This window comes from Agrobacterium sp. SORGH_AS_0745 (assembly GCF_030818995.1).
Taxonomy (GTDB): Bacteria; Pseudomonadota; Alphaproteobacteria; order Rhizobiales; family Rhizobiaceae; genus Agrobacterium; species Agrobacterium tumefaciens.
In genome coordinates this window covers 1,498,723-1,960,095 of record NZ_JAUTBI010000001.1, presented here as the reverse complement: position 1 = coordinate 1,960,095, position 461,373 = coordinate 1,498,723, and the positions used below count along the sequence as shown (strand labels likewise).

393 protein-coding genes, 12 pseudogenes and 1 riboswitch (2 of these 406 cut by a window edge) are annotated in these 461,373 nt (G+C 58.7%); of the genes and pseudogenes, 171 read left to right on the top strand and 234 right to left on the bottom strand.

Annotated elements, in window-relative coordinates; translation table 11 throughout:
- From QE432_RS08880 to QE432_RS08865, 4 genes are all read right to left on the bottom strand, one after another.
- Positions 1–477, bottom strand: the beginning of a protein-coding gene (locus tag QE432_RS08880) for an MraY family glycosyltransferase (RefSeq protein ID WP_025596054.1). 669 nt of this gene lie to the left of the window's left edge; 477 of the gene's 1,146 nt are visible here — the first part of the coding sequence; it begins with the start codon at positions 475–477; its stop codon lies beyond the left edge, outside the window.
- Positions 478–732: 255 nt separating this feature from the next.
- Positions 733–1,581, bottom strand: a complete 849-nt coding sequence (locus tag QE432_RS08875; RefSeq protein WP_306623953.1) for an apiosidase-like domain-containing protein — start codon at positions 1,579–1,581, stop codon at positions 733–735.
- On the bottom strand, positions 1,463–2,074 hold the full coding sequence (locus tag QE432_RS08870) for an apiosidase-like domain-containing protein (RefSeq protein ID WP_306623816.1): 612 nt from the start codon (positions 2,072–2,074) through the stop codon (positions 1,463–1,465). The genes QE432_RS08875 and QE432_RS08870 overlap by 119 nt, the downstream gene beginning before the upstream one ends.
- The gene (locus QE432_RS08865; RefSeq protein WP_025596052.1) at positions 2,061–3,260 is read right to left on the bottom strand and encodes a glycosyltransferase family 4 protein; all 1,200 of its coding nucleotides are present in this window, start codon (positions 3,258–3,260) and stop codon (positions 2,061–2,063) included. The genes QE432_RS08870 and QE432_RS08865 overlap by 14 nt, the downstream gene beginning before the upstream one ends.
- A 270-nt stretch (positions 3,261–3,530) precedes the next feature.
- On the opposite strand from QE432_RS08865, the gene QE432_RS08860 reads away from it, so the two are divergent.
- The 3 genes from QE432_RS08860 to QE432_RS08850 all read left to right on the top strand — a co-directional run bounded on the left by QE432_RS08860 (position 3,531) and on the right by QE432_RS08850 (position 7,456).
- The gene (locus QE432_RS08860) at positions 3,531–4,763 is read left to right on the top strand and encodes a polysaccharide pyruvyl transferase family protein (RefSeq protein WP_025596051.1); all 1,233 of its coding nucleotides are present in this window, start codon (positions 3,531–3,533) and stop codon (positions 4,761–4,763) included.
- Positions 4,764–4,988: 225 nt separating this feature from the next.
- A complete protein-coding gene (locus tag QE432_RS08855) occupies positions 4,989–6,500 on the top strand; it encodes an oligosaccharide flippase family protein (protein WP_025596050.1) in 1,512 nt (503 codons plus the stop codon).
- Positions 6,497–7,456, top strand: a complete 960-nt coding sequence (locus QE432_RS08850) for a glycosyltransferase family 2 protein (protein ID WP_025596049.1) — start codon at positions 6,497–6,499, stop codon at positions 7,454–7,456. The genes QE432_RS08855 and QE432_RS08850 overlap by 4 nt, the downstream gene beginning before the upstream one ends.
- A 116-nt stretch (positions 7,457–7,572) precedes the next feature.
- On the opposite strand, the gene QE432_RS08845 is transcribed toward QE432_RS08850, so the two are convergent.
- Positions 7,573–11,853, bottom strand: a complete 4,281-nt coding sequence (locus tag QE432_RS08845; RefSeq protein ID WP_306623814.1) for a CheR family methyltransferase — start codon at positions 11,851–11,853, stop codon at positions 7,573–7,575.
- A 685-nt stretch (positions 11,854–12,538) separates the two neighbouring features.
- Here QE432_RS08845 and QE432_RS08840 point away from each other — a divergent pair.
- The 4 genes from QE432_RS08840 to QE432_RS08825 all read left to right on the top strand — a co-directional run bounded on the left by QE432_RS08840 (position 12,539) and on the right by QE432_RS08825 (position 17,432).
- Complete coding sequence (locus QE432_RS08840) at positions 12,539–13,267, top strand: LuxR C-terminal-related transcriptional regulator (protein WP_025596047.1); 729 nt, start codon at positions 12,539–12,541, stop codon at positions 13,265–13,267.
- Between the two features lie 216 nt (positions 13,268–13,483).
- Positions 13,484–14,887 (top strand): glutamate-1-semialdehyde 2,1-aminomutase, encoded by a 1,404-nt coding sequence (locus tag QE432_RS08835; protein ID WP_025596046.1) that lies wholly within the window; start codon positions 13,484–13,486, stop codon positions 14,885–14,887.
- A gap of 117 nt (positions 14,888–15,004) precedes the next feature.
- A complete protein-coding gene (locus QE432_RS08830) occupies positions 15,005–16,075 on the top strand; it encodes an NAD-dependent epimerase/dehydratase family protein (RefSeq protein ID WP_306623812.1) in 1,071 nt (356 codons plus the stop codon).
- Positions 16,076–16,088: 13 nt separating this feature from the next.
- Positions 16,089–17,432, top strand: coding sequence for a DUF4910 domain-containing protein (locus tag QE432_RS08825; protein ID WP_306623810.1), 1,344 nt, complete (start codon positions 16,089–16,091; stop codon positions 17,430–17,432).
- 4 nt (positions 17,433–17,436) lie between these two features.
- Here QE432_RS08825 and rfbC read toward each other — a convergent pair whose 3' ends face one another.
- Positions 17,437–17,964, bottom strand: a complete 528-nt coding sequence (rfbC, locus tag QE432_RS08820) for a dTDP-4-dehydrorhamnose 3,5-epimerase (RefSeq protein ID WP_025596043.1) — start codon at positions 17,962–17,964, stop codon at positions 17,437–17,439.
- A 307-nt stretch (positions 17,965–18,271) separates the two neighbouring features.
- Between rfbC and QE432_RS08815 the strand changes: the two genes are divergently transcribed.
- The 7 genes from QE432_RS08815 to QE432_RS08785 all read left to right on the top strand — a co-directional run bounded on the left by QE432_RS08815 (position 18,272) and on the right by QE432_RS08785 (position 25,882).
- On the top strand, positions 18,272–19,564 hold the full coding sequence (locus tag QE432_RS08815; RefSeq protein WP_025596042.1) for a class I SAM-dependent methyltransferase: 1,293 nt from the start codon (positions 18,272–18,274) through the stop codon (positions 19,562–19,564).
- A complete protein-coding gene (locus tag QE432_RS08810; protein ID WP_019566371.1) occupies positions 19,561–20,373 on the top strand; it encodes a glucose-1-phosphate cytidylyltransferase in 813 nt (270 codons plus the stop codon). Before QE432_RS08815 ends, QE432_RS08810 begins: the two co-directional genes overlap by 4 nt.
- Positions 20,370–21,023 carry a PIG-L deacetylase family protein gene (locus QE432_RS08805; protein WP_306623808.1) on the top strand — a complete coding sequence of 218 codons (654 nt, stop codon included), beginning with the start codon at positions 20,370–20,372 and terminating at the stop codon, positions 21,021–21,023. The genes QE432_RS08810 and QE432_RS08805 overlap by 4 nt, the downstream gene beginning before the upstream one ends.
- Positions 21,024–21,112: 89 nt before the next feature.
- On the top strand, positions 21,113–21,823 hold the full coding sequence (locus QE432_RS08800; RefSeq protein WP_013761297.1) for a response regulator transcription factor: 711 nt from the start codon (positions 21,113–21,115) through the stop codon (positions 21,821–21,823).
- 56 nt (positions 21,824–21,879) lie between these two features.
- On the top strand, positions 21,880–24,042 hold the full coding sequence (locus QE432_RS08795; protein ID WP_306623806.1) for a GumC family protein: 2,163 nt from the start codon (positions 21,880–21,882) through the stop codon (positions 24,040–24,042).
- A gap of 3 nt (positions 24,043–24,045) precedes the next feature.
- A complete protein-coding gene (locus QE432_RS08790) occupies positions 24,046–25,305 on the top strand; it encodes a polysaccharide biosynthesis/export family protein (RefSeq protein ID WP_306623804.1) in 1,260 nt (419 codons plus the stop codon).
- A 280-nt stretch (positions 25,306–25,585) separates the two neighbouring features.
- A complete protein-coding gene (locus tag QE432_RS08785; protein ID WP_013761300.1) occupies positions 25,586–25,882 on the top strand; it encodes a hypothetical protein in 297 nt (98 codons plus the stop codon).
- A 505-nt stretch (positions 25,883–26,387) separates the two neighbouring features.
- Here the strand turns inward: QE432_RS08785 and QE432_RS08780 are convergent.
- The 3 genes from QE432_RS08780 to gmd all read right to left on the bottom strand — a co-directional run bounded on the left by QE432_RS08780 (position 26,388) and on the right by gmd (position 30,920).
- Positions 26,388–28,586, bottom strand: coding sequence for a glycoside hydrolase family 28 protein (locus tag QE432_RS08780; RefSeq protein WP_306623801.1), 2,199 nt, complete (start codon positions 28,584–28,586; stop codon positions 26,388–26,390).
- Positions 28,587–28,870: 284 nt separating this feature from the next.
- Positions 28,871–29,866, bottom strand: a complete 996-nt coding sequence (locus tag QE432_RS08775) for a GDP-L-fucose synthase family protein (RefSeq protein ID WP_019566378.1) — start codon at positions 29,864–29,866, stop codon at positions 28,871–28,873.
- A complete protein-coding gene (gene gmd, locus QE432_RS08770) occupies positions 29,850–30,920 on the bottom strand; it encodes a GDP-mannose 4,6-dehydratase (protein ID WP_019566379.1) in 1,071 nt (356 codons plus the stop codon). Before gmd ends, QE432_RS08775 begins: the two co-directional genes overlap by 17 nt.
- A gap of 42 nt (positions 30,921–30,962) precedes the next feature.
- On the opposite strand from gmd, the gene QE432_RS08765 reads away from it, so the two are divergent.
- Positions 30,963–32,324, top strand: a complete 1,362-nt coding sequence (locus tag QE432_RS08765) for a class I SAM-dependent methyltransferase (protein ID WP_306623799.1) — start codon at positions 30,963–30,965, stop codon at positions 32,322–32,324.
- A 97-nt stretch (positions 32,325–32,421) separates the two neighbouring features.
- Here QE432_RS08765 and QE432_RS08760 read toward each other — a convergent pair whose 3' ends face one another.
- Positions 32,422–33,315, bottom strand: a complete 894-nt coding sequence (locus QE432_RS08760) for a LysR family transcriptional regulator (protein WP_013761305.1) — start codon at positions 33,313–33,315, stop codon at positions 32,422–32,424.
- Positions 33,316–33,430: 115 nt separating this feature from the next.
- Positions 33,431–34,492 carry an alpha/beta hydrolase gene (locus tag QE432_RS08755; RefSeq protein WP_306623951.1) on the bottom strand — a complete coding sequence of 354 codons (1,062 nt, stop codon included), beginning with the start codon at positions 34,490–34,492 and terminating at the stop codon, positions 33,431–33,433.
- A 464-nt stretch (positions 34,493–34,956) separates the two neighbouring features.
- On the opposite strand from QE432_RS08755, the gene QE432_RS08750 reads away from it, so the two are divergent.
- On the top strand, positions 34,957–36,072 hold the full coding sequence (locus QE432_RS08750) for an MFS transporter (protein WP_306623796.1): 1,116 nt from the start codon (positions 34,957–34,959) through the stop codon (positions 36,070–36,072).
- A 25-nt stretch (positions 36,073–36,097) separates the two neighbouring features.
- Complete coding sequence (locus tag QE432_RS08745) at positions 36,098–36,541, top strand: cyclophilin-like fold protein (RefSeq protein WP_113556236.1); 444 nt, start codon at positions 36,098–36,100, stop codon at positions 36,539–36,541.
- 26 nt (positions 36,542–36,567) lie between these two features.
- Here QE432_RS08745 and QE432_RS08740 read toward each other — a convergent pair whose 3' ends face one another.
- Together QE432_RS08740 and QE432_RS08735 are read right to left on the bottom strand one after the other, a co-directional pair.
- On the bottom strand, positions 36,568–36,975 hold the full coding sequence (locus QE432_RS08740) for a low affinity iron permease family protein (protein ID WP_306623794.1): 408 nt from the start codon (positions 36,973–36,975) through the stop codon (positions 36,568–36,570).
- A 230-nt stretch (positions 36,976–37,205) separates the two neighbouring features.
- Positions 37,206–39,152, bottom strand: coding sequence for an ABC transporter ATP-binding protein/permease (locus QE432_RS08735; RefSeq protein WP_306623792.1), 1,947 nt, complete (start codon positions 39,150–39,152; stop codon positions 37,206–37,208).
- Positions 39,153–39,497: 345 nt separating this feature from the next.
- Here QE432_RS08735 and QE432_RS08730 point away from each other — a divergent pair, with 345 nt between their 5' ends.
- Positions 39,498–41,276: a diguanylate cyclase gene (locus QE432_RS08730; protein WP_306623790.1), complete on the top strand. Its 1,779-nt coding sequence runs from the start codon at positions 39,498–39,500 to the stop codon at positions 41,274–41,276.
- Positions 41,277–41,342: 66 nt separating this feature from the next.
- On the opposite strand, the gene QE432_RS08725 is transcribed toward QE432_RS08730, so the two are convergent.
- The 26 genes and pseudogenes from QE432_RS08725 to QE432_RS08600 form a co-directional block, all read right to left on the bottom strand.
- Positions 41,343–42,020, bottom strand: a complete 678-nt coding sequence (locus QE432_RS08725) for an ROK family protein (protein ID WP_306623788.1) — start codon at positions 42,018–42,020, stop codon at positions 41,343–41,345.
- A gap of 35 nt (positions 42,021–42,055) precedes the next feature.
- The gene (zwf, locus tag QE432_RS08720) at positions 42,056–43,441 is read right to left on the bottom strand and encodes a glucose-6-phosphate dehydrogenase (protein WP_082546231.1); all 1,386 of its coding nucleotides are present in this window, start codon (positions 43,439–43,441) and stop codon (positions 42,056–42,058) included.
- Positions 43,438–44,442, bottom strand: coding sequence for a phosphogluconate dehydrogenase (NAD(+)-dependent, decarboxylating) (gene gnd / locus QE432_RS08715; RefSeq protein WP_013761314.1), 1,005 nt, complete (start codon positions 44,440–44,442; stop codon positions 43,438–43,440). The genes zwf and gnd overlap by 4 nt, the downstream gene beginning before the upstream one ends.
- Positions 44,443–44,478: 36 nt before the next feature.
- Positions 44,479–46,884: a glucan 1,4-alpha-glucosidase gene (locus QE432_RS08710; RefSeq protein WP_162736212.1), complete on the bottom strand. Its 2,406-nt coding sequence runs from the start codon at positions 46,882–46,884 to the stop codon at positions 44,479–44,481.
- A 344-nt stretch (positions 46,885–47,228) separates the two neighbouring features.
- A complete protein-coding gene (locus tag QE432_RS08705; RefSeq protein WP_060642718.1) occupies positions 47,229–48,626 on the bottom strand; it encodes an FGGY family carbohydrate kinase in 1,398 nt (465 codons plus the stop codon).
- The gene (locus tag QE432_RS08700) at positions 48,626–49,888 is read right to left on the bottom strand and encodes an NAD(P)/FAD-dependent oxidoreductase (RefSeq protein ID WP_060642717.1); all 1,263 of its coding nucleotides are present in this window, start codon (positions 49,886–49,888) and stop codon (positions 48,626–48,628) included. The genes QE432_RS08705 and QE432_RS08700 overlap by 1 nt, the downstream gene beginning before the upstream one ends.
- On the bottom strand, positions 49,885–51,282 hold the full coding sequence (locus QE432_RS08695) for an NAD(P)/FAD-dependent oxidoreductase (RefSeq protein WP_060642799.1): 1,398 nt from the start codon (positions 51,280–51,282) through the stop codon (positions 49,885–49,887). The genes QE432_RS08700 and QE432_RS08695 overlap by 4 nt, the downstream gene beginning before the upstream one ends.
- A 105-nt stretch (positions 51,283–51,387) precedes the next feature.
- Positions 51,388–52,164 carry an ethanolamine ammonia-lyase subunit EutC gene (eutC, locus tag QE432_RS08690; protein ID WP_306623786.1) on the bottom strand — a complete coding sequence of 259 codons (777 nt, stop codon included), beginning with the start codon at positions 52,162–52,164 and terminating at the stop codon, positions 51,388–51,390.
- Positions 52,164–53,564: an ethanolamine ammonia-lyase subunit EutB gene (locus QE432_RS08685; RefSeq protein ID WP_060642715.1), complete on the bottom strand. Its 1,401-nt coding sequence runs from the start codon at positions 53,562–53,564 to the stop codon at positions 52,164–52,166. The genes eutC and QE432_RS08685 overlap by 1 nt, the downstream gene beginning before the upstream one ends.
- Before the next feature lie 12 nt (positions 53,565–53,576).
- The gene (locus tag QE432_RS08680) at positions 53,577–54,371 is read right to left on the bottom strand and encodes an ABC transporter permease (RefSeq protein WP_060642714.1); all 795 of its coding nucleotides are present in this window, start codon (positions 54,369–54,371) and stop codon (positions 53,577–53,579) included.
- Positions 54,372–54,383: 12 nt separating this feature from the next.
- A complete protein-coding gene (locus QE432_RS08675; RefSeq protein WP_003517681.1) occupies positions 54,384–55,262 on the bottom strand; it encodes an ABC transporter permease in 879 nt (292 codons plus the stop codon).
- Positions 55,259–56,332 (bottom strand): ABC transporter ATP-binding protein, encoded by a 1,074-nt coding sequence (locus QE432_RS08670; RefSeq protein WP_019566397.1) that lies wholly within the window; start codon positions 56,330–56,332, stop codon positions 55,259–55,261. The genes QE432_RS08675 and QE432_RS08670 overlap by 4 nt, the downstream gene beginning before the upstream one ends.
- 263 nt (positions 56,333–56,595) lie before the next feature.
- Entirely contained in the window at positions 56,596–57,636 is a 1,041-nt protein-coding gene (locus QE432_RS08665) for an ABC transporter substrate-binding protein (protein WP_003517684.1), read from the bottom strand.
- Positions 57,637–57,698: 62 nt separating this feature from the next.
- Positions 57,699–58,364 carry an RraA family protein gene (locus QE432_RS08660; RefSeq protein ID WP_174045667.1) on the bottom strand — a complete coding sequence of 222 codons (666 nt, stop codon included), beginning with the start codon at positions 58,362–58,364 and terminating at the stop codon, positions 57,699–57,701.
- Between the two features lie 15 nt (positions 58,365–58,379).
- Entirely contained in the window at positions 58,380–59,162 is a 783-nt protein-coding gene (locus tag QE432_RS08655; protein WP_236775200.1) for a carbon-nitrogen hydrolase family protein, read from the bottom strand.
- A 147-nt stretch (positions 59,163–59,309) separates the two neighbouring features.
- Positions 59,310–59,546, bottom strand: coding sequence for a hypothetical protein (locus QE432_RS08650; protein ID WP_306623784.1), 237 nt, complete (start codon positions 59,544–59,546; stop codon positions 59,310–59,312).
- 19 nt (positions 59,547–59,565) lie between these two features.
- Positions 59,566–60,219, bottom strand: a complete 654-nt coding sequence (locus QE432_RS08645) for a LysR family transcriptional regulator (protein ID WP_306623782.1) — start codon at positions 60,217–60,219, stop codon at positions 59,566–59,568.
- Between the two features lie 417 nt (positions 60,220–60,636).
- A complete protein-coding gene (locus tag QE432_RS08640; protein WP_236761863.1) occupies positions 60,637–60,978 on the bottom strand; it encodes a cupin domain-containing protein in 342 nt (113 codons plus the stop codon).
- 59 nt (positions 60,979–61,037) lie between these two features.
- A pseudogene (locus QE432_RS08635) lies at positions 61,038–62,364 on the bottom strand (NAD(P)/FAD-dependent oxidoreductase).
- Between the two features lie 12 nt (positions 62,365–62,376).
- A complete protein-coding gene (locus QE432_RS08630) occupies positions 62,377–63,267 on the bottom strand; it encodes an ABC transporter permease (protein WP_003517690.1) in 891 nt (296 codons plus the stop codon).
- Positions 63,268–63,309: 42 nt separating this feature from the next.
- Positions 63,310–64,260, bottom strand: a complete 951-nt coding sequence (locus tag QE432_RS08625; RefSeq protein WP_013761327.1) for an ABC transporter permease — start codon at positions 64,258–64,260, stop codon at positions 63,310–63,312.
- Between the two features lie 125 nt (positions 64,261–64,385).
- Positions 64,386–66,047: a peptide ABC transporter substrate-binding protein gene (locus QE432_RS08620; RefSeq protein WP_025596018.1), complete on the bottom strand. Its 1,662-nt coding sequence runs from the start codon at positions 66,045–66,047 to the stop codon at positions 64,386–64,388.
- Between the two features lie 140 nt (positions 66,048–66,187).
- A complete protein-coding gene (locus tag QE432_RS08615) occupies positions 66,188–67,519 on the bottom strand; it encodes an NAD(P)/FAD-dependent oxidoreductase (protein ID WP_306623780.1) in 1,332 nt (443 codons plus the stop codon).
- Position 67,520: 1 nt separating this feature from the next.
- Complete coding sequence (locus QE432_RS08610) at positions 67,521–68,231, bottom strand: SDR family NAD(P)-dependent oxidoreductase (RefSeq protein WP_025596016.1); 711 nt, start codon at positions 68,229–68,231, stop codon at positions 67,521–67,523.
- Positions 68,231–68,716, bottom strand: coding sequence for a MarR family winged helix-turn-helix transcriptional regulator (locus QE432_RS08605; RefSeq protein ID WP_026330963.1), 486 nt, complete (start codon positions 68,714–68,716; stop codon positions 68,231–68,233). Before QE432_RS08605 ends, QE432_RS08610 begins: the two co-directional genes overlap by 1 nt.
- Positions 68,717–69,010: 294 nt before the next feature.
- Complete coding sequence (locus QE432_RS08600; RefSeq protein WP_038493662.1) at positions 69,011–70,657, bottom strand: ABC transporter ATP-binding protein; 1,647 nt, start codon at positions 70,655–70,657, stop codon at positions 69,011–69,013.
- A 330-nt stretch (positions 70,658–70,987) separates the two neighbouring features.
- On the opposite strand from QE432_RS08600, the pseudogene QE432_RS08595 reads away from it, so the two are divergent.
- Positions 70,988–73,016 (top strand): annotated as a pseudogene (locus QE432_RS08595) (hypothetical protein).
- Between the two features lie 82 nt (positions 73,017–73,098).
- Here QE432_RS08595 and QE432_RS08590 read toward each other — a convergent pair.
- A complete protein-coding gene (locus tag QE432_RS08590; protein ID WP_111842008.1) occupies positions 73,099–73,557 on the bottom strand; it encodes an Lrp/AsnC family transcriptional regulator in 459 nt (152 codons plus the stop codon).
- Between the two features lie 126 nt (positions 73,558–73,683).
- On the opposite strand from QE432_RS08590, the gene QE432_RS08585 reads away from it, so the two are divergent.
- Positions 73,684–74,967: a cystathionine gamma-synthase family protein gene (locus QE432_RS08585; RefSeq protein WP_065663082.1), complete on the top strand. Its 1,284-nt coding sequence runs from the start codon at positions 73,684–73,686 to the stop codon at positions 74,965–74,967.
- A gap of 253 nt (positions 74,968–75,220) precedes the next feature.
- Positions 75,221–76,156: an MYG1 family protein gene (locus tag QE432_RS08580; protein ID WP_306623776.1), complete on the top strand. Its 936-nt coding sequence runs from the start codon at positions 75,221–75,223 to the stop codon at positions 76,154–76,156.
- A 152-nt stretch (positions 76,157–76,308) separates the two neighbouring features.
- On the opposite strand, the gene QE432_RS08575 is transcribed toward QE432_RS08580, so the two are convergent.
- A complete protein-coding gene (locus QE432_RS08575; RefSeq protein WP_306623773.1) occupies positions 76,309–77,823 on the bottom strand; it encodes an MFS transporter in 1,515 nt (504 codons plus the stop codon).
- 133 nt (positions 77,824–77,956) lie between these two features.
- Here QE432_RS08575 and QE432_RS08570 point away from each other — a divergent pair, with 133 nt between their 5' ends.
- Together QE432_RS08570 and QE432_RS08565 are read left to right on the top strand one after the other, a co-directional pair.
- Positions 77,957–78,847: a LysR family transcriptional regulator gene (locus QE432_RS08570; RefSeq protein ID WP_306623771.1), complete on the top strand. Its 891-nt coding sequence runs from the start codon at positions 77,957–77,959 to the stop codon at positions 78,845–78,847.
- A gap of 251 nt (positions 78,848–79,098) precedes the next feature.
- Positions 79,099–79,893 carry an SDR family oxidoreductase gene (locus tag QE432_RS08565; protein ID WP_112391038.1) on the top strand — a complete coding sequence of 265 codons (795 nt, stop codon included), beginning with the start codon at positions 79,099–79,101 and terminating at the stop codon, positions 79,891–79,893.
- A gap of 269 nt (positions 79,894–80,162) precedes the next feature.
- Here QE432_RS08565 and QE432_RS26630 read toward each other — a convergent pair whose 3' ends face one another.
- The gene (locus QE432_RS26630; protein ID WP_013761339.1) at positions 80,163–80,489 is read right to left on the bottom strand and encodes a GCG_CRPN prefix-to-repeats domain-containing protein; all 327 of its coding nucleotides are present in this window, start codon (positions 80,487–80,489) and stop codon (positions 80,163–80,165) included.
- Positions 80,490–80,787: 298 nt separating this feature from the next.
- Here QE432_RS26630 and QE432_RS08560 point away from each other — a divergent pair, with 298 nt between their 5' ends.
- Together QE432_RS08560 and QE432_RS08555 are read left to right on the top strand one after the other, a co-directional pair.
- Positions 80,788–81,006, top strand: coding sequence for a hypothetical protein (locus QE432_RS08560; protein ID WP_076844823.1), 219 nt, complete (start codon positions 80,788–80,790; stop codon positions 81,004–81,006).
- A 118-nt stretch (positions 81,007–81,124) separates the two neighbouring features.
- The gene (locus QE432_RS08555) at positions 81,125–82,015 is read left to right on the top strand and encodes a LysR substrate-binding domain-containing protein (protein WP_013761341.1); all 891 of its coding nucleotides are present in this window, start codon (positions 81,125–81,127) and stop codon (positions 82,013–82,015) included.
- 6 nt (positions 82,016–82,021) lie between these two features.
- Here QE432_RS08555 and QE432_RS08550 read toward each other — a convergent pair whose 3' ends face one another.
- On the bottom strand, positions 82,022–82,288 hold the full coding sequence (locus tag QE432_RS08550; protein ID WP_003517727.1) for a CBU_0592 family membrane protein: 267 nt from the start codon (positions 82,286–82,288) through the stop codon (positions 82,022–82,024).
- A 234-nt stretch (positions 82,289–82,522) separates the two neighbouring features.
- Between QE432_RS08550 and QE432_RS08545 the strand changes: the two genes are divergently transcribed.
- The 5 genes from QE432_RS08545 to QE432_RS08525 all read left to right on the top strand — a co-directional run bounded on the left by QE432_RS08545 (position 82,523) and on the right by QE432_RS08525 (position 89,572).
- Positions 82,523–84,085: an ABC transporter substrate-binding protein gene (locus tag QE432_RS08545; RefSeq protein WP_112391037.1), complete on the top strand. Its 1,563-nt coding sequence runs from the start codon at positions 82,523–82,525 to the stop codon at positions 84,083–84,085.
- Entirely contained in the window at positions 84,085–85,032 is a 948-nt protein-coding gene (locus QE432_RS08540; RefSeq protein WP_003517729.1) for an ABC transporter permease, read from the top strand. The genes QE432_RS08545 and QE432_RS08540 overlap by 1 nt, the downstream gene beginning before the upstream one ends.
- Complete coding sequence (locus QE432_RS08535; protein WP_019566413.1) at positions 85,029–85,853, top strand: ABC transporter permease; 825 nt, start codon at positions 85,029–85,031, stop codon at positions 85,851–85,853. The genes QE432_RS08540 and QE432_RS08535 overlap by 4 nt, the downstream gene beginning before the upstream one ends.
- Positions 85,850–87,463 carry an ABC transporter ATP-binding protein gene (locus QE432_RS08530; RefSeq protein WP_045022873.1) on the top strand — a complete coding sequence of 538 codons (1,614 nt, stop codon included), beginning with the start codon at positions 85,850–85,852 and terminating at the stop codon, positions 87,461–87,463. Before QE432_RS08535 ends, QE432_RS08530 begins: the two co-directional genes overlap by 4 nt.
- Before the next feature lie 105 nt (positions 87,464–87,568).
- Positions 87,569–89,572 (top strand): CocE/NonD family hydrolase, encoded by a 2,004-nt coding sequence (locus tag QE432_RS08525; RefSeq protein WP_306623768.1) that lies wholly within the window; start codon positions 87,569–87,571, stop codon positions 89,570–89,572.
- Positions 89,573–89,638: 66 nt separating this feature from the next.
- Here the strand turns inward: QE432_RS08525 and QE432_RS26625 are convergent.
- Positions 89,639–89,844: pseudogene (locus QE432_RS26625) on the bottom strand (type II toxin-antitoxin system VapC family toxin); the annotation flags it as partial.
- 224 nt (positions 89,845–90,068) lie between these two features.
- Here QE432_RS26625 and QE432_RS08520 point away from each other — a divergent pair.
- Together QE432_RS08520 and QE432_RS08515 are read left to right on the top strand one after the other, a co-directional pair.
- Complete coding sequence (locus QE432_RS08520) at positions 90,069–90,278, top strand: cold-shock protein (RefSeq protein WP_003517737.1); 210 nt, start codon at positions 90,069–90,071, stop codon at positions 90,276–90,278.
- 129 nt (positions 90,279–90,407) lie between these two features.
- Positions 90,408–90,632, top strand: coding sequence for a hypothetical protein (locus QE432_RS08515; protein ID WP_003517740.1), 225 nt, complete (start codon positions 90,408–90,410; stop codon positions 90,630–90,632).
- A 210-nt stretch (positions 90,633–90,842) separates the two neighbouring features.
- Here QE432_RS08515 and QE432_RS08510 read toward each other — a convergent pair whose 3' ends face one another.
- From QE432_RS08510 to ampC, 10 genes are all read right to left on the bottom strand, one after another.
- Positions 90,843–91,880: a sensor histidine kinase gene (locus QE432_RS08510; RefSeq protein ID WP_025596004.1), complete on the bottom strand. Its 1,038-nt coding sequence runs from the start codon at positions 91,878–91,880 to the stop codon at positions 90,843–90,845.
- A gap of 4 nt (positions 91,881–91,884) precedes the next feature.
- Positions 91,885–92,322 (bottom strand): response regulator, encoded by a 438-nt coding sequence (locus tag QE432_RS08505; RefSeq protein ID WP_003517744.1) that lies wholly within the window; start codon positions 92,320–92,322, stop codon positions 91,885–91,887.
- Positions 92,319–93,773 (bottom strand): sensor histidine kinase, encoded by a 1,455-nt coding sequence (locus QE432_RS08500; RefSeq protein ID WP_306623766.1) that lies wholly within the window; start codon positions 93,771–93,773, stop codon positions 92,319–92,321. The genes QE432_RS08505 and QE432_RS08500 overlap by 4 nt, the downstream gene beginning before the upstream one ends.
- Before the next feature lie 240 nt (positions 93,774–94,013).
- Positions 94,014–95,825 (bottom strand): ABC transporter ATP-binding protein, encoded by a 1,812-nt coding sequence (locus QE432_RS08495; RefSeq protein WP_174068766.1) that lies wholly within the window; start codon positions 95,823–95,825, stop codon positions 94,014–94,016.
- Between the two features lie 4 nt (positions 95,826–95,829).
- A complete protein-coding gene (locus QE432_RS08490; RefSeq protein WP_019566417.1) occupies positions 95,830–97,614 on the bottom strand; it encodes a gamma-glutamyltransferase family protein in 1,785 nt (594 codons plus the stop codon).
- Positions 97,615–97,636: 22 nt separating this feature from the next.
- The gene (locus tag QE432_RS08485; protein ID WP_013761355.1) at positions 97,637–98,509 is read right to left on the bottom strand and encodes an ABC transporter permease; all 873 of its coding nucleotides are present in this window, start codon (positions 98,507–98,509) and stop codon (positions 97,637–97,639) included.
- A gap of 11 nt (positions 98,510–98,520) precedes the next feature.
- The gene (locus tag QE432_RS08480; protein WP_003499573.1) at positions 98,521–99,468 is read right to left on the bottom strand and encodes an ABC transporter permease; all 948 of its coding nucleotides are present in this window, start codon (positions 99,466–99,468) and stop codon (positions 98,521–98,523) included.
- Positions 99,469–99,535: 67 nt separating this feature from the next.
- Positions 99,536–101,044: an ABC transporter substrate-binding protein gene (locus QE432_RS08475; protein WP_065705517.1), complete on the bottom strand. Its 1,509-nt coding sequence runs from the start codon at positions 101,042–101,044 to the stop codon at positions 99,536–99,538.
- Positions 101,045–101,122: 78 nt separating this feature from the next.
- Complete coding sequence (locus tag QE432_RS08470; RefSeq protein ID WP_065705354.1) at positions 101,123–101,935, bottom strand: FadR/GntR family transcriptional regulator; 813 nt, start codon at positions 101,933–101,935, stop codon at positions 101,123–101,125.
- 191 nt (positions 101,936–102,126) lie between these two features.
- Positions 102,127–103,284: a class C beta-lactamase gene (ampC, locus tag QE432_RS08465; protein WP_065705351.1), complete on the bottom strand. Its 1,158-nt coding sequence runs from the start codon at positions 103,282–103,284 to the stop codon at positions 102,127–102,129.
- A gap of 133 nt (positions 103,285–103,417) precedes the next feature.
- Between ampC and QE432_RS08460 the strand changes: the two genes are divergently transcribed.
- The gene (locus QE432_RS08460) at positions 103,418–104,308 is read left to right on the top strand and encodes a LysR substrate-binding domain-containing protein (protein WP_035199295.1); all 891 of its coding nucleotides are present in this window, start codon (positions 103,418–103,420) and stop codon (positions 104,306–104,308) included.
- Here QE432_RS08460 and chrA read toward each other — a convergent pair.
- From chrA to QE432_RS08345, 23 genes and pseudogenes are all read right to left on the bottom strand, one after another.
- Entirely contained in the window at positions 104,303–105,532 is a 1,230-nt protein-coding gene (gene chrA, locus QE432_RS08455) for a chromate efflux transporter (protein ID WP_065705349.1), read from the bottom strand. The two genes, QE432_RS08460 and chrA, sit on opposite strands and share 6 nt — an antisense overlap.
- 170 nt (positions 105,533–105,702) lie before the next feature.
- The gene (locus tag QE432_RS08450) at positions 105,703–106,929 is read right to left on the bottom strand and encodes a DUF1501 domain-containing protein (RefSeq protein WP_112673884.1); all 1,227 of its coding nucleotides are present in this window, start codon (positions 106,927–106,929) and stop codon (positions 105,703–105,705) included.
- Positions 106,930–106,931: 2 nt separating this feature from the next.
- A complete protein-coding gene (locus QE432_RS08445; RefSeq protein ID WP_065705347.1) occupies positions 106,932–108,482 on the bottom strand; it encodes a DUF1800 domain-containing protein in 1,551 nt (516 codons plus the stop codon).
- A 43-nt stretch (positions 108,483–108,525) separates the two neighbouring features.
- Entirely contained in the window at positions 108,526–108,975 is a 450-nt protein-coding gene (locus QE432_RS08440) for a periplasmic heavy metal sensor (RefSeq protein ID WP_003517770.1), read from the bottom strand.
- Positions 108,972–109,385: a hypothetical protein gene (locus tag QE432_RS08435; RefSeq protein WP_236762655.1), complete on the bottom strand. Its 414-nt coding sequence runs from the start codon at positions 109,383–109,385 to the stop codon at positions 108,972–108,974. Before QE432_RS08435 ends, QE432_RS08440 begins: the two co-directional genes overlap by 4 nt.
- Positions 109,386–109,405: 20 nt before the next feature.
- Positions 109,406–109,951 carry an RNA polymerase sigma factor gene (locus QE432_RS08430; protein WP_306623762.1) on the bottom strand — a complete coding sequence of 182 codons (546 nt, stop codon included), beginning with the start codon at positions 109,949–109,951 and terminating at the stop codon, positions 109,406–109,408.
- A 198-nt stretch (positions 109,952–110,149) separates the two neighbouring features.
- Complete coding sequence (locus QE432_RS08425) at positions 110,150–110,908, bottom strand: aspartate/glutamate racemase family protein (protein ID WP_112673882.1); 759 nt, start codon at positions 110,906–110,908, stop codon at positions 110,150–110,152.
- A 14-nt stretch (positions 110,909–110,922) separates the two neighbouring features.
- On the bottom strand, positions 110,923–111,738 hold the full coding sequence (locus QE432_RS08420; RefSeq protein WP_306623760.1) for an ABC transporter permease: 816 nt from the start codon (positions 111,736–111,738) through the stop codon (positions 110,923–110,925).
- Between the two features lie 3 nt (positions 111,739–111,741).
- Positions 111,742–112,653, bottom strand: a complete 912-nt coding sequence (locus QE432_RS08415) for an ABC transporter permease (protein WP_019566429.1) — start codon at positions 112,651–112,653, stop codon at positions 111,742–111,744.
- A gap of 75 nt (positions 112,654–112,728) precedes the next feature.
- Positions 112,729–114,018 (bottom strand): ABC transporter substrate-binding protein, encoded by a 1,290-nt coding sequence (locus QE432_RS08410; protein WP_306623756.1) that lies wholly within the window; start codon positions 114,016–114,018, stop codon positions 112,729–112,731.
- A gap of 30 nt (positions 114,019–114,048) precedes the next feature.
- A pseudogene (locus QE432_RS08405) lies at positions 114,049–115,135 on the bottom strand (ABC transporter ATP-binding protein).
- A 313-nt stretch (positions 115,136–115,448) separates the two neighbouring features.
- Positions 115,449–116,174, bottom strand: coding sequence for an amino acid ABC transporter ATP-binding protein (locus tag QE432_RS08400; protein ID WP_019566431.1), 726 nt, complete (start codon positions 116,172–116,174; stop codon positions 115,449–115,451).
- Positions 116,152–116,811 (bottom strand): amino acid ABC transporter permease, encoded by a 660-nt coding sequence (locus tag QE432_RS08395; protein ID WP_019566432.1) that lies wholly within the window; start codon positions 116,809–116,811, stop codon positions 116,152–116,154. Before QE432_RS08395 ends, QE432_RS08400 begins: the two co-directional genes overlap by 23 nt.
- Positions 116,808–117,479, bottom strand: a complete 672-nt coding sequence (locus tag QE432_RS08390; RefSeq protein ID WP_003517793.1) for an amino acid ABC transporter permease — start codon at positions 117,477–117,479, stop codon at positions 116,808–116,810. Before QE432_RS08390 ends, QE432_RS08395 begins: the two co-directional genes overlap by 4 nt.
- Before the next feature lie 72 nt (positions 117,480–117,551).
- Entirely contained in the window at positions 117,552–118,337 is a 786-nt protein-coding gene (locus tag QE432_RS08385; RefSeq protein ID WP_060642688.1) for a transporter substrate-binding domain-containing protein, read from the bottom strand.
- Positions 118,334–119,086, bottom strand: coding sequence for a GntR family transcriptional regulator (locus QE432_RS08380; RefSeq protein ID WP_003517798.1), 753 nt, complete (start codon positions 119,084–119,086; stop codon positions 118,334–118,336). Before QE432_RS08380 ends, QE432_RS08385 begins: the two co-directional genes overlap by 4 nt.
- A 166-nt stretch (positions 119,087–119,252) precedes the next feature.
- A complete protein-coding gene (locus QE432_RS08375) occupies positions 119,253–120,233 on the bottom strand; it encodes a 3'-5' exonuclease (RefSeq protein WP_112192401.1) in 981 nt (326 codons plus the stop codon).
- Positions 120,234–120,432: 199 nt separating this feature from the next.
- Positions 120,433–122,232, bottom strand: a complete 1,800-nt coding sequence (locus QE432_RS08370) for an NAD(P)/FAD-dependent oxidoreductase (RefSeq protein WP_173997389.1) — start codon at positions 122,230–122,232, stop codon at positions 120,433–120,435.
- Between the two features lie 66 nt (positions 122,233–122,298).
- Positions 122,299–123,372, bottom strand: coding sequence for a 2,3-butanediol dehydrogenase (locus QE432_RS08365; RefSeq protein WP_035199305.1), 1,074 nt, complete (start codon positions 123,370–123,372; stop codon positions 122,299–122,301).
- A gap of 176 nt (positions 123,373–123,548) precedes the next feature.
- Positions 123,549–125,423: a sigma-54-dependent Fis family transcriptional regulator gene (locus QE432_RS08360; RefSeq protein WP_173997391.1), complete on the bottom strand. Its 1,875-nt coding sequence runs from the start codon at positions 125,421–125,423 to the stop codon at positions 123,549–123,551.
- Between the two features lie 109 nt (positions 125,424–125,532).
- The gene (locus QE432_RS08355; protein ID WP_019566437.1) at positions 125,533–125,946 is read right to left on the bottom strand and encodes a hypothetical protein; all 414 of its coding nucleotides are present in this window, start codon (positions 125,944–125,946) and stop codon (positions 125,533–125,535) included.
- Positions 125,947–126,093: 147 nt separating this feature from the next.
- Positions 126,094–126,987 (bottom strand): lytic transglycosylase domain-containing protein, encoded by an 894-nt coding sequence (locus tag QE432_RS08350; RefSeq protein ID WP_003517809.1) that lies wholly within the window; start codon positions 126,985–126,987, stop codon positions 126,094–126,096.
- 196 nt (positions 126,988–127,183) lie between these two features.
- Positions 127,184–128,968 carry a methyl-accepting chemotaxis protein gene (locus tag QE432_RS08345; RefSeq protein ID WP_003517811.1) on the bottom strand — a complete coding sequence of 595 codons (1,785 nt, stop codon included), beginning with the start codon at positions 128,966–128,968 and terminating at the stop codon, positions 127,184–127,186.
- A 294-nt stretch (positions 128,969–129,262) separates the two neighbouring features.
- On the opposite strand from QE432_RS08345, the gene QE432_RS08340 reads away from it, so the two are divergent.
- The 10 genes from QE432_RS08340 to QE432_RS08295 all read left to right on the top strand — a co-directional run bounded on the left by QE432_RS08340 (position 129,263) and on the right by QE432_RS08295 (position 139,042).
- Positions 129,263–129,448, top strand: coding sequence for a hypothetical protein (locus tag QE432_RS08340; RefSeq protein ID WP_112391028.1), 186 nt, complete (start codon positions 129,263–129,265; stop codon positions 129,446–129,448).
- Entirely contained in the window at positions 129,414–129,887 is a 474-nt protein-coding gene (locus QE432_RS08335; protein ID WP_025595986.1) for a VOC family protein, read from the top strand. Before QE432_RS08340 ends, QE432_RS08335 begins: the two co-directional genes overlap by 35 nt.
- Positions 129,888–130,147: 260 nt before the next feature.
- Entirely contained in the window at positions 130,148–131,491 is a 1,344-nt protein-coding gene (locus QE432_RS08330; protein ID WP_306623751.1) for an extracellular solute-binding protein, read from the top strand.
- Between the two features lie 75 nt (positions 131,492–131,566).
- Positions 131,567–132,457, top strand: coding sequence for a carbohydrate ABC transporter permease (locus QE432_RS08325; protein ID WP_003517818.1), 891 nt, complete (start codon positions 131,567–131,569; stop codon positions 132,455–132,457).
- Positions 132,458–132,467: 10 nt separating this feature from the next.
- Positions 132,468–133,355 carry an ABC transporter permease subunit gene (locus tag QE432_RS08320; RefSeq protein ID WP_112673864.1) on the top strand — a complete coding sequence of 296 codons (888 nt, stop codon included), beginning with the start codon at positions 132,468–132,470 and terminating at the stop codon, positions 133,353–133,355.
- 41 nt (positions 133,356–133,396) lie between these two features.
- On the top strand, positions 133,397–134,518 hold the full coding sequence (locus QE432_RS08315; protein WP_025595982.1) for a sn-glycerol-3-phosphate import ATP-binding protein UgpC: 1,122 nt from the start codon (positions 133,397–133,399) through the stop codon (positions 134,516–134,518).
- A 453-nt stretch (positions 134,519–134,971) separates the two neighbouring features.
- Positions 134,972–136,300, top strand: coding sequence for an LLM class flavin-dependent oxidoreductase (locus QE432_RS08310; RefSeq protein WP_306623748.1), 1,329 nt, complete (start codon positions 134,972–134,974; stop codon positions 136,298–136,300).
- Positions 136,301–136,449: 149 nt separating this feature from the next.
- Positions 136,450–137,445, top strand: coding sequence for an aliphatic sulfonate ABC transporter substrate-binding protein (locus tag QE432_RS08305; RefSeq protein ID WP_112673862.1), 996 nt, complete (start codon positions 136,450–136,452; stop codon positions 137,443–137,445).
- On the top strand, positions 137,442–138,311 hold the full coding sequence (locus tag QE432_RS08300) for an ABC transporter permease (RefSeq protein WP_019566445.1): 870 nt from the start codon (positions 137,442–137,444) through the stop codon (positions 138,309–138,311). Before QE432_RS08305 ends, QE432_RS08300 begins: the two co-directional genes overlap by 4 nt.
- Complete coding sequence (locus QE432_RS08295) at positions 138,308–139,042, top strand: ABC transporter ATP-binding protein (RefSeq protein WP_019566446.1); 735 nt, start codon at positions 138,308–138,310, stop codon at positions 139,040–139,042. Before QE432_RS08300 ends, QE432_RS08295 begins: the two co-directional genes overlap by 4 nt.
- Positions 139,043–139,067: 25 nt before the next feature.
- Here QE432_RS08295 and QE432_RS08290 read toward each other — a convergent pair whose 3' ends face one another.
- The 7 genes from QE432_RS08290 to QE432_RS08260 all read right to left on the bottom strand — a co-directional run bounded on the left by QE432_RS08290 (position 139,068) and on the right by QE432_RS08260 (position 147,303).
- Positions 139,068–139,895, bottom strand: coding sequence for a carbohydrate ABC transporter permease (locus tag QE432_RS08290; protein ID WP_019566447.1), 828 nt, complete (start codon positions 139,893–139,895; stop codon positions 139,068–139,070).
- A complete protein-coding gene (locus QE432_RS08285; protein WP_306623746.1) occupies positions 139,892–140,776 on the bottom strand; it encodes a carbohydrate ABC transporter permease in 885 nt (294 codons plus the stop codon). Before QE432_RS08285 ends, QE432_RS08290 begins: the two co-directional genes overlap by 4 nt.
- Positions 140,777–140,843: 67 nt before the next feature.
- Positions 140,844–142,118 (bottom strand): extracellular solute-binding protein, encoded by a 1,275-nt coding sequence (locus QE432_RS08280; RefSeq protein ID WP_306623743.1) that lies wholly within the window; start codon positions 142,116–142,118, stop codon positions 140,844–140,846.
- Positions 142,119–142,196: 78 nt separating this feature from the next.
- Positions 142,197–143,270, bottom strand: a complete 1,074-nt coding sequence (locus QE432_RS08275) for an ABC transporter ATP-binding protein (RefSeq protein WP_306623741.1) — start codon at positions 143,268–143,270, stop codon at positions 142,197–142,199.
- 7 nt (positions 143,271–143,277) lie between these two features.
- The gene (gene arfA / locus QE432_RS08270) at positions 143,278–144,789 is read right to left on the bottom strand and encodes an arabinosylfuranosidase ArfA (RefSeq protein ID WP_306623738.1); all 1,512 of its coding nucleotides are present in this window, start codon (positions 144,787–144,789) and stop codon (positions 143,278–143,280) included.
- Between the two features lie 122 nt (positions 144,790–144,911).
- Positions 144,912–145,841: an ArsR/SmtB family transcription factor gene (locus QE432_RS08265; RefSeq protein ID WP_019566450.1), complete on the bottom strand. Its 930-nt coding sequence runs from the start codon at positions 145,839–145,841 to the stop codon at positions 144,912–144,914.
- 169 nt (positions 145,842–146,010) lie between these two features.
- On the bottom strand, positions 146,011–147,303 hold the full coding sequence (locus tag QE432_RS08260; RefSeq protein WP_003517844.1) for an ABC transporter substrate-binding protein: 1,293 nt from the start codon (positions 147,301–147,303) through the stop codon (positions 146,011–146,013).
- Positions 147,304–147,415: 112 nt separating this feature from the next.
- Here QE432_RS08260 and QE432_RS08255 point away from each other — a divergent pair, with 112 nt between their 5' ends.
- From QE432_RS08255 to QE432_RS08240, 4 genes are read left to right on the top strand one after another with little or no spacing between them, the layout of a single operon-like run.
- The gene (locus QE432_RS08255; protein WP_003517845.1) at positions 147,416–148,480 is read left to right on the top strand and encodes a LacI family DNA-binding transcriptional regulator; all 1,065 of its coding nucleotides are present in this window, start codon (positions 147,416–147,418) and stop codon (positions 148,478–148,480) included.
- Positions 148,473–150,350 (top strand): DUF2264 domain-containing protein, encoded by a 1,878-nt coding sequence (locus QE432_RS08250; protein ID WP_306623735.1) that lies wholly within the window; start codon positions 148,473–148,475, stop codon positions 150,348–150,350. The genes QE432_RS08255 and QE432_RS08250 overlap by 8 nt, the downstream gene beginning before the upstream one ends.
- Positions 150,347–151,363, top strand: a complete 1,017-nt coding sequence (locus QE432_RS08245) for a hydroxyacid dehydrogenase (RefSeq protein WP_306623733.1) — start codon at positions 150,347–150,349, stop codon at positions 151,361–151,363. The genes QE432_RS08250 and QE432_RS08245 overlap by 4 nt, the downstream gene beginning before the upstream one ends.
- On the top strand, positions 151,360–152,136 hold the full coding sequence (locus tag QE432_RS08240; protein WP_306623731.1) for a sugar phosphate isomerase/epimerase family protein: 777 nt from the start codon (positions 151,360–151,362) through the stop codon (positions 152,134–152,136). The genes QE432_RS08245 and QE432_RS08240 overlap by 4 nt, the downstream gene beginning before the upstream one ends.
- Positions 152,137–152,349: 213 nt before the next feature.
- Here the strand turns inward: QE432_RS08240 and QE432_RS08235 are convergent, their stop codons facing one another.
- The 4 genes from QE432_RS08235 to QE432_RS08220 form a co-directional block, all read right to left on the bottom strand.
- Complete coding sequence (locus QE432_RS08235; protein ID WP_003517850.1) at positions 152,350–153,426, bottom strand: ABC transporter ATP-binding protein; 1,077 nt, start codon at positions 153,424–153,426, stop codon at positions 152,350–152,352.
- Positions 153,427–153,514: 88 nt separating this feature from the next.
- The gene (locus tag QE432_RS08230; protein ID WP_025595962.1) at positions 153,515–154,390 is read right to left on the bottom strand and encodes a carbohydrate ABC transporter permease; all 876 of its coding nucleotides are present in this window, start codon (positions 154,388–154,390) and stop codon (positions 153,515–153,517) included.
- Entirely contained in the window at positions 154,383–155,336 is a 954-nt protein-coding gene (locus QE432_RS08225; protein WP_003517854.1) for a carbohydrate ABC transporter permease, read from the bottom strand. Before QE432_RS08225 ends, QE432_RS08230 begins: the two co-directional genes overlap by 8 nt.
- Before the next feature lie 6 nt (positions 155,337–155,342).
- Entirely contained in the window at positions 155,343–156,632 is a 1,290-nt protein-coding gene (locus tag QE432_RS08220; RefSeq protein WP_013761393.1) for an ABC transporter substrate-binding protein, read from the bottom strand.
- A 119-nt stretch (positions 156,633–156,751) separates the two neighbouring features.
- Between QE432_RS08220 and QE432_RS08215 the strand changes: the two genes are divergently transcribed.
- From QE432_RS08215 to QE432_RS08155, 13 genes are all read left to right on the top strand, one after another.
- Complete coding sequence (locus QE432_RS08215; protein WP_003517856.1) at positions 156,752–157,450, top strand: TetR/AcrR family transcriptional regulator; 699 nt, start codon at positions 156,752–156,754, stop codon at positions 157,448–157,450.
- A 245-nt stretch (positions 157,451–157,695) separates the two neighbouring features.
- The gene (locus QE432_RS08210) at positions 157,696–158,838 is read left to right on the top strand and encodes a Gfo/Idh/MocA family protein (protein WP_003517858.1); all 1,143 of its coding nucleotides are present in this window, start codon (positions 157,696–157,698) and stop codon (positions 158,836–158,838) included.
- Between the two features lie 10 nt (positions 158,839–158,848).
- Positions 158,849–160,012: a dihydrodipicolinate synthase family protein gene (locus QE432_RS08205; RefSeq protein WP_306623728.1), complete on the top strand. Its 1,164-nt coding sequence runs from the start codon at positions 158,849–158,851 to the stop codon at positions 160,010–160,012.
- A 51-nt stretch (positions 160,013–160,063) separates the two neighbouring features.
- Positions 160,064–160,885, top strand: coding sequence for a sugar phosphate isomerase/epimerase family protein (locus QE432_RS08200; protein ID WP_306623726.1), 822 nt, complete (start codon positions 160,064–160,066; stop codon positions 160,883–160,885).
- Between the two features lie 20 nt (positions 160,886–160,905).
- Positions 160,906–162,141 carry a Gfo/Idh/MocA family protein gene (locus QE432_RS08195; RefSeq protein WP_035199324.1) on the top strand — a complete coding sequence of 412 codons (1,236 nt, stop codon included), beginning with the start codon at positions 160,906–160,908 and terminating at the stop codon, positions 162,139–162,141.
- A gap of 479 nt (positions 162,142–162,620) precedes the next feature.
- A complete protein-coding gene (locus tag QE432_RS08190) occupies positions 162,621–162,830 on the top strand; it encodes a cold-shock protein (protein ID WP_003517872.1) in 210 nt (69 codons plus the stop codon).
- A 109-nt stretch (positions 162,831–162,939) separates the two neighbouring features.
- A complete protein-coding gene (locus QE432_RS08185; protein WP_003517874.1) occupies positions 162,940–163,230 on the top strand; it encodes a hypothetical protein in 291 nt (96 codons plus the stop codon).
- A gap of 27 nt (positions 163,231–163,257) precedes the next feature.
- Positions 163,258–163,494 carry a 30S ribosomal protein S21 gene (gene rpsU, locus QE432_RS08180; RefSeq protein ID WP_003517876.1) on the top strand — a complete coding sequence of 79 codons (237 nt, stop codon included), beginning with the start codon at positions 163,258–163,260 and terminating at the stop codon, positions 163,492–163,494.
- 30 nt (positions 163,495–163,524) lie between these two features.
- Positions 163,525–163,740 carry a hypothetical protein gene (locus QE432_RS08175; protein WP_003517878.1) on the top strand — a complete coding sequence of 72 codons (216 nt, stop codon included), beginning with the start codon at positions 163,525–163,527 and terminating at the stop codon, positions 163,738–163,740.
- A 147-nt stretch (positions 163,741–163,887) separates the two neighbouring features.
- Positions 163,888–164,172, top strand: coding sequence for a hypothetical protein (locus tag QE432_RS08170; RefSeq protein ID WP_025595953.1), 285 nt, complete (start codon positions 163,888–163,890; stop codon positions 164,170–164,172).
- 90 nt (positions 164,173–164,262) lie between these two features.
- The gene (locus QE432_RS08165; protein ID WP_003517881.1) at positions 164,263–164,403 is read left to right on the top strand and encodes a hypothetical protein; all 141 of its coding nucleotides are present in this window, start codon (positions 164,263–164,265) and stop codon (positions 164,401–164,403) included.
- A gap of 637 nt (positions 164,404–165,040) precedes the next feature.
- Positions 165,041–165,334 (top strand): hypothetical protein, encoded by a 294-nt coding sequence (locus QE432_RS08160; RefSeq protein WP_076846101.1) that lies wholly within the window; start codon positions 165,041–165,043, stop codon positions 165,332–165,334.
- A gap of 13 nt (positions 165,335–165,347) precedes the next feature.
- Entirely contained in the window at positions 165,348–165,659 is a 312-nt protein-coding gene (locus QE432_RS08155; RefSeq protein ID WP_003517885.1) for a hypothetical protein, read from the top strand.
- 268 nt (positions 165,660–165,927) lie between these two features.
- Here the strand turns inward: QE432_RS08155 and QE432_RS08150 are convergent, their stop codons facing one another.
- Positions 165,928–167,025: an acyltransferase family protein gene (locus QE432_RS08150; RefSeq protein WP_306623948.1), complete on the bottom strand. Its 1,098-nt coding sequence runs from the start codon at positions 167,023–167,025 to the stop codon at positions 165,928–165,930.
- Between the two features lie 309 nt (positions 167,026–167,334).
- On the opposite strand from QE432_RS08150, the gene QE432_RS08145 reads away from it, so the two are divergent.
- On the top strand, positions 167,335–167,571 hold the full coding sequence (locus QE432_RS08145; RefSeq protein ID WP_003517889.1) for an acyl carrier protein: 237 nt from the start codon (positions 167,335–167,337) through the stop codon (positions 167,569–167,571).
- 17 nt (positions 167,572–167,588) lie between these two features.
- Here the strand turns inward: QE432_RS08145 and QE432_RS08140 are convergent, their stop codons facing one another.
- The 4 genes from QE432_RS08140 to QE432_RS08125 all read right to left on the bottom strand — a co-directional run bounded on the left by QE432_RS08140 (position 167,589) and on the right by QE432_RS08125 (position 171,870).
- A complete protein-coding gene (locus QE432_RS08140) occupies positions 167,589–169,547 on the bottom strand; it encodes a MacB family efflux pump subunit (RefSeq protein ID WP_127966342.1) in 1,959 nt (652 codons plus the stop codon).
- 3 nt (positions 169,548–169,550) lie between these two features.
- A complete protein-coding gene (locus QE432_RS08135) occupies positions 169,551–170,774 on the bottom strand; it encodes an efflux RND transporter periplasmic adaptor subunit (RefSeq protein WP_127966341.1) in 1,224 nt (407 codons plus the stop codon).
- 22 nt (positions 170,775–170,796) lie between these two features.
- Positions 170,797–171,093, bottom strand: coding sequence for a hypothetical protein (locus QE432_RS08130; protein WP_127966340.1), 297 nt, complete (start codon positions 171,091–171,093; stop codon positions 170,797–170,799).
- Positions 171,094–171,219: 126 nt separating this feature from the next.
- Positions 171,220–171,870 carry a hypothetical protein gene (locus QE432_RS08125; RefSeq protein WP_035200549.1) on the bottom strand — a complete coding sequence of 217 codons (651 nt, stop codon included), beginning with the start codon at positions 171,868–171,870 and terminating at the stop codon, positions 171,220–171,222.
- 203 nt (positions 171,871–172,073) lie between these two features.
- Here QE432_RS08125 and QE432_RS08120 point away from each other — a divergent pair, with 203 nt between their 5' ends.
- Both QE432_RS08120 and QE432_RS08115 read left to right on the top strand, forming a co-directional pair.
- Complete coding sequence (locus QE432_RS08120; RefSeq protein ID WP_194842949.1) at positions 172,074–172,805, top strand: response regulator; 732 nt, start codon at positions 172,074–172,076, stop codon at positions 172,803–172,805.
- A complete protein-coding gene (locus QE432_RS08115) occupies positions 172,802–174,064 on the top strand; it encodes an ATP-binding protein (RefSeq protein WP_003517899.1) in 1,263 nt (420 codons plus the stop codon). Before QE432_RS08120 ends, QE432_RS08115 begins: the two co-directional genes overlap by 4 nt.
- A 46-nt stretch (positions 174,065–174,110) precedes the next feature.
- Here QE432_RS08115 and QE432_RS08110 read toward each other — a convergent pair whose 3' ends face one another.
- The 6 genes from QE432_RS08110 to QE432_RS08085 all read right to left on the bottom strand — a co-directional run bounded on the left by QE432_RS08110 (position 174,111) and on the right by QE432_RS08085 (position 181,058).
- Positions 174,111–175,205, bottom strand: a complete 1,095-nt coding sequence (locus QE432_RS08110; RefSeq protein WP_127966337.1) for a glycoside hydrolase family 88/105 protein — start codon at positions 175,203–175,205, stop codon at positions 174,111–174,113.
- 22 nt (positions 175,206–175,227) lie between these two features.
- On the bottom strand, positions 175,228–176,763 hold the full coding sequence (pglA, locus tag QE432_RS08105) for a polygalacturonase PglA (RefSeq protein WP_127966336.1): 1,536 nt from the start codon (positions 176,761–176,763) through the stop codon (positions 175,228–175,230).
- Between the two features lie 112 nt (positions 176,764–176,875).
- Positions 176,876–178,141, bottom strand: coding sequence for an ABC transporter substrate-binding protein (locus tag QE432_RS08100; RefSeq protein ID WP_065705301.1), 1,266 nt, complete (start codon positions 178,139–178,141; stop codon positions 176,876–176,878).
- A gap of 43 nt (positions 178,142–178,184) precedes the next feature.
- Positions 178,185–179,285 (bottom strand): ABC transporter ATP-binding protein, encoded by a 1,101-nt coding sequence (locus QE432_RS08095; protein WP_306623720.1) that lies wholly within the window; start codon positions 179,283–179,285, stop codon positions 178,185–178,187.
- A gap of 2 nt (positions 179,286–179,287) precedes the next feature.
- Positions 179,288–180,172 carry a carbohydrate ABC transporter permease gene (locus QE432_RS08090; RefSeq protein WP_019566471.1) on the bottom strand — a complete coding sequence of 295 codons (885 nt, stop codon included), beginning with the start codon at positions 180,170–180,172 and terminating at the stop codon, positions 179,288–179,290.
- A 4-nt stretch (positions 180,173–180,176) separates the two neighbouring features.
- On the bottom strand, positions 180,177–181,058 hold the full coding sequence (locus QE432_RS08085) for a carbohydrate ABC transporter permease (protein ID WP_003517909.1): 882 nt from the start codon (positions 181,056–181,058) through the stop codon (positions 180,177–180,179).
- Between the two features lie 211 nt (positions 181,059–181,269).
- Between QE432_RS08085 and QE432_RS08080 the strand changes: the two genes are divergently transcribed.
- A complete protein-coding gene (locus tag QE432_RS08080) occupies positions 181,270–182,196 on the top strand; it encodes an AraC family transcriptional regulator (protein WP_019566472.1) in 927 nt (308 codons plus the stop codon).
- Between the two features lie 29 nt (positions 182,197–182,225).
- Here the strand turns inward: QE432_RS08080 and QE432_RS08075 are convergent, their stop codons facing one another.
- The 8 genes from QE432_RS08075 to kduI all read right to left on the bottom strand — a co-directional run bounded on the left by QE432_RS08075 (position 182,226) and on the right by kduI (position 189,855).
- A complete protein-coding gene (locus tag QE432_RS08075; RefSeq protein ID WP_003517912.1) occupies positions 182,226–183,506 on the bottom strand; it encodes a TRAP transporter large permease in 1,281 nt (426 codons plus the stop codon).
- A complete protein-coding gene (locus tag QE432_RS08070; protein ID WP_306623717.1) occupies positions 183,507–184,028 on the bottom strand; it encodes a TRAP transporter small permease in 522 nt (173 codons plus the stop codon). It lies immediately after the preceding gene.
- 77 nt (positions 184,029–184,105) lie between these two features.
- Complete coding sequence (locus QE432_RS08065) at positions 184,106–185,083, bottom strand: TRAP transporter substrate-binding protein (protein ID WP_003517915.1); 978 nt, start codon at positions 185,081–185,083, stop codon at positions 184,106–184,108.
- A 146-nt stretch (positions 185,084–185,229) separates the two neighbouring features.
- Positions 185,230–186,108 (bottom strand): amidohydrolase family protein, encoded by an 879-nt coding sequence (locus QE432_RS08060; protein ID WP_013761415.1) that lies wholly within the window; start codon positions 186,106–186,108, stop codon positions 185,230–185,232.
- Positions 186,105–187,241 (bottom strand): D-galactarolactone cycloisomerase, encoded by a 1,137-nt coding sequence (locus QE432_RS08055; RefSeq protein WP_065688902.1) that lies wholly within the window; start codon positions 187,239–187,241, stop codon positions 186,105–186,107. Before QE432_RS08055 ends, QE432_RS08060 begins: the two co-directional genes overlap by 4 nt.
- 24 nt (positions 187,242–187,265) lie before the next feature.
- Positions 187,266–188,177 (bottom strand): 5-dehydro-4-deoxyglucarate dehydratase, encoded by a 912-nt coding sequence (gene kdgD, locus QE432_RS08050; RefSeq protein WP_003517921.1) that lies wholly within the window; start codon positions 188,175–188,177, stop codon positions 187,266–187,268.
- A gap of 113 nt (positions 188,178–188,290) precedes the next feature.
- Positions 188,291–189,034, bottom strand: coding sequence for a 2-dehydro-3-deoxy-D-gluconate 5-dehydrogenase KduD (kduD, locus tag QE432_RS08045; RefSeq protein WP_038493824.1), 744 nt, complete (start codon positions 189,032–189,034; stop codon positions 188,291–188,293).
- Positions 189,031–189,855 carry a 5-dehydro-4-deoxy-D-glucuronate isomerase gene (gene kduI / locus QE432_RS08040; RefSeq protein ID WP_003517924.1) on the bottom strand — a complete coding sequence of 275 codons (825 nt, stop codon included), beginning with the start codon at positions 189,853–189,855 and terminating at the stop codon, positions 189,031–189,033. Before kduI ends, kduD begins: the two co-directional genes overlap by 4 nt.
- 175 nt (positions 189,856–190,030) lie before the next feature.
- Between kduI and QE432_RS08035 the strand changes: the two genes are divergently transcribed.
- The 3 genes from QE432_RS08035 (at position 190,031) to QE432_RS08025 (ending at position 192,059) form a co-directional block, all read left to right on the top strand.
- Positions 190,031–190,828 carry an NAD-dependent epimerase/dehydratase family protein gene (locus QE432_RS08035; RefSeq protein WP_065688900.1) on the top strand — a complete coding sequence of 266 codons (798 nt, stop codon included), beginning with the start codon at positions 190,031–190,033 and terminating at the stop codon, positions 190,826–190,828.
- A gap of 134 nt (positions 190,829–190,962) precedes the next feature.
- Entirely contained in the window at positions 190,963–191,700 is a 738-nt protein-coding gene (locus QE432_RS08030; RefSeq protein ID WP_065688899.1) for a FadR/GntR family transcriptional regulator, read from the top strand.
- Between the two features lie 41 nt (positions 191,701–191,741).
- On the top strand, positions 191,742–192,059 hold the full coding sequence (locus QE432_RS08025) for a cupin domain-containing protein (protein ID WP_003517929.1): 318 nt from the start codon (positions 191,742–191,744) through the stop codon (positions 192,057–192,059).
- A gap of 12 nt (positions 192,060–192,071) precedes the next feature.
- On the opposite strand, the gene QE432_RS08020 is transcribed toward QE432_RS08025, so the two are convergent.
- From QE432_RS08020 to QE432_RS07995, 6 genes are all read right to left on the bottom strand, one after another.
- Positions 192,072–193,304, bottom strand: a complete 1,233-nt coding sequence (locus tag QE432_RS08020; RefSeq protein ID WP_065688898.1) for a M24 family metallopeptidase — start codon at positions 193,302–193,304, stop codon at positions 192,072–192,074.
- 352 nt (positions 193,305–193,656) lie between these two features.
- Positions 193,657–195,660 carry an aldo/keto reductase gene (locus QE432_RS08015; RefSeq protein WP_065688897.1) on the bottom strand — a complete coding sequence of 668 codons (2,004 nt, stop codon included), beginning with the start codon at positions 195,658–195,660 and terminating at the stop codon, positions 193,657–193,659.
- 37 nt (positions 195,661–195,697) lie between these two features.
- On the bottom strand, positions 195,698–196,783 hold the full coding sequence (locus tag QE432_RS08010) for an ABC transporter ATP-binding protein (RefSeq protein ID WP_003517934.1): 1,086 nt from the start codon (positions 196,781–196,783) through the stop codon (positions 195,698–195,700).
- Between the two features lie 13 nt (positions 196,784–196,796).
- Positions 196,797–197,633, bottom strand: a complete 837-nt coding sequence (locus QE432_RS08005; protein WP_003517937.1) for a carbohydrate ABC transporter permease — start codon at positions 197,631–197,633, stop codon at positions 196,797–196,799.
- The gene (locus tag QE432_RS08000; RefSeq protein WP_306623712.1) at positions 197,630–198,490 is read right to left on the bottom strand and encodes a carbohydrate ABC transporter permease; all 861 of its coding nucleotides are present in this window, start codon (positions 198,488–198,490) and stop codon (positions 197,630–197,632) included. The genes QE432_RS08005 and QE432_RS08000 overlap by 4 nt, the downstream gene beginning before the upstream one ends.
- Before the next feature lie 78 nt (positions 198,491–198,568).
- The gene (locus QE432_RS07995) at positions 198,569–199,840 is read right to left on the bottom strand and encodes an ABC transporter substrate-binding protein (protein ID WP_035199351.1); all 1,272 of its coding nucleotides are present in this window, start codon (positions 199,838–199,840) and stop codon (positions 198,569–198,571) included.
- A gap of 93 nt (positions 199,841–199,933) precedes the next feature.
- On the opposite strand from QE432_RS07995, the gene QE432_RS07990 reads away from it, so the two are divergent.
- Positions 199,934–200,824 (top strand): helix-turn-helix domain-containing protein, encoded by an 891-nt coding sequence (locus QE432_RS07990; RefSeq protein ID WP_013761428.1) that lies wholly within the window; start codon positions 199,934–199,936, stop codon positions 200,822–200,824.
- On the opposite strand, the gene QE432_RS07985 is transcribed toward QE432_RS07990, so the two are convergent.
- Positions 200,821–201,675, bottom strand: a complete 855-nt coding sequence (locus QE432_RS07985; protein ID WP_065688895.1) for an AraC family transcriptional regulator — start codon at positions 201,673–201,675, stop codon at positions 200,821–200,823. The genes QE432_RS07990 and QE432_RS07985 overlap by 4 nt on opposite strands.
- 123 nt (positions 201,676–201,798) lie before the next feature.
- Here QE432_RS07985 and QE432_RS07980 point away from each other — a divergent pair, with 123 nt between their 5' ends.
- Positions 201,799–202,995 carry an MFS transporter gene (locus QE432_RS07980; protein ID WP_003517947.1) on the top strand — a complete coding sequence of 399 codons (1,197 nt, stop codon included), beginning with the start codon at positions 201,799–201,801 and terminating at the stop codon, positions 202,993–202,995.
- 88 nt (positions 202,996–203,083) lie between these two features.
- On the top strand, positions 203,084–203,980 hold the full coding sequence (locus QE432_RS07975) for a LysR substrate-binding domain-containing protein (RefSeq protein WP_025595931.1): 897 nt from the start codon (positions 203,084–203,086) through the stop codon (positions 203,978–203,980).
- A gap of 24 nt (positions 203,981–204,004) precedes the next feature.
- Here the strand turns inward: QE432_RS07975 and QE432_RS07970 are convergent, their stop codons facing one another.
- The 10 genes from QE432_RS07970 to QE432_RS07925 all read right to left on the bottom strand — a co-directional run bounded on the left by QE432_RS07970 (position 204,005) and on the right by QE432_RS07925 (position 214,366).
- The gene (locus QE432_RS07970) at positions 204,005–205,285 is read right to left on the bottom strand and encodes a TRAP transporter large permease (RefSeq protein ID WP_003517952.1); all 1,281 of its coding nucleotides are present in this window, start codon (positions 205,283–205,285) and stop codon (positions 204,005–204,007) included.
- Between the two features lie 3 nt (positions 205,286–205,288).
- On the bottom strand, positions 205,289–205,840 hold the full coding sequence (locus tag QE432_RS07965; protein WP_003517954.1) for a TRAP transporter small permease: 552 nt from the start codon (positions 205,838–205,840) through the stop codon (positions 205,289–205,291).
- A 141-nt stretch (positions 205,841–205,981) separates the two neighbouring features.
- On the bottom strand, positions 205,982–206,977 hold the full coding sequence (locus QE432_RS07960; protein WP_060642674.1) for a DctP family TRAP transporter solute-binding subunit: 996 nt from the start codon (positions 206,975–206,977) through the stop codon (positions 205,982–205,984).
- 21 nt (positions 206,978–206,998) lie between these two features.
- Positions 206,999–207,901: an NAD(P)-dependent oxidoreductase gene (locus tag QE432_RS07955; protein ID WP_003517958.1), complete on the bottom strand. Its 903-nt coding sequence runs from the start codon at positions 207,899–207,901 to the stop codon at positions 206,999–207,001.
- Positions 207,902–207,913: 12 nt separating this feature from the next.
- Positions 207,914–208,216, bottom strand: coding sequence for a putative quinol monooxygenase (locus QE432_RS07950; RefSeq protein WP_003517960.1), 303 nt, complete (start codon positions 208,214–208,216; stop codon positions 207,914–207,916).
- Between the two features lie 17 nt (positions 208,217–208,233).
- Entirely contained in the window at positions 208,234–209,592 is a 1,359-nt protein-coding gene (locus QE432_RS07945) for an NAD(P)H-dependent oxidoreductase (protein ID WP_065688894.1), read from the bottom strand.
- 262 nt (positions 209,593–209,854) lie between these two features.
- The gene (locus tag QE432_RS07940; RefSeq protein ID WP_065688893.1) at positions 209,855–210,868 is read right to left on the bottom strand and encodes a LacI family DNA-binding transcriptional regulator; all 1,014 of its coding nucleotides are present in this window, start codon (positions 210,866–210,868) and stop codon (positions 209,855–209,857) included.
- A gap of 116 nt (positions 210,869–210,984) precedes the next feature.
- Positions 210,985–211,995, bottom strand: coding sequence for a D-altritol 5-dehydrogenase (locus QE432_RS07935; RefSeq protein WP_065688977.1), 1,011 nt, complete (start codon positions 211,993–211,995; stop codon positions 210,985–210,987).
- A 16-nt stretch (positions 211,996–212,011) separates the two neighbouring features.
- Entirely contained in the window at positions 212,012–212,782 is a 771-nt protein-coding gene (locus QE432_RS07930) for a galactitol 2-dehydrogenase (protein WP_065688976.1), read from the bottom strand.
- A 270-nt stretch (positions 212,783–213,052) separates the two neighbouring features.
- The gene (locus QE432_RS07925; RefSeq protein ID WP_013761438.1) at positions 213,053–214,366 is read right to left on the bottom strand and encodes an ABC transporter substrate-binding protein; all 1,314 of its coding nucleotides are present in this window, start codon (positions 214,364–214,366) and stop codon (positions 213,053–213,055) included.
- Positions 214,367–214,675: 309 nt separating this feature from the next.
- Between QE432_RS07925 and QE432_RS07920 the strand changes: the two genes are divergently transcribed.
- The 5 genes from QE432_RS07920 (at position 214,676) to QE432_RS07900 (ending at position 219,749) form a co-directional block, all read left to right on the top strand.
- Positions 214,676–215,683 (top strand): tagatose kinase, encoded by a 1,008-nt coding sequence (locus tag QE432_RS07920; RefSeq protein WP_038493854.1) that lies wholly within the window; start codon positions 214,676–214,678, stop codon positions 215,681–215,683.
- Positions 215,680–216,957, top strand: coding sequence for a D-tagatose-bisphosphate aldolase, class II, non-catalytic subunit (locus QE432_RS07915; protein ID WP_038493857.1), 1,278 nt, complete (start codon positions 215,680–215,682; stop codon positions 216,955–216,957). The genes QE432_RS07920 and QE432_RS07915 overlap by 4 nt, the downstream gene beginning before the upstream one ends.
- 71 nt (positions 216,958–217,028) lie before the next feature.
- Positions 217,029–217,901 carry a carbohydrate ABC transporter permease gene (locus QE432_RS07910; protein WP_013761441.1) on the top strand — a complete coding sequence of 291 codons (873 nt, stop codon included), beginning with the start codon at positions 217,029–217,031 and terminating at the stop codon, positions 217,899–217,901.
- 12 nt (positions 217,902–217,913) lie between these two features.
- Positions 217,914–218,738 (top strand): carbohydrate ABC transporter permease, encoded by an 825-nt coding sequence (locus QE432_RS07905; protein WP_003510506.1) that lies wholly within the window; start codon positions 217,914–217,916, stop codon positions 218,736–218,738.
- Between the two features lie 12 nt (positions 218,739–218,750).
- Complete coding sequence (locus tag QE432_RS07900) at positions 218,751–219,749, top strand: ABC transporter ATP-binding protein (protein WP_013761442.1); 999 nt, start codon at positions 218,751–218,753, stop codon at positions 219,747–219,749.
- A 10-nt stretch (positions 219,750–219,759) separates the two neighbouring features.
- Here QE432_RS07900 and QE432_RS07895 read toward each other — a convergent pair whose 3' ends face one another.
- From QE432_RS07895 to aztA, 9 genes are all read right to left on the bottom strand, one after another.
- Positions 219,760–220,836 (bottom strand): ABC transporter ATP-binding protein, encoded by a 1,077-nt coding sequence (locus QE432_RS07895; protein ID WP_025595914.1) that lies wholly within the window; start codon positions 220,834–220,836, stop codon positions 219,760–219,762.
- Positions 220,837–220,840: 4 nt separating this feature from the next.
- Positions 220,841–221,671, bottom strand: coding sequence for a carbohydrate ABC transporter permease (locus QE432_RS07890; protein ID WP_003510396.1), 831 nt, complete (start codon positions 221,669–221,671; stop codon positions 220,841–220,843).
- 3 nt (positions 221,672–221,674) lie between these two features.
- Complete coding sequence (locus QE432_RS07885; RefSeq protein WP_003510618.1) at positions 221,675–222,619, bottom strand: carbohydrate ABC transporter permease; 945 nt, start codon at positions 222,617–222,619, stop codon at positions 221,675–221,677.
- Between the two features lie 152 nt (positions 222,620–222,771).
- The gene (locus QE432_RS07880; protein ID WP_019564577.1) at positions 222,772–224,031 is read right to left on the bottom strand and encodes an ABC transporter substrate-binding protein; all 1,260 of its coding nucleotides are present in this window, start codon (positions 224,029–224,031) and stop codon (positions 222,772–222,774) included.
- Between the two features lie 37 nt (positions 224,032–224,068).
- Positions 224,069–225,241: a PLP-dependent transferase gene (locus QE432_RS07875; protein ID WP_003510623.1), complete on the bottom strand. Its 1,173-nt coding sequence runs from the start codon at positions 225,239–225,241 to the stop codon at positions 224,069–224,071.
- Entirely contained in the window at positions 225,238–225,930 is a 693-nt protein-coding gene (locus tag QE432_RS07870) for a FadR/GntR family transcriptional regulator (RefSeq protein ID WP_003510624.1), read from the bottom strand. The genes QE432_RS07875 and QE432_RS07870 overlap by 4 nt, the downstream gene beginning before the upstream one ends.
- Before the next feature lie 423 nt (positions 225,931–226,353).
- Positions 226,354–227,337 carry a zinc ABC transporter substrate-binding protein AztC gene (gene aztC, locus QE432_RS07865; protein ID WP_003510626.1) on the bottom strand — a complete coding sequence of 328 codons (984 nt, stop codon included), beginning with the start codon at positions 227,335–227,337 and terminating at the stop codon, positions 226,354–226,356.
- 30 nt (positions 227,338–227,367) lie between these two features.
- Positions 227,368–228,234: a zinc ABC transporter permease AztB gene (gene aztB / locus QE432_RS07860; RefSeq protein WP_065687712.1), complete on the bottom strand. Its 867-nt coding sequence runs from the start codon at positions 228,232–228,234 to the stop codon at positions 227,368–227,370.
- Positions 228,227–229,042 (bottom strand): zinc ABC transporter ATP-binding protein AztA, encoded by an 816-nt coding sequence (gene aztA / locus QE432_RS07855; RefSeq protein WP_065687713.1) that lies wholly within the window; start codon positions 229,040–229,042, stop codon positions 228,227–228,229. Before aztA ends, aztB begins: the two co-directional genes overlap by 8 nt.
- Before the next feature lie 359 nt (positions 229,043–229,401).
- On the opposite strand from aztA, the gene zigA reads away from it, so the two are divergent.
- Positions 229,402–230,607: a zinc metallochaperone GTPase ZigA gene (zigA, locus tag QE432_RS07850; RefSeq protein WP_019564581.1), complete on the top strand. Its 1,206-nt coding sequence runs from the start codon at positions 229,402–229,404 to the stop codon at positions 230,605–230,607.
- 83 nt (positions 230,608–230,690) lie between these two features.
- Here the strand turns inward: zigA and QE432_RS07845 are convergent, their stop codons facing one another.
- The 3 genes and pseudogenes from QE432_RS07845 to QE432_RS07835 all read right to left on the bottom strand — a co-directional run bounded on the left by QE432_RS07845 (position 230,691) and on the right by QE432_RS07835 (position 232,605).
- On the bottom strand, positions 230,691–231,128 hold the full coding sequence (locus QE432_RS07845) for a YqaA family protein (protein ID WP_065687714.1): 438 nt from the start codon (positions 231,126–231,128) through the stop codon (positions 230,691–230,693).
- 94 nt (positions 231,129–231,222) lie between these two features.
- Entirely contained in the window at positions 231,223–231,501 is a 279-nt protein-coding gene (locus tag QE432_RS07840; RefSeq protein ID WP_065687715.1) for a hypothetical protein, read from the bottom strand.
- A pseudogene (locus QE432_RS07835) lies at positions 231,498–232,605 on the bottom strand (CobW family GTP-binding protein). Before QE432_RS07835 ends, QE432_RS07840 begins: the two are co-directional and overlap by 4 nt.
- 355 nt (positions 232,606–232,960) lie before the next feature.
- Between QE432_RS07835 and ugpB the strand changes: the two are divergent.
- The 4 genes from ugpB to QE432_RS07815 all read left to right on the top strand — a co-directional run bounded on the left by ugpB (position 232,961) and on the right by QE432_RS07815 (position 237,141).
- A complete protein-coding gene (gene ugpB / locus QE432_RS07830; RefSeq protein ID WP_173865420.1) occupies positions 232,961–234,271 on the top strand; it encodes a sn-glycerol-3-phosphate ABC transporter substrate-binding protein UgpB in 1,311 nt (436 codons plus the stop codon).
- A 68-nt stretch (positions 234,272–234,339) separates the two neighbouring features.
- On the top strand, positions 234,340–235,221 hold the full coding sequence (gene ugpA, locus QE432_RS07825) for a sn-glycerol-3-phosphate ABC transporter permease UgpA (protein WP_003510646.1): 882 nt from the start codon (positions 234,340–234,342) through the stop codon (positions 235,219–235,221).
- Between the two features lie 10 nt (positions 235,222–235,231).
- Positions 235,232–236,080, top strand: coding sequence for a sn-glycerol-3-phosphate ABC transporter permease UgpE (gene ugpE / locus QE432_RS07820; RefSeq protein WP_003510648.1), 849 nt, complete (start codon positions 235,232–235,234; stop codon positions 236,078–236,080).
- Positions 236,080–237,141: a sn-glycerol-3-phosphate import ATP-binding protein UgpC gene (locus QE432_RS07815; RefSeq protein ID WP_065659475.1), complete on the top strand. Its 1,062-nt coding sequence runs from the start codon at positions 236,080–236,082 to the stop codon at positions 237,139–237,141. The genes ugpE and QE432_RS07815 overlap by 1 nt, the downstream gene beginning before the upstream one ends.
- A 48-nt stretch (positions 237,142–237,189) precedes the next feature.
- Here QE432_RS07815 and QE432_RS07810 read toward each other — a convergent pair whose 3' ends face one another.
- The 6 genes from QE432_RS07810 to odc2 all read right to left on the bottom strand — a co-directional run bounded on the left by QE432_RS07810 (position 237,190) and on the right by odc2 (position 242,657).
- Positions 237,190–237,633: a glyoxalase superfamily protein gene (locus tag QE432_RS07810; RefSeq protein WP_065687716.1), complete on the bottom strand. Its 444-nt coding sequence runs from the start codon at positions 237,631–237,633 to the stop codon at positions 237,190–237,192.
- A gap of 212 nt (positions 237,634–237,845) precedes the next feature.
- Positions 237,846–238,544, bottom strand: coding sequence for an OmpW/AlkL family protein (locus QE432_RS07805; RefSeq protein WP_019564584.1), 699 nt, complete (start codon positions 238,542–238,544; stop codon positions 237,846–237,848).
- Between the two features lie 282 nt (positions 238,545–238,826).
- Positions 238,827–240,122 carry an MFS transporter gene (locus QE432_RS07800; RefSeq protein ID WP_013761455.1) on the bottom strand — a complete coding sequence of 432 codons (1,296 nt, stop codon included), beginning with the start codon at positions 240,120–240,122 and terminating at the stop codon, positions 238,827–238,829.
- Between the two features lie 92 nt (positions 240,123–240,214).
- Positions 240,215–240,616: a MarR family winged helix-turn-helix transcriptional regulator gene (locus QE432_RS07795; RefSeq protein WP_065687717.1), complete on the bottom strand. Its 402-nt coding sequence runs from the start codon at positions 240,614–240,616 to the stop codon at positions 240,215–240,217.
- Between the two features lie 144 nt (positions 240,617–240,760).
- Complete coding sequence (locus tag QE432_RS07790; RefSeq protein ID WP_013761478.1) at positions 240,761–241,330, bottom strand: GNAT family N-acetyltransferase; 570 nt, start codon at positions 241,328–241,330, stop codon at positions 240,761–240,763.
- Between the two features lie 193 nt (positions 241,331–241,523).
- The gene (gene odc2, locus QE432_RS07785) at positions 241,524–242,657 is read right to left on the bottom strand and encodes an ornithine/lysine decarboxylase (protein WP_003510663.1); all 1,134 of its coding nucleotides are present in this window, start codon (positions 242,655–242,657) and stop codon (positions 241,524–241,526) included.
- Positions 242,658–243,194: 537 nt separating this feature from the next.
- On the opposite strand from odc2, the gene QE432_RS07780 reads away from it, so the two are divergent.
- Positions 243,195–244,088: a LysR family transcriptional regulator gene (locus QE432_RS07780; RefSeq protein WP_003510664.1), complete on the top strand. Its 894-nt coding sequence runs from the start codon at positions 243,195–243,197 to the stop codon at positions 244,086–244,088.
- A gap of 207 nt (positions 244,089–244,295) precedes the next feature.
- Here QE432_RS07780 and QE432_RS07775 read toward each other — a convergent pair whose 3' ends face one another.
- The 6 genes from QE432_RS07775 to QE432_RS07750 form a co-directional block, all read right to left on the bottom strand.
- Positions 244,296–245,249, bottom strand: a complete 954-nt coding sequence (locus QE432_RS07775; RefSeq protein ID WP_003510665.1) for a substrate-binding domain-containing protein — start codon at positions 245,247–245,249, stop codon at positions 244,296–244,298.
- Positions 245,250–245,339: 90 nt separating this feature from the next.
- Positions 245,340–246,341, bottom strand: coding sequence for an ABC transporter permease (locus QE432_RS07770; protein ID WP_025595778.1), 1,002 nt, complete (start codon positions 246,339–246,341; stop codon positions 245,340–245,342).
- Between the two features lie 51 nt (positions 246,342–246,392).
- On the bottom strand, positions 246,393–247,916 hold the full coding sequence (locus QE432_RS07765; protein WP_065687718.1) for a sugar ABC transporter ATP-binding protein: 1,524 nt from the start codon (positions 247,914–247,916) through the stop codon (positions 246,393–246,395).
- Between the two features lie 263 nt (positions 247,917–248,179).
- Positions 248,180–249,685, bottom strand: a complete 1,506-nt coding sequence (locus QE432_RS07760) for a sensor domain-containing diguanylate cyclase (RefSeq protein ID WP_003510668.1) — start codon at positions 249,683–249,685, stop codon at positions 248,180–248,182.
- A 174-nt stretch (positions 249,686–249,859) separates the two neighbouring features.
- On the bottom strand, positions 249,860–250,684 hold the full coding sequence (locus QE432_RS07755) for a bifunctional allantoicase/(S)-ureidoglycine aminohydrolase (RefSeq protein WP_035199372.1): 825 nt from the start codon (positions 250,682–250,684) through the stop codon (positions 249,860–249,862).
- 143 nt (positions 250,685–250,827) lie between these two features.
- Positions 250,828–251,874: a class I SAM-dependent methyltransferase gene (locus QE432_RS07750; protein WP_038493893.1), complete on the bottom strand. Its 1,047-nt coding sequence runs from the start codon at positions 251,872–251,874 to the stop codon at positions 250,828–250,830.
- Between the two features lie 316 nt (positions 251,875–252,190).
- Between QE432_RS07750 and QE432_RS07745 the strand changes: the two genes are divergently transcribed.
- Positions 252,191–254,185: a putative bifunctional diguanylate cyclase/phosphodiesterase gene (locus QE432_RS07745; protein ID WP_013761485.1), complete on the top strand. Its 1,995-nt coding sequence runs from the start codon at positions 252,191–252,193 to the stop codon at positions 254,183–254,185.
- 45 nt (positions 254,186–254,230) lie between these two features.
- Here the strand turns inward: QE432_RS07745 and QE432_RS07740 are convergent, their stop codons facing one another.
- Complete coding sequence (locus QE432_RS07740) at positions 254,231–255,307, bottom strand: Ldh family oxidoreductase (RefSeq protein ID WP_038493899.1); 1,077 nt, start codon at positions 255,305–255,307, stop codon at positions 254,231–254,233.
- Positions 255,308–255,398: 91 nt separating this feature from the next.
- A complete protein-coding gene (locus QE432_RS07735) occupies positions 255,399–258,107 on the bottom strand; it encodes a DNA translocase FtsK (RefSeq protein ID WP_065687719.1) in 2,709 nt (902 codons plus the stop codon).
- A 375-nt stretch (positions 258,108–258,482) separates the two neighbouring features.
- Between QE432_RS07735 and QE432_RS07730 the strand changes: the two genes are divergently transcribed.
- The 7 genes from QE432_RS07730 (at position 258,483) to QE432_RS07700 (ending at position 264,976) form a co-directional block, all read left to right on the top strand.
- Complete coding sequence (locus QE432_RS07730) at positions 258,483–260,093, top strand: ABC transporter substrate-binding protein (RefSeq protein WP_035199376.1); 1,611 nt, start codon at positions 258,483–258,485, stop codon at positions 260,091–260,093.
- Positions 260,094–260,102: 9 nt separating this feature from the next.
- Complete coding sequence (locus tag QE432_RS07725) at positions 260,103–261,092, top strand: ABC transporter permease (protein ID WP_065687720.1); 990 nt, start codon at positions 260,103–260,105, stop codon at positions 261,090–261,092.
- Positions 261,089–261,919 (top strand): ABC transporter permease, encoded by an 831-nt coding sequence (locus tag QE432_RS07720; protein WP_306623697.1) that lies wholly within the window; start codon positions 261,089–261,091, stop codon positions 261,917–261,919. The genes QE432_RS07725 and QE432_RS07720 overlap by 4 nt, the downstream gene beginning before the upstream one ends.
- Positions 261,916–262,719: an ATP-binding cassette domain-containing protein gene (locus tag QE432_RS07715; protein ID WP_065687721.1), complete on the top strand. Its 804-nt coding sequence runs from the start codon at positions 261,916–261,918 to the stop codon at positions 262,717–262,719. Before QE432_RS07720 ends, QE432_RS07715 begins: the two co-directional genes overlap by 4 nt.
- Positions 262,716–263,501 (top strand): ABC transporter ATP-binding protein, encoded by a 786-nt coding sequence (locus QE432_RS07710; protein WP_065687722.1) that lies wholly within the window; start codon positions 262,716–262,718, stop codon positions 263,499–263,501. Before QE432_RS07715 ends, QE432_RS07710 begins: the two co-directional genes overlap by 4 nt.
- Positions 263,502–263,504: 3 nt before the next feature.
- Positions 263,505–264,623: a pyridoxal-phosphate-dependent aminotransferase family protein gene (locus QE432_RS07705; protein ID WP_065687723.1), complete on the top strand. Its 1,119-nt coding sequence runs from the start codon at positions 263,505–263,507 to the stop codon at positions 264,621–264,623.
- Positions 264,624–264,781: 158 nt separating this feature from the next.
- Positions 264,782–264,976, top strand: a complete 195-nt coding sequence (locus QE432_RS07700; RefSeq protein WP_013761494.1) for a hypothetical protein — start codon at positions 264,782–264,784, stop codon at positions 264,974–264,976.
- Positions 264,977–265,244: 268 nt separating this feature from the next.
- Here the strand turns inward: QE432_RS07700 and QE432_RS07695 are convergent, their stop codons facing one another.
- Positions 265,245–267,056 carry an IlvD/Edd family dehydratase gene (locus QE432_RS07695; protein ID WP_003510695.1) on the bottom strand — a complete coding sequence of 604 codons (1,812 nt, stop codon included), beginning with the start codon at positions 267,054–267,056 and terminating at the stop codon, positions 265,245–265,247.
- A gap of 522 nt (positions 267,057–267,578) precedes the next feature.
- On the opposite strand from QE432_RS07695, the gene ytfQ reads away from it, so the two are divergent.
- The 5 genes from ytfQ (at position 267,579) to QE432_RS07670 (ending at position 272,912) form a co-directional block, all read left to right on the top strand.
- Positions 267,579–268,538: a galactofuranose ABC transporter, galactofuranose-binding protein YtfQ gene (gene ytfQ / locus QE432_RS07690; protein ID WP_003510698.1), complete on the top strand. Its 960-nt coding sequence runs from the start codon at positions 267,579–267,581 to the stop codon at positions 268,536–268,538.
- A gap of 78 nt (positions 268,539–268,616) precedes the next feature.
- Complete coding sequence (locus tag QE432_RS07685; protein ID WP_035251439.1) at positions 268,617–270,140, top strand: sugar ABC transporter ATP-binding protein; 1,524 nt, start codon at positions 268,617–268,619, stop codon at positions 270,138–270,140.
- Positions 270,140–271,183, top strand: coding sequence for an ABC transporter permease (locus QE432_RS07680; RefSeq protein ID WP_003510702.1), 1,044 nt, complete (start codon positions 270,140–270,142; stop codon positions 271,181–271,183). Before QE432_RS07685 ends, QE432_RS07680 begins: the two co-directional genes overlap by 1 nt.
- Positions 271,180–272,160, top strand: coding sequence for a galactofuranose ABC transporter, permease protein YjfF (yjfF, locus tag QE432_RS07675; RefSeq protein ID WP_081308475.1), 981 nt, complete (start codon positions 271,180–271,182; stop codon positions 272,158–272,160). Before QE432_RS07680 ends, yjfF begins: the two co-directional genes overlap by 4 nt.
- Before the next feature lie 17 nt (positions 272,161–272,177).
- The gene (locus tag QE432_RS07670; RefSeq protein ID WP_013761497.1) at positions 272,178–272,912 is read left to right on the top strand and encodes a FadR/GntR family transcriptional regulator; all 735 of its coding nucleotides are present in this window, start codon (positions 272,178–272,180) and stop codon (positions 272,910–272,912) included.
- Between the two features lie 127 nt (positions 272,913–273,039).
- On the opposite strand, the gene QE432_RS07665 is transcribed toward QE432_RS07670, so the two are convergent.
- Positions 273,040–274,257 carry an MFS transporter gene (locus QE432_RS07665; protein ID WP_003510707.1) on the bottom strand — a complete coding sequence of 406 codons (1,218 nt, stop codon included), beginning with the start codon at positions 274,255–274,257 and terminating at the stop codon, positions 273,040–273,042.
- Positions 274,258–274,439: 182 nt separating this feature from the next.
- Here QE432_RS07665 and QE432_RS07660 point away from each other — a divergent pair, with 182 nt between their 5' ends.
- Positions 274,440–275,378, top strand: coding sequence for an AraC family transcriptional regulator (locus QE432_RS07660; protein ID WP_003510708.1), 939 nt, complete (start codon positions 274,440–274,442; stop codon positions 275,376–275,378).
- Positions 275,379–275,490: 112 nt separating this feature from the next.
- Here QE432_RS07660 and QE432_RS07655 read toward each other — a convergent pair whose 3' ends face one another.
- The 4 genes from QE432_RS07655 to QE432_RS07640 all read right to left on the bottom strand — a co-directional run bounded on the left by QE432_RS07655 (position 275,491) and on the right by QE432_RS07640 (position 281,202).
- Entirely contained in the window at positions 275,491–278,766 is a 3,276-nt protein-coding gene (locus tag QE432_RS07655; protein WP_306623694.1) for an error-prone DNA polymerase, read from the bottom strand.
- Positions 278,763–280,280, bottom strand: a complete 1,518-nt coding sequence (locus QE432_RS07650) for a Y-family DNA polymerase (protein WP_065687725.1) — start codon at positions 280,278–280,280, stop codon at positions 278,763–278,765. The genes QE432_RS07655 and QE432_RS07650 overlap by 4 nt, the downstream gene beginning before the upstream one ends.
- Positions 280,195–280,959 carry an ImuA family protein gene (locus QE432_RS07645; RefSeq protein ID WP_065687726.1) on the bottom strand — a complete coding sequence of 255 codons (765 nt, stop codon included), beginning with the start codon at positions 280,957–280,959 and terminating at the stop codon, positions 280,195–280,197. Before QE432_RS07645 ends, QE432_RS07650 begins: the two co-directional genes overlap by 86 nt.
- Positions 280,960–281,028: 69 nt before the next feature.
- Positions 281,029–281,202, bottom strand: coding sequence for a hypothetical protein (locus QE432_RS07640; RefSeq protein WP_003510714.1), 174 nt, complete (start codon positions 281,200–281,202; stop codon positions 281,029–281,031).
- Between QE432_RS07640 and QE432_RS07635 the strand changes: the two genes are divergently transcribed.
- From QE432_RS07635 to QE432_RS07625, 3 genes are all read left to right on the top strand, one after another.
- Positions 281,189–281,542, top strand: a complete 354-nt coding sequence (locus QE432_RS07635) for a DUF1304 domain-containing protein (protein WP_065687727.1) — start codon at positions 281,189–281,191, stop codon at positions 281,540–281,542. The genes QE432_RS07640 and QE432_RS07635 overlap by 14 nt on opposite strands.
- A 4-nt stretch (positions 281,543–281,546) precedes the next feature.
- Complete coding sequence (locus tag QE432_RS07630) at positions 281,547–282,818, top strand: glycerate kinase type-2 family protein (RefSeq protein WP_065687728.1); 1,272 nt, start codon at positions 281,547–281,549, stop codon at positions 282,816–282,818.
- Positions 282,819–282,933: 115 nt separating this feature from the next.
- Entirely contained in the window at positions 282,934–283,182 is a 249-nt protein-coding gene (locus QE432_RS07625; protein WP_038493930.1) for a hypothetical protein, read from the top strand.
- A gap of 117 nt (positions 283,183–283,299) precedes the next feature.
- Here QE432_RS07625 and QE432_RS07620 read toward each other — a convergent pair whose 3' ends face one another.
- From QE432_RS07620 to QE432_RS07595, 6 genes are all read right to left on the bottom strand, one after another.
- Positions 283,300–284,487 (bottom strand): Gfo/Idh/MocA family protein, encoded by a 1,188-nt coding sequence (locus tag QE432_RS07620; protein ID WP_013761506.1) that lies wholly within the window; start codon positions 284,485–284,487, stop codon positions 283,300–283,302.
- A 71-nt stretch (positions 284,488–284,558) separates the two neighbouring features.
- A complete protein-coding gene (locus QE432_RS07615; protein WP_003510723.1) occupies positions 284,559–285,611 on the bottom strand; it encodes a sugar phosphate isomerase/epimerase family protein in 1,053 nt (350 codons plus the stop codon).
- A gap of 146 nt (positions 285,612–285,757) precedes the next feature.
- On the bottom strand, positions 285,758–286,831 hold the full coding sequence (locus QE432_RS07610) for an ABC transporter ATP-binding protein (RefSeq protein WP_003510725.1): 1,074 nt from the start codon (positions 286,829–286,831) through the stop codon (positions 285,758–285,760).
- A gap of 17 nt (positions 286,832–286,848) precedes the next feature.
- A complete protein-coding gene (locus QE432_RS07605) occupies positions 286,849–287,697 on the bottom strand; it encodes a carbohydrate ABC transporter permease (RefSeq protein ID WP_003510727.1) in 849 nt (282 codons plus the stop codon).
- Positions 287,690–288,628, bottom strand: a complete 939-nt coding sequence (locus QE432_RS07600; RefSeq protein ID WP_003510729.1) for a carbohydrate ABC transporter permease — start codon at positions 288,626–288,628, stop codon at positions 287,690–287,692. The genes QE432_RS07605 and QE432_RS07600 overlap by 8 nt, the downstream gene beginning before the upstream one ends.
- 69 nt (positions 288,629–288,697) lie before the next feature.
- The gene (locus QE432_RS07595; RefSeq protein WP_065687730.1) at positions 288,698–289,999 is read right to left on the bottom strand and encodes an ABC transporter substrate-binding protein; all 1,302 of its coding nucleotides are present in this window, start codon (positions 289,997–289,999) and stop codon (positions 288,698–288,700) included.
- 196 nt (positions 290,000–290,195) lie between these two features.
- Between QE432_RS07595 and QE432_RS07590 the strand changes: the two genes are divergently transcribed.
- The 3 genes from QE432_RS07590 to QE432_RS07580 are packed head-to-tail and all read left to right on the top strand — an operon-like array spanning position 290,196 to position 293,208.
- Positions 290,196–291,395, top strand: a complete 1,200-nt coding sequence (locus tag QE432_RS07590) for an ROK family transcriptional regulator (RefSeq protein WP_003510733.1) — start codon at positions 290,196–290,198, stop codon at positions 291,393–291,395.
- Positions 291,396–291,448: 53 nt separating this feature from the next.
- Positions 291,449–292,549: a Gfo/Idh/MocA family protein gene (locus tag QE432_RS07585; RefSeq protein ID WP_065687731.1), complete on the top strand. Its 1,101-nt coding sequence runs from the start codon at positions 291,449–291,451 to the stop codon at positions 292,547–292,549.
- A 17-nt stretch (positions 292,550–292,566) separates the two neighbouring features.
- Positions 292,567–293,208 (top strand): ThuA domain-containing protein, encoded by a 642-nt coding sequence (locus QE432_RS07580; protein WP_003510737.1) that lies wholly within the window; start codon positions 292,567–292,569, stop codon positions 293,206–293,208.
- Positions 293,209–293,255: 47 nt separating this feature from the next.
- On the opposite strand, the gene QE432_RS07575 is transcribed toward QE432_RS07580, so the two are convergent.
- On the bottom strand, positions 293,256–294,614 hold the full coding sequence (locus QE432_RS07575; RefSeq protein ID WP_003510741.1) for an amidase: 1,359 nt from the start codon (positions 294,612–294,614) through the stop codon (positions 293,256–293,258).
- Between the two features lie 346 nt (positions 294,615–294,960).
- On the opposite strand from QE432_RS07575, the gene QE432_RS07570 reads away from it, so the two are divergent.
- The 3 genes from QE432_RS07570 (at position 294,961) to QE432_RS07560 (ending at position 299,173) form a co-directional block, all read left to right on the top strand.
- Complete coding sequence (locus tag QE432_RS07570) at positions 294,961–297,279, top strand: EAL domain-containing protein (RefSeq protein ID WP_065687732.1); 2,319 nt, start codon at positions 294,961–294,963, stop codon at positions 297,277–297,279.
- A gap of 30 nt (positions 297,280–297,309) precedes the next feature.
- Positions 297,310–298,203 (top strand): amino acid ABC transporter substrate-binding protein, encoded by an 894-nt coding sequence (locus tag QE432_RS07565; protein ID WP_060642281.1) that lies wholly within the window; start codon positions 297,310–297,312, stop codon positions 298,201–298,203.
- Between the two features lie 67 nt (positions 298,204–298,270).
- Positions 298,271–299,173 (top strand): amino acid ABC transporter substrate-binding protein, encoded by a 903-nt coding sequence (locus QE432_RS07560; protein WP_003510747.1) that lies wholly within the window; start codon positions 298,271–298,273, stop codon positions 299,171–299,173.
- A 45-nt stretch (positions 299,174–299,218) separates the two neighbouring features.
- On the opposite strand, the gene minE is transcribed toward QE432_RS07560, so the two are convergent.
- Genes minE through minC form a run of 3 tightly spaced genes read right to left on the bottom strand, consistent with a single transcriptional unit; the run spans position 299,219 to position 301,057 of the window.
- Complete coding sequence (gene minE / locus QE432_RS07555) at positions 299,219–299,479, bottom strand: cell division topological specificity factor MinE (protein WP_003510750.1); 261 nt, start codon at positions 299,477–299,479, stop codon at positions 299,219–299,221.
- Positions 299,476–300,291 carry a septum site-determining protein MinD gene (gene minD / locus QE432_RS07550; RefSeq protein WP_003510752.1) on the bottom strand — a complete coding sequence of 272 codons (816 nt, stop codon included), beginning with the start codon at positions 300,289–300,291 and terminating at the stop codon, positions 299,476–299,478. The genes minE and minD overlap by 4 nt, the downstream gene beginning before the upstream one ends.
- Before the next feature lie 37 nt (positions 300,292–300,328).
- The gene (gene minC, locus QE432_RS07545; protein ID WP_003510754.1) at positions 300,329–301,057 is read right to left on the bottom strand and encodes a septum site-determining protein MinC; all 729 of its coding nucleotides are present in this window, start codon (positions 301,055–301,057) and stop codon (positions 300,329–300,331) included.
- 410 nt (positions 301,058–301,467) lie between these two features.
- Between minC and QE432_RS07540 the strand changes: the two are divergent.
- From QE432_RS07540 to uxuA, 7 genes and pseudogenes are all read left to right on the top strand, one after another.
- Positions 301,468–302,156: pseudogene (locus QE432_RS07540) on the top strand (HAD family hydrolase).
- A gap of 231 nt (positions 302,157–302,387) precedes the next feature.
- Positions 302,388–303,104: a FadR/GntR family transcriptional regulator gene (locus QE432_RS07535; protein WP_013761517.1), complete on the top strand. Its 717-nt coding sequence runs from the start codon at positions 302,388–302,390 to the stop codon at positions 303,102–303,104.
- 61 nt (positions 303,105–303,165) lie between these two features.
- Entirely contained in the window at positions 303,166–304,140 is a 975-nt protein-coding gene (locus QE432_RS07530) for a sialic acid TRAP transporter substrate-binding protein SiaP (protein WP_013761518.1), read from the top strand.
- A gap of 61 nt (positions 304,141–304,201) precedes the next feature.
- Positions 304,202–304,774 (top strand): TRAP transporter small permease, encoded by a 573-nt coding sequence (locus tag QE432_RS07525; protein WP_013761519.1) that lies wholly within the window; start codon positions 304,202–304,204, stop codon positions 304,772–304,774.
- Positions 304,775–304,778: 4 nt separating this feature from the next.
- Entirely contained in the window at positions 304,779–306,185 is a 1,407-nt protein-coding gene (locus QE432_RS07520) for a TRAP transporter large permease (protein WP_003510762.1), read from the top strand.
- A gap of 76 nt (positions 306,186–306,261) precedes the next feature.
- On the top strand, positions 306,262–307,308 hold the full coding sequence (locus QE432_RS07515) for an L-idonate 5-dehydrogenase (protein ID WP_065687734.1): 1,047 nt from the start codon (positions 306,262–306,264) through the stop codon (positions 307,306–307,308).
- A gap of 16 nt (positions 307,309–307,324) precedes the next feature.
- Positions 307,325–308,533, top strand: coding sequence for a mannonate dehydratase (uxuA, locus tag QE432_RS07510; RefSeq protein WP_065687735.1), 1,209 nt, complete (start codon positions 307,325–307,327; stop codon positions 308,531–308,533).
- A 28-nt stretch (positions 308,534–308,561) separates the two neighbouring features.
- Here uxuA and QE432_RS07505 read toward each other — a convergent pair whose 3' ends face one another.
- Positions 308,562–308,915 carry an antibiotic resistance protein VanZ gene (locus tag QE432_RS07505; protein WP_034501960.1) on the bottom strand — a complete coding sequence of 118 codons (354 nt, stop codon included), beginning with the start codon at positions 308,913–308,915 and terminating at the stop codon, positions 308,562–308,564.
- A gap of 245 nt (positions 308,916–309,160) precedes the next feature.
- Here QE432_RS07505 and QE432_RS07500 point away from each other — a divergent pair, with 245 nt between their 5' ends.
- Entirely contained in the window at positions 309,161–310,672 is a 1,512-nt protein-coding gene (locus tag QE432_RS07500) for an aldehyde dehydrogenase (NADP(+)) (protein WP_065687736.1), read from the top strand.
- Positions 310,673–310,730: 58 nt separating this feature from the next.
- Here QE432_RS07500 and QE432_RS07495 read toward each other — a convergent pair whose 3' ends face one another.
- The 4 genes from QE432_RS07495 to QE432_RS07480 are packed head-to-tail and all read right to left on the bottom strand — an operon-like array spanning position 310,731 to position 315,600.
- The gene (locus QE432_RS07495) at positions 310,731–311,729 is read right to left on the bottom strand and encodes a TRAP transporter substrate-binding protein (protein ID WP_003510767.1); all 999 of its coding nucleotides are present in this window, start codon (positions 311,727–311,729) and stop codon (positions 310,731–310,733) included.
- Between the two features lie 16 nt (positions 311,730–311,745).
- The gene (locus QE432_RS07490; protein WP_025595730.1) at positions 311,746–313,578 is read right to left on the bottom strand and encodes a TRAP transporter large permease; all 1,833 of its coding nucleotides are present in this window, start codon (positions 313,576–313,578) and stop codon (positions 311,746–311,748) included.
- 31 nt (positions 313,579–313,609) lie between these two features.
- A complete protein-coding gene (locus QE432_RS07485; RefSeq protein ID WP_025595728.1) occupies positions 313,610–314,737 on the bottom strand; it encodes an LLM class flavin-dependent oxidoreductase in 1,128 nt (375 codons plus the stop codon).
- Entirely contained in the window at positions 314,734–315,600 is an 867-nt protein-coding gene (locus QE432_RS07480; protein WP_065661640.1) for an ABC transporter substrate-binding protein, read from the bottom strand. Before QE432_RS07480 ends, QE432_RS07485 begins: the two co-directional genes overlap by 4 nt.
- Positions 315,601–315,812: 212 nt before the next feature.
- Here QE432_RS07480 and QE432_RS07475 point away from each other — a divergent pair, with 212 nt between their 5' ends.
- Together QE432_RS07475 and QE432_RS07470 are read left to right on the top strand one after the other, a co-directional pair.
- Positions 315,813–316,178: an ArsR/SmtB family transcription factor gene (locus tag QE432_RS07475; RefSeq protein WP_065687737.1), complete on the top strand. Its 366-nt coding sequence runs from the start codon at positions 315,813–315,815 to the stop codon at positions 316,176–316,178.
- Position 316,179: 1 nt separating this feature from the next.
- Positions 316,180–316,809, top strand: coding sequence for a glutathione S-transferase family protein (locus tag QE432_RS07470; protein WP_065687738.1), 630 nt, complete (start codon positions 316,180–316,182; stop codon positions 316,807–316,809).
- A gap of 6 nt (positions 316,810–316,815) precedes the next feature.
- On the opposite strand, the gene QE432_RS07465 is transcribed toward QE432_RS07470, so the two are convergent.
- The gene (locus tag QE432_RS07465; RefSeq protein ID WP_013761530.1) at positions 316,816–318,651 is read right to left on the bottom strand and encodes an ABC transporter ATP-binding protein; all 1,836 of its coding nucleotides are present in this window, start codon (positions 318,649–318,651) and stop codon (positions 316,816–316,818) included.
- A gap of 48 nt (positions 318,652–318,699) precedes the next feature.
- A complete protein-coding gene (locus QE432_RS07460; RefSeq protein WP_013761531.1) occupies positions 318,700–319,896 on the bottom strand; it encodes an aminotransferase class V-fold PLP-dependent enzyme in 1,197 nt (398 codons plus the stop codon).
- An 89-nt stretch (positions 319,897–319,985) separates the two neighbouring features.
- Here QE432_RS07460 and QE432_RS07455 point away from each other — a divergent pair.
- Positions 319,986–320,823, top strand: a pseudogene (locus QE432_RS07455) (IclR family transcriptional regulator).
- A gap of 6 nt (positions 320,824–320,829) precedes the next feature.
- On the opposite strand, the gene QE432_RS07450 reads toward QE432_RS07455, so the two are convergent.
- The 5 genes from QE432_RS07450 to QE432_RS07430 all read right to left on the bottom strand — a co-directional run bounded on the left by QE432_RS07450 (position 320,830) and on the right by QE432_RS07430 (position 326,211).
- On the bottom strand, positions 320,830–321,324 hold the full coding sequence (locus QE432_RS07450; protein ID WP_013761533.1) for a RidA family protein: 495 nt from the start codon (positions 321,322–321,324) through the stop codon (positions 320,830–320,832).
- Positions 321,325–321,406: 82 nt separating this feature from the next.
- Entirely contained in the window at positions 321,407–322,630 is a 1,224-nt protein-coding gene (locus QE432_RS07445; RefSeq protein WP_065659510.1) for an amidohydrolase/deacetylase family metallohydrolase, read from the bottom strand.
- 1 nt (position 322,631) lies between these two features.
- Complete coding sequence (locus tag QE432_RS07440) at positions 322,632–323,507, bottom strand: ABC transporter permease (RefSeq protein ID WP_019564634.1); 876 nt, start codon at positions 323,505–323,507, stop codon at positions 322,632–322,634.
- A complete protein-coding gene (locus tag QE432_RS07435; protein WP_065659511.1) occupies positions 323,507–324,448 on the bottom strand; it encodes an ABC transporter permease in 942 nt (313 codons plus the stop codon). The genes QE432_RS07440 and QE432_RS07435 overlap by 1 nt, the downstream gene beginning before the upstream one ends.
- A gap of 236 nt (positions 324,449–324,684) precedes the next feature.
- Positions 324,685–326,211, bottom strand: coding sequence for an ABC transporter substrate-binding protein (locus QE432_RS07430; RefSeq protein ID WP_026330678.1), 1,527 nt, complete (start codon positions 326,209–326,211; stop codon positions 324,685–324,687).
- 136 nt (positions 326,212–326,347) lie between these two features.
- Between QE432_RS07430 and QE432_RS07425 the strand changes: the two genes are divergently transcribed.
- The 7 genes from QE432_RS07425 to QE432_RS07395 all read left to right on the top strand — a co-directional run bounded on the left by QE432_RS07425 (position 326,348) and on the right by QE432_RS07395 (position 336,192).
- A complete protein-coding gene (locus QE432_RS07425; RefSeq protein ID WP_065687739.1) occupies positions 326,348–326,548 on the top strand; it encodes a hypothetical protein in 201 nt (66 codons plus the stop codon).
- Between the two features lie 178 nt (positions 326,549–326,726).
- The gene (locus tag QE432_RS07420; protein ID WP_003510798.1) at positions 326,727–327,851 is read left to right on the top strand and encodes a glycosyltransferase family 4 protein; all 1,125 of its coding nucleotides are present in this window, start codon (positions 326,727–326,729) and stop codon (positions 327,849–327,851) included.
- A 281-nt stretch (positions 327,852–328,132) separates the two neighbouring features.
- Positions 328,133–328,651, top strand: a complete 519-nt coding sequence (locus tag QE432_RS07415; protein ID WP_013761537.1) for a helix-turn-helix domain-containing protein — start codon at positions 328,133–328,135, stop codon at positions 328,649–328,651.
- Positions 328,652–328,809: 158 nt separating this feature from the next.
- On the top strand, positions 328,810–329,847 hold the full coding sequence (locus QE432_RS07410) for an acyltransferase family protein (protein WP_081308478.1): 1,038 nt from the start codon (positions 328,810–328,812) through the stop codon (positions 329,845–329,847).
- A gap of 412 nt (positions 329,848–330,259) precedes the next feature.
- Positions 330,260–331,456: a polysaccharide biosynthesis/export family protein gene (locus tag QE432_RS07405; RefSeq protein WP_013761539.1), complete on the top strand. Its 1,197-nt coding sequence runs from the start codon at positions 330,260–330,262 to the stop codon at positions 331,454–331,456.
- Positions 331,457–331,750: 294 nt separating this feature from the next.
- Positions 331,751–333,052, top strand: coding sequence for an efflux RND transporter periplasmic adaptor subunit (locus QE432_RS07400; protein WP_065687741.1), 1,302 nt, complete (start codon positions 331,751–331,753; stop codon positions 333,050–333,052).
- On the top strand, positions 333,049–336,192 hold the full coding sequence (locus QE432_RS07395; RefSeq protein ID WP_038494007.1) for an efflux RND transporter permease subunit: 3,144 nt from the start codon (positions 333,049–333,051) through the stop codon (positions 336,190–336,192). The genes QE432_RS07400 and QE432_RS07395 overlap by 4 nt, the downstream gene beginning before the upstream one ends.
- A gap of 56 nt (positions 336,193–336,248) precedes the next feature.
- Here the strand turns inward: QE432_RS07395 and QE432_RS07390 are convergent, their stop codons facing one another.
- The 5 genes from QE432_RS07390 to QE432_RS07370 form a co-directional block, all read right to left on the bottom strand.
- Positions 336,249–336,833 (bottom strand): invasion associated locus B family protein, encoded by a 585-nt coding sequence (locus QE432_RS07390; RefSeq protein ID WP_065687742.1) that lies wholly within the window; start codon positions 336,831–336,833, stop codon positions 336,249–336,251.
- On the bottom strand, positions 336,833–340,810 hold the full coding sequence (locus tag QE432_RS07385; protein WP_065687743.1) for an autotransporter domain-containing protein: 3,978 nt from the start codon (positions 340,808–340,810) through the stop codon (positions 336,833–336,835). Before QE432_RS07385 ends, QE432_RS07390 begins: the two co-directional genes overlap by 1 nt.
- 232 nt (positions 340,811–341,042) lie before the next feature.
- Entirely contained in the window at positions 341,043–341,567 is a 525-nt protein-coding gene (locus tag QE432_RS07380; protein WP_013761544.1) for a flavin reductase family protein, read from the bottom strand.
- On the bottom strand, positions 341,567–342,460 hold the full coding sequence (locus QE432_RS07375) for an aldo/keto reductase (RefSeq protein ID WP_065687744.1): 894 nt from the start codon (positions 342,458–342,460) through the stop codon (positions 341,567–341,569). The genes QE432_RS07380 and QE432_RS07375 overlap by 1 nt, the downstream gene beginning before the upstream one ends.
- Positions 342,460–343,617 (bottom strand): LLM class flavin-dependent oxidoreductase, encoded by a 1,158-nt coding sequence (locus QE432_RS07370; protein WP_003510817.1) that lies wholly within the window; start codon positions 343,615–343,617, stop codon positions 342,460–342,462. Before QE432_RS07370 ends, QE432_RS07375 begins: the two co-directional genes overlap by 1 nt.
- Before the next feature lie 100 nt (positions 343,618–343,717).
- On the opposite strand from QE432_RS07370, the gene QE432_RS07365 reads away from it, so the two are divergent.
- The 6 genes from QE432_RS07365 to QE432_RS07340 all read left to right on the top strand — a co-directional run bounded on the left by QE432_RS07365 (position 343,718) and on the right by QE432_RS07340 (position 351,076).
- Complete coding sequence (locus tag QE432_RS07365) at positions 343,718–344,422, top strand: GntR family transcriptional regulator (protein ID WP_065687745.1); 705 nt, start codon at positions 343,718–343,720, stop codon at positions 344,420–344,422.
- Positions 344,423–344,754: 332 nt separating this feature from the next.
- Complete coding sequence (locus tag QE432_RS07360; protein WP_065687746.1) at positions 344,755–345,831, top strand: ABC transporter ATP-binding protein; 1,077 nt, start codon at positions 344,755–344,757, stop codon at positions 345,829–345,831.
- A gap of 54 nt (positions 345,832–345,885) precedes the next feature.
- Positions 345,886–347,121: an ABC transporter substrate-binding protein gene (locus QE432_RS07355; RefSeq protein ID WP_065687747.1), complete on the top strand. Its 1,236-nt coding sequence runs from the start codon at positions 345,886–345,888 to the stop codon at positions 347,119–347,121.
- Between the two features lie 174 nt (positions 347,122–347,295).
- Positions 347,296–348,207, top strand: coding sequence for a carbohydrate ABC transporter permease (locus tag QE432_RS07350; RefSeq protein WP_003510821.1), 912 nt, complete (start codon positions 347,296–347,298; stop codon positions 348,205–348,207).
- A gap of 4 nt (positions 348,208–348,211) precedes the next feature.
- Entirely contained in the window at positions 348,212–349,069 is an 858-nt protein-coding gene (locus QE432_RS07345; protein WP_003500737.1) for a carbohydrate ABC transporter permease, read from the top strand.
- A 12-nt stretch (positions 349,070–349,081) separates the two neighbouring features.
- Positions 349,082–351,076, top strand: coding sequence for an alpha-glucosidase (locus QE432_RS07340; RefSeq protein ID WP_065687748.1), 1,995 nt, complete (start codon positions 349,082–349,084; stop codon positions 351,074–351,076).
- 85 nt (positions 351,077–351,161) lie between these two features.
- Here QE432_RS07340 and QE432_RS07335 read toward each other — a convergent pair whose 3' ends face one another.
- Positions 351,162–352,451 carry a TadE/TadG family type IV pilus assembly protein gene (locus QE432_RS07335; protein WP_035199432.1) on the bottom strand — a complete coding sequence of 430 codons (1,290 nt, stop codon included), beginning with the start codon at positions 352,449–352,451 and terminating at the stop codon, positions 351,162–351,164.
- A gap of 181 nt (positions 352,452–352,632) precedes the next feature.
- Positions 352,633–352,735, top strand: a riboswitch (TPP riboswitch).
- 128 nt (positions 352,736–352,863) lie between these two features.
- Between QE432_RS07335 and QE432_RS07330 the strand changes: the two genes are divergently transcribed.
- From QE432_RS07330 to thiD, 5 genes are read left to right on the top strand one after another with little or no spacing between them, the layout of a single operon-like run.
- Entirely contained in the window at positions 352,864–353,649 is a 786-nt protein-coding gene (locus QE432_RS07330; protein ID WP_035199433.1) for an ABC transporter permease, read from the top strand.
- A complete protein-coding gene (locus tag QE432_RS07325; RefSeq protein ID WP_035199435.1) occupies positions 353,646–354,590 on the top strand; it encodes an ABC transporter substrate-binding protein in 945 nt (314 codons plus the stop codon). The genes QE432_RS07330 and QE432_RS07325 overlap by 4 nt, the downstream gene beginning before the upstream one ends.
- Positions 354,591–354,592: 2 nt before the next feature.
- Entirely contained in the window at positions 354,593–355,333 is a 741-nt protein-coding gene (locus QE432_RS07320; RefSeq protein ID WP_035199436.1) for a hydroxyethylthiazole kinase, read from the top strand.
- Entirely contained in the window at positions 355,320–355,982 is a 663-nt protein-coding gene (gene thiE / locus QE432_RS07315) for a thiamine phosphate synthase (protein ID WP_035199437.1), read from the top strand. Before QE432_RS07320 ends, thiE begins: the two co-directional genes overlap by 14 nt.
- On the top strand, positions 355,979–356,776 hold the full coding sequence (gene thiD / locus QE432_RS07310; protein ID WP_003510831.1) for a bifunctional hydroxymethylpyrimidine kinase/phosphomethylpyrimidine kinase: 798 nt from the start codon (positions 355,979–355,981) through the stop codon (positions 356,774–356,776). The genes thiE and thiD overlap by 4 nt, the downstream gene beginning before the upstream one ends.
- A 227-nt stretch (positions 356,777–357,003) precedes the next feature.
- Here the strand turns inward: thiD and QE432_RS07305 are convergent, their stop codons facing one another.
- Positions 357,004–357,462 carry an Lrp/AsnC family transcriptional regulator gene (locus QE432_RS07305; protein ID WP_003500727.1) on the bottom strand — a complete coding sequence of 153 codons (459 nt, stop codon included), beginning with the start codon at positions 357,460–357,462 and terminating at the stop codon, positions 357,004–357,006.
- 127 nt (positions 357,463–357,589) lie between these two features.
- Here QE432_RS07305 and alr point away from each other — a divergent pair, with 127 nt between their 5' ends.
- Together alr and QE432_RS07295 are read left to right on the top strand one after the other, a co-directional pair.
- The gene (alr, locus tag QE432_RS07300) at positions 357,590–358,756 is read left to right on the top strand and encodes an alanine racemase (RefSeq protein WP_065687749.1); all 1,167 of its coding nucleotides are present in this window, start codon (positions 357,590–357,592) and stop codon (positions 358,754–358,756) included.
- Positions 358,757–358,763: 7 nt separating this feature from the next.
- Positions 358,764–360,020, top strand: a complete 1,257-nt coding sequence (locus QE432_RS07295) for a D-amino acid dehydrogenase (protein WP_065687750.1) — start codon at positions 358,764–358,766, stop codon at positions 360,018–360,020.
- 49 nt (positions 360,021–360,069) lie between these two features.
- On the opposite strand, the gene QE432_RS07290 is transcribed toward QE432_RS07295, so the two are convergent.
- Positions 360,070–360,780: a GntR family transcriptional regulator gene (locus QE432_RS07290; RefSeq protein ID WP_025595694.1), complete on the bottom strand. Its 711-nt coding sequence runs from the start codon at positions 360,778–360,780 to the stop codon at positions 360,070–360,072.
- A 176-nt stretch (positions 360,781–360,956) separates the two neighbouring features.
- Between QE432_RS07290 and QE432_RS07285 the strand changes: the two genes are divergently transcribed.
- On the top strand, positions 360,957–361,469 hold the full coding sequence (locus QE432_RS07285; protein WP_065687751.1) for a BA14K family protein: 513 nt from the start codon (positions 360,957–360,959) through the stop codon (positions 361,467–361,469).
- Positions 361,470–361,569: 100 nt separating this feature from the next.
- On the opposite strand, the gene QE432_RS07280 is transcribed toward QE432_RS07285, so the two are convergent.
- Positions 361,570–362,934 (bottom strand): sigma-54-dependent transcriptional regulator, encoded by a 1,365-nt coding sequence (locus QE432_RS07280; RefSeq protein ID WP_065687752.1) that lies wholly within the window; start codon positions 362,932–362,934, stop codon positions 361,570–361,572.
- A 1-nt stretch (position 362,935) separates the two neighbouring features.
- The gene (locus QE432_RS07275) at positions 362,936–364,777 is read right to left on the bottom strand and encodes a sensor histidine kinase (protein WP_035199441.1); all 1,842 of its coding nucleotides are present in this window, start codon (positions 364,775–364,777) and stop codon (positions 362,936–362,938) included.
- A 236-nt stretch (positions 364,778–365,013) separates the two neighbouring features.
- Here QE432_RS07275 and QE432_RS07270 point away from each other — a divergent pair, with 236 nt between their 5' ends.
- Both QE432_RS07270 and QE432_RS07265 read left to right on the top strand, forming a co-directional pair.
- Positions 365,014–366,360 (top strand): dicarboxylate/amino acid:cation symporter, encoded by a 1,347-nt coding sequence (locus QE432_RS07270; RefSeq protein WP_013761559.1) that lies wholly within the window; start codon positions 365,014–365,016, stop codon positions 366,358–366,360.
- A 192-nt stretch (positions 366,361–366,552) separates the two neighbouring features.
- Complete coding sequence (locus tag QE432_RS07265) at positions 366,553–366,990, top strand: EamA family transporter (protein WP_019564660.1); 438 nt, start codon at positions 366,553–366,555, stop codon at positions 366,988–366,990.
- 56 nt (positions 366,991–367,046) lie between these two features.
- On the opposite strand, the gene QE432_RS07260 is transcribed toward QE432_RS07265, so the two are convergent.
- A complete protein-coding gene (locus QE432_RS07260; RefSeq protein ID WP_003510848.1) occupies positions 367,047–368,399 on the bottom strand; it encodes an aspartate aminotransferase family protein in 1,353 nt (450 codons plus the stop codon).
- A 38-nt stretch (positions 368,400–368,437) separates the two neighbouring features.
- Positions 368,438–369,172, bottom strand: a complete 735-nt coding sequence (locus QE432_RS07255; RefSeq protein ID WP_003510849.1) for an SDR family NAD(P)-dependent oxidoreductase — start codon at positions 369,170–369,172, stop codon at positions 368,438–368,440.
- Positions 369,173–369,405: 233 nt separating this feature from the next.
- On the opposite strand from QE432_RS07255, the gene QE432_RS07250 reads away from it, so the two are divergent.
- Both QE432_RS07250 and QE432_RS07245 read left to right on the top strand, forming a co-directional pair.
- Entirely contained in the window at positions 369,406–371,052 is a 1,647-nt protein-coding gene (locus QE432_RS07250) for a GNAT family N-acetyltransferase (protein ID WP_065687754.1), read from the top strand.
- Positions 371,053–371,112: 60 nt separating this feature from the next.
- Positions 371,113–372,268, top strand: a pseudogene (locus QE432_RS07245) (amidohydrolase).
- 30 nt (positions 372,269–372,298) lie between these two features.
- Here QE432_RS07245 and QE432_RS07240 read toward each other — a convergent pair.
- From QE432_RS07240 to bcsN, 5 genes are all read right to left on the bottom strand, one after another.
- Positions 372,299–374,641, bottom strand: a complete 2,343-nt coding sequence (locus QE432_RS07240) for a cellulose synthase (RefSeq protein ID WP_065687756.1) — start codon at positions 374,639–374,641, stop codon at positions 372,299–372,301.
- Complete coding sequence (locus QE432_RS07235; RefSeq protein WP_065687757.1) at positions 374,638–375,693, bottom strand: glycosyl hydrolase family 8; 1,056 nt, start codon at positions 375,691–375,693, stop codon at positions 374,638–374,640. The genes QE432_RS07240 and QE432_RS07235 overlap by 4 nt, the downstream gene beginning before the upstream one ends.
- Positions 375,690–378,176: a cellulose biosynthesis cyclic di-GMP-binding regulatory protein BcsB gene (locus tag QE432_RS07230; RefSeq protein ID WP_065687758.1), complete on the bottom strand. Its 2,487-nt coding sequence runs from the start codon at positions 378,174–378,176 to the stop codon at positions 375,690–375,692. The genes QE432_RS07235 and QE432_RS07230 overlap by 4 nt, the downstream gene beginning before the upstream one ends.
- The gene (bcsA, locus tag QE432_RS07225) at positions 378,173–380,362 is read right to left on the bottom strand and encodes a UDP-forming cellulose synthase catalytic subunit (protein WP_035199451.1); all 2,190 of its coding nucleotides are present in this window, start codon (positions 380,360–380,362) and stop codon (positions 378,173–378,175) included. The genes QE432_RS07230 and bcsA overlap by 4 nt, the downstream gene beginning before the upstream one ends.
- Before the next feature lie 82 nt (positions 380,363–380,444).
- Positions 380,445–381,344 (bottom strand): cellulose biosynthesis protein BcsN, encoded by a 900-nt coding sequence (gene bcsN / locus QE432_RS07220; RefSeq protein WP_035199452.1) that lies wholly within the window; start codon positions 381,342–381,344, stop codon positions 380,445–380,447.
- Between the two features lie 433 nt (positions 381,345–381,777).
- Here bcsN and QE432_RS07215 point away from each other — a divergent pair.
- Positions 381,778–382,963, top strand: a pseudogene (locus QE432_RS07215) (AGE family epimerase/isomerase).
- A 48-nt stretch (positions 382,964–383,011) separates the two neighbouring features.
- Here QE432_RS07215 and QE432_RS07210 read toward each other — a convergent pair.
- Genes QE432_RS07210 through QE432_RS07190 form a run of 5 tightly spaced genes read right to left on the bottom strand, consistent with a single transcriptional unit; the run spans position 383,012 to position 388,441 of the window.
- The gene (locus QE432_RS07210) at positions 383,012–383,977 is read right to left on the bottom strand and encodes a glycoside hydrolase family 26 protein (RefSeq protein WP_003510877.1); all 966 of its coding nucleotides are present in this window, start codon (positions 383,975–383,977) and stop codon (positions 383,012–383,014) included.
- Between the two features lie 12 nt (positions 383,978–383,989).
- Positions 383,990–384,493, bottom strand: a complete 504-nt coding sequence (locus QE432_RS07205) for a DUF995 domain-containing protein (protein WP_003510879.1) — start codon at positions 384,491–384,493, stop codon at positions 383,990–383,992.
- A gap of 15 nt (positions 384,494–384,508) precedes the next feature.
- On the bottom strand, positions 384,509–386,437 hold the full coding sequence (locus tag QE432_RS07200; protein ID WP_065687760.1) for a glycosyltransferase family 2 protein: 1,929 nt from the start codon (positions 386,435–386,437) through the stop codon (positions 384,509–384,511).
- Positions 386,434–387,417 carry a UDP-glucose 4-epimerase GalE gene (gene galE / locus QE432_RS07195; protein WP_065687761.1) on the bottom strand — a complete coding sequence of 328 codons (984 nt, stop codon included), beginning with the start codon at positions 387,415–387,417 and terminating at the stop codon, positions 386,434–386,436. The genes QE432_RS07200 and galE overlap by 4 nt, the downstream gene beginning before the upstream one ends.
- Position 387,418: 1 nt before the next feature.
- Positions 387,419–388,441 (bottom strand): UDP-glucuronic acid decarboxylase family protein, encoded by a 1,023-nt coding sequence (locus QE432_RS07190; RefSeq protein ID WP_019564672.1) that lies wholly within the window; start codon positions 388,439–388,441, stop codon positions 387,419–387,421.
- 396 nt (positions 388,442–388,837) lie between these two features.
- Here QE432_RS07190 and QE432_RS07185 point away from each other — a divergent pair, with 396 nt between their 5' ends.
- Positions 388,838–389,188, top strand: a complete 351-nt coding sequence (locus tag QE432_RS07185; protein WP_013761572.1) for a hypothetical protein — start codon at positions 388,838–388,840, stop codon at positions 389,186–389,188.
- 59 nt (positions 389,189–389,247) lie between these two features.
- Here QE432_RS07185 and QE432_RS07180 read toward each other — a convergent pair whose 3' ends face one another.
- On the bottom strand, positions 389,248–390,018 hold the full coding sequence (locus tag QE432_RS07180) for a response regulator transcription factor (protein ID WP_065687762.1): 771 nt from the start codon (positions 390,016–390,018) through the stop codon (positions 389,248–389,250).
- 908 nt (positions 390,019–390,926) lie between these two features.
- Here QE432_RS07180 and QE432_RS07175 point away from each other — a divergent pair.
- The 5 genes and pseudogenes from QE432_RS07175 to QE432_RS07155 all read left to right on the top strand — a co-directional run bounded on the left by QE432_RS07175 (position 390,927) and on the right by QE432_RS07155 (position 398,367).
- Complete coding sequence (locus tag QE432_RS07175) at positions 390,927–391,889, top strand: hypothetical protein (protein ID WP_035199459.1); 963 nt, start codon at positions 390,927–390,929, stop codon at positions 391,887–391,889.
- Between the two features lie 151 nt (positions 391,890–392,040).
- Positions 392,041–394,062, top strand: a complete 2,022-nt coding sequence (locus QE432_RS07170) for a hypothetical protein (protein ID WP_065687763.1) — start codon at positions 392,041–392,043, stop codon at positions 394,060–394,062.
- A 76-nt stretch (positions 394,063–394,138) separates the two neighbouring features.
- Positions 394,139–396,361 (top strand): type I secretion system permease/ATPase, encoded by a 2,223-nt coding sequence (locus tag QE432_RS07165; RefSeq protein WP_065687764.1) that lies wholly within the window; start codon positions 394,139–394,141, stop codon positions 396,359–396,361.
- 8 nt (positions 396,362–396,369) lie between these two features.
- Positions 396,370–397,735 (top strand): annotated as a pseudogene (locus QE432_RS07160) (HlyD family type I secretion periplasmic adaptor subunit).
- A gap of 137 nt (positions 397,736–397,872) precedes the next feature.
- Positions 397,873–398,367, top strand: a complete 495-nt coding sequence (locus tag QE432_RS07155) for a hypothetical protein (protein WP_013761578.1) — start codon at positions 397,873–397,875, stop codon at positions 398,365–398,367.
- Between the two features lie 19 nt (positions 398,368–398,386).
- On the opposite strand, the gene QE432_RS07150 is transcribed toward QE432_RS07155, so the two are convergent.
- From QE432_RS07150 to QE432_RS07140, 3 genes are all read right to left on the bottom strand, one after another.
- A complete protein-coding gene (locus tag QE432_RS07150; protein ID WP_065687765.1) occupies positions 398,387–399,655 on the bottom strand; it encodes an O-antigen ligase family protein in 1,269 nt (422 codons plus the stop codon).
- A 7-nt stretch (positions 399,656–399,662) separates the two neighbouring features.
- Entirely contained in the window at positions 399,663–400,949 is a 1,287-nt protein-coding gene (locus tag QE432_RS07145; RefSeq protein WP_013761580.1) for a polysaccharide biosynthesis/export family protein, read from the bottom strand.
- A 194-nt stretch (positions 400,950–401,143) separates the two neighbouring features.
- The gene (locus QE432_RS07140; RefSeq protein ID WP_003510909.1) at positions 401,144–401,824 is read right to left on the bottom strand and encodes a sugar transferase; all 681 of its coding nucleotides are present in this window, start codon (positions 401,822–401,824) and stop codon (positions 401,144–401,146) included.
- A 385-nt stretch (positions 401,825–402,209) separates the two neighbouring features.
- Between QE432_RS07140 and QE432_RS07135 the strand changes: the two genes are divergently transcribed.
- A complete protein-coding gene (locus QE432_RS07135) occupies positions 402,210–402,419 on the top strand; it encodes a hypothetical protein (RefSeq protein ID WP_141682936.1) in 210 nt (69 codons plus the stop codon).
- Positions 402,420–402,440: 21 nt separating this feature from the next.
- On the opposite strand, the gene QE432_RS07130 is transcribed toward QE432_RS07135, so the two are convergent.
- Complete coding sequence (locus tag QE432_RS07130) at positions 402,441–402,989, bottom strand: cupin domain-containing protein (protein WP_003510910.1); 549 nt, start codon at positions 402,987–402,989, stop codon at positions 402,441–402,443.
- Between the two features lie 146 nt (positions 402,990–403,135).
- Between QE432_RS07130 and QE432_RS07125 the strand changes: the two genes are divergently transcribed.
- On the top strand, positions 403,136–404,470 hold the full coding sequence (locus QE432_RS07125; protein ID WP_003510911.1) for an aspartate aminotransferase family protein: 1,335 nt from the start codon (positions 403,136–403,138) through the stop codon (positions 404,468–404,470).
- Between the two features lie 145 nt (positions 404,471–404,615).
- Positions 404,616–406,436 (top strand): methyl-accepting chemotaxis protein, encoded by a 1,821-nt coding sequence (locus QE432_RS07120; protein WP_003510912.1) that lies wholly within the window; start codon positions 404,616–404,618, stop codon positions 406,434–406,436.
- A gap of 110 nt (positions 406,437–406,546) precedes the next feature.
- Here the strand turns inward: QE432_RS07120 and QE432_RS07115 are convergent, their stop codons facing one another.
- The 4 genes from QE432_RS07115 to QE432_RS07100 all read right to left on the bottom strand — a co-directional run bounded on the left by QE432_RS07115 (position 406,547) and on the right by QE432_RS07100 (position 409,729).
- Positions 406,547–407,332: a L,D-transpeptidase gene (locus tag QE432_RS07115; protein WP_035251547.1), complete on the bottom strand. Its 786-nt coding sequence runs from the start codon at positions 407,330–407,332 to the stop codon at positions 406,547–406,549.
- A 19-nt stretch (positions 407,333–407,351) separates the two neighbouring features.
- A complete protein-coding gene (locus QE432_RS07110; protein ID WP_003510915.1) occupies positions 407,352–408,407 on the bottom strand; it encodes a L,D-transpeptidase family protein in 1,056 nt (351 codons plus the stop codon).
- 156 nt (positions 408,408–408,563) lie between these two features.
- The gene (locus tag QE432_RS07105; RefSeq protein WP_025595662.1) at positions 408,564–409,349 is read right to left on the bottom strand and encodes an SDR family oxidoreductase; all 786 of its coding nucleotides are present in this window, start codon (positions 409,347–409,349) and stop codon (positions 408,564–408,566) included.
- Positions 409,346–409,729 (bottom strand): hypothetical protein, encoded by a 384-nt coding sequence (locus tag QE432_RS07100; RefSeq protein ID WP_025595660.1) that lies wholly within the window; start codon positions 409,727–409,729, stop codon positions 409,346–409,348. The genes QE432_RS07105 and QE432_RS07100 overlap by 4 nt, the downstream gene beginning before the upstream one ends.
- A 97-nt stretch (positions 409,730–409,826) precedes the next feature.
- On the opposite strand from QE432_RS07100, the gene QE432_RS07095 reads away from it, so the two are divergent.
- Positions 409,827–410,402, top strand: coding sequence for a DNA-3-methyladenine glycosylase (locus QE432_RS07095; protein WP_013761587.1), 576 nt, complete (start codon positions 409,827–409,829; stop codon positions 410,400–410,402).
- Between the two features lie 3 nt (positions 410,403–410,405).
- Here QE432_RS07095 and QE432_RS07090 read toward each other — a convergent pair whose 3' ends face one another.
- From QE432_RS07090 to QE432_RS07080, 3 genes are all read right to left on the bottom strand, one after another.
- A complete protein-coding gene (locus tag QE432_RS07090; protein ID WP_013761588.1) occupies positions 410,406–410,564 on the bottom strand; it encodes a hypothetical protein in 159 nt (52 codons plus the stop codon).
- Between the two features lie 231 nt (positions 410,565–410,795).
- On the bottom strand, positions 410,796–410,993 hold the full coding sequence (locus QE432_RS07085; RefSeq protein ID WP_003510923.1) for a hypothetical protein: 198 nt from the start codon (positions 410,991–410,993) through the stop codon (positions 410,796–410,798).
- A 173-nt stretch (positions 410,994–411,166) separates the two neighbouring features.
- On the bottom strand, positions 411,167–412,180 hold the full coding sequence (locus tag QE432_RS07080; protein WP_035200558.1) for a substrate-binding domain-containing protein: 1,014 nt from the start codon (positions 412,178–412,180) through the stop codon (positions 411,167–411,169).
- 268 nt (positions 412,181–412,448) lie between these two features.
- On the opposite strand from QE432_RS07080, the gene QE432_RS07075 reads away from it, so the two are divergent.
- The 6 genes from QE432_RS07075 (at position 412,449) to QE432_RS07050 (ending at position 418,520) form a co-directional block, all read left to right on the top strand.
- Entirely contained in the window at positions 412,449–413,714 is a 1,266-nt protein-coding gene (locus tag QE432_RS07075; RefSeq protein WP_306623673.1) for an ABC transporter substrate-binding protein, read from the top strand.
- 64 nt (positions 413,715–413,778) lie between these two features.
- Positions 413,779–414,753: a carbohydrate ABC transporter permease gene (locus QE432_RS07070; RefSeq protein ID WP_013761591.1), complete on the top strand. Its 975-nt coding sequence runs from the start codon at positions 413,779–413,781 to the stop codon at positions 414,751–414,753.
- Entirely contained in the window at positions 414,750–415,583 is an 834-nt protein-coding gene (locus QE432_RS07065; protein ID WP_003510927.1) for a carbohydrate ABC transporter permease, read from the top strand. The genes QE432_RS07070 and QE432_RS07065 overlap by 4 nt, the downstream gene beginning before the upstream one ends.
- A gap of 10 nt (positions 415,584–415,593) precedes the next feature.
- Positions 415,594–416,622 (top strand): ABC transporter ATP-binding protein, encoded by a 1,029-nt coding sequence (locus QE432_RS07060; protein WP_013761592.1) that lies wholly within the window; start codon positions 415,594–415,596, stop codon positions 416,620–416,622.
- A gap of 56 nt (positions 416,623–416,678) precedes the next feature.
- Positions 416,679–417,464 carry a ThuA domain-containing protein gene (locus QE432_RS07055; protein ID WP_003510932.1) on the top strand — a complete coding sequence of 262 codons (786 nt, stop codon included), beginning with the start codon at positions 416,679–416,681 and terminating at the stop codon, positions 417,462–417,464.
- Positions 417,465–417,470: 6 nt separating this feature from the next.
- Entirely contained in the window at positions 417,471–418,520 is a 1,050-nt protein-coding gene (locus QE432_RS07050; protein WP_025595652.1) for a Gfo/Idh/MocA family protein, read from the top strand.
- Positions 418,521–418,622: 102 nt separating this feature from the next.
- Here QE432_RS07050 and queE read toward each other — a convergent pair whose 3' ends face one another.
- From queE to queC, 3 genes are read right to left on the bottom strand one after another with little or no spacing between them, the layout of a single operon-like run.
- Positions 418,623–419,378: a 7-carboxy-7-deazaguanine synthase QueE gene (gene queE, locus QE432_RS07045; RefSeq protein WP_025595650.1), complete on the bottom strand. Its 756-nt coding sequence runs from the start codon at positions 419,376–419,378 to the stop codon at positions 418,623–418,625.
- Positions 419,375–419,731, bottom strand: coding sequence for a 6-carboxytetrahydropterin synthase QueD (gene queD, locus QE432_RS07040; RefSeq protein ID WP_065687767.1), 357 nt, complete (start codon positions 419,729–419,731; stop codon positions 419,375–419,377). The genes queE and queD overlap by 4 nt, the downstream gene beginning before the upstream one ends.
- Positions 419,731–420,441, bottom strand: a complete 711-nt coding sequence (gene queC / locus QE432_RS07035; protein ID WP_025595647.1) for a 7-cyano-7-deazaguanine synthase QueC — start codon at positions 420,439–420,441, stop codon at positions 419,731–419,733. Before queC ends, queD begins: the two co-directional genes overlap by 1 nt.
- Positions 420,442–420,666: 225 nt before the next feature.
- Between queC and QE432_RS07030 the strand changes: the two genes are divergently transcribed.
- Positions 420,667–420,804, top strand: a complete 138-nt coding sequence (locus QE432_RS07030; protein ID WP_174003429.1) for a hypothetical protein — start codon at positions 420,667–420,669, stop codon at positions 420,802–420,804.
- A gap of 250 nt (positions 420,805–421,054) precedes the next feature.
- Here the strand turns inward: QE432_RS07030 and QE432_RS07025 are convergent, their stop codons facing one another.
- From QE432_RS07025 to QE432_RS07000, 6 genes are all read right to left on the bottom strand, one after another.
- Positions 421,055–422,188: a Gfo/Idh/MocA family protein gene (locus QE432_RS07025; RefSeq protein WP_025595645.1), complete on the bottom strand. Its 1,134-nt coding sequence runs from the start codon at positions 422,186–422,188 to the stop codon at positions 421,055–421,057.
- Positions 422,189–422,209: 21 nt separating this feature from the next.
- Complete coding sequence (locus tag QE432_RS07020) at positions 422,210–422,974, bottom strand: sugar phosphate isomerase/epimerase family protein (protein ID WP_013761597.1); 765 nt, start codon at positions 422,972–422,974, stop codon at positions 422,210–422,212.
- A gap of 60 nt (positions 422,975–423,034) precedes the next feature.
- A complete protein-coding gene (locus QE432_RS07015; RefSeq protein ID WP_003510949.1) occupies positions 423,035–424,123 on the bottom strand; it encodes an ABC transporter ATP-binding protein in 1,089 nt (362 codons plus the stop codon).
- Positions 424,124–424,128: 5 nt separating this feature from the next.
- The gene (locus QE432_RS07010) at positions 424,129–425,070 is read right to left on the bottom strand and encodes a carbohydrate ABC transporter permease (protein ID WP_003510950.1); all 942 of its coding nucleotides are present in this window, start codon (positions 425,068–425,070) and stop codon (positions 424,129–424,131) included.
- Positions 425,063–425,965, bottom strand: coding sequence for a carbohydrate ABC transporter permease (locus QE432_RS07005; RefSeq protein WP_003510951.1), 903 nt, complete (start codon positions 425,963–425,965; stop codon positions 425,063–425,065). The genes QE432_RS07010 and QE432_RS07005 overlap by 8 nt, the downstream gene beginning before the upstream one ends.
- Positions 425,966–426,106: 141 nt before the next feature.
- Entirely contained in the window at positions 426,107–427,339 is a 1,233-nt protein-coding gene (locus QE432_RS07000; RefSeq protein WP_025595640.1) for an ABC transporter substrate-binding protein, read from the bottom strand.
- Between the two features lie 332 nt (positions 427,340–427,671).
- Between QE432_RS07000 and QE432_RS06995 the strand changes: the two genes are divergently transcribed.
- Positions 427,672–428,370 carry a CPBP family intramembrane glutamic endopeptidase gene (locus QE432_RS06995; RefSeq protein WP_236736216.1) on the top strand — a complete coding sequence of 233 codons (699 nt, stop codon included), beginning with the start codon at positions 427,672–427,674 and terminating at the stop codon, positions 428,368–428,370.
- A gap of 86 nt (positions 428,371–428,456) precedes the next feature.
- Here the strand turns inward: QE432_RS06995 and QE432_RS06990 are convergent, their stop codons facing one another.
- Both QE432_RS06990 and QE432_RS06985 read right to left on the bottom strand, forming a co-directional pair.
- On the bottom strand, positions 428,457–429,887 hold the full coding sequence (locus QE432_RS06990; protein ID WP_025595636.1) for a mannose-1-phosphate guanylyltransferase/mannose-6-phosphate isomerase: 1,431 nt from the start codon (positions 429,885–429,887) through the stop codon (positions 428,457–428,459).
- Between the two features lie 267 nt (positions 429,888–430,154).
- A complete protein-coding gene (locus tag QE432_RS06985; RefSeq protein WP_025595634.1) occupies positions 430,155–432,584 on the bottom strand; it encodes a glucose/quinate/shikimate family membrane-bound PQQ-dependent dehydrogenase in 2,430 nt (809 codons plus the stop codon).
- 327 nt (positions 432,585–432,911) lie between these two features.
- Here QE432_RS06985 and QE432_RS06980 point away from each other — a divergent pair, with 327 nt between their 5' ends.
- The 8 genes and pseudogenes from QE432_RS06980 to QE432_RS06945 all read left to right on the top strand — a co-directional run bounded on the left by QE432_RS06980 (position 432,912) and on the right by QE432_RS06945 (position 442,674).
- Positions 432,912–433,886 carry a LysR family transcriptional regulator gene (locus QE432_RS06980; protein ID WP_025595631.1) on the top strand — a complete coding sequence of 325 codons (975 nt, stop codon included), beginning with the start codon at positions 432,912–432,914 and terminating at the stop codon, positions 433,884–433,886.
- Between the two features lie 160 nt (positions 433,887–434,046).
- A pseudogene (locus QE432_RS06975) lies at positions 434,047–436,337 on the top strand (NADP-dependent malic enzyme).
- A 268-nt stretch (positions 436,338–436,605) separates the two neighbouring features.
- On the top strand, positions 436,606–437,445 hold the full coding sequence (locus QE432_RS06970; protein WP_003510963.1) for a transporter substrate-binding domain-containing protein: 840 nt from the start codon (positions 436,606–436,608) through the stop codon (positions 437,443–437,445).
- Positions 437,446–437,647: 202 nt separating this feature from the next.
- Positions 437,648–438,391, top strand: a complete 744-nt coding sequence (locus QE432_RS06965) for an amino acid ABC transporter permease (protein ID WP_013761603.1) — start codon at positions 437,648–437,650, stop codon at positions 438,389–438,391.
- Positions 438,388–439,172: pseudogene (locus tag QE432_RS06960) on the top strand (amino acid ABC transporter permease). Before QE432_RS06965 ends, QE432_RS06960 begins: the two are co-directional and overlap by 4 nt.
- 12 nt (positions 439,173–439,184) lie before the next feature.
- Positions 439,185–439,985 (top strand): amino acid ABC transporter ATP-binding protein, encoded by an 801-nt coding sequence (locus tag QE432_RS06955; protein ID WP_013761605.1) that lies wholly within the window; start codon positions 439,185–439,187, stop codon positions 439,983–439,985.
- Positions 439,986–439,989: 4 nt separating this feature from the next.
- Positions 439,990–441,336 (top strand): MmgE/PrpD family protein, encoded by a 1,347-nt coding sequence (locus QE432_RS06950; RefSeq protein WP_306623667.1) that lies wholly within the window; start codon positions 439,990–439,992, stop codon positions 441,334–441,336.
- Between the two features lie 18 nt (positions 441,337–441,354).
- Positions 441,355–442,674: an LLM class flavin-dependent oxidoreductase gene (locus QE432_RS06945; RefSeq protein ID WP_003510972.1), complete on the top strand. Its 1,320-nt coding sequence runs from the start codon at positions 441,355–441,357 to the stop codon at positions 442,672–442,674.
- Positions 442,675–442,744: 70 nt separating this feature from the next.
- Here the strand turns inward: QE432_RS06945 and QE432_RS06940 are convergent, their stop codons facing one another.
- Positions 442,745–444,481 carry a methyl-accepting chemotaxis protein gene (locus QE432_RS06940; RefSeq protein ID WP_013761607.1) on the bottom strand — a complete coding sequence of 579 codons (1,737 nt, stop codon included), beginning with the start codon at positions 444,479–444,481 and terminating at the stop codon, positions 442,745–442,747.
- A 332-nt stretch (positions 444,482–444,813) separates the two neighbouring features.
- Between QE432_RS06940 and QE432_RS06935 the strand changes: the two genes are divergently transcribed.
- Positions 444,814–446,067 carry an NAD(P)/FAD-dependent oxidoreductase gene (locus tag QE432_RS06935; protein ID WP_013761609.1) on the top strand — a complete coding sequence of 418 codons (1,254 nt, stop codon included), beginning with the start codon at positions 444,814–444,816 and terminating at the stop codon, positions 446,065–446,067.
- Between the two features lie 61 nt (positions 446,068–446,128).
- On the opposite strand, the gene QE432_RS06930 is transcribed toward QE432_RS06935, so the two are convergent.
- Positions 446,129–446,662 carry a hypothetical protein gene (locus QE432_RS06930; RefSeq protein ID WP_035199477.1) on the bottom strand — a complete coding sequence of 178 codons (534 nt, stop codon included), beginning with the start codon at positions 446,660–446,662 and terminating at the stop codon, positions 446,129–446,131.
- Positions 446,663–446,744: 82 nt separating this feature from the next.
- Entirely contained in the window at positions 446,745–446,969 is a 225-nt protein-coding gene (locus tag QE432_RS06925) for an aa3-type cytochrome c oxidase subunit IV (protein ID WP_003510978.1), read from the bottom strand.
- Between the two features lie 415 nt (positions 446,970–447,384).
- Here QE432_RS06925 and QE432_RS06920 point away from each other — a divergent pair, with 415 nt between their 5' ends.
- Positions 447,385–447,924: a TRAP transporter small permease subunit gene (locus tag QE432_RS06920; RefSeq protein WP_003510982.1), complete on the top strand. Its 540-nt coding sequence runs from the start codon at positions 447,385–447,387 to the stop codon at positions 447,922–447,924.
- Positions 447,925–447,956: 32 nt separating this feature from the next.
- A complete protein-coding gene (locus tag QE432_RS06915; protein WP_003510985.1) occupies positions 447,957–449,438 on the top strand; it encodes a TRAP transporter large permease in 1,482 nt (493 codons plus the stop codon).
- Positions 449,439–449,751: 313 nt separating this feature from the next.
- Here the strand turns inward: QE432_RS06915 and QE432_RS06910 are convergent, their stop codons facing one another.
- Complete coding sequence (locus QE432_RS06910) at positions 449,752–450,849, bottom strand: TRAP transporter substrate-binding protein (protein ID WP_003510986.1); 1,098 nt, start codon at positions 450,847–450,849, stop codon at positions 449,752–449,754.
- Positions 450,850–451,153: 304 nt separating this feature from the next.
- Here QE432_RS06910 and QE432_RS06905 point away from each other — a divergent pair, with 304 nt between their 5' ends.
- Positions 451,154–451,909, top strand: a complete 756-nt coding sequence (locus QE432_RS06905) for a gamma-glutamyl-gamma-aminobutyrate hydrolase family protein (protein ID WP_013761612.1) — start codon at positions 451,154–451,156, stop codon at positions 451,907–451,909.
- Positions 451,910–452,007: 98 nt separating this feature from the next.
- Here the strand turns inward: QE432_RS06905 and QE432_RS06900 are convergent, their stop codons facing one another.
- From QE432_RS06900 to QE432_RS06870, 7 genes are all read right to left on the bottom strand, one after another.
- A complete protein-coding gene (locus tag QE432_RS06900) occupies positions 452,008–453,039 on the bottom strand; it encodes an ABC transporter permease (RefSeq protein ID WP_025595623.1) in 1,032 nt (343 codons plus the stop codon).
- Positions 453,040–453,071: 32 nt separating this feature from the next.
- Positions 453,072–454,613 carry a sugar ABC transporter ATP-binding protein gene (locus QE432_RS06895; protein WP_025595621.1) on the bottom strand — a complete coding sequence of 514 codons (1,542 nt, stop codon included), beginning with the start codon at positions 454,611–454,613 and terminating at the stop codon, positions 453,072–453,074.
- Between the two features lie 242 nt (positions 454,614–454,855).
- Positions 454,856–455,785 carry a sugar ABC transporter substrate-binding protein gene (locus QE432_RS06890; protein WP_065687769.1) on the bottom strand — a complete coding sequence of 310 codons (930 nt, stop codon included), beginning with the start codon at positions 455,783–455,785 and terminating at the stop codon, positions 454,856–454,858.
- A 360-nt stretch (positions 455,786–456,145) separates the two neighbouring features.
- Complete coding sequence (locus QE432_RS06885) at positions 456,146–457,588, bottom strand: M20 family metallopeptidase (RefSeq protein ID WP_003510996.1); 1,443 nt, start codon at positions 457,586–457,588, stop codon at positions 456,146–456,148.
- Between the two features lie 128 nt (positions 457,589–457,716).
- Complete coding sequence (locus tag QE432_RS06880; RefSeq protein ID WP_025595617.1) at positions 457,717–459,261, bottom strand: ABC transporter substrate-binding protein; 1,545 nt, start codon at positions 459,259–459,261, stop codon at positions 457,717–457,719.
- Between the two features lie 29 nt (positions 459,262–459,290).
- Positions 459,291–460,133 carry a serine hydrolase gene (locus tag QE432_RS06875; protein WP_013761616.1) on the bottom strand — a complete coding sequence of 281 codons (843 nt, stop codon included), beginning with the start codon at positions 460,131–460,133 and terminating at the stop codon, positions 459,291–459,293.
- Between the two features lie 13 nt (positions 460,134–460,146).
- On the bottom strand, positions 460,147–461,373 hold the 3' portion of the coding sequence (locus QE432_RS06870; RefSeq protein ID WP_025595614.1) for an ABC transporter ATP-binding protein. 408 nt of this gene lie beyond the right edge of the window; the window shows 1,227 of its 1,635 coding nt (coding positions 409–1,635); its start codon lies beyond the right edge, outside the window — the gene reads right to left on this strand; its stop codon occupies positions 460,147–460,149.

The following is a 461,373-nucleotide window of genomic DNA, read 5'->3' as shown; positions in this document are numbered from 1 at the left end:
CCCGTCCACGCCATCGAGCATGTTCCAGGAATTTACGAGCCCGGTCACGAAGAGAACGCCGATGAAGAAAAACAGCGGCAGGAACAACTCCGAATGCGACGTGAACAGCACACCCACCGAAAGAGAGCCGATATCGGCGCCGCCCACCAGCGCAATCGCCATGGCCAGCTGCATGACAAGGCGTCCCGCTGCGGGCAACGGCCGGCGGTCATCAACGACGCCCATCAGCAGGATCACCGCCAGCCCAAGCCAGAAGTTGATGCCGAGCACCCCGCTCCACCCGCCAACGAAGGCGGAAACGGCAAAAGCCGCAAAGATTGAAATGCCGCCGCAGAGCGGAACCGCGCCGGTGTGGCGCTTGCGGATTGAATCGGGACGATCCACCAGCTGGAACGCTATGGTCAGGCGCCTGAGAACGACAATGAAGGATACGCACAGAACGAAAGTGGCGATGGTGTTGAAAAGTATCCCCGACATGTCTGACCCCTAGCAGTGACCCTGGCGGCGCATTTGCAGCGATACTCGCCTCCCGACGATCCTAAAAAACAGCGGCCATGAGGGGTATGCGGGCAAAAGGCATGTGAAATCCACCAAAGGGAGAGGGTGTCGGTATTCACGTCTACCCCGCTTACTCCCGAACCGGATCGACCATCGAAAGAGCTAGGGCCGGGACCTTGACGGCGGGCGGCGACGCATGAACGACGCTTGTCCCGAGTCATGTCTCAGCAGCAATCATTCCTGTGCGGAGAGAACGGCGATCCAATCCTGAAAGCTTGAAGCATTCGCCGATGCCGGTACGGTCAGGTTGCGAAGGCCGCCGCGGCCGAGATGCTCGACCGGCTCGAGGTAAAGTCCATTCGAGGGATCGTACCAGCGAAGGGTTTTTTCACCGGCCGCCAGACGGTCGAGATCGATTGTAACCGAAGGCGTGTCGAGATAGATCAACGCGAAAGCGCCATCCTTGTCACGCGCCGCGAATGCCCCCGCATCGGTTTTCAGCATGGACCCCAGATCGGGCACGAGTTTCCACCATTCCAGTTGCCTGAAAAGCGCGGCCAGATGTGTGATGCTTTGAGCGCCCCGGCTGTTCAGCGAAGCCTGCCAGCTGTCCTTCGCCTCATAAAGCCCGGCGGCGGAAAAATGCCAGACCGGATTGTTGCCGAAAAACTGACCGCTCGCGCCCGAAAGCAGCGCGCCATAGGCATTGAGACGCACCTGACGCTCCTTGACATCGTGCTCGCCCTCATAGACGCCTTCGATGAGGAAAAACGGCCGTTGCGGTCCGGATCGATATCGATCCAGCACCGTCGCTGCGACATTGCCGTAAGTATAAACCGTATCGATAGCGAGCCAGGATGCATCCCGCCAGAAATCGTTCGTCAAGGTATCGGGATTGCCATGCACGGTCTGCAATGCCCTGGGATCGGTGTCCGCGATCCCCATTGCGACCGCCGTGACCAAATTACGATTGGGCGGATCGTAATCGCCGCCCTGCACCCAGACGATGTTCGGGTATTTCGCAAAACGTTGTCCGACATAACGTCCATAGGCCCGCAGCTTCTCCGGCCCGGCCGGCCGCAACCATGTCCTGATACCATCCTTCGGGACCACCGCGTGCGCCACTATAGGCGGGGCAGAGAAGCACCAGCAGATTGCGACTGGCGGCGGCCTTGATGATTGCTTCCGCCCTGTCGAAATAGGCATCGTTCGGCCGACCAAAGGCATCGCCGGCAAAAGGTTTCTCGTCGTAGAAGTTTGCCGGCGCCTTGCGGGAGAATTGATGCTCGATCAACGATACCAGCACGGCGTTGAAGCCCTGCCGTTTTCGGGTTTCCAGATAAAATTCTGCATCTGGGAGAGAGGCATCGCCAATCAGCGACCACGCACTGTCCCCGACGATCAGGAATGGCAGACCCTTGCTGTCCTCGAGGTGGCGACTGTCCTGCGATATCCGCAGCGGAAAGGCGGTATCCTGTGCGATACAGGTCGAAAACATGCATAACAAGAGAAGGAAGATGCCGGACAGATAGCCAGGTCGCCCGCCCTTGCCGATCATCGCTTCAGAGCCGTTCACGAACGACGCGAAGCCAGTTTTTCAATGGCAATGGCAAATAGGTTCGAAAGCCCGGCCTCAGCCCGGCGGGAATGGACCAGTCCTCCATCCTCAGCACCGCTGACAGGCCCGGACGGTTGTTGAGCGTCGCGGCGATGACCTCATAATAGCGCGCGGCCATCCGTTCGATGCTGAAGCGGTTCAGCACCATATCCTTTCCTGCAATCGACATCCGCTCGAGAAGATCGCGGTCGGCATGCAGGCGTTGGATGGCGTTGGCCGCTGCGGTATAATTGCCAATCGGAAACAGGAAGCCGTTTCGGCCAGTCTCGACAATCGTGTCCGTCACGCCGCGAATATGAGACACGACAGGGACGCAACCGCCGGCCATGGCCTCGATCATCGTCATGCCAAGCCCCTCGAAGCGGGACGGCATGATGAGAACATCGTGACTGGCCATGATGACCGGTATGTCGGAAAGCTGCACGGAGCCTGTGTAACTGACGCGACCGGCGTGGCCGGCCAGTCGGCGCTTCAGTTTTTCCATGTCCGGCCCATCGCCGACGACCGTCAGGCGCACCGCCTCGGGCGAGGCGTCCAGTATTTCCCGCAGCCACATCACGCCTTTCGATGCATCTTCAATCCGCCCGACGAAAAGAACCTTGAGCTCCGGCCCCCGGTTGACGCGCCGGACCGCCTGGCTGCGAAACGCATCGCTATCCACCGCATTCGGGATTGCGTAGGTGCGATCCTTGGAAAAGCCGTTGCGCGCAACCAGATCGGACCGACACCGCTCCGATACGCCAATCGTCAAATGGGCGTAGTCCCGCACCGAGCGGGCAGCGGCATATGTTCCGGGCGAGATATTATGGACGACGAGAATACGCAGGATGTCTTCCGGCAGGTAGCGGGCAATATTGGTCTGCAACTGATCGCCGAGAACGTTGACGATCACACCGTCGAAGCCGCCGTCGGCGATGGCGGCCGCCATTTGCACTGCGCATTCGCGGTCGCTGAGATTGACCGGCATGCGCAGGATTTGACCGAATTCCTTTTCGCCCTGCAGATCGAGAGGCAGCCCGTATGTTTCCTTGCACACGCCCAGCCATCGCACGTCGATGCCATAGACGGCGAGGCCCTTGCGCAGATGTTTGAAGACGGAATAGGTGCCGCCGATGTGGGGAAGGACAAAATAGGCAAGCTTCATGAGACACTCTCGCTCTTGCACCCACAACCACACCGCAACTGATAGACGGCGGATGGTTCGAGTGGCGGCTAACGCGACATACTAAAATGCCAGGGGACGACGGGCAGTTGCATCTTAGGCTTAGCTGTATCTTCCTTTGAAAGGTTTGCCTCAGTCAGCCTAGTCGTTTGGCGTAAGTCGCACCCCTAAGGTCGGTGTGGGGTCGTGCCCGCTTAGCGGATATCAATGCCATATCGAGCGTGTCGGCGCCGTGCGGCGATTGGAAAATACATGAGGATCACTCTCCTTGGACAATTTGGCTCGGGCAATTCGGGCAATGACGGATCGCTGGAAGCCATGCTCCTTTATCTGCGCAGGATGAGGCCCGATGCCGATCTGTTGTGTATCTGCGCCAATCCGACCGTCGTAAACGCGAAATTCAATATTCGTTCGATCGGCGTTGGCGGGCCGCCCCTGACCAATGCATGGATGAGGCAACTGGACCGGCTGCTCGGCAATCTGCCCCGAAGGGTCATGTTATTTTTCAGTTCGCTGTTTTATTTCGACAAGGACGACCTGATGATCATACCGGGGACCGGCATCCTCGATGATTTTCAGGAAAAATGGTTCGGCTGGCCCTTTGTGGTGTTTTGCTGGTGCCTCGTTGCACGCCTTCGCAACACGCGGATCGCCTTCGTCAGCATCGGCGCCGGACCGATGAAAAGCCGCCTCAGCCGCTGGTTCTTGCGCTCCGCCGCACAGATGGCGTCGTATCGATCCTACCGGGACGATTTCTCGCTCAACTACATGAAAATGATCGGCGTCGACGTGTCGCGGGACCACCGTTACCCCGATATCGCCTTTGATCTTCCTGTTACGGTGCCCCACCGGGAGAGCGCCGCCGACGGCGTGATGCGAATAGGCGTCGGCGTCATGGATTATCGCGGCTGGCGTCACAACGACCCCGAGGCCTCCAGGATTTACCAGACCTATATCAGCAAGCTCTCGCAGCTGGTCAGCTGGTTGATCGGTGAAGGTCATCGCATCACCCTTTTGATGGGGGACGTCACGGATCGGGTCGCCTGCGCCAATCTCATGTATCTGCTGACGGATATGCTCTCCGAGAATGAGATGTCGCAAATCGAGATCAGCTCGGCCGCAACGCTGCGCGACATCATGCAGCAGATGGCAGCAATCGATCTTGCCGTGGTGTCGAGATATCACGGCGTGGTCTGCTCCTTAAAACTCGGAAATCCGACAATATCAATAGGTTACGCCCGCAAGTTCGATGACTTGATGAACGATTTCGATCAGGAGAAATTTGCCCGGCACATCGACACGTTCGAAGTCAACGATGTCATCGAACTGGTGAAGGAGATACTGGCTGGAGCGGACGCGGTGAGGCAGCGGATTGCCCACGCCAACGAACGCTTCAAGCGCCAGCTCTCCGAGCAGGAGGCGCTGCTTGGCCGCGAACTTCTCTCCCGTGATGTCGTCGCAACGCCACAGGGCGTTACGCCTTAGGCACAAGCAGTCCCGCAGCCTAATCCTTTCGGCTTAACACCGGGGCGCTCTAACATTCGATAGGAGTAGACCGCACGTTATCGCATGCCCTTCACGAAACATTCTACAAACGACCTACACCTACGGATCCGGCTACCATCCCAACGGTCAGATTCCCAGGGTTTACGCCCCTCCTCTAGATTTGATGCTACCGTCGATTGTCGGCGATGCTGTCGGAGCCCTTCGATGCACAAAGTCCGCCGCGCCTTTTTCATGGCCATGCTGGAACAACACCTCGGAATCGCGATCAATCTGGCTCTGATCGCGATAATGTCGCGGCTGCTTTCGCCTGCGGACGTTGGCTTTGCCGTGATCGGCTACGGGGTGACATCGGTGATCTTCGCCTTCCGCGAATTCGTCTCTTCCGATTTCCTCATTCAGCTCGATGTCGTTGAGCGCGATGACATCAACACGTCGCTCACACTGCTGCTGCTGGCCAGCGGCATTCTCGGGATCATTCTCTATCTGTGCGGACCGTATCTGGCGCTTTTCTACCACCAGCCCGGTCTCCAGCACTATCTTGTCCTCGCAATTTTCGCCGTCATCGCCGAGAGCCTGGGCATGCCGGCGTTTTCCATGCTGCGTCGCCAGCTTGCCTTCGGCACCATCGCACGCGTCCGAACCACCGGCCTCATCGTTATGGCTGGCGTGACGATCTTCGCTGCCAGCAATGGATGGGGCTTTGTCAGTTTCGCGCTCGGCCTGCTCGTCGGCAACAGCGTTGCAAGCGCCCTTGCCGCCTATGCCGATCCGGCCCAGCGTACCGCACGCCTTTCTCTAAAGTCTTGGCGCCGCATGGCCGAATTCGGCCGCTACAGGGGTGCTGCCACCATCGTCGACAAATTATACGAGTCCCTGCCGCAACTGGTGCTCGGCTTTGCCATGACGCCGACTGCGGTCGCGATCTATAATCGCGCCAATACCGTCTGCTCCATTCCCGACCGCATTTTTCTCTCGGCAATCTTTTCCTTCGCCTTCCCCGCACTCGCCGCCGAAGTTCGCGAGGGGGGAGACGTGCGCAGGTCCTACTTGCGTGCCCTCAGTTACATCACCGTGCTTTATTGGCCGTCGCTGATCATGGTCGCCATTCTCGCCGATCCCATCGTGCGACTTGCGCTCGGAGACCAGTGGCTTGCCGCCGTGCCGATCACCCGGATTCTCGCACTTGCGTCGATCTTCTGGTTTCCGATGGTGCTGACAACGCCGCTGCTGATCGCTCTCAACGCCAACCGCGAAGCGTTCCTCGGCAATTTCGTCTGCCGCAGCGTCTCGGCAATTGTGCTCTGCTCCGCGAGCTTCTTCGGCCTGACCGTCGTGGCGCTCAGCCAGTTCGTCACATTGCCCTTCCAGATGCTCATCGCCTTCTATCTGGTCAGACGCCACGCCCACTTCAAAATACCCGAACTGTTCGCCGCCATCGGGCCGAGTGCCGCCGTGACCCTTGCCGCCATCGCGGGGCCGCTCGCCATCGCCGCCTCTATGGGTTTCCATTTCGATTACTCCCTCGCCCAGGCCGGTGGTGCCGTCCTTCTGTCGGCAACAGGCTGGGCCGCCTGCCTGATTATTCTGCGCCACCCGCTGCTTGGCGAACTCAGATCGACGCTCGATGCTGTCGTGGGCGGTCTGCGCCGGATCGGCAAACCTCCGGCACCGGCGTCCATTCCCGACGCTGCCGTTTCCGCAACGGTCGAGCCATGAGCACCATCGATATCGCCATTCCCAACTACAATTACGGTCGTTTTCTCGAGGGCTGCGTGCGAAGCGTCCTTGCCCAGAATATCCCGGACATGCGTATCCTCATCATCGACAATGCCTCCACGGACGACAGCGTTGCGATCTCCCGGTCGCTCGCGGCATCCGATCCGCGCATCGAAACGAGCCTGCGCCCAAAAAACCTCGGCGGGCACGCATCGTTCAACGCAGGCATCGATTGGGCGCGAGCGGATTATTTCGCCATCATCTGCGCCGACGATGTCCTGTCTCCCGGTGCCCTGGCGCGCGCAATTAAGGCGCTCGACGATCACCCCGGCGCGCACATGGCCTTCGGCCGCACCGCCTTCTTCCGTGACGACGCCGAAATCGCATCCGGCCTTGGCGACGATGCCGATGGCATGCGCCTTCATGCCGGGGTGGACTTCATCGTCGGCATTTGCGCGACGGGACGCAGCCCGGTGCCGGGCCCCCTCGCCGTCACCAGAACGCACATCCAGCAACATGCCGGTCACTACCGGCCCGCACTGCGCCACACCGACGATGTCGAGATGTGGATGCGGCTTGCGGTTCTGGGCGACATCGTCGAACTTGACGCCGTGCAGAATTTCACCCGCATCCACGGTGCCAACCAGTCGGCCATCCTTGATAATGTGCTGGCGTGGAATACCGAAATCGAAGCAGCGCTTGAGAGCTTCTTCGGAAATGAAGGCGCTTTGCTTGCCGATGCACAAACCCTGCTGCGACGCGGTCGCGCCAGCCTGAGCGACCGCGCCTATTGGTGCGCGATTTCCAATTTTACCCGGCGTCGGCCCGGCGCGGGTGCGCTTCTCGCACAGGCTTTCCGGCTCAGACCCGCTTCCGCGTTTCTGCCGCCGCTAAGTTATCTTCTGCGCCGGCCCGATGCATTGCACCGCATTCGCGCCGCGATGGCCCGAAGATAGCGGTCCGATGGTAGGCCTATTCTTCAGCGTTCAGGACAAGCCGCAAGAGCGCCGGCAACGAAGTGGATTTCGTTCGGCGCATGATTGAGGCGCGATGATTCTCGACAGTGCGCTGACTAAGCGTTCAAATCGGCTGCAATGATCTTGTTGGCCTGCCCCTGAACAATTCTATCAAGGATCTGACGTTGCTTGCGAGTAAGCGTCGCCAGCGTGGCTCGAGCTGTTTCACGCCGCTCTTCGCGCTCGTTCGCATCACGCGATCGCTCGAGGGCCGACTGCACGCTCCGATATATTTCTTGGTAAGAAAAAGGCTTCTCGATGAAATCGGCCGCTCCATATCGCATCGAATTGATTGCCATACGGACATCGCTGCGACCCGTGATCACAATCACCGGAAACCGATGATGTCTTTCTTTCAGCAAACGTAACAACTCCATGCCGACTATGCCGGGGAGATACGCATCGACAAGCAGACAACCTGATCTGTCGGGCTTGTAGTTTGCAAGATACTCTTCTGCCGAAACATAGGTTGCGACCGCCCAGCCTTCTCCTTCGAACAGAGCGCGCAAATTGTCCCTTATGTCCTGCTGGTCGTCGATGACTTCGATGAGCCTGCCCGTCATCGGCTCCATATATTCAGGTTCGCTTATGTGACCTGCTCTCTCACCGTTTTGGCGAACGACCAGTGTCTCCACCATCTGCATGACGTCCTTGAGTTTCGCCGGCTTGTGCAGATAAGGAATTTCGTGCTGAGCAAAATCCCTCAGGGCCTTGCTTGAAATATCGCCAGTGAGAATGAGTGCCGGAACATTTTGGCGGAGTGCTTGTCGAATATCTTCAATCGCAGCTATGCCATTCCCGCCTGTAGGAAGATTGTAGTCTGCGAGAACAACGTCGGGCATGAACTTCAGCCCTCTAACAATCGCGATCGCTTCGGCAGCAGTTGAGGTCGCAGCGACCACGTATCCAGTTTGCTCCAGACCGATCTTGAGCAGATCGCGCATTCCGTTTTCGTCTTCGATGATCAAAATCGACGCGGACGACAGGGCGATCGCTTGACGCGAATTGTCATCGACTGGCGCACGCAATGGCGCAAGCGGCTCCCCTGCCGGCGCCCGATCGATCTCGATCATGAATGCGGAACCTTCATGCAATCGCGACCGCACCGCTATCTTCAGTCCCAGAAGTTCGCTCAGCCGCTTGACGATTGACAATCCCAGCCCCAAACCCCGGTCTTCCGCGCCAGCAGATGCGTCGAGTTGATGGTATTCCTGGAAGACTTCCTCGATATGGTTTTCGGGAATGCCTATACCGGTGTCCCACACCTCGAACCGAACCTTTGCATCGACCCGGCGACAGCCGACTAGAATTTTGCCGCTCGGCGTGTATTTCAGTGCATTGGATAGAAGGTTGCGAACGATCTGCTCGAACAGGCGGGGATCGGTGCGAACGGCAAGGCTGGACGGTACGACACGGAGTTGCAGCCCCGCCGCCCGAGCGGGATAATAAAATTCCTTGAAGAGCCTTCCCAGAAGATCGCCAATCGCAAAGCTCACGATCTGCGGTTCCACCATCCCCGCTTCGATCTGGTTGATGTCAAGAACAGAGTTGAGTATACCCAGCATCGAGGACAGCGTCTCCCCCATCCTCTGGACGAAAGTGCGTGCTTGCCCTTCATCCACGTTCCTTTCCAAAAGCCCGTGCAACAGCTTCAAGGTTTGCAGCGGCTGACGCAGATCGTGGCTTGCCGCAGACAGGAATTGCGACTTGGCCTCGGTCGCCCGCTCGGCGGATTTCTTGGCAGCTTCCCTGCTTTCGGCAACCTGTTTCTGGGCACTTACATCGATGAAGGTGATGACCACTCCGTCGATTGCCTCGCTCGCGCCGCGATAAGGTTTGACGCGGCGGACATACCAGCGACCATCGGGTCCTCCTATCTCTCGGTCGATTGTGTTGCCTCGGAGCAGCGTCGCCGTTGCATCGACTTGAAGCGTAATGTCGCCGTCAAAGCCGCTAAGGTCCGAGAGGGGACGGCCGACATCGGACGATATAATCTTGAATACTGACCGGGTGGCTGGTGTGAAAAACCGTATACGAAGACTGGCATCCAGAAACAGCGTCGGGACATCGGTGCTGTACAGGACATTTTGCAGATCGTTGGAAACTGCCCGCTGACGCTCCAGTGCTTCTTGCAATTGATTGTTGAGGGCTGTCAGCTCTTCATTGAGGGATTGCAGTTCCTCTTTCGAAGTAAAGAGTTCCTCATTCGTCGACTGATACTCCTCATTCAGAGACAGTGCTTCGGCGGTGATCTGCTTCTGTTCTTCGCTGGCAATTTCCAGATTGCGTATGGCGCCCTGCAATTCCGCCCGTGTCTCCTCCAGTTCGAATTCAAGCTCGGTAATGGGCGACGCATCTGTCGTCGATGATTTCTGCGATCGAACAACACCGTTGGCCTGCGCAACATCCTCCACAAAACATATGAGGAACAGCTCTTCACCCTGACTGAAGAGCGGGTCGACATGAATGTTGAACTCGATGTGTGCGCCGTTGCTGTCGAGTTTTGCATTCTTGGCTACGAACGGCTTTTGATCCCGGCTCGCATGCTGGATCGCAGACCTGATCTTATTATGGAGCGCCGTCGGTGTGATGGCGAACAGGTCATGCGATGCCGGGCCTGAAGCGATCCGCAGGAACCTTGCTGTCGGGCCGATGGAGTAGAGATACTCATACTTCCGATTGACGAGGATTGCGGCGGGCACGTAGCTACCCAGCAGAACCTGGGAAACCGCCTCGGCAAGCGCACTGTGCCTCGACGCTGAATTCGCCTTTCCTTGCGAAGAGGGAATTCTGACATTTCCGCCCGCAACCGCACCGAAATTAAGATCACCGAAAACCGGCGGCCCGATACGCCGATATACCCTTTCGGATTCCGAAATCAGCTTGAAACGGTCATCCATTCCGCCAACGGTTTCGGATTTTCCGACCAGTAAAATACCGTTCTCCCGCAGGGCGAACCTGAAAAGCGACAAGACCCTCGCTTGGGCGTCCGCCTCGAGGTAAATCAACAAGTTGCGGCATGAAATCAGATCGATCCGTGAGAATGGTGGGTCGCTGAGGACATTCTGCACGGTGAATACCACCGCCCCACGCAGTTGCGCCGTCACGGTGTATCCGTTGTCATCCCTTACGAAATATTTTTCCAGCAAGTCGGGCGGCAGCGATTTGGTTGCCTCATGTGAATAATGTCCGTCTCTGGCAATTGCGACCGCCTCGCCATCGGCGTCCGAGGCAAACATCTGAAACTGGAGACGAAGGCCCATGGACTGAATGAGGTCAAGGAAGAGAATAGCCAGAGAATATGCTTCTTCCCCCGTGCTGCATCCAGCGACCCAGACCCGCACTGTTCCGTGCGCTGCTTTTGCGTGGAGAATATCCGGAATAATGGTATCGCGTAGAAAGTCGAACACCTTCCCGTCGCGGAAGAAGCTGGTGACGTTGATCAGGAGATCTCTGACGAGATTTTGCCGCTCGTCTTCGCTGCTTTCGAGTATCTCAAGATACCGGTCTATCTTCTCAATCTCGATACCGAGAACCGCCATTCGTTTTTCGACCCGGCGCTGCATCGTTCCATGTTTATAAGCCGAAAAATCATTCGCTGTGGAAACCTTCAATATCTCGATGATCCGGTCCAGTTGGGGCATTCGGCGCTCCATCGAGTGATCCGCTCGAAGCCGCGACAGCAGCGCAATATGTTTGGCGATGGCCGCAGGCATCTCTTCGACCGGTAAAACCGTAGCGCCAATGCCCAGCGAAATAACACTTTCGGGCATGCCGCCAAATTGTGCCTCTTGAGGCTCCTGGACCAGAACAAGTCCCTTGAAATCCCTGATCTGCTGGACGCCGGATGAGCCATCTGACCCCGTGCCAGACAGGACAGCTGCTATCGCCCACGGCCCGAATTCCTTGGCCATAGAACCCAGGAGAAAATCAAACGGCAGAGGTGCCTCATGCAGTTCCCGCCGGGGCGACAGATATATCCTTCCTCCGTCAACCGACATCAGGAATTTTGGTGGAATGACATAGACGTGCTCGGGCTCTATCAAGGCAAGGTTGACAGCCTCCGTTACGACCATAGTCGTTTCGCTCGCCAGAAGTTCTGCGAGCATGCTTTCATGCGACCGGTCAAGATGCTGAACGAGAAGAAACGCACAGCCGGTTTTTTCAGGCAACGCTTTGAGCAGGGCTCTGAACGCATTCAGTCCACCCGATGAAGCACCGACGCCGACAATCGGGAACATCCTAACAGGACGTCCTTCCTGTGATCCGGACATCGAACCGGTATCTACCTCGAAAGTAGAAGGAACCTTGTTACTATCCTCGCCGCGTTCCGCCATATTCACTCTCGTTAAAATTGACGCGCATTCCAAATAGAGATCGACCCTTGCGAAGCGTCAGGCGTTGTGGGTCAACAAGTCTTGAAAGCAGCCATCAAGGCCTTGAGATCAGGGATACATAGTCACCATGCCCCGTCACATGCGGGGCGCAGCGCGTCCGATTGTCGTGAGGTGCAACTTCAAAATGCGATTAACACGTATAGATTGCTGACATCGCGAACAAACGCACGAATGGAGGATGATAAATCAATCCGGCCGCGATTATAATTCATCCATTATAGTTAGTGGTGTCGCGCAAAACATGATGATGCCCTGAAAGAATTATATTTCAACCGTTCTGGCGTGTCTGGTTGTCTACCCACATCATGCCAGATTGAACGCCACGTCGAAATCTCAATCAAAAGTGAGTAATTTCCGAACCTTTTCCAGTTGCGATACTCCATTGTAGGATGCCGGAGTCGAAATTCGGGTAGTGCCACGTCTATTGCTTTCTGGCCGATTTTTTAAATTCCGAAAAATCCAGACCGCAACAGAGTAGCTTCCGAAGTTCTGATTGATGACGGCGTTCCGGGTTGAATTACTTCAAACGTCCGTTGTGCCGAATCTTAGAAAGAAACTCTTCGGTTGCGTCTCTGCCAAGCCAGACAGATCCGCAAAGCACTCTTTAGCGCGGATAGGACATAACATGCTGACATCAGTTCCCAACAATGGACATAGCCAGTTCTCATCAAATTTCCATGTGGTTGCGCATTCGAAACCTATGGAAACTTCGGTCAGAAAGCTGGCTATCATCGACGACCGCGCGCTCGACCGTGAGTGTCTGGCTCAGAGCCTGATCGCATACGGCCTTGATATGGAAGTTGAGTTGTTTTCATCACTCGATGACTGGAGACACGCTCCAAACGGCCAGCATAGCGGCATCCTGGTCAACGTCGGTCGCAGCGATTTTGGCGATGACGTATCCCTTCATGAGTTGCGGGAATTCATTGCCGATTTCCCTTATCTGCCGGTCGTCATTCTCGCTGAGAACCGCGATCTGCGCCAAGTCATGAGGGCATTTGACGCGGGCGTTCGGGGATATATCTCTTCGTCGATAGGACTGGCGGTGTGTGTGGGTGCCATCTCACTTGCATTGGCGGGCGGCGCTTTCGTATCAGCTGAAAATCTGAGCGATCTCAGGCAGTTGCTCGTGGTTGCGGAAGACAAGGAACGACAGCGCACCGCGATGTTCACCCAACGTGAGGTCGACGTCATCAACGCTTTGACGCAAGGCAAGCCAAACAAGATCATCGCCTATGAGCTCAATCTTCGTGAAAGCACCGTAAAGGTACATATTCGCAATATCATGAAGAAAGTTGACGCCAAGAACAGAACGGAAGTGATCTTCAAAATATCCGATCTCTTCAAAAACTAAAATCGAGTGTCGTGCAGTGGACCTATTGCAGAACCATAATTGCCTGCGGGTGTCGGGCCCCGCATGATGCGGACGCATCGGAGCGATTATGACGGGAAGGCTGTACATCTCCTCTAAGCCTTTCGGCTAGCATTCCCAACATAAAGACGGGGTAACGGCCACCGAGCCGGATACGGTAGTCTCTGGTCATTGGACATATGGACCCGGGATTTCGCCATGCAAACTTTCGTCGAAAATTTCGAAAACTCGGATCGACTGCGCCAGCGCTCCCGCAACATCATACCGGGCGGTGCACATACCTATGCAAAGGGTGACGACCAGTACCCTGTCCTGTCTCCCGGCTTTATTGAAAGGGGATATGGCTGTCATGTCTGGGATGTCGATGGAAATGAATATATCGAGTACGGCATGGGCAATCGGGCTGTCGGCCTTGGCCATGCGTATGCTGACGTCGTAGAGGCCGCGCGTGCGGAACTTTACCGCGGCTGCAACTTCACGCGCCCCTCAAAGATCGAGGTGGATTGCGCCTCGACCTTCCTTGATACGATCCAGACGGCCGAAATGGTCAAATTCTGCAAGAACGGCTCCGATGCGACATCCGCCGCGATACGACTTGCACGGGCTGTTACCGGCCGTGACCTGATCGCGCGCTGCAGCGACCACCCCTTTTTCTCCACCGACGACTGGTTCATCGGAACAACGGAGATGAATGCGGGCATTCCTCAGGCGATCCAGGATCTGGTCCTTGGCTTCAGCTACAATGATCTGGCGAGTGCGCGCAGTCTGTTTGACCGCTTTCCAGGTCGTATCGCCGCCTTTATTCTGGAGCCGTCGCGCGGTGATCCGCCTCGGGACCAGTTTCTTCACAAACTGCAGGATCTTTGCCACGAAAACGGCGCGCTTTTCATTCTCGACGAAATGATCACCGGCTTCCGCTGGGATGCGGGCGGTGCGCAGAAGACATACGATATCGTCCCCGACCTGTCCTGTTTCGGCAAGGCGCTGGGCAACGGCTTTTCGATTTCCGCACTGGCCGGCAAGCGTGAATTCATGGAACGAGGCGGTATCGATCAAACCGATGCCCCGCGTGTCTTCCTGCTTTCGACGACGCATGGCGCGGAAACGCATGCGATGGCGGCGGCCATCGCGACCATGAAAGTTTACACGCAGGAACCCGTGGTCCCAAATCTGGTCCGACAGGGAAATTCGCTGCGCGCCGCCATCAGCCAGATCGCAATTGCGCACGGACTGGATTCCTACTTCGGCATTCAGGGCCACTCCGCCTGCCTCAGCTACTTCACGCTGGACCAGACCGGAAAGCCGTCTCAGGCTTTTCGCTCGCTGTTTCTGCAGGAAACCATCCGTCGCGGCCTTCTCGCACCGTCTCTCGTTGTAAGCTACACGCATGAGGACGAGGATATAGCCAAAACGCTTGACGCCATCGATGGAGCGCTCGTCGTCTACCGTAAAGCGCTGGAATACGGAGTCGACAAATTCCTGACGGGACGCCCATCCGAGGTTGTCTTCCGGCGTTTCAACGGCAACGCGCAGCATCACGCCAGCCATGGGTTGGTCATGGCCGACATGCCCGAATTATCGGAAAGCATCCGAAAGCCTTAACCGGCCGGGGCAACTAGACCGTTCGCATTATCGATACAGCCGCTTTGCGCGGTGCATCGATCTCGCCTGAAAAGATACGCTCGTTGCAATCGAAAATAGATTTTGAGGGGGAATTTCATGCACGTTCTGGTCACCGGGCATCGCGGATATATCGGCTCCGTCATGGTACCCATCCTGCGCAAGGCGGGTCACGAAGTACACGGCTATGACACTGAATTCTACCATCGCTGCGCTTATGTTCCAGGCGGACCTTTGCCGCAGGTACCCGGCGCATGCAAGGACATCCGCGATATCCAGCCTTCGGATATGGAAGGTTTCGACGCTGTCATTCATCTTGCAGCGCTGTCCAACGATCCGCTGAGCAATCTCAATCCGGAAATTACCTATGAGATCAATTACCGCGGCAGCGTTCGGGCAGCGCGAGCCGCAAAGCAGGCCGGGGTCAAGCGTTTCCTCTTCGCCTCCTCGTGCAGCAATTATGGCGCAGCTGGCGATGGACTGGTCAACGAGACAGCAGAGCTGAAACCGGTATCGGCCTATGGCACATCAAAGGTATTGGCGGAACGTGACATTGCAAGCCTCGCGAGCCCCGGCTTCACACCGGTCTATATGCGCCCGGCGACGGCCTATGGCCTTTCGCCCATGCTGCGTTTCGATATCGTCCTCAACAACCTGACCGCCTGGGCGGTGACGGAGGGACTGATCCTGCTGAAATCCGACGGATCGCCATGGCGTCCAATCGTTCACATCGAGGATATTTCGCGCGCCTTTCTGGCCGCGCTCGAAGCGCCGACCGATGTCGTGCACAATCAGGCGTTCAACGTCGGACAGGATGCACACAACTACCAGATCCGGGAGATCGCCGAAATCGTCGCCCTGACGGTGCCCGGATGCCGGCTGCAATATGCCAGCGACGCCAGCCCCGATACCCGCTCCTACCGCGTCGATTTCGGCAAGATCGCCCGTGCGCTTCCGGCCTTCAAGCCGACATGGACGGCCGCCGCAGGTGCCGAGCAACTTTACCACGCCTATAAGAGCGCCGGCCTGACTATGGCTGAATTCGAGGGACCGTACTATCAGCGGATCGGCCAGCTCCAGAAGCTGATCGGCGACAAGGATATCGACATCAACCTGCGCCGCCCCGTCGTTGCGCCGCGCCACGGCGCCGATATTGCCGCATCGGTTTGAACGGGAGGCGCGGATGGGCAAGATGGAGCTTGGTGCCAGGCTGACCGGCGTGGCGTGGCGAGAGGATGATATCGGCCAGACGATCCATGATCTGGCGACCCGCCTGTTTCCGATCTGTCGCAGCATCACCGGCAAAGGCGTGCGCGACACCATCGCTATCCTCAAGGACTACATCGATATCGAGGAACGCGCCGTGCCGAGCGGAACACGGGTTTTCGACTGGACGGTGCCGCAGGAATGGGTCGTTCGCGACGCCTATGTCAAAAACGCGGCGGGACGCAAGGTGATCGACTTCCAGATCTGCAACCTGCATCTGATGAACTACAGCATCCCTCAACGCCGCGTGATGCCGCTGGCCGAACTGCAATCGCATATCTACACCTTGCCGGCTCAGCCCGATCTCATTCCGTACAAAACCGCCTATTACACCGATGCCTGGGGCTTCTGCATGGCGCATCGCGAATTCCTCAAGCTCGATGAAGGCGATTATGAGGTCGTCATCGACACCGAAAAAACCTCAGGCAATCTGTATTACGGCGAATATTTGCATATCGGACAAAGCACCGAAGAGGTGCTTCTCTTCGCGCATATCTGTCACCCGTCGCTCGCAAACGACAATTGTTCCGGCCTGGCATTGCTGACGTGTCTTGCTGCAGGCCTGAAAAGCAGGTCCACATATTACAGCTACAGGTTCGTCTTCGCACCCGGAACGATCGGCTCCCTGTCATGGCTTGCGCAGAACGAAGATGGGATATCGAACATTGCGCATGGTCTTGTGGTTTCGTGCATTGGTGACGGGGGCGGGCCGAACTACAAGCGCAGCCGCAGAGGAGATGCACTGATCGACCGGATCGCCGCCTGCACCCGCTGCGGAGAAGATCGTAAACATCTGGCAATCGCCGACTTCATTCCCTACGGCTATGACGAGCGCCAATTCTGTTCGCCGGGCTTCAACCTGCCGGTCGGACTGCTGCAAAGAAGCGCTTTCGGAACCTTTCCCGAATATCACACCTCGGCCGACAATCTCGACTTCATCCGGTCCGAACATCTCGACTCATCCTTTTGGATGATCATGCACATGATCGATGCTCTCGAAGACAACTGGACGCCGTTAAACCTTCGGCCCAAGGGTGAGCCACAGCTCGGAAAATATGGGCTTTTTCCTGCGATAGGCGGCCATAAGACGAATGACGACCGCACCATGGCCTATCTATGGATACTCAACCTCGCCGATGGAACCAACTCGCTACTGGATATCGCCGAAAGGTCAAATATGCCGTTTGTCGAGATTGCGAGCGCTGCTGGCAGGCTGCTCGAGGCGGGCCTTGTCTCGAACCTCGGTTTCCTGACGCGCTAGACCTTCATTGCAAAGCGGGCCAACCGAGGTCCTTTTCCGATATGACCGAGGGCGGCGCAGGCCATTCTACACCTATCGCGGGCTCGTCATACCGGATCCCTGCCGCACTTGCCTCGGCATAGGGCACCGAAATCAAATAGGACACAGCAACGTCGTCGCTGAGCGACTGGAAGCCGTGTGCAAAACCCTCGGGAATGTAGAACTGCGCGCCATTGTGGGCCGACAACACCGTGCCAACCCATTGCAGATAGGTGGGCGAGCCGCGGCGCAGATCGACGGCGACATCCCAGATCGATCCTTTGACGCAGGAAACCAGCTTTGTCTCCTGATGCGGCGGTCGCTGGAAATGCAGCCCTCGTACCGTGTGTTTCAGCTTCGATAGAGAAAGGCTGTGCTGACTGAAGTCCGATACCAGCGCGTTGCTCTCAAATTCGCGTTTGCAGAACGTCCTGGCAAAAGAGCCGCGACTGTCCCGCACAGGCACCGTATTGACGACCCAGAGCCCCTCGATTTTCGTCTTCTCAAACAGCATTCGGCGCTCCTGATGCAATCCCGTATTCAAGAAGAATTCTCCGCCATTTCAGCGGCTCCGGAATACACCCATAGGCAGCACCATACCTTGAAGGCGGGCTGGCAAATAAGTCACCCTTTCGGTTGCGGAAACCAGCCGCCGGAAGCGAATTTTAGCGGATTCCAATCTAACCCTACGGCTTATGGATGACGTTTTCGAGCCGAATGCAGTATCGTCACCCACCCCGATCCATAGTATTTTTTCCAGTTAATAAAAGAATTTTCTGAAATTCACTCGAAGACAATGCGATAAAATCAGGGGGCGTCAGATGAATAATGAGGCAGTTTTTTCTGCAAGACTGAGCTCGACGCATCACGTCGGGCTTTGCCGTCTTTGCAGCTCGCCATTGGTGCATACCTTCGTCGATCTTGGAATGTCTCCACCCTGCGAAAGCTTCGTCGCAGCTGACGCAGCCAACGACGTCGAGCCGTTTTATCCACTCCACGCATTCGTTTGCGACGAATGCTTCCTCGTCCAGCTTCAGGAATATGTAGCGCCCGAGAATATTTTCACGGAGTACGCGTATTTCTCCTCGTTCTCGGACAGTTGGGTCGCTCACGCAAAGCGGTACTGCGACATGGTCATCGAGCGCTTCGCGCTTGGCGAATCCAGTTTCGTTGTCGAACTTGCCAGCAACGACGGTTACCTGCTGCAACATTTCCTGACCAGCAACATCCCGATGCTCGGAATTGAACCGGCGGTCAACGTCGCAAAGGTGGCGATCGGCAAAGGTATTCCGACACTGACTGAATTTTTCAATGAGGCTCTAGCAACCGATATGGCGGCCAGAGGCCAAAAAGCCGATCTCATCATCGGCAACAATGTCCTTGCCCAGGTGCCTGATATCAACGATTTCGTCGCCGGTATGAAAGTGCTGCTCAAGCCTGACGGCGTCATCACCCTTGAGTTCCCGCATATCGAAAAGCTAATCGCAGAAAACCAGTTCGACACCATCTATCACGAGCACTTTTCCTACTTCTCATTGCTGACCATAGAAAAAATGGCCCACCGTCATGGGCTAAAGGTTTTCGATGTCGAAGAGATTCCCACACATGGCGGTTCGCTGCGGGTCTTTTTCTCGCACGAAGACAGCAAGTTCCCGCGTGAATCCCGCGTGGATAGCCTCCTGGAACGGGAGCTGAATGCCGGTCTCGACAGAATAGAGACCTATACGGCCTTCTCCGAAGCCGTGCGCCAAACCAAGCGAAACCTCCTGTCTTTCCTCATCCGCCTTAAGGAGATGCGCAAATCGATCTGCGCCTATGGCGCACCGGGAAAGGGCAACACGCTGCTAAATTATTGCGGTATCGGCACCGATTTCATCGATTTTGCAGTCGATCGCAATCCTTACAAACATGGTCGCCTCACGCCGGGAATGCATATTCCGATCCGGCCCGTGAGCGAAATCCAGCGCATGAAGCCGGATTACGTTCTCATTCTCCCCTGGAACCTGAAGAATGAGATCGTTGCACAAATGAACGACATCAGAAACTGGGGCGGGAAATTCGTCGTTCCAATTCCCGACATTTCCATCATTGATCCGAAGGAGTTGGTACAATGAAGGTCGTCTTGTTCTGTGGCGGCAGGGGTACTCGCATCAGGGAATATTCCGAAAGCGTCCCGAAACCGCTGATCCCGCTCGGGTCTCAACCGATCATGCGGCACGTCATGCAATATTACGCCCGTTTTGGGCATGAGGACTTCATCCTCTGCCTCGGCTACAAGGCGCACGTCATAAAAGAATTCTTTCTGAACAGCCGGCCGGAAAGCTATGCCGACTGCGTCATATCGAGCCCCGGACGCGTGGAATTGCTCGAGGAGCTACCTAGGGACTGGCGCGTATCCCTGATCGATACGGGGATATGGCGCAATATAGGCGAGCGCCTCTGGGCCGTACGTCATCATCTCAAGGGCGAGAAGATGTTCCTTGCCAATTATAGCGACGGCCTGACCGACGTCGATCTCGACGACATGATTGCCCAATTCGAAAAGAGCGACAAGCTCGCCTGTTTTCTGGCTGTCAGACCGCCCCTCACTTACCACCTGGCGGAAATCGACGAGAGCGGAAGGGTCCGTGAATTTCGGTCGTCGGAAACATCCGACATGTGGATAAACGGCGGCTACTTCCTGATGCGACCAGAAATTTTCGACTACATGCGCGAGGGCGAGGAACTCGTGTTGGAACCGTTCTCGAGGTTGATTTCTGAAGATAAATTGATGGCCTACAAACATGAGGGTTTCTGGCGGTCAATGGATACGCTGCGCGACTGGCAGACGTTGGAGGCAATGGTAGAGCGTGGTGACATGCCATGGATTGGAGACGATGCGTCGATGGCACGCAAGTCGTCAAACACGAAGCTGCTGCCATGAAAAACATGTCCCTCGCTTCCGCCGGTGATCGTCTGTCGATCCTTTGTCTCGGAGCTCACTCCGACGACATTGAGATCGGCGTCGGAGGCACGGTACTCAGCCTGCTTTCAAAGGGCGTGTTGCTCGATGTCTATTGGTGCGTCCTCAGTGCCGGTAACGAGCGCGCCTTGGAGGCACGCAGTTCCGCCGAAGCTTTTCTTGCAAAAGCAGCATCCTACTCGATTGAACTGGCATCGTTTCAGGACAGCTACTTTCCCTCGCAGAGCCGCGAGATCAAGTCATGGCTGCTGACATTGCGCGACAAAGTCAGTCCCGACGTCATATTCACGCATAGCCGCGAGGACGCGCATCAGGATCACCGCGAAATCAACAGGCTCACATCTAACATCTTCAGAAATCACCTGATCATGGAATACGAAATCCCGAAATGGGACGGCGATTTCAGCAGGCGAAACGCCTACGTGCCGTTGAGCGAAGACGCGATGAACATGAAGGTCGAGCTTCTCTTGCAGCACTTTGGCACACAGAGATCCAAGGACTGGTTCGACGCCGATACCTTTCGCGGCCTGGCGCGGCTGCGGGGCATGGAATGCCGGGCGCCGACACGTTTTGCGGAAGCCTTTACCGTCAGGAAGCTGACGTTCGCCTGAAGCAGACCCAAAGCTAGTTGGCGATATTAAATCTAGACGTTTGCAGAAGTTCACAAGAAACCAAAAACAATACAGGGGGCATCTTCGTCATGATCCACAATCACATCTCCGAAAACCCGTCGGAAGGCGCATCGCACCCGCAGGCCGCATCAAGTGCGGCCGGCTATATCGGCATCATAGACCGCCGCATGCTGGAGCGGGAATGCCTTGCCCACAGTCTCAACTATCAATATGCCGACAGGCGCATTCTGACCTTCTCCGATCTTGGCGAATGGCGACAGGCACGCGCGGAAATCGGCATGCCTGCGGCAGTTCTGGTCAGTGCCTGGCCCGGTCCGTCCGCAGAGACAAACCGCGATCTCGCAGAGATTGTGGCTGCCGTGTCTCCGGCCGCCGTCGTGGTGCTCTCTGACGATCAGGATATCAATGCCATTCTGGATACGATCGCTCTTGGCGTGCGCGGGTACATATCGAGTTCCGTCAGCATCGACGTCTGCGTCCAGGCGATCAGTCTTGCAATCGCGGGCGGCCGTTTCATACCGGCCAGCAGCGTCATGAACATGAAAAGCCTGTTCGGCATGACTGCACACGCATCCGTTCCTCCGACAAAATTTACAAGCCGTCAATCGGCTATTGCGGAGGCCTTGCGGTGCGGAAAGGCGAACAAGGATATCGCTCTGGAGCTGAACCTTTGTGAAAGCACCATCAAGGTGCATATCCGCAATATCATGAAGAAGCTTGGAGCAACAAACCGCACGGAAGTTGCCTGCAAGATCGGTGACATGGCTTACGGGCGCTGAGCACGCACCATTCACCGACCTCTACCGAACGCGCCGCTTACCTAGCAGGAACCGTCATGATCCAGTCGTCCTCATCTCCGGGTGAGCAGGAAGGTATTTCCCGCTTCATAGCCATTCTGCGGGAGCGGCGCAGAGCCGTCTTCATCTGCTTTCTCGCCAGTTTCATAATCGCGGCAATCGGCTATGCGCGAAGTCCGATAAAGTACAAGGCAGAGGCAACCCTTGCACTCGATGTCCGCAAGCTTCAGGCGCTCCCGACCGAATCCGTGGTCTCGCCGCTGCCGCAGGAAAGCCCGGTGCTTCGAACGGAACTCGATATCATCGGCTCTAGGTCCATGGCCGAACGGGTTCTCGTCATCCTGCAGAAAGATCGGATGCTCGAAGGGCGGCAAACAAAGGTTGACCGCGCGAATACCGACGCGACCGTTCTCGGCAACGACGCCGAGACATCGAAAATGATCGACACCCTCATGACCAATGTTCGCGTGATGAACGATGGCCGGTCGTATACGATTTACATCTCCTATTATGCCGCCGATCCGGCACTGGCCGCGAAAGTCGCCAATGCTTTCGGAGCAGCCTATATCGACTACCAGATCGACCTCCAGACGACGGCAACCCGGCGCGTCAGCGCCTGGCTCGGGGAACGGCTCGTCAGCCTGCGGACGGAACTCGAGGAGTCCGAACGCCAGGCGTCGCAATTTCGCGAAAAATCCGGATTGATCGACACGGGCGGTCTTCCCCTGCAATCGCAGCGTCTTTCAAGCCTGAATGTCGAGCTGACAACGCTCCAGGCCAAGCTGGCGGGATCAAGGGCGCGGCTGGCGACAGCGCTCGCACTTCAGAAAAGCGGCGATGGGCTCGGGATCAACGAAGTTCTGTCCTCGCCGACGATCCAGCTTCTGAGGGCCGAGCAGGCAAGGGTCATCCGCGCCATCGCGCAGATCGATGAAAGCGGCGCCGTCATGAGCCCGGAACGGCCGCAACTATCCTCCCAGCTCAGTTCACTCAACAAGCAGATCGATGCAGAAATCTCGCAGATCATCGCTGCCTTGCGCAACGAGATCGAGGTCAACGAAAAACAGCGACAAGAGGTGGAAGCAAGCCTCAACGATGTGCAACGGGCGATTTCCACGACCGATATGGCAATGGTTCAATCCGGGCAACTTGACCGGGAAGCGGCAGCAAACCGCTCGATCTACGAGACATATCTGGCCCGCTACAAGCAGACTATCGAACAGGACGGCATCGCGACTGCGGAGGCGCGGATCATATCGAGCGCCATGCCGTCGCGCAAACCGACCAGTCCCGACGAGGGTCTGTGGGGCCTGATTGCGCTTCTGCTCGGGTGCAGCACCGGTTTGGCGGCGGCTTTTGTCCTGAATTTCACCGACCGGTCCGTTGGCTCCATCGCGTCCCTTCAGCAGAAAACCGGACTTAACGTCATCGGGCGCATCCCGCGCATTTCCTTCGGGGAGTTCCAGAACAAGCCGGGCAAATTTAGCAGCGGCGCGGCGGATTTCTACAGCGCGTTTGCCGACCTTCAGACCCACATACAATTGGCGGAGAGCAAGGCCAAGGTGATCGCCTTCACCTCTTCGGCCGATGGCGAAGGCAAGACCTTCGTGATTGCCAACCTTGCCAGATCGCTTGCGATGAGCGGCGTGAAGCTGCTGCTGATCGATGCCAATCTGCGAAATCCGGCTCTCGGGTCGGAATTCGATGTGGGATCGGCCTCGCATGTTGCCCAGGCCGTCAACCGTGAGGTATCGCTGGATGACATCATCCAGTGCGACCAAGCCTCGGGCGTCGATATCATCATCGCCGAGAAAAGCGACCTGCCGCCCAATCTTGTGCTTGGAAGCAAGCGCTTCGCCGCACTGTTTGCCGAGGCGAGACAGCGATACGAACTGGTATTGATCGACGCGCCATCCGTTGCCTATGACCTCGACTTGCTGCGGATCGCCACTCTTTCGGACGCCGTCTCCTTCGTCGTTCGGCAGGAGGTCGCCGATGGCACGGGCATGAAAAACGCCGTCCTCAAGCTCAGGGTCGCGGGCCGGCCGATCACGGGCATCATCCTCAACGGCATACGACGCCCGAGAAAGCGTCAGCCGCCGGTCTGGCCGAGGATTTTCCGCGACTGGAACACAATTTTCAAGCTGCGGAAGCGGGTGACCAATCTGCGCCCGCCGGCTGTCGTCCATACTGAGAGGTGAAAAATGCGCTTCGTTAAAAGGTCCAGAGGTCTTTCCCTGACGATCGCAGGTGCGACCTTGCTGTCTCTGGCGGTTTGCCCGCTACCAGCTGTTGCCGATGGCACCAACTACAAGGTCGTCACCGGCGACGTCCTAACGATCTCCGTCTATGGCGATGCGGGCCTGACCGGTCTTTTCCCCGTCAGTGCAGATGGCACGATCGGTTATCCGCTGCTTGGCAACGTCAACGTGGTCGATCAGACGGTGAACGAAATCGGCGCGCGGATCAGCCGTGATCTCGCAACCCATGTGGCAAACCGCTCGGTCGCCGTCGCGATCAAGGAATATGCGCCGATCTTCGTTGTCGGCGACGTCCAGAAGCCGGGGAAATATGAATTTCGTCCCGGCATGATCGTGCTTGAACTCTTCGCACTTGGCGGGGGATTGCGGGAGCCCAATACACAGAGGGATACCTCGGGCATGCAGCTGATCGCCGCCCAGCAGGAGTACGAAGACATGACGATGCAGCTCTTGTCGCAGGACATTCGGCGTGTGCGGCTGGAAGCGGAACTGAACGACACCGAATTCGAATATAAGGGCGACGACATCGGGCTTGTCCGCGATCGCGGCGCGCTGGAGAAGATCGTCGCCTCTGAAACAGGTCTGTTTCGCCTTCGCCTGTCGGCGCAGCAGGACGAAAAGACCAATCTCGAAGTCCAGCGACAGAACTTCATTCAGGAAATCGATACGCTTGAGAAAAGCAACGTCATGCGCAGCCAGCAACTCGACTTGCTCGACATGGACGTCAACGCCTCGAAGGAACTTGTCACGCGCGGTGCCGCGTCTGAATCCGCCCTTAGAGAACGCAAGCGCGAGTTGCTGTCCATGAACCAGCAGGTGCTCGAATCGACATCGTTTCTGGCGCGCGCCAAACAAAACAAGAGCGAAGTGGAGCGGCGTATTCTGGAGCTGAAGAGCAAAAGACATAATGACGCGGCGACCGAGTTGCGGGAAACCTCGCTGGACATCATGCGCCTGAAGAAAAAACTGGCCTTCAGCCTTCAGTCCATGGCCGAGATCGGCTCGACGGCGCGGCGGGTTTCCAGCCTTGAGGACATGATCGAAACCAAGTTCGCCATCGTGCGTCAGGTGGCCGGCACGTACCGCGAAATGGCTGCCGACGAGCATACGCAGGTCCGCGCGGGCGACGTCGTCCGCGTTCGCCTGTCGGTATCCGGCAAAGATCCGGTTTCGGCAGCGGTCGTCACGGGAAGCGTCAACTGAAGCATTTCCAGTAAAGTGCATAGCGGTTTCACGCCCGGAAAATGCGTTAAACACGTCCAGCGACGTGGTCTGGAGGCGAGCTGCCCTTCCTTGAGCCGCCTCCCACAGCAGCTACCGCTTTTGGAGAGCTATGGCACGAGGCCGCAATCTGCTATCCCGGATAGTCTCCTCCAACGATCTTCAGGGGAGACAATCAAAAGAGCCTGCCACGTTCCAATCGGCAGGCCCCCACGTCCTCCAGAGAACAGAAACAATCGGCACATGTGCCGGGGAGACGGAGATGGAATCGGCAATCGTTCCGGTGGGTTATCATATGGTCAGGCAGAGTGCCGTCATCATCATGAACGGCGAAAAAGGACTGCAGCCCATCCATGTGACGCAAGAAGCCCTGAACGACATTCAGTCGCCACCGCAATGCGATGCGCAACGACTGGCGCAATTCGTCGAGGTTTTTGCAACGATAGCGGCATCCAAAATCGAGAAAGGGATGTTTGCATTCGACGGCCAGATCTGGATCACGGCGACCGACGTCCGGGCCTGGCTGAAATTGGCGGCGGACAACAGGCCAGCCAACTGACTTTTTCAAAAACTCTAAGGCTTTAATCGTTTTGCCGTTAGCCAAAGCGTGAAAATCCGGTAGCCCTACCGCTTATAGTCAGATTGAACCGAAGCGATAAAAGCGTTTTCTAAAGGTTGCCCGCCGCCCCCTGATACTTTGGCGGGACCCCGGTAACTGGGGTTACCTGGCAACTGGGAGGGCTCGCTCGTTCAACCGGGCGAGCCAATTTTCGTTCTGCACAAACGGTGAGAGCGCCGGCAAAAAATTGCCACGTCAACGGGTTCGAATTGAAATGGGCAAGAGGTCATTGGAACCACAGATCGCTCGCCACTCACCGAGTAACGAACGATCCGTCGGGTCCCCTCGCCGAAATGAAAAAGAATGGGCACGGCTCTCAATGCCCCAAGGTGCCCATGCCCCCGATTTATTGAGCCATAGTCGCCACTTTCCCGCAGTTCGTCAATTCACCGCAGATACGTCATTAGAGGTACCTTGCCGGGATTTTCGGAGAATAAACTCCGGTTCAATAAGGCGTCAGCCTTGCAGCGTTGGAGGACGATTTAACGGTGACGGCCTTAGGCCCCTCGTTTCCCGTTACAAAACCGCTCCATGTAGAGCCGACATTTACCCAGCTGTTCTGCGGATGCATCGTCACGAAACCCGCACTTTGAACAGGCCCTGGCGTTCCTCGGGTAAAATGATTGTCGTAGAGCACCGTGTTGATCCGCCTTGAGCGTTCGGCCGGTCCGGCCTTGAAGCTGCCGTCGTGCGTCCACATGAGTTTGTAGGCATCTACGAAGCCGTAACGGACGTTGGCGAAGGTATTTCCATCGAAGACCGTCCCATTATAGTCGGCGCCGGGATGGTTCCAGGTTTCATATTCGACACCGATATAGGCGATATCCGTGAACCTGTTCCTGCGATAGATGTTCCCCAGACCGCCCCAGATGCCGGCAACCCCGGAATCCGCGAATGTCGTACCGACATAGAGGCCGCTGTTGCTGCGTGTCACACTGTTGTTGGAATATTGCAGGAAATACGGGCTAAGTCCCCGCGTCGAGTCCAGCGCAACCGTCATCATGCCGTGTCGCATCTGAGAGATGCGGTTGCTGTCGACCACCACGTCATAGACGTTGCCGTAGAGAAGAACGCCGGTGGAATCAGAATCATGCTCCGCATAGCTTGCCGTGCCATCGAACACATTATCGTATATCACGGCTCTCGATGCGGTCGCTGCCAGAGCAAAACGGCTCGTTCGATCCGGCACGACATTCCAGGGTTGCTCGAGCAGAACAACAGAACCGTCCGTCGACGCGATGTGACGGTGTTGCCCGGCCCCTCGCCCGCCAACGATGACGAGATCGAAGCCGCCCGGCTTGGCATCCCCCAGATCCGACAGGGACTTGAAGGTAACCGAGTTCGAGGAAGCGCGGACGAAATCGTTTTTAAGCTTGCTCCCGACGATCTCGAAGCAGATCTGTTCGCCCTTGTTGCAATCGACCTTGGTGCAATCATGGGGCGCGGCGTTTCGCGAGATGTTTTTCTCAAAATAGAGGTTTCGCATGCTCCCGAAATGCGCCTGGCCAACAAAAAAACGTCCGATGCCATGACCGTCGTCGCGGCTTTCATCCGCATTTGTCAGCTCGTTGCCCGTCATGGCGAAATCGCGCCCACCCCATAGCGCGACTACGGATTCGCCGTAACCCGTCATCCGAAACCGATTGTTGGAGAAAAACACCTGCCGGCTCGCGCCGTAAAAGGATCCGTTCTCGATCAGCTCGGACGCATGCACAAAAAGACCTACGGTGTCCTGGGCATCGAACGCCGGCACGCCCCAGGCGTCGATACGTACGGAATCCAGCCGTATGTTTTTGGCGTTGCGCAAAGCAAGAAGAGGTTTACCTGCAATGTTGCGGTTGGCATTGAGGGTCAGGTTTCCGAACCGGGTGTCGTCGCCATTAACGACAACCATGCTCTGATCAATCCCGTGGTTCAGCCTGATCTCCGTTTTGTTCACCCCTTCCCCGAACCACGCCACATTGGCGGGCGCAATCAAAGGCTTTGTCACGAGATAAATCCCGGCGGGGAAATACAAAATCGATGGCGCCGTTGCGGCCGCGGCGTCGAGCGCGCGCAAAATGGCTTCGGTGTCGTCGGTCATGCCATCGCCCGTTGCACCGAACTTCCTGGCATCGATGCGCTTTTTATCCTGCGCCGCCCATGGCGATTGCGACAGGACCTCAAGTGTCAGCGGACCGCTCCAGCCGAAGCGGCCGCCATGGGTATTGTGGACCCAAACTTCATAGTTGCCCGGTGGCAGAGCCGGCACCTCGAAATCGACCTTGAAGGGGTTGACGGAGATTGCCGGAACATACGAGCCGGCAACAGCGACCGGCTTGATATAGAGATAGGATTGGCTGGTCCCGTTGGACCGCGAAAGGTTGCGTCCATAGACCGAGACGATCGCTCCCGGCGCTGCGGCATCGGGCCCGATCCACCAGCTTTCCGTGCGATTGATTGCGAAGCTGCGCCCTTGAACAGTGCCACCCTGGGGCCTGATCAGGTAGGTGGACCATGAAGGAAGCGTGTCTGGCAGCAGCAGCGTCGCCGCCGTCGCGTCAGCCGTCAGCGACGCCAACGGCGTCACCACGCCCTCCGCGGCACCGGGGTGTTGCGAAAAGACTTCGAAACCCGTTCGTCCATCGAGATCGACACCGGTCATCGAGACAACCTCGCCAGGGCCCGTCGTTCTCGAAATTTCCGCGATTGCCGGCCCCTTGCCGCCTACCTCTGTCCAAGGTGGATTGAAGGCATCCGCATCATCCGGCAATCGTGGTTCTGGAACAGGTATCGGGAAACCGAACTGCCGTGGATCCGGTTGGCTGCCTTGCTTTTGCTCTTGCTCTAGCCCTCCCCGCACCGCAGGCTGCCCGGCAGACGAGAGACCCGAAAATGCGAGCACAAGGGCGGCAAGCAAAACCGATGATGTCAGGGCATTTGGCGATCTCATCTTGCCGCTTGTCGTAACATATCCGATTGCAGCGACTTCGGTTGTCGCCACCACTCATACAAATCCTGAATTCCGTATCTGAGTTCGACCGTCGAGTTCCAGCCAAGCGCGTTGAGCCGCGAGCAGTCTAGCAGCTTTCTGGGGGCTCCATCCGGTTTGCTGGTGTCAAAAACGATCTGCCCATCGTAGCCGACGATGCCTGCAATCAGGTGGGCGAGATTGCGGATGGATATCTCCCGCCCCGAGCCGATGTTGATCAGCGGAAAATGCGCCGATGATTTCATGAGGAAGCAACAGGCATCCGCCAGATCGTCCACATGGAGAAACTCGCGCAGAGGACTGCCCGTACCCCATAGTACAATCTTGTTCTGGCCGCTGATTTTCGCTTCATGCATTCTCCTGATCATCGCAGGAATGACGTGTGAGCTTTGCGGATCGAAATTGTCGTTCAGCCCGTAAATATTTGTCGGCATGACGGAGACGCAATTCAGGCCGTACTGACTGGAGTAGAATTGAGAAAGCTTGAGCGCCGCGATCTTCGCAATCGCGTAGGCCTCGTTGGTCGGCTCCAAAGGGCCTGTCAAAAGGGAATTTTCCGTGATCGGCTGGGCTGCGAATTTCGGATAGATGCAGCTAGATCCCATCCAGAGAAGCTTTTCAACACCGATATCGGCAGCCGATTTCATGATATTCATCGAAATTAGCGTATTGGTGTAAAGAAAGTCCGCCGGATAGGCCGCATTTGCTGCGATGCCTCCAACCTTGGCGGCAGCGACAAAAATGACCTCAGGTCTTGCCGCCGCCATCCATTGCTCCGTCTCGTACTGTCGGGTCAGATCAAGCTCGCTGCGAGAGACTTTGAGAATTTCGCAATTTTCGCGCTGGAGACGTCGCACGAGTGCCGAGCCGACCATTCCGGTATGGCCGGCAACCCAGACGCGCTTGCCATTCAAGCTGAACGGGATTTCTTGCGATTTATGCGACGAATTCATTTCTTCCCTCTTCCAACATCACGAGGCGAAGATCCGCTTCGACCATTTCCTGAACGAGGTCGCAAAAGGACGTCGAGTGGCTCCAGTTGAGTTTCCTGCGCGCCTTGCTGGGATCGCCGAGAAGAAAATCCACTTCCGCCGGACGAAAATATCTGGGATCGATTTCGATGATCGTATTGCCGGTTTTGGCGTCGTATCCCACTTCGTCACTGCCATCGCCGTTCCACTCGATGGTCTTGCCGACCACGCCGAAAGCAAGCTCAACGAATTCCCGCACCGTATGTGCCTCGCCGGTTGCGAGCACATAGTCCTCGGGTATTTCCTGCTGCACGATGCGCCACATGCCTTCAACATAATCGCGCGCATGCCCCCAGTCCCTCTTTGCGTCGAGATTACCAAGACGCAGCTTGCTCATGAGACCGCGTTCGATGGCGGCAACGCCGCGCGTGATTTTCCGCGTGACGAATGTCTCCCCGCGAATGGGGCTCTCATGGTTGAAGAGAATGCCGTTGGATGCGTGAAAGCCGTAACTTTCCCGGTAATTGACCGTCATCCAGTACGCGTAGAGTTTTGCCGCAGCATAGGGGCTTCTCGGATAGAACGGCGTACCCTCGTGCTGAGCAACGGTGCCCATCCCCCCGAACAGCTCCGATGTGGACGCCTGATAAAACCGGCAACGGTCGCCGAGGTTCAGAATGCGCATGGCTTCCAGTAGCCTCAGCGTGCCAAGCGCATCCGCATTTGCCGTATATTCCGGCGTCTCGAAGCTGACCTGGACATGGCTCTGGGCGCCGAGATTGTAGATCTCGTCGGGCTGGACCTCCTGAATGACCCGGCACAGGTTCGTGGCGTCCGTCAAGTCACCGAAGTGAAGACGAAAGCGAAGGTTTTCCTCGAAGGGATCTTGATAAAGATGATCGATCCGGCCGGTGTTGAATGAGGAGGACCGCCTTTTCAGGCCGTGCACGATATATCCCTTGGCAAGCAGCAATTCACTGAGATAAGCGCCGTCCTGCCCGGTTACGCCGATAATCAAGGCTCTCTTGTCTACCATCCACCACATCTCCCAGCGGTTCCGGCCCCGGATGGCGCCTCCTTGAAAGGTATAACGAGGCCCTGCGCATCGGCAGCATACCAAAAGGGAGAGGACGGCCGGTCAGAACTGGCTGATTCACCGTCCACCACATCGACATCTGCCTTTAAGAGGAAGCAGGGTGGGTATCCCCGCTTCCGACTTAAGCCTTTTGGTCGAGTTGCAGGTCACGCAGGCCGTGCCAGACTTCAAAAATACAACGCCGGGTCGCGCACGATCTTTACGATAACAGGGAGCGCGAGACGACATCATCTACGGTTCATGGAGGCGGATTGGATGGGTACGTTCGCGACGACTTACGAAAAAATGCAGAACTTCAACTGGCTGACGCGCTTTCTGCATGCAGGCCGCTATCGAAAGCTGCTCGAGGTCCTCGAAACAGTGCAGAAGGACGTCGGCAATCGGAAGGTCAGAATACTGGATATCGGCTGCGGCCCCGGAACCGCGGTCGGACACATTCTGGAAAAATTCGACGTTGATTACGTCGGTATCGACTACGATCCAATCTTCATCGAGGCCGCGCGCAATCGCTACAGCAACTACGAAAACTGCCGTTTCATCGTCGGCGACGCCACCGACGAGAGCCTTTACGAAACGATCGAGGCCGACATCGTCATCGCGCTGGAAACGCTTGAACATATCCACCTCAACCGCACTGTCCGTGTCATCGAGCACGTCTGCGCGATCGTTCGTCCCCGCATTTTCCTGGTTACGGTACCCGTCGAAGTCGGGCCAGCCGTATGGATCAAGAACTGGGGTTCGGCCCTCATGGGCTACAACCGCCAATCCGGCAATCTGAAAGAGACTTTTTGGGCAGGCTTATACCGGCTGGACCGGGTGCCCGCGCACCATACGTCACATCAGGGCTTCGACTGGCGGTGTCTGGCGCAGCTTATCCGCGTCAACGCGCCCCTGCGCGAAATCCGCAGCCTGCCGTTTTCTTTTGTTCCACGCTTGCTCAGTCCGAACGTCGCGCTGATCGCCGAGCCGGTAAAATCGAGGATCGATCTCGCAAACGATGACCCCGAAGCATGGAAGATCAACCATGGCCAGACAACCTGGAACCAACAGCATATTGTCGACGGTGCCGTTGCAACCGATGCTGCGCGCCACGCCAAGTCCTCGTCAACATGGTCGATGCGCCTCAAGGGATTGCTGGGAATGGGCCTCGCCGCCATGCCATTTGCCTGGCATCGCTGGTCTTACATTTCCATTTCCCCAGGCGAACTGCATTCATCCCATTTCCTGCTGACGATCGACAAACACTTGCTGCGGCCTCATCAACCGATGGACGGCGACATTATCGTCCTTGCGGGGCAAGCCATTGTTCAACGCATTTCTGAAGCCAGCTATCTGCTGATCTAGGATAAGGACTTGTCAGCCGCAGCGAGCGCAGAGAAGACGAAAGTCGGACATGGATCGTTCCGGGTTGCGGACATCCACAGGGGGCCGACAACTCCCGTCAAACCCGATATCGCAGGGCCTCCAAAACCCTGACGAACGCCGGTGATGCCTGGCGACGGCTGGGGTAATAGAGGTAATATCCGTCCCAGGGCGGGGAATATTTCTGCAGCACGCGAACCAGCCGGCCGTCTGCGACATAAGGAAGGATCATTTCCTCCGGGATGTAGGCAAGCCCGAAGCCGTCAAGCGCGGCTTCCAGCGAATTGAAACTGTTGTTGAAGGCGAGCTGGCCATCGACCTTGATCTTGATCTCGCGGCCCTTGTCCTCGAACTCCCATACATAAAGGCCGCCGGCACTCGGCAGCCGGAAGTTGATGCAATCATGGCCGACGAGGTCCTTGGGATGCCTCGGGTGTGGTCGGTTTTTGAAGTAGGCGGGCGATCCGACGACAGCGAGACAAAAGTCGGGACCGATCCTTGCGGAGATCATGTCTTTCGCGAGATGTTCACCCATACGCACCCCCGCATCATAACGCTCCGTCACGATGTCGGTCAGTCCGTTGTCGAGGATCAGCTCGACCTTGATGTCGGGATATTGAGGCAAAAATTTCCTCAGTTTGGGCCAGAGGACATAGGTGATCGCGTACTCGGCGGCGACGATACGGATCGTTCCCGCCGGCTTTTCCCTCAGTTCGTTCAACGCATCGACATGCGCTTCGATCTCGTCGAAATGTGGACCGATCCCGTTTAGCAGCCGCTCGCCCGCCTCCGTCGGCGAAACCGCTCTGGTCGTCCGCATCAGGAGACGCACGCCCAACCTGGCTTCAAGCTGGCGAAGTGTGTGGCTCAATGCTGACTGCGATACGCCCAGCTTCGCCGCCGCCCGGGTAAAGCTCTGTTCTCGGGCAACAGCAATGAAAGCTGCAAGATCGTTGACGGTATCGCGTGCCATTCATGAGCCTCCTGCATCCAGACCTGTTGATTATGGCATAATGCTCATGCCGCACTAACAGAAAAAGAGCCCGCTTTGGGCGGGCTCCTGAGCTGTTACGTCACTGCCGGACGTATCAAGCCGACAGGTGCTGCTCAAAGAAGCTGGCGAGCTTGGTGAAGGGGATCACATCCATCTTGTCGTAGAGGTCCGTGTGGCTTGCGCCGGGAATGACATGGAGTTCCTTCGGTTCGGCCGCCGCCGCATACGCGGTCTCTGCGAAATAGAGAGAATGGGCCTTCTCGCCATGAATGAATAGAACCGGGCGCGGCGAAATTTCCGCGATGTAGCTCAGGATCGGCATGTTCATGAACGAAATTGGCGTTGTTTGCGACCAGGCGTTCCGGGAGTTGACCGCCCGCTTATGATAACCGCGTGGTGTCGAGTAGTAGTCGTGATAATCGACCATGAACTGCGGCGCGTCTGGTCCGACTTCCGCGTTGTAGGCCGCCTGATAGGCAGGTGTACCCTTTTCCGCGTCGACCCACCGCTGGCGGCTCAACTGTTCCAGGGTCGCCGTGCGCTGCTCCAGCGTGACGCTGTCGTTGTAGCCCTTGGACATGACGCGGGTCATATCGTACATGGTGCTGGCAACCACGGCCTTCACACGCTTGTCCGAGGCGACGGCATTGAGAGCCATGCCACCCCAGCCGCAGACACCGATGACGCCGATCCGTTCGCGATCGACTTCGGGACGCAGGCCGATGTAGTCCACAGCCGCGCTGAAATCCTCGGTGTTGATGTCGGGAGACGCGATATTGCGCGGTTCGCCGCCGCTCTCACCTGTATAGGAAGGATCGAATGCCAGAGTGACGAAACCGCGTTCGGCCATCGTCTGTGCGTAAAGGCCGGACGATTGTTCCTTGACCGCGCCAAACGGTCCGCTCACCACGATTGCGGGGTTTCCGACGCTGTTGCGGGTTTTGGGCATGTAGAGGTCGGCCGCCAGGATGATACCATAACGGTTTTTGAACGAGACCTTCTGGTGATCGACCTTCTCGCTCTTCGGAAAAACCTTGTCCCAGTCCTGCGTCATCTTCAATGTTTGCGCCTCTGCCTTCGATACCGCCATCACTGACCCCGCGCCAATCGCGGCGATGCCGACACCCGTAATCTTGAGAAGGCCACGACGGCCCATGTCCAGGCCCGCTCCCGTAAAAGCGTTTTCGTTCTGATTGCTCACTTCACTCTCCATTGTCGTTGCCGTGACGAGCGGCCGGGAAGCTGCTTTGAGGGGTGATGCAGCAGCGTCGTTCAAAAGATAGATCGGAGATTGTCGCGAGATTAGACCGCGGCGAAGGCATGCCGTCATGAGCGATATTCATGAATGAACCGAGCCCTTGCATCGACGTGGATAATACGCAAGCAGGCCGGGCGCGGCTAAACAAGACCCTTTGATGAGCATCGTTCATGACTGCATCCCGTGACAGGCGGCTTATTGCAAGATGCTTCATGACTTATGTTCACCTCGCTGCCTCCCATCAGCAGCGGAAGACCGTTGAAGAAATAGCCAAGAAAAGCTGCCGTACCATGTCCATAGAAACTACAGTTTCCACAGGGGAAGCCAGATCCCGATCCGCAAATTGGGGCGGTGTGTTGGCGATGACGCTCTGCGTTTTCGCCCTGATCTCGTCTGAATTTATGCCTCTCAGCCTGCTGACGCCGATCGCGGATGAACTGCGCATCAGCGAAGGATCGGCCGGACATTCGATCGCGATCTCCGGCGCTTTCGCCGTCGTCACGAGCCTCTTTGTCTCGTATCTCGCGGGAGAGTGGGACCGTAAGCTGCTGCTGCTTGCTCTGACGGCACTGATGGCCCTTTCTGGCGTGACCGTGGCGATCGCACCGAACTATGAAATATTCATGGTCGGGCGCGCGCTCATCGGGATAGTGATCGGTGGGTTCTGGTCCATATCGGTAGCGACCGCCATGCGTCTTGTACCGGAGCATCTCGTTCCCCGAGCGCTTGCAATCTTTAACAGCGGTAATGCGCTGGCAACTGTCGTTGCTCCTCCGCTCGGCGCGTTTCTCGGATCGATCATCGGTTGGCGAGGTGCCTTCTTCACTGTCGTCCCCGTCGCGGCGATCGCATTCCTGTGGCAGCTGGCAAGCCTCCCTTCCATGAAACCCCTCGCCGGGAAAACGTCAAAGAATGCATTCAGGCTACTGAACCGTCCCTTGATCGCTATCGGCATGGCATCGGTCTCGGTCTTCTTCATGGGCCAGTTCACGCTGTTCACCTATGTCCGCCCGTTTCTCGAAACTGTGACACGAGTAGATATCTCGATACTCACCTTCATTCTTCTGGGCATCGGCGTTGCCGGCATCGTTGGCACCAGCCTTATCGGTTACTTTCTCGCCAACCGCCTGTATCGCGTTCTGATCGTCATCCCGGCTCTGATGGCGGTGACGGCCGTGATGCTTGTTGCCTTCGGCAACAGTCTCCCTGTCGCGGCGATAGCGCTTGCGGTCTGGGGAATGATTGCCACTGCAGCGCCAGTGGGTTGGTGGGCGTGGCTCGCCCGCTCACTGCCGCAGGATGCGGAAGCCGGAGGTGGTCTCATGGTTGCGGTCATCCAGCTTGCGATATCAGCCGGTGCGATAGTGGGCGGATTTCTTTACGACGCATCCGGCTACCGCATGACTTTCCTGGCAAGCGCAGGTTTGCTCGTGGCCGCGTCAGCGCTGGCATTCAAATCATCGAGAATATCCTCGTAAAGCAGTTCGGCATGGGAGCATTCCAATGATCGACCGGCGTCTATTTCTTGGGCTGGCTACCGCGGCCACAGCTTTACCGTCCGCATTGTTCGGTCAGGTAACAAAAACGGAGGTATCCTTGATGAGTTTCCGAATGGCCTTTGGTGGTCACAGCATGACCGCGACCTTGTTTGACAACCCGTCGGCACGCGAGCTCATGAAAATGCTGCCGCTCGATCTCACGATCGAAGACTATTCGACCAACGAGAAAATCGCATATCTTCCTCGAAAGTTGACGCAGGTGACTGACACGCCTTTCGATAACGCACGTCCCGGCGACATCGCTTATTACGCGCCATGGGGTAATCTGGTCTTCTATTACGACAGCTACCGATACTCGAAAGGGCTGATCCGCCTCGGACGTTTCGATGACGGCTTCGAGCCACTTTTCACCCGAGGCGAATTCTTTCTGCGCATAGAGCGCGCCTGACACGCGCCTGCCAACGGTAAATGCCACTAACGTCGGGAAAGCACGCGGGCCATGGCATGATGGGGTGCGGGCTTATCGCTATCCGGTCCGCTTTCCCTTTCGAGACGTGCACGAATCTTTTCGATTTCCTCTTCCGTGAGGTGCTCGATCCCAATGAAGTCACCGCGCGCCTGCTCCACCGCCCGCAGCAGCTCGTCCAGTTTTGCTTCCATCGCTGCGGAATCCCTGTTCTGTGAATTCTGCACGAGGAAAATCATCAGGAAGGTGACAATGGTCGTACCCGTATTGATGACCAGTTGCCAGACCTCCGAAAACCCAAACAGCGGTCCGCTTATCCCCCAGACGAGCACGGTTCCGAGAGCCACCATGAAAGCCGTTGGAGAGCCGGAAAATGAAGCTATAGCGCTTGCGAAGCGAGTGAAGAATTTATTCACAACACGCTGCCCCTTGTTGCCGTTTTAGGGATGCCAACCAACAAACAAAATGCACGATTGTTCCGGGGTGCCGTGACAGCAGAAGTTCCGATTTGCACTTAGATCCGCGGCAAGCCCTCATTGTGTTCGTTCTCGCCAAGGTGGTCGGTGAATTCTCCCCAACGACAATGAGGCGGCCACCAACTCTCCTACCCCGGCATTCAAGCAGGTCAGCACAAGCGTCGGTGCCATCACCTCCGCTTGACTATTCTCCGAAGCATGGAGCCTCTCGCCTTGCGAGGAATGAGGTCGATATCGCTGACAAGCTTTGCGCCCCCCTCCCGCCGTTCCAATGTGATCTTCCGGCTATGAAACGCTTCCAGTTCGGCACGATGCGCTACGCTTACGATCGTCGCATCGGGTAGCTCATCAATTACCGTCTGCATCATCTTGTCCTGACTTTTCTCGTCCAGAGCCGCCGTCGCCTCGTCCATGACGATGATGTCGGGGGCGTTCAGCAAAAGGCGTGCGAAGGTCAGCCGTTGTTTTTCGCCACCTGATAACGTCTGGTCCCACGGCGCCTCGTCTTCAATCTTGTCCTTGAGTTGACCCAGACCGACCTTGTCGAGAGCGGCCCCGATCTCTTCCGGCGTCCAGCTCTCGGCCGGTTGCGGATAGCAGACCGCCCGACGTAGCGTGCCGGCCGGAATATATGGCCGCTGCGGCAGCATGAACAATCGGCTGCCGGCGCGAAAATTGACGCTGCCTCCACCCCATGGCCAGAGACCGGAAATGGCCCGAACCAGTGTGCTTTTGCCCGAGCCCGATTCCCCCGCGACAAGCACTCTCTCACCCGCGCCGATCTCGACATCCGTCTCCTTGACGACGGCCGTTCCGTCACCGAGAGAAACGGACACATCCTTGAGGCTGAGTATTGTCTCGCCTTCCGTTTCGCCTCGCACGATCCGACCGAGCGTGTCGCTCTTTTCAGCGCGCTCCAGGCCATCGAGCGACATCATCAGGGAGGCCACACGTCGCGCGCAGGCATTCCAGTCGGCCAGACGGGGATAGTTGTCGACCAGCCATCCAAATGCGGATTGGACAATGGTGAAAGCGGAAGCAGCCTGCATTACCTCGCCAAGAGACATGCTCCCATCGAGAAACTTCGGCGCGCACAGCAGAACCGGTACGACGGGGGCAATCAACATCGATCCATTCGATACGACCGTGGTGCGCATGTATTGCTGCGCCATGAGACGCCACTGCCGCCGGACATTGCCGAAGCGCTTGTCCAGATCGCTGCGCTCCTCGTCTTCGCCGCCAAGCAGGGCGATGCTCTCACCATTCTCCCTGACGCGCGTAAGCGTGTAGCGAAACTCCGCTTCAACCTGGTTCTTGACTTCGGAAACCTTGACGAAGTTCCGGGCAATGAAGGCGATGGAACTGGATGTGATGATTGCGTAGATAACAGCCGCAATCACGAGAAAGCCGGGGATCGTGATCCAGACACCCGCGATGGAGACCGTGAGAGCGCCACCAATCGTCCACAAGACAACGATAAAGGTAGAGGCAGACACGAATGCAGCGATGACACCTGAAACAAAATCCACGGGCGCCTCGGTGGCAATACGCATATCCTCCGAGAGCCTTGCCTCGGGGTTTTGATGGTCACCATCGATCAAATTGAGCTGATAATAGCGGCCATTCGCAATCCATCTTCCAACGAGCGACTTTGTCAGCCAGGAACGCCAGCGCCGCTGAATGCGCATCCTGACATAGACCTGCGAGGTCACGATAAAGACACTTCCCAGGACGAGCAGCGGAAAGACGGATCCGAGAAAATAGACCGTCGAGGCGTCGCGTTTCTCAATGGCGTCAAAAATCCCGCGATTCCAGACGTTGATGCCATACTGGAAGCCGACATTTATGCCGATCATAGCCAGAAGCCCGAGCGAAAACAGCCAGGCCAGCCGATCGCCGCGACGGCTCCAGAAACCTCGCGCGCTGATCCAGAAACGCTTCAGCAGATATTTCCTGCGAGCCTCCTCGGCGTCCTCCGGCGTCAAACCCAAAGCAGGTTCCATCTCCTCTGGCGGGAGCGGATCATCGTTTTCATGGGCATCGTTTTCGGATGCGGTTTGGGTGCCAGTCTCGTCGGCACCAACGACCGGCTTCGGTCCTGCGTCATTATCGATCATGGGCGCTAAACGAACGATGCGTCGAAAGGTTTCACGGCTTTGTGATGCGTCGTGAAATATAATTCCGTTGCTGCGCGGGGCTTTTCAAAAGCCTCTAAATACACGGCTTTCTGGCCCGCTGCCGACATACCGGAATCGCGCTGGCGGATATTGTGACCATTGGTGGAGACGGTCCAGGTGCATCGCCATGGGGTGCCTGACTTGGCCCGCGGTGCGACAGATCATATTGACGGTTAACCGCGTGTTGACTTCCCGTTTGACGAGATGGCCTAACATAAGCAGAATCTGAAATTGGACCCCGCCGCACCCGGTTTTCATGCCGTGCGGCAAGCATACGGCGCCATCATGCGACTTAGTACCATCACGAACCTGGCTTATGCTGTCACCCTCGTGCTCACGACAGTATCGGCGACCACATTCATTCTATCGGCCAGAAGCGCTTCTCAAGAGCGGGTGGCAATCCAGAATCATCTCGAACTGACCGATCTCGCCGAAGAACTGGCGATCATTGCGGACGAGCGCACCGAGGAGGCGCGTCTTTACGTCATGCGAGGCGACGAGCAACATCTCGCAAAATTCTACGTCGACGAAGATCAGGAAAAGCACCTTGAAAACACCCTGGACAAACTCGCAGCTCTTGGTGTTTCGCCGCAAGAGGCAGGCTCATTTCAGGAAATCCGAAAGAGCGCCGACGCACTGGACAAGATGGAGCGCGATGCAATCGGTTTCTATCGATCCGGCCGCCAGAACGATGCACAGCAGGTCCTGTTCGGCGATGAGCACTATCGACTGCATACGGACCTGCTGACAACCGTCGCGACGCTGAGAGAAGCCATTGCGGCCCGATCGCAGGCGATGGTTGACCAGGCTAAAGACCGAAGCGATTTCTACGGATCAATCGCGAAGGCAATGCTTGCCCTCACCGCCCTGATGTTTGTGGCCGTACTCTATTTTGTCCTCAGCAGACGCGTTGCCTTGCCGCTTATCAAAATGAGCAACATCGTTACGCGGCTTGCCCGGCAGGATTACAGTATCGACCTGCCCGACGAAGGCCGGCGTGACGAAATCGGTGAAATGAACCAGGCTATCAGGATCTTCCGCAGCAACGGGCTGGAACGGGAACGGCTTGACGCGGAGCACCGCAGGAATCAACGCATCAAGGACCTGATCCTGCAGATGATGCATCGGATTCAGGCCTGCCAGAATCAGGAAGAATTGTCCGACGTCGTTTCGAAATTCATGCCGCAAATTTTCCCGGCCATTGCCGGCCGCCTGCTTGTTCTCAAGGAAAACAGTTCGGTTCTCCAATCGACCGGACAATGGTCCGATCCTTCGTTTTCCGCCCCGGAATTTTCGATAGACGATTGCTGGGCTCTCCGTCGCGGACGTCCCCACGCCAGCAACCCGGGCGGAGACGATGTTGTCTGCCATCACCTACATGGCAGTTTCGGAACCGGCCTGTGCATACCACTCACCGCATTGGGCGACACCGTCGGCTTATTATATCTTGAGATTCCGCAGAGTAGCGAGACGCTGGAGTTAGAGCGGCTATATCTCGAACTCCTCGCCGAAAATATAGGCCTTGCCGTTGCAAACCTCCAGCTTCGGCAGCGGCTGGTTGGCATGGCACGGCAAGACGCCCTGACCGGTCTTTTGAACCGTCGATCGCTTGATGAGACGCTGAACAGGCATATTGAAAAGCCAACCAATTCGCTTGCATGTCTGATGCTCGACATCGACCATTTCAAGCGCTTCAATGACCGGTTTGGCCATGATGCCGGAGATGCGGTGATGCAATATGTCGCCCAGGTGCTGTCGGAAGCTGTCGGCGATCTGGGTGAACTATTCCGTTTCGGCGGTGAGGAATTCACTGTGCTCATGCCGGCTGGGGGCATTGAAGATGCCATCAAGGTTGCTGAGAAACTCCGGCACGCGGTCGAGCGCGCACCTTTCACCTACCGGGGCCGTCTGCTTGACTCGATCACCATATCCATCGGTATCGCAACGTCACCGGGTGCCGGAACCGTGAGCAGCGTCCTGGAACGAGCGGACGCTGCTCTTTTGAGCGCCAAGCAGACAGGCCGGAACAAGTGGGTGTCGGCCGAGAAGCCTCCAACCGATTAGGTAGAGGCTACGCCGCACCGATTGCGTGGTTATCGAAGCAGCAGTCGACCTGGCATATTTGACCGGCTAGACGATGAGGTTCGGGTTCTTCCACAGCTGGAATCCGCCTTCGAAAGCAAGCGCATTGTCTCCGCGGCGGCATCCGGGCGGCAGGGTATCGAGTTTTTCGACATTACCGCCGCCGATGACCACCTCATCCGGTTCAAGGGCTGCAGTCAGACGCTCTACGACATCAGTGACGCGCTTTTGCCATTTGGCATTGCCCTTCTCTTCGCGATACGCCTCTCGGAGATAGTACTCGTACGTTTTGCCCTTCCGATAGGGAAGATGAGCGATCTCCATGGGCTGGGCCACGTTTTCGACAATCATCGCAGCTCCCAGGCCTGTTCCGAGACCGAGAAACAACATGCGCCCGCCCTGATAGGAGCCGATTGCCTGCATCAGCGCATCGTTAACGATACGAACCGGGCAGCGGAAAGCGCCGGCGTAATCATAACCGACCCAGCCTGTACCCAGATTGACCGGTTCGCGAAGCGGTTTGTTGTGGACGACCGGACCGGGATATCCCATGGCGATGACGTCATAGGTCATGTCTTTCGCCATGGCGGTTACGGCGATGACCATTTCTGGCCCGGTCATCGCCTTGCCGCTTTCGACCTTGCGCTCGTCGCCACCGGCACTTGAGCGGATCTTGACGTGGCTGCCGCCGATATCGATCGCTAGAACGATCCGATCCTGTGTCATTGAACTACCGTCCGTGGTATTTGCCGGCATGGGCGTCACTCCGGATCAACCCAACCGCCTGGCGGCGCGAAACTCTCCATCTCGACCGGACCCCAGCTTCCTACGGCATAGCGTGGCGGCACGGCCGGGTCGTCGAGAATGGGCTCAACGATTTTCCATGCGAGTTCTGCCGCATCCTGACGGGTGAAAAGCTGGCGTTCGCCTGCCATCGCATCGCCGATCAGCCGTTCATAAGGCGCCATGTCGCCGATGCCGTCATCGACAGCGCCCAGTTCCACCGCCTCGCCGAGCATACCGTCCCCGGCAGCCTTGCGGCGCGCGCCAATGCCGATGGCGATATCTGGCCCGAGCCGGAAGCGCACATAATTTGCGGCCGCCGTCTCAACATCGCCGAAAAGCGCTATCGGCGGCCGCTTGAAACGCACCACAACTTCGGTTGCATGGGCAGGCAGGTTCTTTCCGGCGCGGATGAAGAAAGGCACGCCGTTCCAGCGCCATGTGGCCACACGAAACCGCACGGCGGCAAAGGTCTCGCGGCTGGAGCCGGGCGCAACGCCGGGTTCATCGAGATAACCGTCGAACTGGCCACGCACCACATCCTCGCGGCTGAGTGGTGGCATGGCTTTGAGGATCTGCACTTTCTCATCGACAAGATCATCCGAAGCGCTTGTTGCCGGTGGCTCCATGGCCAGTAGCAACAGCACGTTGATGAGATGGTTCTGGATCACATCCCGGATGCATCCAACCTCGTCATAAAACTTTCCGCGTCCCTTGATGCCGAAATCCTCGGCCATGGTGATCTGCACGCTTTCAACATGATCGCGGTTCCAGACCGGTTCAAGAAAGGCATTGGCGAACCGGAAATAAAGAAGGTTCTGAATCGCCTCCTTGCCGAGAAAATGGTCGATGCGAAAAATGGCGTCCTCTTCGAAAACCGCGTGCAGCGACTGGTTCAGCGCCTCCGCCGTGGCGAGATCGCGGCCAAACGGTTTTTCCACCATCAATCGTGCCGAGGCGGCTATCCCGGCCTTATCAAGCCCGGTCACGACGGTTTCAAACAGTGACGGCGGAATGGCGAGGTAATAAAGCGGATGACCGTGGTCACCGAGTGCGGCGCGCAGCTTTTCGAATGTCGCCTCGTTACGGTAGTCGCCGGACACGTAATGCAGTTGAGAAGCGAATTTTCCGAAGACGGCTTCATCGATCTTGTCGACGTGGCTGGTAACCGCGTCGCGCGCCCTCGCGATCAGCTGATCGCGCGACCAGTCATCGAAGGCGACACCGATGACTGGCGTTTGAAGCGCGCCGCGTTTCACCATGGCGTAAAGGGAAGGAAAGATCATTTTGTAGGCAAGGTCGCCGGTGGCACCGAACACCACGAGTACGTCCGATCGCTGCTTGTCCATGGCCGGCGCCCTCATTTTGCTTTTTCCAGATGGCCACCAAAGGCATTGCGCATGGCCGAGAGTACCTTGCCGGCAAACTCCGCCTCACCGCGTGAGGAGAAGCGCTCGAATAGGGCAGAAGCCAAAACAGGCGCAGGAACACCCGTTTCGACGGCCGCCTGAAGGGTCCAGCGCCCTTCGCCTGAATCTGACACCCGCCCGCCATACTGGTCGAGATGAGGGTCCTGCTTCAGCGCCTCCGCTGTCAGATCGAGCAACCACGAGCCGATGACAGACCCATGTCGCCAGACCTCCGTCACGGCAGGAAGATCGATGTCGAACTGGTAGTATTGCGGGTGGGCGAGCGGCGCTGTTTCCGCATCGGCCTCCCGGTGCTGCGTGCCGGCATTCGCGGCTTTCAAGATGTTCAGGCCTTCCGCATAGGCGGCCATGACACCGTATTCGATGCCATTGTGAACCATCTTGACGAAATGCCCTGCGCCTGACGGTCCGCAATGCAAATATCCCATTGGCGCCGTGCCGGTGACGGGATCGGCCGCGATGCCCTGGCCCGCACCGGGAGCGAGCGAAGCAAAAATCGGATCGAGCCGCTGCACGGCACCCAACGGGCCCCCGATCATCAGAGAATAGCCGCGCTCCAGACCCCAGACGCCACCGGATGTACCGGTGTCGATGAAGTCGATGCTGCGGGGCGCAAATTCCGCCGCCAAATCGATGGCATCCCGGTAGAAGGAGTTGCCGCCATCGATAATGGCATCGCCCGCCTGCAGTCTGGCGGCAAAGTCACGAGCAATTTTCGGCGTTATTGCCGCCGGCAGCATTAGCCAGACGGCGCGTGGCGGTGACAGCTTCGCGACCAGGTCGTCCGGCGAGGTCGCGCCAACTGCGCCTTCCTTCACCAATGCTGCGACATTGTCGAGATTGACGTCGAAGACCACGCAATCATGACCCTGTTTCAGAAGACGGCGCACCATGTTTGCGCCCATTCGTCCAAGCCCAACCATTCCGATCTGCATGCTGACACTCCATTTGTCCAATGCGCGATATGTACTTCATTCGCCGAGGCGAACGGTGAAATCCTGGTTTTCCCAATTCCCTGTGTTTGGCCAAAAGAAAGTAAAAACGATTGCGTCGCCCGCCGCCATATCCTGAACGGGCAAGTCGACGAAATATGTGCCAAGGCCGGAAGCAATCGTTCTGGTGTCGCTGGTCGTCACCCAGCCATCTGCACTCCAGTGCACGACAGCATCATCCGTCAGTTCGAGCCGCAACATCTTGCCGGCCGGCATCCCGGCAATCTTGTTATTGAAACACCAGATCCGAAGGTGGGAAGGCGTCTTGTTGAGGATGTAGCGCTCCACACCCTGCGGCGGCATGTCGAAAACGGAACCATCGGCAAGCGACCGCAGAAGTTTGATATGTTCAGCATGCGCCCAGACCAGCGGCATCGCACTTCCTGAGGGCTGGCCGTAGAAAAGCTCGTATTCGGGGATGTCGGGCTGGTCCCAGAGCTGCTCGGGGAAAAGGCCGTTCCCACCCGCCGATTTCTCCAGCGTTACCAGCAGCGCTTCGGCCACCTCCCGCCTTCCCGCAGCAAGCTCGTAATGGGCGCGTTCGCCGGTCAAAAGCGGCCATGGCCGCCCCTGCCCGGTGCCGTCGAATGCTGCTCCATCGGCGTGCTCACCATATCCATCTCCCGTATATCTATACCATACAGGTCCTTGCGGCAGATCGGCACGCAGGCAATGGTCGATTGCTTTGATCGTCGCGAGAATATGCGGATCGTCAGGCGCGCGTAGGCCGAAGCGAACAAGGGCAAGCGCATCGGGGCTGATGACGTCGCTGGTCGGCAGCGTGGAACGGTCCGGCGTCTGGTTGCGGATGGGCGTATCGCCGACTGGTCGAGCTACATCGGTCGCGTCAGGCGAAGCGATGCGAACATAGTGGCCGGAAATGCCAAGCGCGGCGCAGAATGTCTCGTCACCGGCAAAGGTCCATTGTTCGATCTGCTCGTTCCAGCAATCAGCCGTTTCCCGTAGATGTACGGCTACGGCAGCATCACCGTCCATATCGATAAGGTCGGCAGCGGCAAGCAGCGCAGCGATCTCGACGGCAAGGGTGAAGGGACTGTAGCCGGCATCCTCTTCCCACCTGTCCTCCCCGGTCGTCGGGCCGTTTGCCAGAATATAGGCTGCGGCGCGGTGGATCATCGGCATAAAATCCGCCCGCGTGGCATGATCCAGGTGACCATATCGATGCAGCATATCCGCCAGCAGGATCGGAAAGGCGCATTCATCCATCTGTACGCCCGGCCAATAGGGTTTGCCATCCAGCCAGAGATTTTGCGGCCAGCGACCCGATGGCTGCTGCACCTGACGAAGATAATTGAGGATCGCCAGCGCCTCATGGTGATCGCCGGCCGCCAGAAATCCGCCGGCCGCTTCCACCAGATCGCGCGGCCAGACCAGGTGATAGCCACCGAGATCGTCATCGCTCTTCGATGCGCCCCAAGGGATCGAAAGGCTTGCAACAACAGCGCCCGGCCGGTCGGCGGCACGATGTGCGGCGAGCACTGCTGTCGACACCCGATAGGAATTGATGCCGTGATGCGTATCGCGGTCGAGCGTTTCCAGCCGGTCTTGCCAGTTGCGCCAGTTGGCAACGTAGGCCTCGTGCGCCCGTTCAAAGCCATGCTTCAGACTGTAAACGGCCGCCGCAGCCGCTGCATATTCCGTCTCGCCAAAGCCGAGCGCCAATGTTGCCGCGCCATTGACATCACTGAAGTCGATCTCACCTGCCAGCGAGACATTTCCGTCATCGGCTCGCTGGTACTCTTCAACGATGCGTCCGTGCCGATGCAACTGCTGCCAACCATCGGAAACACCCACGAAACCGGCGCTGACTGCCCGCCAAGGCAGATCGCAGACAAGCGCAAGATATCGTGAACGGCCGGTCGCGAAGAGGACCTGATGTCCCTCATAGTCGCCAATCCAAGCCGAGTTAAGATTGCCTGCATTGACGAGATGAGGTGCCAGCAGCGCAGTCACGCGATAATCCGAAATTTGTCCCTTCAGGGGAATGAACGAAAGCTGCTGAAGAACACTGGCCCGCGCGGGATCGCTGATCACCTGTTTCTCAATTCTGAACGAGCCATCCGTCGCCGTATTGGTAATGTGAAATGCCGGAATTCCACTTTCAAAAGGGCGGGTGACGGATACGCAGTCGCGTTTTTCTTCCGAAAAGTAACCCTCAGGCCCAGTGACAACAAAACCGAGATCGCGGGTGCAGGCACTGTCTATCCTCGGATAATAGACCTCGTTCAGAATGCCGTGGCTGAGCGTGAACCAAATAGGCGATGCTTCCGACAGCGCAGTGCCGACCCCGTTTTTGGCGCTCGAAGTCCAGCGCGCTTCTATGCCAGGCGCGCCCGGTGCAAAATCCAGTCCGGTGCGCATCATGAAATGTCTCGGTTACGCTGATGAGGCAGACGAAAGTGGCGCGAATTGCAGTCCTGAGCAGTCATGACGGGTATCTCGACCTTGAACCAAGGCTTTGTTCCTGGATAACAACAGGAAACGGGCTTACCGGTTCCTTGCTCATATCCACAACGGATGCAGCCTCGCCATAAAGCTAGGTATTGGCGAACTGGTACACAACTAAAGATTTGGTAATTTAAGCCGCGCCGCGCGTGGAGGTTTTGGGTTGCAGGACCAACACGCTCAGCCACCAAGCCGCCGCTAGAGCGGGCGGCCGTTGTGGATCACACAGATATTGCCGATGAACCGGCTATTCCAAGTGGACATCAACCGCCCGACCAGCCCCTCGCATTGCCTATGGCGCGTGCAAAGCGAGCGTGATCCGCTTCTTCGACCGATCCGTCGGGTTTGAATATCTCGGCATCTTTTCGCATGGCGGTTACATCGATATCGCACAGTTCCGCGAGACCAAGCGTCGTCAACTCGCGCATGGCCGGAACGCAGATGGTCCGACCACTGGCAGCGGCCAGGAAACGGGCAAAATAGCGACTGTTCGACAGGCCGCCATCTATCGAAATCGTATCGCCGATGGGAACGAAAGTCTGCGCGGCTTCGATCAACCGAACCGTCAGCAGGGCAATGCCCTCAAGCAGGGCGCGCACCATGTCACTCCGCGCCGTTGCGTGGTCCATGCCGATGAAAAGCGGTACGGCCTGTCTATCCCAATATGGCGCGGCAAGGCCCGAAAATGCGGGCACGAACACCAGTCCACGACGAACGGCCGATGAACCCTCAAAACCGTCAAGTTCGGTATTGTCAACATAAAGGCCGATCTTTCGCGCCCATTCCAGCGCGGCACCGGCGTCATAAACCCCGCCTTCTATGGCGAAAATGGCCGCGCCGCCTTGCTTTTGCCAGCCAATGGTGGGCAGAAGCTCCCCCGACAACGGGCGTTCGTGACCAGCGATGGCCAACAGAAAGGCGCCCGTGCCGAAGGTTATCTTACAATCGCCCGGTTTGCGGCAACCGTGCCCATAGAGCGCCGCCTGCTGATCGACGATGGAAACGCGAATGGGCGTTCCCTCGATGGAACCGAAGCCGCCATTAACAGGACCGATTGCGGGCAGGCAATCCAGCGGCACCCCATGAAGAGCGCAGAGTTCCGGGCTCCAGGCACCGGTTGCCAGATCAAGCAGTCCCGTCCGCGAGGCCGTTGCAAGGTCGGTGCGAAAACAGCCTGCAAGCCGATCCAAAAAGAATGCGTCGGTTGTGCCCAGGCGCAACCGCCCTTCGGCTCTCGCCCGTGCCACCGCCGGATTGTGCCTTAGCAACCACGACAGTTTGCTCGCCGAAAAATAGGGATCGAGCGGCAATCCGCAAATCTCTTTCGATCGTTCCGCAGCCGATTGGGGCAGAGCGGCCAGGGCTTCGGCGGTGCGGGCATCCTGCCAGACGATGACGGGCGACAGCGCTTCCCCACTCTCGGCATCCCACGCCAGGCAACTCTCGCCCTGGTTGGCGATCGCGATCGCATCTACCGGCCCGGCATCGGCCAGTACCGCGCGGATGTTGCGCAACAGCTCTTCCGGATCATGCTCCACATGGCCGGGGTTTGGATAGAACTGTGCATGACGCAGGCTTGAGACGAGTTGCGCCGTGCCACCGTCGCTTATCACAAGGCATCGGGTCGACGTCGTTCCCTGATCGATCGCCGCTATGCGCATCAATTCGTCTCCTGAAAGTGAAAGGCAATCTGGGTCGCCTCAACGGCGGCGCGGGGAATGGGCACAAGCACACGGCGTTCCGGCAGCCACCGGCCGGACTTGCTCCACACTTCCGTTCCATCAAGATGAAGCGAAAGCCTGCCTTGAACACGTCTGATGAAGCGCAGCTGAAAATCGAGAAAAGCCGGCCGGTCAAGTCCCCCCGATCGCACCATGGTGGGTACCGCGAGTTTGAGCGGGTCGGCGAAAGCGATACGCACTGCCTTTGCGTTGCAGAGTTCGCGGGTGAGATCGTCGGCAACGGCAGCACCCACGCGGCGGCCTTCGCGAAACGACCAGCCACCCGTTTCCACGGCCCGCAATACGTTCCCCGTGGCGAAGAACATCGGGTTGGCCATCCGGCCGTCCTGATCGATCGTAGGGCCATCGCTGCCCGCCGCCACATCAACAGGGGATGCGTTCAGAAGCGTTGCCTCCGGCGTGAACCGCCCGGTGAGGAGAACACCATCGCACTTGACGGTGAGGATACGGCCATCTGCCAGCCGGATGTCGGCCTCCTCGACACGACCGCTCCCACGAATGTCCACAAGTGTTGCGCGGCAATAAAAGGGCACTCCGACCAATCGCGGAAACCACCGGAAAAGCGACCGCGCCAGCGGTTCCGGCTCAGGCTCGATCATCGCCACCGGCCGCGCGCCATGCGTCAGGCATGTGAGAAGCGCGGAAAAGGAAACCAGTTCCGAACCAAGGATAAGCGGCCGGCGAAAGGGCATGATGCCATGAAAGGCGACATAGGATTGCAGCGTGCCAGTGGTGATCACTCCCACCGGCCGGTCGCCCGGCAGGAGCCGCGCTGAGCGTGGTTTTTCCCGCGCGCCCGTCGCCAGCACAATGCGCCGGGCCTTCAACGTTTCCGCACCGCGCGCAGACGTAACCAGCAGCGTACCGTCCTGTCCGAGTTCCACCACGGAATGACGGGTGCGGACATCGACGCCCGCATCCTGCGCCTGCCGCTGCAGACGTCGCGCATAGGCCGGGCCGAAATAAACGCGTCCGAATTCGCGCATGCCGAAAGGCGAATGTGTGCAATGACGGGGTGCGCCGCCAAGGGCTGGCTCACGCTCGAGGACCATCACACGCGCAACGCCGCGTGCTTTCAGCTCCAGCGCTGCCGCCACGCCCGCCGGGCCGCCGCCGACCACGATTACATCTGCATCCGGAATGTTTTCTTGCGTCTGCTGAAAAGGCTTCCGGGAGCTCATCGATCGTCTCCCGGACGGACCGCAAGCGGTACAGCCAGACGGTCGCCCGTCATCGCGGCCAGCCGGGCGTTGCAGTAAAATCCCTGACAGCGCCCCATGCCGGCGCGGGTGCGCCGCCGCAGACCTCCGAAATCACCCGGCGGCACCGGGCTGGAAAATGTCGCCTCGATCTCACGGCGGGTGACAAGCTCGCAATGGCAGACGATTTCGCCATGATCAGCGCGCTGCCAGTCCCGCTCGCAGGTTTCGCTTAGGTTCGGCATCGTCACATGAGGCACTGCGGGCGGGGGCATGAAGCGCATGCCGAAACTTTCGTGAAGCGCCAGAGCGTGCTGCGCCAGACCAAGTGCCGCACTGAGACCGGTGGATCGCACGCCGCCAAGCGTGATCGCGCGCAGGTCCGGCCGTGCGGAAATCCGGTAATGTTTCTTCTCGGAGGCCGGGCGCAAGCCGGCATAGATAGCGGTCACGGGAATGGAGGCGAGTGCCGGAACGATCTCCCTGCCGCGCGTCAGCAGCGCTTCCAGCGCTGCCGTTTCTACCGTCGCACGCTCGCGGTCATCCTGTTCTTCCGCCGTCGGGCCGATGAGAACGTTGCCGAAGGCGGTTGGACACACAACGATGCCCTTGGTGATTTCGGTGGGAACGGGCAGGACGATGCGCGGCACGTGCCGACGGGCGGCCTTGTCGAGAACGACGAATTGTCCCTTGCGAGGCTTGATGTTGAAGTCTGGGACAAGCCCCAATCGCGCATCGACGATATCGCCGAACAATCCGGCCGCATTGACAACGCTCGCCGCAAGGATCAGACCCGCCGTCGTCTCTATCTGCCACGCGCCATCAAACGCACCGGACAGGACTTCGGCGTTGCGCACCAGCTGCGCGCCAAGCGCCACCGCTTGCGTAAGATAGCCCAGCGGCGCGGACCAGGGATCGATGACATGTTCACCCGGAACTTCGAGTGCTGCGACAAGACGGTCGGACAAGCCGGGCATGGAATCCCGGGCCTGCCGGGCCGTGAGCAGACCGAGCTCGGCAATGCCGTTGCGTCGCCCCTGCTCGGCGATCGCCTCCAGGCTTTGCGCCTCGTCGGGATTCCACGCACAGACCAACGCGCCGGTTTCAACGAGGCTAAGGCCCATCTGCCTGTGGATGGACAGATATTCTGCCCGGCCTGCCTTCACCAATTCCAGTTCCAGACTGCCTTCAGGCGCATCGAAGCCGGTGTGGAGGATAGCGCTGTTGGCCTTCGATGCACCGGAAAGAATATCGGACCCCTTCTCGATGATCACGACCTTCGCACCAGCCAGTGCGAAACGACGGGCAACCGCGCAACCGACCACCCCGGCACCGATAACGGCGACGTCGAATGCTGTGGAGAGGCTCTGGACCATGGGCTTGCCTTTATTTTCGTGGTTCGAAAGCGAAATCAACAGGCGCAACGGATCGAGCCGATGCACCTTGCCGGATCGTGGCTATGAATGAGATCTGCTTTGTTTCTAGTCGGACAAAGCCGTCAGCGGCTTTTCGAATTCAACCAGCGTCACGCCACTTGTCTCCTGCTGGCACATGGCGCTGATCAGGGTCATGATCTTCCCCGCCGCTTCGACGGGCGGCACGCCACCATCACGAATATTGGAAATGCAGTTGCGTCGGGAGTCCGGCAGCCCGGTCTCCGGCCTGAAGGTGACATAGGCGCCAAGACTGTCGGCTGCCGAAAGGCCCGGCCGCTCGCCAATCAGGATCACCGCCACCTTTGCGCCGAGCACGGCTCCCACATCATCCGCCAGCGCAACCCGTGCCTGCGTGGCAAGTGTGATCGGCGCAACCGTCAATCCGTTGCTTGCAAGTAAATTAAGCAATGCCGCTGCCACCGGCACTGCATTCATCTCCACAGCCGTTGCGGAAAGCCCGTCGGCGATTACCAATGCGACATCGGCTCCCTTGGCCTGCCCGTCGAGCGCCAGACGGCCTTCGTCTGAAAGAGCAAGGCCGAGATCGGGTCGGCGCAGGTAATCCGCACGGTCCTGCGCGCGGCTTGCGACATGCACGACATCCGCACCCGAAGCGCGCAAGTCACGCTCCATTTTTTCAATGTCCAGCGGACGCCACACTGCCTGGCGCGCCTGCGCATGATCCAACAGAAATGTCTGTACCGCGCGCGTGGGCGGGCTTGCACCCGTGCGGCCGAGCGCCACGCGTGCATCGGTTGCCACACGCAGGGCCTTGAGACGTTCCGGCGGGCTGGAGATAAGGGAGGGCCGGCGGTCACGCATCAGGCGGCGTCCCTTCCAAGAAAATCAAGTTCGCGAAGCCCGCGGTTCATCAGCGCAGGGTTCTCGATCATATGACCGGCGGCATCCGTCACGCCCATATTCACCAGCCACTCCTCAAACTCCGGCGCAGGCCGACGCTTCAGCGTTTCGCGGGCATAGATCGAATCGTGATGGGAAAGCGTCTGGTAGTTCAGCATGACGTCGTCCGAGCCTGGCACGGTAATGACGAAGTTCACATCCGCGGCGCACAGCATGGTCAGCAGCACATCCATGTCTTCCTGGTCGGCATCGGCGTGGTTGGTGTAGCAGACGTCGACACCCATCGGCAGGCCAAGCAGCTTTCCGCAGAAATGATCTTCAAGCCCGGCGCGAATGATCTGCTTGCCATTATAGAGATATTCCGGACCGATGAAGCCGACGACGGTATTCACCAGAAGCGGCGAGAATTCGCGCGCCACGGCATAGGCACGCGCCTCCATCGTTTGCTGATCGACACCAAAATGCGCATCGGCCGACAGGGCAGCCCCCTGCCCCGTCTCGAAATACATGAGGTCGCTGCCGATAGTTCCGCGCTTCAGCGACTGACCAGCCTCATGAGCCTCTCGCAGAACGGCAAGATCAATGCCGAAGCCCGCATTGGCCTTCTGGGAACCGGCAATCGACTGGAAAACCAGATCGACGGGTGCAGCGCGCTCCATCGCCTTGATAGCCGTCGTCACATGGCCAAGGCAGCAGGTCTGGGTTGGAATGTCCAGCCATTGCCGCAGATCGTCGAGCAACTGCACGACGCGGATATAGTCCGTCACAGCGCTGGTGGCCGGGTTAACACCGATCACCGCATCGCCGCTCCCCAGCAGCAACCCGTCAATGGCCGAGATGGCGATGCCACGGGAACTGTCAGTCGGATGATTTGGCTGGTTGCGGGTGGACAGGCGGCCGGAAAGACCAATCGTGTTGCGAAAACGGGTCACGACTTCCCGTTTGGCCGATACCGTCACGAGATCCTGCAGACGCATGATCTTGGAGACTGCCGCCACCATTTCCGGTGTCAGACCCCAGCTTACCGCTTCAAGTTCCGCGTGCCCGACCTTGGAATTGAGCAGCCACTCGCGAAATTCACCAACCGTCAGAGAAGACACCGGCGCGAAGGCCAGTGCGTCGTGCTGGCGCGCTATCAGGGCCGAAATCTCGTCATCGTCCGAGGCGATCAATTCCTGTGCAACAAAGGTGGAAAGCGGCAGATCGGCCAGCGCCATCTGCGCCGCCAGTCTCTCCACCGGCCCTTCCGCCGCGATCCCGGCCAATTGGTCACCGGACCTTTCCGGCGTCGCCTTTGCCATCAGGGTCTTCAGATCGTCGAAACGATAGGTCGTGCCGGCTGCGATCTGTCGATAAGCCATTTTTCCGGCCCCTTACTTCACGAAAGTCTTCGTCAGGCCCACCGTGCGGTCCACGATCAGGACGACGGCAAGCGTGAGCACGATCAGAAGAACGGAGATGGCGGCAACAAGCGGATCAGCCTGGGTTTCGACATGCTGATACATGGCAACGGGAAGCGTCGTGATGCGCGGACCGGTGAGGAACAGCGAAATCACGGCTTCATCGAACGAGACGAGAAAGGAAAGCGCTGCCGTTGCAACGATGCCAGGCGCGATCATCGGCATGGTGACGCGGCGAAAGACGGTAAGAGGTGACGCCCCGAGCGTGAAGGCGGCCTCCTCGTAGATCAGCGGCAGGCCCGCAAGCGACGTGGTGAGTACACGCAGCGCATAGGGCAACACGATGATCAGATGCGCGATCACCAGACCCGTGAATGTACCGAGCAGGCCCGCACCGGCAAAGACGATCAGGATCGCAAGGCCAAGAACGATGGTCGGCAGAAGAAGCGGCGCGGTGAAGAAGGCGAGCAATGTATCCGCGCCAATCACCCGCATCCGCACGATGGCATAGGAGGCGGGCAGCGCAATCAGCATGGACAGCACGGTAACGATGACCGCAAGGAGCGTGCTGGTGCCGAGGGCGCCGATCATCTTGGAATTGTGCATGAGATCCACATACCAGCGCAGGCTCCAGCCGGAGGGTGGGAAGGTCATGTAGCTGTCGGCCGAAAACGAGATCGGCACGACGAGCACCACGGGCGCAAGGAGGAAAAGGAACATGATGAAGGCGACAATTTTCAGCGCCAGCGGAGCGGGACGTTCTTCCATCTTCGATCTCCTTTACAGAATGGCCCGCAGAAGCCGGGAATAGAGCACCAGGGCGGCACCGAAAATCACGAGGATGATCATCGAAAGCGTAGCGGCGAGTGGCCAGTTGAGCGTCACGATGGCCTGATCATAGATTTCCGTTGCCAGCAGGAAGACGCGGCCACCGCCGAGTAGCTTGGGAGTGATGAACGAACTGACGGCCAGCACGAAGGAGAGCAGGCAACCCAGGGCCACGCCGGGCATGGTGAGCGGCACGATGATCCGCCAGAACACTTTCCAGGGCGATGCGCCGAGCGTTTCCGCAGCTTCCTCGACGCGAGGATCAAGCCTGCCGAAGCCAGCGAGGAGCGCCAGGATCATATAGGGCATCAGGATTTCGGTAAGCCCGATGACGACGCCGATCTTGTTGAACAGCAGACGCACCCCGCCTTGCGCGCCCAGTGCGAAAAGGATGTTGTTGATGAGGCCGTCATCGGCCAGGATTGCGATCCAGCCATAAGTGCGCACCACCGCCGAGGTGAGCAGCGGCGAAATGACCAGCACCAGCAAAAGCGTTTTCCAGCGACCCTGCGCCCGGTGAAGGTAGAGGGCGATGGGATAGGAGGCGAGCAGCGTGAGAACGGTGATCATAAGGCTGGTCAGGATGCTCTGACCAATCAGCTCGATATAAAAACCGTCGGTCAGTGTCGACGACCAGTTGTCGAGCGTATGGGCTTCCCCGAGACCGCCGCCGCCGAGGCTTTCGCGGAAGGAAAGCAGCAGCAGGTTGAAGACGGGCAACACGAAGGCCAGACCGTTGACCGCAATGATGGGTCCAAGAAGAAGGGTTGCGAGAAACACGATGGAAGAGGTACGGCCACCGGGAGCCGTGATCATGACCGCCGCCGTCATCGGTTTGCTCCGAAGACCAGAGTATCCTCCACGCGCCAGACGAGACTTACCGCGCTGCCTGCCGCGACCGGCGTTTCACCGCCGGAGGTCGCGCGTTCCACGGACAGGGTCTGCCCGCCAGCGGCGATCTCGTAGTGGAGGATGTCGCCGGCATAATAGACATCGCGGACTTCGCCGGCGATGCGATTGACGGGCGCTCCGTCGAAATCGGGGACGGCGTCGCCAGCGACGGTCATGGCCATGCGATGCGGCCGTACCATCAGGTCGATCTTACCGCTGTGCGCACCGGGCGCTCGCAGCACCGCGTCGCCAACCGTGATGCGGTCACCGGCGGCGTTGCCGACCAGCCTGTTGGTGCGACCGACGAAGGAGGCGACGAATGCAGTGGCAGGGCGCTCATAGAGATCGTGCGGCGTGCCAAGCTGTTCCAGGTGCCCGCCATTGAGCACAGCGACCTTGTCGCACATGCTGAGCGCCTCGACCTGATCATGCGTGACGAAGATGGAAGTGATGCCAAGCTGTTTCTGGATACGGCGAATCTCGGCGCGCATCTCGTCGCGCAGCTTTGCGTCGAGATTGGAAAGAGGTTCGTCAAACAAGAGAATGGACGGCTGGATGACGAGGGCGCGCGCCAGTGCGACGCGCTGCTGCTGGCCTCCGGAAAGCTGGGCGGGGCGACGGTCCTCGCGCCCTTCCAGACGCACCATGGCAATGGCCTCACGGGCACGGCGTTCCGCCTCGGCAGCAGGCACTTTGCGCATCTCAAGACCGAACATGACATTCTTGAGGACCGTCATGTGGGGGAAGAGCGCGTAGCTCTGGAAAACGAGGCCAATGTCACGCTTATAAGGCGCAAGTTTCGTCACGTCCTTGCCGTCGATCAGGATAGACCCCGAGGAGACAGGAGAGAGGCCTGCAATCATGCGCAGCGACGTCGACTTGCCGCAGCCGGAAGGACCGAGGAAGGCAACCAGTTCGCCCTTGGGAATCTCGAGATTGAGATTATCCACGGCGACGATTGTCTCGTAGCGCTTGGTCAATGAACGAATCGAGAGGAATCCTGGCTGCATGGTATCTGAAGTTCCCATTCTGGCTTCTTGCCTTTCTCCAGAACATCTCCGACCCGCAGGGAATCGGAAATGCCTTGGCCCTTGATCTAAGCAAGCGCGGCGAAAATTCGCTGCGCCGTTTCGCGGTGCCCCCCGCGTCGGCTCCCACCTCTTCCGCCCTAGCGCCGACAGAGGAGATGAACCGAGGGTTTTGGTATGCTGCTTCCGCGACTGCCATGGGAGCCGCGGAAGTCCTTTCTTTTTTTGCGCCAGGCGCAGAAGTCTCAACGGCTGAGGGGAATGACCTTGCGGCGCCAGTCCTGCGTAATCTGGTCGCGGACCTTCGAGAGGCCAATCCAATCCACCGGGATGACCTTGTCCATCGCCTTGACGACCGTGCGCTCACTCACATCGGCAGAGACAGAGGACTTGGAATTGGTCGGTGCATAATACATGGCGGCGGTAAAGGCAGCCTGGGCTTCCGGGCTCAGCGCATAATCAACGAACTTGCGCGCAGCCTCGGATGACGGACCACCCTTGACGAGGTTGAGCGTGTTGATCTGGAGGATCGTGCCTTCCTTCGGAAGAACCACCTTCATCTTGCCTTTGGAACCGTCAGCATTCACCTGGCTACGGGCGTTCCAGCCCACGCCCAGCGAAACCTGGCCGTTGACAACGTTCGGATAGACTTCCGGCTTCGGCTCCCAGGTCTGCACATTCGGAGCAACTTCAGCCATCGCATTGATGCCGGCATCGATGTTCTTGATGAAATCAGTGCCGCCATTCATATGGTCCATGATGATGGTGGTACCGATACCGACGATATCGGGGGCGCTCAGCATGGCGACTTTGCCCTTGAGGGCGCTATCCTTCAGAGCGTTCCAGCTGTCGGGAGCCGTCTTGATGGCATCGGTATTGTAGATTAGCACGAGATTGTCGAACGTTACGCCAACCCCGGCCACGCCTTCGAAGCGGGCATTAGGATAGAGGTCGGCGACATTCTTGGTTACGCTTTCGTCGATCTTGTCAAACAAACCTTCGTCCGTACCTGTTTTGGCGACCGAGACGTCCATCAGCGCGATATCGGACTGCGGCGCAGCCTTCTGGGCGCGCAGCGAGCCGAGCATTGCAGCAGAGCCCTGCTGCGGGAAATATTCGATCTTGATATCAGGGTTAGCCGCCATGAAAGGTTCGATGACAGCCTTGGTGTAACGCTCCTGGAAAAGGCCGCTATAGCCGAGGAACGTCACGGTCTGCTGGGCGTGCGCCGGCAGAGCGGCCGCGCCGAGCATGAGAATCCCACTCAGAAGTATTGTTTTCTTCATTGTCCTGTTCTCCTCTATTGTTATTTGGAGTGGCGGACTGATCCGCCCCCCATAAGACGATGTCAGGCGCTCAGCTTGGCCTGAACGAGCTTGTTGGCGCCAGAAATGTCCGGCAATTTCTCACCGTTGCGCAGGCGCTGCAGAAGCACGAGTTCGGCTTCCTGCATGCCGATGGCGCGTTCAGCCATGGCTCGAGCTTGGCTTGGATGAAGAGCGACAACACCGCTTTCATCGCACAGGATCGCATCACCCGGATTGATCACCTGGCCGCCGACGCTGATCGGAACGTTGATCGCGCCTTCGAGGCCGAGGATCTTGGTGGTGATGGGCGAAGGACCACGGCACCACATCGGCATGTCGACCTTGGCGAACTCCGAGAAGTCGGTCGCCGGGCCATCAACGACACCGGCCTTAACGCCGGCCATCTTCATGGTGTTGGTGATAACACCGCCCCAGCAGGCGTGACGGGTATCGCCGCAACGGTCGATGAGGACGATATCCCCGGGACGCACGAACTGCGACAGATAGTGGAGCATGGTCGAATCCGCATTGGGGATGCGCAGCGTGACGGCAGTGCCTGCCACACGTTTGCCCGGAAGGACGGCGCGGATTTCAGGATCGACGAAGCCGGAGTGAAGCACGTGACCGATCGTTGCGACTTCGACCTTCTCAAGAAGCTCGATGATGTCGGCATCGATCTGTTCGGGCATGGGGTTGGCGATAAACATTGAGTCTTTCTCCGATCAGAGAACGTGGTGGTTCGCCACCGGTACGTTGGCGCGCACCTTGGCCGAATAGTCGAAGTCAAGGACGGCACCGGCCGTTCCAACGCTGTCGGAGCATTGGGCGACGATGTGGCCCCACGGATCGATGACCATGGAATGCCCCCAGCATGCCTTCTTGCCACCCGCATGGGTGCCGATCTGGCCGACGGCCAGAAAGTAGGTCTGGGTTTCGACGGCACGGGCGCGCGCCAGAACTTCCCAATGGTCCTTGCCTGTCATCAGGGTGAAGGCCGCTGGCAGAACGATGACGTCTGCACCTTTGTCCCGCAGGGCGCGAAACAGTTCAGGGAAGCGAATATCGTAGCAGATGCCACAACCGACCGTCTTGTCGCCAACCTTGTAGGTCACCACTTCTTCGCCACGGGCAACGGAGTCGGATTCGCGGTAGCTGATGCCGTTCGGCGTATCGACGTCGAACAGGTGCATCTTGCGGTAACGCGCGATCTGTTTGCCATCCGGCCCGAAAACGAGCGTCGAATTGTAAAAGCGATTACCTTCCTTCTCGACGATGGAGCCGGCATGCAGCGTGATCGCGTGCTTCTTGGCCAGCCCCGAGAGCAGCGTGTAAATCTCGCCGTCAGGGAATTCCTCCCCGCTCTCATGCATCTCCTGGGGATTATCTCCAAGAAATGCGAAGTATTCCGGAAGAACAACAAGGTCAGGATTATCCGCCTTGACTGCCTTATCAATAAGATCGGCAGCAACCTTAAGATTTTCTGCCTTGTCATTCTGGGTATTCATTTGAACAAGTGAGACTTTCACGTTGCTCTCCTCTCATGTTGCGAGGAGAATTAAGAACGGGAACTGTTTTCATTACAAACGGAAAAACTCTATCGAAACCCATAAGGTAAGCTTATAGATTAATCATTTTGCGCTGCAGCGCAAAATTTAGGCGGCAGCCGTCATCCATTGCGTGGTGGTTTCACTGACGATTTCCGTCGCCATATCGGCAATGGCCCGGGCAATCGCGTTGTCGCCACGCTCCTGATAAACGGTGTGAAATGTGAGGGGCGGTACTGACGGACTAATGTCGAGAATACGCGCCTCACCGGATTTGATGATGCCGTCCACCAGCACACGCGGCAAAGCGCCCACCCCAACGGCCGCGGCCACAAGGCGGGTCATGATCGACAGCGAATTGGAATTATAGAGTGCGGCTGTCGGACAACCCATGAGAATCGAGCAAGGCGCGCAACGCCTGATGTGGCTGCGAGCCTGTCGAGAAGGTAAGTAACGGAAAATGCGCGATATCTTCGAGTGTGACGCCCGTTTCCGGAAGCGGCAATTCGACCGCGCCAACCCAACAGGACTCGAACGTACAGAGCGGTGAATTGTAGATATTTGCAGCCATGATCGGCCCCATGATGAAACCGACATCCACCTCACCGTTTTGAATGCGCTGGGATAGTTTCAGGCTGGTGTCGATGGTCAGATCCAGGCTGACGCCGGGGTAACGTTCGTTCATGCGGCGAATGAGCAGCGGCAACCAGGCATAGACGATCGTGTCGGCAGCACCGATGCGCACGGTGCCTCTCAGCGCCTCCCGGCTACTCACGATCTGTCGGAACTCACCGGTCAGATTGACGATCTTTTCGGCATGCTGCAGCGCCAGACGACCAGCAGGTGTCAAGTTGACGCAGCGCACATCGCGCGTGAAAAGCACGACGCCAAGCTCCCTTTCGAGGGCGGCAATTCGGTTGGACACCGACGCCTGGGTGGTGTTCAAACGTTCCGCGGCCGCCGAAAAGCTGTTCAGTCGTGCAGCCCAGAGGAAAGTTTCGAGAAATCGCGTATTCATGAGGTAAAATCTTCCCGCATGGCTCCGCGAGCCGGCACTAACGTCGCTGGCTCGTCTTGCCCTTGGCCCTTTGTGGTTCGAGTGCAAGTATGTCCGATGCACGCCCCCATAAGCAAGGGATCAACGCCCTGGCCCTGGCACCGCTTTTCGCACCGGCTGGCGCTGGGAAAAGGGATGACGGCCACAAGGATGTTTCAAATGAGTGGCCTGTTTTGCACCAGCTGCTTCCCAAACCATTGAACGCAAACAGGGCTCTGCGTCTCCTCGGAGCCCTGTTTCTTTAAATCTTTGATTGTCGGACCGTCAGCGTCGCACCGGATCGCTGTGACGAAAGACAGACCGGCGAGACCTCAATCTTCGTGCCCCGCATACAGGACACAGCCTGCCTTAAGTCTGCAGACACCCCTCCCCCAAACCTCACGGCTTCGGGATGACAGTTGCGAGCTTGCGGAACGGCGACAGGATTTCGAGGCGGCTTGGCACGCCCTTGGCGATGCTGATAATCGATCCGGGACCGATCTTCACAGGTTCGGCTTCGGCCTGCGAATACATAGCCTCACCCTCAACGACGACAAAAGTTTCCTCGAGGTCACGACCCGGATAGTTGTAGATGCCGGGCTCGGCCTTCCAGACTGCGACGATCGTGCCATTTTCGACCTGGTCCTGCCATATCTGGCGACGATACGAACCGCCTTCACGGCCTTCGGCGGGCATGGCCGGAACAAGATCCACGTCATCGGAAATATTGAAAATCGGCATGGTCACGGGAATTCTCCTTGCTTTGTCAATGTTGGCACGGACCTTGGGGCCGCGCCGGTTCAGGCATGGGGCGGCAGTTCCGCCCCAGCTAGTTTCGTGGATATGTTGTCGCGCAGCCGGTAGTAACGCAGCGCCATTGCGGGTGCGAAACCCATAAAGAAGGGAGCTGCCTTCAGTGGTTCCAGCTTCAGGGCAAGCTCGTTCTCTGGCTTGCCAAGCGCCCATTCCGAAAGAATGGAACCGAGCATCGAGCCGGTCGGCACACCACGGCCCGAAAGACCGGTCAAAGCCACAACGCCCGGCGCGAGACCATAAAACCGCGGTACGGTGCGATATTGCATATCGAGTTCGCCGAACCAGAAATACTCCCAGCGGATCTCTTCCCGGAGCTTTGGATGCAGCCATTTGAGCCGTTCGCTCATGACCTGTCTCGTATAGGCCCTGTCGCGGCCGCGGCGTCCCATGGGAAACATCGATGCGACGATCCGGCCTTCGGCATTGTATTTGTAGACGTAGATATCGCCGCGACCATCATGAATGGTCGTGTTCTGCGGCAGGACGGTCCGGCGTGTCTCTTCGGACAAAATTTGCGTGGCGGCCACGAACACGCGTTGAATCTTGAAGGTTCGATCCAGCTTGGGCCAACCACCCACCGTATAGGCGCCAGTGGTAAAGATCACTTTCGACGCGACCACTTCTCCGCGATCGGTCTTGACCTTCCAGCCTCCGGTTATGTCGCGTTCGCAACCCGTCACCGCCGAGCCGGTAAATATCTTTCCGCGCTCCTGGATGACAGCACGGCCGAGACCGCGGGCGTAACCGAGCGGATTGAGGTGACCTGCCTCTTCGTGCAGCCAGCCGCCGTCGAAACGCGGACTGCCGGTGACCGCTTCCACCTCGTCACGGTCGAGCAGCCGGGTTTTCGCACCCACAGCATTATAGGTCTCGACCTTGCGCCTGATCTCATCCATGGCGCCCTTATGCGGTGCGCCCATCACATAACCGTTCTGCACCCATTCGCAGTCGATCTGATAGTCGCGGATCATGCTCGATACGCGGTCATTCGCCCGCGTCTGCCGTTCGATCAGCCGTTCCCGCCCAGGGCTCACCCAGCATCCTGCGCAGCTCGGGCAGGCTATAATGGGTAAAGGTCGGGGTGCAATGTCCGGCATTACGGCCCGAACCGCCGAAGCCGATTTCCTGCCGCTCCAGAAGCACGACATTGATGCCGGTTTTCGCCAGCTCCAATGCGGTCGTCAGACCGGTATAACCCGCGCCGACGATGCAGACATCGGCCTGCACGCGACCCGAAAGAGGCTCCGTATGCGGTGCTGAAGCTGCGGTCGCATACCACAGTGTCACGTCAAAGGGTGAGAACGAAACCATCTACCGAAACCTTCAGTTCAGGTCGCTGCGCGCATCGAGCGCATCACGAAGCCCATCACCGATGAAATTGAAGCTGGTGACGGCAAGCGTGATGGCGACGCCCGGCACGATGGCGAGCCAGGGCGCCTTGTCGAGATATTGCTGGGCTCCGTTCAGCATATTGCCCCAGCTCGGCAGCGGCGGCTGAATGCCATAACCGAGAAAGCTGATATAGGCTTCCAGAAGGATGGCACGCGCGACCGTCAGGGTCGCGGCAACGATGATGGGGCCGACAGCATTCGGCAGCAGTTCCCGGAACATGATCCAGCCATTGGGCAGGCCCAGCATACGGGCTGCCATGACGAAGTCGCGTTCGCGCAGAGACCGCACTTCCGCTTCAACCAGACGGGCAATTTCCATCCAGCTTGTGACGGCAATGATAACCGTGATCATGAACGGGCTCGGCTTGACGAAAGCAGCCAGAGCGAGAAGCAGGAAAATACTCGGGAAAGACAGAAAGGCATCGACGAAACGCATCAGTATCGCGCCGATGCGCCCGCCATAATAACCGGCAACGACACCGATGATGGTGCCGATCAGTGTCGACAGCACCATGGCGAAAAACCCGACCAGCAGTGAAATGCGGCCGGCATTGAAAAGGCGCGCGGCTATGTCGCGTCCGAGCGGATCGGTGCCGAAAATATGGTAACCGGTCATCGGCGGGGCAAAACGGGCGCGCAGATCGATGAACAATTCGTCGTAAGGCAAGAGATAGGGCCCAACCACGCAGGCGAAAATCATGACGGTGATCATGATGAGGCCGAGCACAGCAAGCTTGTGGCGGGCGAAACGGCGCAGCGTGCGGTTCTGCCACCAGTGAAACCGCGGTGCGGCCTGCGAGGGATGGAGGGTTGCAGCGGACATGGTCTTTCCTTCGATTGAGTGCGGCGTTTCGTCGATCCGGCTCTATCCGAGCCGGATGCGGGGATCGACGAGAGCAACCATGAGGTCAGCGAGCAGACTTCCGATGAGCACGAGGATTGCGGAAAACATCAGAAGCCCCATCACGACGGGGTAGTCGTGATAACCAAGGCTATCGAGGAACAGGCGGCCCATGCCGGGCCAGGTAAAGACCGTCTCCGTTACGAGGGCGCCGCCGAGAATCGTCGGAAGCTGCAGACCGGCAAGGGTGATCATTGGCAGAAGTGCGTTGCCGACGACGTGTTTCATCAGAACCCGGCGCGGGGTCAGCCCCTTGGCGCGGGCGGTACGGACGAAATCCTGATTGATGACATCAAGCGTCGCAGTCCGCATGTAGCGGCTCCAGACGGCGATGTTGACGAGGGCAAGTACCAGGCTCGGCATGATCAGGTGAATTGCATAGTCATAAAAAGACTGATCGCCGATCGTATACATGTTGCCCGCCGGCAGCCATTTTAGCCTGAGCGCGAAAACATAGATGGCCACCAGCCCGAACCAGAAGGTGGGAATTGAAAGCGCGACCATGGCGCCGACCGTGGCGGTGTAATCGAACAGCGTGTAACGTTTGGTCGCCCCCTTGATACCGATCCAGGTGCCGACAAGGATGGATACGACGGTTGATGAGACCATCAACAGCAGGGTCGCAAACAAATGGCCGGAGATGATATCGAGAACCGGACGTTGGTCGCGATAGGATTTCCCCCAATCGCCTTGCAGCAGGCGCCAGGCCCATTCGAGATATTGCACCGGCAAGGGTCGATCGAGACCCATCTGGTGGGCGATGCGATCAAGCGCCTCCCGCGTCATGCCGGGCGTCAGGGCAAATTGCGACAATGGCCCGCCAGGCGCGAGGTTGAGGATGGCAAAACCGATGATCGAGACAAGCAGCAGAAGTACGAGGCTCTGCCATATCCGATGGAGAAGAAAGGTCAGCATGATGAGACTCCAGGTCGCATCGTGGAACTGGCTAGCAACCATCCACGAATAGCCGTCAGAGTGCCGGCTGCTTCAAAGCCGGCACTTCACATGGATCGGGCAAAAAGCCCTGTCTGCGGCAGGCTTTACGCCAGACGCCAAGTCGCAACGTTCCAGGTATCGATGCGGTTATTGACGTTTGGCTTCACGTTTTCGACGCCCTGCTTGTGACCACGCACCGTTGCGTACTGGAACAGCGGCAACAGCGGCAGTTCCTTGCGCATGATCTCCTGGATCTTCAGGTAGACGGCCTTGCGTTCCTCCGGCACGAAGAGACTGCCGCCCTTGGCCAGAAGATCATCGACGTCCTTGTTGACGAACTGCCAGGTATTCTGGCCCGAGCCGCCTTTTGCAGCACTCGACGTCGAGCGGAAGAAGTCGGAGGTATCGGGATCCGGGCCGGTCAGGAAGTCGAGCCCAACGATAACCGAATCGAACTTCGACAGCATCCAGTAGTCACCCCACATGACAGCTGGCGGCAGGTTCGAAATGGTCATCTCCACGCCGATATCCTTGAAGGATTGCTGCATGTATTGCTGAACCTGTTCGCGGATGTGATTGCCCGCTGTCGTGGAGCAGGTGAAAGCGAGCTTCACGCCATCCTTGGCGCGAATGCCATCCGCCCCGGGCGCCCAGCCCGCATCGTCGAGCAGCTTTTTAGCTTTCTCGATGGAATATTCATGCTTGGGAAGATCTGGATTGTAATAGAAAGACTGCTGCGGAACGTAGCTTTCGGTGGGTGTGGGCAAACCGTAATAAAGTGCCTCGATGATCGACTGTTTGTCGATCGCCGCATAAAGCGCCTCTCTTACCGCCGGCTCCTTGAACTGTGGACGTTCCATGTTGAACGAGAGGGATTCAATCGTCGAGCCCGGCACGACGTTGACCACCTTGCCGGCGAGATCCTTGGCCTCGTCATAATGGTCGGGTGTGATCCATTGCAGGCCCACCACGTCTATGTCGCCGGTCTTGAACTGAGTGTACATCACATTCAGGTCGGGTACGTATTTGTAGACCAGACGCTCTATATGCGGGCCATCACCAAAATAATCGGTATTGGCGTCGAGCAGAATGTAGTCACCCGCAACCCGCTCCTTCCATTTGAATGCGCCCGTTCCGACCGGCGCGTTGTTATAGGCGGCGGTATTGCGGTCAGCTTCCGCACCTAGGAGGTGCTTCGGCGTAATAAATGTGGAAGCAAGGATCGAGGGATAGGGCGCGAAGGGCTTTTCCATCTTCCAGGTGATTTCCGTTGGCGAAACCACGGTCAAATCCCGTACGAATTCGTGCCCGGTCTTGCGCCATGAACGGAAGTTGGGATCGACCAGGAGTTCAAGCGTGAACTTCACGTCTTCAGCGGTGAACGGCTTGCCGTCGTGCCATTTGACGTCGTCACGCAGCTTGACCTTCCAGTTGAGACCATCGGCGGAAATGCCGCCGTTTTCGACCGTCGGCACTTCGGCGGCGAGAGCTGCCACGAAGGCACCTTTCTCGTCGACATAAAACAGCGGGTCGAAGATGCTGAAATGGATGCCTTCGTCTACTTCAATATGCGGCATATGTGGATTGAACACGGTAGGCTCCTGCGAGAAGCCGACCGTGAGCTGGCCTTTGGCGGCCTTGTCCTGCGCCATGGCGCGGGAAAAACCCGGAAGACCGGAAAGGACGACGCCGGATGCGCCGAGCGCCAAAAGGCCGAGTGCCTGGCGGCGGGTGGTATTGATAAGCGGCTTGTTCTGGTCGGACATTTTTTAGTTCCCCTTGATCCGATGGTTGAACACGACGATTATTTTTGCTTCCGCCTCTTTGGGCGGTACTACTCCCATCAGCAGTTGCCTGCCTCATGCGTCAAAAGGATCGGCGGCACCTGACCGCCGGGCTTCTCATTTCAAAAGCCGCTGACCAGTTCGATCTTCGAACCGTCGCTGAAGCGGCTGAAACGGAAATCGCGACGATCGACAATCGGATTGCGGCCTGTGACGATATCAGCCATGAGTTTTCCAGCCGCCGGGCCGATGCCGAAGCCATGGCCGGAAAAGCCGGTTGCAACATGAAAGCCCGGAATGGCGTCGATATTGTCGATGACCGGAATAGCGTCGGGCGTCACATCGATCATGCCCGCCCAGCGCTGCGAAATTTCGGCCTTTTCGAAAACGGGGAAGGCCTTCTTCAGCTTGGCAAAGGCGCCGTCCGTCATGTCCATGGCCGGAACGGGATCGAGCACGCGGTTATATTCGAAGGGTGAAGCCTCATCGAGCGCCCAGCGGCGCGGAATGCGCCATTCATCGTAAAAGCGGCCAGTCAGGCGCAGGTCGAGCGAGCGCCACTCATGCCGCAGAGCCGGCAGGAATTTCAGTGCATGACGGAAAGATGCGGGCACGATGTCGACGATGTTCTGGAAGCCGTTCGCGATCGTATATCCGCCGTCGAGGCGCTTGCGGATCGCAAAACCGTTCGACCAGATTGCCTCTTCCGGACCGCCTTCCAGCGGCTTTGTGCGCAGCACGGAATTCATGACCTTGAGCTGCGGCAGATCGAGACCGTTGTTGCCGAGAAACAGGCTGGACCACGCGCCACCCGCCATGACCGCCGCCTTGCAGGCAATTTCACCACGCTCTGTCACGACACCAGACACCTTGCCGCCGGAAAGCTGCAGACCACGCACGGCGCATTCGGTCAGGATGAAGGCGCCGCGGTCGCGGGCAGCTTCCGCAATGGCAGGCGCGGCGCGCTGCGGCTCGGCTCGGCAATCACCGGCAGTATAGAGCGCACCGGCGACATCCATGTTGGAATGAGGATATTTCGCCTTGAATTCCTTTGCACTCAGCATGCGGCTTTCAATCTGGTAGCCTTCCAGATTGCGGTTCCAGCGTTCGTGCTCGGAAAATTCCTTTTCGTTTGCGCATGTAAAGACGATGCCGGAACGCTTAAAACCAGTCTCCCGCCCTGTACGACGATTGAGATCCGCCCAGATGCGCAGCGATTCTGCCATCAAGGGCACCTCGCGTGGGTCGCGGCGGGAAATGCGCACCCAGCCCCAGTTGCGGCTCGACTGCTCGTGGCCGATACCGCCCTTTTCGCAAAGCGCAACACGCAGCCCCTGATCGACGAGTTCAAGCGCGGTGGAGGTGCCGATAATGCCGCCGCCAATGACGACGACATCGACTTCTTTCGGCAATTCCGCATCGCCATGGACGGGAACGACATAAGGACCGGGCATGTCAAAAAAACTCCTCAAGCTGGCAATTGATGGCGAATTCGGCGACGGAAGCCTCATTCGGTAAGGACAGCAGCATGGCAATGATGCGGGCAAGATCGGCGGGCTGGGTCATTTGATCCGCCGGCCGTTCGGATAAGGCGGTCGCCATATCTGTCGCAACGAAACCGGGGCATACGGCTGTCGCGCGCACGCCGCTTTCGAAGCCCGCCTGTCGGATGGCATGCGCAAGCGCGACCGCCGCGAATTTGGAGAGAGAATAGCTACCGGCAGATGCGGACTTCACCCGCTTACCGGAGAGGGAAGCGAGGATGATGACCCGGCCACGACCGCTCTCGCTCAACGCCTCCCAGGCGGCCTTAACCAGCCTTCTCGGTGCCTTGACGTTGACCGCAAGCATGGCGTCGATGTCTTCGTCGTCTGCTTCGATCACTGTCTTCGGTATCATGATGCCGGCATTGGCCACGACAGCATCGATACGACCGAAATGCTGATACGCTTCATCGGCCCAGCGCTTCTCCGCACTCGCATCATTTGCGTCATAATGGGCAAGATGGACCTGTCCCTCGTGACCCACAGCCCATTGCGGCAGCGACGGGCTGCGCATACCAAGCGATACCGACCAGCCTTCGCCAAGAAGAGTAGCAGCGATATGGTCGCCTATACCCCGACTTGCACCGGATATGAGAGCAACGCGTTTTGTCGTTCGTTCCATCATGCTAGCCCCACAATATGGCGGTAGGCGCGACGCAAAATGTCGATTACCTGCTTCTGCTCGTCTTCCGGGATGAAGCTGAAGAAATCGCGCGATTGCTGCGGAACGATCTCCCGGATTTTCGTTGCAAGCGCCGCTCCGGCTTCGGTGATGTAAAGCTCCTGGGCGCGGCTGTCTTCCTGCGACACTTCCCGGCGTATCAGATCGTGCGACACCATCTGGTCGATGATCCTGCCCATTGCAGACCGGTCCCGCATCGTCAGATGAGCTATCACTGAAGGACGGATACCCGGGTAGTCATCGACGAGCAGCAGGGTCGTGATCTTTCCAGTTCCCTTCGCCACATCCAGCCCGTCCAGCCGGGCATCGAGATCGCGCGATACGGCAAGGTTGATCGTGCGGATGTAAAAGCTCAGCGTGTCTTCAAGCACGTCGAGATTGATATCAGTTGGCGATGTCGGCGGGTTTTCAGTTGGTTTGGACATGGAGTTTCCGTTCGAATGGTCAAAGATCGACATTGGCGCACACGCTTTCCCGGCGTGCCGCAGTGCAGGTTTTCGGCCATGTCGTATGTCAGTTTCGTGACTGAATGAAAGGATAATTAGTAGACAAACGCAACTACTTTTTATTCCTGAAATCATATTTTTATTATTTAAATCATATATTTAAAAGGAAAACCTCTCGCGCCGCCGGATCCACGATAATCCGGCGGTGCAATCGGTCTTTGATGTCGCGCGATGCAAAGTCTGACGAGATGTCCGGCTCGTCAGACTTCGATGTTATGTGCCGACGGCAGTTGCCGCAGGTTCCCAATCCGCACCGGGGATCGCAGCAACGAGTTTGCGGGTATAGGGATGGGCCGGCGACCGGAAGATTTTTGTCGGCGGCCCCTGTTCGACAACCGTTCCCTTGTGCATGACAAGCACATCGTCGCAAATCTGGCTTGCGACTCTCAAGTCATGGGTGATGAAGATCATCGCCACCTTCATTTCAGCCTGCACCCGCGCCAGAAGCTCCAGAACCTGCGCCTGTATGGAAACGTCGAGAGCAGACACGGCTTCGTCGGCCACAAGGACGACCGGATCAAACATCAGTGCACGGGCAATGCCGATGCGCTGGCGTTGGCCGCCGGAGAATTCGTGCGGGTAACGGTCATAGGCCTGTTCATCCAGCCCCACGAGCTTCAGAATTCCGAGAGCCTTTATTCTCGCCTCATGCACAGCCATTCCGTGGGCAACGGGGCCGACCGTCAAGATCCTGCCGATCGTATGGCGGGGATTAAGCGACGCGAAAGGATCCTGAAAAATCATCTGGATATAGGGCCGCAACGATCGAAACGTCGTTTCGTCCATCGCTGCTATGTCACGGCCATCGAAGCATATTGAACCGCCATCCGCCTCCAGCAATTTCAGCAGGACACGCCCAAGCGAGGACTTGCCCGACCCGCTTTCGCCAACGATACCAAGGGTCTGGCCCTTGTGAAGCTTGAAGCTGACACCATTGACCGCCTTGACGATACGGGCCTTGCGGAAAAACGAGCCGGAGCTGCGATATTCCTTCTCAAGATTTTCGACCTTGAGAACGACGGGGGCTTCTTCGCTGACTGAACGCTCAGTGCTCCGCATCCGTGGCACCGCAGCGACAAGCCGCTGGGTATAGGGGTGGACGGGATTGACCAGAACCTGGTCCGCCCTTCCCTGCTCCACAAGATATCCCTTCTCCATTACCACGACGCGATCGGCAATTTCGGCAACGACGCCGAAATCGTGGGTGATGAACATGACGCTCATGTTCTTGCGCTTCTGTATCTTGCGGATGAGCTCAAGGATCTGCGCCTGGGTGGTAACGTCGAGAGCGGTTGTTGGCTCATCGGCAATCAGGACATCCGGATCGAGTGCCAGTGCCATGGCGATCATGACCCGCTGGCGTTGTCCGCCAGACAGACGGAATGGATATTGCAGCCGCATCAGAGGCGGGTCGGGAAGACCGACTTCTTCAAGTAGATCCAGAACCTTGGTCTTGCGGGTTTCAGGCGTTCCATAGCCATGCGCTTCAAGCACTTCGGCGATCTGATCCCCGATTGTCATCAGCGGATTGAGCGCGGAGAGCGGATCCTGGAAAATGATTGAGACCGCCTGACCACGCAGCGGCCGGATTTTATCTTCCCTGGCCGCAAGTATGTCCATGCCCTTGAAATGGATTTCGCCGGAGCTGACTTTTATCACGGGCGACAACAGCCCCATGATAGTGCTGGCAGTGACGGATTTGCCGGACCCGGATTCACCGATAATGCACAGGATTTCACCTGCGTGGAGGTCGAAAGAGATATTCTTGACCGCGTGGGTGCGCTCCATTCCCGGCGGAAGATCCACCGTGAGATTGCGAACGGACAGCACCACGTCGGCTGACGTGGTTGGATGCGACATAAGTTCCCCTTGTTTTTTTGTAACTTTGTTCGCTTTGGCCGACGCTTCATACGTCGGAAACAATATGGTGGACTATGTCTACTATATTGTCCAGTGAGTGGCGGTAGCTGAGACGGTCGACCGGCACCACCTTGGCGCTGCCCAGCATTCTTGACCTTTATGATCTGCAAAATGCCAGGCTGTCCCGCTTGATGTTTGGTCAGGAACGGACCCGGCGCTTTGCGTTTCGGGACAAGTTCTCCAACTGTCCCGCTAGCGCCCACTTGCGGAGCAACTTTCGCGTGCTTAAAAGGCGTGCAGTTTCAAATCGCGTCGGAGAGGACCAATTTCGTGGAACAGGTAAATACCCAAACCGGTAAGGGCCGGACCAAAGCTTTATGGGCGGCGGTTGCGATTATTGCTGTTGCTGCTGCAGGCGTCATCGGGGGTAAGGCCTTCTACGAAGCAAAGGTCAGCGAACTCGTTGCTCGCACTGGCGCAACTGCCCGTTCCGTTGAGGTTGATTTCCTCGGGCAGATTCATATTCGCGAACTGGCCTTGCCGCTTGCCGATGGCAAGAACATCCGGATTGCAGCTATCGATGGACGTCCAAAATTTCCTTTCCTGGATGGCGCACTGGAGCTGAACGACATCAATGTTGACGTGCCAACCGGCAAGATCTCGATGGCGCATGCGCGTGTCGAGAATGCCGCGTTCAAAAAACCGGATGCGGCTGAAGTATCCGGAGACGGAAATGCCAACTCTCTGCCTAAGCGCATAGAGCGATTTGCAGCAGAGCGTATTTCCACGCCTGAGATGACATTCACGCAGTCCATCGCCACCACCGAGCAGAAGACTGTTTACAAGAACGTAGCTTTCTCGGACATCGCCAAAGGCCGGGTCGCCCGATATTCCATCGACAATGCCAGCTACGACATCCAGATGGATCTACCGGACAGCACTGGCGCGATGAAAAAGAAGCACTTGGTCGTATCGACCGGCGCCATAGCCGGACAGGACTTCGATGCCGCTTACCTCGCAAGGCTCTATACGGAAAAAGCGGGTCCCGAAGATAAGGACGCAAAGCTTCTCTATGGCCCGCTCTCCGTCAGCAAAATCTCGTTCTCGGACGGAGACGGTCATTTCACCTACGATGAAATACGCAGCGACGGCTTCAGCGCCCGCATGCCGGCCGAGCCGCTTCTGGAAACGATGAACGCGCTTTCGGCGACCAAAAATACCGACGAGCTTTCACCTCAGGAACGCCAGGCAATTTTCGCCAAGGCCCTCTCCATCCTCGATATGATTGGCAAGAGCAACATGCAGTTGCTCGGGTTCAAGGCCGACGCGCCTGATGAAAGCGAAGGGGCTGCCGGCAAAAGGGTCAAGGTCGGCATTGATCGTATCGATATGCAGATGGACAGCCGTAAGCTCGACTTCGGCCTGAATGGCATGTCGATCGGAAATGGCGTCGACACGATCGAAGTCGCCGAGGCAAGCCTCAAGGGCTTTGACTGGAGTTCCACAATCGAGAGTCTCTCCAAAATCGTCGGGCTTGACGACAAGCAGATCGAGACTTTCCCGTTTAATCACCTGATACCGGAACTGGGCACCGTCCGCGTCGGAGGCATCAATGTTGACGTCGCCGCCCCGGAACAGACAGACGACGAGACTGGTGAAAAGACGGAGGGCGTGCCTGAGCGCATCAAGTTCACGCTCAGGAATTTCGAGATGGGTCTGACAAAGCCCTTCAACGGCATACCCACAGATATCGTGATCAGGCAGGATGACCTTTCTCTTCCGATCCCGGAAGATTCGACCGAGGAAGTTTTTGTCGAAGCCCGCAAACTGGGTTTCGAGGCACTCGCCCTGTCTTATGCCCTTGCCGCCGGCTGGGATGAACCGAACAAGAACCTGGTGATCCGGGAAATCTCCATTGCGCGGCAAGGATATTGGCAGCGTCAATTTTTCCGGTCTGGCGAGCGGGTTCACCGAGGAGTTCTTCTCCTTCGATACCAATCGTACTCAGGCCGCCCTCCTGGGGCTCGCGGGCCGCGAGGTAAAGCTGACGATCAAGGACGAAGGCATGATGGCCAAGGCTATCAAGCTGTATGCTCTGCAAAACGACATGACCGAGGATCAAGTGCGCGGTGTTCTGACACTCGTGGCAAGCGCGGGCTTGCAGCAGATCGCAGCTGAACAGCCCAAACTCAAGAGTGCGGTGGACGCGTTGCTACGCTTCATCAACAACCCAGGTACTCTTACGGTTACCGCCCGCTCCACTGGACCAAATGGCCTTGGTCTTTTTGATCTGGTTGCAGCGTCTGAAAACCCGATGCTTCTTCTCGACAAGGTCGATATCCAGGCGACGGCCGAGTAAGTCGTCCGATCGCACCTCCAAACGGTTCAAGCTCCGGTTCTCGGAGCTTGAACACACCCGGGCGCGGAGCTTCTAGCAAAGCTTAGATGCGCCGCGCCTTGATCGTGTTCATGACAAAGCTGGTCTCGATGGTGTCGACGCATTTCAGCTTCGCGATCTTCTCCTTGATGAAGCGCTCGTAGTCCTCGAGCCCACCACACATGACCTTGAGCATGTAGTCCCTCGAACCCGTGACGAGGTGACATTCCAGAACCTCGTCCCAGTCCAGAACGGCCGCCTCGAACATCTGGATTTCGTCATCGTGCTGGCGACTGAGGCGGATGGATGCAAGCGCGGTCATCGTCCATCCCTCGATTGCCGGATCGACGATCGCGGAATAACCTTTGATCACCCCCGTATCTTCCAGCCGTCGCAGCCTCCGCAGACATGCAGATGCCGACAAGCCGACTCGCTCGGCAAGTTCGTTGTTGGTGATCCTTGCGTCGGCAGACAGCTCCTTGACTATCCGCCGGTCGATTGGATCTGCAATTTTTTGCGACATAAAGCACAATTCTCCGCAATATATTGCTTCATCAGACATATCCACGCTTCAGAATGCAAGGTATTTTGGCTTGATTGGATGTAAGCTGCGGACAGTTCAACGTCTGTTGAGGAGGACCTTCCGCAAATGACCGCACCGCATCCGTCTAAAACCCATATCGGCAACCACGCTCTCCATCCTGAAACCCAGATGCTCAATTACGGCTACGATCCGGAATTGTCGGAAGGAGCGGTGAAGCCGCCTGTGTTTCTGACCTCAACCTTCGTCTTCAAGTCGGCGGAAGACGGTCGCGACTTCTTCGACTATGTCTCCGGCCGCAAGGAGCCGCCCGCAGGCAGAGGTGCAGGCCTCGTCTATTCGCGTTTCAACCATCCCAATAGCGAGATCGTCGAGGACCGCCTTGCCGTTTACGAACGCACCGAGAGTTGTGCGCTCTTCTCGTCCGGCATGTCCGCCATTTCGACGACGCTTTTCGCTTTCGTCCGGCCCGGCGACACCGTACTCCATTCCCAGCCTTTGTACGGCGGCACTGAGACGCTGCTGGCAAAGACCTTCCACAATTTCGGCGTTTCGGCGGTGGGTTTCGCCGATGGTGTCAGCGAGGCCTCGGTGATATCCGCCGCAGAGGCTGCGATGGCGAAAGGCAGGGTGTCCGTCATCCTCATCGAGACCCCCGCCAACCCGACAAACAGTATTGTCGATATCGCTATGATCAGCCGCGTTGCCGACGTGATCGGCCAGAAGCAGGGACACAGGCCAATCATCGCATGCGACAACACACTCCTCGGTCCGGTTTTCCAGCGGCCAATCGAGCACGGTGCCGATATCTCGCTCTATTCACTGACAAAATACGTTGGCGGGCACTCCGACCTCATTGCCGGAGCAGCGCTCGGTCGCAAGGATGTCATGAAGCAGGTGAAGGCATTACGCGGAGCGATCGGCACCCAGCTCGACCCGCATTCGTGCTGGATGCTCGGGCGCTCGCTTGAGACGCTACAAATCCGCATGGAGCGGGCAAACAGCAATGCCAAGGTGGTGGCCGAGTTCCTGAAGGCGCATCCCAAGGTCGAGAAAATCCATTATCTGCCGTTTCACGATCCGGCGTCCCCGGTTGGCAAGGTGTTTGCAGATCAATGCACCGGTGCGGGATCGACCTTCTCGTTTGACATTGCGGGCGGGCAGGCAGCGTCTTTCAAATTCCTCAACGCTCTCACGATATTCAAACTCGCGGTCAGCCTTGGCGGTACGGAATCTCTCGCCTCCCATCCTGCAACGATGACGCATTCGGGTGTTCCGGCCGACGTCCGCCAGCGCATTGGTGTGCTTGATTCCACGATCCGGCTGTCAATCGGCATCGAACATCCCGACGATCTGGTCGCCGACCTGACACTCTCTCTGGATGCCGCCTGATGAAGAGGCAAATGCCGCTCCTCCCCGACTGCAATACCTATGGGTTTTTCAGTACATACGAAACACGGAAACCAACGTAGTGCAGGAAGGCGATAAGGGGAGCGGCGTTACCTTCCGCTACGAGTGGAGCCAGTCCCGAACCGGCAATATGATACAGAAGCGGCGAATGACGGGTTGAGATGGCGTCGGGCAAAGGGTATCAGGTGCCTCAATTCCAGGCGGACCTCCCGCAAGCAACAAGGCTTATCCTGACATGATCCCGGATTTTCTCGTCACCCATTCCGGTGGCTTCCATGCCGACGAACTGCTGTCCAGCGTCATCCTGACCCGACTTTTCCCGCAGGCCCGCATCGTCCGCAGCCGGGCGCCGGAATGGATCACCCCCGGCGTGGACCGCATCATCTACGATGTCGGCGGCGCCTATGACGCGACAAGCAGGATATTCGATCACCATCAGCGCGGCGCGCCGCTGAGGGATGACGGTCAGCCATATAGTTCATTCGGACTGATCTGGAAGCATTTCGGCCGGGACTATCTTGCCGCCTTCGGCATCCCCGATGAACATGTCGAAACCGTCCATACCTCTTTCGATGGCAGCTTTGTGCTGCCGGTCGATCTGGTCGACAATGGTGCGGTCAGCCCCTCCGTCGCCGGGCCGCTGGTTGCGCTGACGCTTCCTGTCCTGCTGGAAACTCTGAAACCTGTTTTTGACGAGACCGACCCCGAAGCCGATGATCGCAGTTTCCACGCGGCGCTCGTCATTGCCCGCAGCTTCGTCGAGGCGAAAATAGCCAAAAGCGCTGCGAAACTGCGCGCCGAGGCGCTTGTAATGCAGGCTATCGTCGATACCGGTGAAGGTCATATTCTGGAATTGCCGATGGGTATGCCGTTTCGGCCCGCCATTGTGAAGGCGGGCGCAGACAATCTGCTGTTTGTCGTTCACCCGCGTGACAAGGACTGGTGTCTGACCGGTATCCGTCGCGCAGATGAAGGCTTTGAACTGCGGGCAGACCTGCCTGCCGCATGGGCTGGCCTTACAAATGGCGATCTGGAAGCCGTTTGTGGCATTGAAGGCGCGAGTTTCTGCCACAACGGCCGGTTTATTGCCGCCGCCAAAACCCGCGATGCCGCCCTCGCCATGGCAGAACTGGCTGTGAAAGAGGCGATCTTACCTGCTCCCGTAGTGTAGTCCATTGAACAACGGCACATGAGTAGGAGATCGCCCTGAAGGCGGGCCGGCGAAGCATATCAAAGGATATGCCCGCAAATGTCCTTCGGCCCGCATCACTGGCCTCCCCTCCTCCACGCCCAACCGGGAACACCGTGTTCGTTCCCGATAATCTACGGAGCCGTCACTTTGTCGGCGACCGCAGCACTATTGGGCAGCAGGAAAAGGACTGCGATGGCGCATAGCGTCGTCACCGCGGCAAGCCACCAGCAAAGTGTCGAAAACGCAGTCTGATAGGCATCCCGCAACAGGTCGTCCCCGATTTGGGACGATATTGCCGCTGCACCCGCCAGGTCGCCCACTGCCAGACGCTGACCTGTCTGATTCAAGAGGGGCGTAGACAAAGGCGCCAGCCGTCCGAGGGATGCCGAGGTCAATGCCGACAGGGCGGCGCTGACGACTGCAAGCGCGATGCCCTCACCGGCAACCCGCACGGTACTGAATATGCCGGTCGCCATTCCCGCACGCTCCACCGGCACGACGCCAACGGACAAGCCATCCATCAGGCCCCATGGCAGGCCGGCGCCCACCCCGATGACGAGCATGGGCAGAACGATCATGGCTCCATCCTCTGCGGTGAAGCCGGCAAGCCAGACGAGGCCAGAGGCGGAGATCAGCAGGCCGATGCCGCAGAGCATGCCCGGCGAAACATGACGCGCCAACTTCGTCGCGACTATAGGCACCACCAGCATCGGAGCCGACAGTCCCAACATGATGAACCCCGCCCCGATTGCTCCTTGTTGCTCGATACCGATGAGGCGCAACGGGATGATAACAAGAAGAACAACGAAACAGGCGCAGGTGGCGATTGGCAATAGCTGCACCCCCACGAACCGCGGATAACGGAACAGCGATAAGTCCAGCATCGGTCGCGCCGCCCGCATTTCGATCAAGACGAAGGCTGCAAGCGAAAACGCAAATCCTGTGCTGAAAGCGATGATACCGTTAGACCCGAGAACAGGCAGTTCGATCATCGCAACGGTGAAGAGGGTGAGTGTGAGGGTAAAGCTTGCAGCGCCCAGCCAGTCGAGTTCCGCCGCATTGGGATCCCTCGTTTCACGCATCCGTGGCGGGCCGAGGATCAGGGCAAGGAGGCCGATCAGGCCGCCGGCAAGGAATATTGCCCGCCATCCGACCGTTTCGATCATCAATCCCGTCAGCAGCGGACCAGATGCAAGACCGACGCCGAAGGTCGTTCCAAGCAACCCAAAGGCGCGCGTCCTAGCGTGGCCGTCGAATTCCTGCGCAAGTGCGGCCGTCCCTCCGGCCAGGGCAGCGGCGGCGCCCACGCCTTGACCGGCACGTAGCAGATCGATGATCCACACCGAAGGCGCAAATCCAAGCGCAAAGGAGAAGCCGGTAAACAGCGCAAGGCCGATCAAGAACACCCGCCTTCTGCCATATCGATCTGCCAGCGCGCCTGCCGCCATCAGAAGACTTCCGAAAGCCAGCATGAAGGCATTGGTGATCCAGGTGAGGGATGCAGGCGATCCCCCGAGGTCCTGCCCGATCGCCGGCGTGGCAACCGCACCGGCGGAGAAGTTCAAAGGAAGGGTCAAGGCGGCAAGACACACCGCCACCAATACCGAATTCCGGCTGGCTGAGGCTCTATGAGGGGCGTCGTTCATGCGAACTCCAATCATGAAATGGGATCGCGACACCAAGGCCGCGTATCGGCATCAATTCTCATCAGACGACATGAATCCGACAATCGGCCTCACGGGCCTTTCATTGCGGATTAAAATTCTCTAATCAGTGACAATGGATAAGTTGAGCGAGATCGATGCCTTCGTCCGGGTTGCCGAAAGGCTGAATTTTGCCAAGGCCGGGCAGAGCCTGGGGCTGTCACCTTCTGCTGTCGGAAAAAGCGTTGCCCGACTGGAGGCATCTCTGGGCGTACGGCTGTTCAATCGCACCACCCGGCAGGTCTCCCTGACCAATGAAGGGGCAATGCTGTTTGAGCGGTATCGGTCCATCCTGACCGATCTGCGCGACGCACATGAAGCAGTAACGGACAATCTGGCCCTGCCCCGCGGCAGTCTGCGCGTGACGCTTCCGACAATCGGATACCGCTTTCTGCTGCCGATCGTGCCTGAATTTCGCCGGCGTTATCCCGATATCGATCTGGAACTCGACTTTAACGACAGGCGCGTCGATCTGATCGAGGGCGGCTTCGATGCTGCAATCCGCAGTGGCGAGCTTGATGATTCCAGCCTGATAGCGCGGCGTCTTGGTCCATTCCGCTTCATTTTATGCGCGTCGCCGGACTATTTTCAACGAATGGGCACGCCCCGGCACCCCAGCCAATTGCCAGAGCATGAAGCATTGCGCTTCCGCTTTCCGACCTCCGGCAGGTTTCAGGAATGGCTGCTGGAAAACGGCGACAACCCCCTGTCGAGCATGCGTATCGCCCTCACCTGCGGTAATATGGAGGCGATAAGGGCGGCGGCGATTGACGGGATGGGGCTCGCTTACATGCCTGAATTTCTGGCGACGGACGCCATCAGGGATGGCCTGCTCGAGACGGTCCTGAACGAACATCTCGCCGCACCAGGCCAGTTTTCAATTGTCTGGCCATCAGCCCGCTTCATGGCGCCGCGGCTGCGCGCCTTCATCGATTTTGCGATCGAAAAGCTCTTTGTCGAAAACTGACTGGAGTATCTGCGCATGACAGATGCTGGCGGGCTTATGCGCGCCGGTGGAGTTCGTCCATTGAAGCCATCGGCGGACTTGTACGGTGCATTTCTTGACCGATAAGACGGTGGTGGGTAAATAAAGGATGCTGATGAGGAGTTTATGACCATGGACAAAGATCGCCGATAATCCGGACTTACGTCGATGACAGCGCAGTCTTTTCAAAACGACGCGTTGGCTGGCTCAGCATTTGCATCAAAGGAACATTCATGCCCAGACTTTCTGGAAAGACCGCACTCGTGACCGGCGCGGCGCGCGGAATTGGTGCGGCTATCGCCCAAGCGTTTGCTGACGAGGGGGCACAGGTCATCGTTACCGATATAGACGTGGATGGCGGCTTGTTGACCGCAGGCTCAATCGGCGGGAGGTTTGTCCGTCTCGACGTCGCATGCGAGGCAGACTGGGCGAAAATTGCCAGTCAATTTCCCAAGATGGACGTCGTCGTCAACAATGCGGGAATAACAGGCTTTGAAGGACCATTCGAAGGGGCCCCGCCAGCCCATGATCCAGAAAATGCCCAACTTGCTGATTGGAACAAGGTCCATGCGGTCAACCTGGATGGCACCTTTCTGGGCTGCCGTTATGCAATCCGCGCCATGCGAGCAAATGGTGCGGGGTCGATTATCAACATTTCCTCACGCTCAGGGCTTGTCGGAATTCCAATGGCAGCGGCCTACGCCTCATCCAAGGCCGCCGTCCGCAACCACACCAAGAGCGTGGCCCTATACTGCGCCGGTCAGGGCCTGAACATCCGGTGCAACTCAATTCACCCTGCGGCCGTGATGACACCGATGTGGGAGCCGATGTTGGGAAATGGCCCGGATCGCAAAGATCGTGAAGCCGCGCTGGTCAAAGAAACGCCCATGCAACGCTTTGGCAGGGCCGAGGAGGTAGCCGCACTCGCAGTCCTGCTCGCATCTGACGAGGCAACTTATATGACTGGGGCCGAACTGAACATCGATGGCGGCATTCTTGCAGGATCAGCCGCAGCACCGGGAAACTAGAATAACGGGCTATGGAATGACCGCACCTTCTTGGTCCATTGCCCCCATTATCATGGAAGATAGTAAAGGTCGAACTTCCACCGACCAGTTCTGTGGCACTCCCGGCAAACGCGTCAAAACCTTGGATCATTTGGGAAGAGTTCGGCCCAAATGATTGATGACGGCAATCGGCGCAAACCGATCAATCTATGCGTTGACGATCGTCGCTAAAAACTCAAGACGCACCCAGATGGAAAAGGCCCTCCCGGTTCGGAGAGGGCCTGTTTTCATTACCATCGATAGTCGCGACGGTCTCGCCATTCGCGATGTTCGCGCCAATCTCTGCGCTCGCGCCATTCTCTGCGGGCCTGACGTTCACGCCACTCCCTGCGGGCTTCCCAGCGATCACGTCTGTCCCAGCCGCGCTCATATCTCGGCGGTCCATTGGGCCGGCAATATCCGCGCGGCGATAGATGAAAGCCGCGTCCGCAAGCATAGTCCACACTTTGAACGTTGGATGCCAGGGGTGCGGCCGGTTGACCGACAGGCATAGCGTTCGCGCCACTGCCGAACAGGGCACCGAGAATTATTCCAGCGCTTAAAATCATCTTACGCATTTCATCTCCCTCCTTCCGGGATGGAGGGATTTAGCGCCCTTGCCGGTGAACTGTGGCTGAATGAATCTTGATGTTTTCGTGGCAAAAACTCCACAATTGTGGCAGATGCCGGCTTCGCGTTTCGATCACTGCGAAAGAGTGAAGCGGCGTCAAGGCGGCGCGGCTCACTGCCCCGCCCCAGTCAATGCAGACCTGTTATTCTTTTATGTGCCAGTGGGTTGAAGGGGCGCGATGTATGCCCTCCGGTTGCAGTCCCGCGGTTTTCGTCATAGTCCTCAAGCGAATGAGGAGATGGTGATTGAACCCCAATCTGGACACAAAGCCCGAACCAAAGCCAAAGAGCAAACGCCTCATCTGGCCTTGGGTGCTGTTGGCCGTTCTAACGCTTGCAGCCGTTCTCGCGCTTGCGGGCATCTATATTTACAGGGAGCTGACATCGACGGCCGAGGATTTGGCTCGAACCTGGCGCGACCTCGTGCAATTGTTCTGGCTGATAATGCCGGACCGTCAGCCCTAGTCTTGGGTAACAGAAAGGCGCTAGTGGCAAAGCCAGAGCGCAGCATGGAATCCCAAAAAAATTGAAGAGTTTGCGGCGGCGGTGTATCGGATCGCAAACTCTGTTTTTGGGAACCTGAATGCAACCGTCTTTTAGATTGCCGCCGCTGGAGGCGCTTGTTGTTTTTGAGGCAGCGTCCCGTTTGGGCAGCTTCTCCCGCGCGGGCAACGAGCTGGGCCTGACGCAGAGCGCCGTCAGCCGGCAGATCGGCAAGCTGGAAGCGTTCATTGGCTCCAAGCTTTTCGAGCGCGTGCCGACAGGCGTGCGACTGACGACCATCGGCGAAAACTACTCGATCGATATATCGCGGCTGATCCTCGATATCGCAAGTGTCACGGACGGCGTCCGCTCGTGGACCGGCGCCAGCCAAATCACCATCGCCTGCTCTCGCGGGATTGCGGATCAATGGTTCATGCCTCGCCTGCAGAAACTGAAACGCGATATTCCCGGCATCGAATTGCGGGTGCGGGTAACTGACGATGTGGCACATCTGCGTCTGGATGAATTCGACCTGGCTATTTTCTATCGCAAGGAAAGACCGATTGGCGTCTGGCTATCGGAACTCGGCCAGGAGGAGGTCGTCCCCGTTTCTGCCCGCGGCATGACCAATCTTATGGAGCAGAGGGCACCGGTTTTGATCTCCATCGAAGATTCGATGCGGGAATGGCAGGATTGGAGCGACTGGTGGCGCTCGTCACACCTGTTGCCGCCACAGGATGCAATCCAGTGGAAACTCGGAGACTATGGCCTCTGCGTCGCGGCGGCATCGCAGGGGCTTGGTGCAACGCTTGGGTGGACCTGGCTCATCCGCGACCAACTGGACAGCGGAGCGCTCGTTCCTGTGCATTCCCATGCCATGCGCTCGGAAGGCAAATTTTACCTGATGCGACCGGCAGATCGCCACCAGCGAAAAATTGTGCGCGAGGTTTCCGATTGGCTGATTGCAGACAACCATAAAACCGCGCGCTGAAACCCGTCATGCCTGCGCAGGAGGTGTCTTGCGGCGCCGGTCCAGGAGGAACCGCGCGTAGCCGATGATGGTGAACAGCAGCCAGGCGACCTGTGAAATCAGCGAGCCGAGGTTGAAATTCCATATCAGCGAGTAGATCAGAAATACGCCACCCAGAACGTTTAAGAGAGTGTAGCGCCAGTCTTCTATCGTTAGAAGTCGCAGCTGCAACAGGGCATAGGCGAAGAGATAAAAAAACGCTCCTGCAAGGCCGACAAGATCCGCTAGCCCCATTTGTATCCACTCCATAAACACGCCCGCCCGGCGAGCGCCTGCTACACCGGACCCGCTCCGGCGCATCCCTTTACTCCGCTTCGCAGATAACCGGATGCGCTCAGATTTCATGACCCCATGCGCAAAAATCATACCCCCCTGCGCGCATCGGTATCTAGTGCCGAACCGTCGAGTACGATACGCCACTGCCAGCCGCGCCTCGTCCGGCCCCGATAAAAAACAGGGAACCCAAACATGACATCCTCCCCCTTTTCCTTCTCGCTCGACCGGCGGCATTTTCTTGCCGGCGCGGCCAGCCTCGCGGCGCTTTCTGCCGGTTTCATCACAGACGCCAGTGCGCAAGGCGCGGACACACCGAAGAAGGGTGGCGTTTTGAAATTGGGTATCGGCGGCGGCAGCACCACGGATAACCTCGATCCCCGCATCCTGAAAGACTGGGTGCCGGTCAATCAGGCCTTCATGATCATGAACGGCCTTGTCGAGATCGATGCCAGCAATCACGCTGTGCCTGAATTGTTCGAAAGCTGGGAAGCGCAGCCCGGCGCCGTGGAGTGGGTCTTCAAGCTGCGTCAGGGTGTCACCTTCCACAACGGCAAGACCCTGACGGTGGAAGACGTCATCTACTCTATCAACCTGCACCGTGGCAAAACCACCTCTGCGGCACGCTCGGTTGCGTCTGCCCTCAAGAGCGTCGACAAGCTTTCCGACACCGAGGTCAAGATCGTCCTCGAAAGCGGCAATGCCGACCTTCCTTACATCCTGTCCGACTACCATTTCCTCGTTGTGCCCGAAGGCTGGACCGATTTCAGCAAACCTGTCGGCACCGGGCCATTCGTGTTCGAAAGCTACGATCCGGGCGTTCGTTCGCGCTTTACCCGTAATCCGAATTACTGGAAGCCGAATGCCGCTCACGTTGACGCCGTGGAAGTCATCGTCATCAACGATATCGCCGCACGCACCAATGCCATGATGTCGGGTCAGGTCCATGCGATCAACCAGCTCGACTTCAAGACAGTAGACCTGCTGCGCCGTAACCCCAACCTCAACATCGTCCAATCGGCTGGCGGCCAGCACTTCACATTCCTGATGGATTGCACGCAGGCGCCATACAAGGACAACAATATCCGCCTTGCCATCAAGCACGCCATCGACCGCGAGCAGCTTTTGAAAACCGCGCTGCGTGGCTACGGCCGCATCGGGAACGATCATCCGATCCCGAGTTCTGACCGCTTTTATGCCGCGGATCTGGCGCAGCGTCCCTACGACCCCGAGAAGGCGAAGTTTTATCTGAAGCAGGCTGGCCTCGATACCCTCAAGGTAGAGATTTCCGCTTCCGACGCCGCCTTCTCCGGCGCTGTGGATGCAGCGGCGATTTTCCGCACGAGTGCGGCCAAGGGCGGCATCGATGTTTCTATCAAGCGCGAACCCGCCGATGGCTACTGGGACAACGTCTGGATGAAAGCTCCATTCTGCATGTCATACTGGGGCGGACGCCCGACAGCAGACCAGATGCTGACCATCGCTTACCAGTCCACCTCGGCGCAAAATGATACGCACTGGAAGAACGAAAACTTCGACAGGAAACTCATCGAGGCGCGTGCACTTCTCGATGATGCGAAGCGCAAGGAAATCTATGCCGAGCTTCAGGCGCTCATCTCCAATGAGGGCGGCGCCATGATCCCGATGTTCGGAGATTATCTGGATGCGACATCCAAGAAACTGAAGGGCGTGACCACGCATCCGATGTTCAACTTCATGGGTGCCCGTCTCGCTGAAAAGGTCTGGTTGGACGCATAATGACTAAGCTTATCCTGAAGCGCATTGCTTTGGGTATTTTGACGCTTCTGCTGGTGTCGGCGCTTATTTTCGCCGGCACTCAGCTTCTTCCCGGAGATGTGGCGTCGGCAATACTCGGACAGAATGCGACGCCTGAATCTCTCGCCGTGCTGCGCGCCGATCTCGGTCTGGAGCAGCCCCTTCTGCAACGTTATCTTTCCTGGCTCGGCGGTTTCGTAACCGGCGACCTTGGAAATTCGCTGGCAAACCACCAGCCTGTCGCAGCTCTCCTATGGCCGCGGTTCTGGAACACCATGGCGCTGGCGCTGTATGCCGCCGTCGTGTCCGTTCCGGTTGCCGTACTTCTGGGTCTGTTCAGTGCCATCTGGCGCGGCAGCCTGTTCGATCGGGCTGTCAACATCGTTGCGCTGGGCTTTGTTTCCCTTCCGGAATATTTTCTGGGCCTGTTGCTGATCCTTTTCGTGTCCGTGCAGTACAATCTTTTGCCCAGCCTTGCTGACACTTATCCGGGCATGGGCTTTGCGGATTGGCTGAAAGCCACCACGCTTCCTGCTCTGACGCTGGTTCTGGTTACTGTGGCGCAGATGCTGCGCATGACCCGTACCGCCGTTCTTGCGGTGATGGATCAGGCCTATGTCGAAACAGCCTATCTCAAGGGATTGCGGACCAAACGCGTGGTTCTCCGCCACGCGCTTCCCAACGCCGCGGCCCCGATCGTCAACGTCGTATCGTTCAACATCGCCTATCTCATCACCGGTGTGGTGCTGGTAGAGGCCGTGTTCAACTATAACGGCCTTGGCCGTTTCATGGTCGATGCCGTTTCGAAGCGGGACCTTCCGTTGGTACAAGCGGCAGCCCTCGTTTTCGGCGCAACCTATGTCATTCTAAACATCATTGCCGATGTGTCGGCAATTGCGCTTAACCCGCGCCTGAGGCATCCACGATGAAAATGCTCCGCACCATCACCCCAACCGCATGGGTCGGTCTTTTCATCATTTCGGTCAACATCGTCCTGTTCGCAGCCGGTCCGCATATCGCGCCTTTCGGGCAGGAGGAGATCGTCGGTTCGCCTTTCGATCCGCCTTCGGCAATGCACTGGTTTGGCCTTGATCAGAACGGACGCGATATGCTGTCGCGCCTTTTGGCCGGTGCGCAAATCTCCATCGGCGTTTCGCTGGCAGCGTCCCTGCTCTCCTTCACAATCGGCATCACGCTTGGTTTCATCGCGGCCATCTTTGGCGGCTGGCTCGATATGGTTCTCTCGCGCATCGTCGACACTGTCATGTGTATTCCAGTGCTGATCTCGGCTCTTGTCGTGCTGCAGGCGCTAGGCTCGTCCATCCCCGTGCTGATAGTGACCATTGCGCTTCTGGATTCCACCCGCGTCTTCCGTCTGGCGCGCATTGTCGCCCAGGGCGTGAATGTGCTGGAATATGCCGAGACCGCGCGCCTGCGCGGAGAAGGCCTGATCTGGCTGGTGTTCAGGGAGATACTGCCCAATGCCCTGCCGCCGCTCATTGCGGAATTCGGCTTGCGTTTCTGCTTCACCTTTCTGTTCGTGGCCGGTCTGTCCTTTCTCGGGCTTGGCGTTCAGCCGCCTTTCGCAGACTGGGGCGGCATGGTGAAGGACAACCAGCAGGCCATTCTTTACGGCCTCTACGCACCGCTATATCCGGCCGCTGCCATCGCCGTTCTCACCATCGGCGTCAATCTCGTCGTGGACTGGCTGCTGGCTGGCCGCAGCGCAATTCAGGGAGCAGACCGATGAGTAACAATGAGGTCTTGCAAATTCGCGGCCTGAAAGTTGCTGCACCGAATGGAGCAATTCTGGTTGATGGTATCGATCTGGATCTCAAGCGCGGTGAGGTCAAAGGGCTGATCGGTGAATCCGGCGCCGGTAAATCCACCATCGGGCTTGCCGCCATGGGATATGGCCGAAACGGTTGCCGAATCGTTGGTGGAGAAATCGTCGTGAATGGCGTTTCGCTGATGACGGTCGATCGCGCCGGTCGTGAGGCGGCGCGCGGTGCGCGCATCGCCTATGTGGCGCAAAGTGCAGCTGCGGCCTTCAACCCTGCCATGAAGATTGGCGAACAGATTATCGAGGGGCCGCTTTACCACGGCGTCATGAACCGGCGGGAAGCCGAAGCCTGGATGCTGGAACTGCTGCAAGCGCTGCAACTTCCCGATTATCAGAATTTCGGCGACCGTTACCCGCATCAGGTCTCCGGTGGGCAGTTACAGCGCGCGATGGTGGCCATGGCGATGTCATGCCGCCCTGACATACTCGTGCTGGACGAACCCACAACAGCACTCGATGTCACCACGCAGATAGAGGTTCTGGCCCTGCTCCGCAGTCTCATCCAGCGCTACAATACCGCCGCCCTCTACATCACGCATGACCTTGCCGTCGTCGCGCAGATTGCTGACAGCATCATGGTCTTGCGCCATGGCAAGAAGGTAGAGGCCGGTTCTGCCGAGGATATCCTCGAGCACCCGCAGGAAGACTATACGCGCCGTCTTGTTTCCGAACGCCAAGCCAGCATGTCCGGCGAATCCGTCCAGAACAGGGGTGGTGAAATCCTGCTGGAAGCGCGTGGCGTCACCGCCTACTACGGTCGCAAGAAGGTGCTGGACAACGTTCACTGCGAAATCCGAAAGGGCGAAACACTGGCAGTCGTGGGTGAATCCGGTTCGGGAAAATCCACTTTGGCCAGGGTTATCGCCGGGTTGCCGCCGCAATCTTCCGGTGTCGTTTCGCTGGCCGGACACCGGCTTGCGGACAAGTACTCCAGGCGTTCGCGCGAAGATCTTCGCCGTATCCAGCTCGTCTACCAGCTTCCGGATGTGGCGCTCAATCCACGCCACACCGTCGGCGAGATCATCGGCCGTCCCATGTCGTTCTATTTCGGAATGAATGAAGATGAGCGCGCCTCCGAGGTGAACCGGTTGTTGGACCTGATCGGTCTGCCCCGGGAGTTTGCAGAGCGCCTGCCAAAAGCGCTTTCCGGGGGGCAGAAGCAGCGCGTGTGTATCGCACGCGCACTTGCCGCAAGACCCGATCTTATCATCTGCGACGAGGTGACATCGGCACTTGACCCTCTCGTGGCGGAAGAAATTCTCAGACTGTTGCGCTCGTTGCAGGATGAACTGGGCGTCTCCTATCTGTTCATCACCCATGACCTCGGCGTCGTTCGCCGGCTCGCCGACAGGACGATGGTGATGCAGCATGGCCGCATTGTCGAAACCGGCACGACCAAGGAGGTTTTTGCACCTCCTTACCAACCCTATACCGAACAGCTCATCACCTCGGTCCCCGAACTGCGGCGCGACTGGCTGGATGGCGTGCTGGCAAAACGTGGCCTCCCCGCCGCATGATCTACGGGGCGGTTCACTCTTTGATGGGAGCCGCCTCGCATTCTTTCATTGTTGTCTCCCGGCAAAGCGATGCCCGCTTCAAATGACCCGACTGGAATACCCCAAATGACAATACGTGTTGAAGAACATATCTGGATTCCCATGAGCGATGGCGTACGCCTTGGTGCTCGCCTTTGGCTGCCGGAGGGCGCGGAACAATCGCCGGTTCCCGCCATTCTCGAGTATATTCCCTATCGCAAGCGAGACGGAACCCGCGGGCGCGACGAGCCGATGCACGGCTATTTTGCCAGCCAGGGATATGCCGCAATTCGCGTGGACATGCGTGGCACCGGCGAATCCGATGGCCACATGGCAGACGAATATCTGAAGCAGGAACAGGACGACGCACTCGAGGTGATCGACTGGATTGCCCGCCAGCCGTGGTGCAGCGGCAATGTCGGCATGATGGGCAAGAGCTGGGGCGGCTTCAACGGCCTGCAGGTGGCCGCCCGCCGTCCGCCGGCACTGAAAGCCGTCATCACCGCCTATTCGACCGACAACCGTTATACCGACGACATTCACTACATGGGCGGCCTGCTGCTGAACGACAATCTGTGGTGGGGCACCATCATGCTTGCTTATCAGAGCCGTCCGCTCGATCCGGAGATCGTTGGCGACACGTGGCGCGACAGCTGGATCGAGCGCCTGGAGAAGCTCCCCTTCTTTCCCGCACTCTGGCTGGAACACCAACGTTACGACGATTACTGGAAACACGGCTCGGTCTGCGAAGACTGGAGCGCCATTGAATGCCCAGTCCTTGCCATCGGCGCATGGGCGGACAGCTATACGAATGCCGTCCCGCGGCTTCTGGAGAACCTTCAGGTCCCGCGTCGCGGCATCATCGGTCCGTGGGGCCATATCTACCCCCAAGATGGTGTTCCCGGTCCCGCAATTGGCTTCCTGCAGGAAGCAACGCGCTGGTGGGACCATTGGCTGAAAGGCAAGGACACCGGCGTCATGGACGAGCCTGTGCTGCGCGCCTTCGTCAGCGACACGATCGAACCGACCGGTACGCGCACGACGACGCAAGGCCGCTGGGTGGGTGAAGCAACATGGCCTTCGCCTGAAATTGCAACCCGCTCACTTTACCCCGGTGCAGCGAAGGAACTGCGCGATACGGCAAGCGAACCGGCAATTCTCAGCATTCGTTCGCCGCAAAGCCACGGCAAGGCGGGCGGGGAATGGATGGCGACCGGATGCCCCGGCGAACATTCAACCGATCAGCGGCTCGACAACGGTGGCGCGCTCGTTTTCGAAACCGCCTTGATGGAAGAGGATTTCGATATTCTCGGTGCGCCGGTAGCGCGTCTGCGTATTGCCGCAGATTGCCCTGTCGCGCAGATTTCACTGCGCCTCAACGACGTCCTGCCGGATGGCCGTGTCACACGTGTCAGTTATCAGGTTTTCAACCTGACCCACCGCGATAGCCACGAAAATCCGGAAGCATTGGAACCCGGCAAATTTTACGATGTCGCAATCAAGCTCAATGATTGCGGTTATCGTTTTGCCAAAGGGCACCGGCTGCAACTCGCCATCGCCACGGCCTACTGGCCGATGGTATGGACATCGCCTTACGATGCGACGATCAGCGTTTCCGTTGCAGAAAGCGCGCTTGACCTGCCCGTGCGTACCACCGGTGACGACAAGCCTGTGCGTTTCGAGGCCCCTGCCCACGGCCCATCGACACCCATGACGCAGGTCGATCCCGGCACGGTCCGCCGCTGGACCGAACAGGACCATGAGACGGGTATCAACACCTATGTCACGGAAGGCGTGGGCGGCTTGTTCGGCGAGGGCGTGTTGCGGTTTGACGACATCGACACCGAGCTCAGCCATAGTCTGCGGCGTGAATTGACCATTCGCGACGGAGATCCCCTCTCCGCGAAATACGTCCTTACCCAGACATATGAAATTGGCCGGGATGGGTGGCGCATCAAGATCGAGAGCCGCACCGAGATGCGCTCCGACAGACAAAATTTCTACCTGACCGGAGAACTTTCGGCACTCGAAAATGGCAGCCTCGTCAAAACCCGGAAGTGGGATGAGCGCTACAAACGCGACCTCATCTGATGTCGCATGGCCCTTGCAGCTATTTGCGGGGGCCTACAACATACCATTGTCTCGATACCGTACCTGTCAGCTTTCCTGTTCAGGAGCGATCAATGTCACGGTTGGGAAACAGGATCGATATCGGCCTACGTCTCGTGTCAGAAGCGGGAGACCTTGAACCGCGGCATGAGCCCCAATAAAAAAGTCTGGTAAAATGCCTGTGCGGGATCCGCCCACACGGCGATACTGCGTGAAGACCTTCCCGCCAAAAACAATGCAGAGCGAGTAAAAGGGATGGCCAAGCACAACTTTTTGTCGAGACGCAAAAATTAGAAAAACTAATAGTTGACGCGACCGTGCAAGCGCGCTATAACGAAACATCGAATTTGCTTGCTTAGCTTTGCTTGTTGCGCGATTGGCACCGCGTTCTGAACGAACCTTTCCTTTCAAAATCGCTATCAATGTCCGCAGCGCTTTTTAGTGCTGTGGGTCCTCTATCGCTATGAAAGGGTTCATCATGACCACTGGCACAGTTAAATGGTTTAATTCCACTAAAGGCTTCGGCTTCATTCAGCCTGACAACGGCGGCACAGATGCCTTCGTTCATATCTCCGCCGTTGAGCGGGCTGGTATGCGCGAACTCGTCGAAGGCCAGAAGATCGGCTTCGACCTGGAACGCGACAACAAGTCCGGCAAAATGTCGGCCTGCAATCTGCAGGCTGCCTAACGGGTTTTGCTTCCCTTTGACCACGGATGTACTGGCACTGCCGGAAGCACCCCGAACCAATCAAGGCCAGGCAAATTGCCTGGCCTTTTGTTTTCCGCTCGCATGTCGAGCCTTACCACCGGAACACCCATGACAGAAAAATACAGTATCTCGCGCCAGAAGGCCGAGGTTGCCTTCAGCAACATCCAGACGCCGTTCTTCGCAAAAGACAAAGCGCTCGACGAGCTTGATTCGATCACGCAATCCCGCGACGCCAAGACCTTGCGGCTGCGGGAAGCACGTCTTGCAAAGGAACAGTCTGATCGCATTTCTGCGACATCCGCTCTTCTTGCCAAGCGCGCCCGTGCACGATGATGGTTTTGACGGCATCGTCAGAACAGGTGCCTGAAGCCAATTCGCATCAGACGGCTTCCTGACCATCCCGGTATATACAGACGCCGGGCCTTGAGCTGTTGCATGCCTGTCAACTCCCAGGCAAGCTTACGTTCCAGCTGCCCAAGCGCGGCGCCAGTTATATTAAATCACTAAATTAGAATTATATTTAAAAACCGAAGCTATCGGCGTTTACGTCTCGCTCCAGGTCATCGTGTAACGCGTTCCCTTGGCCTGTTCCGGGTGCGTATGCGTTTGCTCGACGCGAGCACCAATGTTCTGAGCCATTGCCATAATCAGCTTTGTTCCGAGGCCAGTACCACGCGGAGATGCGTCGGGCTTTGAACCGACACCATCGTCTTCGACAACGAGAACAAATTGCCGATTTTCTTCCGAAAGTCCGACGCGAACCGTGCCAGATTGATCCGGATAAGCGTATTTCAGCGCGTTGGTCAGCAGCTCGGTGATGATGACACCCAGAGCTACGGCATGGTCTGCCTTGAGGCTGATGTCACAAAGCGATGTTTCGACGGTAATGGACGAAGATCCGGGAACCGCCTGAAACAACCCATCGATGATCGACGTCAGGTACGAATTGAGCGATACCAGACCTATATTGTCGGTATTGTAAAGGCTGCGGTGAACGCCGGCGATCGCCGAAATCCTGCTTTGGGTTTCCAGCAAGGCGACTTCGGCTTCCTCAGACTTGATGGTGTTTATCTGCAGGCGAATCATGGCGGATACCAGCGAGAGGCTGTTGGCCACCCGATGGTTCATCTCCTTCACCATCATTTCCGCATGTTCCTTGGCCTTCACCAGCAACCGGTCGGATTCCTCCTTCGTCTGACGCAGACGATGGTTTTCCAGCGACTGATCGATAGCAGTAAGCAACAGCGGGAAAAAGTCGTCACCGACATTCTTTATGACGTAGTCGGCGGCACCCGCCTTGAGGGCGTCGATCGCGATCTGGGCTTCGTTCGATCCCGTTACATAAAGAACGGGAACCCGCCCCGGCAAGGACTGAATCGCGGCAAGGAACTCCATTCCCGTCGATGTCTGGAAGTAATGGTCCAGAACGACGATATCGAACTGCTCGTCTTGAAACATCTTGAGCCCGGACGCCACGGATGCGGCATGGACCACCTCCATTCCGTGACGACCGAGGATCCGGCTGGAAAGCCGCGCCAGAGCCGGATCATCATCAACATACAAAACGCGCAATGCCATCATGCCTTCAAGGTACTTGAATTACGGAGAAGAACAGGCCGAGGTTCTTTATCGCACTCGCAAAGCCTTCGTAGTCGACCGGCTTGGTTATATAGACATTTGCACCAAGGTCATAACATTTCTGAATCTCGGTTTCGTCATCCGTCGTCGTCAAAACGACCACCGGCAAACGGCGCGTATATTCGTTACTCTTGATCTCCTCGAGAATTCGGATACCCGACATATCAGGGAGGTTAAGATCGAGCAAAACGAGAAGATATCGATCTTTGCTGACAACGCCATCGCGGTTTTCACCGAGGATGTAGTCGAGTGCCTTTGCACCGAGCGTAAAGGGCATGATCTCGTTATTCACACCTGCGCGACGTACGTTCTTCTCGATCAGCCGAGCATGACCTTCGTCATCCTCGATCATAATGATCGTTACCTCTTGACCGGTTGCCTTCATTTTTCGCCTTCTTTCGTCACTTTTCTGAGATCGCTCGGCAGCAGCAACGTAAATGTACTACCTTTGCCAAGTTCGGAACTCACCTTAATGTCTCCTCCTAAACTTCTTATTAGCGACCGAACATGGGCAAGGCCGATGCCTTCCCCCGGTTGATCCTGATCACCGGCGCGGCGAAAGAGTTCGAACACCCGTTCCAGATCATGCTCGCCAATGCCACGCCCGTTGTCGCTGACTTCGATGCTGATGGCACCCCGCCCGGACGGATAAGCACGGGCAGTCAATCGCAGCGGTCGTCCCGGCATCTGGTATTTCACCGCATTGTCGAAAAGATTGCCAAGGATTTGGTCGAGAGAGATACGATCCGTCACGACTGTCAGCTTTGATGTCTCGACACTGATCTCGCCGCCATTAGCATTGATCTGGTGACGAACCGTCTCGGAGAGCGATGACAGCAATGTCTCTATGTCGACTTTTTCCGGTTGCAGCTTTCGCTGACCATCGCGAGATATCTTCAAGATCGCATTGATCAGCTGGTCCATCTTGCGTGTCGAAGAGCGGATGAAACTGATCGCCTCGGGAAGATCTTCCTCGACAGCCAGTCTGGCATCCCGAACCACGTCGTCGGAAGGCATTTTGCCGTCTGCGAGCACATAGGCGGTGACCGGCTTCAGGGACGTATCGAATTCGGAAAGGAACCCCATGATATTGACGAGCGGCGCACGCAAATCATGCGTGACGATATAGGCGAAGCGCTGAATTTCCTGATTGGCGCTGCGAAGATCACGGGTTCTTTCCTCAACCCGCTCCTCCAGATGGCGATTTAGCTCGTCAACATCTTCCCGAGACCGGTTCAACGCACGGATATATGTGAAGACCAGAAAGATTGAACCGCCGACGACAAGCAGGATCGCCAGCGTGCCGCCGAGCGTTACCCATTGCAATGTATTGGCGGCGCCAAGTTGGTCTACGACGATGATGCGGAGCCGATCGTCGGTCTGCGATTGCAGCTTCGACAAGATCGCCCTGATTTCGTTCATGAACCGTTTGCCGTCATTCTCACGGACGACTTCGACTGCCTCGGTGATGCGTCCTGCCTTTTGCAGATCGATGGTTTCCTGGGTTTCAGCCAGCTTGTTGGCGACGGCATTACCGAGATCCGTCAGATCCCGCTCGTATTGCTTCTGGTCCTTCAGCACTTCGAGAAGTCTGGACTGCCTCTGCGGCAACAGGCTCAAGGCCTCCTGATAAGGGCCCAGATACTCGATGTTGTTGGTCAGCAGATAACCCCTCTGCCCCGTTTCAATGTCCTGCATCGACGTCAGGATATCGAGAATGGCTGCCCGCACACGGCGTAACTCGGCTGTTTCTTGCGAGTACCGGTTGTTCACCTGCACCAGCCACAGCGAAGTGGCGACCATTCCGGTCAATATTGCAACACCCACAGCGAGCATAAACAGGCTTCGCTGAGCAAAAGGCGAGAAACTAATCACAGTTGTAAATTCCCGGCATGCACCTCATTCGCGCGCAAACTAGAATATGCGGCGCATTGAATCGAACGTTTTATTTTCGATTCATATGGGAACCACTTTTGACGACGCGCGTTGAGCAAGGCTGTAAAAAATATTCCGCTCAGAAAAGCGGATAGCTGTGCGAAACTTCACGGTTTTTCAATCCGGAATGCCAGAATTGCCTTAAACAACCTGAACCAGATGGCCCGGGGAAACGGTTTTATAGTTTCGCGTCGGCGTTTGAAATCCCATCGGCCGTATCGGGCTTTTCAGTTCATCGTTGGATATGCCGCGCTTTATTCCGCGTCGCGCCGGATCGGGTACCGGCACTGCCGCCATGAGTTTCTTCGTGTAGGCATGTTGCGGATTGTCGAAAACAGCAGCGCGCGGACCGATCTCCACAATCTCACCGAGATACATCACCGCGACGCGATGGCTGACACGCTCCACCACCGCCATATCGTGGGAGATGAAGAGGAAGGCGAGATTGAGGCTCTGTTGCAGGTCGAGGAGCAGGTTGCAGACCTGCGCCTTGATCGAAACATCGAGAGCCGACACGCTTTCGTCGGCAACAATGACCTTCGGATCGAGGGCAAGCGCACGGGCAATCGCGATGCGCTGGCGCTGGCCGCCGGAAAATTCGTGAGGATAGCGGCTCGCCATGTCGGCGGTTAGACCAACCTTTTCGAGGAGATCGGCAGTCTTTTCCTTCGCCTGCTTCGTGGTGCCCAGTTTGTGCTTGATGAAGGGTTCGGAAATCGCCGTACCCACCGTCATGCGCGGATTGAGCGACGAAAACGGATCCTGAAAGATCATCTGTACGGACTTACGCATATTGCGCAGGCCGACTGTATCGAGCCGCATCACATCGTAACCATCGAGCGAAACCTCGCCGGCCGTCGGTTCGACAAGACGCATGATCGAGCGGCCGGTCGTCGACTTTCCGCAACCGGACTCGCCGACCAGTGCAAGCGTCTCCCCCTGAAACAGATCGAAGGAGACGTTTTCGACCGCGTGAACCGCACCCGTCTGCCGGGCCAAAAGGCCGGAGCGGATGGGAAACCGCGTCACGAGGTTCTTGACCGACAGGACAGGTGTCTGTCCGCTCGCAACCGTTTCGGCCACTTCTACCGGCTCGGTCGACAGGCCGGTTTTCATGTCGAGGACCGGAAAGCGCGTCGGCCACTGCCGGTCGCGCATCGAGCCGAGCTTCGGCACCGCCGAAAGCAGCGCCCGCGTATAGGGATGCTTGCCGCGCTGGAATATATCCCCGGTAGGTCCGGTCTCGACCTCATCGCCCCGGAACATCACAATGGTGCGGTCGGCGATCTCCGCCACGACGCCCATATCATGAGTAATGAAGAGGACCGACATGCCCTCCTCTTCCTGAAGCAGTTTGATCAGATCGAGAATCTGGCCCTGAATGGTGACGTCGAGCGCGGTCGTCGGTTCATCGGCGATCAGCAGTTTCGGCCGGGAAGCGAGCGCCATTGCGATCATCACGCGCTGGCGCATGCCACCGGAAAACTGATGCGGATACTCGTCAAAGCGACCGGCCGCGTTGGGAATACGAACCTTTTCGAGAAGCCGGACCGTCTCCGCCCTTGCCTGCTGCTTCGAAAAGCCCTTGTGCCGGACGAGGACCTCGGAAATCTGGCGGCCGATCGTGAAGATCGGATTGAGCGACGTCATAGGCTCCTGAAATATCATCGAGACGTCGTTGCCCCGCACGCCCCGCATTTCCTTCTCGGAAAGCGCCAGAAGATTGCGCCCGTTCAAGAGAACTTCACCCTCAATCCGGCTGAAAGCGGGGCTAAGCAGGCGCATGATGGACAGCGAGGTGACGGACTTTCCCGAACCGGACTCGCCGACAATCGCGACGGTTTCGCCCGGAGCAACATCGAAGGAGACGTTACGGACGACGCTCTTCCAAGCATCATCGACTAGAAAAGAAGTGGTCAGGTTTCTAACGGAGAGAACAGGTGTCGTATTCATGATGTCATCGTCCCACAGCATAGGCCTGCATCAGTCGCGGGGTTGCGGCGGCCCGCAGCAGGCCATCGGCATCCCGCTTTGCGGCAGTCAGGCGGCCCACCGACCACGCATCGGCAACGGTGACCTTGTGTCCGCGGCGGCGAAGCTCCTGCAGCGTGATATCACCCACGGTGCTTTCCACCATGATCTCGCCCGGCGAACTGGTGCGCGGATAAAACGAGCCCGGAAAATGCGAGGTATGGAACAGCGGCATGTCGATGGCCGCCTGCAGGTTCTTGCCGTGATGTGCATAACGCAGGAAGAAGGGCAGCTGCCACTGATCCTGCTGATCGCCGCCCGGAGTACCGAACACCATGGAAGGGCGTCCCTGATGCAGCGCGAGCGAGGGTGTCAACGTGGTGCGCGGGCGTTTTCCAGGTGCAAGCGAGGTCGGCAGGCCTTCCTTCAACCAGAACATTTGGGCGCGGGAATTGAGCGCAAAGCCCAATCCCGGAACAATTGGCGATGATTGCAGCCAGCCGCCGGACGGCGTGGTTGAGACCATGTTGCCCCAGCGGTCTATGACATCGATATGCACGGTATCGCCGCGTTTTTCGGTAAGATGCGACATGGTGGGCTCGTAGACGGTGCCCTTGCCGCTCATTTCGGCGAGCATGGCCATGGTGGCGTCCACCTGCTTCTCGTAACCCGGCACGATGCCGGGACGCAGATCGAGCGATGCCTCGCTGCCGATAAGTTTACGACGCCCGGCATTGTAGCTTTCAGAGAGAAGATATTCCGTCGGAATCTGGCCGAAATCAGGATCGCCGTAATAGACCTCACGGTCGGCAAAGGCGAGCTTCATGGCCTCAACGATGGTGTGGATGAAATCGGGGCCGGACGGGTCCATGGCCGCAAGATCGAAGCCTTTCAACAGGGCGAGCGACTGCAACAAAACCGGTCCCTGCCCCCAGGCAGGCGTCTTTGCAATCGTCCAGTCATGATAATCAAGCGTCTGCGGAGCTTCGATGGTCGCGCTCCAGTCCGCCATATCCTGCGCCGTCAGCACGCCCTTGTGCTTGGTGCCGCTTGCATCCATGACTTCAGCGGTCTTGACGTAAGTGTCGATCGCTTCCGCTACGAAACCCCGATAGAAAGCGTCGCGTGCGGCCTCAATCTGGTTTTCGCGACCCGAACGCGCTTCGGATTCAGTGACGATCCGCTTGTAGGTTTCCGCAAGTACAGGATTCCTGAAAAGGGCGTGGGGCTCGGGTGCGGCACCACCCGGCAGCCAGGTCTCGTAGGATGTCGGCCATTCCTTCTCGAAGAATTCCGCCAGCCCCTTGATGGTGGCGGAAACGCGCGGCAGGGTCGGATGTCCGTATTCGGCATAATAGATGGCTGGTTCCAGCACCTCGCGCACGCTCATCGTGCCATAGTCGCGCAGCATCAGCATCCAGCCATCGAAGGCTCCGGGAATGACGGTTGCAAGCAGACCATCGCCGGGGATCAGCTTAAGCCCCTCCGAGGTATAGTGCTCGATGGTGGCGCCACTCGGAGCAGGCCCCTGCGCGCAGATGACTTCGACCTTGTCCTTCTTCTTTGAATAAAAGACGGCAGGCATGTCGCCGCCGGGGCCACAGAGATGCGGTTCGACGATCTGCAGCACGAAGCCGGTGGCAACCGCTGCGTCGAAGGCGTTACCTCCCTTTTCGAGGATTGCCATGCCCACGGCCGATGCGATCCAGTGCGTCGAGGTGACGACGCCGAATGTGCCAAGGATCTCGGGGCGTGTGGTAAATTCGGTCATTCAGTCAGTTCCTTATGAGAAATCATGCTTCGCGCGGATCGAGCGCATCACGCAGGCCATCGCCCAGGAGATTGAAGCCTATGACGACGAGGAAAATTGCAATGCCGGGCCACATCGTCATCCACGGTGCCTGGCTCAGAAAGTTCTTCGCGGTGTTCAGCATGGAACCCCACGACGGCGCCGGTGCCTGCTGGCCAAGGCCGAGGAAGGACAGGCTCGCTTCCGCAATGATGGCCGTCGCAACCGTCAAGGTCGCCTGCACGATGATGGGAGCAAAGACATTTGGCAGGATGTATCGTGTCATGATGTCGAAGTGGTTGAGGCCAATCGACCTTGCCCCCTCGACATAATCTTCCATCTTGACCGCCAGCACCTGACCACGGGTCAACCGAACGAAAATCGGCATGGCGGAAAGCCCGATGGCGATCATCGCGTTGGTAAGGCTCGGGCCGAGGAAGGCCGCAAGGGCAATAGCCATGATGAGGAACGGCATAGCCAGCAGCGCTTCGGTGATGCGCGAGATGACCATATCCACCCAGCCACCGAAATAACCGGCGATCAACCCGAAGGGCACGCCGATCACCACCGCGATCATGACGGAGACAACACCGGCCATCAGCGAGGCCCGCGCGCCATAAATCATGCGCGAAAGGATATCACGGCCAAGATCGTCGGTGCCGAGCCAGTGGGCGGCGGACGGCGCCTTGCGGATGGCCGACCAGCTGGTCGCAATAGGGTCAGCAATCGGCAGGATCGGTGCTGCAACGGCAAGTACCGTGAAGAAAAGCACGATAATCAGACCGGCCAGCGCCGATTTGTTGCGCTTCATTTTCTTCCAGGCGCGGCTTTCTTGCCGCGGCACCGGTACGGACAGGTTTTGATCGAGAGCGGTCATAATATCAGGCCTCAGATCGTCGCCCTGAGGCGAGGGTTAAGCAGGACATAGGCAATGTCCGCCAGCAGGTTCATGAGGATGAAGCCGACCGCGGTGCAGAGCACGATGCCCTGGACGACGGCGTAATCGCGGGTGAAGACCGCATCGACGGTCATCTTGCCGAAGCCGGGAATGGTGAATATCTGCTCCGTCAGAACCGCACCGGCCAGCAACTCACCGAAAAGCAGTGCCAACAGCGTGATGACGGGTAGAAGCGCGTTGCGAAAACTGTGCGACAGGATGATCTCGCGCGGCGAAAGCCCCTTGGCGCGGGCGGTGCGGATATAGTCTGAACTCAAAACCGCGACCATTGCCGAACGCGTGTGGCGCATCAACGTTGCCGCAAGCGCATTGCCGAGCACGAAGGCGGGCATGATCATCGTCTCGATGGAGCGAACGGGGTCGACGAATATCGATTCATATCCGGATGCCGGCAGCCAGCCGAGCTTCACTGAAACCAGCAGGATCAGCATGATGCCGAGCCAGAAATTCGGGATCGACAGGCCGGAAAGCGCCACGATATTGGCGGTGTAGTCGATCCATGTGTTTTTCTTGACGGCGGCCAGAATGCCGATCGGAATACCGATGACCATCGCAAAGAACATCGCCATCACAGCCAGCTGGATGGTGACCGGCAGCTTCTGGCCGATCAGTTCCAGCACCGGCTGGTTGGTCCTCAGCGAAATACCGAAATCGCCGGTCACCACGCCGCCCAGCCAGTTGATGTACTGGAGCGGTACCGGGTCGTTCAGGCGATACTTCTCCCGCAGGAATTCAATCGTCGCCGGATCACGCTCCTCACCCGCCATGGCGAGAACCGGATCACCCGGCAACAGTTTCTGCAGCGAGAAGACGAAGATGGAGATGATCAAAAGCGTCGGGATCGCGACCAGCAGTCGCTTGCCGATATAGACAGGCATGGCATTGCCCCCGTTCGTGCACGTTCTGGAGGGCCGCACGGCAAGCCGTGCGGCGGATTTGAAGCGCTTAGTCCTTGCTGACGCCGAGAAGGCGGATCATGCCATCAGGCGAAGGCTCCCAGCCCTTGACCTTCTTGGAAATGGCATAGGCATAGGGCTGGTGGCCGAGATAGATGATCGGCATGTCGTCGTTTAGGATGACGCTTGCCGCATCGTATTTCTCCTTGCGGACCGCATCTTCAGTCGAGGCGCGTGCTTCGTTCAGCAGCTTGTCGACTTCAGGATTACAATATTTCACATCGTTGATGCCGCCCTTGCAGGTGACGAACTGGTGAAGATTTCCATCGGGATCGATACGACCAGACCAGTCGGAACGGCTGAGCTGATAGTTGCCGGCGGTCTGTTCGGAAAGAAGCGTCGCAAATTCGGTGGCCTTCAGCGTCACGTTGAAGCCAGCCTCCGCCACCATCGACTGGATCACCTGCATCATCTGCGTCTGCGTGGTGTTGTTGGCGTGCTGAAGTTCGATATCGAGCTTCTCGTAGCCAGCCTCCTTCATCAGCTGCTTGGCTTTGTCGATGTCGCGGGGCGGCACCGGCAGGTTCTGGTTGAACCATGGGCTTGTCGGCGGGAATGACTGATTGCCGGCCTTGGACGTACCCTCAAACACGATCTGGCCGATCGCTTCGCGGTCAATCGCATAGGAGAAGGCCTGACGCAGGCGCTTGTCCTTGCCGAGCGGATTGTCAGCGCGCGCGCCGTTGTTGATATTGACATACATGGCCATGTAGCCCGGACCGATCACGTCCGCATAGGTCAATTTGGGGTCATTCTTGACGGATTCCGCATCGGACGCCGAGATACGTTCGGCAATGTCGAGATCGCCAGAGCGGAGGTTTGCAAGCTTCACAGTTGTATCGGGAATTGGCAGGTAGACGATCTTGTCGACCTTGATCTTGTCCTTGTCCCAATAATCCGCGAATTTTTCGAGGACGATACGGTCCTGCTGAATGCGCTCGACGAATTTGAACGGTCCGGCGCAAACCGGCTTGGAGCCGAAATTCGCGCCCAGTTCCTTGGCGGCTTTCGGCGCGACGATCATGCCCGCGCGATCTGAAAGCTGGGCAAGCAGCGTGACATCGGGCGTCTTCAGCGTGAACTTGACTTCCAGCGGCCCGGTGGCCTCAACCTTTTCAACCGAGGACAACTCGCTCTTACGGCGGGATTCCGGAAGGGTCATGTTGCGCTCGATGGTGGCAACGACGGCGGCCGCATCCAGCGTCTCGCCGTCGTGGAACTTCACGCCGTCGCGAATTTTCATCGTCAGCACCTTGCCACCCTCGGACCAGCCCCATTCGGTGGCAAGCTGGGGAACGATCTTCATGTCCTGCGAGATATCCACCAGCTTGTCGCACATGGAGGTGTAGACGATACGGCCGACGAAGGTGCGCGATTGCGCGGGATCAAGCACGTCCGCGTCATCGTTGAGGCCGATGCGCAATTCGGAAGACATGGCTGGTGCGGTCAGAAACGCGCTTGCCAATAGCGCCGCAGTCAGTGTGTAGATTTTCTTCATGTTCGATCCTCTGGTCTGGTTTTCTTTGACTTTTGTCATTGGCCAGCCCCGAAGGACCGGCGGGTCTTCGTCCGCGGCCTATGAGGCCGGAGTAAGCGGATTGTCGGCTTCGTTGATGCTCTTCGCCGCACGGTCTTCCGCAGCCGTCTCCTCCTGAAACCCGAGCGAAGTGGCGCGGATCAATCGTTCCTGATGCATGAGAAGGTGCTGGCGCATCGCCTCTCCGGCACGCGCCGGATCGCGATCGGCAATGGCATCGACGATGGCGACATGCTGTTCGAAAGACGCCTTGCCATTCGTGCCACTGCGCCGGGCGAGTTCGCGTATCGACTGCCAGGCATCGTCCTGACGAATACGGTTCACGACATCGAAGATCGACAGGAACAGCTTGTTGCCAGCACTCTGGGCTATCTGGCGGTGGAGCGAGCCGTCCCACAATTCCTTGGCATCGGCATCCGTGCTTTCGCCGGTCTTCTTGACGAGCGCGCGCATGCGCTCCACCTCGGCGGGCTTGGCGCGCATGGCTGCAAGCTGCGCCAGTTGCGGTTCGATGCGCAGGCGGACTTCCATGATTTCCATGATATCGGTGCTGGCGACCATTTCGGTCACCTGGGTGGACCAATCGTCCGGCTTTTCACCCACAAAGGTTCCGGCCCCCTGGCGACGCCATATAAGACCCTCGGCCTCCAAAACCTCCAGAGCACGGCGGATTGACCGGCGGCCGACATTGAAGGTCTCGGCAAATGCCCGCTCCGTCGGCAGGCGGCCGTCATTCGCGAGATTCTTCGTCTGAATATACTCGCGAAGCTTCGCCAGAGCGTAGTTTGAATTGTCGTTAGGGTTTGTCGCCAAGCCGCACCATTTGTGTGAACCAATCGAACATTGGTTCATTTGGTGAGAAATTTCGGCAGACGTCAAGCCCATTTTTGAGCCTTGATTACAAGCGCTCAAAATATGGGCATACGCCGATTTTCAGGGACGGAAATGCATGCTTTCAGGGCAAGGAAGACAATGTCGGCGAGCAAATGAATTACGACCGAAATGCCACCCTTGTCCTGTACGCGTTTACGCCAGCATTGACATCATTCGGAGCTTTTGAGTCCGTTCAAAATCTCGTAGGCCACGGCAACACGATCCTCATTGGGATAGTTTTTATTGGCCAGAATGACGATACCGAGTTTTTGCTCCGGTATGAACGCCACATAGGCGCCGAAACCGTTGGTGGAGCCGGTCTTGTTGATGAAGACATCGCCACGCGGCTTTATCGGCGGCGAAATTTCCGATACCGGCACCGTCTTGAGCAAGGCGCCGGAGTTCGTTTCGATCAGTGTTTTCAGCGCGGCTGGGTAGGCATATTGCTCCCAGATCATATCCTGCGTCATCGCGCCAACGCTGAAATATCCCGTATGAGTGTTGGCGATCGCCTGCTGGAGTTTTCCGTCCAGCTTTTCCAGCCCCATATTCGCATTGACGAAACGGATCATGTCGGTCGCCGTCGATCTGACCCCGTAAGCCTCCGATGAGAGAATGGCTGGCGTCATGCGGGCCGGTTCGCCGGTTCTCTTATAACCCTGCGCATAATCGGCCATCTTTGCCTTGGGCACCACGGTGAAGGTGCTCTTCAATCCAAGCGCCGGAAACAGTACGTCCTGCATTGCGCTGTCATAGCTTTGGCCCATGGCCTTTGCGGTGACGTATCCGAGCATTCCGATGCTGGGATTGGCGTAGGTTCTGTGCGTTCCCGCCTTGTATGCGGGCTTCCAGGCCTTGAAATAGGCCAAAAGCTGCGGCTCCGTCTTGACACTGTCCGGTACCTGCAACGGAAAGCCGCCGGCGGTGTGGGTGCCAAGATGCATCAGCGTGACATCGCCAAACGGCTTGCCCTTCATGGAGGGAAGATAGTCTTCGACCTTGCCTGATAGTGACAGTTTCCCCTGCGTCTCCGCATAGGTACTGAGCGTGACCGTGAATGTCTTGCTGATGGAACCCAGCTCGAAAAGCGTCTGCGGGGTAACCGGCTGGCCCGTAGTTTTGGACATGACACCGTAGGTGAAGACGTGATTTTCGCCATCGACACTGATGCCAACGGCCAGACCCGGAATACCGTTCTTCTCCATCACCGGCTTGATCGCTGCATCCGTTATCGCTTTCAGCCTGGCATCATCAGCGGCAAAAGTCTGCGTGAACAGGCTCGTCGAGATCAATGTGGCCAACGCAATATGTCTGCGATTAAGTTTCATCTTTCGTGTTCTCCAAAACCTCAAGTGGATTTTCGGCGCCTGCGCCGTCCCCAGCGAAAGACGTTTAACCGCCCTACATTGCACGAACAAATCATGATATCTCGGACGAGGCATAACAAAATCTAGGTCTTGAATGGTTCGGCAATTTCTTCCACTGAACGGCTTGAGGGCATTTGAGGCATCAGCGCGGCACCTCAGTTTCACCCGCGCGGCCATAGAACTCTGCGTGACGCAGGCGGCTGTGAGCCAACAGGTGAAGGGCCTCGAAAAACGACTGGGGGTTTCCCTTTTTCAACGGCTTCCAAGAGGCCTGAAAATCACCGCGGAAGGCGAAGCCCTGCTACCGACGGTCACCAGCTCTTTCGATCAGATGGCGATCACGCTCGACAGGATCGAAGCCGGTCAGGTGCGCGAACTGCTGTTTCTGGGCGTCGTGGGAACCTTTGCCGTGGGCTGGCTGCTGCCGCGGCTGAGGGAATTTCAAAAGCGGCACCCGTTCATCGACGTGCGCGTTTCCACCAACAACAACCGCGTGGACATGGCCGCCGAAGGCCTGGATTTCGCCATTCGATTTGGCCAGGGCTCCTGGCATGGCACGGATGCATTCCGGCTTTTCGAGGCGCCCCTTTCGCCTCTCTGTACGCCGAAACTGGCGGAGACACTGAAATCCCCCGCTGATCTCGCGGACGCCACGCTGTTGCGCAGCTACAGGTCTGACGAATGGGCCACGTGGTTTGCAGCGGCTGGCGTAACACCGGTGGCGCAGGTGAATGCCGGCATCGTTTTCGATACCTCGCTCGGCATGATGGAGGCCGCATTGCAAGGGCTCGGCGTGGCGCTCGCCCCGCCATCGATGTTCTCCCGGCATCTGGCATCCGGGGCTATCGTCCAGCCCTTCCCCGTCACCATATCGCTCGGCAGCTACTGGCTGACGAGGCTGCAATCAAAGCCGCCGACACCAGCCATGCAGGCCTTCTCGGACTGGATGTTTACCAATATCGGTCCTGCGCAAGACGGCCTATGACAGGGCGAGCAGAACGCCACCAATCGCGCAGATGACCACCACGATCCATGGCGGCGTCTTCCACACCGTCAACAGGATGAAACCCGTCAGCGCAAGTGCAAAATCCTTCGGCATGAAGATAGCGCTTGTCCACACCGGATCATAAAGCGCGGCCCCGAGAATGCCAACGACGGCGGCATTTGCGCCGCGCATGGCAGCCTGCGCCAGAAGGTGCTTGCGAAACTCCTCCCAGAAGGGCAGCGCACCGACGAGCAATAGCATGCCCGGCAGAAAGATCGCGACAAGCGCAATGACTGCTCCCGCAATACCGTTCGGCTGCGGCCCCGCCACAGCGCCGAGGTAGGCCGCGAAGGTGAACAGCGGGCCGGGAACGGCCTGGGTTGCACCGTAACCGGCGATAAACGCATCTTCCGTCACCCAGCCCGTGGAAACCACTGCCGATTGCAGCAATGGCAGCACCACATGGCCGCCACCAAAGACAAGGGCGCCGGCACGATAGAACGCATCGAACAATGAGAGGCCTTGCGAGCCGGCCATCGCCGCGAAGACCGGCAGGAAGGCCAACAGGAGCGCGAAAGTGGCAAGCGCAATGTATCCGACACTTTTCGGCACCCGGAATGCGAGATGGGAAGCCTGACGCGCGGCCTCGCTGCGGCAGAAGAAAAGCCCCGCAATGGCACCCAAGGCAAGCGCCAGAATCTGGCCAAAAGCGCCCGCGACAAACACGACGCAGATGATGCCGACGAGCGCGATGCTGGCACGCTGTCTATCTGGAGCAAGGCTCTTTGCCATGCCCCAGACGGCCTGCGCCACCACGGCGACCGCAACGATCTTGAGGCCATGCAACAGGCCGTTGCCGACCGGCCCTTCTATCGACGCGGCGACCATGGCGAAGAGAAGCAGGAGGATAGCGGATGGCAGGGTGAAGGCCATCCAGGCCGCCAGCGCACCGAGCGGCCCTGCCCGCAGCAACCCAAGGGCAAAACCGACCTGGCTGGAGGCCGGCCCCGGCAAGAACTGGCAGAGCGCCACGAGATCGGCATAACCCGCCTCGTCGATCCATTTGCGCCGCACGACCAGCTCATCGCGAAAGTAACCGAGATGGGCGATGGGACCGCCGAAGGAGGTGACCCCGAGCTTCAGGAACGCCATAAATACCTCGCCGGGCGTGCCGCTTCGAGGGGTGGCCGCTTCAGTGCGGATGGTTTGCGTTGACGACTTCACGAAAAAGCTCCCTGAGCGTGCAACGGCTGTTCGTCTACACAATGTCCGTATCAAAAACGATATCGATATCAGACACTATTATGACAGGGATATGAAGAGGCTGGAGCGCGTCCTCGATGAAAGGGATCGTTCGACGCGCGCCATATCTTCGTTTCACGCCTTTTCGAGCCTCAGACGATCAGTCCCTTCATGGGCCGGATGGCCTCCGAACCGGGAAAGACCGCCTTGTCGAGCATGGCAGCGCTTGCGCCGAGATGATCGACCGCGAGACCCTTGATGATCGCGCGAATATCCGTCGTGGGCGCAAGGTCCCGCCCATCTCGCAACTGCGCGAGCTTGAGGCCGGGCCAATCGGCGATGACACGCCCGCCACGGATGCTGCCGCCGGCGAGAAAGGCCGTTGTTGCCGTTCCGTGGTCAGTTCCTTCCGTACCGTTGATACGGGCGGTACGGCCAAATTCCGTGGCGACCAATATGGCCGTATCCTTCCAGACCGGCCCCAGCTCCTGCTCGAAGGCGGCAAGCGCATTGTCCAGCCCGCTCAACAATTTTGAAAGACGCTCGACCTCATGGGCATGGGTGTCCCAACCCTCGAAAGCCAGCGCCGCAACGCGCGGCCCTTCTGGGTGCGCAATCAGCCGTGCGGCACCCCGCGCCATCTGCTCCATGCCAACAGGATCACCCGGACCACCGCGCGCCTTGATATCGACGCCGGAGGCGATCCTGCCGGTTTCGATGCCCTCGGCAAGCAATGCCGCCAGCATCGGGTCCGTCTGGCCGTAGAGATCGGCAAGGCGCGGAGCGAGATCGCCATCGGCGGGTTTGAGAACGGATGGCGCCCATCCCAATATCGGTGCCTTGCCGCGAATGACAAGCGGAGCGCTGGCGCCAATGGCAAGGCCGCTCACCCGCTGCCCGGCCGCAGCTGGATTGATGGTTTCACCCGCCGGCAACTGTTCGAGCAGACGGTTCAGCCAACCCGTCTCGACATGGCCGGGGGTCGGAAAACCAGATTCCAGCACATCCTGGCCATCAAAATGCGAACGGTCACGATAACCGGTGGCGCTGGCGTGGACCACCGCTGCCTCGCCCTTCCGGTACAGCCGCTGGAAATTGCGAAGGGATGGATGGAGCGCAAAGAAACCATCCAGCGCGAGGGATGGATTGTCGCCTTCAGTGCGCATGGCGATCTGTTGCCTTAGCGCCTCATAGTCGGGGTCGCCGACGGGCGGCACGGCGGTCAGCCCGTCGAGCGCGCCGCGCAGGATGATGGTGACGAAACGTGGGTCGCGCCCGCCGGCAGCAAAAGCAAAGCGCGGCATGAAGGCCCAGGCAAAAAGCGCGCCGCCTGTGCCAAGAAGAGCGCGGCGGGTTGGGGAAAGATGTTCACACAGCATGGTCAACGCCTCTGGAATTCGGGGGAAAGGAAAGCAATCGTCAGTCCCTGCGGTTTGCTCTCAGCCCGCTGCACGGCCTTTTTCGTCTCCTCGGACAAAAGCGGCCCCAGCCGGTCTGCGACGAAGTCGCGCGGATCGGTTGAACCCGCAACCTGATGGGCGAACAGACTGGCGGCATCGATACGCGTCGCCAGCCCCTCGGAAGAACCCCAGCTATCGGTGACATCGGCAAAACCGTTCGGGCCGGAGGGGTTCCACAGCGGCTGACCCAATGCGTTGAGCACGGAAATTACCTGCTCGGGTTTTGGCACTATTCCACTCGCCCTGATGACGGTCGTCACGAAATCTAACGGGGGTCTGAGCTTGGTCAGGGTCGGGCTCCACGACTGTTCAGCCTCGATAAGCGCCATATAGGTGGCGGAAAGATCGCCGTGGCTCTTGGTGTAGGCGGCAGCAAGTTTCGCCACCAGTTCCGGTGGTGGATGGTCGCTGACGAAATGCCGTACCAGCTTGTAAGCGAGATGGCTGGCCGTCGCCGGATGATGCGCGAGATCTCGCAGCGCCCGCCGCCCCTGCTCTACCCCCGCTTCACCATAGGTGATGCCCATCACGGCATGGTCGCCGGGTTCATGGTTGTTGGCGTTGAAGGAAAATCGGCCAAGCGGACCCGGACGCTTCTCGTCGCGATAGACGCTCCAGCCGGTGATGATGCGGGCAAGTGCTGTAACATCAGCCTGACTATAGCCGCCATCCACCCCGAGCGTATGCAGTTCCATGATTTCGCGCGCGAGGTTTTCGTTGAGCCCGCGCTTGCCATTCCTGTTGGCCTGCGAATTCGGTCCGATCGATTGCTGATTGTCGAGAAAATACAGCATGGCGGGATGGGTCTCGACTGCGACCAGCATATCCTCGAAATTGCCGAAGACATGCGGACGGATCGCCTCACGCTCGAAAGCGCCGGCGAGAATGTGCACATCACCGCCCTTGCCGGTGGCAACCGCGAAGTGGTTGGCCCAGAACATTGCCAACCGCTCGCCAAAACCGATCAGCGGCTGGCGTATCGTGCCGTTGAAGCGGGCGTCCGCCTCCGCAAGCAGTATCTGCTGGGGAAAATAGGGGCGCTTGGTGGCGGGCACGTCCGGCTTCTTGTCCTGTGAAGCACTGGCAGGCGGCACCATGCCCGCATTGTCCATAGCGTTTGCGGCAATTGCCATTGCCGGCGATGGTGGGCTCATGGCCCCTGCGGTCGCACCCGCGGCGCCGGTGGTGGCCGCGACGGCAAGGACAGCAGGTTTTTCACGCTCGGCCTTGATCTCCTTGTTATACGCCATCAGCGATATCAGAAGATCGGCGCTGGAATGAAGCTGTGCGCCGACAGGAATTGGTGTGGCGCGTTCGGTAATTTCCAGCCGCAACAGATCGCGCGGGTCGTCTTTGATCGCCTGGATATCGCCTTCACGCGCGCCGAGGCCGAAACGCCACAGACAGAGTGCTGCATCCAATTCCCTGGAATTTGACATGGCCGATACGAACTCCGTTTCGTTATCGACCATTCAACGGGCGCCAGGGCCAAAATCCGTCGCTGTTGAAATGTGATTATTTCGTGGCCGGTTTCGGCGCCTCACGGGCAAGCAAGCCTTCCGCCAGCCGGCGCCGCGCCTCTAGCGACAATGTGCGGGCGAACTCCACGGCCTGCATCTCGGTTGCGGCGCGGACCTCATATTCCGCCTTGCGGGCACGCTCAAGCGCTGCGGACAATGCCTCCGGGTCAAGCGTTTCTGCCCCCATCAGGGACGCCGCCTCGATACGCGCCTGGCGCGCCTCGGCGGAGGTTTCCCGCATGGTCCTGCGTGCATCGCTAAGGCTGCGCCGGAAGGCCTCCCTTTCGGTCTTTGGCAATTGTTCGCCCGCAAGCGGCATGCGGGCAGCGGCAGCGGCCGGGTCGTTCCGCAGATAAACGAACCCTGCGCCGGCAAGCGCGCAGACAAGAAATGTATTCGCCACGAGAAGGACAACGACTATCCAGCGGAAATTCTGATCGCTCATTTCGTCTCCTCGGTCATTTCGTTTTCGGTTTGCAGGTTTCCGAACGCGGTCAACGTATCGCCCAATGTCAGGGCGGGCGGTGGCGTGAGGTTGATGACGGCAACCGCTCCCGTCAGCGCGCCCGCAAGGCTGATGCCGATCATGCCCGCACCCAGCCCGTACCGGACGATCCATCTGCGTCTGGTGGTCTGCGCCTTTGCCTGCGCCATGATCTTCGCGTTGAGCATGGCCGAAGGGTCGCGAAGACGATATGCCGACAGCGTAAAATCGAGAGGTGCCGCCTGCGCAATCAGGCGCCTGCCATCTGCCGTCTCCGCATAAGCCATGGCCTCCAGCCGCCGGTCTTCCGGCCAGCGTTGTGGATCGGCACCATAGGCCGCCACAAGATCGGAAAAAACCTTGTTATCCATGAGCGTCTTCTTCGCCCCGTTCATTGGTCGCCCTCATTCAAAATCGCATGGAGTGCCCGGCGGCCACGCGCCAGAAGGCTTTCCAGTGCGTCCACACTGACATGCATGACGTCAGCCGCCTCGCGGTTCGACATCTCCTGATAATAGACCAGAACGATCGCCTCCCTTTGTCGCGCGGGCATGGCCTGCAAGGCGCGCGCCACGGCACCGCTCTCGTCACCATCATATGGCAGGGCGGCATCGGGCAGCACACTGCCGTCAATCTGTTCGGGCGGCTCAGCAACCGATATTTCCCGGCGCTTTCGCAACCGGTCGTAACAGAGGTTCAGCGCCACCCGGTGGATCCATGTGTCGAATTTCGCACGCCCCTGCCGCCACGTGCCTGCATGTTTCCATATGCGCAGGAAGGTCTCCTGCGCGATGTCTTCCGCCTCTGCCGGATCACCCAGCATACGCGTGGCAAGCGCCATGATCCTCGGCAGTTTGGCCGTCACCAGAGCCTGCATCGCTCGGACATCTCCCGCAGCGACATCCGCCACCAAATCTGCATCCGGATCGCTTACCATGTATCGGGCTTTGTCTCCGTACTGTCCTGTCGGACACGGGCGAAATCCATGCGGAATGACGGCGGCTTCAGTGAGGATGTCCCGCACCTTGCCACTTTAACGCAGACCCGCGCAAAATCCGTCGCCGATTTCTGGGAAATATTCGCGTGCATTTTACGGCAGACCGCGTCACCGCCCGAACACATTGGAACGGCTGTTTCAACCGTCCACAGACACCCCGGAAAGCCTGTCCGGCCCGAACGCTTCAAGCAATCCGCGATAGGGCTTGGCGAGTGGCGTGGCATAGGCGCCGCGCTTGGCGGTCGAAAGCCCCATCGATACCAGCGATTCCGCCTGTTTCACCGCCGCAGCGACTCCATCGATAACAGGCACGCCGAATTCGCTGCGCAGCTCGGCGGTCAGATCCGCCATACCTGCACAGCCAAGCACGATCGCTTCGGCGCGATCTTGACGCAGGGCCAGTGAAATCTCTTCCCGCAGCCTGTCCCTGGCATTTGATGCCGGATCTTCCAGCGACAGGACGGGAATATCGGCGGCACGCACATTGCAGCGGGCAGACATGCCATAACGGTGAACGAGATGTTCGAGCGGCAGCCGCGAACGCTCCATCGTCGTAACGATCGTAAACCTCTGCGCGATGAATGCCGTGGCTGAAACCGCCGCTTCGCAAATCCCAATTACGGGTATGTCGGCGAGCGCGCGGGCCGCATCGAGTCCGGTGTCGTCGAAACAGGCGATGACGGCTGCCCTGGCACCAAGCGTCGGCGCCTTGGCAAGCTCGAGCAGCAGGCCGGGTACCGCGAAAACCTCATCGTAATATCCTTCGATGGAGACAGGCCCCATGGAAGAGGTCACTGCCAGGATTTCCGTATCGCAACTCGCCGCCCGCGTCGCCGCGTCGGCGATCGTCGCTGTCATGGATTGCGTCGTATTCGGATTAATGACGAGGATGCGCATGTTCTGTTTTTTCATCAACGCGAATGGCGACGGTTCAGAGTGACGATCAGGCCAAGCGTGGCCGCAATAACCAGGAAGGAGAAAAGGGTCGTGACGGCTCCGAGCGCGTAAAGCACTGGCGTCGTGACGTTGGTGGTCATGCCGTAGATTTCCAGCGGCAGGGTGTTGTAGGTGCCTGACGTCATCAGCGTACGGGCAAATTCGTCATAGGAAAGCGTAAAGCCGAACAGGCCGACGCCTATCAGGCTCGGTGCAATCATCGGCAGCACCACATGGGCAAAGGTCTGCCAGGCGGATGCCCCGAGATCGCGGGCGGCTTCTTCATAGGATGGAGAAAAGCGGTTGAAAACCGCCAGCATGATGAGCACGCCGAATGGCAGCGTCCAGGTCAGATGCGCGCCAAATGCTGATGTAGACCATGAAGGTTCCAGCCCAAGCTGTTGGAAAAGAACGCCGATACCGAGTGATATGATGATCGATGGCACCACGAGGCTTGCGACGGAAAGATAGAATAGCGGCGTCGCGCCGATGAATTTGCGCCGGAAAGCGAGACCCGCCAAAAGCGAGACGAGCACCGTGACGACCATGACCATGACGCCAAGCCCGAAGGAACGGCGGAACGAGCCGCCAAAATCGCCGACCGCCTGCTGTTCGAAAAGATTGCCGAACCAGTGCAGCGAAACGCCGTTGAGTGGAAAGGTCAGTCCGCCATTCGGCCCCTGAAAGGCCAGGATGAGGATTGCCGACAGCGGGCCGTAGAGGAACAGCACGAAGAGCAGAAAAAAGAAGGCGAGGACATAGAATTCACGTCCGCGTTTTTCCGAATGCATGGGTCACAGCTCCTTGCGGATATCGACGATGCGCAGGATGCCCGCGACCATCAGAAGAACGAGGATGAGCAGGATGACGGCATTTGCGGCCGCCGCGGGATATTGCAGCAGCGACATCTGGTTCTTCATCATCAGTGCCACCGATGCGCTCTGCCCGCCGGACATCACCTGAACCGTGGAGAAATCGGCCATGACAAGCGTCACGACAAAGATGCTGCCGATCGCCATGCCGGGTTTGGCAAGCGGAATGATAACGTTCCAGAGGGTCTGCCAGCCAGTCGCCCCGGCATCGCGCGCCGCTTCGATCAGCGATTTATCGATGCGCATCAGCGTGTTGAAGATGGGTGTGACCATGAACAGCGTATAAAGATGCACCATGGCCAGCACCACGGCAAAATCCGAATAGAGCAGCCATTCGATTGGCGCAGGTACGATGCCGGCGCTGACCAGCGCGCTGTTGACCAGCCCGTTGCGCCCGAGAACGGGAATCCAGGAAATCATGCGGATGATGTTCGACGTCAGGAAAGGCACGGTGCAGACGAGGAACAGAACCATCTGCATGGTGGTGGTGCGGATATGAAAAGCGAGGAAATAAGCGACCCAAAAACCGCAGAACAGCGTGATCGCCCAGACGATGGCGGCGAATTTCAGCGTGTTGATATAGGTTTGCCACGTGACCCAGGAACCAAGCGTCTCGGTATAGTTGAAGGTCACGAAACCCGGATACATCTGGGCAAAATCATAATCCCAGAAACTGACGACGGCGATCATGACGATCGGTAAAAGCAGGAAAAAGCCGAGGATCAGGAAAAGCGGTGTGGCCTGAATATAGGACACAAGCTTCTGCGGCAGGGCGAAGCTGCGGGACGGCTTGTCCTTTTTTTCGCTCACGCCGATGAATCTGACTGTCACCAAGGCTTTTCTCCTGCTGGCTGCCTGTGAAAGAGAGGCCGCGTCGGCGCGGCCTCATGTCTGTGAAAGGCGAGAAGATCAGGCCGCGATGAACTCGTTCCAGCGACGAACCATGTAGCGGTCCTCGTCCATGACGGAGTTCCAGCAGGCGACCTTGCCCATGCGCTCCTGGAACGAACCGCCGTCGCGCACTGCACCGGCCTTTTCCATGACCTTGCCATCAGGCGCGATGATATCGCCCTGCGCGGGCTTGCCTTCGACCCAGTAACCCCACTCGTCGGCCGACATATGTTCCTTGGCCGTATCCATGGCGGCGGAGTAATAGCCCTGACGGTTGAGGTAGGCGCCAACCCAGCCGGAGGTGTACCAGTTGATATACTCGTAAGCCGCATCCAGCTTTGCGCCGGAGAGGTGCTTGGCAAGGCCAAGGCCGCCGCCCCACGAGCGATAACCTTCCTTGAGCGGCTGGTATTTGCAGGCGATGCCCTTGGAGCGAACGGCGGCGACGGCGGGCGACCACATGGACTGGATCACGACTTCACCCGACGCCATGAGGTTGACGCTTTCATCGAAGCTCTTCCAGAAGGCACGGAACTGGCCGTCCTTCTTGGCCTTGATGAGGAAGTCGATGGTCTTGTCGATCTCCTCCTTCGTCATGTTGCCCTTGTCGGCATATTTGATGTTGCCCATGGCTTCCATGATCATCGCCGCATCCATGATGCCGATGGAGGGGATGTTGAGGATAGAGGCCTTGCCCTTGAACTTGGGGTCCATGATATCGGCCCAGCTGGTGATATCGCGGCCGACGAGATCGGGGCGAATGCCGAGCGTATCGGCATTGTAGATGGTCGGAACCATGGTGAAATAATCGGTTTCGCTTTTCGCAAACTTCTTGTCGCCGGGCTTTTCGACGAAACCGACCGTGTGCGGGGCGGTACCCTGGGCCACAACGCTATCGGGCGTCAGCTTGCCGTTTTTAAACAGCGGAACGATCTTGTCGTAATATTTCAGCTTCTTGATTTCCATCGGCTGAATGACACCCGCCGGGTAGACCTTCTTCAGGATCCAGTATTCGATATCGGCGATATCGTAGGAGTTCGGCTGGGTCACGGCGCGCTGCGCGGCCGCATCCGAATCCGTCGCCGTCATCTCCAGTGTGATACCGAGATCAGCCTTGCACTTTTCGGCAATCGCATTGAGGTTCGAAACACCCGTGCCGAACTGGCGGATCGTGATCGGGTTCTGCGCCCATATGGTCGGGAAACCGGTGACAAGGCCGGAGCCGATGGCCGCGCCTGTTGCGGCGGCACCTGCCTTTAGAAGGCCGCGGCGGGACAGGCCCTTGTTGCTGTTGGAGGTGTCGGTCATTTCAAAGTTCTCCTCTGGTTATTTTTGGGGTCACTTCTCTACCCGGCCGAGCACGATGGCATCGGCCGCATTCCATGAAAGCGGTATGGCGTCGCCGGTCTTCACCGGCTTTTCGAAGAAGGCGACGTCGCTGAGGATGGCGTTGAAATCCTCAATGCCCGCGCCGGTCACGGCGATCTTCACGCTTGCACCGCGATATTCGACATTCGAGACGATACCGGTAAAACCGAAACCGGGTTGATCCGCCTCGCCGACGCGCACACGGTCGGTACGAACGGCGATATCGACCGCGCCGTCATCCGGGGCAACGCCGCCTGCCGTGAAGGTTCCGCCGCCTGCAACCTCCAGCGTGACGAGATCGCCGTTCTTTTCCTTGAACCGGCCGGAAATGACATTGTGATCGCCCATGAAGCGGGCGACGAAAGCGGTGGCCGGGCGCTCAAACAGCTCGCGCGGCGTCGCTGCCTGCTCGATGCGGCCATCATTCATGACGACGATGACGTCGGCCAGCGCCATTGCCTCTTCCTGACTGTGTGTGACGTGAACAAAGGTGATGGCCGAGCGAGGTTTGCAGCTTCTTCAGCTCGGCCCGCATACGGATCTTGAGGAAAGGATCGAGTGCCGAAAGCGGCTCATCCAGCAGCAACGCCTCGGGGTCGGTGATAAGCGCGCGAGCCAACGCCACGCGCTGCTGCTGCCCGCCGGAAAGCTGGGCCGGGCGCCGGGTGGCATAGGGTTCGAGCTGCATCAGCCGCAGCATCTCCAGCGCCTTGGCGCGGCGCGCTTCCTTGTCCACCCCCTTCATCTTGAGGCTGAAGGCAACGTTGTCGACGAGATCGAGATGCGGAAACAGCGCATAGGACTGGAACATCATTGCCGTGCCGCGTTTGGCGGGCGGCAGATCGGTGACGACCACATTACCAAGCCTGACATCGCCGCTTGAAATGCTTTCGTGGCCGGCGATCATTCGCAGTGTCGAGGTCTTGCCGCAGCCCGAAGGACCGAGCAGGCAGCAGTAACTTCCTGCCGGTATCTTGAGGCTTATGGCATGCACCGCGGTGGTGTTGCCATAAATCTTGGAAACGGAAGCGATGTCGATTGCTGCGGCTTTGCTCATGAACACTCTCCTGCGACGTCTTTGTCATGCAGGAGCCGTGCCAATCGGCTTTGCCATTGATATAAAAAGGGAATTTCGATGTGCCCACCGGTCCCGTCACCGGCCTGCTCAAATTTACATCGATTGTTTTCGATTTGCTGCGGAAATTGTATGCGATCTGAGCGACCGACAGCGAAACATGAAATCGGGAAAAGAGTGCCATCGAAACGAACTGGCTGACACCACTGGAATGGCGGACATTTTCCCGGCAAACACAACACAAAGGCTACTGCCGACGCACGCACCGCTCCGGTCGCGTGCGTCGGTACTGTGCTTAGATCATGCCAAGGAACTGCTTGAGTTCCGGCGTCTGGGGATTGGCAAAAACATCTTCCGGCGGGCCGATCTCGTGCACGCGGCCCTGATGCATGAAGACGACGCGCGAGCAGACGTCGCGGGCAAACTTCATTTCATGCGTCACCATCAACAGGGTCATGCCTTCCTTTGCCAGTTCGCGCACGACGGCTAGCACCTCAGACACGAGTTCGGGGTCGAGCGCCGAGGTAATCTCGTCACAGAGAAGGGCGATAGGCTGCATGGCAAGGGCGCGGGCAATCGCCACGCGCTGCTGCTGGCCTCCGGACAGTTCATCCGGATAGGCATCGAACTTGTGCGCCAGCCCGACACGCTCCAGCATCCTGCGCGCCGTCACCTCGGCCTCCGGCTTGGTGACCTTTTTCACCACCATCTGCGAAAGCATGACATTGCCGCCGGCCGTCAGATGCGGAAAGAGGTTGAATTGCTGGAAGATCATGCCGACCTTCAGCCGCAATGCCTTCAGATGCAGCTCATCGTCCAGCAACTGCGCACCCGCCACCTGGATCGAGCCGGCGCTGATCGTCTCCAGTCCGTTGATGCAGCGAAGCAGCGTCGATTTTCCAGAGCCGCTTTTGCCGATGATGGCGATCACCTCGCCGGGTTCGACATCCAGATTTATGCCCTTCAGCACCTCATTGTCGCCAAAGCTCTTGTGGACTTCAGTGATTTCGATGAGCGACATTGAGCTTCCTTTCTAGGAACTGGCTGGATTTCGACAGCGGCCAGCAGAGGGCGAAATAGATGAGAGCAACCAGCCCATAGACGGTGAAGGGCTGGAAGGTGGCATTGGTGACGATCGTGCCGGCCTTGGACAGTTCAACGAAACCGATGATGGAGGTGAGTGCTGTGCCCTTGACGACCTGCACGGAAAAACCGACCGTTGGCGGAATGGCGATCTTCAGCGCCTGCGGCAGGATGACGTAACGCATCTGTTGCAGGCGGCCCATGGCAAGGCTGGCGGACGCCTCCCACTGGCCCTTCGCAATCGCCTCAACGCAGCCGCGCCAGATTTCCGCAAGGAAGGCAGCGGTCCAGAGGATAAGCGCCACGCCAGCCGCAAGCCAGGCCGGAACATCGACCCCGAGGAGACCGAGGCCGAAAAAAGCGATGAAAAGCTGCATCAGCAGCGGGGTGCCCTGAAAGACTTCGATATAGATGCGGGCAGCACGGTTCAAAGCCCGGCGCGGGCTGATGCGCAACCACAGAAGCACGATGCCCACCATACCGCCGCCGATGAAGGAAACGAGCGATAGCAACAGCGTCCAGCGGGTGGAGAGCAGCAGGTTGCGCAGAATGTCCCAAAAGGTGAATTCAGTCATCGTGCCGCCCTCCTCGGGAAAAGAAAGCTGCCGAGCGCCAGCATGCCCTGCCGCAACAGGATGGCGAGCAGCAGGTAGATGACAGTTGACAGGATGTAGGCTTCGAAGGCGCGGAACGTGCGCGACTGGATGAAGTTCGCCGCAAAGGTCAGGTCTTCCACCGCAATCTGCGAAACGACGGCCGAGCCGAGCATGACGATCACCACTTGCGAGGAAAGCGCCGGCCAGATGCGTTGCAGCGAAGGTGTAAGCACCACATGGCGAAACGTTTCGAAGCGCGTCATGGCAAGGCTCGCGCCCGCCTCGAACTGGCCCTTCGGCGTCGCCTGAATACCGGCACGGATGATCTCGCAACTATAGGCGCCCAGATTGACGATCATCGCCAGATTGGCCGCGGTCAGCTCTGTAAGCTTGAAACCAAGTGAAGGCAGGCCAAAGAAGATGAAAAACAACTGGATCAGAAAAGGCGTATTGCGGATGAGCTCCACATAGGTGCCGACTATGGGCTTCAACCATGAAGGTCCGAGCGCCCGGGCCCAGGCGCAGGCGATGCCAAGTGAAACGCCGACCACGCCGCCGACCAGCGTGAGTTGGCTGGTAATGGCGATGCCTTTGGCAATTTGCGGCCAATATTCGCCAAGCCACAGGAAATCAAATTGATAGCTCAAGAAACAGTCCCCTTGCGCCGGTGGAGAAAGGCGTCATCCCGGCGGATCCGGGATGACCATGGCAAACGATGATCAAAGGTCTTTCGGCAGATCCTGGCCAAGCCACTTGGTGGCGATCGCATTCAGCGAGCCGTCGGCCTTGGCCGCAGCTACGGTGGCGTTGACCTTTTCCAGTAAGGCCGGCTCGTTCTTGTTGAGGCCGATGTAGCAGGGAGAGTTCTTGATGAGGAACTTCAATTCCGGACGCTTCGGCGGGTTCTTGGCGAGGATGGCGGCTGCAACCACGTTGCCGGTCGCAACAACTTCCACCTGGCCCGAAAGGAAGGCCGAGATGGTGCCGTTATTGTCCTCGTAACGCTTGATGGTGGCGTCCGAAGGCGCGACCTTCGTCAGTTCCAGGTCCTCGACGGCACCGCGCGTGACGGCGATGGTCTTGCCCTTAAGGTCTTCGGCCTTGGAGATCGCGACGTCGGCCGGGCCGAAAACGCCGTTGAAGAAAGGCGCGTAAGCATCAGAGAAATCAATAACTTTTTCACGATCTGCATTCTTGCCGAGGCTGGAGATAACGAGATCGACCTTGTTGGTCTGGAGATAGGGAACACGGTTGGCACTGGTGACCGGGACGAGTTCCACCTTCACGCCCAGCTTGTCGGCGATCATCTTGGCCATGTCGATGTCATAGCCCTGCGGGGTCATATCAGCAGCAACGCTGCCGAAGGGCGGGAAATCCTGCGGTACGGCCACACGCAGCGTGCCGCGTGCGGTGATGTCGGCAAGGGCATCCGCCTTGGCGGGCGCGGAAAGACCAAAGGCGGCAGCCATGGCGGCGGCAGCGATGAGGGTCCGTCTGAAGATCATATGTCATTCTCCTTGTGTTGATTGTGTTGCATGTGAATTTTATCCGGATCGCCGCCATTCATTTCCGGTAGGGCGAGCGACCGGCGAAGGCCGGCGAGAGGATCGGGGCGTCGTGTGAGGTCGAGGCCGGTTTCCACCTCGTCCAGATGCTCGATGGAAAGCTCCGCCGCCCTCACGAAATCGCCCGCAGCCATCGCGTCGAAGATACGGCAATGCCCCTCATGGGACTGGAGGGCATGAAACTCCGACTGGTAGAGCATGGAGATCAGAATTGTCCGGGCGGTCAGATCGCGTAGCAGCTCGATGAGCACGGCATTGCCGCAAAGCTCGGCGATGCGGATATGAAAATCGCCCATGAGGCAGGTAAGGCGCTGGCGGTCACCTGCGGCTATTGCGACTTTCTCTTCCTCAAGATGCGCGACGAGGACCTTGCGCCCCTCCTCCGACAGCATCCGCATGCTGCGAAGCAATCCGGATTCGATAATCCGCCGCGCCTCATAGATGGTCATCGCCTCCTCGGCGGAGGGCTCGACGACGAACCACCCTCGCCGCGCGCTGACATGGACGATGCCACGTGTTTCCAGCCGCATCATCGCCTCCCGTACCCGCGTACGTGAAACGGAGAAGAGTCCAGCCAGCTGATTTTCGCTGAGCCGCGTGCCCGGCCGGATGCGCGCCGAAAGAATGCCGGAAACGATGGCTTCTTCGATGTTTATCTGACGGTCCTGCTTGGTATGTAAATCTTGCATACAAGACTGAAAGCAAGGCCCGTGCCAGAACGGATATTGTTTTAAAATCAAAATGCAGCGAAAAAGCTCGCGCCTACCCGCTCAAATTTTGAGCAAGAAAATCGACAAACATCAAAAAAAACGCAGAGCTGTGCAAACTTGACGGTACGGCCGTCGCGGTTTCTTTCTATCCGGCTTTGAACCGGTCGAATGCCGTCAGATACTTGACCGTGGGATCGGCGTCCCAGCGGTAAATTTCGGTTCGGAGGAAATGCAGCTCTTCCTCGAGCTTTTCCTCCGCCAGTTCCACCCACCAGGATTTGGGCCGGCCATCGGAACCATCAGACCAGCGATAGCCCCGCTTTTTCAGATGATCCTTCATGTCGAACGGGCTGTTCTCCGCGTAAATGCGAACCCGGGAGTGCTGGCTGGCTTCATGGAGTTCCATGAAGGGCGTCCCGCTTTGGCCGGCGCGTACCTGTTCCAGCACCTCCAGCAGAGCGAAACAATCGTCGACTGCTCGGTGGCCGTCATGGAAATAGCCGGATTGCCCGATGAGGTAGGCGAGCTTGCTGCCCTCAAAACCCCGACCACTCCAGTCAATCTCAGAAACGGAGCAGGCCCAGGCCTTATTGCGGAAGATCGGCGAGAAGGCCTCGCAAAACGGACGATCGAAGCCGGCATTGTGGGCAATGATCAGATCAGCACCGTCAACAAGGGAGGTCAGCCGGTCGATGTCTATCGTCTGTCCGGCAACCATTTCATCGGTGATACCCGTCAGGCGCGTGATTTCTTCCGGGATGGAAGTGCCCGGCTGTCGCAGACCGCCATAGACCCCGGTGACATCCCCAATCGTGCCCTGATCGTCGAATGTGAAGGTAATGACGCCGATTTCGATGATCTCATCGGTTCGGTGGTTGAGGCCCGTGGTCTCGGTGTCGAGGATCACGCCCTGACGTGGAAACCCCGGTCGGGGCTGCTCGCAGATCGCGCGCGGCTGCAACTTGCGCAGGACGCGGTAATTGCCTGTGGATTCGAGATGTGCGGCCAGAGCCTCATCGTCATGAACCGATTTCAGCGTCGTTTCACGACCATCCGCTTTTCGCCCGCGCTCAGCCTGAGGAAGCCGCGCAGTCGCGGAAGCGAAAAAATCCAACTGGGAGGTCATTGTTATTCTGTCCGCTTTGGCCGGAAATCGATATTGAGTTTTCCAACATATGCGCAGAGGCTCACACTAACAACAGCGGTTGCCGTGATCCACAGAAACCGGGCGGCGTCCGTTTGGCATTGCCTGCATCGGATTCAGAAAGGGGGCGGAATGTTCCGCCCCCTTTCTGCATTACCGTTATCGATCGAAATACCCGTGGTCAGCGTGTGTGGTGAACCGCTTGCAATGCATAGACAGGTGTAGGAAGCCCCTCCATGCGCGCTTTCAACTGCAAGGCGAGATATTGCGAATAATGCCGCGACTGGTGCAGGTTGCCGCCGTGGAACCACAGCGCCTCCTGCTGCGTCGGCTTCCACATGTTGCGCTGCTCGCCTTCCCACGGCCCCGGGTCTTTCGGCGTATCCGAACCGAGACCCCAGACCTTGCCGACCCTGTCTGCCGTTTCCTGATCGATGAGATCAGCGACCCAGCCATTCATCGAACCATATCCCGTCGCATAGACAATGACGTCAGCAGGAATCTCCTTGCCGTCAGAGAGTTTGATCGAGTTTTCGGTGATCTCGTCCACCTGACCGGCGGCAAGCTTCACCTTGCCATCGATGATCAGCTGCGAGGCGCCGATATCAATATAATAACCGGAGCCGCGCCGCAGGTACTTCATGAAGAGGCCCGAGCCATCCGCACCCCAGTCTAGCTGGAACCCGGCTTTTTCCAGTGCGGCGTAAAAATCGGCGTCGCGCTCCCTCATCTTGTCGTAAAGCGGGATCTGGAACTCATGCATGATCCGGTAGGGCAGCGACGCGAAGATGAGATCGGCCTTTGCCGTCGTCACCCCATTCGCCAACGCCTGTTCGGAATAGAGCGCACCGAGCCCTATATCCATCAGCGTATCGGATTTGACGATATGGGTCGTCGAGCGCTGGATCATGGTCACATCGACACCCGCTTCGTGGAGTGCGGCGCAGATATCATGGGCCGAATTGTTGGAACCGATCACGGCGACCTTCTTGCCCTTGTACCCATCCGGCCCCGGATGCTGCGAGGAATGGTGCTGATCGCCGTTGAAGCGCTCGCGCCCCTTGAAATCCGGAATATTAGCCTTGCCGGACATGCCGGTGGCAAAGACCAGTTGCTTTGGCCGGAGCACGACTTCCTCGCCATCGCGATCGACGACGATCGACCATTCCTTCGCCGCCTCGTCCCACTTGGCGGATTTGGCAGTGGAGCGGGTCCAGTAGTTCAGTTCCATCACCTTGGTGTAGAATTCGAGCCAGTCACCGATCTTGTCTTTGGGGGCAAAGACCGGCCAGTTCTTCGGAAAATCGATGTAAGGCAGATGGTCGTACCAGACCGGGTCATGCAGGCAGAGCGACTTGTAGCGCTTGCGCCAGCTGTCACCCGGCCGCTCGTTCTTTTCGAGTATGATCGTCGGCACGCCGAGTTGGCGCAACCGGGCGCCGAGCGCGATGCCGCCCTGTCCACCGCCGATGATGACGGTATAGGGCTGCTTGTCATAACCGAGCGTGCGCGCTTCCTCCTCGCGCTCCTCCATCCAGGTTTTGGCACCAAGGTTCTGGCCGTGCCTTGCGCCGAGCGGCCGGGTGAAGCCCGATTTTTCCTCATGGCCCTTCAGTTCGGAAAGCGCCGTCAGCAGCGTCCATATCTGCCCGTTCCTGAAGCGCACGAGGCCGTAGCCGCGCCCTGTCGCCGTCTCGAAGGTGATCCAGCTTTCAAGCACACCATCCGCCTCCGTCGCCTCCTCGCCGGTAGCGATGCGCCAGTTTGTGGGTCTGGCCGTCGAAAGCTGCGCCTGCAGCATGTCGCGCACCTGATCGCGACCTTCAACGGTCTTGATGTTCCAGGTAAAGGCAACGAGGTCGCGCCAGTAGCAATCCTCGGCAAACAGATTAACGGCATCATCGATGCGGCCAGCTTCGAGTGCTGCCCCGAACGTATCGAGAAGCGCCTGAAGGCGGGTGGTGGGGGTCTTGTCGAGCATGTATTCCTCCTCCTGCTCAATGTGGAAACGGGACGGCTCCTCAACCGCCCCGCACTTCAAATCGGCCTATCGCGACAGGTCGATCAGGATCTTCAGATGCTTGCCGGCCGGGTCGAGCAGCTGGTCGAACCCTTCCGTGACCGCCTCGCTGAGTGAGACGTTTTTGGTAACGATCCGGCTCGCCGGGATCTGGCCGCTGGCAATCAGCCGGGCAACACGCGGCCAGTAGTGAGTCGGATAGGCCCAGGAGCCGCGGATATCGATGTCCTTGAAAGTCACGTCGAACCAGTTCAGCGGGTTTTCGCCGGGGTGGAGGCCGGTCTGCACCACAACGCCCTGCTTGCGCACGGCGTCGGCGCAGTTCTTCAGCGCATATTCATTGCCGACGCATTCGATGGCGACATCGCAGCCAACATTGCCTTCGGTCTCGGCGCGGATGACATCGCCCACCTTTTCCGTCTTGGGATTGATCGTGCGCACCTCGCCAAGCGCCGCCCGCGCCAGCGCCAGACGCGTGTCGTTGAGATCGGAAAGAAATATCTGCGAGGCACCGGCCGCCCTGGCCGCCATGGCGACGAGAATGCCGATCGGCCCGGCACCGGTCACAAGCACGCTGCTGCCGGCCGTGACACCGCCACGGTCGCAGGCATAAACCGCGACTGCCGTCGGCTCGATGAGGGCCGCTTCCTGATCGGAAAGCGCATCGGGTATCGGCTGGACGTTATAGTCGTTGAGAAGAGCGGCCTGCGCCATGCCGCCGGAATGCCAGGACAGACCGGCGAGAGCGAGATTTTTACTCAGGTGATAAAGACCGCGATCAGCATAATAGTCGCCATGACGCGGCATGATGAGCGGCTGGATCGATACCCGGTCGCCGGGCTTTACATGGCTAACGCCCTCGCCTACGGCCTTTACGACACCGCCGAATTCATGACCGAGAATTTGCGGCCCGTGCGCGCCGGTGAAAGGATGCGGCTCCTTCGGCACGAAGATCGGGCCATAGGCATATTCGTGCAGGTCCGTGCCGCAGATGCCGCAGAACTTGTTTTCGACGAGCACCTCACCCGGACCGGGCTCGGGTGGCATATCCACATCCTCGATGCGTAGGTCCTTGGCGGCGTGAAAGCGCAGTGCTTTCATTGCATTTCCTCCTGTAGTTCTTGCACAGAAGGATCAGCAAGCGGCATGCCAGAATGGCTTGCGCCATATCTTGACGTATTTTCAATTGGTTACAAATTCAGCTCTGAGGCTCGCCGGCAGAATGCAACAGGTTCCGTGCAACAGGTGTTGCAATGGTCGCACCGGTTCGGACGCAGTCAATTCAGGCGTTTGAGACGGCGGTGAATGGTGGAGCGGTTGACGCCGAGGCTTCTCGCCAGCGCCGAGACGTTGTTGCCGCAGTCCTTCAGCGCCCGGCGCAGATCGTCGTCATCGCGCAAAGCATCATCGGTGGAGACTTCGGCAAAGAGGTGTTCAGGCAGGCAACCCGGATCGATCTTGCCGCCATCGGAAAGCGCGGCTGCAACCCGCAGTGCATTGAAGAGTTCGCGCAGATTGCCCGGCCAGTCATGGTTAAGCAGAATTGCCCGTGCCGCCTTATCGATCCTGTAGGTCTCGCCGTTTTCCTTCTCGATGCGGCGGAGAAACTGATCGATCAGCCAGCCGAGATCCTCGCGCTCCCGCAGCGCCGGCAGCGTCACCGTTGCGGCGTTCAGGCGATAATAGAGGTCCTGCCGGAAACGGCCTTCCTTCACCAGTTCGGCAAGATCGCGGTGCGATGCGGACAGTACTCTCAGACGCACCGGCTTGGCTTTCAATGCGCCAACCGGCTGCACCTCGTTTTCCGAAAGCACGCGCAGCAGGCGGCTTTGAAGGGAAAGCGGCATGTCGCCAATCTCATCCAGGAACAAAGTGCCGCCACTTGCCTCCTCGATGAGACCGCGCTTGCCCTTCTGGCTGGCGCCGGTGAAGGCACCGGGCGTATAGCCGAACAATTCGGATTCGATCAGATGCTCCGGGATTGCCGCACAATTGACGGCGACGAAATTGCCGTCGCTGTTGCAGCTGTCATGGATCGCCCGTGCCAGATATTCCTTGCCGCTGCCCGTCTCACCCTGAATGAGGATGGGAATATCGCGGGCGGCAAGCTTTGCTGCCCGCGCCTGCACCTTTTCCATCGCCGGATCGCCGTTGCTCATGTCCCTCAGCGCTCGCGGCAAGCGTGGCTCTGGCGTGACAGGAGCGCGAATGCTGACGGCGGGCGCGATCGCGCTGGCAAAAAGCACCAGACCGTTGCGGGCGCGCAAAAGCCGCTCGCCATTCGGCCGCCCGCGCATAAAGCGCGGCAGGTCGTCCACATCGATATCGAAGACCGAGGAAATCGGCTGGCCGAGAAAATCGCGGGTGGCAAGGCCGTGCATGTTCATGGAGCGCGCCAGCGCCCCGAAGCCACCATGGGTCATGCCGGTGATACGTCCGCTGCCATCAAGGGCGATCGCCGCATCGGGATCGACGTCAAGAAACTCAGGTGAACGTGCAAGACGCAACACCCAGTCATTGCGGGTGCGGGTCATGAGATTGGCAAGCTCGATGCGCCGCGCGGTGGAGGCAACGAGATGCAGCGCCAGTTGCTGGCTGGCCTTGGCCGTCGGCGAGCGCAGCTGGGAAATGTCGAGCACGGCGGTGAGATCGCCGAGCGTATCGAAGACGGGCGCCGCAGTGCAGGTCAGCCCGATATGGCTGGTATCGAAATGGTCATCCTGATGGATGATCACCGGCTCGCCGGAAACGAGGCAGGCGCCAACAGCGCAGGTGCCGGCCCGGTTTTCCGACCATTCCGAGCCAAGGTAAAGCCCCGCCCGCCGCAACTGGTTGTCGAAGGTCGGGTCGCCCATGAAATCGACGGTAACGCCGCGCGCATCCGACAGCAGCAGGACGTAATTCTGCTCGGCAATCTGGTTGAACAGGGCTTCGAGACCGGAGCGGCCGATACGGATGAGCTCCTCGGCCTGCTCGCGATGCTCCCGAAGCTTCAGCTCGGGCACGATATAGGCTTCCTGCGCAATCGTTGGGTCGAGCTTGTAGTCATTGAGGCAGCGCAGCCAGGACTGGATGACCGGCGTATCACGCGGGCTGACCGCGCCCATGCCGACACGTTCGATCTCCCGTATATGCGACAGCGTCGATACCATGCACGCATCCTCCGGCACGGATGGTCGCATATTAGGAGATCGCCCACAATCCACCTCTTACGGTGGTTCGGTCGTTCGAAGCGATGTAACAGTCTCGAATGCGACCGCCTCAGGTGTTTGGGCGATTGATAATGTTCTCGCAATTGGCCGGATTGCCGATGATTTCGCTGGTCTTGATGGTGGAAGCGGGATCCGCGGTGATCTTGATGATGCAGTCGCGGCGATGCTCCTTGATCTTCATGCCTTCCGTTTCCGATATCCGCACCTGCCCGTTCAAGGTGCGGATTTCCCGCTTGTTGGAGAGGCCGGCATAGGTCTCAACATCCACCTTCAGCCAATAGGATTCCGTCGCACCCTTGTCGATGATCACCTTGTTAGGGCGGCCGAGTCTGGCGATAGCCGCATCCAGGGGCTGGCCCACGAGGCTCGCCACCGTTTGCGATGCGTCCGTCTGCCCGGTCGTGGCGCACCCAGAAATAGCGGCCAGCACGCCGACCAGACATCCCGTTTCAAGCCATCTCATTTTCAGTTTTCTTCCCTCACAGAATACCATCAGCCGACACGTTCCGTCGTCAGCGTTGCAATCTAGGCTCGATAATTTCGCTCTGAAAGGAGGTGCGACCCAGATGCTGATCAACTTGTTATGATCGACAGGGTCATACAGGTGTTCTCATCTGTTGCGGAACACGGTGCAGGGAATGCCGGCCTGGCGGATTTCGCCGCAAAGCTCGTTGGCCTGGGCGCGTGTATCGCGGCCGATGCGGGCGGCATAACGCGGGCGCGAACCGAAATTGCCGCCTCGCTGCCGCACGATCAAAGCCCGCTCGGCATTAAGCGGCCCGGATAGTTGGCCAATGGCGCGGGTAAAAAGCCGGTTCGCCACCGCCGGATTATAATGCGCGGCAAGCTGCACGCCCCAGGGCGCCCAGTCGGCCGACGAGATGAGGACAGGATCGTTCATCGTTCGCGTATCGGCCAGACGCAGACAGGCATCGATGAAAGAGCGGGTCTCATCCAATGCCGGGGCCGCCTTTTCCGGCGGGTTGTCCTTCCATTTCTCAACCGGATATCCCGTTATCGCAAACACATAATCCCGGGTTTCCGTCGGCAGCCGACCGGTCGCGATAAAATTCCGCAATCCCGCCTCGCCCGCATTATAAGCTGCGGCGGCGAGACCGAAATTGCCAAACTGCGTATTCAACTCGGACAGATACCGGGAAGAGGCCTCGAGTGCGGCGATTATGTTGAAGCTGTCTTTGAGACCACGCAGCTTTGCGGTTCCAGGCATGAACTGTGCTATGCCTTCCGCGCCCTTCGGGCTGACCGCATTGGCCCGGAACAGGCTTTCCCGCCAGATGAGCCGGGCGAAATAATCCGGCGGAACGGCGTGGCGCCCGGCCAGAACCTCGATGGCGTGACACAGGTCATTATTGTAGCTTTCGACACGGATGCACAATTCCGGCGCGACATCATGGGTGTAGGTGCAGGAGACTTTGCCATCGGCCTTCTCCTCGGCCCCGGTCGTGCCACTGGCAAGCGCCAGCAACCACAGAGCAAGACTCACGCAGCGTGTCGATATCCCCGCCAAGCAAAACTCCCCGCAAATCCCACGCCCGATACGCCGATTATCAGGCATTCTGCAAGATATGCCCAGACCTACGGCTCTTCTTCAATGGAAGCTTCGGTTTGGGCCTTGCCGAGGCTTCCATGCGTCCAGAATAAAGGTCGCATTTCCGCGTCGGCAAGGCCATCTTGTGTGCTTAGAAGTCCTGCCAATCCTCATGTTCGACGGCGACTGCAGCGGAACCGCGCACCGCAAGCGGGCGGGATGCCGGGCGACGCGGAGTGGCAAAGGTAGCCTGCTGCTCGAAGCCGCTCCGCGACGACGATGTCGAGTGCGATGCGTCATCGAACCGGAATTGCCCTAAAAGCTCAAACAACGCTGCCGCTTCCCGTGCAAGGCTGTGGCTGGCAGCCGTCTGCTCCTCAACCATCGCGGCATTCTGCTGCGTTCCCTGGTCAACGGTGTTGACCGCCTGATTTATCTCGGCGAGCGCGGTCGACTGTTCGCGCGCGGCATCGACGATCGCTACGACATTGGTGTTGATGTCGCGCACCTGTTCCGCGATTTCCTGCAAGGCAGAGCCCGCTTTGGTAACAAGGCCAACGCCGTTTTCAACCTGCGTGCCAGACGCGTTGATCAAACTCTTGATTTCCTTTGCGGCAGTCGCCGAGCGTTGCGCAAGTTCGCGAACTTCCTGCGCAACCACGGCAAAACCCTTGCCTGCTTCGCCTGCGCGGGCAGCTTCCACGCCTGCATTCAGCGCAAGCAGATTGGTCTGAAAGGCAATCTCGTCGATAACGCCGATAATATTCGAAATCTCACGCGACGATTTTTCGATCTGGTCCATGGCACTGATCGCATCGCGCACAACCTGACCTGAATGTTCGGCATGGTCGCGGGCACGGCCAACGATTTTTCCAGCCTCTTCCGCACGGCGGCTTGAATCATTGACGGTGGTGGTGATTTCCTCGAGGGCTGCAGCCGTCTCCTCGATAGAGGCAGCCTGCTGTTCCGTACGTCTGGCGAGATCGTCGGCCGCGGATCTTATTTCATTCGACCCCGAAGAAATGGCGCCGGCATTTTCAGAGACCAGCGTCATGGCCTTCTTGAGCTTTTTCGAGGCTGCGTTGAAGTCGGACCGCAATCTTTCAAGCGAGGGGATAAAGGGTTTGTCGATGCTCTGCGAAAGATCACCGTCAGCCAGATTGGTCAGGGACTGCGCGAGCTTTTCGACATTTTCAACACGTCCGGTCACGTCGGTGGCAAATTTGACGACCTTGAACACCTTGCCGGACAAATCGAAGATCGGATTATAGGAGGCCTGAATGAAAACCTTGCGACCGCCCTTGCCAAGCCGCATGAATTCATCCGCCACCAGATCGCCGCCAGCAAGCCTTTTCCAGAATTGCGCATATTGTGGGGACTGCGTGTAGGCGGGTTCGCAGAACATCGAATGATGCCTTCCCTGCACCTCGGCGAGCGAATAGCCGAGCGCCGCCAGAAAATTCTCGTTGGCCGTCAGGACCTCGCCGTTCGGAGAGAACTCGATGATGGCCTGCGCCCGCGACAGGGCGTCGATCTTGCCCGCATCTTCCGCCGCCTTCAGCTTGCGCTCGGTAATATCCGTGGCGATCTTGACCACTTTCACCGGCTTGCCGCGACGATACACCGGATTATAGGAGGCCTCGATCCAGACTTCCCTGCCACCCTTGCCAATGCGCTTGTACTGCCGCTGATCGAACTGGCCGGCCGAAAGCTTTGACCAGAAGGCCTTGTAGTCCTGCGATGACACGACTTCAGGTTCAACGAACATGCTGTGATGTCTGCCGACTATTTCCGCCAGCTCGTAACCGAGCGCACGACAGAAATTCTCGTTGGCGGCGAGAATCTTTCCGGCCATATCAAATTCGATGATGGCTTGAGATTTGGAGAGCGCGGCAAGAACCGCGAAAGCATTGGCACCACGATCAAGAAAACTCACGCGCGATCCTCCGATGGCAGCTGGACGGTTTCTACTGAAAATCGTTCACCAACAATATGATTACATTATTAAATAATATTTAAGGATAATCTTGACGTTGATCACGCGAGTTGATGGTACGGGCGAAATTTGGGCAATACGCGTCTTCCTGCCGCAAAAATCTGCACATTAGATCAAGCACGCGCTTCACGTCACAAAGAGACATAGTTTCATATTTATTCTTCAGAACGGGCGCGGCTGGGCCCGGCATATGATGCCTATCGCCGAAAGGTGAGACGCTGGATTTAAATATCCATGCGCGTCGCGTTTGATCATCGCGCCGGCGCCGTCATGACGCACAACCCTTATTCCTTTGCAAAACTGCACCTTCCCGCCTCCTTTCGGAACGATCGGCGCATGGCGACATTGTTTACCGAATGGGGCTTTCTTTTGGGAGGAACACGCCGTGAAGAAGAACATGATCTGCATCTGGTACGATAGGGATGCCGAGGCCGCAGCCAGATTTTATGCCGAGACCTTTCCCGACAGTACCGTCAATTCCGTCTATCGGGCGCCGGGCGATTACCCCTCCGGCAAGGAGGGGGACGTGCTGATGGTGGAATTCACGGTGGCAGGCGTCTCTTGTATCGGCCTCAACGGTGGGCCGACATTCAAGCACACCGAGGCTTTCTCGTTCCAGATTTCGACTGAAGATCAGGAAGAGACGGACCGATACTGGAATGCCATCGTCGGCAACGGCGGAGAAGAAAGTGCCTGCGGCTGGTGCAAGGACCGATGGGGCATCTCCTGGCAGATCACCCCGCGGGTGCTGATGGAAGCAATGTCCGCCGGCGGCGCCGAGGCCAAACGTGCCTTCGCGGCAATGATGGATATGAAGAAAATCGACGTCGCCACCATCGAGGCGGCACGTCGGGGTTGATACTAACAAGTCACTCAGCGAAAAGTAGCGAAGAAAGACATTTCAAGTAAAGAACTGAAAAGCAACGGGAAATCAGATAAAACCCGTTTATCTGATTTTCCCTGGACGCCTATGCGCGCGTGTACCTTCACTCATCACAAAACGTTCAACAAAGTGTAAGCGATCCGTCAAAGACGGCTGCTAGCAGAGCCCGTGGCTTCGTGTTGGGGACGTGACGTCCTCGCCGGTCATGCCATTACTCCATCAACGGGGCTCAACTTATGAAATCTTCCGCTCTGACCTCTTTCGTGGCAGGCGTTGCCATTGCCGCCGCCTTCGGCGCCACGGCTGCCCAAGCAGAAAAGACCAAATTCGAATTCTGGCACGGCCTTTCCGGCGATCTCGGCGACCGCGTTCAAGAAACCTGCAAGAAGTTCAACGACTCCCAGGCTGAATTCGAAATCGTCTGCACGTCGCAGAACGACTACGACGCCACGCTGCAGAACACCATTGCCGCCTACCGCGCCAAGAAGCAGCCCGCCATTACCCAGATCTACGATGCCGGCACGCTGGACATGATGTTGTCCAAGGCTTTCGTTCCCGCCAAGAAGCTGATGGCAGACAACGGCTACAAGATCGACTGGAACAACTATTTCCCCGGCATTGCCAATTATTATGCAACGGCTGACGGCGAGCTGAACTCCTTCCCCTATAATTCGTCCACCGCGGTCTTCTATTACAATGTCACCGCTTTCGAAAAAGCCGGCATCACCTTCAAGCCCGACACATGGGAACAGGTTGAAGAAGCCGCCCGGAAGCTCAAGACGGCCGGTTTCGAATGCCCGCTGGCCTTTAATTTCGACACCTGGATGCTGATGGAACAGTTCTCTGCCATCCACAACCAGCCAATCGCCACCAAGGGCAACGGTTATCAGGGCCTCGACGCCGAACTGACGATCAACAAGACGAAGTTCGTTGATCAGGTCAAATTCTTCAAGAAGATGCAGGACGAGAAGCTGTTCGTCGTCAAGACCAAGCAGCTCGGCATGGACATCCTGCCCGCTTTCACCTCGCAGACCTGCCAGATGTTCATGTCCTCGATTGCGGGCCACGGGACCGTCGGCAAGACCATGCCTGAGGGCGTGAAGTGGGACGTCGCCATGCTGCCGATCTGGAAGGGCACCGAGCGCCACAACTCGCTGGTTGGCGGCGCTTCGCTCTGGGTCATGGCTGGTCGTCCGGAAGCTGAATACAAGGGTGCGGCCGCATTCCTGAACTTTATCGCGCAGCCTGATATGGTTGAGTGGTGGTCGACCGTTACCGGCTACATCCCGGTCACCAAGACCGGCTTCGACGCCATGAAGGCCAACGGCTTCTACGACAAGGCGCCTTATAAGGGCCGTGAAAAGGCAATCGAAAGCCTCACGTTTACGCCGCCTTCCGAATATACCCGCGGCATCCGCCTCGGCGGCTTCACGCAGATCCGCAAGGAAGTCTCGACCTCGCTCGAAGCCATCTTCATGCAGAACGCCGATATTCAGACCGAACTCGACAAGGCTGTCGAGCGCTCGAATGCCGGCCTACGCCGCTTCGAAAAGACCTATGCCGGCGCCAAGCTGAACTAAGCGGTCCTTTTCGCCTGGGTTTGCCCGTCTCCGCGCGGGCAAACCCTTAATGCCATTTTCTGTTTCGGATATTTCATGGAAAAGCGCGCCGTTTTCAAAAGCACATGGTTGCCGCTGCTGTTCGCATTGCCGCAGCTGGCACTGATCCTCCTGTTCTTCTACTGGCCCGTGGCGGCGGTGATCAACTGGGCCTTCACCCTCCAGCCGCCCTTCGGCGGCGCGGCGGAATTCGTTGGTTTCGCCAATTTCCAGGAAGTCTTCTCTGATCCATTCTACTGGCATTCCGTTACCGTCAGCCTGATCTTCGCGACCGTCGGCCCCTTCGTCGCCATCCTCATCGGCCTCACCCTGGCGCTCTCCGTCGACCGCCAGCTTCCCGGCTCTGGATTTTTCCGGGTTCTGTATATCCTGCCCTTCGCCATCGCAGGTCCCGCCGCAGGCATGGCCTTCCGCTTCATCCTGTCGCCGGAACGCGGGTTGGCCGCTTCACTCAACGCCGCCTGGCCAGATATCTGGAACCCGGCGAAATACGGCGAACATGCACTGGCGCTCGTCATCGCCATCTTTATCTGGAAATGGGCGGGCTACACTTTCATCTTCCTGTTTGCCGGCCTGCAATCCGTGCCCCGTTCGCTGACGGAAGCTGCGGCGATGGATGGCTCCGGCCCGATCCGCCGCGCCATAGACATTCAGGTGCCGTTGCTCGCACCCACGCTGTTCTTCCTGATGGTGACGATGATGACCGAGGGTTTCGTCGGCCAGGACACGTTCGGCATCGTGCATTCGCTGACGGCGGGCGGCCCCAACCGCGCCACCGATGTGATGGTTTACCGCATCGTCACCGAGGCCTTCGAAGGGCTGAACTATTCCGGTGCCTCGGCACAAACCATCGTCCTCATCGGCCTCATCATGGTCTTCACCTTCATCCAGTTCCGCTTCATCGAGCGGCGCGTCCATTACAAGTGAGGCCTGAGAGATGATACAGCGCACGCCCTATGCCGACGCCTTTACCTACGTGGTCATGGTCGCGGGACTTCTGCTTCTTATCGGCCCCTTCATCGTGGTATTGGCAGGCGCCAGCCAGACGGTGCAGCAGGTGAACCACACGCCCTTCAGCTTCATGCCGCAGGGCGAGCTTTTCAAAAATCTCAGCACCGCCTGGAACCGCGCCAATCTGGGCAACGCCATGTTCAACAGCCTGGTGATGGCCTCGCTCGTCACTGCGGGCAAGGTAGCCCTTTCCGCTCTGACCGCCTTCGCCATCGTGTTTTTCCGCTCGCCGCTGAAACACCTGTTTTTCTGGTCCGTCTTCATCACGCTAATGCTGCCGCTCGAAATTCGCGCCGTTCCGACCTATGCCGTGGCAGCGGATGTGTTCCAGCCGTTCCGTTACCTTATAGCGCTGGTGATCGGTGTCGAAGTCAACATCGAATGGAACCTGCTCAATTCCTATGCGGGCCTGTCGCTGCCGCTTGTCGCCACGGCCACCGGCACCTTTCTCTACCGGCAGTTTTTCATGACCCTGCCTGATGAACTTGCGGAGGCGGCGCGCATGGATGGCTCCGGCCCCGTGCGTTTCTTTTTCGACGTGCTGCTGCCGCTCTCGCGCACCAACATGCTGGCCCTCACCACCATTCTCTTCGTCTCCTCGTGGAACCAGTATCTGTGGCCGCTGCTGATGGTCACCGACCCCTCCTACAAGACGGTGATGATGTCGTTGCGTGCCCTTTTGCCTTCGGAGGACGGCACGCCGGACTGGAACGTCACGCTTGCCGGTTCCCTCATCATCATCATGCCGCCGCTTCTCGTCGTGGCGTTCCTGCAACGCTGGTTCGTGCGCGGTCTCGTGTCATCCGACAAGTGACGACGCGACGCGTGGCTCTCAACAACAAGGTTCTTAATATCATGGCTCAGATCGATATTCGGCAGGTCCGCAAATCCTATGGCAAGACCCCGACCCTGCACGGCGTGGATCTCACTTTCGAAACCGGCGAATTCGTCGTCATCCTCGGCCCCTCGGGCTGCGGCAAGTCCACACTTCTGCGAATGATCGCCGGGCTGGAGGATATCACGTCAGGTGAAATCGCCATTGGCGGGCGCGTCGTCAACACGCTGGAGCCGCGCGAGCGCGGTTGCGCCATGGTGTTCCAGAACTACGCGCTTTATCCGCATATGACGGTATCAGGCAATATCGGTTATGCGCTGAAGGTCGCAGGCGTTCCCAAGGCTGAACGCCTGCGCCGCATCGAGGAAACGGCCAAGATCGTTGGCCTTTCCGACTATCTCGAACGCAAGCCTGCCGCCCTTTCCGGTGGCCAGCGCCAGCGCGTGGCCATGGCCCGCGCAATCATCCGCGAACCGCAGGTATTCCTGTTCGATGAACCGCTCTCCAACCTCGATGCAAAGCTGCGTGTGACGATGCGCGCCGAAATCCGCAAACTGCACCAGCGCCTGTCGGCCACCTCCGTCTTCGTCACCCATGATCAGGTGGAAGCCATGACGCTGGCCGACCGGCTGGTGGTGATGAACAAGGGCAATGTGGAGCAGGTCGGTCATCCGCTCGATATCTATCACCGCCCCGCCAGCACCTTCGTAGCCTCCTTCATCGGCTCACCGGCGATGAACCTGTTCAACACGCGGGTGGAGGTCGAATCTCCATCCGTCATGCTGGGCGGCCAGCCGGTGAAACTCTTCCCCGAGACCGCGCTGGAGCTGCGCGGGCGCGACGTGACAGTCGGCATTCGCCCTGAACAATGCCTGGTCAGCATCGAGGGTGCGGGCGTGCCCGCAACCGTGGACTTTGTAGAAGAGCTGGGTTCCGGCCGCATCGTACATGCGGAAATCGCCGGCGAAACTTTCTCCGCAGCCATCGGCGAAGATCTGTTGGTCAAACCCGGCCAGCGCATCCACTTCGAACTGCCCCCGGCCCACCTCCACTTTTTCGATCCGGCCACCGGCAAGCGCATCGAAACGGAGGGTGCCATCGAGACAACCCGCATCGGCAACGAAAAGCTGCTGGCAGTTTGATGGCGGACGTTTGAGCACGGATCAGTCCGGCGCGGTTTGGGGGTGTCCCAACCACGCCGGATCTCCAAACGACGTTTTCGATCTCGAACTGCGATTTCGAAATAATCCAGTACATTAGCTATATCGACCAATATTTTGAATCTACGCCATTTTCTCATTAGAATCATTGCGCAAAATACGTCGAAATTTGCTTGGCGATCACCACGTGAAGCACATCGCCTGCCGGATATTACGTCAACACGATGAGGCAAACCCGTTGCAGGCAAAGCGATCTTGCGAAATGAATGATTTCAGGAAAAATCTTTCTGTTTGGAAATCATAATCGCAATAGTCTTTGCCGCACCGAGCCGCCAGCAAGGCTATCGTCGCGATGAGGACCGAGCCGGTCTTCGATCCTTGGCGGCCGACAGAGAAAACGCTCGGGTCAAAACTTCAACGAAAGAGTGAAGCCCAATGGCAAACGATCGCAAACTGCACCTCGGCGCCTTCATGCGGCCCGTCAGTCTTCACACCGGTGCGTGGCGTTATCCCGGATCCTTCCCGGACGCGAACTTCAATTTCGGCCATCTGGCGCGATTTGCGCAACAGCTTGAAGCCGCGAAATTCGATGCATTTTTCATGGCCGATCATCTGGCGGTGCTGAACATGCCGACGGAAGCACTGCGCCGCAGCCATACCGTCACGTCTTTCGAACCCTTCACCCTGCTTTCGGCGCTCGCCGCCGTCACCTCCCGCATCGGGCTGGTTGCCACCGCCTCCACAACATTCGATGAGCCCTACCACGTAGCGCGGCGTTTCGCCTCACTCGATCACCTCAGTAATGGTCGCGCCGGCTGGAACATCGTCACCACAGCGAATCCGGATGCGGCGCTTAATTTCGGCCGGGACGAACAGCCTGACCACACGGAGCGTTATGGAAGAGCGCGGGAATTTTACGACGTCGTTACCGGGCTGTGGGATTCCTTTTCCGATGATGCCTTTCTCCGGGATGTCGATAGCGGGTTGTTCTTTGACCCTGAAAAAATGCATGTGCTTAATCACAAGGGACCGGAATTTTCCGTGCGCGGTCCGCTCAATATAGCGCGTCCGGTGCAGGGCTGGCCCGTCATCGTTCAGGCCGGGGCTTCAGAGCCGGGGCGCCAGCTTGCAGCCGAAACTGCCGAGGTCGTTTTTGCGGCAACACCCACGCTTGCGGCGGGAAAAGCGTTCTACAGGGACGTCAAGGACAGAACCGTTGCGGCAGGCCGTTCCCGCGACGGCATTGTCATCCTGCCGGGCGCTTTCGTTCTGGTCGGCGATAGCGTGGAAGAAGCCAAGGCCAAACGCGCCAGGCTCGACAGCCTCGTCCATTATGAAAGCGCGATAGCCTCGCTTTCGATTGCGCTCGGCCACGATGCTTCGAGTTTCGATCCCGATGGCCCCTTGCCTGACATTCCCGAAACCAATGCAAGCAAATCCAGCCGCGAGAGGGTGATCGAACTTGCAAGGAGCGAGGGGCTGACGGTGCGCCAGCTGGCGCAGCGGCTGGGTGGCTATGGGGGTCTCGCATTTGTCGGCACGGCAAAAACCATCGCTGACGAGATGGAACAATGGCTATACGAAGAGGGGTCGGATGGCTTCAACGTCACCTTCCCGTTCCTGCCTGCCGGACTTGACGATTTCACGACCCTGCTTGTGCCCGAACTGCAAAGGCGCGGCCTGTTCCGAAAGGACTATGAGGGAACGACATTGCGCGATCATCTCGGTTTGCAACGTCCGGCCAATCGTTGTTTCCCTGAATAACGCGCCGTCGCGCCGATCCGGCCAGCGGTAGGGAGATTTTCCACGCCCGCCCTGAAGTTTGGGATGAGGTTCCAGAAGGCTGGATTGACCTCATAAACGCCGGCCCATACCATTTAAATACACAAATTACATAAATTAGGTACACTATTATGAAGGCTAAACATTCTCGCCGCCAGATCCTGAAACTCAGCATTGCCGGGGCTCTCGCAGCACCCTTTGCCACGGGCAGCGCGCTGGCCCAGAGCTCACAGGAGTTTCCTGCTGAGCTGAAGCTGGATTGGGGATTTTACTCCTCACACACGCTGCTGATAAAGAACAAAGGCTGGCTTGAGGAAGCATTCAAGGATGTCGGCACGAAGATCACCTGGGTACAATCCCGCGGAAGCAACAATTCGCTTGAATTCCTGAAGGTCGGCTCGACGGATTTTGCCGGTTCGGCAGCACTTTCCGCGTTTCTGGCCCGCGCCAATGGTGTGCCGCTGAAGGTGATCTATGTGGCAAGCTGGGGCGGTTCTTCCATCATACAGGTTCGCCCGGATTCGCCGGTCAAGACCGTCGCCGATCTCAAGGGCAAAACCATTGCGGTCACCAAGGGTACCGCGCCCTATTTCACCCTCCTGCGCGCCCTTGCCCAAAACAAGCTTTCGATCGATGACCTCAAGGTCGTGAACCTGCAGCATCCGGAAGGATTCAACGCGCTTGAGCAGGGACAGGTTGATGCATGGGTCGGCATCGATCCACACACATCCCAGGCAGAACTTGCCGGTGACAGGGCGATTTTCGATGAGCGTAGCTGGCGCGACGGCAGCGTCTTCAGCGTTTCCGAGGAGTTTCTGGCGAAATACCCGAAAGCGGTCGAACGCCTCCTCGGTGTCTGGGTCGAGACACAAAGATGGATCCGTGAAAACAACGGCGAATTCATCGATTTCGTCACGAAGGTCACCGGCAACGATCCCCAGATCACCAAGCTGACGATCGAAAAGCGCGACTGGAAGGATCCTGTTCCAGGCGAGGAACTGCTGAACTCGATTCGTATCGTGACCCCGTTGCTTGGCGACGATGTGCTGCGTCCTGGCGTCAATGTCGACAGCGTCCTTTCGTCGCTGATCGATCCGGCACCGGCGAAAAAGGCGCTGGGAGCATGAATTCTCATCCGCGCGAATTTCAGCGCGTGAAGCAGACTACGAAACAACTCCCCTCCCGACTGCCGTTCGTGCAAAGAGTGGGAAATTTCTTTGGGCGGTTCGACCTGCGCGGCGCGATCGTGCCGGTCGGCTCATTGTTGCTGCTGGAATTCTTTGTGCGCGTGGGCTGGGTAAGCCCCTACGTGCTGCCGCCGCCCTCCGAGCTTTATGACACGTTTCTAAGGCTCGCCGAGGGTCCTTTGTGGACGAATGTCGCAGCCAGTACCGCCCGTGTCTTTGTCGGCTTCGTCATTGGCTCCCTTCTTGCAATCCTCGTCGGTTCGCTGGTCGGGCTGGTCGTTGCCGCCGAGCGTTACCTTGAACCGACGTTTCAGGCGCTACGCGCGGTTCCGAGCCTCGCCTGGGTGCCGCTGCTGATGATCTGGTTCGGCATTGGCGAAACCTCGAAAATCGTACTGATCGCCAAAAGCGCGTTTTTCCCTGTTTATCTCAACCTCTTCTCCGGCATCAGGAATGTCGACCGCAAGTTGGTGGAAGTGGGCGAGATGTATCGCCAGCCGCTGCCAGTGCTGGTTTGGCGGATTTTCATTCCCGCTTCTTTGCCACATCTGTTCACGGGCTTGCGTTACGGCCTGTCGCTGGCCTGGCTGAGCGTTGTCGCCGCGGAACTTCTGGCGGCTTCCGAGGGCATCGGCTACATGCTATCCGATGGGCGGGAACTCTCCCGACCCGATCTGGTGATGATAGCGATTATCTGCCTTGCCGTCCTCGGCAAGATTTCCGACAGCCTCTTCAAGATAGTCGAGGAACGTTGCCTCAGATGGCGCGACACTTACCCCCTTCAGCAAGGAGGGCGCCTGCGATGAGTTTGCTCAATGTCGATGTTCGCGAAAAAGCCTTCGGAGACACGGTTGTCCTTCAGGATATTCACCTGACGCTCGGCGATGGTGAAGCGGCGGTTCTTCTCGGACCAAGTGGGTGCGGGAAAAGCACCTTGCTGCGCATCGCCGCCGGCCTCGACCGGCATTTCTCAGGCGCTGTGAAGGTTCAGCAGGCAAAGGAAGTTCAGGCATCGGACTCACCGCCCATCGCCTTTGTCTTTCAGGAACCCCGCCTGATGCCGTGGCTGACAGTTGCCGAAAACATCGGTTATGCGGCCGGCAAGAAATATGATGTCGAGCGGGTAGAAGGACTGATCAACGATGTGGGCTTGAGCGGCCATGGCGACGCGCTACCGAAAGCCCTTTCAGGCGGCATGGCGCAGCGTGTCGCCATAGCAAGAGCGCTCTATACCCGGCCGCGCATCTTGCTGCTCGACGAACCCTTCAGCGCGGTCGATGCTTTCACGCGGATGAAATTGCAGGACCTTGTCCTGAAACTCGTCGAACAGCGCGGCATTTCCTTCCTGCTCGTCACCCACGATATTGACGAGGCGCTTTATCTCGGTGACCGCATTTACATGATGGGTGCCCATGACGGCCGTATCCAGCAGCGGATAGAAGTGGACGAGCCGCGCCCGCGCGACAGAAGGTCGCCGCAACTCGCCACCCTCAAGAACGAGGTGCTGACTGCCCTGCACAACGCCCACGTCATCTGACTGGCATCGGCATCTTTCGCCGCCCTCACCCTTTCACGCCGGACGAAATCATGATGGCTTCCGTCACGCGCCGCTGGAAGATGACGTAGGCGACGATGACCGGCAGAGCCGCCAGCATGGCAATCGCCATCAGGCGTGCATAAACGATGCCGAAGGTGTCGTTGACCTGCGTGATGCCGACGGGGATCGTCATCATGTTTTCGGACGTGATGACGAGGAAAGGCCAGAAGAAGGCGTTCCACACCGTAATGAAGGTCACGATCGCCATGGCGGTCGTAATGCCCCAGTTCAGCGGCAGAAACACCTTGAACAGGATCGTGTATTCGCCGCCACCATCCAGAACCACCGCCTCCCGCATCTCTTTGGGCACGCTGTCGAAGAACTGCTTGTAGACGATGATGACGATTGGCGTGATCAGCTGCGGCAGGATGATGCCCGCCCAGGTATTGATGAGGTTGAGGTTCTTCATCAGGATGAACTGTGTCACGACAAGCGTCTGCGCGGGCACCATGAAACTCGCGAGCACGATGCCATAAAGCAGTCGCCGTCCCGGAAAGCGGATCTGCGATAGCGCATAGGCGCATAACATCGAAATGATGAGCACAGAGACCGTGACGATCGCGGCGGTGCCAATGGAATTCACGTACCAGGTCAACAGCCGCGTATTGAAGATGGCATTCACATAGGCACCAAGCTGGAACTCATCAGGCAGTAGCGACGTGTTGCCCGCGACATTCTCGTCCGAGCGCAACGACGTCACGAACCCCCAGTAAAGCGGGAAAATCCATACCAGTGCTGCCGAAAATGTCAGCAGGGTCAGGATGACGTTCTCAAGTCTTTTGGTCAGGCTCATGAATTCCTCCGGATGCGTAGCAACTGGAACTGGAGAACGGATACGATGACGATCAACAGGAAGAGCACGGTCGCCACGGCCGATGCATAACCGCCATTGTTCATCTGGAAGGCTTCCCGGTAGACCTTAAGGAGAAGCACGAAACTGGAATTGAAGGGTCCGCCGCCGCTCAAGAGGTAGATCTGGTCGAATATCTTCAGTTGCAGGATCAATTGCAGCGTCAGGATCAGCGCGGTCACCGGCCACAGAAGCGGCCATGTGACGCGCCGGAACTTTTGCCATGTCGTTGCGCCATCAAGAGCTGCGGCCTCATAAAGCTCGGTCGGAATGTTTCGCAAGCCGGCAATGAAGAGCAGAACGTTAAAACCGTTCGTCCACCATACGGTGACGACGGCGACCATCGGCATGACCCAATTGGGGTTCTTGAAAACCGCGACGGGTTTGCCCGCCAGCAACGAAATGACCGGTTGGAGAATGCCGAACTGCAGGTCGAGCATCCAGGCCCAGATCTCAGTGACAACCGAAACCGGCAGGACATAAGGCAGGAAAAACAGGCTCATGGCGATTGTCTGCTTGATGCCGGACAATCGGCTGACCGCAAGCGCAATCAACAGGGCGATGACCGTTGTTGGCACCACCGTCAGCAGCACAAAATAGCCGTTATTCTTGAGCGAGGTGACGAACAGGCGGTCGCTCAGCAATTTTATGTAGTTCTGCAGGCCGACCCAGTTGCCGTCGCCGATAAGCGGCGCATCCGTGAAGCTGATGCGTATCATCTCGATCAGGGGGTAAAGAAAGAACGTGGCGAAGACCACGATGAATGGCGTCACCATCGACAGTGCGATCAGCGACTTCTTGCGCCGGTTTTCAATCATAGCCATGGAATGCCTCCGGGACCTCCCGCATTGCACGCTGCCCTCCGGCTGACAGCCAGAGGGCAGTCACGGATTACTTGAGCTTGCCCTGAAGCTCGGACTTGATCTGCTCGACCGCATCCGCGCCGCTCATGTAGCCCTGGATGGCCGGAGCGATGATATTAAGCGCCGCATCGTAAGCGGGTGAGGCAACTCCGGTAATCGTGGTCTTCGGATCGAACACTGCCGCCTCCGCCAGCGAGGCATATGTGGCATTCGGCTGCATCGCCTTGTATTCGCTGCTTTCGGTGATCGATTTATAGGCCGGAATATGCCCCGCATCGGCCCAGCTGATGGCGTGTTTTTCCATCCAGCCAATAACCGTCATGACAGCGGCGCGTTTCTCGCCGGAAACGGTCTTGTCACCCTGGTTAGGGATCGCAAAGGCGTGCGAATCCGCCCAGGTGGCGCGCTTGCCTATGAAAGGCGGAACTTCCACAGCGCTCCATTTGAAGCCGAGCTTGCCGTTCTTTTCCAGATCCTTGTAGGTCGGAACTTCCCAGACGCCATTAAGCTGGAAGGCGGATTTGCCAGCGGAGAAGAGTGCAACGGACGCCGGATATTCCGCCTGCTCGGGTGCCCATCCGTTTTCCCGCCATTTCGACATGGTATCGATCGCCTTGGCAGCCTTTTCCGCATTGTCGCCGGCAAGCACCTCGTTATTGGTGACCAGTTCGCCGCCCTGTTGTGAGAACAGTGTATAAAAGACACGCCAGACACCGGCTTCGCCACCCGACTGATAGGTAACCGGCGTCTGAACGCCCTTGTCCTTCGCCCAGGCCAGCGCCTTTTCGAAATCCTCCATCGTCTTGATACCGGTCAACTTACCCTCGGCATCGAGATAGGGAGACCCTTTCAGAAGATCGGCGTTGTAATAGAGAATAAGGGCATGGATATCGAACGGCACCGCATAAAGCTTGCCGTCATGGGTTGCTGCCTCGACGGGTGCGCTGAAAAAGTCGCTGGTCTTCAACCCGGCATCATCAAGGTCTTTTGTGGTAATTTCGCTCAATACTTTTTCATCAAGACCGAGCGGCGCGCGCGACAGGTGATAGGTCATGACATCAGGCCCCTCACCCACGGCGGACGCCGTGCGTACCTTGGTATAGAACGGAACGCCCCACTCTAGCGTCGTTCCCTTGATCTGAATGTCAGGGTGCTCCTTGTTGAAGGCAGCAATCAGGGCTTTCATGCGCACGCCGTCGCCGCCCGACAGAAAGTCCCACCAGACGATATCCTGCTTCGCCAGTGCCGGCAGGGCGCTCAGGCCCAGAACCGTACCAACAAGCAATGTCTTGATCAGTCGCATCGTTCACTCCTCCCGTTTGTTGGAAACACCCCGTTCAAGGGGCGGTCTGCTACTGCATCGAAAGGCGCCTCCTCGCGCCTATCGCAACCTTTTGCCGTCGCTGCCGAAAACCATGATGTGATCGGGCGAAGCACTCAGTGAGACGGACCAGCCATCCAGCCGCTCGCGTGAGCCCTGCCGCTGCACGACAAGTTCTTTCCCGGCACGCGTTCGGGTATAGAGATAGGAAAGGTCGCCAAGCTCCTCCGCCACCTCGACATTGACAGGCAAAGCACCCTCTTGCGTGATCACCAGATGCTCGGGCCTTATGCCGATTTCGACCCGCTGACCGGGGGAAACCGGATGCGAAAGCCGGGCTTCAAGGTGCTTTTCACCACCTTCAGGCGCGAGCATAACGATGCCGTCCCGCTGCCCGACGATGTCGGCAGCAAGGAAATTCATCGCGGGCGATCCGATGAAGCCAGCGACGAAACGATTGTCCGGATCGTCGTAAAGGGTGAGCGGCGCGCCGGCCTGTTGCACGATGCCGCCCTTCAGCACGAAAATCTTGTCCGCAAGCGTCATGGCCTCTACCTGGTCATGCGTGACGTAGATCATCGTGGCGCCGAGCTTGCGGTGAAGCCGGGTCAGTTCCAGCCGCATCTGCACGCGCAGTTCCGCATCCAGGTTCGACAGGGGTTCATCGAAGAGAAACACCTTCGGCTGTCGCACGATCGCGCGGCCTATGGCCACGCGCTGCCTCTGGCCGCCGGAAAGCTGCGATGGCTTCTTGTGCAGATTGTCCTCGAGCTGGAGGATGCGGGCAGCTTCCCCCACCCTCTCATTCACCTCCGCTTTCGGCCGGCGGGCGAGACGCAGGCTGAAAGCCATGTTCTCGAACACCGTCAGATGCGGGTAAAGCGCATAATTCTGGAAGACCATGGCAACGCCACGATCCGCCGGCTCGACAGCGGTGACGTCGCGCTCGTCGATGGCGATGTGACCGCCGCTGGTTTCCTCAAGACCGGCGATCATGCGCAACAGGGTGGATTTTCCGCAACCGGATGGCCCCACGAAAACCGCGAAGCTGCCCGTCGGAATCTCCATCGAAACGTCCCGGATGGCTGCAAAAGAGCCGAAGGACTTGGCGATATTGCTGAGACGGACACCCATCACCGCCTCACTGAACCTTCACGCGCAGAACATGATAGGACAGCGCCGGCACGGAGCCTTTGAGTGCCCCATCCTCGACACCAATGCCGCTGCCCGGCACCGGCACGACGCGGTCGGGTTGATCCGGACCGTTGCCGGTCCTCAGATCATATCCCGCCATGGAAAGATGCAGGCTGAGTGACACAGGCGAAAAGCCGGTGAGACCGACATTGAGCTCTGCTGCTTCGGTCAGATGACGATTGAGGACAAACAGCGTCACCACGCCCTCGTCCTCATCAAACACGCCGGCGACATCGAGATATTTGACGTCATCGGCCGCGTTGCAGTCGTAGGTCGGGCAATCGACGGCAATGTTCAGTGCAACGCCGCGACCATAAAGCGAGGCGAACTGATAAGGATAATAGATGGTCTGGCGCCATGCCGGTCCGTTCTTTTCAGCGCGGATGGGGGCGATGACATTGACGAGCTGGGCAATGCAGGCGATGCGCACCCTGTCCGAGCGACGGATGAACTCGTTGAGCAACCCGGCCACGAAGAGAGCATCCTCGAAATTGTAGGTCTCCTCCAGAAGTGCAGGCGCTTCCGGCCAGTCCCAGCTCTTGATGCGTTTACCGTCGTCTTCGCGGATATGGTACCAGACATTCCACTCGTCGAAGCAGATGGAGACATCGTTCTTGGCGCGCTTCTTGGCTTTCACGTAATCGATGACACCGGCGATAGTCTGAATATAACGCCCTGTTTCTTCGATCTTGCCGAAGTAATTCAGCGTGTCGCGGCTGTTATTGCCGAAATATTTATGCAGCGAGATGTGGTCCACATTCTCGTAGCATTCTTCCAGCACCTCGCGCTCCCATTCGGGATAGGTCGGCATGCCGTCGTTGGAACTTCCGCAGACGATTGCCTCGATGGTCGGGTCGAAACCCTTGAAGGCTTTCGCGGTTTCGTTGGCCAGCCGGCCGTACTCCACCGCGGTCTTGTGGCCAATCTGCCAGGGGCCGTCCATCTCGTTGCCGAGGCACCACATCTTCACGCCATGCGGCTTTTCGGCGCCGTGGCTGCGGCGAAGGTCGCTAAGCTCGGTGCCGCCGGGGAAATTCACGTATTCGAGAAAGTTGCGGGCATCATCCAGACCACGGGAACCGAGGTTGACGGCGAGCATCATCTCGATGCCCGCCATCGACGCCCAGTCTGCGAACTCGTTGACGCCGATCTGGTTGGTTTCCTTGGAGCGCCATGCAAGATCAAGCCGCACGGGCCGTTTGTCACGGGGGCCGATGCCGTCTTCCCAGCGATAGGCCGAAACGAAGTTGCCGCCGGGATAGCGGATCGCCGGAATTTTCAGATCCTGGACGAATTTCAGCACATCATTGCGAAAACCGTTTTCATCCGCCTGCGGATGGCCGGGCTCGTAGATCCCGCCATAGATCGCCCGCCCCATATGTTCGATGAAGGCGGAATATAGGCGATCGTCGATACGCCCAATCCGGAAGTCCCGGTGGACTGAAACCCGCGCTTTCATAGGCTCTCCTCCCATGCGCATTTATATCGTAAAATATGATATAAACCATATTTCATAATATAGTTGCCAATGGAAGCCGCGCCTGTCAACCGCGAAAATCATACTTTATGAAATTGGCCCGATCAGTCTGCGGTGCGCAGACGCAATACGATGTCCTGATCGTAATTCCCAAAACCCCGGCCGAAGATGTTGAGCCCGCCTGGATGCTTTGCATCCGCCTTTACCTCGATCCGCAGACGGATTGAGCGGTGGCTGGACAGATCGATGTCCGCAAGCGTCACATCGGAAATGCGCGTACCATCGACATAGGTTCCCTGGGCAGTAATGCGCCAGGTTTTGAGCATTCCATACTGCGAGCCGGACAGTTTCCACCAGTCGGGCGTAAACGTACCCCGCTTGTCGCCGAAATCGCCGGGCGAGGTCCAGACCCCGATCTCCTTCCCGTTGACGGAGAGGGTAATGTCTGACGGCCAGTTGCTGTGCGTTCCTGGCACCTCGGAACTGACCTCCATCGAAAACTCGACTTCCTCGACGTTTCGCCCCTGAATCTTGGCATTATTTGGGAATTGATACTCGACATGACCCGATGTGAACCACAAAAGTGCAGTCTTCATGCGGTCAGGATCCATGAAGGTATCAGGGACATCCAGAAGTCCGATAATGCCCTCCGGCGAACAGATGCCGCAAGGCGCGGTCACCGAACTCTGGGTATAGAGGCCGAGCGGCATGGCGACGGCAATGTAGTTGGATACAGCCGGCGTCTCGGGGCTTCGAAACGAAACGATAAGCTCGTCGCAGGTCGCAAAACAGATTTTCTGGCTGCCCTTGCGCGCCTTGCGCGTTTCGGTTCGCAGCAGCCCCGCCTCTTCAAGAACGGTCACACCGGCCGACACGGTGGACTGGGGAAGATCCAGCCTCTGCGCGATCTCGTTGACATTGAGACCGTTGGCCTCGTGCAGCAGCTTCAATATCTGCACACGGATCAGCGACGCCGCCGCCTTCAAAACATCGAATTCTTTTTCAGCGTCAATAAGTAGGAAATTGGGAGCCATTGTCTAATCTTCAGATTTAGCGATCTAGATCAGAATTTCTGGCTTAAATATTTTATGCTGTCCAGCATTGTTTGTCGGGTCGATATATTCAAAGTCAGACACGCAAGGAATGATTGCGAATGGAGGCAGCGCAGGCGGTTTCGATACCGCATGCGCTGCCTCCTTTTCCTTACCCGCGCTTGCGCAACGTGCGGGTGCCGGTATCGACAAGATTCTGCGCTGCCTCATCCACAGTGGCTCGGCCAAAGGCGAGCGAGTCGGCAATGGGACGCATTACCCCACGGTCGAACTCATTGGCGCCGATGGGGGCAGGCTCCGGATAGGTATCGAGCTTGCCGGAGAGGCTCTCGATGTAATCCACCGTCTTGCGTTCGGTCTCGTTGAGGCTTGGCAACACAGCTTCGCGCACCTTCTTCGCCGGCGGCACGCCGCGTTCGACGCCAAGAACCTTGCCCGCTTCCAGATCGTTGACAAAGAAGTTGATGAACTTCGCCGCAGCTTCCGGAGTGGTGGAGGTGGACGAAATGCACCAGATAAGCCCCGGCCGGTAATAATGCCCGGTCGGTTTTCCCGGCCCCTCACCCGGCAGCATGCCAATGGACAGCGTCTTCTTGTTGAGCGCCTGGTAACCGACAAGCTGGTTGGAATAGGCAAAGCCGATTGCGGAATTGCCAAGGGTCAGCGCGTTGGATTCGATGGTATTGTCATCGCGCGTCTGGATATCGGCAGAGACGCAAAGCTTGTTCTCGCGCAGATCCTCCCAATAGGCGAACCATTCCTTGGCATCTTCCTTGTTGAAACCGATGGTGCCGTCCTGGAACAGGAGCTTGCCGCGCTGGCGCAGCCAGACATCGAAGACGTAGTGATAACGAGCGCCATAGGGCACCGCCCAATAATTACGACGCGCCGGAGCGTTCTTCTTGAAATCGCGCGCCAGTTCCGCCAGCGCCTTCCAGGTGATCTGCTCCTTCGGCACGGAGACGCCGGCCTCCTTCAGCGTCTCTGCATCATACATCATGCAGAACGAATTCAGCCCGAGACCGACGCCGTAAAGCTTGCCGTCGATGCGGCAAAGATCGACTTCGCTTTTGCCGAAATTGGAAAGATCAAGCGACGAGCCGACAAACTGGTCAAGTTCCATGCAGGCCCCACGGCCGGAATAATCGGCAATGGTGGAAGGCTCGAGCTGAAAGATATCGGCGACGTTACGTCCCGCCATGGACGTCGCAAGCTTGGTCCAATAGTCGGAACCGGCGATCATCTCGCCGCTGATTACCGTTTGTGGATCTGCCTTCTGGTAGAGGGCAATCACATCATTGGTGCGCTTGTTGCGGTCAGCCGAACCCCACCATACGCAACGAAGCCGGGTTTCGGCCGCCATCGCGCGGAAACCGCCCGCCGCCGCGCCAAGACCTGCCAGTGCCGCCGTCACCAAAAATCCACGTCTATCGATAGTTTGCATATGCTCCTCCCGCGTTTTGCAAATTTCTCATTCATCACTTAAATTCTTGCAAATTTTCATTATTTGCAATATTTGCATCATAATAGAATTTTTTGCAAGCGCAGGAGAAGACATGAACGATACGCCCGACATCAGCCGCCCGCGCCAGTCGGATATCGCCCAGCGTGCAGGGGTTTCCATCAGCACGGTCTCACGGGTTCTCGCCGGGGAAAAAGGCATCAGCGCATCGATCCAGACCAAGGTTCTTGGCGTGGCGGCGGAACTCGGTTATCCGCTGCGGCCAGTCACCAGCCAGACCGGCGGCATCTCGCTGGAGGGCAAGAAAATCCTCGCCCTCATGTCCGCCGAACGAGCGACCGGCGATATCGGCGCCTTTTATCACGATATTTTCGACATGCTGCGCAGCCTTGCCCAGACAGAGGGTTTCGAACTCGATATCCGGCTGCTGCACCAGAGGCAGATCGACGACGCCCTTACGCAGCGGGTCTGCGAGGTCGATGGCCTTCTCGCCATTGGTCTTGACCCCGAAGAGGAGATCATCCACCGCATCACGCAGGGTGTGCTGCAACCGGTTCTCGTCAATAGCGCCGATCCCTCGATGATGCTGGATTGCGTCTCGCCCTCCAATTTTTACGGCGGGGCGATGGCGGCGCGGCGGCTGCTGGAACTGGGGCACCGCAAGGTCGCCTATATCGGTCCGCAACACCGTCACACTATAAGAGAGCGCATGCGGGGCTTTCGGCAGGTTATCATCGAGGAAGAGGGTGCCACCTATGAGGAGTTTCTGCTTTCCACAGCGGATAGCGGCTTCGGGCAGGCCGGTGATGCGGTTCGTCAGCTGCTGGCCAAAAACCCCGATCTGACTGGCATTTTCTGCATGAACGATGCGATCGCGCTCGGCGCGCTGGGAGCAGCACAAGAGCTTGGCCTCGGGGTACCGGACGATCTTTCCATCATCGGCTTCGACGACCTGCCCTTCGCCGAACTTTCCACTCCCCGGCTCAGCACAATCCGGGTAGACCGCCGCGAGATTGCCCGCGAGGCGGTAGAGCTGATGCGCCGCCGGCTGGCGGAGCCATCGGCCAATGCCCGGCAGGTTCAGCTGGGTGTACAGCTTGTGGAAGGACAGACCGCCGGTCGAGCAAAAAAGACGGGAAAGGCGGCGCGCGATGCATAAGCCAGCAAACCATGATCCAATGACCCGCTTCAATCCGCTTTACGGCAATCCACTCAAGACCCGCGCCGACGTCAGACGGGCATTGGACGACAGTTTCGCACCGCTGCTTCCCTATTTCTCAGAGAGCGGCGCAAGAGTGACGTTAAGCGGCACCGCCGCGCATTTCGACCGGGCAGCGGCCGATCTGGAAGGATTTGCGCGACCACTGTGGGGCATCGCGCCGCTTGCGCTCAGCGGCGATGCCTTCGCCCATTGGCCGCTTCTGGCCAGAGGAATCGCCAATGGCACCGATCCCGCCCATGCCGATTACTGGGGGGACGTGCGGCAGAAGGATCAGCGGCTGGTGGAACTGGCCGCCCTCGGCTTTGCGCTTCGGCTTGCGCCGCAACATCTGTGGGAACCCTTGTCCGAAGAGCAAAAGGCGAATGTGCGCCATTATCTTCTGGCGGCGCGCGAGCGCATCTATGCCGACAATAACTGGAAGTTTTTCCGGGTGATGGTCGATGCGGCGCTAGATCATCTCGGTATCGAATTCGACCGGAGCCTCACCGAAACATATCTGAAAGAGCTGGACGGATTTTACATCGCCGACGGCTGGTATCGCGACGGCAACTATCGCCGCATCGACCACTACATCGCCTTCGCCATGCATTTTTACGGGCTGATCTACGCGAAAATCAGCAAACCGGATGATGCATACGCCGAACGTTACCGGGAACGTGCCCGCCTGTTTGCCGGGGATTTCGCAAGCTGGTTCGATGAGGATGGTGGCGCGCTGGCCTTTGGCCGCTCCATGACCTACCGTTTCGCCTGCGGCGGCTTCTGGGGTGCCCTCGCCTTCGCGGATGAGGAAGCGATGCCTTGGGGGGAGATCAAGGGGCTTTATCTGAAACATCTGCGCTGGTGGGCGGGAAAGCCGATTGCCGACCGCGACGGCGTGCTTTCCATCGGTTACGCCTATCCGCAACTGACCATGTCGGAAAGCTATAATTCGGCGGGTTCGCCATATTGGGCCTTCAAGGCTTTCCTGCCGCTCGCCTTGCCGGAAAGCCACCCCTTCTGGCAGGCGGAGGAAAAGCTGCCAGACACATCCACAAAACCACGGCCGCTCGTTCATCCCGGCATGGTGATGATGCGCAGTAAGAGCAACGTCACGGCGCTGACGAGTGGGCAGGAAAACCTATCCATGCGTGGCGGGCCGGAGAAATACGCCAAATTCGCCTATTCCTCGCGTTACGCTTTCGGCGTGGAAGTGGACGAGCGCGGTTTCAAGACCAATGGTTTCGACAATATGCTGGCCTTTTCCGAAGATGGCCGCCACTACCGGGTGCGCGAAACCAACCGCACTGTGCTCTTGGCTGGCACCAATCTTCGAGCGACTTGGAACCCATTCCCCGATGTCGAGGTCGAAACGACGCTGGTTGCCGCGGGAGAGTGGCATATCCGGTTGCACCGGATTACTTCCGCGCGGCCACTTTTGGTCACCGAAGGCGGCTTTGCGATAAACCGCAACGATGGCGACCGCGATGCAGTGACCGAAGACAGCGGCCGGGCAACGGCCGATTGCGGCACCGACATATCCGCCGTCATCGATCTCGGCTCCAGCGCATCCCGCCAGGGCGTGGCGTTGAAGGCGCTGCCCAATACCAATCTCATCAATGCCAAAACCACGGTGCCGCAATTGCGGGGCGACATTCCAGCGGGCAAAACCCTGCTCGCCTGCGCCGTCTTTGTGGGACTGGCGGGACCTGAAAGCGATACAGCTTTGGCGACAGTTCCCGCACTTCCGGACATGGAGGCGATTGACCGCCTGTTTGTTGAGCGCGGTGTTCCCGTAAGCAGTATGGCGGCGGCGGGAGAACCGCAATGATGAGCCCGCGTCCGCGTCTCAGCCTTGCCATGGACCCGGAGCGGACGCAGCATGTGCTGACGTCACACGCGCTTGAGACGCTGTCACAGAGCGTCGACATCCTCGACACCCGGCCGGTCTGCGATTTTCACGACCCAGCTGTGACTGCCCAGTTGGAGAGAACAGATATTCTTCTGACTGGCTGGGGTTGTCCCGAGATCGACATGCGGGAACTGGCAATGATGCCGAACCTTCGGTTGATTTCGCATGCCGCCGGGACGGTGAAATACTTCCTGTCCCAGGCAGTTTTCGAACGAAACGTTACGGTGTGCAGCGCGGCCGAGGCGAATGCGCAGCCGGTCGCGGAGTTTACGCTGGCAATGATCCTGCTGTCCGGCAAGCGTACCTTCGGTTTCCGGCGCATCTACGGAGAGGATCGCGCACGGCGAAACGTCGACCGCCTGCAGTCGCAGGTCATCGGCAATCTCGGCCTGACCGTCGGCATTGTCGGGGCGTCACGCATCGGGCGTCGGGTCATCAATCTGCTGCAGCCCTTCGATCTCGATCTCATCCTTTTCGACCCGTTTTTAAGCGCGGTGGAGGCACAAAAGCTCGGTGTGCGTCTCATATCCCTCCATGAGCTCATGGCGGTAAGCGACGTCATTTCCCTGCACGCGCCATCCCTGCCGCAAACCCGGCACATGATCGGCGCCGACGCGCTTGCCCTGATGAAGGACGGAGCGACCTTGATCAACACGGCCCGCGGCGCGCTGGTGGACGAAGACGCCCTGCTGGCGGAACTGAAAACCGGACGCATAGAGGCCGTCATCGACGTGACCGATCCGGAAGTGCCGCCACCGGATTCGCCCTTTTACAGCCTTCCGAACGTGTTCCTGACGCCGCATATCGCCGGCGCCGTCGGCCTTGAACGCGCCCGGCTCGGCGACATGGCGATTGCCGAGATCGAACGCTTCTGCCGCGCAGAACCATTGCAACAGCAGGTACGTCCGGAACATCTGGAACTGATCGCATGAGAATTTTCGAGCCGGGCCTCTGCTCTGTCACCTTCAGGTCCATGACGCCGCAGGCCGTGATTGACCTTGCCGTTGCAAATGGCATCAAGGCGATAGAATGGGGTGCCGATATCCATGTGCCACCTGGCGACTTAGAAAATGCAAGGGATGTGGCGTCGCGTACGGTGAAAGCCGGTCTTACCGTCTCTTCCTACGGATCCTACATTTTCGCACCGGATTTTGCGCCGGAGGATGTGACCGCAGTTCTGGAAACCGCGAAAGCGCTCGGCACCGGCCATATCCGCATCTGGCCCGGCATCCGCAAACGCCCATCCGCGGATTATTCACCAGAGGAACGCCGTGCGGCGACCGACGCGTTGGCGGCACTTGCCCGGCGGGCAGACGACTACGGAATGACAATCGGCCTCGAATACCACCCCAATTCGCTGACCGACACGCTGACCTCGGCCTTGCAGCTCATGCAGGATTTGCCGATGCCTAACCTGTTCTTTTACTGGCAGCCAGCCCCAGGTCTACCGCTGGATGACGCCCTTGCGGAAATATCCGCGCTCGGCTCGCGCATCTGCCACCTGCACGTCTTCGCGTGGCTCACCGATGCCAGCCGCCTGCCGCTCGGCGAGCGCGCGGACTATTGGCGGTCTTGCGTTGATGCCTTGCCAGCAAGCGACTGGACTAAACCGGCTTATGCGATGCTGGAGTTCGTCAAAGGTGACAACGTCGCCCAGTTCTCGGAAGATGCGGCGGTGCTGAGCGAGATTCTCGCCCGCTCTTAGAACCGCTTGTTTTTTATCGAAAACCGACGCGGCGGACTAAAATTCGCTATCCATCACAACCGCCCACTGCCCTCATCCCTGTACCCCCTATAGGGAACCAGCCAGCCCAAGTCTTTGGGCTGATTGATTTCCTCGCCGCGCAGACGCGTCAGCTGGACTCCTGTGACAAGCACAGGAGTAAGGGAAGGTCTGTTCCTCCCCCGGTTTTTCCTCTTATATTCGCCGCCCATCCGCCCCGAACAGATGCGTCTTCGCCAGATCAAACGCAAAGGGAATGGTCTCGCCGATGCGGATATGGCGCTGGCCGTCCAGCAGCAGGGTGGCGGGCTGGCCATCTGGGGTGCTGGTATAAACCACCGTCGAGCCGCCGAGATGTTCAACGAGCTGGATGGACGCATCGCCAAGCGAGGCCGATTGCGCCTGTGGGTTTACGTGTTCGGGACGAATGCCGAAAGTGAGTGGCTCGCCTTCCTCAGCCGCGACCGGCTTTTCGAGCAGAATGCGCTGGCCGGCGACCTCGATGGTACGGTTGGAGCTGTCGCCTGAAGCCACTTTCGCGGAAAGGAAGTTCATCTTTGGCGAACCGATGAAACCCGCCACAAACTGGTTGGCCGGATTGTTGTAGAGATCAAGCGGGCGGCCGACCTGCATGATGCGGCCGTCACGCAGGACCACGATCTTGTCGGCCATCGTCATGGCCTCCACCTGGTCATGCGTCACATAGATCATGGTGCTGCCGAGCGTCTGGTGCAGCTTGGCAATTTCGACACGCATCTGCACGCGCAGTTCCGCATCGAGGTTGGACAGGGGTTCATCGAACAGAAAGATTTTCGGCTCGCGGACGATAGCCCGACCGATGGCGACACGCTGGCGCTGGCCGCCAGAAAGCGCCTTCGGCTTGCGCTGTAACAACGGACCGATCTGCAGGATATCGGCAGCTTTCTGCACCCGCGCCTCGACTTCCGGTTTCTTGTAACCCGCCGTCTCCAGCCCGAAAGCGAGGTTCTTGTAAACGCTCATATGCGGATAAAGCGCATAGGACTGGAACACCATGGCGATACCGCGCTTGGAAGCGGCTGTTTCGTTGACCCTTTCGCCATCGATGCGAAGATCACCCTCGGAGATTTCCTCCAGACCGGCGATCATGCGCAGAAGCGTGGATTTGCCGCAGCCCGAGGGGCCGACGAAAACGGTGAACTCGCCCGGCTCGATCTTGAGATCGATGCCGTGGACGACCGGAAAAGCGCCGAACCGCTTGACGATTTTTTCCAGAGTAATGCTGCTTGCCATGCTGTTTCTCCCGACCGTCGCGCTGCAGACAAGGCAGCCGCGACGGTGTTGATGTTCTGCAATTCGTTTTCGGTCCCGTTTCGTCCGTTCAGCGTTTCATTCCGGTGGTAGCGATGCCTTCAATCAGCAGCCGCTGGAAGAACAGGAAGAACAGGAAGACCGGTACCAGCGACAGGTTGGACATGGCGAAAAGCGACGTCCAATCCGAGCTGCCGGTGGAATCCACGAAGGATCTGAGGCCGAGCTGCACGGTGTAGGTGTTGATGTCGTTCAGATAGATCAACGGACCGAAGAAATCGTCCCAGGTCCAGATAAAGGAAAAGATCGCGGCCGTTGCCAGAACCGGCAGAGAGAGGGGCAGCATGATCTTCCAGTAAATGCGGAAGGGCGAGCAACCGTCCATCACCGCTGCCTCATCCAGCTCACGCGGAATACCCCGGAAGAACTGCACCATCAGGAAGATGAAGAAGGCGTCGGTTGCCAGATATTTCGGCACAATCAGCGGCAGCGACGTATTCACCCAGCCCATTTCCAGAAACAGGATATATTGCGGGATGAGCACAACGTGATAGGGCAGCATCAAGGTGCCAAGCATCAGCGCAAACCAGAAATTGCGCCCACCGAACCGCAGGCGGGCGAAAGCGAAGGCGGCAAGTGAGCAGCCAACGACGTTGCCGATGGTGGCAAGCACCGAGATGAAGAACGAGTTCCAGAAGAATTGCCCGAAACTGACCTGAAGCCCGGTCCAGCCACGAATATAGCCGCCGAAATCAACCGACGAAGGAATGAGCGAGGAGGAACCGAACAGCTCGTCCTGCGGGCGGAACGAACCCGAAATCATCCACAGGATCGGATAAAGCATCGCAAAGGAGGCAAGGATCAGCACCGCATGCAGCAAAACCGACATTAGCGGTGAGCGTTGCGGGCCTTGTCCCGGCCGGGGAGCGGTAACAGCGTCAGTCATCGTAATGCACCCAGTATTTCGCGCTGAGGAACGAGAAGGCCGTGAACAGCGCGATGATGATCACAAGAATCCAGGCAAGCGCCGAGGCATATCCCATGCGGAAGAAACCGAAGGCTTCCTGATAGAGATAGAGCGTATAGAACAGCGTCGAGTTGATCGGCCCGCCCGTGCCTTCGGAAATGATGAAGGCCGGCGTGAAGGCCTTGAAGGCATCGATCGTCTGGATCACGGCGTTGAAGAAGATCACCGGCGTCAAAAGCGGCAGCGTAATGCGGAAGAACTGCCGCATCTTGCTTGCGCCGTCGATATCGGCGGCCTCGTACATATCCTGCGGGATTTGCCGGAGCCCTGCGAGGAAGATGATCATTGGCGAGCCGAACTGCCAGACGGACAGGATCACCAGCGTGTAGAGCGAGTAGTCCGGATTGGAAATCCAACTCGGCCCCTCATAACCGAAAACCTGCCACAAGACCATGTTGACGAGGCCATCTGACGCGAAAAGCTGCCGCCAGAGAACAGCGATCGCCACGCTGGAACCGAGCAGCGACGGCAGATAGAAGATCGCCCGGTAAAGCGTGAGCCCCTTTATGCCGCGATTGAAGGCGAGCGCCACCAGCAGTGCAAAGATCAGCTTCAACGGCACCGAAAGCAGCACATAGGTAAAGGTGACCTGCATGGCGGCGGCGAATTTAGGGTCGGCAGTGGCGATGCGCACATAATTGGCCGCCCCCACCCAGTCCGGGGATTGAAGCAGGTCATAATTAGTGAAGGACAGATAAAGCGACACCAGCGCAGGCCCGAGGGTGAGACCGAAGAAACCGATCAGCCACGGCAGGAGAAACAGGTATGCGTGAACGTTGCGGTCCAAAAGCCGCTTCACGCCTGCCCGCTTCGGGAGAGCCGCGCCACGGCTCTCCTCCACGAGAGTTTCAGATCGAAAGGCCATCTGCCATCACTTCCGTTTAATGACGGTTTCGGATTCCTTGACGAGCCGGTCACCACCCTCAGCCGCCGAAATCTTGCCGAAGCCGATCTCTTCCGCTGTACGTTTCAGGACGAAGGCGAATTCGCCTGCACCCGGAGGGGGTGCCGGCGGCAGATCGCCAACGCCGGGGGTAATCTCGGCAATATATTCCACCATGCTCTTGCTGACGGCATCGAGCTTGGCGGTCAGCGCGTTACGCATCGATTCCGATGCCGGAACGCCGCGCTCCACACCCAGAACATCGACGCCCTGTGGTTCGGCAACGAGAAAGTTGATGAAACCGACCGCCTGCTCGATGCCGGCACTGCCATTGGCGACGCTGATGAGCATGGATGGTTTCAGGTAGTGACCGGAAGGGCCATCCTTCTTGCTTTTCGGATAGGAGGTCATCGCCAGCTTGGCTTTGTTGAGTGCCTGATAACCGACAAACTGGTTGGAATGGGCAAATGCCGTTGCCGCCTTGCCCGTCGTCAGCGCGTTGGTTTCAATATTCAACTGGTCGAGCGCCTGAATATCGGCCGGCACGCATGCACCGCTCTTGCGCAAATCCGCCCACATGGTGAACCATTTGGTCGCGTCGGTCGGATCAAAACCGATACCGCCATCCTGTGTGTAGAGTGATTTGCCGTTCTGACGCAGCCAGTTCTCGAAGCTCGGCTCGACGCCGCTGGCATCGGCCGTGGCGTAATAGCCGGGCTTGGGCTTGTTCTTGCTGAGCTTGGCGGCGTTTTCGGCAAACTCTTCCCAGGTCTGCCCGATCGCTGGCGGGGTCGCGCCGGATTTTTCCCAGGCCGCCTTGTCGAAGAAGACAGCGCTGGAATTCACGCCAAGATTAACCCCGTAAAGCTTGCCGTCGACCCGACCGGAGTCGATGTTCATCTTGCCGAAATCTTCTATCTTCAGGCCCTTGCCAATATAGTCATCAAGGGGAGCAAGGGCGCCGCGCCGGCCATATTCGAAGATGTAGCGATAATCCATCTGGATCAGATCAGGCGCGTTGCGGCCTGCCACCTGCGTGGCAAGGCGCGGCCAGTAGTCGCTCCAGCCGGCAAATTCCCCGGCAATATCGAGATCCGGCTTGATTTGCTTATATGCGGCGATCGCCTTATTGGTGCGATCCGCACGCTCCTGCGATCCCCACCACAACATACGCAGCCGCGCGGCCTGAGCCTGCGCCGAACCACCTCCCAATGTTGCGAGTGAAAGGGCCGCAAGCCCTGCTGAAAGCACACTTCTCCTGTGAAGCATCACGGGCATTGGCAACTCCTCCCTAATTGACTGCCAAATTGATGATGGGGGTAAACGACTATTGCCGTTTTATAACTAATTGGTTACATGGGAACACCGATCGCCAACATTGTCAAGCGGGTGCTAAGATGGACGAAACGACGAAAAACCAGCTGCCCGATCCGGCCGTCGAGGAAACGCCTGCCCCCAAGCGCAAACGCGGGGCGGCACAGGTGCGAAACCCGGAGAGAACACGCGCCGCCATTCTTGAAGCCGCCCGCCGCGAGGTGGCCGCAAAGGGCCTGGCGGGCGCGAGAATCGATGTCGTGGCGCGGCGTGCCGGCACCAACAAGCGGATGATCTACCATTATTTTGGCGACAAGGACGCGCTTTATCTCGCCGTTCTGGAGGACGCCTATCGCCACATCCGCCACACCGAACGGCGGCTGGACCTGACCCGCAAGGCGCCTTCGGAAGGCTTGCGGGAACTTGCGCTTTTCACCTGGCATTATTTTCTGGATCACCCGGAATTTCTGAGCATTCTCGCAACAGAAAACCTCAATAAAGCCCGATATCTCAGGCAATCCGCTACGATTGCGGCGATGCATTCGAACTTCATTTCCGAGCTTGAGGACGTGCTGCGGCGCGGCCGCGATACTGGCGAATTCCGTGACGGTCTCGATCCGATCGACGTCTATCTGACGATCGCCTCGCTCGGCGCCTTTTATCTTTCGAACCGATTCACGCTGTCGACGATCTTCCAGCGCGACCTGACCGACCCCGCCGAACTTGAACGCTGGGGCCAGCATATCGTCGATACCCTGCTTGCTGCGGTGCGGCCGGTCTGAGCCGTAAAAACCGAATTTCCCTTTAACAACAGCGACGACGCGCCATTCGCATCCGCGAAGCGCGTCTTTTCCTTTTGCGGCGCGGCACAAACCCGTGATTTCTGTCGCCGCAAGTGCATGTGAATTTCCTGCCAAAAACACCTTGACAGATCGCATCCTTCACGACCACAAATAACCAAATGGTTACAAATTGCCATGTTTGACGGAAGCGGCTTTCGGGAAAAGGCCGCCTTGGGAGGAAATTCATGAAACGTATCGGCGTCATCATGCACGGCATCACCGGCCGCATGGGTTACAACCAGCACCTCGTGCGCTCCGTTCTCGCCATTCGCGATCAGGGCGGCGTGGTTTTGAAGAGCGGCGAAAAGGTCATGCTCGACCCCATTCTGGTCGGCCGAAACGGTGCGAAAATCGAGGAAATCGCTAAAAAGCACAATGTCGCGCGGTGGACGACCGACATCGACGCCGCCCTTGCGAACCCGGATGACACGCTTTTCTTCGACGCCGGCACGACGCAGATGCGTGGCAGCCTGCTCGAAAAAGCCATCAAGGCGGGCAAGAACGTCTATTGCGAAAAGCCGATTTCCGACAGCGTGGCAGAGGCGCTGGCAATTGCCAGACTGGCCGAAAGCGCCGGTATCAAACACGGCGTGGTGCAGGACAAGCTGTTCCTGCCCGGCCTTCGCAAGCTGGCGATGCTGCGTGACAGCGGCTTTTTCGGCAAGATCCTCTCGGTGCGCGGCGAGTTCGGCTATTGGGTTTTCGAAGGCGATTGGCAGCCGGCGCAGCGTCCTTCGTGGAATTACCGCCTGAAGGATGGCGGCGGTATCATCCTCGATATGCTGTGCCACTGGCGTTATGTGCTCGATAATCTATTCGGACCGGTGAAATCCGTAAGTTGCCTCGGCGCCACCCATATCCCCGAGCGTTTCGACGAACAGGGCCACGCCTATGCAGCGGATGCCGACGATGCCGCCTACGCCACCTTCGAGTTGGAAGGCGGCGCCATCGCCCATATCAACTCTTCCTGGGCGGTGCGTGTGCGCCGCGACGATCTCGTCACGTTTCAGGTTGATGGCACGCATGGTTCGGCCGTGGCGGGTCTCACTAAATGCTGGACCCAGCACCGCACCAATACGCCGAAACCGGTGTGGAACCCTGACCAGCCCCAGACCATCGATTTCTACAAGACCTGGCAGGAAGTGCCTGACAACGTCACTTATGACAACGGTTTCAAGGCGCAGTGGGAAATGTTCGTGCGTCACCTCGTCGACAACGACCCATGGCCCTATGGGCTGATGGAGGGCGTGAAGGGCGTGCAATTGGCCGAACTGGGGCTGAGATCATGGAAGGAACGCCGCTGGCTCGACGTTCCCGCACTTTCCTGAGGAGGCGACAGTGAGCGAACTCAAGCTTCCAAAGGACGACCGCAGCATCGAGGTCTACAGGCTATCAGGCGCGCCGGTCGCCATCGAGAAACGAAGTGCGGAGGATTTCAATCGAGTCGCCTTCGCTGCCGCCCATGTGGTGGCCGATCCCCTCGCTGACAACGATCCATGGTTGACGCCCGCCATCGACTGGGACGCTACCCTGCGCTTCCGTCACCGCCTTTGGGACCTCGGCCTGGGTGTTGCGGAGGCCATGGATACGGCCCAGCGCGGCATGGGACTGGCGTGGCCGCAGGCGCAGGAACTGATCTCCCGTTCGCTGAAGGAAGCGGCCACCCGCAAGGATGCGCTGATCGCCTGCGGCGTCGGCACGGATCATCTTGACGGCGGCGGATATGACCTGAAGCAAATTATCGACTCCTACCTGGAACAGCTTGATTTTGTTCAGGGAGAAGGCGGGCGCGTGATCCTGATGGCAAGCCGGGCGCTCACCGCTGCCGCCCGCTCCCCGGACGATTATCTCGAGGCCTATGCCAAGGTTCTTTCCCGTGCCGAGAACAAGGTGGTTATCCACTGGCTGGGAGAAATGTTCGATCCTGCGCTTGAGGGCTACTGGGGTGCCCGCGACCATATGGCGGCGATGGACACCTGCCTTGCCATGATCGAGGAGAATGCAGACAAGATCGACGGCATCAAGATTTCGCTTCTATCCAAGGAAAAGGAAATCGTCATGCGCCGCCGCCTGCCCGCTGGTGTTCGCATGTATACCGGCGACGACTTTAATTATGCCGAACTGATCGCCGGTGACGAAAAAGGTCATTCGGACGCGTTGCTCGGCATTTTCGATGCCATTGCTCCGGCGGCATCCAAGGCGCTCGCCAGCCTGAAGCGCGGTGCGGATAATGAATTCTTCGACATTCTGGAGCCAACGGTGGCGCTTTCACGCCATATCTTCAAGGCGCCGACCCGCTTTTACAAAACCGGCGTGGTGTTTCTCGCCTATCTCAACGGCTTGCAGGACCATTTCACCATGGTTGGCGGGCAGGAAAGCGCCCGCTCCACGCGGCATTTCGCCGAGCTTTTCCGGTTGGCGGACAAGGCCAACGTGCTTGCCGAACCGGATGTGGCGACGCATCGCATGAAGCAGTTTCTGGCTGTCAGAGGCATTGGTTAAGCGCGAGAGCGAAGGTGGCTGGAGGCCTTCGCAAAAGGGAGGAGTACCGTTATGGGCGTTGAGGGCCTTTCAATAAATTTTGCCACCGTGCGGCAGGGACGTTCCTTCGGGGCAATCGTGGATGCATGCCTTGCGCATGGCATCACCACCATCTCTCCTTGGCGCGAGCAGGTTCACGCTGCAGGCCTTGCTGAAGCAGCACGCATTGTCGAGCAGAACGGCCTTCGTCTCAGCGGCCATTGCCGGGGCGGCTTTTTCCCCGCCCCCGATGCAGAAGGCCGCAGCCGCGCCATTGAGGACAATAAACGCGCCGTGGACGAAGCCGCCGCCATGAAGGCAGATTGCCTAGTGCTTGTCGTGGGCGGCCTGCCCGCCGGTTCTCGAGACTTGAAGGGTGCACGACAAATGGTGGAGGACGGCATGGCCGAACTTCTTCCCTATGCGAGGGCAGCCGGCGTGCCGCTCGCCATTGAACCGTTGCACCCCTTTTATGCCGCCGACCGCGCCTGCTTCAACACTCTGAAACAGTCGCTCGACCTCTGCGACCGGCTGGGTGCCGGAACCGGTGTGGCCATCGACGTCTATCACGTCTGGTGGGACCCGGAGCTGGAGGAACAGGTGGCGCGCGCCGGGCGAAACGGGCAGATACTGGCAAACCATATCTGCGACTGGCTGGTGCCGACCACCGATCCGCTCAACGATCGCGGCATGATGGGCGATGGCGTGATTGACCTGAAGGCATTTCGCGCCATGATCGAGGCCGCCGGCTTTTCCGGTCCGCAGGAAGTCGAGATTTTTTCGCATCGTTGGCAGGCACGCCCGGTGGACGAGGTTCTGTCCACCGTCGTCGAGCGTTTTAAAACCGTTTGTTGATTGGGTTCGGGAGTAAGGAAATGCCTGAAAGGGTGAAACGCAAACGTTATGCACTGGTCGGCACCGGCAATCGTGGCACCACCATGTGGGGGCGCGAACTTCTGGCCGGGTGGAGCGACTATGTCGAACTGGTCGGCATTTGCGACCTGAACCTGATGCGCGCAGAACGGGCCCGCGCCATGATGGGGTCGGCGGCTCCGCTTTATGACGACTTCGACCGGATGATGGCCGAGCAACGCCCGGAACTGGTAATCGTCTGCACGCCCGACGATACTCATGACGACATCATTATCCGCGCGCTCGAGGGCGGTGCCGATGTCATCAGCGAAAAACCCATGACCACCACCCCGGAAAAGATTGACCGCATCCGCGCGGCGGAGGCCAAAAGCGGCCGCCGTGTCGACGTTTCCTTCAATTATCGCTTTTCACCGACGGCGGCGCGCATCAAGGAGCTGATCGACGACGGCGCGATCGGCACCGTTACCTCGGTAGATTTCCACTGGTATCTCGATAACCAGCACGGTGCGGATTATTTCCGCCGGTGGCACGCTTTCACCGAACATTCAGGCAGCCTGTTCGTCCACAAGGCGACGCACCACTTCGATCTTCTGAACTGGTATCTCGATTCCGACCCGGTGGAAGTGAAGGGCTTTGGGCAATTGCTGCATTATGGTAAGAACGGACCGTTCCGGGGAACGCGCTGTCGTACCTGTCCGCACAAGGGCGAATGCGACTATTTCATGGATCTCGGGGCCGACCCGTTCCTGGACGCGCTTTACGAGGACCCGTCGACTTTGGATGGCTATATGCGTGACGCCTGCGTCTTTCGCGAGGAGATCGACATTCCTGACACGATGAGTGCCTCGATTCGCTATGCGAACGGCGTGCAGGTCTCCTATTCGCTCAATACCTATATGCCGATCGAGGGACACCACATCGCGTTTAACGGCCATAAAGGACGCATCGAGATGCGCCAATATGAAAAGCAGCCGTGGACTGAGCCCCCCGCCGACGAAATCCTGCTGGTGAAAAGTTTCGGTGGCGGTGTCGAGCGTATCTGGGTGCCGCATGAGCCGGGCGGCCATTATGGCGGCGACAATCGCATGCGCGACATGATCTTCAAGCCCGGTTCGAACGACCGGCTGCGGCAGCGGGCGGGTTCGCGCGCCGGCGCCATATCCGTGCTCTGCGGCGTAGCCGCATTGAAAAGCGCCCGCGAGGGTGGTGCAGCGGCGGTGAAATCCCTGCCCATCTAGATATTTTCGGCCTGCGGTGCTTTCAACGTCGGTCCGCAGGCCGCAATTGCCAAAAAAGAACGGATAACATTCTGCAGATTACGCGCTTCCTCCATACCGGTAAAACGACGATCGGGGGAAGAAAGAGTTAATCATGTCCAGTTTCGAATCCTTCATTCCGCTCATCATCATCGGCACCAGCCTGATCCTTTTTTTCAAATGGGTGGGGCGTGATATGAACAGGGAAGAGAAAAAACCGAAATCGCGCCGCTGACGCAGGAAGAGACATCGGAACCGACAAGTGCAATCGCCAGATGGCGCATTTTTCCGCATCGGCCCATTGCAAAATCAAAAATTGAGGCTATATTCGGCAAATCGACAATTGCTTGTGACGTCGCTCCTGGGACTCTACGTTCCCGTCGGATTTCCTCTCAAATAATCGATCTAATTCCGCAAGGTATCGCGGAAACCAACAACGATTACTACGAAAGGAAATCGTTATGAACACTGGTACTGTAAAGTGGTTCAACGCCACCAAGGGCTTCGGCTTCATTCAGCCTGACAACGGCGGCACGGACGTTTTCGTTCACATTTCGGCTGTTGAGCGCGCAGGTCTGCGTTCGCTGAACGACGGCCAGAAGATCACCTACGACATCGTGCAGGACCGCAAGTCCGGCAAGAGCTCCGCTGACAACCTTCGCGCAGCTTGATTTGTCATCGGCCCCGCTGGCTACGCATGTACCAGCAGTGGCGCTGAGTGATTGTGAGAGGTCGGGTTAAATCCCGGCCTTTTGTTTTTTTGGCCATGGGGAGGCTCTCATGCGCAAAAATCCTTATCGTTCCGGCGATGCTATCTTTCTGAAGGCGGGCGTACTTGGGGCCAACCAGCCCAAAGGTCCAGGCCGGGTCGTAACGGCTCTGCCAGAGACACAACAAGGTGCGGTTCGCTACAGGGTGCGTTTCCAGCACGAGAACTTCGAACGTAATATAGCGCTCGATGAAATCGATGTGGCTGCGTCTTCATCGCGGCCCGTGGAAATCGAAGGCTCGTCTTCGCGCGTTGCGGGATCGAGCTGGATCAATTCGAATACGATCAGAATCAAAAAATAGCAGCGATGGCTGCGTTAAGGAGATAAGTTGCAGGTACTCGTCAGGGATAACAATGTAGAGCAAGCCCTCCGCGTCTTGAAAAAGAGGATGCAGCGCGAGGGTATCTTCCGTGAGATGCGCGCACGGGAATCTTACGAAAAGCCGTCGGAAAAGCGTATCCGCGAAGAAGCCGAAGCTGTGCGCCGCCACCGCAAGATGGCGAAGAAAAAATTGCAGCGCGAGGGATTGCTTCCTGCTCCCAAAAAGGTTGCCCGCGCTCGATAACTGTCAATTCGCTCCGCAAAGGAGAATGCCATGACCGCGACTAAAGAGGCTGTTTTCAAACCCGGAAAGCTGTCCTCGCAGGACAAGGCATCCATAACGGACAAGGCGGCGAAACAGATCATAACCGCCGAATCCGACCAGCGCGCCAAGAAGACGGAACGACTTCGCCAACTTCGCGAAGCTCAGGAGGCGGCAATCGCCGCCCCTCCACCCACCCGCACCAAAAAGTCATCCGGCAAGAAATAACCCGGTTGCACTTTTTGACGTCGCCTTTCCGAAAAACTTCTTGAACCTGATACGCAACAGGCGCACGCTTCGCCTGTCAGCAATCCGCTGAAGAGTGCTGGTGTTTGAGGGCAGAGTGTCCTCGCCCCCAAACGAAAGGAGGACGAGATGTCTTCCGAGTTTTATTCATCAAGCCTTTCACGGAACCTCGTCCGCACCGGCGGTTTGGGTTACCGGGAAAACGCATCGCTTCGCCTGCTTCTCAGTGCCGCCGAAGAAACAGCCATGCGCCTAGATCAGGATCGCGGCGCATCCTCCGGCTTTGCGGCGTTTCCTGATTTTGGCCTCCAGCCCGACATGGTGCGGAGAACCTTCTACGCAGGGCGTATCCGCCTCTCCAAACCGACCCTTCCCTTCGGGAAACTTCCGCTTAACGGACTGCCTTTCCCCTGACGATGAAACCGCCCCGCAGCCTGCCTGCGGCGCGCGATCATGCCCCGGACCACACAATATCCAATATCTGTTCAATACCAGGAGGACACCATGGCCAAGGGTCAAGTACGCAGCAACAAAGAAGTCCGCAAACCGAAGAAGGACAAGACGAAAGCTCCGGCTGCGGCACCAGCTGCCGGCACGCAGGTCAAGTTCGCAAATTCCACAACTGCGGATGGCAAGAAGAAGTAGGATTGTTCCGGACAGCCCTCTCATAACAGCGCGACGCACCGGCACGAATTGCCAAACCGCGACCCGATACGCTAAGGGTCGCGACAAATAAAACATGTAATGGAAATGCGGACTTGTTTTGGCCACATTGCTCTTCTAGAAAGTTCATACAGCAACTGCTGGTGAGCGCAAAATATGTCGTTCGCAGTTGTTTCCGTCGCTTTAGACTTTTGACCACGGATGTACTGGCACTGGTGTTAATGGCGATATGAGGAAGGTCGGTGCAATATTGCCCCGGCCTTTTTTGTTGTCTGCCCTGGTGAGATAAAGAATGTCGCCGCACCGGTCACATACTCGTCAAGGGCTATGGAATTAACTTGCCTATTGCGCGCAAAGAGCGCACCCTTCCCTATCGGTACTTAAAGGGCGTTACCGCCGTCAGGCATCCTTGCCGTCTCAAGCCCATTTGCACATGCCTCCCGTCTATAGCGCCCCGTGCGGAATTTCCCAGGGCGCGTTGAGGCACATGCCCCCGAAAACCGGCAACGGTCATCGACCGCACCGGCGTATCGTTTCAAAGCGTTGGAGCGTCCCGTGCAGCCTTTTAAGGGCGCGCGCGAGGCTTCGGCTTTCTGAACCAGTAAGAAAAGAGGCCATCATGTCTTCTGCGCCCCGTAACTGCCTGATCTCCTCTCAAGATCTCGAAATGCTTCAATTGGTCCTCGAGAACATCGGTTTTAATCACCTTTCCGACGATGATGACAAAAAGCTCCATAACAGAGCCGCCCGCAAGGTCATTGAATTATATCAGGATGGTTTGACCGATCCGGCAGACCTCACCGACGAAATGCGATTCCTGTTCGGCGTGCAGAAACACGACCGCATCAAGCCGTGGAAGCCGCTCCCCCGATATGCAATCCAGGGCCTGCCACTGCTTTACCACCGCCATTGAGGGGAGAGAGCAGATGCGCGAATATATCATGGTCAGCACCGGCCTGTGGCTGGGGCTATTTCTGACCTGGTACCTCGTCACCATGTACGATACGGCAGATAGCGTCTTTACGGCGAACACCGTTCCGTCACTACCGCTGCTGCTGACATCGGCCGAATGCGAGACCCAGTTCGGCATTCTTTTTTCGATGACCGAAAAGCTTTTGAAGGCAGGCGGGCCGATAGTTCCCGACGACTTGCGAAAGAACATAGAGCATTGCATTTCTTCCGATGAGGCAAGCCGCCTGAAACTCAAAGACAATCAACTTATCCGGCTTTTCCCCTGAAGCGCCTCCCGAAGCGGACGGTGTTCGCCAAAATCACTGGTAACAATAATGACTTGGCAAATGAGATATATCAGGAGAAACTGACTTAGTCGGACATCAGTCCGAGAGTTTGCGTCTGCGTGGAGGGTGAGTATGACGTATGACTGGAGCGGCCGCAGAATGCGCCGCATGCGTGCCGCGAAACTGACGATCATCAGTCTCGTCGCGGCCTTTGTTATCACGGCTCCAATCTTCGCGCATTACTGAAGCCTGCAGCGACAAGACGCGATCACACCGGTTGCCCGACCCCTGCCCGCTTTCTCAGGCGACCTTTGAGCCATGTCTGCACTGGCTGATCAAAATGGACCGTCAGGTACCATGACAGACACGTCGTCCCTATCAGGAAAGCGACACCGACCGGCAAAGCGATGTTTTCCCTATCAACGGCAGGCATCAGAAAATCCGTCCAGGCCAGCAGCGGAATATGCAGCACATAGACGGCGTAGGAAGCTGTGCCGAGAAACGTCGACAAGATTCTCACCCTGCGACCCGGCACTATCCTGCTGGCTACGAACAATACCGTCGGCCAGACGAGCAGAACCACCGCGAGATCAAAGAAGGGCCGAAGCTCACGCGAAATTGGCACGGCGAGGATGACGCAGACCAGCATAAGACAGAGGGCCGCCTGGATGGGCTTCAGCTCGGTTATGCGATTGCGGAAGCGGTAAACCAGCACGCCTGCGAAAAACGAGAAAAACACCCTTCCCATGCCGGCATACATTTCGTGCCATCGAAACCCCGCATGCAACTTCCCAAACTCAGCAGCCGCCACGACAAGGACGCAGGCGCTGACAGCCAGCACCACGATTGTCTGTTTCGTAGTCGCCCGCACACCCCACCGGCCATAAACCGCATTCACCACCAGCTCGTTGAAAAGCGACCATGCCGGGCTCACCAGAAACAATGCGCCGTTCAATGTAAGCGTGAAGGGTGCCGGAACAAAAAGAAGCCCGGTCAACAACGCGATCGCCAGTTCGCCGGGATTGATGTGGCGATGAAGATCATCGATCGGCGTCGGCAGGCCCAACAGGTAGAGGCAAATGAAATAGGACGCCATCAACGCCAGCCCCAGCCCATACAGTGGATAAAGTCGCGCGAGGCGCGCCTTCATGAAGAAGCCTGGCGTAATCGCCCCTTCGCGCAGTTTCATGCTGTAGGCATGCGCCAGCACAAAACCGCTCAAGGCGAAGAACAAATCGACGGCGAGATAGCTCGAAGCGTCGTCTCTCCCGAAAAACTGTTCGGCATGGCGATGCACGATGAAGAGCGCAGCTACGCCCCTTATGCCATCGAGCAATATGAAGCGTTCCGGGGAAGACTGGACCATGGGCGTTGATGCTCGACAGGACTGGATTATAATTACTTCACGAAAACGAGGTTTACAGCGCAGCGGTTCATCGCATCCAGTCAAAAACTGTTCAACGTCAAACATACCTCGAATTCTTATGGGCACTTCCCCATGAGCCACGCTCTTTCGCAGCCGTCAAAGGCATGCTACGTCCGAATGCCATCGATGCTTTGACCTTCTGACTCTGTGTACCACGCCTCGCAAAAACCGGTTTCGATTTTAGCAAGTGTCCTGGGCGCAAATTCAAACGGGTTGTTCGGCGGCAAACAACTTTCGCGGAGTCCCACCATGTCCACCATCGCCGACCGTATTAAAAAAATCATCGTTGACCAGCTTGGCGCAGATCCCGGCACGGTTGTCGATGACGCCAATTTTGTCGACGATCTCGGTGCCGATTCCCTCGAAGTGGTTCAGGTTGTCATGGAAATCGAGGAAGAATTCGGAGTGGAAATCCCCGATTCGGCCGCAAGCACAATCCTGACCGTTGGCGACGCCATCCGCTTCATCGAAAAAAACAAGGCTTGACCGGCAGCGGCGGGATATCAACCCGCCGACAGGGCCGCAACAGGATCGAGGTTCGATGCGTTGCGGGCCGGCAGATAGCCGAAAACGACGCCTATCAGTGTCGAGCAGACGAAGGCAGCAATGATCGACACCGTGGAATAGACCATGGCGAAATTGCTGCTGAAGGCGGAGAAAAGCGCCCCGAAGCCGAAGCTGCCCAAAATTCCCAGCGTTCCGCCGATGATGCAGACGAGCACTGCCTCGATCAGGAACTGGCGCAGTATGTCACTGCGCCGTGCGCCGACTGCCATGCGCACGCCGATTTCCGATACACGTTCGGAAACGGAAACGAGCATGATGTTCATCACCCCTATGCCGCCGACCAGAAGCGAAATCACCGCGATCGCCGCAACCAGCAGCGTCATGGTCTGCGTTGTACTGGTGATGGTCTGGCGAATATCGTCAGTGTTGAGAATGTAGAAATCCCGCGTTCCATGCCGCTGGGTGAGAAGAACCGTCACCGCCTGTTCGGCAATTGCGGCGTCAATATCGTCACTCACCTGCACCGTGATGCTGCGCAGCGACAGGCTGCCGAGAAAGCGTGACTGGACGGCAGTATAGGGCAGATAAAGTGAAAGGTTCTGGCTTGAACCGAAACCGCCCTGCTGCGCCTGCGTGATGCCGACGATGCGGGCCGGCACCTTGCCGATGAGGATGACCTGACCGATGGGGCTGCCGTCGAAATCCGCAAACAACGATTTGCGGGTGTTCTCATCAATCACCACCTCCTGGGCTTTCTGCGCGACGCTTGCGGCATCGAAAAAGCGCCCTTGTGACAGCTTCGTGCCCTTGGCGACGAAATACCGCTCGCTGACACCATTCACAAGCGCATTCGCCTCCTTCGCGCCGAAACGCACCGTACTGGAGGTCGAGACCGTGGGCGTCACAGCCGCGACATAGGATTGTTTGGCAAGTGCCTCGGCGTCGGAGACGACCAGCGTGGTGATCTTGCCCGACCTTATGTCGCCAAAATCCTTGCCCGCGAAGATTTCCAGCGTGTTGGTGCCGAGGCTTGAGATATTCTGCAGCACGCGCTGCTGTGACCCCTGCCCCAGCGCCACGACGCTGATGACCGATGCGATGCCGATGATGATACCGAGCATGGTGAGAAAGCTGCGCAGCTTGTGCGCCTGCATCGACAGGAGCGCCATGCGCAATGCCTCCCGCAGCGAGGATACGAGACCAGCGAGACTGGAGGCCCCGCCGGAAACCATAGAGGGTTTGGCGTCATCCTTCCGAACCGGCGCGGCATCCGCCCTGCGGTCGGAAATGATGGCGCCGTCGCTGATTTCGACGATCCGTTCGGCACGTCGTGCAATTGACATATCGTGCGTGACGATAATGACAGTGCGCCCTTCGGCATGCAGCTCGTCGAGGATGCGCAACACCTCGTCGCCGCTCGCGCTGTCGAGCGCACCGGTCGGCTCGTCGGCAAGAATGATTTCGGCATCGTTCATAAGGGCGCGCGCGATGGAAACGCGTTGCTGCTGGCCGCCGGAAAGCTGGCCCGGACGATGATCGAGGCGGTCCGCCATGCCAAGGCGACCGAGCAACCTGGCGGCATCGCTCCTGCGATCGCTTTGTGACTTTCCGGCGTAGATCGCCGGAATTTCGACATTGCCGAGCGCTGTCAGTTCGACAAGCAGATGGTAACGCTGGAAAATAAAACCGAGGTTTTCTCGCCGCAATTCCGAAAGCTGGTCTGCATCGAGATTGCCCGTCTCCCGCCCCCTGATGCTGTAGCTCCCTGAGGTCGGCCGGTCGAGGCAACCGAGAATATTCATCAGCGTCGACTTGCCCGATCCGGAAGCGCCGACGACCGCCACCATCTCGCCGGCCTCGATGATGAGGTCGATATTCTTGAGTACGGTAATCGTACCTTCACCGGACGGATAATCCCGCCGCACGGATTTAAGGCAAATCAGAGGATCAGCCATTGTTCAAAAACCCATCGGCGGGCCACCAGGCCCCGGCACGGCGTTTTTGGTGGTGTCGATGGAAAGTTCGCCGGTCACCACGCGCTCGTTCTCGGCAAGGCCGGAACGCACTTCCGCCGTTACCTTGTCGTTCAGACCGATTTGGACCCTGCGTTCGGAAATTCTGCCATCGGTGTCTACCACACGCACGGCATAGTCATCGTTGGCGCCTTTGCTACCAAGGGCCGCCGCCGGAACGGTTAGCACGTCCTTGGCTTCACCAAGGACGATATGGACCTCCGCCGTCATATAGGTGCGCAACTTGCCGTCCGGGTTCGGCACTTCGAACACGCCATTATAATAGATCGCCTCCGACGACGAGGTGCTGGAAGAGGACGATGTGGTCGAGGAAGACGTCGAGGAGCTGAAGCTGGAGTCGCTGCGCACTGATTCAGGCGCCGGTTCAATGGACGTAAGCGTCGCGTCGTAACGCTGTTGCGGCTCACCCAGCACCGTGAAGTAAACTGGCAAACTGGCTTTTACGCGCGTCACATCTGCTTCGGAAATTTCCGTGCGCACCGTCATCCGGTCGAGCTGGCCTAGGATCACGATTGTCGGCGCGGACTGCGTGGCGTTGACGGTCTGCCCTTCCTGACTGACGATAGACAGAACAGTGCCTTCGATGGGCGCGGTGATCCTCGTATAGCCGAGATTGGCCTTTGCCGTTTCGACAGCGACCTGCGCCTCCTCGATCTGGGCGTCGATCGCTTCGATCTGCGCCTGGGTGACTGCGAGCGCTGCAGTGGCGCTTTCGAAATCCGCACGGGAGGCGGCATTTTTCGACACCATTTCCTGTTGGCGGACAAGGCTCTGGCGGTTGAGAACAAGTGTCGCCTGCTTTTCCACCCGCTGCGCCTTCACGTTGGCAAGCGCTGCCAGCGCCGTGCGCAGGCTGTTATTCTGGGTAACGGAATCGACCTCGGCAATGAGATCGCCCGCCTTGACCGTATCTCCAAGTGCGACCTTGACGGCGGTGATGCGACCGGAGGCCTGCGCGCCGACGGCGACCAGACGAACGGGTTTGAGCGTTCCAGTCGCCAGAACAGTCTGCTCGATATCACCGCGCTTCACAGACGAGGTGATATAACCGGGCGTTGCGGCCCGCGTATATTGTGACGAAAACCAGTAGCCACCCAGGGCGAGCGCGACAACCGTCAGCGCCACACCTGCTTTGCGAGCCATTTTCATCGTCCTGTCCTGTCCGGCCGGTCTACTCAAAAGAAGAAACCGACCTCATGCCGTGTTTCACAAGGATGAAGCCGTTGTCTGCTTCGATCCATTCATAGGCGGCAACAGACTTTCTGGCGGATGCCTTGCGGCAGGTGTTGTGACGACGCTTGCCGTGTGCATTTTCGCGCCGTTCCTTGGCACAGACGGGTTGGTGCCACTGTTCGTCCTGCCGGAATTTCGCCGCCGGATCTCGCACCGGCCTGTCACTGGCCGCAGCGACCGACCAGACGAAGCTCAAACCAAAAACCGTCGCCAGCATCAGGTAGAAATATCTCATCATCATCTTCTCGCTTGAAAATCACGCGGGGGATCGCAGGCGAGCGATCCCCCGGCTTCAGCCGTTTCCGGCTGATTTCCTCCTTTGCTGGGGGGCTATTAAAGGAGGAAACTTTGAAGAGTGGCGTCAGCCCCGCTCTGCCTGAGGCAGCGGCGGCATCATGTCGCCATGCGGAGGCTCGATACGACCGTCTCGTCCACGGCCATAATGCGGGACGGGAGGCGGAGGCGGCATCAATGCGCGTTCGAGTTGAGCAAGCTTCTGCACCTGCTGCGGCGAAAGTTTCGGTTTCAGCGTAGCCGCTGCGTCCTGAAGTGCTTTAGCCTGTTCTGCCTTTTTCATTGTGATGCCGGCCAGTTCCTCACCGGCAAGACGCGGCTCTAGCCCCGTCGCACCCGGTCCCTTCGGCGGCAATGGCTTGAGTTCCGAAGTGGGCAAAACAAGATCGATCAGCGCAGTGGCATAGGCGCGCCACGGACCAAGCTGTTCAGGTGTGACGCCGAGATAGATTTCCGCTGCCGAAAGTTTCGTCGCCAACCCCAATATATCCGGCCCCATCATATCCGGGCGTAGCATCTCAGGCCCGGCCATCTTGCGGCCATGCGGCAGCCTTTGCTCCGGACCACTATTCGAACCGAAGTCAGGACTGGCCAGCGGCGGCACGGCCTGTTCCGATGCCTGCGGCACTGGTTCACCCTGCTCCGCAGCCCGGGAGGTGGCCGAAGCGCCAAGAGCAGTTGTCACGACGACGGCGGTGGCGATTAGAGCGTTTCTCATCTTACCTTCCTTTTCGTTTTCCAACCTGAGAAGACGATAGGAGCTAAGCGTTTCCGGCTTTGGTCCGAATGTTGCGGGTCTTGTTCCACGCGCGGCCTATTTGTAACCGAATGTTGCCAGAGCGGCCGCAGCAAGCTTTCGTTGCAAAAATCCGCCGTTTCTTTGCGCCGCTTATGTATAGTGGCATCAAAAGGTTGGACGATATGGCGACAGTTTCGGTGACACATATTTTGATCGTGGATGACGATCCGGAGATACGCACATTGCTAGCGAAATATCTCGGCTCGCAGGGGTTTCGCGTTTCGATGGCAGCCGACAGGCGTGAGTTCGAAGAACAGTTCGCCTGCTCCGATCCGGATCTCATCGTGCTCGACGTGATGCTGCCGGATGGTTCCGGCCTCGATATCTGCCGTGATCTGCAAGGCCGCCGGCCGCGCACGCCCGTCATTCTCCTGACAGCGCTCAAGGAGGATGTCGACCGGATCGTCGGGCTGGAAATCGGCGCCGACGACTATCTTGGCAAACCTTTCAATCCGCGAGAACTAACGGCGCGGATCAAGGCCGTGCTGCGCCGCGCATTACCTCAGGAAGTACCTCGCGGCTCATCCACCGCTTATGGTTTTGCGGACTTCACCGCCGATCCGGAACAGCGCTCCGTCATCCACGCCGGCGGTGAGAGGATCGAGCTGACGGGGGCGGAGTTCGATCTGCTGAAAGTCTTCCTCGACAGGCCCGGCCGGCTTCTTTCCCGCGATCAGCTGCTCGATCTTACGCAGGGCAAGGACCGGGGACCGTTCGACCGCTCCGTCGACGTGTTGATGAGCCGGTTGCGCAAGAAGCTCGAAACCGATGCCCGGGCTCCGATCTTCAAGACCGTTCGCAATGGCGGTTACCAGATGACGGTTCAGGTCAGAACCCTGCCGGTGCATCGATGAGCTCGCTCAGAAACCGTATCGCCGCACTATTGATCGTCTCCATCATCGCGGTCATCGCGCTTGCAACTGTGGTGGCCGATCAGACATTGCAGCCGCCGCCGCCAGATGCCACCATCGAGCCCGTTGCCCGCAGCCTTGCCTTTGCCGTGACCATGGCCGAACGCGATCCCTCGCTGCAACAACCCGGCTATTTCCGCATCGAACAGAAGCCGCCTGAAGGTGATCTCGACGGAATGCTTTCGGAGTTTCTAGAAAAGGCCCTTGCACAGGTTGGCGAGCCGCGCACCGCAATTGTGATCCGCGCGCCGGGAAGTAATGCCCCGGTGGCGGCTATAGCGCTGGAAAAAAGCGGGTGGCTGGTCGCGGAAATTCCGCATATGGGCCCTCCCCCGGGCGGCTGGAAGATTTTCGGCATGTGGATCGGGCTGATCATTCTTGGCAGTGCTGCTGTTTCCATTTTTGCCGCCAGAAAAATCACCCGCCCCCTCGACATGCTGGAAAACGCCGCTGCAAGCATCGGACCCGATGGTTCGCTACCCCATTTGTCGGAAACAGGTCCGGGTGAAATCCGCGCCACGGCGCGAGCCTTGAACGAACTCGCCCGCCGCCTGAAGGCGGCAATGGAAAGCCGAATGCGTCTCGTCGCAGCCGCTGGCCATGACTTGAGAACCCCAATGACCCGCATGCGCCTGCGGGCAGAATTCATCGAAAACGACGAAGAGCGGGGCAAATGGCTGGCGGACCTCGAGGAACTGAACGCCATCGCGGATAGCGCCATTCTGCTTGTGCGCGAGGAAGTGAGCCAGGATACCGTCAAGATGATCGATATCGGCAGGCTTCTCGGCGAAATCGTCAGCGAACTTTCTGATCTCGGTTACGCTGATGCCCTCGACTTTATGAAACCGGAAGCCGCCATGATCATCAAGGCCGCTCCACTTGCGCTTAAAAGAGCCTTGCGCAACCTCATCCTCAATGCCGTCACCCATGGCAAAACGGCACGGATCGATCTAACCGAGGACGAAAGCGAGGTCGTCGTTACAATCCGCGATGAAGGCCCTGGCATTCCGCAGGAACTGATCGGCCGGGTTTTCGAGCCCTTCTTTCGGGTCGATCTCGGGCGGCGAAAGTCAATCCCTGGTGTGGGGTTGGGTCTTGCCATCGCCAGGGAAATCATCGAGCGCTTCGGTGGCACGATCACCATCGCGAACCACAAGAAACAGGGCCTGATCCAGACGGTGATTTTGGCAAAAGTGGCATGATCTCATGCCACCAAAACACCCTGTGCCCGTTAAGATGACCGCGCCGTCATCCCAAAAGCAGGCTTTCGGCATAGGCCATCATCAGCGGCCCGACGCCTTTGGCGTCATCGGATACAACCGGCTCGGTCAGATAGTAATCCGGAGACCCATCGCGATAATTGCCCTCGAAGCCGCCGAGGCCCGCGACATGCACAATGCCGGTGAGACGGACGATACCCTCTTCGTCCACCTTGAGCTGTCTCTCAAGCAGGGCCTCAAGCGCGGACCGGCCCGCCGAAAGAGCCGCATTTGCCTCCTCGCCCTTCAAAAGCCCCAGCCGCGCAGCCCGCAGTAAGGCATAGGCGAACATCGCCGAAGCGGAGGTTTCCTCGTAGTTTCCGGCAAGATCCTGTTTGTCCAGCACCTGCATCCAGAGACCGGTTTTAGTCTGCCGGGCAACGATACCGGCCAGAAGCAGACCCGCGCGTTCCCGAAGTTCGATCGTTGCGCCATCAGCCGGCAACATCACCAACGCATCGACCAGCGCCATGGCGAGCCAGCCGACGGCGCGGGCCCATACGGCCGGGGATTGGCCGCTCACGGGATCGGCCCAGCGCTGGTTGCGGCTTTCGTCATAACCATGGACATAGAGCCCACCGGCATCCCCCGTCAGCGTGAGTGCGGTTGAGAATTGCTGTAGCGCATCGTCGATCAGTTCGGCGTCACCAGTCGCCTGCGCATATTCGATCTGGAAAGGAAGTCCCATATAAAGGCCATCCAGCCAGACCTGATGCGGATAACGCTTCTTGTGCCAGTAATTACCGGAGCCCGTACGCGGATGGCTGCGGAGCTGGCCCGCAAGATGTTCCGCCGCAGCGAGATAACGCGGATCGCCCGTTTCCGCTGCCAGAGGAAACAGAATGCGACCGGCAAGGATGTGATCGATATTGTATTCCTGCGGATCGTAACCGGCGAGCACTCCGTCTGCCGCTATCTGGGTGTCAGCCAGACGATGCAGATGTTCGTTCCAGCGCCGGTCGCCGGTCGCTTCGAACAGGTGCTGCAAACCCCGATAGACACAGCCATCCTCATAACACCAGCTCCCGCCCTTGTAGTGCCTATAGCGGCTGGCGAATTGATCAAAATAATCAGTGGCTTTCATGGGTTTTCTCGATTGAAATCTGTTAGTGGGAAACGGCAGAGGCGCTCAGCAGCGCAGGATCGTCGCAAATGATTTCAGCCTGTTCGAAAACGATCCCCTCATGCAGCATGGGGCGCACCCCATCGGCCATGATCGGCGGTGTGGCCACGGCTGCAGGATCATGCGAGACGATGGTGAGATTGCGAATGGCGATATTGCGGATTGGGGCCTCCGCTAAACCGAGAAAGACGCCGGCGGCATGGGCCAGATGGCGGATTTCCACATCTTCGACAGTAATTCCGTCGATAAACGGGGTCCCGTCGTCGACAGGTGCAGGGTCTCGCGACTGCACCCAGCCGTCATGCCCATCGGCATCGCAATGGTAATGGGCATTGGCGGAAAGCGCGGTCTGCACGCCATCCAGCAACACGCGGCGCATGGTGACATTGCTGACTGAACCGCCACGACCCCGCCGCGTCTTGAGACGCAGGCCGCGATCCGTGCCAACCATGTCGCAGTCCTCTACCGTTACGTCATGCACGCCACCCGACATTTCCGAGCCGATCACCAGCCCGCCATGGCCGCGCTCCATCAGGCAATGGCGCACGCTGACGCCGCGTGTTTCCGCCAGATGGTCGTCCTCGCCGTTCGGCCCGCGTTTGCCTGCCTTCACAGCAATGCAATCGTCGCCGACTGAAAAGCGCACGCCTGATATCGTCACGTTGTGGCAGCTTTCCGGGTTGAAACCATCGGTATTGGGGCTGTTATGCGGAGCGCTGATTGTGAGACCCGCCGCTTTCAGGGTCTCGCACCCCTGTGGATGGACCGTCCAGGACGGTGCATTGCGAATGGTGAAACCGAAAAGCCCGACATTGCGGCAGGAGACGAGATGCAGGCCGCGCGGTCGGCGCGCGCCGTCACGGGTTTCTTTCGGCCAGCTCCACCAGTCGCCTCTGTCGCCGGAACCATCGAGGACGCCTGTGCCTTCGATCACGAGATTGTCTGCGCCGATGGCATGGACCGGCGCGGCGAAACAGGCATCCGGTAGCCCTTCCCAACTGCCGAGCATGCGGCCCGTCTCATCGCGGGCAGGCAGGATCGGCCAGCCATTACGGGTGGAGGGTGCGCGCAGCACGGCCCCTTCCGCAAGATGAAACGTCATGTCGCTTTTCAACCGCACGGGAAACGCTGTCCAGAGGCCGGCAGCAAATCGCAACGTGCCGCCCGCAGGCACGGCGGCAACTGCCTCTTCCAGAGCGCGGGCGTTGGCGCGTGCGCCGGCTTCGTCGTCAAGCGCAATATCCGGCGTCAGCGAAAATGCCGTCGCCTCGACAAGCCCCGCGCAAGACGCTGTCCTGAACTCCAGGCTTGCGAACCCATCCGCTTCGAACAGATACCGTGTATCCGGACGCAGATCATGCAGCAGCGTCACCACGGTGGCGGTTTTTCCGGTTCGTAGATCACCATCTTGCGAAGTCAGCCGCCATGCCGTCAGCGGCAGGTGATATCGCGCACCGGGAGCGGCGAGGCAAAGCGCCGCCGTTCGCGCCGAAAGCGCGACAATAGAAGGTTCGTTCATGCTCGTTTCTCGTTGTTCGTGCATGCCCCGCCAAAACAATCGGCGGGAATGCCCATGTCACCCGGCAACCGGATAAAGAGCCCGCCGCCACAGGGGCGGCGGGCCATTGTCGTCAATCGAATTTGGCCAGAACGTCGTTGGTGGTATCGATGATCTGCTCAGCCGCCTCTTCCGCCGTCAGCTGGCCATAGGCATATTCCTCGAGCGTATCGATGAAGCCGGAGCGGATTTCCGGATGTTCGTTGAAGGGCGAAACTACCGGTCCCGATGCCGCCATGACGATGGCATTGGCGGCACGCACTTCCGGCTCACCCTTGTCGCCCAGACGCTGCGCCGCAGCTTTGGAAGCAGGCAGGCCGCGAGACGTCCCAAGCGCATCGATGCCCTCAGGCTCGTTCAGCAGGCAGTTCAGGATTTGCGCTGCCGCTTCAGGGTTCTTCGAGTTTTTCGAGATAGAAAAGACCATGGAAGGCTTGCGATAAACGCCTTCCGTTACGGCATCGGCGAGCTTCAGCATCGGCACGGGTTTCAGCACCTGCCCATCCTTCAGGGGATCGGCATATTTCGAATAGGTGGAATCCCATTCATAGGAACCAGCGATACGGCCTTCGGACCAGGACGGCTTTTCATAAAGATTGACGTTGCCATCGGCCGCTTCCTCTTTCTGGGAGCGAATGGAGCCGGTTTCCACCAGCTTGCCGACGAACGAGATACCTTCAGCCAGTTCCTCCGGCGTCCAGGCGACACGGTTGGTCTTGGGGTCGACCAGATCCTTGCCGGTTTTCTGCACCACGGCGAGTGTCACGAGAAGCTGGGCAGTCTCCTTTACGGCATTGAAGGTGTAATGATCCTTGCCGAGCTTTTCCTTGATGGTTTTTGTTGCCGCGAAGAATTCATCCCATGTCTTGGGGATTTCAACACCAGCCTTCTCGAAGGTGGTGGCGTTGAAAAAAAACACGCGGCCGGTGGTGGAGACTGAAAGGCCCTGAAGCACCCCGTTCATAGAACCTGCTTCCAGATCCGTCTCGGCCCATTGCGTAAGATCGAGAGGTTTCAGCTGACGCAGATCAGCAAAACCTTCACCATTCTTGGAAAACAGCGGCAGCCATGGCCAGTTCACCTGAACGATATCAGCCTCCGTCTTGCCTGCCATTTGCGTGGTCAGTTTTTCCAGATATCCGTCGAAGCCGGTAAACTCACCTTTGACCGTGTGGCTGTATTTTTCACCGCAGGCGGCAATCGCCTTCTGAGTGGCGACATGACGGCTTTCGCCGCCCCACCACGACATACGCAGTTCCGCGGCACCCGCCGCAGGCGCAGCCACCGTGGCCAGATAGGCAGCACCGGCCAGCATCGCCATTGTTCTCGTCATCTTCATTGTTCTTCTCCTCCTCGAAAAATCAGGCACGCTCGTCCCCTCCTCACAGCGAGACATTGCGGCCATCGGCCTTGTCGAAAATATGCAGCTTCTCGGGGTCCGGCTTCAGTCGCAGAATGCCGTCGCGCGCAAGCGCCTCGAATTCGGCTGCTCCCACCACGCTCACGAGCTTCTGTCCGCCCAGATCGGCATGCAGATAGACCTCGTGCCCCATGAATTCGGCGTTGGTCAGTTTCGCCTGCAGCGCCGGCCCATCGGCCTCACCGGCTAACGAAAGATGCTGCGGACGGATGCCGATGACGGCGTCCGCCGGTCTGGCTGAAAGCAGCTTTTCCAGATGGTCGCCTATCGGAAGACGTTGCCCGCCGATGACGAACTCCGCCCCGTCGATCGCCACATCCACAAGGTTCATTTCCGGCATGCCAATGAAACCGGCGACGAACAGATTGGCGGGCCGGTCGTAGAGTTCCTTCGGCGTGGCGACCTGCATGATGCGCCCGGCCTGCATGACGCAGATACGGTCGCCCATGGTCATGGCTTCCGTCTGATCGTGCGTCACGTAGACGACGGTCGAAGACAGGCCCTCCGCCTTCAGCTGGCGATGCAGATCGGTAATGCGCACACGCATGGAGGCGCGCAGCTTCGCATCGAGATTCGAAAGGGGCTCATCGAACAGGAACACGCCCGGTTTCTTGATGAGGGCACGGCCCAGAGCAACACGTTGCGCCTGCCCGCCGGAAAGCTGTTTCGGCAGACGATCCAGCAAGGGCTCGATTTCGAGAATGCGCGCGACATTGTCGATTGCCTTCTCGATCTCGGGCTTGGCAACACCGGCAATCTTGAGGCCGAAAGCAAGATTGCCGCGCACCTTCATATGCGGATAGAGCGCATAGTTCTGGAACACCATGGCAATGGAGCGCTTGCCGGGCGGTAGGTCGTTGACGCGCTGATCTCCGATGAGGATTTCACCGCCGGTGATTTCCTCCAGCCCCGCCACCATGCGCAGCGTGGTGGATTTTGCGCAGCCGGACGGGCCGACGAAGACCATGAACTCGCCGTCCTCGATTTCGAGATTGATGCCGTGCACGGCCTTGAAGCTGCCGCCATAGACTTTTTCAAGATTTTTAAGTTGAACGCTTGCCATTTTCAGCCCTTGACCCCGCCAGACGAGATCCCTTCAATGAAATACCGTTGCGCCGCGAAAAACACGACGAGCGCAGGCGCGATCGTCAGCACCGACATCGCCAGGATGCGGTTCCATTCGAAGGCTTCGGTGGTGTCGATGGAGAGTTTGAGCGCCAGGCTCACCGGATATTTATCGACCGAGGACAGGTAGATCAGCGGTCCCAGAAAGTCGTTCATCGTCCACATGAACTGGAAAAGGCAGACCGAGATCAGCGCCGGCGCCAGCATCGGCACGACGATGTAAACCAGCGTCTGCAGACTGTTGGCGCCATCCACACGGGCGGCTTCCTCCATATCCGAGGGCAGCGAGCGCAGGAACTGCACAAGCATGAAGACGAAGAAGGCATCACCGGCTAGTGCCGAGGGAACCCATAGCGGCAGGAAACTATCCAGCCAGCCGAGGTCACGGAACAGGATATATTGCGGAATGCGGGTTACGACATTGGGCAAAAGCAGGATGGCGATGACAGAGCCAAACAGGATTTTCTTCAGCGGAAAATCGAAGCGCGCAAAGGCATAGGCCGCCATGGTGCAGGAAATCGCCGTTCCGATGACCTTCGGCAGGATGATCAGGAACGAATTCCAGAAAAACCGGCCGAAGGTGTAGGGCGTGGAGGTCTCCCAGCCGCGGATGTAACCGTCCAGCGTTGGCGTCTCAGGAATGAAACCTGCACCGGAAAAGATCTCGGAATTGGTCTTGAAGCTTGCGCCGACCAGCCAGATCAGCGGATAGAGCATGATGAAGCCGACCGCGAACAGCAGCGTGTACCGGACAGAGGTCGATAACAGCCGGAGCCTTGCCCGGCGGGCGGCCTGCATGTCGTTTAAGGTTGCGATATCGGTCATGGCATCAATTCCGCTTGTCGCCGGCGTAATAGACCCACTTTTTCGAGGACCAGAAGGCCACGAGGGTCAGCACGGTGATGATGGTGAAAAGAACCCAGGCGATGGCGGAGGCATAGCCCATGTTGAACTTCTTGAAAGCCTCATCGTAAATATAGAGAGGCAGCAGATAGGTAGACTTCAACGGGCCGCCCTGGGTGATGATGTAAGGCCCGTTAAACTCCTGGAATGCCTGCACCATCTGCATGATCAGGTTGAAAAAGATGACCGGCGTCAGAAGCGGCAGGGTGATGAAAAAGAACGTCTTTACCTTGCCTGCACCGTCGATTGCCGCTGCCTCATAAAGCGACTTGTCGATGGATTGCAGCGCGGCGAGAAAGATCACCATGGCCGAACCGAACTGCCAGCAGCGCAGCAGCGTAATTGTAAAAAGCGCATTGGCGGGATCGCCAAACCAGTCCACCGGCGACAGGCCGATTGCCGCCAGCGCCATGTTGGCGAGCCCTTCGCTGGCGAAGATGTATCGCCACAGCACCGCAATCGCGATCGAACCGCCGAGGATGGATGGAACGTAAAAGGCCGTGCGGAAAAAATTGATGAATTGCAGCTTGTAATTGAGTATCGCTGCGATGAACAGCGCGAAGGCAAGTTTCAACGGCACCGTCAGAAACACATAAAACAGGGTGACGTTCAGGGATTTCATGAACGTGCGATCACGGGTGAAGAGCCGCTCGTAATTGGCCAGTCCCGCCCATGTGGGGTCACTCATCAGGTCGTAGCGGGTGAAGCTGAGATACAGGGAACCCAGAAACGGGATCGCCGTGAAAACCAGAAGTCCGATGATGTAGGGCGTCAGATATCCCAGCCCGAGGAAGCGATTAGATTTCATGACGCTCCTCCCCCACCCCGGAAAGGCGCGGATAACAGAATACAATTTCGTGCAAGTGATTCTCCCGGAACGGCTGACGGCGGGCGCATGATGGCGCAATTTCTCGCCGAAGCCGATCTCCTCCCTCATTGATACGGCGCGCATTAGCAGTTTGTGAGGTGACAAAACCAAATTTCCGAGCCAAGGTGAATTAACAAAGACGAGGAAAAAGATGGACGAAATCGAAGGTGGCATTCTCTCGTCCGTTCCGCCTGCGGCGCTCACGCTTAATCTCACGCGCGCCACGATCAAGATGGAGCACTCCCGCACCTGGCAGATCGACAAATCCAATCAGGTGGACGATCTCATTATCTGCCTGGAGGGTCGCGGGCATTATCTCGTGGACGGTGAAGCACGGGTGCTGGAGCCTGGCGACGCCATGCTGATTTTCAGGGGGCAGCATTTTATCGGCTGGAATGAACAGGCCGTCACCTATCGGGGAGTGGCACAGCATTTCACGCTGGATATTTACGGTCGCCACAACCTTGTCGCGCAGATGGACCTCAAGCCGAAACTTTCGCTGAGCCGCTGGCCGCTGCTGGAGCCGCTGGTGCGCCACTATCGGCAGAGCGCTCCGCCCTCCTCTGTCACGCTTGGCCAGCATCACCTGTTCATGGTGTTGCTGATCGCATTTATCGATGATGCATTTCTCGGATGGGTCGACCGTCCAAGTTTCCAGCCGGAAGGTGCCGAAGCCCTGGATCTGGCTGTCATGAAAGCGATCACGATGATTTCCGCCAATCCGCTCGACCCTGAAATCGCCGCAAGGGCGACCGACGCAGCCCCCTATAATCGCGACTATTTCCTGCGTGAGTTCCAGAAACGGGTGGGGCGCACGCCGAGGAAATATCAGGAATTCAAACGCATGGAACGTGCCATGCATTTTCTTGAAGCCGGGCTTTCAGTTGCGGCTGCGGCGGCAGAAGTAGGTTATGGAGATCCCTATTATTTTTCACGGATGTTCAAGCGCACATTGGGGTTGAGCCCGCGCGACCACATGAACAGGATACGCCGCAGCCGGCACGGCAATCTGATGGCGTTTGACGAGCACGAACAGCAGAGGCTGCTTGCCACCGAAATGCAAAAGGCCCCGGCATAGCGGGGCCTTCTTGCGATAAAGCTTTGGAACTACCGGAAAAGTGACGGCAACCAAAGTGAAAGCGACGGAATGTAGGTGACGGCGAGCAGCACGGCTATGCTGGCGCCGAAGAACGGCCAGATCGTTCGCATCGCTTCCCGTATCGTTATGCCGCCAACCGCACATCCCACGAAGAGCACCGTTCCGACCGGCGGCGTATTGAGACCGATACCGGCGTTCAGGATCATCACGACGCCGAAATGCACGGGATCGATGCCGAAGGCCTTCACGACAGGCAGAAGCACCGGCGTGGAAATGATGACCATCGGTGCCATATCCATGAAAGTGCCGAGCAAGAGCAGAATGACGTTGATGACCAGAAGCACGATAATCGGATTGTCCGAAATCGCGCTGATTGTCGCGATCATCAGTGTCTGTACCTGCAGAAACGCCATCAACCAGCCGAACGACGCAGCCGTGCCGATGACGAGCAGAACCATCGCTGTCGTGCGAACCGCCCCCATCACCGCCTCCACGAAACCGCTCCAGTCCAGCTCACGATAGACAAGCATGGCGACAAGGAAGGCATAGAGAACGGCAATGCAGGAACTCTCCGTCGCGGTGAAGATACCCGAACGAACGCCGCCGAAGATGATGCCGATCAACAGAATGCCGGGAAAGGACGCCAGAAGATAATACATCAGCTTCGAAAAGCCGGGAAACGGCTCGGACGGGTAACCCTTGCGCCGCGCGACGATATAGGCGGTGACCATCAGGGCCGCAGCAAGCAGCAGGCCTGGAATGATGCCGGCGGTGAAGAGATCGGCCACCGAAACATTGCCACCCGCCGCGATCGAATAAAGGATCATATTGTGCGAAGGCGGGATCATCAGCGCGATGATGGCGGCGTTGACAGTGACGTTGACGGCGTAATCCCGGTCATAACCGCGCTTGGCCATTTGCGGGATCATCAGGCCACCAACGGCCGAAGCGTCGGCGACAGCCGAGCCGGAAATGCCGCCGAACAATGTCGAAGCGACGATGTTGACCTGCCCCAGACCGCCGCGCAGATGACCGACAAGACCGGCCGCAAAACGGATCAGACGATGGGCTATACCGCCGCGGACCATGAGGTCACCCGCGAAGATGAAGAACGGGATCGCCATCATCGCAAACACGTTCATGCCGGAGTTCATCTGCTGGAAGACCACGATGGGCGGCAGGCCGAGATAAAGAACGGTGGCGAAGGAGGCAATGCCGAGGCAGAACGCAATCGGCGTACCGATCAGCATCAGAAGGGTGAAGACACCGAAGAGGATTGTGTAAGCCATTTACGCGGCCTCCTGCACAAAGACATCCGCCGCGATTTCCTCGCCGATGGCAAGATCGATAAAGCGTTCGGCTGCAAACAGCGCGATCAGAAAACCGCCACCGATCAGCGGGAAGAAATCCATGCCGCCCGGCCATCCAAGAACAGGGATCGTCGCCGTCCATGTTCCGGCAGAGAGGACGGTTCCGTACCAGCACATGCCAACCCCGAAAAAGAAGATCAGTGCCAGACTGGTCAGGTCCATCGCCGCCTGTATGCGCGGCGGCATCATATAGCGCAGAATATCCAGCCCCAGATGCACGCTTTCACGCACGCCCACCGCCGCCCCCAGCATGATGAACCATGACATAAGGTGAAGCGACATCGGCTCGGACCAACTTGGTGAATCATTCAGGATATAACGGGCAAACACCTGCCAGCCGACGATAAGGGTCATGGCGACCATGCCGACGCCGGCGATGTAAAGTGACGCACGGCTTAGCGCGCCGAGAAATGGGCGGATCGCCCGCATGAAGTTTCGCATTTGCCTTCCTCCTCCAACCTCAGACCAATGACGACAAAAGAAAACCGGCCCTGTTGCCAGAGCCGGTTTTCCCTATGTCACTTGACGGCTTTTACCCGCTCAAGAAGGTCTTTCATTTTCGGATCGGTGACGAACTTGTCGTAGACCGGCCCCATCGCGGCGGCGAACTCTTCCTTGTTGACCTTGATGACGTTGGCGCCACCGGCGCGTACTTTTTCTTCCGAGGCCTTTTCGCGCGCACTCCACAATTCACGCATCTTGCCAACGGAATCCTTGGCTGCCTGACGCAGCAGCTTCTGATCTTCCGGCGACAGCTTGTCATAGGAAATCTTGGAGATGACGAGGATTTCCGGATTGAGGGAATGTTCCGTCAGCGAATAGTTCTTCGCCACTTCATAGTGACGGGCGGATTCGTAGGACGGCCAGTTGTTTTCCGCACCATCGACAACGCCTGTTTCAAGCGAGGAGTAAACCTCGCCCATCGGCATCGGCGTAGGGTTGGCGCCAAACGCCTGCATCATCGAAATCCACAGATCCGATTGCTGCACGCGGATTTTGAGGCCCTTCAGGTCCGCCAGTTTTTCGATGGGCTTCTTGGTTGTGTAGAAGGAACGCGCACCGGAATCGTAAAAGGCAAGACCGATCAGGCCGTGCGGTTCGAAAGCTGCCAGAACCTCATCGCCGATCGGGCCGTCTACGGTATTGTGCATGTGTTCCGTCGAACGGAACAGGAAAGGCAGGCCGAGAACGGTGGTTTCCTTGACGAGATTGTTGAAAGGCGCAGCGTTGACGCGGTTCATGTCGATGACGCCGAAGCGGGTCTGCTCGATGGTATCCTTCTCACCGCCGAGAACCGAATTGTTCATGACCTGCACCTTGATGCGGCCATTGGAGCGTTCCGACAGAAGTTCGCCCATATATTTCACGGCTTCAACCGTCGGATAACCGTCGGGATGAATATCGGCCGAGCGCAGGGTGATTTCCTGCGCCTTGGCGGAAACGCCTGACAGCGCGATCCCCATCGCGATGCACATCATGCTTGCAATCTTTTTCATTTCTTCCTCCTCCGTTGTAACAACGGCCCCACCCCTCCAAGGCTAACGGACCGAATTTTTCACGCCCATCCGGGCCGGCATGCAAAGACCTTTCATCTGCAAAGGATGATGGGGACCTCCCTTTCCCCAACTATCCCGAATTGAAACTACACCGCCTTGAGTGGCGGCAGCTTGAACAGGGCTTCTGGATTTTCCACCAGCGCTCGGTGACGGGCCGCATCGTCCGGCAGCCAGCCGAGTGTGAGCTCCGCAAGGCGGGCATCATCCGGATAGGCAGCCGTCTCACGGACCGAATTGTGCGGCCAGTTCGTCCCCCAGACGATCCGCTCCGGAGCATGGGCAGCGATACGGCGCGAAAAGGCTGCAACATCTTCATAGGGCCAGGCGTCGCGCGAACTTTCATAAACACCGGCAAACTTGAACCAGAGATTGCCGCGATCGATGAGCTTCAAAAGTGCCGCCATTTCCGGGCCATCCGTGTCGATACCCCTGAAGAATTTTCCATGGTGGTCGAAGACCCAGCGCGAACGGATTTTTTCAAGGCGCGGCAAATGATCGAGAAGCCCATTGCCGTCGAACTGAACCGCCACCATCCAGTCGGCCGCATGGGCACGCTGATCCACCGCTTCCAGTTCCGATAGGTTCACCGCGCCGCCAGGCAAATCCATGATACGGGCGCCCACGGCACCGGCAGCGGCAAGTCGTTCCATGTCCTTTTCAGTCGTCTTCTCATCGATAATCACCACCGCGCGGGCTGCCTCGCCCATTTCTGCCACGCAGGCCAGCGTGTTGCCGTTATCTCGCTGTTGGGCGTTGCCCTGGGTGATGATGACGCGGTCGATGCCGAGCCATTGCATGAGCTGGCGATAATCCTCAGGCCCCGGCAGCGCACCCGGAGGCAGGCCCGGCCCACCCGGCAAGGCTGGATATCCGGGCAGATACATATGCATCTGAGTATCGACCGCCCCTTTCGGAAACGCTGGCTGCGGCGGTGTCCCGCTTAGTTTTCTGACAAGTTCGCTCATGGCTGTGGCATCCTGAATTCAACGAGTGCGTCGCGGTTGATCTCGATGCCGAGACCGGGACCATCGGGAATGGCGACGACACCGTTCACCGCCTCTACCGGCTGTTGCAGCACGGCCTGACGGAACGGATTATGCGTCCGATCGAATTCCATGATCGGCTCGACGGGGTTTACCCGCACCGGATCGGGCACCATCGCGGCCATGAACTGCAGGGCAGCGGCGATCTGCACGCCCGTGCCCCACACATGCGGCACAATGCGCACGCCGTGCAGCGTGGCAAGCGTGGCAATCTTCTGCGTTTCGGAAAAGCCGCCGCAACCGCAGAGGTCTGGTTGGAGAATATCCACGGCACCGGCGGAAAGCGCCTGCCACATGCCGTAACGCCCGTGCCAGGTCTCGCCTCCCGCAACCGGGATTGGTTGGCCTGCCCGCACGCGCGCATAGGCATCGAGCTGCTCGGGAACCACCGGCTCCTCGAACCAGTCGATGCCGTATTCAGCCGCACGATTGCCGAGCGCGATGGCTTCGGTAACGGTATAGCCGTGATTGGCGTCGATCATCAGCCGCATATCCGGCCCGATCGCTTCGCGCACGGCGGCAATGACCGCAAGATCCTCCTCGATGCCGAAACCGATCTTGATCTTGCAGGCGTGAAAACCCTCTGCACGGCGCTCAGCCATCTCATTGGCATTGTCGGAGATGCGGTCGACCCCATCACGCTTGAAGCTGCCGGTGGCGTAGGCGCGCACGCTTTCGCGCCAGCGCCCGCCGAGCAGCATGGAGATGGAGGTGCCGTAATGCTTTCCCTTGATATCCCACAGCGCGATATCGATGCCGGACAGGGCTGTAATGCTGAGGCCGCGCTGGCCCTGGTCGCGCAGGGCATTGTAAAGCACAGCCCAGATCTTTTCGGTCTGGCGGGGATCCTGGCCAATAAGCCAACCGGAATAGGCCTGAACCACGGCGGCGTTCGGTCGCGCCGGACCGAGGCATTCGCCCCAGCCGACGGTCCCGTCATCGCATTCGATTTCGACCAGAACGTGGGCACGCCGGTCAAAGCGCATGGATGCGCTTTCAAACGGCGTGGCCAGCCGATGTTCGAGCAGATGCGTGCGCACCGCTGTGATCTTCATCGTTCCCCTCCCGTTATACCTTGATCACACCTTGCGCTTGTGCGTGCCGATCAGGGCATCGAGCATGCCGATTTCCTCATTCGTCAGATCCTTCAGCGGCGCGCGCACCGGACCCGCATCAAAGCCCTGCAGGCGAACGCCAGCCTTGATGGCGGAGACAGCGTAACCCTTGGCGCGATTGCGGATCGCCATGAACGGATAGAAGAATTCCGTCAGGATGCGTTCGCAGGTGGCGCGCTCGCCGGCCCGCAGCGCCGCATAGAACTCGTTGGCAAGGCCCGGCACGAAGTTGAAGACGGCCGAGGAATAGGTCGTGAAACCGGCGCCGAGATAGGCTTCGGCAAACAGTTCCGCCGTCGGCATGCCGCCGAGATACATCAGGCGGTCACCCATCTTGGCGGTGATCTGGCGAACGAGACCGATATCACCGGTGCCGTCCTTGAAGCCGACGAGGTTCGGGCACTCATCGCAGAGACGCGCCAGCGTATCCGCCTGAAGCACCGAATTGTCGCGGTTATAAACCATGACGCCGATGCCGACCGACTGGCATATTTTCTTGATGTGCGCGTAAAGGCCTTCCTGCGGCGCATCGATGAGGTAATGCGGCAGAAGCAGGATGCCATCAGCACCGACTTTTTCCACCGAGCGTGCAATATCAACCGCAACCTCGGTGCCGTAGCCGCAGCCGGAAACGATTGCCGTTTCACCGGCCACTTCCTTGGCAGCCGAAACGATAGCAGGGATTTCATCCGGCTTCAGCGAGAAGAACTCGCCCGTACCGCCGGCGGCAAACAGCACCGGCGCCTTGTAACCGGCAAGCCATTCGACATGCGCCCTGTAGCTATCGGCCGCAAAACGACCCTCGGAATCAAAATGCGTTACCGGGAAGGAGAGCAGGCCGGAGCCAAGCGCCGCCTTGATTTGTTCAGGGTTCATAATCCGTATTCCTCTGCAAGTTCACTGACTGGAAGCCACCTAAACCGCTTGCCGCATATTTGTCAACAAGTCATCATACAAGTTATATGATGAATTTTGAAAACCGGCGCGCATTAGCGCGCCAGCCAGCCACCATCGACATTGAGGATGGCGCCATGCACATAGTCGGCCGCCGGCGAGGCGAGGAAAACCGCCGCCCCGGCGATGTCTTCAGAATGCCCCCAGCGGCCTGCCGGGATACGCTCGAGAATGGCCTTGTTGCGGGCAGCATCCGCCCGCAACGCCTCGGTATTGTTGGTTTCGATGTAACCGGGCGCAATGGCATTGACGTTGATGCCCTTCGCGGCCCACTCATTTGCCAGAAGCTTGGTCAGACCCGCAACGCCATGCTTCGCCGCCGTATAAGCCGGCACGCGGATGCCGCCCTGAAACGACAGTAGCGAGGCGATATTGACTACCTTGCCCGGACGACCTTTCGCCAGCAATTCCTTGGCGAAGGCCTGCGTGGTGAAAAACAGCGCCTTGAGATTGACGTCCATCACCTCATCCCAGTCGAGCTCTGAAAACTCCACGGAATCGGCGCGGCGAATGATGCCGGCATTATTGACGAGAATATCGAAACCGGCGTCGGCAAAGCTGTCCCTGGCGGCGAGTGGATCGGCAAAATCAATCGACAATGCGGCGGCCTTGCCGCCGTTCTTCGCGATCATGTCCAGCGTCTCGTCCGGCGCGCGGCGGGCGGCGCAGACAACTTCCGCGCCGGCCGCGGCGAGGCCGACGGCGATTGCTTGACCAAGCCCCGTATTGGCACCCGTCACCAGCGCCTTACGCCCTTGAAGCGAAAAGGGATTTTTCATTTCAGATCCCCCGGCTGGATGAAGTCCATGTCGGTATAATCGACATTGTCCCCAGCCATGGCCCAGATGAACGTGTAAGAGCCGATGCCAGCGCCGGAATGGATCGACCAGGGTGGAGAAATGGCACCCTCTTCGTTGGAAATGAAGAGATGCCGCGTTTCCTGCGGCTCACCCATCAGGTGCAGAACGCGCGACTTTTCATCCATGCCGAAATAGAGATAGGCCTCCATGCGGCGATCATGAATATGCGACGGAATGGTGTTCCAGACGGAGCCGTCCTCCAGCGTCGTATAGCCGAGCACCAGCTGGCAGCTTTCCATGACGAGTGGGTGGATGAACTGGTTGATTGTGCGCTTGTTGGAGGTCTCGGTCGCACCAAGCTTGACCTCCTTGCTGTCGGCAAGGCTGACGAGCTTTGCCGGCAGGCTGCGATGCGCCGGGCATGAAGTGATGTAGAACCGGCCCGCGCCATCGAAGGTCACCGCACCGCTTCCCGCACCGAGATACAGAACGTCGCCACGATTGAGCGTATACGTCTCGCCACCAGCGTTGACCGTGCCGGTGTCGCCGATATTGACGATGCCCATCTCGCGCCTGTCAAGGAAAGACGGCGTCTTGGTTTCCTCGACCTTGTCCAGCATCAGCGGGGCACCATCAGGCACCGCGCCGCCCATGACGAAACGGTCGTAATGGGTATAGATCAGCCTGATTTCGCCGGAACGGAACATGTCGTTGGCGAGGAAATGCTTGCGAAGCCCATCGGTATCGAGCGTTTTTGCATATTCCGGGTTGACGGCCTGCCTTGTTTCGACGGTCAGCATCAAACTCATCCTTCATGATTGTTGCGTATAGGACATAATATATGTTATCCGCTTTTTGTACGATCTGTATGACAAGGTCAAGAGGAACCTGGATATCTCGACCACGCAGGAGACGTTGAATGGGGTTTCCCGCAGCCTCGATGATCCGCAGTCCATTCGTTTAGGGAGAATTGCAATGAAACGGCTTCTTGTTACCGGTGCGGCTGGCCAGCTCGGCCGCGTCATGCGCAAGCGCCTCGCACCTATGGCCGAGATATTGCGTCTTGCCGATCTTTCGCCGCTCGATCCTGCCGGGCCGAACGAGGAATGCGTGCAATGCGATCTGGCCGACGCCAGCGCCGTCGATGCGATGGTCGCCGATTGTGACGGCATCGTCCATCTTGGCGGCATATCGGTGGAGCGGCCTTTCGAGCAGATTCTTCACGGTAATATCATCGGGCTTTATAACCTCTATGAGGCGGCCCGCGCCCATGGGCAGCCGCGAATCGTCTTCGCCAGCTCCAATCACACGATCGGTTATTATTCCCAGACAGAGCGGCTTGGCCCCAACGTTCCCTTCCGGCCGGACGGTCTTTACGGCGTGTCCAAATGTTTCGGCGAAAGCCTCGCCCGCATGTATTTCGAAAAATTCGGCCAGGAAACGGCGCTGGTCCGTATCGGCTCCTGCACGCCGGAACCGCAAAATCACCGCATGTTGTCGACCTGGTTTTCGCAGGATGATTTCGTATCGCTGATCGAGGCGGTTTTCCGCGCGCCGGTGCTCGGCTGCCCGGTCATCTGGGGCGCATCGGCCAATGACGCGGGCTGGTGGGACAATTCCCACCTCGGCTGGCTTGGCTGGAAACCGAAGGACAACGCCGAGACTTTCCGGCAGCACATTGCCGAGACAACACCGCAACCAGACCCTAGAGATGCGGTGGCGCGTTTTCAGGGCGGCGTTTTCATCGACAATCCGATCTTCAAGGCGACGTGAAATGCCATTCGGGACCGACAGGCATGATAACCGGTCTTTCCTGCGCGTGCAGCGGGATTGCAAGCCGGACCGCGAATGACGTATCGAGGAATACCGGACGCTAACCTGCACCCTTTTTTAGAACGGCGATGACAATGACAAAAGCGATAACCTCCGAACCGGCAGCTCCGCAAGCCAAGACGCTTGTGGTGAAGGTTTCCGAGGAGCTCCGCAGCCAGATCGCCAAGGGCCGTTATAAGACAGGCGAGCGCCTGCCTTCCGAAGCGCAGATGACGCAGGAATTCGGCGTAAGCCGCACCGTGGTGCGCGAGGCCATCGCCTCACTGAGGTCCGACGGGCTGGTCGAGCCGCGTCAGGGTGCGGGCGTCTTCGTGCTGGAGCCACCGCCTGTCGAGCGACGGCCGTTCCATAATGTCGATCTTGCCCGCGTGTCGTCCCTGATCGAAATGCTCGAACTGCGCACCGCCGTGGAAGGTGATGCCGCCGGTCTTGCGGCCGTTCGCCGCTCCCCGGCGCAGGAGGAAAAAATCATCGAAGCCTTCGATGCCTTCCGCGCCAGTGCCGCCAAGGGCATTCCGACAGCAGAGGCCGACTTCGCTTTTCACCTGGCTGTTGCCGACGCAACCAACAATCCGCGCTTCAGCGAGTTTTTACAGGTGCTTGGCCCCACGCTCATTCCGCGCCGCGCCGTTGCCGAAAACGGCAAGGAAACCGTGCTTTCACCCGCTGACCTCAACCGGCTTGTCGGTGAGCACGAAGCGATCCTGATTGCGATACAGGACGGCGACGAAGAGGCGGCAAGAAGCGCCATGCGCCATCACCTGAAAAGCAGCCAGACGCGTTACCGCGCCATGCTGCGCGCGCCGCGCTGAATTTCAAGCTTGAACGACATCGCATGACCGAGGAGAAAGACATGCAGCAGCTTCCGACATTCCCCACCGTTTCACCCGACGATGGTGTTGAACGCACCGTGCTTTCCGAAGCGCCGGAGCTGATGGTGGTTTCGTTCCGCTTCAAGACCGGCGCCGAAGGCAAGCTGCACAACCATCCGCATGTGCAATCCACCTATGTCGCCAGCGGCAGCTTCCGCTTTTATCGCGATGGCGAAGCTTACGACCTGCAGAAAGGCGACAGCCTCATCATTCCCGGCCATGTCGAGCACGGCTGCCTCTGCCTGGAAGAGGGCGAGCTGATCGACTGCTTCACCCCTCGCCGCGACGACTTTCTTTGAATCTGGCCGGCCTCAGGCCCCGGACAAATCCCGCAGGGTGCGTGGCAGGCTGTTCATGCACTCTGCCCCTGCTGTAGTAATGAGGAACTGGTCCTCGATCATCAGCGCACCCAGACCTTCGCCGTAAAACGGCGCTTCAAGTGCCACGACCATGCCGGGAAGAATGACCTCCTCATTGTCATGGGAAAAGAACGGCCATTCCTCGATGCCTACGCCGCCGCCGACGGAATGGCCGAAGTGACCGCGATAATATTCGCTGAATCCGTCTTTGCGCATCGAAGCCAGCATGGCGGCGTGCACCGCACCGAATGTATTGCCGGGACGAATCGCTTCCAGCCCGCTGGTAAAAGCTGCCTCCAGCGCCTTGAAAATATTGGCCGCGAGCGGGGAGACCGGACCCCATGAAAACGTCCGCGCGCCATCCGACGAATAACCATCGACCAGCGTGCCAACATCGGCCTTGATCAGGGCACCGGGCGCGACGACCGCCGTCATATCCGACAGGGCCGGACCAACCGATATATAGTCCCAATGGCCGCTCAGCGAAAAACCCGACTTCAAGGCATGCGACTGAGCGCCGGCTTTCCACGCGTTGGAAAGCTGGCTGAGCGCCACGCCCGGCCGCACGGCCGCCGCCATCTCGACCAGCCCGGCCTCAGCGGCCGCTGCGGCCCGCCTGAGAAGTTCAATCTCGCGCACGGATTTCACCGCACGCAGACGTTTCAGCACTGTCGAACCATCAACCCAGGTCACAGCGGGCGTCGCCTCACGAAGAGCCGAAAAATCGGCGGCGGGCATGAATTCGAGATCGGCACCGATACGCGCCGCAGACAGCCCGCGTTCCTCCAGAAGGTCGGCCAGCAAAACAAAGCAGGCGGCGCGATCGAATGTCTCCGGCCTCTGTCCGCCGGAATTGTTTCGGCGATAGGCACCGTCTACCTGCGAGACGTTTTCGACACCCGACATATCGACCATATCGATCCAGATGCGATGCCGGCGCAGATCGACATCAGGCGCGGCCTTCTCGACAAGAGGTGCGGCGTGATCGCTGACGACGGCGGCAAGCCCGGACGCAGCATCGGCTGGGACAAGCGCAATCGCCGACCCCGCCCTGCCCCACATCGTCGCAACACCGGCATTTGCTCCAACCGCATAACGGAAGGCTTCGGGCTGGAAAAGCACCAGCGCATCCATGCCCGCCTCACCCATCAACTGCTGCGCACGGCCTCGATCGATATCGCCCATAAGAACCTCGGTAGATTGTTTCACCCGCCGTGTTTTCAGGCGGGCGCAATAATATCAAGATCCCGATTTATCAGCGGCTGCTGAGAGAAAGAAGCAGGAAAACAAGATAAGGTAGGAGGTTGGGGATAGTCGTCCTATAAAACAGTGCTTTAGCACCACCACAGCATCCGCATTCCGTCACCCTGACGAGGTCGGGGGTCCAGCACGGTCAATTCCTTGATTGCAAAAGGCTCCGGCCACGGCGCTGACACACCGTGGCTGGATGCCGGGTCAAGCCCGGCATGACGCAGGAGAGGTAGCCGACTTTATCATCCATCCGGAGACCGCGGAAAACCCGCCGCCTCGTGTCGCGTCACGCCTCCAGCCACTTAACCTGCTCGGCCGTCAGCTTGATATCCAGCGAAGAAAGGCTGTCCTCCAGTTCGGCAATGGTGCGCGGCCCGATCAGCGGAATGACCGGGAAAGGCTGGGCGATGACATAAGCGAGCGCGATGTGGATCGGATGGCGGCCGAGTTTCCGGGCAAGCTCGATCGCCCGGTCGCGGCGGTCGAAGTTGCGGTCGGAATACCAGACGCGGACGATTTCCTCGTCATCTCGCTTGTCCCGCCCCGCCCGGTCGGTGAAGAAGCCGCGCCCCTGGCTCGACCAGGCGAAATTCGGGATCTGGCGGGATTGGAGCCATGCCTTCCACTCATCATCCGATGCCGCCACACACCCCGCCCAGATGGGATCGAGCATCTCGGCAAGCGAGAAATTGTTGGAAAGTGCGCCCGGCGCCTGTTTGCCGTTCTCTTGCGCATAGGCGGTGGCCTCGTCCATACGCTCGCGCGTCCAGTTCGATCCCCCGAAAATGCCCCGAATGCGACCACGCCGGACTTCGGCATCCATAGCATCGACAAATTCGCCGACCGGCACGTCGGGATTGTCACGATGCATGAAATAGACATCGACATAATCCGTCTTCAGACGCTCCAGCGACTGGTTGAGCTGCTTGGCGATCATGTCCGGATAGCAGAGGGGCGAATGCGCGCCTTTGCCGATCAGCACGATTTCTTCGCGCGGCACGTTGCGGCTGGTGTGCCAGTCACCGAATATGGCTTCCGTCTTGCCGCCGCCATAGACATAAGCTGTATCGAACAGATTGCCGCCCGCCTCATAAAAGGCATCGAGCGTCAGGGACGCGGAGGCGAAATTGGGGAAGAACTCGAAACCGAGCGCAACCACCGAAGCGGGTTTGGTGAGGCCGGGTATCTGCCGCTTCGGAACCGCATTGCCTGCCACGACCTTGCCACCGGCAATATTCGTGATGCGAGAGGTTGCTTTTTCGACGCTGTATTCCAAGCCAACGGCGGCACGCCACTGGTCCATGACACGTAGATTGCCGAGACTGTCGGCCCAGCCCATGCCGGGCGCGACGAATTCCTGCTTGCCCTGCCTTATCGCCTCACCTGCCGCATCGACTTCGAAGGAATAGAGCCAACGGTCTTCCGGCAATTCGATGGTTTCGACCTTGTCGCCCCTGAAAACATCGATCCGGCCGGTGCCACCCTTGTGGCCGGCGGCGAACCAGAAATCCTTGACTTCGATACGGCCTTCCGAACCGATAATGCGCAGCACATTGTCCTGGCCTGCCATGATCGAGCAGGAGACTTCGGCAACGATACCGTTCGAAAATTTCAGAACGGCCGAAGCCCATTCATCGACGCCCGACTGGCCGAGATGGGCCGCACCTACAATCTTTTCGGGTTCAGCAAAGGGTTTTTCATCGACTGCACCGGCAATCAGCCGCACCATGGATACGGGATAACCGCCGACATCGAGAATGCCGCCGCCTGCCGTCTCATTGGAAAACAGACGATGATCGGCACGGAAAGACCCCATGTTGAAACCGAAACTGGAGCGGATGATGCGGATATCGCCAACGGCGCGGCTCCTGATCAACTCTACCAGTTTTGCCGTCTGCGGATGCAGGCGGTACATATAGGCCTCGCCCGCAAAGACATCAGCTTTTTTCGCTTCGTGGAAAATGGCGTCGGCGTCATAGGCGGAAAGCGCGATGGGCTTTTCCACCAGCACGTTTTTGCCCGCACGGATCGCCTTGATCGCCCATTCCGCATGGCCGGTATGGGGCGTGGCGATATAGACGGCGTCGATATGGGGATCGGAAAGCAGCGCATCGTAACCGTGGATGATGCGCGCGCCGGGAAAGGCGTCAGCAAGGCCGGGCTTGTCCGGATTGCGGGTGGCGATAGCCTCGAGCTTACCCGTGCGGGAATGGGCAATGCCGTCCGCAAAGGTCTTGGCGATGGTGCCCGGGCCGATAATGCCCCAGCGGATCGGTTGGTCGGTCGTCATGAAATCCTCGTCTTGACTTGCGTGCTTCGGAAAGGGTTCAGCGCAGGCGATTGCCCTGACTGTCGAAAAGAAATGCCTTGCGGGCGGAAAGACCGACCGTCAGCCGGTCACGATTGGCGACGTCTCGCGATTCCGGCCGCTCGATGACGAGTTGCTCACCGCCTTCCGTACGGGCATAGACATAGCTGGTATTGCCGAGGTGCTCGGCGACATCGACGTGGACGGTGAGATCGGCATCGCCCTGCCCGATATCGGCAAAATGTTCGGGTCGGATGCCGAGCGAAACCTTGCTTCCCTCATCGAGCCGGTCCTTGATCGGCAGGGTCAGCCGCACGGCAGGATCGCTGTCGAGCGACAGCGTAACGCTTTGTCCACCTGTACCGATGACGGTCGCCTCCAGAAAATTCATCTTCGGCGAACCGACGAAACCGGCAACGAAACGGTTGGCGGGGTCGTCATAAAGATCGAGCGGGGCACCGACCTGTTCGATATTTCCCGCCCTCAAAACCACGATCTTGTCGGCCAGCGTCATCGCCTCGGTCTGGTCGTGGGTGACATAGATCATCGTGGTGCCAAGCTGCTTGTGCAGCCGCGAGATTTCCACCCGCATCTGCACCCGAAGTTCCGCATCGAGGTTCGACAAGGGCTCGTCGAACAGAAAGACCTGCGGTTCGCGCACGATGGCGCGGCCGATGGCGACACGCTGCCGCTGCCCGCCGGAAAGCTGCTTTGGCCGGCGTTCCATCAACTCATTGATCTGCAGGATTTCGGCGGCGCGGCTGACACGCTTTTCCGTGTCGGCCCTGGGATTACCGTTCATCCTCAGGCCGAAGGACAGGTTTTCGGCAACCGTCATGTGCGGATAAAGCGCATAGGATTGAAACACCATGGCGATGCCGCGATCGGCCGGATCGGCATCGTTGACCGTTCTGCCGCCGATACTGATATCGCCGTCCGATATATCCTCCAGCCCCGCGATCATACGCAGAAGCGTTGATTTGCCACAGCCGGACGGGCCGACGAAGACCACGAACTCGCCATCGGCAATATCGAGATCTGCACCATGGATGACTTTCAGCGCACCGTAGCGCTTGACGACATTCTTGAGCGAAAGTTCCGCCATGCGGTCTCTCCCCTTACTTGACTGCCCCGGCGGAAATGCCGGCGATGAAGTGGCGCTGCAAAGCCACGAAAACGATGAGAATGGGTGCGGTGAGCAGAACTGCACCGGCCATGATGCCGCCCCATGACACTTTGGTGAGCCCGATGAGGGTGCCAAGTGCCACGGGTGCGGTCATCATTTCCGGACGGGAGTTGATCAGCAGCGGCCAGAGATAATTATTCCAGGAAGCGAGGAAGAGGATGATGGACAGCGCCGCCATGGTGGGGCGCGCCAATGGCAGGGCAATGCGCAGGAATATCTGCCATTCCTTGACGCCCTCGACCCTTGCGGCATCGAAAAGCTCCGTTGGCATCATGGAAAAGGATTGCCGCATGAACAGCACGCCGAGCGAGTTAAACAGTGGCGGCACGATAAGTGCCACCCAGGTGTTGGCGAGCTTGAATTCGCGCGCCACCATGATGAATTGGGGAATGACGACAACTGCAAAAGGCAAGGTGATGGTGCCGAGAATGATGGCGATCACCACCGAGCGTCCGGCAAAACGATAGCGCGCCAGCGCCCAGCCCGCCATGGAGGTCAGAAACACCGAGAGAACCGTATAGATGACCGCAACGGTGATCGATATGAACATCGCCCGCAGGAAGTTGGTATCCGCCTGAAGGTTTTTGAAGTTCTCGATGAAATTGGTGGACGGGACGAGCACGATGTCGGGGCTGAAAATGCCAAAATCAGGCATTGTCGAGAACACGAACATCATCCACAGCGGAAATAGCCAGATGAGGGCAAGCGGCGTCAGCGTCGCATGCAGCGCGATCTTCTGCCAGAGAAGCGATCTGGATTTCGATCTCATTTCGGCTCCCTCCCGACCCAGAGATTAAGAAGCGAAATGGCGATGGCGAGCGCCGCCATGGTGTAGGCGATGGCCGAGGCGTAGCCGAAATTGAGCGAAGTGAAGCCCTGCCGGTAAAGGAACAACCCCAGCGTTTCCGTACCGCCGCCCGGCCCACCCCTGTTGGTGATGAGGAAAGGCTCGGCAAAAAGCTGCATGGTGCCGATGACGGACAGGACCACGCAGAAAAGGATGATGGGTTTCAAAAGCGGCAGTGTGATGTGGAAGAACTGCTGCCGCTTGTTCACCTTGTCCAGTGTCGCCGCCTCATAGACATCGCTGGGGATGGATTGCAGGCCGGCCAGAATGATGATGGCGTTATACCCCGCCCAGCGCCATGTGACGGCGATGATGACCAGCGCCATGGCCGCATTGGCATTGTCGAACCACGAGATGGGCGAAAGGCCAACGGAAGTGATGAGCTTGTTGATGATGCCGAAATCGGCACTGAACATCAGCCGGAAGACTGCCGCATAAGCGACTTCTCCGACGACGACGGGTGCAAAGAAGGCAAAACGGTAAAGCGGGTGCACCTTCAACAGTGGCGAGTTCAGAAGTACCGCCATGACGGTCGCAAGCGCGATCATGACAGGCACCTGAATGACCAGAATGATCAGCGTATTGTAGAGCGCATTATAAAACGCCGGATCGGAGACCAGCCTGCCCCAGTTCATGGAGGGCGCAAACCGCCAGGGATTGATGCGGGTGTTCTGAAACGACAGCATGAACGAGCTAACGATCGGCCAGACCCAGAACGTCGCGAAAATCAGAAGATAGGGCGCAAGGAACGCATAAGCGATCCTGTTCCTTGACGGCATGACGACCTCCAGATGCGATGGTTGGAAAGCTTGGAGAGGCCGGTCCTGCTAAACCGCAAGGCCGGCCATCCGAGAGCTTCATTCCGCGACCGGCAGCCCCGTGGCCGTTTCGATCTGCTTTGCGGCATCGTCAAGAGCTGCTTTCGCATCGGGATAACCACCCGCGAAATATTTGGTCTGCGTCGCCTTGTAGATCGCATCTGCATCCGACTGGAACGCGGTGCCACGGCTGGGCACGATTTTCGGCAGGGTCGCCAGAATATCGGTCCAGACCGCCTGCCCACCCCAATAGGGCTGCTTTTCCTTGACGAAAGGATCATCGATGGCGGAGAGAAGCGAGGGAACGAGGCCGAAGGACTTCAGCATCGTCACCTGCCCCTCATTGGTGGTCAGCGCGTAGTCGATGTACTTCCAGGCGGCTTCCTTGTGCTTGGACGCCGAACTTATCGCCAGCGAAGAGCCACCGAGATTGGCTGCATGCGGACCGTCAGGCGTAAGGCTCGGCATCATATAGACACCCCACTTGCCCGAAAGACCGGGAGAGCCGGAGCGAACCGTGCCTTCATACCAGGCGCCATACATCTGGCTCGCGGCCTTGCCGGCAGTATTGGCCTGGATCTTCTCATCCCAGATCGCAGCCGTGATGATGCCGGCATCCTTCATCTGCTTGATCTTTTCAAGCGTCGCGACACAGGCAGGTTTGTTGATGGTGATGTTCTGGCCGTCGGTCGAAAAGTAACCGCATCCCTGCTCGTTGGCGATCATGCGGAACCACTCGCTGTCGCCGTTGAAATCGGCCTGCGCCATCACGGTGCCGGGATTGGCGGCCATGACCTTCTTGCCAGCCGCGATGAAATCATCCCAGCTTTTGATGGTGGCCGGATCGACAGCGGCCTTTTCGTAGAAATCGCGCCGGTAAAAAACGGCCACCGGACCCGAATCCCAAGGCACCGCATAAGCTACGCCATCGACCTCCAGTTCCGTGCGCTTAAAGTCAGGAAAAAGCGCCTGTTTTTCAGGCGTATAGCCAAGTGCAGTCAAATCCGTGAAACAATCCGGGAACCGGCTCCAGAACAGTTCCGCCTCGAAATTTTCGACCGTTACAATATCCGGGAGGCCGTCGCCACCCGCTGCGCAAGCCGCCAGCGTCTTGTCGAAAACCTGATCGTTTCCAAGGTCTTCAACAACAATCTTGATGTCAGGATTTTGCTTGTTGAACCCTTCGACAGTGGATTTAAGCGCCGATGCGGCGACATTCCAGCTCCAGATGGTTAAGGTCTCGGATTGCGCCATTACCGGTGCCGCAAGGAGCACCAGAGCCGTCGACGCGCCAAGAAATTTAAAGCACATTGAAAACCTCCCTTTTTTCAATTGCCGTTCTTTAGCGAACATGGGCACATTACCGGCGGCAGGAAATCTGTCTCGTACAAAGGGAACATCGATTTGGCGGAAAGTAAGATTGCGGAAAGAGCCTTCTACCAGCCGGGTGCAAGCAGCATCGAAGGCATGCCGACCACGCTCCAGCTTTTTTACAACCACCCGCCCATCATGCTCAGGCCGCACTGGCATGCGCAGGTGGAGGTGAACTATGTGATGTCGGGATCCGTACATTACCGGATGGGCGACCACGACCTTTCGCTCGATGCCGGCCAGATGTGCATTTTCTGGGGCGGCCAGCCGCACCAGATGGACCGTTCCTCCGATGATTCGATTTATGCGGGCGCGCATCTGCCGCTCGTCCATTTTTTCCGCATGCGGCTGCCGGCTGCGGTTTCCAGCCTGCTGATGGGCGGCGCAACGATGGTGAGTGCGCAGACGGACCGGGCCGACGAGGAAAATTTCGGCCGCTGGTTCCGTTACGTCACGTCGGGTGATCCGGCCAAGGCGCAGCACGCGGTGGAGGAATTGCTGCTGCGGGTGGAGCGCATGTTCCTCGAGCCCTATACCGTCATATCCTCCGCCGTCAGCGGCAAACGGGAAGAGAACGACGAGAGCATGGCGCCCTCAATCGGCGTGGTGCGCATGTGCGATTTCATTGCCGCCAATTTTCTAGACGACATCGACGCGACCGAAATTGCCCGCGCCGCCTCGCTTCATCCGAAATACGCGATGAACCTGTTTCGCAAATCCACCGGCATGACGCTGATCAAATATCTGACCTTGCTCAGGCTTTCCCGCGCCCAGGCGATGCTGATGAACGGCAAGGACAATATTTTGCAGATTGCCATGGAAAGCGGCTTCGGCTCCGTCAGCGCCTTCAACAAGGCGTTTCGTCAAATCGCCGGCATGTCGCCTTCCGATTTCCGCCGCGATATGCGCGCGACGGCGGCTTAATTTTCCGCCTCTTCAAAATCGGAGTAGCCGGCACTGCGCTGGCCGGCCGCCTTGCGATAGGCGCGGGGCGAATTGCCGAGCATTCGCCGGAACATGGTGGTGAAAGCCGGAATATTTTCATAACCGGCATCCAGCGCCACATTGGTCACCGCCTCGCCCGCGGCAAGCCTCGGCAAAGACGCAAAAATGCAGGCCTGCTGACGCCAGGTGACAAAACTCACCCCCAACTCTTTACGAAATAACCGCGTAAAGGAGCGCCGGCTCATGCCCATGGCGGCGGCCCAGTCATCGATTTCCACTCTGGCCACAGGCTTTTTCAGGAACTCGCGGCAAAGACCGGCAAGACGCTGATTATCGGGAAAGGGTAATCCCAGCGGGCGTTCCGGCAGACGGTTTACCTCATCAAGCAGAAGCGCCCGCACCAGTCCCTGCCGATGAAAAGCGGCAGGTTGCAACTCCTCGCCCAGCAATTCCAAAATCAGGCTGGAGGCAAGGGCGGTAATTTCCACCACCCTTGGGGCCTCGGCTTGAAACAGATCGGGGTGAACGTAGATCGAATGCATCTCCACCGTTGAGATGATCTCAGCCTCGTGTTTCAGCCCGGCTGGAATGATAAGCCCGTGACCGGGCGGTATCATCCAGCGCCCGGCGGCGGTGCTGACCAGCACGACGCCCTGGCGTGCGCACCATATCTGCACCCGGCCATGGCTGTGGACAGGGGTATGGTGTCCTGTCGGATAGGCACGGTGAAGCGCCAGCACCGGCTCGTTGGTGCCGTCGATCAATTTCAGGCTGCGCTCATGGTCGTCATCCGCCAGACGGGCGGGTTTTAGCGATTTGATTTTTGCCATTTGGCCCATTCACAAAGAAACTCGTCCAGAACACGAAAGCAGGCCAGAAACAATATGAATAAAAGCGGGAAGAAATAAAGACACGTTTCCCGTCTCTCGCGGGGAATCTGGAGAGGATACATCATGGCCACCGTCACCAGCACCGGGTTCAGCCCGCAACGCACGGCGTTTTCAATCATTGCAGCAGCCAGCTTCTGCCACATGCTCAACGACATCATGCAATCGCTACTGACGTCGCTTTATCCGCTGCTGAAGGCCAATTATGCGCTCGACTTCATGCAGATCGGGCTGCTCACCTTCGCCTTTCAGGTCACGGCATCGCTGTTGCAGCCGGTCGTCGGCATGGTGACCGATCGCTGGCCCATGCCTTTCTCCCTGCCAGTCGCCATGCTCTCCACCTGTGCTGGCCTCATCACGCTCGCATTCGCTCACAGCTTCGAGGTGCTCGTGATCGGCGCCTGCCTGATCGGTGTCGGCTCGGCGATCTTCCATCCGGAGGCGTCACGCGTTGCCCGTCTGGCATCCGGTGGTCGCCACGGTCTGGCACAGTCCTTCTTCCAGGTTGGTGGTAATACAGGCACGGCCATCGGCCCGCTGCTGGCCGCCTTCATCGTCATCCCGTTCGGTCAAGCCAGCCTCAGCTGGTTCTCACTGATCGCGCTGATGGGCTTTGCCGTCTTGTCCTGGGTCGGCGTCTGGTATACCCGCCACCGTCGCGCGAATGTCGGCAAGGCTCCGGCCAGCCGCGCACTTCCGCTGGCACGCGGCACCGTGATGATGACGCTTGCCGTGCTGGTGGTTTTGACCGCCACCAAGAACGCCTATCTCGCTAGCCTTTCCAGCTATTTCACCTTCTACACCATTGAGAAGTTCGGGCTGGGCGTGCAGGATGCGCAGGTTCTGCTGTTCCTCTTCCTTGGCGCTTCTGCGGCGGGCGTTTTCTTCGGTGGTCCGATCGGCGACCGCTTCGGCTCGCGCGTCGTCATCTGGTTCTCGATCCTCGGCGTCATTCCCTTCGCGCTGATGCTGCCCTATGCGAACCTGTTCTGGACGACCGTTCTAGTCGTCGTCATCGGCTTCGTCTTCTCTTCCGCCTTCTCGGCAATCGTCGTGTTCGCGCAGGAACTGGTACCCGGGCGCGTTGGTCTCATCGCCGGCATGTTCTTCGGTTTCGCCTTTGGCTTCGGTGGCATCGGGGCCGCGGTTCTCGGGATCTATGCGGACAAGGAAGGCATCGAGTTCGTCTATCGCATCTGCTCCTACCTGCCGCTGCTCGGCCTGTTGACCGTGCTTTTGCCAAAGTTGCCGAGCCACCGGTAAAGACCCTTCGCTCTCAAGCGTTTCGTCACGGCAGTCACCTGTGATAATCACGGTGACTGCCGTAATTCGTTGAGCGAAGACCAGCCACATGCAGATACCGATAAAATCGATCCTCGTCTTTCATGCTGCGGCAAGGGCGGGCAGCATTTCGCGGGCGGCGGAAGAGCTGAGCGTTACGCCTTCAGCCGTTTCCCAGCAGATCCAGTTGCTCGAAGGCCAGCTTGGCACGACGCTGATGGCGCGGACCGGCCGCAAGGTGACGCTGACGGAGGCGGGCGAGCGGTACTTCTCGATGATCACCGCACAGATCGAGCAGATCAGCGATGCCACCGACAGTATTCGCGGCTTCCGCTCGGTGACCACGCTGACAATCAGGGCAACCCCGACCATTTCCAACAAATGGCTGCTGCCGCGTCTCGGCTCCTTTCTGGAGGAGCATCCCGAACTGGAAGTGCGCCTTGACGGCACCAACGAGCCGACCGATTTTTCGCAGGAGCTTGTCGACATAGAGCTGCGCCATGGCGATGGCCGCTGGCCGGGCCTGTTTGTGGAAGGACTCGTGGAGGAGGAGTTCCTGCCGGTCTGTTCACCGGACATGCCCGGTGCCGGTACATTCCTGCCCGAAGATTTGCAGAACCAACGGCTTATCCACTCGGTCAAGGCGCAGGCGCAATGGAACCACTGGTTCCCGCTTTCCGGCGTGACGGCTGAAAAGCGCTGGCGTCGCGTTCTGTTCGATCGCAGCCACATGGCCATCGACGCCGCCGTTCTGGGCATCGGCGTGGCGCTGGAAAGCACGTTGATGATGGAGCGGGAACTGCAACGCGGAATGCTGATCCCGGCCGTGGCCGATGCGCCCCGCATCAAGCTCGTCACGCAATGGATCGTTTGCCCGCATTCCCACCTGCGTCAGAGAAAAGTGACGCTGTTTCTGGAGTGGATGCGAAAACAACGCGACGAGTGGCGTGCCCGTCGCGTTGTCTGATGCTTCAGGCTCCCTGTTTCAGTCTCAATAAAGACCCATCAACCGTATCGGCCCGAGCGTCAGCACCGGGAAAAGCACGAGTGCGAATATGGCGAGTGTCAGCACCGTCATTGGCGCCAGCGAACCACGAATGACGTCCTCGATCTTCATGTTCGCCACCTGTGCTGCCGCGAACAGGCAGACCCCGACCGGCGGCGTCACAAGGCCAAGTGTCAGCGTCATGACAGTCACGATCAGGAAGTGGATCGGATCGATGCCCAGCGCCTCCACCGGCGGCATCAGCACCGGAATGAGGATGAACATGGCGGGGATAGCCTCCATGAAGATGCCGATGATCAGCAGGAAAACGAAGATCACCAGCATGCCCGACATCGGCCCAAGGTTCATCGCCTTCAAAAGCTCGGCCACCTGTTCCGGCAGGCCGTCGAAGGTGAAGACCCAGGCGGCAAGCTGCGAGGTGGCGGCGATGAAGAGGATGGTGCCGGAAATGCGCGCCGTGGATATCAGTATTTCCGGCAATTCGCGAACCGGCAGCGTGCGATAGACCAGCACACCCAATACGGCCACATAAACAACCGCGATGGCCGCGGCTTCCGTCGGCGTGAACAGGCCGCTGGCGATACCGATGATGAGGATCAGCGGCGTGAGCATCGGCAGGATTGCGCGAAGGCCGGTGACGATAACCAGACGGAAATTGAAGGGCGTCGGCGGATTGTAGCCGTAATGCACCGAATAGAAGTGGTTAAAGACAAGAAAAGCGAAGGCGATGAAGAGGCCAGGCACCAGACCCGCAATGAGCAGCGTGCCGATCGACACATTGGCGATGGAACCGGCAATCACGATCAGGATCGACGGCGGGATGATGGAAGAGAGCGTGGAGGTGCAGAGCGTCATGCCGACGGCATAACCCTTTGGAAATCCGTGTCGCTCCATGGCCTTGATTTCGATTGCGCCCACAGAGGCGATATCGGCGACTGAGGAGCCGGAGACGCCGGAAAAGATGACCGACGAAATGACGTTGACGTGGCCAAGTCCACCGGGAAGCCAGCCGACCATCGCCTCGGCGAAATCGAAGATGCGCTCCGCCACACGGCCGCGCTCCATCACCGTACCGACCAAAATAAAGAGTGGCACGGCGACGAGAAGGAAAGAGTTCATCGACGAGAACATCGTCTGCGACAGAAGGTCCATGGGCATGGAGGTGAAGAGCCACAGCGTGCCGACACTGGCGAGCGCCAAAGCGATGGCGAGCGGCACACCCAGCATGCTGAGACCGAAAAAAGCGATGAGAAGAAAGACCGACATGGCTCAATGTCCTGCTGAAATAGAGATATCGGCGTGGGCGATCTCGTCCGCGGGGATACCGATCTCGGGTAGCGCGATCAGGTCCCGCCTGCTGCGCAGAGATTCGATGATGGCCAGCACGGCGATGACGGCCGAGACAGGCAGAACCATGCCGATGGTCCACATGGGGATGGGCAAGGTCGCGGCGGTCTCGTTCATCATGATCTGCTGGCGCACCAGGGTGAAGCCCGTCCAGCCCATCATGCCGAAGAAGAACACCGAAGAACCGACATAGATCGGCACCGCCAACCGCCTGAACAGGCGGTGGAACAGCACCAGAAACACCACGACCCGCGCGCTTTCAACAGTGCGGAAACCGGCGGCAAGGCCAAGGAACACCATCCAGATGAAGAGAAAGCGCGTCGCCTCCTCGGTCCAGGGAAGAGGGCTGCCGATGAGGCGGCCAATGACCTGGAGAAGAACGACGACAAGAATACCGAAACAGGCCGCCCCGGCGGCGACATCAGCGATGACCTTGACGATGGTGCCGAGCACCGACGGTTTCGTATCGCGCATGACAATACCCTTCCACTGCTGAAACCGGATATCCGGTAAAACGAATGCCACCCTGCCGCTACGGCAAGGCAACCCTTGCTGACGATGGGAGCGGCCGGGTTGCTAATCGGTGCAAGCCCGACCCTCCTTTCACTGGCGGCGTCAGTTCGTCTTGAGGAAAGCCTGCGTCTTGTCGAAAAACGCCTGATCTTTCACGAGGGCGGAGAATTTTGCCGAAAGACCAGTCGCGACAGCCACGAAAGCCTTGCGCTCGTCGTCGGTCAGCGTGTTGACCTCCATGCCGTTCTTCTTCAGCGTTGCGAGCGACTTGTCGATATCGGCAGCATCGTTCTCGGCTTTCCACAGCTCGGTTTCCGTGGCCGCGTCCCTCAACGCCGTTTTGAAGCCTTCGTCGAGGCCTTCGAAACGGGCCGGGTTCATGCCCAGCACCCAGGCGTCAGCGATGTGGTTGCTGATCGTCAGGTATTTCTGCACTTCATAAAGCTTGGCGCTGACAGGCACGTTGACCGGATTTTCCTGCCCGTCGACGACTTTCAGCTGGAGCGCGTTATAGACTTCCGCAAAGGCCATCGGCGTCGGGGCAGCACCCATGGCGCCGAAGAATTCGACCCAGAGCGGATTGTTCGGCACACGCAGCTTCATGCCCTTGAGATCGGCAGGCGATTTGATCGGCGCCTTGGAGTTGGTGATTTGGCGCAACGGCCGAGACCAGAGATCGAGCCCGAGAATGCCGATCTTGCTCAGATCGCCGGAAAGCTCCTTGCCAAGATCGCTGTCAAGATAGACGCGCAGCTGGTCAATATCGCGGAACTGATAGGGAATGGCGATGGCCGTGAATTTCGGATTGAACGTCGCGTAAAGCGATGTCGAGTTCAAGAGCATGTCGAGCGAACCGCCGGCCAGCTGCTTAACGCCCGCCGAAGGATCGCCGCCATAAAGCGTGCCGTTCGGAAACACTTTGATCTTGAGTTTGCCGTCAGTCTTTTTCGAAACAATCTCGGCGAACTTGTTGGCCGCGAGCGTGATTTCCGACGTATCGGAATCCGGCGTCGAAAGCGTGAGCGTTTCCGCCTGCGCGATCGATGCAACAAGCATGGTGGCGGCAAGAGCCAGCCCGTAAAGTTTTGAAATTTTCATGTGTTCCTCCCGTTGTTGTCTCTAAACAGTTTCGAGCGTTCCTCCGAACGCGTTCATGCGTTTAACTTCAAGGATCACACCGCTGTGATCAAGCTCGCCCGCGCCATGCTCGACCATGGAGCGGAACAGCCGGTCAACCTCCTCGCCGACCGGTAATTTCAGGCCACGGCTCTTGGCGAAAGCCAGCGCCGTGGACGTATCCTTCAGCTGATATTTCGCCGGCCCGCCGGGGCGGAAATCGCCTTCCACCATGCGTTTGCCGTGCTGGCGGAAGACGGTGGACTCGGCAAAACCGCCAAGCAAAGCCTGGCGCACCTGCGCCGGGTCGGCTCCCCCCGCTTCAACCAGCGTCAAAGCTTCCGCTACGGCGCAGATCGTTGAAGCCACGATCAGCTGGTTGGCCAGCTTGGCCAATGAACCGCAGCCCACCGGACCGACATGGGTGACGCGGCCGAGGCAATTGAGGAGTGGCCGCAATGCGTCCACATCCCGCTGCTCACCGCCGGCCATGATGGCGAGCGTTCCCTCAGTCGCCCCTTTTTCGCCGCCGGAAACCGGTGCGTCGACATAAGCGACGCCATGAGCCTTTGCCGCCTCCGCCTGTTCCCGTGCGCTGTCGACCGGAATCGAACTCATCACCAGCAGAAATGCACCAGGCTTCATGGTGGAAACGACACCCGAGGCGCCGAGCAGAACCTCGTCGCAGACCGGCCCGGAACTCAGCATACAGAGCACGACATCGGCTTCGGCTACAGCTTCGGCAGCCGTGGCCGTCGGCTGCACGCCCTTTGCCGCCAGAACCGCAGCTTTTTCAGCACTGCGGTTCCAGGCCTTGACGGAAAAACCGGCCTCCGCCAGACGCGCCGCCATGGGTGCACCCATGATGCCCGTTCCGATGACAGCGATTTCGCGGATGTCCTGCATTTTTTCCACCCTTCAAAGCCATTGCCGGTTGAGGAAACGAACCGGCAACTCTTCTTCGATGAGGGCGGGAAACGCCTCGCGAAACCGGTCGAGATGGGGTGTTTTCAGATGGTCGTCGAAAGCTTCGCGGCTGTCATAGACCTCATAGAACACCACGTTGTTTCCGGATTCCGGCCGCACCACATCGAATTGCCGGCAACCCGGTTCATCCTGAACCGAATGGGTGGCATCATCTTGCGCTGCGTTAAGAAAGGCATCCATCGCGTCAGGCTTGACCCGGAATTCCGCGATTACCACGAAAGCTCCATTCGGCATGTCCCGTTCTCCGTCCATCACGCCGCAGCGTCTTTTTGCGGACGGAACTGGTTTTCCATGTCCTGGCGAAGCTTCACCACATCCAAGTCGCTCACCAGTTCCACATCATCGAAGCTGACGATCTGATCCTTCTTGATGGCGCGCTTCAGCTTGACATTATGGGCAAGACCGATCGGCAGCGCCTTGATGTCGAGGCTGCGGGTGGCAGGGATGGCATTGGCCCAGACCGCGTAACCGCCCTCGCCATCAAGCATTTCGCCGGGCTGCATGTCCTTCTTGGCCGTCGCAACCGCATCGCCGCGGAACTCCTTCGAGCAACCGGTGGCCTCATTGCGCAGTACGGCCGAAAGCACGCTTATCGAAGTTTCGAGACCGATGATGTGGAACGGACGCCACATGGAGGCGTACCAGCCCGAAGGATCGGTCAGCAGTCCATATTGCTTGAAGCAGGCGCGGGCATATTCATTATGTGCCTTAAAGGTGACGAAAACGCCGTAACGGATGTTATTAAACACCTCGCGACCATCCGGCTCCTGGCTTGCGGCAATATCCACGAGACCGGAGCGCGACATGCGACCGCCATCGGCAGCAGGGCGAAAGACGCGGGCGAGATCGTGCAGGCCTGCGGGCGGGAAGGCCAGACCGTCATCCGGGCAATCCAGCCCTGTGCCGTTTGCGACCGCCGCCATTTCGATGGCCGCCTTGGTGCCGTCGGTAAATGAATTGTACATTTTCGGATTGAAGTCGCCCTTGGCCACTTCCTCGTCAGTCCAGCCGAAGTAGCTCCAGACCGTATCAGGCGTCGAATACCGGTAACGCGGCTCGAAATTCATCCCCTTGCCGGCGGAAACGACCTCGAAGCCGGTGGCGCGTGCCCAATCGACCAATTCGCAGATCAGGGCCGGCTGGTCACCGTAAGCCATGGAGTAGATAAGACCCTTGGCCCGCGCCTTTTCGGCCAGGATGGGCCCGACCATCACATCGGCTTCCACATTGACCATGACGACATGTTTGTTGTGGTCGATGGCTCCGAGCGCATGGCGCGCGCCAGCCAGCGGATGGCCAGTCGCCTCGATCACGCATTCAATCTCGCCGCAGGCGAACAGTTCATTCACATCGTCAGTCACATAGGTCTTGCCGCTCTCCAGCGCATCGGCGCAGCTCGTCGCGTCATAACGCTCCTTCGGCCAGCCGACGCGGTCAAACGATTCCCGCGCCTTGCCGACATTGAGATCAGCGACGGCGACCATGTGGAAACCGGCGATGCGCTGCGCCTGCGCCAGAACCATGGAACCGAACTTGCCGGCACCGATGAGACCCACCCTGACGGGCTTGCCGCCGGCTGCGCGCTGCGACAGAAGAGAATAGAGATTCATGTTTTGACATCCTTCGCTGGGGAAATTGCTGGCGAGAGTGCCCAGTCAGCCCGGCAAAGGCCATGCGATACCGAGGCTACGAAGGGTTAACCCTCGCGGCACCGAAGACATGACGTTTCTGCGTTCCTCCCGGATCCCGGCACACACTTGCGCCGGCTCCCGCGGTCGCCTCCCAAAGCAACCCTGGGAACAGAGTAGGAGCGTTCAAATATTAGTTCTATTTAGAAAAACAGATTTTTCTTTTAATTTTTCTAACAAACTATCAAGCCGATTTGCGCAGCATCAGATCGGCACTGAGGAGAATGCGCTCGCGCATCCGTGTCGTATCATCCGCCTCCTCATTCAACTTCTGCAGCAGAAGTTCGATCGATAGCCTGCCGATCTCGTTGTAATTCTGCGCCACCGTGGTAATCGGCGGGCAGGCATAACGTGAAAGCGGATGATCGTCATGGCCGGCTACCCTGAGATCGTAATCCGTGCCATGGCCGACCCTGATGCCCTTCTGGAAGGCGGCGGCGATGACGCCGAAGGCGATACGGTCATTGGCGCATAAAATAGTGCGCGAGGGCAAATGCCCTGCCCCATCCAGCAACCGAGTCGCTTCATCAAAGGCGAAACGCTCGAAATCCCAGGTTACGGTGCCGGGAACACCGATGACATGCGGCTCGAAACCAAGACGCCGCATCGCCTCCTCATAGGCCGTGCGGCGCGTTGCGGCGTTGGTATTGACCTGCGGCATGTCGAAGAAACAGGGCGGCTCGCCCGAACGGCAGAGATAATCCACCATCAGCCCGACGCTCTGGCGGTTGTCGGTGCCGACAAAGGCCGAGGTCTCGTCGAGTGGAGAATCGACATAGACGATCGGTATGCTGGCCGCCAGCTGCTCTAGCGTGGCGCGATGGGACTTGACGCCGAGCGGAGCGATGATGGCGCCCGCGACATTCATCGACTTGAAGGTGCGGATGGCCCGATCCTCGATTTCCGCCTTGCCGTCGGACGACAGCACGAAGGCAAGGAACCCAGCCTCGTTGGCGATGAGTTCGATACGGCTCGTCAGCGCCATGTAGAACGGGTCGGTTGAGTTGGGAATGATGATGCCGATGATATTGGAGCGGCGGCGGTTGAGGTTGACGGCGAAGATATTCGGTCGGAAGCCCGATTTCTTCAGCGCATTCTCGATGGCATCCCGCGTCTTCTTGCGGACCGAGGCCGGATCATTGAAGTATTTCGAAACAGTCGGGCGGGAAAGGCCGACGAATTCCGAGAACTCTTCCATCGTCCTGATAGATTTGGCCAAAGTGCTTGCCCCCATGAAATATTACATGTGGTACTCTATATCGACCGGCCTTCGCACGAAAAGCCGGTCGAATACGGTTATCAACGGCCAAACGATCATTCGGCTGCAAATTGCACTTTCATCGTGGCCGGATCGGACGGCTTTTTCATAAAGAACGGCAGCATATCCGAAAGCGGCAGCCGGTGCGACACCAGCCGCGCCATGACATCACCATCCGTTTCCAGAATGGCAAGCGCCTGCGGTATATTGCGGTTCAGCGAATGTGAGCCGACAAGCTTCAGCTGCCGCCGGAAGATTTCGAAAGGCGCAACCGAGATACGGGCATCCGGCGCGCAGACACCGAAAAACAGCGCCGTGCCGCCATCCGCGACCAGCGGGATCATTGCTTCCGCAACAGCTGCGATGCCGGTCGCATCCGCCACGAAATCGAACGCCTTCTGTTGCCGCAGCAGCGCCTCAGACCCGGAAACAGCCGTCTGAAGTCCAAGACTTTCAGCGAAGTCCAGCCTGCTTTCGTTGATGTCCGCAATCGTCACCGTGGCAATGCCTCGTGATTTCAGCGACAGGGCGAGCAGCAGGCCGATGGGGCCGGCGCCAAAAACAAGCGCATTGCCCGGCACCGACCCAATCTCGCCAATACCCGCGCTCTGCATGCCGTTGACGACGCAGGCGAGCGGTTCGGCAAGTGCTGCCACGTGATAGGGCATGGAACCTATGCCATGCAGTTGGTCGGCGCGCACCACGCTGAATTCCGCAAAACCGCCATTGTGGGAAACGCCATAGGCCTTCAGCGTGTTGCAGAGGTTGGTAAGCCCTTTCCTGCAACTGGGGCAGGTGCCGCAGGGCAGATTGGGATCGACGACAACCCTGTCGCCGACCTTGATACCAGTGACATCTGCCGCCACCGCCGCAACTTCGCCAGCATATTCATGGCCGGGAATGACGGGAAAGGCACCGTCACCGTAACGCGCATGTAGCACGTCGATATCGGTATGGCACAGCCCCGAAGCCTTGACCCGGACAAGGGCATGCCCCGGCGGCAGATCGGCGACGGGCACGTCCGTAAGCACGGCTCGTCCCTTCTCGACGAATTGAATCGCATGCATGGTCATCTCCGGCTTTTCAGCTCATCCAGTTGCCGCCGTCGACATTATATGTCTGGGCGAGAATATAGTCGCTGTCGGAAGAGGCGAGGAAAACTGCAAGGCCCTTGATGTCATCCGGCGTGGCGAAACGGCCGATCGGCACGGATTTGGCCACCGCCGCCTTCTTCTCACCCGGCTTCAAGCCTTCCCATTTGGCGAAATGCGCATCGACCACTTCCCAGTGCTCGCCATCCACGACACCCGGCGCAATCGCATTGACGTTGATGCCGTGTTTGACGAGCGCCAGCGCCGCCGACTGCGTGGCGGAAATGATCGCCGCTTTGGAAGCGCAATAAAGCGTCACGAGCGCCTCACCGCGCCGACCGGCCTGGCTCGCCATATTGATGATCTTGCCGCCGCGCGAACGCGCGATCATGACATTGGAGACGGCCTTCATCATGAAAAGCGGCCCCTTGAGATTGATGTCGAAAACCCGCTCATAGCTCTCTTCGGTAATGCCGTTGATCGGCGCCATATCGAAGATCGCGGCATTGTTGACGAGAATATCGATGCCGCCGAATTCCTCATCGACCGCCTTTACAACCGCATCGATCTGACCAAGGTCAGTCACGTCCAGACGGATGGCCTTGGCGGATGGGCCTATAGCGGCTGCAGAAGCGGTCGCCCTGGCAATATCGATATCGGCGATGATGACCTTTGCACCCTCATCGGCGAAAGCCTGTGCAAAACCAAGGCCGATGCCGCGGGCGGCGCCGGTAATCAGCGCGACCTTGTTCTTCAATCTCATGTCGATCTCCGTGATGCATGGCGGGTAATGGGTGACCTCGGCCATGCGCGTTTGTGTTAGATGCGATTTTCTCACTCCCCTCATTCCTGTGCCTGTCACAGGAATCCAGCTGACGCGCGTCTGCGTGGCGAGAGAGTCCTTTTCAGCCCAAGGACTTGGGCTGACTGGATTCCTGTGACAAGCACACGAATGAGGGCGGCGGGTGCGCCAGCCCCACCCATGCCGCCCGCCGCCAAAGTGACGAACGGGCGGCACGCCGGGAGGACGCGGCTACTTGATGTAGCCCGCGCGGGTCATGTCACGCTCGACCTGTTTCTGGGCGCCTTCGAGCGCCGTATCGACGGTCTGCTGGCCGGAGAGTGCTGCCGCAATCTGCTGGCCGACAACCGTGCCGATCGACTGGAATTCCGGTATGGCGACGAACTGCACGCCAGTATAGGGGACCGGATCCTTTGTCGGCTTCGACGGATCGGCGGACATGATGGCTTTCAGCACCGTATCCGCAAAGGGTGCGGCCTTCTTGTATTCTGGCAGCTCATAGGTGGATTTGCGCGTACCGGGCGGCACGGCGACCCAGCCTTCGCTTTCACCGACCGTCTTCACATAGTTCTTCGAGGTCGCCCATTTAACGAATGACTTGGCGGTTTCGAGCTTCTTCGTGGTGTTCGGAATTGCAAGGTTCCATGACCACGACCAGCTCGATCCGTTCGGCGTTGCCTCTACCGGAGCACGCGTGAAAGCGGTCTTGTCGGCAACCTGGCTCTGTTTGGGATCGTAGATACGTCCCGCAGCCGAGGTGGCGTCGATCCACATGGCGCAATGGCCTGATGCGAACAGCGTCTGGTTCTCGTTAAAGCCGTTGGTCGCTGCACCGGGCGGGCCGTAGGAGGTCATCAGCGCAACATAATCCGAGATCGCCTTTTTCCACGGCTCGCTCGTCAGCTGCGGCTTCCAGTCCATGTCGAACCAGCGTCCACCATAGGTATTGATCATGGTACCGAGGAAAGCCATGTTCTCGCCCCAGCCCGGCTTGCCGCGCAGGCAAATGCCATATTGCTGTTTCGACTTGTCCGTCAGCTTGGCCGCGAAGTCCTTGATCTGGTCGTAGCTCGGATTATCGGGCATTTTCAGGCCGGCCGCGTCGAACAGGTCCTTGCGGTAAAGGGTGAACGAGCTTTCGGTATAAAACGGCACGGCATAGAGCTTGCCGTCCACCGTCAGGCCTTTTTTGATCGGATCGAGCAGATCGGCGTAATCGTAATCGTCGCCGAGATCATCGACCGGAGCCAGCCAGCCCTGCTTGCCCCAGATCGGCGCTTCGTAACCGCCGATGGTCATGATGTCGAACTGGCCGCCATTGGTGGCGATATCGGTGGTGACGCGTTCGCGCAGAACATTCTCTTCCAGCACGATCCAGTTGATCTTGTTTCCTGTTTCCTTCTCCCAGGCGCTGGAAAGCTTCTGCATGATGATCATGTCGCCATTGTTGACGGTGGCGATGTTGATTTCTTCCGCCTGCGCAAGTCCGGCCAAAAGGCCCGCTCCAACCACAGACGACGACAGAATTCCAATGAATTTGCTCATGAGACCCGCTCCTCCTTTACGGATGTCCACGCATAACAATACATGCGTAAATTTTTATCTCGCAAAATCGCGCCATTTGTCAACATCCAAAAATAGACTGTGACGTGAGCACTCTTGGATATATTGCTATAACTAGCTGTTTTAAAGTCGATAATGTCATCAAAAATAATTACATGATCCGCTTTACTTGCTGCATCGCAACAAAAATATCATCAAAAAATATCTTGACGCGCGTAAATTTTAACTGATATCCGAAAAATAACAGAGCCGGAACGTCGGGGTTTGCACCCATCGGAAAGGTGGAGCCGAATGCATATGGAGGAGACGATGAGGCAGGTATCCGCACTGGCGCCGCACGCGAAAGGCCCGACCATTACGGCGGGTGAAATCCTCGTGGAAATCATGGCGACGACAGTGGGCGACGGCTTTCTCGAGCCGCAAACGCTGATCGGCCCCTTTCCAAGCGGCGCGCCCGCCATTTTCATCGATCAGGTCGCGCGTTGCGGCGGCAGCGCCGGCATTATCGCGGCGGTTGGCGATGACGATTTCGGCCGCCTCAACATCGAGCGGCTGCGCCGTGACGGCGTGGACATATCGGCCATCGCCACCGTTGCGGACCGGCCGACCGGAAGCGCTTTTGTCCGCTATAGGGAAAACGGTGCACGGGATTTCGTTTTCAACATCGCCCATTCCGCAGCGCGCGAAACGCACATGACTGATAAGGCGCAGGCCCTCATCGAACAGGCCGGCCATGTGCACGTCATGGGATCGGCGTTTGCGATTGCCGGTATCGGCGAGATCATTCTGGAGGCGATCAAAAGCGTCAAGGCGCGCGGCGGCTCGGTGTCTTTCGATCCGAACATCCGCAAGGAACTGGTGCAGGGTAACGAGGGCCGCAAGCTGATCGACGATCTCCTTGATGTCACCGACCTTCTGCTGCCTTCCGGCGAAGAACTTCAAGCTGCCTCCGGTCTGGATGACGAGGACGCAGCGATAGAAAAGCTCCTTGCCTCAGGTATCGGCGAGATCGTGCTGAAGCGCGGCGCGCAAGGCGCCAGCCACTTCAGCCGCGCCTATGGCCGCATCGACGCCCCCGGACTGACGGTCTCCGAAATTGATCCGACCGGCGCCGGCGACTGTTTCGGCGCAACATACCTCACCTGCCGCCGCCTCGGCATGCATCCCGAAAGAGCGCTCGCCTATGCCAATGCATCCGGCGCGCACAACGTCATAAAGCGCGGTCCCATGGAGGGCGCTGCCAGCCTTGCCGAACTTGACGCCTTCATGACCGCGCTATTGTCGGAGGAAGTCCTATGACCGCCATTCTGGAAAATCTCGCCGCCGCGCGCCGTGCCGGCAAGCCGGCAGGTATCACTTCGGTCTGCTCTGCCCACCCCGTTGTCCTGCGCGCCGCAATCCGCCGCGCCGCTGCCGGTCAAACAGCCGTGCTGATCGAGGCCACCTGCAACCAGGTCAATCATCTCGGCGGTTATACCGGCATGACGCCGCGCGACTTCGTTACCTTCGTCAACAGCATTGCGCAGGAAGAAGGACTGCCCGGCGAGCTCCTGATTTTCGGCGGTGATCATCTCGGTCCCAATCCCTGGCGCAAGGAAAAAGCCGAGGACGCGCTGACAAAAGCAGCCACCATGGTCGAAGCCTATGTCACAGCCGGTTTTCGCAAGATTCATCTGGATGCGTCGATGGGCTGCGCCGGTGAGCCGGCCGCACTGGATGACGTGATCATTGCCAATCGCGCGGCAAAACTCGCGGCTGTCGCCGAAAAGGCAGCCGCCGAGGCGGGCCTGCCAAAACCGCTTTACATTCTCGGCACCGAAGTGCCGGTGCCGGGCGGCGCCGATCACGTGCTCGACACGGTGGCACCCACCGAGCCGCAGGCGGCGCGCACGACCATTGACCTGCACCGTGAGATATTCGCGCAGCACGGTCTTTCCGATGCGTTCGAACGGGTCATCGCCTTTGTCGTGCAGCCCGGCGTGGAATTCGGCAGCGACAATGTCGTCGCTTACAATCCGGATGCGGCCACGGCGCTCAGCGCCGTACTCGACGGCGAACCGCAACTGGTCTTTGAGGCACACTCGACGGATTATCAAACGAGAGCAGCGCTTGGCGCCCTTGTGCGCGACGGATATCCGATCCTGAAAGTCGGTCCGGGGCTGACCTTCGCTTACCGCGAAGCACTCTACGCTCTCGATATGATCGCATCCGAGATGGTCGGCGACTATGGCGACCGGCCGCTGGCGCGGACCATGGAACAGCTGATGCTCGGCGCGCCCGGCGACTGGCAGGGTCATTACCATGGTGATGACATCACGCTCAGATTGCAGCGTCACTACAGCTACAGCGACCGCATTCGCTATTACTGGACAAGGCCCGAGGCGCTCGCAGCCGTTTCCGCCTTGCATAAGGCGCTTGACGGGAAGACAATTCCCGAAACCCTGCTGCGCCAATACCTCGGCGAGCTGCCGCTCGCCACGGTTGCAGGCAAGGATATGGAGGAGGTTCTGATCGCCGCGGTGGATCAGGTGCTGGCAACCTACCATGCGGCGACGGGCGAAGGTCGCGGCTAAGACAATCGTCAAGTTAAATTCGGATGCCCCGGCGGAGACGTTGCGGGTATCGGTCATGGAGGGGACTACCAATGGCAACACGAAACACGAGCGGTCTGGCGCGGGTTATGCTTGCGCCTTCGGTGCTGCTTTTGCTGGTGTGGATGATCGTGCCCCTGGCGATGACGCTGTGGTTTTCGTTCCAGAACTACAATCTCCTCAACCCTGCCAATGTCAGCTTCGCGGGCCTGTTCAATTACCAGTATTTCTATACCGATCCGGCCTTCTTCCAGTCGATCTTCAACACGCTTGCCATCGTCGGCGGCGTGCTTCTGATCACCGTCATCGGCGGTATTGCGATTGCGCTTCTGCTTGACCAGGACATCTTCGGTCAGGGCATCGTGCGCATCATGATCATCTCGCCCTTCTTCGTCATGCCGCCTGTTGCGGCGCTGGTGTGGAAGAACATGATCATGCATCCCGGTTACGGCGTGCTTGCCGATCTGTCGCGCTTCTTCGGCCTGCAGCCGGTCGACTGGTTCGCGCAGTTTCCGCTGCTCTCCATCATCATCATCGTCGCCTGGCAATGGCTGCCCTTTGCCACGCTGATCCTGCTCACCGCCCTCCAGTCGCTCGATGGCGAGCAGAAGGAAGCGGCCGAGATGGATGGCGCCAACTTCATCAACCGCTTCATCTACCTGACGCTGCCGCATCTTGCCCGCGCCATCACCGTCGTCATCCTCATCCAGACGATCTTCCTGCTCGGCGTTTACGCGGAAATCCTCGTCACCACCAATGGCGGCCCGGGTTATGCCTCGACCAACCTTGCCTTCCTCATCTATCGCACGGCGCTTCTGGGCTACGACGTCGGCGGCGCATCGGCCGGTGGCATCATCGCCGTCGTGCTCGCCAATATCGTCGCCATCTTCCTGATGCGCGCCGTCGGCAAGAACCTCGACCGTTAAGGAGAAGCGATCATGGCCCGCAAGACAACGACACGCGCAAAGATCGGCTTCACCATCGCGGCATGGGCCGTGGCGTTGCTGCTGTTCTTCCCGATCCTTTACGCCTTCCTCACCTCGATCAAGACCGAGCCGGAGGCGATTGCAGGCTTCAGCCTCATTCCCTCGGGCACGCTCGAAAACTACATCACCGTGCAGACCCAGCGCGATTACTTCAAGCCGTTCATGAACTCGGTCGTGCTGTCGCTCGGCTCGACGATCATCGCGCTCATGATCGCCATTCCCGCCGCCTGGGCCATGGCATTCTCGCCGACCAAACGCACCAAGGACATTTTGATGTGGATGCTCTCCACCAAGATGATGCCGGGGGTGGCGGTGCTGGTGCCGATCTACCTGATCTTCCGCAATGCCGGCCTGCTCGATACCCGCATTGGGCTGACCGTCATGCTCACCTTCATCAACCTGCCGATCGTGGTGTGGATGCTTTATACCTACTTCCGCGAAATCCCCGGCGAGATCCTTGAAGCAGCCCGCATGGATGGTGCCTCGCTCTGGAACGAGATCGTGCATGTACTGACCCCAATGGCGGTTCCGGGCATTGCCTCGACGCTGCTCCTGAACGTCATTCTTGCCTGGAACGAATCCTTCTGGACCATCCGGCTGACGACCACCAATGCGGCACCGCTGACGGCCTTCATCGCCTCCTTCTCCTCACCGCAGGGGCTGTTCTGGGCCAAGCTCTCGGCCGCCTCGATGATGGCGATCGCCCCCATTCTCGTCATCGGCTGGTTCTCGCAGAAACAACTCGTGCGTGGCCTCACCTTTGGCGCCGTGAAATAAGGAACGACAATAATGGGCAGCATTTCCCTTCAGAACGTGTCCAAGCTCTTCGGCGAGGCAAAAGTCATCCCGTCGATCGATCTCGATATCCATGACGGCGAGTTCGTCGTCTTCGTCGGCCCCTCCGGCTGCGGCAAGTCAACGCTGCTGCGCCTGATTGCCGGGCTGGAAGACGTCTCCGGCGGCAGAATAGTCATCGACGGCAACGACGCCACCGAAAAGGCCCCGGCCGAGCGCGGCCTTGCCATGGTGTTCCAGTCCTATGCGCTTTATCCGCATATGAGCGTCAGGAACAACATCGCCTTCCCGCTGAAGATGGCCAAGCTCGACAAGGCCGTCATCGACAAGAAGGTCGACGATGCCGCCCGTATCCTCAACCTCACCGATTATCTCGAACGCCGGCCCTCGCAACTGTCCGGCGGCCAGCGCCAGCGCGTCGCCATCGGCCGCGCCATCGTGCGCGAACCGAAGGCGTTCCTGTTTGACGAACCGCTCTCCAACCTCGATGCGGCGCTGCGCGGTACCATGCGGCTGGAAATCTCCGAGCTGCACAACACGCTGAAGACGACGATGATCTACGTCACCCACGACCAGGTGGAAGCCATGACCATGGCCGACAAGATCGTGGTCCTCAACCGCGGCAATATCGAGCAGGTCGGCTCGCCGATGGAGCTTTACCGCTCGCCCGCCAACCTCTTCGTCGCCGGCTTCATCGGCTCGCCGCGCATGAACCTGGTGACCGGCGACTACGCCCGGCAAAAGGGTGCGACCACCGCCGGCGTGCGGCCCGAGCACCTGACGCTGTCGAAAGAAACCGGCCTGTGGCAGGGCAAGGTCACGGTCGCCGAACATCTCGGCTCCGACACCTTCCTCCACCTCGACGTCCCCGGCATCGGCCCCATCACCGCCAGAACCGACGGTGAATTCGAATGCAAACACGGCGATACCGTCTTCATCACACCAGATGATGCCAAAATCCACAGGTTCGATGACAAGGGCATCGCGATATGACGCCTCAAGTTCAGGCCTCGTCGATCCTGACACCGTTTCGGTCAAAAACATGAAGCCGTTCCTGCGGGAAACCGACCCGCATGGACTTGCCCGGCTGCAACAGCGCCCGATCAGACGAAAACAGCTTGAAGGGCAATCCATGCACGGTCAGGTGCAGGATGATGCCGAGACCCGTCGGCTCGACGAGATCGACGGTCGCCTCGACAGCACCATCCGCAGGCGAGACGGTGACATGTTCCGGCCGGATACCGAGTGTGACCGGCTCACCATCGGCAAGCTTCACGTCGCGGCCGAGTTCGAGGCGTGTGCCATCGCCGAGCACGACGAAACTACCGCCATTCTCCCGCCCGAGCCGTCCTTCCAGAAAATTCATGCCCGGCGAACCGATAAAACCAGCGACGAACAGATTGGCTGGGCGATCGTAGAGATCGAGCGGTGCGCCGATCTGCTGCACATGGCCGGCATTCATCGCGACGATACGGGATGCAAGCGTCATCGCCTCGATCTGGTCATGGGTGACATAAACCGAGGTAGCGCCAAGATCAGCATGCATGCGCTTGATTTCGGCCCGCATCTGCTCGCGAAGCCGTGCATCGAGGTTGGAGAGTGGCTCATCGAACAGAAAGGCCTTAGGCTGGCGCACGATGGCCCGGCCCATGGCGACGCGTTGGCGCTGGCCGCCGGAAAGCGCCTTCGGACGGCGTGCCAGATAGGGATCGAGACCGAGTTTCGCCGAAGCACCGGCCACGGCCGCCGCGATTGTTTCCTTGGTGCTGCGGCGCAGGCGCAGGCTGTAGCTCATATTGTCGGCGACGCTCATATGCGGATAAAGCGCATAGGACTGGAACACCATGGCGATATCCCGGTCCTTCGGCTTGCGGTCGTTGACGCGCTCACCGTCGATGGTCAATTCGCCTGCTGAAATCTCCTCCAGACCGGCGATCATTCGCAGCAGTGTGGATTTTCCGCAGCCGGATGGGCCGACGAGGACGATGAATTCTCCGTCCTCGATCTTCAGATCGACCCCGTGCAGGACCGCAAGGTCGCCATAGGTCTTGCCGACATTCTTCAGCTCGATGGAAGCCATGGGATTATCCTTTCACCGCGCCGGCCGTCAGGCCCTGCACGAGATAACGTTGAATGAGCAGGAAGAAGAGACAGGCCGGAATGAGCGCCAGAACACCCGCCGCCATCATCTGCCCGAAATCGACGGAAAACTTTGAAACGAAGGTCAACAGCCCGACCGGGAATGTGGCGCTCTGGTTGCCCGAAATCAGCATCAGCGCAAACAGCAACTCGCTCCACGCGGCGGTGAAGACGAAGCCCAGCGTCGCAGCGATGCCCGGCAATGTCAGCGGCAGGATGATCTGGCGGAATGCCGTGAAGCGGCTTGCCCCGTCGATCATCGCCGCCTCTTCCAGATCCTTCGGAATACCGTCGAAGAATGACTGCATGAGGAAAGTGGCAAACGGCACGTTGAAGGCGGTGTAGACGATGACGAGACCCGTCAGGCTGTTGGTGAGGCCGAGCGGCGACAGCATCTTGAAGATCGGCGCGACCAGCATGACCAGCGGAAACATCTGGGTAATCAGCATCAGCGCGACGATCCAGTATTTGCCCTTGAAGCGGAACCTCGACAGCGCATAACCGGACAGTGACGAGAGTACCGTAACGGCAAGTGCCGTGGAGCCGGCAACGATGACGCTGTTCTTAAAAAATGTCGGGAAGGCACTGTTTTCTATGACATATCGATAATGATCGAGCGTCGCGTGCGACGGCCACATTCGCACGCCTTCGCTATAAAGCAGGTCATTCGGCGTGACCGAGACCTTGAGCAGCCAGAACAGCGGAAACAGCGCAAAGACGATATAGGCGAGGATCGCCAGGCGATGGGCAAGGGTGAGGAATATCCTTGATGTCATCGGTCAGTCCTTCTCGATAAGGCGTTGGCGCAGGAGCACGATGAGCATGGAATAGGCCAGAAGCAGCACCAGAAGTACCAGCGCGATGGCCGAGGCATAACCGAAATCGAGCCGCCGGAAGGCCTGCGTAAAGATGTAGCTCGCAACGATCTGGGTGCGGTCTGCCGGTCCGCCATTGGTCATGACGATGATGAGATCGGCAAAATTGGCGATCCAGACGGTGCGCAGCAAAACGGTGATGGCGATGGTGGGTGCGAGAAATGGGAGGGTGATAGAAGTAAAGCGCTGCAACGGGTTTGCCCCATCGATGGAAGCGGCCTCGTAAAGATCACGCGGGATCGCCTGAAGTGCGGCAAGCAATGTGATGGCGAAGAAAGGAATGCCCCACCAGACATTGGCGATGATCGGCCCCCACATGGCAAGCTGCGGATCGGCAAGAATATTGTTGGGCGCGGAGAGAAGCCCGAGCGAGACCATCCAGTGCGGCAGCGGTCCTATGACCGGGTTGAACAGCCACGCCCAGTTGAGACCGGCAAGAAAGGTTGGCACGGCCCATGGAAGAAACACCAGCGCCTGGGCCAGCCCCCTGCCCGCGAACGGCTTGTCCAGCAGCAGCGCCAGAATGAGACCAAAGAAAAACTGCAGGAATACCGAAGCCCCCGTCCACCACAGCGTATTTTTCAGCGCCCGGTAAAAGGCCGCATCCTGCGACAGTGCCTCCAGATGTTTCAAGCCAACGAAACCGCCGGAAAAAGGATTGAGCAGCTGCACGTCGCGAAACGCATAGGACAGGCCGAGCACCAGCGGCACCAGCATGACGGCAACAATGAGCACGAGAACCGGCGCACTATAGAGCCAGGGTTCGGCCCAGTCGGCAAAACGCTGCATTGCCGGCTTGCCGGCGCGGTTGCGCGCGGCCACGGGTCCGGCGCCATGGGCATAGGACATGATTGATCGCTCCTGATCGGACGGCGGGGCGGACAGGTTTTTCTAACGCTTCTGGCCAGCCGGTCCGCACGTTTTGAAATGGGGCCTGCCGTTGGTGACAGCCCGCAAGAACGGCCGCGCGGGTTCAAACCTCGCGCGGCCAACCGTGTGGTTTATTTGGAGGCGAGGAACTTCTGCTGCGCCTTCGTCATATAGTCAGCCCATTGCTTGGCGAGGTCTTCCGGTGAGATATCGCCAAGAAGCGCTTCCTGCGATGTCTTGATAACCAGTGAATCCTTGAAGAATGCGAATTCCTCAAGATAGGTCGGCATCTTCGTCGGCACGGCGTTCTTGTCCGCCAGTTCGTCGAACCAGCCCTTGAACTGCTCGCTGGCGTAGAAGGGGTCCTTCTCCGCCGACTTGTGCACCGGCAGCGCACCCGTCTTCTTGTTCCACTCGATATTGCCTTCCGGCCCTTCCAGCGTCTCGACCAGTTTCCAGGAGAGGTCCTTGTTGGCGGATGCCGACATGATCGACCAGCCGGCGAAACCGATGGTCGGGAAGGTCTTGCCGTCAGGTCCCTTCGGCATGGTCATGACGCCGAAATCTTCCGGCTTCATGCGCTGGGCAATTGCGATAAGGGCGTCCGGATCCTGATCGAGGAAGGCGCAGGTGCCGGAATAAAAGCCCGCGACGATCTCGTTGAAGCCCCAGTTGACGCTGTCTTTCGGTGCCAACCCGTTCTTGTAGAGATCGATCACATAGGTCAGGCCTTTCACCCAGCCAGGGCTGTCGAAGGTGGAGGTGCCGTCCTTGGTGAAGAACTCGTTCGATCCCGCCATGGACGCGCCGAACATGACCCAGCCGTTAAGTCCGCCCGGCCCGCCACGCAGGCAATAACCGTATTTGCCGGGAAGTGCTGCAACCTTCTTGGAGGCATCGGCGAATTCGTCGAGCGTCTTCGGCGGCTCCTTCACTCCAGCCTGTTCCAGCAGTTTCTTGTTGTAGAACATGGCCCGGAGATAAAAGCCGTAGGGAAGCATATAGGCCGTGTTCTTCACATCACGGCCCAGTTCCAGCGTGCGTTCACTCAGACCCTTGGTGTATTCCCATTTGGCGAGGTAGGGTTCGAGACTTTCGAGCATGCCGTTATTGGCATAAAGCGAAAGCCAGGTGTCGGGCATTTCCATGACATCAGGCACATCGCCGGCGGAGACCATCGTGGCGAATTTCTGGAAGGCCTCGCTCCAGGGCAGCGAGATGATCTCCACCTTGGTGCCGGGATTGGCGCTTTCGAACTTCGAGACGATGCCCTTCAGCGTTTCCGTCCGTTCGGGACTTGTAATGACCTCGACCAGTTTCAAGGTCGTATCCGCCAGCGCCGTTCCGGTCATCAGGGCGGTAAAGATTGCTGCTGCTACCAGTTTTTTCATGTCGTTCTCCCCTTTTTGTCGTCAGTTTTAAGACGCGTCAGACGGCCGAGGCCGCCTTGATCGCGGGTTCGAGATCGTTCCAGAGCGCTTCTGTGCCCTCCAGTCCGACATGCAGGCGCACGGAACGCGCGCTGATGCCGAACGTGTGGGCGGAGTTTGGCTGCGCCTTCTGTTCAAGCACCACTTCACCCGGGACGATCAAGCTTTCATGCCCACCCCAGGAAACACCCAGTTTGAAAAGCTTGAGGCGGTCGGCAAAAGCGCGCACATCCACCCCTTCCTTGAAAATGAAGGAAAACAGGCCAGACGTACCGTTGAGGCCGGGCGGCAGGCGGTTCGCCAATCCCGGATGGCAAACCTTTTCCACCACATCGAGCGCCTGCAGGCGGCTGGCAATATCCAACGCCGACGCCTGATGCGCCCTCATGCGCAGCGGCAGGGTGCGCAAGCCGCGGATCAGCAACCACGCATCGAAGGGCGACATCTTGCCACCGAGATAGGGATAGGTCTCTGCACGAATGCGGTCGATCATTGCCTTTGAACCGGCAACCACGCCGGAGACCACATCGCTGTGCCCGCCGAGATATTTCGACGCCGAATGCACGACGAGATCGACACCGAGCGAGATCGGCTGCTGGAAGACAGGGCTTGCCCAGGAATTATCGATGACGGTGACGGCGCCATGGCGCTTGCCGATCGCGGCGAGCGCACCGACATCATGGGCCTCCATCACCCAGCTGGTCGGGCTTTCCATGTAGAAGAGCTTCGCGCCGGGCATAGCCTTTTCAACCGCCGCCTCGTCGCGGCCGTCGACATAGACCACCTCGACATTCATGCGCTTCATGAAGGTGCCAAACAGGCGAAACGCATCGGGATAGACATGGCGCACCGCGACGATGCGGTCACCCGGCGAAACGAAGGAGAGAACGGTGGAGGAAATGGCCGACATGCCGCTGGCGAAGCCAAGCGCATCTTCCGCGCCCTCAAGCTTTGCCAGCATTTCCTCAAACATCCTGACGGTCGGGTTGAGCCCTCGCGTATAGACCGGCCGCACCTTTTCGCCGCGATAGGTGGAAACCATTTCGTCGTAGCTGGAAAAGGTGAAAAGCGAAGTCTGCACAAGGGGCGGCACCACAGCTTCGAAAGCGTGGGTCTCGTCATGGGCGACGATCAGGGAGGCGGGATCGAAGAGATCGTTGCCTTGGTTCATTTCGACATGTCCTTGATATCCTCCTCGACGACAGCGAGGATTTTCAGTGTTTCTTCACGGGCGGTCTCCGCATCGCCGGCGGCGATGGCGTTGAACAGCGTGCGGTGAAAGGGGAAGGAGCGGCTTGCAAAGTCCGGCCGGTCGAAAGGCTTCAGCCAGAAACGTTCGAAACCTTCGCGCATCTGCTCGAGCAGCTGCTTGAACAGCGAATTATGCGTGGCGTCATAGATGGAGAGGTGGAAGGCAAGGTCGGCCTTGCCGGACGTGCCTTCAGCCAGATGCACCCGCTCCATCTCATCGAGCCGCGCTTCCATCGTGGCGATATCCTCCACCGTGCGCCGGCGCGCCGCAGCCATCGAGGCCTCAACCTCGATGCCACGCCGGACTTCCAACGTCATCAACAACGCATCGCGCAGGCTTTCGGCATCGATGGAGATAGGCATATGCACGGTTGCGGCGGAAATCGGCTTAAGCAGATAATTGCCGCTGCCCTTGCGGCTGTCGATAACGCCCAGCGCCTGAAACTTACGGATGACCTCGCGAATGGTGGAACGGCCGACACCCAGCGCCACCATCAGCTCTCGCTCGGCCGGCAACCGATCTCCAGCCTTCAGTCCCGCCCTCTCGACGTAATCGGAAAGGGCCGCCTCGACCTGGCGCACGCGGTCGCTGGGTGGAATAGGCTGCATCAGTTCGCGGCTGGATCTATCCAAGACTTACCCTTTGAATTGGTCTGACATCTTACCATTTCAAACGGTCGGTCGATTGTCAACGGGGAACGCAAGCAGCCTAAACAGGGAGATCACATCCCTGTTGAACCGCGTATTCGGGGAAAAATAGAAGGAAATTAGAGATTTGGGCGTTGGTAACGCTGGAGAAGGCTTACCGGCTGGGCAAAATTTGCGAGACGGCACAATCGACCGTAGGGCCTAGGACAGAAGGAAAAAACTTCTCCTCCGTCGTGCTCGGGCCTATCGCGAGCATCTGCCAGCTATTGATTTTACGATACGTGACTGGATCCTCGGAACGGGCCTGAGGATGACATCGAGTGTGGGGATACGTTAGTCAGGTGTCTGAGGGTGGCTGGTGCCACCCTCGCCCGTTTTGTCTTCTTACTGGCTAAGCACGGCCGCCTTGATGGTATCGATGTTGTGGTTGACCATATCAATATAGGTTGCGGCCGGGCCGTCGGCTGTGGAGAGCGCGTCGGAATAAAGCGTTCCACCAACTTTCAGGCCGGTTTCCTTGGCAATCTGGTCCATCAACCGCTTGTCGGTGATGTTTTCGACGAAGATCGCCGAGGCCTTGTCGTGCTTGATCTGATCCACCAGCTTGGCGACGTCGGCGGCAGACGCTTCGGAATCCGTCGAGATACCTTCCGGCGCCAGGAATTCGAGACCATAGGCATGCTCGAAATAACCGAAGGCATCATGTGAGGTGATGATGTTGCGTTTTTCCGGCGGAATGGCGGCGATCTCGGTCTTCACCTTCTCGTTCAAAGCCGCGAGCTTGGCGATATAGGCCTGTGAATTGGCGGTGTAAGTTGCGCAACCGGCCTTGTCGACCTCGCAAAATGCGCCGGCGATGTTCTTCACGTATATTTCCGCATTCTTGATTGACTGCCAGGCATGCGGATCGAATTCACCGTGATTGTGTCCCTCATGGTCATGCGCTTCCTCTGCCTTGTGGTCGTGACCCGCCTCTTCCTCGGCTTCCGGATGTGCGTGACCGGCTGGCTCGTCGGAAATCCTGAGGGGTTTCACGCCCTTGGTCAGCTCCACCACCGGCGCCTTTGTGCCGCTGGTATCGATCAGCCGCTTCAGGAAGCCCTCGAATGCAAGGCCGTTCACCAGCACAACATCCGCCTTGCTGACGGCAACGGCATCGGCCGGGCGCGGCTCGTAGACATGCGCGTCGCCGTCAGGTCCGACGATCGTGGTGATTTCGACGCGGTTGCCGCCGACATTCTTCGCGAAGTCGGCAATGATCGAGAAGCTGGCCACGACCTTGAGTTCAGCCGCAGAAGCCTGCGCCATCAGGACTGGGGAAAGGGAGAGAAGGCTTACGCAGGTAGCAAGACGTAGGGTTTGGAACATGAAGGGTTCTCCTTTTTTCAAACGCTGTTTTCAGGCCGTTCTGTGACGACCGGAACCGAGAAGATCGCGAAGCACACCGCGTGTGCCGACGACGATGGACAGGACATAGATGACGCCTGCGGACAGGATGATCGCTGGACCTGATGGCAGCGACGCGTGATAGGACAGAAGCAGGCCTGCAAAACACGAGACCATGCCGATGCCGATCGAGATGAAGCACATTGGCGCGACGCGATTGGACCAGAAGCGGCTGGCGGCAGCGGGCAGCATCATCAGGCCAACCGAAAGCAGGGTTCCGAGCGCCTGAAACCCGCCGACCAGATTGAGGACGACGATGGCGAGGAAGAGGAAGTGCACGGGGCTCCCCCAGTTGCTGACCGAGCGCAGAAACAGGGGATCGAGGCATTCCGCCAGCAGCGCGCGCCAGAAAACCATCATCACCACCAGTGTGACGACACAAATACCGCCGATCAGGCCGAGCGCTTCATTGTTCAGTGCCAGCACCGTGCCGAAAAGCACATGCATGAGATCGACACTGGAGCCGCGCCAGGAGACGAGCAGCACGCCGAGCGCCAGAGAGATGAGGTAAAAGGCTGCAAGCGAGGCATCCTCTTTCTGGATGGTCAAGCGCGACACCGCACCGGCACCCAGTGCCACCAGAAGACCGACGACCAGCCCGCCGATGGTCATCGGCAAAATCTCCAACCCGTAAAACAGAAAGCCCACCGCCGCCCCCGGCAAAATGGCGTGCGACATGGCATCACCCGTCAGGCTCATGCGGCGCAGCATCAGAAACACCCCGACCGGCCCGCAACTGACAGCAAGGATCAAGGCACCGGCAAGCGCACGCTGCATGAAGACATACTGGATGAATGGCTCGATGAAGAAATCAGACATGGATATGCGAATGCGCCTGCGAGTATTTGGGGAAATCCTGGGGCTTTTCCGCCAGGTCGGCGTTCACCGTCGCTGCTGCGGGTTCGCACCATGGGGCGTCGCCGTCCCATGCCTCGTGAAACCGTCGTGCCTGCTGCATCATTTCGGGCCTTAAAACCTCCCGTGTCGGGCCAAAGCCCACCAACCGTCTGGCAAGCAGAAGCGTTTGCGGAAAATGCTGACGCACCAGCTCGTAGTCATGAAGAACGGCCAGAACCGTGCGCCCCTCGGCAACCCATGCTTTGATCAGCACCATGAGATCGGCGACGGTGCGCTCATCGACAGCGTTGAAGGGCTCGTCCAGCAAAATCAGCTGCGCATCCTGCAACATGGCGCGGGCAAAAAGGGCGCGCTGCATCTGGCCGCCGGAGAGTGAATCGATATTGCGTTTTTCAAAGCCAGAAAGTCCGACCGCTTCCAGCACATGAGCCATGGCCGCCCGGTCCGACTGGCGATGGCGAGCGAGCAGGCCGCGTTTGGGCCAGAGACCAAGCGCGACCAGATCGCGCACCTGTGCCGGAAAGGAACGGTCGAGTTCAGACTGCTGCGGTAGATAGGCGACGGAAACGCCTGGAGTAACCCGGCATTCACCGCCAAGTGGCTTCAAAATGCCGGCGATGCCCTTCATCAGCGTCGACTTTCCCGACCCATTGGCGCCGACCACCGCCGTGAGCGACCCTTTGGCAATATCGCCATCCAGATGATGCACCGCCGCGCGGCCGGCATATCCGAGTGTCAGATTTTTAAAGGCAAGGCACGGATCGTTCATCGATCCCTCCGGGGCATGATGTCATTTGATGACCCCCTCATATGTAATGTTATTACATTCGTCAAACAAATATGTAATGAAATAACATTAACTATCGGAAAGGTAGGTTCCATCTCACATTGGACGACAACCGCGGGATCGCCTCGGGGGGTGTGATCATGCCGAGTTCTGGATTCCCGGGACAAACCAGAGGAGCACCCGGCAAGCAATTTTTTTAAAGCCAGTTGACACGCCGCGCTTATGTAATGTTATTACGTTACAGCCAACAAGCAATGTGGCTACCAGCTCCGTCGTTCTCAAACCGCAAGCCGTGACGACGATGACTCCCACGCTACCACCGCTAATAAAACGAGGCCCGCATGTCGAAAAAACTTCCCGTCACTGTCCTCTCCGGCTTTCTTGGTGCAGGAAAGACAACGCTTCTCAACCATATTCTCGCCAACCGCGACGGTCTGCGGGTCGCGTTGATCGTCAACGACATGAGCGAGATCAATATCGATGCGGCACTTGTGCGAGATGGCGGCGCCAATCTTTCGCGCACCGAGGAACAGCTTGTGGAAATGACCAATGGCTGCATCTGTTGCACGTTGCGCGACGACCTTCTGAATGAGGTACGCGCGCTCGCCGAGCAGGGCCGGTTTGATTATCTGCTGATCGAATCCACCGGCATCGCCGAGCCGCTGCCAGTGGCCGCCACTTTCGATTTTCGCGATGAAAACGGTCGCAGCCTTTCCGATGTCGCGCATCTGGACACGATGGTGACGGTGGTGGATGCCGCCAATCTTCTCAACGACTACGGTTCCTCTGACTTTCTTGCCGACCGTGGTGATACGGCAGGCGAAGGCGACAACCGCACCATCGTAGACCTCCTGGTCGAGCAGATCGAATTTGCCGATGTCGTCGTCCTCAACAAGATCGGCACTGCCACGCCGGATGAGCGGGACGCAGCCCGCAAGATCATCGTCGGGCTGAACCCGGATGCGAAACTCATTGAGGCCGATTTCGGCAAGGTGGAACTGAAGGAGGTGCTGGGCACCGGCCGCTTCGATTTCGCCAAGGCCGAAGAACACCCGCTGTGGTTCAAGGAGTTGCACGGTTTCAAGGACCACATTCCCGAGACCGAGGAATATGGCATCCGCTCCTTCGTTTACCGCGCCAGGAAGCCGTTCGATCCCGTGCTGTTCCAACGTTTTATCGACCGCGCCTGGCCCGGTGTGGTGCGCGCCAAAGGCTTCTTCTGGCTGGCCACGCGGCCAGCTTATGTCGGCGAGATAAGCCAGGCCGGCGCACTGGTGCGCACCGGCAAGATGGGCCTTTGGTGGTCCGCCGTGCCGAGCGAGCAATGGCCGCGCGAGCAGCAGTTCCTCGACATGATGAAGCCCTATCTCGACCCGGTCTTTGGCGACCGCCGGCAGGAAATCGTCTTCATCGGTTCCGATCCCATGAGCGAAGCGCGCATCCGCGCGCAGCTCGATGCGTGCCTGATCGACACAGATGCCTTCACCCCGGACGCATGGCGACACCTGCCCGACCCCTTCGCCAGCTGGGACCGGCAGGCGGCTTGATTGGTTCTCAACTCCGACCTTTTTGACCAGCGCATTCCTCTTTCGCCTTCTCCCCACAGGGGAGAAGGTCTCGGCAACGCAATTCAAAGAAAATTCAGCGTCACCAGCGTCAGCACAAGATAACGCCCAACCTTCGCAATGGTAACAAGCAAAAGAAAGACCGGCAGCGGCTCCTTCATGATGCCGGCCGCGACCGTCAGCGGATCGCCGATCAGCGGCGCCCAGCTGAGCAGCAGCGACCACTTGCCGTAACGCCTGTACCAGTTCTGGGCACGTTGCAGCGCGGCTTCCCCCACAGGAAACCACCGCCGATGCCGGAAGCGTTCGATGCCACGGCCGAACAGCCAGTTGGCGAGGGATCCGGCGACATTGCCGGCGCTGGCAACAGTAACCAGCAGCCAGACCGGCTGGGACTTCAAAAGGATCAGGCCGGCAAGTGCGGCCTCCGACTGCATGGGCAGGATGGTTGCCGCGACAAAAGCCGTCAGAAACAAACCCGCATATACCGCCAGATCGGCCATTCCGTACCCTTCACCTTTAGCGAATCCCGCTGCTCCTGAAGTGCCGGATGACGACACCTGTCGTCAAGCGCCATGGCGTTCGATACAGATGGCCTTACGGCGGATTGGCGGCGACGGCTCTGACGATGTCATCACGCTCTATATCCAGCAGCGCCTGGTGAATTGAGAATTGCCGGGTTTTGCCGGATGCGGACAAAACGAGGATTACCGTTTCCTTCGGTGGGCAGTCCGGCTGTACGCAGGCAATCTCGTTGACGGAAACGATCTCGTCCTCGCGGAGGGCAAGCAGCTCCCGCGTCCAGTGTTTCATAAGACGGGCCTTAGAGACTATCGCAGAGCCGCTGCGTGCAAGCGGATTTGCTCTTGCCGTCATCGGGAAACCCTTCTTGCCGCCTGCGAGGCCAATGCCTCGAAAAGATCGCGGATCGGCTGCTGCGGCATATCCATGCCGATGAGGACAACACGGGTTGCACGGTTGCCATCCGGCCAGCTTTCAAGACGGCTCAGCGGATAAAGCCGGTGCTGCACGGCATGGGCGACCACTGGACGGTCCGGATCATCCGTCGCACCGAAAATTCCCTTGAGCCGCAGCAGACCGGAATGCACATTGCTGGTGACGAGTTCGAGAAAGGTAACGATCGCCTGCGGATCGAAAGCCCCGTCGAACGTCAAATCGAATGCCTCTACCCCCGCACCATGACGGTTGATATCGTGCCCGTGCGCGGCATGCAGGCTCAGCCTGTCGACGGCAAGCCAGCCCGTCACGTCTTCCGGCTTGTTACGCAACGAATAATCCGCCGGCGCAAACAGCGACATCAGATTGAAGTCGCGCGCGTTGCGGTCATGCAGACGCGCGGCAGGATTGAGATCGGAGAGGCTCTCACAGCCCATCTCCGCCCCGTCAGTGAGATCGGTTTTGGTCAAAACAATGTGATCGGCAAAGGCAAGCTGTTTCCAGCCCTCGATGAAACTGTCGACCATCGCCTGGCCGGAGGTAATGTCGAAAACAGTAACGACACCGGAGAGATTAAAGTGGCGGGCGACGATATGGTCGCGCAGGCCGGCGGCAGGCGTACCGCCGGGAATCAGGCTGTTGATGATCGGCGCAGGATCGGCAAGGCCAGTGGTTTCGATGACGACACGCGATATTTCCGGCACCACCCCTTCCAGAAAGGCCTGATGCAACTCGTAAAGCGAGGTGCGGATATCGCTGGTGGCGGTGCAGCAGATGCAGCCGGTCGTGGTCCTGAAATAACGCTCCGAACCGGTGCGGACCAGGCCGTGATCGATGGGCACCGAACCGAATTCGTTGACGATGACGGCGGCACCACGCATTTCCGGTTCGCTCAAAAGCTCGTTCAGAAGCGTGGTCTTTCCCGCCCCCAGAAAGCCGGTAAGCAGTGTGACAGGCACCGTTCCGGTGGATGGGGTGACGGACGAGACGTCATTCTGGTGCAACCGCCTTCTTCCGCTTCATTCCGAACACATCCGCACCTTCAAGCAGCAAATCTTGGAGAGACTTAATACGTAATGTAATAACATATCAATACCCTTTGTTAGAAGTTCCTCTTGAACATGGCCTCGGCAGACTGCTTCCGGTATCCCGTCCCTAGCCATGCCCACAAGCACACGAAAAAACCAAAGCGGACCCAAAATGGAATAATAAAACCGTTTCGTTCACTTTCGTTTTTTTCGTTCCACCATCTATTGCATTTTCATTAGAGTTCGCTTTAAATCAGGCCGCTAATACAGAAAAGCTCGCCCGCAGCTATATCGAGGAGGATAGGCTGCAATAAGGGGCTGTATCTTTTACTGTTTTTAAAATGGGAGGAATCGCCTTGAAAAAACTCAGCTACCGTCTTGCTGCGGCATCTGCGCTTTCGTTTTTTGTCACATCGAACGCGTTCGCCGCGACGGAAATTCAGTGGTGGCATGCCATGACCGGCGCCAATAACGAGGTCGTGGACGCGCTCGCGAAAGAGTTCAACGATAGCCAGACAAACTACAAGATCATGCCCGTCTTCAAGGGCACCTATCCGGAAACCCTGAATGCAGGCATTGCGGCCTTCCGCGCCAAGCAGCCGCCGGCGATCATTCAGGTCTTCGACGCCGGTTCCGGCGTGATGATGGGTGCTGCCGGCGCAATCAAACCGGTGGCGGAAGTACTGAAGGAGGGCGGCTACACCTTCAACAAGGAGGAATATCTGGCCGGCATCGTCGCCTATTATTCCAAGCCTGACGGCACCATGCTGTCCTTCCCCTATAATTCGTCCTCGCCGATCCTCTATTACAACAAGGACACCTTCCAGAAGGCAGGCCTTGACCCGGCAAATCCGCCGAAGACCTGGCCGGAGGTTTTCGAAGCTGCCAAGAAGATCAAGACAAGCGGTGCTGCCCAATGCGGCTTCACCTCAACATGGTTAACCTGGATCCAGACCGAAAACTTTGCCGCATGGAACAACGTCTCCTATGGCAGCAATGAAAACGGGCTGGGCGGCACCGATGTGAAGCTTGCCGTCAACGCGCCGCTCTTCGTCGAACACTTCCAGGCCATTGCCGACCTTGCGAAAGACGGCACCTTCCGTTACGGCGGGCGCACTTCGGAAGCCAAGCAGCTGTTCATGTCCGGCGAATGCGGCATCCTTACCGAATCCTCCGGCGGCCTTGGCGATATCATCAAGACCGGCATGAATTACGGTATCGGCCAGCTTCCCTATTACGAGGGTCATGGTCCGCAGAACACCATTCCCGGCGGCGCGAGCCTCTGGGTCTTCGGCGGCAAGAGCGATGCCGAATATAAAGGTGTGGCCGAGTTCTTCCATTTCCTTTCCCAGACCAAGATCCAGTCTCGTCTGCATCAGGTCTCCGGATACATGCCGGTAACGATCGCGGCCTATGAGGAAACCAAGAAATCCGGCTTCTATGACAAGAATCCCGGCCGCGAAACGCCGCTTCTGCAGATGATGGGCAAGCCACCAACAGAAAACTCCAAGGGCGTGCGCCTCGTGAACCTGCCGCAGGTCCGCGACATCATGAACGAAGAGTTCGAGGCGATGCTGGCCGGCAAGCAGGACGCGAAATCCGCACTCGACAAGATTGTCACGCGCGGTGATGCGGCCATCAAGCAGGCAACCGGCAACTAAACGATCCCTGCCCCCGCCCGCATCCTTACCCGGTGCGGGCGGTATTCCCATTTCATCAGGAGATCGCCGTGCAAAGCGTCGTATTCCCCAACAAGATCCTGCCCTATCTGCTGGTCGCGCCACAGATCATCCTGACGGTGATCTTTTTCTTCTGGCCCGCAAGTCAGGCGCTCTACCAGTCGACCATGCGCGAGGATGCCTTCGGGCTGAACAGCAATTTCGTCGGGCTGGCCAATTTTTCCGCCGTACTTTCGGATGAAAGCTATCTGAACGCGCTGCACGTCACGGTCATTTTCAGCGTCCTGACCGCACTTGTCTCGATGGGGCTGGCATTACTTCTGGCAACGGCGGCAGACCGCGTGGTGCGCGGCAAGGGTTTTTACCGCACCATGATGATCATGCCCTATGCTGTGGCACCCGCCGTCGCTGGCATGCTGTGGCTGTTCATGTTCAATCCGGCCATGGGAACCTTCTCCTATATCCTGCGCCGCAACGGCATCATGTGGGACCCGCTGCTCAACGGCAATCAGGCCATGCTGCTCGTGGTCGCAGCCGCCGCATGGAAGCAGATCAGCTACAATTTCCTGTTTTTTGTCGCAGGCTTGCAGGCAATTCCGAAATCATTGCTGGAGGCGGCCTCCATTGACGGCGCACGTGGTTCGCGGCGCTTCTGGACTATCGTTTTCCCGCTGCTGGCGCCGACAACCTTCTTCCTGCTGGTCGTCAACACCGTCTATGCCTTCTTCGATACGTTCGGCATCATCCACGCAGTTACTGGCGGCGGCCCTGCCAAGGCGACGGAAACACTGGTCTACAAGGTCTACAATGATGGCTTCGTTAACCTGAACCTCGGCTCTTCCGCCGCGCAATCCGTCATCCTGATGGTGATCGTCATTGCGTTGACCGCCTTCCAGTTCCGCTTCGTCGAGAAGCGCGTGCACTACGGCTGAGGATTTCCTGATGATTGAAAATCGCCCGGTCGCCCGCGTGATCGCCCATCTGATGCTGGTTCTCGGCATCATCATCGTGGCCTTCCCGATCTACTACACCTTCATCGCGTCATCCATGACGTCGAATGACATCATTCGCCCACCGATGTCGCTGCTGCCCGGCGACCATCTTGGTGAAAACTATACAGACGCCATGGTCGGCGGCGTCGAAAGAGTGGTCGGCGTCAGCCTTGAACGGCTGCTGTTCAACAGCTTCGTGGTGGCGCTCGCCATTGCCATCGGCAAGATCGTCATTTCTTTCCTGTCGGCTTTCGCAATCGTGTTTTTCCGTTTTCCCTTCCGCATGGGCTTCTTCTGGATGATCTTCATCACGCTCATGCTGCCGGTCGAGGTGCGTATCCTGCCCACCTACAAGGTCATCGTCGACCTCGGGCTTATCGATACCTATGCGGGACTGACGCTTCCGCTGATGGCGTCCGCGACGGCGACGTTCCTGTTCCGGCAGTTTTTCCTGACCATTCCCGGCGAAATGGTCGAGGCGGCTCGTATCGACAATGCAGGGCCGTTCCGCTTCATGCGCGATATTCTGCTGCCGCTGTCGAAAACCAATATCGCCGCTCTCTTCGTGATCCTGTTCATCTATGGCTGGACCCAGTATCTCTGGCCGCTGCTCGTGACCAACGACGCCAAGATGAACACGATCATCATCGGCCTCAAGCGCATGGTGGATTTCACCGACGCTTCGACGCCCTGGAATTATGTGATGGTGACGGCGATCCTCGCCATCATCCCCCCGATTATCGTTGTGGTGCTGATGCAGCGCTGGTTCGTCAAAGGTTTGGTGGAGACCGAGAAGTAATGGCAAAAATTGCGCTGAAAGACGTCCGCAAGGTTTACGGCGGCAATGTCGACGCCATCAAGGGCGTATCGATGGATATAGCCGATGGCGAGATGATCGTATTGGTCGGCCCCTCTGGCTGCGGAAAATCGACATTGCTGCGCATGATCGCCGGGCTGGAAAGCATATCGGGCGGTGAGATCGTCATCGGCGACCGCGTCGTCAACGATCTCGAACCGTCAGACCGTGATATTGCCATGGTGTTCCAGAACTACGCGCTATACCCGCATATGACAGTGCGGCAGAACCTCGCCTATGGCCTCAAGAACCGCAACACGCCGAAGGACGAGATCGACCGGCGTATCACCGAGGCAGCCAAGGCGCTGGAAATCGAACAATATCTGGAGCGCAGGCCGCGCCAGCTCTCGGGTGGCCAGCGCCAGCGCGTGGCGATGGGCCGTGCCATCGTGCGCAAGCCCGCCGCATTCCTGTTCGATGAGCCGCTGTCCAACCTCGATGCCAAGCTGCGCGTGCAGATGCGCGTCGAAATCCGCCGCCTGCAACGCTCTCTCGCCACCACCAGCGTCTACGTAACCCATGATCAGATGGAAGCCATGACGCTGGCCGACCGCCTGGTGGTGCTAAATGCCGGCCGCATCGAGCAGATCGGCACTCCGATCGAGCTTTACGAAAAACCGGCCACCACCTTCGTCGCCACCTTCATCGGTTCGCCCTCCATGAACCTCCTGCCCTACGGCCCCCCATCGGCTAACGGCGCATCCGGGTGGTCGGTGAATGGATCAGGCGCGCTGCCGCAAACCACCGCAACACTGGGCATCCGTCCGGAAGACATTACGCTCGCGGAAACAGAAGTTCCCGATGCCGCTTTCACTGGCACCGTGCGGGTGGACGCCGTGGAATTGGTGGGCGCGGAAAGCTACGTGCATGGCTCCTTCACCGACGGCACCACCATCGTCTTCCGCGTTCCTGGCCGTTCGCAGCTTGGCATCGGCGAGAACCTGCGGATTGCCGCCCAGACGAAGGACTTCCATCTGTTCGATGCGGCGGGGAAGCGGATTTAGGGTCTTACGAAGGACAAGGAGACACCCGCCTCTCGGCGGGTGCTCGGACTACCAGACCAGCTCAACCTGTGGCCTACCGTTGGAGGTTTTCTCCACCGTGCGTCCGGACGTATCGATATTGCAGTGGATACGCTGCCGGAAAGCCGAGAAGCTTTCGAAGGTCACCACATCCACGGGATCGTCGAGATGCAGGGTCAGCCGGTAGCGTTCCGGGTCGCCGCCTAGCGTTTGCACGCCCAGAACGGATGCTACGAAGGGCTGGCCTAGATAGAGGCCTTCCACCCGGGAACCAAGAAGATAGGGATTGAATGCGGGACGGTTTCCCGCCGTGGCATGCAGGGTGTTCCAGTCGCGGAAGCCATATTGCGCGGCGATGAGTTCAAGCGCCTTTGAATGGGTGATTGCCTGCCCCTGCCCTTCAAGGTCAGCGCGCAGCCGTTTTGCCTGCTCTTTCAATCCCTCAAGCGCGGGAAGCGGTTTGGACACGTTCATAACGGTTCTCCAACATGCGCATGCCGTATTTTTCCGAAGGGGTCCGCGTTGCCATCGACGACATGCAAAACATGGGGATGACCGTTATTCCAAAAAGAGCTTCACCAAGGGCGTAAACGCCTGCGGACGGCCGGGGCTCTTCTGCCCGTGGCCGTCCATATAGCTCAGAAAGCGCCGCCCGTCAAAGGCAGCGACGGCGCGAGGCCAAGGGGTCAGAAGCGATAGGTGATACCCGCACCGATCAACCAGGGATCGAGTTTCGCTTTGCCACTGATTGGCGTGCCGCCAAGTTCTGCGGTCCAGTCGGTCTTCAGGAAAATCTTCTTCACGTCGAAGTTCACGCCCCAATGTTCGTCCAACATATAGTCGAAACCTACCTGCACGGCCGCGCCGAACTTGTTCTTGACATCAAGATTGCTGAAGCCGGGTTTTTCGGACTGGTTGTAGAACATCGAATAGTTCACGCCCGCGCCGATATAGGGCTTGAAGGCGCCGAAATCAGTAAAGTGATATTGCAGGGTCAGCGTCGGCGGCAGCAACCATGTCTTGCCCACCGGCGTGCCGGCCAGCACACCCTCGCCGTTGATTTTGGCGTATGTGGTGCCAAGGATGAGTTCGGCAGCGATATTCGGGGTGAAGAAATAGCTGATGTCGAGTTCAGGAATAACCGTATCCGAATATGAGAGACCCGCACCCGGCACACCGTCAACGCTGCCGCTGTCATGGGTGATGACCCCGAGACCACGCACGCGCAGCATCCATGGGCTCGCCGCCGCAATCGCCTCTTCAGCGGTGGGGGCTGGTGCCGGCGGGGCCAGATCTGCCGCCATCGCGTTGGCCGACATCAGCATCGCCGCGACACTCACCGTCACACTGGCAAGCAAGGCGGTTTTTTTCTTCCTGTTCGTCATTCCATCTCTCCTATCGCGCGCCGCAGCCGGGCAAGCCCGGGAAACCGGCTGATGGCGGCGGGCCTTCGCGAATCCTCGCTTGCCGCAGCCGCTACGGCCACTATCTCCAAGGGAGAGGTGAGCGGATTGAGATGGATCAAACCGAAAGGCGAACGATAAGCCAGGGCAGCTACCCGGTGCTTGGTGTGACAAATACGCAACGGATAGCCATGACAACGGTCAAAATAGCGGACCCGGCAGTCGGAAGTCGGCCTGCTTTCACAAGCCTTCTCCTTTGCAATCTCAGGCGGCCTGCGGTGCCAAAGTCGCGGAACCCGGCTTTTTGAGAAGCAGTACCGAGACAGCAGCGATCATGCACATCACGCCGGCAATCTGCAGTGCGGGCATGTATGTGTCGAAGTCGCTCTTGAAGAAACCTGCGCCAAAGGCAGCGGTGGCGGCCCCCAACTGATGCCCCGCAAACACCCAGCCGAAAACCAGGCCCGCTTTTTCGCGGCCGAAACTCTCAGCGGCAAGCTTCACCGTTGGCGGCACGGTTGCCACCCAGTCCAGCCCGTAAAACACGGCGAAGACCGAAAGCTCCACGAAGCTGAAGCCCGAGAAGGAGAGATAGATCAGGGACAGCCCGCGCAGACCGTAAAACCAGAAGAGCAGGAAGCGGTTGTCGAAACGGTCGGAAAGCCAGCCGGCGAAGATGGTGCCGAAGAAATCGAAAATGCCGATCACAGCCAGCGTGCCGGCCGCCGTGACCGCCGCCATCCCGAAATCACCGCAGATGGAAATCCAGTGTGTCTGGATAAGGCCGTTGGTAGAAAGTCCACAGACGAAGAACGTACCGAAAAGCACCCAGAAAACCGGGTTTCCGGACACGCTCTTCAACGTCAGTATCGGGGATGCCAGTGTTGCAAGAAACTTGTGGTCCTGCTTCGGCGGTTTTACCACCACCGTCTCGCCATAGGCTGGCAGGCCGACATCGGCGGGATGGTCACGCATCAAGAGCAGCACGAGAATCATGGCGATCGCAATCACCGCAACGGATAGCGTCAGCGCGGTGCGCCAGCCATAAGCCTCCGTCAGCGCCGCGAGCAAAGGCAGAAAAACCAGCTGGCCGGTGGCGTTGCTGGCCGTCATCAGGCCGATCACCAGTCCCCGGCGCTTTGAAAACCAGCGCGATGCCACGGTCGCGCCCAGCACCAGTGCCGTCATGCCGGTGCCAACACCGATCACCACGCCCCATAACAGCAACAGCTGCCACACCTCAGTCATGAAGAACGAGGCGACGATGCCGCCCATGATCAGCGCAAGGGCCGTCGACACGACCTGGCGAATACCGAAATGGTTCATGAAGGCAGCGGCAAAGGGCCCAAGCAGGCCGAAGAGCACCAGCCTGACCGCCATGGCAGATGAAATATCGGCAATATCCCAGCCGAACTCCTGATGCAGCGGCTGGATCATCACCCCGGCCGATCCCATCGCGCCGGCGGTTGCCAGCATCGTCAAAAAGGTGGTTGCAGCAACAAGCCAGCCATAATGTATGTTTCTGTCGGCCATCCAGCTGGCAAGGCGTGTGGAGAGCATGTTCGAAATCCCTTTCCAGCGGCCAGCGGCCGAAATTTTACGGGTATATACCCTATATTGCGGGCAGATACCCGTTTTATCATCAAAAAAAATTACAGGGCTGCGAGTAGTTCCTGCAATTGAGCGGTTTTTTCCGGGCCGAGCCGGGCCTCGATTTCGTCCTGTACTCCGTCCCAGAGGGGCGCGCCTGCTTTCAGTATCTCCTGCCCTTGCTCCGTCACAGTCAGCATCGCTTCGCGCTGATCCTCGCCATGGCCGATGGCCACCAGCCCCATCCGGGCCAGCACCTTGGTATTACGGCCAACGGTAGAGCGGTCCAGTTCTACCCGCGCGGCGAGATCGGTGAGCGACACCGGCGCCATGCGGTTGATGTTCCGCAATAGGCTGAACTGGCCGATATTGACGCCAAGCGGCGCCAGCGCCTCATCGTAATAGGACGAGACCTTACGGGATGCTTTGCGCAGCAGGATGCAGTGACAACTATCGTTTGGCATTTGTCTCGGGTATATACCCGCAAATTCTACTGCGCAAGAGATGTTCGGAAATTATCGGCAATCAAAGGCCGTCCGCCAGGCCACAGGGTAGAAAGAAAAACCCCGGCAATAAGCCGGGGTTTCATATCAGTGACAGGGCTCGTCTCAGGCAGAGAGCCTGCGGCCGCTTGCGACCAGCATACCAGCCGCACCTTCCAGCCAGCCGGCTTTGAGTTCAAGCGCCAGAAAACGGCTGCGCTCGAACGGGCCAGGCATGATCAGGTGCTGGGCCTTATCGGCAAAAAAGCCGAAGCGCTCATAATAGGCGGCGTCGCCGACCAGAAGAATGCCGCCATGGCCACGTTTGGTTGCCTCGGAGATTGCCGCACGCATCAGCGCCGAACCGATGCCCTTGCCCTCATGGGCAGCATCAACCGCAAGCGGGCCAAGCAGCAGCGCTTCGACAGCGCGGCCTTCGCGCGAAATGCCAGCTTCGACATTCCACAGGCGCACCGTGCCGATGACATGGCCGTCCTCGTCACGGGCAACGAGCGCCAGACCTTCCGCTGGCACGCGGCCGGCGCGCAGCTTTTCGGAAGACTTGCGGCGGCGGCCAGCGCCCATGGCGCGGTCGAGCAGGTTTTCACGGGCAACGACATCGCCCGGATTTTCCTGATCGACATGAAATGTCTGCGGGGTGAAAAATGCACGTACCGAATTCAGAAGAGCGGCCATCTCTCGGCCCTCCATCACACAACCGCCCACACGCGGCCCTTGATCAAAAATGGTGGAGCCGTTCCGGCCCGCCGACACGCTTTCCTCGGCTGGAAGAGGAGCAGCAAGCAGGGATTTGCGCAACAGCACAATCGGCAAAGCCGGAACGGAAGCTTGTTCGAGACGCCGCCTTACTCAGCGGGCGGCGTTCGGATCAGATGACGTAGGCTTTCAGCGGCTCGAAACCGTTGAAGGCAACCGCCGAATAGGTCGTCGTATAGGCACCTGCGCCTTCGATCAGAACCTCGTCGCCGATGGTCAGAGAGACCGGCAACGGGTACATGTTCTTTTCGTACAGCACGTCGGCGCTGTCGCAGGTCGGACCGGCCAGAACGCAAGGCTCCATCTCGTCCTGATCGCGCTCGGTGCGGATCGGGTAGCGGATAGCCTCATCCATCGTCTCGGCGAGACCGCCGAACTTGCCGATGTCGAGGAACACCCAGCGATGGTTGTCGTTGTCGGACTTGCGCGACACGAGAACAACTTCCGCCTTGATGACGCCAGCGTTACCCACCATGCCACGGCCCGGCTCGATGATCGTCTTCGGGATCTGGTTGCCGAAGTGCTTGCGCAGCGCCGTGTCGATAGCCTGGCCGTATTCTTCGGCAGCAGGAACGTCGCGCAGGTACTTGGTCGGGAAACCACCGCCCATATTGACCATCTGCAGGTGAATACCCTGCTTGGACAACGAAGCGAAAACGCGCTTGGCATCGCCCAGCGCTGCATCCCATGCGTCGAGATTCATCATCTGCGAACCGACATGGAAGGAAACGCCGTAGGATTCGAGGCCCAGCTGATGTGCGTAGACCAGAACATCAACAGCCATCTGCGGTACGCAGCCGAACTTGCGCGACAGCGGCCATTCGGCACCTTCACCGTCCGTCAGCACGCGGCAGAACACGCGCGCGCCAGGAGCGGCACGGGCAACCTTCTCGACTTCCTCATGGCTGTCGACGGCGAAGAGATCGATGCCGAGCGCGTAAGCGCGGGCGACATCGCGTTCCTTCTTGATGGTGTTGCCGAACGAGATCCGGTCGGACGTTGCACCTGCATCAAGCGCCATCTGGATTTCAGCCACGGAGGCGCAATCGAAGTTCGAGCCGAGCGAAGCAAGCAGCTTCAGGATTTCGGGAGCCGGGTTTGCCTTGACCGCATAGTAGATCGCGCTGTTCGGCAGGGAATGCCGGAACGCGTTGAAATTGTCGCGCACGACGTCGAGGTCGACGACGAGGCAAGGGCCTTCGGGACGTCGGGTCTTGATGAAATCGAGAATGCGTGCAGTCGTCATCGATATATTCCCTATAAAACCGGCTCCGGAAAATCCGGAGGACAAAGGACGCTCGAGATATGCATACGAATCAGCCGGTGGAGGCGCAGAATCGATAGCATACGCTCAAGGCGCAAATATGAATGACGCCCTGCCAGAGCATCATTCGGCTTTGTCTGCCATCGATTGGAGGGAATGACCCGACCGCACTTCAGGCAATGATGGTGTGCCTCTTCAGTACCCCGGCTGATGGAAAGCCGGCAGAGAACCAGAAAGGCCCGCACCGTCGTTGCTTCATATGTCCTCGCATTTCCCGGTTGGCCGGAATAGCGACTGGAGGGGTTAGTTCCAGGTACCTTACCGAACTCCTCACCACATCGAGGACTCGGCGGACACACATGGGCACGTGCGACTTTGGGCAGCACGGGAGATAAGAATATTCGCCGTCATAATCAAGAGGATTTTTTCACCATATAGCGGATTTTTTCGGCAACCATTTTACGGGTTGAACAGTCACGGCTCAGCGTTCAATTATATAGAACGAACCGGAGGATTTTCATGGACACGCTCACCCGCATCCGCGCCTTTATCGACGTTGTCGAAGCGGAGGGTTTTTCCGCCGCTGCCCGCAAGACAGGGCGTTCCAAAGCGCTTTTGTCCAAATATGTCCGGGAACTGGAAGATGATCTCGGTGCACTGCTTCTCAACCGCACCACCCGGCAATTCTCGCTGACGGAGGCCGGCCATACGTATTATCGCACCGCCTCCGACATTTTGAAGGAGATCGACAACCTCGCCGATCTGGTGCGCGAGAAGAATGCCGATCTGAAGGGCAAGCTCAGAATATCCGTTCCGCGCACCTTCATCGACGCCGATGTTGGCCAGAGCCTCATCGATTTCGCCAAGGAAAATCCGGAACTGTCTCTGGAAATCGTCGCCGATGACCGATTCGTCGATCTGATCGAGGAAGGGTTCGACCTTGCGATTCGCATAACGCGTCTGGAAGATTCAGGCCTCATCGCCCGCAAGATCTCCGATTTCCGGGTCTATGCAGTGGCGACGGCGGATTTTGTCGCCAGACACGGCCCGCTCAATGGTCCGCAGGACTTTTCCCGCGTGCCCTTCATCATCGACACCAACACCCGCTTCCACAACACCGTGCGTTATCTCGAAGCGGATGGCGGCTCGAACTCCGTTACCATCAGTGGACCGATCGAGGTGAACAGCCCGCAGGCGACACTCCGGGCCGCCCGCGCAGGGCTTGGCATCGCCATGGTGCCGGACTTCATTGCAAGACCCTTCATCCAGTCCGGCGAGCTTGTGACCCTGTTCGACGACTATATTTCCAAAGACCGCGGCATATATGCCGTCTACCCCCACCGCCGTTACCTTCCCGCCAAAGTGCGCAGCTTCGTGGATTATCTCTCGGCGTGGTTCAGGAAAAATGGATGAAGAGCGGGGGAGCGGTATAGTTTCCGCCGACCTTCCCCTCGTCATGCCGTATTTAATCCGGCATCGAGCCGCGGCGCGCCCGCGCTATGAAGGACTCTATCGCGATCAACGACCTGATCGCGCTGCACCCCGAATCTGGTCCGGGGTGCAGGAGTGCGGATGCAACGCCTGCCTTTCAGCGGGCGTTGCTTAGCCGGAAACGGCTTATCAGAACGGCGAATCCGGGAAGTAGAACTGCTTGGCATTGTCCTTGGTGATGAGCGTAGCGTCGAGAATATACTCGCCAGCAACAGGCACCTGATCGTAAAAATGACCTGCCGTAAGCTGCATGGCGGTCGCCACCATCGCCGGCGGATAGAGCACGTCGACCGGAATTAGCTTGTCGCCGTCCATTACGCGCTTGATCATGTCCTTGGAACCGGCGCCAGCAACGATATACTTGATATCGGTGCGTTTCGCCTGCTGGATTGCCTCCAGCACGCCAACCGCCATGTCGTCGTCCTGACACCAGACCACGTCGATCTTCTTGTATTTGGTCAGGTAGTCCTGCATCACGCGGAAGGCGTCGTCGCGGTTCCAGTTGCCGTACTGGCGGTCGAGAACCTTGACGCTGGAGCCGGCAATACCCTTGTCGAAACCATCCTGGCGCTGCTGGTCGATCGGAATCGGCAGACCGCGAATGACCACCACTTCCGCATCAGGCGTGGTTTTCTTGATGTATTCGCCTGCCACTTGTCCGAGTGCCGGATTGTTACCCGCAACGTAGAGATCGCGGATCGAATTGTCGTTGACGCTCGGCGCGCGGTCGACGAGCGCGACAAAGGTGCCCTTGTCCTTGATCTCCTTGATGGCGTTGACGAGCGGATCGGGATCAGACGGCAGCACGACCAATGCGTCCAGCCCCTGCACGGCAAGATCCTGAAGCGCGTTTGCCTGGTTGGCGGCATCCGGCGAGGTCTTGACGATGACGTTCAGACCCGGATGCTCCTTCATCAGAAGCTTTGCCACCCGTTCGGCATGGTAAACGACGCCCGCCGTCCAGCCGTGGTCGGCCGCCGGAATGGATACCCCGATCGTTACCTTCTTCTCCTGCGCATGGGCAGAACCCGCAAGAACGGCAGCCAGCGCGACAAATGCCACGCCGATGAATTTTCTACGCATAGTCTATTTCCTCCCAAGACCGGGGCGTTCCTCCTGTTTAAACCGCGCATGCCCCAGATTGCGCGGCCAGATGTCTCATCGATCGTCCGGCTATCTGCGGCTGAGCGAACGCTGCACCAGCATGGCGATGATGATGATCGCGCCCTGAATGGCACCGATCAGATATTCGCTGACGAAGTTCGACAGGATCATGATGTTGCCCACGATTTCCAGAATGAAGGCGCCGCAAATCGTACCCCAGATGCGGCCCACACCACCCCGTAGCGCCGTGCCGCCGACGACGACGGCGGTGATGGCCTGCAACTCCCACAACATGCCTGTAGTGGCCGAAGTGGAGGCAAGACGCGGCACGTAAAGCAGGACGGCAACGGCGACGCAAAGCCCCTGAACCACATAGGCAATCGTGCGGACGCGAACGACCGAGATACCGGAGTAACGCGCCACATCCTCGCTGGAACCCACCGCCGTCAGATGCCTGCCGTAACGGGTACGATAAAGCACGAAAGCGGCGATGGCGGCAGTGACGAAGATGACAATGACCGGCACCGGCACACCGATCACATTGCCGAAATAGACCGGGCGATAAAGCGTCTGGATTTCCGGGTTGCGCAGCGTGATCGCGCCACCCTGCGACAGCCAGGTGGTCAGCCCACGATAAATGCCCATGGTGCCAAGCGTGGCGATGAAGGGCTCGATGCGGCCGATGGTGGTGATGAGGCCGTTTGCAAGCCCGCAAGCGGCGCCGATGGCGATAGCCAGCGCCATGGCGGCCAGTAGCATCACCAGCGGATTGGCAATAACGCCACTGTTCATGAACAGGATCATCAGGCTGGCAACGAAAGCCACCATCGCGCCGACGGAGAGATCAAGTCCGCCGGATGTGATGACATATGTGGCGCCGAGCGCAATGATGGCGATGAAGGCGCTGCGGGTAACCACGTTCAGCAGATTGTCGATGCCGATGAAATTCGGATTTGCGACGGCGCCGAGAACCAGCAGCAAAGCCAGCGCCACAAAGGGCGCAACGGCGCGCAGGTCCCAGTCTTTCGAGGTCTTCGGCGTTTTGCCGTTATCAAGTGCGGCCTCAGTCATATTTCCCCTCAATTGTCTTTTCTTCAGGCCAATCTGCCGGGACATCAGCCCTCAGGCGAACTCCTGCGTGTGCACGCCAGTCGCGAGTGCCACGATATCGTTTTCGGTCATGCGTTCCCCCGTCACCTCGCCGACGATCCTGCCGGAGCGCATTACAAGGACGCGGTCGCAGATGCCGATCAGTTCCGGCATCTCCGAGGACACAACGATGATCGACCTGCCCTCGTCTGCAAGCTTTGCTATGAAACGGTAGATCTGTTCCTTGGTGCCGATATCGATACCCCGTGTTGGCTCGTCGATGATGACGATCGATGGATCGAGCAGCATCATCTTGGCGAGCAGCAGCTTTTGCTGGTTACCGCCGGACAGCTGGCCCGCGAGCAAGTCCTTGCTTCCCGTGCGAATATCGAAATCACGCACCGCATCATCGAGCGCTGCCTTCTCTCGACGGATATCGATCTGGAACAGGCGGCTGAATTTCCTCAGCGAGGCGAGTGTGAGATTGACCCGCAAGTCCTTCGTCAGCAGCAATCCCTTGCCCTTCCGATCCTCGCTCAGATAAACGATACCGGCCTTCAGACTGTCTTCCGCCTTTGCAAAATGCACAGGCTTTCCGAGATGGCGGATCGTCCCCCGCCCTGGACGCAGGCCAAGCACGCCCTCCATAAGCTCCGTTCTGCCCGCGCCGACGAGACCAGCAAAACCGAGGATTTCGCCCTTTCGCAGGCTGAAACCGGCATCCTGCGCATAGCCGGGAACGGTGAAATGCTCCACCTGTAAGACAGGCTCGTGCTCGCCGCCGGCGTTCCTGTCCGGATAGAGCTTGGCGACATCGCGTCCCACCATCAACCGCGCCATATCGGCGGGCTCAAGCGCCGATATTGGGTGGGAGCCGACCAACCTGCCATCGCGCAGAACGGTCACACGGTCGGCAATCTCCTTCACCTCCGGCAGGCGGTGCGAAATATAGAGCACGGCCACGCCCTTTGCCCTTATGTCCCTGATAACGTTCAACAGCGCATCGGTTTCAATGGGCGTGAGGCTTGCGGTCGGCTCGTCGAAAATGACGACGCGATGCGGCACGAGCAGAACGCGGGCTATCTGCACCAGCTGGCGCTGGGCAATCGACAGGCTGCCGACGACGGCATCGGGATCGATCGTACCGCCGAGATCGGCGATAGCCCTCAGGGCGCCGGCACGCATGGCGCGGTCGTCCATCATCGGGCCTTTGCACAATTCGCGGCCCAGATAGATGTTCTGAGCCACCGTCAGATCCGGGGCCAGCAATATTTCCTGATGCACGAGAACGATGCCGCGATTTTCGGCGTCGACAGGTCCGCTCAGCGTAACTGCCTCGCCATCGATCCTGATTTCCCCACTTGAAGGCTTCTCATTGCCCGCAAGCAGTTTCATCAACGTCGATTTACCAGCCCCGTTCTCGCCAATGATGGCGTGAACTTCACCGGCGCGCACGGCAACCTCTATATCCTTCAGAACCTGGACGGGACCGAAAGACTTGGACAACCCGACAGTCCGTATAAGGACCTGATCTGGAGATTCCTCAGCAAAAGCCATGTGTCGTCACCGGTACCCGGTGCGAATGAACGGATCTTGCCCCTCGATTTTACTTGAAATCATCATGCACGAACTCCTCCCAAAGCTCTTGGGAAGAAGCTAACGTCCGTTTTGAGGTACGTAAAGCAAATTTCGCTGGTCTTTTAGAATACACTCAAATTTGACCAGGACGATGGTGCCTAAGGGCTAAAAAATAGGCGGCCATGGTCCCGCAGAGCGTTGAAAATCCTCAGTGAGGCAAGGCACCCATGGGATGCCTGTGGCTAGAGAAGGCGCTTCAGGGAGCTGGCTTCCGGTTGCGGGGAGGCCTTCGTTGTATCGCTGTTGTCGGCAGACCTGTTGCGCATCGCGGCGTAATAGGCGTTTTTCTGCTCGTACATATGCATGTCTGCACGGCGCACCAGCGATTCCATTGTCTCTCCGGCCTCGCTGGTTGCCACGCCCAGCGAAAGACTAAGCGGCGCATTGGAGTAGAACTGGTTGTTGATCTTCAGCAGTTCGTAAATGGTATCCACCATCGCCGCGGCGATCTGCTTGTCTGCGCCAGGCAAAAGGATCGCAAATTCATCACCGCCAATGCGCGCAGCATGGTTTGGCGCAGTAACGACACCGTTCAGGACTTCGCCAAGGCGCCGCAACAGCGCGTCGCCTGCGTCGTGCCCGAGCTTGTCATTGGCGTCCTTGAGGCCATTGAGATCGATGACGATGGCCGAAACGGGCCGGATCGTGCTGCGTTCCAGCCTGTTCATTTCGTCCGAATAGAAGGCGCGATTGTGCAGCTTGGTCAGCACATCGTGCTTGCCGAGATATTCGAGATAGGCTTCCGCCTTTTTCCGCGCCGTAATATCAGTCAGCGCGACCTGCACCAGTGACCAGTCGCGTTCGTGGCCCGGAAAAACGGAGAAATGCAGCAGCACGTGCCGCTCTGAACCATCCAGCGCGTAGTTCACCACTTCGCGATGATGGTTAAGATTGCCGTTCCACAGCTCCATCAGCTGTTCGCGGAAGGGCTTTTCCATTTCACCCCGGAAAATATCGCCAAGCCGCTGCAACAGAACCTGGCGGTCCGGCGCACAAAACAGGTCCAGTGTCGCCCGGTTGACGTCGATCACGCGGATTTCGCTCATGCATTGGCGCACGAATTCGGGATGCACATCCATGAACACCCGGAAGTCGATGATGCCGCGTTCCCTGACCTCCTCGATCAGACGCCGAACCCGGCTGAAATCCTCCACCCACAGGGAAACGGGCGAATGTTGGAACATGCCTTCAGCATAACGGCGGTTGAAAAGCTCCTTGCGGCGAGCCTCCTCACGTTCCGTCACATCCTCTGTGGTCAGCAGCAACCGCCCGAGTGTCTGTTCGTAGCCGGGTATGACCGCACCGCGCAGCTGGATATCCAGCCGCTTTCCGCCAATCGAGTAATTGACGGCGTTGCTGATGAATTCGGTTTTTCCAGCCCAAAGCTCGGAAAGCTCGTTCACATGGCTTTCAAGCATGTCATCACGGAAAATCCGGTGCAGATTGTCGATCAGATGCGCCTTGTCCCGCGCTTCGAACAGTTCAAGTGTCTTGGCATTAACCTGCACAACGCGGATTTTCTGCGAGCACGCCGCCACCCGCGATAGATCTTCCAGCAAAAACGCCCGGATGTCCTCGACGCCCTGCGCCCGCCAGATATCGAACTGGCTTTTCACCTCGCTGAAATCCTCGATCCACATCGCCACAGGGGCAAGATTGAAGATATTGGTATCGATCGTTTCAATCATACGGGCAGTCTTCTTCAGGATAATAAGGGCGGATGCCGAATGCCGAAATCGTGCGAGACAGCGATGACTGACCGCATATCTGGATTTATTAGGGATATTCGATCCAACGCAAGCCTTTATCGCGCAAGCCAACGGATTGCGCGATAAATCTCGGTTTCGCCAAGATTCCGCCCGTTACCAGAGCTTCACGTGGCGGTTCACATCCTTGTAGAGCAGGTAGCGGAAACGGCCCGGCCCGCCCGCATAGCAAGCCTGCGGGCAAAAAGCGCGCAGCCACATGAAATCACCCGCCTGCACTTCCACCCAATCCTCGTTCAGCCGGTAAACCGCCTTGCCTTCCAGCACGTAAAGACCGTGCTCCATGACATGGGTTTCCATGAAAGGAATGGTAGCGCCCGGCTCCAGGCTGACGATGTTGAGGTGCATGTCGTAACGCACGTCGTCGGGATCGATAAACCGGGTGGTCGCCCATTTGCCGTCCGTATCGGGCATCGCCGACAGAGCGCGCTCATCTTCATGCGTGAAGATCGCCGGCGGCGGCTCCAGCCCGTCCACCGCCTGAAACGCCTTGCGGACCCAGTGGAACTTGACTGGTGCCGTGCCGGAATTGCGCAGCTGCCAGCGCGAGCCGGCGGGCAGGAAGGCGAAGGAGCCGGTCCGCAATGCATGCTGCACACCCTCAAATTCCACGGTCATTTCACCATCAACGACAAAGATCGCCGCTTGCGCGCTTGCGTCCGGCTCCGGCCGCTCACTGCCGCCGCCAGGCTGGACTTCAACGATATATTGCGCAAAAGTCTCGGAAAAACCGGTCATCGGTCGGGCGATGATCCAGGCCCGGGTCCCTGTCCAGTGCGGGAGCACGCTCGTCACGATATCGGACATGACGGTTTTGGGGATGACCGCATAGGCAGTCTTGAAAACAGCCTTGCTCGACAGCAGTTCCGTCTGACCCGGCAGACCGCCCATATCCGAATAATATTTCTTCATTTCAGCCATTCCATTCTGCAACGCATTTCGCGCGAATTCTTAGGCCTGTAGCGACGTTTAATCAAATAATTATTGGCGTGCACAGGCCTTGCCGCCCGCATGGTAAAATGCGGGCGGCCTATTTCGCGCGGACATGCGAAACGAGGTTGGGCTCAGGCCTTTTTGCGCATCGTGGCATAGACGATATTGTGGTTTTCGCCGAAAAATACCTCCGCCTCGATACTTGCGGGATCGGCGCTGGCGTTGACGATCCGCCACATATCCGCCTTCGAACGCAACAGCAGCGCCCAGTTCATGAACGTCTCCATGTAGCCATCGACCACAATGTCTTCGGAGAAGTTGGCGAAGAGGAACATTCCACCGGGCTTCAGCATCTCCATGCAGCGCCGCGTGAGCTTGATCGCCACCTTGTCATTCAGGTAATCGTAAAGACCGGCGGCATATACCAGATCGAATTTGCCGAGCTCGTGCGAACGCAGGACAATGTCACGCACCGAACCGTCAATCGCCTCGATGCAGCTGCCGTTGAAATCGCGGGCAACGGAACCGACACTCAGGGGATCTTGATCGAGCGCCACCCAGCGCCGGATCTTGCCCTCTTTCAAGGCCACGGATGCATCCGCCTCGCGCAGATGTCCCGAAGCAATGGTGAGGATTTCCGTTTCGCTTCCATGCCGGGCCGCAGCCTCGTCAACAAACCGGGTCAGCAAATCCCGCCGCTCGCGGACAGCGACCGAGGAACTGGCGTCCTTCGTATAATTGTAGAGAGCCGCGCCAAGCGGCGTTGCGTTCTTCACCTTATCGGCAACGCTGTCGTGACCGTAGATGAAGTCGAGAAGCTGCGCATCGCCCGAATAGCCCCGCGGCTTTTCGAACGACCAGCGCGTGAAGGGATCTTCCAGAAAATAGTCCGACACGGAGTGATTCTGCACCAGAGGAATTAGTTCAGCCCACACGCTTGAGTGGAGCTTTTCGCGCAGGCCATGCAGTGCGCCTGCCGTTCGATGTATTATCTCATGTGCTGAAACACCATTTTCGAACTGCTGTTGTGCCAATTCGAGAATGATCGCGATCTCTGCTTTCGCAACTGCGAAATGCTCATCGAACGCTTCCGTTTTCCGTGCAAAAATCTCTTTTGCGACAGTATCAGGAGTGATCAGACTTGCCCCGTCCAGATTTCTTTTCTTTACCTGCCTCACTTCAGCCTCCAGTATTAACACATTGTTAACTATACGTTTCTGGGAGACGGAAGGCCACTCGCTTTCGATTTTTGAGCAGTGTAGGGATACATTAGTTTATTAGCGTATTTTTTTGGTCACACTCGTGGACCGGAGGAGAAAGCGGATACGCGATTTAGTGAAACTTAATGTTGCGAGCGTATGATGCGCTCTTGCTTTTCATGTTTCCGCCCGCATGGAGAGAAATCGGCAGGAAATCGCGCTTATCGTGAAAGTACACGCAAAGGTCGAATAAGCAGTTACTTGATAAAGTATACGCAACACTATGGGAAAGTGCATGAAGCACACGTTAGGCGAGGTGAGTGGACAGCAAGAATATCGGCGGCCGGACGCCCGGTTTTCTGATGAACTTCTTGCCCTTTACCAGCAGGAAGGTGAGCGTAGCCGCCGGGGTTCGATCAGGCGGGGCCTGTGGACGGCTGTTTTCATCTATCTGCTATTTGCCATTACCGACATCATTCTGGTGCCCGACGTCGCATTTTACACCATAATCGCAAGAGTTATCGTCGTCCTGACGTCCCTGCTCACACTCGAAATTCAATTGCGCATGGGCGCGAGCACCGCCGCACTTGACCTCACCTGCGCCACTGCGCTCGTCATGGGCTATATTGGCTGGCTTGTGCCCTCGCTCTTGACCGACAATCTCGAAAACATGTCCTATTACATGGTTTTCGGGGCGATCTTCATGATGGGCGCCAATCTGTTTTTCACCTTCCGCTTCCATCTTTCGCTCGTGTCATCGGGCATCATTCTCGTCACCTACTTTCTGGCGGCGACGCAGTTTCCCGAAGATGCGTTCTACAAGCTCGCTTTCGGCACCTTCTATATCTCCTGCTTCGTCTTCACCTCTTACGTGAACTGGAACCTGAACCGGGAACGCTACCACGTCTTTCTCAACGCACTGGAAGCCAAGGCCCAGCAGAAAGCGGCGGACGAGCGCGGGCAGGCGCTGTTGCGGCTTTCAAATACCGATTCCCTGACAGGCCTGCAGAACCGCCGCGCCATCGACCAGCATCTGCGCCTGTTGTGGGACAATTGGAGCAAGAAGGGGGAAGGTTTCGCCGTCTTTCTGATCGACGTGGATTTCTTCAAGAAATACAATGATCGCTACGGCCACCAGGAAGGCGACAAGTGCCTCGTGACAGTGGGCAACGCCCTGCAGGACGCGATCATCGACCATGGCGCCTCCATCGGCCGTTATGGCGGTGAGGAGTTCATCGTACTCGCTCCGTTCAAGTCCAGACAGCAGGTGGGTGAGCTTGCCGAAACCATCCGCCACACCGTCGAAGACCTGTCGCTTTCGCACGATCAGCGCCGGGACGGAACCTTCATCGTCACCGTCAGCATTGGCGCGTCTTTCACCCGTCCCAATCCGGATGGCAAGCTCGAAAAGATCATCAACGAGGCCGACCGGGCGCTTTATATTGCCAAGGCCAATGGCCGCAATTGCATGAAGCTGTTCGATCCGGACGATCCGCAGACCAGCGACGAAACCGAAAATATCGCCGCACTTCTGAAAATCGCTGTCGCGGAAAACCTCGTTTCTCTCGTCTATCAGCCGATCCTCAACATATCGACCAACGAGACGGCAGGAGCCGAAGCGTTGATGCGGCTTCGCCTGCTCGACGGTGGCTCCGTTTCGCCCGGCACCTTTATCCCGATTGCCGAACGCACCGGCACGATAATGGAGCTCGGTCTCTGGACCATAAAGACCGCCTGCCGGCAGATACTGGCCGATGACAAGGTATCGGTGGTCAGCGTCAACGTATCGCCGATGCAGCTGAAGAACCCTGGTTTTGCCACTTCGGTCGCAGCGATCCTCGTTGAGGCGGGGATTGCCGGCGGCAGGCTGGCCTTCGAGATCACCGAGGGTCTGGATATGGAGATGCATTCGGATGTATTGCGCTGTCTGAACGATCTGAAGACGCTCGGCATCAATATATGGCTGGATGATTTCGGAACCGGATTTGCGGGCCTTTCCTGGCTGCGAATGACGGATTTCGATACCGTAAAGATTGACCGCTCCTTCCTGCATGACAGCAAGACACCCCGTGGCCGGGCGATGTTGCAGGACATGATCCGTCTCATCCGCAATCGCGGCCACAAGATCCTGATCGAAGGCGTGGAGACGGAAGAGCAGCTGAGGCTCGTGCGCCAGCTAGAGATCGATTATGCGCAGGGTTATTATATCGGACGCCCGGTCGTCGCCGAAAGGCTGAACGTGGCGACTACCCCCTACCCGCAGCCCAAAATGCTACAGCGCCCCGCCTGACGATGCGATGGCGGCGGCAAGCCACCGTCACCGACAGGCCCCGTCTTAGTGATATGCGGGCGGAATGATCGAGAATTTTGCTGCAAGTTCCGAAAACGCAGCACGCGTGACGGGATCGACAGGTGCGCCCTCCCTCTCCCGCTTTGCCGCTACCGCCCATTCACGATCGCCCGGCGCCATGACCTTGCAGTCCTCCCGCGCTGGCGATCCCCGCAGTACCTCGAGATAGCGTTTCATGCCCTCGTCGAACACTTCGCGTTCAAGGAAGGCTTCCGGCTTCAACGCCAGAACGAAGGCCCCAAGCCCGCGCGGCTTGGAAAAATCAGGCCCCGACATTGGGGCGATATCGAAACTGAGCTTCATGCCGCTGAGAACGGCGCTAAAGATTTCCACCATTCCCGCAAGCGCCGCTCCCTTGAAACCGAAGGCACCGCCCAAAGGAGCCAGCATTTCAACGGCATTGGGGTTCTGCGTGTCGATACCGTCGCCATCAGACGCAACTCCTTCCGGCAATTGCTGTTCCAGGCTGCGGTAAAGCAGAACCCGGTTATAGGGCACGGCGCTGGTGGCCATGTCCAGAAGCCAGGGCATGTCATCGGCTGCCGGCACGCCGACTGCAATGGGGTTGGTGCCGTGGAAACGCATCGCGCCGTCATGCAGGCGCACGAAACTGTCGGAGTTGCAAAAGGCAATGCCGATATACCCCTGCCGCGCCGCCTCCAGCACGTAAGCGCCAGCGGGGCCGAAATGCGAGGAATTCCTGATCGCAACGGCGCCGATGCCGAATTTCCCAGCAAGCGCCATGGCGCTGTCCATGGCCGCATAGGTAGCGCGGGCGCCATGGGCATGGTCGGCATCGATCGTCTCCACTGCGCCGAAGCCGGACACGCGGCTGATCTGCGGCCGCGGATTGAGACGCCCGCCTTCAAGTCCTGCGACGTAGTGAGCAAGAAGCCGAACGCCGTGGCTGTCTACGCCCAGCCGTGTGCCATGCATCATGGCGCGGGTCGCCGCATCGGCGGTTTCATCATCGGTGCCGACAGCCAGGAAAACGGAACGGCAAAACCGCTCCAGTTCATCCAGCCTTGCGAGGACAGTGACATTTTCATTGCTGTGCGACATCAGGGGAACCTCCCGATTCCAGAATCCATGCCGCACAAGCTAGTCACGGGGCGCGTTTTTGCAATCGAATATCGCGCCCCGAATGGATCAATCAGTCGTCGCCGCCAATCGCCTCGTAGGTGTCGCGCTCACCGGCGATGATGGCGCGCTTGCCGACATGGTTGGCGGGACCGACAATGCCTTCCTGCTCCATGCGCTCGACCAGGGAGGCGGCACGATTGTATCCGATCGACAGGCGGCGCTGGATATAGGAGGTGGAGCATTTCTTGTCGCGCATCACCACCTTAACGGCCTTTTCATAGAGATCGTCGCTATCGTCGTCGCCCATCGATGTCTTGTCGAAGACCGCCGTTTCCTCTTCCGCCTCGTCGTCAGCCTCGTCGGCGTCTTCCGTAACGGTGCCGAGATATTCAGGCCGACCTTGGGTCTTCAGATGCGCCACGACCTTTTCCACTTCCTCGTCCGACACGAACGGACCGTGGACACGGGAGATGCGGCCGCCACCCATCATGTGCAGCATGTCGCCCTGGCCGAGCAGGTGTTCGGCACCCTGTTCGCCAAGGATGGTGCGGCTGTCGATCTTCGAGGTCACCTGGAAGGAAATGCGGGTGGGGAAGTTGGCCTTGATCGTGCCGGTGATGACATCGACCGAGGGGCGTTGGGTGGCCATGATGAGATGGATACCGGCAGCGCGCGCCATCTGCGCCAAGCGCTGGATCGCGCCTTCGATCTCCTTGCCTGCGACCATCATCAGGTCGGCCATCTCGTCGACGATGACGACGATATAGGGCATGGCGGTGAGGTCCATTTCCTCCTGCTCGTAGACAGCTTCGCCGGTTGCGCGGTCGAAGCCGGTCTGCACGTTGCAGAACACCGTCTCCCCTTTGGCGCGGGCGGCAGCGGCCCTTGCGTTGTAACCGTCGATATTGCGCACACCGAGACGCGACATCTTGCGATAGCGGTCTTCCATTTCGCGTACGGCCCATTTCAGTGCCATGACCGCCTTCTTCGGATCGGTGACGACAGGGGTCAGAAGATGCGGAATGCCGTCATAAACCGAAAGCTCGAGCATCTTGGGATCGACCATGATCAGCCGGCATTCCTCCGGCTTCAACCGGTAGAGCAGCGACAGGATCATGGTGTTGATGGCGACCGACTTGCCCGAACCGGTGGTACCGGCAACGAGCAGATGCGGCATCTTCGCCAGTTCGGCGATGACAGGTTCGCCACCAATGGTCTTGCCAAGGCAAAGGGCTAGCTTCTGGCGGGTCTCGCTGTAATCGGTCGCTTCGATAAGCTCGCGCAGATAGACCGTCTCGCGCACCGGATTGGGAAGCTCGATACCGATGACATTGCGGCCGGGCACGACGGCGACACGCGCCGAGAGCGCCGACATCGAGCGGGCGATATCGTCCGACAGGCCGATAACGCGCGAGGACTTCACGCCGGGGGCGGGCTCGAATTCGTAAAGCGTCACAACTGGGCCGGGGCGCACATCGATGATCTCGCCCTTGATGCCGAAATCCTCCAGCACGCTTTCCAGCAGGCCGGCGCTTTGCTCTAGCGCCTCCGGCGTCATGGTCGTGGTCTGCTGGACGCGAGCCTGCTGCAGAAGATCGATGGAGGGGTATTCATATTCGCCGTCTGCAAAGACCGGCGCTTCCCGGAACATAGGCTGCGAGGCCTGGATGGGCGCGCGGGGCGTGAAACGTGGCTCGGCAACGACTCTTTCCGCCAGCTGAACCTGCTCAACAGGCCTCTGCGGCTCAGCAACTGCGACCGTCTCCACGACCGGCTGCGGAGCGACCTCTGGTTCAACGACCTGAGTTGGGGCTGGAATTGCAGGATGATGCACGCCGATTTCGCGGTAAAGCCTGATCGCTGAACCACCCGGAATCCTGATGACGGGCGGTACGGCCGAAAGCCGGATTGCCGGTGCGACCGGAGATGCGGATGCCAGCGTCGGGGCAATCGCAGGCGCTCTCAGCAACGGGTTTGCGAGAACGGTGCGCGCAGATGCGGGAAGGCCTTCGCCGGCGTCATCCGGCAGATCGAGCGTCATCACTTCCCAGAAAAGCTCATCCGGCAGATGGGCGGCAAAGGCGGGAATGGATGCCTGCGGCGTTGCAACCTGTTCAACAGATGCAACCGACGCGGCGGGCAGCGGCTGAACAGGTGAATCGTTTCCCGGTACCGGCGCTTCGAAGACGGCGGCTGCGTCAACCGGCTGAGGCGGCATCAGCGCTGCTGCAGCGGCTTCTTCCGCCTGTTTGCGCGCAAGCTCCAGTCGTAATTTGTAGGTCAGCGCCCTTGCGCCCCGCGCATCCGGCGGCTGCGGCAGAAACGGCATGCGTGGTGGCTGAATGCGCGGCTCCGGCGACTTTACGACCGTCGCAAGTGCAGGCTCCTGTACAGTAGCCTCCGGCTGCACGACCATCTCAGGCTCGGCAGTTTCAGACAGGATGTCGGTGGGTGCCTCCTCTTCCGCAAGATGCGGCGTCTCGACCGGCATGCGCCGGCTAAAGGCGCTTTCCGGCGTGCGGGTGAAACGCACATTCGGGCCAAGCACGAAAGCATTCTGCCAGCCCGGCATTTCAGCGCGGCCTTCGATGGCGTCCGCAGCGCTGACATCGGCATTCGGCCGGGGCACAACACCCGCCTTCATTGCCGCGGCCTGCTCCTGACCGGCAACGGCCTTGCCGCCGGCATGACGAGCCTTATCGCTCCCCTCCCCTACGCTATTGGACGAATTCTGGAATCTGGATCGGGAGAAGCTCATGGCAGCGTGCACACTCATCATAAACGTACATATTTCGGTCTCCCTGAAATAGAAAATAAAGGTTAATTACCCCTTTCCAAACCGGGTCACGCAGGCAGAATTTCGCTTTAGCCACAGGTGAGACGTGACATGCACCAGCAAGGAATCGGCACTCCAAGCCTCTATATTTATTGCGTTAAATCAGTTTTTCATCGCCGTTTTACGGCAACGGGCGCGGCTTAAGAAAAGGGGAGTGGCGCCTTGAAGCATATTGTTTCCGCAAGCGGTCGCGCAACGTAAAATCATTGCTGTAAAGCCCGTGAATTAACGTGGACACTGCTGCGGTTGCAGTCTTAAGATCGGGCAGGCCGCGGCCCAGCGGAAAGGCCCGCCCGCCCTCATTCCGGAGTGAACCTCATGTCGCCTGTCCACCTGTCCCGCCGCTCGCTTCTAAAGACCTCGCTCCTTCTTGCCGCAACCACCGGACTTGCGGGCATTGCCGCCGCGCAGCAGTCAAAGCCCGGTGGGCGGTTGATCGTTGCGGCCGATTCGGAGCCGAAGAACCTCAACCCGGCCATCGTTGCCTCCAACGGCGTGTTCTATATCTCGAGCAAGATCGTTGAGCCGCTGGCGGAAGCCTCCTTCAATGGCAGGGACGGGCTGGAACCAAGGCTTGCGACGGAATGGCATGGATCGGAGGACGGTTTGAGTGCCACGTTCAAGCTGCGCGAAGGCGTGACCTGGCATGACGGCAAACCCTTCACCTCCGCAGATGTGGCCTTTTCCGCACTTTCGGTTTGGAAGCCGCTGCAAAACCTTGGGCGGCTGGTCTTTGCCAATCTTGAAAAAGTGGATACGCCTGATGACCACACGGCCATTTTCCGCTTCTCCAAGCCGACACCCTTCCAGCTCATCCGCAACGCTTTGCCGGTTGTTACCAGCGTCGTGCCGAAACACCTTTATGAAGGCAGCGATATCGCCACCAATCCGGCCAATACGAAACCAGTCGGCACCGGACCTTTCGTTTTTGCGGAATATAAGCCCGGCGAATATTACCGCCTGACCCGCAATCCCAATTACTGGGGCAAGAACCAGCCGCAACTCGATGAGATCATCTATCGCGTTCTGCCCGACCGGGCGGGCGCCGCTTCTGCGCTTGAAGCCGAAGAAATCCACCTCGCGGCCTTTTCCGCCGTGCCGCTTGCCGATCTTGCCCGCATCGCGAAGGAGCCGGGCATCAAGGTCATCCCGGAGGGTTACGAAGCCCTCACCTATCAGCTCGTCGTGGAAATCAACCACCGCCGCAAGGAGCTGGCCGACCTCAAGGTCAGGAAGGCGATCGCCCACGCCATCGACAAGAAATTCGTCATCGACAAGGTCTTCCTCGGTTACGCCACTGCATCGACCGGCCCCGTACCGAAAAATGCACCCCAGTTTTACACGGGGGACGTCGAGACATACGATTTCGACGTCGCCAAGGCGAACGCCCTGCTGGACGAGGCGGGTTATGCACGCGGAGCGAACGGAACGCGATTTTCACTGAAGCTTTTGCCGGCCCCTTACTTCAATGAAACCAAGCAATTCGGTTCCTATCTTCGCCAGGCGCTACAGGAAATCGGCATCGATGCTGAGCTGGTCAACAATGATGCCGCCGCGCACCAGAAGGCCGTCTATACCGACCATGCCTTCGATCTCGCCATCGCGCCCCCGGTCTTCCGTGGCGATCCGGCGATCTCCACCACCATTCTCGTTCGCTCCGGCATTCCTGCCGGCGTCGGCTTCTCCAATCAGGGCGGCTATGAGAACAAGGCGCTCGATGCACTGATCGACAAGGCGGCGGAAACCGTGGACACGGCAGCCCGCACGGTACTCTACAAGGATTTCCAGAAGCAGGTCGCCGCCGATCTGCCGCTGATCAATGTCGCCGAATGGGGTTTCATCACGGTTGCGCGCGATACTGTCAAACACGTCGCCAGCAATCCACGCTGGGCCGTTTCCAACTGGGCGGATACGGTGGTCGGCACCTGAGGAAGCGCCGTGAGGCGCGCGGCGACATTGCTACGGCGAAGGGTGATCAGCGCCATTCCAGTGCTGCTGATCGTTCTAGTCTTTACCTTCGTGCTGCTTGAAAACGCATCCGGTGACGCGGTTGACGCCTATCTCGTCTCCATCGGTGGCGGCGACGCCGGACTGCGGGATGCCCTGCGCGAGCAATATGGTCTGAACGGTTCGGTGTTGGCCCGCTTCTGGCTTTACGCCAGCTCGGTGCTGCGACTCGATTTCGGCTGGTCGCTTGCGTTTGACCGACCGGTGCTGGGGCTGATACTCGAACGGCTGCCGAACACGCTGCTCCTGATGGGCAGTGCCACCGCACTTGCTTTCATCACCGGCACCGCGCTCGGCATCCTGGCGGGCGCCCATCCCGGCGGGTTGACCGACCGGGTACTCTCGGCCCTGTCGCTGGCGCTCTACGCCACGCCGGGGTTCTGGCTCGGCCTTGTGCTCGCCATCGTCTTTGCCGTGCAACTGAGGTGGCTGCCAACATCCGGCATCGAAACCATCGCATCCGGAAAACAGGGATTTGCAAGGGCGCTCGATATTGCCCGCCATCTTGTCCTGCCGGTCGCCAGTCTCGGCCTGATCTATCTGGCGCTTTTCCTGCGTGTCATGCGTACTGCCATGGCGGCGGTCTGGCCGCTGGATTTCGTACTCTTCGCCAAGGCCAAAGGGCTTTCGAGACGGCGGATCGTGCTGCGCCATGTCGCACGCAACGCCGCACTGCCCCTCGTCACCCTGCTTGGCCTGCAAGCGGCAACCATGCTCGGCGGCAGCGTGGTGATCGAGAGCGTTTTTGCGATTCCCGGTTTTGGCCGGCTTGCGCAGGAAGCCGTCAGCGGCCGCGACACACCGCTCTTGATGGGCATTATTCTGACAAGCGCCGTTTTCGTTATCCTGATCAATCTCGTCGTTGATATTCTCTATGCCGTGTTCGATCCGCGCATCGGCAGCGGGGAGCAACAGACATGAGTTTCACCCTCCGGCTCCTGCGCAGTTTCGAAGGTGCAGCAGGCGCCATCATCCTGACACTGCTAGCTGTGACAGCGCTCGCCGCTCCCCTTCTGTTTCCCGGTGACCCGCTGTCGATCGTCGGTGAGCCGCTCATCGCGCCCTTCTCCGACGCCGCCTTCCCCCTCGGCACCGACCGGTTGGGCCGCGATGTACTGGCGGGACTTTCCCACGGTGCGCAGGCATCCCTGCTCGTCGGCATCGGCGCTGCCGCTGCCGCCCTCATGATCGGCACCGTCGTCGGCACAATTGCCGGATTTGCCGGTGGCCTCGTAGATGAGGCGCTGATGCGTGTTACCGACGCCTTCCAGATCGTGCCGAATTTCCTTCTGGCGCTCGCCTTCGTCAGCACCATCGGCCCATCCATGCCCATCGTCATCCTTGCGATTGCGCTTGGCGCCTGGGCGGATCCAGCACGACTGATGCGGGCGCAGGTGTTGAGTATCCGCGAGCGGGATTACGTGCAGTCCGCCCGCGCCATCGGCATGTATCCGCTGGAGATCGCGTTTCGGCAAATACTTCCCAATGCGCTGCCGCCGGTTCTGGCGCTCGCCGCCATCATCGTCGCTGCCGCTATCTTAACCGAGGCGGCATTGTCCTTCCTCGGCCTCGGCGATCCGAATATCGTCACCTGGGGTTCGATGATCGCGGAAGGACGCAACGTCCTGCGCTCGGCGGCGTTTCTCTCTGTCATCCCCGGCACCGGTCTTCTGGTCACGGTTCTCGGCGTCTATCTTCTCGCGGAGGGAATCAACAAAGCGATGGCGACGAGGAAAGAAACGCCATGAGCGGCAATGCACTCTGCAGGATCGACGATCTCAGCGTCCGCTATGCGGCCGGCGACGGACCGGCGCTGCAGGATATTTCGCTGACGATCCGGCAGGGACAAAGGTTGGCGATCATCGGCGAAAGCGGTTCGGGCAAATCGACGCTCGCCAAGGCAATTGCCGGGCTTCTGCCTGTGAGCGCACGGGTTTCCGGCGATATTTCCTGGAGCCGCGACAGCGGTCTTTTCACAGACAGGCCGCAGCCGGGTCGCGATATCGGCTATATTTTCCAGGATACCGGTGCGACGCTGAACCCGGTTCTCACCATCGGTGAACAGGTGGCGGAAGGCGCTGTCCGGCATCTTGGCCTTTCATGGAAGCAGGCACGAGATCTTGCCCGCGATCTTCTGGAACGGGTGCGGTTGCCGCATCCCACCCATCTCATCGGCGCCTATCCGCACCAGCTTTCCGGCGGGCAAAGACAGCGTGTGGCGATTGCAGCCGCCATTGCCGCGCACCCCGCAATCCTGATCGCCGACGAGGCGACAAGCGCGCTGGACACGGTAAGCCAGGCCGCGATTGCCGCACTGCTGGATGGGCTGGTGCGTGAAGAAGAAAGAACGCTGGTCTTCATCACCCATGATATTGGTCTTGCTTCCGGCCTTGCCGACGAGATCGCCGTTCTGCATGCCGGACGGCTGGTGGAGCACGGCACCACCAGGCGGGTGTTATCCGCGCCTGCGCACGACTATACGCGCGCACTGCTCTCCGACTATCTCGACCTTTCGACACCGCCTCTGATCAATGAGGCAGCATCATGAATGAAGCCCTTCTGAGCGTAGAGAACCTCTCGAAAACCTACCGGACCGGCGCACGTACGGTGGAAGCACTGTCCGATATATCCTTTTCGCTTCAGCCCGGCGAGACGCTTGGGCTTGCCGGCCCCTCCGGCTGCGGAAAATCCACACTGGCACGCATCCTGATGCGGCTGATCCCGGCCGACGAAGGCACGGTCCGTTTTGAAACTCGCGACTGGCTGGCGCTTGATGGCGGTGAACTGCGCGCGGCGCGGCGGCATATGCAGATGGTGTTTCAGGATACGCATGGCGCGTTCAACCCGCGCGCCAGCGTCGAGGATGCCATAGGCGAACCGCTGCGTATTCATCGCATCGTCGAACGACGCGAACGCCCGGCGGAAATCCGCCGCCTTCTCGAGCGAGTCGGGCTGCCCGCCAGCTATGCCGGCCGCTCGGTGTTCGAGCTTTCCGGCGGCCAGCGGCAGCGCGTCGCAATTGCCAGAGCCATCGCACTCAGACCACCCCTTCTCATTCTGGACGAGGCCGTTTCAGCGCTCGATGTCTCCGTACGCAGGCAAATTCTCGAACTGCTGGTCGAAATACAGCGAGAGACGGCCGTCGCCTGTGTTTTCGTTTCCCACGACCTCGCGGTCATCCGCGCCGTCTGCCACCGCGTCGCCATCATGGAGGCGGGTCGGATCGTCGAGATCGGCAGGACAGCAAACATCGTTTCCACGCCGCAATCCTCGACCGCCAGAACCCTGATCGAGGCTGCGCCGCGCCTGACCATCACCACGCAAGGATAAGACATGCCCGCCCCGGATTACGCATTGCTGCTCGACCCGCCCGCCTTTCCAGCAGACCGTTACGCCGCTCTCGCCGACCGGCTGGCGGCGCTGATGGGCACGAATAACGATGTGCTTCTGGTACAGGCGGAAGCAGTGCTTGCGCTTGAAGCTGCGGCCACCAGCCTCGCGCGGCCTGGTCTGAGAACGCTCAATATCGTCACTAGTCCCTATGGCGCGTGGTTTGGGGGCTGGCTGGAGCGTGGCGGCGCAACGGTTCGCAACCTGACCACCGCTCCGGCAAAGCCGATATCACTTCACGAGGTCGAGAGAGCGCTGGACGAAGGGCCAGGTTTTGATCTTCTCGCTATCGTGCACGCGGAATCCGCAAGCGGCATTCTCAACCCCCTGCCCGCCATTGCCGCGCTCGCCAAAGACAGAGGCGTCGTCACGGTCGTCGATGCCGTCGCTTCCATCGGCGGCCATGCCTTCGAGGTTGACCAGCTCGGCATAGATATTGCGGTCATCGGCCCGCAAAAGGCGCTGGCAGGCCCGGCGGGCTTATCCGCCATCTCCGTCAGCGAAAGTGCCTGGAAACTTCTTTCACATGGCAATGCACCTGAGAACTCCATGCTTTCACTTCTCGACCAGAAGAAACTCTGGCTCGATACCGGCCGCGGCGCGCTCCCGGGAACACCTGCGCCGCTGGAATTCTATGCGCTGGAGGCGGCGCTCGACCGGATAGAGGCAGAGGGTCTGGCATCCGCCAATGAACGCCACGAACGAGCGGCGACAGCTACTCGTAACGGCATCAGGGCCCTTGGCATGTCGACGTGGGTGGAGGAGACTGACGCGTCTGCTCTGGTTTCGACAGCGATCTTGCCGGACACGGTGGATGCCGGCGCATTTCTGGCGGCTGCGTCCAGGGAGCAAGGTGCGGATGTCTCGGGCGGTGTCGGTCCCGGTGCGGAACGGCTGATAAGGCTCAATCACACCGGCCGGCGCGCCAACCAGGATTCGGTGCAAGCCAATATCACCGCTGTTTCAAGCGCCCTGAGAAGCCTCGGCCATGCCGCAGATACCGATTCCGCGCTGGAAGCGGCCGAAAAAAGCTATTCCGGCACCTCCTCGAAGGGTCTCTGACAGCGCCGATAAACGTTCGTTGCGCGAAATCGGGTGCTGGCGGAACGTCAGTCACGCCATTGTTGTTAAAAATGGTAGACAAATTCCTTGGTCAATCTTGACGAAATCATGGCAACACGCGAAACTTAACGCACTGTTAACTCGCGTGAAGAAGGGAAATGGCCATGGTAGCAGGGTTCAACATGCTCTCCTTTGACCTCTTTGGCATCGGCCGAAGAACGCCCGCCATAAACGAGCGGGTCGAGAAGGATTTGCAGGACAGGACGCCACGCAGACCGGACGACCAGTCCAACGATGACGACCGTGATCAGGAATACGAACTGTTCTTCTGGTCGCTTTATCCTGTGATTTGATTTTTTAAGCGCAGGCTGACGGGGCGGTTGAAACGTCGTTTTCCCGTCCTGCGGCCTTGAGCCGAAATGTGTTCAGCGTAGCCTTAAACACGGTGAAACAGTCGATCCGTGACGTACACTTTAAACATGCAACGTCATCCTCGGGCTTGACCCGAGGATTTACAAAATCTCGAACAATCAAATATTTGCAGATGCTCTGGACAAAGCCCGGGCATGACGATGGAAAGGGCAAAGCCCTTTCCATCAAAGAGCCGTAAACGGCCCTGCCTTAGTGGTTGTCGCGCGGCAGACCCTTGGTTTGCGCAATGCGCTGATACTTCACGGCCGGTTCCAGAACCGCGCCGGTTTCCATTTGGCTGACGATGCCGCGCTGGATTTCCTGCCATGGCGTCTGGTGATCGGGGTACTTGAAGCCGCCCTCGGCGGAGAGCGTTTCGTAACGCTTGGCCAGTTCCTCGCCGGAAATCAGGATGTCGGCCTTACCACGACCCACATCGATACGAACGCGGTCACCCGTCTGCAAGATGGCCAGACCACCGCCTGCCGCTGCTTCCGGAGAAGCGTTGAGGATGGACGGGCTGCCAGACGTGCCGGACTGGCGGCCGTCACCGATGCAGGGCAGCGAATTGACGCCTTCCTTCAAGAGATAGTCAGGCGCACGCATGTTCACCACTTCTGCCGCACCCGGATAACCGATCGGACCGGCACCGCGCATGAAGAGAACGGTGTTGGCGTCGATCTTCAGCGACGGATCGTCGATGCGGTGATGGTAATCTTCCGGACCGTCGAACACCACGGCACGGCCTTCGAAGGCTTCCGGGTCGTTCGGGTTCGAGAGATAACGCTTGCGGAATTCTTCCGAGATCACGCTCGTCTTCATGATGGCAGAGGAGAACAGGTTGCCGCGCAGAACACGGAAACCGGCGCGCTCCTTGAGCGGCTGGTCATAGGGACGGATGACCTTTTCGTCTTCGATGATGGCACCACGGCAATTGTCGCCGATGGTTTTGCCATTCACGGTCATGGCGTCTTCCATGATGAGCCCCTGGGTCATCAGCTGGTTGACGACAGCCGGAACGCCGCCGGCATGGTAATAATCCTCGCCGAGATATTCACCGGCCGGCTGCAGGTTGACGAGCAGCGGCACGTCTTCACCGTAGGTCTGCCAGTCATCGACCGTCAGTTCAACGCCGACATGGCGTGCTAGGCCGTTCAGATGGATCGGCGCGTTGGTGGAGCCACCGATGGCCGAGTTGACGCGGATGGCGTTGATGAAGGCATCCTTGGTCATGATGTCGGAAGGCTTAAGGTCTTCCTTGACCATTTCGACGATGCGAAGGCCGGTGAGATAGGAGATTTCCTGACGGTCGCGGTAAGGCGCCGGAATGGCGGCCGAGCCGGGCAGCTGCATGCCGAGTGCTTCGGCAAGCGAGTTCATCGTCGTCGCCGTGCCCATGGTGTTGCAATAGCCGGTGGAAGGTGCGGAAGAAGCGACGAGCTTGACGAAGCCCTGATAATCGATTTCGCCCTTGGCCAGCAGTTCACGCGCTTTCCAGACGATGGTGCCGGAACCGGTGCGCTCGCCACGGAACCAGCCGTTCAGCATGGGGCCGACGGAAAGAGCGATGGCCGGAATGTTGACGGTGGCCGCCGCCATAAGACAGGCAGGCGTGGTCTTGTCGCAGCCGATGGTCAGAACAACGCCGTCGAGCGGATAGCCGTAAAGCACTTCCACGAGGCCGAGATAGGCGAGGTTGCGATCGAGACCCGCCGTCGGGCGCTTGCCGGTTTCCTGGATCGGATGCACCGGAAATTCAATGGCAATGCCGCCCGCTTCACGAATGCCTTCGCGCAGGCGATGCGCCAGCTCCAGATGGTGGCGATTGCAGGGCGAAAGGTCCGAGCCGGTCTGCGCGATGCCGATGATAGGGCGATCGGACTGAAGCTCGGCCTGGCTGAGACCGAAGTTCATGTAACGCTCGAGATAAAGCGCGGTCATATCAGCGTTTGCGGGGTTATCGAACCACGCGCGCGAACGAAGCTTGCCTTGGGTTGCGGGCAGATTGTCGGATTTGGTCATGATGCGGTCTCCAGCCGGGAAGTGGCCAACGGTAAAATATTACGAAATGCGACAAGCTTATGTTGTGCGCAAGGAAAATGGAATCAGCTTCTCGGAAGCACGCATAACCGACAGACGAGCGCCAGACGAGTGACCTGGAGCCGTTCTTCAGCTTTAGCCGAATATTTTTCGGTGTTTACGACCATACCGACGTTGCGCAATGGCCTCTTCCCTCCCTGCCTTGCCGGATTGTAACTGACCCCGAGGCCCCACATTCCGTCACGACCTGACTTGCTTATTTGTATTACTATTAGATAGCGGCGCGGCCTGTCAAGCCGGATCAGACGATATTACGGGCGAGTTTTGCGCGGCGCAGAAATTAGAATATACACAATAAGCCATTGATTTATAACTGTTTAATGCTGCAACTCCATAAAATCGGCATGACGTGAATTGGAAATCCGCTAAAAAACCCCTTTTCAAGAGTATTACTATATGCTCATAGTGACGTCGTCACGCTGACATCATTTCTGGGAGGATAAGATGAGAAAAGCTCTTGCGGCAATAACTGTCGCCGTTTCCGCATGCCTTGCATCCAGTGTTTCCGCACAATCGCTGACCGTCGGCTTCTCGCAGATCGGCTCCGAATCCGGATGGCGCGCCGCTGAAACCACTGTCACCAAGCAGCAGGCCGAAAAGCGCGGCGTTACGCTGAAATTCGCCGACGCACAGCAGAAGCAGGAAAACCAGATCAAGGCCGTTCGCGGCTTCATCGCGCAGGGCGTCGATGCAATCCTGATCGCACCTGTCGTCGCAACCGGCTGGGACGCCGTGCTGAAGGAAGCAAAGGAAGAAAAAATTCCTGTCATCCTGCTCGATCGCCAGATCGAAGCGCCGGATGATCTTTACCTGACCGCGGTCACCTCGGATCAGGTTCACGAAGGCAAGGTTGCCGGCGACTGGCTCGTCAAGGATGTCGGCGCGAAGGACTGCAAGGTTGTCGAATTGCAGGGCACGACCGGCTCTTCGCCCGCCATCAACCGTAAAAAGGGCTTCGAAGAAGCCATCGCTTCGCACAAGAACATCAAGATCGTGCGCTCACAGACGGGTGACTTCACCCGTACCAAGGGCAAGGAAGTGATGGAAAGCTTCATCAAGGCCGAAGGCGGCGGCAAGGATATCTGTGCCGTGTACGCTCACAATGACGACATGGCCGTCGGCGCGATCCAGGCGATCAAGGAAGCCGGCCTGAAGCCGGGATCCGACATCAAGGTCGTGTCCATCGATGCCGTACCTGACATCTTCAAGGCCATGGCCGCCGGTGAAGCCAATGCGACGGTGGAACTGACACCTGACATGGCCGGTCCTGCCTTCGACGCTCTCGAAGCCTATCTGAAAGACAAAAAGGCACCGGCGAAGTGGATTCAGACCGAATCCAAGCTCTACACAGCGTCTGACGACCCGATGAAGGTCTACGAGGCGAAGAAGGGTCTGGGTTACTAATAGACCCCTTATCTTCGGAAGGAGCGGCATGTCATGCGTGCCGCTCCGTCACAGCTTCTTTCATGCAGGGCCTGCGCAATGTCCGAAACGGCACCACTTCTGGAAGCACGCGCCATCGGTAAATCCTTTCTCGGGATAACGGCGCTGGACGGCGTCGATTTTTCGCTCGGGCGCGGTGAAATTCACGCGCTTCTCGGCGAAAACGGCGCGGGGAAATCAACACTCATCAAGATACTGACCGGCGTTTACCACCGCGACAGCGGCTCCATCTTTCTGGAAGGTAGCGAGATATCGCCCACCAATGTCGGCGAAGCGCAGGCCCTCGGTATCGGCACCGTCTATCAGGAAGTAAACCTTCTCGAAAATCTGACCGTTGCCGAAAACCTCTTTCTCGGCCGCCAACCGCATCGCTTCGGGCTCATTGACAGAGCCTCGATGCAGAGACAATCGCAGGCGCTGCTGTCCCAATACGGGCTTTCGATCGACGTCAACGCCCTGCTTTCCAGCTATTCCGTGGCTATCCGCCAGATCATCGCCATTGCCCGCGCCGTCGATCTTTCCGGCAAGGTGCTGGTGCTGGACGAGCCGACCGCCAGCCTCGATGCCCATGAGGTCGAGATGCTGTTCGGTGTGCTGCGGAACTTGCGCGCGCGGGGTATCGGCATCGTCATAATCACCCACTTCCTAAACCAGGTCTACGATATCGCCGACCGGGTGACGGTTCTGCGCAACGGCCGCCTCGTTGGCACGCGCGACATCGGCAACCTGCCGAGGTCCGAACTCATTGCGATGATGCTTGGTCGCGAGCTTCAGCACATCACCCACGAGCATCAGGCCACTGACGACACCGTTGCCGAGGGCGAACCGCCGATCCGTTTCGAGGGGTACGGCAAACGCGGCAGCATCGCCCCCTTCGACCTCGGCATTCGTCCGGGAGAGATCGTCGGCGTCGCCGGTCTTTTGGGGTCGGGACGAACGGAAACGGCTTTCCTGCTGTTCGGCATCGACAAGCCCGATACCGGCAAGGCCACGATAGACGGAAAGACCATCGCTCTTTCTTCGCCTGAAGCCGCAATCACGGCCGGGTTCGGTTTCTGCCCGGAGGAGCGCAAGACTGACGGTATCATCGGCGACTTTTCCGTGACCGACAATATTGCTCTGGCTCTCCAGGCCCGCCAGGGATGGGCGCGGCCGCTTTCGCGCCGGCAGAAGGTGGAACTGGCCGAAAGCTTCATCAAATCGCTGGACATCCGCCCGGCCGATCCTGACCGGCCGATAAAATTCCTGTCCGGCGGCAACCAGCAGAAAGCCATTCTGGCGCGCTGGCTTGCAACCCATCCCCGGCTTCTGATCCTCGATGAGCCGACCCGTGGTATCGATATCGGCGCCCATGCGGAAATCCTCAAAATGATCGAAAAACTCTGCACCGAGGGCATGTCGCTCGTCGTCATCTCGTCCGAACTGGAAGAACTGACCGCCGTTGCCCACCGGGTCGTCGTGCTGTCCGACCGCCGGCATGTCAGCGAATTGAAGGGCGGCGAGGTGACGGCCGACAACATCATGCGGGCAATTGCGGATGCGGCCAGAACGGAGGCGGCATGATGGTGGCTGTGACAAGGCGCCTGAAAAGGCTTGCTCCCCAACTGATCGCCCTCTTCGTCATTCTGGCAGCGATTACAATCGTTTCGCCGGGCTTTCTGCATGTTTCGTTCCAGAACGGCAGGCTTTACGGCAGTCTGATGGATATTCTCGTGCGTGCCGCACCCGTGGCGCTCCTGACGATTGGCATGACGCTGGTGATCGCCACCAAAGGCATCGATCTGTCGATCGGTGCTGTTATCGCCATTTGTGGCGCGGTGGCGGCAACACTCATCAGCAACGGCCATTCCATCCCAACCGTCATCGCCATCTCGCTTGCTGTTGGCATTGCCTGCGGCCTGTGGAACGGGGTGCTGGTCGCCCTTCTCGACATCCAGCCGATCATCGCCACGCTGATCCTGATGGTGGCGGGGCGCGGCATCGCCCAGCTCATCACCGAAGGTGTCATTCTCACCTTCAACGACGACAGCTTTTCCGCCATCGGCTCCGGCTCCTTCGCCGGCATTCCCCTGCCCGTCATCATCTGGTTGGCGGCGGCGCTGGTAATCGGCCTTCTGGTGCGCAAGAGCGCGCTCGGCTTTCTGATTGAGGCAACCGGCATCAATCGCCGCGCGGCGGCACTTGCCGGTGTGCGGGCACGCTTCCTGCTGTTTTTCGTCTACGCCGTTTCCGGTCTCTGCGCGGCCATCGCCGGCATGATCGTGACCGCCGACATTCGCGGCGCGGATGCCAACAATGCCGGGCTGTGGCTGGAACTGGACGCCATATTGGCGGTGGTGATCGGTGGTACATCGCTGAATGGCGGCCGCTTCTCCATCACCGCATCGCTGATCGGCGCGCTCATCATCCAGACCATCAATACCGGCATTCTGGTCTCCGGTTTCCCGCCGGAATTCAACCTCATCATCAAGGCTGGTATCATCATGGTGGTACTGACACTGCAATCGCCGGCAATCATGGCGGTTCTGGGCTTTGTCAAAACGCCAAAGCCACACGCAAAACCGGCCACCGCCAACGGAATGACCAAGGAAGGTACCGCGCGATGATCCACAGCCGCAATCTTCCGTTCCTCACCACACTGACGATCTTCCTCATCGCCTATCTTCTCTGCGTGCTGCAATATCCGGCGATCCTGTCGACACGGGTGATCGGCAATCTATTGACCGACAATGCCTTTCTCGGCATCGCTGCCGTTGGCATGACTTTCGTGATCCTGTCGGGTGGCATTGATCTGTCCATCGGCTCCGTCATCGCCTTCACCAGCGTTTTCGTAGCTGTCATGGTCGGCACCTATAATATTCACCCGCTGCTGGCCTTCGCCATCGTGCTCGTGATCTCGACGCTGTTCGGCTGCATGATGGGGGCGATGATACGCTTCCTGTCGATCCCGCCATTCGTGGTGACATTGGCGGGCATGTTCCTGGCGCGTGGCGCGGCCTATCTGATCTCGACGCAATCCGTACCGATCTCGCATCCCTTCATCGATGCGATACAGGGATTTTATTTCCGCTTTCCCGGCGGCGGCAGGCTGACAGCACTTGCTATTGTCATGCTTCTCGTCTTTGCCGCCGGCATGCTGATTGCCAGCCGCACCCGCTTCGGCGCCAATGTCTATGCACTTGGCGGTAACCCGCAATCGGCCGAACTGATGGGTGTGCCGATCGGTACAACGACAATCGGCATCTACGCACTTTCCGGGTTCCTGTCCGGCCTCGCCGGCATCGTCTACACGCTCTACACCTCATCGGGTTATTCCTTGGCGACCGTGGGCGTGGAGCTGGACGCTATTGCAGCTGTTGTCATTGGCGGAACGCTTCTGACGGGTGGAATGGGGCTGGTGGCGGGCACCTTCGTCGGACTGCTGATCCAGGGGTTGATCCAGACCTACATCGTTTTTGACGGAACCCTGTCATCCTGGTGGACCAAAATCGTTATTGGCGTGCTGCTTTTTGTCTTCATCGTGTTGCAGCGCGCAATCATCTGGTATTCAAACAGGAGACTGGCCGGACCACATCCGGCATAACCAACACGGAGGCTTTATTGGGGCTGCTCGAAACGACGATAAGCGGGCGAAAACGCCGGAACAGCCACGCGCATGTGGTCTCCGAACTCGGCAGCGCCATCGTCTCGGGCAGGATTGCGGAAGGATCCCTGCTGCCTAACGATGCCGAACTGTCGCTCCGTTTCGGGGTCTCGCGCACCGTGTTGCGCGAGACGATGAAGACGCTGGCGGCCAAGCGGCTGGTCGAACCCAAGGCAAAGGTCGGCACCCGCGTTCTCGACCGTTCGAGCTGGAACTTCTTTGACCCGGATGTGCTGGGCTGGCGCTGCGAAGCCGGGATAGACCAGGAATTCGTTACACATCTGGCGGAAATCCGCCTCGCGCTCGAACCGGCGGCGGCGGCAGCTGCCGCGCTTCAGGCATCGAATGACGATATCGTTTCCCTTTATGTGATTGCCGCCAAATTCGACAATCCGCAGCATACCCCGGAAACCATCGCCAAGGTCGATCTCGAATTCCACCTCGCCGTGGCGCACATGTCAGGCAATCCGTTCATGCGTTCGGCAAGCGGGCTGATCGAGGCCGCCCTTGCGATCTCATTCCAGCTTTCATCCCCGGCCTCGTCGCCCGGAACCATCGCCGAGATCGCCGCAAACCATCTGCGGATCGTGCACGCCATCGCCGCCCGTGATGCGGACGCCGCCGTGAAAGCCATGCGCCATGTAATCGAGGTCGGCAAGGACCGGACGCGAAAGGCAATCAAGACGCCTTGAAGGCGAAAAGCCTATCGACATCCCTTCTGTCACCCCGGGCCTGATGCCGGCATGACGGAGGGGGTGGCTTTTCATCATAAAATTCGGACCCGCACGGATGCGGGCCCTTTTTCTTCCGGCAAGTATCCTACCCCTGCGACGCTTCAATCTGCGGCACCACGCCACGGCGCGATGCCATGAGCGATGCGCCGAGGAGTGCTGCAATGCTGACGAAAACGAAGACCATCGTCGCACCCTGAAGGTCGATCAGCAGTCCGCCCAGAACAGCGCCGCTGGAAATGGCGATCTGGAAGGTGGTGAGCAGCAACGCGCCTGCACTTTCGGCCTCGTCTGAGGCGACGCGGGTGATGAAGCTCTGCACGCTGACAGGAAGCGCACCGAAGGCGAAACCCCAGGAGGCAATGGCAAAGCCAGCGACAACGGGAGATGCACCGGCAATCACCAGCACGGAAGCGGATGCGGCAATCAGGGTGGCGGCAAACGTCACGGCCCATGCCGTGTTCTTCTCAGCGAGGAAGCCGCCGAAGAGATTACCGAAAAAACCGCCCACGCCGTAAGCCAGAAGAACGAGCGAGATTGCTTCGACGCCAAGCTGCGGCACGTCTTCGAGGAAGGGGCGAACATAGGTGAAGCCGGCGAAGTGGCCCGCGACGATGAATAGCGTCGTCAGAAGGCCGATCCTGACCTGCGGGCGCTGCAATAGCCGGAACATGGTGGACAGGCCGGGCGCACCGGCCGGCGGCAGCGAGGGAACGGTGAGCAACTGCACGACAAGTGCGATGACACCCAGCACGCCGGCGACGGCAAAGGCCGCACGCCAGCCAAGCGTCGCGCCGATCCACGCTCCGACAGGGGCTGCGCAAACGGTGGCAACCGAAACGCCGGTTAGGATGATGGCCATGGCGCGCGGCATCTTATCCAGCGGAACAAGCCTTAGCGCCAGCGCCGCCGACATGGCCCAAAAGCCGCCGAGGCCGATGCCGAGCAAAACGCGCGATGTAAACAGCATGAAAAGACCGTTGGCAAAAGCGGCCAATGTGCTGGAAATGATCAGCAACGTCGTGAGGCCAAGCAGGGTCCACCGGCGATCAATGCTGCGCGTGCCGATGACGACGCCGGGACCGGCAACCGCTGCGACCAGTGCCGTGACGGTGATGGATTGGCCGGCAATGCCGGAGCTGATGGAGAGATCGGTCGACAGTGGCGTCAGAAGGCTGACCGGCAGGAATTCCGCCGTTACCAGCCCGAAGACACCGAGCGAAAGCGAAACCACCGCCGCCCACTTCGCATCCGGCTCTTGTCTGTGTGGCGCATATTCAAGTTCGTTGATTGTTCGGTTATTCATGAAAATCTCCTGATGCGCATTCTGGGAACGAGCCCTGAAACGGAATGGCAAAACGATGAAGCCGGTGGGAGCCCGGTGCGTCGCCTCACAAATCGATGGTCGTAAGCTACGCGTGACAGCTCGGCGTTTCCATGCTAAAAAATCCGCATTCCTTAACCAAACGTCCGAATTTGTGAGTTGCCATGAATGATGCATTGACGGAAATGCTGCGTGGTCTGCGGCTTGACGGCGTGGAATATGGCCGCTGCCGCATGGCAACGCCCTGGGCGACGGCCTTTCCCGAGCAGGAGGCGGCGCGGTTTCATTTTATCGGCGTGGGCCAGGCAAAATTACGCAAACCTTCCGGAGAATGGCTGACGCTTACGTGCGGCGATGCAGTGCTTCTTCCCCGTGGCCACGCCCATGTGCTGGGCAGCGGCGAGGATGTAACGCCTGCCCTCTTCGACCGGTTCGGTAAAAAGGAAGTGTGTCAGGGCATTTTCGACATGGAATGTGCCGGTGCCGGCGGCGACACGGTAGCCTTTACCGCCTCGATGCGTTTCAACATGGATAATCTGCATCCGCTTTTGCAACTGATGCCGGATGTGATGCTGACCAGCGATCTCGCCAAAAGCGATCCGGCCATTCCGCATCTCCTGGAAGCCATGGCGCGCGAAGTGGAACTGAACCGCGTTGGTGCCGGTGGCATTCTGGCGCGGCTTGCCGATGTCTTGACGGCAACACTGATCCGCACATGGGTAGAATATGGTTGCGGCGATTCCAGCGGTTGGCTTGCCGCCGTGCGCAATCCCGAACTCGGACGGGTGCTTGCAGCGATCCACCTTACCCCCGAGAAAGACTGGAGCGTGGAAGAGCTTGCCTCCCTGATGGGTGCATCCCGCTCGAGTTTTGCAGAACGCTTCACCCGTGTGGTGGGTGAAAGCCCAGCCCGTTATGTCGTTCGCGTACGCATGCATCAGGCGCGACTGTGGCTGCGCGAGGGTATGCGTGTCACGTTGGCGGCGGAAAAGCTCGGCTACGATTCCGAGGCATCCTTCAGCCGCGCCTTCAAACGCGTGATCGGCGCGCCGCCCAGCCAGTTCCGCAGGAAGGACACATCTGGTCTGGAAGATGCGGCATAGAGCGCATCTTAGAGCACGTCCGGTTTAAACGGAAACTTTTGACGCGCTCTATCTCTTTGTTTTTACGCATTTTCCGGACGTAAAACCGCTACGCACTTTTACTGGAAATGCTCTAATGGAAATTGCGGGAAATGACCTTTATCCGCTCCACCTCATCTCCATCCTGGGTCGCAGGCGGTGGACGTTTCCTGATGTTGCGATGATCGTCCGGCGGAATACCGTGGTGGAACTCGTCGCCGCGCCCATGCGGCAGAGGAAAGGGGTGGTTGCGCTCACCCACGCTTGCCAGCGCCTCTGACAGATCGGTCAGCCGGTGGGCGACCAGATGCACCACCTCGCCTTCCCGTTGGATCTTGCCGTAAATACCGACCATGCCGGCGGAAAGCACCACGCGCCGGTATTTTTCGAAGGTCTTTACCCACAGAACCGCATTGGCAATACCCGTCTCATCCTCCAGAGTCATGAAGATCACTCCCTTTGCCGAGCCTGGGCGCTGGCGCACCAGAACCAGCCCCGCGGTTTCCAGCCACGTTCCATCACGGACGCGCACCGCCTCCGCGCAGCTGACGATGCGCCGGCGGGAAAGATCGCGCCGCAGGAAGGACATGGGGTGTTCGCGCAGGGTCAGCCCCACATGGCCATAATCCTGTACCACCTCGCCGCCATCAGTCATGGGCCGCAGCGCGACGGAGGGTTCGGAAAGCTCATCCACCACAGCGTTTTCCCGGCTGGCAGCGGCAGCAAAAAGCGGCAACGGCTCATCCCGCAACGCCTTGATGGCCCACAGCGCCTCGCGTCTGGAAAGCGAAAGCGACGGCAGAAAGGCATCGGCTTCGGCGAGACAGACTAGGGCAGCGGCGGGAACACCTGCCCTCCGCCAGAGATCGTCCACGGAAACGAAATCGCGATCCTGACGGCAGGCGACGATTTTTGCTGCATGATCGTTGGAAAGCCCCTTTACCATGCGCAGGCCAAGCCGCACGGCGTAGCGCTCTTTACCATTCGCATTCTTCTTGCCCGTGGGCTCCAGCGTGCAATCAAACCGGCTGTTGTTCACGCAAACCGGGCGCACCTCCACGCCATGATCGCGCGCATCACGCACAATCTGCGCCGGGGCGTAAAACCCCATTGGCTGCGAATTGAGAAGCGCCGTACAGAAAATATCGGGATGATGGCATTTCAGCCATGAGGAGGCATAGGCGATCAGCGCGAAGGAGGCCGCATGGCTTTCTGGAAAACCATAACTGCCGAATCCTTCCAGCTGCTTGAAGATGCGTTCGGCGAATTCTTGCTCATAACCACGATCCACCATGCCATCGATCATATCCTGACGGAATTTGGAGATGGTGCCGACATTCTTGAAGGTCGCCATGGCGCGACGCAACTGATCCGCCTTACCGGGTGAAAAACCGGCGCATTCGATGGCGACGCGCATCGCCTGCTCCTGAAACAGCGGTACACCCAGCGTTTTGCCCAGCACGCCTCTCAGCTCCTCTTTGGGATAATGTTCTTCTTCTTTTTTGTCACGGCGACGAAGATAGGGGTGCACCATATCGCCCTGAATGGGACCGGGACGAACGATGGCGACCTGAATGACGAGATCGTAAAATATCTTTGGCTTCAACCGCGGCAGCATGGACATCTGCGCCCGGCTTTCAATCTGGAAGGTACCCAGCGTGTCGGCTTTCTGGATCATGGCATAGGTAGGGTCATCATCCTGTGGGACAGTGGCGAGATCGTATTTAACGCCCGTGCGCTCCTCCAGCATGTTGAAACCGCGTCTCATGCAGGAGAGCATGCCGAGCGCCAGGCAATCCATCTTCATGAATTTGACGATATCTATGTCATCTTTGTCCCATTCGATGATCTGCCGGTCGTCCATGGCGGCGGGTTCGATCGGCACCAACTCGTCCAGCCGGTCATGGGTCAGAACGAAGCCGCCCGGATGCTGGCTGTGATGGCGCGGTGTGCCGACAAGCTGGTTGGCCAGCTCGAAGGCGAGCTTCAGGCGGCGGTCCTCCATATTGAGGTTCAGTTCCTGCACCTGTTTTTCGCCCACCCCTTCGCTCCAGCGCCAGACCTGCGAGGACAGAAGTTTGGTCAAATCTTCCGGCAGGCCCAGAACCTTGCCGACATCGCGCAGCGCCCCGCGCCCGCGATAACGGGTGACGACCGAGCACAGCGCGGCCTTGTCGCGACCATAAGTGTTATAAACCCACTGGATGACCTCCTCGCGCCTTTGATGCTCAAAATCCACGTCGATATCTGGCGGCTCGCGCCGTTCTTCCGAAACGAAACGTTCGAACAGGAGATCAACCTTGAGAGGATCGATGGCGGTGATACCGAGCACATAACATACCACCGAATTGGCGGCTGAGCCGCGCCCCTGACAGAGAATATTTTCCCCCCGTGCAAATTGGACGATGGCATTTACTGTCAGAAAATAGGGTGCATATTCCAGCCTGCCGATAAGCCCCAACTCATGATGCAGTGCCTTTTCGACCTTCTCCGGCAGACCATCCGGATAACGCCCCGGCGCCGCTTCCCAGACGAGCTTTTCCAACGCCTGTTGCGCCGTCAGCCCCGGCAGGCTGCGCTCTTCAGGATATTGATAGACCAGCTCCTTCAGCGAAAAGGTGCAACGCTTCGCGATTTCGAGGCTGCGGGCCAGTGCTTCCGGGTAGCGGGCAAACAGCCGGTGCATTTCCTGAGGCGGCTTCATATAGCGGTCGGCATGCCGCTCGCGCCGGAAACCCGCCTCGTCAATGGTGCAATTGTGCCGGATGCAGGTAACGACATCCTGCAGCATGCGACGCTCGGGCACATGAAACAGCACGTCATTGGTAACAACAGTCGGCACATCAGCGGCTGCAGCCATATTCGACAATTCGAAAAGCCGCATCTGGTCGTTGGGTCGTCTTCGCAGGCTCAGCGCCATATAGGCCCGGTCAGCAAAAGCGGCTTTCAACCGGCGCAGGCGAAGCGCGCAGAGATCGTCAGCCAGATCGGCGAGCAGCACCACGATAAGGCCTTCGCCATAAGCTACGAGATCGTCCCATGTGAGCCGACACTTACCCTTGCCACCCCTCTTCTTGCCGACGGAAAGCAGCCGGCAAAACCGCCCGTAAGCCGGGCGATCCATGGGATAGACAAGCACGGAAAGATCGTCATCCAGATCGAGCCGGCAGCCGATGACGAGCCGGATGCCATGATTATCGGCCGCTTCATAAGCGCGGGGAATGGCCGCAAGGCTATTGCGATCGACGATGCCGAGTGCCTCGATACCGAGATTTTTTGCCTGTTCGAACAGTTCATCACAGGAACTTGCACCGCGCAGGAAGGAGAAATGCGTGGTCACCTGAAGCTCGGCATAGTGCAGCGTGCTCATGCGAAGACCCCATGGATGAACCAGCCCTGCGAGCCCGTCTCGGTATGTTCGCCATCACCGGAGCGGAAAATCCAGAAGCGCTCGCCGCTTTCGTTTTCGACAGTGAAATAATCGCGCACGGCGGCCTTTTCGCGGTCGCGTTTCCACCATTCGCCAAACACCCGTTCCGGCCCATCAGCGCGCCGCACATTATGGCGCACGCCTTTCCAGATGAAATAACGCGGCGGATGATCCGGAAGCAGCGCCAGAGTTTCGATGGGTTCCGGCCTTGCAAAAAGCCTGACCGGGCGCGGCCAGTGGCAAGGCCAGCCGAGGGTATCCTCAGGTGCCAGCGCCGAAACGCTGGCAAGAGAACGTTCCGGCACGTCGCTTGCCACCGCCGCATAACGATAGACCCTGTGGCCGCGATTGAGGATGACATCGACCGTATCGGCGATTTCCGCACGCCCTTCCTCCAGAAGCGAGGACCGGGCCTGCGCGGCGACAAGCGGCTCGGCATGGGTGGCGGTCAGCACCATCATCTCGATGCCGAAACCGGGATCGATGGTGTCGATCCGGTCGGTCAGAAGCCGGACAAGCTGTTTGACATCACGCACCGGTCTGGAGGTGCCGGCCCGCACGGCCTGCAAGCCGCTATCCACCCGGTGCAGCACAAGATCGACGCGACGTGCGCCAAGGCCACGCTTTTCCAGCGAGACGCAAAGCTCAGCAACCAGCTTTTGCACATAGCGGGCAATTGTCTCCGCCGCCGCGATCGGCTCGGGAAAGGCGCGGCGCACCTCCACCAGTTCGGCAATGCGCACCGGCTCGATAGGTTCGCCAGTCTCGCCAAAAGCCTGAGTGAGCCGCCTGACCACTTCCGGGCCGAAACGCAGGGTCAACGGCGCCCGTGGAGCCTCGGCAAGTTCGCCTATGGTGCGAAAACCGAGCACCTTCAATCCGGAAACGATACGCTCCTCCAGCCTGAGCGCCGCCATAGGCAGCCCGCTGATCGCCGCCCGCTGCCCGCCCGGCGATACGATGCTGATCTCCTTACGGCCAAACCGGGCAAGCGCATGGGCCGCCCCCCAGCTATCGGCAATAGCAGCGCGGGCGGCGAAGCCTGCGGCATGCAGGCGGTTCACCATGCCGCTCAACATCAGCGTCTCATTGCCGTGCAGATGGTCCGCACCTGCCGTATCCAGCACCAGCCCATCAGGCGGATCTGCGGCGACGATCGGGGCATAGATACGCAGGAAATGAAAAGCGAGCTGTTGCAGGGCGCGGGCATCCGCCGCCGCATCCAGATCCTCGACAACGAGACCCGGCACCAAAGCCTGCGCCTTGCTGACGGGTGTACCGGGCCGGATGCCCACCGCCTTTGCTGCCTTGTCCAGTGCCAGCACGAGGCGGCGGCTTCCCTGACGGCCGATCATGACCAGCGGCTTTTCAACCGGCGGCGCGTTCTGCCCCGAAAGACGCCGGTAGCGATCCGTCGGCCATGTCGGCAGGTAAAGCGAGACCACCCTTTGCATCACAGGCTTCCACTTCAAATGCAGCGCTTTCGCCGCCGCGACATCGCAAAAGTTCCAGAAACCAGCGTGGCCTGCCCACCCCCGGCACCGGCAGGGGCGAAGATGGCCGGACAGAGACACGCCAGCGGGTGACAGCGGCCGTCGGCTCGCCAAACAACGCCGCATCGGCCGGGCGCCGGAAGCGGCGGATGGCGATGCCGGTGACACCAGAGGTTTCCGCCGCCAGTTGCAACCGTCGCGAGGCATTCATCGGCAACTTCGCAAGCTCGCCCATCACGGCGCCAAAACCGTTGCAGCGCAAGCCTTCCTCGAAACAGTCGAGCACGCCTTTCTCATCGCGGCATTCGACGATGATGACCCGGTTCTGCGACAGGCCCGCCTGCGTCAATCCCGGCATGAACAGATCCCTGCGGGTGACACACCATAAGACCTTGCCGGACAGCCTTGCTGCCACACCGGCCGCAAAAAGCGCCGCTGCCGCACCATCGGCGGCGCCATTGCCGCCGCCGCTCACCTCATGCAGGCAACCGAGCTTCAGCCCGCCTCCAGGCAAATGGTGATCGATGGCATCCACGCCAAAAGGCAAGGCCTCGTGCAGGCGGTGAGGACCGCCACCGATCCTTTCCAGCCTTTCACGCAGCTCTTCGACAACGAGCAACTGTTCCGCGCGCTTTTGCATGGCATGACAGGTTTCAATTCCGGTTTTTCAGTTCTATTGTTCCTGTTTTGTTCTTATTTCAGCAAAGAGTCAAGCAATGCTGTGCGGCTCTTCAACAGGTTTGCGCGGGAAGAGAGGGATTATGGCCTTGCGGCCATGTGTACCACCGTTAAAACGGATTATCCGGTCGGCCTCTCCCTTTTTGCGGATAATTGACGCGCCGGACATCAGGGTTTGGAGGAAACCGCCGATGATCGCCAGCATTCTGATTGCCGTGGTTGCGGCCATCCATGTTTACATCACCATTCTGGAAATGCTGCTGTGGGAAAAGCCGGCCGGCCGCAAGGCCTTCGGCCTCTCTGCGGATTTTGCGCGACAGACGAAGGTGCTTGCCGCCAATCAGGGGCTTTACAATGGTTTTCTGGCAGCCGGATTGATCTATGGGCTCACGCAGGGCGATGAAGGACTGAGTTTCAAGGTCTTCTTCCTCACCTGTGTCCTGGTAGCCGGCATTTTCGGCGCCATTACCGCCAATATGAAAATCCTGTTCATTCAGGCTTTGCCGGCATTGTTTGCGCTCGGCTTCCTCTGGATCGGAGTATGAACCAATGACCGCATGGAACGATCTCCGCGCAAAAGACGCCCTCAACCGCATATTTATGGCGGCAGTGGCGAGTGCAGATCCCGCAAAGGTGCTGCAACATCATCTTCCTTACCCGCCCAAGGGCAGGTGTGTGGTGGTCGGCGCGGGCAAGGCCTCGGCTGCCATGGCCGCAGCGCTTGATAAGGCCTGGGCGGATGTGAACCTCTCCGGTATCGTCGTAACACGTTACGGTCATGCCGTTCCGGCCGGGCGCATCGAAATCATCGAGGCCTCCCATCCCGTGCCCGACGACATGAGTGCGGAAGCGGCAAGACGCATTCTTGCCGCCGTTGAAGGGCTGACCGCAGACGACATGGTGATCGCGCTAATTTCCGGCGGCGGTTCGGCACTGATGGTCGCACCTGCCGAAGGCATGACGCTTGCGGACAAGATGGCCGTCAACCGCGCGCTTCTCGCCAGCGGTGCGACGATTTCCGAGATGAATGCCGTGCGCAAGCACCTCTCCCGCATAAAGGGCGGACGACTGGCGCTGGCCGCCAAACCGGCCAGAGTGGTTTCGCTGTTGATTTCAGACGTACCGGGCGACGATCCCTCCGAAATCGCTTCCGGCCCCACGGTTGCCGATCCGAGCGATATCAACAATGTGCGGGAAATCGTCTCCCGTTATGCGCTCGATCTTCCCGAGAATGTGCGCAAAGTGCTGGAAAAGGGCGAGGAAACGCCGAAGACAGGCGATATAGAAGAGGACATCAGGCTGATCGCGACACCCTCGCTCGCCCTACAGGCGGCGGCGGACGAGGCGGTGAGGCTTGGCCTTACGCCGCTCATCCTCGGGGATTCGCTGGAGGGCGAGTCAAAGGATGTCGGCGCGGTGATGGCGGGTATCGCCCTCTCCGCCAGCCGCAAGGGCCTGCCAGTCAAAGGCCCGGCCGTGCTGCTTTCCGGCGGAGAAACCACGGTGACGATCGGCAAAGGGCTGGCCGGCAAGGGTGGGCGCAACACGGAATTTCTGCTGAGCCTTGCACTGACGCTGAAGGGTGCAGACGGTATCTGGGCCATTGCCGGCGATAGCGACGGCATAGACGGCGTTGAGGATGCGGCAGGCGCACTGGTGACGCCCGATACGCTTGCGCGTATGCGCAACGCCGGTGCCGATCCGCGCCAGTCGCTGGTGGGACACGACAGCTACACCGCCTTCAAGGCGGTTGGCGACCTTGTCGTTACCGGTCCGACGCTGACGAATGTGAATGATATCAGGGCGATTTTGATCGGGTGAAAGCAGGAGAGTTCGAGCCTGTTATGGCCTTGCGGTGCGCATCGTTGAAGGTGGCTGTTTTGACTATACCGTCGGACAGGTATAATCTGGTGGCCTGTCTTTTGGAGCCTCAGCCATGCGTTTTGGAGTGCTCGTAATTGGTCTAGCCCTGGCCCTGATCCCCACCTTGGCGGATGCCCACAATTGCAAATGCCGAAATCGCGGTGTCATGTTCGAACTCGGCCAGACATCCTGCCTGAGGGTCGATGGCGGCTCCTATCTCGCGCGCTGCGAAATGAAACTCAACGTCTCATCCTGGACGAGAATACAGGACGGTTGCCCCGTGACTGAACGAATGCAGCAGCAGATGACACGCGCAAATTGATCACGTCTTCAGGTGGGTCGTGAGGGGAAGCAGGCAGAGATATGCCGAGAGCTTGCCCCCTCATCCGGCCCTTCTCCCCCCAAGGGAGAAGAAATGCGCCGCGACGCCATGTCGATCTTACAGCTTCACCCAGCCGCCATTCTTTTTACCGGATTCGATGCAGGCGGTGACAAAAGCAACGCCTTTGACACCGTCATCGACGGTCGGATAGGTGACCGCCTTGTCGAGCTCCGAACCGGTGCGGCGGGCTTCGATGGCGTGTGCCGCTTCGGTATAGATGGTCGCGAAGGCTTCGAGATATCCTTCCGGATGGCCCGAGGGAATGCGCGTGACACGCGCGGCCGCGGCACCGGCGCCAGCACCGCCGCGGGTGATGAGCTGTTTCGGCTCGCCAAGCTTCGTGAACCAGAGATAGTTCGGATCAGCCTGCGTCCACTCGATGCCTGCCTTGTCGCCGTAAACGCGGACCTTCAGCCCGTTTTCATGCCCGACAGCCACCTGGCTGCACCAAAGCAGGCCCTTGGCTGGTTGCTTGCCGTCCTTTGGCTTGAAGCGCAGCATCACATGCGCATTGTCGTCCAGACGGCGACCTTCCACGAAGGTATGTACATCCGCTGCCAGTTCATCGGCTTCCAGACCGGAAATGAAGCAGCCGAGATTATAGGCATGGGTGCCGATATCCCCTGTGGAGCCGCCGACACCGGATTGCGCCGGATCGGTGCGCCAGACGGCCTGTTTCGCACCGGTCTGCTCCAACGGCTCAGCCAGCCAATCCTGCGGATATTCCATCTGCACCAGACGGATGTTCCCGAGCGCACCGGTTTCCACCAGTTCACGCGCATGCCGCACCATAGGATAACCGGTGTAGTTATGGGTGAGGATGAATAGTGCGTCCGCCTTGTCCGCCACGTCCTTCAGCTTTTTGGCATCTTCCAGATTGGAGGTCAGCGGCTTGTCGCAGATGACATGGATGCCGCGTTCCAGAAACGCCTTCGCCGCAGGATAATGTACGTGGTTGGGCGTGACGATCGCTACCGCCTCGATACCATCCTCGCGAAGCGCTTCCTTCTCTGCCATTTCTTCGAATGACCCATAGCAACGCTCTGGAGCAAGCCCGAGTTCGCGGCCGGAGGCGAGGGATTTTTCCGGTGTCGAGGACAAGGCCCCGGCCACGAGATCGAAGCGGTTGTCGAGCCGCGCGGCCATGCGGTGAACGCCGCCGATAAATGCACCCGAACCGCCACCCACCATGCCCAGGCGAATCCGCGTGTTCGCCTTGTCGGTTGTCTTTCCTTCAATAGCCATAATGTCTCCTCGGCATTTTCTAAGCGCATTCCCACACGGAAAACGGCTTCACACTTTTCCTGGAAATGCTTTTAAAGCCCAAGCATGCGCCGGTTGGCCGCATCATCGGTGCCGGCAGATGCGAAATCATCAAAGGCTTTTTCCGTGACGCGGATGATATGGTGCTTGACGAACTCGGCCCCTTCCCGGGCACCGTCTTCAGGATGTTTCAGCGCGCATTCCCATTCAACCACTGCCCATCCGTCGAAATCATTGGCAGCCATTTTCGAGAATACCGCACCGAAATCCACCTGCCCGTCACCCAGCGAGCGGAAGCGGCCCGCACGGTTGACCCAACCCTGATAACCGCCATACACGCCCTGGCGGCCGGTCGGATTGAACTCAGCGTCCTTGACGTGGAACATCTTGATACGGTCTTTGTAGATGTCGATATTGTCAAGATAATCAAGGCATTGCAGCACATAATGCGACGGGTCGTAGAGCATGTTGGCGCGCTTGTGGTTCTTCACACGCTCCAGGAACATCTCGAAAGTCACGCCATCATGCAGATCTTCGCCGGGATGGATTTCGTAGCAGACATCCACGCCCTGTTCATCGGCATAATCAAGGATCGGCGTCCAGCGTCTTGCCAGCTCGTCAAAGGCGGTTTCCACCAGACCGGCCGGGCGCTGCGGCCACGGATAGATGAAGGGCCAGGCAAGAGCGCCCGAAAAGGTCGCATGTGCGTTGATGCCGAGATTTCTCGAAGCCTTCAGGGCAAGCTTCACCTGTTCCACCGCCCATTGCTGGCGAGCCTTCGGATTGCCGCGCACTTCAGGTGCTGCAAAACCATCGAAGGCTTCGTCATAGGCGGGGTGAACGGCAACCAGCTGGCCCTGCAAATGGGTGGAAAGCTCGGTTACCTCGACGCCGTTCTGGCGGGCGACACCCGCAAATTCATCGCAATAATCCTTGGATTCGGCGGCCTTTTTCAGATCGATCAACTGCCCGGCCCAGGTGGGAACCTGCACGCCGGCATAACCCTTTTCTGCCGCCCATTTGGTAATGCCGTCCCATGTATTGAAAGGCGCAGCATCACCGGCAAACTGACCGAGAAAAAGACCCGGTCCCTTGATCGTTTTCATAAAAATCTCCTCCTGTATCGATACAGTTTAGCGGTAAAACCGCTTTGGCTCCCAATTTGCCAAGCTAACCGCTCATAATTTTCAGACAAGCCCCAAATGCCGGGGAGCGAGAGAATTTCGTTATTCCACTAAAAAACGAAACACGTCTAAAGCGCCAGACCGCTTGCCCTGTCGAATACATGCACACGCTCGTGATGCACGGTGGCGGCAAAGGGGGTGTTGACCTTGACCAGTTGCTCGCCATCCACCACCGCCGTAACCTGATCGCCCGCCAGTTCGAAGACCACATGCGTCTGCGCGCCTGTCGGCTCGACCAACACCGTCCTGCCGGACAGCGAAATATCGCCGCCGACGGTCGAACCGATATGTTCCGGTCTCAACCCAATCGTCACCGACTGGCCGCGCTTGACATTTCTTGAGGCGGCAATGCGGATCGCCGTCCCGTCCTTCAGCCGGGCGGCAGGTTGATCGCCCTCGCCGTCGACCACGCCTTCGATGAGGTTCATGGCCGGCGAGCCGATGAAGGCGGCAACGAAGAGATTGGCAGGTGTCTTGTAAAGTTCGAGCGGCGTGCCCTGCTGCTCTATACGGCCGTGATTGAGCACCACCACCCGGTCGGCCAGCGTCATTGCCTCGATCTGATCATGGGTGACGTAGATGGAGGTCGTACCTACTTTCTGATGCAGAGCCTTGATTTCGCTACGCATCTGCACGCGCAGCTTGGCATCCAGATTGGACAGCGGCTCATCGAACAGGAAGACGGCCGGGTTGCGCACCACGGCGCGGCCCATGGCGACGCGCTGGCGCTGGCCACCAGAAAGCTGCGAGGGCTTGCGGTCCAGAAGCTTGCCGAGATCGAGCATGCGTGCGGCTTCCGCCACGCGCTCATCGATGACGTTTTTCGGCTGCCCGGCAAGCTTCAGGTTGAAGCCCATGTTTTCGGCGACCGTCATATGCGGATAAAGCGCATAGGACTGGAATACCATGGCGATATTGCGCTCGCGCGGCGTCATGGAATTGACGACGGTGCCGCCAATGAGGATATCCCCATCGGTGATTTCCTCCAGCCCGGCGATCATGCGCAGCAGGGTAGATTTGCCGCAGCCCGAAGGCCCGACCAGCGCAATGAATTCGCCATCGGTTATATCGAGCGAGATGCCGTGAATGACATCGAGCGAGGCATAGGACTTGCGGATATCCCTAAGTTCGACGGAAGCCATGTTTTGCTCCTTTCAAGTCACGATTTGACGGCACCGGCCGTCAGGCCCGCGATGATGTGTTTCTGTGCGAGGAAGAAGACGATGACGGTCGGCAGGATCGTCAGCGTGATGAAGGCGAGCACGAGCTGCCATTCCGTGCCGAATTCGCCGCGATAGACCATGATGCCGAGTGGCCAGGGATATTTCGATTCCGAGTTCAGCATGATCAGCGGCAGAATGTAGCTGTTCCAGCTGCCGACGAAGGAAACGATCCCCACCGTCGCCACGATGGGTCGTGAGAGCGGCATCGAAATGTGCCAGAAGAAGCGCAGATAGCCGCAACCATCCACAAAAGCGGCCTGAAACAACTCTTCCGGCAGATTGCGGAAGTAATTGCGAAACAGAAGGATGCTCATGCCGAGCCCGAAAGCCACCTGCGGCAGAACCACGCCCCAATAGGTATCGAGCAGACCGAGATCGCGGATGCGGATGAACAGCGGCAGGATGGCGGTCGCCGCCGGGAACATCAGTCCCAGCAGGAAGTAATTCAGCAGGAAAGACGAGCCGAAGAACTTCACATGCGCAAAGGTGAAGGCGGCCATGGCAGAGACGGTCAGCGTCAAAAAGACCGTCAACAGCGCAATCACCAGCGAATTGAATATCTGCAGCCAGTAGCGTTTGCCAAAGAGGATATCGCCGTAATTGGCCCATTGCCACTCGGCTGGCAAGCCGAACGGGTTGACGCGCAGATCCCCCAGCGTCTTGAAGCCGCCAAGCGCCGTCGTCAGAAGCGGGATGAGCACGATGGCCGCGATCAGGCTCAGCGATATATAAAGATAGAGCTTTGTTTGCAGCGGCATGCGGACGGAAGTGGATGGTTCAGTCATGGCGCATGAAAATCCTTTTGTAACCGAAGGCGAGCGTCACGCAGATAACGAAGAGAACGACACCCACCGCGCTGCCAAGCCCCACCTGCATGCGCATGACGCCGTAGGTGTAGAGAAAGGTGACCATGGTTTGCGTGGAGTTGGACGGACCGCCGCCGGTGAGCGGCATGATCATGTCGAACAGCTGTAGCGAGCCGATCACCGCAAAAAAGACGGACAGGCGCACCGTTGAGCCGAGCATCGGCAAGGTGACGTATCGGAACTTCTGCCAGCCGGAGGCGCCGTCGATTTCGGCAGCTTCCAGCACGTTTTTGTCGACGGATTGAAGGCCGGCGATGAACAACATCATGTGGAAACCGAAATACTTCCAGACGATGACGCCAAGCACGGCGTAGATCGCCACATCCTTGTCGGCCAGCACGTAAGGATTGGCGAAGCCGAAGAAATTGGAGATGGCAGCGAAAAGGCCGTAATCGCCATCATAAACGAAGCGCCAGATCAGGCCGGCCGCGACATCCGCAAGGACATAGGGCAGGAAGAAAACCAGCCGAAAGGCAACGACGCCCGGAAGGCGGTGCGCCAGCATCATGGCAAGCCAGATCGCCAGCGGGATCTGGATCAGCACGGAAATCAGGATGATGAGGCCGTTATTGAGCAGAGCCTGCGAAAAGGCGGCATTGCCGAACAGGACCTGGAAATTCTTCAAGCCCACGAAATCGGTCGGCGTGCCGTAACCGTTCCAGCGGTAAAGGCTGTACCATGCTGCCTCGCCCATGGGCAGGATGACAAACAGGGTAAAGAGCAGCAATGCGGGCGGAAGGAAGACCAGCAGGGTCAGCGCACGGTCATGCGCGACCGAGCTTTGCTTGCGCTTCGTCTTCGACGCGCCGCGCGCCGGTATGGACGCAGAAGTCATGGAAATATCCGTCATCTCTATCCGCTTTCATTCAGGCAGATACTGCGGCGCCGCGTCCCGCGCGGCGCCGTCATGGAACCGAAATCAGCGAAGCTCGAAAGCATCCTGAATTTGCTTGGCGCCTTCTTCGGCGCTCATCTGGCCGGAAACGATTTCGACGGAGACATCGTTGACCACGCGGCCAACGGCAGCGCCCAGTGTCTGGTCGAAGAAGTTCTGGTGCCAGGTAGAGCTTGCAAGCTGCTTGGCCGAATCCGCCAGCAGCGGGTTCTTGACCGCTCCATCCGCACCCGTCGCAACCGGCAGGATCATGCCCGCAGCCGCCATCTTTTCTTCACTTTCCTTGCTGGTCAGGAAGGCCGCGAAATCGATCGCTTCCTTGGAAGCGTTTTTCGTAACTGCCCAACCATTCAGACCGCCCAGCGTGTCAGTGACTTTGCCAGCACCACCTTCGACGGCGGGAAAGGCGAAGCGACCGATATTGTCTGCCGCAAGGCCTTTGCCGTCACCGGCATTCTTGCGCTGGTTGGCTTCAGTATTGTCAAAGCCGAGGATCATCGCGGCCTTGCCATCACCGAAGACGCCGAGCGCCTGGGGCCAGGTAGAGCCGAGATAGCCGGGCTGGAAGGGTTCGAGCTTGCCGAACTCGGCCAGTTGCTCGCCCGCCTTGATGATGGAGGGAACCATGAAGCCTTCACCCTCGCCCTTGCGGGCGGCGTCGAACACGGTCTGTCCGCCATTGCGCATGACGAGATAGCTCCAGTAGAAATGGATCGGCCATTTTTCACCGCCACCACCGGCAATCGGAACGATGCCCGCTGCCTTGATTTTCTTGACGGTGGCGCCGAGATCGTCCCAGGTCTTGATGTCTTCCGCCTTTACGCCCGCCTTGGCAAACAGCTCCTTGTTATAAAAGAAACTGACGAGGCTGACGCGGTAAGGCACGGCCCAGACCTTGCCGTCAAACGACAGACCATCGATTGCGGCCGCGCTATAGGCTTGGCGCAGCTTGCCACCATCGGCGTCGAAAACTTCCGTCAGGTCCTTCAGCGCACCGGTTTTGGACTGTTCTTCAAGAACACCGCCACCCCAGCTATAAAAGAAATCGGGAACGTCGTTGGACTGCAGCAGGGTAGGCAATTTTGCCTTGAACGCCTCGTTTTCCAGAAACTGCAGTTGCACGTCCACGTCAGGATGTTTGGCCTCATAGTCCTTGGCAATCTCCTCCCAGACGGCCACGGATTTCGGGTCCAGCTCCACATGCATCCATTTAACGACAGTTGCGGCCGAGGCGCTTGCGGCGCCGAGCATGAGAGCAATGCTTGTCGTTGTGGCAAAGCCTATCAGCCTGCCGCTCAGGCTTGCGCCTGCGTGCCTAATCGTCATGATCGTGATCCTCCCTCGGGGATTTCCTCATTTATTCCCCAATGCGGATTAATTCACCTTAGCATTCGCTTATTGTCAAGGCGCCATGCTGATTTTTTGAGCGAACGGCTTGACACACCCCTCCCTCACACCGTTATTTAATCCGCAATCCGACATAAATTGGTTTTCGAACCGGCATTGATCGCAGCAGGACCCCATGAAGACCGCAGACCCAGAACTGATGCGCGCGATCAACCGGCTAAGCGTGCTGGACAGCATCCGCCGCCACGGACCGATCTCCCGGGTGGAAATCAGCGAAAGAACGCAGCTTTCCACCACCACCGTATCCGCGATCACCGCATCGCTGCTCGATGACGGGCTTATCCTTACCCGCCATATCGGCGATATCCGCACGGAGGGCGCCCGCGGCAGGCCGCGGGTGATGCTGGAGCTGAACCCGGATGCGGCCCGCGTGGTGGGCGCCAAGATTGCGGCAAGCCGCATGGTCTTCGTCGTCACCGATTTTTGCGGCAACGTGCTGTCCACCCTCGCCCTGCCGATCCGTGTAGACCGCCAACCGATCGGCGTCATTGCCGATCTGGTGGAAGACGGGGTGCGGCGTTGCGTGGTCGATGCCGGACTGTCGCTGGAAGATGTGGACATGGTCTGCCTTGGCCTGCCAGGCGTCATCGAACATCGCACCGGCAGGATCCGCAGCAGCCCTATCCTGCGGGAAGTAAACGTCGATTTTGCCGAGGAAATGACCTCACGGCTGAATTCCCCCACCATCATCGAAAGCGACGCCCACGCCATCACGCTTGCCCATCACTGGTTCGGACATGCGCGCGATCTGGAGGACATGGTGCTGATCTCGCTCGAGCAGACACTTGGGCTTGGCGTGATGCATCAAAACCAGCTGTTTCGTGGTGCAGGCGGCCTCAGCCACAATCTCGGCGACCTCGTGATCGGCCTTGCCAGTGAAGGAACCGTGCGGCTGGCGAGCCAGGCGGGCGAGAACGCCATTCTCGGTTCCCGCCCGGTGGACGGGCGTTTTGCAGAAGCTATCAGGCTTGGTCGCGGCATGCAGCATGCCCATGCGCTGATTGCGGCGGAAGACAACGATCTTATAGCGGCAGCCTTGCGCGCCGGTGCAGCTCTTGGCCTGACGCTTGCCAATATCGTCACGCTGTTTGCGCCGCCACGGGTCATCATCACCGGCTCCAGTCTCGAGCTCGGCGAGCCCTTCATTACCAGCATCCGCGACAGTTACAACGCCGCCGTGCCGCCATCGCTGGCAGGCGTCGCAGAGCTGGTTTTCGACGTTGCAAGCGACGAACTGTGGGCGCAGGGGGCGGCAGCCGTCGCACTTTACGAGCTTTACGAATCGCCATGGAACACGACAGGGCCGGCGCTCTAGCCGGCAAGGTTGAGAGTGGGCTTAGGCATTTCTGATTTACGGGAGGAAATCACATGAACAAGGTCGGTATCGGCATCATCGGCTGCGGCAACATCTCCAGCGCCTATCTCAAGGCGATGGCGTCGTTTCCCATTCTCGACATTCGCGGACTGGCGGATATGAACGAGGACGCAGCAAAAGCGCGGGCAGACGAGTTCGGCTTTCAGGCAAGAAGTATCGACGAACTTCTGTCTGACCCCTCCGTGGAAATCATCGTCAACCTGACGATTCCCAAGGCGCATGTGGAGGTGGGCCTGCGCGCACTTGAGGCGGGAAAACATGCCTATTCGGAAAAGCCGCTCGGCATCAATTTCGCGGAGGGTAAACGGCTTGCGGACGCGGCAAAGGCAAAGGGCCTGCGCATCGGTTCGGCACCGGACACTTTCCTCGGCGGCGGGCACCAGACCGCGCGCCGCCTGATAGACGAAGGCGTGCTCGGCCAGCCGGTTGGCGGAACGGCTACCTTCATGTGCCCCGGCCATGAGCGCTGGCATCCCAACCCCGCCTTTTATTACGAAGTCGGCGGCGGGCCGATGCTGGATATGGGACCCTATTACATCACCGATCTCGTCAACCTGTTCGGCCCGGTCGCCAAGGTGGCAGGTTTCGCCATCGCGCCGCGCAACGAACGCCTCATCACCAGCGAACCTAAGAATGGCGAGAAAATCCCAGTCCATGTCGCCACCCATGTTTCCGGCGTGCTGGCATTCAAGAACGGCGCGGTGGTGCAGGTGGGCATGAGCTTCGATGTGGCGGGCCACAAACATGTACCGCTGGAAATCTACGGAACGGAAGGCACATTGATCGTGCCCGACCCCAATCATTTCGGCGGTGAGGTGCAATTGCTGAAAAAGGGCGGCCAGTTCGAGCCGCAGGCACTGTCTTCGCCCTATGCTGACGGCAACTACCGCTCGATCGGCGTGGCCGACATGGCCCATGCGATCCGCGAAAACCGCCCGCACCGCGCCAATGGCGATCTTGCCTTGCACGTGCTGGAGGTCATGGAGGCCTTCCAGACGGCATCGGACAGCGGCACCACCGTTTCCATCACCACCGAGGTGGAGCGCCCTGCTCCTCTCGAAACTTCGCTGGTCGACGGCCAGCTCGGCAAATAATCCCGAGGAGGAAATAAATGCGCGAAGCACTCATCGTCTGGGGCGGCTGGAGCGGCCACGAGCCGCAGGAATGCGCCACCATCGTTAAGGACATTCTCGAAGAGGATGGTTTCAAGGTCTATGTCGAGCACAGCACGGAGGCTTTTGCCGATCCGTCCGTGCATGACCTGAGCCTTGTCGTGCCGATCGTGACAATGTCGAAGATCGAGAAGGAAGAGATCAAGAACCTCACCGCCGCCGTCGAAAACGGCGTCGGCATTGCCGGCTTTCATGGCGGTGCAGGCGACAGTTTCCGCGACTGCGTCGAATACCAGTTCATGATCGGCGGCCAATGGGTCGCCCATCCCGGTAATATCATCGACTATCACGTCAACATCACCCGCCCCGACGACCCGTTGATGGAGGGGATTTCCGATTTCCCCTACACATCGGAGCAATACTACATGCATGTCGATCCCTCCAACGAGGTGCTGGCGACGACAAAATTCACCGGCGACCACGCTTGGTGGATCGACGGTGTAGTGATGCCGGTGGTCTGGAAACGCAAATACGGCAAGGGCCGCGTCTTCTATTCGGCGCTCGGCCATCAGGCCAAGGAGTTTTCCGTGCCGCAGATGAAAACCATGTTCCGCCGCGGCGCCAACTGGGCGGCACGTTAAAGCGTGCATTGAGAGGCGGCCAAACAAGGCCGCCTTTTTCTTTATCATCAGCCCCGAATAATCTCTTCCGCAGCCATCGCCACACCCAGAACGTGGTCATCCGTGCCGTGCAGGCCTGATAGCAGCAGGCCAACGGGCATGCCCGCCTCACCCGTGCCGCAGGGAATGGAAACGCCGCAGAGATCGAAGAAGTTGCCGATCTGGGTGTTGCGCAGGGTCTTGGCATTCATTGCAAAGAAGGTCTCATCATTCTCCACAAGCGGTGCGACCTTGGCCGCGACATGAGGCAATGTCGGCGATATCAGCAGCTCATTCTTGCCAATCATGCCCGAAAAAGCCGCCGTCATGCGTTCGCGCGCCTCGATAATGGCGATGTAATCCGGCAGGGAGATATTTGCGCCCAGTCTTGCTCGCGCAACCACGCGCGGGTCCATGCGAGCCGCATCAGCACCTTCCAGCCGCGCCTTGTGCAGGGCGAAGGCTTCCGCCGTTACCAGCGCACCCTTTTCCTTGATAAGATCGAATAATTGCGAAAAGACCGGGAATGCCTGCCGCCGTACAGAAGCGCCGGCCCGGGAAAGCCGTTCCACTGCCTGCTCGAAAGCGACCGCGACGCCCTCCTCGATGCCATCGAAAAACACTGTTTCCGGCACGACGAGTGACAAGCCGGACAGAGGCGTGCGCGCCGCATCAACAGCCGCCTTGCCACGCATGGCGGCATCTACCCACACGGCGTCCTGCACAGTGCGAGTGAGCGGGCCGAGCGAATCGAGACTTTTAGCCAGCGGATAGACGCCGCGCATCGAGTAACGGCCGCGGCTCGCCTTGTACCCCACCACACCGTTGAAGGCGGCGGGAATGCGCACCGATCCGCCGGTATCCGTACCGATTGCCACCGGCACCAGACCGGCCGCAACCGCGACACCCGCGCCGGAAGAAGAGCCGCCTGGCAGCCGGTGGCCATCCGTGGAAGCGGGATTGCGCGGCGTTCCGTAATGCGGGTTGATGCCAAGGCCGGAAAACGCGAACTCGCTCATATTGGTACGGCCGATGCAGACCATCCCGGCCTCCTTCAGCGCGCTCACCACATCCGCGTCACGGGACGCAGGCGCATCATTCGAAAGCACCGTCGATCCAGCCGTGGTCACAGTGCCTTCGAGATCGAAAAGGTCCTTCCAGGCGACCGGAATACCGTCGAGCACGCCGCAGGATCGACCCTCGCGAATGCGTTTCAAGGCGCCTTCCGCCTCCGCCATGGCCCGCTCCGCCGTCAAGCCGACAAAGATCGCCCGGTCTTCCGATTTCCCGATTGCATCAAGGGTCTCTTCCGCCAAGGCGCGCGGATCAAGATGGCCGCTCTGGATGAGAATGGAAAGCTGCGCGATGTTTTTGCTCTTGTGAGCCATGATATGTTCCCTGAAACCGGCATGTTACGCACAACATGCCGTTTATCGGCAGCTTGGCAAGGTCAATCGCGGTACCCTTGCAACCATAAAGCCCGGTTGATGAGCGCGAAAAGAGGCCCCAATGCATCGTCGTATTTGGCGCCGATGTCCCATCACAAGCCATCGAATATTTCAACCTGAGGTACATATTTTCGGCGCCTTATATAAGCGGCGACTATAAAAAGACGGATTAATTCTTAATCGCATCTAAACTTTGTTGAATTATTTAGCAGACACCATTGAAATACATGCCCTATAAAAATTCCATAAAACAATCATAACGCGACATCGCGGGGGAATATCGCGAATGGAAGAGACTGCCTATCGGGGGATAGATAGACAGACTGAAACCGGTGACACGCTTCGCTCAACGACGCAGCCGGTGCCGGGCCGCTTTTCGCGGCGGCGTTCGCTCGCCAGCAAGATAACCCTGATATTTCTCGGCGGCGTGATCTTTTCCTACAGCATCGGGGCGCTCGTCGGCTGGTACATGTTCGTTGCCGCCGCCAGCGAGCAATGGCTCAACCAGGCCCGCGTCAATTCACAGATTGCCAGCGCCACCCTGCGCAGCATCTATACCTATGTCAGCGTCACCGCCGACACGGACGGACAGGTGAACGGCATCTTGACCGACAAGCCGATTGGCGACGACGCTTCCATCCTCGTTACCGGCTTCAACCCCAGCGACGTTCTCGCCCTCATCGGTGCGCAGACCAAGAATGCCGTCTGGCTTTTCCGCTACGATGAGGCCGATTCCGGATTCCGTCAAATCGCGGCGGCCTTCGACAACGCCACCGACGACGCCGAAAAACCGATTGCCACCGATCCCATCTTCTCCAGAGATGCGGTCGCCGCGCGTTTTGCCACCGGCTTTGCGACGATTGGCGATTCCAGCCATTATATCGGCCTGTTGCCGATCATCAGCACGGAAACGAAAAAGCCGATTGGCGCGGTCGCCGTCAGCATCGGCGGTTCGGACGCGCTTTATGGCGCGCAGCGCAAGCTCATCTACAATTCGCTCGTCGCCCTGATCGTTGTTCTGACCGTCACCGGCGTTCTCGTGACGCTGATTGCCAGGCATTTTCTGAAACCCGTTCCGGCGCTGGTGCAGGCGACACTCAGGATCGCCCGTGAGGAAACCGATGTCGTCACGCCGTTTCAGGATCGACGGGACGAGATCGGCGACATGGCCACCGCCATCGAAACCCTGCGGGAGGCCGTTCTGGAACGTGGACGGCTCAGGCAGATCCGCGACATGGCGCAGCAACTGGAACATATGGCCCATCACGATGCGCTGACGGGGCTTCCCAACCGCGTGCTCTTGATGAAGACGCTGGAGAACCGTCTCGAACATCTTTCCACGTCAGGCCAGCCGTTCAACGTCATGCTGCTCGATCTCGACCGCTTCAAGGCCGTCAACGATACGTTGGGACACGCGGCAGGCGACGCCCTGCTGGTGGCCGTGGCCTCGCGGATTTCCTCCGTGCTCGGTGAAAGCGACATGGTGAGCAGGCTCGGCGGCGACGAATTTGCGATCATACAAGCGGTGAGCGATAATTGTCGCGAGGATGCGGGCGCGCTGGCAAAGCGCGTGGTCCATGCGGTCTCGCGCAGCTTCAGCCTCGAAGGTAGCCATATAAGCGTCGATACCAGCATCGGCATCGCCTGCGCGCCCGATCACGGCAACTCCGCCACCCAGCTTCTGCAACATGCGGACCTTGGTCTCTACCGGGCGAAATCCATGGGATGCGGCTTTTTTGTCTTTTACGAGCCTGGCATGGACATGGCGGCGCAGCACAAGCACGCGCTCGAAATAGACATGAAATCCGCGCTCGAAAACCACGAATTCGAGCTGTATTACCAGCCCGTGGTCAATCTGGAGAGCGGCCGCATTGTCGCCTACGAGGCCCTTGCCAGATGGCGGCACAGCAAGCTTGGCATCATCACGCCGGATCGCTTCATAACGCTTGCCGAAGAAAACAATTTCATCAAACCTCTGGGCGAATGGGTTTTGGCGCAGGCCTGCATGGACGCCATGACCTGGCCCAGGGATATCCGACTTGCCGTCAATCTTTCCGCCGTGCAGCTTTGCAATGACGATATTGTCCCGATCGTTGACGGCGCGCTGAAAGCCTCCGGCTTCCCGGCCGAGCGGCTCGAGCTTGAAGTGACGGAAACGGCAATGCTGGAGCGCGACAACAGCGCCAGGGCTTTAAAGCTGCTGAAGGAAATGGGCGTCCGCCTCGTGCTTGATGATTTCGGCACCGGTTATGCCGGGTTGAGCACGCTGACGCATGTTGCCTTCGACAAGATCAAGATCGACCGCGAATTCGTTTCCGGCCTGCCGGAAAATCCAATGTGCTCGGCCATCGTCAACACCATCATCGACATGGCAGAACAGATCGGCCTGAAAGTCACCGCCGAGGGCGTGGAAGACAAGAAACAGGTCGAGGCCCTCAAGCTTTCCGGATGCGACGAGGCACAGGGCTATTATTTTGCCGAGCCGGCGCCGCTTGCCCGGATACTCAAGAACCGTGCCGTCATCGCCCAAACCGGAAACGACGAATATAGCGACGTCGGGCGACCGATGCAGGAAACCTATTACCCGCCACAAAAAGCGATTTGAGAACGCGGCTGACAGCCAAAAGGACATAAAATGCGCATTTCAGTATTTTGCCTTTTCCTCACATGCTTTATCCCCACAACTCCGGTGCAGGCCGCCGGCGAAGGCGATACGCTTCGGCAGATTGCCAAGACCGCGAAAATCCGCATCGGTTATCGTGAGGCCGAACCGCCGTTTTCCTATCAGCTGCCGGATGGAGAAGTGACCGGCTTCTCGACTGATCTTTGCCGCGCGATCAGCGAGGACATCCGCACGCAACTGAAGCTGGACAAACTCGACATTGAATATGTAAAGGCCACGCCCGCAACCCGGTTCATTCTCGTCCGTAGCGGCAAGATCGATATTGAATGCGCGGCGACGACCAACAACAGCGAACGCCGGAAAATGGTAGATTTCTCCTATCCGAATTTCATGACCGCTACGCAATTTCTCTCCCGTAAACAGGACAATCTGAAGAGCCTTGCCGATCTGGCCGGACGCTCCGTCACATCCGCCTCCGGCACGGTCAACATCGAGCAGCTGAATGCGGTGAACCGCGAAAAGAACCTAAATATCTCGGTGATGCCCACAAAAACCAATGAGGAAGCCTTCGAACTCGTCGTTGCCGGCAAGGCCTCTGCTTTCGTCATGGATGGCATATTGCTGGCGGCGCTGGCGGCAACATCGGAGAATCCCGACCTCTACGCGCTCTCGGACGAAACGCTGAGCGCACCCGAACCGTACGGCCTGGTGTTTCGGCGCAACGACCCGGCCTTCAAGGCGGCGGTCAACGAAAGCCTGCGGCAGATCTTCACCGGTCCCACCATTCACGGCCTTTACGAAAAATGGTTCACCAAACCCATTCCGCCCAATGGCATGAACCTGAACCTGCCGATGACCGCCTCGTTAAAACAAGCCTATGACCATCCGAGCGAATACCGGGACTGAGGGAGTAAAAACCCCACCTCTATTTTATGAAAATGTTTTGACAGATAATTTTGGCTGGAGATGCGCGATGCAGAGATCGACATTGTGGCTCATGCTTGGGGTTTTTAGTCTTTTACCCACCATTGCAGCCGCCGACGAGACCCAACCGCCTACACTCGAAACCATTGCCAGAACCGGCACCATCCGGCTCGGCTTTGCCGACAGAAATCTTCCCTTTTCCTATATGGGAATTGGTCCGGAGCCGATCGGTTACAGCATCGAACTGTGCCTGAAGGTGGCGGATTCCATCAAGAAGAAGTTGGGCCTGCCGGAATTGAAAATCGATTTCGTCAAGCGCACCCCCAGCAACCGCATCACGCTTCTCAATGACGGCACAATCGACATGGAATGCGTGGCGAGCACGAATACGGAGGAAAGACGCAAGGCAGTGTGGTTTTCCTACAGCCACTTCATCACCGGCACGCGTTATGTCGCGCTGAAATCAAGCAACATGACAAGCGTCAGCGATCTTGCCGGACGAACCGTGGTGGTGACGACGGGAACGATCAATATCAGTCAGCTGAATGTGCTTAACCGCAAACTGGGACTGAACATCGCCGTCCTGCAAAATGACAGTACGGAAGGCAGTTTCGACATGGTGACGGAAGATCGAGCCTCGGCCTTCGTCATGGACGATATTCTTCTGAGGTCCTTCGTCGCTGAAACGGGCAAGCCAGAAGACTATTCCATCTCGAACGAATATCTCGCCCCACCACAACCCTATGGCCTGATGCTCCGACGGGGCGACACCGCCTTCAAGAACGCCGTCAACGAAGCCCTTGGGAAAATTTATGCAAGCGGCGAAATCAACGCGATCTACGACAAGTGGTTCAACGCGCCGATCCCGCCGAACGGCATTAACCTCAAGCGCCCGCTTCCCGACGATCTGGCCGAGGCATTTAGAATGCCGGTCGATACGACGGCCGAGTAAAGAAAAACGCCGCCCTGCAAGGGGCGGCGGTATTCGGAGAAAACATCACGCGGCGCGCAGGTCGGCGCTCAACGGTATCTCGACATCGATCTCCAGTATGGAGACGTGCTCGTCACGATCCATCTTCACATGCACCCGATCGTTATCGATCTGCACATGCTTGGCGATGACGGCGAGAATTTCTTCCCGGAGGACGGCGACGAGATCGGTTCCCGACGACGCCCTTTCGTGGGCAAGCAGCACCTGCAGTCGCTCGCGCGCAAGCGGTGCCGACTTTTGTTTACGGAATAGGCCGAAAATGCTCATGCAGCCCTCCTAGCAAAGATCTTGGAGAAGATACCCCGCTTTTCGCCCGGAATGACCACCGGAATGTCCTCGCCTGACAGGCGGCGGGCAGCGTCGAAGTAAGCCATGGCAGGTGCACAACGGGCATCCGCGAGCGTAACCGGTGCACCGACGTTGGAAGCACGCAGCACATCCGTGCTTTCGGGAATGATACCGAGCAGCGGAATGGAGAGGATTTCCAGAACGTCGTCGACCTTCAGCATGTCGCCGCGCTCGGCACGGGCCGAATCGTAGCGCGTCAGAAGCAGGTGCTTTTCCATGCGCTCGCCGCGTTCGGCCTTCAGCGTCTTGGAATCGAGCAGGCCGATGATGCGGTCACTGTCACGCACCGAGGAGACTTCCGGATTGGTGACCACGACGGCCACATCCGCATGGCGCATGGCCAACGTCGCTCCGCGTTCGATACCGGCCGGGCTGTCGCAGATGACCCAGTCGAAATGTTTCTTCAACTCGGCGATTACCCATTCCACGCCTTCCGGCGTCAGATTGTCCTTGTCGCGTGTCTGCGAGGCGGGCAGCAGGAACAGCGTCTCGAGGCGCTTGTCGCGGATCAGCGCCTGCGTCAGCTTGGCATCGCCCTGGATGACGTTGACGAGATCGTAGACCACCCGGCGTTCAGCACCCATGACGAGATCGAGGTTACGCAGTCCGACGTCAAAATCGACAACCACGACCTTCTGCTTGTTCTGCGCCAATGCGGCGCCAAGCGCTGCGGTCGAGGTGGTCTTGCCAACCCCGCCCTTGCCGGAAGTAACAACGACTACCTTCCCCATACGGCTCTCCTGTTCCTGTGTTGTTTTCTCTATGTCGTCAGCCAAGTTTTTCGGCCTTTATCGTATCGTTTTCCAGCCACAGCTGAACGGGCTGGCCGCGCAGCTTGTCGTCAATGTCCTCGGCAACCTTGTAGACGCCGTCGATTGCCAGTAGCTCCGCTTCCAGCTTGCGGCAGAAGATGCGCGCCGAAACATTGCCAAGCGAACCGGCCATGGCGCGACCGCGCAACGCCCCGTAAATATGCACCGACCCGCCCGCGATGATTTCCGCACCCGAGGCGACCGAACCGATGACGGTCACATCGCCTTCGGGGAACATGATCGACTGGCCGGAGCGCACCGGCTCGTTGATGACCAGCGACTGGACCACGGCCCGAACCTCGCCCGAAGCGCGCGGCTTTTCTTCGGGCAATTCGGCGGCAATGGCGACGGGCTCGACCTCGACATCTGAAGCGGGCTTTCCGCCCTTCAGCGACGGCGGCATGCCCGGCTCGATCATCGAGGGGCGAACACCTTCGATCCCCATGATGCCGACATTACGTTCCGTCAGCGCTGCCAGCAGAGCCTTCAGCCCTGCCTTGTCCAGCGACAGCTCAGACGCATCCAGAACCACCGGACGCGACAGGAAGAACCCGGCTGAACGTGCAGCAAGATCATCCAGCCGTTCCAGCCATTGATCGAGCGGAGCTTCAGGGGACAGAACGACCGCGAGGAAGGAGCGGCCTTTGATACGGATCGAACGCTGGTCTGTTAGCACTTTGGTCATCTTGGTAAACAAATCGTTGACAATTAGGTACCTCGAATATGGTTAACAAATGGTTAACAACGCCCCTTAAACGACGGTTTCGTTAAGAGAATTCCGCTGCGAAAAATCTCATGCACAACATTCATAAGCTCCGTTTAGCTTTTGATTTTGCGAACTTTGACTTCTTTCGAAAACTCACAATAGCAGTTGATCCTTGCTGCAACCTGACGCCCGCATGACCGTATGCGGACGCCGCCTCCCCTGCCTGACCATGCCCCGAGTCGCAGTCCGTGCAAACTGCCCGATTCCGGCACGATGTCTGCCACTGGCGGATGGGTCGCCATTTGCTTGATGAGCGGAAAAACGATTCCGTTATGCCTGCCGATGCTATAGACACGAGGCCAACCCGACACATCCAACGGAAGAATGCGATGCACAGCAAAGTCCCGGCGACCGCCCAGATCTCCTCGCGCGAATATGGCGCCTTCCTGTTCGACATGGATGGAACGCTGCTGAATTCCATTGCGGTGGTGGAGCGGGTCTGGCGCGAATGGGCCGTAGACAACGGCATAGAGCCGGAGGCTTTCCTGCAGCGCATCCATGGCATGCGCGCATCCGAGGTTGTGCGTCGCGAGGCAGTTCCCGGCCTCGATATCCAGGAACAGGCGGATATGCTTTTGCAAAAGGAAATGGACGATGTTGACGGCATCCTCCAGATTCCGCAGGCAGCCGCATTTCTTGGGAAACTGCCGGCCGGAAAATGGGCCATCGTCACCTCCGCCGCCCGCGCCCTTGCCGAACTCCGGTTGGCTGCGGCAGGCCTCACACCGCCTCCAGTGATGATCTGCGCCGAGGACGTTGTGAACGGCAAGCCTGACCCGGAGGGTTACAGAAAGGCTGCTGCGAAGCTCGGCGTCGCACCTGAAGACTGCGTCGTCTTCGAAGATGCGCCCGCCGGCATTCTGGCGGGGGAAAGCATGGGCGCAACGGTCGTAGTCATTAACGCCACTCATTCGCATCCCATCGAAACGCCGCACCACTTTCGATCGGTGGGTACGGTGAGCTGGACGTCACTATCGGCGACGGCGGCGGCTTGAAGCTCACAAGTAACAAGGGCTGAAAAGCCAACCCAAACATGCGGTGTCATCCTCGGGTCTGCCCCGAGGATCAATCACGTTTCGTAAAATCCAATCCATTGCGCCGAGCCTGCTGCACCGGTCCCCAGTCTTTCGCCGTGTAGTTTTCCTCTAGCGGCCAATTGACAGCACCGCATAAATCCTACCTAATAAAATTGGTAAGACCATCTTACCGCTTGCGCGAAGGGGGGAGACTTTCGCGCTGGGAGGACATCATGTTTGTGGCTCTGGAGCCGCGCCGCCTCTACAGGCTGGTCGCGGAACAAATTCGCTTGCTTATCGAGAGCGGGGAACTGACGGACGGTCAGCGCCTGCCGGCGGAGCGCGATCTGGCGGAACGTTTTGGCGTGTCCCGCCCGACGGTGCGGGAAGCACTGATCGTTCTGGAAGTGGAAGGCCATATCCATATCCGCATGGGTTCGGGCGTGTATGTGAACACGTCGCGAACGGCTAACAAGGCAAAGTCACCCGTGCCGGACGCGCACGGCCCATTCGAAATCCTGCAGGCGCGCTGCATCATTGAAAGCGCTATTGCCGAGGAGGCCGCGCGGCTTGCCACGTCTGAATGCATCGCCAGGCTGGACGACATCATCGAACGCATGGCCGGGGCGCTCGACAATTCGCCGCAGGCCCTCAACCTGGACCGCGCCTTCCACACCGCCATTGCCGACATCATCGGCAACTCGGCGCTGAACCGCTTTACCGGCCTGATCTATGACGAGCGCAGCCTTTCGCCCTATTTCGAAAAGCTCGCCAGCTATTTCGAGGGTCCTCACACATGGATTCTTGCCGTTCAGGAACACCGGGTGATCCGCGACGCGATCGCGGCGAACGATCCGGAAGGCGCACGCGAGGCGATGCGCCAGCATCTGACGCTGTCGCAAAAGAGATTTTCCGAGAGTTTCGGGGAGGAAACGATCGGAGAAGAGTGACCGCGCCGAAACCGGCGACGGGAAAAACAGAAATCTGGCTTTAATTCGGGAGGAGTTAAGAATGAAAATCAGATTGTCGACTTTGATGGGCGCAACCGCTGCCATTTTGCTTTCGGCTTTGGCGGCACAGGCGCAAACAACGCTGAAATGGGCGCATGTCTACGAGACCTCCGAACCGTTTCACACGGATTCGGTCTGGGCTGCGGAAGAAATCGCCAAGCGCACCGACGGCCGCTACAAGGTGGATGTATTCCCCGCCTCGCAGCTCGGCAAGGAAGCGGATATCAACCAGGGCCTGAAGATCGGCACGGTGGATATCATCATCTCCGGCTCCAGTTTTGCCGCACGTGACTTCAAGCCGATCGGCGTCACCTATTTTCCATATATCTTCCGCGACCCGAGCCATCTGATCGCCTATACCAAGAGTGATATCTTCAAGCGTCTTGCCAAGGGTTACGAGGACAAGACCGGCAACCACATCGCCGCCGTCAGCTATTACGGCACGCGCCACACCACGTCGAACAAGCCGATTGCCAACTGCGCCGACATGGCGGGGCTGAAGATGCGTGTTCCCGACGTTCCGGCCTATCTCGCCATGCCACGCGCCTGCGGCGCCAACACGACGCCGATCGCATTCGCAGAAGTCTATCTGGCGCTTCAGAACGGCACGGTCGATGCACAGGAAAACCCGCTGACCACCATTGAGGCAAAGAAGTTCTTCGAAGTGCAGAAGAACATCGTGCTGACCGGCCACATCGTCGACCACCTCAACACGGTGATCTCGAAGAACCTGTGGTCCAAGCTTTCCGATGAAGACAAGAAAATCTTCACGGACGTCATGCAGGAAGCCGCCGTGCGGACCACGAAGACAATCGAAGGACGCGAAAAAAGCCTCGTGGAAGAGTTCAAAAAGCGCGGCCTGAACGTCGCAGAGGTGGACAAGGCGGACTTTGAGAAGAACGTCATGGAGAAGGTGAAGTTCGAGGACTTCGGTTACGACAAGGCCGACTGGGAAGCCATTCGCGCCGTCAAGTGAGCCAAGATCCGGTGCGGCCTCCGTTGCCGCACCGCCCTTTCTCTCCAGACGGGATATCTCAATGTCGCAGGAAATTCATACTCAGGTCACGCCTGAAGAACTCGCCCACACGTTTGACGAGGCGCCGCCCGAAGTCGACCTGAAGGTCTACGCCTTCGAGGACTGGGTTACGCTTGGCCTTTTCTGGCTGATGACAGGTTGCGTGTTCCTTCAATTCTTTACCCGTTACGTGCTTAACGACAGCTATGCCTGGACGGAAGAAATCGCCGTCAACTGCCTGATTGGCGTGGTGTTTCTAGGTTCGGTCATGTGCGTGCGCATGTCACGCCACATCCAGGTGGATGTGCTTTATCACTACGTTCCGCCGCAGGTTGCCCGCGTCATGTCGATCCTTGTCGACGTGCTGCGCATCGTGTTCTTCGCCTACACCTCGTGGCTGATGTGGCGGTATCTGGAAATCGTCGCGGACGAGGAAATGGTCACCGTCGCCCTGCCGCGCAACATCGTTTTCTATACGGTTCTGGCCGCTTTCGTCCTGATGTTCTTCCGTTCGGTGCAGGTCTTCATCGCCAATATGCAGCGTGGCTATTCCGTTCTGGAACGGCCGGAAGAATTCCAGAGCGCGGGGGATTGAACATATGCTTATTCTTATCGGCTCGTTTCTTCTGTTGATGCTGATCGGCCTGCCGGTCGCCATTTCAATGGCCACGGCATCGCTTCTCTACATCGTCTCGTATAATGTCGCGCCAGATATCATCGCGGCGCAGCGTCTGATTGCGGGCGTGGAAAGCTTCCCGCTTCTCGCCGTTCCCTTCTTCATCCTTGCCGGCAATCTCATGAACACGGCGGGGGTGACGGGACGCATCTATTCCTTTGCCGTGGCGTTGGTCGGCTGGATGAAAGGTGGTCTGGCACAGGTCAACATCATCGGCTCGGTAATCTTTTCCGGCATGTCCGGCACGGCCCTCGCCGACGCCGCCGGCATCGGCACCATCGAAATCAAGGCAATGAAGGATCATGGTTATCCGGTCGAAGCGGCCGTCGGCGTCACCGCCGCTTCCGCAACGCTCGGGCCGATCTTTCCGCCATCGTTGCCCTTCGTCATCTACGGCATGATGGCAAACGTCTCGATCGGCGCACTGTTCATGGCCGGCATCGTTCCGGGCGTCGTCATGACGCTTTTGATGATGATCACCGTTGCCGTTTTCGCCTACGTCAAGGGTTGGGGTTCCGATACGCCGTTCAACCTCAGAACCATCTTCGGCGCTTCGCTTGAAGTGCTCGTCGTCATGATGGTACCGCTCGGCATCTATCTCCTGACGCTGTTTGGCCTGTCGCTCAACCTGTCGATCCTGATCGTGCTGGTGGTCTTGCTTGCCTGCGACTGGTATTTCGACTTCTCTGCCGTGATGGCCCTGATGACGCCGGTGATCCTGATCGGCGGCATGACGATGGGCTGGTTCACGCCGACGGAGGCGGCTGTCGCGGCCGTGTTGTGGTCTCTGTTCCTCGGGCTTGTCCGTTACCGGACGATGACGTTCAAGTCGCTGGCAAAATCGACCTTCGACACGATAGAGACCACGGCATCGGTTCTCTTCATCGTTGCGGCGGCATCAATCTTCGCATGGCTTCTGACGGTGAGCCAGGCAGCACAGCTGCTATCGGCGGCGATCCTGACGATCACCGACAGCAAGTGGATTTTCCTCCTACTGGTCAACCTGCTGATGCTGTTCGTCGGCTGCTTCCTAGACACGATCGCGGCAATCACCATCCTCGTGCCGATCCTGCTGCCGCTGGTGCTGCAGTTCAATATCGATCCGGTGCATTTCGGCCTCATCATCACCCTCAACCTGATGATAGGGCTGCTGCATCCGCCGCTCGGCATGGTGTTGTTCGTGCTCTCACGCGTGGCGAAACTCTCCGTCGAGCGCACGACCGTCGCCATTCTGCCGTGGCTGGTGCCGCTGTTCGTGGCGTTGTTGCTGATAACCTTCATTCCGGCGATCACGCTATGGCTTCCGACGGAAATGGGTCTGATCCGCTGACCAGGACATCCCCTGCCCGCGCGGCTCGCCGCGCGGGTTTCATTCATCCAATCCACATAAGATGAGAGGCATCGTCATGCAGACACGCGTGGCACGTCTATACGGCCGTGAAGATATCCGCGTCGAAACGCAGGACATGCAGGCCCCCGGCCCCGGTGAAGTGCTGCTGACCATGGCGGCGGGCGGCATTTGTGGTTCCGATCTACATTATTATCAGGACGGCGGCTTCGGGCCTGTGCGGGTGCGCGAGCCGATCATCTGCGGCCATGAGGCATCGGGGCGGGTGCAGGCGCTGGGCGAAGGCGTCAGCGGGCTCGCACTCGGCCAGCTCGTCGCCGTCAATCCCTCGCAGCCTTGCGGCCATTGCCATTTCTGCCTGAAGGGCCAACCGATCCATTGCCTCGATATGCGCTTCATGGGCAGCGCCATGCGCCTGCCGCACGAACAGGGCATGTTCCGCGATCGGCTCGTGGTTCCCGCAAAACAATGCGCGACATTTTCAGACACCACTTCGCCCGCCGAAGCCGCCTGCACCGAACCGCTTGCGGTCTGCCTGCATGCCGTCGCACAAGCGGGCGATCTGACCGGCGCCAAGGTGCTGGTAACGGGCGCCGGGCCGATCGGCCTCTTGACGATTGCCGCCGCCCGCCATGCCGGTGCCGGCATCATTCTCGCCACCGACCTGACCGATGCGGCGCTGGAGCGCGCGCCCGCCATGGGGGCGGACCGCACCATCAATGTCGCGAAAAACGCAGAAGCACTTTTACCCTATCAGGACAATAAGGGGTATTTCGACGTCGTTTTCGATTGCTCCGCCGCGGCACCTGCGCTTCGCGCCGCCTTCGCCTGTGTACGTCCGCGCGGCACTGTCGTGCAGGTGGGCGTCACCGGTGACATAACCATTCCGCTCAATGCGCTGGTGGGCAAGGAAATCCTCTGGCGCGGCTCGCAGCGTTTCCACGACGAATTCGCCATTGCCGCCCGCCTGATCTCCACGCGCGGGATCGATGTGCGGCCGATCATTTCCCACAGCTTCCCGCTTGAAGAGGCGAAATCCGCATTCGAGCAGGCTGGAGACCGCTCCGCCGCCTGCAAGGTGCAGCTGACATTTTCCGCAGAATGATATTTGAGGATAAAAAATGAGACATACATGGCGCTGGTTCGGCCCGGTGGACAAGGTCACGGTTCAGGATGCGGCTCAGGCAGGGGCGGAAGGCATCGTAAGCGCGCTGCACCACATCGCCACCGGCGATGGCTGGCCGGTGGACGAGATCGCCAAACGGCATGAGGCGATCAAGGCCGGTGGGCTGTATTGGGACGTGGTGGAAAGCGTGCCGGTCTCCGAGGAGATCAAAACCCAGACGGGCGACTGGAAAAACCATATCGCCAACTGGCAGGAGACGCTGCGCCGCCTCTCCGCCACGGGCATTCGCACCGTCTGCTACAATTTCATGCCGGTGCTGGACTGGACCCGCACCGATCTGCGCTGGGAAACGAAGCACGGCGCAAAAGCCATGCGTTTTGACCTTTCCGATTTCGCCGCCTTCGACATTCACATTCTCAAACGCCCCGACGCAAAGGCCGATTATCCGGAGTGGCTGATCGAGGAAGCGGCAAAACGTTTCGCCGACATGCCGGATACGAAGATCGCCGCACTCGGACGTAATATCGGCGCGGGCCTGCCGGGTTCGGCGGATGGTTACACGCTCAGCCAGCTTCTCGAAAAGCTGCGCTCATATCACGGCATAAACCGCGAAAAACTGCAGCAGAACCTGATCGATTTTCTGTCAGAAGTGACGCCGGTCGCGGAAGAGGTCGGCATCAACATCTGCGCCCACGGCGACGATCCCCCATGGCCGCTGCTCGGCCTGCCGCGTATTCTTTCAACGGAGTCCGACTACGCCCATATGCTCTCGCAAGTCGACAGCCGGGCCAATGGCGTTACGCTCTGCACCGGCTCGCTCGGCGCGCGGGCGGATAACGACCTGCCCTTCATCGCCAGCCGTTTTGCAGACCGCATCCATTTCGTGCATCTGCGCAACGTCACGCGCGACACGGACACCGTGCCCTGCTCCTTCTTCGAGGACGAGCATCTGGAAGGTGGAACGGATATGGTCGCCGTTATCGCAGCACTTCTGTCGGAAGAATCCCGCCGTCGCGCGGAGGGCCGTGCAGACCACACCATTCCGATGCGGCCCGACCATGGCCAGGAAATCCTTGATGACCTGACGCGCGGGGCGCAGCCGGGTTATCCCGCCATCGGCCGATTGAAGGGGCTGGCAGAGCTTCGCGGCATCGAGCGCACGCTGTCGCATGGCCGTTTCGGATTGGCGAAGCAGGCTAATTAAGCCGTCACGATTGGCCGCCGGCAGCCTCTTAGCTTGCGGTCAATCGCGTCCTGAATTGAAGATACGAAAAGGCGGCAAGCCCACCGGCAATGGCGCCAACGGCTTTCACAACTGCATCTGTCATATGCGGATGCCGTGTGGGCGACAGAAATTGCAGCGCCTCGATGCCGAAAGCCGCCACGACACCCGCGACAATGATGGCAAGCCAGTAACGCGGATAGGCCAGCACGAAGGCAGCCGAACAGAAGGCAAAGGCGGCGGCGCGGTCGATGCCGACGGTCGTCAGCGTATGCGGCCGAAGCCCGATCGGGCAAACTGTAACGATCACGATCAGCAGCAGAACCGACCAGGCGATGTATTTCGGAAGTCTATTTGTCATCATGGCGTCACAATAGAGCGCTGCGCGCATAAACGGAAGATCGTCTTTTTCTTCCACCGCCCAATAAATCACACTTTTTGGACAGATACTGCACAAACCGGCTTTCGCTGAAGCCTTACTCGGGCTAAGGCAGAGAGCAACCGGACAAGGATCGCGGCTGATGGCCTTTCAGGCTGTCGCCCTTCGGTCCGGTTTTACGGTATCGGGTGGATTTTCCACACAGGATCAGATTTTCAGGGAAGAGCACAATGAGTTTCAAGCCGCACGGCAAACATCTGGTTGCAGGAGAATGGGTCGCCACGGAAGCGAAATTCCGCAGCGAGCCTGCACATGGCGAAGCTTTTGATTTTTCGGTCGGCACCGTCGATCTGGTGAATGCGGCCGCAGAAGCAGCCGAAGAGGCTTTCTGGAGCTACGGCTACACGACCCGCGAAGAGCGCGCCGCATTCCTCGACACCATCGCCGATGAGATCGAGGCCCGCGCCGACGCCATCACTGAAATCGGCACGTCCGAGACCGGCTTGCCCGCAGGACGCCTGCAGGGTGAACGCGGCCGCACCACGGGACAGCTTCGCCTTTTCGCATCGCATATCCGCAAGGGCGACTATCTCGACCGCCGCCACGACGAAGCGCTTCCGGATCGCCAGCCGCTGCCGCGCCCGGATATCCGTCTGATGCAGCGTCCGATCGGCCCCGTTGCGGTCTTCGGTGCGTCCAACTTCCCGCTCGCCTTCTCGACCGCCGGTGGTGATACCGCCGCCGCTCTCGCAGCCGGCTGCCCGGTTGTGGTCAAGGGCCATTCCGCCCATCCCGGCACCGGTGAAATCGTTGCCGAGGCCGTTCTCGCCGCCGTCAAGAAGCACAATCTGCATCCCGGCGTCTTCTCGCTGATCCAGGGCGGCCGCCGCGATGTCGGTTCCGCGCTCGTCCAGCATCCGCGCATCAAGGCAGTCGGCTTCACCGGCTCGCTCGCCGGTGGCCGCGCACTGTTCGATCTCTGCGCCCAGCGTCCGGAACCGATCCCGTTCTTCGGCGAACTCGGTTCCGTCAACCCGATGTTCCTGCTGCCGGAAGCCGTTTCCGCGCGCGGTGAAGCCATCGCCAAGGGCTGGGCAGGTTCGCTCACCATGGGTGCTGGCCAGTTCTGCACCAATCCCGGCATTGCCGTGGTGCTTGCCTCGCAGGCGGATGCTGTGTCGGAAACCGCACGGGCGGCCCTTTCCGAAGTCGGCCCGCAGGTCATGCTGACCGACGGTATCGCCGCTGCCTATCGTGACGGTCGCGACCGCATCGCAGCTGGCAACGGCGTGCGCGACGTTTTGACCACCACCTGCGATCTGCGTAACGCAACGCCTTACCTGTTCCGCGTTTCGGGCAAGGACTGGGTTGCCAACCACGCGCTCGCCGAAGAAGTCTTCGGACCGCTCGGCCTGATCGTGACGGTCGACAGCGCTGAAGAAATGATCGAAGTGGCAAAGAGCTTCGAAGGTCAGCTGACAGCGACCATGCATCTTGACGCAGGTGACGCCGAACTCGGCCGCAAGCTGCTGCCGATCCTCGAGCGCAAGGCCGGCCGCGTTCTCGCCAACGGCTTCCCGACCGGCGTTGAAGTCTCCGAAGCCATGGTTCACGGCGGCCCCTACCCGGCTTCCACGAACTTCGGCGCGACCTCGGTCGGTACCATGTCGATCCGCCGCTTCACGCGCCCTGTTTCCTACCAGAATATTCCTTCGGACGTTCTGCCGCAGGATATCCGCTGATCAAAAAAAATGGGGAGGGCGCTCCTGCGCCCTCCCCATTCACAATAGTGCATCGGTATCAGGCCGACTGGATCGCCTGTATTTTCTCGATGCCGCCGACAGTGCCGGCAAAATCCTGCCAGACGCCCTGCGCACCCTTGCGCCACTCATCCAAGGCTTCCGGCTGCAACACCTTGCCGCCCTTCGAAATCGCAAGCTCCACAGACTTCGCCTCGTCCTCGACGATCAGCTGGTTGAAATAGAGCGCGCCTTCGCTTGATGCTTCGGTCAGGGCCTTCTTCTCTTCGTCATCGAGCTGGTTCCAGAAAGCCGCACCATAATAAACCACGCCCGATGCCCAGATATGGCCGGTCTCGGTCATGTAGGGTACAACCTCGTAAAGCTTGAACCCGGCATAGGCGGACTTTGTCAGATCCATAGCGTCGGCTACGCCGGTTGACAGTGCATTATAGGTCTCGGTGATGGGAATGCCGACCGGCGTGGTGCCGAAGGCGCTCCACAGCTTGGTGTGCAGCGGGCTCTGGATGACGCGGATCTTCTTGCCGTTGAGCTGCTCTGGCCGGGTTACCGGCTCCTTGGTCAGGAGATGGCGCGCACCGTAATTGATGAAGTCTACGGCCACGAATTGCTGCGCGCCAAGCTTGGTCTTCAGCTCGCTGCCGGTCTCGCCCGTCACCACCTTGCGCACATGGTCTGCATCGCGGAACAGGAAGGGCAGATCGAGGATTTGCAGTTCCGGCACCCAGCCGGAGAGCGAAGAGACCGTGGAAAGGCTCGCCTGAACCGATCCGAGACGGATATTTTCCGCCACTTCCTTTTCGCCGCCCAGCGCACCGCTCTTGACGATGTTGAAGCGGAAACGGCCAGGCAGCTTTGCCTCCACCAGCTCGCTGATCTTCACCCAGATTTTCGTCTCCGGCTTGTCGTCCGCGAACAGGGAGGCGACCGTAATGTTACGGGTCCTGGCATTTGCGTTGCGGACGAAGGCGGGCGTGGCAAGTGCTGCCGCACCCGCAGCGGAGAGTTTCAGGAGATTGCGACGATCGATAATAGTCATGAATAAAACCCCGGATTTAGAAGACAATGGCCCAGGCGCAAAGAATGGCGAGGGAAACGAGAAGGGATAGGAGATAGGGAACGACGGCCTGGAATAGCGCTGTCGCCGGAATGCGGGTGACACCGCTGACGACGAAGATCAGCATGCCGAGCGGTGGTGTGAGGCCATGGATCATCAGGTTGACCACGAGAATGACGCCGAAATGGATGGGATCGATGCCGGCCGCGACGGCCGCGGGCAACAGGATCGGTCCAAACAGCAGGATGGCCGCGCCGATATCCAGCACCAGCCCCACTACGAGCAGGATGAGGTTGGAAAGCAGAAGCACCGCGATCTTGCTGCCGCCAAGCAATGTCACGAAATCCGTGACGAGGCCGGAGACGTTATCGACCGCCAGAAGAAAGGCGAAGGGGCCTGCCGTGCCGATAAGGAGACCGATGGCCGCCGCCTCACCGGCTGATTGCCGGAAAGTTGCGAAGATACGCCCCGCGCCCAGCCGGTACCCAAAGCCGAGAAGCAGCGTGTAGAGTGCGGCAAGTGCGGCCGCCTCCGTGGTGGTGACGACACCGATGCGGATGCCGACCACCACGATGACGCCGAGACCGAAGGCGGGTATGGCGGCGATAGCCGAGCGCCAGCGCTCCGTGCCCGTGGCGCGCGGCAGCGTATCGACGCTGCGCACGCTCCAATGGATAGCCACCGCAAGGCAGATCGCCATCAGCCCGCCGGCGAAAAAGCCGCCGACCAGCAACGAGCCCACCGACAGGTTGGTAGCCGTTGCGAGGATGAGAAAGGCAATGGAGGGCGGGATGACATTGTCGAGCACCGACGTTGCAGCGATGATCGCGCCCGCCTGCGCCGGCGGATAGCCGTGTTTGACCAGTTCCGGCTGGAAGGTTGAAGCGCCGAAGGCGGCGTTGGCGACAGAGGAACCGGATGCGCCGGAAAACAGCACGCTGGTCAACAGCGTCGTCTGCGCCAGCCCTGCCCGGCGGTGTCCAACCATGGAGGCGGCGAACCGAACCAGCTGGTTGGCAACGCCCGATTCCGTCAGCAGGCTTCCGGCCAGCAGGAAGAAGGGGATGGCGAGCAGCAGGAATTTCGACATGCCTGTTACCGTTGAGGAAACGATGGCCGGCTCCGGCAAGGTACTGCCGAAGGCGATCGCCACATAGGCTGCGGCGAGAAAGGCATGGGCGAGCGGTGCTGCCAGCACAAGCCCCACCGCCGCCGTCAGCGCCAGAAACAGGCTGGGCGGCAGGCTCGTATCAACGAAGACTTCCGGCAGGCCGACATAGGCCGCAATTGCAATGGTGAGAGACGCTAGAACGGCAAATGTCTTGCCCTCACTGACACGCTGAAGCGCCAGGTAAAGAAGGATCAGCGCGCCACCTGCACCCAGAAAGCCAAAACGCACCCATTCCGGCAGACCGAGCGTCGGAGACGTACCGCCCAGCATCGCCGCGATTTCAACGCCACCGAAGGCGAGGATCAGTGCTGCGATGAAGGAGAAGGCATCCGCCAGAACTTCGGTTGCGGCATGAAACCGCTCAGGCAAAAACCGCACGAAAACATCGAGCCGCATGGCAAGCGCGCTTTTGAGACTGAGCGGCGCGCCGACCGCGATCATCGCCACATGCAGCCAGATGCCGAGATCTTCCGCACCGATGAAGCCGGTGTGAAACAGATAACGCAGGGTGACATTGACCAGCACCACCACGAGAAGAGTTGCAAGGATTGCGGCGGCGACCGCGCCAAGCGCCTTGTCCAGAACGGCAAGCGCCCGCTCCGCCGCACGCTGAGGGCCGATGCGCCATTGTGCAATCGTTGTTGCCGGACCAGCCGTCATGTCTTTTTTCTCCACTCCCGGAAGGCCATGTTTACGATGCCTTTGCGGAGAGGTCGCGGTCGAACAAAGTCGACCAGGTGAATTGTTTGGCTGACGAGACCTCCCGCGATACATCAAGACGCGGAAGAACCTTTTCCCCAAAACGGAAGGCCTCTTCCAGCAATGGCATGCCGGACAGAATAAAGGTATTCACGCCCGCCTTTTTATAGGCCTCCAGCGTGCGGATCACCGTATCGGGCGAGCCGACAATTGCGGTGCCCGGTCCCGGCCGGACAAGACCGATGCCGGCCCAGAGATTGGGGGCAATTTCGAGATCACGCAGGTTCTCAGGCTTCTGTCCACCATGCATCGCCGTCATGCGCTGCTGGCCGACGGAATCGGTCTTGCCGACGAAACGCTGGTTGGCTGCAATGGCACGCTCGTCCATGCGCCCGTAAAGATCGGCGGCGGCGGCCCATGCCTCTTCATCCGTATCGCGGACAATCACATACAGACGAATGCCGTATTCAAGCTCACGGCCGAGTTTCTCCGCCCGCGCCTTGACGAGATCGACCTTCGCGCCGATCTGATCGGGCGTTTCACCCCAGGAAAGATAGGTCTCGACATGTTTGGCGGCAACCTCGATCGCCTTGTCCGAAGAGCCGCCGAACCATAGCGGTGGTGGCTCTATGCCTTGCCCCACCGGCAGTGCCAACTTTGCGCCTTCGGTCTGGAAATGGCGGCCCTTGAAATCGACCGTCTCACCGGCAAAAAGACGATGCCAGATCTGCAGATATTCATCCGCCATATCGTAGCGTTCGTCATGCGGCATGGTCATGCCATATGCACCGAGCATCTTGGCATCGCCCGAGACGACGTTGATCAGCAGGCGTCCGCGCGAAAATTCCTGAAGCGTCGCCGCCATCTTGGCGAGCAGCGTTGGCGCGACAAGACCCGGATGAATCGCGACCAGAAACTTCAGCCGCTCGGTATAGGAAAGCAGCGCGCCAGCCAGAACCCAGACATCATGCGCGCCGGTGGCAAACAGGGCGCCTGTGTAACCAAGCTGATCATAAGCAAGTGCAAGCTGCTTGTAATAACCGAGATCAACCTTGCGGGATCCTTCCGGTTGCCAGGGATAGGCGCCATCGGGCGCGCACATGTACCAGAAAACGTTCATCTGTCGCCTCCCGCGCTGGCTGATTGTGGGGCCGGTCTCTGCCCGGTCAGAACCGGTAGAGAGAAATGGCCGTGCCTGTAAAGCGTATCGGCCTCCTCCTGCTGTTCGGCAAGGATATTTTCGGCGGCGGGCACCACCGAAAGATCGCGTGAGCGCAGCACCTTTGCCCAGGACTGCGCATCGCCTTCGCTGCCCGGCTCGGCGGCAAGAAGGGCCGCGGCTCTGTCTATATCCGCCATGACGGCGCGGCCAACGCGGTCCAGTTCGGCGGCAATCGCATCGCGTTGTTCCAGCGCCACAGTGTGACGCGCGAGCGTCCAGAACAGCGAACGGTTGGGAATGGTGGAGCCGCAACGGACCAGAAGACTGATCCCGTCATGGGTCAGAGCTTTTTCGAGCCGTGGCGACATCGTCACCCAGGCATCGACGCGGCCTTCCACGAGATCGCGCAGGCTATCGCTGTCACCGCTCTCGATGCGTATTACATCCGCAAGACCAAGCCCCACCCCTTCCAGGCTACGCGCAAGAAGATAGGTATGAAAAGACCCGTCAATCAGCGATATGCGTTTTCCCGAAAGGTCGGCCGCAGAGCGGATGGGGCTGTCGCGCCGCACGAGGATCGCGCCGTTTGCGGGGCGTGGTGCCGAGGCGGCGATATAAGCTGCGGAAAGCCCCCTCGCATCCGCCTCGATTGGCGGCGTCGAGCCCGTGCCGCCGAAATGAATTTCGCCTTTTTCCAAAAGCGCCGCGGTATCGCGCCCCTCGCGGTAGGGCACGAATTCCGGATCGAATTCATCAAACGCGCCGGGCCAGAGCCGGGCGAGCCGCAAATGCAGATTGTTGGGATGAACCCCGATTTTCATGTCGACACCTCATTTCTCAATCAATCTACTTTTTTATAGAATGTTTTCGAGGAACGTTTTGGCGATCCTCTGCGGGAAAGCGAAAGAGAAATCTACAAATCCTGTAGATTTTAAAAAATTTCCTGACGCGGTCAAACTCGGCCTAATCAAACCATTGAAATTTATCGCAATACAATTTACTTTTTTATAGTTTGAAAAATGGACCTGTAGTCGTGACGAAACCGGTTTCCAATCTCATCTGCCGCAGCGTGGTGGAGGCGAGCGAGCTTTTAAAGCTTGTCGCCAACGCCAATCGCCTGGCCATCGTCTGTTATCTCATGAAAACGGAGGCTTCCGTTTCCGCACTGGAATATGAACTCGGCATTCAGCAACCGACACTTTCACAGCAGCTTGCCGAATTGCGCGATGCCGGTGTGATAGAGGGCTCGCGGGAAGGCAAACAGGTGATTTATCGCGTCACCGACCCGCGCATCATCCAGCTCGTTGCGACATTGCGCGGTCTTTATACTGATCTTTCTGATGTGACCGGCAAGAAAGGCAGGCGAGCTTTGCCACTAGATGAGGCGATGTTCGATTAGCATGATCGACCTCTACACCTGGATCACCCCGAACGGCCTGAAAATCTCGATTGCGCTGGAGGAACTCGGCCTGCCCTATATCAGCCACGCCATCGACATTGAAAAAGGCGAACAATTCTCAACCGACTATACCCACGTCAATCCCGGCTCGAAAATACCGGCAATCATCGACCGCGATAACGGCACAGTTCTAGCGGAATCGAACGCGATCCTGATCTATCTCGCCGAAAAGGCCGGGCGTCTTCTGCCTGCCTCCCCTGCTGCGCGGCTGGCAGTCACCGAATGGCTGATGTGGCAAGCCGCCAATTTTGGCCCGACACTCGGTTATGCCCATTATTTCCTGACCTACAATACCGGACAGGCACCCTTTGCCGAGGCGCGTTTCGCCTCGGATACGGAGCGCCTCTACCGCACACTGAACCAGCGCCTGACGGGCCGGGAATTCATCGCCGGTGATTTTTCCATAGCCGATATCGCCATCTGGCCTTGGGTCTCGCGTTTCGCGCGCCATAAAATTGACCTCGACGATTTTCCGGCGGTACAGCAATGGTATCGCCAGCTCGGACAGCGCGAAACCTTCCGGCGCGGTTACCGCGTGCCTTTCGCGACATCCGATGTACCGGGTCTTTAACCCGCTTTAGCAGGCGACAAGGTGACCGGGCGAGACCTCACGGTACTCACGCGGTTTCACCACGTAATCGATCGCGCGGATCGGGCTTTTCAGCTCGTCATTCGCGGCATTTCGCCGGGTGTTTCTACGGTCCGGGTCCGGCACCGGCACGGCGGCCATCAGCTTGCGGGTGTAATCATGCTGCGGATTGTCAAACACCGCCGCACGTGGGCCGATTTCAACGATTTCGCCGAGATACATTACCGCTACCCGGTGGCTGACTCGCTCCACCACCGCCATGTCATGGCTGATGAACAGGAAGGCGAGATCGAGGCTTTGCTGCAGATCCAGCATCAGGTTGATGACCTGCGCCTTGATCGAAACATCAAGCGCCGAAACGCTCTCATCGGCGACAATCACCTTCGGCTGGAGCGCAAGCGCGCGGGCGATACAGATACGCTGACGCTGGCCGCCGGAAAATTCATGAGGGTAGCGCGCCGCCATATCGGGCGAAAGGCCGACCTTCGCCAGCATATCGGCCACAACATCCTTCGCCTCGCGGGCGTTTCCCATGCGGTGCTCCAGAAACGGTTCGGCAATCGCCGCACCCACCGTCATGCGCGGGTTGAGCGAGGCATAGGGGTCCTGAAAGATCATCTGCACCGTTTTGCGCATCTCGCGCATGCCTGATTTGTCGAGGGCGAGAATATTCTCGCCATTGACCATCACTGAGCCGGCATCCGGCTCGATCAGCCGCATGATGGCGCGCCCGGTGGTCGATTTGCCGCAACCGCTTTCGCCGACCAACGACAATGTCTCGCCGGCTCTGAGATCAAAGGACACATTCTCCACCGCATGCACGCGGCCGCTGAGCCGTCCCAAAAGGCCGGAGTGAATATCGAAGCGCTTGGTCAGCCCTTCTACCTTGAGCACCGGCTGGGCACTCGAATCGACGGTATCGCCCGGCCGCGCCGGCTGCTGCGTTTCGCCTGTGGTGGTGTTGACGATGGGAAACCTGAGCGGTCTTTCCTCACCCGTCATGGAACCCAGAACCGGAACGGCGGACAAAAGCGCGCGGGTATAGGGATGCTTGCCGCGATGAAAGATATCAGCGGTCGCGCCAACTTCCACCTGCTCGCCGCGATACATGACAACGGTACGATCGGCGATCTCAGCCACCACGCCCATGTCATGGGTGATGAACAGAACCGACGTGCCTTCCTCCTCCTGAAGCGTCTTGATGAGGTCAAGGATCTGGCCCTGAATGGTCACGTCGAGTGCGGTCGTCGGCTCATCGGCGATCAGCAGCTTCGGCCGGGATGCAAGCGCCATGGCGATCATCACGCGCTGGCGCATGCCGCCGGAAAAGCGATGCGGATATTCATCGAAACGCGATGCGGCTGAAGGAATACGGACCTTTTCGAGCAGCCGAACCGTCTCCGCCCTCGCGTCGGTTTTCGACATCGGCTGGTGGCATAACAAGGCCTCGGAAATCTGGTCGCCGATGGTGAACAGCGGATTGAGGCTGGTCATCGGCTCCTGAAAGATCATGGCGACCTCGTTTCCCCTCACCTGCCGCATGGCATCTTCGGAGAGGGACAGCAGGTTGCGCCCTCCAAGCAGGATTTCACCCTCCACCCTGCTGCTTTCACGATCCAGCAGCCGCATGATGGAGAGGGAGGTAACGCTTTTACCCGAACCGCTTTCACCGACGATCGCGACCGTTTCACCCGGCCCGACATCAAAGGAAATATCACGGACCACGGGTTTCCAGCCGCCATCCACGTGAAAGGACGTGGTGAGATTGCGGACGGAAAGCACGGCATCTTCGGCACCAACGGGTGCGGCCTGCGGCATGGTCATGATCGTTCCCTTCTTGTCGTTAGGTTTTGGCGGCGCAAGCGGTCAAGCCTAGTCCGGCCAGCGCAGCATGCCGTCGAAGCGGTGTCGGCTCCGGTCTTCGAAAGGTGTTGCAATCACCTCGTTGGAGGCACGCGCCTTGTCCAGTTCCTCGGCCAGACGAGACGCCACGATGGTTTCCTGTCCGGGATGCAGATTGCATGGGTCGAGATAGAAATAGCGATGCTCTACCTCGTGGTCGCGGGTGATGATGGGAGGATTGCCCCTGGCCAACGCTGTCGTCAGGTCCCAGGCAGTGATATGCGCTTCTTCGGCATCGATGATGACGCGCAGCCTGTCGAGCGGGTTATTGGTCGGATCCGGCTCGATGAGCGCGGTCACGCCCGGGCGGCCATCCAGCGTTTCCTTCCAGAGATTGAGATATCCGGTCTCGCGCTCACGGATGCCGGCATGGTCGCGCTTTTCCCAGGCTTCCAGTGCCGCCATAACGCCATAGATGCTTTCCTTGCCGACCTTCATGCCGCGGCCAATGCCCATATTTTGCAGGAAGGCGTTGCGCACCAGTTCCTTACTTCCGGCCACGATGCCGGAGGTGGGGCCACCGAGGAACTTGTGGCCGGAATAGAGGACAATATCTGCGCCGGTGGCCAGAAACAGCTCCAGATCATATTCGGACGCCGCATCCACGATAACCGGAACACCCTTGGCATGGGCGATCTCTACGAATTCGGAAAGATGCAGCAGGCCGTAACTCACGACATGGTGCGAGATGACATAGACCGCCGCCGCCGTCTTTTCGGTGATGGCGTTTTCCATGTGGAAGCGATGGGTCGATGTGGCCTGCCCGACCAGCACCACCTTGCCGCCGCCAAGCCGGATCGCCTGATCCACCGGCGCGCCGTAGCTCACCACATGCCCCATCTGCACCAGCACTTCGTTCTTTTCCGGTGCGATATCAGGCAGCTTTTCAATGGCCAGGAGATTGTTGCCGGTGATGGCGCCGGCAACAGCAAGGCTGATGCCGGAAGAGCAGGAAGCAGTGACGAAACCAGCCTCGCCGCCCGTCAGTCTCGCGATGATCGCGCTTGCCTTGCGCTGCAGATCGTTGATCTCTACGAATTGCGGCAGGATCGCCGCCATGGCCTCAACCGCCTCTGGAACGACGATGGAAGCACCGAGCGACGTCATGGTGCCCGAGACGTTGATGACCGGGCGAAGGCCGATCCTGCTTCTGATATCCTCGGTCATGTCTTTCTCCTGTCTTTGCGATGCGATAGGCATCGACATATATGCCATAATAATGTAATAGCTTCTCAAAATTCATGAGGAGCCCGAAATTGGACGCCCATAAACTGGACGAATTGTCTTCACACGCCTTGTCCGCGACCGAGGAAAACCCGGACGCGAAGGTGTCCAAGCGCTCGCGTGTCAGCGGCATTGATCGCGCTCTTCAGGTGATTGATTACCTTTACGAAACCGGATCGCCAGCTGGCGCTTACGCCATTGCCAAGGCGATCAAGGCGCCACTTTCCACCGTCTATGTGATCGTTGACGATCTGGTCGAAAAGAACATGCTGGCGCGCAACGCCGAAGGTAACATATGGCTCGGCGCACGGCTTTATCACTACGGCCTTGCCTATGCCCGCTCGCTGGATTTCATGGGTGTCGCAACCCACGAAATGCATGATCTGTGCCGCCATGCGGGTGAGACGGTGCAGCTTTGCGGTCGCGACGGTGACCATATGCTGGTGCTCGCCATGGCGGATGGCCCCAGCCATTTCCAGGTTGCCTCGCGCGTCGGCACCCGTGTTCCATTGAACTGGACGGCATCCGGCCGCCTGCTCGTTGGCCATCTGCCGGAAGAGGAGCGCGTCGAGCTTTTCAAACGCTGCGCCCGCACATCGCCCACCGGCCGTGCGGAAATCACACCCGGAAGCGCTTTCTCAATCGGCAGGCACGGCGTTCCGTGACCGGCTGTCGATACAGGTTGCGGAATCCGACTACGCTGTTGCCTGCATCGCCTCGCCGATCTGCGACACCAATGGAGAATGCGTGGCGACGATCTCCATCGTGCTGCCGGAACAGAAGGTGCTGGCGGACGAAAACCACTATACCGAACAGGTCAGGGTTTCGGCCGAAAGGATCGAGAAGCTGATGGGCTGGCGCAACCATTGAACGGCCTCAATCCCTAAGGGCGATGATGGCTTCTATCTCGACGGTGATGTTGCCCGGCAGCGAACCGAACCCCACGGCGGAGCGGGCGTGCTGCCCCGCATCGCCGAACACATCGATGAAGAGATCCGAACAACCGTTGATGACGGTTGGATGATCGCGGAAATCGCTGACGGCATTGACCATGCCCAGCAGTTTGACCACCTTCTTCACCCGCGACAGATCCCCAAGCGCCTCATGCATGACGGCAAGAAGATTGATGCCGGTTAAACGCGCATGCTGGTACGCCTCGTCCAGCCCGATCTCGGCTCCGACCTTGCCGGCGTACAGGTGTCCGTTCTCCTCCCTCGGGCCTTGCCCCGAAAGATAGAGCATGTTGCCTTCCACCACATGCGTGACGAAATTGGCGATCGGCGGCGGTGGCGGCGGCAGCGAGATGCCGAGCGCGGCAAGCCGGTCGTAGGGCGAATGACGCCCATCTGCCTCAAGCGAAGACTGTTTCACGCGAATTCCTCATAATACCGGGACGGGTATCCCTATTCTTTGCGGAAGACGGAGAGCATCCCTCCCCGCCGCTCCAGTCGGTTCAGCGCCAGGAATAGCCATGGCTGTGGCGCACGAGCTTGCGCGCTCTTGGGACATAACGGCTGGCGGCAATGGCCTCCGCACCGATCACCGCATAGCGCGGCTCGAACAGCCGCTTGAGACGCGAAACATCGCCATTGGAATCGGTCGCCTCCAGATCGGAATCGACAAGATCGAAAACCGTGAAATCCGCACGCTGGCCAACATCGAGGCGGTTTTCCATGTCGAGGCGGATGATGGAGGCCGGATTGCGGGTGACGGCATCGACGACATTTTCGAAGGGCATATCGACCGAAAGCAGCTTCGACATGGTCGTCGCTAGATCCCAGACGGGGAAATTCATCGAATGGCCATGCAAATCCGTGGAGATCGAGAAGGGCAAAAGGCCGCGCGCGATCGCCGCTTCCGCCACCTTGAAGGAGAAGGATGCACCGCCGTGGCCGATATCCAGCCGGATGCCTTCCCCGGCGCAGCGCTCCGCAAGGTTGAACAGGTCCTCGTCTTCCATGATGCTGGAGCCGGACTTGCCGTTGAAGCAATGGGTCACGACATCGCCGGGACCGAGAATTTCCAGCACCTCATCGTAGAGCGCAGGCGGTTCACCCACATGCACCATCATCGGCACTTTCAGGATCTTGGCGATCTTCTTGCCGAGTTTGACCGGCGTAACACCCCAGGAACCCGTAATGACATGGCTCGCCCGCACCTTGAGGCCAACGATATGCTCGCTGTTCTCGGCATAACATTCAAGGATGCGGTCGAGGTCGATATCCTTGATATCGCGAAGTTCCGGCACCCGGTTGCAGGCGACAAGCCCGATGGAGCCGAGATTGAGGAAGGCCTTGATGCGTTCCTTCGATGGTTCGATGATATATTCGCGAAAACCGTGGAAATTTGCTTCCCCCGCCGAACCGGCATCCACCAGCGTCGTCACGCCGCGCTCGGCCCCGCATTCTGACGGGCGGATGGAGATATCGGTGCCGCCATGCCAGATATGCACGTGCAGATCCACCCAGCCGGGCGAGACGAATGCGCCCTTTGCGTCGATGCGCTGCGCATCAGTCGGCGCCTGAAGGGCAGGCCCAACCGCCGCGACCTTGCCATCGCCGCCGATCAGGATATCGGTCTGGGCCTGTGGCGCCCCCTTTTCGAAGCCGACGGGTTTCACATTGGAGAGAAGAATGGGAGCTTGAAAAGGCGTTTTTGCCTGTTCACCGGACGTCATATTACAAATCCCTTCGCAGTCTTGGGTCGAGCATGTCCCGCAGTCCGTCGCCAACCATTTGCAGCGAGAGCACGGAAAGAATGATGGCAAAGCCGGGGAAATAGGTCATCCAGTCCGCCTGGCCGATATATTGGCGGCCTGCGGAGATCATGGTTCCCCAGGTCGGAATTTCGGGGCTGACACCCAGCCCCAGAAATGAAAGGCCGGCCTCGGCCAGCATGGCGCTGGCGAAAAGGAAGGTGCACTGCACGAGGATCGGCGAGATCAGATTGCGCAGCACATGCCGCGTCATGATGTGGAAGGTGGAGATGCCAAGCGCCTTGGCCGCCTCCACATAGGGCAATTCCCGGATCACCAGCGTCGAGGCGCGCACGATGCGGGCAAGGCGCGGCGAATAAACGACGGCAAGCGCAATGATTACCGTCGTCAGCGACGGCCCGAGTGCGGCCACTAGCGCGATGGCCAGCAGAATATCCGGAAACGCCATCATGGCATCGATCAGTCGCGCGATCGGCGTATCCAGTTTCTGGAAGAAACCGGCAAGCAGGCCGAGCGTGATGCCGATCAACGCCGACAGCGCCACCACGGCGGCCCCGACCAGAAGCGACAGCCTTCCCGCAAAGATGGTACGGGAAAAAACGTCACGGCCGAACTCGTCGGTGCCGAACCAGTAGAGTTCGCTCGGCGGTTTCAGACGGTTGACGATCGACAGTTTCGACGGCGAATAAGGCGCGATCATCGGCGCGAAAACGGCGAGCAGCACGAAGACGAGCAGCACGATCAGACCTGCTGCGACCGTCTTGCGCTTCAACAGACGCCGAATGAACAGGATGGTCGGGTTGCGCGCCGGCTGGGCGGTGGAGGTGATATCGGCCATCAGTAACGAACCCTCGGATCGACCAGCAGATACAGCATGTCGATGGCAAAATTGATGAGCACGTAAAGCCCGGCGATGACGAGAAGCGCGCCCTGAATGACCGGATAATCGCGCCTCAAGACGGCTGACACGACGAGATTGCCGACGCCCGGCAGGCCAAACACGGTTTCCGTAACGACCGCGCCGGAAATCAGCACGGCGGCGGTGAGACCAAGCACGGTGAGGATGGGGATGAGTGCGTTCTTCAGCGCGTGTTTCATCACCACCCGGGGTTCCTTGACGCCCTTGGCTCTGGCGGTACGGACATAGTCGTCGCCGAGAACATCCAGCATCGAGGCGCGGGTAAAGCGCAGAATGAGGGCGGAAGAAACGAGGCCGAGTGCGATGGCTGGCAAGGTCAGGTGATACATGCGCTCGAGGAAGCTTGCGCCCGGACCGCCATATCCCGACACCGGGAACATATCGAGCCGGACAGCGAAGAACTGCATGAGGATCAGGCCAAGCCAGAAGCTCGGAATGCTCGCCGCCAGCATCGCAATGGTTGTCGCTGCCTGATCCACGAAGGAACCGCGCCGGTAAGCGGCATAGATGCCGATGGGAAGCGCGATGGCACTGGCGATCAACAGCGAAAAGATCGTCAGGAAGAAGGTCGGTTCCGCCCGATCCAGAAGCGCCGATCCAACCGGCATGTTGAGGAAGATCGACTGGCCGAGATCACCGCGCAGCAATTGCCCGATATAGTAGACATATTGCACGCCGAGCGACTGATCTAGGCCAAGTCTGGTGCGCAACTCAGCGATGTCCTGTGCCGAGGCGTCCGGCCCGAGCATCACCGCCGCCGGATCGCCGGGCGTGACGCGCAGGATGATGAAAACGATGGTGACGACGAGAAACATCACCACGATCATTCCGGCAAGTCTCTGGAAAATATACCGTATCACGTATGAATGCTCCGAAGCGCGTGATGGGCCGCTCTCAGGCGACGGTTGAACAGAGTTGTCGACGAGTGCCGGTAAACCCGGCGCTCATGGCTGGAAGACTCCCGCCTCCGTCATGCCGGATCTGATCCGGCATCCAGCCACCGCGCGTCTGCGTGGTGAAGGCGTCCTCTTGCGGTCAAAGACTTGATCGCGCTGGACCCCGGATTCAGTCCGGGGTCACGGAGTGCGGAGCGGTCTTACTTCGTAACCGAAGCATTCCAGAAATAGGGCCAGGGAGCCGGATCGACGCCATCAAGCTTGTTGGACTTCGCCGCCACGGCGTTGAAGTCGCCGATCTTGATGAGCGGCAGCTCGTCATAGATCGTCTTCTGCACCTTGGCCCAGAGAGCAACGCGCTTCTCCGGATCAGCCTCCGAGGTGAAAGCGTCCACCGCCGCCTTGCGCGTCGGCGTGTCCCACCAGCCCGGCGAACCTGTGGAAAGCGCGCCAATCAGCGCCGGCTCCGGCAGGAAGGGGCTGTGGCTGATGTAGATATCCCAGAGCTTCGGGTCGGCACGACGCTGCGTCAGCGTCGCCCAGTCCACCACCTGCATATCCACCTTGAAACCGGCAAGCTTCAGATACTCCGCTGCCACCTGCGCCATTTTGTAGTGGAACTCATACTGACGGCTGGTGAGGATGCGCAACGGCTCGCCATTATATCCGGCGGCCTTCAGCTTTTCGGCTGCGGCCTCCGGGTTGCCGACATTATAATTGCCTTCGACGCCCTCTTCCGAATGCCAGGAGAAATTGGACGGATAGTAGGCGCCATCAAGCGCATAGAAATCCGTGCTGCCGAACGCCGCCGCCAGCATGTCCTCCATGTTCAACGCTTCGGTCACCGCCTTGCGGACCTCCAGCTTGGAAGACAAACCTTCCTTGGTATTGAATACAAAGACCGGATAACCGAAGGGCTTCAGCATCAACGGCTGCGAGGCCGAGGAGGACTTCACCTTGGCGAAGGATTCCACCGGAATGGAATCGACGTAGTCATACTGGCCGGAAACAGCGGCCTCTACACGGGTATTCGGATCGGGAACCGGAACGAAACGGATTTCATCGAGATACTGATGGCGCGCACCGCCATATCCGTCACTTTCACCGTCACGAGACTTGTAGCCGTCGAAACGGACGAGCTGGATATATTGGTCCGCCTTGCGTTCCTTCAACATATAAGGGCCGGTGCCGACAAATTCTGTCATCGGCTCAGCCTGCTTTTCAGCGGGCAGAATGATGGCTGCGGAGTTGTTGAAAGCAAGCAGCGAGGTCAGCGGCGCATAGGGCTGCTTGAGGGTGATTGTCACCGTCTCGGCATCAGGCGCGGAGATATTGTCGATGAAACCGGCGACCTGTTTTCCGCGTGATGCGATCTTCATCCAGCGGCCAAGCGAGGCGACGACATCTTCCGAGGTCATATCGCTGCCGTCATGGAACTTGATGCCCTTCCGCAGCTTGATCGTGTAGGTTTTGCCGTCCGCACTGATGTCAGGCAGGCTTTCCGCCAGAAGCGGCGTCACCTTCCACCCCTTGTCGAAGGTGTAGAGCGTTTCAAAAATATGTTGCGTGACAATGCCGACGAGATCGGCCGTCGAGGCCATGGGATCGAGTGTCGGCGGCTCGCCGATCGTGGCGACATTGATGACACCGCCCTTTTCCGCAGCCATCATCACGCCCGGCGCTAGCATCAAAGCGGCAGTGGCGAGAAATGCAAGTTTACGTCTCATTGTTAAGCTCCCAGCTCTTGGTTCCGACCTTATGAGTTCCATTATTATGTTATATCAATCTTTATAACAGAATAACTCGATAAGACGCCTTGTCAATGACAATGCGGAGCGAGGAAGGGTTTCCAAGACAGGCGAAATGGAAGACGGGCCTTCGCAAGAGGCGGAAACGGAACATCAGTCGATGGAAAACAGGCTATTTCGCCCGAACCACGGCGCGCGGCAAACACCGCTGCTGCCAGCCGAAACTGCGGAAACTACGGCTGGCTTTCAACTGGAAAACGAAGAGGAGGAATTAAGAGGCTTTGATATTTCGCATTTGCGAACAAAGTGCTATTGAGGATCAGACCAAGACCAGATTACGACAGACATAATCTCGCATTCTTATTAATCGTTACGTTATTCGCCTTCCCAGCCGTGTTTTTAAGGGCTGCAGACAGACCAGATATTCTAAACCGCCGAGCTTTATTCCAAGGCGGGTTATAAATTTTTATTACGTTGAAATTATTGAGGAAATCATGAAGACGGCAATCGTGCATGACTGGCTCACCGACAGAGGTGGGGCCGAAAAAGTGCTTCACAACCTTCTTGAGATCTATCCTGACGCGGATCTCTATTGCCTTGTCGATTTCATGAGCGATCGAGACCGGGGCTTTCTCGGTGGCAGGCCCGTCAACACCTCCTTCATCCAGAAACTGCCTTTCGCTCGTAAAAAATATCGCTCCTATCTGCCGCTGATGCCGCTGGCCGTCGAACAATTTGATCTCAGCGGCTACGATCTGGTGATTTCCTCAAGCTACGCCGTCGCCAAGGGCGTCATCACCGGACCCGGCCAGTTTCACGTCTCCTATATTCACAGCCCCATCCGTTACGCGTGGGATCTCCAGCACCAGTACCTGAAAGAATCGAAGCTTAGTCGCGGTTTCGCCTCGTGGATCGCCCGTGCCGTTCTTCACTATATTCGCATGTGGGACATCCGCACCGCCAATGGCGTCGATCTCATGACGGTCAATTCCAAATTCATTCGCAGCCGGGTTCGCAAATGCTACGGACGCGACTCTACGGTTATTTATCCGCCCGTGGATACTTCCCATCTCTCCCCTTCCGACCTGAAAGGCGATTATTTCGTCACGGCTTCGCGGCTGGTGCCTTACAAGAAGGTCCACCTCATCGTAGAAGCCTTTGCAAAAATGCCCGACAGACGACTGGTCGTCATCGGCGACGGCCCGGACATGAAACGCATCAAGGAAATCGCCACTCCCAATGTCGAGATCCTCGGTTTCGTCGGCAATGACGAGCTTCACAAATACATGGCGGAAGCCAAGGCATTCGTATTTGCCGCCGAAGACGATTTCGGCATCGTCCCGGTTGAATCGCAAGCGCTGGGAACACCCGTCATCGCCTATGGAAAAGGCGGTGTACTAGAGACCGTTGTTCCTCTCGGCGCCTCCAATCAGCCGACCGGTCTTTATTTCCGCGAGCAAACGCCTGAAGCCATCTGCGCTGCGGTGCAGGAGTTTGTCGATAACTCCGACAGTTTCGACAAGAACGCCTGTGTCGACAACGCCGCCCGCTTTTCAAGTGAACGCTTCCTGCGAGAATTTGCCGATACCGTGAATTTCGCGCTGGCTGAACGAGCCTGACATGCAATTTTCAAGGTCGAATATATCCATATTGGATATACTCTGTTGACGTCGACAGAGACACCCATAGGTAAAGCAAGTGGCGTCACCGGCCTTCTCTTATCCAGCGCAGGCTCGCCGTCGCCTTGTCCGCAATGCAGTCGCCGTGCATAATGATTCCTCGTTGTGAGCGAGGCGGCCCTGACCGGCCTACCTCATGAGTGATTTGGTCTTTGTACAAACAGAGGAATATCACAAATTGGTATCTAGTAAATACCAAATCGTGATATTTATGCGGAATTATGAGCAGGAAACGCGTCGAGCCAAAGACGCCGTTGGGAAAACGGCTGACCGAGGTCCGCGAAGCACTAAAATTCGACGAGCGTGAGCCATTTGCTGAGGCACTAGGCCTGACAGTTGCAATGCTTGGTTACTATGAACGGGGCGACCGTATTCCCGACGCTGGCGTTTTGGCTCTCTATCGTGAGCGGTTCGGCATCAATATAAGTTGGCTCGTGGCCGGTATGGGCGACATGTTTGACACGGCGCCAGCGGCACCTACGCTTGCCTACGACGTTGCCCTGCTGCAAAAAATCAGCGACCGGGTCGAGACGATCTTCGCGGAGTGTCGCCAAAAGTCGCCTACACGGTCTACAATAACGGAGGCCGCGCTTATTTATAACGAACTGGCCAAAACCATATCGGACATTCGCGACGTCCAGATGGTAGAAGCAATTTTACCCGTACTTCTGCTACGCTTCAGGGAGCGTATAACAACACCAGGATCGGGACTCGGCAAATACGAATCTTCAAGTTTTTAATATTAAGCATATTTATACAGCTGCCACAATAGGCAGATTTTTAATCTCATTCAATACTTCCGATACACGATTAGTATTTCATAATAAATTTTGTATCCACATCAACTAAATATTTCACTGAATTATAAATAATTTTAAAATTTACATTAGGTGTTTTCATGAAAGATAAGGCGTTGCGTGATCACAGCTATGATATAGCCAAGGGTCTCGGCATAATTATGGTTGTCTTTGGTCACACGGAAAGAGGTTTGAGTATTTCCGGTATGCCGACGCACTTCAGCCTTATGGGCTTTATTGACTATACGATTTACACCTTCCATATGCCGTTTTTTTTCTTCGTGTCTGGACTTTTTTTCTCCGAAAAAAATGTCGACCCGACAGATTTTCTTACCAAACTCGGAAAGAATATCGCTTACCCTTATCTGTTCTGGTCAATTCTGCATGGCAGTCTGATGGTGGCTATGGGGCGTTTTGGTCTCACTAACACGACCATAGATTTCACCCGTGTCCTCGAAATCCTGTGGAACCCGATCAGCCCCTTCTGGTTTCTCTACGCATTGTTTTTCTGCCAACTTGCATCATATATTTTCGTTCAGGTGCCTCCGATTGTCCGCATGGCATTTGCGCTTGCCCTCTTCACGCTTTTTTATCTGCACAGCCAGTCTGTTCCGTTGGATATCGCATATGGGCTCGTCTATTTCACACTTGGCACTGTTGCCAAGCAATATGGTTTTTGGCAGAGGCGATACACGGTACACTCATTTCTCGCGCTTCTCGTCGCCTTTGCGATTTCCACCTATTTCTCGTGGCAAACCGAAATTCCCGAACGGCTTCCTTTCCCATCCGCAATTCTCGGCATATTCCTGATTATCGCAATTTCGCAGGCGCTTGTTATTCGCGAAAGCGCGATTTCGTCGATGCTCAAGACACTCGGCCAGTTATCCGTCGGCGTGTATGTCATGCACATCATCGCTATAGGCTTTGGCCGAGCTGTCGCGGTGAAGCTTTTCCACGTCACGGATATGGCGAGCTTGCTAGCGATCACGACCGTTATCGGCGTTGCCATACCGGCCATCGTACAGATGGCCGCTATCCGCTTAGGGATCCAAGAGTGGCTGGCGCTACCGGCCTCCGCCCACCGCAAGCGTGAAACCAGCGCCGCAGGCCAGCCGGGGAGACTGAGGATCGGCCGCTGATGCGGGGAAAAGATACTTTAAAACAACCAATTATCGTGTTTTTAAGTCAAACATGAAAGAAACTGGGCAAGCGTGACAAAACTGCACTAGCGCTATGCGGTAATCGCAGTGATTATGCCGTCCGATTGAATATAGAAGAACGATGATACTGACGCCATTCGGGTTCGTGAAGATTGTGAATGTTACGGATTTTCCGGCGCAATCGAGCGACGACTTAACTTGAAGCATCGCCTTAAGTTAGGCAATAAGCCTGATGCCAGCGTAGACATTTCGTGACACGATTCTGCTGAACGGATGTAATGCCCGGTTGAGATTTGATTTACCGGTGTCAAATATGAAGTGCCGATTTTTATAAAACTATACGATGTCCGGTTTGTTTCTTTTTTCGGACGAAATTTATTTTGAGGACCAAATGCGTTTATTGAATGTTTCGATTCTGCTTGCCTCCGCAGCACTTGCGGGGTGCACCGTGACCGCGGCATCAGGCCCCGATGCGGCAACAATCGAATCCAACGCTTCAGTGAAATTCAGTTCCAAGGACAAAAAGAAAACTGCGGGCGTTGACTACGCTCTCATCGATATCAACAGTTCCGTCCTGAACTATGTCGGCGATACCACCACCGCTACCCTGCTCGGCAGTTTCGGCGGCGGCAAGGGTGGTGTTCCGGCGTTGCCGATGGGCGTTGGTGACGTGGTGCAGGTCGCAATCTTCGAAAGCCAGGCGGGCGGACTTTTCATTCCAAACGATGCGGGCAGCCGTCCCGGCAACTTCATCAGCCTGCCGAACCAGACGGTAGACCGGGAAGGCAATATCAGCGTTCCCTATGCCGGCAAGATCCGCGCAACAGGCCGCAATGTCGAGGATGTGCAGAGCGAGATCGAGGAGCGTCTGGCCAACCGGGCCATCGAACCGCAGGTCCTCATCACCAAGATTTCCAGCCGCTCCGCACAGGCATCGGTGCTTGGCGACGTCAAGGAGCCGACGAAGGTCCAGCTTTCAGAAGCGGGTGACCGCGTTCTCGACGTCATCTCCTATGCAAAAGGCCTCAGCGCCCCAAATATCGAATCCTATGTCACGCTGATCCGTCGCGGCAAGACCGCGCGCGTCAACTACAATCACCTTGTCAGCACGCCTTCCGAGAACATCTATGTGGTTCCGGGCGACACGGTCATGGTGGAGCGTGAACGCCGCACCTATCTCGCTTTCGGCGCCTCCGGCCTCAATGGTCGTTTCGAATTTGAGGACGCCGCGCTGAAGCTCTCGGATGCACTGGGCAAGGCGGGCGGATTGCTTGACTCCCGCGCAGACCCTGCGCAGGTCTATGTCTATCGTACCGTCAAACGCGATCTTCTCGTGAAGCTTGGCATCGACATGTCGAAGTTCCCGGGACAGGAAGTTCCGGTCATCTTCCGCGCCAACCTGCGCGATCCTTCAACTTTCTTTGCCACCACGAAATTCCCGATGCAGGATCGCGATATCATCTACGTCACCAACTCGCAGGCAACCGAACTTTACAAGTTCCTGGACCTCGTCGGCTCCGTTCCCGCAACGGCCGGCAACGTCTCCGAGGATGTGCTTGCGACGCGCAACGCCATCCGGGCGTTCTGACCCTCGGCAACTCGCCGCTCCTGTTCAAAGCCGCCCCGGAAACGAGGCGGCTTTTTATTTTGGTCACGATTGGGGTCAAGTTCCGTGCATCGAGCCCGGCGACGGGCACATGCCCAAAACCGCCACAACCCTTGTTTCGCAAGGCAACATGACGGCAGACATCGTCGCTGCCATTACAAAAGTTTAAGGTGATTTTGCAGCGCATTGGGTGTCTTGTGGGAGCTAAAGCTGCTCCCAGGGCTTACCGAACATGTTCGGGAAACATGTATTGCTCTCATTTTGCGGAACCGTCAGATGAAACGTTTCTGGACCGCCCTCAGCGTTCTCGCCATCGCAGCCGCCGGCGCGTGGTATTTTAAAGATCGCCTGCCCCTTGATCGAATTCCCTATCTCAAACAATTCGCCAGCGTTTCGCCACATGCAGAAACGGCAACGGCCGATGGATCTGCCGGCAAGAAGGGCCAGACGTCGCAGAACGGTCAAGCCGGCCAGCAGACAGGCCAGAGGCAAGGTGGCGGGCGGCGCAATGGCGGGCCGCCTACCGTCAGCACCATCGCCGTCAACAAGGCGACGTTGCCAATGGACGCTACGGCGACGGGATGGGCGGTTGCCGCCGACATCACCAATATAGCGCCGCTTCAGGCCGGTCTCGTCACGGAAATCTCCGCGAAGGACGGCCAGCATATCAAGGCGGGTGATCTGATCCTCAAGATGGATGACCGTATCGCCCGCGCAGCCGTCGACAAGGACAAGGCCAATATCGCTGCCGATCAGGCAACGCTGGAACAGACGGAAGCCGCCTTCCAGCGCGCCGCCAATCTGGTCAAGCAGAGCGCAGAGTCCCAGCAGGTGCTGGATCAGGCAAGGGCAGCCAGGGACAGCGCCGCCGCAAAAATCGATGCCGACAAGGCGACGCTTGCTTCCGACCAGGTAACGCTCGAACATATGGAGATCCGTGCGCCCTTCGATGGGCGACTGGGCGATGTTACCGTCAGCCCCGGTGCCTATCTCAGCGCTGGCATCAATATTGTGACGATCACGAAATACGATCCCATCTCTGTCAGTTTTCGCCTGTCGCAGCGCTACCTGCCGCAATTGCGCGAAGGCGTTCAGAAGGACACGGCGGTCGATGTAGACCCGGCGGCAACCGGCGGCGAGCCCATGAGCGGCATGCTGCGTTTTTACGACAACGTCGTAGACCAAACGTCCGGTACCGTACTTGCCAAAGCGGAATTCAAGAACGATCGCGGGCTGTTGTGGCCCGGCCAGTCCGTCAACGTCACGGCTCATTTCGTCTCCGACGCGGAGATGATCGTCGTGCCGACGGTTGCCGTGCGGCCGGGGCCGAAGGGTAATTTCGTCTACACCGTCGATGACAACCACCGTGTTCATATGACGACCGTGGAGGTTGCCCGCTCCAACGGCGATATGACAGCCATTGCCAGCGGCCTCACCGGCGGCGAGCATGTGATCATCGAAGGCCAGTCGGGACTTGCCGACGGTCAACAGGTGGTCGAGCAATTCTCGGACAAGGGCGGCGCGGCCGCCAATCTGGCCGCCAATATTTCGCAGCAGGAACAGGTGGGTAACCCATGATCCCGAATTTCTGCATCAACCGACCCGTCGCAACCACCCTTCTCGCCATCGGCCTCGTGCTCGCCGGGCTTGCCGGTTTCCGCCTGTTGCCCGTCGCTGCGCTGCCGAAAGTCGATTTTCCGACGATCAGCGTTTCGTCGTCGCTGTCGGGCGCCTCGCCGCAAACCATGGCCACCTCAGTCACCACGCCGCTGGTGAAGCAGTTCGAGACCATTCCGGGTGTCAGCGAAATCAGCGCCACCAACACTCTGGGCAACAGCTCCATCGTGCTGCAATTCGATCTCAACCGTGACATCGACGCAGCGGCAGCAGATGTTCAGGCGGCGATCTCGCGCGCACAGCGGCAGTTGCCAAGCAACATGACGACAACGCCGAGTTACCGCAAGACCAACCCGGCCGATGCGCCGGTACTGCTGCTTGCCATCAACAGCAAGGAGATGCCGACCAGCAAGGTGGATGAAATCGCCGAGAATATCATCTCGCCGCTGCTTTCAACCATTTCCGGTGTCGCGCAGGTGAGTATCTACGGCGCGCAGACCTATGCCGTGCGCATTGGCCTCGATCCCTCGCAGCTTCAGGCAAGAGGGCTTGGCGTCGATACCGTCACAACCGCCATCGCGCAGGCGAACAATCAGGTGCCCGTGGGCGCGTTGCAGAACGACAACCAGCGCCTGACGATAGAGGCAGACACCCAGCGCACCGATGCGGCGGCCTTCCGCTCGCTGGTGGTGGCGACAAGCAACGGTGCTTCCATCCATCTCGGCGATATCGCCAATGTCACCGACAGTATCGACAACCCCAATGCCGGCAGTTGGTTCGATGGCGAACAGGCGATCGTTCTTGCCGTGCAGCGCCAGCCGGACGCCAACACCGTTGATGTGGTGGATGCCATCCGGGCCAAGTTACCGGCGCTGCGCCAGCAATTGCCGCCATCGGTCAATATCAACGTCATGAATGACGCCTCGACCGCGATCAAGGACGCGATTGCCGACGTACAGTTCACGCTGCTCCTCACCATCGGGCTGGTGGTCGCGGTTATCTATCTCTTCACCGGGCATCTGACGGCGACCATTATTCCGGGCCTTGCCGTGCCGCTATCACTGATTACCGCCTTCGGGGCCATGTATGTTCTGGGGTACAGTATCGACAATATCTCGCTACTCGGACTGACATTGTCGGTCGGACTTGTGGTGGACGATGCGATCGTCATGCTGGAAAACATCCTGCGACTGCACGAAGAAAAAGGCCTGACAATGCGCGAGGCGGCCCTTCAGGGCGCCGCGGAAGTCAGCGGCACCATTCTGTCCATGTCCATCTCACTGGTTGCAGTGTTCATTCCCATTCTGCTGATGGGCGGAGTGATCGGCAGGCTGTTTAACGAATTCGGCATGGTGGTAACGCTGGCAATCATGGCGTCGGCGCTGGTTTCGCTGACTGTCACGCCCATGCTCGCCTCAAGGCTTTCGGGTCATTCCTCCAGACCGCCGGCCATCATCCGTTGGTTCGACGCCGGCTTCGAGCGCACGCTTCGCCTCTATGGCAAGGCCGTCGGCTGGTGCCTTTCCCATCGCCGCGTGGTTCTGGGCGCATTCCTGGCATCGGTTGCAGCATCGCTTTATCTGTTCGAGACTTTGCCTTCCAGCTTCTTCCCGCAGGAAGATATCGGTCGCCTTTCCGTGTCGACGCAGGCGCGTGAGGACATTTCCTATACCGCGATGCGCGATCTTCAGGCGCAGGTGGCCGATCAGATCCGCAAGAACCCGGCCGTGGTGCATGTGACCTCTACAGTCGGCGGCAATTCCCGCAACCCGCTGAATAACGGCTCGATGTTCGTGGAGCTGAAGCCGAAGGAAGAGCGTGCACCGCTAAGCCAGGTATTGGCGGAACTTGGCCAGGCGACATCGAAGGTGGCGGGCATCCGCACCTATATCAATCCCCAGCAAAGCTTACGTTTGGGCGGGCGCAGCTCCGCCAGCCAATACCAACTCGTCATTCAGGGCCTGAACGCCGACGCGACCAATGAATGGTCGAACAAGCTGATGGAGGCGATGCGCCGCGACCGCACATTCGCCGCCGTCAATTCCGACGCTCAGAACGGCGCAATTGCGGCGACGATTTCGGTCGACCCGGAAAAGGCAGCCGCCTTCGGCATTACCAACGACCAATTGCGCAAGACGCTGGAAATGTCGTTCGGCGGTTATACGGCGGCGCAAATCCAGTCGACCGGTGATAGCTATGATGTGATCGTCGAATTCGACAGCTCGAAACAGTGGAATGACGATTTCCTGAGCGACATCAACATTCTCTCGGCAAAATCGGGTGTTCTGGTTCCGCTTTCCAACTTCGCCACCCTCACCCGCACGCAGGCGCCGGTGACCATCAACCAGACGGGCCAGCTCGTTTCTACGACCGTCTCTTTCAACCTGCCGGATGGCGTGGCGCTTTCGGATGCGACGAGCCGTATTGACCAGATCAAAACCACCATCGGCCTGCCGCAGGACGTGTTCACCAGCTATGGCGGCACGGCGGCAATATTCCAGCAGAGCCAGGGCAATACCGGCATCCTCATTCTTGCGGCGGTGTTGACCATCTATGTGGTGCTGGGTGTGCTTTACGAAAGCTTCATCCACCCGCTGACCATCCTTTCCGGTCTGCCGGCGGCGGCTTTTGGCGCGCTGGTGGCGCTGAAGGTGATGGGCATGGATTTCTCGATCATTGCGCTGATCGGGCTGTTGATGCTGATCGGCATCGTCAAGAAAAACGCGATCATGATGATCGACGTTGCGGTGGAACTGATCCGCGAAAAGGCCGAACCGCCCACCAGCGCCATCCACGAAGCCTGCGTGCGCCGTTTCCGGCCGATCATGATGACGACCTTCTGCGCGCTGCTGGGCGCCCTGCCCATCGCCCTCGGCTCAGGCGCCAGCTCGGAACTGCGCCAGCCACTTGGTGTTGCCGTGGTCGGTGGTCTCATCGTCTCGCAATTGCTGACGCTGTTCATCACCCCGGTCATCTTCGTGGAAATGGACAGGTTGGGTACCTACCTCACCGGGCTGTTTTCGCGCAAGACATCGGCTAAAAAACACGCGGAACCGCAAAAGCCGGAAAGTGCCAGCGAACCCGATTCCGTCGCGGCATAGATCGTAGATACGCATTTCCGGACACAAACCGCGATGCGGTTTCTACTGGAAATGCTCTAATGCAAGCTTCCGAGGCGCTCCAGTGCCTCGGAAAATCCCTGTCCCTGCAACTGGAACGAAACCGTTCGGCCCTGCAGATCGGGGGCCTCTATTGTCAGGGTTTGTCCGGCCTTCAGCGCGGTTACAAGTTCGACGAACGGCGTGAAGGAAACGATGCAGCCCACGGGCAGACACGTGCTGACCTGAACTTCCTGCAACCGCACATTTCCGGATTTTACCGAAAACAGCTTTGTGACGGCAAGGCCGAAAGGCATGACCACGGTGCCGGAAAGCTTACCCGGCGTCCCGACATCATCAAGCCGGAACTCGACGGAGACGACCAGTTTGCGTGTCTTCTCCTCAAGCTGGACCTGAGCGATGGCGCAGAGCGGTTTTTCCGTCTCCGCCACCGGCTTACTGGCGTCATTATCATCTTTTTTCGCAGGCGCGACGCAAGCAAGCTGCCAACTCCCGTGAACCTCACGCAACGGCGCGTCCGCCTTTTTTTCTGCATCTTGCGCGGGAGCACCGCCCGCCACCAAACCGGCGGACAGGAACACCGTGAGAGCCGTTTTCCAAAGCGTGTTTTGACTGCGCTTCATCAGAAACGAACTCCAAGTTGGGCTGAAGCAGATTGATCCAGAAGACCCGCGCCAAAAACCGCGCCGTAACGGAATGTCAAGGTCGCGGATGGGTTGAGATTGTAGCTAAGCCCCAGATTGATCAATGCCACGTCGCGCGCCATGGCAGCACTTGTCACAGAAAACGCACTGCCACCATCGTAGAACAGTGCACTCTCCATCATCGGATCGCCATAGGCATGACGCCACCCGATATCGAGCATCGCGCGTCCAAGCATCCCCTCCAACGCAATGTCACGGCTGATGCGCGCCCCGAGCGTCGAATAAAACTCGTCGTGGCTGACGGCACCCGAAGAGACGGCGGCGATACCGCCCATCTCCCGGAAAGCATCCGTCCGCGTATTCACGTAAGCGATATTGGCGTAAGGCTCGATATGGGTGAGATCGAAATCGAACCGCCAGGCGGCTTCGGCAAAGACCTGCGTGGTGGAAGCGTCGTAACCAGCGGTTAGGTCCTCCTTCAATGTTGAAAAGGAAACCGCCCGGCGCGTTTCGACATCCTGAAAGGCGTGGGTTGCACCAAGACGCAGGGATGCAGGGCCAATTGTTTTGCCCGCATAACCCGCCACATAGTAGCCGTCCACGTCAGCAGATGCCGCAGGAGAACCCTGGCTGATCACATCGCGGCCGTATCCGGCGGCCACCCCGGCACGCCAGCCATCAGCCAAATCTCCGTCAATACCAAAGAGGACGCCGCCGCCCTTCATGTCGGCCGATGCGCCGTTTCCATCACCATCGGTGCGGCCGCGAGAGCCGAAACCACTGGACCAGAACGTGAGTGAACCCTCGTCAATGTCAAACGGGTTTGATCCGCCTTCAGCATAGGCGACCGGCAGGATCGGGCGCGCATCGACACCTTCGAAAGCACTGCGCAGCCGGTTGAGAATGACATCGCGGGTGAGTTGGCTGCGGTTGATCAAAGCCATGGCAAGCGAGGGATGAATTTCCCCGGCAAGCTGCGCGAAGGCGGATTGGGTTTCGCCCTGTTGCAGAAACACGGCCGCCTCGTAGAGCGGCGAGCTTTCCCCAAGCGCCTCTATGGCGTTGGCGGCCCCGCGCGCATTGGGCGTCGATGTTTCAGCGGCCAGAAAGCCGGCATCCGGTGATGCCCGGGCGAAGGAAAGATAGGTGCTGCCGTCGTCAGCACTCCGGGCTACCATTGCGGTCAGATAGGCGAAATTTTCGCCGACACTTGAAAACGTACCGGTAATTCCACCCGTTGCCGTCAGGATCGTGTAGCGGGTGCTGAGGCTATAGGCAGTTTGGTTCGCCAGCGACGTAACGACAAGACTGACATCATTGTCGATGGTGATGGTTCCGGTCACGGCAAGCCTGTCGGAATTGCCGGCGGCGTCGATTTCAACCTCATAGCGAGAGCCACTAGCAAATGTTGCGCTGCCCGTGGAAGCCAGCGTGCCGATCGAATTGCCGGGCGCGAGCGTGCCACCCGAGCCGACGGTCAGGCCGCCGATGGTGCCGGAGCCGCCAAGTGTCGCGCCGGTACCGACCGAAACAGCGCTTGCAAGCGAGCCATTGACGCTGAGCTTTCCAGAGGAAACCGCAGTGGTGCCCGTATAGGTACTATTTCCGGTCAAGACCAGATTGCCATCGCCCGTCTTTTCAAAGGTGCCAGTACCGCTGATGGCATTGGAAAGCGTGCCGGCACCATCGACAACGAGTTGCGCATCATTGGCGATGCCGCCCGAGCCGAAACTTTTTGAGTTGCCTTTCAGCGTGCCGGAGGAAATCGTGGTGCCGCCGGAATAGCTGTTATTGCCGCCAAGCGTTGTGACGCCAGCTTCGGCAACGACTTTGCCCGCACCTGAAATATCGGCTGAGAGTATATAGCCGGTCTCGGAATGGTTGAAGACGATGCTGCCGTTGCCTGCACCGAAAGCAATCGTGCGCGCTTCTAACGCACCGGCTGAGCGGGCGGTTTGGCCCGCGGCAGCTCCGATGTTGAGCACGCCTGTGGAACCCGCCGATGCGGCAATGAGAATAGTGGGCGCAGCCAGCGAGGCTCCGCCGGTTATCTCAACGGAACCGTTTCCGGCATCGCCGACGACCATGAGATTGCCAACCGCAACGCGCGATCCCACACCGCTTACCAGAACGTTTCCATTCGATCCCGCCGCACTGCCCGCATAGAGATCATAGGCATCAAGTGATCCGCCGTTCGTAACGGTCAAGCTTCCGGAACCTTCAAAACCCACATCGACGGAGCCGGAGTTCACAACGCCGTTGTCGATATAAGCGGTGACGTTCGAACCCGATCCTGTGATCGTCATCGTGCCGGAGGAACCGGCAAGATCACCGAGCATCACCTTGGCAGCTTTGATACCGCCGCCGGCGCTGACAGACACATTTCCTGTAGTCCCGCCTCCGTATCCGACAAAAAACGTTCCGGTCATCGCCCAGCTCGATCCGTTGCCCGCCACCGTTACGGTGGAAGTGGAACCGCCATGGGCCGCAACATAGCCGTCGCGGCTTTCCACCGTGCCACCGGCCTCGACGGTCATGGAACCGTTGCCGTCAAGGCCGACATTGAGATCGGCGCGGCTTTGCAATTTGCTGCCGGCACCGGATACCCGGGCGGAACCGGTACCACCGGCATTTGCTCCAATGATAATATTCGCTGCATCGACAAGGCCGCCGCCCGTAACCGCCAGCGAACCCGTGCCACTCACACCCACCTCGAGATCGCCACGGTTGACTGTCCAGACCGAGCCCTGCCCATCCACGGCGGCAGCGCCCGTTGCACCCGCCACAACGCCAAGCCGCGCCGTCGTACTATCAACGGAGCCACCCGCCATAACGTTGAGCTTACCATTGCCGGCGGCACCGCCCGGATCGGCGACATCGCCGCCGACCTGCAGGTCGCCGGTCCTCCAGTTCGAGCCGTCGCCGGTGACAGTCGCCTCACTTGCCGAATGGCGGCCGACAATGGCCTCGCCACTGGTCACGGTCCCTGCGGCCTCTACGAGAAGCGTTGCAGCTCCCGAATTGCCAACGACGAGCGATCCGCCGCTTTGCAGCGCGGAGCCCAGACGGCTTACCGTCACGGAACTTCCGTCCGCAGAAGCCAGATCGGCGATGACCGTGGTCGTCCGGCTGGTGACCGTGCCGCCGCCGGTGATGGTGAGCGTGCCAACGCCCGCACCACCAACAACGAGGTCCGACGACATGGTCCAGCGGCTGCCCGCACCCGACACCAGGGCCGTCCCTGCGGTAGTGGCATCTTTGGCCAGCAGGCCTTTGGCGCTTTGCAGCGCGCTGGCGCCAAGCACATCCAGATAGCCGTTTCCGCCAGTTGCGGAAGATAGCGGATCGCTGTAACCCACAAGAACCGTATCGGCGATCCTCAGTGTAGATGCGTTGTCGAGCTTGACGGAGCCGCTTCCCGTCCCGCTTTTGCCAACATGGATGTTTTCCGACGATGCCGTTGTGCCGTGTGACAGAAGAAGGGTGGCCGTGCCGTCGCCGCCAACAATGATGTTACTTTCATTCGCCCAGTTTGCGCCGCTGAATGTGGCGGAGCCGGTCGCTCCGCTGGCCGTTCCGAGAATGACGGATTTCGTCTGCAAGCCGCCCTGAACCACCAGCGTGCCGGCGCCCGCAGCATTGCCTATCGCCAGTTGCTGCACTTCAGCGGTTGTTCCTATGTTGATGATCGGACCGTAAGAATTGATGATCGCCTCATCGCCGGCATTGGGAACACGTTGCGATGGACCCCAGTTCGAGGCGGTAACCCAGTCTTCGCCGTCAGAGCCTGTCCACTGCAAGGTGTCGGCGACGACAACCGGCGCGGTGAAAAGTGAGGATATGAGGACAAGAAGCCCCGTTGCCCCACCAGGGAAAAACCTGCTTGGCGCTGCTGCGCACATTTCTGCTGTCGGACAGGTTTCCCCTTCCGAAACATGGCAGAAACAAGCGGACATTCAGTCTCCCTAACCCGCGCGACGTGCGGTCTTCCTTTGATCGAGCGAATCATTTTGTGAATCAGATCAACTACGCCAGTTTGAAAGATGATTTCCAGTATGAACAGCGCAAAGCGTGGTTTTTACTGACAGACGAAACAAAAACGGAGCACGACAGGCGCGCTCCGTTAAATAAGCAACAGATGGCTGGAGTAAATCTCTACCGAGATCGAACGGGAAAATCCCGTTCTGCCTACTGCTTTGAAAACCGCCCGAAGGCTCCGCCTGAAAAGCACAGGGGATCGCCATCGCGGTGGGCGGCACGCAGCACTTCGCCGACGATGATGGTGTGATCGCCCGCATCGTGGGCTGCCGCCTGCCGGCATTCGAAACGGGCGAGCGTGCCCGGAATGACCGGAACGCCCTCGTCGTTGATTTCCCAGTCAAGATCGTCAAATGCGCGGCCGTTGCGGGTGAAGCGGGCGCTCAGCACGTCCTGATCTGCGCTCAGCACATGGATGGCGAAATGCGTTGCGCCGCTGAAGGCCGGATAGCGCGATGAATTTTTGGCAGGCGACCACAGCACCAGCGGCGGATCGAGCGATACCGACGCGAAGCTGTTGACCGTCATACCGATCGGCCCTTCGGGCGTCGTTGCCGTCACCACCGTTACGCCGGTGGTGAAAGCGCCGAGCGCATTGCGAAAGCTGCGGCTGTTTTCGCCGCCGGGAACAAATACATGCTCATTGGGCATTTTGATCGCTTCTGCGACTGTCATCACGGCACCTCGCTTCCAATTGCAAGTGTGTAAAGCTCAAACCAGGTCTGGCGGTCGATGGTGACGCGCAGGGCATCGGCCGCCGTTTTTATGCGCTGAATATTGTTGGTGCCGAGCACGGGCACGATCTTTGCCGGATGCCGCAGCAGCCAGGCGATGGCAACGGCAGTGGCATCGACGCCCTGCTCGTTGCCGATGCGCTGCAGGGCAGCCATGGTTCCACCATGCGCACCGGAAAACAGCGAACCGCCGCCAAGCGGCGACCATGCCATCGGTGAAACGCGCTTTTCCTGCAGGAAGGCCAGATCGCCATTGGTGAAGCTATCGGTAGCAAGCAAGCTCATTTCGATCTGGTTCGTAACCAGCCTATTGCTCATAGCCGATTGCAGCAGGGCGAAATCCCACGGGCGGAAATTGGAAACGCCCACGGCCTTGACCTTGCCGGAAGCTACCAGTGCATCGAGCGCCTTGCCGGTTTCTTCGGGATCGATCAACGGATCGGGCCGGTGGATCAGCAACAGATCGACACGATCTGTGCCCATGTCACGCAAGGAGGCCTCGACTGAAGCGTTGATATGGCCAGCCGTGGTATCGTAATGCTTGACGCGGGCGGCTGAGTGACGCCCGGCTGGCGCCACGATGCCGCATTTCGTCACGATCTCGATCTTGTCGCGAAGGGATGGAGCTGCCTTGAGGCCGGCACCCAGAATGGCTTCCGCCGTGTATCCACCATATATATCAGCCTGATCCATGGTGGTGATGCCCTGCGCCAGGCAGGCTTCGATCTTTGCCTGTACATGGGAAGGCGAAGTATCAGCATCGTCGCCGATGCGCCACATGCCGTAAACGATGCGGCTAAGTTCCAGGTTTTCAGAAAGAGCGATACGTTCCATCAGTGGCGTTCCCCGTTGCCCAGCGGCGTAGCAGGTGTTTCAGAAGGCACCCGGCCGTATGCATGCGGCAGGGAGCAGGTTTTCATTTGCGGCAGGACCTTGGTTCCGAAGTGTTCAGCCTCGTCGAGATGCGGATAACCCGAGAGGATGAAGGCGCGAATACCCATTTTCTGGTATTCCTCCAGCGCCGAAAGGACCTTATCGGTGGAGCCGACGAGCGCTGCACCACAGCCGGAGCGCGCCCGGCCGATGCCGGTCCACAGGTTGGGTTCGACATAACCGAACTTGTCGGCCAGTTCCCGGGCCCGCGCCTGATGCGATACACCGAGTGAGCCGCTATCGTGGGCGCGGTTGCGGATCAGCTGGCCATATTCGTCGTCGAGCTTCGAGACCAGATGCTCGGCATATTCACGCGCTTCCTGTTCGGTATCGCGCACGACCATGTGGACTCGCAGGCCGTAATCCAGCGTGCGGCCATGGGCTGCGGCACGCTCATGGGCAGCGCGCATGCGGTCTGCGAGCTGGTCTTTCGTTTCGGGCCACATCAGATACACGTCGCATTGCGCGCCGCACAGCTCAAGCGCATCCGGCGAATAACCGCCGAAATAGAGTAGCGGACCGCCATTCTGCTGGTACGGACGTGCAGGCTCGGTGGAGACACCCTTGAACTGGTATATCTCGCCGTCATGGTCAATCGTGTCACGGGTCCAGGCCTGGCGCAAAATCTGCACGACTTCATGGCTGCGTTTGTAGCGAAACGCGCTGTCAGCCACCTCGCCGGGAAAATCGGAGCTGATGACGTTGAGCGTCAGGCGGCCCTTCAGCATGTGATCGAGCGTCGCCACCGTACGCGCCAGCATGATCGGCTGCATTTCGCCGCAACGGATTGCAGCAAGGAAATTGATGCGGTCACTGATCGGAGCGCAACCCGCCACGAAGCTCAACGTGTCCTGGCCGACCTGATAGGAAGAGGGGCAGAGAATGTTGCGAAAACCGAGTTCCTCGGCCTTTTTGACGATATCCGAGCAATGTTCGAAGCTGGAGCGCAGGCTGCCATCCGGCACGCCCAGATAGGCGTAATCATCGGAACAAAGGGCAGAAAACCAGGAGACCTCGGCAGCATCGAGATCAGCGGATGTAACGGGTACGACGGTCATGCAATTCCTCCTCAAGGCCGCTCTCGTTTTTCTTGCATAACATCAAGAAATATGTAAATCAATGATGTATCAATTTTTGTTTTGCGGAGGGGATAGCATCATGAAACACACGGGCGGCAGCCTGCCTATGTATTTGCAGATCGCCGAAATGCTGGTGCGCGAAGTCGCTGCGGGCCGTCTGACAGATGGTGAAAAGCTTGCTCCCGAAAGGGATATGGCAGCCGATCTCGGCATTGCTGTCGGCACGCTTCGCAAGGCGCTTGCGGAGTTGCAGGAGCGTGGACTGCTGGAGCGTGTGCAGGGTTCCGGCAATTATATCCGCGCGGTCAGCGATCCCCAGAGCGTTTATGCCTTCTTCCGGCTGGAGATGATCGAGGGCGGTGGCCTGCCAACGGCGGAGGTGCTGGATGTTGCCCGCCTTGCCAAGTCATCCACCCTACCCGCCTTTGGCACATCGCCGGAAGGCCACCGCATCCGCCGCCTGAGGCGTATCGCGGGGAAACCGGCGGCAATCGAGGAGATCTGGCTAGACGGTTCCTATGTCGACACGATTACCATCGAGAACCTGTCGGAATCGCTCTATCTCTATTATCGCACCCGCCTCAATCTCTGGATATCGAAGGCAGAAGACCGCATCGACCTCGGGGAAGTGCCAGAATGGGCGCCTGCACAATTCGGCCAGAAACCCGGCGCGTCGGTGCCGCGTGTCCTTCGCCTGAGCCAGGGTCAGGACGGAGCCGTGGCTGAAGTCTCATGGACATGGTTCGACCACACCGTCGCACGGTACGTTTCACGCATACGTTGAAAACGCACGAAATTCGCGTGATCCACATGGACAGAGAAAATTGACCACAGGCAAGGAAGCCGCGACCTGCCACGCAGGGGTTTTCGTTGAAATATTTCTACAAATCAAAGCTTTGCCGGTTTTTGATTTCTGTCAGAAATAAAATTGATACACTATTGATTTCCTTTTGACGAAAGGTAATATCACGGGCCTAGGGAGACAGGCGTTTGGCCGTCCCACGATATCGCCGGACGATCGGGATGATTTTTTCGAAAAGCGATGCGTGGATTTGAAGGTTGATGCCGGGTTTGCGTTCATCGGATTTTGGACGCCCCGGACGTGAGGAGGAAAAGATGGCTTCAGTCAGCCTGCGCAAGCTGGACAAGAGTTACGGTGCCCTGCGCATCGTCAAGGGTATCGACCTTGAAATCAACGATGGTGAATTCGTGGTTTTCGTCGGCCCCTCAGGCTGCGGAAAATCCACGACGTTGCGCATGGTCGCCGGGCTGGAAAGCATCAGCGGCGGTGAGGTGATGATCGGCGACCGCGTTGTCAACAAACTGCCGCCGCGCGAGCGTGACATCGCCATGGTGTTTCAGGACTACGCACTTTACCCGCACAAGACGGTGCGTGAAAACATGGGTTTCAGCCTGAAGGTACGTGGTGTCAGCGCCTCGCAGGCCAATGCCAGCATTGATGAGGCAGCGAATATGCTGGGCATCAGCCATCTGCTGGACCGTCGTCCGGGCCAGCTTTCCGGCGGCCAGCGCCAGCGCGTGGCCATGGGTCGCGCCATCGTGCGCCGCCCGCAGGTGTTCCTGTTCGACGAGCCGCTTTCCAACCTCGACGCAAAACTGCGCGGACAGGTTCGCACGGAAATCAAGCGCCTGCACCAGCAGCTCGGCACCACCATCATCTACGTGACGCATGATCAGGTGGAGGCGATGACGCTGGCTGACCGCATCGTCATTCTGCGTGGCGGCGATATCGAGCAGGTGGGCACGCCGGACGAGGTCTATAACCGTCCGGAAAGCGTGTTCGTCGGCGGTTTCGTCGGTGCGCCTGCCATGAATTTCGCCCGCGCCAGAGTGACCGGCGACAGGCTGACATTTACGGACGGCAACTCTCTTCCACTGGCAGCAATCAGACCGTCCCGTGAAACGGCGCTCGATGGACGGGAGGTCATCGTCGGCATTCGCCCTGAACATTTCGGTCCTGCCGGGGGATTTGACACACAGCTCTCCGTCAAGGTGCAGGTGGTGGAGCCTTTGGGGTCGGATACGCTGGTGCATTTCACCCTCGGTGATGCGTCGCTGACGGCGAGAATGCCGCCAGAGATGAAACCGGCTCCGAATGAGGAACTGAAGATCGGCCTCGACCCATCGAAGGTGCACCTGTTCGACGTGACGACGGAACGCTCCATTCAGTGACAGGATCGGGCCGCCACCGGCCCGGCTTCAAGATTTCAATAACGGGAGGAAAACATGAAATTCAAAGCCCTTACGGGAGCGGCGCTCTGCGCAACGATGCTCAGCTTTTCGGGACAGGCCTTTGCCGACGCCGAACTCAAAATCTTCGTTTCCAGCCAGCATCAACCCGACGTGTGGCGCAAGGCGCTCGATCAATATGAGGCGAAGACGCCGGGCGTGAAAGTCGTGATCGAGACCGGCGGTAACACCTCCGAAATGCAGGCGCAATATCTCAACACCGTCATGTCTGCCAAGGATTCGAGCCTTGACGTGCTGATGCTCGATGTCATCCGTCCCGCACAATTCGCAACCGCTGGCTGGACCAGCGATTTCTCCGGCAAGGACTTGTCCGCCTACCTGCCGACCTATGCAGAAGCAAACACCGTGAACGGCAAGATCGTGGCGCTGCCGGCGTTCGCCGATTCCATGTTCCTCTACTATCGCAAGGACTTGCTGGACAAATACGGCATCCAGCCGCCGATCACCTGGGATGAGCTGAAGGAAGCCTCAAAAAAGGTGATGGAGGGCGAAAAGAACCCCGAACTTCAGGGCCTCTCCTTCCAGGGTAAGGCCATCGAAGGTGCGGTATGCACGTTCCTGCTGCCCTACTGGAGCGAAGGCAAGTCGCTGGTTCAAAACGGCAAGCTGAATTTCGACAATCAGGCGGCCGTGGATTCGCTGAAGCTCTGGAAAAGCTTCGTCGACGAAGGCATTTCCAAGAAGAACATTTCCGAAGTTGCGACCGACGACACGCGCAAGGAATTCCAGGCGGGCAAGGTTCTCTTCGCCGTCAACTGGTCCTACGCCTGGACCCATTTTCAGGGCAAGGAATCCCAAGTGAACGACAAGGTTGGCGTCGCCCGGTTGCCGGCCGTCAAGGGCGGAGAGCAGACGACGTGCCTCGGCGGCTGGGAATTCGGCGTTTCCGCCTATTCCAAGCAGCAGGACGAAGCCAAGAAACTGGTGGAATATCTGTCCAGCCAGGATGTTTCGAAGTTCATGGCCATCAATGCCGCGCTGCTGCCCACCTATGCCTCGCTCTACAAGGATGCTGATGTGACCAAGTCCATCCCTTGGTTTGCGGATGCTCTTCCGGTTGTTGAAACGGCAAAGGCCCGTCCGGTCACACCGCGTTACAACGAGGTCAGCGAAACGATCCGCACCACCGTCAATGGCGTGCTTGCGGGCGTGATGTCGCCGGAAGACGGCGCAAAGCAGATGGAAAGCCGTCTGCGCCGCGTATTGCGCTAAGCCCTGTGGCCGGGGGCGGCATGCAGGACATGCCGTTGCCGGCCCGTTTGGCCGAACCAGTGAAAATCGCCTGAACGGCGCGATAAACGGGCCGGGACTTAACCGGTCTGATCGGGAGACGATGACGTGAATTCAGTTGCGGGAGTGGCAGACGTGACGATGCCGGAGAGAACAATGGTCAGGGTGGACGAGAAACCGCAGCCGCGCTGGACGCGGTGGCTCGATCTCGGTGACCGGTCGCTTGCCGTGCTTTTGCTGGCGCCTGCAGCCATTCTTCTTTCGCTTATCATCGTTTATCCGGTGGCGCGTCTCGTCTACACCTCGTTTTTCAGCCTTTCGCTGACATCGGGCCTGCCGGCGGAATTCATCGGCTTTGAAAACTACACGGCGATGCTCGATGACCCGATTTTCTGGGAAACGACCTGGAATACGGTGCTGATAACGCTGATAACGGTGCCGGGAGCGCTGTTCATGGGCCTGGGCCTTGCGCTCCTCGCAAACCTGCCGTTTTCGATGCAATGGCCGATGCGCCTGTCGCTGCTCATCCCCTGGGCGCTGCCTCTGTCGTTCGCCGGCCTCATCTTCGCGTGGTTTTTCCACTACGAATACGGCGTGGTCAACGATGTGCTGAACCGGCTGGGCTTTGAAGGCATCATCTGGTTCAACTCCCCGAACTGGGCCTTTGCGGCCATCTGCCTGACCATCATCTGGAAGACCTCCTCCTTCATGGCACTGATGATCCTTGCAGGGCTGCAAACCATTCCGCGCTCGCTTTATGAAGCCGCCGATGTGGATGGCGCCGGCAAGCTCAGGCAGTTCTTCGAGATCACGCTGCCGCTCCTAAAGCCCTCGATCGTCGTTGCTCTCATCTTCCGTACGATTACGGCGCTGCAGACCTTTGATATTCCATACATGATGACCGGCGGCGGCCCCGGCACATCAACCACGACGCTCGCCATGTACATTCACCAGAACACCGTTTCCTTCCTCGATCTCGGTTACGGTTCGGCACTGGCGGTCATGATGTTTGCGCTCTCCATGTGCGTCACCGCCGTTTATCTCCGCATTATCAGGACGAAGGACTGATCCCATGAGCACCGTTGCGACCTCCTCCGGTCTGTCCTCCTTCTTCTCCGGCAAGCCGCTGCGCTTCATTGCGGCCTCCATATTGCTGGTCAACGGCCTGTTTCCGGCAATATGGATCCTGTTCACCTCGCTGAAAACCGAAGCGGAACTGACGGTGAAACCGATCACATGGTTTCCGCATGCGCCGACGCTTGCCAATTACATGCAGGCCTTTTCCGACCAGCCGTTGCACCTCTTCCTGTTCAACAGCTTCATGGTCGCGCTGCTTTCCACGGCACTCACAATTCTGATTTCGGTGCTGGCAGCCTATGCGCTGGCGCGGCTCGATCTCAAGTACCGGGCGCTGATCCTCTCGCTCATCATCGCCGTTTCCACATTCCCGCTGGTAACGCTGCTGGTGCCTCTGTTCGAGATCATGCGTGCGCTCAACCTGCTCAATAGCTGGACCGCTCTTATACTGCCTTACACCGTGCTCTCCCTGCCGGTCTGCACGCTGATGCTGGTGTCCTTCTTCGAAAGCATCCCGCGCGATCTGGAAAACGCCGCCATGATTGATGGCTGCACCCGCATCGGCGCGCTGTTCAAGGTTGTCGTGCCGCTATGCGCGCCAGGCGTCTTCACCGCCGGTATTCTCGCTTTCGTGAACGCCTGGGACGAATTCCTGCTGGCGCTTTCCTTCAATTCCAATCCGGCACTGCGCACGCTGCCGGTCGGCATCCAGCTTTACCAGGGTGAGTTCGCTTTCCCCTGGCCCGTCATCTCGGCGGCGCTGGTGGTCGGCATCGTCCCGGTTGCGATCCTGATCGTCATCTTTCAGGAACGCGTCGTCTCCGGTCTCACCGCCGGCGGTCTCAAGGGTTAAACAGGTACAGTCATGCAATTCGAAAAGACCAGAGACGGCTTCACGCTTGCGATTGGCAGCCACACCATTCTTTCTCATTCGCCTGAGAACCCGGCTTTCTTCGCCGGTTTGGGCAAGGAGCGGATGGATATGTATCGCGGCAATTTCGATATCGAGGACTATGTCATCGAACGAACTGCGCTGCGCCACGCCGAAGTCAGTGGCGACAGCGTTACGCTGTCTTCCGCACCCGGGCAGGCCGCACGCCTTCATCTGGCGCTGGATGGAAATGCCATCAGGGTCACGGCGCTGGATGAAACCATCAATCGGCTGTGGCTGCGGATCATCGCAGATGAAGACGAACATGTCTGGGGCGGTGGCGAACAGATGTCCTATTTCGACATGCGCGGCCGCCGCTTTCCGCTCTGGACCTCCGAACCCGGTGTCGGCCGCGACAAGACCGCTGAAATCACCTTCAAGGCTGACGTCAGCGGCAAGGCGGGTGGCGATTATTACAACACCAATTACCCGCAGCCGACCTATCTGTCGTCGCGCAAATATGCGCTGCATGTGGAAACCAGCGCCTATTCGGTCTTCGATTTCCGCGACGAAGATTTCCACGAAGTCGAGATATGGGCGATCCCCGAGAGGATCGAGTTTTTCACCGGCGATCGTTTCACCGATATCGTTTCCGCCCTCTCGCTGCGGTTCGGACGCCAGCCGGAACTGCCGGAGTGGGTCTATGGCGGCGCGATCATCGGGTTAAAGGATGGCGGCAACTCCTTCGCCCGGCTGGAAAAAATCCGCGCTGCCGGAACCAAGGTCTCCGGCCTGTGGTGCGAGGACTGGGTGGGGCTTCGCCAGACATCCTTCGGCGCCCGGCTCTTCTGGGACTGGCAGGCCAATGAGGCGCGTTATCCGCATTTGCGTCAGAAGATCGCCGAGCTTGCCGATCAGGGCATTCGTTTTCTGGGATACGTGAACCCCTATCTCTGCGTCGACGGCCCGCTTTTTCCGGAGGCGGAGGCGGCCGGTTATTTCGCCACCGGCGTGGACGGCAAGACGGCGCTCGTGGATTTCGGCGAGTTCGATTGTGGCGTGGTCGATTTCACCAATCCGGCCGCAGCCGAGTGGTTTTCCGAAGAGATCATCGGCAAGAACATGCTTGATTTCGGCCTTTCCGGCTGGATGGCCGATTTCGGCGAATATCTGCCGATCGACATCACGCTATCGAACGGCATCGACGCCACGCTGATGCACAATGCCTGGCCGACGCTCTGGGCAGAGGTCAACGCCAAGGCCGTTGAAAGCCGCGGCAAAACCGGCGAAGCGCTGTTCTTCATGCGGGCGGGCTTTACCGGTGTGCAAGCCCACTGCCCGCTGCTGTGGGGCGGCGACCAGTCTGTCGATTTCTCCCGCCATGACGGTCTCGTCACCGTCATATGCGGTGCGCTGTCCTCCGGTCTTCTCGGCAATGCCTATCACCATTCCGATATTGGCGGTTATACCAGCCTGTTCGGCAATGTCAGAACCCCGGAACTCATCATGCGCTGGACGGAGATGGCAGCCTTTACTCCTGTCATGCGCACCCATGAGGGCAATCGCCCGCGCGACAATCTCCAGATCGATCAGGACGAGACGGTTCTTGGCCATTTTGCCCGCATGACGGCGATCTATGTCGCACTCGCCCCCTATCTGAAATCGCTTTCCACTGAAGCGGCCAAAACCGGCCTGCCGGTACAGCGCCCGCTTTTCCTGCATCACGAGAACGACCGGCAGACCTATGCCATTCAGGACAGCTATCTCTACGGGGCCGACATGCTGGTCGCACCCGTGTGGAAGGCGGGGGAGACGCAGCGCACGCTTTACCTTCCGGGCGATGGGGAATGGGTGCATCTTTGGAGTGGCGCGCGGTATTTTGGCGGGCACGAGATCACCGTGGAGGCTCCGATAGGCCAGCCGGCTGTGTTCTACCGCGCTGAAACGCCCTTTACTACGTTATTTGAACAGCTTCGTAATATCGCTTGAAGCATCACCTTCCGGCCATTTCCAAAAAACGCCGCAGATATTGCGGCGTTCAACCGATGCTTTAACAGGCCTCGCTAGACGGCCATCAGCCCGTCAGGCGTGGTGATGTAATGGCTTTCTTGAACAGCACCGTCATCGCGTCGCTGATGCCCTGGGACGGGCTGACTTCGAAGTACAGACCCGGGGAAGCGCAGCTCTGCATGCGTGAGCCGATTTCCGCCTGAAAGGGCTTGATCCAGCTATTATACCAGTCATTCGTCGGCAGCGGCAGATAGGTGGTATAAAGCACCGCGATACGAAAACCCTTTTCCTTCAGTTTCGTACAGTCTTTGATGTCGATCGGCTCCTGACAGCGGCCTCCTGTCAGTTTTTTCGTACAGGAGGACGGCTTGTAACTGTCGCCCACCCCGTCTGAAACAAAGAAAATAACCTTATCCGGATTTGCCGAGCTTGCGCCCGTGCCCGAACTGCCGACCTTATCTCCAATCTGGATCAGTGCCCGGTCGAAATCTGTTTGCTGGTCGTTGTTGTATCCCTGATAGGGGATTGACATCAGGTTGATTTCACCAGCTTTTTTCTTTGCTGCGTCGAGATCCGAGGTTAGCGAAACGACCTCAAGCAGCTTGGTATCTTCCGCCCGTTCCCCAAAGGTATAGACGGCCATGCGATATTGATTGCTGCTTTTGCGCGTGGACTTTGCCGTGTCCATCAGGCTGGCGGTTGCCTTGGCAACCACGTCGATACGCGTTGTAACCCCGAGTTTCTTGGCCTTGAAGTAATAGCTGTTCGGGTCTGCCACGCCGTCCTTCACGATGTGACAGGCAAAAGCGCATTTATCGCCAGTGTTCGCAACCAGGGTGGCAACATCCGTGGGTGTCGCGCCCACTCCCATGGAGGGCGTATTATCAAGCAGAAGATAGAAATCGCTGAAGGTTTCCGTTTCGTATTTGGCCGTGGCCGTGCCGCCAACCGAAACGAAATCCTTCCCCAGAAGCCCTGAGAGGGTCGTGCTGACCGACGCCTTGAAGCTGACGGACGACTCGACCACATTGCCGTGCTTGATCACCGAAACATCGACAGAGGTAATGGTGTAGTCCGCGTCGCCGCGCTGATTGCCATCGAAGAATGCCCGGGCTTCTTCATTGCCGACGGGAATGACACCGTCCCCCGACATCTTCTTTGCCGCCTGAACACTTGCGGACATATCGGCGACTGCCGCCAGAGCCGCGGAATCCGCCGCCTGCTGCAGATCGGCTTTGACCGACATGCCGCGCGTAATATCGAGCGCCACACCGGCAGCCCCGCACAGAGGCACCATGAGCAGCGCGGTCAGAATGCCAAAATTTCCAGATTTCTCTTGCCAGAAGTTTTTCAAGTTCGCCCCCAACCAATCTGGGAGCTGAAGCTAATACAGCGGAATTGAAAAGCGGTTTCAATAAATAACTAATTTTTGATAAACTTAATATAATCAACAACTAATATGTTCGCGGCAAATTCGCCAATATTCTCGTTAACTTTCAACGTTGACATTACTTCAAAACCCTCCTAGCAAAACAGTCTCTTCCGAGGGGAGCACCTGACGGTGCTGAGATGGCGATGAGCCGGACCCTTGAACCTGATCCGGGTCATGCCGGCGTAGGAACGGAAACTGTAGCGCGTTTGCGTTACTGCCCTTTCTCTTCTCCGCTTTGCCCGGATCTCCGTGATCGCCACAGATGGAGACCGAACGATGATGATGAAACATCCTTCCCTTCGTATACGGTACGGCTGCGTCTGAGCCCCGGCCGATGCGTGCCTCCCATGCGCTGAAGGGCGTCGTTCTTATTCTGATTGTCTGGCAGCTGGGCATCTGGCTGTTTGCACCGCCCCGCTACATCCTGCCCTCGCCCGCCGATGTTGCCGCAGCACTCCTGCGCCAGCCAGCCTTCCTGTTCGGACAGGCCATGGTGACATCAGGTGAAATGGCTGTCGGGCTTGCGGCTGGCATTGCCGCCGGCATTCTCGTTGCCTTTACGATTGCCGCCGTCCCGCGTTTTGGCCGCCTCGTCTGGCCCATGGTTCTCGTGTTGCAGGCATTTCCGGTCTTCGTGCTGGCCCCCATTCTCGTACTCTGGTTCGGTTTCGGCATGGCCTCGAAAGTTGTCATGACGGCGATCATCATCTTTTTCCCCGTCGCTTCAGCCTTCACCGACGGCCTCAATCGCACGGATCGGACAATCCTCGATGCCGCCTCGCTGACGGAGGCGAGCCACTGGCAAATCCTCACCCGGCTGCGTGTGCCGCTGGCGCTTCCCTCACTCATTTCCGGACTGAGGGTCGCAGCTCCGCTCGCCCCGCTCGGCGCGGTCATTGGCGAATGGGTGGGCGCCTCCGCCGGGCTCGGTTTTGTCATGATCCAGTCAAATGCCCGCATGCAGACCGACACAATGTTCGCCGCCATGACCATTCTCGCCGTCATGGCGGTGCTGCTGCGGCTTGTCGTCGACCGGGCAACGGCCAACCTCGCCCCCTGGGCCAAAGAAACAGACCACGTCATTCCTTTCAAACATTTGCGGAGACTTTCGGCACCATGAAACGAACTCTTCTTTCCCTCATCGTTGCGGCAGCAAGCGTGCTTTCGCCCGCGCAATCGCAGGCGGCAGACAAGCTTACCGTATTGCTGGAATGGTTCGTGAACCCGGACCATGCACCGATGGTGATCGCCAAGGAACGCGGCCTTTTCGCCGATGCAGGGCTGGAGGTCGAGTTGATCCCGCCCGCAGACCCATCCGCCGTACCGCGTCTGGTCTCGGCAAAGCAGGCCGATATCGGCGTTCACTACCAGCCGAACCTCTATCTAGACCACGATGCAGGGCTGCCGCTCGTCCGTTTCGGAACGCTGGTCGAAACGCCGCTGAACACCGTCACCGTTCTGGCCGACGGGCCTATCAAGAGCCTGAAGGACCTGAAGGGCAAGAAGGTCGGCTTCTCCGTTTCCGGCTTCGAGGATGCGATGCTGAAGCGGATGCTGGAGAAGGAGGGACTGACGAAAGACGATGTGGAACTGGTCAACGTCAATTTCTCACTCTCGCCGTCCCTGATCGCGGGCAAGGTCGATGCCACGCTTGGCGGCTTCCGTAATTTCGAACTGACGCAGATGAAGCTTGAAGGCCACGAAGGCCGCTCGTTCTTCCCCGAGGAACACGGCGTGCCCGCCTATGACGAGCTCATCTTCGTCACCCATCGTGATCTCGTGAAAGATAGCCGCCTGCCGCGTTTTCTCTCGGCCGTTGAGCAGGCAGCGATTTTCATCACCAACCACCCACAAGAATCCTGGCAGCTTTTCATCAAGGCCTATCCGAACCTTGACGACGCGCTGAACAAACAGGCGTTTTTCGATACGCTGCCGCGTTTCGCCAAACGTCCAGCCGCACTTGATCGCGCCCGCTACACACGCTTCGGCACCTTCATGCAGGACATGCAACTGATCAAGCAGGCGCCGGCGGTGGAAGACATTGCCGTGGAGTTGCAATAACCATGGCAAACAGTTTTCCGACTGCGGCGAAGGCCGCAGAGATCCTCGAAAGGGTAAGGCAGACGCGCCCGCGCGTGCATTGCCTGATGAACACCGTGGTACAGAAATTCACCGCGGATGGCATTACCGTCGTCGGCGGCATCCCCTCGATGACAACCTCACTCGAAGAAATCGGTGCTTTCGTCACGAAAGCCGATGCGGTGACGATCAATCTCGGCACGCTCGACGCCGACCGGCGCAAAGTCATTCGATTTGCCGTCGAGATCGCCCGCGCGGCTGGCAAGCCGTGGATTCTGGACCCCGTGCATTGCGACTATTCGCCATCGCGACTGGCGTTCGCGCGTGACCTGATCTCGCTTGGACCCACCATCGTGCGCGGCAACAGCGCTGAGATGAGCCTGATCGGTGCTGTTCCGAACGCCATCAGGATAGAGACCGGACCTGTCGATAACCTGCGCGACGCCACAAGGAGTGTCAGAATCGTCAACGGTCACCCGTGGATGGCGAAGGTGACAGGCACGGGTTGCCTATCGGGTGGCGTCATCGCCGCCTTCATGGCGGTGGAAAAAGACGCACTGACGGCCGCCGCCGCCGCCCTCGCTATCACGGGTGTCGCAGCCGAACTGGCAGCGAAAAACGCCAAAGGTCCCGGCACATTCGAGCCGGCATTTCTGGATGTGCTTTCAGAAATTTCCGGCGAAGACATAAGAAACCATGCGAGGATTGAGCATGAACAAAGTTGATTACCGTCTCAATGCGCTGGTCGATGCGAGCCTCGTCGATGTTGCGCCGTTGGGCGAGCTTGCTCTGGCGGCCGCACTCAACGGCGCGACCATTCTGCAATATCGCGACAAACACGCCTCCACGCGGGAGATGATCGAAAACGCCCTCGCTATTCGCGAAGCCATTGCCGGCACGGGCGTGCCGCTGGTCATCAACGACCGGGTGGATGTGGCGCTCGCCTCTGGCGCGGACGGGGTGCATCTCGGCGCCGATGATATGGATGCCAAAACCGCCAGACGCATCCTTGGAGATAAGGCGATCATCGGCCTTACCGTCAAGAACCGCGCCGATGCCGAGCGGGCGGCCTCCATGCCCGCCGATTACGCCTGCATTGGTGGCGTGTTCGAAACCGTTTCCAAGGTCAATCCAGACAAGCCTGTCGGCCTCGACGGCTTTACGACGCTCCGCACTCTGCTCCGCGAGTTGCGGCCGGGCATGCCGGTGGGCGCCATCGCCGGTATTGATCTTACACGCGTGCCGAACGTCATCGCCGCCGGTGCGGATGGTGTCGCCGTCATTTCTGCAATCTTCCGAGCAGGCGATATTGCCAGCGCAACCAGGGACTTCCGCGCGGCAGTCGATGCAGCGCTGAAAGCGAGACAGTCATGACAGCAATCGCATTGACCATCGCCGGCTCAGACAGCGGCGGCGGCGCGGGCATTCAGGCCGACATCAAGACTTTCTCGGCACTCGGCGCCTATGCCGCTAGCGTCATCACCGCCATCACAGCCCAGAACACTAAAGGTGTGACGGCAGTGGAGGATATTTCCGTCGCCACCATCGTCGCGCAGATGGATGCGGTTTTTTCCGATCTTGCCGTCAATGCGGTGAAGATCGGCATGGTATCGCGGATCGAAACCATCGCGGCCATAGCTGCAAGGCTTCGGCAGCAGCCCCAGCCGGTGGTGCTTGACCCCGTGATGGTTGCGACCTCCGGCGACCGTCTGTTGCATGCGGATGCGATCGAGACATTACGGCGCGACCTGCTGCCGCTCGCCACCATCGTCACGCCGAACCTGCCTGAAGCAGCGCTTCTCACCGGCTTGCCTATTGCAGACACCGAGGCGGAGATCACCCGTCAGGCCGAGATGATCCTGAAGGTGGGCGCGAAAGCCGTGCTCATCAAGGGCGGCCATGGCGACGGGCCGCAGAGTACGGATTATCTGTTTGCAGACGGCACCGTGCAGGCGCTTTCCGCTATGCGAGTGGACACGAAAAACGACCATGGGACCGGCTGCACGCTGGCGGCGGCGATCACCGCGCATCTGGCCATGGGGCATAACCTGGCGGAGGCGGTTGGTCTTGCGAAGGACTATCTGAATGGGGCGCTTGACGCTGGTCGGGGGCTTGCCGTCGGGAACGGTCGGGGACCGGTGCATCATTTTTATCGGTGGTGGGGGTGAAGGTTAGAGTGGAGCGTAGGGCTTACCCCCCTCTGTCCTGCCGGACATCTCCCCCTCAAGGGGGGAGATCGACAAGTGGCCTGCCCCGGGCGTTTTAGTTGGCGGACGAGATCGCGATACCGACGTTAATGGGTACCGAGGCGAAAACCTCACCCGATCTCCCCCCTTGAGGGGGAGATGTCCGGCAGGACAGAGGGGGGTGAGCCCCACGCTCTGCGCATCCGCCTTCACCTCGCCTTCGGCGTCGCCAGCACATTCCTGATCGCAAAACTCGAATGAATCCGCGAAACACCCGGCAGCTTCGACAGAATCTCCTTATGGATGCGCTCGAAATCGCCCGCACTTTCCGCCTCACATCGCAGGAAATAATCCGACCCGCCCGTCATCAGGTAACATTCGCGAATTTCTGGATAACGCCGCACCGCGTTCTCAAACCTGTTGAGAAAATCCTCCGTCTGGCGGTCGAGCGTGATCTGCACGATGACCGAGATCACCTCGCCGCCGGCAAGGCCGCTGGTCAGCGCCGTATAGCCCCGGATGATACCCTCCCGTTCCAGAATATCGACCCGGCGAAGGCAGGCAGAGGCCGAAAGGCCGACTTCCGCAGCAAGTTTCGCATTGCTGATGCGGGCATTGAGCCGGAGCAGGCGGATGATGTGGCGGTCGGTCGCGTCGAGTGACGACATAGAAAATTCCAATATGACAATGAAAGTTGCGTAGTTTGCATTTTTATCGCATCTTATTCGAACAATAGCCAAGAAATTCGACAATCGTTGCAATACTCTCATATGATAAAAATGAGGGTGAACGACCATGGACATGCAGATCAGCCGCCAGCATGCAGCGGGTGGTGCAAGCGGCCATCTGACCATCGATCTTGGCGCATTGCGCGATAATTATCTCGCGCTTGCGGCAATGGCACCCACATCGCAGACGGCAGCGGTCGTCAAGGCTGACGCATACGGCCTCGGCGCGGATATCGTCTCGCAGGGGCTGTTTGACGCGGGCTGCCGGAATTTCTTCGTCGCCCATATCGATGAAGCGCTGGCGCTCCGGCTGCGTCTTTCAGCGGAAGCGCGGATTTTCGTCCTCAACGGGCTTCAGCCCGGTAACGAAACCTCCTGCGCAGCCATGGCCGTCACACCGGTTCTGAATTCGCTCGAGCAGATCGCCCAATGGGCGGCCCACGCCAAAAATCTTGGCAAGACATTACCCGCCGCAGTGCAGATCGACACCGGCATGTGCCGTCTCGGCCTCTCTCCCGAGGAGCTTGAAGTCCTCGCCTCCCGGCCGCAACTGCTTGATGGTATCGACATCGCCTTCGTGATGAGCCACCTCGCCTGCGCCGACGAGCCGGATCACCTCTCCAATGCCGCCCAACTCTCTGTGATGCGAAAAGCCGCTGTCGCTTTTCCTGATGTATCCGTCTGTTTTTCCAATTCCGGCGGCATCTTTCTGGGCAACGACTATCACAACTCCCTGCTACGCCCCGGCATCGCGCTTTATGGCGGCGCGCCCTCCGTTACCCGTCCCAACCCGATGAAACCGGTTGTCCGGCTTGATGTCGCCGTTATTCAGACCCGCGACGTTCCCGCCGGATCGCTGGTCGGTTATGGCGGCTCATTCGAAGCGGCCAGGCCGACGCGGCTTGCGACGATCGCTGCTGGTTATGCCGATGGCCTGCCGCGATCGCTCAGCAATCGCGGTGCGGCATGGTACAATGGCGTTCGCCTGCCCATTGCTGGTCGCGTTTCAATGGACAGCATCATTCTCGACATATCCGCCCTGCCCTTGGGAACATTGACGCAAGGCAGCTTCGTGCAGATGATCGGGCCTGACCAGACGCTGGAAGACATTGCCGAGGACGCGGGCACGATCGCCTATGAAATCCTGACCGGCCTCGGACGCCGTTACCGCCGCAATTATATTCAGCCGGGCGAAACCCCGGCCGTCGCTTCAACATCTGTCAGCCATAAGTGAGACGATCATGAACGTCACTATCCTCGGAGCCGGCGTCGTCGGCGTGACCTCCGCCTGGTATCTGGCCAAAGCCGGACACAAGGTGACGGTGATCGACCGCCAGCCGGCCGCAGCACTTGAAACCAGCTTTGCCAACGCCGGCGAGGTTTCCCCCGGCTATTCCTCGCCATGGGCCGCGCCCGGCATTCCGATGAAGGCCATGAAATGGCTGTTCATGAAACATGCCCCGCTCATCATCCGCCCGACCGCCGATCCGGCGGCGTGGCGCTGGATGAGCCAGATGCTGCGCAATTGCACATCGGCGCGTTATGCCATCAACAAGAGCCGCATGGTGCGCATTGCCGAATATAGCCGCGATTGCCTGATGGCGCTGCGCGACGAAACCGGGATAGAATACGACCAGCGCATGCAGGGCACTCTGGAGGTTTTCCGCACCCAGAAGCAGTTCGATGCCATCGGCAAGGATGTGGACGTGCTGACGGCAGGTGGCGTACCTTTCGAAATTCTCGACCGCGAAGGCTGCGCCGCCATCGAGCCTGGCCTTTCTCCTTCCAGGGAAAAGATCGTCGGCGGCCTGCGCCTGCCCGGTGATGAAACCGGCGACTGCTTCATGTTCACCACCGAACTTGCGCGCATGGCTGAAGAGGCGGGTGTCACCTTCATCTACGATACCGGCATCATGCGCCCCATCGTCGAGGCAGGCCGTATCAAGGCCGTGGAGACCACCAAGGGGCTGGTGGAAGCCGATATTTTCGTCGCCGCGCTGGGCAGCTATTCCCCGCAATTCGTCCGCCAGCTCGGCCTTACCCTGCCGGTTTACCCGGTCAAGGGCTACTCCATCACGGTTCCGATCGTGAAGGAGGAACGCGCGCCCGTTTCGACCGTGATGGACGAAACGTTCAAGGTGGCGATCACCCGGCTCGGCTCGCGGATCCGCGCCGGTGGCATGGCGGAAATCGCCGGTTTCAGCAAGGATCTGCCCGCAGCAAGACAGGAAACTCTGGCCCATTCGGTGGAAGACCTGTTCGGCGGCGCAGGTGACCAGAGCAAGGCGAAATTCTGGTGCGGCCTGCGCCCGATGACGCCGGATGGTACGCCTGTCATCGGCGCCACCCGCTACAGCAATCTTTATCTCAACACCGGCCACGGTACGCTTGGCTGGACCATGTCCTGCGGCTCGGCCCGTGTGCTTGCCGATCTCATCAGCGGGAACAAGCCCGAGATAGACACGCACGATCTGGCACTCAGCCGTTACGCAGCCTGAAGTGCGACATGGCGCTTATCCCCGTCTTAAGGGCGGGGATGGTGGCCGCTCAAAGTGCCAGTGCATCCTTCAGCGCCAATCCTTCCTTCATGCGAAGGTCGAGATCGGCCTCGATGTGATCGAGGTGCTGCAGCATCAAGGCACGGGCCTTTGCCGCATCCTTCGCCTCCAGTGCATCGAGCAGGTCGGCATGATCGTTGTGGCCGCAGCTTGAAACGCCCGAGCGCCCGTAGAGCGCGATAACCAGCGACGAGCGGGCGACCAGTTCGTCCATGAATTTTTCGAGGATGGCATTGCCGGCAAGCGAGGCCAGCATCAGGTGGAAATCGCCTGATGCCTTGATTTCCGCGCGCCTGGCGTGCGGGCCGCGCTCATGCTGGTGGCGGCTTTCCTGAACCAGATGCTCTCTCAGCTGCTTCACCGCCGCAGGCGTGATCTTTTCGATTGCGGCGTCCAGAACGCCGGGCTCGATCAGCCGGCGCGACGCAAAGACCTGCCGCGCTTCGTCCGGTGTGGGATTGGAGACAAAAGCGCCGCGGTTGCGCTCGGCCTTGACCAGTCCTTCGTAAGCCAGCATCTGAAGAGCCGCCCGCACCACCGTGCGGCTGACATCGAACAGCGTTCCCACTTCCGATTCCGACAGCTTCGTTCCCGGGGCAAGCCGTCGGTCGACAATGGCGTCGCGCAGCGTATCTCGAATAGCCTGGGCACGGTCTTCGTGGGATGAATCGGAATTGACGGTTATATGGGCAAGGCTCATGGAATTGTCCTGTTTGAACTTGAGTTCTAGCGCGAAGCGCGGCTTGCGCAAACAGGAATTGCGAGCTGTCGCCAGCCGCCACAATTCATTCAGCGCCCGTTCAGCAGGCGCGCTATATTTCTTTAACCATCGAATTTGCAACTGGCAGCGCCCTGCCATCCGGATGGAAGAAGATCATGTCGTCCTTTGCAGCTAAAACCGTTCTGGCTATCGCCGCCGCCGCCGCCACCATCGTGCCCTTCAACAGCGCATCCGCCGATGACTGGGGCCGCCGCGACCGTCGCGATGCCGCTATTCTGGGTGGCGTGCTTGGCCTTGCCGCCGGTGTCGCCGTTGGCTCAGCCCTTTCCCGCCCGGCACCGGTAGACGACGAGCGCGTCTATATCGACCCGCCGCGTCGCTATGAACCGAGCTATGTGTACGAAGAGCCGGACTACCGCTATTATCAGCCACAGCCGCAGCCCGTTTATCGACCCGCTCCGGTCTATCGTCCGGCACCGGTTTACCGTGCCCAACCGGTCTATGACAATAATTCCGGCTACTACCAGCAACGCCGTACCTACCGCACCATCGAGCCGTGGACGAACGCCTGGTACGATTATTGCTCGCAGCGTTATCGCAGCTTCAACGGCCGCTCCGGCACTTATGTCGGCAATGACGGCCAGCGTCATTTCTGCGTAGCGGGTTGATCTGGGACAACGTCTGCGCAGTTATCGCTGTTAATAATCAGGCCGCGGACGGAAACGTCCGCGGCTTTTCATTAAGTGTCGCCCCAGATCCTGCGGCACCTCAAGCAGCGCCGCTTTTCACATAATCCGCCCGGTTGATGCCGTGACGTTGCAGCTTGTCGTAAAAGGTCTTGCGGGCAATGCCGAGTGTCGCAATGGTTTCGGCCACGTCGCCATTAGATTGCACAAGCGTTTCGCGAATGATCTGCGCTTCTATTTCATCCATTCGCTCCGGCAGGGTGCCGGAAGCCGGAATGCTCGATTGCGAAACAGTCGTGGTGGCCGCATCCATCTCCAGCCCCAATACTACCCTTTCAGCGAAATGCCCGAGTTCGCGCACATTGCCCGGCCAGTCGTAGTCGTTAAGGCGGCGGGAAACGCCGGCGCTGATCTGCGGCACCGGCATGTTGAATCGGTTGGCGGCCTTGGTGACGAAGTGCGAAAACAGCAGCGGAATATCCGCCTTGCGTTCGCGCAGCGGCGGTATCGACAGCGTCACCACATTCAGCCGGTAATATAGGTCCTCGCGAAACGTGCCACGCTCGGCCGGGTCGCCGAGATCCACCTTCGCCGCCGCCACCACGCGAATATCGACCGGTCGCTCCTCATTTGAACCGAGTGGCGAGACCTCGCGCATTTCCAGAACGCGCAACATCTTCACCTGTACGGCAAGCGGCATGCTTTCGATCTCGTCGAGAAACAGCGTGCCGCCGCTTGAATGTTCGATGCGACCAACGCGTTTTTTCTGCGCACCGGTGAAAGCACCCGGCTCATGGCCGAAAAGCTCGCTTTCGATCACCGTTTCCGGCAGCGCACCACAATTCAGCGCCACAAAATTGCCCCTGGATCGCTTCTTGCTCCAGCGATGCAGCGCCGTTGCCACCACTTCCTTGCCGCTGCCCGTCTCACCTGCCACCAGCACGTCTACATCCGTATCAGCAATGTGCCGGAGCGTGGTGCGCAGGCGTTCCATGGCGGGCGTCTGGCCAATCAGCGGCAAATCGTCCTCGGCTTGAGCACTCGCCCGGCGAAGCGCGCGGTTTTCCAGCACGAGGCGGCGCTTTTCCAGCGCGCGGCGGGCGCTTTCAACCATGCGTTCGGCGGGGAATGGTTTGGCGATGAAATCATAGGCGCCGTTGTGAAGGGCATCGACCGCCATCGGCACATCACCGTGGCCAGTGATGAGGATAACCGGCAGATCGGCATCAATCCTGCGGACATGGTCGAAGAACTCAAGCCCGGTCATGCCGGGCATGCGCACATCGGTGATGACGACGCCGTCGAAATCCTCGTTGAGCGCTGCAAGTGCCTGTTCGGCGCGGGAAAAGGAGGTGACGGGCAATCCGTCGAGTTCCAACGTCTGCACCATCGCCTTGCGCAGCTGGGAGTCGTCATCCACCAGAAATATGGTTCCACCTGCCATCATGTCATGCTCGCTTCAGATATACGGAAAAAGACGTGCCTGCCTCGCTGCTCGTTACCTCAATCCGCCCGCCATAGTCGGAGGCGATATCGTTGGAGATGACGAGACCAAGGCCTAGGCCGCTTTCCTTGGATGTATTAAAGGGCGAAAAAAGTTGGGCGCGGATCGCTTCGGGAATGCCGGTCCCATTGTCGCTGACCGAAAGCAAGACCATGTCCCCTTCCTCGCGCACCCGCACCTCGACACGCGCCGCATCAATCGCTTCAGTGGCTTCCAGTGCGTTTTGCAGAAGGTTGATGAGAATTTGCTCGAGCCGGATGCGGCTGCCAAGCACCTTCAGGTCCTGATCCGGCAACACGATATCAAGTGCATCCATCTGTCCGGAAAAACGACTGCGCAACAGCATCACCGCGCCTTCGATGACCAGTTTGAGACTGACCGGTTCGGCAGCGGTGCGGCCCTTGCGCGCCAATATCTTCAGGTCGCCGGTAATCGTGCCGATGCGATCGGTCAATGCCGCGATGTTTTCGAGATTTTCGTTGGCCTCCGCCATGCGGTCGCGTTTCAGCAGGGTGCGGGCATTGTCGGCAAAGGCGCGAATCGTCGCTACCGGCTGGTTGATTTCGTGGGCAACGCCCGCCGCCACCTGCCCTAGAATGGAGAGACGGTTGGCCTGCACCAGCTCGTGCTGCACGTTGCGCAATTCACCTGTCGTCTTTTCGTGCAGGGCAATTTCCGCCTGAAGATGGTCGCGGGTCCTCGTCAGGTCACGGGTGCGCTCCTGCACCTTCATTTCCAGCTCGGTGCGGGCGCGCTGCTCCTCTTCCTTTTCCCTCAGCGCCTTGTGCCTGCGCCACAGCCACAGAGCCGAAAGCGCCATAAGCGGCATCAGCGTTGCCAGCGCCACCACCCTGCCCTCGCGAATGGCGGCGTTCAGCGCCGGTGCCACCGGCTGCAGATAATGCAGTGTCCATGAGGTCGTCGGCACCGGCGTTTCCAACCGCAGATAATCGCCGCGCTCACTTGCCGGGTCATCGACACGGACGAGCGGAACGCCGTCGCTCGAGAGTCGCGCCATCCGGAACGGCAGCGTCGTAAGCGCCTCGTTACCGAATTGCAGGCTTTCGGAAATGGCTTTGCGTCGCGCCTCGTCAATCGGCGCTACGGTCTTGAAGCGCCAATCCGGCACGCTCGTCATCAGCACGACGCCGTTCCTGTCAACCACATAGACCGGTTTGCCGCCGATGTTCCAATCCGCCTCCAGACGGTTGAACTCCACCTTGGCGATGACGACGCCGAGCGGCCGACCGTCTGCGGCATCGATGCGGCGCGAGATATAAAGGCCCGGCCGGCGGCTGACATTGCCAAGCGCATAATGTTCGGACATGCCGGTATTCATCGCCGCCTGAAAATACTCGCGGAAGGCATAATTGGAGCCGACGAAGCTGTCGGCCTGTCGCCAGTTACTCGAGGCAATTGTCAAGCCGGTCGGTCCGGTCACGTAGATGACAGAGGACTGCGTACCTTCGATCAGCCCCTCCAGCTTGCGGTTCAGCCGGTCAATGGCAGGCGCGCCACCGCCATCCAGCGCAATCGCAAGGTCGGGATCGCCGGACAGAACCAGCGGAATGGCGCGCGGCCGCTCCAGCGCAACATTCAGAAGCGCGATCTTGAGTTCGGCATCGGTGGAGGCCTCGGACGCGGCGGTGCGTATTGCCTGGTTTCGCGCAAAGTCATCGGCAACCAACAGAACTCCCAGGCTGACGAGCAGCCACAAGCCCGCCAACGCCAGCCATTGAGCGCGCCGTCGTGCCTGGGAATAAGAGGCCTGATCTTCTTGGGTCATGCGACAATTGTGCGGATTTACACACAGACCGCAAGAGGTTTTGTCCGGATATCCGCACATACACCGGCGAGCTGATACGGCGTCAATAAAAAGTACTTTGTAAATCAGCCAGTTACACCAAATAAGCAAGTCTGGCATGCGTATTGCACATGACTCCTCAATCGGCGCGAAGCCGTCAACGACACGGCGATCCCGGGAGGCCAATTAAGGCAGGGTGAGGCCGAGGAGGAAAAAACATGATCGATACAACAACCGTGGCGGCAGGCCACGCCAAGCAGCCATTCTACAAGCACCTGTATTTCCAGGTTCTGGTCGCCATTATCGCCGGTATCGCACTTGGCCATTTCTATCCGGCCTTTGGCGAACAGCTGAAGCCGCTCGGCGACGGCTTTATCCGTCTCGTCAAGATGATCATCGCTCCCGTCATCTTCCTCACTGTCGCAACCGGCATCGCCGGCATGAACGATATGAAGAAGGTTGGACGCGTGGCCGGCAAGGCCATGATCTACTTCCTCGTGTTCTCCACCCTCGCGCTCATTGTCGGCCTCATCGTCGCCAACACTGTGCAGCCGGGCGCCGGCATGAACATCGATCCGGCCACGCTGGATGCCAAGGCCGTCGCGACCTACGCCGACAAGGCCCATGAGCAGACCATCACCGGCTTCCTGATGAACATCATCCCGACCACCATCGTCGGCGCATTTGCCAGCGGTGATATCCTACAGGTGCTGTTCTTCTCCGTGCTGTTCGGCATCGCGCTCGGTATCGTCGGCGAAAAGGGCAAGCCCGTCACCGATTTCATGCATGCCATGATGTATCCGATCTTCAAGCTGGTCGCGATACTGATGAAGGCCGCCCCCATCGGTGCCTTCGGCGCCATGGCATTCACCATCGGCAAATACGGCATCTCGTCCGTCACCAACCTCGCGATGCTGATCGGCACCTTCTACGTCACATCAGCACTGTTCGTGTTCGTGGTCCTCGGCGCTGTCTGCCGCTATAACGGCTTCTCGATCGTCGCGCTTATCCGCTACATCAAGGAAGAACTGCTGCTGGTTCTCGGCACCTCGTCTTCGGAAGCCGCCCTGCCGGGCCTGATGAGCAAGATGGAAAAGGCGGGCTGCAAGCGCTCCGTCGTCGGTCTCGTCATCCCCACCGGTTATTCCTTCAACCTCGACGGCACAAACATCTACATGACGCTGGCTGCCCTCTTCATCGCACAGGCGACCGGCATCCACCTCTCCTTCGGCGAACAGATCCTTCTGCTGCTCGTGGCCATGCTCTCCTCCAAGGGTGCTGCTGGCATCACAGGCGCTGGCTTCATCACGTTGGCCGCAACGCTCTCCGTCGTGCCGTCGGTTCCGGTTGCCGGCATGGCGCTCATCCTCGGCATCGACCGCTTCATGTCGGAATGCCGCGCACTCACCAACTTCGTCGGCAATGCGGTCGCCACCATCGTTGTTGCCCGCTGGGAAGGTGAACTGGATCAGGAACAGCTCGCCCGCGTTCTCAGCGGCAAGGAAGAATTCACCGGCATCGCCGATGTGGATTCGCTTCCGGGTGCGGTTCAGCCCGCCGAATAACACGACCTCCCAAGGTCCAGCCTGTCCCGGTTCGTCCGGGCAGGCTCTCGAATGAAGGCCGGCGCATCAGATCGATGCTCCGGCCTTTCATCGTTTGAAGCCCTTCCAACCGTCGAAAACGGTTTTTATCGCCGTGCGGATGTTATAGGCCAGATCGAGCGAGAACGAATGCGAAAAACGGAGTAGGCCCTTATGAAGAACCTGTTTCTGGCCTGGCAATTCTGGGCGCTGCTATCGGCGGCCTTTGCGGCATTGACTGCGATTTTTGCGAAAATCGGCATCGAAAACGTCAATTCCGATTTCGCCACCTTCATACGCACCATCGTCATTCTCGCTGCCGCTGGCCTGATGGTTTATGTTACCGGCAACTGGCAGCAGCCCTCCACCATTTCGGCGCGTACCTGGACCTTTCTCGTGCTTTCGGGGCTGGCGACCGGCGCATCTTGGATATGTTACTTCCGGGCGCTGAAAATCGGCGATGCCGCCCGCGTCGCCCCTATCGACAAGCTCAGTGTCGTGTTCGTCGCCGTCTTCGCGGTTCTGTTTCTAGGGGAACGGCTGTCGCTGCCAAACTGGCTGGGTGTGGTGCTAATCGCCTGCGGCGCGGTGCTTGTGGCATACCGGGGATAAGGCAAGCTGACAGCGGTGCCCGGCCGGACGAACCGGCCAGGACATTCGCAAAGTCATCAGGCGCGTGCGGCCGCAACCTTGTCCAGTCCCCGCTTAACGCCGGCGAACAGCTCATCAAGCTGCTCGGCCGTGATGATCAGCGGTGGGCAGAAGCAGATCGATTCGCCGATCGGGCGAGTGATCACGCCCTCATCCTCAATGCCGGCGGCAATGGCGAGCGTCGCATCGCCCGGCTTCGTACCTTCCCACGGCTTTATCTCCAGCGCGCCAAGAAGACCGACGCCGCGCGAGGAATGCACCAGCGGATGGTCGGAAAGCGCTTTCAGATGATCGAGGAACTTGCCTTCCAGCCTCGCGACATTACCGACCAGATCGCGCTCCTGAATAATCTTCAGGTTTTCGAGACCGACGGCCGTCGCGACCGGGTGGCCGGAGGCGGTATAACCATGGCCGAAGGAGCCGATCCGGTCGGATTCGTCGGCGATCGGCTGGTAGAAACCGTCATTCATGATGATCGCCGACAGCGGCATGTAGGATGAGGATATCTGCTTGGAAACAACAAGCACATCCGGCTTGATGCCGTAGGTCTCGCAGGCGAACATCTTGCCGGTGCGGCCGAACCCGCAGATGACCTCGTCCACGACAAGCAGAATGTCGTATTTCTTCAGGATCGCCTGCACACCTTCCCAATAACCTTCAGGCGGCAGAAGAACCCCGCCGGCACCCATCACCGGCTCGCCCCAGAAGGCGGCAACGGTTTCCGGGCCTTCGCTGAGGATCAGATCTTCGAGTTCCTTCAGAATACGCGCGGTAAAATCCGCCTCGCTTTCACCTTGCTTGCCGAAGTGCACATAGGAGGGGCAGGCCGTATGCAGCATGCGGTCCAGCGGCAGGTCGAAGCTTTCATGGTTGCGCGGCAGGCCGGTGATCGAGGCAGAGGCAATCGTCACGCCATGATAACCCTTGATGCGGCCAATGATCTTCTTCTTGTCCTTTTTGCCCAGCGCATTGGAGCGATACCACACCATCTTGGCAACGAGATCGTTCGCCTCCGATCCCGAAGACGTGAAATGAACCTTCGACATCGGCACTGGCGCAAGCTCGATCAGCAACTCGGCAAGATCGACCGACGGGCCGTGCGTCTTGTAGGAGAAGGTGTGGTAATAGGGCAGCTTCTGCATCTGCTTTGTCGCAGCGTCCACCAGTCGCTGTTCACCGAAGCCAAGCGCCACAGACCAAAGCCCTGCCATCGCCTCGATATAACGCTTGCCGCTGCTGTCGGTCACATAGATGCCTTCACCACTTTCGATGACCAGACCACCGGTCTTTTCGAATTTACGCAGATTGACGTTCGGATGCATCTGGTAGGCGATATCGCGTGCCTCGACGGAATTCGGCAGAATGGTCATGGGATAAAGGCTCCGTTTCGGTTGGATGGACTGAAGCGTCAGACGTGCTGGCCGCCATTGATGAGAATTTCTGCGCCGTTGATGTAGCTCGACTGCTCCGAGCAGAGGAAGTAGATGGTCTGCGCCACCTCCGCCGTTGTGCCTAGCCGCCCGAGCGGGACCTGCGCTTCCACGAGTTCAGCGGTTCCGGGTGAAAGGATGGCGGTGTTGATTTCGCCGGGCGCTATGGCATTGGCGCGCACGCCGCGCGGCCCGAATTCATGCGCCAGCTCCCGTGTCAGCGCCGCAAGTCCCGCCTTCGATGCGGCATAGGCGACGCCCGCGAAAGGGTGCACCCGCGAGCCCACAATGGAGGTAACGTTGACGATGCAGCCTTTTGCCGCCTCCAGTTCCGGCAAAAGCGCACGGGCAAGAAGCGCCGTCGAGACGAGATTGACGTTTAGCACCCGCGTCCAGATCTCCGCCGTTGTGTCGGCAACGCCAAGGCGGCTACCGCCTTCGCCCTTCGGCGAGATTCCGGCATTGTTGACGAGTGCGGCCAGCTTTCCTTCCGGCAGGCGCGAGCGCACCTCGTCGGCCAGATCGTCGATGCGGGACAGGTCCTCCAGATCGGCCTGGATATGGCTTTCGCGCGCAGATGGCCAGCGGCATTCCTCCGAAAAGGGTTGTCGCGATACGGTCAGGATTCTCCAGCCTTTTTCCTGAAACAGCTTGACGGTGGCATGCCCTATTCCGCGGCTCGCACCAGTCAAAAGCATAAAAGGAACAGCCATGAAAGAACTCCTTTGCCATGCGAACCGTTGAGCCGGTCGCGCATTCAGCCCGCATGTTAGAGTGCTGCGACCCGCTGACAAGGGCTATTTTGTCGCGGTGCACGAATGGGAGCCGCGTCACGGGCTAATCCCATTTGATATAGGCCTTTCACCCGAAGGGAATATTTGAAGCCGGCCATTTGCTCATAAAATGCAACCTCCCGAATCTGTGATCCGTATTGGGAGGGGGACGAATGCGTATCGACATCATCGACACCGACGCCGGCTTCGAGGCGATCCGGCAAAACTGGGAAACGGTGTTCATGGCCGATCCCCATTCCCGACACTTCCTGTCCTGGGGCTGGCTGCGGGATTATATGCCGCGCCGCAAGCGCTGGTTCATCCTGGCGCTCAGGGAACGTCCCGAAGGCTCGCCCTATGTGGCATTTTTTCCGCTACGCATCGTCACCGAACCGGACAAGAAAACCGGCCGCTTCCACGACAGCATCGTCATGGCTGGCAATGCCGCGGCGGATTACACCGGCTTCATTACCCTGCCGGAATATGAAAATAACGCGGTTGCCGGTTTCTGTTCCTATATTCGGCAGCAGAACTGGACCGAACTCAAGCTCGACTATCTTTCCGGCCCACCGGAGCGGCGCGACGCGATGATCCGCGCGCTTCAGGGACCGCTCGTCATGTTCCGCGACAACATGCCGACCAACCCCTATAACATCAACAATTGCATCTGCCCGGTCGTGGCCCTGCCGGACACGTTCGACTCCTATCTCGATAGCCATATGAGCAGCCAGTCCCGGCAAAAGCTCCGCCGCTTCATGAGGAAGGTGGAAGGCGGTGACGAATACCGCATCACCTTCGCAACGAGAGAAACAATCAAGCGGGACATGGGCATCCTGTTCGATTTCTGGCGCATCCGCTGGGCGCCCCACAAGGGCAAGGAGCGCACCGAACTGTTGATCGGCGCAACACGGCAAATGCTGATGGATGTCTATATACGCGGCGATCTGGAAGTGCCGGTCCTGTGGTTCGGCGACCAGCCGCTCGGCGCGCTTGCCAACATCATCGACCGGCAGAAAAAGTCGGTATTGTTCTACATTACCGGTCGTGACGAGAACTGGAAGACCCCCTCACCCGGCCTCGTGCTGCACGGACACTGCATCCGCAGGGCGATCGAACAGGGTTTCAAGACTTATGATTTCCTGCGAGGCAACGAGCCGTACAAATATTTCTTCGGCCCGGAGGAGCACAAGCTCAGTTGCACGCTGTTCCGCACCCGCTCGGGCGACAATCTCGGTGGCAAGCTCCACCCGCGCAGCATACGCTTCGTCTACGAAGAGGGTCTCAAACTTTACAAGACGGGCAAGAAGGCGGCCGCCAACATCGCCTTTTCCCAGGTGCTGGCAGCCGCGCCCGATCACCTTGGCGCACAATTCGGGCTGGCCAATCTGACCTTCGACCGCGGTGAATTCCGCGAAGCGGAAATCGCTTTCCTCGGTCTCCTCGGCAGCGGTCAGGACCCGGCTCTGCTGTGGATGCGCATAGGCGAAGCGCGGTTGGCGCAACGGCAATATCACGAGGCGTCCGAAGCATTCCGTCAGGTGACCAATCGCGCCCCCTTCCACCGCGAGGCGCTCTACAAGTGCGCCGTGGCGCTGATTGCGGCCGAAAGAACGATGGAAGGCGCCGAAATCCTCGACAGATTGCAGCATTACCATTCTGACGACGCTACGCATCTGGAATATGCCGAAAAGGCGCGCGCAGCCCTTGCCCGGCTGGAACTGGGAAAGGCCAGGATTCCGCTGCCTGCCGATGTCATCACGCTGAGCGCCAGGCCAAAATCGACGGGCAAGCGCTGGCGTCCGCCAAAGGTTTTGCATTGAACGTAATGACCTGTAAGTTGCGGCAGAAAAAATCGGCCGGACGACTTGCAAGGGTTTTTTATGTTTCTGACCAACAAGGATATGCTTGACCTCATCGAGCTGCGCCATGAGCTGCACCGCCATCCGGAAATTTCCGGCGAGGAGAAGGAAACAGCGCGGCGTATTCGCGATTTCCTCGAGCAGGCAAAACCGGATCGGATGTTCACCGATCTGGGTGTTCATGGCGTGGCAGCGGTCTATGACAGCGGCAAAAGCGGTCCGGTAGTCCTCATCCGCTCGGAACTCGACGCTCTGCCCATTCAGGAAAAAACCGACGCCGAATACCGCTCCGGCACCGATGGTAAGGGCCATCTTTGCGGCCATGACGGTCATTCCACCATTCTAACGGCGCTTGCACTCGGACTTTCCAGAAAGCGCCCGGAAACCGGCAGCGTCGTACTGCTCTACCAACCGGCAGAAGAGACAGGTGCGGGCGCGGCCGCCGTCATCGCCGATCCGCGCTTTGGCGAGATGAAGCCGGAATTATTCCTTTTCTCTTCACAATCTTCCAGGCCTGCCATTCGGCCATGTCAGCGTGGTGGAAGGGCCGGTCAACTGCGCATCACGCGGCATCAAAATCCGCTTCTCCGGCAAGACCGCGCACGCCTCCTCACCGGAGCATGGCGTCTCGCCGATGCGGGCGATATCTGAGTTGATGCCGGCTTTGACCGATCTCGGTTCCGGCTTTCCACCGCAACCCGATTTTTCGATGGTGACAATCACCCATGCCGTGATGGGTGAAGCGGCCTTCGGCATCTCTCCGGCAGATGCGGAAATCTGGGCGACGCTCCGGACGCTGACAGACGACCGAATGGGAAAACTCTGCGCGGATGCGGAAGCGCTGGCAAAAAAGGTGGCCGAAGAACAGAAACTGACACTCGATATCGCCTATGATGATATTTTCCTGCATTGCGAAAATGCGCCGGAAGCCGTCGACCATATCCTGCGGGCGCTAACTGCGGAGAAAATTTCCCACGGGTCGGAAGGTTTGCCGATGCGGGCCTCCGAGGATTTCGGAAGGTTCCGCGCCGTCTCGTCATCGGCCATGTTCTTTTTGGGCGCAGGCAAGGACTATCCCAACCTGCACAATCCCGACTACGACTTTCCGGATGGGCTGATCGATATCGGCGCACGCATCTTCATGCGCATCATCCGCAACCTCACCGACGCGGGGTAAGCAACGGCAGCCCATTGCCGCCCAACGCCATCAGCCGCCCTGGGGCCCTCTGCTCGGCCGGGCGGCACGGACCGCTGCCAGTCCCCTGATGCCCTCCTTATCGCCAATGGACGTCAGACTCTCGAAAATCTGCGCAGCATCGGCGTAGCGGTTCATGGCAAGATAAGAATAACCGCGTAATACCATGAGATCGGTACGCTCATCGGCAAGCCGCGCCCGCTGATCAAGCAGGAGAAGCGTTTCCGCATAACGTTTCGACTGGAAGGCGGAAACCGCCCTGTCGGCCAGGATTGAAACCTGCAACTCAGTCGCGCGCGGGCGGTCCATGCGCGATTTCGTCGCCGAGACAGCGGCATGGTCCGTCAGCCCCATGCGCAGATAGGCAAGGCTCTGGCCATAGGCCGCATCGCTTTTAACAGTCGACTGGCCGCCAGCAATGGCGGATTCGAAAGCCTTCAGGGCTTCCGCCGGCCGGTTGGTCTCCATCAGGCACCAGCCGAGATCAAGCGCCTGCTGTGCGGGCAGGCGCTGGGGATCGGGATAGACCGCGCAGGAGCGTGGACGTGACGAGGCACTTACGGTCCTCTGCGTCTGCGCTGGCAGACGCGCCTGCTTGCGCGAAGGTTCCGGAGCCGGCTGCTGGACAGACGGCTGGCTATAAGCCACCACTGTCTCAGGCTGCGGCGCATAGGGCGCGGGTGCCGTTGTCTGGGAAGCTGTGGCGACAGGCGGTGCGGTGACGGGCGCTATCTGCTGCGCGGACTGGTCCACCATACGTGCCGTTCCCACATCAGCGATGCGTTGCGAGCGGCTTGCCCATTGCTGCTGTATGCTGCGCAGACCGGCGAGATTGCGCAGATCGTGATAGCTGACTGCCATGCCATAGGCCGACGGTTCGTCATCGGCTTTCCAGCCAAGCGCAGTGCTGAACCATTGCAAGGCGAGCGGCGTCTGCCGGAAAGCAAGCGAATACCAGCCGAACTGCTGCGCGGTCGCCGCATCCTTGCGAGTTATTGTTTCAGCGGCGATGCGCTGCAACACATCCGGCGGCAGGACCACAGGCGGCTCAAGCGCCAGGAGATTGGCTGTCGCGGCAAGATAGGTCGCAAGCCCGTCGTCCGAAGCGGTGCGCCACTTATACATGACCTCTTCAGCTTCACGTGGCTCGTTGCGGTCGATCAGCGCCAGCGCCAACCCTTGCGATGCAGACGCGCTGTCTTCCTCTTCCCGCGCCTTGCGAAACCACTTTTCCGCCTCCGCCATGTTCTTCTGGCGGATATTGTACCAGCCGAGCAACAAGGCATCGCTTGCAAGCTTGTCGGTCTCGGCAAGCCTTTCAAGCCGCATCAGATAGGCGGAAGGAACGGAAATTCCCTCCTTCTCCCCTGCCTTCGCCACGAATTGGCGGGCGAGATCGTTCTTGACCGGTTCGAATTCCAGCTGACCGTCTGCGTTGGGCTTTTCCTTGGCAAGCAAATCGCCGATCATCTCCGCCGGCAAAAGCGCGGACGCCTTCTGCACCGTGGCGAGCCTGTCGCTTGGCGTCGTGCAATTGTTGAGAATGTAGAGATAGGCGTCGCGCGCCCGTCCCATGCGGTCGGTATTGGCAAACGCATCGGCAACCCGCCACAGGACATCCACCTCGCTACAGGTCAGCAGGCCGGGATTGCTGGCGGCCGCGTCCACCACTGTCGCATATTGCTTGAGATCGGAAGCGTTGACGAGCCGCTGGCGGGCCTCGGCGAGGGAAAGCATGCCGGTCAGATTGTCGGGAGGCTGCCAGCCGGGTTCCGCCTGCTGGCGGTCGGCGATCGCCTTTCTGACCTCGGCGTAACGGCCGTCGCTATAAAGCTGCCACATGGCATCGAGCCGGGGATCGCCGTTAACGGGAATGGCGAGCGGATCGGCAGGCGGTGTCCAGTTCGGATAGAGCGTGCGCAGCCTCGCGATTTCGGCCTGAAGGCGCTGGGTATCGCCCTTGGCCGCGAAATAGCGCAGCGCGCTGAGATCGACCTCGAGCATGTCTGATGACGCCGGCTGGGTCTGGCGGGGTGCGGGCGCCTGCGCCATTTGGGGCTGCGATATCTGTCCACCCGTCTGTGTCTGCGTAACCGGCGGTTGCGGATCAGTCGCCGGCACCGTTACCGCTGGCGTCACGGGTTGGGTTAGCTGCGCCATCTCGCGATTTTTAAGGAACGCGTTGATCTGGGCCGGATTGGCTGCCGCTGGAGAAACGCGCTGCGCCGCACGGTTGTCGCCAACCGCCGAAGTATGAATGTCCGATACACGTCCGAGAATGGTGTCGCGCCAGTGGAAGGCGGCGAGAGCAATCAGAAGCAGGATGAGAGCCGAGGTAGACAGCGGTTTGTTCATCGGCACTCCCCGTTATTCCTTGCCAGAAACGACAATGCCAGAAGATGCAATGTAGAAGGATAATAAAGCGTTGGCTGAAAGCCTTTCAGTTCGGCAGGCACAGCCGGGCCGCCGCCGGCGCAGGCTGCGAGCGCCGGAATGATGCGATAACCGGGATCCGACAGAACGTCCTTGACCGCGCCGCTCTTGAGATCGAAAGTTCCCGCAGCACCGCTTTCCAGCGTCATGCCGTTTTTCAGGCGGTCAAGCAGCTCCGGCGAGCCCATTTTCGCCCTTGCAAGATAAAGCGGAATCCGCACCGCATTGTAACCGAACTCGGGTGGAAACGCCGATGCCGGTTGCGGTTTCGTCTTCATCGACACCCAGTCGGCGGGCAGTTTCCTGTCGCTGAAAGCGAATGTGGCGATCTGCGCCACGCCGTCGTCGGCAAGCGCCTTCCAGAGTGGCGATGGTGCGACGAGATTGAGGACCGGAAATGCTTCGAAAATCAGATAGGAAGGATTGACCACCGGGCCGTCGCCCCGGTCAACCTCGCCAAAGCCGCTGGCGGCGGGCAAAAGCAGCGTTCGCCCGCCGCGCTGAACGACAGTCTTCTTGAGGACGGCTGATGCGATGGCCGCCGATGCCTCTGCATAGTCCTGCCGGTTCCACTGCGCGGCAGCCAGCGCCAGCGCGTAGGCAATCAGAATATCGCCATCCGTGGCATTGTTGATGTCAGTCACATGCGGTCTGGTTCGCGGATCCCATTTCCACGCGGAGAGACCGTCGTCGCGCACCAGGAGTTCCGTGCGGGTAAAACTCCATATCAGCTCGAAGTCGGCAATGTTCTCTGAAAGAACGGCAAGCCACATGCCGTAACCCTGGCCTTCGCTATGGCTAATATTGCCGTTGCCGGTATCGATGATGCGCCCGCCGGGATCGAGAAACGCACTTTTATAAGCCGACCAGGCCTCAGGCGAGACAGATGCGGCGCGGGCAATCGAGATGCTTGAGATCAACGCCATCAGCGACACGCAGAAAATGCCGGCAAGTCTAAAAATCCCACGCCTCATCGGTGTCGCCCCATCATACGCAGCATCGCGAAGGTGGCAAAGCCCAGGAGCGACACGAACCCGATGAATGCCAGCGAATAGGAAAGAACATTGGAAGACAGCCAATTAGCAGCGATCAGCCTCCAGTTCGAGAGGGAAAACGCCCGCGTGACATAGAAATACGGCTGCCCCACCTCGACCGTTTCGATCTTTTCTGCACCGGCATCGTAAGCTGCGACCCGCCCCGTGACGTCGCGCCAATGGTTCTCACGCACCATCGAAGACATGCCGTCACGAAGCTCCGCCGACGTCGGGGCGGTAGCCAGCGTCCAGACCCCTTCGCCGGAAGGGCTTAGACCCTGCACCAGCATGAAGGAGACATTGCCGGGCGGCGCATAGGGCTGCTCGGCCGCCGGCAGGAAACGCAGCGTATCGGAACTCAGATCGAAATTCCGCTTCATCCACTCCTCAAAGGAGGAAACCTGGCCTTGCCAGATGCCGCCGTCCACCCGCTCTCGCCAGTCATTAAAGAGGGTTTCGCTGTTCTGCGCAGGCGGCTGAACGCCCGTTCCCATTTTCCAGGATATCTGGCTGGAAGGGACAAGATTGAACTGGCTGATCAGCGATTGCGGGAATTGCGAAATCGTCCCGACGAACAGGGCGTCACGGTCCCCGATCACCAGCGGCGATGCGACGGTCTCGACATTGATCGGATATCCAGCGGCGCTTGCCAGCCGGCTGACCAATGTCGCCGCCGCCGACATGGTGTCGGTATCGAAACGATCAAGCGACAGCGCGACGGGATTTGCGGCAAACCTGTAGGGCTGCCCGGCACCGGACATCGCGGCGAGATCCGGTTTGCGACCGATCTGCGCGTAATCAGGAATATGGATTTCCGATGTGTCGAACAGGGCAAAACGCGGGGTCGTGCTGGCTGGCGCTCCCGGCGCGCAGACCTGATCCTGCGCCGTCATCAACACGGCCTCGATGGTGATCTTGTTCGGGCCAGGCTTGAAGTGGCGCATCGTCACATTGATGGGCAGATGCCGGAAAATGCCGCCACCATTGTTGGAGATCGGCACGGTCGAGGCGATCTCGTCATTGACGTAGATGTCTATATGGCTACCGGGCAGCACCTGCGAGGAATAGGCGGCATCGAGCAGCATGGCCGCCTCGCCATAGGCCGACGCATAAAAGTCGGCGGGCATGCCGACGTAGAATTCGTTGCGGAAACGCCGTCCACCAAATTCGCTGCTCTCAAGCCCAAGCTCGGAAAGCGCGATGCGACGGTCCGACATGACGAGCGGCACATCCGGCGCATGCCAGCTGCGGGTGGAAAAGGTCGTTCTCTGGGCACCGGGCGTGCGCGAGATCGAGGAAAACAGCGTCTCAATCGCCGCCTGTACCGCCTGCGGGGTGGGACCGCTGACGAAGAGTGGCGAGAGGCCACCCGGTGCGGTGGTATCGAAGCCGGCAAAAGCACCCGCCGACGCCTCGGGCGGGACCGCGCCGGTGAAGCCGGTAATCTCGCGCGCGGTGCCGACAAGAACTACCAGCGTTCCCGCCTTGCGTTCGGCGGAGGGTGCTGCCACGAAACGGATCGTCTGGTTCGGCATCTGGGTTCGGAGTGCCAGAGCCTGAGAAAGGCGCAGCAGCGAATCTGCAAATGCCGGATTGCCGAGTGCAGGTGCAACGATCTCGATCGACGTTGCCGCCTTGGCGTCCGGACCGGTTGCCTGGATATCGTCGATATTGGTGAAGTTGCCCGCGACATCGGCGTTAAAGCCGATATAGGTATTTGCCGGATTAACATCGGTCCACAGATCATAAGTGGACTGGATCGTGCAATCGGTTCTGTGGCGCTGCTGCACGCCAAGCGTCACGACATTCGCGCCCACCTGCAGGACACCGGGTGGAATTTTCAAGGAAACATTGCCCTCACCGTCGGGCGCCTCAATGCGCGCCGTCTCCAGCGGAACATTGTTGAGGCTGACCTGGAAATTCGAGTCTTCCGGCGCGACCACGATGGCGTTCTGATAACCAATATTCAGCGAAACGGCGGCATTCACCTGCTCGGGCGTCAGATAAATGCTCCACTGCCGCCGATCCATTTCGCCGGAAAGGCTGAGCTTTTCGTACGGCAAGATATACCGGCGACGGCTATCCGCCGCGGGTGACGATGCCTGAACGGGTGCGGGTCTCGCCTGACCCTGCGGCGGCATGGATACGGGTGGCGTCAGCGGCCGCAGCGGCGGTTGCGGCGCAGGTGCGGGCTGCATTACCACAGGAGGCTGGCCCACTGCAGGCTGGGTCGATTGCTGGGCTGGCTGCGGCTGGCGCGGTACAGCGGGGGGAAGTGTCGGCGGCGGCACAGGTGCCGGGGCTGTCTGTGCAGGCTTCTCCGGCGACATGTCGAAAGGTGAGGACTGCGCCATCGCACCGGTTGCGACGACACCCAACATCAGTGCTGTCAGTGAACTCCTGATCGTTTTACCGCCGGTCATTTTACAACTCCGGCAGGTTTGACGGTTTTGGAGGCGGGCCGGAGCGCCTTGGCCAGATAGAACAGGCCGCGCTGCGTCTGGAACAGAGATATCGCCAGAAAGATCGCCGTGCCTCTGATGAGGCCGGGGTTCTTGCGGCGCACGCGCTGGAACTCGCTCCATTGCTCGGAATTGGCGAAGATCAGGTCGGCGATCAGGCGATGATCGATGGCGCGCTGCGGCGAGAATGTGCAGCCTATGGAAATGAAACCGTCGCTCCGGACCGTGCGGACCACATTGATGGTCATGGTTTCCGGCACGCCCTCGCTATGCGGCTTCACCCTAATGATCGCTGTCGTGTTCTTTTCGATAGCGGTGGTGCTGTCGAAAAGATTGATCAGCAGGCCATGCACCGACACGTTGTCGATGGAGGCCGGCACCCATGCGTCACTACCCTCAAGCTTGACCTCGCAGCGCCGCTTGACAGTGATGCGCCGCGACGCCGATTTTTCGCCGCGCTCGGAGACGACGCCAAGCGCACATCCCGCGAAAATGAGGTTGAGCAGGTTCCACCCGCCGACGACGAGTGTGACATCCGCCTTGTATGGCTCCGCATAGATGCGCCAAATGGCAAAGGCCATCGCAACCAGCAAAAGTGCGAAAATGACGAAGAACGGGCGGCTGATTTCCGAAAGCCGCGCCTCGGCGATGGATTCGTCCTTCGCCGTCACCTTAAAGGTCGGCTTGCCCGGATTGAAGATCACCGACACGACGGCTGGCAGAAGGTGGACCGTCTGCACATATTCGTAGAGTTCAGAAATCCACGGCCAGCGGAAGCTGCCATAGAGATAGTTCTGCATCATCAGGTTCACGAGCATATACGCGGCCGTATAAGCCAAAAACTCGCCGCCGGAAGCCACGAAAATCTGAAGATCGAAGAACAGGTAGAACAACGGCGCAAACAGGAAGATCGTGCGCGGGAACGGGAAAAGCCAGAACAGCGTCGACGACATGTAGCAAAGACGCTGCGTGAAGGAGAGACCACGGCGGAACAGAGGCTGGCGAAAGATCAGAATCTGCATCATGCCCTGCGCCCAGCGGCTGCGCTGGCCGATGAAGCTTGCGAAGGTGGCCGGTTGCAGCCCGGCGATCAGGGGCTTGTCGACATAGACGCTGTTCCAGCCGCGCGAATGCAGCGCGAGCGCCGTTTCGCAGTCCTCGGTGATGCTGACGCCGCTGAACCCTTCCGTATCCAGCAGTGCCTCGCGCCGCAGCACGGCGGCGGAACCACAGAAAAACGCGCCATTCCACTTGTCGAGACCGCGCTGGATGATGCCGTAAAACATCTCGTTTTCGCTCGGCATCGTCTCGAAGGTGCGCAGATTGCGCTCGATCGGATCGGGATTGACGAAGAAGTGCGGCGTCTGCACCAGGAAGAGCCGGGGGTCTTCCTCGAAATAGCCCACCGTTTCCAGAAGGAAATCGCGCGCCGGCGCATGGTCGGCGTCAAACACCGTCACCAGTTCGCCGGTCGAGTGGGCGAGGCCGTTATTGAGATTTCCGGCCTTGGCGTGGACGTTGCGCTCGCGCGTCAGATAACGCACGTCGAGGTCCTCGCAAAGCTTCTTCAACTCCTCATGGCGGCGCTGTGCCGCCTGCGCCTCGACGATATTGCTGGCATTGCGCTTCTGCACCGAGCCGCCGTCGTCCAACAGCCAGACGGTGAACTTGTCGGCCGGGTAATCCATGTTCTTGGCCGCCGCCAGCGTATTGGCGAGAAGCTCCGCGTCCTCGTTGTAACTCGGCACGAAAACATCGACCGTCGGCCGGTAATCGGGCGAGCCAGGCCGGGTCTTGCGGGAAGGCAGCGGCATCGACACGATGACGAGGCTGAGACCCAGCATCACGACGCTATACATTTCCGCGAGATAAAGCAGAAAGCCGGGAATGAAGTTTTCGAGCTGGTTGACGGGCGGCAGCGTGCTCGTGGTGCGCCAATAGACATAACGAAGCACGATGGCCGTGCCGAAACCAAGCGCCACGAGCCGCCAGGCTCCCTGCCCGTTGAAACTCTTTATTGTTGCGAGAAGGACAAGCGAGATCGCCGTGGCGACCAGGTGCGTCTGCAGGCTGACCGGCATCGTGACGATGGCCAGAACGCAAAGCGACACAAGAAACCAGACAATGATTGTGATGGCCTTGTTCATCCCGAAACTTTCCGCTCTCTTCCCCGCCCGGAATTTTTACCGGGATCTTTTGCAATGCCCTCTTCTGCTGTTGCTCCAGCCATCACCTGCATCCCGGAGGCGCTGCCGAACCGGACAGACATGTGGGCGACGGAATGGCTACCTGCGGAACCTGCGTCGGCTGCTGGCTCTCCACCTGCACGCTGGCCGCGCGCCTGCCGACTACAGCAGGCCTTGCGGGCTGGGCGGGCGCGCCAACGGATGCGGGTGACGGAATACTGACTGCCGCAACCGGCGGTAGGGGCTGCGCCGTTGGCTGAACAGGCGTGACGGGTACGGCAGCACGGCGCACGGGTTGCAATGGTATGCTCGCAGTCACTTCACTGCCGGGCCGCATCGGCACCTCATTGGTCTTCATGGGATAGACCGGATGGCCCGGCCGCCCAAGGTTCTGATCCACCGCCTGCGGCGTGCCATAGGGGTTCCAGCTTTGCGAGGCATAGGTGCCGGTGATCGTGTAATTATACATGACCGTCAGAAGCTGCTCGACGCTTGCCGCCGACTGGCAGAGGCGCAGTCGCACCTTGATACGCCCCAGGTTGCGGAAATCCTGCCGCATGCTTTCGGGTGAGCGGATGTCCTGCCAGCCATAAAGGCAGGTATCGCTGCCTCGGCCCTTGCCGGCCGCATAAGAAAAGGCGCCGTAACCGTTCTGCAGATAATTCGCCGACATGACGATGTTCTCACCCGGAAACTCCGAGCGGATTTCCCGCGCGACGGAGGATGCCTTAAAGCCGGAGAAAGTCAAAGCATCGCGATCAGTGTCGCCGGCTTGCTGCGGACCGAAGAACTCGGCCTTAATGTAGTTCTGTCCGGGCGTAGCGGCTTCGGCGCGCAATACGACCTGCTGTGCCACGGCATTGGAGTAGGTGCGATTGACTACGGTGACGATTTCCGGACCGCCGGGCGGTGGGAAAACCAGTGCTTCGGACGCAGACAACATCTTTGCGCCCCCGAACGACCTGACGCCCGAGGGAGTATTGCAGCCCGAAAGAACTGCAATAGAGAATAGCAATGAAGTAAAGGCAGAAAATTTCACTGCCCCGTGCCCCTTTATTTCCCCAAGCCCTAACAGGTTAAAAGGAGACCGAATCACTAATGACCAGACCATTGTTACGAAATACTGGAGGCAGGCGAATAAGCAATATCAAATTTATATTGTAATTTCTGATGCTTTGTGGCCTCCGAATCGTTTCGGATCCCTTCTTTGCCGGACGAGACGACGGAACCAAATCGCGCTGGTGCGGGTTCGCTCGGCGTGAGGTCGATATTTTTACGGTTGCAGCGCAATATGTCCCATGGTCTACTTGCGTCTATAATGACGTATTTTTATTGATCACTTTTTTCATTCAACTGTAAAAACAGAGAGTTGACGCATGACTGTGCAATTTCCGAGTATCTCGCAGGCGCTTGCCGAAGAGATCGGAACCTTACGGAAATGGCTTGAAGAGGACGCGCTACCGCTGTGGTGGGAGGTGGGCTCCGCCCGTCCGGACGGCGGTTTTTACGAGCGCCTGGGCCAGGATGCGAAACCGGTTTTTTCTGATGACCGCCGCGCCCGCGTGCAGCCTCGTCAGGCCTATTGTTTCGCTGCCGCCGGCCAGAACGGCTGGCAGGGTCCGTGGAAGGATGCGTTGCTGCATGGGCTGAGCTGGTTCGAAAAGGTCTATCGCCCTCGATAACGGCCTTTACGGCAACCTCGCCGACCAGACCGGCAAGCTGATCGATCCGTCCTTCGATCTCTACAATCAGGCTTTCGCGCTTTTCGCCGCAGCACAGACGGCCGCAGCCCTTCCCGACCGCAAGGACGAGATGCGTGCCCGGGCGCTCGAGATCCTCGCCGTCCTCAATCGCGACTACAAACACCCCGTCGCCGGCTTTGAGGAAGCGAACCCGCCGCGCACGCCGCTGTGCTCCAATCCGCATATGCATCTTTTCGAGGCGATGCTTGCCTGGGAAGTGCAGGACCCCGAAGGTCCATGGACCGCGCTGGCCGACGAGATCGCCGGCCTTGCACTCACCCGCTTCATCGATGGCACCAATGGCGGGCTACGCGAATTCTTCGGCCATGACTGGATGCCGTTTGAAGGTGAGAAGGGCCGCATCATGGAGCCCGGTCACCAGTTCGAATGGGCCTGGCTTCTGGTGCGCTGGGGCAGCCTGCGCAACAATGGCGAGGCAATCGCCAAGGCCAAGCGCATGTTCGAGATCGGCGAAGCGCATGGCATCTGCCCACGCCGCAAGGTCGCGATCATGAGCTTGTACGATGATTTTTCGGTACATGACGGGCTGGCACGGCTCTGGCCGCAGACGGAATGGCTGAAGGCAGCCTTGCGCCTTGCCAGCGTGACCATTGGTGAAGAAAGACAGCGTTATCTTGCCTCGGGCCTGAGGGCCATCGGCGCGCTGCAGCCTTTCCTCGACACCCCGGTCAAAGGACTTTGGTTCGACAAATGGCCGGCCGACAAGCCGATGCTGGACGAACCGGCACCGGCCAGCACTTTCTACCACATCGTCTGCGCCATCTATGAGGCCGAGGCCGTACTCGCCTCCAGCCATTAGAGTCCGGGCGGGCGAGCGGGCCGGGCGTCCGCTCTACCCGCTCCAGCCTCAGTTAAGCCGCGCCGGGCGCACAACGCGCCAGTCGGGCTTGCCGAGATTGTGCGGCCATGGATGCACGTCCTTGTCGTTGAAATAGACGACCTCTTCCAGCTTTGGAAAATCCGCCTGTTTCAGCGTCACGTCGTTCATCCATGGACGGACGTAGGAATCGCCGCCTTCATAACCCAGTTCAGCAACCCAGACCGGTTTATTGAAGGTTTCGACAAGCCCATAGCCCTTGCGCAGGAGATCGGTGAACTTCTGCGGCCCGCCATATTCGATCTTGTCATAGTCCTCGAGACCGAAGACCGAGAGACCGACCAGGTCCGCGTAATTGTCACCAGGATAGTAAGCGCGCAGACCGTCGAGACCTTTCGGCGACCACATCACCTTGACGCCGGGGACCGCCTTGCGGGTCATGTCCACCATGCGTTTGTAGGCCGTGATATAGTCCTGCGGGTTCCAGCCCGACCACGAGAAGCGGCCGGATGTGTCTTCCATTTCCTGTCCCCAACGCAGGATCAGCGGGCTCTTCATTGCGGACATGCGTGCGGCGATCGCCTGCATGTTCTTGTCGTAGTCGCCTCCCATCACCTTGCGGCGCAACTCGTCGGAGGTGAGCCGCCAGTTGACGTCCCATGACCAGGGTTCGACCGTGATCAGGACATTACGCTTGCGCTCCAGAGCGTAAGCGTCTGCGAGCGCGAGGCTGTCGAGATCCACGTCCTCCCAGGGCAGGAACAGATGTTCCGTCGCCACCCCGGTCTGGCCGGTGAAATCGCCGTGCGGATCGTAGGCGCCGAAGCGTATACCATCCGCGTGCAATGTCGGACGTTTGTCGGCAAGCGTCTTCATGCCCGTGGAGCCCATGGGCGCGACCCCCTGGGCATCCAGTTTGAATATGGGGTACATGCTGGCTGAAGCAGCAACAGCAGCCCCGCTTGCAAAGAGCAGTCTTCTTCTTGTTATTTGCATGACACTTTCCTCCTACCTCGTCGCAGTCATCGCCTTGCCATAGGCGGCGATTTGCGGGGTGACGTCGTCCTTGCGGACAAGTTTCAGGAATTCATCTCCGGGCCGTGGCGGATTATGCCGGAAGACGTACCAGGGCCCGCCCTGCTTGCGCTGGTAAAGCACCTGACCGATGCGACCGTGGTCGAAACACGTGTCGGCCTTGCCGTTTCCGGCATCGGTTTTCCAGGTAGCGCGCATGCACAGCGTACCTTTGGCATCGACGGTCCAGCGGCCTTCACCGACGGCCTTCTTGCCTTTCTCTTCAGTCAGGGCGATGAACTTGCGGCCATCGGCGATGAAGCGTCCGCCACCAGTCTCCCATTTCCAGGTCTTGTCGTAATACATATCTACGACTTCGCTGGTCCGGAGCGGTTTCGGCGTCTTCGTGCCGCCCGCGGCGTGGACGGCACTTGGCGCGATCACCGCAAGGCAGAGTACGAAAGCGGAGAACCCGCATTTGCTTATTGTTGTTCTCATCACAGCCTCCTCCTTCTATTGTCCGACCCTATTGTCGGCCAGCATGATTTCTCCGGTTGTCATGACCGGCGGCGGCACCATGGGCTCCGCCTGCATGTTTCGAATTCCGGGCATTCCCGGCAGTACGATGCGCAGTTTCAGACGCACCGATCTCGCTCCCTCCACGCCAGCACCGGCCACGGTGAACCGCGTTTCGGTGAAGCTGACATAGGGTTGCCCGTGCGACAGGGCCTCCAGCCCACCAATCGCATGGGAGCTGAGTTCCGCGGCACTACCTGCCACAAGCAGCAACGAACAGGCGGCAACCGTCGCCCCACCGCGCAATGCCGGCAGCCGTGGCAAGCCGTTTTCCATGGTGTGTCGGACGAGAAGAAAAACCGAAAGGCCCGCGTAGATCGCCACATTGATCGCGGCGAAGACGAAGAAACCTTCCGCAGCGTTTTCACGCGGCGCCAGCACCATCGCGAGAAGGCTTAGTGCCGCCAGAACCATGTAAGGCGCGATTACGCGCAGCGGCAGCGGCGGTTTTGCCTGCGTGCCCTTGGGTGTAATGCGAAAGTCGACGAAATCACCACGGATCGTATCGCGTATCGCCGCAAGCACACCCATCAACGACCAGGGCCAGCGCAGGAACAGAAACACGATGGCTTCCCACCCGAAGAGTTTCGCATCATGCGGGCGAAAGGCCCCCGTGGCCCGCCAGAAAAAGGCGAACACGATCATGATGAGTGAAATCGGCAGGAAATGCGCCAGAAACACTGGATAGGAGGCATTGACGAGTACCTGGCCGCTCAACAGTGCAAAAGCGGGAAGCACGAACATCAGTGCCATGAAGCCGGAAAACAGGGGATACCAGAGCTGTGAAAACAGGAACTGGAATTTCAACCGCAAGGGAAGCTTCGGCACGTAATGCCGCGAATATTGCAAGAGGATGGTCATCAGACTGCGTGACCACTGGAATTCCTGCACCACGAGATCGGTAAAAGTCACCGGCCCGTCGCCATGCGCGATTGCGTTGACAGCGTGGACGCCGCGCCAGCCGCCCGCGTTCATCAAAAGCGTGGTGGAATGGTCCTCGGCAAGCTCGGGTCCCAGACCGCCCACCTCACGCAGGGCTTTGGTGCGCACGGCATAATGCGAGCCGATACAAAGCGGCGCCCAGCTGTTGTTGTAACCCAGTTGCAAGGCGCCGTGCAGGCTTGCCTCGGCATAAAGCCTGCCACGCGCAGCCCAGCTTTCCTTTGCATTGGCATCGCAGATGCTTGGTGCGGAGACATATCCAACCGCCGGATCGGCGAAAGGACGGATGATTTCACTCAGATAGTCCGGTTCCGGAACGTGATCGGCGTCGAATTGCGCGACGAAATCATAACGCTCATACCCGTAATGATCGTAGAAATAAGCGAGATTGCCTTCCTTGCAACGGGTGCGGCGAGGCCATGTCTTGCGGTGATAATCGACGACACCCTTCCGCGTCGAAACGAAAACACCGTGCGCGCCGCACCATTTCAACGTTTGCGCATCCGGGTCCTCATCCGCAAGCCACACGTCGAATTCCAGGCCCTTCTGCTCCAGCATGGCCTGCAGCGTCTTTTGTACTACGGTAAAAGGCTCCGATGGCGCCTTGGTTACAACCATCGCCACCCTGCCCTGCGGCAGAGGAGAGCGCCGGTCGACGACCCTGGCGTTCAGGAAGATGAAGATGAAATAGGACGGCAGAAGCGTGATCCACGCGAGCGTTACCGTAACGACCGTAAAATACGGCCAGTCGATGACCCGATCCCGGTCCAGCCACCAGATCCAGAAATAGGCAAGCGTCACCAGCCAACCGCCAATGCCGAGACGATAGGCCATGCGGTTCCAGCCGGTGAAGACGGGCAGCATTGGCAATTGGCCCGCGACGGGACGCGATGATGGTACGGAAGGGGTAGAGCGGGCTTTCATGACAGCACCTCCAGCCCGAAGCCGGGACCAGCCGTGCGGATGATGGTGTCTATATCGGAGCGCTTCGGCGCAAAGCCGAGGGTCGCCCTCGCTCTTTCTATATCAGCGAACAGGGCGGGCGGATCACCGGCGCGCCTTGCGCCGAAATGCACCGGCACTTCCTGTCCCGTGACGCGATGGATCGCGCGGATGATATCCCCGACCGATGTGCCGTGGCCGGAGCCGAGATTGACACGCAGGGTCTCGCCGCCATCGGAAAGATAGTTGACGGCGGCCACATGGGCATCAGCCAGATCGCTGACATGGATGTAGTCGCGGATACAGGTGCCGTCGCTGGTGTCGTAATCCTGGCCGAATACATCAAGTTGCGGCAGCCGCGAGGCGGCAGCCATCAGTGCCCGGGGGATCAGATGGGTTTCCGGCTCGTGGCGTTCGTAAAGTTCGCCATCCGGGTCGGCACCCGCCGCATTGAAGTAGCGCAGCGCGACGAAACGCATGCCATAGGCGGCAGCGTAATCATCGAGCGCCATTTCGAAAATCAGCTTCGTACGACCGTAGGGATTGACCGGCATCTGCGCCGTTTCCTCGCGGATCGGTAATTGCGGCGGCACGCCATAGGTGGCGCAGCTGGAGGAAAATACCAGCCCGCCGATATTCTGGTCGAGACAGGCATCCAGAAGCGCCAGACTGCCGCCGACATTGTTGCGGTAATATTTGCGCGGATCCTCGACGGATTCGCCAACATAGGCATTTGCGGCGCAATGGATGACGAAGGCTGGCGAGAACTCCTTGAGCGTGGCCTTCAAGAGACTACGATCCAGAATGTCACCGTCAATGAAGGGACCCCAGCGAACTGAATCCGCGTGACCCGTCGAGAGATTATCGTAAGCAATGGGCTTGAAGCCGGAATGCGCCAGCGCCTTGCAGATGTGGCTGCCTATGAATCCGGCCCCGCCCGTGACGAGGATTGTACGGGACATCTCATACGGCCTCCGCAACCTTCTTGCCGGCCAGCAGCGCATCGAAATAGACGATGGTTTTCTCCAGACCGGTTTCGAGCGGTACGCGCGGTTGCCATCTGAGCATTTCCTTGGCACGCGAAATATCGGGACGACGCTGCTGCGGATCATCGATCGCGGCGGGCAGATGCACGATGCGCGAGCGGGAATTCGTCATGCGGATGACGATATCGGCCAGCTGCCGCACCGGAATTTCGCTCGGGTTGCCGAGATTGATCGGTCCGGTGCAATCCTTCGGCTTGGCTGAAAAACGCAGGAACCCGTCGATCAGATCATCGACGTAGCAGAAGGAGCGCGTTTGGCTGCCGTCGCCATAAATGGTGATGTCCGACCCCTTCAGCGCCTGGACGATGAAGTTGGAGACCACCCGCCCGTCATCGGGGCGCATGCGCGGCCCATAGGTGTTGAAGATGCGCCCAACCTTGATATCGACACCATAAAAGCGGTGATAATCGAAAAAAAGCGTTTCGGCGCTGCGCTTGCCCTCATCGTAGCAGGCTCGCGGCCCGATTGTATTTACGTTGCCGAAATAGCTTTCCGGCTGCGGATTGACGAGCGGGTCGCCATAGACTTCCGATGTCGAGGATTGCACCACGGTTGCACCGCATCTGCGAGCGACTTCGAGAACGTTGACCGCGCCGAGCACATTGGTAAGCAGGGTGCCGACTGGATCACGCTGGTAGTCCGGCGGCGAGGCCGGCGACGCGAAGTTGAAGATCAGCGAGACGTCGATGTCATAGGGCTTGCGGACATCATGCTCGACCATCAAAAACCGCTTGTTGGCTTGCAAATGCTCAACATTCACGGTCCGTCCAGTCGAGAGATCGTCGAGACAGATCACCTCATGACCGCAAGCCAACAGACGTTCGCAAAGATGGGAGCCAAGGAAACCAGCCCCGCCGTTGACCAGAACGCGCTGGCCTGGCCGCCACTCGGAATAGATTGTAGCGCCGTTGTCATGGTCGTTGGGAACGAAATTACGCATTACACACTCCTCCCAATGAGGAACCAGCCCGGCTGATTCGACTTGAACTAGATCAAACTTCAGATTGCATGATATTTCGAATGTCACCTCCGGTTTTTATTTCTTCTGGAGGCTTTAATATTTGGATTCGATATATTTCAACTTTTATGATAGGCGCGTCATAAAACAGGTCAACTTTATTTTATCGAAATATTACAATTGATTACCCCGAATTACTCGTATTAATCACTCGATTTAATACTTTTTAACTACGCCTCCATTATGCCTTTCTTATTGAGCATTAGCGCAAGCTTCGCTCAACCAGTCGGGACTATTCTGGTTTTGTAAGGCTCGGTCCACCGGGGCAAAACCACCCGGCGAGATGCGACAGCTAGTCGATTTCAGGGGACATACATCATGAATGAAATGCCTTATTCCCATAACAGCAAAGCGGCCCGCCGCTGTCGTTTTGCACTTGTTGCCGCCGCACTTGCGACGTTCACTTTCGCAACGGCCTCGTGCTCCGTCGTTGAAGATGCCGTTCTGATCAAGACCGCATCTGCTAATACGGCGACGATCAAGAGCCGGGTTGCTCCAGCCAAGGCGTCCTACGGCTATGACAAGACAGGCAACGCAGCCGTCACGCTTGTTGCCGATACTTACGACACACCGACGATATCGCCGCGGCATTCCTATTCCGGTTCTTCTCCCTATATCTGCTCACCGAGCGGATTTGGTCAGAAGTCCCGCTGTTTCCTGAGGCCCTGAGCCTCAGGCATAACCTCTGCTTGAAACTGGCGTCCTCGCGGCATCAGGCCGCCAGATGTTCAGTTTCTCCAGCCGGAGATAGCCGCGTCGTCGTCCTTGTGAAAGAAGCGCGACGCTGCCTCCGTTCGGTTGCGCACATTCATCTTCTTGTAGATGTTGCGAACGTGCACCTTCACGGTATTCTCGGACAGGTGAAGCCGGTCGGCGATGATCTTGTTTTGCGTTCCCTTGCAAAGCAGGTCGAGGATCTGTACCTCGCGCGTCGTCAGCGCCGCCATTTCACTCTTGCTGACGGCAAGAGCGTCGGCGCGGTTGGCGATCACGGCGTTGCCTTGAACGCTTTTGCCGTTCACGGCCTGGGAATAGGGGGTGAGCTTGCCGAGAAGGGCAGCGGGAAAATGCTCCCCGCCCTTCATGAGGAGATCAACCGCAGCCATGAAAACGTCGAGCCGCAGATTAAGCGGCAGCACGCCATCGATGATACGCATCCCCACCAGTTGCTTCAGCGGCTCCTCAAACTTGTCGATGGTTTCGACGACAAGTGCAATTGGGGCATCCGGATGCTTTTCGCGGACGGCCGAAAGAACGCTATGAAGCCGCTCGCCCGACATGCGGTACGGCAGGACCAGCCGGAGATCGGCGCCATAGTCATCGTCGATCGTTGCCGACGACATAACGCTCATCACAGCGAATGTAGGGAACTTTTTGCCCAGCGCCTCCACGAGGCACTCGGAAAACAGGTCCGGATCCGCGATGATCAATAAAGTTCCATTTATAGGCGCAACGGCTCCACTTTGTTTTGCCGCATAATCTGAAGTTCCCATGAACATCGACGTCTCCCCTAAAGCGCTACGCATTACGTTCTTTTTGGTTGTGTGCTCTGTCATTCGCCGGGATACCCCTAGAAACAAATGGGGCAACTCCCGCTTCACGCCATGTCAACTATCATTAATTACCCGTTAATTAAGGAGGCTAATACGAAAAGCTGTGCAAAGAAATGGCCCAAATGGGTTATTTCTTGCAATTGACGTACAAAATTGGTTACGCCCGTAATGAATCGTTGAGCCCGGAACCAGTGTAAAAACAAACACATCGGAAAAGCTTTCGCTCCGGTTTTGCAATCCGGAAAAATATAACTTTTGGTTGATATCCCTTTACATACCTGCCCGGCAAACGAGCTTCCGGAATGTGCCATTTCGGGATAGGGACCCTTCTCACCGCCATTGACCATATTTTTAGAAAAAGCAGCTTTTCCCGGCCTGAGCGCAATTATTTGCGTCTGAACCGGCTGCAAATCTCCATGCGACCGCCTTCCGACATATATATTGGTGGTAAGGGTGCCGATATGTTTAGCCCGAATTGATAGCTAGGAAGCGCGATTTTTCTGCTGCACAGTCTGACCGTCGCTGCAAACAGTGACCGATGGAAAGACAACCCCGGCCTTTGACGTGTGTTTGCAAACGCCGGTTCCTTTTCAAGACATAACGAAAGCAAAAAGACGAAGCCACCGCGCTCCCAACGGAGCGAGGAACGGATTTGTGCGCCTTAATACCGAGTAGCGCACAAGGGCTGAACGAGAAGAGCCCGGTTACGGGCCGATGCCAAGCCGCAGATGAGACGTACCGAGTGCATCTGCAGAACATCAATCTTTGTGCAACGCGGAGCAAGCGCGAAAAAATCCCGTTTTAGATGAGAGGGATTTCGAAAGCTGCTCCGAGCTTTTTCGGAGGAAATCGACATGGGTTACAATCCACAGCCTGCGGGCGACGACATCACCAAGATTGGCGCGCTTTCGGAGGGTTTCGCCAACACCTCGACCAATGACGCAAAGGTGGACGACAGCAACGTCGGCACCGCAAACGGTGAAAACCGCAACAACGACAACAGCGACAACAGCACCAATGTGGATGTTGACGCCAAAATCGACGTTGCAGTGGGCAACGGCGACAATCGCGACAACGACTATGACTGGAGCTATGACAGCAAGTCTTACAGCGACAACGATACGACCGTAAAGACGAGCACCGAAACCAGCACCGAAATCAAGACCGATTACGACTGGAGCTATGAAAGCAAGTCGTACAGCGACAACGACACCAACGTGAAGACGGTCACGGATACGGACACCAAGACCTTCTCCTATTCCGACGACGACACGACAACAACAACAACGACGACTTCCGACAGCTTCAACTCCGCTGACAGTTTCTACAAGTCGGATGACGACTTCGGCAACATCGCCGGCGTCAAGGATGTCGGCAATCTCGGCATCGCTGGCGGAGACCTCACCTTTAACCTCGGTGACGACTTCTCCTTCACACTTGATGTCGACAATATCCTCAACAGCTCGCTCAACGGCGAAGGCAACGACACGGGCTTCAGCCTTGTGCAGGCCAACCACCTGGCGGATCAGGATCAGGCCTGGGATGTCAGGATGGACAATGGTGGTGCCCAGAACCACCTGAGCGCGAATGCCGGCGACGCCTTTGGCGCAGAAGGCATGGACGGCAAGGGATGGGACCTCAAGGCTGGCGACGACGCTGCGGGTACCAGCACTGCAGATGCATCGGCTATCCTTGCAAACTCCGGCTTCCATCTGGAACTGGTGCAGGGCGCCAACATGCTCTCCAATGCCGTTGATGTCTCGGTCACAGGCGGTAACTCGCATGTTTCCGATACCGGCGAGGACAGCGGCTCCTGACGAGTACCTCTCTATGAAAAAAGCTGCACCGGCATTCGCCGGTGCAGTTTGCGGTTGAAGGACCGGGTTTGCGCGAAGACGAAGCACCGCCTCTTGGACGTGTGCCGCCCGCCGCCCAGGCTCTGCCGCGATGATCAGGGAGGGACCTGCAATGCAAATCGACAGAATTTCAGACATGATTGCGCATTTCATCGGCCTGTTCGACACGGTGATCGAGGAAGCGCGTCTAAGAAGCAACTATGCCGAAGGCACGGCACACGCTAACCAAGACCGGTTGTCGGATGATGACGCGGCAAGACTGCTAGACAAGAACTACGACTTGCAGCTTCAGGATTACGATCCCGGCGTTAAATATCGCGCCGGCTATTACGACTTCGACTATCTGCAACCGCATTTCGCTCGCATGGTCGAACACGACATGCAGCAGCTTGCAAATGCGATACCGGTCGATATGTCAGCGGCGCATTTCCGTTTTCCGGGCAGTGTCTCCTTTGAGCAAGAACGCGAACTGGTGGTGCACACCGGCCCTGGCTCCGTTATCGCCCATGTCACGCAGGTCAACATTCTTCAGGACGACGACTATCTGAACATGACGGACGGCCCCAATGTGGCGCGCGACACCAGTTTCGTGACCCAGCGCACCGTCGAGTTCTATAACGAAGCAGCCGTCTTCACGCCCTTTTCCGTTTTCCAGCGCACCGACAGCTACGACGCGTTGCAGGCGCTCGCCAAATCAGCACATGATTATATCGACCATGCGCGCGAAAATGACGTGACGTCCCTTGGAACCGGCGCGGAACAGGATTTCGTTCTCGCCGGCAATGACATCAACGGCCTCTACATCAATGGCTCCATGGCAAGCGAAAAGCCAACGCTCGACGACTTCATGCCGGATCGTGGCATTGCCAAGCCCGCTGAAGAGCCGGAAAAGAGCGATGTTTCGCTGCATGAGGATAGCCCCGCCGGAAACAGCCTCGATGTGGCTGCCGGCGCAAATGTCGTCGCCAACATAGCAACGCTGGTCAATACTGCCGTCATGGCCTCCGTCACCACCGTCATGGGCGATTATCACCAGATCGACGCAATCACCCAGGCCTATGTCTATAGCGACCGCGATGAGGTCGATTCCGTTTTCACGCAGTCCGAAGACCATGACGCAACCGCCGCCTACAATATTGCGACCTTCTCACGCAGTGTTTATCCGGGGGCGGAAAGCGCCGACAGCAGCCACGATAGTGGTGAAACGCCAATATTTCCCACCGCCTGGCGTGTCAGCGTCCTCGAAGGAGACGTGTCTTTCGTCCACTGGATCGAGCAGTACCAGTTCATCAGCGACAACGACACACTGACGGTTACCTCTTCGGGTGCCAGCGTCAGCTTGCTGAGCGGTGGCAACGCTGCCCTCAACATCGCCAATTTCCTCGGCATCGGCATGCAGTACGATCTGGTCATCGTCGGCGGCAATGTGCTGGACATGAACCTCATCAGCCAGATCGCCGTGCTTTACGACAATGACTGGATCTGCGCCAACCCCGACGCGCCTGAGGGCGCCACCGTTCAGTCCGGCAACAACCTGTTGTGGAACGACGCAAGCATTCACAATGTCGGTAGCAACGACCGTTTCGAAACCATGCCGGACTACATGGCGCAGACGGTGAAAGCGATTAACGAGCGTGATCCGAACATGCCGGACGCGCTTGCCCACGATGCCAATTTTGCGGGCTATCAGGGGATCAACGTCCTTTACATCACTGGCAATCTTTATGACGTCAGCATCATCAAACAGGTGAGCGTGCTGGGCGATTCCGACTATGTGACGCAGGCAGCCGCAAAGATTCTCGAAAACAACGAGAACGTCACGATCCATATCGATACCGGCAGCAACGCCGTCATCAATCTCGCGCAGATTATCGATTACGACAGCTTCGGTTCCACCACCTACGTCGCAGGCGGGCTTTATTCGGATGCTATCCTTATACAGGGCGGCATCATCGAAAACGATGCGTCGCAACCGGGTCACCAAGGCCAGCAGCTGGCAAACGAAGTTATCGCGTTTCTGCACGACGATCCCGCCACCATTCAGAATGAATCCGATGGCGTCATCAACGCCGGTCACGACATGTCGTGGTCGAGCGCGCATTCATCCGACGTCATGCAGGCGGTCACTGCATAGGTTTTGACAGGCGGGGAGAAACGCCCGCCGCCAAAGCCGCAGAAACCGCGAGATCACCGAGGGGATTAATAAAAAAATGGATCATATTTCAAGAAAAACCATTGCCGTCGGGCACTCGCTGGACTTGCCGCTGGATCAGGATGCGGAAGACAGCAAGCTGACTGATGCCTGCATTTTGGCCATAAACGAGGCCGTCGAAAACCTGCGTCACCTGTCCGGCGCGGAACCGACCGCGAAAGCAGCCCCGCCCTCCCCTGAGATCACACCGCCCCGGCCCCTTCCGCAACATTCCCCATACGCCGAACAACCGCAAATGCGTGACGTTCCGCAGGAAAGGCCAGTGCCGCCGCAGCAAGACCGGCACCCCGCCTCACCGCCTGAGCCGGAAGCAAAGGTGGACAATACCGAGCTGAAAAGCGCACCCGACCTGCCCTTCGTCAAAACAATCGACAATAATGACGGGCCTATCCGTGAAAACGAGCGCCGTCCGATGACGGGCGGCGGCGGCAACGGCAAGGAGCCGACGGAGAATGGCGGTGGTGGCGGAGGCGGCGGCGGAAGCCAGAGCGGCTTCCACAAGCGCAGTGAACCCGTCAATTTCGCCGCCAGCCTCGCCAAGGGCATCGCCGCGATACGGCGCAACATGGCGATCGTGATGCTGTTCACCATCGCCATCAACGTTCTGCTGCTTGCCATCCCGCTCTATCTGTTTCAAATCTCGGACCGGGTCCTGACAAGCCGCTCCATGGATACCCTCGTCATGCTGACGGTCGCCGTTCTCGGCGCGGTTCTGTTGCAAGCCTTCATGGACGCCATCCGGCGCTTCATCCTGATGCGCACCGCTGTCGAGCTTGAAGTGCAGCTTGGAGCGCCGATTCTGTCGGCAGCGGCCCGTGCCTCCCTGCATGGCAGCGGAAAGGACTACCAGATCCTACAGGACCTGCAGCAGCTGCGTTCCTTCATTACCTCCGGCACCCTGATCGCCTTTCTCGATGCGCCGTTGATGCCCCTCTTCATCGTGGTGGTCTATCTTGTACATCCGCATCTCGGCATCATCATCATGGTCTGCTGCGCGGTGCTGTTCATCATAGCCTGGCTGAACCAGCGCTTCACCGCCAGACAGTTCGCGGAAGCCTCCGGTTATCTGAGCCGCGCCAATTTCCATCTTGATTCCATGTCGCGCAACTCGCAGATCATCAATGCCATGGCGATGATCCCAGAGGCCGTGAAGATGTGGGGTCGTGAAACAGCCGGATCACTGAAGTCGCATGTGGCGGCGCAGGATCGCAACATCATGTTCTCAGGTGTTTCCAAAGCAGCCCGCATGATCACGCAGGTGGCACTCCTGGGCTGGGGCGCGCATCTGTCTCTCGCAGGCGAACTGACCGGCGGCATGGTGATCGCAGCATCCATCATTTCCGGCCGCGCGCTGGCACCGATCGAAGGGGCGATCGAGGGCTGGCATCAGTTCAACAAATCTGCAGCCTCCTATAGCCGTATCAAGCAGCTTCTCATCACCTCACCGCTCAATTTCCCGCGTCTGCGCCTGCCCAATCCGGAAGGGCGTCTGGATGTGGAACGTATCCTTTTCGTGCCGCCGCCGCAGAAGAAGGTGATCTTGAACGGCATTTCCTTTTCGCTGAAGAAAGGTGAATCCCTCGCCATCATCGGCAATTCCGGTTCCGGCAAGACGACGCTTGGCAAGATGCTGGTCGGCTCCATCCTTCCCACTTCCGGCAATGTCCGCCTTGACCTCATGGACCTGCGCAACTGGGACCAGCGGCAATTCGGTGAAAGCATCGGTTATCTGCCCCAGGACGTGCAGCTGTTTCCCGGCACCATCAAGGCCAATATCTGTCGCATGCGTGACGATGTCGAAGACCGGCAGATCTACGAGGCGGCTGTGCTCGCCGACGTACACGAGCTGATCGCCGGTTTCCCGCAGGGTTACGAAACCGTGGTTGCCGCCGATGGCGCACCGCTTTCGGGCGGCCAGAAGCAGCGCATCGCGCTTGCCCGCGCATTCTTCGGTGATCCAAAATTCGTGGTTCTGGACGAACCAAACTCCAACCTTGATACGCAGGGCGAACAGGCGCTGGCAAAAGCCATTCTGCACGCCAAGAAACAGGGCATCACCACCGTCACCATCACCCAGCGACCCGCACTTCTTCAGTGCGTCGACAAGATAATGGTGCTGAAGGACGGATCGGTCGCCATGTTCGGCGAACGGATGGACGTACTGAAGGCCATTTCCGGCAATGGCCGGCAAAGTAGCCAGTCTCCGCAGATCGAGGGTTGAGGATCGTCATGTTCAAGAAAAAAACCGCCGTCGCCGTCGCAGAGGTAAAACCCCAGGGCCAGCTTGAGTGGTACAGCGAAGTGCCACGTTCCATTCGCCTCCACAGTTCAATCGGTCTTGCCGTGCTGCTCGCCTCCTTCGGCGGTTTCGGGTACTGGGCCGGCACTGCACCGCTCTCCGCCGCCATCATTGCCCAGGGCAGCTTTGTCGCCACCCGGCAACAACAAGGTCGTGCAGCATCTGGAGGGCGGCATCATCAAGGAAATGATGGTCAGCGAAGGCGACACCGTCAAGGAAGGAGACGTGCTTCTGACGCTCGACAAGACGACGGCGCTCGCCAACGAGCGCATGTTCCAGCTGAGACGCCTTCGCCTCGAAACCATCGTCACGCGCCTGCGCGCCGAGGCGCAGGGCCAAAAAAGCTTCAAGGTGCCTGACATCGTCATGAAGGAAGCCAGCGATCCTGATATCAAATCCATCATCCAGAGCCAGAACATCGTGTTCCACAGCAAGATCGTGAAACTCGACGAGCAACTGAATCTCATCGAAAAGAACATCAAGTCGCTGGAGTTTCGTTATGCGGGCTATGAGGGGCAGAAGCAGTCCTTCGACCGTCAACTGGCACTTCTGACCCAGGAGCGTGATTCCAAGGAAAGGCTTGCCAAGGACGGTGTCATCCGCAAGACCGACATGCTGGCGCTGGAGCGCGCCATTGCCGATGCCATGGGCGATATCGCCCGACTGACCGGCGAGATGAACCAGAGCGAGGCTGAAATCGCCAAGTTCAAGCAGGAAGCGGTCATTGCCATCAACGCCAACAAGCAGGCTGCTCTCGACGCGCTGGAAACCGCCGAAGCCGATCTGGACAGCGTGCGCGAGCAGGTGCGCGGTGCCGCCGAAGTGCTAGAACGCACCGTCATCCGCTCCCCGGTCAACGGTACCGTGGTGCGCGCCTATTACCACACGGCAGGCGGCGTCATCACCACCGGCAAGCCGATCATGGAAATCCTGCCCGCCCACGTTCCCCTGATCCTTGAGGCGCAGGTTCTGAGAACCTCCATCGACCAGTTGCATGAGGGCCAGACGGCAGCGATCCGCCTTTCGGCACTGAACCGCCGCACCACGCCTGTTCTGAACGGTAAGGTCTTTTACGTATCCGCCGACAGCATCGAGGAAAATGCAGGCCTGCAGGTTAAGGACGTCTATATCGTGCGCGTGCAGGTTTCAGACGAGGAGATCGCGAAGGTCCATAATTTCCATCCCGTTCCCGGCATGCCGGCGGATGTCCTGATCCAGACTTCGGAGCGAACCTTCTTCGAATATCTGACCAAGCCTATCTCCGAGAGCATGTCCCGAGCATTCAAGGAAAGATGAAGAAATACCGCTTTTCCAGGAAGGTTGGATGGCGGTTTTGCGTCTGGAAAATGCGGAACGCAGAAGGACCTATGCTGTCAATCCCGTCCAGATCGGCATAGAATGCCAGTATATGTCTGGTGGGGCGGGAGAACAGCATGGCAGCAATGTCGGATATATTGCTGATGGTCGGCAGGCTGAATTACGTGTGGACCAACACCGAAAGCCTGATGATCTATCTGATCGTCCATCTCCTGAAAGTGGAGAAGGAAGCGGCCATCGTCGTGTTTCTGACGCTCAACACCACGCGCGCACGCATGGATCTCATCGAGCGTCTGGCAAAACTTCCCTCAACACCAGCGCCGGATCGCAAGACCATTCTCTCCATCATGGCGCGGCTCAAGAAAGAATCGAAAACGCGCAACAAATACAATCATTGCATCTACTCCTTCGACGAAAAGGGCGAAATTGCCAGCACCCAGCTCATGCGACTGGTGGAGGACGAAACCCAGGTCCGTTACGGCAAGGTAGAACGCATGGACGAGAAAGAAATCGAACACCTCGAGAAATCCATCGCCGACATCGTCTCTGTCAGCAAGGACATGTGGAGTTTCATCCACGCCAGCCCGCACGTCTCATCGGATTACCTCTAGGATCGGGCAGAGCGAATGCTCAGGCTCGCGTCTGTAACCGCACGCCAATCGCGGGATGAGTTTCGCTATTCTGTGTGGCTTTCGCCGGCAGGCATAGTTTTCCGGCGGCGAAATACAGCAGGAACGAACCGATCTGGAATGGGAAGATGATATCGATCTCCACGAAGGAGCGGACGACGAACAGCGCGCAGATGGCAAAGAGAATGACGCCCTGCGGATCGCGCTGGCGCATCAGGACCGAGCGCAGATGGCCGAGCAGCGTTCCGTAAAGCACCATGCCGAGCAGAACCATGCCGACGATGCCATTCTCCACCACCGTCTCGATATAGGTGTTGTGAAAATGGAAGCCGCTGCGTCCGGTAATGAAGAAGTCGTTCCACAGGCGCTCGGCATCGGCAAAACCCACCACCCAGAACCCTTGGTAACCAACGCCGAGGATCGGTGTCTGCTTTGCCGCTTCGATGCCCTGCTGCCAGAGATAGGTGCGTCCTGTCAGTGTCGAATCCTTGCCGAAAAGGCCGAGAATGGCATCAAGCAAGCCGAACTGCAGGGACGCGACCACCAGCAATATGCCAACACCGCCGAGTGCGAAAAAGGTCATCTTGCGGTTGGCCGGTGAAAGCATGCCAATCGGGATGAAACCGATGATGAGGGCGACCACCGCCGCCGTGGTAATGGTGGATGTGGCCGATTGCGAAGCAATTAGGCTATAGGCCGATAGGAGCCCGGTGATGCCCGCGATCGGCAGCCAGATACCCCTTTGCTTGAGGATCAGCACGGATGAGACGGCGAAAATGACGCCGAGCGAGGCGTAAAAGCCAAGCTGGTTCTTCGATGAGAAGGCCCCGACGAAACTGTAGGTTCCATCAAGCGCATCGAAAAGGTGGACACCGAACAGCAGCGAATAGAGCAGAATGACGGTGATGCCGATCAACGCCCCACGCGTCAGCGTGCGGATGGAGACCACCCGCATGGCGATAAGTGCACAGACGATATGCGTCATATACTGGATGGAAGCGCGCATGGTGACCGATGCTGCCTCCGACCAGAAGCTCGACAGCACGGTCAGGATGCCGAAGGCGAATATCCACAGATAGCGCGGATAGTTACCCAGCACGCGCCGGTAATTGACCACTACCAGGGGCAGCCACATGCCATAATAGGCCAGAATCGAGATTTGCCCGAAACGCGACGAATAGGCGAAAACGAAGAATGACAGCGCAATCGCCGCCATTCCGTAGACTTCATTGCGTTCGGGATCGATCAGTGCCGATTTGGCGATCCGCATGAAAACCTCACTGCATCAGGATTTCGGACGAGACCTTGATGACGTCGCCTGGCTGGAGCATGGCGTTTTCATCCACCTTCACTTCCTTCGGCTTGCCGTTTTCCTCACGCACCACGACGTAGCTGATTGTCGCGGATTTTCCCGACGGATCGAAACGGATCGCCTCAGCCGATTGTGCGAGCGCCTCCGACATCAATTCCCGGCTTGTACCCAGTTGCAGATTGAGCTTGTCGAGTTCCGCTTCCGTGTCCTGCAATTCCTTGGAGCGCTGTGCCACCCAGTCATTGCGCAGGTTGATTTCATCCTGGGTCGCCTTGTTGATATCCTGCTTGGCCCGCAATGACTGCGTGTCGATATCAAGCAGTGCGGCTTCCACCTCCGCTGCACGTTCTTCCGCGGAAATACGCCGTTGCGATAGTGCAAGGCCCTGCTCGTTCAGCCGGTTGACGCGGTCTCGGTCCTCATTGGCAAGCTCGAGCTGGCGGTTTTGCGTTTCCGATTTCTTTTTCAGCGATTCGACTTCGCTTTCCAGAAGCGCATGCAGATCCGTCAGCGCCTTGAGCTGCAAAGTGTAACGCTCGGTGCGCGATTTCATCAGCGCGCTTTCGCTGGCGAGAAGCGCGTCGATCTCGGCAATCTTTTCCATCTCCGGCGTCTTGGCGATGACCGTGTCACCCTTGACCTCGGCGATCAACCGCGCCTGACGGGCAAGCAGCCTTGCGCGCTGGTTGTCGTAAACGGCTGCGTCGCCGCGGGCATTTATGAAGTCGCGGGCAAAACGCTGCCCGGCATCGGAGCGCCGCAACCCGCCGGCAAGGCTTACGGCCTTCAACACCGTGAGATTGGCAGCATAGGGATATTCGCCTGGCGTCTGTACATCTCCGCTGAGGAAGATCGGCCGGAACTGGGCGATTTCGACAGAAGCCGACGGCAGATTGCGAAGGGCGAACTTGCTCTGAAGCTGGGCTCCAATCGCCTCACCGACCTCCGCGGAGGTCTTCCCCGCCACATCCAGTTGGCCGATGAAGGGCAGCGACAGCGCGCCGGATGGGCCGACGGAATAATCGCCGTTGATGACATCCCAGTTGCGGATGCTGCCATCGGCCGGCTGCCATTCGGCAACGCGGATGCGCAGCTTGTCGGCGGTGCCAAGCTTGTATTGAGCGCCTTCCGCAGCCATTGCGGAAAGCGGCGCTCCAAATGCGACGGATGCGACAAGCAGAAGGGCGGAGAAAGTGCGTCCGGCGGTTCTTTTTGCAAGCGGACGGCTAGCGACGGCAATAGGACCGTTCATCGGGAAACTCCCTGTTTGCGGATCGCCGCGCGGGCGATCAGGCGATAGAGCAGCCGGACGGTGCCGGCTGCACAGCGCCGCAAAAAGCGGCCATTATGATTTGCACCAATGACGCACCCAAAGACCGGACTTGGGATCCCGGTCAGGGTGCGTGGCAAAACAAAGATCGATAAAGCCAAACTCAATATCGGTTTTCAGTAGCTTCCGCGTGAAAGGCACACGGCGGGAATGGTCTTGACGATGATGAAGACGTCCTGTCGCATCGACCAGTTCTGCACATATTGCGTGTCGAAAGCCACGCGGGTCTTGTAGCTTACGTCATTGCGGCCGCTGATCTGCCAAAGGCCGGTCAGGCCCGGACGGGTGCTGAGGTAATAGGCGGCATCGCTTTCGTAGTAGCTCAGCTCCTCGTCGACGACGGGGCGCGGGCCAACGACGCTCATTTCGCCGCGGATGATGTTGAGAAGCTGCGGCAGCTCATCAAGGCTGAGCTTTCGCAGCACGGCACCAACTGCGGTTACGCGCGGATCATTCTTGAGTTTGCGGGTCGCACGCCATTCCTCGGCGGCCTCCGGATTGGCGGCAAGATATTGCCGCAACATTTCATCACCGTTCATCGCCATCGTCCTGAATTTCAGGCAATGGAAATAGCGGCCATTATGTCCCACACGCCGGTGCCCATAAAAGATCGGGCCGGGATCGGACAATTTCACCAGTGCGGCGATCAACAGAAAAATCGGGCTGAAGATGAGCAGCGCAAGCAGGGCCGATGTCATATCGAAGCTGCGTTTTGCGATGCCCCCGATAGGGAAACTGACATCGAAGTCTTCGGAACTGCTGAGTGTCTGTTCAGCCGATTGGGTCGCGGACTTCATAGAGAGAACTCCATTTATGTTTTGCGATTGGTCGGTGCCCGGAGGCGTGTCTTTCCGTCTAAAAGAGATAACAAGTCTGTGTTCTGAATTTGATGCTAATGGATTTTTTGTAAGGCACATTGCCCCTGACCGTCTATGCGATTTCTTGCGAGAGCGGCCGATCAACGTCAGGGCAATATTAACGGTTGCATAAAAAAGCAACAAATGTGCCGGCGGCCATGTGTTGAGAGCATGGGTGCCGCTCCCGCATGTATTGCGTTTTCGACAACAGATAGTCTTTTCTTATATGTTTCTTGTGACTTAATCAGGTGAGACAGGAACGCCAAGAACAGCCATGCGTCAGGAAGAATATTAAATTTTTTTGCAGCGCAGCAAGATTGTGGCAATGCATATAAAATTTGACATATTAGCCGGGATTTTTTTGCCGGCACGCCAACTTCGCCAAGAAAAAGCGATGGAAAAATTGCAAAAGCGGCGCAAAAGCGGCAAAATAATGGCGGGAACCCGTATCAAAGTTCGGTCGGCTCGTAGAAAATCTCTCCGGCTGGACCATATTATCTCCGGCTGCAACGGTCCGACCACCATTCCGGCGTGACTTTACCCGAAAGCCATAGAATCAGAAGGTGGGTGGTGTGCAGGCGCTGATAACCTCGCACGGCACTGGACCAACGCAGCGGAAGCGGTGCGGCCTGCGGCTTTCGAAATAATAGGCATCCCCCGGACCAAGAACCCGCCGCTCCTCGTCGACCGTCACCTCCAGACGCCCGGAGAGGATGATACCCCCCTCTTCTCCATCGTGGACCAGTGGCACCTTGCCAGTATCGGCACCCGGCTGGTAACATTCCTTCAGGATTTGCAGGCTGCGGCCGAAAACATTTTCGCCCACCTGCCGGAAGGATATCGGTCCTTTGCCGATTTCGACAAGTTCATCCGCGCGGTAAAATGCCTTGCGGCTGGTCTCCGGCTCGTAGGCGAAAAATTCGGCAAGGCCGATCGGTATACCGTCGAGAATGCGCTTCAGCGCGCCGACGGACGGGTTGGAGGTGTTGGATTCGATCAGCGAAATCGTCGAATTGGTAACGCCAGCACGTCTTGCCAGTTCACGCTGGGAAATATTGTGACGCAGCCGCAAATGGCGCAAACGCCCGCCTATATCCACCGACATGCGTGATCCCCCGTTGCCGTTGTTCGAAATATCGAAAACTACCTTTCCCGCCTATAACATTTTCAATGGCTTGGCCACAGCGAGAAAAGGGCTTGTTCAGCCCGGAAAATAGCTTTCAATCACCGGCACCGAACAGGAGAACCGTTATGGACAACCCCAACCGATCCAACTCCACCTCACTCGACAGCTACTGGATGCCATTTACCGCCAACCGGCAGTTCAAGGCCAATCCCCGCCTGCTGACGAGCGCGGAGGGCATGTATTACACCAGCAATGACGGTCGTCAGGTTCTCGACGGTACAGCTGGCCTGTGGTGCGTCAATGTCGGCCATGGCCGCCACCAGATTGCATCCGCCGTCAAACACCAGCTTTCGACCATGGATTATGCGCCCTCGTTTCAGATGGGCCATCCCGTCGCCTTCGAATTCGCCGAGCGGCTGGCGGAAATCGCGCCTGGCCCGGAAGGCGCGAAGCTCGACCGCGTGTTCTACACCGGCTCGGGTTCTGAATCAGTCGATACGGCGCTGAAGATTGCGATCGCCTATCAGCGCGCCATCGGTCAGGGCACCCGCAGCCGTCTGATCGGCCGTGAGCGCGGTTATCACGGCGTCGGTTTCGGCGGCATCTCCGTTGGCGGCCTTGTCAACAACCGCCGTGTTTTTCCGCAAATCCCGGCCGACCACCTGCGTCATACCCACGATTTGGCGAAAAACAGCTTCGTAAAGGGCCAGCCCGAGCATGGTGCCGAACTGGCAGACGATCTGGAACGGCTGGTTGCTCTGCATGGGGCCGAAACAATCGCGGCCTGTATCGTTGAACCGGTTGCCGGCTCCACCGGCGTGCTGGTGCCGCCGAAGGGTTATCTGGAGCGCCTGCGGGCCATCTGCGACAAGCACGGCATTCTGTTGATCTTCGATGAGGTTATCACCGGTTTCGGCCGTATGGGCTCGTCCTTTGCCAGCAACTACTTCGGCGTGACGCCTGACATCGTTACCACCGCCAAGGGGCTGACCAACGGCGCAATCCCGATGGGTGCGGTTTTTACCAGCCGCAAGGTGCACGATGCGTTGATGCATGGGCCTGACAACCAGATAGAGCTGTTCCACGGCTATACCTATTCCGGACATCCGGTTGCCTGCGCCGCCGGCATCGCCACGCTCAACATCTACCGCGACGAAGGGCTCTTTACCCGCGCGGCAGAAATGCAGGATGTCTGGCACGACGCCATCCATTCGCTGAAGGGCCTGCCCAATGTCATCGACATCCGCACCATCGGCTTCATCGCCGGCATCGAGCTGCAATCGCGTGATGGAGCTATCGGCGCACGCGCCTATGACGTTTTCGTGGATTGCTTCGAGCGCGGTCTGCTCATTCGCGTCACGGGCGATATCATTGCCCTTTCGCCGCCGCTTATCGCCGAAAAATCCCATTTCGACGATATCGTCTCGATCTTGGGCGACGCGCTGAAAAGAGCGGATTAAAAGTATAAATCTCTAATAAATAAAAGGCTGCAATTTCTATTGCAGCCTTTTTTTGCATTTATCAAGACCGCAACAAAAATAGATCATTTCTTAAGCATATTCTATTAATTTCCCGTAGTATAACCAACCGAGCGGGAATGGCCTCATGGCGTCGATTCAGAAAAAAATTATATTTGCAAGCATTGCAATCTTTTCCATCACCGGAAGCGCGGCGGGGGTCGGTATCTGGGCGACGAATACGCTCAATCGCAATAGTACGGATGTATCGCGGTCCGCCGAGATACTTCACAATCATATGCGTGCCGACATGATGCACGATGCGCTGCGCTCAGACGTGCTGGCAGCCATTCTTTCCACGAATGATACGATGGGCCTGTCGTTCGACGCGGTAAAGGCCGACCTTGCCGAACATGAAGCCACTTTCCTTGAAGCATTGAAGCTAAACAAGGCGCTTACCGAAGGTACGAACGCCAAAGCCGTTATTGAGAGCGTTGAAAAACCGCTTCAGTCCTATCTTGAAAGCGCCAAAACGGTGGTTGGCCTCGTCAACGCCGATCCGGGCGCGGCGACAAAAATGATTCCGGACTTCATGCGCCAGTTCACCACTCTCGAAACCGCGATGGAAACGGCGAGCGAACAGATCGACGCGCTTTCCGAAGCAACTGTCGCGGAAAGCCAGGAGACGAAGGCGGTAATCGAGCTCGTATTAGAAGGGCTGCTGGTTCTGGCGACACTCTTCTGCGTAGGCCTCTTTATCCTCACCCGCAAAACGGTAACGGGTCCAATCCTGCGCCTGTCGAAGACGATGGAAATCCTTGCCAGCGGCGACACGTCACAACCTCCTTCCGGCATGGACCGGAAGGATGAGATCGGCTCCATGTCCGGCGCGGTCGAAATATTCCGGCAGGCGGCGATTGCCAATCGGGCGCTCGAAGAACAGGCCGCAGCAGCCAGACTGCAGGCAGAAGCCGATCAGGCGGCGGCGCGACAGCAAGCGGAGGACGATGCGTCAGAGCGGCTGCGCATCGCCACTTCCGGTCTTGCGACAGGACTGAAGCGGCTGGCATCGGGCGATCTGGCCTTTCAGCTCGATCAGGCCTTTGCCCCTCAATTCGAGGCCTTGCGTCACGATTTCAACAGCTCAGTGCGTCAACTCGGCGAAACGCTGTTCGCCATTTCCGATGGCATCAGCACCATTGACGGCAGCAGCCGGGAAATCGCCGCAGGTGCCGGCGATCTTTCCCGCCGCACGGAAAATCAGGCAGCGTCTCTGGAACAGACAGCAGCAGCTCTCGATGAAATCACGGTCAATGTTTCAAACGCCAACAAGCGTGCCGCCGAAGCGCGGCTCGCCGCCACCGATGCCAACCACAGCGCACTGAAATCTGTGGAAGTTGTCAGCCATGCGGAAGAGGCGATGCGCCGCATCGAAACCTCGTCCCGGCAGATCACCGGCATCGTCGGCGCCATAGACGAGATCGCCTTCCAGACAAATCTTCTGGCGTTGAATGCAGGCGTGGAAGCCGCGCGCGCCGGTGAAGCCGGCAAGGGATTTGCGGTAGTGGCGCAGGAAGTGCGCGATCTCGCCCAGCGCGCAGCAAAGGCCGCAAGCGAAATCCGCGATCATATCCGGCAATCCTCGACGGAAGTGGAAAGCGGCGTGAAACTGGTTCTCGACACCGGCACGGCGCTGAAGGAGATCGGCGAGCGTATCGCGGGCATCGATCGCCATATGAACGCCATCGCCACATCGGCGACCGAACAATCGACCGGTCTTGCCGAAATCAACGCGGCGGTAAACTCCATGGATCACGCCACCCAGCAAAATGCTGCCATGGTGGAACAATCCACTGCGGCTTCTGCAATGCTCGCCGCCGAAACGGCAAAGCTGCGCTCGCTTGTATCGCGGTTCCGTCTGGAAATGGAAAGTGCCGGTAGCCGCGACGTTACCCGTCGCGTTGCCTGAGGTCGCTGCCGCAGATCGAGCCGGCAGCCGCAGTATCGAAGCGCTGTGATTGCGCCTTCATTCATTAGCCATTTCCAGCCGCCCTCTCAGGCGGCTGGAAATTTCGTCTATCAATAGGTCTGCATTGGTTGCGACAGGCCGTCGCCGACCACGCCGCCGCCATACTGCGCCACGGGCACGCCTGCCTGCCCGATAGGAACACCCTGCTGTGCGGGCCCGAGCGCCGTCACCACAATCGGCGTACCATCAGGCACACGGTTATAGAGGTCGACAATATCCTGGTTCAGCAGACGCACGCAGCCGGAGGAAACCGACTTGCCGATCGTCCACCATTCCGGCGAGCCGTGCAGACGGTAGATCGTGTCCTTGCCGTCCTTGAAGATATAAAGTGCACGCGCACCGAGCGGGTTCTTGAGGCCCGGCTCCATGCCGCCATTGCGGCCGCTATAGGGTTCCAGCTCAGGCTGGCGGGCAATCATCTCGTCGGGCGGCGTCCAGCGCGGCCATTGACGCTTGTACTGGATAACGCCGCGTCCGGCCCATTCGAAGCCCGCGCGGCCGAGACCGACGCCATAACGCATGGCCTGGTTGTTCTCGTAGGTGAGATAAAGGAAATGGTTGGCGGTATCGACCACAATGATGCCGGGACGCTCACCGGTGGGATTTTCCACCATTTGACGCAGGAACTGGCGCGGGATCCGCTTGTAGGGAATTTCCGGCAACGGAAACTGCTCGTCGGGCTTCGGACCGTACATCAAGGCATACATCGGGTCGTCGGCCGGGGCTGTTGGCCGTGTGGCCTCACGCGCGGTGGTGTTGCAGCCTGCAAGGCCGGCCAGCGCCAATCCGCCCGCTCCAAGCAGGAAACCTCGCCGGGTCGTTGTCGTGTCGTTCAATTGAAAAACCTCATCTGCGTCATCTTGCGCTGGCAAAGGGATCTGCCAGCGCCGCCTCGGGGCGGCTTATAGGGTACTTCGTGCCGGAGACCTGCGATGCCATGGCCTTTGCGCCACTGGATTTCAGGATGGCACGGAAGCTCGGGTGCATGCCGCCGTCTACATACGCGCTGACCGGGGCAGAAGTTCCCTCGTTCATCGCGGCGGCAAATTTCTGTTGCTCTTCGGCCATTTTCGACGCCACCAAGGGGTCCGGCTGGTTTATCGCAGGTGGGCAGGCCGCCAGCGGATCGGCAGGCTCACCGCCGGCAAATTCGCTGTTAAAAACGTATCGCCGGCCACAAACGGAAACCTTTGGCTGGCGGCGCGTCACCTCGAAATAGTCATAGCCTTCCTTGAGCGTCTTCCAGAAGGGCATATTGGGATCGTCCCGATTCGCCACCATGTTCCGCGCGCTCATGCGGAAGGGATAGGCCTGAACCTGAAAGCGGTCCTGCCCGCCCTGCAGCGCGCGCGCCACGACCGCATAAATCTCGCCGACCTGTTGATCGGTCATCGCGTAACAGCCCGACGAAGAACAGGCACCATGCACCATCAACGCTTCGCCGGTGTAACCAAGCGCCGATTCCAGCCGGTTGGGATAGCCGAGATTGAAGGAGACGTAATATTGCGAATTGGGGTTCAGCATGCCTGCGGAGACATGATAAAATCCTTCCGGCGCCTGCCGGTCGCCCGTCTTCGTCTTCGGGCCAAGTTTTCCGGACCAGCGGCACATGGGATAGGTCTTGAGCAGCGCATAATTACCGGTCTTGTCGATCTTCCAGACCTCAAGCTCGCTTTCCTGCTTGAAAATGCGAACGAGAACCGGGCTTTCCGGGCGCATGCTCTTGGCAGACATCTGCGCCATCATCTTGGATGACAGCTTCGGCGGGTCCTTTTTGACGCTGTCGAGACCCATGGAGGTGCACGCGGCGAGACCGCTGCCGATCGCGACGACCGCAGCTATTCTCATTCCCGCTTTTACCCTGCGCCGCAGCCCCGCACTTGCGAAGTTCAGCAATGCATTCACACCCATGGATCGTTCTGCCCGCCCGATTTGCCCGCCTTTGTGGCAGAGGCTTAACTAGCGAAGGTGGCCATATGGCGGCAACCTCCCGCAAGGACAAAGTCTCGTGAACAGACGTTACCCATTCGTTAATCATACGCACACAAGCCTGTGATGGAACTGCCGCTACCGAAGAAGCCCCTGCCCGCCATCGATCCATACCGGCGTTCCGGTGATATGGCGCGACTGGTCCGATGCCAGAAAACCGATCAATGCAGCAACATCCTCGCTCGTCCCTGCAACCCCGCCGGTGACCGGAATGTCACCCGCCGGGAAACGGACTGGCACTTCGGTCCTGTCGCGCCCGCGTATGTCGGTATTTTCGTCAATCGCCGTTTCAATTTCGCCCGGACACACCGCGTTGACACGGATGCGATGACGCCCGAGCTCCAGCGCCAGTTGCTGGGCCATGGCAAGCTGCCCGGCCTTCGTCACCGAATAGGCGGTAGCGCCCGGCGAGTTGAAAGTGCGTGTGCCGTTGATGGAAGAGACGATGATGATGGAGCCGCCACCTGCCGCCTTCAGATGCGGCACACTGGCATGGATAGTTAGATAGGTGCCGCGCAGGTTGATGCGGATCGTATCGTCCCACTCCGAAGGCGTCAGCTCGTCAATCGGCGCCCAGACGCCGTTGACGCCCGCATTGGCCACTACGACATCCAGACGGCCGAAAGCATCGGCAAGCTCTGCGACGGAGTGTCGCATAGCTGCCTCTTCCGCCACATCGGCGACGAGGACCTTAGAAGCGCCAGATAAGGCGGAAATCTCATTTTCCACTGCCTGCAATTCAGATTCGGTACGGCCGAGAAGGCCTACGGAAAAGCCTTTCGCAGCCAGATGAAGGGCAGCAGCCCGGCCGATGCCGGAGCCAGCGCCGGTGACGAGGGCGACTTTACCATTGGCCAAGGTCACAGCCCTCCTTTTCTCGACGCGATCGAGGTGACCGTTGCCGAGACGGGGTCGCTCGCCGGAAAACTGTCTTCCAGCCCCTCTTCCAGTTCCTCTTCAAGAATGTCACGATCCTTCGATGTGCGGGCGCTCGCCTGACCGTGCGGGGCTTCATCCTGCGCCGTGCCGAGAGCGGAAAACTGCGACGGCGCATCGGCGCCTTGACGCGTTCCGAATGCCGTCAGCTGAACCATCACCGCGCTCGCGCGTTTGATGGCCTCCGCATCGTCGATGCCATCAAGACCGTCGGCAAGGCGGACCGAGACCTGATCGCCGTCGCTGCCGACAAATTCCACGGAAATCACTCCGTTATCCCGTTTTACATAGGTCGTAGAAAGTTGCATGACATGCCCTCCGATTTGAAAAAGCATCGGCGTAACCCGATGCGACAACACACTGAAACCTGAATTCACAACGATGGCAGAGCAGAAGGGGTTCCAGATGGATCAGGCCTTGGGCCCGGAAATGCAGGAGCGCTTCTTTCAGCGCGATCCCGTTGACGTTGCCCGCGCCCTCATCGGCGTGGAATTCCGCGTTGGCAATACCGGCGGCATCATCGTGGAAACCGAAGCCTATCATCCTGATGATCCGGCATCCCATAGTTTCAATGGGCAGACCCCGCGCACCAAGGCGATGTTCGGCCCGGCCGGCCATCTCTATGTCTACCGCTCCTACGGCATTCACTGGTGCGCAAACTTCGTATGCGCTCCGGGCTCCGCCGTGCTTCTGCGCGCCATCGAACCCCTCACCGGCATAGACATGATGAAACTGCGGCGAGGAACTGACAAACTGAAACTGTTATGTTCCGGCCCCGGCAGGCTTTGTCAGGCCTTGGCCATTACCGGAGAAATGGACGGAGCAGCGCTGGACCGCCCGCCGTTTTTCCTCCGCCTGCCAAAGGAGGCCGCTGCCGTTACCAGCGGCAGACGCATCGGCATAAGCCGCGCGCAGGATTATCCGTGGCGGTTCGGACTTGAAGGCTCGGCCTTCCTCAGCAGGAAATTCGAACAAGCCTGAAACCTACAATACCTTGGGCGGTCCGTCGTTTTCATCTGGATTGGGGTTTGGCGCCTCGTCCGGCAGCCTTTCGGGCTCCGGCTCTTTGACCGGCGGTATATCCGGCTGTGGCGGCACCGGCATTGGCGGGTCTGGATAGGGTTCAACGGGAAGAGTTGGCATTGCAGCTCCTGGATATAAGCGCTTCGTCCAATGCGGAATCGAAATGCGCTTTCATCTGCTGGGACGACGCGAGCGCGCGGCCCCTCCTCAGGCGGCGCAACACCCAATTCGCCCATCGGTCAAATGCCGGTCAGGTCCCTTCGGTTTCATTGCGCCGCCCTGCGGATTGTACAGGGCAAACGCAGGAAAACGCCGGTCAGTTCCGTTTTTTTGGGAAGCTTTTGCGAGTGGTCAGGCGAAACCCAGCGAGCTGCGGGAAATATCGCGGTTTTCGCAATAGTCGCGGGAGTGGGCCTCATGGCCGTGTTCGCGAGCGGTGGAACGGGTCAGTTCCGGGCTGGGTACGTTGAGCAGCGCATCGGCATAGGTACCGGTTGCCTCCACATCATCGATCACAGTCTGTTGTTGCGGCTTTAAAAATTCAAACATCGGTCACCTCCTTCAACACGTCCCCTCAACGCGCTGGCCCAGGTCCTGTTCCAAAAGGCCTGTGCAGCTTCGATTATACACGAGATGACGCTGCCGTATAGGCGATGAAAGACGAACGGCAATCAATTGACGTTCACAAAATGGAATGGAATCAGTGAGCTATGGCGACGAGCTCAGGCTGGACCGACCGATTCCCGCAAGATCAGTTCGACCGGCCACAATTCCTGAACCTCGCGGACGGGACGGCCGCCAACGATCTGCAGAAGCAGGTCTGTAACCCGCATGCCAGCCATGCGCATGGGCGAGCGGGTGGTGGAAAGCGGCGGCATCATGCTTTCCGGAGTGAGGTAAGGAAACACGTCGTCATGGGCGATGACGGACACGTCCTTGCCGATCACCAGTCCCAGCTGGGTTGCCGCGCGATAGACGCCCTGCGCCGTCATCATCGCACCGGCGACGAAGGCGGTCGGGCGCGGCGTCTGCTCCAGCAGCGAGCGGGCGAAACGGAAGGCGGCATCTTCGCTGAAATGCTCGCTCATCATGAGGCGCGGATCAGGCGTGATGCCATGGGTCGCGAGCGCATCACGAAAACCCTGTTCGCGGTCCTGCACGAATGTACGGCCTGTCGGGCCGTTTATCATCGCGATGCGACGGTGGCCACGTTCCAGAAAATGGATTGTCGGACGATACGTCACATCATGATTGTCGATATCGAGCCAGGCGTGCTCGAACGCCGTCTTCGAGCGGCCATGCACGATGAAAGGCACGCCCAGCCGATTGAGCAGCGCGATGCGCTCGTCCTCCGGACGCGGCGAATGCACGATTATGCCATCCACCCGTCCGCTCGACGCCAGCCGGCTGAAAATCGCGAGCTCTTCCTCAATGTTATTGTCGACGGTGACGCTGACGAGAATGTCGGTCTCTTCGCCTTCCAGCCGCGTCGCCATGCCGCCCATGAATTCCGAAAAGAAATGCCCGCCGCCCGAACGGCCCATCACGACACCGATGGCGCCAGCCCTGCCTGTTGCCAGCCTGACCGCGTTGACATTGGGCCGGTAGCCGTATTTCAGCGCAGCATCCATCACCCGCTGGCGCGTTTCTTCACGCACCTCGGGATAGCCGCCAAGCGCACGGCTGACGGTTGTGGGCGACAGCCCGACCTTTTCTGCGAATTCCTTGAGCTTCATGTTTTCTGCCAATTTGCTCCTGCATGCGTCGCCGCCGCAGATTTTTCAAGCGGACAAAAATTGAAATCGCTTTCAATTTATCCCCACCTGAAACCTTACAGTTCGCCGTTTCGAAAGGCAAACCCTCCGTGGCAACACCCGAAGATGCCCAATTTCCACGCCATAAGAAAGAGTATTGACAGATTTGTCGGCTTTTGCGAACTTCACACCAGTCAAAAGCGCTTTCAATTTTGAGGATGATTGGAAGCGTCAACGGAGGAGTTTGACAATGAATATTTCCATGAAGACTTTGTTGCTGTGTGGCAGCGTGCTGTCTGCGGCAGTTTCCGCGCAGGCGGCCGAACTTTCCATCGCCGCCAACTCGACCGGCAAGAACATTGCATTTTTCAAGGAGCGGATCGCCGCCTTCGAAAAAGAGACCGGCCACAAGGTCAATCTTGTCACCATGCCGTCATCGTCCAGTGAGCAGTTCAGCCAGTACAGGCTATGGCTTGCCGCGGGCAACAAGGATGTCGACGTCTATCAGACGGACGTGATCTGGGCGCCGCAGCTCTCCGACCAATTCGTGGATCTGACCGAAGCGACGAAGGATGTCATTGGCGATCATTTCCCCTCCATCGTGGCGTCACAGACCGTGGACGGCAAGCTTGTCGCCATGCCGATGTTCACCGATGCACCCGCTCTGTTCTACCGCAAGGACCTTCTGGAAAAATACGGCAAGCAGCCGCCGAAAACCTGGAAGGAACTGGGCGAGACCGCCAAGGAAATTCAGGACAAGGAACGCGAAGGCGGGCAGAAGGACCTCTGGGGCTTCGTCTTCCAGGGCAGCGCCTATGAAGGTCTGACCTGCAACGCGCTGGAATGGATTGCATCAGCCGGTGGGGGTCATATCGTTGAGACCAACGGCGACATCTCCATCAACAACGAGAAAGCCGCAGCCGCGATCGAAGCCGCCAAGGGCTGGGTCGGCACCATCGCGCCGCAGGGCGTGCTTGCCTACAAGGAAGAGGAAGCACGTGGCGTCTGGCAGACCGGCAATTCCGTCTTCATGCGCAACTGGCCCTATGCCTATGCGCTTGGAAACGGTGCCGACAGTGCCATCAAGGGCAAATTCGGCGTCACGCCGTTGCCGGCCGGTGAAGAGGGTGCGGCACCCGCCTCAACGCTCGGCGGCTGGAACCTCGCCGTTTCGAAATATTCCGACGATCAAGAAGCTGCCATCCAACTTGTGAAGTTCCTCGCATCAAAGGATACCCAGAAGATGCGTGCGATCCAGCTTTCCAACATGCCCACGATCGCCTCGCTTTACGACGACAAGGATGTCGCGGACGCACAGCCTTTCATGCCGCCATGGAAGCCGATTTTCCAGACCGCCGTTCCACGCCCCTCTGCCTCGGCGAAGGTGAAATACAACGAGGTTTCGGCCAAATTCTGGGGTGCCGTGCACAACACGCTCTCCGGCAACGGCACGGCGGCGGAAAACCTTGAGCTCCTTGAAGTCGAACTGACCGATCTCAAAGGCAACGGCTGGTAATCCGGCCCGTGTGGGAAGCGGTCTCGCCTGAGCGTTTCCCACACCCCAACTGCGAGATATCCCCATGAACGATACCGCCCTTCAAAGACCGGTCGCGGCATCCGGCACCGGCTCCGACCTTCAGTCGGAACGCCTGAAATCCGCATGGCTGTTCCTTGCCCCCACGTTTCTGGTACTAGCGCTGGTGGCCGGCTGGCCGCTGGTGCGCACCGTCTGGTTCAGCCTCACCGACGCGTCGCTGACCAATCTCGACGGCGCACAATTCGTTGGCTTCAAGAACTACCTCACCTGGATCACGCTCAGCAGCGGCCGCACCATCTATCGCGGCCTGTTGGCTGATCCCGCCTGGTGGGGCGCGGTTCTGAACACGCTGAAATTCACCATCCTTTCGGTCAGCTTCGAAACCGTTCTCGGCCTTATCGTTGCGCTGGTGCTGAACGCGGAATTCAAGGGACGCGGCCTGGTGCGCGCCGCCATCCTCGTTCCATGGGCCATTCCCACCATCGTTTCGGCGCAGATGTGGGCGTGGATGCTGAACGACCAGTTCGGTATCTTGAACGACCTGTTCCTCAATCTCGGGCTGATCTCCCACAAGATCGCATGGACCGCCAATCCGGACACCGCAATGGTCGCCGTTCTCATTGTCGATATCTGGAAGACGACGCCCTTCATGGCGTTGCTCATTCTCGCCGGCCTGCAAATGGTGCCGAAGGACATGTATGAGGCGGCGAAGGTGGACGGTATCCACCCCGTCAAGGTGTTCTTCCGCGTCACCCTGCCCATGATCCGGCCAGCGCTCATGGTTGCCGTCATCTTCCGTATGCTGGATGCGATGCGCGTCTTTGACCTCATCTACATTCTGACGCCGAATAACGCCCAGACCCGCACGATGTCGGTGCTGGCGCGTGAGAACCTGTTCGATTTCGACAAGTTCGCCTATGGCGCAGCCGCTTCCACCATGCTGTTCCTCATCATCGCCTCGATAACAGTCGTTTATATGTGGCTCGGGCGCGTCAACACAGATGGAGCTTCGCGATGACCCTGCCAAGCATCCTGAAAACCACCGCCTTTTATGCGCTGGTCGCCGTCATCATGGTGATTTCGGTATTCCCGTTCTATTACGCGATACTGACCAGCCTGAAATCCGGCTCAGCGCTGTTCCAGGTGAACTACTGGCCGCGTGAATTCTCGCTGACCAATTACAACTTCGTCATCGGCAACGGCACGTTCCTGCGCAATCTCGGCAATTCGCTGTTCGTTGCATCTTCAGTCGTCGTACTGTCGCTGTTCCTTGCGGTAACGGCGTCCTATGCCCTGGCCCGTGTCCGTTTCCGGGGCCGCTCGCTGCTTCTGCTCACCATCCTCTCGGTCTCGATGTTTCCACAGATCGCCGTTCTCGCCGGCCTGTTCGAACTCATCCGCTGGGCTGGCATCTTCAACACGCCGCTCGCGCTGATCTTTTCCTACATGATCTTCACTCTGCCCTTCACTGTCTGGGTGCTGACGACATTCATGCGCGACCTGCCGATCGAAATCGAGGAAGCGGCAATCGTCGATGGCGCAACGCCATGGGTCATCATCACCCAGGTCTTCATGCCGCTGATGTGGCCGGCGCTCGTCACCACAGGGCTCCTCGCCTTCATTGCGGCGTGGAACGAGTTCCTCTTCGCGCTCACCTTCACCTCATCGAACGAACAGCGCACGGTGCCCGTCGCCATCGCACTTCTTTCGGGCGGTTCGCAGTTTGAAATCCCCTGGGGAACGATCATGGCGGCCTCCGTCATCGTCACCGCCCCGCTCGTCGTCCTCGTTCTTATCTTCCAGCGACGCATCATTTCCGGCCTCACCGCCGGCGGCGTCAAAGGCTAGGAGAAAACTTATGACCACCATTCAACTGCGCAATCTTCGCAAATCCTTCGGCGCCTTCGATGTCATCAAGGGCATCGACATGGACATCCGCTCCGGCGAGTTCATGGTTTTCGTCGGCCCTTCCGGTTGCGGCAAGTCCACGCTGCTACGCCTCATCTGCGGGCTCGAGGAAATCACTGGCGGCACGCTCTCCTTTGACGGAGAAGCCGTCAACCGCCTGCCACCCGCCAAGCGTGGCGTCGCCATGGTCTTCCAGTCCTATGCGCTTTATCCGCATATGACCGTATTCGAAAACATGGCCTTCGGCATGAAACTCTCAGGCGCCGACAAGGAGCAGCGCCGCAAGCGTGTAGAGGCGGCAGCGGAAATGCTGCAGCTCACGCCCTATCTGGAACGTCTGCCGAAGCAGCTTTCCGGCGGCCAGCGCCAGCGTGTCGCCATCGGCCGTGCCATCGTGCGTGATCCGAAGGTGTTCCTGTTCGACGAACCGCTCTCCAACCTCGATGCGGCGCTGCGCGTCGCAACCCGTCTCGAAATCGCCAAGCTGCACCGGGAGATGCATGACACGACGATGATCTACGTCACCCATGATCAGGTGGAAGCCATGACGCTCGCCGACCGCATCTGCGTTCTGCGCGATGGCCGCGTCGAACAGATCGGCACGCCGCTCGAGCTTTACGAAAGCCCGGTCAACACCTTCGTTGCCGGCTTCATCGGCTCGCCGAAGATGAACTTCCTTGCCGGCAAATATGCGGAAGTCGAAGGTGCCGCGACCATCGGCATCCGCCCCGAACACCTTGCGATCGGTGCCGGTGAGACCGGCTGGAACGGCGAAATCATCCATTCGGAAATGCTGGGATCGGACAGCTACATCTATGTCGAGATTGGTGCTGGCGAACCCATCGTCGTTCGTGAGGAAGGCGTGACCGACCGCAAGCCGGGAGAAAAAATCGTTCTCGTGCCGGATGCGGCGCAGATCCACCGCTTCGACGCGCAGGGCCAGGCCCTTGCGCGCAATCCCGTGCGCGGCGCCGCCTGAACAATTAACTTTCGCCGGATCACCCAAGCTTCCGGCTTTCACCAAGGAGCAAGAAAATGACCATCAACACCGTTGTATGGGGCGAAAATATCCACGAACACATCAACGAGACGGTGCGTTCGATCTACCCTGATGGTATGCACAACACCATTGCCGATGCGCTGAATACCAACCCTGAGATCAGCGCCACCACCGCCACGCTTCAGGAACCGGAACACGGCCTTTCGCAGGAGCGTCTGGACAAGACCGACGTTCTGGTCTGGTGGGGCCACAAGGACCACGGTGCGGTTCAGGATGAGATCGTCGAGCGCGTTGCCAAGCGTGTCTGGGAAGGCATGGGCCTCATCGTCCTGCATTCCGGCCACTTCTCCAAGCCTTTCAAGCGACTGATGGGTACGCCCTGCGCGCTTAAATGGCGTGAGGCGGGCGAACGCGAACGCCTGTGGACGATCAATCCGCGCCACCCGATTGCAGCCGGCCTGCCCGAGCATTTCGAGCTGGAAAACGAAGAGATGTATGGCGAGCAGTTCTCCGTGCCGGAGCCGCTGGAAACCGTGTTCATCTCCTGGTTCCAGGGCGGCGAAGTCTTCCGATCTGGCCTCACCTGGCGCCGTGGCGCAGGCAACATCTTCTATTTCCGCCCCGGTCACGAGACTTATCCGACCTATCACGACGCCAATGTACAGAAGGTCATCAGCAATTCGGTGAAATGGGCCTATAATCCGGTCGGCGCGCTGAAAAGCATTCATGACGCCCCCAACGTTCCCGTCGACAAGGCGCTGGAGCCTATCGAAGAACGCGGCCCCAAGCTGCACAAGGCAGGCGAAGCAGGTTACAGGTAAACAGCCATGAGACTTCTCATTCTCGGAACCGGCGGCATGGCTAACAACCATGCCACATATTTCTCGCAAATCCCCGGCGTCGAACTGGTGGCTGCGGTGGATGTGGATGATGTGGTTGTGCGGGGCTTTGCGCTTCGCCACAACATTCCACTCTCCTTTACCTCGCTGGATGACGCGATTGCCTGGGGCGAGTTCGACGCGGCGGCAAACGTCACGCCGGATGCCATCCACCACCAGACCAGCCTCAAGCTTCTGGCGGCGGGCAAACATGTTTTCTGCGAAAAGCCGCTGGCGGAAAACTACGCCAAGGCCGCCGAAATGGCCGATGCCGCAGAAAAAGCGGGCCTTGTTGCCATGGTCAACCTCACCTATCGCAATGTCGCCCCCTTGCAGGCGGCACGCGAAATGGTGCTGGCTGGCAAGATCGGCAAGGTGCGCCATCTGGAAGCCTCCTATCTCCAGAGCTGGCTCGTTTCCAAGGCCTGGGGCGACTGGATGACGGAGAGCAAGTGGCTGTGGCGGCTTTCCACCAAGCACGGCTCAAACGGTGTTCTGGGTGATGTCGGCATCCACATTCTCGACTTCGCCTCCTATGGCGCGGGCAGCGATGTGGAGCGGATCTTCACGCGCCTGAAGACCTTCGACAAATATGAAGGCAACAAGATCGGCGCCTACGATCTCGACGCCAATGACAGCTTCACCATGACCGCCGAGTTAGAAAACGGCGCCATGGGCGTCATTCACGCCAGCCGCTGGGCAACGGGCCATCTCAACGAACTGCGCCTGCGCATCCACGGCGACAAGGGTGCGCTGGAGGTGATTCACACGCCTGACTATTCCAGCCTGCGGGCCTGCATCGGCGACGATGTGGAAAAGGCGATCTGGAAGACAATCGATGTCGACCCGGTGCCGACGAATTACGAAAAATTCGCCAAGGCCGTCATGGAAGGTGGCATTGCTGATCCGGACTTCCGCCACGCCGCGAATTTGCAGAAGGTGCTTGATCTCTCGATCATCGCCGACCGCGAACGGCGGGAGCTGGCCGTCTCTGCTTGAATTGCAAGGGCGCGGCGGCGTAAGCCGCCGCTTCCAATACTGCAGCGTGTACCGTTATCTCCCGTCACCCCGAATCTAGCTCTGCATGACGGAGGTACTACCTCAAACGCCTCGCTTATTCCCCCACAAGAGCACATGCAACTGCGGTAGCACCCGGGCAGAAAACCAACGGTCTTCGCTGACCTTGTCCACCAACCACAACATGCGATCCATGATTCCATCGATATCCACACGCGCGTCGTCGTCATCCGGCGGCGGCGGGGTGTGGTTGCCGGGCTGGAGGTAAATCGGCAAATGCGGGAAACGGGCTGATGCAGCCTTGGCATAAGCATAGTCCGCATCGTCAAACACCACGATCTTCAGCGCCACCTGCGGTCCATCGCCGGCGGCGGCAAGACAGTCTTCAAAGGCCCGCCAGTCGGTTTCCATGCCGCTCGATGGTGGCTTCGGGCTCAGCACCAGATGATCGAGATCGCCAAACCAGTCTTTTGCGATGCTGCCCTGCGTTTCCAGCGCGAACCTATAGCCCTCGCCCTGCCCCTTCGCGATTAGTTGCCCAAGGGGCTGGATGGCGGGATTGCCGCCCGAAAGCGACACCGTCAGCGGCACACCGCCGGAAAGCCGTCGCACCTCCTGCCAGATCGCCTCGACGGACATCGGTTTCCATGTGTCGCGATACTCGCTGTCGACGGCATGCAGCGTATCGCACCAGGAGCAGCGGTAATCGCAGCCGCCAGTGCGAACGAAAACGGTAGGCAGACCAATCAGCAAACCCTCGCCCTGAATGGTCGGGCCGAAGATTTCGCTGATGCGGATCGCTGTTTCCTTCGCTGCAACTTTCTGTGCAGCCGCCGTCATGGCCGGTATTCCGCCCAGGTCTTGGCGGTTTCGCTCACTCGCACGGCGCTGGTTTCCGGCAGGCTCGTCTTGCACCAATCGTAAAAGTGCTTCGCCAGACATTCTGCTGTCACCCGGTCATGGCCGAGAACGTCGTTCAGGTGGCGATGATCGAAATGTTCGTCGATGTAGCGCTTCAGCGGCGCGAGTTCGTGGTAATCACGCACGAAACCGTGCTCGTTCAGCTCTTCGCCTGATAGTTCGACCTCAACGATGTAATTATGCCCGTGCAGGCGGGCGCACTGATGGTCGGCGGGCAGGCTTTTCAGCTGGTGAGAGGCGGAGAAATGGAACTCCTTGGTGATGCGAAACATCAACGCACCTCCTGTGCCGCATAGGCATGGGTGGCCGCCACCCAGAAATCCGGGTCCTCATAGTCCGTCGGATCGGTAACACCTGCCAGATGGAAGGCCTCGCGCCGCTCCACGCAGGTGCCGCAACGGCCACAATGGCGAGAGCCGCCCTTGTAACAGGACCAGGTTTCGCCAAATGGGGTGCCGTATTTCACCGCGTCAGTCACAATCGCCGCTTTGGAGACGGTGACATAGGGCGCAAACAAGGTGACGTCTGCGTAGCCTTCCAGCGCATGCGCCTGCATGGCATTAAAGCTGTCGATGAAGCCCGGCCGGCAATCGGGATAGATAAAATGGTCGCCGCCATGCACGGCGATCGCCACCGCATCCGCCTGCTGGGCGGCGGCAAGGCCGAAGGCGATGGTCAGCATGATGGCGTTGCGGTTCGGCACCACCGTGGAGCGCATGGTCTCTTCCGCATAATGTCCGTCCGGCACGTCGATATCGTCCGTCAGCGCGGAACCGGTGAGGTGCGCGCCGATGGTTGTGATGTCTATGACATGATGCGGCACGCCGAGACGTTTTGCGCAGTCGGCTGCGAAATCCAGCTCCTTCTTGTGGCGCTGGCCGTAATCGAAGGAGACAAGAGCGACAAGTTCATGTTCCGCCGCGATTTTGTGCGCAAGCGAAACGGAGTCCAATCCGCCGGAGCAGATGACGATGGTTTTCATACGTTGGGATCCCTTGTTTTGACCGGGTGGGCTGCGACCGGATTACGGGGGCGGCTTTAAACCAAAGCGAAGCGATTGTGAAGGGCTTTGCGGAAATAGCGGAAATTCCGCGCAATCCACGAAATTGCCCCGCCGCAGCAACAAGACGAAACAATCGCGACATAAGCGGGAAACCGGCTTGATCTAGAACGGACTGAACGTTGCAGTTCTTGAAGGATGTTGCCGATGGCGGCCGGTTCTATGTTCCTCTTTTCGCTAAGCGATCTCAGCTCCATCGGCTCCGGCATTTTGATGGCGTTGGCAGGCACGCTTTATGTCACCCTTACCGTTCGTGGGCTGATGGCCACCGTGCGTCATGGATAAGGCACTCGGCAACAGACGCCCAGGGCTCAGGCGCAATCTTGCAGTCTTACTTTTCATAGCCTCCGCGACGCTCGTCGCCACGATAGGGATCGCCCCGTTCGTCTTCCTGATCTGGATGGTCACGACCGTCGCACGCTGGCTTGGTTTTTTCATCGGCTTTTGAGACACGAAGCTCGCCCATGATGCGGCGGAGCGGAAGGAGCCCGGCAAAACGGCAGTGCGCCGGGCTCTTTTTTTCGATAAACCGGGCTTAGCGCAGCAGCGCCTGCGCCTCCTCGATGCCGAGTGCTGCCGGCTGCGTGCAGGTTGTGGTCATCTCGATGAAGCGGCCTTCTTCCCCGGATTTGAGGATGGAGGTCATCACGTCGATACCGTGCAGGGAGCGATCCAGCGAGCAGCGGGCATCGCGGCCTTCAAGGATAGCAATCGCCATATCGGCCAGGCCTGCCGTGCGATAATTGGCGCGCGGGCCATTCGGGCTTTCCTGGTTGGCAATGCCGAAGGGATGCGCCCAGTCTTCCAGCGGCTGGATATTTTTGTCGCGTCCGCTCGCCTCCACCACACCGCCGAAGAAGTTGGGGTCCGGCACGTAGATCGATCCTTCCGTACCGTAAAGTTCCATATTGGCGTGGCGATGCGACCACACATCCCAGCTGGCCGAAAGTGTGACCGTTGCTCCGTTCACGAATTCCAGAAGCGCATGGATGTTGGTTGGCGTTTCTACCGGGATAACTTCGCCGTTCAGCGGCTGGCTGGTCACCGTTCGGGTGGGGTTGGCCATTGATGTCAGTGCGCCAACGCGCTTGACCGGGCCGATGAGGTTGATGAGGTTCGCCACATAATAGGGGCCAAGATCGAGGATCGGCCCGCCCCCCTTTAGGAAGAAGAAGCCCGGATTGGGGTGCCACATCTCCATGCCGGGGCTCATCACATGGCAGGTGCCGGAGGTGATGCGCCCGACCTTGCCCTCGTCGATATATTGCCGGGCAAGCTGATGCGCGCCGCCAAGGAAAGTATCAGGCGCGCAGCCAACGGAAAGGTTCTTCTCGCGGGCGATGCGCCGCAACTCCTCGCCTTCCTCCAACGAAAGCACCAGCGGCTTTTCCGAATAGACGTGTTTACCCGCCTCGAGTGCCGCTTTCGACACGGGAAAATGCGCGGCGGGAATAGTGAGGTTCACCACCACGTCGATGTCCTTGTTGGCGAGGAGTTCCTCGATCGACTGCGCCGTGACACCAAATTCTTCTGCCCTCAGTTCCGCCGCATTGCGGTTAAGGTCGGCGCAGGCCAGCACCTTGATGCCCTTGAAGAGCGGTGCCAGCGAAAAGTAAGCAGACGAGATGTTGCCGCACCCGATGATGCCGACGCCCAGTTCCCTTTGCATGATGAAACTCCGGATTGATGCTCAATAGGTTTTGAAGGATGCGATGGAGCGAGTGATCAGCCGATCGATATCCTTGGGATTGTCGTGTTCGACCACGAAATGTTTCGTGGCGGATTTTGCCCTCAGTGCTGCCACGAGGGCCTTCCAGTCCACCGTGCCGTGGCCGACATCCGCCCAGCCGTCCTCATCCGTATTTTCGCCTGATGGTGCGATGTCCTTCACGTGCACGGCGGTGATGCGCTTGCCGTAGCTTTCGATCCAGGCGAGCGGATCGGCATTGCCTCTGATAATCCAGGCAATATCCGCTTCCCATTTCAGGTCCGGTCCGCCGGCAAAAATCTGCTCCTGCGGGGTGGAGCCGTCCGGGAGCACCTTGAACTCGAAATCGTGGTTGTGCCAGCCGAAGGTCAGCCCGGCATCCACGAATGGTTTACCCGCTTCCTGCAGGCGCTTGCCGAAGGCGAACCAACCAGCCGCGTCCGCCGGGCGCTGGTCGGGCATCAGGTACGGGCAATAAATCGCTTCCACGCCCAGAACCTTGGCGATGTTCAGAGCCTTTTTCGGATCACCCTCGAGAAGGTCGAGGCCGAAATGGCCGGTCGGCATGGCAAGACCATTGGCATCGAGTTCGGAGCGAAGGCTGTTCAACCCAGCGTCATCAAGCGAGGCGTACATGGCGCCGTAACCTTCGACCTGTTTGTAACCAGCCGCCGAAAGCTTCTTCAAAATATTGGAAAACGGCTGGAAATTGCGGGCGCTGTAAAGCTGGAAACCGAGTTCTGTCATTATCTCCTCCATAGAGATGTGGGTGCTTGGGATGGTGTTGGGGGTAAAACGGGGCCCTTCCTAAAGCCGCTCTTCGCTCTGTGCGTCGAACAGCGAGGCCATGGTGAGGTCTAGGCCGAGGCGAACCCGGGTGCCCGGCGCAAACCGCCTGTGGCCGCCAACGCGCACGGACAAGGTATGACCGGCATGTTTGAGCCAGATCAGATTGTCGGCGCCCATCGGCTCCTCGATGTCAACGATCGCCTCATGCACCTCGCCGCTGACGATGTCGGCATCGACGCGCACATGTTCGGGACGCACACCGAGAACCACGGCACGACCGGCGACAAGCGGCGCCTCCGGCTGATAACCATCCAGTGAGAAGGTGACGCCGTTGGTGGTGAAGACCACCTTGCCGTCCTTCTCGATCAATTCGCCACGCAGGAAATTCATCGAGGGCGAACCGATGAAGCCCGCGACGAAGAGGTTCCTTGGCTTGTTGTAGATGGTGACGGGATCGGCAAGCTGCTGGATGACGCCGCTTTTCATGATGGCGATACGATCAGCCAGTGTCAGCGCCTCGATCTGATCGTGTGTCACGTAGATCATGGTGTTTTTCAGCGCCTGGTGCAGCCGTTTGATCTCGACGCGCAGTTCCGAGCGCAGCTTGGCATCGAGGTTGGAAAGCGGTTCATCGAACAGGAACACATCCACATCGCGCACCAGCGCCCGGCCGATCGCCACGCGCTGGCGCTGGCCGCCGGAAAGCTCGGCGGGCTTGCGCTTCAGGAGTGGTTCGATCTGCAATATGCCCGCCGCCCTTTTGACGCGCCGGTCGATTTCCTCTTTCGGAACCTTGGCGACCTGAAGGCCGAAGGAGAGATTCTTCTCCACCGTCATCTGCGGATAGAGCGCATAGGACTGGAACACCATGCCGATGCCACGATCCTTCGGCTCTTCCCAGGTAACGTTGCGGTCCTTGATGAAGATTTGCCCGTCGGTTGGCTCCAGAAGGCCCGCAATGCAATTGAGAAGTGTCGACTTGCCGCAGCCGGAAGAGCCGAGCAGCACGAGGAACTCGCCGTCGTAAATATCGAGATTGAGGTCTTTCAGGACGGTAACGGCACCGAAGGACAGGGAAAGATCGCGAATGGAAACGCTTTTGTTCATATAACTCAACCTTTTACTGCGCCTGCGGCGATGCCACGGACGAAAAGCCTGCCGGAGACGAAATAAACAATCAAAGGCACGGCCCCGGTGAGAAGGGTTGCAGCCATGTTGACGTTGTATTCCTTCACGCCCTGCACGGAGTTGACGATATTATTGAGCTGCACCGTCATCGGGTAATATTCCGGCCGCGTGAACACGACACCGAACAGGAAGTCGTTCCAGATGCCGGTGACCTGCAGGATCATCGCCACGACGAAGATCGGCAGCGACATGGGCAGCATGATGCGAAAATAGATCTGCCAGAAATTGGCGCCATCAATACGTGCCGCCTTGAACAATTCCTCCGGCAGCGACGCAAAATAGTTGCGGAAGAGCAGCGTCAGGATCGGCATGCCGAAAATCGTGTGCACGATCACGAGGCCGGTCAGCGTGCCATAAATGCCCAATTCGCGCAGCACGATGACGATCGGGTAGATCATTACCTGATAGGGGATGAAGGCGCCGATGATGAGGATCGAGAAGAACAGTTCCGAACCCTTGAACTTCCAGTTCGCGATGGCGTAACCGCTGACGGAAGCCACGATGATCGAGATCACGACCGACGGTATGAGGATGCGTACCGAGTTCCAGAAGCCGCGTGAAAGCCCGTCGCAGTTCAGCCCGGTGCAGGCATTCGCCCAGGCTTTCACCCAGGGTTCGAAGGTGATTTCCACCGGTGGCGCGAAAATGTTGCCGAGCCGTATTTCCGGCATACCCTTCAGAGAGGTGACAACCATCACGTAAAGCGGCAGCAGGTAATAGGCGGCAGCGACAAACAGCGTGCCATAGAGAATGATGTTGCGGCGGGAAAACGTTTTTTTCGGCTTCTTGCCGCGGGGACCGGAAAGGTCCGTGGCAACCGCATCGGTTGCGGCGGCGACCGTGTTCAATGTGCTGATATTAGCCACGTTTCTTGCCTCCGAATTCGAGGTACGCCCATGGAATGACGATAATGGCGACGGTTAGAAGCATCATGGTGGAGGCGGCAAAGCCCTGCCCCAGGTTCTGCGCCTGGAACATGTAGTCATAGACATATTTCGCCGGCACTTCGGATGCGATGCCCGGTCCGCCACTGGTCTGCGCCACCACCAGATCGTACACCTTGACGATGCCGCTCGCGATAATGACGAGCGTGGTGATGAAGACCGGCCGCATCATGGGAATAATGATGAGGATATAGGTCTTCCACATCGGAATGCCGTCGACGCGCGTCGCCTTCCAGATATCCTCGTCTATGCCGCGAAGACCGGCCAGCATCAGGCACATGACGAGCCCCGTGCCCTGCCAGAGCGCAGCAATCAGGATGCCGTAGATAACGATCTCGGAATTATAAAGCGGGTCGAAGGTGAAGCTTTCCCACCCCATCGAGCGGACCACGGACTGAATGCCGAATTCCGGGTTCAACAGCCATTGCCAGACAAGGCCGGTTACGATGAACGACAGAGCAAAGGGATAAAGGAAGATGGTGCGGAAGGTGTTCTCGAAACGGATCTTCTGATCCATCAGCGCCGCCAGCACGAAGCCGATCACCAGACTGAAGATCAGCGAAAGAATGCCGTAGATCGCCAGATTCTGGATAGAAATGATCCAGCGCGGCGCGGCCCACAACCGCTCATACTGGTCGAAACCGATGAAGCTTGCACGTGGCAGAAGCTTGGAATTGGTGAATGAATAAATCACCGTCCAGACCGTTCCGCCGAGAAAAATCACGACGGCGGTCAATATCATGGGAATGGAAGCAATCTTCGAATTGAGATTGCGGAAAAGCTGGTTGGGGCGGCCGGAGCGCGCTAGACCCGCCATGGATGACCCTCCTGTAACGTTGCCGTTGATAGCCAGGCAAGGTCTCAAAGACCTCGCCCCAATCCTCCGGGCTTGCGCGTTTACGCATCCCGCAGGGAGCTTGCGGCGGATGGATGCCACCCGCCGCACAAGAGGTTGCGGTTAGTCAGCGGAACCGATGATACCGGCGAAGCGCTTCTGTGCATCTTCTGCAGTCATCGCGCTGGCAAAAAACTCTGCCATCAGGTCTTCTTTCTGCTTCTGCGTATCAGCAGAAATCAGCTGGTCTGTGCTGGTCAGCGCATTGCCCTTGGCCAGAATTTCCAGACCCTTCTTCATGCAGTCATTGGCCGCATTGAGGTCGACGTCGCCACGGATCGGCAGCGAGCCTTTCTTAAGGTTGAAAGCCACCTGCGTTTTAGGATCGACGATGGTTGCGGCCAGAACGTCCTGCGCCTTGGATTTTGCTTCATCCTTGAGCAGCGGGAAATAAAAGGCGTCGCCGCCGGTGGTGAGATAGTCGTTAAGGCCGAGACCCGGCAGGCAAGTGTAGTCCGTACCCGCCTTCTGGTTGGCAAGCTGGAACTCGCCCTGCGCCCAGTCGCCCATGATCTGGCCGCCGGCCTTGCCTGTTATGACCATGTTGGTGGCCTGGTTCCAGTCCTGAACATTGGTGCCCTTGGCCATGTCACGGGCCTCGACGGCGGCCGCAAAAATCTTGGCCATGTCGGGACCGGCCGCTGCTTCGGCATCCTTGTCGCCATAGACCTTCTGATAAAGATCCTTGCCGCCGATCGAAAGCGTCAACGTGTCGAACAGACCGTTGGCCTGCCATGCCTGACCGCCGAGCGCGAGCGGCTGGATGCCGGCTTTTTTCAGTGCCGGTGCTGCGGCAGCAAATTCAGTCCAGTTCTTGGGAACTTCGACGCCCGCTTTCTTGAACGCTTCGTTGGAAAGCCACAGCCATTGCCAGGAATGGATGTTGACCGGCGCGCAATAGATCTTGCCGTCGATGGTGCAACTGTCGAGCAGGCTTGCCGGCTTTATGACGTCTTTCCAATTGCCCTTTTCGGCAACGTCGGTCAGGTCGCGCATCAGGCCGGCCTGCACCAGCTCTTCCGCCTGTCTGCCATGGTTGAACTGGGTGGCACCCATCGGGTCGCCGCCGGTGATACGGCTGATCATGATCGGACGGGCGGTGCCGCCCGAACCGGCAATAGCGCCGTCCACCCACTTGTTGCCGGTGGCATCAAAAGCCTTGGCAAGTTCGGCAACGGCAGCGGCTTCACCGCCCGATGTCCACCAATGGGTAACTTCAAGATCGGTAGCCCCAGCGACACCCGCCGGAATCATAACACTGGCCAAAAAGGCCGCAGAAATAAAGCGCATTCGCATGAGTCTCCTCCCTCACTGAAACGTTGCAGTTGGAACGTAAGCGAAGATTTTTGATTAGGCAACCGCCTAAAAAATGAATCTCGCCGCAGCTCGCCGCGCTGTTTCGAGCAGATACAAACGTGCCGAACGGCTAGATTTTGTTGAGAAAGAAGATTGGGAAATTGGAAGGATGCCGAATGGCACGACAAAGACTGCGCACCGGTAATCTGCAGGCAACGTAGTATCTTCATAGTCTTCCGACTTTGGCGTCGGTTCCTGCGCACAGAGTGCCAAGCCCGCATGGACGGGCAAACATAAGGTGAGCGATCGTGAAACGTTGGCACATTCTTTTGATGATCGGTCTGGCGGGCGTGTTATCGCTTTTGCTCGCACCGTTCGAACGGCTGGCGTCGGGACAGGATCTTTCCTTCACGATACGGGTTGTGATGCTCGTCCAGCCGGCAGTCCTGATCATTGCTGCGGTGGCGACGGGTCAAGCGCTCGCCGGCAAACTCGGGCTCGGCACTCCGCTGATCGATGCCTGGCTGAAAGGAACCGGGTTCGGGCCAGTCTTGCGCAGGCAAGCCCCATCAGCTTTGCTGGCGGGCCTTCTCGTCGGCCTGTTGATGACCGCTTATTCGTCTGTGATCCTGCCTGCCTTCACCGATACGGCAACCATGGAAAAAATGGCGGCGTTTGAAGTCCCACTTGTCACCCGGCTTCTCTATGGCGGCATAACGGAGGAGCTGCTGACCCGATGGGGCTTGATGGCGTTATTCGCATGGGCGCTCTGGCGAATAGTGGGCAAGGGGCAAGTCCAGCCGGTCATGCTGTGGACTGCCATTGTCATCGCAGCGGCCCTTTTTGCCGTGGGCCACCTGCCCTTTCTGTTTGCCATTACCGTTCATCCGCAACCATTGCTGATTGTCAGTGTCATACTCGGCAATTTTATCCCCGGACTGATGTTCGGGTGGCTGTTCTGGCGTCGCGGGCTGGAAGCAGCGATGCTTTCCCACGCTTTCGCCCACTGCGTGAATGCAACTGTCTCCTGATCCGTCGAGCCGACAGATAAGTCAGGGATTTATCATCCCGGCCTCGCCGGCCGGGATAAAATGCCGCTTCGGTGCGGGCAGCAGTCCTAATGCCTCTTATAATCATCCTCGATGCGGATGACGTCGTCTTCGCCAAGATAGGCGCCGGTCTGGATTTCGACCAACTCAAGCGGAATCTGCCCCTCATTGGCAAGCCGGTGCGGTTGGCCAATCGGGATATAGACGGACTGGTTTTCCGTCAGCAGCCGGGTTTCGTCGCCAATCGTTACGGTTGCCGTGCCCTTGACGATGATCCAGTGCTCCGAGCGGTGATAGTGTTTCTGGAACGAGATGCGGTGGCCAGGATCAACCGTGATGTGGCCCACGCGGTAGCGCTCGTCCACATACATATGTTCGATGTAACCCCATGGACGATACACTCGCCTGTGCGCTTGCGTCCGCGGCGCGTGTTCGCCATCCTTCAGTGTCTCCACTAGGCCCTTCACGTCCTGAACCCGGTTTTTCGGCACCACCAGAACCGCATCCTTGGTAGCCACCACCACCAGATCCTTTGCCCCCACCACGGTCGTCAGCAATTGCGTGGAATGGATCAGGCAGCCCTCGGAATCGATGAAGACGCCGTCGCCCTCGAGCGCATTGTCGTTGCCATGCTTGTCGGCGATTTCCCAGATCGCGTCCCAGCTGCCGATATCCGACCAGCGGAAATGGCCATGCACCACCGCCATGCGCTTGGTCTTCTCGATCACCGCATAGTCGATGGAGTTTTTCGGCGAGGCTTCGAAGCTCGCCTGATGCAGGCGCACGAAGCCAAGGTCGCTTTCATATTGTTCGACCGACTGCGTTACTGCCGCAAGAATTTCCGGCGCGAATGCCTTGAGTTCGGCAATCATCACGTCGGAACGGAACAGGAAGTTGCCGGAGTTCCAGAGATACCCCTTCTCCAGATAGGAGATTGCCGTCTTCACGTCCGGCTTTTCCACGAATGCCTCGACGATGCTCAAGTCAGCCTCACCATCAATTGCTTCACCAGGCTTGATGTAGCCGTAAGAGGTGCGCGGCTCGGTTGGCACCAGACCGAAAACGACGATATTGCCCTGATCGGCGGCCTTGGCGCCAAGCCTCACGGACTCTGAAAATTTGTCGGCATCCAGCACCACATGGTCGGCGGCGAGCGCCAGCACGAGGCATCCCGGCTCCCGGCGCTCGGCCAGCACGGCGGCAGCGGCCATGGCGGCGGCACTGTCGCGGCGGGCGGGTTCGAGAACCACCGTCGCCGGAAGATCGATCTCCTCAGCCTGACGGCGGGCGAAGAAGCGGAAATCCTCGTTGGTGATCACCAGCGGCTCGGCATAAAGCGCCTTGTCGGCCACGCGCGTCAGTGTCTGCTGATAGGTCGAAAGATTGCCGACCAGCGGCTGGAACTGCTTGGGCAACTGATCGCGCGATACCGGCCAAAGCCGTGATCCCGCCCCACCAGCAAGAAGAACCGGCGTGATCTTTCGAGATTGTTCCGTCACAATAAAAACCTTTCCAACTTTAAAAAACTTCCGGCGGGCCGGACAATATACATATTTACCAATGCTGCCATCATCGGTTCACGGGCGGATAAGCGCAAGCTCATAAGTTCGCCTTGTGAAAGCTTGGTGAATGTCGGACCCGTTTTGCTAACGCAACGCACAGGGTGAGGTTCCGCGCAAAGGGCGATCAATGGCTTTGACAGGCCGCAAAGAAAAACCCGGGCGAATGGCCCGGGTTTCCGTTTTCAGAGCGATGACCTGTCAGGATCAGTTCGGCAGCGCGTAAGCGATCACGTAGTCGCCACGGTCAGGAGACTGACGTGCACCGCCGGCCGAGATGACGACATATTGCTTGCCTGTTTTCGGAGACTTGTAGCTCATCGGGCCGCCCTGGCTGCCGACAGGAAGGCGGGCCTTCCAGACTTCCTTGCCGGTCGCTGTATCAAAGGCGCGCAGATAATAATCCTGGGTGCCGGCGATGAAGACGAGACCGCCCTGGGTGGCAAGCGTTCCGCCGAGCGTGGGCATGCCGATCGGGATCGGCAGACCCATCTTGATGCCAAGCGGACCGGTATCCTCAACGGTGCCTACAGGAACCTGCCACTTGATCTGCTGCGTCTTCATGTCGATCGCAGTCATCGAGCCATAGGGCGGAGCCTGGCAGGGAATGCCGAGAGCAGACAGGAAACGGTTCTTGTTCACCGCATAGGGTGTGCCCTTCATGGGAACGACGCCCATGCCGGTATTGACGCTTTCGCCGCCGCTTGCCGTTGCCTTGGTGGGAGCAGCTTCCTTCATCTCAATCCACAGGCCGAGGCGCATGTCGTTGATGAAGATTGTGTTGGTCGTCGGGTCAGTCGAGATGCCGCCCCAGTTCATGCCACCGAGCGAACCCGGGAAGGCGAGGGAGAGGTCCGTGCCTGGCGCCGTATAGAGGCCTTCATAACGCATGCCCTTGAAAGCGATACGGCACAGAAGCTGATCGAAAGGGGTGGCACCCCACATATCGGCTTCCGTCAGCGTCTGCGCGCCGATTTGCGGCATGCCCACCGAACGCGGCTGCGTTGGTGCATATGGCTCGTTCGGAATGTTGCCGGCCTTGACCGGAACGTCTTCCACCTTGGTCAGCGGCTGGCCAGTCGCACGGTCCAGCACATAGATCTGACCGGCCTTGGTGCCGAAGACCAGAGCCGGAACGGTCGTTCCGTCGGCCTTCGGGAAATCGATGAAGCTCGGCTGCATCGGCACGTCGAAGTCCCATAGGTCGTTATGAACCGTCTGGTAGACCCACTTTTCGCGGCCGGTCGTGGCATCGAGCGCCAGCATGGAAGCGCCGTATTTATGATCGAGCGGTGTGCGCGTCGCGCCATAAAGATCGACCGAGGGGCTGCCTACCGGCATGAAGACCGTGTTCAGCTCCGGATCGTAGGACATGGATGCCCAGACGTTCGGTGTGGAACGGGTGTAGGTCTGGCCCTCGGGCGGCAGTTTGGTGATTTCAGGGTTGCCGGGATCGAAAGCCCAGCGAAGCTCACCCGTCACCACGTCGAAACCGCGCATCACGCCGCCAGGCATATCCACCTGTACGTTGTCAGCGATACGCCCGCCGACCACGATGGTGGTGCCGGCCAGTGTGGGGGCCGATGTCAGCACATATTGCGGGTCCGGCGCATCACCAAGACCGATCTTCAGATCGACGCGGCCATTGGTGCCGAAATCCGGGCAAAACGCGCCGGTGTCGGCGTCGAGCGCGATCAGTTCCGCGTTGATGGTGTTCATGAGAATGCGGCGCTGGCAAAGCGCGCCGTCGGCTACGATCGCCGGGGTGACAGGCGTTGCGCCCGGAGCGGTCGGCTGCTTCAGCGGCGCCTTGGCATCGAAATAGGCGAGACCACGGCAACGCATCCAGACGGTGGATTTGGCGTTGATTTCGGTCTTCCACTTCTGCGCGCCGGTATCGGCGTCGAGCGCGATGACATTGTTGTGCGGTGTGCACACAAACACGGTGTCGCCGACCTGAAGCGGCGTTTCCTGATCTTCCGCACCGTTCGCGCCGGGGCTGATCGGGATGTCGCCGGTCCGATAGGTCCATGCCACCTCAAGGTTCTTGACGTTATCGCGGTTGATTTCGTCAAGCGCAACAAAGCGGCTGCCGCCCGCCGTATTGCCGTAATGTTCCCAGTTCTTCTGCTCTTTTTCCGGCGTTACCGGCGTCAGTGCAGCAACCTCACCCTTGAAGGCGACGGTTGGATGCGGCACGAACATGCCGGCAAAACCGGCAGCGGACGCAATGGCCAGAACGCCAGCAAGGGCAAAGGAAGCGCCGTAAGCGGGCGTCTTGCCAGCCGCGCGCCGCAGCAGCGGATAGGAGAGCGCAACCACCGTGGCGCCCACGCCCAACGCCAGCAGGCGGGAGATGAGCGGCCAGAAGTGCAGTCCGGCTTCCCACACTGCCCAAACACCGCTAACGATGAAGACAAGGCCGAACAGGAGCGCGCCGGCGGGCTTGCGCAGGAGAATAAGCAAGCCGGAGACGATCAGCGCGATACCCGCCAAGACGAAATAGAGGCTGCCGCCGAGTGTTGCGAGCTGCCCGCCGCCAATGGCGAAGAACAGTCCCGCAGCGACAATGACGGCGCCGAGCACGAAGAGCCATAATCTGGCTGCAAGCGACGTTGAGGTTGCTGGTTTACTCATGAAATTAAATATCCGGTTAGGAGAGCCGCCGCGAAGGCTGACGCCCGATGATCTTTCAATGCCCGGCCCAGGCCTGACAGTCCGCCGCACTTACGGCTGAGCGAAGATGCGCTGAAGGCGATGAGGCGAAATGGGGAACAATGGTGCGGGAGACTTCCGTGGTGACTGTCATTTTGACCCATTCACTGCAGTTTATCGCCGGCCCCAATGGACGGCGGACAATGTGCTCGAACAAATCCTCCCAAGTTCGTATCGCAGAGGCCCGCATGCGGGCACTGGGCGACCGAAACCTCGGTGCGGTATAACGTCGCCTGCGACAAGATGACAATGCGCAAGACGGGCATTTTTGATAAGCTGCGCTTATACCATATCAACACCTACAACACAAAGACCTCTCCGCCGATGGATATTCGCCAGCTCGCCATTTTTGTGGAAGCCGCAAGGGCCAAAAATTTCCGCGCGGCCGCTTTGCAGCTGGGCATCGCCCAACCGGCCGTAACGCAGCGTATCCGGCAACTGGAAGAGAATCTGGGCTTCAAGCTTTTCCTCCGTGTCAACCGCGGTGTGGAACTTACGCCGGCTGGGCAGTCGATGCTGCTCGATGCGGAGGAAATTCTTGCCCGCACCAAGGGCGCGCTGGAAAAGGCACACCAGATCAGGCGCGGCCAGCTCGGCACGCTGCGCATCGGCTTTGGCACCAGCGTAATGGCGGAACGAAAATTGCCGGCGCTGATCACCCGCTATGGCAACGACCACAGGGAGGTGACGCTTGAACTCCTGCCCGGCATGACGATGGAACAATTGATCGAGCAGGTGGCGACGCGCAAGACAGACGTCGCTTTCATTCGCGCACCCCTGCCCCAATTGCCGCAGAGCTTGCGGGCCATGCCCTTCGACCGCTCCAAACTGTGCGTCGCCCTGCCGGAGCGCCATCCGCTCGCCTCCCGCCCCAGAGTTTCGGTTGGCGATATCGTGCAGGAAAAACTGCTGCTGCCGGTGGACGAGATCGGCCTGGGGCTCAGCAGCAGCGCGCTTTCCCTTTTCGAGGATGCAGGCTGTGAGCCGGAAATCGGCATGCGCATCGCCAACGTCAACACCATCCTTGCTCTCGTCGAAGCTGGCGCGGGAATTTCCATTCTGCCGGAAAGCACCGTGCGCTCCACAAGAGGCATCACAGGTGTGCCGCTCGAAAGCGCCGATGCCTGGTCAGATAGCGTGCTGGTCGTCAGACGCGGTCCGCTTGCCCTCCACGTGGAGGCCTTCGTGAATATGGTACGGCAGGCCTACCAGTCCCACCTATAATGCCGCCAATACGCACTTAATCGATTGAATCGGCCACAAATTTCGCCACGGCTAAATTTGCTGCACTGAACAACATTCAACGCTTGGCACGCGCGCGAAAAATACAATAACAACGACGGATATTTTTGCACTGTTATCGACACGAAAGCACACTCAGCCCATGTCCGACACGACGAAGCCCGCCAGCCCCAGAACATCGGTTACAGATCAGGAAGCACTGGATTTCCACGCGCAAGGCAGACCGGGGAAACTGGAAATCACCCCAACCAAGCCGATGGCGACTCAGCGGGATCTGTCGCTTGCCTATTCGCCGGGAGTGGCCGTGCCGGTGAAAGCCATCGCCGAAAATCCGGCGACCGCTTACGATTATACGACACGCGGCAACATGGTGGCAGTGATCTCCAACGGCACGGCGATCCTCGGTCTCGGCAATCTCGGCGCGCTCGCCTCCAAGCCTGTCATGGAAGGCAAGTCCGTTCTGTTCAAGCGCTTTGCGGATGTGGATTCCATCGATCTCGAGGTCGATACCGAAGACGCCGACGAATTCATCAATTGCGTGCGCTACCTTGGCCCCTCTTTCGGCGGCATCAATCTGGAAGACATCAAGGCGCCGGAATGTTTCATCATCGAAAGCCGCCTGCGCGAGCTGATGGACATTCCCGTTTTCCATGACGACCAGCACGGAACCGCCATCATCGCCGCCGCCGGTCTCATCAACGCCATCGAACTGACTGGCCGAGACTTCAAGACGACGAAGCTCGTCTGTAACGGCGCAGGTGCTGCTGCCATCGCCTGCATGGACCTCATCAAGGCCATGGGTTTCAACCCCGAAAACATCACGCTTTGCGACACCAAGGGCGTGATCTACCAGGGACGCACCGAAGGCATGAACCAGTGGAAATCCGCCCATGCGGTGAAGACTGACAGCCGCACGCTGACTGAGGCCATGAAGGGCGCGGATGTCGTCTTCGGCCTGTCGCAGAAGGGTGCTTTTACCGAAGAGATGATCCGCTCCATGGCGCCGAAGCCGATCATTTTCGCAATGGCCAACCCTGACCCGGAAATCACCCCGGAAGAAGTCGCCCGCATCCGCGATGACGCCATCATGGCGACGGGGCGTTCGGATTATCCGAACCAGGTCAACAACGTCCTCGGCTTTCCCTATATCTTCCGCGGCGCGCTCGATGTCCGTGCAAGCCAGATCAACGACGCAATGAAGATTGCCGCTGCACAGGCGCTGGCCGATCTTGCCCGCGAGGACGTGCCGGATGATGTGGCCGCCGCCTATCAGGGCAACCGCCCGCGCTTCGGATCGCAATATATCATTCCCGTTCCCTTCGATCCGCGACTGATCTCGGCAATTCCGGTGGCCGTGGCCAAGGCCGCCATCGAAACCGGCGTCGCTCGCCGCGAATTGCCCGATCTCGATGCCTATGCCCGCGAGCTTTCCGCCCGCCGCGACCCCATGGCGTCGACCACGCAGCGCCTTTACGAGCGTGTGCGCCGCTCTCCGAAGCGTGTCGTTTTCGCCGAAGCGGAAGAAGAACAGGTGATGCGCGCAGCGATCTCGTTTACCGCGCAGGGGCTTGGCACCGCCATCCTGCTCGGCCGTGACGACATCATCAAGGCCAATGCGGAGCGTGCCGGCATCGATCTCGACCGCGCCAATATCGAGATCACCAATGCCCGCGCCTTTCCAGCCGCGTCGATGCCTATGTCGATTATCTCTATGCGCGTTTGCAGCGCGGCGGCTTCCTGCTGCGCGACGTGCAGCGCCTGATCCACAACGACCGTAACCATTTCGCCGCCTGCATGGTGGCGATGGGCGATGCGGACGCCGTGGTCACCGGCGTTACCCGCAACTATTCCACGGCGCTCGAGGATATCCGCCGCTGCATCAACACCAAACCCGGCCACCGTGTCATCGGCGTTTCTCTGGTCGTGTCGCGCAACCGAACGGTCTTCGTGGCAGATACCGCTGTGCACGACATGCCGTCCGCCGAAGACCTTGCCGATATCGCCGAAGAAGCAGCCGGTCTCGCCCGCCGTTTCGGCTACGAACCGCGTGTGGCGATGCTCGCCTATTCCACCTTCGGCCAGCCGGTTGGCGAACGCTCCGACAAGGTGCGCGAAGCGGTGAAAATCCTCGACAAGCGCAACGTCAATTTTGAGGTCGACGGGGAAATGTCGGCCGATGTGGCGCTGAACCATCATCGCATGCAGAGCCAGTATCCCTTTGCCCGCCTTTCCGGCGCGGCCAACGTGTTGGTCATGCCCGCCATCCATTCCGCCTCGATCTCCACCAAGATGCTACAGGAACTGGGCGGCGCGACCGTCATCGGCCCGCTTCTCGTCGGCCTCGACAAATCGGTGCAGATCACCTCGATGGGTGCCAAGGACAGCGACATCGTCAATATGGCGGCGATCGCGGCCTATAACGCCGGTCGGTAACGATGTGGGAGCGCTCTTCGGGAGAAGGGCGCTCAAAATGCCCAGGCATAGCCAACATATCCTCGCCCCTGTGGCGAGGATATTCCAAAGCGCCGAACCCCGGCACCATAAGAACAAGATTCTACGATTTCAAATTATTAGGTTATTTTTTCTCACCAGAGAACTTATTGGAACACGATTTTATTTATACGATTTTTTGCGCAACGCCAATTCTCGCTCTCGACGGACGCCTCATGTAGTTTCCACCCACAACCAAAAGGAAATACCCATGGCCCTCTCCTTCTCCAGATTTGCCGCAAAACTCATCGCCGGAACCGTCGTCATCGCTTCGATGGCCACCGCCGCTCACGCGGATGCGACGCTCGACCGTATCAAGGGTCGCGGCAAGCTCACCGTCGGCGTCATCCTGTCCGGCGCGCCTTTCGGCTTCATCGATCCGAAGACGCAGGAGCAGAAGGGCCTCAACATCGACGTCGCCAAGGCGCTGGCCGCCGGTCTCGGTGTGGAGCTGGTGACCGAAACCGTGACCCCGCCCAACCGCGTGCAGTTCCTGCAGCAGGGCAAGGTCGATATTCTGATCGCCAACATGCAGTACACGGAAGAGCGCGCCAAAACGCTCGATTACGTGCCCACCCCCTATGACCGCCAGGGCGGCGCAGCCATCGGTCGAAAGGACTCGGGCATCAAGGACTGGCCGGACCTGAAGGGCAAGATTGCCTGCGTATCGCAGGGCTCCAACTACACCCAGCCGCTGATCGAGCAATATGGCGCGCAGGTAAAGGCGTTGCCGAGCCAGCCGGAATCGCTGCTCGCGCTGAAGGGCGGCAATTGCGATGTCTCAGTGCACGTCAACGGCACGCTGAGCCTGATGCTTCAGGACCGCGCCGATGAGTGGAAGGATTACGGCATCCTGATCCCCACCGACCTTATCCCTTCTGACTCCGTCATCTGGCTGCGCAAGGGCGAGGCCGACACGCAGGCTGCGCTCGACAAGATCGTCAAGGAGCTGCACGCTTCCGGCAAAATGATCGAATTCGCCAAGGCCAACCGCCTGCCGAGCATCGGCTTCATGGAAGAGCAGAAGACGAAGCTCTCCGCGGCGCAGTAAAGGCTGGGCAATCCCGCTTGCTCTGTCACCCCGGACCTGGTCCGGGGGACCGGCATGTCGTAGGGGCATCTGCCATCACGGAGATTTCCCTCACCACTGAGAACGGCCGGTTTCGCCCGCCGTTCTTTTCTGCTTTATAGCAAGACAGGTCATTCTGGCACCGCCTGCCGGGCGGCAGCCGCGACAAGAGCATGGATATCCGATGCAGGATGGATTTACAGCGCGTTTCATAGAGTTGGCCGCGCATATAGGCCTCAACTATGACTTTCTGAACAGCGGCTACGAGGTTCAGATCTGGCTCGACGGCATGAAGATGACGCTCATCCTCGTCGGCGTCACCCTGCCGCTCAGCCTCGTTTTCGGCTTCATTTTCGCCGCCATGCTCACGTCAGGCAAAGGCTGGCTCGCCGGTCCGGTGCGCGCCTATGTGGAATTGACGCGCAACACGCCGACGCTGGTGCAGCTGATGTGTGGTTTCCTTGTGCTCAACATGTTGATTTCGAACGCGCTCGGCGGCGCGCAGAACAATCCGCTCACCCCGTTCTTCTGGGTCGTCGCCATCACCGGCCTGCACGTTGCCGCCTTCCATGCGGAAGCCTTGCGCGGCGGTATCGAGGCGGTGCCGGCTACCACCATCGAGGCGGCACGCGCCATCGGTTTCACCTCTTTCGAGATTTTACGTTACGTGGAATTTCCGCTGGCAATCCGCACGGCACTTCCTTCCATCATCAACAATCTCATCAATCTGGTGAAGCTCACCACCGTCGGCTCGGCGATTGCGGTCGGTGAAATCACCTATGCCTCGATCCTGATCTGGACGCAGCGCGACAATGTGGTCGAACTGATGCTGGTGATCCTCATCTTTTTCAGTGTCATCAATTTCATCGTCGCAAGGGCGGGCCTGTGGCTTGAGCGGCGTCTTGCGGTTCCGGGGTTCGGTCAATGAGCGCGGTGGTCTCTCCAACACAGGCGGCGAAGAAGCTGCCTTTCGGCACCATTCTTCTGTGCGGCGTGCTGGTTGCCGTCGTGCTGTGGCTGGTTCTCGATCCCTCGCTCGGACAGGTGCTGCTGGAATGGCTGCCCTATCTGGGCAAGGGTTTTGCCATGAATGTGCTGATCAGCATCCTGGCGATTGCCATCGGCACCATCATCGGCGTCGTGCTTGGCATCATGGAGCTTGCGCCCTATCGCCTCGTGCGCGCGCCGGCGCTCACCTACGTGCAAATCTTCCGCAACGCCCCGCATCTGGTGCTGATTTTCGCCGCGACCTACATCTTCCCCTTCGAGATCGTCGCCTTCGGCAACTACATTCCGTTTCCAGACTGGATCAAGGCCGTGGTCGGGCTTGCGATTCCGGCCAGCGCCCACATCGCCGAAATCACCCGGGGCGCCATCCAGTCCATTCCCACCGCGCAATGGGAAGCGGCGCAGGGCCTCGGGTTTTCGCGCAACCAGACGCTGCGCTGGATCATCCTGCCGCAATGCGTGAAGCGCTCGCTGCCGCCGTGGATGAACCTTTACGCCTCCATCACCATGGGCACGGCGCTTGCCTCGCTGGTCGGCGTGCATGAGCTTCTCCACGCAGCAACCGATGCCAGCACCGCCGTGCAGCGCAACGATTTCACCGTCGTGTGGTCTATCTCACCGTCCTGATGGCGTTCTTCCTGTTCTGCTATCCCGTGTCCCGTTTCACGCAGCGCCTTGAACGGCGCTTCGCTTCCCGCTGATTGGAATACACCATGTCCGCATCCGCCCCCCAAACCGCCGCCAAAGCTCTTGTTGAACTGGAAGGCGTGCACCTGTCCTTCGGCGACAATCAAGTGCTCAAAGGCATTGATCTCACCGTCAACAAGGGCGACGCCGTCTCCATCATCGGCCCTTCCGGCTCGGGCAAATCCACGATCCTGCGCTGCATCAACGGCCTGCTCATTCCGCAATCTGGCAAGATCACCGTGGGGGGCACCCGCGTCGATCAGCTGAAAACGGAAGCTGAGCGCATAACGCTGCGCAAGCGCATCGGCATTGTCTTCCAGCAGTTCAACCTCTTCCCGCATCTGACTGTCATGGAAAATATCACAATCGCGCCGATTAAAATCCTCGGCACGCCGAAGGCGGAAGCCGAGCGTCATGCCCGCGAATTGCTGGAAAAAGTCCGCCTGTCGCAGAAGGTGGATGCCTATCCCGGTCAGCTGTCTGGCGGCCAGCAGCAGCGTGTGGCCATTGCCCGCGCGCTTGCCATGCGGCCTGAATTGGTGCTGTTCGACGAAGTTACCTCCGCACTTGATCCGGAAACCGTGGGCGAAGTGCTCGCCGTCATCCGCGATCTCGTCAATGACGGCATGACCAGCATTCTCGTGACACACGAAATGCGCTTCGCCGAGGAAATCAGCGACAATATCGTCTTCACGGAAAACGGCCTGATCGTTGATCAGGGCACGCCGGAGCACATCTTCTACAAGTCGACCAATCCGCGTATCAACGCCTTCGTAAAGGGTCTTGGCGGACAGGTGGCACGGGTCGCCGACGGCGAAGGGATCTGACGCCATGCCCTCCGATGAAAAACTCACCCTTCATCTGGCAGAAGCCATCGCCGCCTCTGATCCGCTCCGCGACGAAGAGGCTGTGACGATCGCCCGCACGGCGCTGATCGACTTTTTTGCCTGTATGCTGGGTGGCGCTTCCGACCGAAGCACGAAAATCCTCATCGACAGCTTTACGTCAGGCACATCCGGCACGGCGGGCATTGTCGGCCATGATCTGCGCACGGATGCATTCACCGCCGCACTCATCAATGGTCATGCGGGGCACGTGCTGGATTATGACGACGTCCATGGCAGCGTGCGCGGCCACCCCACCGTCGCCATCGTTCCCGCTCTATTGGCTGTTGCGGTCGAGGAAGGCTCTACGGCGGATGCATTCATCGCCGCCTATATTGTAGGGCTGGAAACCATGGCGCGGCTTGGCCTGTCGCTCGGCACCAAGCATTACGAAAATGGCTTCCACGCCACCGCGACCCTCGGCCCCATCGGTGCGGCGGCGGCCATTGCCCATCTTCTGAAATTCACCCCGCAGACGACCGCTATCGCACTCGGCCTTGCCGCCACGCAGTCGGCCGGACTTCGCCTGCAATTTGGTTATGATGCGAAGCCCCTGCATGCCGGGCTTGCGACACGCGCTGGCCTCACCGCCGCGCAGCTGGCAAGATCAGGTTTTCAGGGCGCGCCGGATTTTCTGGAAAACCCTATCGGCTTTTATTCCGCCTTCGCCTTTGGCGCGGAACAGCCGAAACGGCTCCTGTCCGGCTGGGGTGCACCCTGGCAGATCGTCTCTCCCGGATTGACGCTCAAGGCATTTCCCTGCTGCACCGCCAGCCACCCTGTTGCCGTTGGTGCGCTTGCACTGCGCAGCGCCAATGATCTGGCACCAGATGAAATCGAAACTGTCGTCATCACCTTTCCCCCGGGAGGCGATGCCGCTCTTGTGGGTTCGGCCACACCCGCCACGGGCATCGATGCGCGTTTCAGCGCCGAATATGTCTTCGCCGCCGCACTGACGGATGGCGCACTCGGCATCAGCCATTTCGACGAACGCCCTGCACGCGCCGACCTGCTTGGACTTTCCGCAAAAGTCTCGCGCCGGCACGACGAGACCGCCCGCCGCCTCTCGCCGGATCCGACCACGCGTTTCGTGGTCATCGACGTGACGAAGAAGGATGGCACGGTGCTGTCGCGCCGTATTGACGGTCTTCCCGGCATTGATGACCCCACGGAAAAATTTGCCGACGCCACCGGCGACAATGAGAAATTCGCCGGAATTCCGGCACTGGTGCGGACCATGAAAACCGCAGCCGACCTCAAGAAGCTAGAAGCGCTTCTGGCAACGCAAATATAACACGACCGAAATAAAGGCATGATCACCATGACCACGAATACCCGCAAAAGACAGATGCATCTTGGCCTGTTCCTGCAAGGAGCCGGCCACCACGTTTCCGGTTGGCGTCACCCGGATGCGGAAGCCGGCAGCGAGAATTTCGACCTGTTGACCCGTGTCACGAAAATGGCCGAAGATGCCAAGTTCGACATGGTCTTTCTGGCAGATGGCCTCACAAGCGGCGTCGACGCCCATCCCTCGATGATCGCCCGTTTCGAGCCGCTTACCCTGCTTGCGGCGCTTGCCATGGTGACAAACAAGATCGGACTAGCCGCCACCGCCTCCACCACCTATGGTGAGCCCTACCACACCGCACGCGCCTTCGCCTCCATCGACCATCTCAGCCACGGGCGTGCGGCGTGGAACATCGTTACCACCTCCTATGCCCGCACGGCGGCGAACTTCTCCAAGAGCCATCCCGAGCATGACGAGCGTTATGCCGTTGCGGAAGAATATGTGAACGTCGTGCGTGGCCTGTGGGACAGCTGGGACGACGACGCCTTCGTCAAGGACAAGGAAGGCGGCCGTTACGTCGATCCGCAGAAGGTCCACATTCTCGATCATGAAGGCAAATATTTCACGGTGAAGGGGCCGCTGAACATTCCGCGTTCGCCGCAGGGTCACCCGGTTCTCATTCAGGCCGGCTCCTCCGGCCCGGGGCAGGATCTCGCCGCCCGCACTGCCGATATCGTCTTCACCGCCCAGCAGGCCATTTCCGAGGCGCAGGCCTTCTACACCAGCCTAAAGGCGCGAGTGGAGAAATTCGGCCGCGATCCCGCAAGCGTTGCCGTGATGCCCGGTTTCATGCCCATCATCGGCAAGAGCTTCGAAGAGGCCGGCGAAAAGCTGAAGGAGCTGAACCGCTGGACCGACATCAAGAGCGCCATGCCGTTGCTTGAGGAACGCATCGGCCATAGCCTTACCGAGTATGATCTCGACGGCCCGCTGCCGGACCTGCCTATTTCCGACCAGTTGCGCAGCCGCGCCGAACTTTTGACAGAACTGGCGCGCCGCGAAAAGTTGACGATCCGGGAACTGGCGCTGCGCGTTGCAGCTGGTCGTGGCCACCATATCGTCATGGGCACGGCCAAGGACGTTGCGGATCGCATGCAGGAGTGGTTCGAGAACGGCGCGGCAGACGGCTTCAACGTCATGCCGCCCTTCTTCCCCGGTGGGTTGGAAGAATTCAACCGCGAAGTCGTGCCGCTCTTGCAGGAACGTGGCCTGTTCCGCAAGGAATACGAAGGCTCGACGTTGCGCGACCATCTCGGCATCAACAGGCCTGCCCTGCGGGCATAAAAAACGGATGCCCGGCGACGGGCATCCGCATGACAAGAGGCTCACGTGGAAGCAGGCTGTCGCCGATCCGTCAGGCTGCTTTCCTTCCCGACAGTTTCACACTGTGACTCGTCCGCGACGAGTTGGATGAAATGGATGCCCCGTCGTCGCGCTGGGTCGCGCGGCGGTTCAGTTTGAACAGGCTAACCAGTTGCGCCAGCACATCCGCACCCTGGGCAAGGGTAGCGCTAATGGCGGTCGTGCGCGCGCTCATCGCCGCATTTTCCTGCGTCATCCGGTCGAGCTGGTTGACTGCACGGTTGATTTCGCTGATGCCTAAGGCCTGTTCATCGGCGGCCTTGGCGATCATATCGACATTGCCGTCAATGTGCTTCACCAGCGCATCGATCTGCTTCAGCGCCTCACCCGTCTCGCCGACAAGCCGCACGCCTTCCATAACCTCGGTGCCGGAATTGTTGATGAGCGCCTTGATTTCCTTGGCGGCACTGGCGGAGCGTTGCGCAAGTTCGCGCACCTCCTGTGCCACGACCGCAAAACCCTTGCCGGCATCGCCGGCGCGCGCGGCTTCGACCCCCGCATTCAGGGCAAGAAGGTTGGTCTGGAAGGCGATTTCGTCGATAACGCCGATAATCTGGCTGATCTCCCGCGATGCCGTCTCGATGCGCTGCATGGCGTTGACGGTACGCCCAACGACTTCCGTGGAAGCCGCCGTTGACGTCCGCGCACTCTGAACGAGTTTTCGGGTTTCCTTGGTGTTTTCCGTCGATGCCCGTACGGTCGCGGTGATTTCTTCCAGCGCCGCCGAGGTTTCCTCCAGCGCCACGGCCTGCTCACGCGATCTTTCGGCGAGATGAACAGAGGCTTCGCTGACTTCCTGGCTGCTTCTGGTCAGGTCATCGGTCTGCCCAAGAACATTTTCCAGGGTTTTCTGGAATTCGGCGATGGACTTGTTGAAATCCCGTCTCAGCCCCTCGAACTCACCCACGAAAGGCTTGTCGAGCGTGACGCGGATGTTGCACTGGGAAAGACGCTCAAGCGCAGCGCCCAGTTCTTCCACCGCATGGACGCGGTCCGTTACATCGAAGGCGAATTTCACCACCTTGACGACTTTTCCCCGCTCGTCGATGATCGGGTTGTAGGACGCCTGGATGAAGACGCGTTTTTCGTTCTTGCCGAGCCGCATGAACTGACCGGTCGAGAACTCTCCCTTACCAAGATCCTTCCAGAAATTGCGGTACTCTTCGGACTGCACGTAGCCACGCTCACAAAACATCGAATGATGGTTGCCGATGATCTCTTCCGCCGTGTAGCCGAGTGCTGTCAGGAAGTTTTCATTCGCGGAGAGAACTTTCCCCTCGGGCGTGAACTCGATCATCGCCTGCGCGCGCGAAAGCGCTGCCAGCTTGCCATTATCCTCGGTGCTTCGGCGCTTCGTCGCCGTGATATCGGAAGCGATCTTGACCACCTTGTAAGGTTTGCCGAAACGAAAAACCGGATTGTAGGAGGCTTCAATCCAGATGTCGTCGCCGGTTTTCGACCGCCGCCGATATTGGCCCTGATCGTATTCGCCGCGTGAGAGTTTCGCCCAGAAGACCTTGTATTCGGGTGACGCTGCATCTTCGGGAGGCAGGAACATGCTATGGGGGCGTCCGATGATTTCTGATTGCTGATAGCCGACCGCCTTGCAGAAATTGTCGTTCGCTTTCAGAATTTTGCCAGTCAGATCGAACTCAATGATGGCTTGCGAGCGGCTTAGGGCATCAAGTACCGCAGATGCGTCCGTACCGAGTTTGAAAAATTGAGACATGTCTTTGAACTCCCAACAATAACTTGTATGCGGACCTTTCCTCCTCGATGCCAAAGAGATGAAAATAAAGGATCGGTCTGCGTGTACGCGAAACCTAGCCGGACACCGTTAAATAGCAATTAATGATGACCCATAACTATTGGTCCAATGACCGAAACTGTTGGCAAGAATACTTCAGACCGAGCTGCCTTTACCAACCCGTCCGCACCGGATGAGAACCGCTTATTTGCCACAGTGCTGATATTTCTGCCGCCGCAGAGCGATACGGGCTTTCATCGGTACGGCATTCATTGTTATGGCGGGCTTGAAAGATTTGTGTTGCAGGAGCGCCGATGACCAAAACCCTGAAATGCGACGTGCTGGTGATCGGCACCGGCATTATCGGTTCCATGGCGGCGCTTTACCTGCAAAATGCCGGGCGTGAGGTCTTTCTTCTGGAGCGCGGTGAAGTTGCCCGGGGCGCGAGCTCCGGTAATGCCGGCATCCTGGCCTTTCCCGAAATCATCCCCATTCCCGCCCCCGGCATCATGAGAAAAGCACCGCGCTGGCTTTTCGATCCGCTTGGCCCGCTCAGTGTGCCGCCTGCCTATGCGCCGAAGATCGCGCCGTGGCTGTGGCGTTTCTGGCGCGCCAGCGCTGAGCGCAACTTTCGCCACGGCCTGAGAACGCTCAGCGAGATCAACCGGCTGTCTGCCACCGAAATGGCCCATGTCGCCGCCATGCCGGAGCTCTCGCACTTTGTCGCGAAAACCGGCACGCTCGATCTTTACGACAGCGAAGCCAGCCTCAACGCTGCCCGCAAGGACTGGGATGAAAAGGAACAGGCAGGCTTCTCTTCCAAGCGTGTCGCCCGCAACGAGATAGACGAATTGCAGCCGGGTCTTGCCCCGCAATTCCGCCACGCCATGTTCTCGCCTGATGGCTTGCAGGTCTCCGATCCCTACGACTTCACCCGTGCCATTTTCGACCTGGTGATCGCCCGTGGCGGAAAGCTGCGCAAGGGCGAGGCAGAACGCATCGACGCCGTCGGCGAAAGTACGATCGTGACCCTGGAAAACGGCGACAAGATCGACGCCGACAAGGTGGTGATCGCCTGCGGCGCGTGGTCCAAGCCGCTTGCCGCAACACTTGGCAACATCGTGCCGCTGGAAACCGAACGCGGCTATAACACCACCCTGCCCGCCGGCGCCTTCAACCTCACGCGCCAGCTTTATTTCAACGACCACGGTTTTGTCGTTACACCGCTATCGTCTGGCATCCGCGTTGGCGGCGCAGTCGAGTTGGGCGGTTTGGAGTTGAAGCCGAATTTCAAGCGATCCGAGGCCATGCTCAAGAAAGCCGGGCGTTTCCTGCCCGGTCTCAAGGTTGAAGGCGGCCAGCAATGGATGGGGTTCCGCCCTTCGATGCCGGACTGTCTTCCCGTCATCGGCACCGCGCGCACCACACCTTCCGTCATCTATGCCTTTGGCCACGGCCATCTGGGGCTGACGCAATCGGCAGCTACCGCCCGCCTCGTGACGCAACTGGCAAACGGCGAGGAGACCGCAATATCGGTCGATGCGTTCCGTCCGGGGCGTTTTTCCTGAAAATGCGGAAATCCGGTTTCAAGCCGGTTAGAGTTTCTACGGTTTAGCGGACGCCTGCGCGCTATTTCACCTGTTGTACGGAATCTTCCGGAAACTCCACCGTGGCGAAGGATGGATAGACCTTTCGCAGGATGGTCACCTGCTGCTGATCGCTCACACGCAGCAAATACCATTGCGTACCGTCGATAAGCGCCAGGGTATGGGATTTCGCTTCGATCGTCTGGCCGCCGGTTTCCATCACCGTTTTCGTCGGAACGAGCGCATAGGGCGTTCCATCAGGCGTCTGCTGCACACTGATCGCCGCCGTGTCCATGGTGAATTCGGTGATCTTGACCGCTGCAAGCGCCATTTGCATCTGCGTGGTCAGAGCGCTACGCAACTGCCCGACGGAGACACCCGCATCGTTTGCAATGAATTCAAAGATTTTCGGCGGCACCGTCCGGCCGACAAAATCAAAATCCTGCGCATTCAAGGCGGCGCTGAACCGCTCTATCTGTGTTTGCAGCTTGTCTTGCTCAGACGGCAAAAGATCGCGCGACAAAGCGGGATGCGACATCACCGCCAGCAATAACAGCCAGGCAAACAGGCGTTTCATTGCTTCGCCTTTCCGGGTTTGGGCTTGCCGGTAGCAAGGCATCGCAACGTCCGCGCCGCGACACGCTTGTGAACAGCGTCGCTCAGCGCAGCAGAATGAAACCCGCAGCCGAAAGCACGAGGAAAACGATAAGGCCGCCAAGGAAACCCACGGACGTAAAGAAACCCGCGACCATGGCCAGCATCAGCACGCAGACCAGCATCGTGCCGTACTTCGTCATGGCAAGAAAAGCGTTGTAGGTCTTTTCATGCTCGGCGTAGTTCATCTCGGCGCCAACTTCGACTGGACCCGTGTGGTGTTCGCTCATTCCGCTTCCCCTTCTGCTCCATCCGCCATACCCGCCGCACAAGACAATTTGCCCTGCGGACGATAACGGGCCCATGCCGGATTCTCCGGAGCCAGAGGTAACATGAAGTCGGCGAAAAGTGCAATGCGTTCCAAACGAAAGAACATCGATGACAAGCGGGGCAAACGGTATGCCGTGCAAAGCGTGCCGTCGTGCAACATTCTTTTGTAAACGGTTGAAAACGGCGGCCATGCGGCCGGTTTAATAGTGGTTTCGGTTGCTTTTCGGACAACCTGCCCATACACGGGATTCTGTGGGGAGGAACGCCGGAATTTGGCTGTGCGGATACGCGTGGAGGCGTGCCCGTCACGATGGCCGACCGGCTTGCTTGCCACCATAACCCGCAAAGGGCCCGGCAAGGGAAGAGGGGAAAGTCATGAAACCGCTTTTGAAATTAAGTGCGCTGATCGACCTTGTCAGCGAAGCTCTGGGCAAGGTCGCCGGTTATCTGGTGCTTGTCTGCTGCCTCGTCAGCGCCGGAAACGCCATGGTGCGTTATACCTTCAACTATAGTTCAAACGGCTGGCTCGAAATCCAGTGGTATATGTTTGCCTTCATCGTGCTGGTGGGTGCCTCCTACACGCTGCGCATGAACGAACATGTGCGGGTGGACATCATCTACGGGGCTATCTCGTCTCGCACGCGCCTGTGGGTGGACATCATCGGCATCGTACTTTTTCTCATGCCCGCCTGCTTTTATCTGGCCTGGCTTTCCTGGCCGATGTTCATGCTTTCCTGGCATCAGAACGAAATGTCCTCCAATGCCGGCGGGCTCATCCGCTGGCCGGTGAAACTCATCATCTTCGCCGGTTTCGCCCTTCTGGTTCTTCAGGGATTTTCCGAACTCATCAAGCGCATCGGCGCCCTCAACGGGCTTTATGCGCTCGATACGAAGTACGAAAAACCCCTGCAATGATCGCCGCGATCTGAACCTTCAGGATATTTCCCATGTTCGAATATGGAATTCTTCCGCCACTGATGTTCCTCGGCATGATCATCTTCATGCTCTACGGATTTCCGGTTGCTTTCTCTCTTGCCACCGTCGGTCTGGTTTTCGGCGTCATCGGTATCTTCACCGAGCATTTTTCGCCGGCCTTCCTTCAGGCCTTGCCGCTGCGCATCTTCGGCATCGTCTCGAACGACCTGCTGCTCGCCATTCCGTTCTTCACCTTCATGGGCGCGATCCTGGAGCGATGCGGGCTTGCCGAAGATTTGCTTGAAGGCACGGGCAAGCTGTTCGGCGCCATTCCCGGCGGCCTCGCCTATGCCGTCATCATCGTCGGCGCAATCCTTGGCGCGATCACAGGCACGGTTGCCGCCTCCGTCATCACCATGGGCGTCATCTCGCTGCCGATCATGCTGAAATACGGTTACAATCCGCGCCTCGCCACCGGCGTCATCGCCGCGTCGGGAACCATCACGCAGGTCATTCCGCCTTCGCTCGTGCTGATCGTTCTTGCCGACCAGCTCGGTAAATCCGTCGGCGACATGTATCTCGGCGCAATCGGCCCGTCGATCCTGCAAGTCGCCATCTTCATGCTCTTCATCCTGTTCATGTCGATCGTGCGGCCGAAGGATTTGCCTGCTTTGCCGCCAGAAGCGCGGGGCGAACTCAACCGTGCACTGGTATTTCGCGTGCTGGCGGGCATGGTGCCCTCCATCGTGCTTATCTTCCTCGTGCTCGGCACCATCTTCCTCGGCCTTGCAACACCAACGGAAGCCGGCGCGCTCGGCGTCGTCGGCGCCATGGCGCTGGCCGCAGCCCACCGCCGCCTCACCTGGGATCTCGTCAAGCAGGGTATGCATTCCACCATGCACATCACGTCCATGGTGGTGTTCATTCTGGTAGGCGCCACCTGCTTTTCCCTCGTCTTTCAGGGCATGGACGGTTCGCTGTGGATCGAGCACATGTTGTCGGGCATTCCGGGCGGCCCGATCGGCTTCCTGATCTTCGTCAACATCTTCATCTTCTTCCTCGCCTTCTTCCTCGATTTCTTCGAGATCGCCTTCATCGTTATCCCGATGCTCGCACCCATCGCGCAGGCGCTCGGCATCGACCTGATCTGGTTCGGCGTGCTGATCTGCATCAACATGCAGACCAGCTTCATGCACCCGCCCTTCGGTTTCGCGCTGTTTTACCTGCGCTCAATCGCGCCGCGCACGGTCAAGACCTCGGATATCTACATGGGTGCCATTCCTTGGCTCGGCATGCAGCTCATCCTCGTCGCAATCGTGATCTTCTGGCCGGAATCCGTCACCTACTGGTTGGACAAAGCACCCCAGGTGGACCTCAACTCCATCAAGATCGAAGTGCCTGCCTTCGGCAATCAGGGCGGCAACACCATGCCCAATTTCGGCCTGCCAGGAGGCCAGCCGGGTGGGTTGCCAGGCATGCCTAACCTCGGTGAACCACCGAAGATCGGGCCTTAACCGGCGTCTTTTACGGATTTTTCGGAGAACTGATCATTGCTGAGTGGAAGACAGGGTTGCACCCCTACCTTCCATTTACTCTGTGTGAAAATTGAACCTGACAGTCATCGACCAGCCTGTCCGGTTTTTCCGAGGTCAGCGTGGCCAATCCTTGCCGAGACTGCGCCTGGTCACTGAGCCTGCTGCTTTTGCTTCCGACAGCCCCAATCGTCAATCGCCCTTTCCTAGCGGGAGGATGCAGGCGCGACGGCACAACAAAAACCCCGGAGACCGAAGTCCCCGAGGCTTTTGTCCGGTCCGCCGCACCGAATAATCAGAGCTTGCCGTTACGCTGCTGGATCATCATGAAAGTATCGAAAGTATATTCCGCAAGCTGCATCCACAGGTAACCCTCGCGCTTGAAGGCGACCTGATCCTCGTAGATCTTCTTGAAGTCCGGGTTGGTTGCTGAAATATTGGCATAGACTTCCAACGCCGCCTTATAGCAGGCCTCGAGGATTTCCTGGCTGAAGGGCCGCAGCACGGCACCTTCCGAAACCAGCTGCTTGATGGCGATCGGGTTTTTCGCGTCGTATTTCGCCATCATGCTGGTATTGGCGAAAGCGCAGGCATCCTGCAGCACCGTCTGGTAATTCTTCGGTAGGCTGTTCCACTTGTCCAGATTGACGAAGGAATGGATGACCGGGCCGCCTTCCCAGAAGGCCGGGTAATAATAATATTTCGCCACCTTCTGGAAACCGAGCTTGTGATCGTCATACGGACCAACCCATTCGGCGGCATCAATGGTGCCTTTTTCCAGCGCCGGATAGATGTCGCCGCCGGCGATCTGCTGCGGGACCACGCCGAGTTTTTCCACCACCTTGCCGGCAAGACCGGCAATGCGCATCTTCACACCCTTGAAATCGTCGACGGTGTTGATTTCCTTGCGGAACCAGCCGCCCATCTGGGCGCCGGTATTGCCTGATATCATGCCGTAGAGATTGTGCTTGGCGTAAAACTCGTTGAGCAGCTTGTTGCCGTTGCCTTCGTAGAACCAGGAATTGGTCAGGCGGGCATTAAGACCGAACGGTATCGCCGTGCCGATAGCGAAGGTCGGATCCTTGCCGACGTAATAATAGGAGCAGGTATGGCACATTTCCACCGTACCCGATGATACGGCATCGGCTGCTTGCAGGCCGGGCACGATTTCGCCAGCCGCAAAGGGCTGGATGGTGAAATTGCCGTCGGTAGCGGCCGCCACATGTTTGGCAATATCCTCGGCGCCGCCATAGATTGTATCGAGAGACTTCGGAAACGACGACGTCAGTCGCCAGGTGATCTTGGTATTCTGTTGTGCAATTGCGGGCGCAGCCAAGGCTGTCGCAGCAGCCCCCGCCAGCGCACCTTTTTTCATAAAGGAACGGCGATCCATCTATATCCTCCCAGATATCAACGCTGCCCGCAGCTTGAATTCCCCTCGTGCTGTTCAGGCATCGCAGCAAAGTAAGCACGGTTACCGCCTAGATGACAAGCACCCGCGCCAAGAATTAATTGCCGGAAAACCAGCCATATCAGGATTTTTTCGGTGGCCTCTTCGCTATTTTATTTGCAACTGAAATATCGCGATGCCGCCTTATACTTTAGCCGCATATATCGCGTTCCGAGGACGAAACACATGCTTGACTTGGCCCGCTTGCAGTCGCACAAATTTTCGAAGATTCGCCCCCGGAGCCACCATGCCAAAACCGATTATCGCCGTCCCCGCCGACATCCGGCATTTCACCGGAGCCGACTGGCACGCCGCGCAGAACCAGTATCTTTCCGCGGCGCTGAAGGTGGCTGATGTCATGTCCTTCATCGTTCCGGCCTTTGAGGACGGCAATGAGGTCGATGCCATCCTCGACCGGGTCGATGGCCTGCTCGTCTCCGGCTCGGCCACCAATGTTCACCCTTCTCTTTACGGAAAAGAGGCACAGGAGAGTGACGGTCCGTTCGATCCAGCCCGCGACGCCACCAGCCTGCCGCTGATCCGCCGGGCGTTGGAACGCGGCATTCCGATGCTTGCCATCTGTCGCGGCATTCAGGAGCTGAACGTCGCGCTGGGCGGCACGCTTGCTTCCGAAATTCAGGAACAGCCCGGAATTTGGGACCACCGCAAGCCGGAACATGAGGACCGCGACGTGGCCTTCGCCATCCGCCAGCCGGTGCATGTGCGCGAAGGCTCCTGCATTGCACAGCATCTTGGCATGTCGGGAGAAATCCAGATCAATTCGCTGCACCGGCAGGCAATTGCCGAGACCGCGCCACGCCTGCAGGTGGAGGCGACGGCGGCAGACGGCACGATCGAGGCCGTTTCCGTCATTGATGCCAAGGGCTTTGCCGTTGGTGTGCAATGGCACCCGGAATATTGGGCCGAGACAGACGCACCCTCGCGCGCTTTGTTTGAAGCTTTCGGCAAGGCAGTTCACGAGTACCGGAACAGCAAGACCTGAAACCGACCCCTCCCCTCCAAGGCCATTCAGGTCCTTGTCGATAGGACAAAAAAAGGGGCAAGCCTGAAGGCCTGCCCCAAGTCCGGGAGGAGGAGTGCTTAGCGTTTTGCGCGTTTCTTCTGGCGGTAGACGTCAGCGACGACGGCGGCCACGATGATCAGTCCCTTGACGATCTCCTGGTAATAGGCATCGACCCTGAGGAACGTGAAACCGGATGTCATGACACCGAGAATGATGGTGCCGATCACTGTGCCGGTAATACGGCCAGCACCGCCGGCGAGCGAAGTGCCGCCGATAACGGCCGCGGCGATGGCGTCGAGTTCATACATCACACCCATGCCGGCCTGCGCCGTCTGTGCACGGGCAGCGGTGACGACACCAGCAAGACCGGCCAGCATGCCGGCAATGGCATAGACCTTGATCAGATGCGCCTCAATATTGATACCGGAAACGCGGGCGGCCTGCTGGTTGGCGCCAATGGCATAGGTGAACTTGCCGTAACGGGTGTAACGCAGCGCGACGTGGAAAATAACCGCGACGACGAGGAAAACCACGACCGGCCAGACACCTGTACCGATGAAAGTAAAACCGTCGGTCAGACCGGAAATCGGTTGGCCCTTGGTGTACCATTTGGAAAGGCCGCGCGCCGTCACCATCATGCCGAGGGTTGCGATGAAGGGCGGGATTTTCGTGCGTGCTATAAGCTGCCCGTTGATGAAACCGGCCAAAGCGCCAGCCAGAATGCCGACAGCCAGCGGCATGAAGAAAGGCAGATCGGTCAGACCCGGGTAAAGCGCCCGCGGCCATGTGGAGGCCTGCCCCACGCTGGCGGACAACATCGCCGTCAGACCGACGACCGAACCGGAGGACAGATCGATGCCGCCGGTGATGATGACCTGCGTGACGCCGACGGCGATGATGCCGATGACCGACACCTGCAGGATCATGATCGTCAGGCGTTGCTGGTTCATCAGAAAGCTCTGGCCGATGAAAATCCAGCCAAGAATTTCGTAAACCAGCGCGATGCCAATCAGCACGAAAAATATATTTGCTTCGGGCGGTATGCGCCTGTGCGGCTTGCGCCCGGATTTTGCATCCAACTCTGCGTTGGCGGCGGCGTTCGTATTCATAGTCATTCCTCCTCGAGAAATCCCGGCGCGCCTCACCGCGATGCGAGATCCATCACCTTCACCTGTGTGGCTTCACTTCTGTCAAGGAAGCCCGTCACGCGACCTTCATGCATGACCATGATACGGTCGCTCATGCCCAGAACCTCCGGCATTTCGGAGGAAATCATGATGACGGCGACGCCATTGCGCGCCATCTCGCCAACCAGCTTGTGGATTTCGGCTTTTGCCCCGACATCGATCCCGCGCGTCGGCTCATCCAGAATGAGGATGCGTGGCTGTGTCAGCATCCAGCGCCCGATCAGCACCTTCTGCTGATTGCCGCCCGACAGGTTTTCGATGCGCTCGTAAAGATTGGGCGTCTTAACCCGGAGCTTGCGGCACATGTCGTCGCAGGCTTCCGAAAGCGTCTTTTCCTGCACGAAGCCGTTGGTGACATATTTGTCCTGTAGAACCGCGATCTGCATGTTCTCGAGAATATTGAGGATCAGCAGGCAGCCGGTATCCTTGCGGTCTTCCGTCAGGAACGCCATGCGGTGACGGATCGCCTCTGTCGGACTTGCGATCGACACAGGCTTGCCGTTGATTTCCACAGTGCCAGAAGACGCCGGCGTAACGCCGAACACCGTTTCCGCCACGTTCGAGCGGCCAGAACCGACAAGGCCGGCGACACCTAGAATTTCCCCGGCGCGAACATCAAATGACACGTCATGGAAGACGCCGTTCAGCGTCAGGTTCTTGACCGACAGCACCACATCGCCGATCGGAACCTCTTCCTTCGGGAACATCTGGGTAATTTCGCGCCCCACCATCATGCGGATGATGTCGTCTCGCGTCACATCGGTGGACGCGTGGGTGCCGATATATTTGCCGTCGCGAAAGACGGAAAACTCATCGGCGATCTCGAAAAGCTCATTCATCTTGTGAGTGATGTAGACGATGCCGATACCGCGGTCCCTGAGGTCGCGGATGATGCGGAACAGATGTTCCACCTCGCGCTCAGTCAACGCTGACGTCGGTTCGTCCATGATGAGAACGTCGGAATCGTAGGAAACCGCCTTGGCAATTTCGACCATCTGCCGGCTTGCGACCGATAGTTCGCCGACACGCATTTCCGGATCGAGATCGATACCGAGCCTTTCGAGCAATGTCTGGGTGCGGCGATACATTTCGCCATGGTCGATAAAGCCCAGTCGGTTTTTTGGCTCGCGGCGAATCCATATATTTTCCGCTACCGTCATGTAGGCCATCAGGTTGAGTTCTTGATGGATCATCGCAATGCCGTTTTCGAGCGCATCAAGCGGTGAATCGAGGCGTATCGCAGCGCCCTTCAGGCGAATTTCTCCGACATCCGGCTGGTAGATACCTGCCAGAATCTTCATCAGCGTCGATTTACCGGCGCCATTCTCACCCATCAGCGCATGCACGGTGCCGCGCTTGAGGTGGAACGAAACGTCATCCAGCGCGACAACGCCGGGAAATTCCTTGCGTATGCCGTCCGCTGCGAGAAGATATTCTGCATTGGGCACGGCGCCGCTGGCGCGCACGGCGGCCATTGTCGATGGGCTGACGACCATCTTATCCTCCACGATAGACAAAAATGACCGGGGGAAGAGGTTTCGCCAAAAGGCGCCCATCCTCCGGGGAGGCTTACAGCGCCGTGCCGATCAAGACACACATAAGCGCTGTAACACTTTGAATTCACTGAAATACTATTCTAGCCTGGTTCAACTCGGCGTCTGACACGCCGACTGCCGTCCAGAACCGGCATTTGCTTCCGATATTGCTTGAAACGGTCGCAAATGCCGGTAAAGGGTCGTCAGTTCTTGGCTACGTAGTCCTTGACGTTTTCCGGGGTAACGAGCTGGAAGGGAATGTAGACCTTCTTGTCAACCTTGTCGCCCTTGACGAGCTTCAGTGCGGCATCGAGAGCACCCTTGCCCTGGCCAGCCGCATCCTGGAAGACCGTCACGTCGAGATCGCCTGCCTGCATGGCGGCAAGAGCGTCTTGCGTGGCATCCACACCGGCAACGACATATTCCTTCATGTCCTTGCCCGCGGCCTTCAGAGCCTGGATAGCGCCGATCGCCATTTCATCGTTATTGGCAATGACGGCATTGAACTCGATACCGCCGGACAGCCAGTTGGTGACGAGGTCGGAACCCTGCGTGCGCTGCCAATTGGCCGTCTGCTCTTCAACCACGGAAATGCCCTTGCATTCATCGGTTTTCAGAACATCTTGAACGGCCTGCGTGCGCATGCGCGCGCCCTGATTGGACAACTCGCCCATCATGATCACGGCCTTGCCCTTGCCACCGAGAAGGCGGCAGACTTCCTTGGTTTCAAGCGTGCCGGCCACGGTTTCTTCCGATGCCACGAAGGCCTGGCCGTCTGGCAGGGAATCCACGTTTACCGGCTGGCGGTTGACGTAAACCAGCGGAATCTTGGCTTCAGCAGCAAGTTTCGACATGGCCGCCGTCGCATCCGTATCAACCGGATTGACGATGATCGCATCGACCTTGGAGGCGATGAAATTCTGGATCTGGCTCTGCTGCTTGGCAACGTCGTTCTGCGCGTCCTCAACTTGCAGGGTGACGCCCTTCAGCTCCTTGGAATAATCCTGCATGCCGTTGCGCAGCACGGTCAGGAAGTTGTCGTCGAACAGGGCCATCGAAACACCGACGGTCTCGGCATGTGCCGCCGTGCCCAAAAGCACAGACATAGCCGCACTGATAATAAGCTTTTTCATTGTTTTCTCCTCCTCGGTGTCCAGCGCCACCTCTCCCAGCCGGAAACGGACCCGAGAGCCCGCCGCTAACTCCTCACATCCAGAAAACGGAATAATGAAACCGAATTTCTGTTGTTCGATATATTTATTCCATTTTTGGTTCGAACGTCAATGCTTTCTTCGTGGCCGTGAAGCGAGACGGCACACAAGGCGGTGATGGCCAGGAGTTTTCAGAGAAAACGGGGATAGCCCCTCCGCCCTGGCGTGGGCGGAGGGGCTCATGCGCTTGCTGAGCACTTTCGCGGAAGTCGCTGGGCTGCCTGCGATAAAACATCACGGACAAGTGGAAGAGTTGGACGGGCGCGAAAGACGCGCCACGTCTTAATCGTGAAAACCGGGCATCACATCCGCCGGAATGGGGCAGACATAATCACTGCCCTCGGTTTTCTCCAGCCATTCTTTTTTGACACTTTCAAGCAGCTCGGGCGAGGTCATCAGCGAAAGACCTGTCGATGCGAGCGTCTTGGCGGCGTGTGCCATGGCTTTGTGGGCGGCCGGGCTTTTGCCCTGCGCCACCACCTGCCATGTATGCGGATTGGTCCCGATTGCCCATGCGGGCGTCCAGCATTGCGCTGTCGGCGTCACCCAACTGACATCACCGACATCGGTCGAGCCGGCACGAAAATGCGACTGCCCCTCGAAATCGCGCAGGCCGAGATGCAGCGGCGTCGACCCGTCGATCTTCCCGTTGGAAAAGACGTCGCCCTTGATCTGGTAGAGCCGGATGCTGCTTTTGATCGCCTCTTCCGTGAACGTGTCCTGAATGACCTTGGCGAAGGCCTGATCGGCCTCGTCGAAGGCTATCGGTCCAAGCGCCACCATGTTTTCATGCATCGCCGTTTCGAGCGTGATGTTGGGCAGGAGATTGGTGGAGGCGGTATCGAAGACGATCTCCACCTCTGTTTCGGTCATCATGGCCGCACCACGCGCGACCTTGTCCACACGGGCTGCGAGATCGAGCGCCTGGCGCATTTCAGGTGCGCGGATCAGATAGAGCACTTCGGCCTTTGCCTGCACCACATTTGCCGCTTTGCCGCCGGCATCGGTGATCGCATAATGCACCCGGCAATCCTGCGGCATGTGTTCGCGCAGGAAATTGACGCCGACATTCATCAGTTCAACGGCATCGAGCGCCGAGCGACCAAGATGGGCGGCGTTGGAGGCATGGGAAGCAACGCCCTTGAAACGATAAAAATATTCCAGCACCGCGAGATTGTTGGTGGAGCGCACGCCGTTGAAGGGCGCGGGATGCCATGTCAAAGCCGCATCGACATCGTCAAACAGACCGGCGCGCACCATGAAAGTCTTGCCGGAACCGCCCTCTTCGCCGGGGCAGCCATAATAACGCACCGTGCCGGGCAGGTTGTTGGCTTTCAGATGCCGGGCAAGTGCGATAGCGGCCATCAGCGAGCCGACGCCGAGCAGATTGTGGCCGCAGCCATGGCCGGAGGCGTCGGGTTGAAGCGGTTTTGCCTCGGCCACGCCGGCCATCTGGCTCATGCCAGCAAGCGCATCAAATTCGCCGAGGAAGGCAATAACCGGCTTGCCGTGGCCGAATTCACCGATGAAGGCCGTGTCCATGCCAGCTACACCGCGGCGGACCACAAAGCCGTTCTCCTCAAGCGCGTTTGCTAGAACCCCGGCAGATTGCCTCTCCTCGAATTTGAGTTCGGCAAAATCCCAGATGCTGTCGCTCAAAGTGGTGAAATGTGGCTTCATTGACTCGATTTCGGCGGCAATCGACATCACGGCTTCACGGTTCATGGCTTGTCCTCGCATTCCTGCCCTTTAAGGGCGCACGCAAACGCTTCGGCGGGGGGGCCGCCAAATCATTACGGTCATGATGGCAAATGCCCGCGCCGGGCTTTGCTTCCGGCGCGGGCAATATTGGATCAGTTGTCGACCGAGACTTCCCAGAGGCGGGCGTTCGACTGCCAGACCGGCTGACCCTTGAGCTTCTTGGTCGCGCCCCAGACATCGACCATGTCGTAAAGGAAGATGCCGGGCATTTCCTTCAGCATCAGTTCGTGAAACTCGTCGAAAATCTTCTGGCGCTTCGCCTGGTCGGCCTCAACATAGGCAGCCTTCATCAGCTCGATCGCCTTCGGATCATCCCACATCAGGGAGGCGTTCTTGTCCTTGTTCCCGACGTAGAATGCATACATCAGGGCCGGATCGAGACGCGGCGCGACAGACTGCGAGATCACCTGATAATTGCCAGAACGGCGACGATCCACCTGCGTGGCATAGTCCAGCACCTCGATCTGTACGTTCAAACCCGCCTGCTGCATCATGGCCTGCGCCATGACGGCTGCCGGAAAACTCGGCACATTGCCGCGCTTGTTGGCGATGATAGAGATCGGCTCGCCCTTGTAACCGGCTGCCTCCAGTTCCTTCTTGGCTGCCTCGATGTCATAGGCCGGACGCTTCTTCTGGGTCTCATCGAAATAGACCGAGTCCTGCGAAACCATCGAGCCGTTGGCTTCGCCCGTACCGTTCGATGCGGCGGCGACCAGTTCATCGAGATCAAGCGCCATCGCCATGGCGCGGCGCACGCCTGGATTGCTCAGCACCTTGTCGCGGGTCTGAATATAGAAAAGGTTCTTGCCGTTGTTGCGGGCAACAATGAGCTGCATCTTCTCATTCGTCTTGAACTCCGGAATGAGATCGGGAGAAATCTCGGCGGTGTCGAGCACGCCGGATTCGAGGCCCGCCTTCACGGTCGAGGCGTCAGGAATAACCATGAACTTGATGCCGTCGGCCAGCGGCCGCTTGGAGCCGACCATGCCATCCGGCTTGCCGTCATTTACAGGCGAAACATAATCCGCGAATTTGGCGAGGCGGATATATTCACCCTTCTTCCATTCGTTCCACTGGAACGGACCGGTGCCGATGGGCTTGACGAAGCTGCCGTCAGCGGCAACAGATTCCGGCGAGATCATGCCGGTATAACCGCATTCGGGCCGCGACATCAGGCCGAGGAAAACGGCTGACGGCTTTTCAAGCGTAATCTGAACCGTGGAGGCGTCCGTGGCCTTGACGCCGGTGACATGCGCGGCACCGCCTTCCACGAAATCATTCAGGCAGGCCCATTTGGTTTCGGGCTTCAGATAGCGCGTCCAGTTCCAGACGACATCTTCTGCGGTGAACGGCTTGCCGTTATGGAATTTTACATCCGCGCGCAGCTTGAACGTATAGGTGAGGCCATCTGGCGAAACCTCGAAGCTCTCGGCAAGCAGCGGCTTTACTTCGCCGCCATTGTTATAACCGACGAGGCCTTCGACGATGTGCAGGATCACCCCGTCCGTATTGCCGTCACGATTGACGCCGGGATTGCTGCTGCGCAGATCGGAGCTCTGCGCGATGGTGATGTCGCGAGCCGCCGCGATATTGGCTGTTACGAGCAGGGCCGCGCCTGCGAGAAGAAGTTTGTTCACTGTTCTACCCTCTTTGTTATCGTTGATTATCATTGTTGAAAGCCGTCCCAGCAGGCCTGCGCCAGCCGGCCGATCGTTTCTAGCGCGATGGTGTATCCCGGCGTGCCGTCAGGCATCACCTGCGGCACTTCATCGGTATAGGCGGTGATGATGAAAGACGGCGCGCCGTTTCTGTAGACGATGCCGGCGTCCATACGCCCGCGCTTGCCGCGTCCGCTCTTGCTCGCCACCACAGCCTCGAACGGCAGGCGGGAGCGGATTCCGTAGCGCAATATCTGGTTTTTCAGCGTCTGCATTGCCCAGCCGCACAATTGCGGGCTGCAGCCGAGCTTTGCCTGCGCCTCTGGCGAGGACTGGGCATCGAGAATGGTCTGAAGCAGTAGTACCTGGTCCGCCGCCGAGGTGGTCGTGACGGTCTTCAGCGGATGATCTGCCGCCAGCGCCAACGGCGGAATGAGGAAACGGTGGTGGGTATTGGCCATGCCGAGCGTCTTGCAATAGCTGTCCACCTCCTCAAGCGTCAGCCGCTCCAGCACCATCTTGGTGCAGACATTGTCGCTCAGCACCATCATGCCGGCGAGCGCATCGCGCAGGGAAATGACGATGCCCGGCGTCAGATAGCGGAACATGCCGCTGGCCACCTCTTCCGCCAGCCTCTTCTCGTAGGTGACCGGCTGGTCGAGATCGAGCCGCCCTTCGCTGGCAGCCTTGAGCACTGCCATCATGATCGACGTCTTGCGGGTGCTGCCCGATGGGGTCTCCTCGTTTTCTCCCCGTCCGATCTCTTCGCCGGACAGGAGATTGCGCACCATGAAGCGCGTCACAAAAGGCTGTGCATCACAGATAGCATTCAGTTGGGCAGCCACAGTCATTGTCATCTTCCTGTTAAACTTCTTCTTCCAGACGCCATTTGAGTGTCACACCGCCCTTGTCGTTCTGGTCGAGGGCGGGAATGGCCGAGAGGAGCCGGCGTGTGTAGGCCTCTCTCGGGCTGTCGAAAATCGTGTCGCGGTCGCCCTCTTCGATGATACGGCCGTCCTGCATGACGACGACACGGTCGGCCACCTGTTCGACCACGCCGAGATCGTGGCTGATGAACAGGCAGGAAAAACCGTAACGTTTCTGCAGATCGGAAAAGAGATCGAGCACCTGCGCCCGCACCGTCACGTCAAGGGCGGAAACCGGTTCGTCGGCGATCAGGAACCGCGGACGGCGGGCAATGGCACGGGCAATCGCCACGCGCTGGCGTTGGCCGCCGGAAAGCTCGTGCGGATAACGGCTGGCATAGTCTGCGCCAAGCCCCACCTCTTCCAGCGTTTCCAGCGCCCGCTTGCGCTTGGCGGCCTGATCCAGGCCGGGGACGAGACGCAACGCCTCCTCCACCAGCGCCTGAATGGTCATTCGCGGATCGAGCGAGGAATAGGGATCCTGAAACACCATCTGGCAATTCAGGCGATAGTCGTTCCAGTCCTCTTTGCGTTCCCGCCCCTGAAACTGGATCTGCCCTTCGCTTTCCTTTACGAGACCGGCAATGGTGCGGCCAAGCGTGGTCTTGCCGGAGCCGGAGCCACCGACCAGTGCCACGACTTCACCTTCGTGAATATCGATGCTGACCCCGTGCAGCGCCCGCTTCGGCTTGGCTTTCTTCAGCAGTGACTTGCGTCCGGCATAATCGACAACAATGTTTCGGGCTGAAATCATCGGCGCCTTGCTGGTGTCGACGACACGCGGCTCGCCCCGGAAGGGCAAAGAGGAAAGCAGCTTTTTCGTATAGGGATGCTGCGGCGCATCGAGCAGGTCTTCGGTGCGACCCTGTTCGACAATCGCGCCCTTCTCCATAACCACGATACGGCTCGTATAGCGGGCCACCATCGGCAGGTCATGGCTGATGAGAAGGACGGCTGTTCCCTCCGCCCGTGTCAGTTCGACCATCAGTTCCATGACGTCGCGCTGGATGACGGCATCGAGCGCCGTCGTCGGCTCGTCGGCGATCAGCAGCGCCGGTTTCAGGAGCATGACCGAGGCCAGCATGATGCGCTGGCGCATGCCGCCGGAAAACTCATGCGGATAGGCAGCAAGCGCCCCTTCGGGATCGCGGATACCAACCCGTCT

Bases quoted from the DNA above. Each gene is read 5' to 3' on its own strand.
- QE432_RS08865 (WP_025596052.1), bottom strand. From the start codon at position 3,260: ATGAAGCTTGCCTATTTTGTCCTTCCCCACATCGGCGGCACCTATTCC.
- QE432_RS08860 (WP_025596051.1), top strand. From the start codon at position 3,531: ATGAGGATCACTCTCCTTGGACAATTTGGCTCGGGCAATTCGGGCAAT.
- QE432_RS08855 (WP_025596050.1), top strand. From the start codon at position 4,989: ATGCACAAAGTCCGCCGCGCCTTTTTCATGGCCATGCTGGAACAACAC.
- QE432_RS08850 (WP_025596049.1), top strand. From the start codon at position 6,497: ATGAGCACCATCGATATCGCCATTCCCAACTACAATTACGGTCGTTTT.
- QE432_RS08845 (WP_306623814.1), bottom strand. From the start codon at position 11,853: ATGGCGGAACGCGGCGAGGATAGTAACAAGGTTCCTTCTACTTTCGAG.
- QE432_RS08840 (WP_025596047.1), top strand. From the start codon at position 12,539: ATGCTGACATCAGTTCCCAACAATGGACATAGCCAGTTCTCATCAAAT.
- QE432_RS08835 (WP_025596046.1), top strand. From the start codon at position 13,484: ATGCAAACTTTCGTCGAAAATTTCGAAAACTCGGATCGACTGCGCCAG.
- QE432_RS08830 (WP_306623812.1), top strand. From the start codon at position 15,005: ATGCACGTTCTGGTCACCGGGCATCGCGGATATATCGGCTCCGTCATG.
- QE432_RS08825 (WP_306623810.1), top strand. From the start codon at position 16,089: ATGGGCAAGATGGAGCTTGGTGCCAGGCTGACCGGCGTGGCGTGGCGA.
- rfbC (WP_025596043.1), bottom strand. From the start codon at position 17,964: ATGCTGTTTGAGAAGACGAAAATCGAGGGGCTCTGGGTCGTCAATACG.
- QE432_RS08815 (WP_025596042.1), top strand. From the start codon at position 18,272: ATGAATAATGAGGCAGTTTTTTCTGCAAGACTGAGCTCGACGCATCAC.
- QE432_RS08810 (WP_019566371.1), top strand. From the start codon at position 19,561: ATGAAGGTCGTCTTGTTCTGTGGCGGCAGGGGTACTCGCATCAGGGAA.
- QE432_RS08805 (WP_306623808.1), top strand. From the start codon at position 20,370: ATGAAAAACATGTCCCTCGCTTCCGCCGGTGATCGTCTGTCGATCCTT.
- QE432_RS08800 (WP_013761297.1), top strand. From the start codon at position 21,113: ATGATCCACAATCACATCTCCGAAAACCCGTCGGAAGGCGCATCGCAC.
- QE432_RS08795 (WP_306623806.1), top strand. From the start codon at position 21,880: ATGATCCAGTCGTCCTCATCTCCGGGTGAGCAGGAAGGTATTTCCCGC.
- QE432_RS08790 (WP_306623804.1), top strand. From the start codon at position 24,046: ATGCGCTTCGTTAAAAGGTCCAGAGGTCTTTCCCTGACGATCGCAGGT.
- QE432_RS08785 (WP_013761300.1), top strand. From the start codon at position 25,586: ATGGAATCGGCAATCGTTCCGGTGGGTTATCATATGGTCAGGCAGAGT.
- QE432_RS08780 (WP_306623801.1), bottom strand. From the start codon at position 28,586: ATGACCGGTGTCGATCTCGATGGACGAACGGGTTTCGAAGTCTTTTCG.
- QE432_RS08775 (WP_019566378.1), bottom strand. From the start codon at position 29,866: ATGAATTCGTCGCATAAATCGCAAGAAATCCCGTTCAGCTTGAATGGC.
- gmd (WP_019566379.1), bottom strand. From the start codon at position 30,920: ATGGTAGACAAGAGAGCCTTGATTATCGGCGTAACCGGGCAGGACGGC.
- QE432_RS08760 (WP_013761305.1), bottom strand. From the start codon at position 33,315: ATGGCACGCGATACCGTCAACGATCTTGCAGCTTTCATTGCTGTTGCC.
- QE432_RS08755 (WP_306623951.1), bottom strand. From the start codon at position 34,492: ATGGGCCGTCGTGGCCTTCTCAAGATTACGGGTGTCGGCATCGCCGCG.
- QE432_RS08750 (WP_306623796.1), top strand. From the start codon at position 34,957: ATGACGCTCTGCGTTTTCGCCCTGATCTCGTCTGAATTTATGCCTCTC.
- QE432_RS08745 (WP_113556236.1), top strand. From the start codon at position 36,098: ATGATCGACCGGCGTCTATTTCTTGGGCTGGCTACCGCGGCCACAGCT.
- QE432_RS08735 (WP_306623792.1), bottom strand. From the start codon at position 39,152: ATGATCGATAATGACGCAGGACCGAAGCCGGTCGTTGGTGCCGACGAG.
- QE432_RS08730 (WP_306623790.1), top strand. From the start codon at position 39,498: ATGCGACTTAGTACCATCACGAACCTGGCTTATGCTGTCACCCTCGTG.
- QE432_RS08725 (WP_306623788.1), bottom strand. From the start codon at position 42,020: ATGACACAGGATCGGATCGTTCTAGCGATCGATATCGGCGGCAGCCAC.
- zwf (WP_082546231.1), bottom strand. From the start codon at position 43,441: ATGAGGGCGCCGGCCATGGACAAGCAGCGATCGGACGTACTCGTGGTG.
- gnd (WP_013761314.1), bottom strand. From the start codon at position 44,442: ATGCAGATCGGAATGGTTGGGCTTGGACGAATGGGCGCAAACATGGTG.
- QE432_RS08710 (WP_162736212.1), bottom strand. From the start codon at position 46,884: ATGATGCGCACCGGACTGGATTTTGCACCGGGCGCGCCTGGCATAGAA.
- QE432_RS08705 (WP_060642718.1), bottom strand. From the start codon at position 48,626: ATGCGCATAGCGGCGATCGATCAGGGAACGACGTCGACCCGATGCCTT.
- QE432_RS08700 (WP_060642717.1), bottom strand. From the start codon at position 49,888: ATGAGCTCCCGGAAGCCTTTTCAGCAGACGCAAGAAAACATTCCGGAT.
- QE432_RS08695 (WP_060642799.1), bottom strand. From the start codon at position 51,282: ATGGTCCAGAGCCTCTCCACAGCATTCGACGTCGCCGTTATCGGTGCC.
- eutC (WP_306623786.1), bottom strand. From the start codon at position 52,164: ATGCGTGACCGCCGGCCCTCCCTTATCTCCAGCCCGCCGGAACGTCTC.
- QE432_RS08685 (WP_060642715.1), bottom strand. From the start codon at position 53,564: ATGGCTTATCGACAGATCGCAGCCGGCACGACCTATCGTTTCGACGAT.
- QE432_RS08680 (WP_060642714.1), bottom strand. From the start codon at position 54,371: ATGGAAGAACGTCCCGCTCCGCTGGCGCTGAAAATTGTCGCCTTCATC.
- QE432_RS08675 (WP_003517681.1), bottom strand. From the start codon at position 55,262: ATGACGGCGGCGGTCATGATCACGGCTCCCGGTGGCCGTACCTCTTCC.
- QE432_RS08670 (WP_019566397.1), bottom strand. From the start codon at position 56,332: ATGCAGCCAGGATTCCTCTCGATTCGTTCATTGACCAAGCGCTACGAG.
- QE432_RS08665 (WP_003517684.1), bottom strand. From the start codon at position 57,636: ATGAAGAAAACAATACTTCTGAGTGGGATTCTCATGCTCGGCGCGGCC.
- QE432_RS08660 (WP_174045667.1), bottom strand. From the start codon at position 58,364: ATGTTTATCGCCAACCCCATGCCCGAACAGATCGATGCCGACATCATC.
- QE432_RS08655 (WP_236775200.1), bottom strand. From the start codon at position 59,162: ATGAATACCCAGAATGACAAGGCAGAAAATCTTAAGGTTGCTGCCGAT.
- QE432_RS08650 (WP_306623784.1), bottom strand. From the start codon at position 59,546: ATGACCCGCCTTGTGGCCGCGGCCGTTGGGGTGGGCGCTTTGCCGCGT.
- QE432_RS08645 (WP_306623782.1), bottom strand. From the start codon at position 60,219: ATGAATACGCGATTTCTCGAAACTTTCCTCTGGGCTGCACGACTGAAC.
- QE432_RS08640 (WP_236761863.1), bottom strand. From the start codon at position 60,978: ATGCCGATTTTCAATATTTCCGATGACGTGGATCTTGTTCCGGCCATG.
- QE432_RS08630 (WP_003517690.1), bottom strand. From the start codon at position 63,267: ATGTCCGCTGCAACCCTCCATCCCTCGCAGGCCGCACCGCGGTTTCAC.
- QE432_RS08625 (WP_013761327.1), bottom strand. From the start codon at position 64,260: ATGCTGACCTTTCTTCTCCATCGGATATGGCAGAGCCTCGTACTTCTG.
- QE432_RS08620 (WP_025596018.1), bottom strand. From the start codon at position 66,047: ATGTCCGACCAGAACAAGCCGCTTATCAATACCACCCGCCGCCAGGCA.
- QE432_RS08615 (WP_306623780.1), bottom strand. From the start codon at position 67,519: ATGCCCGGTCCTTATGTCGTTCCCGTCCATGGCGATGCGGAATTGCCG.
- QE432_RS08610 (WP_025596016.1), bottom strand. From the start codon at position 68,231: ATGGAACGAACGACAAAACGCGTTGCTCTCATATCCGGTGCAAGTCGG.
- QE432_RS08605 (WP_026330963.1), bottom strand. From the start codon at position 68,716: ATGTCCAAACCAACTGAAAACCCGCCGACATCGCCAACTGATATCAAT.
- QE432_RS08600 (WP_038493662.1), bottom strand. From the start codon at position 70,657: ATGTCGCATCCAACCACGTCAGCCGACGTGGTGCTGTCCGTTCGCAAT.
- QE432_RS08590 (WP_111842008.1), bottom strand. From the start codon at position 73,557: ATGTCGCAAAAAATTGCAGATCCAATCGACCGGCGGATAGTCAAGGAG.
- QE432_RS08585 (WP_065663082.1), top strand. From the start codon at position 73,684: ATGACCGCACCGCATCCGTCTAAAACCCATATCGGCAACCACGCTCTC.
- QE432_RS08580 (WP_306623776.1), top strand. From the start codon at position 75,221: ATGATCCCGGATTTTCTCGTCACCCATTCCGGTGGCTTCCATGCCGAC.
- QE432_RS08575 (WP_306623773.1), bottom strand. From the start codon at position 77,823: ATGAACGACGCCCCTCATAGAGCCTCAGCCAGCCGGAATTCGGTATTG.
- QE432_RS08570 (WP_306623771.1), top strand. From the start codon at position 77,957: ATGGATAAGTTGAGCGAGATCGATGCCTTCGTCCGGGTTGCCGAAAGG.
- QE432_RS08565 (WP_112391038.1), top strand. From the start codon at position 79,099: ATGCCCAGACTTTCTGGAAAGACCGCACTCGTGACCGGCGCGGCGCGC.
- QE432_RS26630 (WP_013761339.1), bottom strand. From the start codon at position 80,489: ATGCGTAAGATGATTTTAAGCGCTGGAATAATTCTCGGTGCCCTGTTC.
- QE432_RS08555 (WP_013761341.1), top strand. From the start codon at position 81,125: ATGCAACCGTCTTTTAGATTGCCGCCGCTGGAGGCGCTTGTTGTTTTT.
- QE432_RS08550 (WP_003517727.1), bottom strand. From the start codon at position 82,288: ATGGGGCTAGCGGATCTTGTCGGCCTTGCAGGAGCGTTTTTTTATCTC.
- QE432_RS08545 (WP_112391037.1), top strand. From the start codon at position 82,523: ATGACATCCTCCCCCTTTTCCTTCTCGCTCGACCGGCGGCATTTTCTT.
- QE432_RS08540 (WP_003517729.1), top strand. From the start codon at position 84,085: ATGACTAAGCTTATCCTGAAGCGCATTGCTTTGGGTATTTTGACGCTT.
- QE432_RS08535 (WP_019566413.1), top strand. From the start codon at position 85,029: ATGAAAATGCTCCGCACCATCACCCCAACCGCATGGGTCGGTCTTTTC.
- QE432_RS08530 (WP_045022873.1), top strand. From the start codon at position 85,850: ATGAGTAACAATGAGGTCTTGCAAATTCGCGGCCTGAAAGTTGCTGCA.
- QE432_RS08525 (WP_306623768.1), top strand. From the start codon at position 87,569: ATGACAATACGTGTTGAAGAACATATCTGGATTCCCATGAGCGATGGC.
- QE432_RS08520 (WP_003517737.1), top strand. From the start codon at position 90,069: ATGACCACTGGCACAGTTAAATGGTTTAATTCCACTAAAGGCTTCGGC.
- QE432_RS08515 (WP_003517740.1), top strand. From the start codon at position 90,408: ATGACAGAAAAATACAGTATCTCGCGCCAGAAGGCCGAGGTTGCCTTC.
- QE432_RS08510 (WP_025596004.1), bottom strand. From the start codon at position 91,880: ATGATGGCATTGCGCGTTTTGTATGTTGATGATGATCCGGCTCTGGCG.
- QE432_RS08505 (WP_003517744.1), bottom strand. From the start codon at position 92,322: ATGAAGGCAACCGGTCAAGAGGTAACGATCATTATGATCGAGGATGAC.
- QE432_RS08500 (WP_306623766.1), bottom strand. From the start codon at position 93,773: ATGCTCGCTGTGGGTGTTGCAATATTGACCGGAATGGTCGCCACTTCG.
- QE432_RS08495 (WP_174068766.1), bottom strand. From the start codon at position 95,825: ATGAATACGACACCTGTTCTCTCCGTTAGAAACCTGACCACTTCTTTT.
- QE432_RS08490 (WP_019566417.1), bottom strand. From the start codon at position 97,614: ATGACCGAATTTACCACACGCCCCGAGATCCTTGGCACATTCGGCGTC.
- QE432_RS08485 (WP_013761355.1), bottom strand. From the start codon at position 98,509: ATGACCGCTCTCGATCAAAACCTGTCCGTACCGGTGCCGCGGCAAGAA.
- QE432_RS08480 (WP_003499573.1), bottom strand. From the start codon at position 99,468: ATGCCTGTCTATATCGGCAAGCGACTGCTGGTCGCGATCCCGACGCTT.
- QE432_RS08475 (WP_065705517.1), bottom strand. From the start codon at position 101,044: ATGAAGAAAATCTACACACTGACTGCGGCGCTATTGGCAAGCGCGTTT.
- QE432_RS08470 (WP_065705354.1), bottom strand. From the start codon at position 101,935: ATGAACCAATGTTCGATTGGTTCACACAAATGGTGCGGCTTGGCGACA.
- ampC (WP_065705351.1), bottom strand. From the start codon at position 103,284: ATGAAACTTAATCGCAGACATATTGCGTTGGCCACATTGATCTCGACG.
- QE432_RS08460 (WP_035199295.1), top strand. From the start codon at position 103,418: ATGGTTCGGCAATTTCTTCCACTGAACGGCTTGAGGGCATTTGAGGCA.
- QE432_RS08450 (WP_112673884.1), bottom strand. From the start codon at position 106,929: ATGCTGTGTGAACATCTTTCCCCAACCCGCCGCGCTCTTCTTGGCACA.
- QE432_RS08445 (WP_065705347.1), bottom strand. From the start codon at position 108,482: ATGGTCGATAACGAAACGGAGTTCGTATCGGCCATGTCAAATTCCAGG.
- QE432_RS08440 (WP_003517770.1), bottom strand. From the start codon at position 108,975: ATGAGCGATCAGAATTTCCGCTGGATAGTCGTTGTCCTTCTCGTGGCG.
- QE432_RS08435 (WP_236762655.1), bottom strand. From the start codon at position 109,385: ATGGATAACAAGGTTTTTTCCGATCTTGTGGCGGCCTATGGTGCCGAT.
- QE432_RS08430 (WP_306623762.1), bottom strand. From the start codon at position 109,951: ATGGTAAGCGATCCGGATGCAGATTTGGTGGCGGATGTCGCTGCGGGA.
- QE432_RS08425 (WP_112673882.1), bottom strand. From the start codon at position 110,908: ATGCGCATCCTCGTCATTAATCCGAATACGACGCAATCCATGACAGCG.
- QE432_RS08420 (WP_306623760.1), bottom strand. From the start codon at position 111,738: ATGCATTCGGAAAAACGCGGACGTGAATTCTATGTCCTCGCCTTCTTT.
- QE432_RS08410 (WP_306623756.1), bottom strand. From the start codon at position 114,018: ATGACCGACACCTCCAACAGCAACAAGGGCCTGTCCCGCCGCGGCCTT.
- QE432_RS08400 (WP_019566431.1), bottom strand. From the start codon at position 116,174: ATGTCGCTCATCGAAATCACTGAAGTCCACAAGAGCTTTGGCGACAAT.
- QE432_RS08395 (WP_019566432.1), bottom strand. From the start codon at position 116,811: ATGACTGAATTCACCTTTTGGGACATTCTGCGCAACCTGCTGCTCTCC.
- QE432_RS08385 (WP_060642688.1), bottom strand. From the start codon at position 118,337: ATGATCTTCAGACGGACCCTCATCGCTGCCGCCGCCATGGCTGCCGCC.
- QE432_RS08380 (WP_003517798.1), bottom strand. From the start codon at position 119,086: ATGCAAGATTTACATACCAAGCAGGACCGTCAGATAAACATCGAAGAA.
- QE432_RS08375 (WP_112192401.1), bottom strand. From the start codon at position 120,233: ATGACCTCCCAGTTGGATTTTTTCGCTTCCGCGACTGCGCGGCTTCCT.
- QE432_RS08370 (WP_173997389.1), bottom strand. From the start codon at position 122,232: ATGCTCGACAAGACCCCCACCACCCGCCTTCAGGCGCTTCTCGATACG.
- QE432_RS08365 (WP_035199305.1), bottom strand. From the start codon at position 123,372: ATGAAAGCACTGCGCTTTCACGCCGCCAAGGACCTACGCATCGAGGAT.
- QE432_RS08360 (WP_173997391.1), bottom strand. From the start codon at position 125,423: ATGGTATCGACGCTGTCGCATATACGGGAGATCGAACGTGTCGGCATG.
- QE432_RS08355 (WP_019566437.1), bottom strand. From the start codon at position 125,946: ATGAGATGGCTTGAAACGGGATGTCTGGTCGGCGTGCTGGCCGCTATT.
- QE432_RS08340 (WP_112391028.1), top strand. From the start codon at position 129,263: ATGCGCGTCGCGTTTGATCATCGCGCCGGCGCCGTCATGACGCACAAC.
- QE432_RS08330 (WP_306623751.1), top strand. From the start codon at position 130,148: ATGAAATCTTCCGCTCTGACCTCTTTCGTGGCAGGCGTTGCCATTGCC.
- QE432_RS08325 (WP_003517818.1), top strand. From the start codon at position 131,567: ATGGAAAAGCGCGCCGTTTTCAAAAGCACATGGTTGCCGCTGCTGTTC.
- QE432_RS08320 (WP_112673864.1), top strand. From the start codon at position 132,468: ATGATACAGCGCACGCCCTATGCCGACGCCTTTACCTACGTGGTCATG.
- QE432_RS08315 (WP_025595982.1), top strand. From the start codon at position 133,397: ATGGCTCAGATCGATATTCGGCAGGTCCGCAAATCCTATGGCAAGACC.
- QE432_RS08310 (WP_306623748.1), top strand. From the start codon at position 134,972: ATGGCAAACGATCGCAAACTGCACCTCGGCGCCTTCATGCGGCCCGTC.
- QE432_RS08305 (WP_112673862.1), top strand. From the start codon at position 136,450: ATGAAGGCTAAACATTCTCGCCGCCAGATCCTGAAACTCAGCATTGCC.
- QE432_RS08300 (WP_019566445.1), top strand. From the start codon at position 137,442: ATGAATTCTCATCCGCGCGAATTTCAGCGCGTGAAGCAGACTACGAAA.
- QE432_RS08295 (WP_019566446.1), top strand. From the start codon at position 138,308: ATGAGTTTGCTCAATGTCGATGTTCGCGAAAAAGCCTTCGGAGACACG.
- QE432_RS08290 (WP_019566447.1), bottom strand. From the start codon at position 139,895: ATGAGCCTGACCAAAAGACTTGAGAACGTCATCCTGACCCTGCTGACA.
- QE432_RS08285 (WP_306623746.1), bottom strand. From the start codon at position 140,776: ATGGCTATGATTGAAAACCGGCGCAAGAAGTCGCTGATCGCACTGTCG.
- QE432_RS08280 (WP_306623743.1), bottom strand. From the start codon at position 142,118: ATGCGACTGATCAAGACATTGCTTGTTGGTACGGTTCTGGGCCTGAGC.
- QE432_RS08275 (WP_306623741.1), bottom strand. From the start codon at position 143,270: ATGGGTGTCCGTCTCAGCAATATCGCCAAGTCCTTCGGCTCTTTTGCA.
- arfA (WP_306623738.1), bottom strand. From the start codon at position 144,789: ATGAAAGCGCGGGTTTCAGTCCACCGGGACTTCCGGATTGGGCGTATC.
- QE432_RS08265 (WP_019566450.1), bottom strand. From the start codon at position 145,841: ATGGCTCCCAATTTCCTACTTATTGACGCTGAAAAAGAATTCGATGTT.
- QE432_RS08260 (WP_003517844.1), bottom strand. From the start codon at position 147,303: ATGCAAACTATCGATAGACGTGGATTTTTGGTGACGGCGGCACTGGCA.
- QE432_RS08255 (WP_003517845.1), top strand. From the start codon at position 147,416: ATGAACGATACGCCCGACATCAGCCGCCCGCGCCAGTCGGATATCGCC.
- QE432_RS08250 (WP_306623735.1), top strand. From the start codon at position 148,473: ATGCATAAGCCAGCAAACCATGATCCAATGACCCGCTTCAATCCGCTT.
- QE432_RS08245 (WP_306623733.1), top strand. From the start codon at position 150,347: ATGATGAGCCCGCGTCCGCGTCTCAGCCTTGCCATGGACCCGGAGCGG.
- QE432_RS08240 (WP_306623731.1), top strand. From the start codon at position 151,360: ATGAGAATTTTCGAGCCGGGCCTCTGCTCTGTCACCTTCAGGTCCATG.
- QE432_RS08235 (WP_003517850.1), bottom strand. From the start codon at position 153,426: ATGGCAAGCAGCATTACTCTGGAAAAAATCGTCAAGCGGTTCGGCGCT.
- QE432_RS08230 (WP_025595962.1), bottom strand. From the start codon at position 154,390: ATGACTGACGCTGTTACCGCTCCCCGGCCGGGACAAGGCCCGCAACGC.
- QE432_RS08225 (WP_003517854.1), bottom strand. From the start codon at position 155,336: ATGGCCTTTCGATCTGAAACTCTCGTGGAGGAGAGCCGTGGCGCGGCT.
- QE432_RS08220 (WP_013761393.1), bottom strand. From the start codon at position 156,632: ATGCCCGTGATGCTTCACAGGAGAAGTGTGCTTTCAGCAGGGCTTGCG.
- QE432_RS08215 (WP_003517856.1), top strand. From the start codon at position 156,752: ATGGACGAAACGACGAAAAACCAGCTGCCCGATCCGGCCGTCGAGGAA.
- QE432_RS08210 (WP_003517858.1), top strand. From the start codon at position 157,696: ATGAAACGTATCGGCGTCATCATGCACGGCATCACCGGCCGCATGGGT.
- QE432_RS08200 (WP_306623726.1), top strand. From the start codon at position 160,064: ATGGGCGTTGAGGGCCTTTCAATAAATTTTGCCACCGTGCGGCAGGGA.
- QE432_RS08195 (WP_035199324.1), top strand. From the start codon at position 160,906: ATGCCTGAAAGGGTGAAACGCAAACGTTATGCACTGGTCGGCACCGGC.
- QE432_RS08190 (WP_003517872.1), top strand. From the start codon at position 162,621: ATGAACACTGGTACTGTAAAGTGGTTCAACGCCACCAAGGGCTTCGGC.
- QE432_RS08185 (WP_003517874.1), top strand. From the start codon at position 162,940: ATGCGCAAAAATCCTTATCGTTCCGGCGATGCTATCTTTCTGAAGGCG.
- QE432_RS08175 (WP_003517878.1), top strand. From the start codon at position 163,525: ATGACCGCGACTAAAGAGGCTGTTTTCAAACCCGGAAAGCTGTCCTCG.
- QE432_RS08170 (WP_025595953.1), top strand. From the start codon at position 163,888: ATGTCTTCCGAGTTTTATTCATCAAGCCTTTCACGGAACCTCGTCCGC.
- QE432_RS08165 (WP_003517881.1), top strand. From the start codon at position 164,263: ATGGCCAAGGGTCAAGTACGCAGCAACAAAGAAGTCCGCAAACCGAAG.
- QE432_RS08160 (WP_076846101.1), top strand. From the start codon at position 165,041: ATGTCTTCTGCGCCCCGTAACTGCCTGATCTCCTCTCAAGATCTCGAA.
- QE432_RS08155 (WP_003517885.1), top strand. From the start codon at position 165,348: ATGCGCGAATATATCATGGTCAGCACCGGCCTGTGGCTGGGGCTATTT.
- QE432_RS08150 (WP_306623948.1), bottom strand. From the start codon at position 167,025: ATGGTCCAGTCTTCCCCGGAACGCTTCATATTGCTCGATGGCATAAGG.
- QE432_RS08145 (WP_003517889.1), top strand. From the start codon at position 167,335: ATGTCCACCATCGCCGACCGTATTAAAAAAATCATCGTTGACCAGCTT.
- QE432_RS08140 (WP_127966342.1), bottom strand. From the start codon at position 169,547: ATGGCTGATCCTCTGATTTGCCTTAAATCCGTGCGGCGGGATTATCCG.
- QE432_RS08135 (WP_127966341.1), bottom strand. From the start codon at position 170,774: ATGAAAATGGCTCGCAAAGCAGGTGTGGCGCTGACGGTTGTCGCGCTC.
- QE432_RS08130 (WP_127966340.1), bottom strand. From the start codon at position 171,093: ATGAGATATTTCTACCTGATGCTGGCGACGGTTTTTGGTTTGAGCTTC.
- QE432_RS08125 (WP_035200549.1), bottom strand. From the start codon at position 171,870: ATGAGAAACGCTCTAATCGCCACCGCCGTCGTCGTGACAACTGCTCTT.
- QE432_RS08120 (WP_194842949.1), top strand. From the start codon at position 172,074: ATGGCGACAGTTTCGGTGACACATATTTTGATCGTGGATGACGATCCG.
- QE432_RS08115 (WP_003517899.1), top strand. From the start codon at position 172,802: ATGAGCTCGCTCAGAAACCGTATCGCCGCACTATTGATCGTCTCCATC.
- QE432_RS08110 (WP_127966337.1), bottom strand. From the start codon at position 175,205: ATGAAAGCCACTGATTATTTTGATCAATTCGCCAGCCGCTATAGGCAC.
- pglA (WP_127966336.1), bottom strand. From the start codon at position 176,763: ATGAACGAACCTTCTATTGTCGCGCTTTCGGCGCGAACGGCGGCGCTT.
- QE432_RS08100 (WP_065705301.1), bottom strand. From the start codon at position 178,141: ATGAAGATGACGAGAACAATGGCGATGCTGGCCGGTGCTGCCTATCTG.
- QE432_RS08095 (WP_306623720.1), bottom strand. From the start codon at position 179,285: ATGGCAAGCGTTCAACTTAAAAATCTTGAAAAAGTCTATGGCGGCAGC.
- QE432_RS08090 (WP_019566471.1), bottom strand. From the start codon at position 180,172: ATGACCGATATCGCAACCTTAAACGACATGCAGGCCGCCCGCCGGGCA.
- QE432_RS08085 (WP_003517909.1), bottom strand. From the start codon at position 181,058: ATGAAATCTAATCGCTTCCTCGGGCTGGGATATCTGACGCCCTACATC.
- QE432_RS08080 (WP_019566472.1), top strand. From the start codon at position 181,270: ATGGACGAAATCGAAGGTGGCATTCTCTCGTCCGTTCCGCCTGCGGCG.
- QE432_RS08075 (WP_003517912.1), bottom strand. From the start codon at position 183,506: ATGGCTTACACAATCCTCTTCGGTGTCTTCACCCTTCTGATGCTGATC.
- QE432_RS08070 (WP_306623717.1), bottom strand. From the start codon at position 184,028: ATGCGAAACTTCATGCGGGCGATCCGCCCATTTCTCGGCGCGCTAAGC.
- QE432_RS08065 (WP_003517915.1), bottom strand. From the start codon at position 185,083: ATGAAAAAGATTGCAAGCATGATGTGCATCGCGATGGGGATCGCGCTG.
- QE432_RS08060 (WP_013761415.1), bottom strand. From the start codon at position 186,108: ATGAGCGAACTTGTCAGAAAACTAAGCGGGACACCGCCGCAGCCAGCG.
- QE432_RS08055 (WP_065688902.1), bottom strand. From the start codon at position 187,241: ATGAAGATCACAGCGGTGCGCACGCATCTGCTCGAACATCGGCTGGCC.
- kdgD (WP_003517921.1), bottom strand. From the start codon at position 188,177: ATGAACCCTGAACAAATCAAGGCGGCGCTTGGCTCCGGCCTGCTCTCC.
- kduD (WP_038493824.1), bottom strand. From the start codon at position 189,034: ATGAAAAATCCCTTTTCGCTTCAAGGGCGTAAGGCGCTGGTGACGGGT.
- kduI (WP_003517924.1), bottom strand. From the start codon at position 189,855: ATGCTGACCGTCGAAACAAGGCAGGCCGTCAACCCGGAATATGCAAAA.
- QE432_RS08035 (WP_065688900.1), top strand. From the start codon at position 190,031: ATGAAACGGCTTCTTGTTACCGGTGCGGCTGGCCAGCTCGGCCGCGTC.
- QE432_RS08030 (WP_065688899.1), top strand. From the start codon at position 190,963: ATGACAAAAGCGATAACCTCCGAACCGGCAGCTCCGCAAGCCAAGACG.
- QE432_RS08025 (WP_003517929.1), top strand. From the start codon at position 191,742: ATGCAGCAGCTTCCGACATTCCCCACCGTTTCACCCGACGATGGTGTT.
- QE432_RS08020 (WP_065688898.1), bottom strand. From the start codon at position 193,304: ATGGGCGATATCGATCGAGGCCGTGCGCAGCAGTTGATGGGTGAGGCG.
- QE432_RS08015 (WP_065688897.1), bottom strand. From the start codon at position 195,660: ATGACGACCGACCAACCGATCCGCTGGGGCATTATCGGCCCGGGCACC.
- QE432_RS08010 (WP_003517934.1), bottom strand. From the start codon at position 196,783: ATGGCGGAACTTTCGCTCAAGAATGTCGTCAAGCGCTACGGTGCGCTG.
- QE432_RS08005 (WP_003517937.1), bottom strand. From the start codon at position 197,633: ATGAGATCGAAATCCAGATCGCTTCTCTGGCAGAAGATCGCGCTGCAT.
- QE432_RS08000 (WP_306623712.1), bottom strand. From the start codon at position 198,490: ATGCCGTCAAGGAACAGGATCGCTTATGCGTTCCTTGCGCCCTATCTT.
- QE432_RS07995 (WP_035199351.1), bottom strand. From the start codon at position 199,840: ATGTGCTTTAAATTTCTTGGCGCGTCGACGGCTCTGGTGCTCCTTGCG.
- QE432_RS07985 (WP_065688895.1), bottom strand. From the start codon at position 201,675: ATGGCAAAAATCAAATCGCTAAAACCCGCCCGTCTGGCGGATGACGAC.
- QE432_RS07980 (WP_003517947.1), top strand. From the start codon at position 201,799: ATGGCCACCGTCACCAGCACCGGGTTCAGCCCGCAACGCACGGCGTTT.
- QE432_RS07975 (WP_025595931.1), top strand. From the start codon at position 203,084: ATGCAGATACCGATAAAATCGATCCTCGTCTTTCATGCTGCGGCAAGG.
- QE432_RS07970 (WP_003517952.1), bottom strand. From the start codon at position 205,285: ATGTCGGTCTTTCTTCTCATCGCTTTTTTCGGTCTCAGCATGCTGGGT.
- QE432_RS07965 (WP_003517954.1), bottom strand. From the start codon at position 205,840: ATGCGCGATACGAAACCGTCGGTGCTCGGCACCATCGTCAAGGTCATC.
- QE432_RS07960 (WP_060642674.1), bottom strand. From the start codon at position 206,977: ATGAAAATTTCAAAACTTTACGGGCTGGCTCTTGCCGCCACCATGCTT.
- QE432_RS07955 (WP_003517958.1), bottom strand. From the start codon at position 207,901: ATGCAGGACATCCGCGAAATCGCTGTCATCGGAACGGGCATCATGGGT.
- QE432_RS07950 (WP_003517960.1), bottom strand. From the start codon at position 208,216: ATGCCGAATGGAGCTTTCGTGGTAATCGCGGAATTCCGGGTCAAGCCT.
- QE432_RS07945 (WP_065688894.1), bottom strand. From the start codon at position 209,592: ATGAATCTCTATTCTCTTCTGTCGCAGCGCGCAGCCGGCGGCAAGCCC.
- QE432_RS07940 (WP_065688893.1), bottom strand. From the start codon at position 210,868: ATGGAAGAGTTCTCGGAATTCGTCGGCCTTTCCCGCCCGACTGTTTCG.
- QE432_RS07935 (WP_065688977.1), bottom strand. From the start codon at position 211,995: ATGCATGCGATTCAATTCGTCGAGAAGGGACGAGCCGTGCTTACGGAC.
- QE432_RS07930 (WP_065688976.1), bottom strand. From the start codon at position 212,782: ATGAGATTGAAGAACAAGGTCGCGCTGATTACCGGCGCCGCCCGCGGC.
- QE432_RS07925 (WP_013761438.1), bottom strand. From the start codon at position 214,366: ATGAGCAAATTCATTGGAATTCTGTCGTCGTCTGTGGTTGGAGCGGGC.
- QE432_RS07920 (WP_038493854.1), top strand. From the start codon at position 214,676: ATGCATATGGAGGAGACGATGAGGCAGGTATCCGCACTGGCGCCGCAC.
- QE432_RS07915 (WP_038493857.1), top strand. From the start codon at position 215,680: ATGACCGCCATTCTGGAAAATCTCGCCGCCGCGCGCCGTGCCGGCAAG.
- QE432_RS07910 (WP_013761441.1), top strand. From the start codon at position 217,029: ATGGCAACACGAAACACGAGCGGTCTGGCGCGGGTTATGCTTGCGCCT.
- QE432_RS07905 (WP_003510506.1), top strand. From the start codon at position 217,914: ATGGCCCGCAAGACAACGACACGCGCAAAGATCGGCTTCACCATCGCG.
- QE432_RS07900 (WP_013761442.1), top strand. From the start codon at position 218,751: ATGGGCAGCATTTCCCTTCAGAACGTGTCCAAGCTCTTCGGCGAGGCA.
- QE432_RS07895 (WP_025595914.1), bottom strand. From the start codon at position 220,836: ATGGCTTCCATCGAGCTGAAGAATGTCGGCAAGACCTATGGCGACCTT.
- QE432_RS07890 (WP_003510396.1), bottom strand. From the start codon at position 221,671: ATGACATCAAGGATATTCCTCACCCTTGCCCATCGCCTGGCGATCCTC.
- QE432_RS07885 (WP_003510618.1), bottom strand. From the start codon at position 222,619: ATGTCCTATGCCCATGGCGCCGGACCCGTGGCCGCGCGCAACCGCGCC.
- QE432_RS07880 (WP_019564577.1), bottom strand. From the start codon at position 224,031: ATGAAAAAACTGGTAGCAGCAGCAATCTTTACCGCCCTGATGACCGGA.
- QE432_RS07875 (WP_003510623.1), bottom strand. From the start codon at position 225,241: ATGAACCAAGGCAACGATCTCTTCGATCCCGCCTCCCTGATCGTCGCC.
- QE432_RS07870 (WP_003510624.1), bottom strand. From the start codon at position 225,930: ATGCAGCCTATTCCACCCAGCGACCGCGTGCGCCAGGTCGAGGCGGCC.
- aztC (WP_003510626.1), bottom strand. From the start codon at position 227,337: ATGTTCCAAACCCTACGTCTTGCTACCTGCGTAAGCCTTCTCTCCCTT.
- aztB (WP_065687712.1), bottom strand. From the start codon at position 228,234: ATGTCTGATTTCTTCATCGAGCCATTCATCCAGTATGTCTTCATGCAG.
- aztA (WP_065687713.1), bottom strand. From the start codon at position 229,042: ATGAACGATCCGTGCCTTGCCTTTAAAAATCTGACACTCGGATATGCC.
- zigA (WP_019564581.1), top strand. From the start codon at position 229,402: ATGTCGAAAAAACTTCCCGTCACTGTCCTCTCCGGCTTTCTTGGTGCA.
- QE432_RS07845 (WP_065687714.1), bottom strand. From the start codon at position 231,128: ATGGCCGATCTGGCGGTATATGCGGGTTTGTTTCTGACGGCTTTTGTC.
- QE432_RS07840 (WP_065687715.1), bottom strand. From the start codon at position 231,501: ATGACGGCAAGAGCAAATCCGCTTGCACGCAGCGGCTCTGCGATAGTC.
- ugpE (WP_003510648.1), top strand. From the start codon at position 235,232: ATGATTGAAAATCGCCCGGTCGCCCGCGTGATCGCCCATCTGATGCTG.
- QE432_RS07815 (WP_065659475.1), top strand. From the start codon at position 236,080: ATGGCAAAAATTGCGCTGAAAGACGTCCGCAAGGTTTACGGCGGCAAT.
- QE432_RS07810 (WP_065687716.1), bottom strand. From the start codon at position 237,633: ATGAACGTGTCCAAACCGCTTCCCGCGCTTGAGGGATTGAAAGAGCAG.
- QE432_RS07805 (WP_019564584.1), bottom strand. From the start codon at position 238,544: ATGACGAACAGGAAGAAAAAAACCGCCTTGCTTGCCAGTGTGACGGTG.
- QE432_RS07800 (WP_013761455.1), bottom strand. From the start codon at position 240,122: ATGCTCTCCACACGCCTTGCCAGCTGGATGGCCGACAGAAACATACAT.
- QE432_RS07795 (WP_065687717.1), bottom strand. From the start codon at position 240,616: ATGCCAAACGATAGTTGTCACTGCATCCTGCTGCGCAAAGCATCCCGT.
- QE432_RS07790 (WP_013761478.1), bottom strand. From the start codon at position 241,330: ATGGCCGCTCTTCTGAATTCGGTACGTGCATTTTTCACCCCGCAGACA.
- odc2 (WP_003510663.1), bottom strand. From the start codon at position 242,657: ATGACGACTGCACGCATTCTCGATTTCATCAAGACCCGACGTCCCGAA.
- QE432_RS07780 (WP_003510664.1), top strand. From the start codon at position 243,195: ATGGACACGCTCACCCGCATCCGCGCCTTTATCGACGTTGTCGAAGCG.
- QE432_RS07775 (WP_003510665.1), bottom strand. From the start codon at position 245,249: ATGCGTAGAAAATTCATCGGCGTGGCATTTGTCGCGCTGGCTGCCGTT.
- QE432_RS07770 (WP_025595778.1), bottom strand. From the start codon at position 246,341: ATGACTGAGGCCGCACTTGATAACGGCAAAACGCCGAAGACCTCGAAA.
- QE432_RS07765 (WP_065687718.1), bottom strand. From the start codon at position 247,916: ATGGCTTTTGCTGAGGAATCTCCAGATCAGGTCCTTATACGGACTGTC.
- QE432_RS07760 (WP_003510668.1), bottom strand. From the start codon at position 249,685: ATGATTGAAACGATCGATACCAATATCTTCAATCTTGCCCCTGTGGCG.
- QE432_RS07755 (WP_035199372.1), bottom strand. From the start codon at position 250,684: ATGGCTGAAATGAAGAAATATTATTCGGATATGGGCGGTCTGCCGGGT.
- QE432_RS07745 (WP_013761485.1), top strand. From the start codon at position 252,191: ATGAAGCACACGTTAGGCGAGGTGAGTGGACAGCAAGAATATCGGCGG.
- QE432_RS07740 (WP_038493899.1), bottom strand. From the start codon at position 255,307: ATGTCGCACAGCAATGAAAATGTCACTGTCCTCGCAAGGCTGGATGAA.
- QE432_RS07735 (WP_065687719.1), bottom strand. From the start codon at position 258,107: ATGATGAGTGTGCACGCTGCCATGAGCTTCTCCCGATCCAGATTCCAG.
- QE432_RS07730 (WP_035199376.1), top strand. From the start codon at position 258,483: ATGTCGCCTGTCCACCTGTCCCGCCGCTCGCTTCTAAAGACCTCGCTC.
- QE432_RS07720 (WP_306623697.1), top strand. From the start codon at position 261,089: ATGAGTTTCACCCTCCGGCTCCTGCGCAGTTTCGAAGGTGCAGCAGGC.
- QE432_RS07715 (WP_065687721.1), top strand. From the start codon at position 261,916: ATGAGCGGCAATGCACTCTGCAGGATCGACGATCTCAGCGTCCGCTAT.
- QE432_RS07710 (WP_065687722.1), top strand. From the start codon at position 262,716: ATGAATGAAGCCCTTCTGAGCGTAGAGAACCTCTCGAAAACCTACCGG.
- QE432_RS07705 (WP_065687723.1), top strand. From the start codon at position 263,505: ATGCCCGCCCCGGATTACGCATTGCTGCTCGACCCGCCCGCCTTTCCA.
- QE432_RS07700 (WP_013761494.1), top strand. From the start codon at position 264,782: ATGGCCATGGTAGCAGGGTTCAACATGCTCTCCTTTGACCTCTTTGGC.
- QE432_RS07695 (WP_003510695.1), bottom strand. From the start codon at position 267,056: ATGACCAAATCCGACAATCTGCCCGCAACCCAAGGCAAGCTTCGTTCG.
- ytfQ (WP_003510698.1), top strand. From the start codon at position 267,579: ATGAGAAAAGCTCTTGCGGCAATAACTGTCGCCGTTTCCGCATGCCTT.
- QE432_RS07685 (WP_035251439.1), top strand. From the start codon at position 268,617: ATGTCCGAAACGGCACCACTTCTGGAAGCACGCGCCATCGGTAAATCC.
- QE432_RS07680 (WP_003510702.1), top strand. From the start codon at position 270,140: ATGGTGGCTGTGACAAGGCGCCTGAAAAGGCTTGCTCCCCAACTGATC.
- yjfF (WP_081308475.1), top strand. From the start codon at position 271,180: ATGATCCACAGCCGCAATCTTCCGTTCCTCACCACACTGACGATCTTC.
- QE432_RS07665 (WP_003510707.1), bottom strand. From the start codon at position 274,257: ATGAATAACCGAACAATCAACGAACTTGAATATGCGCCACACAGACAA.
- QE432_RS07660 (WP_003510708.1), top strand. From the start codon at position 274,440: ATGAATGATGCATTGACGGAAATGCTGCGTGGTCTGCGGCTTGACGGC.
- QE432_RS07655 (WP_306623694.1), bottom strand. From the start codon at position 278,766: ATGAGCACGCTGCACTATGCCGAGCTTCAGGTGACCACGCATTTCTCC.
- QE432_RS07650 (WP_065687725.1), bottom strand. From the start codon at position 280,280: ATGCAAAGGGTGGTCTCGCTTTACCTGCCGACATGGCCGACGGATCGC.
- QE432_RS07645 (WP_065687726.1), bottom strand. From the start codon at position 280,959: ATGCAAAAGCGCGCGGAACAGTTGCTCGTTGTCGAAGAGCTGCGTGAA.
- QE432_RS07635 (WP_065687727.1), top strand. From the start codon at position 281,189: ATGATCGCCAGCATTCTGATTGCCGTGGTTGCGGCCATCCATGTTTAC.
- QE432_RS07640 (WP_003510714.1), bottom strand. From the start codon at position 281,202: ATGCTGGCGATCATCGGCGGTTTCCTCCAAACCCTGATGTCCGGCGCG.
- QE432_RS07630 (WP_065687728.1), top strand. From the start codon at position 281,547: ATGACCGCATGGAACGATCTCCGCGCAAAAGACGCCCTCAACCGCATA.
- QE432_RS07625 (WP_038493930.1), top strand. From the start codon at position 282,934: ATGCGTTTTGGAGTGCTCGTAATTGGTCTAGCCCTGGCCCTGATCCCC.
- QE432_RS07620 (WP_013761506.1), bottom strand. From the start codon at position 284,487: ATGGCTATTGAAGGAAAGACAACCGACAAGGCGAACACGCGGATTCGC.
- QE432_RS07615 (WP_003510723.1), bottom strand. From the start codon at position 285,611: ATGAAAACGATCAAGGGACCGGGTCTTTTTCTCGGTCAGTTTGCCGGT.
- QE432_RS07610 (WP_003510725.1), bottom strand. From the start codon at position 286,831: ATGGCTTCCGTCGAACTTAGGGATATCCGCAAGTCCTATGCCTCGCTC.
- QE432_RS07605 (WP_003510727.1), bottom strand. From the start codon at position 287,697: ATGACTGAACCATCCACTTCCGTCCGCATGCCGCTGCAAACAAAGCTC.
- QE432_RS07600 (WP_003510729.1), bottom strand. From the start codon at position 288,628: ATGACGGATATTTCCATGACTTCTGCGTCCATACCGGCGCGCGGCGCG.
- QE432_RS07595 (WP_065687730.1), bottom strand. From the start codon at position 289,999: ATGACGATTAGGCACGCAGGCGCAAGCCTGAGCGGCAGGCTGATAGGC.
- QE432_RS07590 (WP_003510733.1), top strand. From the start codon at position 290,196: ATGAAGACCGCAGACCCAGAACTGATGCGCGCGATCAACCGGCTAAGC.
- QE432_RS07585 (WP_065687731.1), top strand. From the start codon at position 291,449: ATGAACAAGGTCGGTATCGGCATCATCGGCTGCGGCAACATCTCCAGC.
- QE432_RS07580 (WP_003510737.1), top strand. From the start codon at position 292,567: ATGCGCGAAGCACTCATCGTCTGGGGCGGCTGGAGCGGCCACGAGCCG.
- QE432_RS07575 (WP_003510741.1), bottom strand. From the start codon at position 294,614: ATGGCTCACAAGAGCAAAAACATCGCGCAGCTTTCCATTCTCATCCAG.
- QE432_RS07570 (WP_065687732.1), top strand. From the start codon at position 294,961: ATGGAAGAGACTGCCTATCGGGGGATAGATAGACAGACTGAAACCGGT.
- QE432_RS07565 (WP_060642281.1), top strand. From the start codon at position 297,310: ATGCGCATTTCAGTATTTTGCCTTTTCCTCACATGCTTTATCCCCACA.
- QE432_RS07560 (WP_003510747.1), top strand. From the start codon at position 298,271: ATGCAGAGATCGACATTGTGGCTCATGCTTGGGGTTTTTAGTCTTTTA.
- minE (WP_003510750.1), bottom strand. From the start codon at position 299,479: ATGAGCATTTTCGGCCTATTCCGTAAACAAAAGTCGGCACCGCTTGCG.
- minD (WP_003510752.1), bottom strand. From the start codon at position 300,291: ATGGGGAAGGTAGTCGTTGTTACTTCCGGCAAGGGCGGGGTTGGCAAG.
- minC (WP_003510754.1), bottom strand. From the start codon at position 301,057: ATGACCAAAGTGCTAACAGACCAGCGTTCGATCCGTATCAAAGGCCGC.
- QE432_RS07535 (WP_013761517.1), top strand. From the start codon at position 302,388: ATGTTTGTGGCTCTGGAGCCGCGCCGCCTCTACAGGCTGGTCGCGGAA.
- QE432_RS07530 (WP_013761518.1), top strand. From the start codon at position 303,166: ATGAAAATCAGATTGTCGACTTTGATGGGCGCAACCGCTGCCATTTTG.
- QE432_RS07525 (WP_013761519.1), top strand. From the start codon at position 304,202: ATGTCGCAGGAAATTCATACTCAGGTCACGCCTGAAGAACTCGCCCAC.
- QE432_RS07520 (WP_003510762.1), top strand. From the start codon at position 304,779: ATGCTTATTCTTATCGGCTCGTTTCTTCTGTTGATGCTGATCGGCCTG.
- QE432_RS07515 (WP_065687734.1), top strand. From the start codon at position 306,262: ATGCAGACACGCGTGGCACGTCTATACGGCCGTGAAGATATCCGCGTC.
- uxuA (WP_065687735.1), top strand. From the start codon at position 307,325: ATGAGACATACATGGCGCTGGTTCGGCCCGGTGGACAAGGTCACGGTT.
- QE432_RS07505 (WP_034501960.1), bottom strand. From the start codon at position 308,915: ATGATGACAAATAGACTTCCGAAATACATCGCCTGGTCGGTTCTGCTG.
- QE432_RS07500 (WP_065687736.1), top strand. From the start codon at position 309,161: ATGAGTTTCAAGCCGCACGGCAAACATCTGGTTGCAGGAGAATGGGTC.
- QE432_RS07495 (WP_003510767.1), bottom strand. From the start codon at position 311,729: ATGACTATTATCGATCGTCGCAATCTCCTGAAACTCTCCGCTGCGGGT.
- QE432_RS07490 (WP_025595730.1), bottom strand. From the start codon at position 313,578: ATGACGGCTGGTCCGGCAACAACGATTGCACAATGGCGCATCGGCCCT.
- QE432_RS07485 (WP_025595728.1), bottom strand. From the start codon at position 314,737: ATGAACGTTTTCTGGTACATGTGCGCGCCCGATGGCGCCTATCCCTGG.
- QE432_RS07480 (WP_065661640.1), bottom strand. From the start codon at position 315,600: ATGAAAATCGGGGTTCATCCCAACAATCTGCATTTGCGGCTCGCCCGG.
- QE432_RS07470 (WP_065687738.1), top strand. From the start codon at position 316,180: ATGATCGACCTCTACACCTGGATCACCCCGAACGGCCTGAAAATCTCG.
- QE432_RS07465 (WP_013761530.1), bottom strand. From the start codon at position 318,651: ATGACCATGCCGCAGGCCGCACCCGTTGGTGCCGAAGATGCCGTGCTT.
- QE432_RS07460 (WP_013761531.1), bottom strand. From the start codon at position 319,896: ATGACCGAGGATATCAGAAGCAGGATCGGCCTTCGCCCGGTCATCAAC.
- QE432_RS07445 (WP_065659510.1), bottom strand. From the start codon at position 322,630: ATGACGTCCGGTGAACAGGCAAAAACGCCTTTTCAAGCTCCCATTCTT.
- QE432_RS07440 (WP_019564634.1), bottom strand. From the start codon at position 323,507: ATGGCCGATATCACCTCCACCGCCCAGCCGGCGCGCAACCCGACCATC.
- QE432_RS07430 (WP_026330678.1), bottom strand. From the start codon at position 326,211: ATGAGACGTAAACTTGCATTTCTCGCCACTGCCGCTTTGATGCTAGCG.
- QE432_RS07425 (WP_065687739.1), top strand. From the start codon at position 326,348: ATGGAAGACGGGCCTTCGCAAGAGGCGGAAACGGAACATCAGTCGATG.
- QE432_RS07420 (WP_003510798.1), top strand. From the start codon at position 326,727: ATGAAGACGGCAATCGTGCATGACTGGCTCACCGACAGAGGTGGGGCC.
- QE432_RS07415 (WP_013761537.1), top strand. From the start codon at position 328,133: ATGAGCAGGAAACGCGTCGAGCCAAAGACGCCGTTGGGAAAACGGCTG.
- QE432_RS07410 (WP_081308478.1), top strand. From the start codon at position 328,810: ATGAAAGATAAGGCGTTGCGTGATCACAGCTATGATATAGCCAAGGGT.
- QE432_RS07405 (WP_013761539.1), top strand. From the start codon at position 330,260: ATGCGTTTATTGAATGTTTCGATTCTGCTTGCCTCCGCAGCACTTGCG.
- QE432_RS07400 (WP_065687741.1), top strand. From the start codon at position 331,751: ATGAAACGTTTCTGGACCGCCCTCAGCGTTCTCGCCATCGCAGCCGCC.
- QE432_RS07395 (WP_038494007.1), top strand. From the start codon at position 333,049: ATGATCCCGAATTTCTGCATCAACCGACCCGTCGCAACCACCCTTCTC.
- QE432_RS07390 (WP_065687742.1), bottom strand. From the start codon at position 336,833: ATGAAGCGCAGTCAAAACACGCTTTGGAAAACGGCTCTCACGGTGTTC.
- QE432_RS07385 (WP_065687743.1), bottom strand. From the start codon at position 340,810: ATGTCCGCTTGTTTCTGCCATGTTTCGGAAGGGGAAACCTGTCCGACA.
- QE432_RS07380 (WP_013761544.1), bottom strand. From the start codon at position 341,567: ATGACAGTCGCAGAAGCGATCAAAATGCCCAATGAGCATGTATTTGTT.
- QE432_RS07375 (WP_065687744.1), bottom strand. From the start codon at position 342,460: ATGGAACGTATCGCTCTTTCTGAAAACCTGGAACTTAGCCGCATCGTT.
- QE432_RS07370 (WP_003510817.1), bottom strand. From the start codon at position 343,617: ATGACCGTCGTACCCGTTACATCCGCTGATCTCGATGCTGCCGAGGTC.
- QE432_RS07365 (WP_065687745.1), top strand. From the start codon at position 343,718: ATGAAACACACGGGCGGCAGCCTGCCTATGTATTTGCAGATCGCCGAA.
- QE432_RS07360 (WP_065687746.1), top strand. From the start codon at position 344,755: ATGGCTTCAGTCAGCCTGCGCAAGCTGGACAAGAGTTACGGTGCCCTG.
- QE432_RS07355 (WP_065687747.1), top strand. From the start codon at position 345,886: ATGAAATTCAAAGCCCTTACGGGAGCGGCGCTCTGCGCAACGATGCTC.
- QE432_RS07350 (WP_003510821.1), top strand. From the start codon at position 347,296: ATGGTCAGGGTGGACGAGAAACCGCAGCCGCGCTGGACGCGGTGGCTC.
- QE432_RS07345 (WP_003500737.1), top strand. From the start codon at position 348,212: ATGAGCACCGTTGCGACCTCCTCCGGTCTGTCCTCCTTCTTCTCCGGC.
- QE432_RS07340 (WP_065687748.1), top strand. From the start codon at position 349,082: ATGCAATTCGAAAAGACCAGAGACGGCTTCACGCTTGCGATTGGCAGC.
- QE432_RS07330 (WP_035199433.1), top strand. From the start codon at position 352,864: ATGCGTGCCTCCCATGCGCTGAAGGGCGTCGTTCTTATTCTGATTGTC.
- QE432_RS07325 (WP_035199435.1), top strand. From the start codon at position 353,646: ATGAAACGAACTCTTCTTTCCCTCATCGTTGCGGCAGCAAGCGTGCTT.
- QE432_RS07320 (WP_035199436.1), top strand. From the start codon at position 354,593: ATGGCAAACAGTTTTCCGACTGCGGCGAAGGCCGCAGAGATCCTCGAA.
- thiE (WP_035199437.1), top strand. From the start codon at position 355,320: ATGAACAAAGTTGATTACCGTCTCAATGCGCTGGTCGATGCGAGCCTC.
- thiD (WP_003510831.1), top strand. From the start codon at position 355,979: ATGACAGCAATCGCATTGACCATCGCCGGCTCAGACAGCGGCGGCGGC.
- QE432_RS07305 (WP_003500727.1), bottom strand. From the start codon at position 357,462: ATGTCGTCACTCGACGCGACCGACCGCCACATCATCCGCCTGCTCCGG.
- alr (WP_065687749.1), top strand. From the start codon at position 357,590: ATGGACATGCAGATCAGCCGCCAGCATGCAGCGGGTGGTGCAAGCGGC.
- QE432_RS07295 (WP_065687750.1), top strand. From the start codon at position 358,764: ATGAACGTCACTATCCTCGGAGCCGGCGTCGTCGGCGTGACCTCCGCC.
- QE432_RS07290 (WP_025595694.1), bottom strand. From the start codon at position 360,780: ATGAGCCTTGCCCATATAACCGTCAATTCCGATTCATCCCACGAAGAC.
- QE432_RS07285 (WP_065687751.1), top strand. From the start codon at position 360,957: ATGTCGTCCTTTGCAGCTAAAACCGTTCTGGCTATCGCCGCCGCCGCC.
- QE432_RS07280 (WP_065687752.1), bottom strand. From the start codon at position 362,934: ATGATGGCAGGTGGAACCATATTTCTGGTGGATGACGACTCCCAGCTG.
- QE432_RS07275 (WP_035199441.1), bottom strand. From the start codon at position 364,777: ATGACCCAAGAAGATCAGGCCTCTTATTCCCAGGCACGACGGCGCGCT.
- QE432_RS07270 (WP_013761559.1), top strand. From the start codon at position 365,014: ATGATCGATACAACAACCGTGGCGGCAGGCCACGCCAAGCAGCCATTC.
- QE432_RS07265 (WP_019564660.1), top strand. From the start codon at position 366,553: ATGAAGAACCTGTTTCTGGCCTGGCAATTCTGGGCGCTGCTATCGGCG.
- QE432_RS07260 (WP_003510848.1), bottom strand. From the start codon at position 368,399: ATGACCATTCTGCCGAATTCCGTCGAGGCACGCGATATCGCCTACCAG.
- QE432_RS07255 (WP_003510849.1), bottom strand. From the start codon at position 369,172: ATGGCTGTTCCTTTTATGCTTTTGACTGGTGCGAGCCGCGGAATAGGG.
- QE432_RS07250 (WP_065687754.1), top strand. From the start codon at position 369,406: ATGCGTATCGACATCATCGACACCGACGCCGGCTTCGAGGCGATCCGG.
- QE432_RS07240 (WP_065687756.1), bottom strand. From the start codon at position 374,641: ATGAACAAACCGCTGTCTACCTCGGCTCTCATCCTGCTTCTGATTGCT.
- QE432_RS07235 (WP_065687757.1), bottom strand. From the start codon at position 375,693: ATGAGGCGTGGGATTTTTAGACTTGCCGGCATTTTCTGCGTGTCGCTG.
- QE432_RS07230 (WP_065687758.1), bottom strand. From the start codon at position 378,176: ATGACCGGCGGTAAAACGATCAGGAGTTCACTGACAGCACTGATGTTG.
- bcsA (WP_035199451.1), bottom strand. From the start codon at position 380,362: ATGAACAAGGCCATCACAATCATTGTCTGGTTTCTTGTGTCGCTTTGC.
- bcsN (WP_035199452.1), bottom strand. From the start codon at position 381,344: ATGTTGTCTGCGTCCGAAGCACTGGTTTTCCCACCGCCCGGCGGTCCG.
- QE432_RS07210 (WP_003510877.1), bottom strand. From the start codon at position 383,977: ATGCAAATAACAAGAAGAAGACTGCTCTTTGCAAGCGGGGCTGCTGTT.
- QE432_RS07205 (WP_003510879.1), bottom strand. From the start codon at position 384,493: ATGAGAACAACAATAAGCAAATGCGGGTTCTCCGCTTTCGTACTCTGC.
- QE432_RS07200 (WP_065687760.1), bottom strand. From the start codon at position 386,437: ATGAAAGCCCGCTCTACCCCTTCCGTACCATCATCGCGTCCCGTCGCG.
- galE (WP_065687761.1), bottom strand. From the start codon at position 387,417: ATGTCCCGTACAATCCTCGTCACGGGCGGGGCCGGATTCATAGGCAGC.
- QE432_RS07190 (WP_019564672.1), bottom strand. From the start codon at position 388,441: ATGCGTAATTTCGTTCCCAACGACCATGACAACGGCGCTACAATCTAT.
- QE432_RS07185 (WP_013761572.1), top strand. From the start codon at position 388,838: ATGAATGAAATGCCTTATTCCCATAACAGCAAAGCGGCCCGCCGCTGT.
- QE432_RS07180 (WP_065687762.1), bottom strand. From the start codon at position 390,018: ATGTTCATGGGAACTTCAGATTATGCGGCAAAACAAAGTGGAGCCGTT.
- QE432_RS07175 (WP_035199459.1), top strand. From the start codon at position 390,927: ATGGGTTACAATCCACAGCCTGCGGGCGACGACATCACCAAGATTGGC.
- QE432_RS07170 (WP_065687763.1), top strand. From the start codon at position 392,041: ATGCAAATCGACAGAATTTCAGACATGATTGCGCATTTCATCGGCCTG.
- QE432_RS07165 (WP_065687764.1), top strand. From the start codon at position 394,139: ATGGATCATATTTCAAGAAAAACCATTGCCGTCGGGCACTCGCTGGAC.
- QE432_RS07155 (WP_013761578.1), top strand. From the start codon at position 397,873: ATGGCAGCAATGTCGGATATATTGCTGATGGTCGGCAGGCTGAATTAC.
- QE432_RS07150 (WP_065687765.1), bottom strand. From the start codon at position 399,655: ATGCGGATCGCCAAATCGGCACTGATCGATCCCGAACGCAATGAAGTC.
- QE432_RS07145 (WP_013761580.1), bottom strand. From the start codon at position 400,949: ATGAACGGTCCTATTGCCGTCGCTAGCCGTCCGCTTGCAAAAAGAACC.
- QE432_RS07140 (WP_003510909.1), bottom strand. From the start codon at position 401,824: ATGAAGTCCGCGACCCAATCGGCTGAACAGACACTCAGCAGTTCCGAA.
- QE432_RS07135 (WP_141682936.1), top strand. From the start codon at position 402,210: ATGCATATAAAATTTGACATATTAGCCGGGATTTTTTTGCCGGCACGC.
- QE432_RS07130 (WP_003510910.1), bottom strand. From the start codon at position 402,989: ATGTCGGTGGATATAGGCGGGCGTTTGCGCCATTTGCGGCTGCGTCAC.
- QE432_RS07125 (WP_003510911.1), top strand. From the start codon at position 403,136: ATGGACAACCCCAACCGATCCAACTCCACCTCACTCGACAGCTACTGG.
- QE432_RS07120 (WP_003510912.1), top strand. From the start codon at position 404,616: ATGGCGTCGATTCAGAAAAAAATTATATTTGCAAGCATTGCAATCTTT.
- QE432_RS07110 (WP_003510915.1), bottom strand. From the start codon at position 408,407: ATGGGTGTGAATGCATTGCTGAACTTCGCAAGTGCGGGGCTGCGGCGC.
- QE432_RS07100 (WP_025595660.1), bottom strand. From the start codon at position 409,729: ATGCAACTTTCTACGACCTATGTAAAACGGGATAACGGAGTGATTTCC.
- QE432_RS07095 (WP_013761587.1), top strand. From the start codon at position 409,827: ATGGATCAGGCCTTGGGCCCGGAAATGCAGGAGCGCTTCTTTCAGCGC.
- QE432_RS07090 (WP_013761588.1), bottom strand. From the start codon at position 410,564: ATGCCAACTCTTCCCGTTGAACCCTATCCAGACCCGCCAATGCCGGTG.
- QE432_RS07085 (WP_003510923.1), bottom strand. From the start codon at position 410,993: ATGTTTGAATTTTTAAAGCCGCAACAACAGACTGTGATCGATGATGTG.
- QE432_RS07080 (WP_035200558.1), bottom strand. From the start codon at position 412,180: ATGAAGCTCAAGGAATTCGCAGAAAAGGTCGGGCTGTCGCCCACAACC.
- QE432_RS07075 (WP_306623673.1), top strand. From the start codon at position 412,449: ATGAATATTTCCATGAAGACTTTGTTGCTGTGTGGCAGCGTGCTGTCT.
- QE432_RS07070 (WP_013761591.1), top strand. From the start codon at position 413,779: ATGAACGATACCGCCCTTCAAAGACCGGTCGCGGCATCCGGCACCGGC.
- QE432_RS07065 (WP_003510927.1), top strand. From the start codon at position 414,750: ATGACCCTGCCAAGCATCCTGAAAACCACCGCCTTTTATGCGCTGGTC.
- QE432_RS07060 (WP_013761592.1), top strand. From the start codon at position 415,594: ATGACCACCATTCAACTGCGCAATCTTCGCAAATCCTTCGGCGCCTTC.
- QE432_RS07055 (WP_003510932.1), top strand. From the start codon at position 416,679: ATGACCATCAACACCGTTGTATGGGGCGAAAATATCCACGAACACATC.
- QE432_RS07050 (WP_025595652.1), top strand. From the start codon at position 417,471: ATGAGACTTCTCATTCTCGGAACCGGCGGCATGGCTAACAACCATGCC.
- queE (WP_025595650.1), bottom strand. From the start codon at position 419,378: ATGACGGCGGCTGCACAGAAAGTTGCAGCGAAGGAAACAGCGATCCGC.
- queD (WP_065687767.1), bottom strand. From the start codon at position 419,731: ATGTTTCGCATCACCAAGGAGTTCCATTTCTCCGCCTCTCACCAGCTG.
- queC (WP_025595647.1), bottom strand. From the start codon at position 420,441: ATGAAAACCATCGTCATCTGCTCCGGCGGATTGGACTCCGTTTCGCTT.
- QE432_RS07030 (WP_174003429.1), top strand. From the start codon at position 420,667: ATGGCGGCCGGTTCTATGTTCCTCTTTTCGCTAAGCGATCTCAGCTCC.
- QE432_RS07025 (WP_025595645.1), bottom strand. From the start codon at position 422,188: ATGCAAAGGGAACTGGGCGTCGGCATCATCGGGTGCGGCAACATCTCG.
- QE432_RS07020 (WP_013761597.1), bottom strand. From the start codon at position 422,974: ATGACAGAACTCGGTTTCCAGCTTTACAGCGCCCGCAATTTCCAGCCG.
- QE432_RS07015 (WP_003510949.1), bottom strand. From the start codon at position 424,123: ATGAACAAAAGCGTTTCCATTCGCGATCTTTCCCTGTCCTTCGGTGCC.
- QE432_RS07005 (WP_003510951.1), bottom strand. From the start codon at position 425,965: ATGGCGGGTCTAGCGCGCTCCGGCCGCCCCAACCAGCTTTTCCGCAAT.
- QE432_RS07000 (WP_025595640.1), bottom strand. From the start codon at position 427,339: ATGCGAATGCGCTTTATTTCTGCGGCCTTTTTGGCCAGTGTTATGATT.
- QE432_RS06995 (WP_236736216.1), top strand. From the start codon at position 427,672: ATGATCGGTCTGGCGGGCGTGTTATCGCTTTTGCTCGCACCGTTCGAA.
- QE432_RS06985 (WP_025595634.1), bottom strand. From the start codon at position 432,584: ATGAGTAAACCAGCAACCTCAACGTCGCTTGCAGCCAGATTATGGCTC.
- QE432_RS06980 (WP_025595631.1), top strand. From the start codon at position 432,912: ATGCGCAAGACGGGCATTTTTGATAAGCTGCGCTTATACCATATCAAC.
- QE432_RS06970 (WP_003510963.1), top strand. From the start codon at position 436,606: ATGGCCCTCTCCTTCTCCAGATTTGCCGCAAAACTCATCGCCGGAACC.
- QE432_RS06965 (WP_013761603.1), top strand. From the start codon at position 437,648: ATGCAGGATGGATTTACAGCGCGTTTCATAGAGTTGGCCGCGCATATA.
- QE432_RS06955 (WP_013761605.1), top strand. From the start codon at position 439,185: ATGTCCGCATCCGCCCCCCAAACCGCCGCCAAAGCTCTTGTTGAACTG.
- QE432_RS06950 (WP_306623667.1), top strand. From the start codon at position 439,990: ATGCCCTCCGATGAAAAACTCACCCTTCATCTGGCAGAAGCCATCGCC.
- QE432_RS06945 (WP_003510972.1), top strand. From the start codon at position 441,355: ATGATCACCATGACCACGAATACCCGCAAAAGACAGATGCATCTTGGC.
- QE432_RS06940 (WP_013761607.1), bottom strand. From the start codon at position 444,481: ATGTCTCAATTTTTCAAACTCGGTACGGACGCATCTGCGGTACTTGAT.
- QE432_RS06935 (WP_013761609.1), top strand. From the start codon at position 444,814: ATGACCAAAACCCTGAAATGCGACGTGCTGGTGATCGGCACCGGCATT.
- QE432_RS06930 (WP_035199477.1), bottom strand. From the start codon at position 446,662: ATGAAACGCCTGTTTGCCTGGCTGTTATTGCTGGCGGTGATGTCGCAT.
- QE432_RS06925 (WP_003510978.1), bottom strand. From the start codon at position 446,969: ATGAGCGAACACCACACGGGTCCAGTCGAAGTTGGCGCCGAGATGAAC.
- QE432_RS06920 (WP_003510982.1), top strand. From the start codon at position 447,385: ATGAAACCGCTTTTGAAATTAAGTGCGCTGATCGACCTTGTCAGCGAA.
- QE432_RS06915 (WP_003510985.1), top strand. From the start codon at position 447,957: ATGTTCGAATATGGAATTCTTCCGCCACTGATGTTCCTCGGCATGATC.
- QE432_RS06910 (WP_003510986.1), bottom strand. From the start codon at position 450,849: ATGGATCGCCGTTCCTTTATGAAAAAAGGTGCGCTGGCGGGGGCTGCT.
- QE432_RS06905 (WP_013761612.1), top strand. From the start codon at position 451,154: ATGCCAAAACCGATTATCGCCGTCCCCGCCGACATCCGGCATTTCACC.
- QE432_RS06900 (WP_025595623.1), bottom strand. From the start codon at position 453,039: ATGAATACGAACGCCGCCGCCAACGCAGAGTTGGATGCAAAATCCGGG.
- QE432_RS06895 (WP_025595621.1), bottom strand. From the start codon at position 454,613: ATGGTCGTCAGCCCATCGACAATGGCCGCCGTGCGCGCCAGCGGCGCC.
- QE432_RS06890 (WP_065687769.1), bottom strand. From the start codon at position 455,785: ATGAAAAAGCTTATTATCAGTGCGGCTATGTCTGTGCTTTTGGGCACG.
- QE432_RS06885 (WP_003510996.1), bottom strand. From the start codon at position 457,588: ATGAACCGTGAAGCCGTGATGTCGATTGCCGCCGAAATCGAGTCAATG.
- QE432_RS06875 (WP_013761616.1), bottom strand. From the start codon at position 460,133: ATGACTGTGGCTGCCCAACTGAATGCTATCTGTGATGCACAGCCTTTT.